Origin of the sequence: Hyphomicrobium sp. LHD-15 (genome assembly GCF_031157355.1) — a bacterium.
Classification (GTDB): domain Bacteria; phylum Pseudomonadota; class Alphaproteobacteria; order Rhizobiales; family Hyphomicrobiaceae; genus Hyphomicrobium_C.
Window position 1 is genome coordinate 915,985 of sequence record NZ_JAVIFT010000001.1, and the last position, 461,373, is coordinate 1,377,357.

Below are 461,373 nucleotides of genomic sequence, written 5' to 3' on the forward strand. Positions count from 1 at the left end.
ACGACCAGCACATCGCCCCGGCGCATCAGCCGACGCGCGACCAGCGGACTGCCCGGATAGCGGACGACTTCGTCGCGGCCGGCGTTTTCCGCCCGCACGACTTCCAGATACGGCGCGAGGATCGCGGCAATCTCGGCTGGCGGGGTATCGGCGAGCACGCGACGGATGCCGTCGCGCCATTCGCCGGTCTTCTGCGCCTCTTCGCTCGCGAGATCATAAACGCCGATACCGGCGTGGGTATCGATGACGCGGAACGGCTGGTCCTTGAGCTTCAGGTGTTCGACGACGAGCGCGAGCACCGCGTGCTTCAGCACATCGGCGAAGTTTCCGGCGTGATAGATGTGGCGATAGTTCATGAGGAGCCCAAAGCGATCCGGGAGACGCGCGGCCGCGTCTCCCGGTGCTTGGTAGCATAGTCCGAGGGCCGGTGTGGACCTTCCGGCTCAGCCGTTCGAATGAATGTGAGATGGGACGGCCGGCGGGGTTCCGGCGGCGCGGGGCTGCTCGCTGTAGGATGCATACGACGCCGCAGTCGCCGGCTTTTCGAGTTGCGGGGCGATCTCGGCCGGATCCTTGACCCGACGCGAGCGGCCGTCAAAGGCTGCGCCCTGCTCGATCGACAGGAGGTGGCTGTGAATGTCGCCCTCGACCTCGGCACCGGCATGCAGCACCACGTGGGTGCCCATGATCGCGCCGTTGACGCGGCCGAACACGTCGACCGTCTCGGCGGCGATCGCACCCTGGATGATCGCTTCCTTGCCGACCTCAAGCTGGCGGCTGTGCAGATCGGCCTGAATGTTGCCGAGCACCTTCAGCGAACCTTTGCAACGAATGGTGATGGTTTGTCCTTCGATCGACAGATCGTTGCCGATAACGGACTGGGTGGCCGCTCCTGCGGCCTCGACGGCGTACAAATGCTGCTTCTCGACGCCGTTGCCGCGATCCATCCGGCGCAGCTGCGGTGCGGGGGGCTCGGCCGGAACGGACTCGGGCTTGCGACTGAATACCATGCTCACTCTCCCTGACGCTAAACGTAATCCGCACATGGCCTTCATGCGGCCCGAGTTCGTCGAATTCATGTCAGAGGCGCGCGGGACATGAGATAATTGCGCGCGGCGCATCGACAGGCTGGCGACATGCCGGCACCGACATGCGCCCGTTCGAATTTGCGACTATGAATTGGGCGAAGCGCGAACATTTCGTGCAACGACAATCGCGACCAGGTCCTGGAGGCAGCAGCCCTCATGACGGCGATGGACGAGAACATGACGGCCGCGCGCGAAGCCATGGTGCGCGAGGTCGAGCAGCGCATGGTCGACATGGTGCCGTGGGTCGGGCGCAGTGTCCTGTCGCCGCGGGTCATCGCCGCGCTGAGAGACGTGCCGCGACACCTGTTCGTGCCGCCCGAGCATCTATCGGAAGCCTATCTCAACCGGCCCGCCGCGATCGGCTACCAGCAAACGATCTCCCAGCCGTTCATCGTTGCGCTGATGACCGATCTGCTCGATCTCGATCCCGACGACAAGGTGCTCGAGGTCGGAACGGGATCGGGCTACCAAACCGCCATCCTTTCCCGTCTCGTCGCACAGGTGTTCACCATCGAGTTGTGTGCGCCTCTCGCCGCGAGATCGGGACGGCTGCTGCAGCAGCTCGGATTCTCGAATATCGTTGCCCGGACCGGCGACGGCTATCTCGGCTGGCCGGAGGACGCCCCGTTCGATGCCATTATCGTGACAGCTGCGCCGCCCGAGATCCCGGAGCCGCTGATCGCGCAGCTCGCGCCCGGGGGGCGGCTGATCGTTCCCGTCGGCGGCATCTCGCAGCAACTCATTCTTGTCGAAAAGAAGCGCGATCAATCGATCGTCTTGAGAGAAATCATTCCCGTGTGCTTTGTTCCGCTGACGCGACAAGACACGGCTTAGGATTAACGACTTAAGCCTTATTGCGGGTTCGATGGCGAGATTGCAGGTTCGGGGCCGGCGGAGCGAACATGGGCAGCTCTGCCTCGGCCGGCGCGGGCGGGTGACTAGGGAGACGACGGAATGGACGATCTCGACAGGTTCGAGCCGGGAATACACACCTTCAAAGGCACGGTGCGTGCCTGGGCGACCAGCACGGCCGAACTGGTGACCGACAGCGGGCTTGTCGTGTTTCTCGATACGCGCGGGCAACCGCCGCTGCCGGCCGGCACGCGCATTCTCGTCGAAACGCGCAAGTACCGGCCTTGCCATTACGTGACGAAAGTGACGGCAGGCTGAGGTTCCTGCTTGCTCGCGCACCTCGTTTTGCGCCTGCCCCCTATCAGATGCGGGCGACGAAGCTATCCACAACGCGCTTCTTGCCCGCGTGATCGAACTCGATCGTCAGCTTATTGCCGTCCACCTCGGTCACGGTACCGGGACCGAATTTCTGGTGGCGCACGCGATTGCCGACACTGTAGCCGGCACCTTCCGCGGACGACGACGCGATCAGCTGGCCTTCGATGGTGATCGCCGGGCGCAGTGGGCGCATATTGGCCTGGCGCTGCCGGTCTGCGTCACGCGACCAGTTGCTGTTTTGCGACTGCTCGTACGTCTTCGTTTTTTCGTAAGACTTGGTTTTTTCATAGGACTGGGCCCGCTGCCAGCCGGGCGTGTCGTAGCTCGCGCCAAAGCGAGGGCTTGCGTCATCGAAGCGGCTCTTGCCGTAAGGGTTGCGGCCGCTCTCGAACGGATTGCCGAAGTTCTGGTAAGCCCCGCCGAACGGGCTCTTGGTTTCCTGGACCTCGGTATCGCCCTCGGGCAGATCGTCGACGAAGCGCGACGGGATCGCCGACTGATAGAGACCGCGCGTGCGGCGGTTCTGCGCAAACGAAACCTTGGCGAGACGGCGGGCGCGGGTGATGCCCACATAGGCCAGCCGGCGCTCTTCCTCGAGGCCCTTCTCGCCGCTTTCATCGAGCGAGCGCTGGTGCGGAAACAGCCCCTCCTCCCAGCCGGGCAGGAACACGGTGTCGAACTCAAGCCCCTTGGCGGCGTGCAGCGTCATCAGGCTGACGCGATCGCCGTCGTCACCCTGCTCGGCGTCCATCACCAGCGTGACGTGCTCGAGGAAAGATTCCAGCGTTTCGAACTCGTGCATGAAGCGCACAAGTTCCTTCAGGTTTTCGAGGCGCGACTGCGCCTGGGGGCTCTTGTCGGCCTGCCAGTGCGCGGTGTAGCCGCTTTCGTCGAGCACCAACTCCGCAAGCTCGGTGTGCTTCATGGTATCGACGAGGCCGCGCCAGCGCTCGAACAGGCGCACGAGGTCCGACAGGGACTTGCGGGCCTTTCCGGGCAGCTCTTCGGTTTCGATGATCTCGCGGGCGGCGCGATAAAGCGGAACAGCGCGGGCGCGGGCCAGCGCATGAATGCGCTCCACGCTGCTGTCACCCAATCCGCGCTTCGGCACGTTGACGATGCGCTCGAACTTCAAATCATTGGCGGGGTTATGCACCACCTCCAGATAGGCGAGCGCGTCCTTCACCTCGGCGCGCTCATAGAAGCGCGGGCCGCCGATCACGCGATACGGTACGCCAGTGGTGACGAAGCGGTCTTCGAATGCGCGCATCTGAAACGAGGCGCGTACGAGGATCGCGATCTGGTTCAGCTTGTGGCCGTCCTTGCGCAGCTCCTCGATGTCGCGCGTGATGGCGCGGGCCTCCTCCTCGTCGTCCCAGACGCCCATGACGGCGACCTTGTCGCCCTTCTCGCCGTCGGTGAAGAGCGTCTTGCCGAGACGGCCCTTGTTGCGCGCGATGAGGCCGGAAGCGGCCGAGAGAATGTGGCCGGTCGAGCGGTAATTACGCTCCAACCGGACGATTTGGGCGCCGGGGAAGTCCTTCTCGAAACGGAGGATGTTGTCGACCTCGGCGCCGCGCCAGCCGTAGATGGATTGATCGTCGTCGCCGACGCAGCAGACGTTGTCGGAGCCCTTAGCGAGCAGACGCAGCCACATATACTGGGCGACGTTGGTGTCCTGGTACTCGTCGACCAGGATGTAGCGGAACCGGCGGTGGTAGTCGGCGAGCACATCCGGATTTTCGAGGAACAGGCGCAGCGTTTCGAGCAGCAGATCGCCGAAGTCGGCCGCGTTCAACTCCTTCAGGCGCTTCTGGTAAGCCGCATAAAGATGCGCACCCTTGCCGCCGGCAAATCCAAACGCTTCACCGGCTGGCACCTTCGAGGGGGTCAAACCGCGGTTCTTCCAACTGTCGATGAGGCCGGCAAGCTGCCGGGCCGGCCAGCGGTCCTTGTCCAGCCCCTCGGCCTCGATGACCTGCTTCAGAAGCCGGAGCTGATCATCCGTATCGAGGATCGTGAAGCCGGATTTGAGATCGACCAACTCGGCGTGGCGGCGCAGGATCTTGACGCCGATCGAATGGAACGTGCCGAGCCATGGCATCGCCTCGACCGCGCCGCCGACCAAGCCGCCGATGCGGTGTTTCATCTCGCGGGCGGCCTTGTTGGTGAAGGTGACGGCCAGGATCTGATGTCCCATGGCGCGGCCAGTGGCCAGGATGTGGGCGATACGGGTCGTCAGGACGCGGGTTTTTCCGGTTCCCGCGCCCGCTAGCACCAGGACCGGGCCATCCAGAGCCTCGACCGCGGCCCGCTGCTCGGCGTTGAGCCCGTTGAGGTACGGAGGCATGGCCGCCGCCCGCGCGCGCTCGGAAATGGACCGGCGGTCTCGCGCGGCCTCGGGCGCTACGGGGAGATCGAACGGCGGAAGGTCGCCGTCGTCGTCTTCGCGATGTTTGTCGTCGTGCGGCATATCTCTCGTCGTGGAGCTTCGCGATCTCGTTCGCGGATCTTGTTTGCAGATCTTGGGGGCCGCCAGCAGGCAAGCCGGGTTGGAACCTATAGCACGTGGCCGGGCGCTTCTTTCATGAGGCCCAGATTTCATGAGACCCAGAGCCCGACGCTCCCTTGAACGGAAACGCGGCCCGAATCAAATTCGTAAGCCACGGCTTTCGCCCTGGAGCGTGTCGTGATCATGGCCCGGCGCCGTTGCCCGGCATCGTGACAAGCCGGCCCAGACAAAAAATATAGGACGTTCCGGGCTTTCCACGAGTGAGACACGCTGTCGAATGCGATCGGCCTGCCCGATGCCATCCCCCCTGCGCCTTGTCGGCGGCCCGGGCCGGATGACCTTCTTCCCTGCTGTTTCTACGGCGCGCCGTGCCACGTACGAACGGAAAACGACCTAGAGGCAGGATACTCCCCAGGAAAATGCCCCAATTGGGGGTCACACTTGTCATCAGTGTTAGGCTATGCTGACGCATGCTTCGGCCCTCGCGCGATGCGAAGGCCTTGTTCTGGATCGGCTCCCTTGGCTGCTGCTGCCCGGCAGCGGCTGCTCGAAGGGGGCTGTTCCCATGCGTTCACGCGAAGAACGAAGGGCCTGCGGCCATCCCACAGGCGTGAAACGGTTTTGAGCAGATAAAACGCTGATGAACAACGCCCTCCTCTATCTCGGCGGCATTCTGATCACGGCCCTGGCTGTCCTGTTCGCAGTCCCCCGCTTCGTCGATTGGAACAGCTACCGCGGGATTTTCGAAGAAGAGGCCTCCCGCATCCTCGGGCGCGAGGTTCGGGCCGGCGGCGCCGTCAACGTGCGGCTTCTCCCTGCCCCCTACGTAAGCTTCGAACGGCTCCGGATCGCGGATGTCGGCGACGAGGGCGGCAACTCCATCATCCGTGTCGAAAGCTTCACGATGTGGCTTTCGGTTCCCCCGCTCCTCAGGGGCGTACTCGAAGCGCACAAGGTCGAGCTTCGCCGCCCCATCATCAACCTCGCGACCAACGCGTCCGGCAGCGGAAACTGGAAGAGCCTTGCCATTACTCCGGGCGCCTTCCGCTTCGCGCCGAAAGAGGTCGCGCTGCAGTCGGTGCGGATCAGCGACGGCGCGATCATCGTGAGCGGACCGGCGCGCAGCGAACTCGCCCGGTTCGACGCGATCAACGGCGAATTCACTGCCGAAGCGCTCGAAGGGCCGTTCAAGTTCAACGGCGACGTCGCCTGGGGCGGCGCACCACGCAACCTTCGGCTCTCCACCGCCAAAATCGACAGCAACGGCGACTTGCGGTTCAAGGCCGCCATCAGCGTACCGGGCACCTCGAACACCTACGTGCTGGACGCCCGCCTCAGCGACATAAAAAACACGCCGAAGCTCGACGGCGATCTCACGGCGAAGCTGGTTCTGAACCCGGCGCGGAAAGGCGGGGCGAGCCCTGCGGCCTTGCCGGAGCTTTCGCCAGCGCCGAGTCACGACGCTTCGCCCGCCCTGCCGCCATCGTCCGCTGAAGCTGTCGCGCCACCGGCCGCGCCGGCCCCGCAGCCTGTCGCGTCCGCCCCGCCGGATGGCTTCGAACTCAAGGCCAAGGTTATCGGAACCACGCTCGGCGTGGAGCTGAAAGACATTGCGGTTTCGCTGGAAGCGGGCGCTACGCCCCAACTCATCACCGGGCAAGCCAAGGTCGGCTGGGCCGATAAAATGCAGCTCGACGTGGAACTCGCCTCGCGCTGGCTCGACCTAGACCGGATCGCGCATACGACCGATGCGCGGGTGCCGCTGGAAGCGGGACGCGGCTATTTCGAAGCTCTGGCGTCCGTGCTGCCCGCGGAAGCCGATACCAACGCGCGGCTCGATTTCGATCAGCTGACCCTCGGCGGCGAGCCGATCGGCAACGTGCACCTCGCCGCCTCGCGCTCGGGTGGGCCGCTCGAACTCAAAGGCGTGCGCGCCGATCTCCCGGGCGGTGCGCGCCTCGAACTGGATGGCATCCTGACGCCCACCGGCAAAGTGCCTCGCCTCGACGGATCACTATTCATTTCGGGCCGGAGCCTCTCCCGCTTCCTTGCGTGGGGACTTGGCGATGCCGGCTTCGGACGCGGCCGCAGCGACGGGGCGTTCTCGCTCGACGGAAAATTCGCGCTCGGCGACGGCACGCTTGCCCTCACGGACGCCGCTGCCGAATTCGCCGGGACGCCACTGGCCGGAGAGCTCAAGCTCGATCTCGGCGAGCGCAAGAAGCTCGCAATGACAATCGAAGGGCCGCGCGTCGACGTCGCGCAATTCGGGTCGGGCCTCGTCGGCCTCGACGTGCTGCAGAACCTGTTGTTCGGCGGCACGCCTTCCGCCGCTGCGGACGACGCGTCGCAAGCTCCCGCGAAGGCCGCCTTGTTCGATCCTGCGGCCGGAGACCTTTCGCTCGATTTCAAGGTGGCGGAGCTGGTGGACGGAAACCGCACCCTCACCAACGTCGACACCAACATCCGGCTCGACCGCGGGACGCTGACCATCCCGCGCCTCAAGTTCTCGACGCCGGAAGGCCTCTCTGTCGAAGCCGACGGCGAGGCCAAGGATGTACCGGCACGGCCCAAGGGCACGATCCAGGGCTTGATCTCGGCCCCCAATGCCGCCGCCGTACGCGCACTTCTGACCTTGCTCGACGCGGACGGCGCGGCCGCCACGGATCTCGACCGCTTCGCCCGGCTCGCCCCGCTGCGCCTTGCAGGCTCGCTCGAACTCGGCGGCGGCAGCGCCAACGCGAGTGCGCTGGCTTTCGACGGGACGCTGAAGGGCGGGCGCATCTCGGCCTCGATCCGTCTCGATGGCGGCCGCAGCCAGTGGCGCAGCGCGCCTCTCGACGTGCAGGCGACCCTCGACAATCCAGACATCGCGGGACTGGTAGCCGCGCTGTTCGACGCCCGCATCAAGGCCGATGCCGCGGAGGCTCCCAAAGGCGGACGCGCCGTCATCAAGGCGACCGGCGTTCCCGCCAGTGGCCTCCTTTCCTTCGCCGACGTAACGGCCGAAGGCCTCGCCCTCGGCTATCGTGGACGCGTCAGCCTGCCGGAAGCCGGCAACACACAACTCGACGGAGATCTCTCCATCACGGCCAGCGACGCGCGCGTGGCGCTTGCGCTTGCCGGACTTTCGACCGGCGATGGCGCGGCGGGCATTCCGCTGGGCGGCAAGATCCGTGTGCGCCGCGAGGGACCCTCGCTCAACCTCGCAAGCGATGCGGTGACGCTCGGCGACAGCACGATTGCCGGCGAGGTCGGCATTACGAGCCGAGACGACGGCCGCAAAACCATCGATGCGACGCTTAGCGCGAACAAGGCTTCGTTCGCCTCGCTGCTTTCGCCCATTCTGGGCCGGGCCGACGCGCAAGGGCTCGACGGCACGATCACGCCGCCGGTCCCGCAGCAGGCCACGCGCCTTCCCGCCGCTCGCGCGGGCGTGCGGCCGCCCTCCGAAGCGATACAGTCTCCCGAGATCATCTGGCCGGAGCAGGCTTTCGATCTGTCGCTGCTCGATCGCCTCGACGGCAAGATCGACCTCACGGTCCGCGCGCTCGCGCTCGAGCCCGGCCTCACCGTCGGCAATGCGCGTCTCAAAGCGGAGCTTCAGCCGACTGCAATCAAGATCGCGAGCCTCGAGGGTGAGGCGGTCGGTGGGCGCCTCACGTCTCAGCTCGACCTTGCGAAGGCGCCTGCGGGTATCGGGCTCAACGGCACACTCAAGATCGACATCGCGAATGCCCCCGCCGCGACGGACGCCAGCGCCTCGTCGCCTCCCGGCGACGCCGTGGCCTTCAACGTCGCCTTTTCGAGCCGAGCCCTGAGCCCGGCCGCGGTGCTTTCCGCGCTCACTGGCAAGGGCGAGCTGACGATCGGCGACGCCACGCTCAACGGCAATTCTCCGGCCGCAGTTTCCGCTATCGCGCGCGCCGCCCTCACCGGACAGGGGCCGAGCGGCGGCACCGGGCTTGTGGACGCCATCAGAGGCGCGCTCAAGCAAGGCGAAGTGAAGCTCGGCAAGATCACTATTCCGGTCGAGATCAGTGACGGCGCGCTGAAACTCGAAAAAGTGCGGGTGGAAATGGGCGAAGGGCGCTCGACGTTCGTCACCGCCGTCGAACTGGCGACAATGAAGATCGACAGTGAATGGCAGATCGAGCCCAAGCTCGACAAGTCGCTGACCGCAAACTCGTCCCGTGCGCTGCTTCCGCCCGTTACGGTCGTCTACACCGGAAAGCTCAACGACTTTGCCAATCTCGTTCCGCAGGTTTCGGCGAGCGCGCTCGAGCGCGAACTGGTCGTGCGCAAAATGGAGCTCGATGTCGGCGAACTCGAACGCCTCCGCAAGCAGGATGAGGCGCGGGCGCGGCAGGATGCGGAACGGCGCAGGGCGCTCGAAGAAGACGCGCCACCTCCTCCGCCGCCGGTCCCTGCTCCCGGCGCGACCGACAACGGCATTGAGCCGGCGCAGCCAGACAGCTCATCCCAGATGTTGAACGAGGATGCGCCGCCGCCTGGCGCGCTTCCCAAGCAAGAAGCGGCCGTGCCGGAAGCTGCCCCCTCACCCGCCGCGCAACGGCCGCCGCCGCGCCGCAAACGGCCGTCCGACGAAAACTGGCGGCCGTTCCAGCAGCAGTTCTGACGATCAATCGCGATTGCCGCCGTCGTAGCTGGTAACGGCGTCCGCGGAGCGCACATACTCCAGAATCCAAACGCGCACCGCGCTCGAAAGGCCGGCTGATCCGCGCTGCTCGTCGATCCGCGCAATGAGGCCAGCGAGCGGCAGGCGCTCGCGGGCGGCGGCTTCCTTCAAGGCTTCCCAGAACGGCTGTTCGAGCGAGATCGACGTGCGGTGCCCACGGATCGAGAACGAGCGTTTGACAGGGCGGGCCGTGTGCAAGCTCATGATCCGGGCCCGCTGCCGTCGTCCTCGCCGGAGGCGTCGTTGTCCTCGTCGCCGTCGCGCTTATGGGCTTCGATGCGTCGCAGGCTAATGGCCTTGTTGGCAGCCTCCTGCTCACGCTCGGCCTTGGTGCGGCCGAACTTCACGCGGTTTTCCTCGGCACGCTTTTCCTTGGCCACGCGATCGCGCGCCTTGCGGGCCTTACGGAGATTTACGATCTCTGCGGACATTCAGCTTTCAGCTAATATGAGCGGACAGGGCTTTCGATCGTCACCGTCATACGATTCCCCTTTGCACATCATACTGTCGTGAGCGGCCCTCCGCCAATGCCTGTCGCGGGCTTGCCTCAAGAACCCTGGACTTTCCGGCAGCTGCCATTGCGATGCCGGCTCCGAGACACCACCTCGCTCCCGAGCGGTCGCGCCGGGAGCGATCACCCTCTACGGCCGCCGCCGCAACCTCTATGCAGGAGTGCACTATGGAATATCGTCATCTCGGCGCCTCAGGCTTCACGGTTCCGGTGTTGAGCTTCGGTGCCGGCACTTTCGGCGGCAAAGGCCCGCTGTTCAGCGCCTGGGGCAATACCGACGCCAGCGAGGCGAGGCGCCTGGTCGACATCTGTCTCGACGCTGGTCTTACCATGTTCGACACCGCCGACGTCTATTCGGGGGGCGAGTCCGAGAAGATCCTGGGCGAAGCAATCAAAGGGCGCCGCCAGGATGTCATCATCTCGACCAAAGCCACCTTCCGTTTCAGCGACCGGCCGAACGAGGTAGGCTCGTCGCGTTTTCATCTCATCGCGAATTGCGAAGCGGCGCTGAAGCGCCTCGGCACCGACTACATAGATCTATTCCAGCTTCATGGTTTCGACGCCAAGACCCCGGTCGAGGAAACGCTTTCGACACTCGACGACCTCGTGCGTGCCGGAAAAATCCGCTACGTGGGCATTTCCAATTTCTCCGGCTGGCATCTCATGAAGTCGCTGGCGGTCGCGGATCGCTACGGCTATCCGCGCTATGTCGCCAACCAGACCTATTACTCGCTCATCGGCCGCGACTACGAATGGGAGCTGATGCCGCTCGGCCTCGACCAGGGCGTCGGCGCCGTGGTCTGGAGCCCGCTCGGATGGGGGCGCCTTACCGGCAAGATCCGGCGCGGTCAGCCGCTCCCGACGCAGAGCCGCCTGCACGCAACCGCGGATAGCGGCCCGCCGGTTTCCGACGAGCACGTCTACAAGATCGTCGATGCCCTGGACGAGATTGCAGCCGAGACGGGGAAGACGCTGCCGCAGGTCGCGCTCAACTGGCTGCTCCAGCGCCCGACCGTTTCGACCGTCGTCATCGGGGCGCGCAACGAGGAACAGCTCAAGCAGAACCTCGGGGCAGTCGGCTGGAACCTGACGAAAGAGCAGGTCGCCAAGCTCGATGCCGCGAGCACCGTGACGCTGCCATATCCCTACTGGCACCAGCGCGGTGTGTTCACCGAGCGCAATCCGCCGCCGGTCTGATTGCTGCCCGACTTACTCCGGAGCGATCATCTTTTCCGGACGCACGATGGCGTCGAAATCTTCGGCGGGGATGCCGTCCTTGACGGCTTCCTCGCGCAGCGTCGTGCCGTTCTTGTGTGCGGTCTTGGCGATCTTGGCGGCGCGATCGTAGCCGTACTTTTCCTTGAGCGGCGTCACGAGCATCAGCGAGTTCGCGAGCCCCTGGGCGATGTTTTCGAGGCGCGGCTCGATGCCGACGACGCAGTTGTCGGTGAACGACACGGCCGCATCGGCGAGAAGGCGCACCGACTGCAGGAAGTTGTAGGCCATCATCGGGTTGAAGACGTTGAGCTCGAAATGACCCTGGCTGCCCGCAAAGCCAATGGCGGCGTTGTTGCCATGGATGTGGGCCGCTACTTGCGTCAGCGCCTCGCACTGGGTGGGATTCACCTTGCCCGGCATGATCGAAGAGCCCGGCTCGTTCTCGGGAAGCGCCAGCTCGCCAAGACCGGCGCGCGGGCCCGAACCCAAGAAGCGGATGTCGTTTGCGATCTTGAAGCAGCTCATGGCGACCGTCGCGATCGCTCCGTGCGTCATCACCATCGCGTCGTGAGCGGCGAGCGCCTCAAACTTGTTCGGTGCCGAGGTGAACGGCAACTTGGTGATGGCCGCAATGTGCTCCGCCACCTTCTCGGCAAAACCCTTGGGTGAAGCAAGGCCGGTGCCCACGGCGGTTCCGCCCTGCGCCAATTCCATGAGGGCCGGAAGCGTCATCTCAATGCGCTTGATGCCGTTCTCGATCTGCTGCGTGTAGCCGGAAAACTCCTGGCCCAGCGTCAGAGGCGTCGCGTCCTGGGTATGCGTGCGGCCGATCTTGATGATGTGATGCCACGCCTTCGCTTTCTCGCCGAGAGCGCCGTGAAGTTTTTTCAAAGCCGGAATCAGCCGGTGCACGACTTCCTCGGCGCAGGCGATATGCATGGCCGTCGGGAAGGTGTCGTTCGACGACTGGCTCATGTTGACGTGGTCGTTCGGATGCACGGGCTTCTTCGAACCCTGGACGCCGCCCAGAATCTCGATGGCGCGGTTCGAGATCACCTCGTTGGCGTTCATGTTCGATTGCGTGCCGGAGCCCGTCTGCCAGACGACGAGCGGGAAATGCTGGTCGAGTTTGCCTTCGATGACCTCTTGCGCGGCCTTGACGATGGTCTCGCCGATTTTGGGATCGAGCTTGCCCAGCGCCATGTTGGTTTCGGCCGCGGCACGCTTCACGATGCCGAGCGCGCGGATCACCGGCGCCGGCTGCTTCTCCCAGCCGATCTTGAAGTTTCCGAGGCTGCGTTGCGCCTGAGCGCCCCAATACTTGTCCGAGGGAACCTCGATCTCGCCGAAGGTATCAGTTTCGATGCGGACACCGCCGGTGGAGGCGGTTTTCTTGTCGGCGGTCTTTTTCTCGGTCATGGCGCAAGTCCGGGCTCAGGCGTTAAAGTTGGGGTCGCCAATAGCATGGGAGCGTGTGGGAGACCAATACGGCATCGCGAACCGGGCCTTGGACCTTCGGAGGCTCCGGACTTTCGTAGGTGTGCGTTTGGGCAGACGCCAAGGCGGACCGCAATCCAGCGACGCGTGCTGGCGGCGGCGGGGACGACCGCGGCGGAATGCGCGTTCAGCGCGCGCATCCCGGAGCCGATGCAGCTTCGTTGCGGCGTCCCAGTTGTGCATGCCGCGCCCCGTGCGGGGCGTGCCCGGAAGCTGGTGATCTGCGACAGTTTTGTTCGAATATTTACCCAGACATGGGACGATCCCCTCGAGTGGGCCTCAACGGGCCGCTCGCGTGCGGTTGTGAGTCACGATGTCAGTATTTGTTAACGCGATCGTTTCCGGTCGCCATCAGCGTGCGATTGGATTGCTGCTTTGGCTGGCCGTGACTGCGTGCCTGCTCGTCGGCGCGTTCCTTTTCGGCCGCCACCTGCTGCAAGACGCGCTGAGGCATGAGGTTGCTGCCGACCTTGTCCAGATGGACAAACTGCACAACGACCTGACCTCCGCGTTCGACGCCCTCCAAGCCGAGGCCACCGCAGCCCCCTGCAGCGACCAGTTCCTGCGCCAGCTTCGCGGCGTCGCCTTCAGACCCGATGGCCTCAACGAATTCATCTACGCGCCGGACGGAATGGTCACGTGCTCGACCAGCATCACGCAAGCGCAGCACGCGCTTCCGCTGGGCGAGCCTGATATCGGGACAAAGAAAAGCGACGGCATCTCCTATTGGATCGACAAAAGGCTCAACTATATCGGGCTTCCCGGCATGTCGGGCATCGTCGCGCATCGCGAGCCGTTCGCCATCGTCATCCCGATGCAGACATTCCGCGCCAACCTCTCGAACGCGGTGAAGAAGGAATTCGTCATCTCAAGTCGGGGCGGACGCCTCTGGCACATGAGCGGACAGCGCGGCGTTTACCGGCAGGCGACGAGCGAGAGCAGCGCGATCGAGAACCTTCTGATCGCACGCGAGATCGGATGCGGAAAATTACATAATTACTGCGTCGCGACGGAGATGAACATCGCATCGTTCGTGCACACCTGGCGCGTGGACATGCTGGTTGCGGTTTTGCTCATCGCCTTCTACGCGATCTGGCCAGCAACCACGTTGCAGCGCTGGCTTTCGCAGTACTGGTCGCTCGAATCTCGCTTTCGCCGCCATCTCAACGCGGATTCGATCGTCTGCGCCTACCAGCCCATCCTCAACCTCAAGACCGGGGAGATCTCTGGCTGCGAGGTTCTGGCACGCTGGCGCGACGTGGACGGCACGATCATAGCGCCGGACCAATTCATCGATATCGTCACGCGATCCGGGCAGACGCTCGAATTCACCCAGATGGTTGCCGATCGCGCTTTCCTGGAGCTTTCGACTACTCTGCCGCCGACGACGCATCTGCAGGTCAATTTCAATATCTTTCCGCGCGACCTCGACTGCCAAGCGTTGCAGTCCGTATTCGGCTCTTTCATGCGCGACCCCACCCGGTTCCGGCTCGCGCTCGAGATCGTCGAAAGCGATGCCCTGTGCGTCGATCGGGCAGAACGTGAGATCGAAGCGCTCGCGCAATCGGGCATCCGCACCTACATCGACGACTTCGGAAGCGGCTACTCGAGCATCCATAGACTCGCCTCGCTCGCGATCCACGGTGTGAAGCTCGATCGCTCGTTCGCGATGGCGCCGGGCGAAAGCCTTATGGCGCGCATGCTGGTGCATGCCCTCGACATGGTGGGAAGCTGCGACAGGGAAATCGTAGTCGAAGGTATCGAGACGCAGGAGCGGCTCGATCTTATGAAGCAGATGCAGCGCGTGACATATGCCCAGGGCTACTTCATCTCACGGCCGCTTTCGATCGAGAGGCTGGCGGCATTTCTAGCGAAGCCCGCACGGCCTGTTGCGGCTCCGGAGGAGCGCGTTGCAGCGTAGACGCTCGGCAGATTTTGCCGAATGGCAAAGATCAAGGGCTGCCGGATGGCAGCCCTTTTTCGTTGCGGTCGAAGCCTTGCGGGATCTTACGCGCGACGTGCGCGGGCGATCGTCGCGGCAAGCTGGCGTTCCGCATTCTTGATCTGAACACGCTCGAGGAAGGTCAGGCGGCCGTCGCGCCAGGCGCGTGCCTTGACGGTGGCAACCTTGGCCCGAGCCTGGGCGATGGCGGCCCGCTCGTACGGGTTCACGCCGCCGCCGTGGCGATGGTCGTAGCGGGGGGCGGCCATGGAAGCGCCGGCGGTCATCAGAAGAGCGGCGGCAGCGAGGACGACGGTTTTGGTCTTGGTGCTCATGATCTTCTCCACTTTGTTTCTGGCCTGTCCGCTGCAGGTGAGCGGCTTCTCTCAGGCTTACAGGAAGAAGAACGCGGGGCGGGGAGCGCTTCCGTCGTCGAATTTTTCAGAAAATGCAAAAATTTTCAGTCACTTAGCTGCCATGTTGCTGAACGTCCGTTCATCCAATTCCTGGGTTTGAAAGTTGGCGTTCAGGAACTTTGAGCGCGCTCGGGCTTTGTATTTCCAAACAACAGCGAAGACGCCGAAGCGTCCTTCGGCAGGCTTCGCAAGGAGCATCGTCATGAGCATTCGCTTCACGCACACCAAAGCCGCTCTTGCAGCTGCCGCGCTTTTGGCGGCCAGCACGTTCGGTGCAACAGCACAGGCGGGCGGGTTGTCTGCTGGTGCAGCCGCGCTCGACCGGGCAACGGCTGATCAAAGCGCAGCCGTCGAACCCGTGGGCTATCGTGGCGGCAGAGGCTTTAGCCTCTATATCGGGCCTTCTTACGGATATGGGTACGGGTATGGGTATTATCCCCGCCGCTATTACTATCCGCGCTACAGCTATTACGATGACGGCTATTATTACCGTCCTTACCGTCGCGACAGGCGATGGGCGCGCGAACGCTTCGAGCATCCGCTCGGGCGGCGCTAAAACACTCTTCGGATCCTATAAACTTTGGAGCGGGATTGCGATCAGCAGTCCCGCTTCGCGCATATATGGCCGTGCCAGATCGCGGCGCTATTTCTTGCGGAATTTATCGAGACTGACGATCTCGGCGCCGCCGGATTTTGCCGGTGCCTCTTCATCGCCCGACGCGGGCTCCGCATCTTCAGCCGTCTCTTGACGCTTCGTCGTAGATTTGGCGGCTGATAGGGGCGTCGGTGCCGGAGGCGACGCATTGGCAGCAGTCGAGGTCTCGACCGGAGGCTGCGTAACAGCTTCTTCGCCGGCGTTTGCGGATTTTTCGGCGCTATCGTCCGCCGATTGCGACTTTCTCGGGCTGCGGGTGGCTTTGCGGGTATGAGACGAGCGCGTCGCGCGCTGCGCCAGCGGATCGAACGAGGCAGCGCCGGATTGCGAGCGGGCCTCGGGGCTCGCGTTCGGATCTTCGAACTGCAGGCCAAAACGGACCGACGGATCGAAGAAGACCTTGATGGCCGCGAACGGGACAACGAGACGTTCCGGAATGCCGTCGAACGTCAGCTTGACCTCGAAACGATCCTCGGTGACCGAAAGATCCCAGAAGCGGTGCTGCAGCACGATCGTCATCTCGCGCGGATACTTTTCCTTGAGCCGCTTGGAGAGCGAGACGCCGGGCGCTTCGGTGTCGAAGGAAATGTAGAAATGATGATCGCCGGCCAATCCGGACTTGGCGGTATTGGCAATAACTTTGCGTACGACTCCGCGCATCGCTTCCTGCGCGAGTCCCTCATAGTCGATCGTCGACTCAACCGTCATGCGTGCCGCTTCGTGCCCGATCGCGCTTCAATTCCCCCAGGAGCGCAGATGAGTGGGAGGCTTCTGTTGCCCGGTGCCTCCCCGACCGCGCCTTGCTCGGCTAGGAGCGAGGACTTTAGTAGTTAGGCATTTCGCGCCGCATTACGCAGCGAGAGCAGCCTCAGCATAGTTGTCATTGGCAACTATTCTGAATGACCCGATGACGGCGGTATCATGCCGAGCAAAAGCTAAATCCTTTACACCCTCGTCGATCCTAGTTCGCCCCCATCATCAGCTCACTCGCTGCCTTTACCGACGTGCGCCGGAAATGAGCTGGTGGTGGAGGCGCCGGGTACTGCCCCCGGGTCCGAACGGCTTATTACGATCGCGTTTATCGCCATAGCCGGACGAATCCGGCCCGCTAAATATATGCTGAGAGGATTAGAAATAAAAGTGCCTGTGCTCAGGCCTTCGGACTGTCACGTTGTCGCTTGATGTGAAGGCCTTACAAGTGCCATTTCAGCGATCAGATGCTGCGACTCTCGCTCCATTTTCCAAAGGTTCCCAATGTCCGATACGACGCTCGACGATGCCGGACGGCCAGCCTACCGGCCGGACACGCCCTGGGGGCCATATGCTGCGCTGACGGTGACGGTGCTGGTCAGCCTCGCGCCGGTCCTTGTCGGCATTGCCTGGGTGGTTGCCGAAAACTCCGGCCTCATCGCTGTCGACGGAGCGGGATGGCGCTCCCGCGGCCCTTCGCTCGCCTCGCCGTCTCTTCTCGCGCAAATGATCATCGGGCAATTGTTCTCGCTCGCCATTCTCTGGCTTGCGGCCGGCTGGAAGACTGGGCGCGCGGGGACCTTGCGCCTTCTGCCGCCGCAGACCGACGTGCTCACGGCGGTCGGCCTCGGTTTGCTTCTGATCGTGCTGATCGGGCCGATCGAAATTCTGCTCTATCGCCTCGCGGGCTTGGATCTTTTCACCGACGGGCGCTGGCTGCTCGAGGGTTTGAGGTCGCCCAACTGGTGGGGAGTGGTACTCGCGGCCGTCGTTCTGGCGCCGCTGTGGGAGGAGCTGACCTTCCGCGGGTTTCTGCTCTCTGCGCTTGCAAAAACCCGCCTCGGCTACTGGCCGGCGGCGGTGATCTCATCTCTGCTGTGGACGTTTCTGCATTGGGGCTATTCCTGGCCTGGCCTGGCGAGCGTTTTTCTTGCAGGGATCGGGCTTTCGTGGATCATGAAGCGCACGGGCGCGATGTCGGCCGTGGTGATCGCGCACGGGGCGATCAACGCCTTCTCGCTCGCGATCGTCTACCATTTCGCGCCTTGAGTCCTCGAGTTGATGGGATCGGAAGCGATCATGGTCTAGGAATCACTCATGCAGCCCTATCTTGATCTTCTCCGCCGCGTCCGCACCGAAGGTGCCGCCAAGTCCGATCGCACCGGCACGGGCACGCTGTCGGTGTTCGGTCATCAGATGCGGTTCGATCTCGCAGACGGCTTCCCGCTCGTCACCACCAAGAAGCTGCACGTCAAATCGATCATCCACGAGCTGATCTGGTTTCTCGCCGGCGATACCAATGTCGGCTACCTCAAAGCCAACGGCGTGCGCATCTGGGACGAATGGGCGCGCGAGGACGGCAGCCTCGGCCCGGTGTACGGCAAGCAGTGGCGGAGCTGGGCGGCGCCTGATGGGCATACCATCGACCAGATCAGCGAGGTCGTTCATACGCTCAAAACCAATCCCGACAGCCGGCGCATCATCGTCTCGGCGTGGAACCCGGCCGACATCCCAGACATGGCGCTGGCGCCGTGCCATTGCCTATTCCAGTTCTACGTGGCGGAGGGGCGGCTCTCGTGCCAGCTCTACCAGCGCTCGGCGGACGTGTTCCTCGGCGTGCCGTTCAACATCGCGAGCTATGCGCTGTTAACGATGATGATGGCGCAGGTGACAGGCCTCAAGCCGGGCGAGTTCGTCCATACGTTCGGGGACGCGCACCTCTACACCAATCACCTGGAGCAGGCGGACCTGCAGCTTACGCGCACGCCGCGCCCGCTGCCACGCATGACGATCAACCCGGATGTGCGCTCGATCTTCGCGTTCCGCTACGAGGATTTCATGCTCGAAGGCTATGATCCGCATCCGCACATCGCGGCCCCGGTGGCGGTTTAGACCTCGGTTGACAATTCGTTTGTCTGGACACCGGCCTAAGCCAGTGTGACGGATTAAATGCGGTGAGCGCCCCGCGAATTCTGTTCTGTTTCCGTCGCTAGCAAAAGGTTTTTACGAGCTTGAAAATCTCACTCATTGTTGCTGTTGCCGAGAATGGCGTGATCGGCGCCAACGGCGGATTGCCGTGGCGGCTTTCGGCCGACCTCAAAACCTTTCGCCGCCTCACACTCGGCAAGCCGATCATCATGGGACGCAAGACGTTCCAGTCGCTCAAGAAGCCGCTCGACTTGCGCGACAACATCGTGCTGACGACCGACCCGTTCTTCGAGGCCGAGGGCGTCAGCGTCGTCGACAACTTCGCGGATGCGATCACCCTTGCGCGGACCCTCGCGCTCACGCGCGGGGCCGAAGAGATCATGGTTATCGGAGGAGCCGACGTGTTCCGGGCCGCCCTGCCACGGGCAAACCGGATCTACTGGACCACGATCCATGCCAAGCCGGAGGGAGACGTCCGCTTTCCCGATTTCGACCCCTCCGAGTGGACCGAAACGGACCGCCAGGAGCTTCCGGCAGGGGAAAAGGACGACGCAACGGCGACCCTAAGGATACTCGAACGCAACTAGAGACTTAGTTGCAGGGCGAATTGCAGCATGGCGGCCTTGACGGCGAGCGCCCGCGAACCAATTTCTACGCGGCGGATTTGCTTCGAAGGGGGTCCTACCCTATAAGCGAAGCGCAATTCCCATCCGGGGCTTAAAGCGATCCAGGACGCCTGAGACTGGCCTCCTCACTCCGCTGTTCCGGCCATCATCCACAATCAAAGGGCCACAATATATGCCTTGGAGCAATCAGAGCGGCGGCGGCGGAAACGGCGGCGGCTGGAAGGGCGGCGGCGGAGGCGGCGGTCCCTGGGGCCAGGGTCCCGGCAACCAGCCCCCCGATCTCGAAGAGATGCTCAAGCGCAGCCAGGATCGCATGAAGCAGGTCATGCATGGCGGCGGCGTTCCCGGACCGCTGGCGTTCCTTGCGGCGGTTGTCGCTGCTGCTGTCGTGGGCTGGTACGCGTTCTTCTTCCGCGTCGATCCCGATGAGCTCGGCGTCGTGATGCGCTTCGGCGAGTTCGTGCGGCAGGAACCGCCGGGTCTGCATTTCCGCCTTCCCTATCCGATCGAAGAGGTCGTGCGCCCCAAGGTCACGCGCCAGAACATCACCGAGATCGGCATGCGTTCGGCGAGCTTCGAGCGCGGGTTCGGCGGCGCCGGCATTCAGGACGTCAAGGAAGAGAGCCTGATGCTGACCGGCGACGAGAACACGGTCGACATCGACTTCGTCGTCTACTGGCGCATCAAGGATGCCGCGCAGTACTTGTTCAACATCCAGAACCCGGACAACACCGTGAAGGAAGTGTCCGAGAGCGCCATGCGCGAGGTCGTCGGGCAATCCAACATCCAGCCGATCCTGACGGAAGCACGCCAGAAGACCGAAGCGGCGGTGCTGCAGCTCATTCAGCAGACGCTCGACACGTATCAGGCCGGTATCCAGATCGACCAAGTGACGCTGCAGAAAGTTGACCCGCCGGGCGACGTCATCGACGCGTTCCGCGACGTCCAGGCGGCGCGCGCCGACAAGGAGCGCCTCCAGAACGAAGCGTTCTCCTATGCCAACAAGGTGGTTCCGGAAGCGCGCGGCGAAGCCGAACGCATTCTCCAGGCCGCCGAAGGCTTCAAGCAGCAGACGGTCGCGGAAGCACAGGGCCAGACGGCCCGCTTCCTCAAGGTCTATGAAGAATACAAGAAGGCTCCCGACGTGACGCGCAAGCGCATCTTCCTCGAAACCATGGAACGCGTGTTCGGCGGAACCGACAAGATCATCATCGACGGCAAGAGTGGACAGGGCGTCGTGCCTTACCTGCCGCTGGACCAGCTCCAGCAGCGCCGCCAGCCGAACGAGGGAGGAAACTGATATGCGCGCTTTTCTCCTTTTTCTCGTCGTTCTGCTCGGCGCCGCCGGTGCCGCCGTCTACGCCTCGGCCTTCATCGTTCACCAGAACGAGCAGGCACTGGTACTCGAATTCGGTAAGCCCAAGCGCGTCGTGACGCACCCCGGCCTCAACTGGAAGCTGCCGCTCGTCGAGACCGTCGACATCTTCGACAAGCGCATTCTCGACATCGACACGCAGACGCAGGAGGTCACCGCCTCCGACCAGAAGCGTCTGATCGTCGATGCGTTTGCGCGCTACAAGATCGTCGATCCGCTCAAGTTCTATCAGACACTGCGCTATGAAGGCGCGGTGCGCTCGCGGCTCGGACCGATCGTCGAATCCGCGCTTCGCCGCGCGCTCGGTGCCTCGACGTTCCAGGACGTTGTGCGCGACAAGCGCGAGGCGCTCATGAAGCAGATCGCCGCGAACGTGAACGAAGAAGGCCGCGATTTCGGTCTCGAGGTGGTGGACGTTCGCATCAAGCGCGCGGACCTGCCGGAGCAGAACCAGAAGAGCGTGTTCGACCGGATGCGCGCCGAACGCCAGCGGGAAGCCGCCGAGTTCCGCGCTCAGGGTACCGGCGAAGGCAACCGCATCAAGGCAACCGCCGATCGCGAAGTAACGGTCATCAAGGCCGAAGCGACGCGCAAGGGCGAGGAGCTGCGCGGTCAGGGCGAAGCCGATCGCAACCGCATCTTCGCGGAAGCCTTCAACCAGGACCCTGACTTCTTCGCCTTCTACCGGTCGATGCAAGCCTATGAGCAGGGCCTCAAGCCCGGCGACACGCGGCTTGTGATCTCGCCCGACAGCGACTTCTTCAAGTACTTCTCCAACCCGCAGGGAGCAGCCCCCGCGAAGCAATGAGCGATCTGATCGTTGCGCTCGGTCTGGTCCTCGTCATCGAGGGCCTGATCTGGGCTCTGTCCCCTGATCTCGGGCGCCGCCTTCTGGCAACAGCCGTGGCGACGCCCGAGGATACCCTGCGCAAGGCGGGCTGGGTGGCGGTCGCCGTCGGCGCCTTGGTGGTTTGGATGATCAGGGGGTAACTTTTCCGGGCCCTCCCTTCTTTTCTGGCGCGTTGACAGCCTCCTGGCGATCTCACACTTTGGGGTGGGCCGGGCGCCGGGCTCGCCGCGCGTCGCATTTTCCTGACGATGACAGCGCTTCCCGGTATTCGTCCGGCGGGATGGGTCGCGGGTTAACCCGCGGTTCATACGTCAGATTGACAAAATCCAACGCGACCATGGTCTTGAGAAGGAGTTCCTGATGACGACGACCTCTAGGCCATGCCCGCGCGGCGCGATGCGCCGATTTTCACTCTTCCCCGTTCTGGGCCTTGCCTTGGCCGGGCTCGCGATCAGCGCGCCGCCAGCGGCTGCGCAGCGGGGACCGGAATCGGTCGCGCCCATCGCCGAAAAGCTGATTGACGCGGTCGTCAACATCTCGACCAGCCAGATCGCCAAGGGACCGGAAGGCGTTCCGCTGCCGAAGGTGCCGAAGGGCTCTCCGTTTGAGGACTTCTTCGAGGACTTCTTCAACAAAAAGGGCGGCGGACGCGTGCCGCCGTCGGAGCGGAAAGTCTCCTCGCTCGGCTCTGGGTTCGTGATCGACGGCGTCGAGGGGCTCGTCGTCACCAACAACCACGTCATCGAAGGCGCCGACGAGATCATCGTCAATTTCCACGATGGATCGAAGCTCAAGGTCGACAAGGTGATCGGCCGCGATACCAAAACCGATATCGCGCTGCTCAAGGTCACGCCCAAGAAGCCGCTGGTCGACGTCAAGTTCGGCTCGTCCGCCAATATCAAGGTCGGCGACTGGGTGATGGCGATCGGCAATCCGTTCGGCCTCGGCGGATCGCTGACGGTCGGCATCATCTCGGCCAAGCAGCGCGACATCAACGCCGGCCCCTACGACGACTTCCTGCAGACGGACGCCGCCATCAACAAAGGCAACTCGGGCGGCCCGCTGTTCAACATGGCCGGCGAAGTGATCGGCGTGAACACGGCGATCATCTCGCCAACCGGCGGCTCCATCGGCATCGGCTTCGCCGTTCCCGCCGACACCGTGACCACGGTCGTCTCGCAGCTCAAGGAATTCGGCCAGGTCAAGCGCGGCTGGCTCGGCGTCAAAATCCAGTCGATCAGCGAAGACATCGGCGAAAGCCTGGGCGTACCGGAGAATACCGGCGCGCTGGTGGCCGGCGTCACGCCGGACAGCCCGGCGGCCAAGGCCGGCATCGAGGCCGGCGACGTCATCCTGAAGTTCGACGGCAAGGACGTGACCACGATGCGCGGACTTCCCAAGCTCGTCGCCCAGTCGCCGATCGGCAAGGCGGTCGATGTCGAGGTGCTGCGGCAGGGCCAAAAGAAAACGCTTTCGGTTTCCGTCGGCATGCTCGACGAGGAGGAAGGCAACCCGCAGCCTGCGGCTGAAGAAAAGAAAGAAGAGCCGCAGCAGCCGTCCACCGCCATCCTGGGCCTCACGCTCGCCCCGCTCTCCGACGAGATGAAAAGCCGGCTCGGGTTCGACCCCAAGGTCAACGGCGTAATCGTGACCGAGATCGATCCTTCGAGCCCGGCCGCGACCAAGAACATCCGATCTGGCGACGTCATCACGGAAGCCCAGCAGGAGGCCGTCAAGTCGCCGTCCGACATCGAGAAGGCCATCGATAAGGTGAAGAAGGCAGGCGGCAAGAGCGTGCTGCTGCTGGTCGAGGACGTGAAGGGCGATACGCGGTTCGTCGCCATTCCGTTCTAAGGATCGACATTTCCGCTATGATGCGGCGGTCGGGCGTACCCCGATCGGCTATACTGGTTATTTTTCCGGCCCGAAACGCGGGCCGAATGACATGAAAGCGGATCAGGAGACCACATTGTCCGATCGCCATTCCTTGCTCGACACCATCACCGACAGCCTGGCGCCGGTGCATCGCGACGGCCACAAGTTCGTCGGCATCGCACTGGTGGTGACGTTGATCCTGCTCTGGCTGTGGCCGCCGCTCGGCTGGATCGCGGCGCTCATCACTGGCTGGGTCATCTACTTCTTCCGTGACCCCGACCGCGTGACGCCGCTGCGTGACGGCCTGATCGTCGCGCCGGCAGACGGCAAGGTCTCGCTGATCGAAAAGCTGCGCCCGCCGGCAGAGCTGGGCCTCGGCGACGAGGAACGCGTTCGCATCTCGATCTTCCTCTCGGTGTTCGACGTCCACATCCAGCGCGCGCCGCTCGCCGGACGCATCATCCGCTCGCTCTATATTCCGGGCGCGTTTCTCAATGCCGCACTCGACAAGGCTTCCGAGGAGAACGAGCGCCGCACGATCGTCATCGAGACCGCTACGGGTACGAAAGTCGCCGTTGTGCAGATCGCGGGGCTCGTGGCACGTCGCATCGTGACGCTCGCCGCGGAGGGCGACAACATCGGCGTCGGCGAGCGGTTCGGGCTCATCCGCTTCGGATCGCGCGTCGATACCTACCTTCCGGTCGGCGCCTTCCCGGCAGTCGCGGTCGGGCAGCGCGCGATCGGCGGCGAGACCGTGCTTTCGGACTTGAGATCGACGGAACCTGAACGCGAGGCGCGCCGGCATTAGTGTCGTCGCCGGCAGCACTCGAAGCGCACGAGACGCTGGCCGAGGAGAGCACCATCATGGACCCCATCGTACCGCAACTCGAGAAGGAAACGCGGCGCAGGCGTCGCCGGCGGATGTTCAGCCACGCCCGCATCCCCGTGCGCATGATGGTGCCGAACTTCTTCACGCTGTTCGGGCTTTGCGCGGGCCTGACGTCGATCCGCATGTCGATCGAAGGGCGCTACGATTTCGCGCTTGCGGCGATCGTGTTCGCGGCCCTGCTCGACGGCCTCGACGGGCGTATCGCGCGGCTGCTCAAGGCCTCGTCTCGGTTCGGTGCCGAGCTCGACAGCCTCGCGGACTTCGTGAACTTCGGCGTCGCACCCGCGATCATGATCTTCACGTGGGGCCTCGGTGAGCACCGGAGCCTGGGGTGGATCGCGGTCATGCTGTTCGCGCTCGCTTCCGCCCTGCGCCTTGCCCGTTTCAACGCCACCATCGACGACGACCGGCCGAAATGGCAGTCGGACTTCTTCATGGGCGTGCCGACGCCGGCAGCGGCCATTGTCGTGCTGCTGCCGATCTATCTCGCCCACCTCGGCCTCGACCTCAGAGACTCGCCGCTGCTGCTCAACCTCGTGCTCGCCTACACGATGATTATCGGCGTGATGATGGTGTCGATCCTCCCGACCTACTCCGGCAAGCTTCTCGGCGAGCGGCTGTCGCGCGACTGGGTGCTTCCGATCTTCATCCTGGTCATGCTGGTCGTCGCGTGCCTCGTGACTTATCCGTACGCGACGCTCTCGATCGCGACGATCCTCTATCTCGCCGCCATTCCGGTGACCTGGAAACGTTTCCGCAAGCTGGAGCAGCTTCATGGCGGGATAGCCCCTGCCGGCGGGGTGTCGGCTCCAGCGCGACCCACGGACGATATCCAGAACGAGCCGGCCTCCAGCCGCGCGGCAGAGCCTCCGCGCGCGCCACAGCCCTCCGCGGATAGCCAGAACGCACCGGCCGCCGAGGCGGGCCGTGTCATCGAGATCCGCCCCGGCGAGCAGAAGCGCTGACGTAAATCCTTCCCAGGCGTTGCGCCGATGCTACGCCTAGCCCGGCGTGCGCGGCGCGATTGAGGTTGCGCCGGGACAGTCCTGTTGTTTTCCCCTAGTCTGCGGCCGTCTGGGAGCTGTTAGTCCGCCGGGGGTCTTGCGTCATGGCCGAAGCTGCATCGAAGCCGTCTACGTCTTGGCGGAAGCGCCTGGACTATGTTCTCGGCCGCAACATGATGATCGGCGTCGCCTCGCTGATGCTGCTGTTCCTATCCGGCTATGCCACCTGGCACGGCATGCGGGACTTCATCATCGGCGTCTCGGACACCCCGACCGACGCCGGCTCGATGTCGATCCCCAATGATGTGCTGGTGATCGGCGTCGTCGTGGCACTCACCTTCCTGATGTGGCTTGCGCTGCGCGAGACATTCGGCGCCGGACGCGACTTCAGTGACCGCATCATCATGTTCGTGCTCTACATCTTCCTCGCCATCTGGTCGATCGGCTTCGGCTACGGCTTCTGGTGGAGCCTGATTTCGGGGCAGGAAGCGACCCGCACCGGGCTCTCCGGATTGCAAGAAGACGCGCGCGACGCGAGCGCCGTGGTGGCGGCGCGGCTCGATGCCGTGCGCTCCCAGCTCGACAACGTCGTCTCGTGGTCGGAAAGCCAGATGGCGCGCGAGGAGAGCAGCGGCGGAAGTTGCGGCACCTCGTCGGGCGCCGGACGCGGACCGCTCTACAATGCGCGGCGGGGCGTGCGGGACTCAGTCGCCACGCTGCGCGACGGAATGGTGCGCTCCTGGCTCGAACCGGTGCAGGCAGAGGTCGAGCAGCTTCGCCAGAGCGCGCAATCGCTCGCTGGCCAGAGTGTCGAGGAACGTCAGCGCAATTTCGAGGCGATGGCGTCGCAGATCCGCGGCTCGGCCCGCAACATCGCAGCGCGCTCGAACGAGCTCGGAAAGTCGACGGCGGCGGAAATGCGTGCGCTCGCGGAATCTGTTTCCGTAGCGCCGGGTCAGCCAGGCTTCTCCTGCTATGATCCGACGCTCGCCCAGCGGCTGACGCAAGCCGCCGATCAGGCAAACCAGCCGGCGGACGTGAAGCTGCGCGACGCAGCCTTCAGCGAAGGTCCCGCCGGTGTCGCCAATGCGGTCAAGAACCTGTGGCGCAACATCGGCGCCTACGGCTATAGCCTCGGCCATTTCGTCTTTACGCTCGGATCCGACCCCGCGACGACGACCGACGCGGGTGATCCGATCACCGGCCGCGATCTGATCGCGCTCTTGGCCTCGATCGGCATCGACTTCGGCCTTCTGGTGCTCGCGATCCTCAACCCGCCGGCGCGGCGGCCAGAAATGGCCGGCGACAAGCGGCGCGCGATCCAGGCTGCCATCGCAACAGCCATCGCGCGCGCTCCTGATGCAGATATCGAGTGGGTGCGCCGCCACTTCATCTACCACAAGACGCACTCCTATCTCGTAATCCCCAATCTCTACAGCGCGGATTCCGAGGCGGAGGGTGCGAAGGCGCTGGCCATGAATCAGCTCGCAGGCGTGCTCGACGATCTCAACCTCGTCGAGTGGCCGAAGCCGGGCTGGTTCAAGCTGACCAAGAGCGAGTTGCAGAAGCTCAAAGACGAAGAATCGCTCGAGAGCGACACCGACCTCACAAACATCCGCAAGAGCTGGCTCGACAAGCATGGCAAGACGAGCGGACCGGATTCGGAAGCACGCGACGCGGCGGTTCGTGATGCTGCGCCGCTGCGCAATCACGGGCTGTTCTCAAAGGCGGAGAAGGCCCTCACCATCGCCGGGTGGACCGAGGCCGCACGGCGTGACATCGAGGTCTACCGGCTGGTCGATGTCGAAGGGCTGACGCCGATCCTCGACGTGCTCAATAACGACGAAGCTTGGCGCGAAAGGGACAGCAAGCCAGCAACGAGCGAGGAGACTGCCTGAGGGCAGCCTCTCAACGTGGCAAGTGGGGCTTCAGCAGACGCTCGCGCAAGGCAAGGCGTGCGTTGGTGCCGGGTTGGCCCAGCGGCGCATCGGGCGCGCGGGGTGGAGGCGCCGGCTGCTCGGCAGGCGGCGTGTAAGAGGAGCCGAGGCGATCGGCCAGCACCCGGCGTAGCGGGGTTTCTTCGCGCTCTGCCGGCGCGGCCTCGGCCGGCGCAGGCACCGGCTCCGCCACAGCGGCGGGGCTTTCAAATTCGAAACCGCGGCGCTCGGGCGGAGCGCGCTCCGACGTCGACCGCTCGAACCCGGTCCGATCCGGCGCGAACGCGTCCGGCCGTCGCAACGTCGACCCGGACATCGGAATATTGACCGTGTCCGCCAGCAGCTGGGCTTGCTGGGTGGCGTCGAGCTGGCCGCAAACACCGGCTGCACGCCAGCGCTCGACCACGGCTTCGAGGAAGCTTTCGTCGCCAAGGGATTCCTGCCACCTCTCGGTGAAGCGGGCCGTCGTCGAGCGCGGCAGCGCGTTGGCCGGCAACTCGTCGAATTTGATGCGGACTGGGATCGGCACGCCGTCGCCGAACGCAATCGCCTCGCGGGCGCCGAGCGCGGGCAAGAACTCGATCAGGCCGGTGCCGGTATCGGCGACCGCAGACGACACGATAGCCTGGTCGCGCTCGTTCGACATGCGTAGCGCGAACACGGTGTTGCACTGGGACAGGATGGTCGGGTCGATCTCAGCCGGCCGCTGCGTCACGATGCAGAGCGACGCGCCGTACTTGCGGCCTTCCTTGGCGATCTTGGCGATGGCGCGCTTGCACGGCTCGAAGCCAGTCTGCGAATTGAGCGGCACATAGCGGTGCGCCTCCTCGCAGACGACCGTGACCGGGACCTTGCCTTCGCCCCAGAGCGCGAAATCGAACGCCATGCGGCACAACACCGAAACGACGACGTTGACGACTTCCGGCGGCAGGCCGGTGAGTTCCAGGATGGTGATCGGCTTGCCGTTTACCGGCACGCGGAAGATGCGCGAGAGAAACTGCGTCATGCCGTCGAACACGGTGACGGAGCCGAACATGAAGGCGTAGCGGCTGTCCTGGACGAAGGTCTCGATGCGGGTCTTGAGCTGGCGGTAGGGCGCGAGATCCTTGCGGTTCTCGAGCTTGCCCATGCGCTCGTCGATCAGGGCAGTGAGATCGGAAATGCGGTAGGGGACCGGCGTATCGACGGTGAACTTCGAGCCGTCGAGCCCGGGCTTGCGCAGCTTCTGGGGATCGTTGCTGGCGGCGCGGCCGGCATTGTAGCGGGCCTTGGCCAGCGGAATCAGATCCTGCAGGATCTCGATCTCGCCCTTGCGCTCGGCATCGCCGACCAGCACCTCGACCGCTTCCTCGAAGTTCAGAAGCCAGAGCGGCAATTGCAGCGTGCGCGGCGAGATGACCTCGGCACGCTCTCCGAAGGCTGTCGCATATTCGTTGTGCGGATCGAGCAGCACGATGTGCGCGTTGGGCGTACGCTCCAGGATCGCGCGAAGGATGAGCGCGGTCGAGCACGATTTGCCGGTGCCGGTGGTGCCCAGGATCGCGAAATGCTTGCCGAGCAGGTCGTCGACGCGGATCATCGCGGGGATCGAGCTGTCCTGACGGATCGAGCCGATGCGAACGGCATTCTTGTCCGCGCCAGTATAGGTCAGCTGCAGCTCGTACTTGGTGGCAAAGCGCACGCGATCTCCGAGCGTCGGGTAAGACGTCGTACCGCGCTGAAAATTCACGGGCCGGCCATCGGCGCTTTTGTACAGCTCGCCAACGAGGCACAGCTCGGCAATGCGGATCTCCTGCTCGTTGCCGTGGGCCGGGACCGGCACGCTCAAGGCCGAGACGGTTGCAAGGACGGTCGTCACGCCGGTGTCGATTGCGAGCAACGTGCCCATCTCCGGGCGATCGGCGCGGCTCTTGGGATCGTTCTCGTGCGAAACGTCGAGCAGCAAGACGGCCTTGCCGCCGGTGACCGAAGCAATACGCCCGATCGATCGCGGCAGCACGTGGTACTGGGGCTCTTTGGGCGGCGCGGCCGGCTGCATTGGACTGCTCTTCTTGCTCTCTAGATGCTGGGGCCGGTGCCGAATACGGCATCGCGCGCGCCAATACGGGAAACTTGATGAGCCGGCGGCAACGAGATGGTCACGTCGGTGCCGCGGTCCTTGACGCTGGTGATCAGAAGCTCGCCACCATGAAGCTCGACCAGCGACTTGGCGATGGTGAGGCCCAGCCCCGCGCCTTCGCGCAAGCGCGAGCGGGCTCGGTCGACCTGGCCGAACGGCTCGAGCGCGATGTGGACTTCTTCAGGCGTCATGCCGATGCCGGTGTCGCGCACGGAGATCGATACGCCGCCGTTGCTCTGCTCGCGCAGCTCGACGGTGACGCTGCCGCCGCGCGGCGTGAACTTCAGCGCGTTCGAGATCACGTTGCGGAAGATCTGGGCGAGCTTGGTATCGTCGCCGCGGATCGGCGGGATGGAATAAGCAAGGCGCGGCGAGATCGCGATGCCGGCCTCTTCGGCGGCGGGAGTCGCCTCCTCGATGCAGTCGCGCAGCACCTGCCCGATATCGACCTCGAAGGCGTCGAGCGCGTAAGTGCCGCTCTGCAGCTTCGAGATGTCGAGGATGTCATTGATGACGGTCAGCAGCCGATCGGCGGCGTGCTGGATAAGGCCTGCATACTCGACGATGTCGCTCTCGGAGAGCTTGCGATCGCCGTGCTCCTTCAAGAGCTTCGAGAACCCGAGCACGGTGTTGAGCGGCGTGCGCAGCTCATGGCTCATGTTCGAGATGAATTCGGATTTGACGCGGTTGGCGAGCTCGGCCTCGAGGCGTGCTTCGCGCTCGGCAATACGCGTCCGCTGACGCAGGACGGCGTCTCCGATGAGCGCCGAATACTCCTGTATCAGGCTAGCCGTGTTGCCTTTACTCCGACCACTCGTAAACATACGGACTAAACGCCAAACCTTCTGAGGACGTTCACCACGGTAGTGCCCATAGGATAAGACGTCGTTAATCCGACTTCTCTGCTTGTAATAAGCTGAACAACCCGTTGGCGTGGCCGCCAGGCCGTTGTTTTCGGCCCGTGGTTGGGCTTTGATGCTGCCGGATCGCTGCCGGGGTGACGAGGGGGAGTACTGAACGATGGATCGTCGCGAGTTCCTGATCACGAGTGGTGGAGCTGCCGTTGCAGCCGCATCTCCCGTCGCATCTTATGCTTCTGAAAATGCAGCTGAATTTTCCAATTCCTATGCTGACAACGCGACCGTTCTCCGGCTGTCCATGCCCTGGGCCGACGCCCCGCAAGGCCCCGCCGACGGCGTCCGGCGGCTTGTTCGCCGCTTCGAAACGATGACCGGCGGGCGTTACCGGATCGAAATTTCGGCCGGGACCGACCTCGGCGCAGACGCCGACCTCGTGCACGGATCGGCTCACGATTTCGCGAAAATTCACCCGGCGTTTGCCTATTTTGCAGGTCTTCCGGGCTCGGCCGGGCTCAACGCCCAGGATTTCGCCCATTGGCTCGCCGTCGGCGGCGGCCAGATGCTCTGGGACGACCTGGCCGGCGCGGAAGGCTGGAAGCCGCTGCTCACGGGCCATTCGGGCGAGGCCCCGCCGCTGTGGTCACGTGCGCCGATCACTGGCCTGGGCGACTTTTCCGGCCAGCGTGTGACTGCCTCGGGGCTCGGTGCGGATGTCGCCCGCGGTCTCGGCGCCGACGGCTTATCGCTCGCGTTAGATGAGGTCGCTCAATCGCTGGCCGATGGCAGCCTGTTCGCGGCCGAGACCGGCGGCGTTCTCGCAAGCCTCGCCAACGGAACCGGACGGGCTTTCAGCCATGCCACCGGAAACGGCCTCAATGGCCATGGCACGGCCCTTTCGCTCAGCGTGCGCCTTGCGGCCTGGGACCGCATGCCCGATGCTGACAAGGCCATCCTCGAAGCGGTGTCGGCGGAAGCCTACCAGGCTTCTCTTGCCGAAATGCGCGCACACGATCGGCTCGCGCGACAGGTGCTCGAACGCTCGTTCGGCGTGACGTTCGCTCCCTGGCCGGCGGAGCTGGCGGAGGCGCTCGACCGGGTTGCCGAGGCGACCATCGCCCATGTCGCAGGGTACGACGCCATCTCGGCCCGCATCGACCAAAGCTACATGGCGTTTCGCAGCGCGATTTCAGGCTCGAACGGCCCGCGCCGGCCCGCGGCAGCGATGCCACTCGCCTGAAGGCACGATCAGATACTCGTCTGGCGCGCGTAGACGGTCCTGGCCCGCACGGCCAGAACCGTCTTGTCGCGACGTCCGGGTGAGCCCTATTTCTTGACGAGAGCGTCGCGGATCTCACGCAGGTAGACTTCGGAGGGCGAAGGCGCTGCGGCCTCGGCGACCTTCGGCTTCTGGAACTTGTTGATGGCGCGGATCAGCAGGAAGATCGCGGCCGCCGTGATCACGAACTTCAAAACCGCATTGAGAAACAGGCCGTACTTGATCAGCACCCCATCGCCGGTGGGCGTCGGCAACGTGATGGCGAGGGCGCTGAAGTCTATGCCCGCCAGCAAATAGCCGATCGGCGGCATGATGATATTCTCGACCAGGGTCGCCACGATGGGCGAGAAGGCGGCGCCAATGATCACGCCGACGGCGAGGTCAATGACATTGCCCCGCATTGCAAATTCTTTGAATTCGGACAGTATCGACATAGTAAGCATCCTTCAGCAATCCTCGATCCCGACTCGCATGCGAGGCGGCAGGACATGCTAGAGCGTGTTTGAATTACAATCACGCGCTAGATCTTTGATGAGACCTATGATTCACGCTCTGGATCGATAGGATCCGAAGCCATCAGGGTGTCTAGGCGACCCGCCGGTCGGGATCAAACCGGACGTTGTGCGTTGGCGCGCGTATCTCAGTGGCGCGAGCCGCCTCAATGGAACCACAACTGCAACGCACCTGATGGCCAGTCTCAAACTCGGACCAAAGCGGAGAAACCTCTGTCATGATCGAACGGCGCGAGCGAAAGCCCTATTGGCGTCATACGAAGTGGCAGATGCTCGCCAGCCTGATACCGTTCCTGGCCGTGATCATCGTGCTGCCGCTCTACGCCGACCGCTTGAACTCCAGCAGGTTCATGGGCTTTCCGCTCGGCTATTTCCTCAGCCTGCACGGGCTGGTGCTGATCGCCGTCATCACGGTGGCGAGCTTCGTGAACCGGCAGGACGCCATCGATCACTGGCATGGTGCCCATGAGGACGTCTAAGGGACGCGGAGATCGTCCCATGCGCGACATCCGCAGACATCGCCACGTCAAGACGGAGGGCTGAGCGATGCCGTTCACGCACCGCACCGGCTACGTCAATCCGCGTCTCGGGACGTACTTCGGAATTTTCATGAGCGCGTTCATCGCGCTCACTCTGCTCACGCTCATTCTCGAAGGGCTCGGCTTCAGCGACGGCACGCTCAAGCTCGCGATGTTCGCCGGGCCAATCGCGCTCTATGCCGTCATCGGCATGGCCGCCTACACGAAAGAGCCGATCGATTACTTCGCGGCCGGGCGGCGCGTGCCGGCGTTCTACACGGGCCTCGTGCTCGCACAGACTGCGCTCGGCGCGACCGGCCTCGTCGCGATCACCGGCGCGTTCTTCCTGATCGGCTTTGATGCGCTCTGCCTCGTCATCGGCGGCCTTGCGGGTTTCGTCGTCATGGCCGTTCTGCTGGCGCCGTTCTTTCGCAAATTCGGTGCGTTCACGGTTCCGAGCTATCTCGGCAAGCGGTTCGAAAGCCGCACGCTGCGCCTGGTCTCCGCCAGTATTCTCGCCGTGCCGATGCTGCTGGTGATGGCGGCGGAGCTCCGGATCGGCGCCCATGCGGCCACCTGGTTCTATCCGATGCCGACGGGCATCGCGGTGATGACGCTCGTGATGATCGTGGTGCTGACGCTCGCAGCCGGCGGCATGCGCTCGTTCGCGTGGTCGTCTGCCGCGCAAAGCATTGCGGCGCTGATCGCGCTGCTGGTGCCCGTGGCTATCGTCGCGGTGATCGTCACCAATCTGCCTTTCCCGCAACTCTCTGCTGGCCCCGTGCTGCGCGTGATCGGACGCGCGGAGGCCGCCCAGGGGCTTCCGATCATTCTGCCGCCGGCGCTCGCCTTCGACTTTCCGGGCGAAGGCCTCGAACCGCTGGCCAAGCGCTATTCCGACGCTTTCGGCAGCGTCGGGCCGGTTGCCTTCATCATCATGACGCTCTCGCTTCTGGCAGGGCTCGCCAGCGCGCCGTGGCTGTTGCCGCGCGTCGCCGGCACACCCGGCGTCTACGAAGCGCGCAAGTCGCTCGGATGGGCAACGCTGCTGTTCGGGATCGCGATGATGACTATCGCGGCGGTCGCGATCCTGATGCGCGACTATCTCACCGATATCGTGATCGCGGCCGGCCCCGTGCGCTTTCCGGAGTGGTTCGAAACACTCCGAACGTACGGCATCATCTCCGTTACCGGCGAGGGACGTCCCACGCTCTCGAGTTTCAACATGAGCCGCGACGACGTTCTCATCAGCCTGCCGATTGCAGCGCAGATGCCGGCGGCGGTCGTTTATCTCGCGGCGGGCGGCATCGTCGCGGCCGCGTTGGCGACGGCGGGTGCGGTTGCGCTCGCGCTCGGCAACATCCTCGCGGAAGATATCGTCTATGGGCTCAGCTGGAACCCACCTGGCGCAGGCGCGCGTCTCGTGGTTTCACGGTTCGCGCTCGGCATGGCGGCCGCGGTTGCGGGTCTGCTCGCGCTCGCAGCGCCGACCGACCCGCTCAAGCTGATCCTGTGGGCTGTGGCCTTGACCGGTGCATCGACGTTCCCGGTGCTCGTGCTTTCGATCTGGTGGAAACGCCTCAACGAGTTCGGGGCGGTGGCCGGGATGGTGACCGGATTCAGCGTCACGGTTCTCGCTATCATTGCCGGAGAAGCCGGCCTCACCGGCACCGACAGCGCGCTTGCCGCCGCGATCGGGCTGCCGGCCGGCGCGGTCGCGACGATCGCGGTCGCGCTCGCGACACCCGGTCCCCAGCGCAGCCTGCTCGAACTCGTACGCGATATCCGCGTACCGGGCGGAGAAATCCTATACGATCGCGAAATGCGCTATCAGCGCCGCAAGAAGACCCCGCGCGCCTAAAGCACCGCATGCCGCCGAAGACCTGAACGAATTGGAAGCCCGATGTCGTCCCGAGAGCGTCTCACTCTTTTTCCGCCGCGCGAACTGTTCAACGAGGGGTTTTTTGAAACCGGCGACGGGCACAGGCTCTATTACGCGGAATGCGGCAATCCGAACGGCGAGCCGGTGCTGATCGTTCACGGCGGGCCGGGCGGCGGCTGCAATCCCGCCATGCGCCGCTTCCACGATCCGAGGCACTATCGCGTCGTCCTGCTCGACCAGCGCGGGTGCGGACGCTCGCAACCGAATGCCACCATCGAGAACAATACGACTTGGCATCTCGTCGAGGACATGGAGCGCCTCAGGCGCCATCTCGGGATCGAGCGCTGGCAACTGTTCGGCGGATCGTGGGGCTCGACACTCTCGCTCGCTTACGCCGAAACGCATCCCGAGCGCGTGACGTCGCTGGTGCTACGCGGCATCTTCCTGCTCCGGAAAAGCGAACTCCACTGGTTCTACCAGGACGGCTGCAGCGCTCTTTTCCCGGAAGCCTGGGAGGCCTTCGAACGGGTCATTCCGGAAAGCGAGCGCGGCGACATGATCGGCGCCTACTACAAGCGCCTCACCGATCCCGATCCGCGCGTGCATATCCTGGCCGCCGAAGCCTGGAGCGTGTGGGAGGGCACCACGCTTTCCTTGATCGAGGATCCGATCCGCGTGCGCTCGTTCGCCAATCCGGACTACGCGCTCGCGTTCGCGCGCATCGAATGCCACTACTTCGTGAATAACGGGTTCTTCGCTCAGGATGGCCAGCTTCTCGCCGACGCGCATCGGCTGGCCGGCATACCCGCCGTGCTGATCCATGGCCGCTATGACGTGGTGACGCCGGTGCGTAACGCCTGGGATCTCAAGAAGGCGATGCCTTCGGCCGAGTTGCGTATCGTCCCCGACGCAGGGCACGCAATGACGGAGCCCGGCATTATCCATGAACTGGTGCGCGCAACCGCGCATTTCCGAGATCGCGGACCTGCAATGTCCTGACGTGACTTCTCGGCGGACGCCGTTCGCCATACCAAACGAACACGCTGGCTCAGACGCGGCCGGGGCAGATAAAGTAAATTTTGAACATGGGACAGCGCCTCGAGCGCTGTCACGCTCCAGGTTTTTGATGAGACGTACGATTCACGCTTTACGGCGATAGGCCTCTTGGTCTGGCCGGGTTGCGTATCCATTTCGCGAGTTCGCCTTTTCGATGCCCACCGAGACACGCCGCACGATCGCCATTGCCGACAAGAACCCCGTGGTCCGCACGGGGCTCGTGGACATTATCGCGCGCGATGGCCGTTTCGTGGTTTCGGCGGCTGTCTCCACGGGCGCCGCGTTTCTCAGCCTCGTCGAAAGCCAGCCGATCGATATCGCCATCATCGGCTGGGCCATGCCGGACATGACGGGCGGCGATATCCTGACCGAGATCAAGAAACGGCGCTCTCCGGTCCGCATCATTGTTTACACGGGGGAGCCAGGAACAGAGGTGTTGCGGCGCACCATAAAGGCCGGCGCGTGGGGCTTCATGTCGAAGAGCGACGAACCGGAGGTGCTGCTCGAAACCATCTCGTCGGTCTCGCACGGGCGCGTCTCTTTCCCGTATGTCGACATGGACGCGGCGAGCAAAGACCCGCTCGATGTGCTGACCGTGCGGGAGCGGGAGCTGCTCGCGGCGCTCGCGGACGGCTGGTCCAATCTGCAAATCGCCGCGCGTATCGGTATTTCCCGCAATACGGTGAAATACCACCTCAAGAACCTCTACGATAAGCTCAACGTGAATAATCGCGCGATGGCAGTTGCGCTGTTCATGACGCGGCAGGCCGCGCGCGAAGATCGCTAAGGCCAACGCGGGACTTTGCCGCCGGTCAAATCTCCGCTTGCACTTTTCGCAATGCACTCGCAATCTGCGCGGATCGCAGGCGCGGTCGCACACGCGATTTGCTTTTCAGCTCAAGCGCTTTAAGCCGCAGGGTGGGTAGGCATAAAACTACCCAACTGGGCAATTCCCTCAGCCGCCAAGTCCGCCCATAAGCCTACCCAAGAGATTTTCTGTCGTCGCCCTTCCGGGTGTTGCGCGCGGTTAAGAGATTGCTAAGAGTTCAGCCCACAAGGCGCCGCTCGAGCGCTGTCAACCGGGCGCACCGGGAGATCAATCACGACGCGTAGAAAAACTCAGGCCTCGCGCATTGAAGGGCATCTCCTTTTTGCGCGAGACTGCGCCAGTTTGGGCTGACGCTTCGCAGCCGAGACGCTAAGATTGGTGCAAAAAAGTGAAGCTCGACTCTGGAGGAGACGACTATGACTTCAATGGTGAAGCCGCACCTTTTCATCCCTGGCCCGACCAATATTCCCGAAGCCGTCCGCATTGCCATGAACCTCCCGATGGAGGACATGCGTAGCCCCGAGTTCCCGAAATTCACGCTGCCGATCTTTGAAGACCTCAAGAAGGTCTTCAAGATGAAGGACGGCCGCGTATTCATCTTCCCGTCTTCGGGCACCGGCGCTTGGGAATCCGCCATCCAGAACACGCTCGCCGCCGGCGACAAGGTTCTGATGAGCCGCTTCGGCCAGTTCTCGCTGCTTTGGGTCGACATGGCTGAGCGTCTCGGCCTCAACGTCGTGCTTTGCGACGAGGAATGGGGCACGGGCGTTCCGCTCGAGAAGTACGCCGACATTCTCGCCAAGGACAAGAACCACGAGATCAAGGCCGTCTTCGCCACGCACAACGAGACCGCAACGGGCGTTTCTTCCGACATCGCCGGCGTCCGCAAGGCGCTCGATGCCGCCAAGCATCCCGCGCTGCTGTTCGTCGACGGCGTTTCGTCGGTCGGCTCGCTCGACATGCGCATGGGCGAGTGGGGCGTTGACGCTTGCGTCTCCGGTTCGCAGAAGGGCTTCATGCTGCCGACCGGCCTCGGCATCCTCGCCGTCAGCCAGAAGGCGCTCGACGTCAACAAGTCCCAGAACGGCCGCCTGGCGCGCTGCTTCTTCTCCTGGGAAGACATGATCAAGACCAACGATCTTGGCTACTTCCCCTACACGCCGGCGACGCAGCTGATCCGCGGCCTCCGCGCATCGCTCGACCTCATCTTCGCCGAAGGCATCGACAACGTCGTCGCTCGCCACACGCGTCTCGCCACCGGCGTGCGCGCTGCCGTGGATGCATGGGGCCTCAAGCTCTGCGCCAAGGAACCGAAGTGGCATTCCGACACGGTGTCGGCGATCCTCGTGCCTGAGGGCATCGACGCCAACAACGTGCTGAAGACCGCTTTCTATCGCTACAACACCTCGCTCGGAACCGGCCTCAACAAGGTCGCTGGCAAGGTGTTCCGCATCGGCCATCTCGGCGCGCTCGACGAGGGCATGATCGGCGGCGTGCTGTTCAACGTCGAAATGGCGCTCAAGGATTGCGGCGTGCCGATCAAGTTCGGCTCGGGCACGGGTGCGGCGGCTGAATACTTCAGCAAGACCGCAACCAAGCCGGCTCTGCAGAAAGCTGCCTGATTAAACGAGGCGGCGCCGCCCGGCGCCGCCTTTTTTCATCTTTCTCGATTCTCCACGACGCTTTCGCGGCCCCGCCGGTTCGGAAGGGCGGCGGCGTCTTCATAACAAACTTGAACACAAGGAAACGTTCCGATGAGCTTTACTCTCTATCCGACCCGCAAGCAGCGCCTGCAGCGGTCGTACCTCGCGGTTCCGGGCTCCAACCCGACGATGATCGACCGCGCCATCAAGAGCGCCGCCGACTACGTGTTCCTTGATTGCGAAGACGCCGTTGCTCCGCCGGAGAAAGAGCAGGCCCGCAAGAACATCATCCAGGCGCTGAACGATCTCGACTGGAAGGGCGCAGGCAAGAGCGTCTCGGTCCGCATCAACGGCCTCGACACGCACTACATGTATCGCGACGTCGTCGACATCGTCGAACAGGCAGGCTCAAAGCTCGACACCATCCTGATCCCGAAAGTCGGCGTTCCGGCCGACGTCTATGCGGTCGAGACCATCGTCAGCCAGATCGAAGTCGCCAAGGGCCTGCCGCATCAGATCGGCACCGAAGCCCTCATCGAGACGCCGCTCGGCATGGCCAACGTCGAAGCCATCGCCTCGGCCAACAGCCGCCTCGAATCCATGCACTTCGGCGTCGCCGACTACTCGGCCTTCAACAAGGCCCGCACCGTCGTCATCGGCGGCCTCAACCCCGACTATCCGGGCGACCAGTGGCACTTCCCGCTGTCGCGCATGACGGTTGCCTGCCGCGCGTTCGGCCTGCGTCCGATCGACGGCCCGTTCGGCGGCATCGACGATCCCGAGGGCTACAAGGCCGCTGCCCGCCGCGGCGCCGCGCTCGGCATGGAAGGCAAGTGGGCGATTCATCCTTCGCAGATCGAGCTCGCCAACGAAGTCTACTCGCCGACGGCGAAGGAAGTTGAGCGCGCCGAGCGCATCCTCGTCGCACTGAAGGAAGCCGAGGCACAGGGCAAGGGTGCTGCTTCCCTCGACGGCAAGATGATCGACGCGGCTTCCGAGAAGATGGCAAAGAACCTTCTCGTTACCGCAGCCGCGATCAAGGCCGCTGAAGCTGCCCGGGCAAAACAATAAAAAGCAGCGCTCGAGGAAACCTCACCACCCCCCAAGGAGGTCCAAATGGACATTCACGAGTATCAAGCCAAGGAGCTTCTCGCGAAGTTCAACGTGCCCGTCCCGCGCGGCGGGCTCGCCTACAGCCCCGAGCAAGCCGTTTACCGCTCGACCGAGATCGGTGGATCTCGGTGGGTGGTGAAGGCCCAGATCCACTCGGGCGCTCGCGGCAAGGCCGGCGGCATCAAGGTGTGCAATACGGACAACGAGATCGAGGCCGCCGCTGAAGGCTTGCTCGGCAAAAAGCTGGTCACCATCCAGACCGGCCCTGCCGGCAAGCTCGTTTCTCGTCTCTACATCGAGGAAGCCACCGACATCGACAAGGAGATCTACCTCTCCTTCGTGATGGACCGCGCGGCGGAGAAGATCGTCGTCGTGTCGTCGGCTGCCGGCGGCATGGACATCGAGGAAATCTCGCACAGCCAGCCCGACACCATCATCAAGGTGGCGGTCGACCCGGCGGTCGGCATGCAGGGCTTCCAGGCCCGCGAGGTCGCCTTCGGTCTCGGCGCTGATCCCGAGATCATCAGCAAGCTCGAGCGCGTCATCCTCGGTTGCTACCGAGCATTCCGCGATCTCGACGCTTCGATGCTCGAGATCAACCCCCTGGTGATCACCAAGCAGAAGTCCGTCGTCGCGCTCGACGCGAAGATGAGCTTCGACGAGAACGCGCTGTTCCGCCGTCCGCAGATCGCGGAACTGCGCGACAAGAGCCAGGAAGACCCGCGCGAGACCTACGCTAACGACCGCGGCCTCTCCTACGTCGGCCTCGACGGCGACATCGGCTGCATCGTGAACGGCGCGGGCCTCGCGATGGCCACGCTCGACATGATCAAGCTTGCGGGCGGCGAGCCTGCAAACTTCCTCGACATCGGCGGTGGCGCCTCTCCGGAGCGCGTGACGAAGTCGTTCAAGGCCGTGCTTCGCGACAAGAACGTGAAGGCGATCCTCGTCAACGTGTTCGCCGGCATCAATCGCTGCGACTGGGTGGCGAAGGGTGTCGTCGACGCGATCCGCGAGCTCGAGATCAAGGTGCCGATCGTCGTCCGTCTCGCAGGGACGAACGTCGAGGAAGGCCGCAAGATCATCGATCAGAGCGGTCTCACCATGATCAGCGCGGAGACGCTTGCAGATGCCGCAAACAAGGCTGTCTCGGCAGCCAAGCAAGCCGCGTAGGGAGAAACGAGAATGGCCATCTTCATCAACGAAAATACGCCGATCCTCGTACAGGGCTTTACCGGCCGCATCGGCACGTTCCACGCCCAGGAAATGATCGACTACGGCACCAACGTGGTCGGCGGCGTCACCCCCGGCAAGGGCGGCTCGACGCATCTCGGCCGGCCCGTCTTCAACACCATGAAGGGCGCAGTCGACGAGACCAAGGCGGAAGCCTCGATCGTGTTCGTGCCGCCGCCGTTCGCGGCGGACGCGATCATGGAAGCGGCGGATGCGGGCATCAAATACTGCGTCTGCATCACCGACGGCATCCCGACGCAGGACATGATCCGCGTGAAGCGGTACATGCGCCGCTACAAGAAAGAGAACCGCATGGTTCTCACCGGGCCGAACTGCGCCGGCACGATCTCTCCCGGCAAGGCCATGCTCGGCATCATGCCCGGCCACATCTACATGCCGGGCCGCATCGGCATCGTCGGGCGCTCGGGTACGCTCGGCTACGAGGCCGCCTCGCAGCTCAAGTCGCTCGGTATCGGCGTCTCGACCTCGGTCGGCATCGGCGGCGATCCGATCAACGGCTCGTCGTTCAAGGACGTGCTCGAGCACTTCGCGGAAGATCCGGACACGGATGCCGTGATGATGATCGGCGAAATCGGCGGTCCGCAGGAAGCTGAAGCCGGCGAATACATCCGCGACCACTTCAAGAAGCCGGTCGTTGCCTACATCGCAGGCCTTTCGGCTCCGAAGGGACGGCGCATGGGTCATGCCGGCGCGATCGTCTCGTCGTTCGGTGAATCGGCCTCGGAGAAGGTCGACATCCTGAAGGGCTGCGGTGTCATCATCGCTCCGACCCCATCGGAAATGGGCGCAACCGTTCAGAAGGCTCTCGCCGCCCGCAAGGCAGCGTAAGCTTTCTTCCGGGCTTACTTTCGGACCAGCGCTTTTCCGTTCCCGTCGACAGGGGGAAAAGCGAAAATCCGGAAGCACCCCAGGTCAAGCTGGCTCTGCGCCCGATGGCAGATCTGGCTTCGACGACCCGGCGGTCGAATAGACCGCCGGGCCCCTCTTTGCGCCTTGGGACTCTCAAAATTGTGGGCCCCGTTCGTTCGGGGCGGTTGAGGAGATGACGATGTCCAACAAGCCGGCTTCCGGCAGTGCCAACCTGGATGAAATGGCCCTTCGCGCCGAACTCAGGGCGCTTCGTTCGCAAATTCCCGATCAGCCGACGCTCAACCCGGTCCTCAACGTCGCGTTCAATCTCTCCAGGCGGCTGGAATCGGGCGAGATCAGCTTTGAAGCGGTGAAGGAGCTTTCCACCCGGCTGATGGACAGCGCGTGCATCCATCGCGCACTCGTGCTCAAGGAGCAGATCGGCGTCGAAAGCGAAGCTGCGACGCGCGCCGAATTTTCCGCTTTCGTTCAGCAGTACGTGTCCGGCCGCGACGACAAGGCATTCCAGTCCTTCAAGGAGCGCTTCTCGCGCGCGCGGAACGGCATCGTGTTCACCGCGCATCCGACCTTCGGGCTTTCGGAAGCGCTTTCGGACCGCATGGCCGAAATCGCGGTGTCCGGCACGGCTGAGGGCCAGAAGATCGGCCTGCCGCATCGCCCGGATCCCGATCTCAGCCTCGAGTACGAGCACGGCCGCGTCCAGAGCGCGATCAAGAACCTGCGCGACGCCTATTCGGATCTCATGACCGATTTCTTCGAGGCCGCCCACAAGGCCTTTGGCGACCGCGCGTTCAAGCTCGATCCGCAGCTCGCCACGTTCGCGTCGTGGGTCGGCTACGACCTCGACGGGCGTACTGACATCAAGTGGACGTTCTCGTTCGTCGTGCGCCTCAAGGAGAAAATGGCGGCGCTGGCCGACATCCGCGAGCGTTACCTGGCGCTGCGGCCGCAGCTCGGCGAGGGCGCCGAGATAACGCGCCTTTCGCGTCAGGTCACCGGCAAGCTCGACCTCGCGATCTCGGCCGTGGCGGCCCAGATCAAGGCACTGCTATCGGTCGGCAAGGATGGCGTCACGCTCGCCCAGGCGGCGAACCTCATCACGCAGGGCGACGGCTACAATCTGACCAGCACCAGCTCGATTCTGACGCTGATCGATCAGATCGTGGAAGCCGCCGAAGGGACCAAGAGCAAGGCCTCTATTGCCGCACTCGCTGCCCTGCTCAGGGCTACGGGCCTCGGCATGTCGCACATCCACGTGCGCGTTAACGCCGTCCAGATCAACAACGCGTTCCGCGCGTTCGTCCATGAAAGCTGGACACGCGACCTCACCGAGCGGCAGGCGCAGGCGCGCATTGTCGAAATGATCAACACGGTGAAGCCGGAAGAGGTGAACTTCGAGACGCTGGATCTCGAGAACGCCACCGCGATCCGCCAGTTCGCGATGGTCGCGCAGATCGCCAAGCACATCGATGCCGACACGCCGATCCGCTACCTGATCGCGGAGTGCGAAAGCCCGGCGACGATCCTCATTGCCGTCTACTTCGCCAAGCTGTTCGGTGTTTCCGAGATCGTCGACATCTCGCCGCTGTTCGAGACGCCGGCTGCCCTCGAAACGGGCCCGCGTCTCGTCGAGCGTCTGCTCAGCACGGATGCCTACAGAGACTACGTCTCGAAGCGCGGCCGGCTCGCGGTTCAGACCGGCTACTCGGATGCGGGACGCTTCATCGGCCAGATCGCAGCAGGCCTCGCACACGAGCGCCTGCATCACGGGCTTGCCGAAGTGGTGCGGAAGTCGAAGGTTTCGGGCGTTGAGACCCTCATCTTCTCGACGCACGGCGAGAGCATGGGGCGTGGCGCTCATCCCGGATCGCTCCGGCGCAGGCTGCGCTACGTGTTTCCGGGTGAATCCCGCTGGCGCTTCTTCCAGTCCGGGCTTCCGGTGAAGCACGAGACCAGCTTCCAGGGCGGCGACGGCTACCTTTACTTCGCAAACCGGGAATTCGCCCAGCGCGCGCTCGCGACCATCATCATGAGCGGAAAAGATCCGGGCGAAGGCGAAGATCCCTTCTATACCGACAAGACGCTGGCGCTCGATTTCCAGATCCGCCTTCGCGACTATCAGCAGGAGCTGTTTGCCCATCCGGGATATCGCGCGCTGCTTGGCTCGTTCGGTGCGAACCTGCTGTTCAAGACCGGCTCGCGTCCGGTCAAGCGCCAGGGCGACCACCATTCGGACCGCGGCGACCCGGCACGCATGCGCGCCATTCCGAACAATGCGATCCTGCAGCAGTTCGGTTACGTCGCAAACGTCGTTTCGGGTCTCGGCTCGGCGGTCAGCAACGATCGCGAGCGCTTCGTCGAACTCGCGAAGAAGTCGAAGCGGCTCGGCCCGCTCGTCGAAATGATCGCGCGTGCCAAGCAGCTTTCGAGCCTCAACGCCGTCGGCGCGAACGCGATGATCTTCGATCCGGGCTTCTGGGCGCAGCGAGCGTCGTGGGCGCGCGAGCCGCATCTCGAAGGTGCCTTCAAGTTCCTGGCCGAGCGTCTGCTCGACGACGACCGGGCGCAAAAGATCATCGGGCTTGCCCACTATCTGCGTCTCGATGCCATCGAGCTGCACGGCATTCTCGAGGAGCTGGGGCTGGAAGGCGGCAAGATCCCCGACGATCACCGTCTCGAACTTGATCTCCTGCAGGCGATCCGTGGCGCGCTGATCATGCGCATCTTCATCCTGACGGCGCAGCTTCCGCGCTTCACGCCGACGAACGAAGTGACCCATGATCAGATCGTCGGGCAGGCGCTTTCGCTCGACATCCCGGAAGTGATCAAGGTCGTGCGACTGGCATTCCCGCGTCGCACCGGACATGCTCACGACGATGCCGCCTTCACCGAGAAGGCAACCTACCTTCCGAAGGGCATCGACGACTACGGCCGTATCGAGACCGAGATTCTCGAACCGATGGAGAAGGCCTACGAACTCGTTCGCGAGATCGGAACCGGCATCTCTCATCACTGGGGCGCGTTCGGTTGATCTCGTTGTCTCATCCTCCCCATCGCTTCGGCGATGGGGAGAGGTTTTCTCGCTCCGCTATCCCTCGTTAGGTCCCGCCACCCTGGTCATTGCCGTTCGGCTCTCCTACGTTGAAGCAAACGTAGAAAAGAGAAAGGGAACGCCATGGCTTACGTCGACGGATTTCTGCTCGTCGTGCCGACCGACAAAATCGAGGACTATCGCAAGATCTCGAAGAAGGCCGGCAAAGTCTGGCGCGATCACGGCGCGCTCGAATATCGCGAATGCGTCGGCGAACATCTCGACATGCCGTTCGGCCGGCCTTTTCCGAAGCTCCTCAAACTCAAGCCCAACGAGACCGCCGTCTTCTCGTGGATCGTCTACAAATCGCGAGCGCAGCGCGACAAAATCAATGCGGCGGTGATGAAGGATCCTCGATTGGCGAACATGGATCCGAAGACCATGCCGTTCGACATGAAGAAGATGTCGATGGGCGGCTTTACGGTACTCGTGGACGTCTGACGCCGATCAGCGGAGATCCCGGTCCGCGTCGGCCAGCTCGCGCGCACGTTCCTTGTCCCAGGCGCGGATAACCTTGCGAGTCAGGCGGAAGACGCGCCGGGCGCGGCGGCGATCCTCACGCGAGAGACAGACACAGCAGCAACAGAAAAAGGGCTTGCGCGCGATTTTCAGCATCATCTCGCGGTGTTTCCAGGCTTCGTCCTGCGGGATGATGTCGTCGCTCATGTTCAGCCTTTCTCAGTCATCGGCTCGCACACCGAGAGCCTCGGCGCCGAGGGCGAATACCTCGCCCTCGCTTTGCTCCGTATCGAGCCAAAGCAACGGCAGATCGGGGTATTCGGTTTCAAGGGTCTCGCGTCCCATGCCGATTTCAACAACGAGAACGCCCCCCGGCGTCAGATAATCGGCGGCATCCCTCAGTATTCGGCGCACCAGATCCATGCCGTCCTCGCCGCCCAGATGAGCCAGCTCCGGCTCGGCCTGGTATTCGGGCGGAAAGGCCGCCACGGCTTCGCTCGTCACGTACGGCGGGTTCGAAATAATGAGGTCGTATTTGCGGGTTCCGAGCCCGGCCAGAAGATCGGATTTGTGCAGCGTGACGCGGTCGGCGAGCGCATAATCACCGACGTTGCGCGCCGCCACATCCAGGGCGTCCGGCGAGATATCGACGGCATCGACCGACGCATTCGGAAAAGCGAGCGCCGCCAGGATCGCGAGGCAGCCGGAGCCGGTGCAGAGGTCCAAGACTTGCTCCACCACTTCCGCGTCAGGGATAACAGCCGAAAGGCCATCGTCCAGCAGCTCGCCGATATAGGAGCGCGGCACGATCACACGCTCGTCGACGTAGAATTTGCGGCCGCGAATCCAGGCTGCGTTAACCAGATAAGGCGCGGGCTTGCGCGTGGTAACGCGGGCTTCGATGAGCCCTGCGATCTCGCTGCGTTCGTCGCGGGTCAGGCGTGCCTCGAGCCACGGCTCGAGCTGGTCGACTGGAAGATGCAGCGCAGACAGGATCAGGAAGGCGGCCTCGTCGAGCGGTGCATCCGTTCCGTGGCCGAACACCAGATCAGCGGCTGTGAACCTGGTCGTCGCGTAACGGAGCCAATCCCGTACGGTTAAGAGATCGTCGATTGCGGAGATATGGGGCAGATGGCTCATGGCTAGACGGTCGCTCTCGCAGGCTCTTTCTCGTGGGCTCGCTGTCCGTAGCCGATGGGCCGGGCCGTGCCAACAGGCTCGATCGGCAGTTGCGGACGCAATCTCATCTCAGAGGGGGCGCTTGGACGAGCCCACTCGTCTCGCTACCCGCTTCCGGTGACGTCCTCGCGAAGGCGCGAAACGGGCTCGTTTCCGCGAAACGCTTTCACTTCACTCCCGTTCAAATTCCGCACCTGCGAGATGATCGTCGCATCGCGTCATCGTGTCCATATCCTTGCGAGCCGCTTGGCGAACTGCGCGCAAAAAGCCAATATCGGAGCTTGCTTCGGCCCGCATAAAAAGCGGGCCGCATTTACACAGAAACGTCCAATTCGGAGGGACCCCCGTGACGGTGAAATCAGATATCGAGATCGCGCGCGAAGCCAAGATGAAGCCGATCACCGAGGTGGCGGCGAAGCTTGGTATCCCCGCCGACGCGATCATCCCCTACGGCTCGACGAAGGCGAAGCTGTCTTTCGATTTCATCAATGCCCTCAACACGCGTCCGGACGGCAAGCTGATCCTCGTCACGGCGATCAGCCCGACGCCCGCCGGTGAAGGCAAGACCACCACCACGGTCGGCCTCTCGGACGGTCTCAACCGCATCGGCAAGAAGGCGATGTGCGCGCTGCGCGAACCGTCGCTCGGTCCGTGCTTCGGCGTGAAGGGCGGCGCAGCCGGCGGCGGCTATGCGCAGGTCGTGCCGATGGAGGACATCAACCTCCACTTCACCGGCGACTTCCACGCCATCACCAGCGCGCACAACCTGCTCTCGGCGCTGATCGACAATCACATCTATTGGGGCAACGCCGTCGGTCTCGACAGCCGCCGCGTCGAATGGCGCCGCGTGCTCGATATGAACGACCGCGCGCTGCGCTCGATCGTCAATTCGCTGGGCGGCGTCTCGAACGGCTTCCCGCGCGAGGACGGCTTCGACATCACCGTCGCCTCGGAAGTCATGGCGATCCTGTGCCTCGCGAGCGACCTCAAGGATCTCGAAACGCGCCTCGGCAACATCATCATCGGCTACACGCGCGACAAGAAGCCGGTGCGTGCGCGCGACGTGAAGGGCGATGGCGCGATGACCGTTCTGCTCAAGGACGCGTTGATGCCGAACATGGTGCAAACGCTCGAGAACAACCCCGTGTTTATCCATGGCGGTCCGTTCGCGAACATCGCCCATGGCTGCAACTCGGTGCTGGCAACCAAGAGCGCGCTCAAGATTGCCGACTATGTGGTGACGGAAGCGGGCTTCGGCGCGGATCTCGGCGCCGAGAAGTTCTTCGACATCAAGTGCCGCAAGGCGGGCCTCAATCCCTCGGCGGCCGTGATCGTCGCGACAGTGCGCGCGCTCAAGATGCATGGCGGCGTGGCGAAGGACGACCTCAAGAACGAGAACGTTGCGGCTGTGGCGAAGGGTTGCGAAAACCTCAAGCGCCACATCGAGAACGTCGGCAAGTTCGGCGTTCCGGCCGTGGTCGCCGTCAACCGCTTCATCACCGACACGGACGCCGAGATCCAGGAGGTCATGAAGGCGGCGGAGAGCATGGGCACGCGCGCGTTCATGTGCACGCATTGGGCCGATGGCGGCAAGGGCACCGAAGCGCTCGCGCGTCATGTCGTGGAAATCGCTGACTCGGGCAAGGCGCAGTTCAAGCCGCTCTACCCGGACGACATGCCGCTGCGCGAAAAGGTCAAGACGATCGCGACCGAGATCTATCGCGCCGCCGACATCTCGTGCGACTCCTCCGTCGAGACGCGCTTCAAGGAGCTCGAGGCGATGGGCTTCGGGCACCTGCCGGTCTGCATGGCCAAGACGCAGTACTCGTTCTCGACCGATCCGACGAAGCGCGGTGCGCCGTCCGGCCACATCGTGCCGGTGCGCGAGCTTCGCCTTTCCGCTGGCGCCGAGTTCGTTGTCGTCATCACCGGCGAGATCATGACGATGCCGGGCCTGCCGAAGGTGCCGTCGGCGGATTCAATCCGTCTCAACGCACAGGGCCAGATCGAGGGTCTGTTCTAAATCGCCCCCAAGCCTGAACGATCGAGGGCGCCGAACCGTACAGACCGGTTCGGCGCCCTCTCTATTTTTAACGGCCAGATTTTTGTGACGGCCAAACGTGCGCGCCGATCAGCCTGCGCCGTTCGCCGGACGCTGCGTCGTCTCGTCGGGCGCTCTCTCGGCCGCGCGGCGCTCGGCACGCGCAATCCGCTTGGCGCGCAGAGCATGCTCCTCGCGCGGCTTCTTGATGAACACCATGAAGGCGTGCGCCGCGATACCCGTGCCCCAGCCCAGCACGACCCACTGGATCCAGAGGCTGTCACCGCTCACGAGATTGACGATCGCCAAACCCGCAATGACGGCCAGAAAAATCACGAAGTGCGTGTAGAAGCCGTTGATCGACTTGTCACGCTCACTCTCCATGAGGTGCTCAAAGAGGTCATCCATGCGAGCCTCCTTTGTTTTGGCTCTTTAGCTTTTGTCGTTCAAATTCGCGACCGCGCACTCGTCGGGCGAATGACGCCGTCGCAATCTATGCGGGCACTTTACACGCATCGCGCCCGGCTGACATGCTTCCTACGGAACACATTGCAGTTATTCAGCGTGTTAAACTGCAAGGTCGAGCGGCGCTGTCGCAGGGCGCATGCTCTCGTAGCCTTGCGCAACCATACGACCCTCAGCGGCGTCCGCAACCATCACAACGCGGGTCGTCGGATTAAGGATCGGCGGCTGAAGCCAGGAAAAATCGGGAACAACGTCCGGGATGATGCGGTGCATCATCGATGCGCGCTCCGCGCTTTGGGCGCCGCGCGAACGGCCACGCCAGCCGGGGGCTTCCCAATGATTCGCCGCAACATTTGGTCCCACGTGAACACGCGCATCGGTCTCGGTGCGCTCGATGACGACTGTTTCGCTCGCCCTGATGCCCGCGAGAGAAAAAATGGCGGGCGTCGAAATCGGCTCGCGCGTTAACCGTTCGCGGGCCTCCGTGAAATCGGCCGCGCTTTCGAAGACGGAGCGCAGAAGATGCGCAGGCGTCGGGTGCGGCATGGTCCAGACGCGCCGTCTGCTGACGGCCCAATCGAGAACGTAGAAGCCCACCGCCTTACGCATCGGCGCCTGGTTGAGGGCGGCCGAGAAGCGGCCGGGCGCCATGCCGGTCAAAACACCGGTGTAGCCGGGCCAAGTGAGCGTCACGAAGCGGCCCTTGGGGCCGGTGACGCGCGCGGCAATCACGTGGCGGCCGAGCCCCGGCGTGCGCCAATCGAGCACGCGCACGAGGCGTGCGCTCTTGCGACTCGGCCCCGGCGCGACACGGCAGGTGCAGGCCCATTCGTAGTTGACCGACAGAAAGTACGCACCCGGACGGGCGAGCCGAGCCGCGATCGCATCGATCTCGGCCAGATGCGCATTTTCCCACTTGGCGAGCCAGCGCCGTGAAACCTTATCGAGCTGACGCAGCGCAGCCGATGGCAATGGTCCGGTCGCGAGATCCAGCAGCGCATGCGCGCGCGCTTCATGCGCGACGAGCGTCTCCATCGCGAACGTCGGACCGGTATCGAGCACGGGGATGGGTGCAAGCGTGTCGTGAGAAAGCGCGGAGCCAAGCATGGCGCAGCGGCCTCCGGCCGCGAGGTGCTAGGTTGCAGGCAAGCGCTAGACGTAGGGCGGAAACGTGCGGCGTCAAGCGGATAGACATGAAGGCCGCGAACATCGCCGTAAAGAATGCGTGCTCAATCCCGCGGCATTAGAAGCCAGAGAATGAGATACGTCAGTATTCCGGGAAAGCCGATCGAAGCGACCGTCGCCACGATGTAGAGCAGGCGGACAATCGTTACGTCCCAGCCGAGCCAACGCGCCAAGCCCCCGCAAACGCCCGCGATCATGGCGCCTTCGCGTACGCGCCGTAGCGGCGGGGAGCTTTTGTATAAAGTGGGATCTGCCATTGCGCCAATCCGTGGTTTCCAACGAACGGTGTCGAAATGCTCACGGCACACAATATGTTCCATCGCTCGAGCATGATTGCTTTTCTTTGAACCGCAATCACGCTCTAGGTTTTTGATGAGACCGATGATTCACGCTTCAGGCTGGTAGGGCCTGAAGCGATCATGGTCACCTTAGTGAGACCGATGATTCACGCTTCAGGCTGGTAGGGCCTGAAGCGATCATGGTCTGCTCAGGAAGAAGTCCCACGCGAGCGAACAAATATCGTTCTCTATGCCGATTTTTTGATCGCTCATTCCGGCTTTGCCGCACGCATCCCATGCAGTAAACCTTCGCGTCGCATTGACGTCGTGACGCGACGTTGGTGATCTGAAATCGACTTGCCTGACGCTTCGATCACGCATCGGATGGTACCGAAATGAGCATTTCTCCGAATGGCGAAGAGGCCCCATTTTTCGACAGCGTGCTCTCGCGCATGAACGGCTTTCTCTATCGCTGCCGTGCCGACAAGGAGTTCACGATGCTCGAGCTGACATCCGGCTTCGAGCGTTGCTTCGGAATTCCTTCGGCGCAGATCCTGGGGAACAGTCAGCGCTCGTTCGCCTCCCTCATTCATCCCGACGACTCGGCTGCGGTGGACGAGGCCGTCGTTCGTGGGCTCCAGCAACGAAAGAACTGGAACATCAACTATCGGCTCCTGCACGCAGCCGGCCACTTCGTTTGGGTGCACGAGGACGGCGGCGGCGTGTGGAACGAAAGCGACGCCGTCATCTACCTCGAAGGCGCGGTGTTCGACATGAACCAGCTCTATTCGAGCCTTCAGAACCAATTCGCCGGCTGAGGCAGAGCGAACGGGGCGCCGTCTTCCGACGCTTCGGCCTCGCGGCCGTTCCTGCTTGTGTTGCATGAGCGCTCCGACCCGTTGCGTCGCACGCCGAGCCGGCTGGCATCCTCCCCAACAGATTGACTTTGAAGGGGATCTCGATCATAAGAGCGCCAGCGCGGCAGGCTTTTTAGCTTGCGGCGTAAAGAGCGCTGCCCGAGGCTCAGGTTGCAGTTTTGGCAACCCATTGAAAGTCCGCGATAATTTCGCGGCGCCACAGGGCGCGGACGAGACCCAGAGCGCTAAAGCGCGGAAAGAGGCCAAAACATGTACGCTGTCATCAAGACGGGCGGCAAGCAGTATCGCGTCGCCAAAGACGACGTCCTGACTGTCGAAAAGCTTGTCGTCGAATCCGGCAAGAGCATTGAATTCACCGAAGTGCTGCTGGTCGGCAGCGGCGCGGACGTCAAGGTCGGCAAGGCGTTGCCGTCGGGCGCAAAGGTCACCGCGGAGCTCGTCGAACAGACGCGCGGCCCGAAGCTGATCGCCTTCAAGAAGCGCCGCCGCAAGAACTCGCGCCGCAAGCGCGGACACCGCCAGGATCTGACCAAGATCCGCATCACGGGCATCACCGGCTAAAGCATTCGAGACCTAGAGAGCGCGTCAATCGCCGCTCCGATCAGAAGGACACTCCCCCATGGCACAAAAGAAAGCTGGCGGTTCAACCAAGAACGGCCGCGACTCGCATTCGAAGCGTCTTGGCATCAAGCGCTTCGGCGGTGAGCATGTCATTCCCGGCAACATCCTTTGCCGTCAGCGCGGAACCCAGTGGCATCCCGGCACTGGCGTTGGCATCGGCACCGACCACACCATCTTCGCCGTCGAGGAGGGCAAGGTCGAGTTCAAGACCAAGAGCAACGGACGTATCTTTATTTCCGTGCGCCCCGAGAAGCTGACCGCTGCCGAGTAACGGCGCGGCGCTCAATCGATCAGCAAAGGGGGGATGGGCGCCATCCCCCCTTTTTCATTCAAACTGTCTCGTCATGCTTAAAGCCGCAAATCTTCAGATCCCCATGTCGAAGCCGATCAAGACCCGGCGGCTCGTGCTGCGAGAGATCCAGTATGATGACGCGCCGGAATTTGCGCGTCTCGCCGGAGACTGGGATGTGGCGCGCATGACGGCGCGGATTCCCTATCCCTATTCGGAAGCGCTCGCGCGCGAATGGATGGATACGCTCGGCCCCGACGAATTCGTGCGGACGGTCTTGCATCAGGATACGCTGATCGGCGCGGTCGGATACGTTGCGAACGACGACGGCTCGGCGGAGATCGGATACTGGATCGGCAAACCCTGGTGGGGCGCCGGCTTCGCAACGGAAGCAGCATCCGCGCTCGTGCGCTATTGTTTCACCACCGGCGGCTTTAAGCGGCTGACGTGCTGCCACTTCGAGGACAACGACGCTTCGAAGCGCGTCATTCAGAAGCTCGGCTTTCGGCAAAGCGAAGCCTGCTCGGCTTGGTGCGATGCCCGGCAGGGAGAGTTTCCGACGCTGTCCTACGAACTTAATCGGCCTCTTTCGGCCGTGTTCTGGAGACGCACGGCATGAAGTTCCTCGACCTCGCGAAGATCTACATCAAGGCCGGAGACGGAGGCACCGGGTGCGTCGGCTTCCGGCGTGAGAAGTTCATCGAGTTCGGCGGGCCGGATGGCGGTGATGGCGGCAATGGCGGCGACGTGGTCATCGTCTGCGTCGAAAACCTCAACACCCTCATCGACTACCGCTATCAGCAGCACTTCAAGGCCGAGCGCGGCATCAACGGCGCCGGAAAGAACCGCGCTGGCGCCAACGGGCGCGACGCGATCGTAAAGGTGCCGCCCGGCACCGTCGTGCTGGCCGAGGACCAGGAAACCGTGCTCGTGGAAATGACCGAGATCGGTCAGCGCTTCGTCGTGGCGCACGGCGGCAACGGCGGGTTCGGCAACGCGCATTTCAAGAGCGCGACCAACCAGGCCCCGCGCCACGCCAACCCGGGCTTACCGGGAGACGAACTCACGATCTGGCTGCGCCTCAAGCTCATCGCCGACGCCGGTCTCGTCGGACTGCCCAATGCCGGTAAATCGACGTTTCTCGCAGCCGTCTCGGCCGCGAAGCCAAAGATCGCCGACTACCCGTTTACGACGTTGCATCCCAACCTCGGTGTCGTGCGAGCGGGCGAGCGAGACTTCGTGCTTGCCGACATTCCGGGGCTCATCGAGGGCGCGCATGAAGGCGCCGGGCTCGGAACGCGCTTTCTCGGGCATGTGGAGCGCACGCAGGTTCTGCTGCATCTCGTGGATGCGACGCAGGAAGACGTGGCCGAGGCCTATCGCACGGTGCGGCGCGAGCTGAAGGCCTATGGCGGCGAGCTCGCCAAGAAGAAAGAGATCGTCGCGCTTTCGAAATGCGATGCGCTCGACGACGAGACGATTGCGCTGCGCACGGCTGAGTTGCAGAAGGCAGCCCGCAAGAAGCCGCTCGTCCTCTCCGCCGTTTCCGGCAGCGGGCTCAAGGACGTGTTGTACGCGCTCGCGCGGGAGATCAACCGCGCCCAGGCCGCCGACCCCGAGACCGCAACGGCCGAAGCGAAACCCTGGCGCCCCTAAGTATTCGGGCTTCAGGTTTCGGGATCCGAATTTTTCCATCGAAAGCATAACGATGCCGAATTTCATCGGTATCAGGAGGCGTTTCAGGCCTCTCCGCGGCCTATTTTTCGAAGGCTCAAACGCCCACATGTCGGCGGCACGGGACATCGCCCTGCATTTTTCGGAACAAGTGGAGAGAATTCGATAACCGATGCCAGGTAACCTATTGAAGTCGAACTCATCATGATCCACAGATTAACCGTTGTAGCGGGCACCTGAGCTGCCCCGAACACGGTTTTCAAAAGCCTTTAGGGGGTAGCGGTGCTTTATTCGTCGTCCAATCGCACAGGGGCGAAAGTTATGTTTTCGCGTTTCGCGTGTGCCATGCTTGCAGTGGCCCTTTTCACTGATTTAGCTGTGGTTTCGGCCCAGGCGCAGGCTCCCAGCCGCAGTACCTACGAAAAGAACTCCTACCGATCGTCCGAGAAATCGCGGCAGAAGCCGCGCCCGGTCGAGCAGGCCAAGCCGCTGCAGGCCGATGGCCCGCTGCTGATGCTGGTCTCGCTCAATCAGCAGCGCATGTATGTCTATGATTCCAATGGTTTCGTGGTGCAGACGCGGGTTTCGTCGGGCCGGACCGGCCACGAAACGCCGGTCGGCATCTACAGCATCATCGAGAAGAAGGTCGACCACACGTCGAACATCTACCTCGACGCGAAGATGCCCCATATGCAGCGCCTGACGATGACCGGCATCGCGCTGCACGGCGGCGTCATTCCCGGCTATCCGGCTTCCGGCGGCTGCGTGCGGCTCCCGTTCGAGTTCGCCCGCCGCTTCTTCGGCATGACCGACATCAGCCAGCGCGTCGTCATTGCGCCGGACGTGCAGTCTCCGATCGAGTTCACGCACCCGTTGCTGTTCTCGGCGCTGCCGTCAGTTGCCGAGGACATGCTGCCCGGCAAGCGTGCAGAAACGACCGGCGACAAAGCCATCAAGATCGGCGTCGATGTTGCCGAGTCGCTGCTCGGCGTCAGCTCGGCGCATGCGGCCACCGAGCCGCAAGGCCGGACGCTCGAAGGCGCGGCCGAAGCGCGCCGTGCCGAGCGCCAGCGTCTCGTGGATGCCATCGGAGCGGCCAGCGACCGTCGGACGGCTGCGTCCGAAAGCGACAAGGCCGCCATCAAGGGTCTGGCGGACGCACGTAACGCTGCCAAGGCAGCACGCGGCGAGGCCGGCAAGCTTTCGCGCGCGGCAGAAAAAGCAGCCTACGCTCAGAAGTCGCAGGAGCGCGCGCTGAAATCGATCCAGACACGGATTGAGAAATCGTCGTCGAAGATGCGCGCCGACAAGCTCGCGGAGCTTCAGGCTCAGGAAGCCGCAACCAAAGAGAAGATCGCGCCGTTGACGGCAGATGCCGCCAGCGCCGCAGACGCCGCCAAAGCTGCGGGCGAAGCGGCCAAGGCCGCCGAAGCCGCACTCGACGAGGCGCAAGCCAAGGTGAAGGCCGCAAAAGCTGAGATCAAGGACGCGGCTTCGGCCGAGGCCGCCGCAAAGACTGCCGTCGCCAAGTTCGACCGCGTGGAAAGCAACCGCGAACTGCCGGTGTCGATGTTCATCAGCTCGAAGACCGGCATGATCCATATCCGCCAGGGCTTCGAGAAGGTGCTCGATCTCCAGGCCGAGATCGTGAACCCGGACGTTCCGCTCGATACGTTCGTGTTCACGGCTGTCGCCTGGAAGGACGACACCAAGACCGATCTCAAGTGGACCGCGACCGAGGTGAGCGAGCATTCGTCCGGCATTCTCGGCTACGGCAATGGCAGCGAGCGCAAGAAGGGCGCACCCGAGGAAGTCAAGCTTCCGTCACAGACGGACGCCCAGCGTGCGGCGCAGACGCTCGACCGCATCAAGATCCCGAAGGAAGCTTCCGACTGGATCTCCGAGGTCATGAAGCCGGGATCGACGCTGATCGTTTCTAGCTATGACATGGCGCGCAGCGAAACCCGCTATGCCGGTACCGACTTCGTCGTGCAGATGCCGGAAGTCGTTGCGAAGATCTCCAAGCCCACGCCGCGCCCGAAGACGGAGCTGGTGGAAGACGAGGGCGGCGGCGGATGCTTCTTCTTCTGCTCGTCGTACTCCTCCAACTCTCCGGCTAAGAAGCGCCGGGTCGGCGGCGGCAAGTCCAACGTCTGGTAAGACGCTTCCGCCCCTTGATGCAGGAAACAAAAAAGACCCCGGCCACAACTGGCCGGGGTCTTTTCATTTGAGCCTGAGCCGCACGCGCCGAAGGCGGGTCTCAGATGTCCTGGTCTTTGGCGGTGACCTGCAGCGATCCGAGCACCGTTCCGCTCCAGCGCTCCACCTGCTCAGGCAGGAACTTGAAGCTCTGCAGCTTGTAGACCAGCCCATCCTTCATCACGGTGTGCTCTTCCCCGGGGATCGCCATAGCGGGAAGATACGGGGCGCAGGACATCTTGGCGGCCTGCTTGTTGACGGCGTTCGCCGCCATGATCTCGTTCTCGCCACGCGCCTTGAAATTCAGAAATGCGATCTGGTCGGCCTTGCCATCACAGAAATAACCGCGAACCTTTTCGGCCTGCTGGGAGGCGGCAAACGCGCCGTGAGTCAGGACTGCCGCGCCGAGCGCAGCAAGAAGTGCCGTCTTTTTCAGGGAAAAAGCACCGGAGACGTAGCCTTCAGGCATTTGGACCTCCAAGGGTTCGAGACGGATCACGGCGCGCTGGCCGTGTGCCCTTCCTCGACGTGTCCGTCCCTTTTCAAGGCCGTTTGTTCTTATTTTTCCCGATAGGCTAAGTGAAACTTTGCAACGTCACAAGGGAGTTTTTGCATACACATCGGAACGACGTGTGAGCAATGATTGCAACCATATTGCATTGCAACATACTATGCGGCAGCGCAGCACGCGATGTGACACGACGCTCCGGTCAGGCGATCCGGTCGGGACGGCGTAACCCACCGAACAGCACGCCAAGCACCAAGCCAGCGACGAAGCCGCCGACATGGGCCATGTAGGCCACGCCACCCTGGTCGTTGTGTGCGGTATCTGTGATCGAGCCGACACCGCTCACGAGCTGGAGGACAATCCAAAAGCCCAGCACGATGAAAGCCGGCATCGCCACGACCTGACGACCGAGCAGCACGTTGACGCGCGCTTTCGGAAACATCAGGAGGTAGGCCCCGAGTACGCCTGCGATGGCGCCGGACGCGCCGACGTTCGGAATGGCGGATGCTGGGTTGACCGCATACTGCGCGAAAGTGGCCGCGAGACCGGCCGCAAGATAGAACAGCAGATAGCGAACCGAGCCGAAGCGGTCCTCGACGTTGTCGCCGAAAATCCAGAGATAAAGCATGTTGCCGCCGAGGTGCAGCCAGCCGCCGTGCATGAACATGGCGGAGAACAGCGTTGGCGCATCGCCAGCCGGATGCTCCGAGAAGCGCGCCGGAATGAATGCCCAATTCTGGATGAACTCGTTACCGGCTTGCAGCTCGAGGAAGAATACCGCCACATTGATGGCGATCAGCACATAGGTGACCACGGGCGTCGAACGCCGCGCAGTGTTGTCGTCACCGATCGGGAACATTCGTGCCCCTCGATAAAGATCCGCGTCTCACAAGCGATACGCGGCACGTCTCAGCCTTGTGGCTAATACGATACTCATCTCGATGTTCAGTCGATCACGATTCACCAGACGAAATAAGGGATGGTTGCTTTTTCGGCGCGAACCTGAGGCGGATAGAGCACATCGTCTCCCACGGCACGGCCGCCAGCAGACAGAAGGCGAAAATCGAGCTAGGCGTCCGCGCGCGATCTCTCTGCCGCATCGGCCACGCCTTGGCGCATGGCTTCCATCATCGTTCCGATGTGTCCGGCATCCACGTATGTCACCTCGGCGGCGGGAAGAATGCGATGCACGGCCGCGACCAGTCCTTCCCGTCGCGGCTTCGGCAGAAACTCGTCCTTGAGGCCGACGACGAAGCGGCTTCCCGACCCGAGATTGGCGAGATTGTCGATGGTGTGCCAGCCGTCGAGCGCTTGGGTGAAATCCTGCAAGCGATAGCCCTTCTTCTCGGCTCGCTCCCGGATCGACCGCGCAGCCGGGCTTTCCCAAAGCGTGAGATCGCCGCGATCGGCCGAGGCGATCGAGCACAGGCGTGCGCCGAGCCGGTTCGCCAACATCGTCGCGGCCGCGTTTCCGATGCTTAGGCCGACAACAAGGATTTGATTTCCCTTGAGATGCAGGCGCGCAATCAGATCCGTCGCATCGTTCACTACGGCTTCTAGCGCACGGATGCAGAGTTCGGGCTCGGAACTCACGATCGCGCGCGGCATCTCATAGCAAGCGAGGAACTTTCGCGGAACGAGGCGCGTCGCCTGTGCGAGCCGATAGGGCATCTGCCAGGGAAGACAAACTATTGTGGTTGCGTGCTGATCGCCGTCGATACGCGCGAACTCTGTGCTCGTGTCGTCGCCGACCGATCTCTCCCGCAACAGACCTTGACCCAAACTGTAGAGCATGGGCTCAAAACGCAGCGCAAAGCGCATGGTTCCGGGAGTGCCCTGCGACCGGCTAACTCAGGTCTCTACGACCTCCAAAACACCGGGTACCGTCGTGATGCGACCGATGGTTTTAGCGGAAAGCTCATACTTACCCTTGGTGGCGATCGGCACCGGGCGCTCGTATCCGCTCAAGCTCAACTCGATGGAAAGCTCGGCTCTTCCCGGCTTGAGCAACGCTTTCAACTGCTCAATCGTGGCGGGATTTCGCGCCAGCGCGTCGCCGTCCAACAGCACTTTCACCGACGACACGAGCTGCTTCATCGCGTCTTCGAGCGATTTCACATCCTGAACACGCATCTTGAGCGCATCACCGTCGCGCTCACCTTCGACGCTCAGCAACACAGGCGTACCGGCTTCGAGCAGCCCGCGCGAATTGGCGAGCGTTTCGGAAAAGATCACGGCTTCGAACTGGCCGCTGCTGTCCGAGAACATCGCGAAGGCAAATTTGTTGCCCTTCTGCGACCGGCGTTCACGCGCGGAAATCACGATGCCGGCAAGTTTGCCCCCGGTAACACCCAGCGCGCTCGCGGTCTCGAAATCCACGTAGCGGCGCACGCCCAACTTGGCGAGCGCCTTTTCGTATTGATCGAGCGGATGGCCGGACAGGAAGAAGCCGACTGCAGAAAATTCCTCCTGCAGCTTTTCCATCGGCGTCCAAGCTTCGGCGGGCTTCAACTTCAATACGACAGCCGTAGCGTTCAATTCCATGCCGCCGAGCAGGCTCCCCTGCCCGGTTTGGTCGTCGTCGGCCTTCTTGCCGGCCTCCGTCATCATCTGCTCGACGTTGGCATAGACGAGCGCGCGGTTCTTCTCGAACATGTCGAAGGCACCAGCTGCGGCGAGCGTTTCGAGCGCGCGCTTGTTCACGGCCTTGGTGTTGATGCGGGATGCGAAATCCGCGAGCGACGTGTAGTTACCCTTGGCGTTGCGGCTTTCGACGATCGTCTCGACCGCGCTTGCACCGATGTTCTTGAGCGCGGCGAGCGCGTAGCGGATAGCGCCGTGGTCCTCGCCCTTCTTCGGCGCCTCGGCGAGAAATTCGACTGCAGAGGCATTGACGCAGGGAGGCAGCACGCGGATGCCGCTCTTCTTGGCTTCGGCGGCGAACATCGCGAGCTTGTCGGTGTTGCCGGCGTCGAGCGTCATGGACGCAGCCAGGAACTCCTCGCGGAAGTTCGCCTTCATGTAGGCGGTGTGGTAGCTGACGAGCGCATAAGCGGCTGCGTGCGATTTGTTGAAGCCATAGCCCGCGAACTTGTCGACCAGCTCGAAGATGTAGACGGCATCATCCTTCTTGACGCCGTTCTTCATCGCACCTTCGACGAAGCGCGCCTGCTGCCGCGCCATCTCGTCCTTGTCCTTCTTACCCATCGCGCGGCGCAGCAAGTCAGCGTCGCCGAGCGAGTAGCCGGCCATCACCTGGGCGATCTGCATCACCTGTTCCTGGTAGATGATGACGCCGTGCGTCTCCTTCAGGATGCCTTCGAGCATGGGATGGAGATAGTCGACCGGCTCTTCCTTGTGCTTGCGGTTGATGTAGGTCGGGATGTTGTCCATGGGGCCAGGACGATAGAGCGCCACCATGGCGATGATGTCCTCGAAGCGGTCGGGCTTCAGCCGCTTCAAGCTTTCGCGCATGCCCGTGCTTTCGAGCTGGAACACGCCCGCCGTATCGGCTTTGGCGAGAAGCTCATAGGAGGGCTTGTCGTCGAGTGCCAGCGAGAGAAGATCGATGTCGATGCCGCGTCCGCGCTTCACGAGCTCGACGGCCTTGGTGAGCACGGTCAGCGTCTTCAAGCCGAGGAAGTCGAACTTCACGAGGCCCGCCGCCTCGACCATCTTCCAGTTGAACTGGGTGACGGGCATGTTCGATTTGGGATCGCGGTAGAGCGGCACCAGCTCATCGAGCGGGCGGTCACCGATCACCATACCTGCGGCGTGCGTTGAGGCGTGGCGGTAGAGGCCTTCCAGCTTCTGGGCGATCTCGAGCAGGCGCGCGACGAGCGGATCGTTGTCGCGTTCTTCCTGCAGCTTCGGCTCGCCCTCGATGGCTTCGGGCAGCGTGACGGGATTGGCCGGGTTGTTGGGCACGAGCTTGCAAAGCCGGTCGACCTGACCATACGGCATCTGCAGCACGCGGCCGACGTCGCGCAGAACCGCGCGCGCCTGCAGCTTGCCGTGGGTGATAATCTGGGCGACGCGATCCGTGCCGTACTTTTCCTGCACGTAACGGATCGTGCGGTCGCGCCGCTCCTGGCAGAAGTCGATGTCGAAGTCCGGCATCGAAACGCGTTCAGGGTTCAGGAAGCGCTCGAAGAGCAGGCCGAAGCGCAACGGATCGAGGTCGGTGATCGTCAGAGACCAGGCGACGAGCGAGCCCGCGCCCGAGCCACGGCCCGGCCCAACCGGCACGCCGTTGGACTTCGACCACTTGATGAAGTCGGCAACGATCAGGAAGTAGCCCGGGAATTTCATGCGGGCGATGACGTCCAGCTCGAAGGCGAGGCGCTTGTCGTAATCCTCGCGGGTAAAGCCCGGCGCCAGCTCGTTGACCGCAAGGCGCGCGCGCAGGCCTTCCTCGGCTTGGCGGTTGAGCTCGCTGGCCTCGGCCGCGAGCATCTCCTCGTCGCTCATGCCGTCGGTGGCAGGCACGAAGCGCGGCAGGATCGGCTTGCGCTTCTCCGGTCGGTAGGCACAGCGCTGCGCGATCTCGACGGTGCTTTCGAGTGCTTCGGGCAGATCGGCAAACAGCGCCGCCATCTCGTCGGCAGATTTGAAATAGTGATCGCGGGTGACGCGGCGGCGGTTGTCCTCCGTCACCATGCGGCCTTCGGCGATGCAGATCAGCGCGTCGTGGGCCTCGTAGTCGTCCGGTGTCGCGAAGTAGACCTCGTTGGTGGCGACCAGGGGGATGCCGAGGTCGTAGGCGAGCGAGATCAATTGCGGCTCGATCTCTTCCTCGGACTTGAGCCCATGGCGCTGTAGCTCGACGTAGAGGCTGCCGTTGAAGATGCGCTGCAGGCGGGTCAGCCGCTCGCGGGCGAGATCGGCCTGGCCTTCCGACAACGCGCGGCCGATGGGACCGAGCGGGCCTCCCGTCAGCGCGATCAGGCCTTTGCTGTGCTCAGCCAACGCATCGATCTTGATGTGGGTCGGATCGGTGGGGTCCGGCAGCAGGAAGGCCTGGCTTCCGAGCTTGATGAGATTGGCGTAGCCGTCCGCGTTCGATGCAAACAGCGCAAGCGCGCCAGCAGGGCGCACGGGCGGTTCGTTCTGGCCGGCGCGCATCAGGGCGGCGGGGCCGCTCCCCGCCGTGCCGTCGCCGAAGTCGGTGTCGTAGGCCCCGCCGACGATGGGCTGGATGCCCGAGCCCGACAGCTTGTCCGAGAACTCGAGCGCGCCGAACAGATTGTTGGTGTCGGTGAGGCCGATGGCCGGCATGCCGTGGGCCTCGGCCAGCTTGGCGAGCTTGCCGATCGGCAGCGCGCCCTCGAGCAGCGAATAGGCCGAGTGGGTCTTGAGGTGGACGAATTTGGGAAGGGATGGGGCTGTCATGCTGACATTGCTAAGATGATTCTGGCGGCGCCCAAGGTCCGATTTCGGCTCTGGACTGACGATAGTTGTAGTTGCTCCCGCTATCCACATAGGCGCTCACGCCGGATAAACGAAGAGCAGAAACGCGGCTTGCCAGGGCGCGCCAGGGCCAGTACCGCTTTGGGCGACCATGGCAAACGCTTTCACCAATCTCTGGCGGCTTTCGCGGGCGGGCATCGTGTTGGCCCAACACGGGGTACGCTTCGTGCCGAAGGGCCAGCCGGTTCCGCTCCCGCTTCGGTTTGCGCGGCTGCTGACGCTGCCGATCCAGATCGTGTCGGCCCCCTTCAACGTGGGCAAGCCGAAGCAGCGGCGCATCTCGTCTGCACTGGCCGCGCTCGGGCCGAGCTACATCAAGCTCGGGCAGTTTCTCGCGACGCGCGGCGACGTGATCGGGCCGGAGCTCGCGGGCGATCTCGGACACCTGCAAGACAAGATGCCGCCGTTCAGCATGGCGGAAGCGCGCCGGGCTGTCGAAGACGCGCTCGGCGGCAAACTGGAAGATCATTTCATCGAATTTGGACCTCCCGTCGCAGCGGCCTCGATCGCGCAAGTTCACAAGGCTGTCACGCTCGAAAAGGGCCAGCGGCGCGAGGTGGCGGTCAAGATCCTCCGGCCGGGCGTCGAGAAGCGTTTTCAGCGCGACCTCGACAGCTATTTCTTTGCGGCGAACCTGATCGAGCGCGTGCACGCGCCGTCGCGCCGTCTCAAGCCCGTCGCCGTCGTCGAAAACCTCGCGCGCACGACCGAGCTCGAGATGGATCTCCGGCTCGAAGGCGCGGCGATGTCGGAGATGGCCGAGAACATCGGCAAGGAAGAGAAGTTCCGCGTGCCGTCGGTCGACTGGAAGCGCACCGCCAAGCGCGTGCTGACCACCGACTGGATCGACGGCATTCCGATCTCCGACCGCACACGGCTCAAAGCCGAAGGTCATGACCTGAAGCAGCTTGGTCTCACCGTGCTGCGGAGTTTCCTGACGCACGCGATGCGCGACGGCTTCTTTCATGCCGACATGCACCAAGGCAACCTGTTCGTCGACAAGGCGGGCAATGTGGTCGCTGTCGATTTCGGCATCATGGGACGGCTCGGCACTAAGGAGCGGCGCTTCCTTGCCGAGATCCTCTACGGGCTCATCACGCGCGACTACCGGCGCGCGGCGGAAGTGCATTTCTGGGCGGGCTATGTGCCGCCGCATCATCCTGTCGAAGTGTTCGCGCAGGCGCTGCGAGCGATCGGCGAGCCGATCCACGGGCGCACGGCGGATGAAATCTCGATGGCGGATCTGCTGGGGCAGCTCTTCGCCTACACCGACGTGTTCGACATGGAGACGCGACCTGAGCTGATCCTGCTGCAGAAGAGCATGGTGATCGTGGAGGGCGTGGCGCGCGGGCTCGATCCCTCGCTCAATCTCTGGACGGCGTCAGAGCCGGTCGCGGCCGAGTGGGTAGAGGCAAACTACGGCGCGCGCGGGCAGCTCAAGAAGGCGGGCGAAGGCGCGACGACGCTTGCGCGCGTGCTCGCCGAAGTGCCGACGATGCTTGCGGAGGCGGAGCGTGCTTCGTCGGGCCTCGCCGAGATGGCACGCCAGGGCCTGCGGCTCGATCCGGCGACGATCGAACAGATCGCACAGGCGACGAGCCGGCGCGACCGGTTTCGGCGGATTGCAACGTGGATCGGCGCGTTGAGCCTCGCGGCGCTGGCGGCGAAGTATGTCGGGGTGATCTAGACATCCTGCGGGCGTGACTGGACACCGGCGGTGTGACGGTGAGCGAGACACGCGGAAAAAAAAGGCGGCGAGCCGGATGGCTGCGCCGCCTTTTCATTGAATGCGTCCTTTAAGCGTCGTGTCTGCGGGAAGTCCGCAGTTACTTCTTCTCGCCGTCGCCCTTGCATTCGAAATCGACTTTCACCCACGGCAGGTCGACCTTGCAGTTACCCTTGCCGTCGCGCTTAAAGACGTCGCCGAACTGCTCCTTGAGGCCGTTGAGATCAACGCTCTCCTTATCGTTCTTGGCAACGTTGGTTTCGTCATTCTTCGGCGCGGCTTTGTCGTCGGGGGCGGCTTCATTCGTCGCTGCGCCCTTGGGGTCGGCACTACCGGGCGCGGGAACGGCCGCTTCCTGCGTGCTGCAGCGAACGAGATCGGCCGGGGCTTTCGTCCAGACCATCGTCTTGGACAGGAACTTCACGCCGGCATAGCCCATAACCTTGAGCGTGCCGTCTTTCTGAGGCGTGACCTCGACGTCGTACTTCTTCTTTTTCTCGGGGCTGTAGATCCAGGCGTTGTCGCCGCCCCAGGCGCCGCCGCCGGAGCTCGTGAGGTCGCCGATGATCTGACGGCCGCAGCCTTCAACGTCGGCGGTGTCTTTCACCCACACGACATGACCGCAAAGCTTGTCGCCGCATGGCTTGATCTCGATGGCTCCGCGGCCGGTGTCGTTGACCCATACGCCCAGAGGCTCGTCTGCGGCCATTGCGGGGGATGCCGCGAGCAGCAAGGCCGCGAGAGCGGGGATGCGAAGAACGTGTCTTTCGATCGGCATGGCTGCCTCCTTGTCTTGTCTCGATTTTCAACGGCCAAGCGGGAACGTGCGTTCCAGGCCGCCGGCAAGTCCGCACGAACCGGACCCTAAGCCATAATGCTTGGCGCCCCAAATCGGCGCTGTTCCGCCAGAAACACGGGCGAAGTCCGCGATTTTTACAAGGCGTTGGGCGGAATTTCGACCAAAAGGCCGTTTTCGAGGACCACGACCCGGTCCATTCGTCGCGCCAAATCCAGATTGTGGGTGGCAATCAGCGCCGCGACACCCTCGCTGCGGAAGAGCCCGATCAACTCGTGGAACACCAGGTCCGAGGTTTGCGGATCGAGGTTTCCGGTCGGCTCGTCGGCCAGGATCAGGCGCGGACGGTTGGCGAGCGCACGACAGATGGCGGTGCGCTGTTGCTCGCCGCCGGACAGCTGGGCCGGGCGGTGATCGAGACGTTCGGCAAGGCCGAGCGAGGACAAAAGCTTGCGGGCGCGGTCCTCGCCTTCGGAGCGGGAGCGCCCCAGGATCATCTGCGGGATCGCTACGTTTTCCAGCGCTGAGAACTCGGGCAGGAGCTGGTGGAACTGGTAGATGAAGCCCATCTCGGCGCGGCGAACGCGTGTCCGGTCGTCGTCGCCCATCGCGGCGCAGTCGCGCCCGGCGATCACGACGTGACCGGAATCGGGGGTTTCGAGCAGGCCCGCAATGTGCAGCAGTGTCGACTTGCCGGTGCCCGATGGTCCGACGAGAGCCACGCACTGCCCCGGCCACACGTCGATGGCAGCGCCGGCCAGCACGTGAATCTGACGCGTTCCCTGATGGAATGTCCGCCGGAGATCGATCAGGCTCAGGACCGGCACGTGCTGCTGATGGTTCGGATCAAACACGCTTTGGCCCCTTACTCGTAACGCAGCGCTTCGACGGGATCGAGACGCGAAGCGCGCCACGAGGGATAGAGCGTCGCCAGAACAGAAAGCGTCATGGCCATGGCGACGATGGAGCCGGTCTCGACAGGATTGATGTCCGCGGGCAGCCGCGTCAGGTAGTAGACGTTCGGGTCGAACACCTTGGTGCCCGCTACCCAGGCCACGAACTGGCGGATCTCCTCAATGTAGCGGCAGAACACGACGCCGATGAGCAGGCCTGCGAGGGTGCCGACGATACCGATCGAGGCGCCGGTGATCAGGAAGATACGCATCACCGAGCCCTTACTCGCGCCCATGGTGCGCAGGATCGCGATGTCTCGTCCCTTGTCCTTCACCAGCATCATGAGACCCGAGATGATATTCAGCGCGGCGACGAGGACGATCAGCGAGAGGATGATAAACATCACGTTTCGCTCGACCTCGAGGACGGTGAAGAAGGTCTCGTTTCGTTGTCGCCAGTCCGTCACGTTGATGGTCGGACCCGCCTCGGTGCGGATGCTGATGGCCGCATCGTCGACATTCTCGGGGTCGGAGATGACGACCTCGAGAATATCGACTTCCCCCAACTTCGAGAAATAGCGCTGCGCTTCCGACAGCGGCATGAAGATCATGGTCTTGTCGTACTCGGACATGCCGAGTTCGAAGATCGCCGTCACCGGATAGGTTTTCGAGCGTGGCGCGGTGCCGAATGGAGTCGCGGCTCCGCGCGGGGAAATGATGGTGAGCGTGTCGCCGACATTGATGCGCATGGAGTTGGCGAGGCGCATACCGATCGCGAGGCCGCCGGACTGGTCGAAGCCGTCGAGTGAACCATAGCGGATGTTGTCGGAGACGAGCTTCAGGGCCTTGAGATCGGCCTCCTGGATGCCGCGCACGGCCGCACCGGACGCCTGCACGGCGGACGACACCATCACCTGTCCCTCGATCAGGGGGATGGCATGTTCCACGCCGCGAGCGCGGGCCACGGCCTTGGCGATATCGGGATAATCGGTGAAGGGCTCGCCAATCTTGTAGACGACGACATGGCCGTTGAGACCAAGGATCTTGGCGAACAGATCCTTGCGGAAGCCGTTCATCACGGCCATCACGATGATCAGCGTCGCCACGCCCAGCATGATGCCGAGAAACGAAACGGCGGCGATAACCGAAACGAACCCTTCCTTGCGGCGCGCGCGCAGATAGCGCGACGCGAGCAGCCATTCGAACGGCGAGAAAGGCTTCGTGTCAATCGATGCTGCCGCCATGCGCGCTACCCTTTTTTGTTATCAGGCCAGAACGCGCTGATCGACGACGCTGCTGATCGTGCGCGCGATGCCCGCCTCGATCGGCAGGGTTTCGCGCGCGCCCGTCTTGCGGTCCTTGATCTCGATTTCGCCGGCCTTGACGCCCTTCGGGCCGACGATGATCTGGTAGGGAATGCCGATCAGATCCATCGTCGCGAACTTAGCGCCGGCGCGATCGTCGGTGTCATCATAAAGAACATCGATGCCGGCGCTCTCGAGCCGCGCCTTGACGTCGAGAGCTGCCTTGTCGGTCGCCTCGTCGCCAACCTTGAGATTGATCACGGCAACCTCGAACGGCGCGACAGGCACGGGCCACACGATGCCCGCGTCGTCGTGGCTCGCCTCGATGATCGCGCCAACGAGGCGCGATACGCCGATCCCGTACGATCCCATTTCGAGTGTCACCTGCTGACCATCCGGCCCCTGAACCCGGCACCCCATGGGTTCCGAATATTTGGTGCCGAAGTAGAAAATGTGACCGACCTCGATGCCGCGTGCGGAAATCCGCTTGTCCTCGGGCACCTCGCTCTCGAAACGGGCGGGATCGTGCTTTTCTTCGGTGGCGGCGTAAAGCGACGTCCACTTGTCGAAGATCGGCGTGAGATCGCCCTGGAAATCGGTATGCGGGGGCGGAATTTCGCCCTCGATCAGATCCTTGTGACAAAAGACCTGGCTTTCACCGGTCTCGGCCAGAATGATGAATTCGTGCGAAAGGTCGCCGCCGATGGGGCCGGTGTCAGCCTGCATCGGTACCGAGCGCAGGCCGAGGCGCGCAAAGGTGCGCAGGTAGGCGACGAACATGCGCCGGTAAGCGGCACGTGCGTTTTCCTTGGTGAGATCGAAGGAGTAGGCGTCCTTCATCAGGAATTCGCGTCCGCGCATGACGCCGAAGCGCGGGCGGATCTCATCGCGGAACTTCCATTGAATATTGTAGAGGTTCCGCGGCAGGTCCTTGTAGCTCCTGATGCTGTCGCGGAAGATCGTCGTGATCACCTCTTCGGCAGTCGGGCCGAACAGCATGTCGCGCTCATGACGATCGGTGATGCGCAGCATCTCCTTGCCGTAGGCTTCGTAGCGCCCGCTCTCGCGCCAGAGATCAGCCGATTGGATCGTCGGCATCAGCAGCTCAACGGCGCCGGCGCGGTTCTGCTCCTCGCGGACGATGTTTTCGATCTTCTTCAGCACCCGCAGGCCGAGCGGCAGCCAGGAATAGATGCCGGCCGCCGACTGGCGCACCATAGCGGCCCGCAGCATCAATTTATGAGACAGGATTTCGGCTTCCTTGGGGGTCTCGCGCAGAACCGGCAGGAAGTAGCGGGAAAGATGCATGGGCCATGTCTTATGTTGCGGCGCAAAGGCGACCGGGTGCGGAACAGGCGCCCCCAAAGGCCGCCCGCAGGGCCCGAGATGGCCCCGGGCCGTCAATACCCAGGATTGCGGTTAAGGGCAATGAATCCTCGCGCGGAGGCCCGAGAAATGGGCAATCCGTCACCAATTCGTCATCGGAGCCAATTCGCGAGCGGGGGCCTGCATGAGCTTTGGGCACTTGCGTTTTTTTTCCACCTGGACCCGTGACATAGCGCCGCCGTTCAGTTATGGTGCGCTCGTTCACGTGACAGGGGCGAGGCCTATGACCAATTGGCTCGGGGCCCAAGTCTAGGGAGAAAAAGGCCGCAGAGCTGGAGACATCTCCAGGTTCCTAGAGCCGATAAAAGCAAACGGCGTAAAAACGCCGTCAAGCGAGTGCCAAGAGTTGGCAAGAGCAAGGCGATCGCCTTGCTCTTTGCATTTGGGGGAACCCCAATCGACTTTGGTCTGGACGCGCGCGCTCGTTGTTCAGGAAACGCGGCTCAGGGCGTTGTGCCGCCCGGCACTCCCAGCTGAACGCCGCTGTAGAGCCCAAGCCAGTCATTCTCCAGCGCCGTCCAAACGAAGACGAACGTCACGGCTGCAACCAGCGTGTTGATGATCAGGGTCCGCAGAATCCGCGGCGTGGCGGGTGCACTGGCCGGCGTGCCCTCCACGACGTCGCCTGCCTCACCCTGGGTTCGCACGCCGAACGGCAGCACGACGAAGAGCGTCAGCCACCAGATCACGATGTAAAGGGCAACGGCGAGGCTCGTGGACATGTTCTCGTCTCCCTTTTTGTTCTTTTCGTTGTTTTGACGGATCAGGCCGAGGCGGCCGTATCAGACCTGCTCCAGCTCCGTGAGCGTTCCGAGGAAGTCCTTTGGATGCAGGAACAGAACCGGCTTGCCGTGGGCGCCGATCTTGGGATTGCCGTCGCCGAGCACGCGAGCGCCCTGCTCCTTGAGCTTATCGCGGGCGGCGATGATGTCGTCCACCTCGTAGCAGACGTGATGGATACCGCCGTCCGGGTTCTTTTCCAGGAACTTGGCGATCGGCGAGTTGGCGCCGAGCGGCTCCAGGAACTCGATCTTGGTGTTCGGCAGCTCGACGAAAACGACGGTTACGCCGTGATCGGGCTGCGGTGTCGGATCCGTCACCACGGCACCGAGCGCGTTCTTGTAAACGGCCGTCGCCGCAGCCAGATCCTTGACTGCAATGGCCACGTGGTTCAGGCGTCCGATCATCGTCCTAAGTCCTCAACTCTCAAAAAATATCGATCTCTATCAACGGGGCAGGCCTCAGCCTTTCCCATCGATCACGCTCACCAGCACCTTGACAATAGGCTTCTTGCCCCAGGCCGCGGCGACCCCTCCGCGCACCGCCCTGCGGACCGCCTCACTCACCATTTCCAGGTCGCGGCGACGATCGCGGGGAATGCTTTTCAGGGTTCCCTCCACAGTCGTCAGGACGAGTTCGTCCATCGGCTCGCCGTCCTCGTCCTCGGCCGGCACGCCGTCGATGACGATCTGCGGTTCGGCCATCAGCTCGCCGCGGCGCGTGAGCGCGAGCGCCACAACGACGATGCCCACGACCGCGAGCTTGCGCCGCTCGCGCACCGGCCCATCGGTCGAAGGAACGATCAGGCGACCGTCGCGGAACAGGCGCCCGACCGGCGCGTCGTCGACAATGCGGACCGGACCCGGCGCCAAGCGCACCATTTCGCCATTGTAGGCCACTTGCACTTCGGAGACGCCGGCGTCGCGGGCGAGCGCGGCATGCGCCTTGAGATGGCGCGCCTCGCCGTGCATCGGAATGACGATCTTCGGGCGCGTCCAGGCATAGAGCTGGCGCAGCTCGTCACGGCGCGGATGCCCGGTGACGTGGACCAGCGCTTCGTTGTCAGTCACCACCTCGATGCCCATGCGCACGAGGTTGTTCTGGATCCAGCCGACGGCCTTTTCGTTGCCGGGAATGGTGCGTGAGGAAAAGATCGCGAGATCGCCCTTGTCGAGCGAGATATCGGGGTGTTCGTTCTCGGCGACGCGGGCCATGGCGGCGCGCGGCTCGCCCTGGCTGCCGGTGCAGAGACATACCACTTGAGACCGCTTCAGCTCCGAGAACCGTTGCTGGTCGACGTAGCGGAAACCCTGGGGCAAATAGCCGGTATCGATCGCGACCTCTATGACGCGATGGAGCGCACGCCCGGCCACGACCAGCTCGCGGCCTGCGGCCCGCGCTGCATCCGCCACCGCTTTCACGCGCGCCACGTTGGACGCGAAAGTCGTCACCGCGACGCGCGCGGGGGCATCCTTCACGATGTCGGCCAGCGTTTTCGCAACGTCGCGCTCGGACGGCGATTTTCCCTCGCGCATGGCGTTGGTGGAATCCCCCACCACCGCGAGTACACCTTCGTCGCCCAAGGCCATCAGGCGGCGTTGGTCGGGCGCGCCACCGATGGTGGGCGTGAGATCGATTTTCCAGTCGCCGGTGTGGACCACCAAGCCCGCGGGCGTGCGGATCGCCAACGCGCTGCTCTCGGGGATCGAGTGAGACATCTCGAACAGCTCGACATCGAACGGTCCAGCCTGAAATCGCCCGTTAAGCGGTATTTCGCGGATCGGAATGTTGAGCTTGCCGCCGTATTCGGCGAGCTTCGCCTTCAGCATCCCGGCGGTGAACGGAGTTGCATAGACCGGCACGCCGAGACGCGGCCAGAGATCGATGACGGCGCCGATGTGATCTTCATGGGCATGCGTAATCACGATCCCGGCGAGCGTGCTCTTTTCCTCTTCGATGAAGCGAAGATCGGGGAAGATCACGTCGATGCCCGGATCATCCTCGCCTTCGGGAAAGGTGATGCCGAGATCGACCATCAGCCATTTGCGGGCGTCGGGGGGGCCGTATCCATAGAGATACGCGTTCATCCCGATCTCGCCCAAGCCGCCAAGGGCTAAAAAGACAAGCTCGTTCTCGCCTTGAGCCTGGCTCCGTTTCGTCCGCTCTTCAGGCATTCGCCGTTTGCGCCCTTTTCTTTTCTGAACCGCGATCCTGATCAGCGCGAAAGTGAAACGTCGCCAAATGTAAACCGGCGAGCGCCGCTTGGTGTGTCGAGAAGCAGCGCGCCTTCGGTGTCCAGCCCCAGGAAGGCCCCATCGATCCGCTCGGAGCCGGTGTTGATGCTCATCCGTTCCCCTATAGGATGGGCACGGTTTAGCCAAGCCTCCCTGATCACCTCGAAACCTGCGCCGTTTTCCCAGATCGCGATCCAGATGCGAGTCGCATCCGCAATCTCGGCGAGGAGCGCCCCAGAATCGCCCGCGAATCCATGGTCTGCGAGACGGGTGGCGGGCCGATCCGGCAGATCGGGCGCTGACGCAATGTTGATCCCGATCCCGATCACCGCAGCGAGCCCGGCCGGCGTGGTGCTGCTTTCGATAAGAATTCCGCCGGCCTTTTGTCCGTCGATCAGGATGTCGTTCGGCCATTTGAGCCGAAGCCCGGGCGGCGACGCCCCCAGCCCTGCCGATATCGCATCGAAAACCGCGATCCCAGCCACCAGCGACAGCTGATAAGCCCTTGAAACGGCGGTATCGAGAGTGAGCAGAAGGCTTGCCTGCAGGTTGCCGGGCTCGGAGGTCCAACTCCGTCCCGCGCGCCCGCGACCGGCCGTCTGTACGTCCGCCATGATCCACAATGGACCCCGTTCGCCGGCCACGGCGCGGCGCATGGCCTCGACGTTAGTCGAGTCGACGGTATCGAGCCGCTCGGTGCGCGTTGGATTCATGGGCGGCACTGACCTGGATCAGAGGCGTGTAAATTGATCCGCGCGCGGTTGCGACATTTCATCATGCAGGCTGGTAAGGCGTCATTAAGCTTCTGATATTTATCATATATATCATTCGTCAAAAGACGCGGGCCCGGCCATTCGGCGTGGCAGAGCCCGCAGGAGCAGGGATGTCCGGCGACGCTCGACCGCGAGCACGGCGCCGTGTGCGTCCTCGCAAAGGAACTGGCATGACACTGACATCCCGCACCGCCTCTCGTAAACCCACCAACAAGGCCGGCGTCATCAAGATCGCAGATCGTGAAGTGACCGTCGTGCTGCGCGATCTTTCAAACAGCGGCGCCCGCTTGCGCCCAATCGGCAATACCGCCGACGTGCCGGACCGCTTCCAGCTCATCGCACCGATGGAGAAGCTCGATACGACCTGCGTCGTGGTCTGGCGACGCGGTCACGATATCGGCGTTCAGTTCGAGGCCTGATTAGAGGCTTAGAGATTTGGCTGCGGCGGTAGCGGCTTCGACGAGCGGCGCGGGATAAACCGCATACAGCAGCACGAACAGGCCGGCTGCGATCATCACGAAGCGCACATAGGGTGCCGTCGCGCTGAAGCCCGGCTTGGCATCATCGAAGAACATCACCTTCACGATGCGCAAGTAGTAGAAGAGGCTGACGACGCTCGTCAGCATGCCGATGATGGCGAGGCCGTAAAGCTCGGCCTTCATGGCGGCCGCAAACACGTAGAACTTGGCGAAGAAGCCGGCGAGCGGTGGGACGCCCGCGAGCGAGAGCAGCAGCATGGCGAGGATGAACGCCATCGGCAGGTTGGTTTCGGCAAGCCCGGCCAGCTCGTCGATCTCCTCTACGGGTCCGTTCTCGCGGCGCATGGCCAGGATGCAGGCGAACGCGCCCAGCGTCATCACGAGATAGATGGCGAGATAGATCAGCAGCCCCTCGATGCCCGCTGCGCTGCCGGCCGCGACGCCGACGAGCGCGAAGCCGACGTGGCCGATCGAGGAATAAGCCATCAGGCGTTTGATGTTGGTCTGGCCGATGGCGGCAAACGCGCCGAGCAGCATCGAGGCGATGGCGATGAAAATGACGATCTTCTGCCATTGAACGAAGAGACCGCCGAAGCCGTCGAACAGCACGCGCGCGAGAAGCGCCATGGCGGCGAGCTTTGGCGCCGCTGCAAAGAAGGCGGTGACCGGCGTCGGCGCGCCTTCGTAAACGTCCGGCGTCCACATATGGAAAGGCACGGCCGAGATCTTGAACGCGAGACCGACGAGCAGGAACACGAGGCCTGCAATGAGGCCGAGATTGGTCGCGGCGCCCGGCGCGGAGGCAGCCTGCGCCAGCCCTGCAAACGACGTAGTGCCGGAGAAACCGTAGAGAAGCGAAGCGCCGTACAGCAGCATGCCGGACGACAGTGCGCCGAGCACGAAATACTTCATGCCGGCTTCGCTCGAACGCACGTCGTCACGCCGGAAGGCGGCAAGCACGTAGAGCGCAAGGCTCTGCAGCTCGAGGCCGAGATAGAGCGCGAGCAGATCGCCCGCCGAGACCATCATCAACATGCCGACGGTCGCGAGCAGAATCAGCACCGGCAGCTCGTAGCGATCGGCCTTGGCGCGCCGAAGGTCGTCGAACGACAGCAGGATGGCCGTGGCCGAACCGGCCAGCACAAGGAGCTTCACGAAGCGCGCAAAGGGATCCGAGATGAACGCGTCATTGAAAACGCGCTCGGTGCCGGTTTGCCCCAGGAGCGCCACGCCGGCCGCAAACAGAATCAGGATCGCGGTCCAGCCCGCGCGGTCGGACTTTTCGCCGTCGGAGAAACCGAAGGCACCCAGCATCAAGAGGCCCATGGCTCCCGCAGCGAGAATGATCTCGGGCAGGGCAGCGGCGAAGCTCGTCGTCTCGGGCATGGGGCCGAAGCCTCCTTCAATTCATTATCTTGCGAGCGCAGCGGCCTGGTTTGCACTCTCGATCGAGGTCACGAGCGCTTTCACCGATACGGCCGTCACGTCGAGAATGGGTGCGGGGTAGAAGCCAAGCAGTATGGACAGCACAACGAGCGGCGTAAGAATCGCGAGCTCGCGCGGGGATACGTCGGCGAGCGCCTTCAACGACGGCTTCTCGAGCGGGCCGAAGATCACGCGCCGGTAGAGATAGAGCGCGTAGGCTGCCGAGAGAATGACGCCGGTCGTGGCGAAGAACGCGACGTAAGTGTTCACCTTGAAGGCCGAGAGCAAGGTCAGGAATTCGCCGACGAACCCGGACGTGCCTGGCAGGCCGACGTTGCCCATCGTGAAAATCAGGAAGATCACCGCGTAGATCGGCATCCGCTCGACGATGCCGCCGTAGGCCTTGATCTCACGCGTATGGAGACGGTCGTAGACGACGCCCACGCAAAGGAACAAGGCGGACGCGATGAGGCCGTGCGACAGCATCTGGAAGATGGCGCCGTCGATGCCCTGTTGCGAGAAGGTGAAGATGCCCATGGTCACGAAGCCCATGTGGGCGACCGACGAATAGGCAATCAGCTTCTTGATGTCCTCCTGCACCAGCGCGATCAGCGAGGTCGCGACGATGGCGACGACCGACAGCGCGAAGACGAGCGGTGCGAGCGTGGCGCTGGCGTCGGGGAACATCGGCAGCGAGAAGCGCAGGAAGCCGTAGCCGCCCATCTTCAGGAGCACGCCCGCCAGAATGACCGAGCCCGCCGTCGGCGCCTCGACGTGCGCATCCGGCAGCCAGGTATGTACCGGCCACATTGGCATCTTGACCGCGAACGACGCGAAGAACGCGAGCCACAGCCAGAGCTGCATGTTCTCGGGGAACTTGGTCTGCAGAAGCACGGTGATGTCCGTCGTACCGGCCTGCCAGTACATGGCCATCATCGCGAGCAGCATCAGAACGGAGCCCAGGAACGTGTAGAGGAAGAACTTGAAGCTCGCATAGACGCGGCGCGCGCCCCCCCAGATGCCGATGATCAGGAACATCGGGATCAGGCCGCCTTCGAAGAACAGGTAGAAGAGGACGAGATCGAGCGCACAGAATACGCCGATCATCAGCGCCTCGAGCACGAGGAACGCGATCATGTATTCCTTGACGCGATCCTCGACCGACTCCCAGCTCGCCAGAATGCAGAGCGGCATCAGGAAGGTCGTCAGGATGACGAACAGCATCGAAATGCCGTCCACGCCCATCTTGTACTTGATGGGGCCGAGCCAGGCGCGCTCCTCGACGAACTGGAAGCCCGGCGTCGTCGGATCGAAGTTGACCCAGATGAGAAGCGAGATCGCAAACGTGATGAGCGTGGTCCATAGCGTCGCGTAGCGGATGTTCTGGACCGCTTCGCGCGAAAGCAGCGCAACGAACAGCGCACCTGCCAGCGGCAGGAACGTCACGATCGAGAGAATGGGAGCGCCTGCGATGTTCATTGGGCTCCCCCGCCGCCTGCCAGGATAAAGTAAGTGAGAATGGCAGCGACGCCGATCAGCATCGCGAATGCGTAGTGATAGACGTAGCCGGTCTGCAGTTTGATGATGCGGCCGGTGCCCCACAGCACGCTCTTGGCGGTGCCGTCGATCGTGCCGTCGATGACCGCGCCATCGACGCCCTTCCACAACAGACGGCCGATCGCGAACGCCGGGCGTACGAAGATCAGATTGTAGAGCTCGTCGAAGTACCACTTGTTCAACAGGAACAGGTAGACGGGCCGGAAGGCGCTGGCTGTCGCAGCCGGCAGCCACGGCGCGAGGATGTAATAGACGACCGCGAGGGCGAGGCCCGTCAGCATGGCCACCGTCGGCGCGAGCGGCACCCAGCCCGGTACCTCGTGCATGTGGTGGCGGATGTCCTTGCCGGGGGCCTCGAACAGGGCCGCCTTCCAGAACTCGCTGTACCCTTCGCCGATGAAATAGTGATGGAAGGCGATACCGGCGAACACGGCACCCGTCGCCAGCACGAACAGCGGGATCAACATCACCCACGGGCTTTCGTGCGCGTGATCGTAGGTGTGGTGGTCGGCGCGGGTTTCCCCGTGGAACGTCAGGAAGATCAGCCGCCAGGAGTAGAACGAGGTCATGAAGGCGGCAATCACCAGAACCCAGAACGCGAAGTTACCCGGGGTGTGGCCGGCATAGGCCGCCTCGATGATTGCGTCCTTGGAGTGGAAGCCCGCAAAGCCACCGACGTGAGGAATGCCGACGCCGGTCAGCGCAAGGGTTCCAATCAGCATCATGATCCAGGTGATCGGCAGCTTCTTTGCAAGGCCGCCCATACGGCGCATGTCCTGCTCATGGTGCATGCCGTGGATCACGGAACCTGCGCCGAGGAACAGGAGCGCCTTGAAGAAGGCATGCGTAAAGAGGTGAAAGATACCGGCCGAGTAAGCGCCGACGCCGCAGGCGACGAACATGTAGCCGAGCTGCGAGCATGTCGAATAGGCGATGACGCGCTTGATATCGTTCTGGACGAGACCGACGGTTGCAGCAAAGAACGCGGTGATGGTGCCGATAAGCACGACAACCTCGAGCGCGGTCGGAGCCAGTTCGAAGATCGGCGACAGGCGCGCGACCATGAACACGCCGGCGGTCACCATCGTTGCGGCGTGAATGAGAGCGGAGACCGGCGTCGGGCCTTCCATGGCGTCCGGCAGCCAGGTGTGCAGCAGGAATTGCGCCGACTTGCCCATGGCGCCCATGAAGAGCAGCAGCGCGAGTAGCGTCAGCACGTCGACCTCGTAGCCGAGGAACGACATGGATTTGCCAACGAGGCTAGGCGCTGCCGCGAACACGGCATCGAGGTTGATCGAGTTGGTCATCGCGAACAGGCCGAAGATGCCGAGCGAGAACCCGAAATCGCCGACGCGGTTGACGACGAAGGCCTTGATGGCGGCGGCATTGGCCTCGGGCTTCTTGTACCAGAAGCCGATCAGCAGATAGGACGCGAGGCCGACGCCTTCCCAGCCGAAGAACATCTGAAGCAGGTTGTCGCTCGTCACCAGCGCAAGCATGGCGAAGGTGAACAGCGACAGATAGGCGAAGAAGCGGGGGCGGCTGTCGTCCTCGTGCATGTAGCCGATCGAATAGAGGTGCACGAGGGCGGACACCGTCGTCACGACGACGAGCATGACGGCGGTCAACGTGTCGATGCGGAGCGCCCAGGCGGTATCGAGTTCGCCCGACGTGATCCAGCGGAACAGCGGCACACGCGCGGTCTCGCCGTCGAAGCCAACGCGGACGAAGACGATCCACGACAGGACGGCGGCGACCACCAAAAGGCTGGTCGTGATGAGCTCTGACGGGCGCGGCCCCAGCAGACGGCCGAACAGCCCCGCAATCAGCGCACCCAGGAGCGGAAGGAGAACAATGGCAGCGTAAATCATGCGGTCCCCCGATCAGCCCTTCATCATGTTGATGTCCTCAACCGCGATCGAGCCGCGGTTGCGGAAATAGACGACGATGATGGCGAGCCCGATCGCGGACTCGGCCGCGGCGACCGTTAGGATGAACAGCGCAAACACCTGCCCGACGAGATCGGCGTGGAAGTGCGAGAAGGCGACGAAGTTGATGTTGACCGCGAGCAGCATCAGCTCGACCGACATCAGAATGACGATCACGTTCTTCCGGTTGAGGAAGATGCCGAACATGCCGAGCGTGAACAGGCACGCCGCAACCGTCAGATAATGACCGAGCCCGATTTCCACGGCGCCCCCCCTCTCAATTCCGGAAATGCGGCGCAGAGCCTGCGCCGAAGATTACGTCCGCCGTCATAGCCCCTGCCCCGGTTTGACCTTGACGAGCTCGACGGCCGTCTTCGGCCCGCGGGCCACCTGGGCGGCGATGGACTGGCGCTTGACGCCTTCCTTGTGACGCAGCGTCAGCACGATGGCGCCGACCATGGCCACGAGGAGCACGAGGCCGGCCCCCTGAAAGAAGTAGATGTATTTGGTGTAGAGGATCTGCCCGAGCGCTTCGGTGTTGGTCACGCCTTGCGGGATGGGAGAGGCTACGGAGCTTGCGGGCGTAGGCGCAATGACGCGAGCCCCCAGCAGCGCGATAAGCTCGGCCAGCACCACGCCTCCGACCAGCAGGCCGACAGGGGCATTCTTAATAAAGCCCGCGCGCAGCTCCGCGAAATCGACGTCGAGCATCATGACGACGAACAGGAACAGCACGGCGACGGCGCCGACGTAGACAATGATCAGCAGCATCGCCAGGAATTCGGCGTTGAGCAGGATGAAGAGCCCGGCCGCGTTGAAGAAGGCCAGGATCAGGAACAACACGGCATGCACCGGGTTTTTCGCGACGATCACGGCGGCTCCGGAGGCAAGCGCCAGCGTCGAGAAAAGATAGAAGAAGATCGCCGTCAGTGCCATTTCCCCTCCGTCCCCTCTTCCCTTCGAACACGCAGGAAAAGAGGAAGTTTTTTTACTTCAGCCGATCACCGGTACGGCGCGTCGAGCGCGATGTTCTTCGCGATCTCGCGCTCCCAGCGATCTCCGTTCGCGAGCAGACGCTCCTTCGAGTAGTAGAGCTCCTCGCGCGTTTCCGTCGCAAACTCGAAATTCGGGCCCTCGACAATGGCGTCGACCGGGCAGGCCTCCTGGCAGAGGCCGCAATAGATGCATTTCACCATGTCGATGTCGTAGCGGGTCGTGCGCCGCGTGCCGTCGTTGCGGCGAGGACCAGCCTCGATGGTGATGGCCTGGGCGGGACAGATCGCCTCGCAGAGCTTGCAGGCGATGCAGCGCTCTTCGCCGTTCGGATAGCGGCGCAGCGCGTGCTCGCCGCGGAAACGAGGCGAGAGGGGGCCCTTCTCGAACGGATAGTTCAGCGTCTTCTTGGGCGCAAAGAAATAGCGCATCGCCAGGAAGAACGCCGAGACGAACTCCAGCAGAAACAGCGATTTCAATCCTTGGACCGCACGCATGGGGCAGGATCTCCTATGCCGATCTCAGGATTTGCAGAACGCCGGCGACGACAACGACCATCACGAGCGACAGCGGCAGGAACACCTTCCAGCCGAGGCGCATCAGTTGATCGTAGCGATAACGCGGCACCATGGCTTTGGCCATCGCGAACATGAAGAACATGAACACGACCTTTGCTGCGAACCAGAAGATGCCCGGAACGGCGTTCAGCGGCCAAATATCCACCGGCGGCAGCCAGCCGCCGAGGAACAGGATGGTCGCGAGCGCGCACATCGTGGTGATCGCGACGTACTCGCCGAGCATGAACAATAGATAGGGTGTCGACGAATATTCGACCATGAAGCCGGCCACCAGCTCGCTTTCGGCTTCGACGAGGTCGAACGGCGGGCGGTTGGTTTCAGCCAGCGACGAGATGAAGAACACAACGAACATCGGCAGCAGCGGCAGCCAGTGCCAATCCAGCGCCGAGGACGGGAGCCCGAGCCAGGTTCCGATCCCGGCCGTCTGGGCCGTCACGACCGTCGCCAAGTTGAGCGAACCGACGATGAGCAACACCGTAATGACGACGAAGCCGAGCGAGACTTCATAGGAGATCATCTGCGCGGCCGAGCGCAGCGCGCCCATGAACGGGTATTTCGAGTTGGAGGCCCAGCCTCCCATGATGACGCCGTAGACGCCGAGCGACGAGATCGCCAGCAGATAGAGCACGCCGACGTTCAGATCGGAAATAACCCAGGTGCCCCAACCGTCCTTGTTCATTGGGATGACGGCCCAGGCCGCGAGCGCGCAGGTGGCGGTGACAAGCGGAGCCAGAAGAAACACGCCCTTGTCAGCGCCGGCCGGGATCACGGCTTCCTTGAAGACGAACTTCAGAAGATCGGCAAAGGACTGAAAGAGGCCGAACGGACCAACCACGTTGGGGCCGCGCCGCATCTGCACGGCGGCCCAGACCTTGCGGTCCATCAGCAGAAGGAAGGCCACGCAGAGGAGCAGGCCCACAAGCACCAGCAGGGACAGCCCCACGGTGATGGCCAGCCAAAGGCCGTACTCCCAGAGCAGTGTAATCGTCTCGCTCGACATGCGGTCGCTTGCTCCCTATTCCGCCGCAGCCAAGCCGGCAGCCTTGCCGGCCGCCTTCTTGAGCGCGCTCATCTCGGCCATGACGGCCGAGGCGCGCGCGATCGGATTGGTCAGGTAGAAGTCCTTGACGGCCGCGCGGAACGGCTCGTCCTTGACGGTGCCCTTGACGGAGGCCAGAGCGGCGACGGCCTTGATCTCAGCCGGTGCGACGCGATCGATGGCCGCGAGGGCAGGTGCTGCCTTGTACATGCCGGCGCGCAGAACGTTGATCGAATCGTACGGCAACGTGTGCCCAACGAGGGGCGAGAGCGCGCGGATGATCGTCCAGTCCTCGCGTGCGTCACCCGGGGGAAATGCGGCCTTGGCGGTCATCTGGGCGCGGCCTTCGGTGTTGACGTAAGTCGCGCTCTTCTCGGCGTAGGCCGCGGCCGGGAAGATGACGTCGGCCCGATGGGCGCCAGCGTCGCCGTGGCTGCCCTGATAGACAACGAAGGTCTTGCTCAGACGGCTCATGTCGATGTCGTCGGCGCCAAGCAGGAACAGGACGTCGAGCGCTCCGGTTTCGGCGGCGGCAACGAAGCTGTCGACGCCGGTGGACGCGGGCTTTGCGGGCACGAAGCCGAGATCGAGAGCAGCGACGCGGGATGCCGCGGCATGGAGCACGTTGAACGCATTCCACGCCGGATCCTTGCCCTGGGTGGCGGCAACGGCGATGCGAGCGGCGGCTGCGAGCACGGCCTGTCCGTCGGTGCGGGCGATGGCGGCCGAGCCGACGATGATCAACGGCGCTTTCGCAGCCTGGAGCTTCGCGGCGAATGCGTGCTTGCCGTCGGCGAGGTCGCGCAGCGTCTGCCCACCGGAGCCCAGATAGTCGTACGGATAGGTGAGATCCACCTGTTCGCCGATTAGGCCGATGGCGAGGCCGCCCTGACGCCAGCGCTTCCTGATGCGCGTGTTCAGAACCGCGGCTTCGAGGCGCGGATTGGTGCCGATCAGGAGAATGGCGTCGGCGTGCTCGATGCCTTCGATGGTGGAATTGAAGATGTAGCTCGCGCGCCCGGCTGCGGGATCGAGCTTGGCGCCGTCCTCGCGGCAGTCGACATTGGTCGAGCCGAGGCGGTGGAACAGATCCTTCAGCGCGAACATTTCCTCGGCGCCCGCGAGGGGACCGGCGATGGCGGCGATACGGTCTCCCGAGGCCGCCTTCAGCTTCGCGGCCACGAGCGCGAGGGCCTCCTGCCAGGAGGCGGAAACGAGGCGGCCATCCTTGCGGACGTAAGGCTGGTCCAAGCGCTGCGTGCGCAGACCGTCGGCGACGTGGCGCGTCTTGTCGGAGATCCACTCCTCGTTCACGGCATCGTTGTTGCGCGGCAGAATGCGCATCACTTCGCGGCCGCGCACGTCGATGCGGATCGCGGAGCCAACCGCGTCCATCACGTCGACGCTCTCTGTCTTGCGCAGCTCCCAGGGACGCGCGTTGTGCGCCCAGGGCCGGTGCGTCAGGGCGCCGACCGGGCAGAGATCGTTCACGTTGGCGCTCATTTCGGAGAGAATGCCGCGCTCGAGGTAGGTGGTGATCTCCATGTCCTCGCCGCGCCCGATCGCGCCCAACTCCTCGACGCCCGCGATCTCGGTCATGAAGCGGACGCAGCGCGTGCAATGAATGCAGCGGTTCATCGAGGTCTTGATAAGGGGACCGAGGTACTTGTCCTCGACGGCGCGCTTATTCTCTTCGAAGCGCGAGCCGCCGGCGCCGAACGCCATGGCCTGGTCCTGCAGATCGCATTCGCCGCCCTGGTCGCAGATGGGGCAATCGAGCGGGTGGTTGATGAGCAGGAACTCCATCACCCCTTCGCGCGCCTTCTTCACCGTCGCGCTCTTGGTCGAGATCACTTTCGGAGTGTTGTCGCGGTTCGGCGGCAGGTCGTTGACGCCCATGGCACATGACGCGACCGGCTTCGGGCTGCCCTGCACCTCGACCAGGCACATGCGGCAGTTGCCGGCGATCGACAAACGCTCGTGGTAGCAGAAGCGCGGAATCTCGGCGCCCGCCTGCTCGCAAGCCTGGAGCAGCGTGATGCCGTCCTCGACCGTGATCTCCTTGCCGTCGATGATCAGTTGCTTCGGCATATCTCAGATCCCTCGCGCCAAAAGCGCCCCTTCACCCCGACCCTCTCCCCAGGGAGAGAGTGGGAAGTGCGGCACGCTCGTTTCGAAGCGCAACGATTTCGACACAATCATCGCCCTACTCCGCCGCCTCTTTGTGCGCGGCCTGATAGGCGTCGATGCGCGCTTCGATGACGGGGCGGAAATGACGGATCAAGCCCTGCACGGGCCAGGCCGCCGCATCGCCCAGCGCGCAAATAGTGTGGCCTTCGATCTGCTTCGAGACATCGAACAGGCGATCGATCTCGCTCTTCTCGGCTTCGCCACGCGCCATGCGTTCCAAGACGCGCCACATCCAGCCGGTGCCTTCGCGGCACGGCGTGCACTGGCCGCAGCTCTCGTGTTTATAGAAGTAAGCGATGCGGGCGATGGCCTTGATGACGTCGGCGGACTTGTCGAGCACAATGATAGCAGCCGTGCCGAGCCCCGACTTGAGCTTGGTCAGGCTGTCGAAATCCATCGTCAGCGTGTCGCAGAGATCGGCCGGGATCAGCGGCATGGACGAGCCGCCCGGGATCACGGCCAGGAGATTGCCCCAGCCGCCGCGCACACCGCCGCAATGCTCGTCGATGAGCTGGCGCAACGGAATGCCCATCTCCTCCTCGACGACGCACGGGCGGTTCACATGGCCCGAGATCTGGAACAGCTTGGTTCCGGTGTTGTTCGGCAGGCCGAGCGCGGCAAACCAATGGCCGCCGCGGCGCAGGATGTCCGGAACGACGGCGATGCTCTCGACGTTGTTGATCGTGGTCGGCGCACCGTAGAGGCCGACGTTGGCCGGGAACGGCGGCTTCAGGCGCGGCTGGCCTTTGCGGCCCTCCAGGCTTTCGAGCAGCGCGGTTTCCTCGCCGCAGATGTAGGCGCCGGCACCGTGCGCGATGTAGAAGTCGAAATCCCAGCCGTGGACGTTGTTCTTGCCGATGAGCTTGGCGGCGTAAGCTTCATCTACTGCGCGCTGCAGGCGCTCGCGCTCACGGATGAACTCGCCGCGGATATAGATGTAGCAAGTGTGCGCCCGCATCGCGAAACCCGCGAGCAGTGCGCCTTCGATCAGAAGGTGGGGATCATTGCGCATGATCTCCCGGTCCTTGCAGGAGCCAGGCTCGCTCTCGTCGGCGTTGATGACGAGATAGGACGGACGCGAATCCGCCTTCGGCATGAAGCTCCACTTGAGGCCGGTCGGAAAGCCCGCGCCGCCGCGACCGCGGAGACCCGAGGTCTTGACCTCGGAGATGATCCAGTCGTGGCCCTTGTCGATGAAGAACTTGGTGCCGTCCCACGAGCCACGCGACTGCGCACCCTTGAGCCCCGAGTCGTGGAACCCGTAGATGTTCTGGAAGATGCGATCCTTGTCTTCGAGCAGCATCGCGACCTACCCTTTGGGTTCTTCGACAGGCTTGGTGCCAGCTGCGGCACCGCCTTCCTGCAGCTCCGGGAAGCGTGCACGCCAAGCGCCGCGCTTGGAGCCGTCATAGAGCGTGGGATCGGACAGTGTGGTCTGCGCGCCTTCAGGCGAAGAGTTCTTGCGGCCGATCTGCGAGCCGACCTTCGGCGTCGCGCCGCGCGCGAAGGCGCCGAGAATTTTTTCAAGTGCTTCCGGCGTCAGATCCTCGTAGGTGTCCTTCCAGATCTGAACCATCGGCGCATTGGCGCAAGCGCCCAGGCATTCCACTTCTTCCCACGAGAACTGTCCGTCTTCCGACAGCTCATGCGGGTGCTCCGCAATGCGTCTTTTACAGACCTCGATCAGCCCTTCGGCTCCGCGCAGCATGCATGGCGTGGTTCCGCATACCTGCACGTGCGCCTTGGTGCCAACCGGCGAAAGCTGGAACATCGTGTAGAAGGTCGCGACCTCGTAGGCCCGGATATAAGCAACGCCGAGCATGTCTGCCACGTGGCGCAAGGCGGGCTCCGAAAGCCAACCGCCCAATTGCTCCTGCGCGCGCCAGAGCAATGGAATGATCGCAGACGCTTCCTTGCCTGCCGGATATTTCGCAATGGTCTCTTTCGCCCAAGCGAGATTCTCGGGCGTAAAAGAAAAACCATGCGGCTGGTCGGGATGAAGACGGCGGACGCCCATGCTGGCTCCCTCTGCGGATCATCCGCGGGGCTCTGGAAGTCTCAGATCAATCCAGGCTGCCAAGCCTCGATCATCCACGACCTCTCCACGCAACTTCCCCCGCAGCAGTCTTCATTTCCACTACGTCTATCGCAGCGCGAAAGCAAGCGCGCAGGGCGCAGTGCCCCCGCGCTATTTCATCATTTTGGATTGTTGCGTTCGCGCGTACGCAAACGAGATGAAAAGCCGATTGCTGGCGTCAGAGTTTTTGTCGACGAGGATTGCAAATCGCTTCGGACGAAAGTCTATGACGCGAAGCTGCGATCTCTGATCTTACGCAGACGGCAATGTGGCCCAGCCCGCGATGAGAAGCACGGCCGCGATCGGCGCGAGAAAGAGAGAGATCTGCGAGCCAACGCGCAGGAAGCCGGTCCAGAAGATCGCGAGCAGGACACCGAACAGAACGATGACCCATCCACCGTATTCGGTGCCACGTGCAGCCGCGAACCAAAGCGCGTTCGAGATCGCGAATACGCCGAGCAGTACGGGCACGACCGGGAAATCGACCTGAAGGGCGCCCATCGGCCATTGCTGGCGGCGAGCGAAGAAGTTGTAGGTCACGAGCGACAGTCCCCACCCCAACGCGGCAACCGCCAACAGAAACAGATTGTCGATCATTTGACGCAACTCCCCTAGATTTGCCCACGGATTGTGCCAGCAATTCCGCAATTTCACCAGCTTCCGTTGAGACGCCGGCTGAGCCGCAGCCCAATTTTCTCCGCGACGCATCGGAGCATCCTGCACGGCAAGGCTTGCCACCCCCTCGGCAAGGCGCCATATTCCGCCCGGAGGCTGGCGGCGGACGAGACCATCGCCAACCGGGTCAGGTCCGGAAGGAAGCAGCCCTAACGACAGGTGCACGGGTCGTTCGTCAGCCTCTCCTTACTCGCTCACGCCTGCAAGCTCCGCGGGGGCGACACTGGCGTCTGAGCGAAGCTCGGCTCCGCCGAGACGGGTCGCATCCAAGCGAAGCTTGGCTTCGCCAAGACGCTCCCGAGCCTTTCAGGCCGAAATAGCGAGCTTCTTCAGACAGGCATTGCGCCAGACAGGGCATCGTGTCGAAGATCATTCGCCATCTCCTGGTCATCCTGACAGCGCTGCCGATATTTCTTGGACTGGCGACGGCCGGCTTTGCGGCGCCGTGCACGCATGAAATCAGCCAGCCTGGGACCGGATCCCATGAGCTGGGCGCGCCGGATCAATCAACCTGTCCTTGCTGCGAAAAAATGCTGCCAGCCGCCTCCGCAACCTGCGGGCTCGCCTGTCATACCGGCATCGTGGCGTCCGCCAACAAAGTGCGGCGCGAGCTCACTCCGTACCGGATCAAGTTTGCCCTGCTCGCACAGAGCGGGCACGGCATCGACCTCCAGCCGCCTCTCCCTCCCCCGCGTTGACGGGCATTCGACGTATCGAATTCCCATCAATCAAAGGAGAACTCTCAATGGCAAAAGTCATTGCGTCGGCTGTGTTTGGCCTATTGGCCCTCACCGCCACGGCACAAGCGGCACAGGTTTGCTGCGATCTTCTGGTCTGCTGTGACGGCGGACCTTGCTGTGACGACTAACCAGATGCCCAAATCGGGCACCTGATTGGAAGGCGGCGCTCGCTCCCTAAAAAGGAGCGAGCGCTATTTCCATGGGACGGCCTGCGGGTACCCGCGCCTTGCTGATCGCCCGCTTTAAATCCTAAGATTGGCCTTGCTGTTCAGCCGTTCATGGCCGAAGTCATGGCGGACGTTGGAAATGATTGCGGGTTCAATGGCCAAGAAGAAATCTGACAGTGACGTGACAGCGGGCGGGGCCGAGGGATCGGCACCGGCGAAACCCTATGTCGTGCTGGCACGGAAATACCGGCCGCAGACGTTCGACGACCTGATCGGCCAGGAAACCATGGTGCAGACGCTGCGCAACGCGTTCGCGTCTGGGCGCATCGCGCACGGCTTCATGCTGACCGGCGTGCGCGGCGTCGGCAAGACCACCACGGCGCGCATCCTCGCGCGCGCCCTCAACTACGAAACCGATACGATCTCGGTGCCGACCATCGACATGCCAGGGCTCGGGCGGCACTGCCTCGAAATCATGGAAAGCCGCCATCCCGACGTGATCGAGATGGACGCCGCCTCCAACACCGGCGTCGACAACATCCGCGAGATCATCGAAAGCGCCCGCTACCGGCCGCTCTCCGCGCGCACCAAGGTGTTCATCATCGACGAGGTTCACATGCTCTCCAAGGGCGCGTTCAACGCGCTTTTGAAGACCCTCGAAGAGCCGCCGGGGCATGTGAAGTTCATTTTCGCGACGACGGAGATCCGCAAGGTGCCCGTCACCGTGCTGTCGCGCTGCCAGCGCTTCGACCTGAGGCGCGTCGACGTTCCGCGCCTCGCTCAGCACCTCAAGAACATCGTCGCCAACGAAGGCGCGGCGGCCGACGACGACGCGCTGACGCTAATCTCGCGCGCGGCCGAAGGCTCGGTGCGCGATGCGCTTTCGATCCTCGATCAGGCGATCTCGACGTCGTTCGCCCCCGAGACCGGCGGGGACAGCACCGTTACCGCGACTGCCGTCCGCGCGCTTCTGGGCCTTGCCGATCGCGGACGTATTTTCGATCTGCTCGAAACGCTCGCGGCCGGAGAGATCGCGTCCGCGCTCGGCGCGCTCGATGGGTTGCACAAGGACGGCGCGGAAGCGGCGCAAGTGCTTGCCGATCTCGCGGAAGCCGTTCACATCACCGCGCGCGTCAAGGCTGTTGGCCCCGATGCGGCCGGTGAAGCGCTCGCGCTCGAAGAAAAGCGTCGAGCGGCCACGCTCGGCGACAAGCTCTCGATGCCGCTGCTCGCGCGCCTCTGGCAGATGCTGCTCAAAGGGCTCGATGAAGCCGGAAAAGCGCCGAACCCGTTGGCGGCAGCCGAAATGGTGCTGATCCGGATCGCGCATACCTCCGACCTGCCCCCGCCCGACGAGATCATTCGTGCGCTCGGCGGCGCGCCCGAGCGCCGGCGTAACGGCGCGGCCCCCGCCGAGGGAACAAGAGCGGGTGCAGGCGCCACAGCCGAAGCGACCGGCGACGCAGCCACCGCGCGCGCATCCCGCGCGCAACCCGCTTCCCCGGATTTCGACCTGGATCTGCTGCCGGAGGACGACCGGGACTTCGAGTTCCCGAGCGACGGCTCGATGATGGACGAGGACGGCGCCAGCGACGACGGCGACGGGGTTGCCGCGACGCTGGCCGGACAAGGCCCTTCGCTGCGGCCGCTCAACACGTTTGCCGATGTCGTCGGGCTGGCCGGCGACCGGCGCGACGCCAAGCTCAAGGTGATGCTGGAAGAGCAGACGAGCCTCGTCAAATTCGACGGCGTGGCCGGCACCATCGACCTCTATCTGTTGCCGGCGGCTTCGCCGGACGTCGCCAACGACCTGCGCGAAAAGCTCAACAAATGGACCGGCCGCAGGTGGATTGTTGCCCTATCGAAAACACCCGGCGAAACGCCGATCGGCCAGGTGCGGCGCGAGCGTGAGGCACAGGAGATCGCGGCCTTGAAGCGTCACCCCGCAGTCGCCGCCGTGCTCAATGCCTTTCCGGATGCGGAGGTCTCGCCCGTACGCCGCATCGCGCGCGATCGCGACGACGACAGCAAGGCGGGATGACGACCGCACCATAGGAAGGGCAGCGCCGAGGCGTCACGCCCTCAACAAACGGCCGCCGGAAACTTTCGGGCGGCCGTTCGTCATTTCAGGCCTGTTTCTTCAAAGGACATTGAAGCGATTTTCGAGCGGCTTTCCATCCGGCCAGAATGCCGTGTCCTTACCCTTGTCCAGTTTCTTGTCGCCATCCACGTCCCGGTAAAGAGATCCCCAGAGTGTCATTCCGCTTTTGAGTTCTTTTCCGATATCGACACTGACATTGCGATGATCGCCGGCCGCAAGCGGAACGTATCCCAGTACGTCGCCGGTCACCTTGCCGTCGGCATCACTGCCATACACGGCGACATAGCCATCGAACGGTAGATATACGTAGCTAAAGCTCACCGCCTTGCCCGCATTTCGCTGATCAAAAACGATCAGCGATGGATCGGTGTGCGCCGGTCCCGCGTCACGGGCTTGAGGCGCTTCGGGTGCAGCAAATGCTTTCATGGCGAACAGAGGGGCCACCAGGAGCGCCACTGCGCCGAGGCGAAAGCGATAACTTGTCATGAGCGTTTCCTCTCCGGTTTGACGCCGATGCCATTTCGGCGTTCCTGCGAGATCAACGCGCGCGCGAGCCTATCGCTCCTTCACGTCGGATAACTTCAATTTCAGGCGAATTGAATTTTCAGCGAAAGCAAATTGCGCCATTCGCGCCGTCTAAGGAAATGATCCTACGAAGTTTCGCGTAGCTCAATGACGGCTCGCGCCGGCGCTTTCGATAGACGCATCATGCGTTCTTGAAAACCAGACAAGACAAGGTAGGCGTCCCGCGCGCCAGCCTCGCATCCGGGAATTCCTCCCGATTTTAGGATACGGGAAGCGCTCCTCTCCCCGGGCATATAAAGCAATGTTATAGCGTCTCTACTCGCCCGCGCTTCGACCGGGCGAACTGTTCAGGGAGAACGCAATGCGCCTACACGCACTTACGGCCGCCACGCTTCTGCTGGCCGCCAGCCCGGCTCTCGCCGCCTCGGAGGGCAAATTCTCGAAAGCTACCGTCGACGGGATCACCAAGTCGCTCGAGGCTGACGGCTGCAAGCTCGGCGAAATCCATTCGGGAGACGGCCGCTACGACGTTTCGGGCGCTCAATGCGCGGACGGGATCTACACGGTCTCGGTCGATACCAACTTCAAGATCATCGAAAAGAAGAAAAAGCCGGAGCCGCCGAAATAGCGCCCACGGCGACAAGCAACTTCGGGCCGGGCGAAAGCTCGGCCTTCTTTTTTTGTCGGCACGCCCCATCTCCGGCGAAGAATAAGGAGTGGCGTGTGACCGATCCCTTAAATCTCCATCGCTTCGTTGAAGCTCAATCGCTCGTCTATGAAACCGTGCTCGACCAGCTTCGCGCCGGGCGCAAGACGACGCACTGGATCTGGTTCATCTTCCCTCAGGAAAAGGGCCTCGGCAGCAGCGCGATGTCCGAGCGCTACGCCATCTCCTCGCTCGACGAGGCGCGGGCCTATATGGCTCACCCCATTCTCGGCCCGCGGCTCAAGGAATGCGTGGACCTCGTCATGTCTCACCAGGACATCCCGCTGGAGCAGATGCTCGGCGGTCTCGACGCCATGAAGTTCCTGTCGTGCATCGAGCTCTTCTGCAACGCGTGCGGCGACGACTGGCTGCGGCGATGAAGCGAAAACCGGCATTCGGCACCCGGCATGCGGCAATCGAGGGGTGGCGTTGGGTCGCCGTCTCTGCCACTCCTAATGCCGCGTGCTAACTGCCTATTGCCTAACGAAAAGGAGATCCGATGAAAGACCTGATGGGTATGATGAAACAGGTCAAGGACATGCAGGACCGCATGCAGCGCCTGCAGGAGGAGCTTGCCGCCATAGAAGTGGAAGGCGCGGCGGGCGGTGGCCTCGTCTCGGTCACGCTCAGCGGAAAAGGCGACCTCAAGCGCGTCCGGATCGACCCCTCGCTTCTGAAGCCGGAAGAGGCCGAGATCGTCGAGGACCTGATCGTCGCGGCGTCTTCGGACGCCAAATCAAAGGTCGAAGCGCGCCTCCAGGAAAAGATGAGCGAAGTGACCGGCGGGCTTCCGCTGCCGCCCGGCATGAAGCTTTTTTGACGTTTTCTCCTTCCAAGGCGCCCCGCGGGAGAAAAAAACTTCGCCCCAAAGGTCACGAAAGGCCTTTGAGCTGTTGAATTCCGCGGGGTTCTGCCCTATCTGCGCACGCTTGCTCAAAGTGCGGGTGCACGCGAGCTGTCTTTGTTTGGTCTCTCATGCAGGAAGGGAGCTTCGCCTTGGACAGCGTTCTCATCATCGGTGCCGGTGCGGCAGGTTCGGTCACGGCGCAGAAGGCCGCGATGAACCGCGACGTCTTCAAGAAGGTGCACCTCGCCTCGCGGCGCCTCGAAAGCTGCGAGAAAGTCGCCAAGCTCTGCGTCACGCCGATCGAGATTTCTCAGGTCGATGCCGACAACGTCGACGAGGTCGTCGCGCTGATCGAGCGCGTGAAGCCGGATCTCCTGATCAACATGGCACTTCCCTACCAGGATCTGCCGATCATGGACGCGTGCCTCAAGACCGGCGTCCACTACATGGACACCGCGAACTACGAACCGCGCGACGTCGCTAAGTTCGAGTACTCCTGGCAATGGAAGTACCAGGACAAGTATGCCGACAAGGGCATCATGGCTGTGCTCGGCTGCGGGTTCGACCCCGGCGTTTCGAACATCTTCTGCGCCTATGCGCAGGAGCACCTGTTCGACACGATCGATACCATCGACATTATTGATTGCAACGACGGCAGCCACGGCAAGTCGTTCGCCACCAACTTCAATCCGGAGATCAATCTCCGCGAGGTGACGCAGCGCGGTAAATACTGGAAGGACGGCAAGTGGATCGACATCGATCCGCTGACGATCTCCTGCATGATCGACTATCCGGAAGTCGGCCCGCGCAAGAGCTACCTCATCTATCACGAGGAGGAGGAAAGCCTCGTCCAGAACATCAAGGGTCTGAAGCAGATCCGCTTCTGGATGACGTTCTCCGACAACTACATCAAGCACCTCGACGTGCTGCAGAGCGTGGGCATGACGCGCATCGACCCGGTGATGTACAAGGGCACGCCGGTGATCCCGATGGAATTCCTGAAGGAGCTGCTGCCGCCGCCGTCGTCGCTTGGCGAGAACTACACCGGGCGCACGTCGATCGGCTGCATCATTGACGGCACCAAGGACGGCAAGCGCAAGACGGTGCTGATCTATAACGTCTGCGACCATGCCCAGTGCTACAAGGAAACCAAGGCGCAGGCCGTCTCCTACACGACGGGCGTGCCACCGGTCGTCGGTGCGATCCAGATGTTCCAGGGCGCGTGGGCTGGCCGCGGCGTGTTCAACGTGGAACAGCTTCCCTCGAAGCCGTTCCTCGACGAGCTCGGCAAGCAGGGCCTGCCGTGGCACATCCTCGACATCACGCCGGCCGACCAGGCCGAGCTGTTCGCGGTCAAGACCTGATCCGCGCGCTTCGCTTCTGCAATATGTGATGGGCGGCTTCGGCCGCCCATTTTTTTGTTTCCTTCCAGCCGCTTTCCCCTTCAGATAACGGAGAATTTGGCGCGCGAGAAAGCGCGACCGAACGGCGGGGGACACTTCTGATGCAAGAGACCGTGCAGGCCTACTTGGCGGCGGGGACGGACGCGAACGCGGCACCTGTCATCGTGACCGTGCACGGCACCAACGACGCCCATGCCGACGACGAGGGCACGCGCTGGTGGCAACGCGGCTCGAAGTTCACCCAGCACCTGGTCGACAGCCTTGCGGCGCGCGGGCTGCCGCGGGCGGAAATCCTGCCGCTGCACTGGTCCGGCCAGAACTCCGACTTCGACCGCCTCAAAGGTGCCGCCGATCTCGCGCGGACATTGCGCCGCCTCGATCGCGACGGGCGTCCGCACGCCGTGATCGCGCATAGTCATGGCGGCAACGTCACCGTCGAAGGGCTGACGCTGGCGGGGCGCTCGCCGCATCGCGGCGGGATCATTTCGTTCGGCACGCCCTTCTTCACGCGGCGTCTCAAGACGGTACCGATGCTGATTGCGCTGTTTCAGCTCGTGCTCGGCCTCGTCATTCCGCCGATCATGCTGTGGTATCTGGCCGAGATCCTCCCGTCCGATAGCAACAAGAAGGTGGAAGGCGTGCTGCTGTTCGGAGGGCTCGCCGCACTCGGGCTCTGGAGCCTCGTCCGCGGGGCGCGCCGGCTTTTGCAGCGGCAATTTGCGACCCGCTTGTTCGCCCGCTCGCTCGCGCCTTCGCAATGGCTGGTCGTTCACAGCCCGCGCGACGAGGCGATGCAGCTTCTGGAGACAGCCGCGCAGATCTCGCCGCAATACGTCAAGACCAGCTCGGCGATGCGGTCGCTCACGGCGTTCGCGTCGCTTGCCGGCGTCGTGGCCACGACCGGTCTGTTCATCTGGTTCGGCGGCCACTTCCTCAATCCCATCGTCGAGAAGATTTCGGCCGGCGAGTTCGGGCTCGGCACGGCTGCCGATTTGACCTTCCTGTTGCTCGTTCCGATCGTTTACGGCGCGGTGTTCTTCGCGATCTGGCTGATCGCGCGGGCGGGCGGCGCTTGGCTCTATGCCAAGATGCTGACGAACGCCATTCACGGCGGCGTGCTGGGCGCGGCCTTCGGCGGAGACGGACCGTTCAAACTTGTCGGCATTACGCGGCTCCCGCCCTACCTCGTTAAGGCAAAAGAGGAGCGCCTCGAAGCGCTCGACCTCGGCGGCATCGACGATGCGGCGTTGTTCGTCGCGGCGCAGAACCTTTACAACAGCGTCGTTGCCAACGACGGACCGGAAGGCGGCATTGCCAATCCCGACGTCATGTGGAAACGCCTGTCCGATGCGCTCTACCACAACGCGTATATGCGCGACGACGGGGTGATCGCGACGGTTGCGGATCACCTCGCGGGGAGCTGGCGCAAGCCGGGGAAGTAACCAGCGCTCAGCGTTTGCTACGTGCGATTGACGCGCGACCGATTCAGAATTTTTCGCTCGCATCTGGAATAAAATTCGCAACTAAAAAATCAGCCATTCAGAGCGAATGTGGCGCGGTGCGTCCCATTTGAATCACAGAATCACAACATGGTTTGCCTCGTGATTTGAACCGCACCGCCTCGAACGGTCATGGAACCAGATCGGGCGGCCCAAATTTATACTCGCACGCATTTTCAAAGGTGAACCTGATTCACCGGCCGTTCGTGCCCGCAAGGGGGCAGAGAAGCGGCCGCGCCAGCTTCGCCGGAAAATGCCCAGCAACGGGGGACCAACCATGGCTCAACTTTCTCAGAAACTCGCGGAAATGCACCGCAGGCTGGCGGAGAACGCCCAGGAGGAGCAGGCGCTCGTCCGCGCGCTCAACTCCGCGCTCAATCACGTCGACGAGAAGCTGTTGACGGAGATCCGGCACGTCACGCAGCAGCATGAGGCCCGCCGCTCGGTGATCATGAACGAACTGCAGCTGCTCGCGACGCGCCTGTGCGCCTTCCCCGCCTTGCAGCATCAGGGCGAAGCTGTGGCGGCGATCGAGGACGAGAATTACACGCCGCCGCAGAACGGAAGCCGCAACGGGGCGACGCACGCACCCGGCAACTGGCGGATCGCTGCCCAGAACATCCAGGACGACCTGGACTTCTTCAGCGACCACCCTCAGCCCAACTGAGGCTCGAGCCCCTGGTCGCCGGCTCGCATACCCGGTGCGACCGGAGCCAGGCCCGGGGATTTCATTTGTTCGACGCGTTGCCTATGCTGCCCCCCGGCTAACTCACACGGCGCGGGGGGCGCATGACCGAGGGCGAAATTCTATCCATCCGCAATGAGCTCATTGCGCTCGTCGTGTCCGTCGTCTCGGTGAGCTTCGGGATGATCTCGGCCTACATCGTGGGCTTGTGGCTGTTTCTCAAAAAAGCGCCGGTCGTGCTCCGCTTGCTGGCGTTCCTCCTGCTTTCGTGCGGGCTCGCTTTCATGGGCGTGCTGACGGGCGGCCTCAATGCGCTGCTGCTCGGCACCGAACGGGCCTGGAGCAAGCTCGACAAGACATCCGTCGAGATCCCGAGCTTCGGCAGCGAGCGGCCGGATTTCCTCTACGGGCTGTCGCTCTACGAGGCTTCGGCGGCGCTCGGCTGTGTCGCCTTCCTTGCGATCTACGCGGCGCTGTTCTTCATCACGTTCTTTTATCGCTGGGCGGACGAGACCGAGCCAGATTAGCCGTTTTGCCGCTGCTAACCATTCGATGAGACCGATGATTCACGCTTCGGACTTTGTCTGCGCTACCGATTCACGCCTCGGCCGATAGGGGCCGCGGCGATCGGAGCGCGAGGATCCGAAGCGATCATGGTCTAGAACTCGTCATCCAGCGATGCCATATAGCGCGCTCGGTTCCTTCCTCGCGCGATGGTCAGCCATGCTCCCCAACATTCCCAGCGATATCCGCACCCCCGCCTATGTGCTCGACGCGGCGGCCCTCAAGCGGAACCTCGAGACGGCTGCCCGCGTCAAGCGCGAGGCCGGCGTCAAAGTCCTGCTCGCCACCAAGGCGTGGGCGATGCCGGCTGCCTTCCCGCTGATGCGCGACGTGCTGGACGGCACCACCGCGTCCGGCGAGTACGAAGCCCGCATGGGCCGCGAGGAGTTCGGCCGTGAGGTGCACGTCTATGCGCCGGCCTACGGACCGGGCGAGGTCGAGCGGCTGACGGCGATCGCCGATCACATCTACTTCAATTCGCCCGAGCAGATTGCGCGCGGCCTTCCGCTCGTGAAGGCGGCCGGGCGTGAGGTCGGCATTCGCATCAATCCCGGCTATTCCAATGCGACCGTCGGCGGGGCGCTCTACGACCCTTGCGCGCCGTGCTCGCGCTTCGGCACCACCGTGGACGAGATCGACCAGCTGCCGTGGGATGACATCGACATCTTCCACGTCCATGCGCTTTGCGAATCTCTCGACAACGGATCGGTCGGGTTGATCGAGCATGTGGCACGTGGCTTCGCGCCCTATCTCCGCCGCGTCAAAGCCGTGAACTTCGGCGGCGGGCATTTCATGAACAAGCCGGGCTACGATGTGTCGAAGCTGATCGCGGCGCTGCGTGCCTTCCGCGCCGAGTTCGGTATCGAAGTTTACCTCGAGCCTGGCGCCGGCCTTGTCGTCGATACCGGCTATCTGGTGTCGACGGTGATTGGGCTGCATCACAACGTGAAGGACATCGCGATCCTCGATGCCTCCGCCTCGACGCACATGCCGGACGTGCTGGAGGTGCCATACACGCCGACGGTGATCGGCGCGAAGGAGCCCGGCGCGCTCCCGCATTCCTACCTGCTCGGCGGCAAGACCTGCATGACCGGCGACGTGATCGGCGAATACTCTTTCGCCGAGCCGCTCGTGCCCGGCTCGCGCGTCGTGTTCACCGACATGATGCAGTATTCGTTCGTTAAGAACACGACCTTCAACGGTACGCCGCTGCCGGATCTCGCCATCCTGCACGAGGACGGGCGCTACGAGGTGGTCCGGACGTTCGGCTACGAGGAATTCAGGCGGCGGCTCGGCTAGAGCGCGTTCCAAAAACGGGTGTATTTTCTGGACGCAGGCGCTCCGCCTCGTCGGGAACGCGGGGCTGTGCCATGGCCCCGCGCTTCATTCCGGGAACGAAAACGCGGAGCCATAGTTACACACCATCGGACACGATACCGAGGGATATCCTCACTCACGCGATAACCTCTCCTCGCTACGGGCGAGATTGGCCGGGCACAAGGAATGTCTCTGTGACCTCACGCCTCATGTTCCAGCCGCCACTCGTTCTCGATTCCAACGCGGGAAATGCCGCCAAGAATTTTCCGATATCGCTTCGAGTCTACGGTTCGACGTCCGACATGACCGAGCTCTATCGGCTTCGCTATCGCGCCTTCCGGAGTGCGGGCTGGATCGGCGAAACCCCGGACCACGAATTTCTTGATCGCTACGATGCAATGGAAACGACGGTTGCGATCGGTGCCTTTCACAACGGTGACTGCATCGGCTCCTTGCGGCTGGCCTTTGGCGGGAGCGCGACCAGGGCGGGTTCGATGCCGTGCGAGGAGCAGTTTCCGGTCGAAGTCGGCGCGCTGCGCGAGGCCAACCATCATCGCCTCGTCGAATTCTCGCGCATGGCGGTCGAGCCTTCGCTCACCAACAGGTCGTTCAGGACGACGCTTTACGCATCGCTGGTGCGTGCCGGGCTGATCCTCACGACGGCGTCCGGTGTCGATGCCGCGGTCATCGCCGTGCACCGCAACGTCTCGCCCTTCTATCAGGCGATGTGCGGGTTCACGGTCCTGGGCACTTCGGCTTTTTACGCAGGTATTGCGGAGCCTACACACTTCCTGGCTCTGCCGTTTCAAACGCTGGACGAGCGCCGCAAACGGCAAAACGCATTCTTTGCGGTGTCTGCAGAAGAAATCGAACGGGCGCGGATCACGCTTGCCGCCATGCGGCGGCAAGTGGCGGCATGAAGTAGGTTCTTCGCGCGGCGCTTGTGCCCCTCCGGGAAGCGCCAGGGTTGCGCGCGCGGGGTAATGGGTCTTAGTCTGTGGGTGTGGGGGGCGTAAGCGATATGCCGCGAGGGGTGGCGCGCCAGTAAAAGGAGCCCACATGGCCACATCTGCCAAGCTGGAGCGAAGCGTCCTCAGCCATGAGGAGTTCGCCCTCGTCAAAGACACCCACCACCCTGAAATCTATGGTGTCGGCGATCTCAAGGCCTTGCAGGAGCTGCAAAGCAGATTGCGCACGCTGCGCGGCAAGGAACGCACGCTCACGCGTCAGAAGCGGCGGGAGACCCGAGGAAAATCCGAGGCGCGCGGCAAGAGCTTTCCGGGCACCTCCGAGCAACCTCTCAAGCGGAAACAGGTGTTCGCGGCAGCGCTGAAGCGCGTCAACAACGAGGTCCGGCGCGTGCGTGCGATCGAAGCCACCGCCCGAAACGTGGAAGCTGCTCACAAGGCGTTCCAGCTCAAGCGCGAAGCCAATTTTCTCCATCATCCGGTCGAACGCACAGCCAGCGACGGGATGAAGTCTCTTTCGAACACTCGCCGACGTTCGCATATTCCGGGAAGCCAGATCGGTAGCGTCTCGCAGGCGACAAAGGTCGCGCAGGCGATCAAGGATTCGCGCCCGTCGTAACGGCTTCTCGCGCTAAAAAACCAACGGGCCGCCGGCCTCTTGCGAGGCGGGCGGCCCTAACCGTTCGAGCGAAGCGATGCGACCCAGCCCTGGTGCCCGCCCCGCGACATCCGACGGCTATTTCTTGTCGTCAGCTTTCTTGTCGACCTTCTTGGCAGTTTTCTCTGCTGCCTTCTTGTCAGACTTCTTTTCGACCTTCTTCACCTTCTTGGCCTTGTGCGCCTTCTTCTTGTGCTTGTGCTTATGCTCGGCCTTCGCCTCCTGCTTCTTGCCACGCTCGTGAGAGGCAAACGTCACCTCGGACGCGGCAGAACCGGTGTGTGCGCTCGGCCCCTTGGGCAGCGCAACGGCCATCGAGCTGGCTGCAAGCAATCCGATCAAAGCGGCGCTCAAAGCCGCAGACTTCTTGAACGTCTTCATCAATCCCTCCGTAGGACGATCCCCGGTCGGACGCATAGGCCGGCCCAATGCCGCCTCGCGCTGATCGACCATGCTCAAACGCGTACAAACGCCTCGGAGAAATTATTGAGGGGCTCGAACGGAGGGAAAGATTTAGTGCTTATAAGAAGCCCAGCGCGCCGGTGCATTCGTAATCACGGACGCGCTGCTTCCGTTGCCCGGTGCAGAATGGCTCAGCGCTTCGCGCGGCAGGATTGCAGGCAGCGCGTCAACTCGGAGCCGCAGCTCGGGCTGTCCTTGGTGGCGCGGCGGCAGGAGTTCTCCTGCGCATAGCAACGCTGTGCACAATCGTTGGCAAAGGTTGCGGCCGGAATCAGGGCCGAGAACCCGAAGCACAAGGCTGCGGTCGCGTAACGAATTGTCCGGTTCATTTTCGACCCTCCCTCTGCTGGATTGGCTTTCGACACAACGCCCTGCTCTGCTCAATAGGAGCGGCCTGCCCGATAGTGGCCCTTGTTCGCCCCGTTGCGCGGATGATGCGTAAACGTGGTTTACACGCTCAACGATGAACGTCACCTGAACCGGGCCGTCAAGCCTTCCGCGCCATTTAAGGTTGCTGCAACATGGCGTTCGGAAAGCACTAGGAGTAGCGCAGGCACGCACGCTCCAGGTCTTGGCAAGACCGAGGATTCACGCTTCAGGCATTTCCTGCGCTGCCGATTCACGCCGCGGCCAATAGGGGCCGCGACGATCGGAGCGCGTGGGCCCAAAGCGATCATGGTGGTTTTTAGTGAGACCGACGATTCACGCTTCAGGTTTCTCCTGCGCTGCCGATTCACGCCGCGGCCGATAGGGGCCGCGACGATCGGAGCGCGTGGGTCCGAAGCGATCGTGGTGGTTTTTAGTGAGACCGACGATTCACGCTTCGGACTGATAGCGTCCGAAGCGATCGTGGTCTAGAACGCGAATTCCTCGAAGATGTGGTCGATGTTGCCCTGCCAGGGGCCCTCGAAGCGGTCGATCAGCTCGTCGGCCACGGTGCGGCCCGCGGCCGCCAGCCGCTGAAGCGGGGCCAGATAAATCGTCTCGTCCTGGCTTTTGACGTTGATCTGGCGGCGATTTTTGAGGCCGAGGTGGGAAATGCGCAGCGCCGTGCGCGCCAGCTCCTGGACGGTGGTGTCCTTGAACTTGGCGTCCAGGGCCAAGCGCGGCACGATCGCGCGCAACTCATCCCGGTCGGCGGCGGTCCAGGTCTTGACCATATCCCAGGCAGCATCGAGCGCGACCTCGTCGTAAAGAATGCCAACCCAGAACGCGGACAGCGCACAAATACGAGGCCAACGTCCACCGTCGGCGCCGCGCATCTCGAGGAAGCGCTTCAGGCGCACTTCAGGGAAGAGCGTGGTGAGGTGATCCGACCAATCATCCAGCGTCGGGCGTTCACCAGGAAGGGCCGCGAGCCTCCCCTCCATGAAATCCCGGAAGGATGCTCCCGCGACGTCGATGTAGCGGCCCGAGCGATAGACGAAGTACATCGGCACATCGAGCGCGTAATCCACATAACGCTCGTAGCCCATTCCGTCCTCGAATACGAAGGGCAGCATGCCGGTGCGGCGCGGATCGGTCTCGCGCCAGACTTCGCTGCGCAACGACTTCATGCCGTTGATGCGGCCTTCGGTGAAAGGCGAGGAGGCGAACAGCGCAGTGGCGATCGGCTGCAGCGCGAGGCTCACACGCAGCTTCTTCACCATGTCGGCTTCGCTGCCGAAGTCGAGATTCACCTGGATGGTCGCAGTGCGATACATCATGTCGAGACCGCGCTTGCCGACCGTCGGCATGTAGCGCGTCATCACCGCATAGCGCTGCTTCGGCATGTGCGGGGTTTCTTCGAGCGTCCATTTCGGCGAAAAGCCGACGCCGAGAAATCCGATGCCGAGATCCTCACCGACGTCGAGCACCTCGTTCAGATGCTGCTGCGTCTCGTCGGCGGTTTCATGAAGGGTCTCGAGCGGCGCGCCGGACAGCTCGAACTGGCCGCCTGGCTCGAGGCTGATGGTACCGCCGGGCTGCCCGTCCGGCCGCTTGAGCGCGATGATGTTCTCGCCCTCGGTGATCGGCTCCCAATCATAGCGCGCGATCATGTGTTCCATCAGTGCGCGGATACCGCGCGGGCCCGCGTATGGAACAGGCGTCAGCGTCTCGGTCTGGAAGACGAACTTTTCGTGCTCGGTGCCGATGCGCCAAGCATCCTTGGGCTTCTCGCCAGCCGCGATCCAGGCGACAAGATCGTCGCGGGAACGCACGGGCGGACTTTTGGCCCCATCCTGGCGGGTCGACATGCGTGGGGCCTCTGGGGGTCCGGAAAAGGCGTAGGCGTTGCTGGGCAGGAGTTATGGCGACCCCGGGGCGCCTAAACAAGGGGTTGCTGTCGTTGGTCGCGCGTCCGGTCGCCGCGCGCGCTCGACTAACGGGGACGCGCGGGTGGTAAACAGGGCAGCACGCGGCGCGGGTCGTCCGGAATGGTTTCCGATTGCAGGCAGGCCTCGAGGCGGCGGATCATCACCGAGCTATGGTTTGCCCGGAGACAATCGATAAACAGCCGGACTCCCTGGGCAACGCAGCCGTCTAGCTCGGCCATGATGAACTGGGGCGCGTCGACATCGGGGCGATCTTTGCGAGAAAGGTCGATGTTCGGCTCGATGAAAATCGAGGGCCCGTCGTTTCGGCCGGGCCTTCCAGGCCGATCGTCGGGGCGTCCGGGACGCGACCGGTCCCCGCCTCTCTCCTGCGGACGCACCATCTCCGCTGGCCCCGGGCCCTCCTGGGCCGCGAGTTGCATGGGCGAAATGGCGGTCAACACCGCCGCGCAGACCAGGGCCGCCTTGGCTTGCATATCCATCTGCTTCTGCATTCAAGGAGCGCATCAGCCGGCAGGCTTCGCGCCAGCCCTCCACGATAGATAGGGAACGTAAACGAATCGCTCCTTAAAATTCGACCAGCAATTCAGGAATGGAGGTCGCGATGAAATACGAGGCACTCCTCGCCGGCGGGATAATCGTGGCGGGCATTGCAGCCGCGGCCCTGACGCTCGATGGCGAAACGGTTCCCAACAAGAAGATGGCCGGCGGGTCGGAGGCGTGCACCTATCACGCGGGTCCGATGGACGGCGATCTCATCAGCGAAGGCTCGGATGCCGGACGGCGCATCCTTCAGTCCATTCTCGCGCTCGAACGTAAATGCGAGTACGTCACGCTTGCGTTGCCGGACGGCACGCGTCAGGTCATGAAGCTCGGCAAGGCCGGCCGCAAACCGGGCGAGCGCGGCCCACCCAGCATCACAACGTTCTAGAGCATCTTCCGACTATCTCGGCTCGGCCGCGAGGATCTCGCGGGCCTTGGCGCAATCGGCTTCCATCTGGCGCACAAGCTCCTCGGCAGATGCAAACTTGCGATCGCCGCGCACCTTGTCGACGAAGCTGACCTCGATGGTGCGTCCGTAGATCTTCTCGTCGAAGTCGAACAGGAACACCTCGAGCACGGGCATTCCGTCGTCGAAAGTGGGGCGGGTGCCGAGGTAGGCGGCGCCCTCGAGCGATTTGCCGTCGAGCTTCACGCGCACCGCGAAGATGCCGTGGCCCAGCGCGGTTCCCTTCGGCATCGCCACATTCGCGGTCGGGAAGCCGAGGTCGGTTCCGCGCTGCGCGCCGCCGATGACCGGTCCCCGCACGCGCCATTGGCGCCCCAGCGCCTTGGCCGCGCCGCGCACATCGCCTTCCGCAAGCAGCAAGCGGATCGCCGTCGAAGAAAACGGCTCGCCGCGATCGGCTACCGGCTCGACCACGGTCACGCCAAATCCATGCGCCGCGCCGGCCGCGCGCAACGTCTCGGCCGAGCCGGTGCGGTTCTTGCCGAAGAAAAAATGATAGCCGACCACGACATGCGCAACAGCGAGCGCGCCGACTAGAATTTCCTCGATAAAGCGGCCTGCATCGAGCCCCGCAAGGGCCGCATCGAAAGGCAGCACGACGGCGAGATCGAGCCCTATCTCGTCCAGCACAGCGAGCTTCTCGTCGCGCGGCGTGAGATGGAAATGCAGCTCGTCAGGGCTGAAGAACTCGCGCGGATGAGGCTCGAAAAGCAACACGCCGGCCGGGCGCCCGATGCGTTTTGCTTCTTTCTGCGCGGCGCCGATCAAAAACTGGTGGCCGCGGTGCACGCCGTCGAAATTGCCGAGCGCCAGCACGGCGCCCTTCGCCTCGGGCGGTACCGCTTCAAAACCATTGACGATCAGCATCGGGGTTTTTCTCGTGCGTGCAGCCGAAGCCGAGCTTCACGCGGCCGGGCGGCTTGGGACCATCATGACGGCTTCGCCGGTGAGAACCGGCTTGCCGTTCACCGCGCAGACCGTCTCGAAGCGGGCACGCTTCTTTTCGGGCAGCAGCTCGACGAGCTTCACAGTGGTCACGACCGTGTCGCCGATCTTGACGGGCGCCTTGAAGGCCAGCGTCTGCGACAGGTAGATCGCGCCGGGGCCTGGAAGCTTCATGCCGAACACCGCGGAAATATAAGCCGCCGACAGCATGCCGTGGGCGATGCGCCCTTTGAACATCGTTGAAGCCGCATAGGCCTCGTCGAGATGAACGGGGTTGCGGTCTCCGGAGACATCCGCGAAGGCGGTGATGACCGCTTCCGTCACGGTGTTAGAGAGCGAGGCCTCCTGGCCCACGGCAAGGTCCTCGAAGTAGGTGATGCTATCGGTTGCCATGGTTATCGCTCCTCAAGACGGCGCCGGCCTCTTATGGTGAAGAGACCGATGATTCACGCTTCAGGCTGGTAGGGCCTGAAGCGATCATGGTCTAGCGGGCGGCCCGCCTATGTGCAACTTGCCGTATAACAAGCCGTGCACCCACAAAAACCGGAACGCAGGTGTTGCGGCCGGAGGCGGGAAAGCGTTATAAGGCGCAATCCCCAAATTCCTACCCCCTATAATGGCCTTCGCAGCCCGTCGCCGCGAAAGCCCGGAGAAGAGCCGCTATGAGCGACCGTAAACCCCTGATGCCGAAGGCCACCGCCGTGTGGCTGGTCGAGAATACCTCGCTTTCGTTCGAGCAGATTGCCACGTTCTGCGGGTTGCATGTGCTCGAAGTCAAAGGCATCGCCGACGGGGACGTGGCCCAGGGTATCAAAGGCCTTGATCCGGTCACCTCGAACCAGCTCACGCGCGACGAAATCGAAGCCGCCGAGAAGGATTCCGGCCGGCAGCTGCACATCGCCGAGCCCAAGGTCGTGATGCCGGAAACAGCCGCCTCGAAGCGCGGCCCCCGCTACACGCCGGTTTCGCGCCGCCACGACCGGCCCAACGCCGTGCTCTGGCTCCTGCGCAATCACCCCGAACTCAAGACGAGCCAGATCATGCGCCTCGTCGGCACCACGAAGCCGACCATCGCGCAGATCAAGGATCGCACGCACTGGAACTCGCAGAATCTCGTCCCTCAGGATCCGGTCACGCTCGGGCTTTGCTCGCAGACCGATCTCGACAACGAGGTGAAGAAGGCCGCGCGGCGCATGGAGCGCGAGCGGCGCGAGGCACAGAAGGAAGCGATCAAGGCCGGCACGCTGCTGCCGACTGAAGAAACCACGGCACCTGCCGGCAGCGAGGATGATGACGATGAGGGCTTCCGCCCGACTGCCGAGATCGTGCAGCCGAAGGAAGCCGACGCCGCGCGCGAGGAAACTCCCGCCGAGGAAGAGGCTCGCGTGTTCGCCAAGCTCAAGGAGCTGAAGTCGGGCACGGACGAGGCCGCCGAAGAAGAAGACAAGGACTGATCTTCTCGTCATCTCCCCGTTCGCGGGGAGATGGGGGATGTCAGCTCAGGCCGGCCCACCACGACAGCAGCGTGTCGGTCAAGAGCGCCAGGAAGATCGCCGCGCCGACGTCCCGGTTGGCGCGGAACCTGCGCAGGCAGTTCTTCGGATCGGACGTATCCAACGTCGAGACCTGCCAGGCCATTTGCAGCCCCACCAGCGCGACCCCAAAAAAGAACACGAGATGCGTGCCGGCAAGGAAGCCGGCCGTGATCCAGAGCAGCAGCGCGCCGACATAGAAGCTGCCGATCCAGAACGGCGTATCCTCGCCAAAGGTCAAAGCCGTCGACTTGAGGCCGAGCGTCGCGTCGTCATCGGTGTCCTGGTGGGCATAGATCGTGTCGTAGCCGATGGTCCACAGCACCGCGCCGGCATAGAGCAGCAATGCGGGCAACGCCAGCGACCCCTTTACCGCCGCCCAGCCCATCAGCGCGCCCCAGTTGAACGCGAGGCCAAGCACGGCCTGCGGCCAGTAAGTGATGCGCTTCATGAACGGATAAATGGCGACCAGCGCCAGCGATGCGATGCCGAGGACGATCGTGAAGAAGTTGAACTGAATGAGAACCAGGAAGCCGATCAGCGACAGGGCACCCGCAAAAATCAGCGCCGCCTCCGGCGACACCTGTCCCGACGGGATCGGGCGGCTCGCGGTCCGCTCGACGCGCGCGTCGTACTCGCGGTCGACGTAGTCATTGTAGGCGCAGCCGGCGCCACGCATGACGATGGCGCCGATGGCGAACAGGGTCAGCATCCAGGGGTTCGGATAGGGGTGGCCGATCGAAACCTCGGCCAGCGTCAGCGACCACCAGCACGGAAACAGCAGCAGCCAGGTGCCAATCGGACGGTCCACGCGCGCCAAACGCAGGTAAGGCCGCCAGGCCGCCGGAGCGAAGCGATCGACCCAGTTGCCGTCCTCGGCGTCGGACACGGTCGCCGACACTCCTTCGAGCTCGTTTTCGTCGCCGGAATTCGCCGCGTGCGCCGCCATCGCCGATTTTTCCTTGTCGTCCATTGTGCGGCCGAACCTACTCGCCGCGGCCCTCTCGGGCAACTCGGACAGCGAGCGACGACGGACGCGACCAAAGGATGGCGGCGCACTGCGACAGTTTTCCGCTTCGCTTCTTGAATGTGACCGATGTTTCACGCTTCAGGCTGGTAGGGCCTGAAGCGATCATGGTCACTTGGATGTGACCGAGTGGGCCGCCGGAGCCGCCGCCAGGAGCACATCCGCGACGTCGTCGGAGAAGCGGCGGCGGACACCGTCCACGATTACGCCGTCCGAGCCTTCCGGGTCGGGGCGCGCCGGGGGCAGGCCATGTGCGACGAGGGCTTCGGCGCAGCCGGGCCAGTCTCCACCTTCGACCGGCGTGTTGCAGGAGGCCCAGGAGAGCGAGCCGCAGACGTTGTCGCCGAAGCCGTGCGTCTCCTTCCAGCTCGCGCCGTGTTCGAGGAGGAAGCGGACGAGCCCAGCGTCGCCGCGGAACACGGCGTGGTTCAGCGCCGACGCCATCCAATCGCCGCCGCGGGTGGCAATCGGCCAACCCAAGATCACCATCAGCCGCACGGCTTCGCCACAGCCCTCGGCTGCCAGCTCCGGCAAAAGGGCGAGCTGGAATTCCGAGAGCGCACCGATGAGATCCGGGCGATCCGCCAGCATCCGCCGCGCCGCCGCCTCGTCACCGGCTGCGCACGCCGCGATGAATTGCTCCTCACGCGAAAGCGTCGTGCCTGCGCCGCCGGCCTTGCGCAGCAGATTCGCGACCTCGGGAAGCCCATATTGCAAAGCCAGCACGTAGGCGTTTACGCCTTTGGGGGTGCTTGCCGCAGGGTCGGCGCCTGCGGCGAGCAAGGCATTAACATGAGCTGGCGACCGGCGCCGCCTGATCGCCCACAGCAACGGTGTGCCGTAGTCGTTGGTTGGCGCGCTACTGGCCGGCTCGTTAGGATCTCCGCCGTGCGCCAGCAAAAGCCGCAACGGCTCAGCGTCAGCGAGATCGAGCGACCGATAAAGGGCGTTGCTGCCGGTGACGCGGGCGCCGGCTTCTAACAGCAGCCGCGTGCAGATCGGGTTCTCCAGCGCGTGGTAAAGGGACTCGCCGTCGTTCGGATCAGCACCGGCCTTGAGCAGAAGCTTCGTCAGCTCGGGATCGTGGTTCTGTCCGGCTGCCCCATAAAGCGCAGAGAGACGGTAGGACTCTGACGGTGCGTCCGGCGAAGCCGCCCATCGGCTTTGAACGCTTTGATTGGGATCGGCGCCCGCTTCGATCAAAAGCCTTGCGCAGGCGTGCAGGCGATCGCGATAGGCCGGAAGCCTCACCAGGCTCGACTGCGTCACCGCGACGAGCGGCGGAAGACTGAGCGGTCCACCCGGGCGGTCAACCCATGCGGGATCGCGATCCGTCTCCCGGCGCAATACGGCTTCATCGCCGACCCCGCAGGCGAGATAGGGGTCGTTGCCCAATAGATCCGGGCGCTCTTCCAAAATGCGCGCGGCCACGGAAGGCTGGGCGCGGTTCATGCCGCCCGCGATGTCGCCCGCGTAGATAAGGCGCAGAAGATTATGGTTCGCAGTGGCGGGATCGTCGGCCTGCGCATTGCGCGCGGCGACGAAACCCGCGAGGTCCGCCCACGACGCGAAGCCGTACTCGCGCGCAACACACGACTGGGCGTCGTGCAGGCGCAAACCGAGTGCCGCGATGGCATGATCGTCCTTGGCGGCGGCAGCGGGAAGAGCGTTGCGAAAACGGGCGATGGCCGCAGGATCACCACTCCGATAGAGGGCGAGCAGTTCCTTGGCCTGCTTTTTCAAATGGCCAAGATTCGGCCGGTCCGGGAGTCGCTTCATAGAAACCTCCGTGCATGAAGCGCCGAGTGACCCGCAAATTCGGCTGCACAAAGGTTCGAGTGTCAGCGTGCGACTGCAAGTGGGCTCAGCCCTTTCCGCGGGTCCGGACGCGGCTTGCACCGCAGCCTCATGCTAGGACAGGCGGTCGCCGCCGGTCAACGCGGGTGCGCTACTGGGCAGGTATGGGACCGCCCCGTGTCTCGGTTGGAGGGTGCCTCGGTTGGAAAGAAGCCGGGCATCGGCTATGGGATTGCCCATGGCAGTCCACGATTTCACCTCTCAGCGCCTTTTCGTCGATCACCCGCTCAATGCAGGCGCGCAGATCATCTGCACGCCGGAGCAGGCGAGCTACCTGCGGTCGGTTCTCCGGCTTTCGGGCGGCGACGAGATCCTGATCTTCAACGGCCGGGACGGCGAATGGCGTGCCCGCCTTGCGGAGGCGGGGAAGCGCGGCGCGACGCTCGAAGCGCAAAGCCTGGTGCGCCCGCAGACCGGCGGCCCGGACATCCACTACCTTTTTGCGCCGCTGAAGCGGTCGCGGCTCGACTACATGGTGCAGAAGGCGACGGAAATGGGCGTCGCGCGGCTCACCCCCGTGCTCACGCGCCACACCGTCGCCGAGCGCGTGAACCTGGACCGCATGCGGGCCAACGCCATCGAAGCGGCCGAGCAATGCGGAATCCTGCGCGTGCCCGAGGTCGCGGAGCCGGTGAAGCTTCCGTCGCTGATCGACGGCTGGGAGGCGTCGCGCCGCCTGATTTTCTGCGACGAGGGGGCGGAGCAGGCGAGCCCGCTCGCCGCGCTTGGCACGCTCTCGCCGGGGCCGGTCGCCGTGCTGATCGGACCCGAGGGCGGATTTTCGCCCGACGAGCGAGCTATGATCCGCGCGCGGCCGGAAGCGCTCGCGCTTTCGCTCGGGCCACGTATCATGCGGGCCGATACGGCTGCTGTCGCCGCGCTTGCCCTCGTCAACGCCGCGCTCGGCGATTGGCGCTGAACAAATAAGGAGCAGGTCATGCTGACGCTCTACCACAACCCGCATTCGCGCTCGCAGATCGTGCACTACATGCTCCACGAGCTCGGAGAGCCGTTCGAGATCGTGCCGATCGATCTCCAGAAGAAAGAGAACAAGGCGCCCGAGTTCCTGAAGATCAATCCGATGGGCAAGATCCCGGTGCTGCGCGACGACGAAGCCGTGGTGACGGAGGCGCCGGCGATCCTCACCTTTCTCGCCGACAAGTATCCGAAGGCGAGGCTCGCGCCGGCCATCGATGCGCCCGAGCGAGCCCGCTACCTCAAATGGATGTTCTTCTACGGAAGCTGCTTCGAGCCGGCCTGCATCGACCTGTCGATGAAGCGGGAGACCCCGCCCTCGATGGCCGGATGGGGGCAGCCCGCCGACGTGCTCGATACCCTGTCAGCCGCCCTCATCCCGGGGCCGTGGCTGCTCGGCGAGCGGTTTTCGGCCGCGGACGTGCTGATCGGCTCCGGCGTGCGCTATATGCTCGGGTTCAAGGTGCTGCCTGAGCGGCCGGAATACCTCGACTACGTCAAGCGGCTCGAGGCCCGTCCGGCCCACCAGGCGGCCCGGGCGGCCGACGAAAAGCGGCTTTCCGGCTGACGCGCCGCAATCCCTGGGGCGCAGGCTTTGCGTCCTGCGTCTCGGGTTGCTAGAACGCCAGCAAATCGCGGGCGGCCCAAAATCCGGGGCGTGCCCCCTCCTGACATGAAAGACGGCGGAAATGGCAAAGGGCAACGGCGTGGCGGAAACCGACGTCAAGGGCAGCGACGGCGCTGGTGGGCGCGACTGGAGCCAGACGCTCAATCTGCCGCAGACCGATTTTCCGATGCGGGCGGGGCTGCCCGACCTCGAGCCGAAGATCCTCAAACGCTGGCAGGAGCGCAATCTTTACAAGGAGTTGCGGGACGCCTCTCAGGGACGCCCGAAGTTCGTGCTGCATGACGGGCCGCCCTACGCCAACGGCCACATCCACATCGGGCACGCGCTGAACAAGATCCTCAAGGACCTGGTGGTCAAAAGCCAGCAGATGCTCGGCTTCGATTCCAACTACGTGCCGGGCTGGGACTGCCACGGGTTGCCGATCGAATGGAAGATCGAGGAGCAATATCGTGCCAAGGGCCAGGAGAAGCCAAACTTCTCGGACCCGGCCGCGATCAACGCGTTCCGCGACGAATGCCGGCGCTTCGCGGAGAAATGGGTCGACGTGCAGCGCGAGGAGTTCAAGCGGCTCGGCGTGATCGGCGACTGGGCGAACCCGTACCTCACGATGAGCTACGCGGCGGAAGCGACGATCGCCAGCGAGCTGATGAAGTTTGCCGCCAACGGGCTTCTCTATCGCGGCTCGAAGCCGGTGATGTGGAGCGTGGTCGAGAAGACGGCGCTGGCGGAAGCCGAGGTCGAGTACCAGGACTATCAGAGCGACGCGGTGTGGGTGAAGTTTCCTGTTCGTGACGCGCTTACCGCTACCAAACCTGAATGGCTTGACTCATCGAAGCCATTTCCAATGGTGAATGCGGCAAACTTGCTGTTCGACGCTTCAATCGTCATCTGGACCACCACGCCGTGGACACTCCCCGGCAACCGCGCCATCAGCTTCTCGTCGAAGATCGCATACGGCCTCTACGAAGTGACCGCTGCGCCCGAAAACAATTGGGCTAAGGTCGGCGACAAATACATTCTTGCGGACAAGCTCGCGGCCGACGTGATGAAGTCTGCGAAGGTGGAAGCCTTCGAGCGACGGAGCGACGTGGCGTCTGAAGACCTCAAGAGCCTCGTCAGTGCGCATCCGCTCGCTGCGCTCGGCTATGATTTCGACGTCCCCCTCCTCGACGGCGATCACGTCACCGACGACACCGGCACGGGCTTCGTGCACACGGCGCCCGGCCACGGCGCGGACGACTACATCATCTGGATCGCGAACCAGAAGGCGCTGCGTGACCGCGGCGTCGACACCACAATCCCGTTCACCGTGGATGCCGACGGCGTGCTGACCAAGGAGGCGCCCGGCTTCACCGGCAAGCGCGTGCTGAAGGAGAACGGCGACAAGGGCGACGCCAACGACGCCGTCATCAAGGCGCTCAGCGAAGCCGGCAACATCATCGCGCGCGGGCGGCTCAAGCATCAGTATCCGCACTCGTGGCGCTCGAAGAAGCCGATCATCTTCCGCAACACGCCGCAGTGGTTCATTGCGATGGATAAGTCGCTTTCGCCGCTCAAGACCTTGGAAGGCGACGTCGTGCCTGCTCCGCTACGCACGCTGCGCCAGATCGCACTCGACGAAATCAAAGCCACCGAGTGGGTGCCGGAAGCGGGAGAGAACCGCATCAACGGCATGATCGCCAATCGGCCGGATTGGGTCGTCTCGCGCCAGCGCGCATGGGGCGTGCCGATCACCGTGTTCGTCGCCAAGGCCGATCATGACGGCTTCAAGGAAGGCGATATCCTGCGCGACGAGAGCGTCAACACCGCGATCGCCGACGCGTTCGCCAAGGACGGCGCGGACGCGTGGTTTGCGGCCGGCTCGGCTGAGCGCTTCCTCAAGCCGAAATACGATCCCGCCAAGTGGGAGCAAGTGCGCGACGTGCTCGACGTATGGTTCGACTCGGGCTCCACGCACGCCTTCGTGCTCGATGATCCAAAGCAGTTCCCCGGCCTCTCAGGCATCAAGCGCGTTCGTGATGGTGGCCGCGATCGCGTGATGTATCTCGAAGGCTCGGACCAGCATCGCGGCTGGTTCCATTCCTCGCTGCTCGAAAGCAGCGGCACGCGCGGGCGCGCACCCTACGACGTGGTGCTGACGCACGGCTTCATCCTCGACGAAAAGGGGGATGAGAAGATGTCGAAGTCGAAGGGCAACGTGCTGTCGCCGCAGGACGTGATGAAAACGTCAGGCGCCGACATCCTGCGCCTCTGGGTGGCGTCGGCCGATACCACGAACGATATCCGCTTCGGACCTGCCATCGTGCAATCGGGCGCAGAAGCTTACCGCAAGCTTCGCAACACGCTACGCTGGATGCTCGGCGCGCTGCACTATTTCTCGCCGGAGCTGCAGGTCGCACGCGCCGACCTGCCCGAGCTCGAACGGCTGATGCTGCATCGTCTTTGGGAGCTCGACCGCGACGTGCGTGCCGCTTACGCGGCTTATGACTATCGCGGCGTCGTCGCGGCGCTGTCGCCGTTCATGAACACGGATCTCTCCGCCTTCTATTTCGACATCCGCAAGGACACGCTCTACTGCGAAGCCTATTCGAGCGTGAAGCGGCGGGCGGCGTTGACCGTGATCGACCAGATCTTCGGCTGCGTGACTTCGTGGCTGGCTCCCATCCTCAGCTTCACGGCGGAGGAAGCCTGGATCCACCGCTATGGACCCGAGCGCAGCGTGCATCTCGAAACCTTCCCCGACGTTCCCGAAGCCTGGCGTGACGACGCGCTGGCCGAGAAGTGGGAGCGCGTACGCGATGTGCGGCGCGTGGTGACCGGTGCGCTCGAACTAGAACGGGCCGCAAAGCGGATCGGCTCCAGCCTCGAGGCGGCGCCCGAGATCTACGTGACGGATGCCGCAACACTCGAAGCCATCCAGGGTATCGATCTCGCCGAAATCTCGATCACGAGCGCGGCGACCCTGGTGCGCAAGCTGGCGCCGGATAACGCCTTCACGCTCCCCGACGTGGCGGGCGTCGGCGTGGTGCCGCAGCGTGCGGAAGGACGTAAATGCGCTCGCTCGTGGCGGATCACCACCGATGTGGGGTCAGATCCGGATTTTCCGGACTTGTCGGCCCGTGATGCCACTGCCGTCCGCGAGCGCGACTCACGGGGTCACGCATGACCGCTGCGGCAGGATCTTTCTCGCGGTGGTTGTGGGGACCTTATTCTGCCCTCGCGCTCAAGATCGCGGTTGTGACGTTCGTCGTCGACCAGGCGCACAAGTGGTGGATGCTGCTGATCTACCGGATCGAGGAGAAGGGGCGGGTGACGATCACCTCCTTTTTCGATCTCGTTTTTGTTAAGAATACCGGCATCAGCTACTCGATGCTGGACGGCTCAAGTTCCTCCTGGCAGCTTGTTCTGGCTTTGTTTTCCGTTATCGCCTCTGCCGCCCTTTGGGCCTGGCTCGCGGGCGCCGGAACCGGCCGGCTGATGGCCTGGGCGCTTGGTCTGATCATCGGCGGAGCCCTTGGAAACGGGCTCGACAGGGTGCTGATCGGTGGGGTGGCGGACTTCTTCTCGCTGCACGCCTATGGGTTCTACTGGTATGTCTTCAACATCGCAGATGTGGCGATTGTTGCCGGTGTGGTGTTGCTCTTGTATGACTCCTTCGTGGGGAGTCGCAATGACGCCGCAAACTCGGGTTAGCCCGTCGGATGTAACGCACGGGTTTGCAGGGCAAAAAACGGGGCGGGCGATCAAACATGATCACAGGCTTGAAATTCGCTAAGCGCTTGGTGGCCGTCGCGGTCATCCCGTTTGCGCTGGCCATTGCCGGATGCTCGGCCGACGACGTCCAGCTCAACGGCAAGATCTTCGATGCGGTCGGGCTCAACAGCATCGGCCAGAAGTCCGCCGAGCCCAAGATGGTCGAGCGCGCGCCGCTCGTCATGCCGCCGAGCCTCGATCGCGTTCCCGAGCCCGGCCAGCCGGCCGACGCGGCCGCGAACGACGTGACGGCGATGGTCGACGACCCCGACAAGAAGGCTAAGACCAACCGCGCCGAACTCGAGAAGCAGCAGGCCGAATACTGCAAGACGAACTACGAGATGGCGAAGGCGCGCGGTGACGACAACGCCGACCTTGCCACCGGCCCGCTCGGACCGTGCCGCGCGTCCGTGCTGTCGGCCATCCAGATATGGAACAAGGGCGACGACGCCGACGAGGAATGAGCGGCGGAAGCGCCGCCCGCTCGTCCATGGCGTTCAGGGAAATCCCTGACCGATCAATCCTCTGATCTGCATATACCGTTCTCCTAACGTGATTTTTCCCACTTCGACATGAACGGGTTGTCATTTGACAATGGCGCCCGGAATGCCGAGATCTCGTGCACGTATTTGCCTGCCCTTCCGGTCGGCGCCGGACGGCAGTTTTCCCCCCGCGATCACTCGCCGCCGAGGATCCGATCTCGCCACCGAGGATCATATGATGCATTCAACGGGCGTACTGCGCCTTCTTACCTGGATTGCCTCGATCATGCTCGCCATTGCGCCTTCACAGCTTCATGCCCAGCCCCGTACCAGCGAATTCAAGCTCGCCAACGGGCTTCAGGTCGTCGTGATCCCCGATCATCGCGCCCCCGTCGTCACGCACATGGTCTGGTACAAGGTCGGTGCGGCCGATGAGCCGAAGGGCGTCTCGGGCATCGCGCACTTTCTCGAACATCTGATGTTCAAGTCGACGGACAAGATTCCGCTCGGCGAATTCTCGAAGATCGTCGCCCGCCTCGGCGGCAACGACAACGCCTTCACCGGCCACGACGTGACAAGCTACTTCCAGCGCATCTCCAAGGACCGCCTCGGCACCGTCATGGAGATGGAAGCCGACCGCATGGTCAATCTGCGCCTCACCGAGAAAGAGGTTCTGACCGAGCGCGACGTGATCCTCGAGGAGCGGCGCAGCCGCATCGAGAACAACCCGGCTGCGATCATGGACGAGCAGATGAACGCGGCGCTCTACTACTCGCATCCCTACGGCATCCCGGTGATCGGCTGGGAGCACGAGATGGCGAAGCTTTCGCCGCAGGATGCGATGACCTTCTACAAACACTTCTACGCGCCCAACAACGCGATCCTCGTCGTTGCCGGCGACGTCACCGCCGATGAAGTGCGCGCACTCGCCGAAAAGACCTACGGCCAGATCCCTGCCAACCCCACGGTCGGGGCGACGCGCGAGCGTCCGCAGGATCCGCCGCAGCGCGCAGCGCGGCGCGTCGAATACAGCGATCCGCGGGCCGGCAAGGCTTCGTTCCATCGCGACTACGTCGTGCCGAGCTACATCACCGCGAAGCCCGGCGAGGCCGAAGCGCTCGACCTTCTGATGAAGATCGCCGCAGACGGCGCGACGAGCCGGATCTACAAGCGCCTCGTCGTCGAGGAGAAGATCGCCTCGTCCGCAGGCGGCAGCTACTCGGGCTCGGGCCTCGATTATGGAACGATCAGCCTCTACGCCGTCGAAGCAGGAACAGCCGGTCTTCCGCAGATCGAAGCGTCAATCGACAAGGTGCTGGCGGAGATCCGCGACAATGGCGTCACGGAAGCCGAGCTCAAGCGCGCGCAGTCGAGCTATATCGCCGACTACATCTACGAGAACGACGACCAGGCCTCGCTCGCCCGGCGTTACGGCTGGGGCCTCGCGCTCGGCCGCTCCGTCGCGCAGATCGAAGGCTGGCCGGATGCCATCTCCAAGGTGACGGTCGACGACATCAAGCGCGCCGCAGGAACCTATCTCGATGTTCGCCGCTCGGTGACGGGCTATCTGCGCCCGTCGACGGAAGGCAATGTCCGTGCGGAGCAGCCGGGCGCAAAGAGCCGCTCATAGGGCTCTTCACCAATCGTGCTCGCCCGGAAACTTTCGTTCGCACGGCTCCGCCATGACTTGTTCGCACGGCTCCGTCGAGATCTGCTTCAGAAGTTTCCGGGAGCACACTCTAAGTTGGCAGTGCTCCTTATTGGAAAACCGCTTCACACTTTTCCGGGAGCACTTTAAGGACATCCCAATGCCCATGCTCAACCGCTCGCTCGTGCGTCTACCCCGCATCGACATCGCGCTCTCGTTGACCGTCCTCGCATTCGCCCTCCTCTTCTCTTTTTCCAGGCCCGCTCACGCCATGAAAATCCAAGTCGTCAAAAGTCCGGGCGGTATCGAGGCCTGGTTGGTCGAAGCCCGCGAGAACCCGCTGCTGGCGCTCAAGTTCTCGTTCGAAGGCGGCAACTCGCAGGATCCGAAAGGCAAGGACGGCGTCGCCAACTTCGTCTCGGCGATGCTCGACGAGGGCGCGGGAGACATCCCGGCAAGCGACTTCCAGGAGAAGATGGAAGAGCTCGCGATGCGCATGCGCTACGAGGACAGCCGCGATGCGTTTTACGGCAACTTCGAGACGCTGACGCAGAACCGCGACGAATCCGTCAAGCTCCTGAAGCTCGCACTGACGAAGCCGCGCTTCGACCAGGATGCGGTCGAGCGCATCCGCGCGCAGCTGCTGGCCAACCTCGTTTATTCCGATCGCGATCCCGAGAAGGTCGCGGCAAAGGAATGGTACGCGACCGCGTTCTCCGGGCACTCCTACGGCCGCCCGTCGCAGGGAACCGAAGAAACCGTCACCGCCATCACGCGCGACGATCTCGAAGCCTATCGCAAGCGGATCTTCGCGCGCAGCAATCTCAAGGTCGTGGCGGTCGGCGACATCACGCCGGAACAGCTCGGCAAGCTGCTCGACGACGTGTTCGGCGATCTCCCGGAAAAGGCAGAGCTTGCGGACGTGCCGCTGACCAAGCCGGTCTCGGGCGCCCAGGAAAAGTGGATCAATATGGACGTTCCGCAGTCCGTCGCGGTATTCGGCCTGCCCGCCATGCCCCGCAAGGACCCGGACTTCATGGCCGCATTCGTTCTCAACCAGCTCATCGGCGGCGGCGGCTTCGCTTCGCGTCTGATGGAGGAAGTCCGCGAGAAGCGCGGCCTCGCCTATTCGGTCTATAGCTACATTCAGCCGTTCCGGCATACGTCGATCTTCTCCGGCGGCGTGGCAACCCGCGCGGATGCCATCCAGCAGTCGCTCGACGTAATCCGCAAGGAGCTTAAGCAGGTGGCCGACGAAGGCCCGACGCCGGACGAGTTCGAGAACGCCAAGAAATACCTGACCGGCTCCTATGCGCTCCGCTTCGATACCAACTCGAAGATCGCAAGCCAGCTGCTCGGCCTTCTGGAAGACGATTTCGGACCCGACTACATCGACAACCGCAACAAGATGATCGAGGCTGTCACGCTCGACGACGCCAAGCGCGTCGCCAAGCGCCTGCTCGATACCAACAACCTGATCGTGACGATCGTCGGCCAGCCGGCAACGGCTCCAGCGGCCGACAAGAAGGGCTGAGCCAGCCCTTCTGCCCTCAGTCAGGGGCAGAACTCTCCTTCGCGCAAGCGTATGCCCTCACCCAACCCTCTCCCCAGCCGCGGGGAGAGGGAGATCGCTTGGCGAACGGAGCAAAAAAGGCTACCTCCACGCGGCAACCAAGGCGGTTCCTCGCAGGTTATGGGGACGCCATGCCCATCAGGACGCCATGACCTCATCCAGCTCTCTCGCCTCCCCCTCCTATCGCCAGTCGATTGCAGGCTGCCTTTCGGGCGCCATCGGCGAGCACGGCCTTTCGGAGAGTGAACTCGGCCGATGGCTCGAGAAGCTCAAGCCCGCGCTGCACGACCTCAAGGCCGACCACGCGAGCGGACGCCTGCCGCTGCTCAGAATTGCCGAAGAGACGGCCGACCTCGACGCAGCGGAGGCCGCGCTCGACAAGCTCTGCCAGGACGCGGAGACCGTCGTGTTTTTCGGCACCGGAGGATCGGGGCTCGGCGGACAGACGCTGGCGCAGCTTGGGGGCTGGAACCTGCCGGGCGTTTCCTGCTGCTCGGCCGGGCGCCAGAACCGGCCTCGTCCCCGCACGCGTTTCTACGACAATCTCGATCCGCTCACGCTTTCGGCCGGGCTTGCTCGCCTCGATCTCGAGAAGACGCGCTTCGTCGTCACGTCGAAATCCGGCGGCACGACCGAAACGCTGGCGCAACTGATCACAACGCTGTCGGCAATCAAGGCGGCGGGCCTCGAAAGCAAGATCCCGCAGCTTTTCCTCGGCATCACCGAGCCTGACAAACCTGGCAAGACGAACGGCCTCAGGGCGCTGCTCGGCAGCCTCGGCGTTCCGATGCTTGAGCATCACACGGGGATCGGCGGGCGCTTCTCGTGCCTCACCAACGTCGGCCTGATGCCGGCAATCGCGCGCGGCCTCGATGCGCGCAAGATCCGCGAAGGCGCGCGCGAGGTGATCGACAGCCTCGTCAACGCATCGTTCCCGATCGCGTTCGCACCTGCCATCGGCGCGGCGACGGCCGTCGGGCTATCGAAAGAGCGCGGCATCCGCACGCTCGTCATGATGCCCTATAACGACCGCCTCGGCCGTTTCTCGGAATGGTACGTGCAGCTGTGGGCGGAAAGCCTCGGCAAGGGCGGCGAAGGCACCACGCCGGTTCCGGCGCTCGGGCCGCTCGACCAGCACAGCCAGCTTCAGCTGTTCATGGACGGCCCGCGCGAGATCGCGGTGACCGTCGTGCGCGTCGCAAGTGCCGGTGCGGGTCCGGTTCTCGACGCCGAATTCGCGAAACTCGCCGGGCAGGATTTCCTCGGCGGGAAGACGCTCGGCGACGTGGTCGATGCGCAGGCCCATGCGATCGCAGAAGCGCTGACGCAGGCGGGCCGGCCAGTCAGAACCTTCGATATCGATACGCTCGACGAGCGCTCGGTCGGCGCGCTGCTCATGCATTTCATGATCGAGACGATTTTGGCGGGGCGGCTTCTGGAGCTGGATCCGTTCGACCAGCCCGCCGTCGAGCTTGCGAAGACGCTAACCAAAGAACGGCTGTCGCGCTAATCCGCGTTCTGGAGCGTGACTGCCCTTCTTCGAATTGCAATCACGCTCAAGATTCTTGATGAGACCGATGATTCACGCTTCGGACTGATAAGGTCCGAAGCGATCATGGTCTGGTCGTGATCCTCGAGCGAGCCCGAAGATCACAGCGCGTGGAGGATTCGCGGGCGCTTCCTACTTGATGCGGCGCTCGACGGAGAGGCGGATCAGATCGGCCGTGCGCTCGACGCCGAGCTTCTCCTTCAAGCGGCTGCAGGAGTTCGCGACCGTCTTGTAGGCGATCCCGAACGTAGCTGCGATCTCGGCCAGGCTCTTGCCCTCGCCGAGCAGACGCAGAATCTCCACCTCGCGGTTCGACAGCTTGTGCAACGGATCTTCGGTGAAGGCCGAGCTGAACACCAGCTCGCTTGCCATAGAGCGATCGAGATAGCGATCTCCCGACGCGATCTTCTTCACTGCCGTGACGAGCTCTCCTGCTTCCGCGCTCTTGCTGACATAGCCCGCCGCGCCGGCCTTGAGGGCGCGCATGGCATAGCTCGGCTCCGAATGCATGGTGAACATCACGATGCGGGACGCGACGTTCTCGGCCTTGAGACGGCGCAACAGCTCAAGCCCGCTCGACCCATCAAGATTGATATCGAGCACGACCACATCGGGATTGATCGCGCGCGAGAGGTTCATCGCATCCTGGGCGGTTGCGGCCTCGTGGATCTCGGCGCCGGAAATGGTCGCGAGCAGGCGGCGAATGCCCTCCCGCACCACGGCGTGATCATCGACCACTAGAATTTTCATTGTATAGCAACCTCCTCGCAGCCCCATGAGGGTATCACCCTCGGTGCGCTTCAAACAGGCGGGAGAAATTCCCGTTCTCGACCTCTACCGCTCGCTGCGGTCAAGGCTTTATGGCAATGCCCCAGGGCAGGCGCCCGACCGGAACCGACCGGAGCGGCTTCAGGGTGGCGATATCGACCACCGTCATGTCGTTGGTCAGTCCGTTGGCGACGAACAGCTGCGATCCGTCCGGGTGCACGGCCATATGCCAGGGGCGCTGGCCAACCAGGATGTAATTCTTGATCTCGAAGGTGTTCGTATCGACGACGGCGACGCGGTTGGCGTGGCTTAGCGCGACGAACGCGAGCTTGCCGTCCTTCGACATCTCGATGCCGACCGGCTGGATCAGCTCCGGGTTGACGCCGGGAATCGTGAAGCCGAACTTCTTGATCACCTTATAGGTCGCAGCATCGATGACCGACACCGTGCCGCCGATCTCGGCCGAGACCCACACGTGGCGACCATCTCTCGTGAATTGCGCCTCGCGCGGACGGGTATCGACGAGGATGTTTTCCAAAACCTCGAGCTTTTCGTTGTCGATGATGTGCGCCATGCTCGTCTGCTCGGATGTGGCCACCGTGATTTTGTTGTCGGGCGCCACCGCCATGCCCTCAGGCTCGACCCCGATCATGATCTCGGCCAGGACTTTGCCGTCGGCAGCCTCCATAACCGTGACGTAGCCCTCGTCCTCGTTGGCGATGTAGATCCGCTTGCCGTCCGGCGACACGTCGAGCAGCTCGGGATCAGGCCCCGAGTTCAACGTTCGGGAAATCTCGAGCGTCGCGGTGTCGATCACGTCGAGCCGGTTGTCGTCGCCGATGCAGACGAGCACTTCCTTGAAGTCCGGCGTGATGCGGATACCGCGCGGACGCATCCCTGTCTGGATCGTTTTTATGATCTTCAGGGACTCGTCCAGCACCGTGACGGTGTTGTCCTTCTCATTGGTGACGAAGATCGTGAAGGCGCCGGCCGGTGCGGCCGCGGCCGACCCCAACAGAAGGGCGAACGTGGCGGAGGCGATGGTCCTGATATGCATCGATGGCCTTCTGTTTCGTCTCATGAATTTGCTCAGTTAGGCAGGCCCGGATCGACCGGTGTCTTGGCGGCGCGCCCGGGCGACTTCTGCATCAGCTTCAAGGCGCCAACGGCGGCGTCGAAGCCTGCACCGGTCGCGATTTCGAGCGCCGTCTGGCCGTTCGAGGACTTCGTTTCGAGGTCGGCGCCCGCTCCCGCCAAAAGGCCGATGATCGGCGCGTTGTTGTGACCGGCCGCGATCATGACGGCGTTGACGTTGTCCTTTGAAAGGGCGTTGACGTTCGCGCCCTTGTCGACCAGCAGGCGCGCGAGATCGAGCGGCTGCGGGCCTTGCGCGAGATTGCCGGAGCGGGTCTTGGCTGCGAGCTGCGTCGCCAGCACCATCAGTGGCGTCACGTTCTCGATGCCGGACGGCGCATTCACGTCGGCGCCAAGATCGATCAGCGCCTTAGCTGCGAAGTATTTGCCGTCGCCGATGGCCCACGAGAGCGGCGTGATACCCTGCTTGGTCTTGAGCTCCAGGTTCGCGCCCTTTTTCGCAAGCATCTCGACCGTGGGCACGTGATTGCGGTTGATGGCATGCAGCAGCGGGAAAAATCCGTCCGCGTCTGGCGTGTTGGGATCCGCACCTGCGTCGACCAGGATCTCGATCAGACTCGGAGCGCGGTTGCGGGCAGCCGTATCGAGCGGCGTGAAGCCACCCGAATCGCGAGCATTTACGTCGGCGCCCTTCTTGATCAGGAAGCGGATACGGTCGAGATCCTTGCCGATGATCGCGTTGACGAGTTCCTGGTTGACATCGGCGCCTTCCGCCAACCAAGCCTCGAGGCGCTCTTCCGTCACGATCTGGTCGGGCGAAGCCTTGTCGCTCGGCGGGACGCGCGGTGCCTCTTTCAGGAAGCGATCCTGCGAAACCTTGCGGATACGATCGTAGTAAGAGCCGTGCGAAGGCAGGTCTCCATCCACCGCGCATTTGGAACACTTGACGAGCGGTACGCCGTACTCCTTCAACACAGCGGCAATCTCTTCCTTCTTTCGGCTCAGCGCCCAATCGATCATGTACTTCAGCATGACCTGGTTGCGTTGCATGCCGATCGCCAGCTCGAACTCCATCGGAACCTCGTTCTCCCAGAGGTTCACCGGTTGAATGACGATCGGCTCTTTTCTTTGTGTCTTCAGCCAGCCGGCAAACGGTCCCCAGACACCGGCCACATCCAGCTCACCGTCGATGACTTTCTGCACCTGCTGCCAGGGCTGATGTTTCGGTTGCAGATCCGTGTCGTAAGCGATGATGTGGAGGTCCAGGTTCTTGTGGCCGCGACGCTCGAGCGCCTCGCGCAGCCCGGAATGCTGGAACACGCCAATGCGCAGTGTCTTGAGCAGCGGGTCGTCTAGGCTCTTGATGTCGAGCTTTTTGTCCTCGCGAGACGCGAACACATAGGTCGTGCTGTAGATCGGTTCCGTCGTGAGCAGGTCCTGAAGCGCGATCGGCATATCCATCAGGATATCGCATTCGTCGTTCTGGAATGTCTCGCGGGTCAGCCCGCGCTCGTGATAGGGGCGCCAAAAGAAGCTCGCGCTGCCGCCGAGATCCTCGGCCAGAATCTGCGCGATCTTGTTCTGATAGCCTTCCGCCTTCGCGTTCGAGAGCGGCATATTGCCGGGGTCAGCACAGACGCGGAGAATGCTGAGCTTCCGATTGCGCGCGTCCTGGCGCACCTTCGTGTGCTCCGCGGAGGTCAGTTCATCGAACGACTTGTTCTTGGTATAGGAGCGCAAGTTCTCCGGCCTCTGCTGTGCGAAGGCTGGCACAGCGACAACAAGAGAAAGAGTTGCGAGCAGCAGGGCCTGAGGCAGCTTTCTCACGCTTCACCTATAATGTTATAATGTTGCTAATATAGGCGACGCGCCGCTCCTGCAAGTCCGGATCCCCCCTCGGGACAGTCACAGTGCGATCACTCTTTCGCGTGCGGCGCCGATCATCGGACTTCGAAATACGCTTCCGAATGGTCCGTCATGCAGAAAGACGCCCGGTGTCGCAAGACACCGGGCGTCCCGTTTTCTAGCCTTCGATCACTCGCCGAGGGCGAACGTGTAGAGTTCGCCGCCCTGCGGGATCTTGTCGAGGCCGGTGGCTTTCGCCATCGCCGTCGCACCGATCGCGCCGAACTTGTCGTTCATGTCGAGACCAGCCGTGACAGGGATGCCGATCCAGCCGCCCAAGCCTGCGAAGATCGAGACATATTGCTTGCCCTTGATCTTGTAGGTGATCGGGTTGCCGATGATGCCGGAGCCGAGCTTCTTCTGCCAAAGCACCTTGCCGGAGGCACGGTCGACTGCGCGGAAGTGGCCGCTCTTCGAGCCGTAGAACATCAGGCCGCCGTCGGTGACCATGGTGCCCGACCAGTTCGGATAGGGATCGGGGATTTCCCAATCGGTCTTGCCGGTCACGACGTCGAACTTCTTGATCTTACCCGAGATGCCAGGCTTCTCAGGATACATGTACACGTTGGCGAACACGTAGACCGTGCCCTGCTGCGTGTGCGTGCGCTCCTGAGGCTCGTCCTCCATGCACCAGTTGTTGGTGGGGCAGTAGAACTTGTTCGGCTCCTTCGGATCGACGGAGCAGGGCTGCTGATCCTTGCCGCCCATCGCCGACGGGCAAGCCGCAACGTTACGGCCAACTTCGAACGGCGAGTGCTCGTAGACCTTGATCGGACGGCCGGTCTTGAGATCGACCTTCTCGGCCCAGTCCACGGTCACGAACTTGTTGGCGCGCAGCAGCGTGCCATTCGTGCGATCGAGGACGTAAGCAAAGCCGTTGCGGTCGAAGTGAACCAGCGCCTTCACCTTCTTGCCATCGACGTCGAGGTCGTTGACCAGAATGTTCTCGTTGACGCCGTCATAGTCCCACTGATCGAACGGCGTCATCTGGTAGGCCCAGACCGTCTCGCCGGTGTCCACCTTGCGAGCGAAAATGGTCATCGACCACTTGTTGTCCCACTTGCCGGTGTTGCACTCTTCGTGAGTCTTGTCGCCGCAGCGATAGCTCGGGCTCCAGTGGCCGGGGTTGCCGGTCGACCAGTAGACGAGCTTGAGCTCGGGGTCATAGCTGCCCCAGGCCCAGTAAGCGCCGCCGCCGATCTTCCACTCACCGTCGTTGGTCGTCGGATACGAAGTGATGCCGATGTCGGTGCCAGCGGTGCCGAAATGCGGATTGGCCTTGTTGGTGTCGGGCGTCAGGCAGACGTCCTTATCCGAACCCGTCGAGTGGCACTTCCAGACTTCCTTGCCGGTCTCGATGTCGTAGGCGGTCAGGCGTCCGCGAGCCGCGAACTCGTCGCCGCCGAAGCCGGCAATGACAAGGTTCTCAGCCACAAGCGTCGGGCCGGTGATCGTCTCACCCTTCTCGGGATAAGCGTGCTTGACGACCCACTTCTCGGCGCCGGTGGTGGCATCGAGTGCGATCACGAAGCCGTCGAGGGTGTGATAGATGACCTTGCCGGCCGCGTAGTTGACGCCGCGGTGAACGGTGTCACAGCAGGCGCGTGGAACGGCCGATTCATCGCGATCGGTGGTCTTGACGTAGTTCCAGATCTGAACCGGGTTGTCAGGGTCAGAGAGATCAAGAGCCTGCAGGATGTTGCACTGGGCCATGTTGGGGCAGCCCGACGAGAAATACATCATCGGCTTGCCGTTGTGCTCGACGACGACCGGCTGGCCCTCGTGACCACGCAGAGCACCCGTCGATTGCGACCAGACATACTCCAGCTTCTTTACGTTCGACGTATTGATGTCTTTCAGCGTCGAGTGACGCGTGAGCTTGTTGTCGCGGCCCGGGGCGGGCCAGAGATTTTCATTCTTCGCGTTCTTCTCGATCTCGGCGTTTGCGAGCACAGGCCCGCTCATACCGAGCAGAGCAGCAATTACGCTGCCCGCTACAAAGGCTAACCTCTGTTTCATTGTGCTTCCTCTCCTAGTTTTCGATGACTTTCAGACGGCACCTCTAAACCCAGCCGTTTTCTGAAATTCACCCCATCTCGCTTCCCGGCCATTTTGGCTTGGCCAAAAAACGCGATCCCGCATTACGCAAAACCGCATCAACGGCGCTTTCGGCCGCGATCGTCTTGCGCATCCAAACTTTTTCAATCGTGCGTGCTGACCTCTTTTTGAGGCAGGAATAACTGTGCTTGGGAAAGAGCTGGGCGCCGAAAGAACCCAAAGGAGGAGAGCGGTCGTTTCGACGCCCCAGCCATACTGCAAGCCGGCAAACCATAGGCACGACCAATGTCTTGCACTATGGGATTAGCTCCCGATGTCGATTGCCAAGTTTCCCGATCACACAGACGTGATTGAGGGGCCCGTTTCGCCAATTACGTAAGTGTTTTAGGGGGTTCTTATGGGATTACTTCCCGGGCAATTCAGGCGGCAAAAACGACGCCTTGCAGAAAACCGATCAATTTCGGCGGTTCTCAATGGAAAAGCGGATCAAATCGGATGTCCGCGGCAAATCTAGTTTTTCCTTTATGCGACCGCAGGAATTGGCGACGGTTTTGTAGGCGATGCCAATTGCATCGGCGATACCCTGCAGGCTTTTTCCTTCGCCAAGCATGCGCAGAATTTCGATCTCGCGATTGGTCAGCTTGCGCAACGGATCCTCGGCGCGAACGCTGCTCATCACCAATTCGCCGGCCATGGTGCTGTCGAGGTAGCGCTCGCCGTCGGCAACCCGCAGAACAGCTGTCGTCAGCTCCTCGGCGCCCGCGCTCTTGCAGACGTAGCCGTATGCGCCGGCCTTGAGGGCACGGTTTGCATAGATCGGCTCGGAATGCATCGAGAACATCAACACGCGGGTCGCCGGATTCTCGATCCGCAACCGGCGCAGCAGCTCGAGGCCGCTCGCGCCTTCGAGGTTGATATCGAGCACGACCACGTCGGGGCTCTCCTTGCGGGCGAGCGCCAGCGCTTCGTGCGCGGTCGCGGCTTCGAACACCACCGCATTCGGGATCGCCGACAGGAGGCGCTGGACCCCCTGGCGAACAACCGCGTGATCATCGACGACGAGAACCTTCATGTGTTGCCCCCCGGAACGGCAGATCCGTCGAATGCGGCATAGCTTTCCCGTATCGGCAGCCGGACATCGACCCTAACACCCGCCAAATCGTCCCTGTTCTTAATTTCTACCGTTCCGCCCAGCGCCGTCACGCGCTCCCGCATGGCAATGAGACCGAAGCCGCTCGACAGGCTCGCGGCTTTCAAACCGCCACCGTCGTCCTGGACGACAACGCGCACATCGTCGTCCTCGTTGCGCGTCACCTCAATGTCGAGTTCGGTGGGCTCTGCGTGCTTGAAGGCGTTGCTGATGGCTTCTCGCACGATGCCGTGGATGACGGTGTCGAGCTTCTGGCCGCAGCCCCGGTCCGTGACCTCGACGTTGAAGGTTACATCGGGATTGCGCAGTTGCCAGGAGGCGACCAGCGTCTCGATGGCGTTGGCGAGCCCCAGCTCCAGATGTGCCGTGGGGCGCAGCCGGCTCAGAATCGACTTCACGTGCTTCTTCATGTGGGCGACGGCGTCGCGGATGGCATCCGCGCGGGCCGCGAGGACGGGCTTTTCTATTTCGGCCTGCGGGTTTTCGACCATTTGCCGGATGCTCGAGGCATCGACGTCGACGGAGAACAAGAACGGGCTCACCTCGTCGTGCAGGTCTCGCGCAAGATCCGCGCGCTCTTCGTCCTGCACGGTCGCGAGCTGCTCGTTGAGCTCGCGGTTTCGTTTCTCCATCTGGCCGAGGCGGCCGGCCATCTCGTTGAAGCCCGAGCAGAGCTTGGCGAGCTCGGTAGGGCCGCTTTCCGCGACCCGTACCCCATAGTCGCCGCCGCCGAGGCGTTCGAAGGCGTTCGACAGCTTGGGGAGCGGCTCCAGCGCACGGCCGACGGTGATGTAGACCAGCGTCGAGACGAGCGCACAGAAGAAGCTCAGGATCGCGAGCTTCAGGAGCAGATCGTCCCAGACTTCGCCCACCTCGCCGCGCTGCTCGGATTGCAATTCGAATGCGCCGTACGGCTTCAGATCGTCCGGCAACGGGATGTGGATGACTTCAGGCGGGAGGGCGATCAGCGAATAGAACCAGTCGGGGAGCTCTTCCGCCGGCGCCACGAAGCTCGAGATACGCGCACCGATCGGCTCCGGCTCGATGAAAGTAGCCTTCACGTGGCGGTTGCCGTCGAACACCCGCACGAGGCGCACGAGCTGAAGGCGCGGCTCGTCGTCGTGGGCGATTTCCTGCACCACTTTGCGCACGGTTTTCTCAGCGATCGACAGAGCGGCGCTGACTTCGGTCTCGACCTTCGTTGCGGCCTGCCAGTAGGTCACGAGACCGCTCATGACGAGCGTCACGACCAGCACGATCGAGATGTTGCGGATGATGGTCGCGCTCAGCGACTCGGACTTGCTTGGTCCGAGCGAGCGGTTGAGGCCGACCCTCTCACGCAATGACGCAATCTCACGCAAGGACATGGCTCATTCCATTGGTTTCGTCATGGCATCGGATCGCGGGGCACCAGATCGCGGGCAACGCGGAAACCGACGCTGAAGTTGCGAAAATCCGGAACGTTGCGGACCCGCATGGCGGATCGCATGGCTTTGGCGGGATAGAATGCCGATCCGCCGCGCAGGCTGTAAACGCCTCGCGCGGGCGGACGATCCCCTTGCGGCGGACAGTCATCGACGACCCGTGGCGTACCGTCCTTCGGACCTGCGCTATAGTCCTCGCAGTAGAGGTCCGCGGTCCATTCCCAGACGTTGCCGTGCACGTTGTGCAAGCCCCAGGAATTGGCCGGAAAGGCGTCGGCCGGCGCGGGAGACTTGCTGTCCCACTCGCTCCCGCACCCCACGCAGGCGGCTCGCGCGACGCCATCGGCGGGCAGCGTATCCCCCCACCAAAAGGCGGTGCGGGTGCCGGCGCGTGCGGCCAGCTCCCATTCGGCTTCCGACGGCAGGCGATAGGCATGGCCGGTTTTGGTCGCGAGCCACTTGGCGTAGGCAACCGCATCCTGGTGGCTCACCCCCACGATGGGCTGGCCCGGCGCCGTCAGCGCTTCGCCGAGATTGAGGTAGTAGCGGCTCGATCCGGTTTCGATGTTGTGCTGGCCGCCGGGCTCGAGCCATTCCGGAGGCTTGCAGCCTGAGGCGGCAACGCAGGCCTTGTATTCCGCGACCGTGACCGGACGCGTGCCGATGGCAAACGAGCGGATGCTGACAGCGGTCAGCTTTTCGTCGTCCGAGCGATCCTTCTCCTCGGGCGGCGAGCCGATGGCGAACCCCGGCGGCGAGGCGGGGATCACCACCATCGGCGGGCAGGCCGCTTCGGCCTCGCAATCGGAGAACGGTTTGGCGCCGCCAGAAACCCGGGCCTCGACACGTGCTTTTCCGGGCAGGCCTGCCGGAACCTGCACCACATCGAGACCGAGCGCCTTGGCGCGGGCCGCAACCTTGTCCGCTGCGCCGGGATCGCGGTCGAGCAGACCCTGAAGCGCCCGCCCATCGGCGGCGGCCAGGACGGCATCGGCCGTGCTTTCGCCGGCATGGCTGGGCGGCATCCCCCCCGCCAGTGCCAGGAGGACGGCAGCAACTACCCGGACGATCGGGGAATTTTCGGGCGCGTTTTGCATGAAAACTTTCAGTGTAACAAGGTAACATCTCCTATGTTATAAATTGTCGCATCGCGCAAGGGTCGGCCAGCACATTCGCCGCGCTCGGTAAGCGAGCCGTCATTCAAGGCCTCATCGAGAAAGGACCTCTGACCATGACCGGATGCTTCATTTTCCCCTCCCGCCGCTCATTTGTTCTCGGTGCGCTTGCCGCACCTTCCCTTGCGGGCGCCTGGGTTGTTGCAACATCGCGTCCAGCAATTTCGGCGGAAGAGGATCTGTGGCCCGGCTTGCGGGAAGAGGTGTTCGGGGCGCGCGAGATCGCCGAAAACGATGGCGCGATCACCTTGTTCGGCCCGGAGCGCGCTGAGGACGCGGCCCTGGTGCCGATCAACGTCCGCATTCCAAGTACCGTGGCGCCGAATGCGGTGGCGCTGACCCTCCTCATCGACCGCAACCCGGCTCCAGTCGCAGCGACGTTCAAGTTCGGCGACGCATTCCGGCGCGGACCCGATATCGGCGAGCGCCAGCTCGCGACGCGCATCCGGCTCGACTCGTTCTCCAAGGTCCGAGCCGTGCTCGAAACGGCGGATGGGCGGCTGCACATGTCCTCGCGCTTCATTTCGGGTGCGGGCGGATGCTCGGCGACGCCGTCCAAGGATCTCGAAGCCGCGCTTGCGGGGCTCGGAAAAATCGACATCAAAGCGAAGAACGAACCGGCGCGCGGCGAAGCTTTTCGCGAGGCGCAAGTGATGATCCGCCATCCCAACTTCACCGGATTGCAGCTCGATCCGGATTCGCGCGGTTACGTGCCTGCGCGTTTCGTAAACGATCTCGAAGTGAGGAGCGCGGGGGCGCTGCTGTTCCGCATGGAAGGCGGAATTTCGATCTCGGAGAACCCGCATTTCCGTATCAGCTACGGCGGCGCTCCCGGCGACGTGATCGAGGTCAACGCCCGCGACACGGAAGGGGCTGCGTTCTCGCAGCGCTCGGGGGCGGGCGGATCATAGACCGTAGGGCGCGTCTTCACTCGGACGCGAGACGGAGCAGATCCTCGGCGAGGGTATCGAGCCCGTCGATCACGTCGGTGTTGATCAACAGCGTTACGGATGTCCACGTGCCGGCGAGCGTGCCGCCGTGGTGCGTTTCGGCGGCGATCAGGTTGTAGGACGTGAAGCCCGGCACCAGGCCGGAGTGCGTGAACACATCGCGGCCAGCGCGGTGCTCCACGAACCAGCCCATGCCGTAATAGAGTTCCGGCGTGACGCGGGCGCCATCGGACACCATCAGCGCGAGCAACTCGGGCGGCAGAACGTGCCCTGACATGAGCGCGGCATTCCAGGCATAGAGATCGGCGGCCGAGCTCGCGACGTCTGCGCTGCCTTTCAGCCAGTCGGGCTGATCGAACACCGGCCGGCGGCGATAAATCGGACGCGCAACCACGGCGCCTGCCGCGTAGTCTCCGACGAACCCGGTCTCGGTCAGATGTGCGCGTGGGAAGATCTCGCGGCGCAGGACATCGCGGTGCGCGTGGGGTGCCGTTTCGCCCGGGACGATGGCCTCCTCCATCGCCTCGGCGAGCAGGAAGTAGCTGGTGTTCGAATATTCGAACGTATTGGGCCAGCCGGATGGCTTCAGCTTCTTGAGCTCGGACAGCAGCTCCGGCGCGCCGATCCGTCCCCACGGGTTCGTCGTGGAGGGCGGCAGCCGCGTGAAGTTCGGGAGGTTGGACGTCATGGTCAGCAAGCTTCGGAGCGTGACCGGCTGAGCATCGCTCGCGGCATCCAGCCCCGGCCAATGCGCGACGCCTTCGAAAATCTGAGCGAGCGCGAGGTCGAGCGTGACGGGCGTTCCGTCGCGCAGCGTCGCGTTGCGGCCGATCAGGTCGAGCACGGCGGCGGCCGTGAACTGCTTGGCGAGGGAGCCGACATGAAAAACCGTGTGCTCGGTGGCCGGCACGCCGGGCGACGTCTCGCCATAACCCTTCGCAAGCACAGCCTCGCTTTCCGTCCCGATCGCGAGTGCCAGAGCCGGCTTCGGAAACGCTTCGCCGGACGCATTCACGCGGGCCAGAAATTGCTCGATCAGAGCGTCGGCCCGAGCCGACTTTTCCGGAGACCATCCGGCCGCCTCAACGGGCAGGATGGAGAGCATCAGGCAAAGCGTTGCGTGGGCGAGAGCGGACAACACCCAGCGGGGCCTCAACCGGCTACATTGCTTCGACGCGCAGATGAAATTCCCGAACAGCCGCATGCGCCCTAAGATCAACCGCTAGAGCCTGATCTTCAGGAATTCTGTGAGGCGCGAGAGTGCAAGTCAAGGCGGAGCGGCGCGCTCTGCCACTCCACCTCTCCACGAAAAAGGCTCCTGAGGCGTGGCGATCTCAGGAGCCCTTGGATTGCCTGCATGTGGTTTGCCTGCAGGCGTTCGATGCCGGTTATCGGATCGGCGCCGTCGGCACGCGCGCGGCCGGCTTCGAGCCTGCGGCCGGATCGGACGGTGTGCCCGTGCTCGGACCCGGCTGCACGTTCTCGGTGGTGTTCGGATCGGCCGGGATGCCGGCGGGCGACTCGAAGCCCTCACCTGTGCTCATGCCCTCGCTCGCGGAGCTTCCAGTTCCGGGAGGCGAGGTCGGAACGCGGGCCGAAGGAGAGCTTCCGGCCGCCGGATCAGACGGCGTCGTCGCACTCGGGCCAGGTTGCTTGTTCTGATTGGTGTTCGGGTCGGCGGGAATTCCAGCCGGCGATTGCGCCATCGAGGCCGATGCGCCGAGCGCGACGGCGAGCGCCGTCAAAGCGGATAAGGTTTTGGTCATCGTCGTTCCTTTTTTCTTGTGGTCGATGTCTCCCAAGAAAAGAAACTCATCCTCTCGCCGAGGGTTCCAATGTTCGCGCGTCGGGCAGCGACGATCAGGCGCTCGCAAAATCCGCCAACTCGGGGCCGTCTCGCCGCTCAGCTAGCAGGCTTCATCCTCCGCGCCGGACAAGCCGGACAACACTAAGCCTACGTTTCGGAAAACGCGCGATTGGGCGGGAAGGATTGCTGGAATTGCTCGGAGGAGCGTTACGCCGCAGGCAATTTGGAGCGGGCGATCGGGATCGAACCGACGACATTCAGCTTGGGAAGCTGACGTTCTACCACTGAACTACGCCCGCAAGGCCTTATTCTCTGGGGTTTTTAGCCTAAACGACGGCCCCGTCAAACGGACAATACGGGAACACGCATCCAGAGTCCCGAAGATCTCGAACTGGGCCGTTCGGCGTCGAGGCCATCGCGGCGGCACTGTGCTGATCTTTCAGGTCTGGCGCCCGACAGCGCTCAGCAAATCGGTCTGCGAGATAAGCCCGAGCACATGCCTGCTGCTGTCGACGATGATGACCGCGTGCGTTCTGCCATCGGTCAGCACCGGCAAAAGGCTGACCGCAGGCGCCAACGGAGACGCCGTCGCTGGCGTCGAAACGACCTCGGATATGTGATCGCCCTCGCCGACAAGCTCGCGAAGACCCACCGTGCCCAGCAGGTGCCCGTCGTCGTCCGTAACGGGCAGCACCCGTATGTTGTGCCGAAGGAGCAATGACAGCGCCTCCTGCTGCGTGGACTGCGGCCGGATCGCAATGACATCGCGGGACATGATGTCGGCGCAGGAGATCTCGCCATGCGAGCGGATTGCTGCCTGTAGCTCGACCTCTTTCAGCAGCCGTTCGAGATCGTCGCGATCGATGTCGAATGATTCATCGACCTTGGCGAGCGCGGCATCGATGTCTTCCTTGTGAAAACCGACCCGCAGAGGCGACGGAAGATCCGAAGTGCCATGGGTGTTGACCGGCTGCGCCGGCGCGACATGCGGATAGGCTCGCCGCGACAGCCGATGAAACAGCACGCCCAGCCCCACGAGAATGCAGGAGTTCAGAGCCACCGGTACCAGCGGAAACAACAATCCCCATTTGACGATCACCGGTCCACCGAGCACCGCCGTCAAAGCCGCTGCCCCACCGGGTGGGTGCAAGCAGCGCGCAAACGTCATCACGGCAATGGCCATGGCAACAGCGACACCCGCTGCAATGATTGGCTCGGGGACAGCGTATCCGACCAGAACGCCGGCCAGCGCCGACAGCGTGTTCCCGCCCACAATCGCCCAGGGTTGCGCGAGCGGGCTCGACGGCACCGCGAAAAGCAATACCGCCGACGCGCCCATCGGCGCGACCAACAGCGGGAAATGGGAATCGCGACCGAGGACAAGCGCACAGACGAGGCCGGTCAGGCCAATGCCGATCAGCGCACCCAGACAAGCGACCATGCGCTCGCGGAGGGTCGCACCTGCGAGTATCGGGACGAACAGGCGAAACCGGGTTCGTGACGGTGTCGAAGCGTTTGGATCGGATTTTTCGGACATGGAAAGCCTTCCCTGCGGCCTTTCAGCAGACGGCAGGTGGAGAATGGAGGTTGAGAGCTGCGCCGCGACGCAGGGCGATGTTCAGGCTGGGATACGGTTGGTGCCGGCGGCGGCCGTCAGGACATCCCAAAAGGCGTCGAATGCCGGTGGACGACGGTCACGGCGGCGAATGAGCAGCGTGTCGACGTCGCCGAGAACGTGGAGTTTGAACGACGAAGTCGAGGGCATGATCTCAAGAACCGAGCGCGGAATAACTCCAACGGCTCCTCCGGCCGAAACGCTGGCCAGAATGGCGTGATAGGAGCCGACCTCGATGGTTTGTACCTCGGCCGATTTGCCGACCCACGCTTCTGCGACACGCCGGTACGTGCAGCCCGGCTCCAGCGCGACCAGTGTGTCGACCTGCAAGCCTGCGGCATCGTCGATTTCCGGATGATCGCGCGGCATGACGATGAGCAACTGTTCGGTGAATACCCGCTCCGCCTTGATCTTGCCGGCGCCCGCAATCGATCCGGGTGGCCGGGCGACAAATGCGCAGTCCAGCCGTTCCTCGACGACGTCGTCGATGAGTTCGCGCGTGGCTCCCATCGTGAGCTTGATCGAGACCGTGGGCCAACGTGTGTGAAACCACGAAAGGACTTTGGGCAAACGGCTGGCGGCGGTGCTTTCCATGGTCCCGACACGCAGACAGCCTCCCGGCTCAACGGGCTTCACGGCCTCGCGCGCTTCCTGTGCCAGCGCCAGCAGACGGTTTGCGTAGGCGAGAAAGGTTTCGCCCTCCTGGGTGAGCGTCATTTTCTTGCCGTCCCGGCTGAAAAGCGCCACCCCGAGATGCTGTTCGAGCTGCTGCACGCGAATGGTGACGTTCGACGGCGCACGCCCAAGCGCCTTTGCTGCACGGGTGACGCTTCTCTCGGCGGCAACGACGCGCAGGATTTCCAGGGAAGTCAGGTCCACAATATTGTTCTCATTTTGAGAATGATTTGTGATTATGATTTCGCACTGGACAATATTGTGCAAGGGCCTTGCTGGTCGCAGCCTGCGGATCGGCATGCGCTTAGCATTTTGCAGCCAGATGCTCGCGCTGGTCCCACATCAGGTCCAGCGCCCGCATATGTTTGACCAGGATGTGCTGGTGCTGAGTCCACCAATCGATGATCGATCCATATTCCTGGATGCGTGCCCGCCCATTTTCGATGGTCACGACGGGCCAGTCGCCGACGAGGGCGTTATCGATCCCGAACAGATCCTTGCCCCACCATATCGCCTCGCCAAACGCATGCTTTCCCACCCCGCCCACCTTCATCATGGCGAGAACGGACGCGGGGTCGAAGGAGCGCGCCTGCTGCACGGCTGATTTCCATAGCTCGAGCGTCGAGGCGTACTCCCACGACACGGCGCCCCATGTGCCGGGAAAGCGCTTGCAGAAGTCGGCGTAGAATTCGTTCGCGTTCTCGAAATTGACCTGCGGCTCGGCAAGCCGGGGATCGTCGAAATCCGGGAACTGGAAGACGAATCCCTCCATGAACTCCGCGCTCGTTCGGCGGATCAGCTCCGGATAGTTGTCGCAGGTGCAGGACAGGATCTGCCCGTCATAGCCTCTCTTGAAGGCTTCAATGGTGAGCGCATGCACAAAGGGCTCGTAGGCCGTATCCCAGCACAGGATGTCAGGATCGTCGGCCATTAGATCTTCGACGATCGACGCGAAATCACTGGTCGTGGGCTCGAACAATCGTTCCGCCACGATCTCGATGCCCGCCGCCTCGAATGCCGCGCGATATGTTGCGAGCGACGGTAGCCCCAAGAGATCGCGCTGAGCGCACAAGGCCGCGGTCTTGAGGTGCGGTTTGGTGCGTTTCAGCCAATCGACACCGGTGACATTGTAGATCGGATGCACCTCAGTCGGTGCGAGCAGGGTTGGCGCATCGGGCGAAAGATCGCTCGGCAGAAGCGTCGTGACGAGCATGCGGTGGCGGCTCACGAACTCGCGCACCTCGGGCGAGAAGTCGTTACCTCCCATCATGAGAATGAGCTTTACGCCATCTTCCATGATGAGCTTCTTTGCGCCCTGGAGGGCTACCTCGGGCTTATAGAGAGTGTCGTGCTCGACGAGCTCGACGAGGAACCTGCGGTTTCCGACCTTGAGGCCGCCCTGCGCATTCACGCGATCGAGCCAAATCTTGCAGCCATCGCGGCCCGGCGAAGCCCAAGACTTGAGTGCGCCACTCAACGGCGCGAGGAATCCAATCTTCAGCGTCCGGTCCGGCTTGGCTCCCAAATCTCGCATCGCAACTTGCAATGCGGTCGCCAGCGGACTTCGTGATTTTGCAATCATGACTTGGCTTTTTCAGCTTGCAGAAAGCGTATCAGGCATTGCGGAAGAGCCGTTCGCATCAGGTTGTCTCAGCTCGGCCGAAATCCGCGAAGCGCGGCGTGAACGGGACCGGCTCGCGCTGGTCCCACATCAGGTTCATGCTTCGCATATGCCGGACCAGCAACGCCTTGTTCTTGCTCCACCAGTCGGGGATCGACGAGAATTCCTGGATGCGCGCCCGCCCGTTCTGGATCATGACCACAGGCCAATATCCGACCAGAGCATTGTCGATGCCGAACAGCTCATCTCCCCACCAGTGCGCTTCTCCAAAGGCGTGATGTCCGACACCACCGAATTTCATCATGGAGAGCACTGAGAACGGCTCGAACGTGCGGGCGCGTTGAACCGCCAATCTCCACAGCTCGAGCGTCGAGGCATATTCCCAGGACACGGCACTCCACGTTCCCGGAAAACGCTCGCAGAAATCCGCATAGAAGTCGTTCGCGTTCTCGAAGTTGACCTGCGAGTCGTTGAGGCGGGGATCGTCGAAGTCCGGAAACTGGAAAACGAAACCCTCCATGAATTCCGCGCTCGTGTGCGCAATGAGGCTTTGATAGTTGTCGCAGGTGCACGAGAGCAGACGCCCCTTGAAGCCGCGCTTGAACGCTTCCCTGGTGAGCGCATGCAAGAACGGCTCATAAGCCGTGTCCCAGCATAGAATGTCGGGATTGCTCGCCATGAGTTTGTCGACGATGGGGCCGAAATCCGTAGTTTCGACGGGAAAAAGATGCTCGGCCACGAGCTCGATACCTGCCGCCTCGAACGCAGCCCGATAGGTGGCGATGGATGGCAGGCCGTGCAAATCATCCTGCGCGCACATCGCGGCCGTCTTCAATGTCGGATCCTGCCGCGCGAGCCAGTCCACGCCCGTCACATTGTAGATGGGGTGCACTTCGCTCGGCGCGACGAGGGTGGGTGCATCGGGAGTGAGATCGGTCGGCAACAAGGTCGCCACCAGCATGCGATGCTGATTGATGACCCTGCGCACCTGCTCGGTAAAATCGTTGCCGCCCACCATGAGGATGAACTTCACATTATCCTCGTTGATGAGCTTCTTGACGCCGGCGAGCGCAAGGTCGGGCTGGAACTTGGTATCAAACGGAACCAGATCGACCATGTAGCGGCGCATGCCGACCTTGATGCCACCCGCGGCATTCACTCGGTCACGCCAAATCAAGCTGCCATTGAGACCAGGCTCCGCCCAGGACTTGAGCTTGCCGGTCAGCGGGGCGAGAAAGCCCACGCGTAGGACAGTCGGCGATTCAAGATCGTGATCGGCGAGAGCCAGCGAAAGAGCAGAGGCGAGCGGGCTCTTTGGGCGCGCAATCATAGGGCCGCAACCTTTCCGGCGTGCGCCGAAAGGGCCGCTCGCATAACGCTTTCGCCCCATTTCAATTTAGCCGGTTGCATCTTGCCTCCTTCAGGATTGCCGACCGGCAATCTCTCTTTTCTTCTTATAGCCAGCCACGATCTCCGATATGGCACCCTTCGTATGCAGCTCGCCGAACGCTCGGCTGGCTGCTGCCGCTCATCACGATGCGGCGTAGATCATGCCCTCTTGTCCCGAAGCCAGATACAGCCTCATGCACTCCACCGCCGTGTCGACATCACGACGCTCGAGCGCCGTAAAGAGAGACCGCAGCGCACGCCGCGCTTGACGGATATTGTCGGGTGTAAGCGTGCGCTTTTTGTCGGCGCACCATTGCGGCTGTTTGCGAACCTCATGCAGCACGCGATACATCGTGATGATCGCAGTGTTGTGTGTCCCCTTGCATAGGGTCATCATGAATTGCTTCTCGAGATGCGCGAAGCGTTCGGCGTCGGCAACGATCTCGTCAAGTTCCTCCAGCACGGTCCGCAAGGCGGTCAGGTCGCGAATGGACATGTAGATCGTTGCCAGTCGCGCGATCTCCGGCTCGATAATCGATTCCGCGACGTTCATCTCGAATGGAGAGACGGTCTCGGCGATGGCGGTAATATTGATGACGCCGCCCCCCTCCTCGCTCACGACAGACTGGGTGGTCGTCCTCCGATAGGTCACGAAGGCCCCAAACCCGGCGCGCCGCGCGACGACGCCGTAAGTCTCCAGAAAATCCAGAGCCTGGCGCACGGTGTTGCGGGATTCTGAGAAATCCTGCGCAAGCTCGCGTTCGGCTGGGATCCGCGTGCCGTAGGAATATTCACCGGAGACAACACGCGCGAAAATTTGCGCGGCCACGGTTTTGACGGGCTGCTTCACCAACGGATGGTCCGAAGCATCCACTTCCCAGGGCGGCGGCTCCGCCGTCCGTTGCATCATCTGGTCGTTGTCCGTCACCGCTCGATTGCCTCGCTTGTGGTTGCTTTACCGGCGCGACCGGCATGATGCCTCTCGGCGGGGAAGCCGGGAATGACGAGGCCGGTGAGATGAGCTGCACGCTCGACGTCGGCGCATATATCAGCCTCTTCCCCAGAGAGAGCTCGCCGAGGAAGCCCAACGATACGTTCGGACTTGAGGCGGTAGGGGGACGGATCAACGGCACCCTCCTGCCCGCCGCGGGCAAGCTGATCGCGCGCGATCACAGCCTCCGCACAATTTGGGCCGAACGCTTCGCATACCTTCGAGAGAAACTCGGAAGCCTGCGCCCCGCGCTCGCGCCACAAGGGGCTCCGGTTGAGTTCAGTCATTTGCGTCGCGGTTCCCAGCAATTCAATCACACGCCGCCGCCGCAACTCGGCAAAGGCCGAATGATGGCGTGCTGCCAGCATCAAGTGGAACGACGAGCTGCGACCTGAAATCGGGATCTCCGTTTCGCGAACGCTCAGCAGGGTTTGCTTCCACAGCGAAGCAGCTGTCTCGAAAGCGGATCCGGCGTCCTGAGACCGGTCGCGGAGGAGATGAGCGAGACCCGCGTTGTTGTGAATAGCGGCGCGCAACGGAGGCGACGCTTCGGTGGCGAGTTCGGCTTCCATACGCAGCAGCAAATCAGCGGCATCTTCGTGCCGACCGGTTGCGAGACGAGAAAACGCCCTCGCCGTGACGACCTCCCAATCTTCTGATGAAGACGAAACCATACCAAAGCCACCGTAATGCGCCGACGCCTTGAGAGAAGCGATTGCAGCGCCATCAAACCAAAACAGACCATATTGAACCATGGCGGTAATTTCCAGCGAAAATTCAATGTATCGCTCGGCTATCGGCTCTGACCGCCATTATCCTTCACCTTTCCAAGGCAGAAAGTTTCCCCAGAGTGAACTTTTTCGATTGATCACGATCAACTTTAAATTAGACTGCATGCGACCGTACCAATAATGGCTCGGTTTGGACAAATTTGGTTTGATCTGGATGGGAGTTTCCCACCTGAGATCAGCACGGGTTTGACCAGGCGTCGCCGGCGCAAAGCCGGGGCACGGCGCGAAAAACAAAAATCGACTGGGGAAGAAACATGAATGTCGTAACAGGCACGTTGGCGGCCGAGCAGCCGCCCTCACTACAGCGCGCAATAGATTGGCGCGGGGCCTTCTGGGTTGCCAGCGGTGTCCCTGCGCTCGTGTTGTTTTCCATTGGCGGTATTGCCGGCACGACCGGCAACGTGGCCTTTCTGGTCTGGTTCGCCAGCATGTGCATGGGCTTCATCCAGTCCTTCACGTACGCTGAAATCGCCGGACTGTTTCCCAACAAGTCGGGTGGCGCTTCCGTTTACGGCGCATCCGCCTGGGTTCGCTATTCGAAGCTGATCGCTCCGCTCTCGGTGTGGTGCAACTGGCTCGCCTGGACGCCGGTGCTCTCGCTCGGCTGCTCGATCGCAGCGGCTTACATTCTCAATGCCCTTGGCCCCATTCCCGGCGCAGAGTCGCCTGAAGTGCTGGCCTGGGTGAAGGCCAACGCCAGCTCGATTGCCGCCGATAGCCCGCGGGTCGTCGAGTGGCTCGCCGCCAATGCCGGCAAGACGGCCAACGAAGCTGTCGCAGCGCTTCTCGCGCAGGATGGCGTGGCCGCTCTGACGCCGGCTTTCCGCAACTGGACGCTTACGAGCGGGACCATCGGTCCGGTGTCGTTCTCGCTCAACTGGACGTTCTTTATCGGCGTCGCGCTCATGCTTGTGACGTTTGCGATCCAGCATCGCGGCATCCTCGGCACCGCGAACGTGCAGAAGTACATCGGACTTCTGGTCATCGTGCCGATGCTCATCGTCGGCATCGCGCCGATCGTGACCGGCCAGATCAACTGGGACAACTATTCGCCGCTCGTCCCGCTCAAGGAAGCCTACGTGCCTAGCCACGGCGAATGGAACATCGGCGGCTGGACGCTCGTCCTCGGCGGCATGTTCATCGCGGCTTGGTCGACCTACGCGTTCGAAACGGCCATCTGCTACACGAGCGAGTTCAAGAACCCGAAGACCGACACGTTCCGCGCCATCTTCTATTCCGGTCTTCTCTGCCTCGTCCTCTACTCGCTGGTGCCGTTTACGTTCCAGGGCGTGCTCGGACTTAATGGCATGCTCGATGCTTCCATCGTGGACGGCTCGGGTGTCGCGCACGCAATGGGGCAGATGGTCGGCGGCGGCGGCTTCATCACATCCATCATGGTGATGCTGATGATCTTCGCCCTGATGCTCGCGATCATGACGGCGATGGCCGGCTCGTCGCGGACCCTCTACCAGGGCTCGGTCGACGGCTGGCTTCCTCGCTACCTGTCGCGCGTGAACAGCCATGGTGCGCCTACGGCCGCGATGTGGTCGGACCTCATCTTCAACCTCGGCCTGCTGGCGATCGCTGCGGCGGACGCGACGAGCTACTTCTTCATCCTCGCCGTTTCCAACTGCTGCTACGTCATCTTCAACTTCCTGAACCTCAACTCGGGCTGGATCCACCGCATCGACAACGGCCACATCCAGCGTCCGTGGAAGGCACCGACAATCCTGCTCGGACTCGGCACACTGTTCGCCTTCGCCAACGCCGTGTTCCTCGGCGCCGGCGCGAAGGTCTGGAACCCCGTGGCACTTTGGGCCGGCATGATCGCGGCAAGCCTGATCATCCCCGTGTTCCTTTTCCGCCACTACGTTCAGGACAAGGGTCGCTTCCCTCCGAACATGCTCGAGGACCTCAACCTCACCGAGGCTGACCTCAAGGTGCGCAAGGCAGGCATCCTGCCCTACCTGACGCTGATTGCAGGCGTTGCGGTTGTTCTCACGGCCAACTGGTTCTTCCAGCTGCCAGGTTGATTGCGAAGGGCGACGGGCCTCACGGTCCGTCGCCACCCACGGCCTTATGAAGCACCCGTAGCGAGGGCAATGGCAACTCGGCACGTCCGAGCCGCCGTGCAACCCTCAGCAAAGCGAAAAAGCAGAACCATCGGAGGAATGCCCATGCTTATCGAGGGCATCAAGAGCAGACCGCAATATCCGGGCCTGGTTGCCGACCCCCATGCGAACCATCACGTGTTCGCAGCGGATGGAGACGGCGCGCAAGCAATCATCGATCTGTTCAATCGGCATGGTGCGCAGATCAAAGGGCGCGTCACGATCGTCTATGCCGAAACCGACGCCAACAGCGCCGACTACACGACGCGGCTGAAACAACTTCCCGTCGAGTTCGTCCACGCCCTGCCGACGATCGTCACCGCGATCCGCCGCCTGCAAGGCGTGCTGAACGTCGCGCGGATGGGGACGCGCATCTACGCAGCGGGAACCGAAACACTCATCGGGCTCGCCGTCCAGCTCTCACAGGAGCTCGGAATGGACCCGCAAGCCGTTCTGACCGAACACCGCGGCACGCTCGCCCGCCGTGTCCAGTGCGTTCATTGCAAGGGATTTACCGAGAACGTGAAGACGAACATCGTCAAGTGCGCGCACTGCGGCACCAATCTTCTCGTCCGCGACCACTACTCGAAGCGGCTCGCGGCTTTCCAGGGTGTCTGCGTCGACGCGGAGATTCCCGGCGAGCTTCCTGAAATCGTCGAGGTGTTCAAATGAGCGGAGCAGAAATTCCCGTCCGCGTGGCCCGGGTCGAGACCGTCGCCGAGCGCATCAAACACGTCCGTTTCGTTCCGGTCGACGGCAGGCCGCTCCCGAAGTTTTCCGCCGGCGCGCATACCGTCGTTACGATGCGCGACGGCGCCAAGACCATCAAGAATCCCTATTCGCTTATGGGCCCGCTGAACGACACCACCGGCTACGAAATCAGCGTTCTCAAGACCAACAACTCGCACGGCGGCTCTCTTTTCGTGCACGAAAAGCTCTACGAAGGGGCTTTCGTCACCCTCAGCCATCCGTCCAATCTCTTCTCCATCGATCTCAGGGCCCGCAAGCACCTGCTCATCGCGGGTGGCATCGGCATCACTCCCATCATGTCGATGGCCGAACAGCTCTCGCAGATCGGCGCGCCGTTCGAGCTCCACTATTCCACGCGCACGCCGAGCTCGGGCGCCTACGTCGAAACTCTGAAGCAGAAGTACGGGCGCAAGCTGCACCACTACCAGACCGTCTCGGCCCAGCGCATCGATCTCACCAATCTGCTCGGCCAGCAGCCGCTCGGAACCCATCTCTACGTCTGCGGTCCGGATGTGATGATCGAAGACGTCCTGCGGCTTGCGCAAGAAGCGGGCTGGCCGAGCCAGCATGTCCACGCCGAGCACTTTACCGCTCCGCGCGGCGGCCTTCCGTTCGACGTGGACCTCACGAAATCGGCGCGGACCGTTCGGGTGAAGGAAGACGAAAGCATTCTGCAGGCGCTCGAATCCGCCGGGCTCGAACCGCCCTACCTCTGCCGCGGCGGGGCATGCGGGCAATGCGAGACCGCCGTCGCAAACTGCGACGGAGGCATTCTCCACTACGACCACTATCTGACCGACGAAGAAAAGCAGGCAGGAAACAAGATCATGATCTGCGTCTCTCGCATCAAAGGATCTCGGATCGCCCTCGATCTCTGACCCCGATTTCAGCGACGCGCTCAAGGAGCAGGCTATGAACCAGGAATTCAAGAAAGAGACATTTCGGGACGACTACACCTTCTTCAACAGTCCCGAATCTATTCGGCGCTTTCCGTTCCCGTTCTGGGAAGACAAGTACATGTACTCGGTGAACATCGAGCCGCACACCAAGGGCCCCGCCGGCTCGGTGTTCGAGTTTCCGATCGACATCAACGAGCACTATGTTTCCGAGATGCAGGATCGCGCGATCGTGCTCAAGGAGGATCCGCTTCGCTGCCAAGCGCTGCCCCACATGATGCTTGCGCAGTGGGACTTCCTCGAACTCATCATGACGTCGATGGCGCGGGACTACCCGCAGTGGTTCTCGCTCAAGACCGAGGGCGACCATTGGCACTGGATCAACAAGCCGCTCAACATCGACCAGAAGTTCGTCTTCGGTGATGTCTCGACGCTTCCCTACGAGCCGATGGAATACATCGGCCGCCAATGCCAGGGCGACTTCTCGATCCAGGATCAGCGTGACGGCCAGCTCTGGATAGATGCCGGCATCATCACCACGCAGGCCGACTGGTCGCTCGATTTCGACGTCGGCATGAACTTCATGGAATGGCACGGCCCCGTGCCGCTGGCCCATGACATGAAGGTGTTCGACCGCGCGTTGAAGTTCCTTCTCAACCTCCAGCTCGACCAGCCCGTTCGCCGCCTCAACTGGACCATGACGATCAATCCGCGCCTCGATACGAGCCCGGAGAACTACAACAAGTGGGGCAAGGATCGCACCACGGTCACGCCCGAGAACGTCGGGGACAAGGTGCACCTGCGCGTCGAGCTGCAGGCCTTGTGGCGTCTGCCCAGGTCCAACGCCATCCTGTTCTCGATCCGCGGCTATCTGATCAAGATGCGCGAACTCGTCACCGTCCCGAAGTGGGGACGGCGCATGCATCGCGTGCTGAAGACGCTTCCGCAAGAGCTGATCGACTACAAGGGCATCACCCGCTACCGCGACACCACGCTGGATTGGCTCTCCAAGTACGACGACGGAGCCCCCACCTCGCAAGGCGGTGGCGCGGATTGAGGCGCGGACGGCTCCGAAAATTTCATCACGATTTCCGCACGCGCTTTCCGGCGTGCGTCCACGACCAGACAGAATAAACTTGGAGGAATTTCTAATGTCGGACATCACGCGCAAGACCGCACTCGAGAGCCGCCACCGAGCGCTCGGATCGGATCTGACCCAATCGTGGAACGGCTTGCCGATCCCGCAGAACTACTCGACCAATGCCTACGACGAGGTTGCAGCCACGCGTTATCGCGCAGGGCTCATCGAGGTCACGGGCCTCAACATCTGGAACGTATCCGGTCCCGATGCGACGACCTTCCTCAACTACCTGCTCACCACCGATATCTCCAAGGCCGCGGCAGGCGACTCGCACATCTCGAACACGGTGAACGAAGCAGGCGCCCTCATCGACGACGTGCTCGTTTACGTCGACGGCCCGAATACGTTCCGCATCTCTCACGGCGGCGGTGCATTCGGCGAGGCGCTCAAGGAATTCTCCCCCAAGTACAACGTCAAGGTCGAGCGCGACGACGATGTGCACATTCTTTCGCTGCAGGGCCCCGTGGCACTCGAGGTGCTCACCCCTCATACGCCTGCCGATCTCGCCAAGCTCGGCTACTTCAAGCATCTGAAGACAACGATCTTCGGCCGCCCCGTCTCGATCGCGCGCGGCGGATACTCGGGTGAGCGCGGCTACGAGGTCTTCACCAGCCGGGCAGATGCCGGCTTCATTTGGGATTCGATCCTGGAAGCGGGCAAGGCGAAGGGTGTCGTTCCGGCCTCCTGGACCTGCCTCGACATCGTTCGCGTCGAATCCGGCCTTCTGTTCTTCCCGTTCGACATGCCGCACGGCGATACGACCCCCTGGGAAGTCCGCGCCGACTGGACGGTCGATCTCAGCAAGCCGGATTTCCGCGGCAAGGCGGCCGTTGCCGCAAGCAAGGGCAAGGAGCGCTCGTTCATCACCGGGCTCGAAGTCGAATCCAGCGAAGCTGCAAACCCGGGTGCCAAGATTTTCGCGGGCGGCAAGGAGGTCGGTGTCGTGACCAGCACGACATTCAGCCAACACCTCATGAAATCGCTCGCCATGGCGCAGATCTCGCCATCGCACACTGCGCTCGGAACCGCCCTCGAGATCAACGACGGCGGAAAGACCCTCAAAGCAACCGTGGTGCAGATGCCCTTCTACGATCCGTTGCGCCTCAGAACCCATCCCCCCGTGCGCGGCTAAGTGCAAGCTGCGTATCCTCCCGACTGGCCGGGAACCTCGTGTTTCCGGCCATTTTTTCTTCCTGCCCCTGCCGTCCCACTGAGTGACGGCGGCAATTCCATCTAACCAAGGAGTGGTCGAATGACGGTCGTAGGCTATGGCAAGCTCTTTGCTCCGAAAGCGACGCCCATTGTTACCGATCTTGACGGGTGGGTGCCCGTGGATGGGTCGCCGTCCATGAAAACCTGGATCGAGCACAAGGCCGACGACGGCAAACTGCTCACGGGCTTCTGGGAGGCGATGCCAGGCACCTACCGTGTGACTTACAAAGCCGACGAGTTCATCCACCTGTTCGAAGGCAAGGTCACGCTTTCGGAGGATGGCGGAGAGACCAAGCAGTATGTGGCTGGCGACAGCTTCCAGATCCCGAACGGTTTCGTCGGGCTTTGGAAAACCGACGAGCGGATCCGCAAAGTTTTTGTCATCCGAATTCCCTAGGCGGGCGGCGTTGGCCATCTGCCTCGCGAACCGGCGCCGGTCCCTATTGCGATCGGCGCCGCATGCGCCTCTAAAATATTTTCCAGGATAATTATTTTATATCAATTAGTTGCCTCTAAATGTCGCGCGCCTATTTCGACGTGAACGAAGGCTTCGAGGTGCGCCATCTATGCGCCTGAGCCATGTCGCGCGCCGGCAATCACCCAACTGTATTGCATTGCTGCCATCTTGAAGGCATGACCGGCGCTCCGATCTATAGGCGCCGGGCGGACCTACGGCCCGCGTAACGCAAGGACCTTGGCTTGATGGCAGAGACGACGATTGTACCCGCTGAGTGGGCACCCCAGGTGGCGATCTGGACGGCGTGGCCTGCGGATGCCAGCGAATGGAACGACGATCTCGCAGCGCCCCGCCGCGACGTGGCCGCGCTCGTCAAAGCGCTCGCCGAAAGCAACAAGGTCTACGTGCTCGTCAACGGCGACGAGGCGGCGGAGACCGCGCAGGTCGCGCTCGGCGCTTCGGCGGAACTGGTTTCGGCCAAGTACGGCGATATCTGGCTGCGCGACACCGGCCCGATCTTCGCCCATCGCGGCAACGACCGCGCGGCGCTGCGCTTCCAGACCAACAGCTGGGGCGGCAAGTACGATCTGCCTGACGACTCGACGATCGGCGACCGCGTGGCGGATCTCGCCGGCGTGCCGATCGACCGCTTCGATTTCGTGCTCGAAGGTGGCGCGGTGGATCATGACGGCCAGGGTACCATCCTGGCCACTAAGCAGACGCTGCTCAACCCCAACCGCAACGGCTGGACCAAGGAGGCTGCGGAAGCCGAGCTTCGTCGCGCGTTCGGCACCAAGAAAGTGATCTGGGTGGACGAAGGCCTGATCGGCGATCACACCGACGGGCACATCGACAACATCGCGCGCTTCGTAGCCCCGGGGCGCGTCGTCTGCCAGGCGCCGGCCGGGCCGGACGACCCGAACGCCGACATCCTCAATGCCATCGCGAACCGGCTCGAAAACGAAACGGATGCGACCGGGCGCAAACTCGAAGTGATCCGCATTCCGGGCGTCGGGCTTTATCGCAACGCGTTGGGTGAGGTCTCTCCGGCCTCGCACATGAATTTCATCATCGCCAACGGCGTGGTCGTGGTGCCGGTTTACGGAACGCCGACGCAGGAAGCCGCGCTCACCGCCTTGCAGGCCGTGTTCCCGGATCGCAAGGTTGTCGGCGTCTCCTCGCGCGGACTGCTTGGCTGCGGCGAAGCCGGCGGCGGCTCCTTCCATTGCATCACTCAGCAGGAACCCCTCTGATGAAAAAGCGGACCATCACCGTCGCGAGCCTCCAGACCTCCTACGGGCAGGACCTCGGCGAGAACATCGAGAAGACGGAAGCGTTGGTGCGGGAAGCCGCCGAGCGCGGTGCCGACGTGGTGCTGCCCTCGGAGCTGTTCCAGGGCATCTACTTCTGCACCAAGCAGGATCCGAAGTGGTTCGAGACCGCGTTTCCGGCCGAGGATCACCCCTGCGTGAAGAAGCTCGCCAAGCTCGCCAAGAAGCTCGAAGTGGTGATCCCGATCTCGTTCTTCGAAAAGGATGGGCCGCGCTATTACAACAGCGTCGCGATCGCGGATGCGGATGGCGAGATCCTCGGCGTCTACCGCAAGAGCCACATTCCGGACGGACCCGGCTATCAGGAGAAGTACTACTTCCGCCCCGGCGATACCGGCTTCAAGACCTGGAAAACCAAGCGCGGGCACATCGGCGTCGGCATCTGCTGGGACCAGTGGTATCCGGAAACCGCACGCGCCATGGCGCTTCAGGGTGCGGAGGTGCTGTTCTATCCGACCGCGATCGGCTCGGAGCCTTACGACAACGCGCTCGACACCCATCTCCAGTGGCAGCGGGCGATGCAGGGGCATGCCGTCTCGAATGCCATACCGATCGTGGCCGCAAACCGGATCGGGCTCGAGGACAACGAGGGCGTCAAGCAGCAGTTCTACGGGCACTCGTTCATCGCCGATCATCGCGGCGAGCTGGTCGAAAGCTTCGGCCGGGACGACGAAGGCGTGCTGGTGCACAAGTTCGATCTCGCGCTGATCGAAAGCTATCGCGCGGATTGGGGCTTCTTCCGCGACAGGCGGACAGAGCTCTACGCAAAGAGCATCATTTGAGTGATGCGGGTTTGAGGCGTGCACTTCGGTGCGATGCGGCTTAAGTGACGAGCTGACCGATGGCCACTAAGTCAGCTCGCCCTCCTTGTTTGGGCCGTGCTTCTTATCGGAAAACCGCTGCACATCCCGGATCAAGTCCGGGACAGGCTTTTTCGGAAGCACGTGTCTGGGTCGTTTCCCCTCGATCTCCCTGCGCATGGATCACGAGGCATGCGTTTTTTATCTTAGTTTAAGGTGCGGCCGGAACTGATGCTGGTTCGGCTGCACCATTCAAAGCCGCGATCGCTTCAGGGGCAACCTCGACTTCAACTTCGGCCTCGGGCTCGGCTGCTGCTTCCGCAGCGGGCTCGGCTGGTTCTTCTTCCGCTGCGGCAGCGACTTCTGCAGCAGGCGCTTCTTCCGCAACGGCTGCGACTTCCGCTTCCGGTGCAGCCTCAGCAGCGGCAGGCGCTTCCTCGGCCGGAGCCGTTTCGGCAGCTACCTCTTCAGCAGCAGCTTCCGCGGCAGGTGCCTCCTCAGCGGCAGGGACCGCCTCGGCAGGAGCTTCCGCCGCCGCCTCGACGGGGGCAGCTTCAGCGACGGCTTCCGCTGGCGCTTCGGCAGCAGGAGCCTCCTCCGTCGCCGCGGCGACCTCGGCGGGTGCTGCTTCGGCAGGAGCCTCTTCGGCAACCGACTCAGCAGCGACTTCCGGCGCAGCTTCGGCTTCCGCGACAGGAGCGTCGGCAGCAGGTGCCGCCTCAGACGTGGTCTCAGCCGCAGCTTCTGCGGCAGGGGCCTCCTCGGAGGCTTCCGGAGCTGCATCGACAGCAGCAACGGGTGCTTCCGCTCCTTCGCTTGCCTCGGCCGGCGCAGCCGCCGCTTCCTCAGCTGGAGCTGCTTCCGCCGCGGGAGCTTCCTCCACGACTTCGGCTGCCACTTCTTCGACCGCAGCTTCTTCGGCGACGGCTTCAACAACCGTCTCTTCGGAGGCCACAGCTTCCGCCACGACTTCTTCGGCTGCCGCTTCCGCAGTTGCCTCGGCCGGTGCGGCCTCAGCTTCGGCGGTAGCCTCCGGCGCAAGAACAGGCTCGGCGAGAGCCGTTCCGCACGCGGCGATGGCGTCGAGAGGCGCTTCCGCTTGCGGAGCGATCTCGGGTGCGGCTTCCACGACGGCCGCTACCGCGGCCGGCGCAGCGGGTGCGCCTTCGATGAACTCACTCATTTCTCTTGCGAGACGCACGATCGAGTCGGCCTTGCAGCCGAGCTCCATCGCCATCCGCAAGCAGGCAAATCTCTGCTCTTGGAGGTTCATGAGAACTCCATTTTTTGGGGGTTTGCGATGTCAGTGGCGTTGCTTGGTGCGATGCAAACAACTCAAGCATCATACTGCTTCGTTTAACTTGAGGCTACACTTGATAGACTTCATAACTACAATATTTCCAAGTATTTTCATTCACATACCGCAATACATAATTCGAGTGCGGGATTCTCGGCTTAAGCCGTTTGCGTGAATCAAAGTATGAGCGCGGACCTCGTTTTCGCCCTCATTCGGGCCGTCAGCGCAGCGCACACGCGGTTCTGATTTCCCTCTCCATGCCGGGCTATGCGGCATCGCGTTTGGGATGATTTCCATTTCACATGCATGATCATCCCGCGCCTCACGCCCCCTCACAAAAACGTCAGAAAAAGCGGGGTCATGCGGTCTTCTCGGGTTGCTCCCGCCCGTGCAAGACAGGACGAATGCCGATGCGCCCCCATTCCGGAGACCGACCGATGACCCGCCGTATTCTGATGCTCGCCGCCTCTCTCGTCGCGGCCGCCTCGCCTGCCGCAGCCAAGACGGTCGCCTACGAGGACAACAAGCTCAACTTCAGGTCCTGCGACGGCGAGAAAGTCTCGGCCCGCTGGTTCGGCGCCGACCTCGCGCTGAGCCAGGCCGGCAAGTCGCCGACAGACCCGGCTCCCACCGTCAAGTTCCTGACCTGGGACGGCCAGTGCGGCTCGTTCAAATGGAACGCCGACATCGGCGCGCTCGAAGTGACGCTCGGAGACAAGAAGCAGCCGGGTAAAATCCTGAACTTCGTCGCCTGGGACGGGTCGCGCTGGTCGGCCGCGCGCACGGGTGGCGGCTTCTTCGTCGCCAAGATCGCCGAAGAGGGCGACGCCGACCCCAAGAGCCGGATGAAGGCAGCCGGGGAGTGGGTGGCGAAGAACAACAAGCTCGGGGTCGTGGCAGCCGACATCCTGGCCGAGGAGCTGGCGGCCTCAGGGCAGTAAACGCCCCTGCCGAAAACGCAGGCCTAACCTTTCCAAAGGGCATCTCGCCGGAAAGGCATGGGGTATGCTAGGAGAGCGCCACGATTAACCCTTGTGGCGCCCGATTTCCTTTAAGCACACCCGATGACCCAATCCGCCGTTGCCCCTGCCGAAGCGTCTCACGCCCGTCCCGAATGGACGCGGGCGCGCCGGATCGTGGTCAAGATCGGCTCGGCGCTGCTGACCGACCGCGAGACCGGGACGCTCAAATCCCAATGGCTGGCCTCCCTCGTCGAGGACGTCGCGGAACTCGTGCGGCAGGGCCGCGACGTGGTGCTCGTCTCGTCCGGCTCGATCGCGCTCGGCCGCCACAAGCTCGGGCTTCCGAAGGGGCCGCTCGAACTCGAACAGTCGCAGGCCGCTGCCGCCGTCGGCCAGATCAGTCTTGCCCATGCCTATCAGGAGCTGGCTGCGAAATCCGGTCTGACGGTCGCGCAGATCCTGCTGACCCTGGGAGATACAGAGCAACGCCAGCGTTACCTCAACGCACGCCATACCATCGAGACCCTGCTCGAGCTCAAAGCCATTCCGGTCGTCAACGAGAACGACACAGTCGCGACCGCCGAGATCAAATACGGTGACAACGACCGGCTGTCGGCGCGCGTCGCCAGCATGGTCTCGGCCGACTGCCTGGTGCTGCTCTCCGATATCGACGGCCTCTATACCGCGCCGCCCGCCTCCGATCCCACCGCCAAGCACATCCCGATCGTCACCGAGATCACGGCCGAGATCGAGGCGATGGCGGGTGATGCCGGAACCGAGCTTTCGAAAGGCGGCATGAAGACCAAGATCGAAGCCGGCAAGATCGCGCTCGGCGCCGGCACCAACATGGTCATCACGACCGGCAAGGTGCTCAATCCGCTGCGCGCCATTTCGGAAGGCTCCAAGGTCACCTGGTTCCTGGCGAAGCAGGATCCGGTCACGGCCAAGAAGCGCTGGATCGCCGGGCAGCTCGAGCCGCGCGGCGCGGTCTATGTCGATGCGGGCGCCGAAAAGGCACTCACCGCCGGCAAGAGCCTGCTGGTGGCGGGCGTCAAGCGCGTCGAAGGCGAGTTCGAGCGCGGCGACGCCGTGATTATCCGGGGACCGGACGGGCGGGAACTCGGGCGTGGACTTTCTGAGTACACCCGCAGCGACGCCGAGCGCATTCTGGGCCGCAAGTCGTCCGAGATCGCCGAGATCCTCGGGTTCGAAGGCGGGCCAGAGCTGGTTCATCGCAACGACATGGCGCTCACCCGCAAATAGCCGCGACCCTTTTGGCCAGGGATTGACCTTGGCACCCGAAAGCCCAAAGTTACCGACCATGCAGAAAGCTACTCAGCAAGACACGTCCATCGGCGCCTTGATGCGCGACATCGGCCTTGCTGCGCGCGAAGCTTCGCGGCAGCTTGCGCTCGCGCCGCGCGAAGCCAAGGACAAGGCTTTGCTCATCGCGGCCAACGTGCTGCGCCGCGACGCCAAGGACATCCTGATCCAGAATGCCAAGGATGTCGCCGCCGCTCGCGCAGCCGGGCGCGCTGAATCTCTCGTCGACCGCCTTGTCCTCACCGAAGCGCGCATCGAGGGGATCGCCAAAGGCCTGGAAGAGGTCGCGGCGCTCGCAGATCCGGTCGGCTCGGTGCTTTCGGACTGGACCCGACCCAACGGGCTCAAAATCCAGCGCGTGCGCGTGCCGATCGGCGTGATCGGCATCATCTACGAGAGCCGGCCGAACGTCACCGCCGACGCGGGGGCGCTCTGCCTCAAGTCGGGCAACGCGGCCATCCTGCGCGGCGGGAGCGACAGCTACAATTCGAGCAGCGCGATCTATGCCGCGCTCGCGGAAGGCCTCGCGGAAGCCGGCTTGCCGCAAGGTGCCATCCAATACGTCGCGACGCCCGACCGCGAGGCCGTGGGCCTTATGCTGACGGGCCTCGACGGCGCGATCGACGTGATCGTTCCGCGCGGCGGCAAGAGCCTCGTCGAGCGCGTGCAAAAGGAAGCGCGCGTGCCGGTGTTCGCGCACCTGGAAGGCATCAATCACACCTACGTGGATGCCAAGGCCGATCTCGATATGGCGCGCACGGTGCTGGTCAATGCCAAGATGCGCCGCACCGGCGTTTGCGGAGCGACCGAATGCCTGCTGGTGGACCGTAACGCGCCCGCCGACTACCTGCCGACGCTCGTCAAGGCCTTGCTCGAAGCGGGTGCCGAAGTGCGTGGCGATAGCGCCGCCCAGGCTGCCGATCCGCGCGTGAAGGCGGCCCAGCCCGGCGACTATGGGCATGAATTCCTCGACGCGATTATCGCGGTGAAGACGGTGGACGGCGTCGGCGAAGCGATCGCACACATCAGCCGTTACGGCTCGCAGCATACGGATGCGATCATCACCGCCGACGAAGCGACCGCCGAGCGGTTCCTCGGCGAGGTGGATAGCGCAATCGTGCTGTGGAACGCCTCCACGCAATTTGCGGACGGCGGCGAGTTCGGGTTCGGCGCGGAAATCGGCATCGCAACCGGCAAGCTGCATGCGCGCGGGCCGGTTGGCGTCGAGCAGCTCACGAGCTTCAAGTACGTGCTGCGCGGCAACGGTCAGGTTCGTCCGGGCTAAAAAGAAATACGGGCAGGATCAGGCGACGGCGAGAGTGTCGGCGCCATGCGTCGCGGCCAGGACGCTGTCGAGCGTCTTTTCCAGCATATCGAGCTTGAACGGCTTCAGCAGATAGCCGTTGGCGCCTGCCGCTTTGGCGGCCAAAATGTTTTCCGGCTTGGCTTCGGCAGTGACCAGGATGAACGGCGTCGCGTGCGTTGCGGGAGCGGCGCGCACGATCTTCAGGAGATCGAATCCGCTCATGCCGTCCATGTTCCAGTCCGAGAGGATCAGGTCGTAAGTGTTCTCGCGGATGCGGTCGAGCGCCTGCAGGCCGTTCACGGCTTCGTCGACATGGGCGTAGCCAAGTTGCAAGAGCAGGCGCCGGATGATCTTCAACATCACCTGACGATCTTCCACGATCAACAGCTTCAGGTCTTCCCGCTTCGTCATCTCACCGCCCCGACGGTCGCAACGGTTGCCGCGTTCAAGCGGGGCCGTGCGCGTTTGAATGCTCTCCGACCTCAACCATTCCCGAGCGCGCGATCAGCTTCGATTGTATCGCAGCCGCGCTCTAGGTCCATGACGAGACCCATGTTTGCGCTCCAGGCGGATGAGGCCTCGAGCGATCATGGTCTGGAGCCATTACCAAATCGTTTGTAGCCGGCCGAAATCGGTCGGTTTCCAACGTCGCGGTGAAATTTGCCGACAAGCCGTGCCTTGATGAGGCCGATGATTCACGCTTCGGACTCTTCCTACGCTGCCGATTCACGCCGCGCCCGATAGGGGTCGCGACGATCGGAGCGCATGGGCCCGAAGCGATCATGGTGGTTTTTAGTGAGACCGATGATTCACGCTTCAGGCTGATAGGGCCTGAAGCGATCATGGTCTAGGATGCCTGCTCCGAGCGGGCCGCCTCGCGTGCGATGCCGTTTGCATCCCGCAGCTCCGCGTATTCGAGGGCGGCGTTGTCGACATAGGCGCGCTCACGGCTAGCGGGCGCATGGGCCGGACCCAGCGCTTCCAGCGCGGACGGGCCTTCGGAAGATGCAAAGAAGCCGTGCAGCACGACGCCCTTCTCGCGGTAGGTCGGGTCCGCGAGCAGAAGCTCGTGCAGGCGCTTTAAGTTGTAGTGCGGCACGGAGGCCATCAGGTGGTGGGGCAGGTGATAATCCATGCCCCAGGGAAACACCGCGTAGCGGACCAAGGGGCCGGTGAGGAATACGCGCGTGTTGGTATAACGGCCACGATCGGCGTTCCCGTGCTGCACCCACTGCCTCAACATCATGAACAGCGGGAACGAGGTGAACAGCGGGATGACCCAATAAAGGTTGAAATACTTCCAGGCCGGGGCGATGCCCGAGACCGTCAGATAGGTCAGGGTGCCGTAGAGGATCGCGAAATAGACGACACGGCTCAGCATCGTTGCGCGATGGGAGATGACCGGCGCCAAGCGCGTCTGCGTGAAAGCGCTTTCAGGAGCCAGCAGCAGATAGGCGATGGCGACGATCGTCGAAGCGATCAGCACGGCGCACCCGAGCCTCGCATCGACGAAGCGGATGAGCTCTACGGTCGCGATCGGCGCCGCAACGGCATAGAGAATGCCAACGCGCAGCGGCCATTTCGAGCCTTGCGCGGCGGGATCGATGTAGGCGTGCTCGTCGAAGCCGACTGCCGAATACTTGGCGCGGAAGACGGTGAACAGAAACAGCTTCACCGGCGACAGGCGTTTCAGGAACCCCCACAGCAGCTCGATCGACGGCACCGGGAAATCCAGCCAATGGCCGCTTTCCTTGAGCTGGGCGATGTCCGGATCACGCTCGGGATCGTTGACGAACTGGTGGTGCGCCAGATGATGAAGACGGAACTGGTAGGTGGAGGTGTAGATCGGGAAGGCCGCGAGCCAATCGGACGCCACTTCGTTCAGCTTGCGGTTCTTGAAAAGAAGAAAGTGCGTGCCTTCGTGGATGGCGCCGCCGAACTGATGCTGGGCCGCCCCCAGCACCAACGCGGCCATCGTGTTGACCGCGACGATCCAGCCCCAGCCGTATCCCATCTCGTCGATCCACTCATTGGCCTCGATCGCGAGGGCGATGGTGATCGCGATGACGGCATAGATCTGCAGGAGATGAAGCCAGTTGGTGGTGTTGTCCCGCGCCTTGAGATCTCTGACGGCTTCCGAATCGGCGCCGGACCGGGCCGGAGACGATGCGTCGCGGATCGCGCTGGAAGGCCCACCATCCCTGGCGGAAATCGCGACATCGGAACCGGATTTCACGCCTTGCCCCCGGATCAGCCACAAAAAAAGCCCCTGGAATCAGAGACTCTCATTAAAATACTGACGGGTTATAACCTAGGTAGCAAGGAGTTATCGTGGAGGAGCGGCGTTTTGGCTCTTCCAAGTACTTCGCGGCAACATCCCGATTTCAGCTTATGACCTTGGTGCGGACGACCGCGCGTCGCCCGCAAGGCGAAGGAGCTTGATGTGACGACACTGGAAGACAACGATCCCCCGCTCGACCTCGCCGGCGAGACCCTGGCGCCGCCGCGCAGCGCGAGCGACCGGGCCTATCGCATCCGCCGCCTGCTGCGTTACACCGGCGTCAACCTCGCGAGCGTAACGATCGACTACGGGATCTTCCTGTTCCTCACCCACACCTACGACATCCCCGTGACCGCGAGCATCATCGCCTACGCGATCGCGCTCGTGTTCAACTACGATCTCTCGAAGCGCTTCGTGTTCGGCTCGGATGGCAGCCACAAGAGCCAGAGGCGGCTGTTTATCGAATTTCTGGCGACCGGCCTGCTCGGACTCGTGCTCACCGCGGTCGCAACGGCCATCGGGATCCATGCTTTCGGCTTCTCTCCGATACTGGCGAAGACGATAGCCGTGCTCATCTGTTTCGTGACACTCTATATCATTCGCAGCAGGCTGGTTTTCACTCGGATCGAGTGAAAACCAGTTCCGCCGCTCCGCTCGCCACCTCACCTCGAATTGGGTCCGATGTCCGCCCGCGTCTCCTCGAAAAGCTTCGGCTCGATGTCGGTCCGCGTTCCGCCGGCGGTCGCCGGACAGCGGATCGGGCTCATGGGCGGATCATTCAACCCGCCGCACCGGGCTCACGTGGCGATTTCGGAAGCGGCTCTGAAGCGGCTCGAACTCGACGAGATCTGGTGGCTGGTCTCGCCCGGGAATCCGCTGAAGAGCCATTCGGACCTCGCGCCTCTCGACGAGCGACTGGCGGAATGCCGGGCGCTTGCGGTCCATCCGCGCATCAAGGTGACCGGTTTCGAGGCCGAGCTTCGCAACGTATCGACCGTCGTCACGCTGGCGTTTCTGCGGCGGCGCTATCCGGACGTGCATTTCGTCTGGATCATGGGCGGCGACAATCTCGCGGGATTCCATCGCTGGGCGGATTGGCGGCGGATCGCGTCCTTGATGCCGTTTTTAGTTGCAGATCGTCCGCAATGGCGGCTCAAGGCGCTTGCGGCACCGGCTGCCCGAGCGCTGGCCAAGTACCGCGTTCCGGACAGCCAGGTTCCTGCTTTGGCGCTGCAGACGCCGCCAGCGTGGGCTTACCTCACGCTCCGGCTTTCCCCTGAATCCTCCAGTGAAATCCGCGCGGCAGGACGTCTCGGCTCACCCAAGAGCTCGCTTGGGAAGAAGGCTTAACGCAGGACTTGCGACGTATTTTCTACAGAATGACGCAAGCACCGCGGCTCTCCGAGCTGCGACGGGTGCGACAATCCGGGCAAGATCCTATTGCTGGCGGGGCGACCGGAAGCTATCCTGCACGGGCTGGTGGCGCAATGAGGCGCTTCCGGTGGTGGATCAACCGGCCAAGATGTGACGCGGGTCGGCCGGTGCGTTTTTGATTAGTCCGCCTTGTGCCTGGTGGCCGTAACGAAGGATGGCCTCACTTGGTGCTCCAAAGGAAAGGATATTCACCAAAAGATGCGAACCGCCATTGAGGGCGCCCGTAAGGGTGCGCCTCCCGCCGAGATCGTGCCGCAGCGCGCCAGCTCGGAAGCTCTGCTCAAAGAGGTTCAGCATTGGCTCGATGAAGCCAAGGCCGAAGAGATCGTAACGATCGACCTCAAAGGTAAGTCGTCGCTTGGCGACTTCATGGTGATTGCAACGGGGCGCTCTGATCGCCACGTGGGCGCGATCGCCGAACAGCTTCGCAAGCACCTCAAGGAAAAAGGCATCGGTACCGTCCGGGTCGAGGGTCTCGAGACCTGCGACTGGGTCCTGATCGACGCCGTGGACATTCTCGTGCACGTTTTCCGTGCCGAGGTTCGGGATTTCTACAATCTCGAAAAGATGTGGTCCGCCACGAGGCCGGGCGAGCAGACCTCGCACTAAAGGGCGTCGCGGACCGCGAAGCTCTCGTCTGCCGGTGACGGCGGCGCTATGGGCGCCGTCACGGCGAGTCTATCCGGGCACTCCCGTGCTAGAGCAAATCGGGCTGGCGGGAGCAGGGTTGAATGCGTCTTTCCATCATCGCCGTGGGACGTCTCAAGGATGGTCCCGAGCGTGAGCTATATCTCAAATACGCAAAGCGCATCGACGACACGGGCCGCGCCGTCGCGCTCGGGCCGCTGACGCTTGCCGAATTGCCCGAGGCGCGCCAATCGGGCGTCACCCAACGGCGCACTGACGAAGCCTCACGTCTGCTCGATTCCACCTCGGGCGCCGACCTTCTGGTCGCGCTGGACGGCGGCGGAAAGGCGTTCGGCAGCGACGCCTTCGCCCGCTGGCTTGCGGCGCGACGCGACGAGGGCACTCGCACACTCGCATTTCTGATCGGTGGCCCGGACGGGCATGGCGAGGCTGTGCTCTCACGTGCCCAGCTCAAACTATCGCTCGGGCCTTTGACGTTACCGCACGGCATCGCCCGCATCATCCTGGCCGAGCAACTCTATCGCGCCGCGACCATTCTCTCCGGGCATCCCTATCATCGCGCCTGACCGCGAGAGGCTGTTACCTAAGGCGGGCCTTCCGCTCTCTTCCGTCAAATTGTTGAACGAGAGCTGTTCTAGGCTGTGAATTCGCAATTGGACGGGTGCGGGTAAATTTCCTTTGTCCCGGTTTCGGTTAATCACCAGCCGAGGTCTGGACCTCGAGCCGGCGAGGCCGTATCAATCCGGCACAGATTTCGAGATGCTAGGCCACGCGCCGGTGTTTGAATTTGAAGGCGGGCGCGCATGCGCGCCTCCAAGCGGCGTTTGAGTATCGTAGGACGTCGGCGTAGGGGAGAATGGGGATGACGGCTCAGGACGTTGCGATGGCGACACCCGGCGTGTCCGCAGCTCCCGCGGAGCCCAAAGCCGTTCTCGCCATACAAGCCCGCGACCTCGTTCCGCCGGATGCCGAGCGCCCGCGCGAGCGCTTCATCCCCGTCACCACCTACGCCCTGATCGACCGCCTCACGGCCCCGCAAGTTTGGCCGAACAGGAAGGCGGCGGCCGCACGCCGCTTCTTCCGCTATCTGGAATACTGGCGCCGCCAGCAGCACAGCGTCGCGCTCAGCACCGTACTTCAGGCCTACGAGACGTTCAGCCCCGACAGCGATCTTCTGATCACACGCTCGTTCACGGACGACGAACGGCACGCGATGCAGAAGCGTGTGGTGGTGGATATCGAAAAGATCCTGAAGCAGGCCAACTACGTTCGCATCGATCCGTCGGACGTGCAGATGATCCTGACGGAGGACTCCCACTACGGCCTCGACCTGCACGTGGACTTCACGGCGTTCGAGGAAATCCTGATCTACTATCGCGGTGCTTCCAACCGGCGCGATCAACGGCGCAGGCTAAGCCGCTTCATGCGCAAAGAAGAGTTCGACGTTCCGATCTTCCAGCGCCTGTTCCTGCTGTTCAAGCTCAAGCCGTTCGAGACGCGCGTGCTCGAAGTCATGAAAGAGCAGCGTCTGCCCCGCAAGGAAGCCGAAAAGGCGGTTCGAAACCTGCGGGCGATGATCCCGTCAGGCGTCGACGACAAGAACATCTACCTGAAGCTCTTCAAGAACATTCCGCGTAGCGACGTGGAGATGGTGTTTCCCAACACGCGCGTGAAGTTCCGCCTGCTCGACAAGCTGCGGCTCGGCATCACCGCGGGTGGCGGCCTCGGCATGGGCGCAGTGAGCGCGGCCGGCAAGATCGCGGTCGCGGCGACCAACCCGCTGATGGCGGCAGGCGCCGCGCTCGGCCTCGGCGGCATCGTGTTCCGGCAAGCCGTGAATTTCCTGAACCAGAAGCAGCGCTACATGGTGGTGATGGCGCAGAACCTCTACTTCCACGCCATGGCCGACAACCGCGGCGTGCTGATCAAGCTCGCGGATCGCGCGGCGGAAGAAGACGTCAAAGAGGAAATGCTGCTCTACAGCGTGCTCGCCAAGGAAAGCGCGAAGCACTCGGACCTTCCGGCCATCGATGCCGCCATCGAGCAGTATCTGACGGCGAGCTTCGGCGTCTCGGTCGATTTCGATCTAGAGGACGCGTTGCAGAGGCTCATCGCCGATGGGCTCGTGACGGAGGAGCCGGACGGCACATTGCGGACGCTCGGGCCAGAAGCTGCTTCAGCTCATCTCGACGCCAAATGGGACGTGTTCCTGGACAACCTGCCGGATTGCTCCCTCGACGACAACGAAGGCCGCGAGGTGGAGCGCACCCTTCCCATCCCCGAAGAGACGGCCGTCGCGGCTCCGCCCCCTGCTCCCGATCAGCAGACCTGACGCGCGCCGGCATCACGGGCTAAAGCGTATGTGCTTTAGCTGTTTAACGAGACCTATGATTCACGCTTCGGACCCCGCGCTCCGATCGTCGCGCCTCCTATCGGGCGCGGCGTGAATCGGCAGCGCAGAAAAAGTCCGAAGCGATCATGGTCACCTCAGTGAGACCTATGATTCACGCTTCGGACTGGTAGGGTCCGAAGCGATCATGGTCTATGTTCCCCACCGCCAGCCTCTCCAGGGGCTGGCTAATCTGTGTGCTGTTCCAATAAGAAAAAACGGACTTCATGACCCCTCATAAGCTGATCGCCGAGATCGAGGATCGCGGGCGCGCCATGCAAATCGCCAGCGCGCTGCAGGACCTGCTCGAGCCGCCGCCGGATGCGCTCACCATCTTCGAAAACAAGGTGAGCGACGACGCTCCGCCCATCTGGCGGATCGAAGCCTATTTCTCGGACGCGCGCACCGCGAGTGACATCGAAGCCGAACTTGAAGCGCTGCTTGGCGAGGCGCCGCCGGCCTTCCGATCGGACGAGATTCCCGATCTCAACTGGGTTGCGCTTTCGCAGGCCGCGCTGCCGCCGGTGCGCGCCCACAAATTCACCGTCCATGGCTGCCACGATCGCGACCGCGTTCCGCAGGGGCCCAACGCGATCCTGATCGAAGCCGGCGAAGCCTTCGGTACGGCGCATCATGCAACGACGTACGGCTGCCTACTCGCCATCGACCGGCTGAGCCACACGCGCACATTCCGCAACATTCTCGATCTCGGATGCGGGTCGGGCATCCTCGCCATCGCGGCGGCGCGGTCGTGGCCGAACGCGGCGATCCATGGCGTCGACATCGATGAGCAGTCGGTGATCGTCGCACGCGAGAACGCGGCGGTGAACAAGGTTGGCCCTCGCCTCCGGTATACCTGCGGGCCCGGCGTTTCGTCGCCAGGGGTGCGTAAGGACATTCCGTTCGATCTCATCGTCGCGAACATTCTCGCGGGACCGCTCATCACGCTTTCGCCCGACATCCGCCGCTCGGCCGCGAAGGGCGCAACGATCATTCTCTCCGGAATTCTCAACCGGGAAGCTCCTCGCGTGATCGCTGCCTACCGGGCGCAAGGCTTCTCGCTTTCGAGCCATCAGCGCTACGATGGGTGGTCGACGTTGACGCTGGTGAAGCGAAGCTAGAGCGTGGTCCGATCCTACGGAATCGGAGCCGCGCTCTAGATTCTTGTTTTGTCGCATTTTCTTTCGACGAACCGGTGTCCATCCCGGATCGTGTCCGGGACAGGCTTCGTCGGAAAATGCTCTAGCTACAAGGACTGGACTTCCATGTTTCAGACGTTCGCCGCGCCTTCCGATGCCGCTGCGGTTCCCGACCGGGTGAAGCGCCTGCGCGCCCTTTTGGCCGACGAAGGTTTGCAGGCCGTGTTGCAGCCGCGCGGAGACGAGCATCAGGGCGAATACGTGGCCCCCAGCTCGGAGCGGCTGCGCTGGCTCACGGGCTTCACCGGAAGCGCGGGCCTGACAGCCATTACGCGGCGCCATGCCGGCCTTTTTGTCGACGGGCGCTACACGGTGCAAGCGCGCAGCGAGTGCGGCGGCGGGCTGTTCGATTTTCCCGGCTTCGCCCGCCAGGCTCTCGGTCCGTGGCTTGCCGACAAGCTCAAGAGCGGCGACGTCGTCGGGTTCGATCCGTGGCTGCATACGGCTGCGGAGATCGCGTGGCTCACCGACATTCTGAAGCCCGCCGGAATTCTCCTCAAGCCGACGCGGCGCAATCTCGTCGACCGCATCTGGGGCAAGGATCGTCCATCGCCGCCCGATGGCCCGGTGGTTCCGCACGCGCTCAAATATTCAGGGCGGGCGGCGGACACCAAGATAGCGGCGGTCCAGAAAGCGCTCAAAGACGCGGGACAGGATGCCGTCGTGCTGACGGCGCCGGATTCCGTCTGCTGGCTGTTCAACATTCGCGGGCACGACGTTGCGCACAATCCGGTTGCGCTGGCCTTTGCCATCGTTCCGGCCAACGGAAAGCCCGAGCTTTTCATCGCGCAAGAAAAACTCACCCGGGACTGCCGCACGCATCTCGATGGCGTCGTCAAGGTTTCCGCGCCCGCGCTGCTCAAGGATCGCGTTGCGGCGCTCAAGAAGGCCGGGCGGCGCGTGCGCATCGATCATGACCGGTCGGCTTGGTGGTTCGTGCGGGCGCTCGGAAAAAGCGCGGTGCGGGGCGGCGATCCGTGCGTGGCGCTCAAGGCGATCAAGAACACGACGGAGATCAAAGGCGCACGCATTGCCCACGTGCGCGACGGCGCGGCCGTCGTCCGCTTTCTCGCGTGGCTCGATAGCGCAATTGCCGACGGCCGCACCATCGACGAGATCACCGCCGTCCGGACGCTCGAAGAAAAGCGCGCCGGCAGCCAGGCGCTCAAGGAAATCTCGTTCGACACGATCTCGGGCAGCGGCCCGAACGGCGCCATCGTGCACTACCGCGTCACGGAAGCGAGCAATCGCACGCTGAAGCGGGGCGAGCTGTTCCTGCTCGATTCCGGCGCGCAATATCTCGAAGGGACCACCGACATTACGCGCACGGTCGCGATCGGGGAGCCGCCAGCCGAAGCGCGCGAACGTTTCACGCTGGTTCTGAAGGGGCATATCGCTATTGCCACGGCCCGCTTTCCCAAAGGCACACGCGGCCTGGACCTCGACGCCTTCGCACGCCGCGCGTTGTGGATGCACGGTCTCGATTACGACCACGGCACGGGTCATGGCGTCGGCAGCTATCTTTCGGTGCACGAGGGGCCGCAGTCGATTTCGCGTGCAGGCGCCGTCGCCATCGAGCCCGGAATGATCATCTCGAACGAACCAGGCTACTACAAGGAAGGCGCTTACGGCATCCGCATCGAGAATCTCATTCTCGTCACCGAGCCTGAGCGGCCCAAGGGCGGCGACCGGGAGATGATGGGGTTCGAGACCCTCACGCTGGTGCCGATCGACCGCCGGCTCATCGTTCCCGAGTTGCTGACACCAGAGGAAGCGCGCTGGATCGACGCCTATCACGCCCGGGTTGCCGAGGTGATCGGCCCCGAGGTCGACGCGGCCACTTTGCGCTGGCTCGAAGCGGCGACAAAACCGCTTTGAAAGCGCAACGAACGCAAGCTCGAAACTTATTTCGTTTCCGCGCAAAACCCCTTCGATTTCTCCCTATTTTTCTGGGTTTTATACGCTCGGGTTGATGCAGCAATTATCACAACGTCTATTTCTGTAATTTTTTCAACGCATCACGGCGTTTTTCTATTATGATTTATGAGTTGTGATTCGGAGGTGTCGCGGCCCAGCGCTCACTCTCCGCTCACAACCGACCGATCGTGCGCAGTGCGTCCGGTCGCGAATGAGTTCGACAACCGACATAATTTGGAGCGTCCCATGACCGCGAGCAGCCATCTGCCCGCTCCAAACCTCATGCCCTTGATGCGCTACCGCGAACTCGCGGAAGCGATGAGCTGGCTTGAGCAGGCGTTCGGCTTCGAGAAGCAGATCGCCGTCTCCGACAACGACGGCGAGGTCATCTATGGGCAGATGACCTATCGCGGCAGCCTCATCATGATGGGCGCAGTCCGCGATACGGATCTCGACAAGCTGATGCGCCAGCCCGACGAGGTGGGCGGCGTCGAGACCCAGAGCTGCTATATCGTCGTCGACGACGCGGATGCCCACTACGTGCGCTCTCTCGATGCTGGCGCGGATATCGTGCTCGACATCAAGAGCGACGGCCTCGGCCGGCGCGGCTACTCCTGCCGCGATCCGCAGGGCCATATCTGGAATTTCGGCACTTATAATCCGGGGCGCGGACTTGCATCGACGGCGATGACCGTCGTCGCGAGCCAGCCGGCGTCCGCTCCCAAGCGGCACAACCGCAATGTTCTGATGAGCATCGGCGGCCTCCTGCTCGCGCTCGGCGCCACCTTCTTCTGGTTCTCCGACGAGATCAAATCCGATTTCATGATGCGGGTGGCCGACGCCGCCGGGAAACATGCAATCGAGGAATCGGAACGCGCGTATGCCGAGCTCGTGAAAGTTCGCGCCGAGAAGCGCCAATCGGACGAGCGCGCAAAAGCGCTCAACGCCGATCTCGAGGCTGAGCGCGCACGCCGCAACGCCATAGAGGCGAATTCCGGGAAGGCGACCGAGCAGATCACCGAGGAGCAGACGGCGCGTCGTTCGGCGGAAGCCACGATCGCGTCTCTCCGCGACGAACTCAAGCGCGAGCGCGAGGCCTCCACCGAAGCGAAGCGCGTGAGCGAAGAAAAGCTCGCGGTCAACTCGGCGACACAGATGCCTTCGCCGCCGAAAGCCGAAACGCGGGAAATCCCCGCTGCCCCTGAACAGCCTGCGACGGGCGCGTCGCAAAACACTTCCGCCGCTTCCCACGACATTTCGCAGGCCGCGCCTCCGAGCGGCGCGAGCGACATCGAGACCTCGGCCACGACGGCTACAAAAATTCCGGCGGCCGACATCCCGCAGTCCACAGCATCGGTCACCAAGTCCGACAGTGACCAAGAAGAGAGCGCATCCCGCCTCAGCGACGCTCAATCCAAGGCAAACGAGCGGCGCCCGATCAAGCTCGCCCAGAAGCTTCCGAAGCAATCTGTCGCGAAGGGCAATCGCATTCGGCCGACCTACGTGGTCGACCTGCACGAGGTGCCTTGGCCCTATAACACTTGGTACAAGTAGCGCGCTCGTCCGGCGCGGGGGCGGCCATGCCCCCGCATTGTCGGCTGGAGCATGATTGCTTTTTTCGGTTCGCGCACGCGCGGCCATGCGGCTCCCTGTTCCCGCCGTAACAGCGCGACGGGCTCCCCCCTTCTAGTTTGCTCTCCGATCGGTCGCGACAGGCTGCGTTTCGGCGCTGTTCCCCGCTGCCCGATCGCCAACGCTCGCGTGCCGGGCATTCGTCAGAGCAAACCCAACGAGACAGAAAAGGGCGCGGTCATGCTATCGAGAGCTTCCATCGCCATTCTCATTCTGCTGGCCGGTGCGGTCGGCACATCTCCGAGCTTCGCGGCCTCCAATCCGAACGAGGCTGCTGCTGCCAAGGCGCAGCAGGCCAAGGCCAAACAGATGAGACTTGCCCGCGCCAAAGCGAAGGCGCAGGCCGAAGCGAAAGCCAAGGCAAAGGCCGAAGCCCAGGCCAAGGCACAGCAGAACCAGAAAGAAGAGTGGTACGCGAAGGACCGCGACCGCGGCCTCGACGTCGCCTCCGAATATGCGCCGAATGCAATCGCCAAGGTGCGCAAGCGGAATTACGTCGCCAAGGGCGATACCGTCAGCACCGGAAACGGCAACAGGGGCTGGCGCGCGTACATGGACAAGTACTATTCGCGCTGACTTATCACTTGAGCAGACGCAGGTCTGAGCAGGTGTGCGGGCGGAGGAGTGATCGGGCTCTTCCGCCCGCTCTCCTTTTTCAGCCCTTGATGAGGTCCAGCCACTCGTCTTCGGTCAGGACCGTCACACCCGCCTCGCGCGCCTTGGCAAGCTTGGAGCCGGCATCGGCGCCCGCGACGAGATAGTCAGTCTTGCCCGACACCGAGCCCGCGACCTTTGCACCGAGGCGCTCGGCGGTTGCCTTGGCTTCGTTGCGCGAAAATCGCTCAAGCGTGCCTGTGAAGACGACGGTCTTGCCGGTGATCGGCGAGTCCGTGGCCTGCACGCGCACGTAGGGTGTCACGGTGACGTGCGAGAGGAGGTCGTCGAGCGCCTCGACATTGTGGGGCTCGGAGAAGAAATCAACGAGCGCATCCACCACCGTTTCGCCGATGCCTTCGATGGCATCGATGTCGGCGTAGGCTTCGCTCTCCTTGCCCCCCTGAACCGCCGCTTCCACAGCCGCGCGCAAGGCTTCGAACGTCTGATAGGCCTTGGCGAGGTCCTTGGCGGTGGTCTCGCCCACATGGCGAATACCGAGCGCGAAGATAAAGCGTTCGAGCCCGATGGTGCGGCGCGCATCGATGGCGCGGAACAGCTTCTCGACCGACTTTGCGCCCATGCCTTTGCGGTTCTTGAGCTGCGTCAGACTTTTCTTGTCGTTGGCTTCGAGGGTGAAGATGTCGGCAGGGCGGCGAATGAGGCCGTCCTCGAAGAAGAGCTCGATCTTTTCCTCACCAAGCCCTTCGATATCGAAGGCAAGGCGCGAGACGAAATGCTTCAGGCGTTCCTTGGCCTGAGCCGGGCAGATGAGCCCGCCGGTGCAGCGGCGCACGACACCGCCAGAGTCCGGGCTCTCGTCGGCCTCGCGAACAGCGTGGCTGCCGCAGGCTGGGCAGATCTTGGGGAAAATAAATGGTTCGGCCCCGGAGGGCCGCTTTTCCTTGATGACGCTCACGATCTGAGGGATCACGTCGCCCGCGCGCTGCACGACGACCGTATCACCGATGTGGATGTCCTTGCGCGCAATCTCGTCCTCGTTATGAAGCGTCGCGTTCGAGACCACGACGCCACCGACCGTCACCGGCTCGAGCTTGGCGACGGGCGTCAGAGAGCCGGTGCGGCCGACCTGGATCTCGATGTCACGCAGTAGGGTCACGGCCTGCTCGGCCGGGAACTTGTGGGCGATGGCCCAGCGGGGCGAGCGCGAGACGAAACCGAGACGCTCCTGGTAGTCGAGACGGTTCACCTTGTAGACGACACCGTCGATGTCGTAGCCGAGGCTTGCGCGCCTTTCACCGATGCGGTGGTAATAGTCAAGCAGCTCTTCAGTCGTTCTGCAGAGTTCAACGTCTGGATTGACCGGAAGCCCCCAACCCCTCATCGCCTCAACTACGCCTTGCTGAGTATCGGCCGGTAGACTGGTGACCTCGCCCCAAGTGTAGGCAAAAAAACGAAGCGGACGCGCGGCAGTGATCGCGGCATCGAGCTGGCGCAACGATCCCGCCGCCGCGTTGCGCGGATTGGCAAAAGTTTTGGCTCCGATGGCCGCTTGCTTCTGATTAAGAGCCTGAAAATCATCTGGGCGCATATAAATCTCACCGCGCGCCTCAAAAACGGAAGGGATATTGCGCCCCGATAGACGCTCAGGGATTTCAGCAATTGTGCGAATATTCTCGGTGACGTTTTCGCCCTCGGCCCCATCTCCACGCGTGGCAGCCAGAGCCAGATGCCCTTTCTCGTATCTCATCGAGATCGAAAGACCATCAATTTTTGGCTCAGCGCTCAATTCAAGACCTTGTGGATCATTGATACGCAAGAATCGCAATACGCGGGTGACGAAATCCTGAACATCTTCATCGGAAAATGCATTATCCAGCGACAGCATAGGCACGCTGTGTTGGACCTTTTTGAATCCTTCAGCAGGGCCTGCGCCGACCAAAAGGTCTAAAAGACCTAGCTCCAAATTTGGAAAACGTTTTTCGATTTCCGCAACGCGCCGTCTAAGAGCGTCGTAATCGGCGTCAGAAATTTCCGGGGAATCGGACTGATAATAAACTTTATCGTGATGAGCGATTTCAGCGGCAAGCCGCTCTCGCTCGACTGTCGCTTCGCCTATAGTCAGCTTGTCAACGGGCACCCGACTTGGGTCCCTTTTAGTTACTTTCTTAGCCAAGCCGCTCAACTCCGCTCTAAGCGAGGCCGCGCGTCCTTACGGCCTCAACGATACGAGGACGCTACTCTAGAGCGTTCAACATGGCCAAGGTGGCTGCGAAGCGTCCTAAATTTAAAGAAACACTAGCTAGCGTTTCGCGGAAGCGGGAGCAGTTGGGCGCGACGGGCCTCAGCCCGGGCCGCCGAGCGATAGCTTGGGCACGGCCTTCCAGGCCTTGGTGATCCAGGAGTCGCCGCTCATCGCCGGCGCGTGGCCTTCCGACTTCAGGAGCGCGTAGGCGCTCTTGTACCACTTGGATTCGGGGAAGTTGTGCCCGAGCACGGCGACCGCCGTCTGCGCCTCGTTGATGACGCCGAGCGCCATGTAGCACTCGGTGAGACGCATCAGCGCCTCCTCGACGTGCGCGGTCGTCTGGTAATCGGACACGACCGTCTTGAAGCGGTTGATGGCCGCGACGAAGTTCTTGTCCTTCATGTAATAGCGGCCGACCTCCATCTCGGAGGCGGCAAGCGTATCCTCCGCGATGCGAATGCGATTTTCGGCATCGCGCGCGTAGGTGCTGTCCGGATAGCGAGACTTCAGGATCTTGAGCTGCTCAAGCGCCTTGCGAGTCGCGCCCTGGTCGCGGTTGGCAGTCTTGATGTCGTCGAAATAGGCCGAGGCGATGATGTGGTGCGCGAGCGGCGCATCCTTGGTGCCCGGATGCATGACGGTGTAGCGCTCGGCCGAGGCAATCGCCTCCGGTGTCTTGCCGGCCTTGTAGTAGGCGTAAGCGGCGAGAACGATGGCGCGGCGCGCTTCCGACGAATAGGGGTGCGAGCGATCGAGATCTTCGTACTTGCGGGCCGCCTCTTCGAACTTGCCCTTGCTCATGAGCTTGTCGGCGTCGGCGTACATCTTTTCGGGTGGGTCGGTGTTGAGAATCTGGGACGTATCGCCGGACGACGCGCAGCCGGCCATCGCGAGCGCAACACCACCCATGGCGCACCACAGAACGGCCGCTGCCCATTTTGGCGTCGTGCGCATGAAAGCCGTACTCCCCACCGTCGTTCAGACGTCCCGCCATCCACCTGGCGGTTATCTCGTTTGACTAGCACACTTCAGATCAGGTCTGAAGCCGGCAACGCCCCTATCGCCACCGTAATCTAACGTAGTTCCACAATGTGGTTGATCTGAGGCCCGCAGACAGCAAGTTCAACACAAAAATTGAAATGGTTACAGAGTGTTGCAGGCGCCGGATAAACGAACCACCGGAGACGGAATCCCCGGTGGCTGAAAACTTCGACAGCGCTCTCGAATCACTCGCCGGCAGCAGCGACCGCGGCGCGCTCGAAGGCGACCGGGCGAGCTTCGCGGACGCGGGGAGCCTGCACGATGGCCCAGGCCGAGCTATCCTCGAGCAGCTTCTGAAGAACCAACGAGTTCAGGCGGTGGCCGCCCTTGACCGAGCGATAAGCGCCGAGAATCGGGTGACCCGAGAGGCTGAGATCGCCGACGGCATCGAGCATCTTGTGGCGGACGAACTCAAGCGGGTCGCGGAGACCTTCGCGGTTCATGACGCGGTCGTCGCCGATGGCGACAGTGTTGGTGAGGTTGGCACCGAGAGCGAGGCCGGCCTTCCAAAGGCGCTCGACGTCGCTCATGAAACCGAACGTGCGGGCATTGGCCAGCTCGTTGCGGAACACGCCCGGGCTCATCTCGAAGGCAAGGCGCTGCTTGCCGATCACCGCGGACGGGAATTCGATTTCGACATCGAGGTGGAAACCGGAATGCGGGGTCAGCTCGCCCCAGCAATCGCCTTCTTCGACACGGACAGGCTTCAGAACCTTGAGGAAACGGCGGGGAGCGGGAAGCTCACGGATACCGACTTGATCGATCGCCTCGACGAACGGCGCCGAGCTGCCGTCCATGATCGGCACTTCCTTGCTGTCGATCTCGATGATGCAGTTGTCGATCTGGAGGCCGCGGAGGGCGGCGAGGAGGTGCTCAACGGTGGAAACGGTAACGCCTTCTTCGTTTCCAATGACCGTGCAGAGCGTGAGGTTTTTGACGTTGCAGGTTTTAGCGGGGATCTCGGCGGTGATACGGCCGCGTTTCGTAACCACGAAACGGAGCCCAGTGTCAGCTACTGCCGGATGCAGGATGACCGAAACTGGCGCTCCGCTGTGCACCCCCGTGCCGTGGACCTGGATTTCTTGAGCAATCGTCGTCTGTCGCGCGCCGATGAAGCGATTTGACATGCTGCGCCGTCCCTCGATTTTAGCATTCCGTCCGAAAACGGTCTGCCACCCCCGTCCGGTGCTCGCTTCCGCTCACTCCTTCCCCGATTTGTCTGCCCGGCTTATCTCTCGGTAAGCTTTTTTCGGTTGTCCGAAGGGCAGTCGAGTGAAGCGGATGTAGTGCGAACCGGTCGTTATTAAGAAACGATAGCCCCCGTCCCGCTGTGGCACAAATCACGCTTTCTTACGTTGTGTTACGTTCGCAACCGCCTCCCGGGGAGGTGCCGCGAACGGGCCAGCGAGACCCTAGCCCTATCGGCGTCTTTCCCTGAAAAATACGGGCAATTCAGCGTCTTGGCTACTACGCTCGTAATCGTCCTCGGCTTGGGGATAACGCTCGTAGATGTCGTTTTCCGCAGCGTGGACCTGCTCGGGATGCGCCTCGTGCTGATAGGGCTCTGACGGAATCGGATGGCGTGTATCCGAATCACCTGTTCCGCGCACCCTGCCGGCGATTCGCTCGAACAAGCTCAGACGGCGCCGCGGCTCAGGAGCCTGGGAAACGGGCCGCTGCTCAGGTACCGGCGCGGCCTCCGCATAGGGGCTTTCGCGATAGGGCCGCTGACCGGCCGCCGCGGCATAATCGGTCGCATCCGGGGCCCGGCGCGGCTGGCGACGAATCTCGGACGGTGGCTGGGGCGCGAAGGCACCGGTCTGGGCCTGATGCGGCGCGGCATAGCCCTGAGGCAGCGGCGGCGGGGTCGAAGCTTGCTGGAACTGCGGCGGACCTTCCTCGATCGTCACATTGCCCGGACCGCGCCACGAATCGCGGCTGCGGGGGGCGTCATAGGGCGCGCTAGCGGGCTGCTGGACCCTCTGCGAGCCGAACGGCTGGGTTGTAGGCGACGAATACTGCAGCGCCTCGGTCAGCCGCTGCTGGAGATCCTGGGCGCCGCCGCGAAGCTCACGCGGGTCGGGCGCATAAGTGTTGGCGGGCGGGGGAGCGGCGCGGGACGCCTCCTGGCGTGCCGCAGGGCGGCCGGGGGCGGGCGCTGCTTTCGACGCGCGAATCCAATCCTCCGCGGGGGCCGGCGGGCGGCGTTCCGCCTCTCCTGCCCGGCTCATGCCGGAGGCGACGATCGAAACCCGAATGCGATCGCCGAGCTGCGGGTCGTAGGTGGCGCCAACGATGATGTTTGCCTCGGGATCAACTTCCTGGCGTACGCGGCTTGCGGCTTCGTCAACCTCGTAGAGCGTGAGACCGGGGCCGCCGGTGATCGACAGCAGGAGGCCCTTGGCACCGCGAAGAGAAACGTCGTCCAGCAACGGGTTCGAGATCGCCTCCTCGGCCGCGACCGTCGCGCGGCGCTCGCCGCTCGCTTCGCCGGTGCCCATCATGGCCGTGCCCATGCCGGTCATGACCGTGCGCACGTCGGCAAAATCGAGGTTGATGAGGCCTTCCTTGATGATCAGATCGACGATGCAGGCAACGCCCGAATAGAGCACCTGATCGGCCATCACGAAGGCTTCGGAGAAGGTGGTCTTCTCGCTCGCGATGCGGAACAGATTCTGGTTCGGAATGACGATCAGCGTATCGACGTAGTTGCGCAGCTCCGCGACGCCGGCTTCCGCGATGCGCGCGCGGCGTGCGCCTTCGAACAGGAACGGCTTGGTGACGACGCCCACGGTCAGGATGCCGAGTTCGCGAGCGACGCGCGCGATGACAGACGCCGCACCGGTTCCCGTTCCGCCGCCCATGCCGGCGGCGATGAACACCATGTGCGAGCCTTTGATCTGCTTGCGAATGTCCTCGATAGCCTCTTCGGCCGCGGCCTCGCCGATCTCGGGGCGCGAGCCGGCTCCGAGGCCTTCGGTCAATTCGGCGCCAAGCTGAATGCGTGAATCGGTGCTGGAAGCGGCGAGGGCCTGCGCATCGGTGTTGGCAACGATGAAGTCGACGCCGACAAGCCCGGTCGCGATCATGTTGTTGATGGCATTACATCCGGCACCGCCGACGCCGATTACCGTGAGCTTCGGTCTCACATCCGAAAAATTCGGCAGCTGACCTTTAATGCTCATTTCGCCCCCGTTGTCACACGCGGGAGACCCAACCGCAGCGCGGCTCCCGGTATTCAGAACCGACCCGGTCTCGATCCGCCTTCAAAAGCGAGACCTGCCGAGTTCGACATTGGCGTGCATCCGGGACACGCCTGTCCGGAAGCACTTAGAAACCTTCTCGAAGCCAAGAGCCGACGCGCTTGAAGTAACTGCCCGCCTCAGGCTCGCGACCCTTGTAGATCCGCCGGTCGGCCGCTCCGTGCGTTTCCGCGAGAAGCAATCCAACGGCGGTCGAAAACGCGGAACTAGAAAGTGCAGGCGGCAATCCCGAAATGGCTTGCGGACCTGCAACGCGCACCGGACGACCTAATTCTGCCGCCACGAAATCCGCCAAGCCGGTCAACTGGCTGGTGCCCCCTGTGAGCACAAGACAGCGGCCGGCATAAGCCGTCATCTCGCTTTCCTCCAAGCGCTGCCGAATGTGATCGACGATGGCCAGCACACGCGGCCTTACGATCTCGGCAAGCTCGGCTTTCGTCATGTGATGCATGACACCTTCTTCATCGCCGGCAGCCGGATACGAGAAGACATCGTGCTCATCTGACGGAGCAGAGATCACTGTGCCATAAAGCGCTTTGATTCGCTCGGCCTCCGCAAGAGGCGCATGCAACGCGCGCGCGATATCGAAGGTGATTTGCGTGCCACCGAGGAGTGCCGAGCACGCGTGGACGAAGCGGTCCTCCGCGAACATGGCGATGCTGGTGGTTCCGGCGCCGATATCGACCGCGGTCACGCCGAGACGCCGCTCATCCTCGCTTGTAACTGCAAGGGCGCTCGCGAACGGCGCGGGAACGTGGCTCGCCACCTCCAGGTAGCAGCGTCCGACCGCCATCAGGAGATTGCGCAGCGGCGCCTCATCGGCGGTCACGGCGTGGAGATCGAGCTCGAGCCTATGGGCGGCCATGCCGCGCGGATCGCGCGAGCCGGGGGCGCCATCAATCCTCAGCGCAACCTCGTTCATGTGCACCAGCGAGCGGCCGCCGCGCTCGACGAAGGCCTGGCCGGCCTTCAAGAGGCGATCGAGATCGGCTTCCGCGACGAGCCCATTCTCGATGTCGGCCTTGGCCGAGAAATTGTGCGACTTCAGGCGGCCGCACGAAATCGCGACATGGACCTCCGACAGCTCGACGCCAGCCATGCGCTCAGCCTGCGCAATTGCGGCGCGCGCCGACTGCTCGGCCTTGTCGAGATCGATGATCACGCCGCCCTTGACGCCCTCGGCGCGCTGGTGGCCGGTGCCGAGAACGCGCACGCCGTTGGGCTCGACCTGAGCAATCAGGCAGGCGATCTTGCTGGTGCCGATGTCGAGCACGCCCGTGACGCGCTTCGAACTACCGCTCCGCCGCTTTGCCTTGTCTCGTGTCATTGGGTCTCCTCGCCCTCACGAACCGGTGTTCGGCGCTGCCGGGCCTGCTGCCGCAGCCGGCGCCTCGGGACGAATTGCGACGCGGCCGGGACCGCGGAAATCGAGTGTGGTGGAGCCTGCCGTGACAAGACGGACCAGCGCGGCATCGCGCGACAGCTCCTCCAGCGCTCCGACCTCACCGTCGGGCGGCAGCTCGATGGTGGTGGCGTTCGCGAGCTTGAGCTTCCAGCGGCGCTCCGAGACCCGCTCGGCCTCGGACAGGCGACCTGCGATCTCGGGGTATCGGGCGAGATTCTCGATGAGGGTCGCGGCCTCTGCGGCCGCCCCCTCGCCTGCGAAGCGCGGCAGATTGGGAAGCGCATCTCCGCCGATGGCGGCGAGCACCCGGCCGGTCTTGTCGATCAGGTAATGGCGATCGGTACGCTGCCAGATCGCGTAGGGCTTGCGCTCGGTCACGCGGATCTGCAGCTCGCCCGGATAGACGCGCGTCAGCTCGGCATTATCGACCCACGGCAGGCGCTCGATGCGGCTTTTGACGGCCGCCGTATCGAGGGCGGCGAAGGTGCGGACGTTGGTGAGATCGAGCGCATCGAACACATCGCGATCGAAGCTGAAGTGATGCCCGGTGAGCGTCACCTGATCGATGCCGAACCCCATGACGCGCGCCAAGCGTTCGAGCTTGGCGCCGTGGCCGCCCAAACGCACCGCCTCCTCGACGGCGCCCAGCCCAAGGCCAATCCCCAACGCCGCGATCAAGAGGCGGCCGCGCTTGGGCCTCCACGACAGCAGCGAAACCCGGCGCGGCTCGCGGGCTACGCCGAGATCGGGCTCGATCTGATAGGGGCCTCTGGGGACGTGAAGATCGGCTTCTTCGGGGGAGGAGGATTGGTCATGAGCGGGAGTTTGCAGGATCGCGTCGTGCGCCTGCAGCTTGGTCACCCGGGTCTGGCCTACCTCGAACAACTCGCGTCCTCGACGATCCATCGCGCGAGCTTGCCGAACGACCAGCCCGCGTAGCCCGCAAGCTCCGGAACCAGCGAGGTTCCAGTCATGCCGGGCTGTGTATTCACTTCAAGGCAGATCAGCTCGCCGGTTCCGCCGTCGGTATCGTCGAAGCGGAAGTCCGCGCGCGACACACCACGACAGCCGAGCGACGCATGGGCCGCCAAAGTGTATTTCCGGATCAACTGGTAAACATTCGGTAAAATATCGGCCGGAAGCTCGTGCTTGGAGCCGCCGGGGGCGTATTTGGCCTCGAAATCGTAGAACGCGAGCCCCTTCTGGGGGACGATCTCGATCACGTCGGTCGCAAAGTTGCCTATCACAGCACAAGTCAGCTCGCGACCCGCGATGAAGCGCTCCACCATGACGATCTGCTCGGCCGGGCCTCCCTCCAGGATGGCGCCGGCCCAATTGTTCGTTTCGGGGCGTACGATGAGCACGCCGACGCTCGAGCCCTCGTCGACCGGCTTCACGACATAAGGCGGCGGCAAGACGTGCGACAGGGACGCCTCGCGGCGGGTGACGAGCTTGGCTTCCGCCACCGGCACGCCGGCCGCTTTCATCACGGTCTTGGCGTTCTCCTTGTGCATGGCGAGCGCGGAGGCGAGCACGCCGGAATGCGTGTACGGGATCTGCATCGTCTCCAGGATGCCCTGGATGCAGCCATCCTCTCCGAATTTGCCGTGGAGCGCGTTGAAGCACACGTCGGGGCGCTCGGCCGCCAAGCGGCTTGCGATGTCGCGGTCGACGTCGATGCGGGTGACGCGGTAGCCCTCGCCTTCGAGCGCTTCGGCGACTGCGGCGCCTGATCGCAAGCTCACGCTGCGCTCGGCAGAGAGGCCGCCGAGTAGCACGGCGACATGCCCGAAAGTTCGCTCGGGCGGCTCGCCCAGGGTGTTGGTCATGATTTCACTGTCTCAGCCAATGCTTCGCCGACCGGGCGGCCGTCCTGCGGCAGGCCCAGGCGAATGATCTCCCATTCCAGCGTGACGCCGGATTTTTCCTTCACGCGCGCACGCACGGTCTCGCCGAGGCGCTCGATGTCCTCGCCGGTGGCGTTGCTGTCGTTGATGAGGAAGTTGCAGTGCTTCTCGGATACGGATGCCCCACCGACGCGGAAACCGCGGCAACCGGCTTCGTCGACCAGCTTCCAGGCGCTGTGGCCGGGCGGGTTCTTGAAGGTCGAGCCGCCGGTGCGTTCCTTGATCGGCTGGTTCTTCTCGCGATACTCGGCCACCTCGTCCATCTGACGCAGGATCTCGGCCGGATCGCCGGGCGTGCCTTCGAACAGGGCTTCGGTGAAAATCCAATCGGACGGCACCGCGCTGTGGCGATAGGTGAAGCCCATGTCGGCGAGAGACAGAACGTGGATGTTGCCGTCAGGATCGACGGCGCGGGCTTCGCGCAGAACGTCCTTGGTCTCGCTGCCGTGAGCGCCCGCGTTCATGCGTAGCGCGCCGCCGATGGAGCCCGGGATACCGCGATAGAACGCAAGACCGGAAATGCCTGCTTCGGCGGCCGCGCGCGCGACCTTCACGTCGGGGACCACGGTGCCGGCACGTACGCGGTTGCCCGGCTCGATCTTCACTTCACCGAAACCGCGGCCCAACCGAATGACGACCCCCGGCACGCCGCCGTCGCGCACCAGCAGGTTCGAGCCGAGGCCGATTACGAAGGTCGGCAGATCCTTCGGCCTGTTCCTCAGGAAGTAGGCCAGGTCGGCTTCATCGGCCGGCATGTACAGCACTTGCGCCGGGCCGCCGGCGCGGAACCAAGTGACGGCGGCGAGCGATGCGTTGGCGCTGAGGCGCCCCCGCAGCTCAGGCAGGCGCGCCGTCAGGTCGGGCGTGAGATCTGGGAATGTCACAGCGGTCTCTTCGCGATGGTCACAGGGCGCTCCCGGCGCGGCGCGGCTCGGAGGCTTCGAGCCACTCGGGCAGCGCGTGCGCCCATTCGGTCGAATTGCCGGCGCCAAGGCAGACAACCATATCGCCCGGGCGACCGTGGCGGCGAATGAGGCCGACCAGCTCGCGTGGATCGTCGATAGTGGCGACGGCTTCCGGCCCATGGGCACGAATGCCTTCGGCCAGCGCAACGGTATCGATGCCATCGATAGGCGCTTCGCCGGCGCTGTAAAGCGGCGCCACGATTACGCTGTCGGCGGCGCGGAAACAGCTCGAAAACTCGTGGAAGAGGTCGCGCACGCGCGTGTAGCGATGCGGCTCGACCACGGCGATGACGCGCCCGCGTGCTCCCGCACGTGCCGCATCGAGCACGGCCGCGATCTCGGCCGGGTGGTGGCCGTAGTCGTCGAAGATCTCGACACCGTTCCAGGTGCCAGTGAGCTGAAAGCGGCGCTTGACGCCCGCAAACGCCTCGAGGCCCGAGCGGATCACCTCGTCAGCAATGCCCGCTTGTGCCGACACACCGATCGCCGCCAGTGCGTTCAAGGCGTTGTGGTGGCCCGGCATCGGAATCCGCCAGCCGCGAAGGGAGCGCGCACCGCCTCTGACGCGCGGGCCGAGATCCGCGTCGATCAAGATCGAACGGCCATCGGTGATGACGTTGCGAAGGCGCACATCGGCATCCTCGCGCGTGCCGTAGGTCAGCAGCGGGCGTCCGTCGCGCTTCAACTCCAAGCGATCGACCATGTCGTTGACCACCGGATGATCGGTGCACGTCACCGCCATGCCGTAAAACGGAATGTTGCGGAAGAAAGCTTCGTACTCGCGATGCATGGCTTCGACCGAGCCGAAATAATCGAGGTGCTCGGGGTCGATGTTGGTGACGACGCCGATTTCGGTCGGAAGTCGCGTGAAGGTGCCGTCGCTTTCATCCGCCTCGACGATCATCCAGCGGCCCTGGCCGAGGCGCGCGTTCGAGCCCCACGAATTGATGATGCCGCCGGTGATGACGGTCGGATCGAGCCGGGCGTGCTCGAAGATGGTGCTGATCAGCGACGTGGTCGTGGTTTTGCCGTGCGTGCCGGTGACCGAGACCGTCGCGTAGAGGCGCATCAGCTCGGCCAGGATCTCGGCGCGGCGCACGATGGGCAGGCCCTTGGCGCGGGCGGCCTCGAATTCGGGGTTGTTGCGCTTGACCGCCGTCGAGATGACGACCTGGCGTGCGCCGACCAGATTGATGGCGTCGTGCCCCACGAACACGCGCACGCCCTTGGCGCGCAGGCGGCGTACGTTGGCCGAATCCTTCTGGTCACTTCCCTGGACGCTGTAGCCCTTCGCGAGCAGGATCTCGGCGATGGCGCTCATTCCGATGCCGCCAATACCGATGATGTGGAAGGGCCCGATGTCGCGGGGCATCTGCATACGTGGTGTTCCTATCTGTGCCTTATCGGGGGGCGGAGAGTACGTCCCGCCCGCGCCGGCCGTCCGTGTGACCTATCGTCAGGCTCGTCAGAACGCGTGTCATGCAAGACGTTTGCCGATCACGTCCTGGACGAGATCGGCGAGCAGCCCGACCGACGACGCCTGCCCCTGAGCCTTCGCATTGGCCGCGGCGGCCGCGAGAATTTCGGGCGCCTCGAACAGCTTTCCAAGCTCGGTCGCCAGGCGGAGCGGTGTCAAATCCCTCTGCTCGATACACCAACTGCCCCCCGATTCGGCAAGGTTTGACGCGTTTTCGAGCTGATCACTGTCGAGAGAATGCGGCAAAGGTACGAGGATCGACGGGCGCCCGATGACCGCCAGTTCGGCCACCGAAGAGGCGCCGGCGCGGGCGATGACGAGATGGCTATCAGCCATGATTTGCGGCAAGCCTTTGAAAAACGTGGCGATCTCTGCGTTGATGCCGGCGGCAGCGGTTTCCGCAGTGACTGTGGACACATCCTCGGCGCGGGCCTGCAGCACGACTTTCAGCCGCTGGCGGACGGGGGCCGGGAGGGTCGCGAGCGCCGGGGGGACGAGTTCCGAGAAGAAGCGGGCGCCCTGGCTGCCGCCGAACACAAGAAGCTTGAGCGGCCCGCCGGGTACCAGCGCCGGATAGGGGGTCTTTGCTGCCTCTATCACCACGTCGCGGACCGGATTGCCGGTGAAGCGGGCCTTCTCGGCGAGCTTGCCTTCGAGAAAGCGTGTCTTGCGGAACGAGGTGGCGATGGCAGACGCCTTGCCGGCGAGTGCGCGGTTGGCGCGCCCCAAGACGGCGTTCTGCTCGTGGATGATGGTCGGAATGCCGAGCAGGCGGGCGGCAACCAGCGGCGGAAAGGTCGGGTAACCGCCGAAGCCCACGACGGCAGCCGGCTTCAGGGTGCGCAGCAGGCCGCGCGCCTTTCGAATTCCCCGCAGCAGCGTGAAGCCCGCGCGCGCCAACGCGATCGGGTTCTTCTTGCTGCCGGGCGTCGCCGACGGGATCTGGTAGACGGAGCGCGCCGGAAATCCGGTTCCGTAGCGGTCTCCGCGCATGTCGGTCACGAGGTCGACGGCGAGCCCGCGGCGCGCCAGCTCTTCGGCGAGCGCATAAGCCGGAAACAAATGGCCGCCGGTTCCGCCGGCCGCAAGAAGAATGGAAGGCGTCTCACGCGTCACTGCTTGATCTCGTCGTTGCTGGTTTTCTTGGAAGCCACGCTTGGTCGTAGGCTCGGAAGGCTCGGCATCAATGGGGGCTTTTTGAGGCGATCGGCATCGGGGCGATGGCGGGTCAACGCGAGCAGCATGCCGAGCGTCAGCGAAATGGCAAGCATCGACGATCCGCCCGCGGATAGAAACGGCAGCGTCATGCCCTTGGCGGGCAACAGCCCGACGTTCACACCCATGTTGATCAGAGCCTGGAACCCGAACATCAACGCGAGGCCGACGATGCCGAGGCGCGTTGCGGCATCCGGCTCGGTTTCGGCGTGGCGCAGCGCGCGCAGCACGACGAATGCGAACAGCGCCAACAGGCCGAGGCAGGCTACCGCACCGAACTCTTCGGCGACGACTGCGAAGATGTAGTCGGTGTGGGCATCGGGCAGCGAGGTCTTGATGGTGCCCTCACCGGGGCCGCGTCCCAAAAGGCCACCTTCGAGAAAGGCGCGGAGCGCGCGCTCACCCTGACTGAAATCTCCGGTCGCGGGACTGAAGAAGCGATCGATGCGGGAGGTTACGTGCGGGTAGTAGAGGTAGGCCGCATAAAGGCCGACCGCACCCGCGGCGGCCACGACCGCTGCGCCCTTGAGTGCCAAACCCGACACGAACAGCATGGTCATCCAGACCAGCGTCATCAGCATGGTCTGCCCGACATCGGGCTGTATCACGAGGAGCCCGGCGAAGATCGCGAACAGCAGCATCGCGAGCGGAAGCGCCGGCATGTCGGGGCGACGACGGGCTTCGGCCAGAAGCCAACCGGATACGACGACGAAAGCGGGCTTGGCAAATTCCGATGGCTGGATGGAATGGCCTTCAATCGAGAGCCAGCGCCGCGCGCCATTTATTTCCTCGCCCAGGAAGTAGACCGCGATCAGCCCGACCAGGGAGGCGCCGAGCACGACCACCGCGAGGCGACGCACGGAAGCGGGTTCCAGCAGCGAGACCACGAGCATGATGGCGAGGCCGGCCAGCGAAAAGAACACATGCCTCTCGACGAAGTAATAGGCGTGAAAGCCTTTCTTCAGCGCGACTGCGGGACTGGCGGCAAGCGAAAGCACAGTTCCGGCGGCGACGACGATCAGGATCGCGTAGAGGAGCACATGGTCGACGGTGAACCACCATTCGGCGAGCCGGCTTCTGTCGGCGCGCGAGAATTTCATCGGCCGCCTCGCTCGGCGACCTGCTCGGCGACGAGGCGTTTGAAGGCATCGCCGCGCACCTCGAAGTTCTTGAACTGATCGTAGGAGGCGCAGGCCGGCGAAAGCAGCACGACGCTGCCGGGTTTGTTCGCAGCAAGCGCATCGGCGGTGGCGTTGCGGACGGCGACATCGAGCGTTCCGGAGCGCTCGAACGGGACTTCAATGCCCAGCGTGTCGGCGAACTCCTCGGTCGCCTCACCGATCAGGTAGGCCTTGGCGATGCGCGGGAAGTAGCTTGAAAGCGTGGTGATGCCGCCGGCCTTGGGCTTGCCGCCGAGGATCCAGTAGATGTTGCTCTCGAAGGAGGCGAGTGCCTTCTCGGTGCTGTCGGCGTTGGTGGCCTTGCTGTCGTTGATGAACTCGACCGGGCCGATGCCCGGCAACACCTCAAGACGATGAGCGAGACCGGGAAAGCTCCTCAGAGCCGCGGCGAGATCGCCATTGGCGCGATACCGCTCCGGCAAGGCTTCGATCGCCGCGATTGCCGCCGCCGCGTTCTGCCAATTGTGGCTGCCGCGCAGTGTCGGGATACCGGCGAGATCGGCTTTGAGGTGCTCGCCATCGTAGACGCGCGCTTCGAGTGCATGGAGGTTGCCTTCTTCGAGCCGCGTGCGAACCGAGATGCGGCGTACGGCCGGTGCGCCACGCTTTTGCAGCGCGCTCGCGATGCCGGCGCAGAAATCGTCGTCGACTCCGATCACCGCCGCCGTCTCGGCGCCTTCGACGAGGCGTTGTTTCACCTCGGCGTAGTGCTCGACGGTGCCGTGGCGATCGATGTGATCGGGCGTGATGTTGAGCAGCACGGCAACGGTCGGGGTCGCGCTCGGTGCAAGGTCGATCTGAAAGCTCGACAGCTCAAGAACGTGTATGCGGTTCTCGGACGGCGGCTCAAGCGTCAGCACCGCGCGGCCGATGTTGCCACCAAGTTGTACGTCGTTGCCAAATTCGTGAAGGAGGTGCGCGATGAGCGCGGTCGTCGTCGATTTGCCGTTGGTGCCGGTGATGGCGATCACGGGCGCGTTCGGGGCGATGGCTTTGCGCTCGCGGAAGAACAGCTCGACGTCGCCGATGGTCTCGATGCCGGCGGCCTTTGCCTTCTTCACCGTCCAATGCGGCTCGGGATGGGTCAGCGGTACACCGGGCGCAAGAATGAGCGCTGCAAACTTCGACCAGTCGGCCGCATTGAGATCAGCGAGCGGCGCACCAGCATCGGCTGCGGCCTTGCGGCCTGCCTCGTTGTCGTCCCAGGCCGCGACTTCGGCGCCGCCTTCGACGAGTGCGCGCACGGTCGCGAGCCCCGAGGCGCCGAGCCCGAAGACTGCAACCGTCTTACCCTTGAAAGCCGTCGCGCGAATCATGGGGCTAATTTAGCGCAGCTTGAGCGTGGCGAGGCCGATCAGCGCCAGAATGACGGCGATGATCCAGAAACGCACGACCACCGTGCTCTCGTGCCAGCCCTTCTGCTCGTAGTGGTGATGCAGCGGCGCCATGCGGAACACGCGTTTCCCGGTGAGCTTGAACGATGTCACCTGAATGATAACCGACAGCGTCTCCAGCACGAACAGGCCACCGACAATGGCAAGTACGACCTCGTGTTTGGTGGCAACCGCGATGGTGCCGAGCGCGCCGCCCAGCGCCAACGAGCCGGTGTCGCCCATGAAGATCATGGCGGGCGGAGCATTGAACCACAGGAAGCCGAGACCCGCGCCGATCAGTGCGCCACAGATGACGGCCAGTTCACCGGTCCCGGCGACGTGGTGGATCTGCAGGTAGGACGCGAATTTCACGTTGCCGATCAGATAGGCGATCAGGCCGAACGTGGCGGCCGCAATCATCACCGGCACGATGGCCAATCCATCGAGGCCGTCGGTCAGGTTCACGGCGTTGCCGGCGCCGACGATGACAATCAGGCCGACGAGGATGAACCATGGTCCGAAATCGATCAGCGCCGTCTTGAAGAACGGCAGCGCGAGCTTGCCGGACAGCTCCTCGATCGAGAGGTCCATGATGATGTAGACCGCGATGCCGGCGACGAGAACCTCGAGCCCGAGGCGCGCCCAGCCGCCGAAGCCGCTCGACTGCTGCTTCGTCACCTTCAGATAGTCGTCATAGAAACCGATACCGCCGTAGGCGAGCGTGACCAGCAGCACCGCCCAGACGTAAATGTTCGAGAGATCCGACCACAAGAGCGTCGCGACGGTGACGCTCGCCAGGATCATGAGCCCGCCCATGGTCGGCGTGCCCTTCTTGGAGAAATGCGACTTCGGGCCGTCCTCGCGGATCGGCTGGCCCTTGCCCTGCTTCAAGCGCAGGAGATCGATGATGCCGGGGCCGAAGAGAAGTACGAAAAGAAGCGCCGTGAAAATGGCCCCGCCGGTGCGGAACGTGATGTATCGGAAGACGTTCAGAATGCCGATCTGATCGCTGAAGCTCACGAGTTCGTACAGCATAGACTTCCCTTCCCCTCGCGCCCCTATCCTGTCCGAGACTTACTTGGTGGCAAACTTTTTTGCCAATGCCTCGGCGACAGGCCCCATGCGGCTGCCGTTCGATCCCTTGATCATGATGACATCCCCCGCAGCAATCCGGGTAACCAGCTGTTCCGTTAATTCGGCGGACCCGGCGGTCCACGCCCCCTGCTTTTCCGGGGCGAGGGCGGCGAAAAGATGCGCCATATTCGGTCCACACGCAAAAACCAGATCGGTGCCAGCGGCGTCAACTGCTTCCTTGAGGGCCACGTGATGGCCGATTTCCTCAGGGCCCATCTCCAGCATGTCGCCTAAAACGGCGATGCGACGGGCGTAGGCGGCGCGCGGAACGGTGCCAAGGACCGCGAGTGCGGCCCGCATCGACGCAGGATTTGCGTTGTAGCTCTCATCTATCAGAAGGATGCGGCCGTCGCCGACCGGCAGCTCCTGGCGCGAGCCGCGTCCCGGCGGCGGCGGCAGCGCGGAAAGCGCTTGCAGTGCGGTCTCGGTGTCGGCGCCGGCTTCGTGAATGGCAGCCGCCACCGCAAGCGCATTGCGCGCGATATGAATGCCCGGCACGGCGACCCGGAAGCGAAATTCGCGACCGCCGATCTCAAGCTCGATCGACGTGCCGTCGGATGCGATTTCGAGCGAACGCGGCTTCACGTCGGCGCGGGCATCCTGGCCGAACGAGACGATGCGAGCGCCCGCGGCCTCTGCGCGGCGGCGCAGCAATTCGAAATGCGTATTGTCGCGATTGAGGATAGCGACGCCACCCGGCTCCAGTCCCAGAAAGATCTCCGCCTTCGCCTCGGCAATGGCTTCCACACTCGGAAACTGCGCGAGATGCACCGGCTCGACAGTTGTGACAATGGCGATGTGCGGGCGCGCGAGGCGCGTGAGCGGCGTGATCTCGCCGGCGTGGTTCATGCCGATTTCGATAACGGCGAACCGGGTGGTGGCCGGCATCCGCGCCAGCGTCAGCGGAACGCCCCAGTGATTGTTGAAGGATTTGTCGGCGGCATGCGTCGGCCCGATGCGGGAGAAGCACGCGCGCAGCATGTCCTTGGTGCCGGTCTTGCCGGCGCTGCCGGTGACGGCGACGACGCGAGCTTCAGGCGCGAGACGCGCGCGGGCAGCGCGGCCGATGGCTTCGAGCCCCGACACGGTATCGGGAACGCGGATCAGCGGCCCATCGCCGGGGCGCGGCTCATAGCCTTCCGCCACCAGGGCCGCTGCGGCTCCAGCTTCGAACGCCTTGGTCACGAACTCATGCCCATCGCGTACGTCCTTCAGGGCGACGAAGAGATCGCCGGGCTGAAGTGTCCGCGTATCGATCGAGAGGCCAACGATGGGAGCGCCCGTCACGCGCTCTGCCCGCCCGGCAGCCGCTCGCACAAGCTCGTCGAAGGTCCAAAGGGGTGATGACATCAGCAAGTTCCGTGCGCCCGGATGGACGACGCCTTTGTTGAGCAAGGACAGGGCTATAGGTCTAGAAGCGCCGCCCGCAGGCAGTCGTGATCCGAGAAGGGAATGACGGTCTGGCCTACGATCTGGCCGGTTTCGTGACCTTTGCCGGCGACCAGAACGACATCGCCCGGCTGCATCAATCCGACGGCGGTGCGGATGGCTTCCTGGCGATCACCGATTTCCGTGGCGCCCGGTGCGGCAGCCAGGATTTCGGCGCGGATCGCGGCAGGATCTTCCGTCCGCGGATTGTCGTCGGTGATGATTGTGAGGTCAGCGCGGGCCGCCGAAATGGCCCCCATGATCGGGCGCTTGCCGCGGTCACGATCGCCGCCGCAGCCGAACACCGAAATCAGTTTTCCGGTCACGAACGGGCGAACGCCATCGAGGGCTGCTTCCAGCGCCTCAGGCTTGTGCGCATAGTCGACCACAGCGAGCGCGCCATTCCGCTCGCCCACGATCTCGAGGCGCCCTTTGACGCCAGCAAGATTTTCCAGCGCCGGGATCACGACCTCCGGCTTCTCGCCGACAGCGAGCGCAAGGCCGACGGCGACCATGGCGTTGGCCGCCTGATAGGTGCCGATCAGCGGCAGGCGAACCTCATACGTGCGGCCGGCGTGGACAATGGAAAGCGTTTGGGTGAAGCCGTCGCGGCCGAGGCGCGCAAGACGCACCGTTTCTCCCGCCGCGCCGACGCTCACAATTTCAAGCCCGCGCCGTTTCGCAGCGGCAACGACATCCGAAGCGCGCGGTCCGTCCATGTTGATCACCGCCGGGGCACCCGGCGGCAGCAGATCCTCGAACAGCCTCAGCTTGGCGGCGAGATAGGCTTCCGTCGTCGGGTGGTAATCGAGGTGATCGCGTCCGAGGTTGGTGAAGGCGCCGGCTCTGACCTTTACGCCATCGAGACGGTATTGATCGAGGCCGTGCGAGGAAGCCTCGAACGCGAGATGCGTGATGCCTTCGCGCGCAAGATCAGCCAACGTTGCATGCAGGGAGACCGGATCGGGCGTCGTCAGCGATCCATAGACGGCGCCGTTCGGCTTCACGAGGCCGATGGTACCGAGAGAGGCAGACGGGTGCCCGGCTGCGGCGAAAAGCTGGCGCGTGAACTCGGCGACGGACGTCTTGCCGCTGGTGCCGGTTACGGCGACCGTCGTCGCGGGCTGTGCGCCATAAAAGCGAGCCGCGATCAGAGCGAGCGCACGCCGCGGCTCCTTGGTGCGCAGCACGGGGACGGACAGTCCACCCGGGACCTCGGCCGCCTCGCCTACGACAACAACGGCTGCGCCCTTCGCGACGGCATCGGCGATGAATTTCGCGCCATCCGCCTTGGTGCCCGAGAGGGCCGCGAACAGAAAGCCCGGCGCAGCCTTGCGGCTGTCGGCGGTGATGCCGGTTATGTCGACGGCTTCGCTCAGCGCGGCAGGCGCGGCGATGTCGAGATCTGTAATGAGAGAGGATAGAAGCATGTCGTCTCGGCCGCAGCGGAAGACCTCGACGCTTCTAAGCGGACGCGCGTGCGGCGTCAAACGCGGCGGATGTGATTGTCGAACTCGGCGCCCGTAAAGTTCAAAATTTTCCGAGAGTTAGGATTGTCGCTCTCGAAGCGCACGACGCCTGCCCCGGAACTCATGACAAACTCGGATCCGCCGCTGCCGAAGGTCAGACCGGAGCTGTCCTTGATCCTGATTTCGTGGATGAGCTTTCCGGTTTCGACATCGGCGTAGATGACGCGACCGGCGAGGGGCGCAGAGGCTGCAAGCAGCCGGCCGTCGCCGCTGACGGCCACGGCACCGATGTAGCCCTTGAGCGCTATGCCGAACGGGTCGGCCTCTTCCAGGAGCGCGATGGGGCGATCGAGACCAACGCGGCCGAGCAACGCGGGCGTGTCCTCCAGGCCTCCCTGCCACTGACTGCCGAACCAGATGTCGCCTTGCGGCGTCTCGACGAGATGGCGGACGGACAGAAGATTGATCCCGGCAGGCACCTCGTGGCGCACCTTGAGCGCACCGCTCGCGACATCGACGAAGGCGACGTTGGGCGCCATCTCGGCGACACCAATGCTTTCACGCCCCGTCGCCGGATCGTTACCGAAGCCGCCGTTGGCGATCGCGAGCGTCTTGCCGTCAGACAGCAGGATCGCCTCGTGCGGGCCAACACCATAGGACGGGAATTCGCCGACGCGCCGAAAGCCGCCGGTCACGTCGTAGAGACCGATCACGCCGTCGCCGGTGTCGACATCGTGCTCGGTCGCGTAAATCAGGCGCCCATCTTTTGAAAACGTACCGTGCCCGTAGAAGTGACGGCCTTCCGGCGGTGCGAAAACCTCGGGCTCGCGGCGATCGTCCGCGTCGAAGGCGAGCGCGAAGAAGCCTGGCCTGCGAGCGAAGACGACGCCGCGTCGGGCAACGTGATCAATTGCGATATCGTGACAGCGTGCGGAGAGCGGAATTTCACGAAGGATGCGCCCATCCTCGCCAATGAGAAGAACTGCGTAGCTCCCGTCGGCGCGGCGGGCACCGGAGGCGTAGACTGCGGTTGCCGTATTGCCCAGTCCCTCGACCGCGAGGGCGTGACGGGCGGCGCCGAGAGCCACCAAAGAACCGATCAGAAACTGGCGCCGGTCAATCGCCATCTAGCTCGTTGATCCCCATATCGATATCGGCATTGGGGGCCAGCTCCTTGAAGATGATCTGGCGAATGCCACTCAAATCGAACCTCATCTTGCGCATGGCGTGCAGGTGCGCGTCCGAGCCGCGCTCCTTGCTGCGCAGATCGTCGAGCTTGGCCGCATCCGCGATCAGGCTGCTCCAGGCATTGGGTACAAACTTGACCATCCATGGCTTGTCGACCGGAACATAGCCATCGAGACCGATGGTCTCGTACAGCTCCTTCAAGGCGATGATCGACGATTGAAGATATTCGCCGGTGAGCCCCGCCTGCTCGAAAGCGAGCCGAACGCGCCGGGGCGGATCGGACGTCACGGCCGTCAGCTCCGGCAAAACGACCCTGTCGCGGCAGAGTTCGAGGCCCATGGCCATGGATTTTGCGACGTCACGGACGGTCTCGGACGCATCTTTGTAGAGAGCGTTGTCGGAGCCCGGCGTCAGCATCTTCATGCGATAGCCGTCGTCGCCCTTCCATCCGGTGCTGATCTCCTCGGCGATGGCATGCAGGTTGGCGGCGATGGCGCCGGCTAGTGCGCAACGATATTGCGCCGCCTCGTCAGTGCCGGTGCCGAGCGGCTTCTTTTCATCGTAGAGCAGAATTTCGAGCGCGGTCAGGCCTTGTACGGCGACGCTCTGGCGCGCCAAGGCGCCCGGTTCGAGCAACTCGGGCTTCTTGGCCGCAATCAGGCCGTTCAACTGGCGAGAGGCGAAACCGCGCGGGTCCGGCCAAAAGAAGATGCGCTCGAGGCGATGCTCACGCGAAACGGGGCCGAAACGGATGAAATCCAGCCCTGCCCAGGCGCGGACGATCTCTGCGTAAGCTGCAGTCGCCTTCTTGCGGGATGCCTCGCTGCCCCCGTCCTTGCAGACAGCGCCGATGGCGGACGTTAAATCCGTCGTCTTCGCCGACAGGGCATCGACACGCGGCACGATGAACTTGTCGATGGTGTCGATCACCATCGTCGCGTGGCTTTTGCGGACGGGAAGCGCGTCGGCTGGTCCAGCGACGAGACTTATCGCGACCAGACCCATGACGATGGCCAGGGCCGATTTCGATAGCCGCTCAGCGATCACAGGAGTGCTCCTCGGGGAGGGAAGAATGCCCCGATCAATAGGCCGCTCTCGGCTCGGGCGAAAGGGGGTGTTTCGCGCCGGACGCCAGCGGCGTCATTCGCAGATTTCGAAATCCTCGACCGTAGCGGCGGGCGTCTTCTGGCTCGCACGCTGCTGGCGCATCCGCATCAGGCGCTCGCGCGTCGAGAAGCTGCGGAACGGGCAGACAAGCCCTCTCTTCTCCAGGTCCTCGACCTTGGCATAGATGACATCGACCGCGAGCGGCGCACAGCCGCAGCACTGCATCCGCTTCTGCATGTAGCGGTAGACAACGCCCGGGGTCGGGATGGGTGCTTCCGGCTCGTTCAGAATGTCGAGCAACGCGAGCTCGATGTCGTAGTCGGAAACCTGCTGGCAAGAACAGACGATCATGGGATTGCTTCCTGCCGCGCTACTGCCTTGGAGCGGCGTGGGAGGCCTGCGCATAGGCGGCCGCGTTTACGATCAACCCCGGCGATAGAACCTTGTCGAGGCCACGCATGGTGACCGCGAAACTTTCAGCGTGATGGACGACCTCGTCGATCAGCGAGCTTTCGATCAGCGCGAACGCGCAGGCGCGCATGGCCGGACAGGTGTTGTGCTGGCAGGCCGCGATCATCGAAAGGGCCAAGCTCTCGTCGCGGCAGAAGCCGGCGCAATCACCGGCGCAGACCTCGATCTCGCGGCGGGCAGCGGCGCTGACCGCGCGCACCCAGGCCGACAACTCCGAAACGGCGGTGCGGGCGGCGTTCGGGCCCAGCGCCTTCGAATAGATACGCCAAGCATCTTCCCAGCGGTCGATATCGCCGGACTTGTAGCCCGCGACCCAATAGCGGAAACCGAGGCCAATCAGGCGTTCAGCGTCGCCCGCTCCTGAGAGCGAGTAGGCCGAGGCCGGGGAGATGGAAAGCGCGTTGAGGTTAGACCGCCGCATGGCGAACCTCCTCGAGGAAGGCCGACGTCTCGATACCGGGGGATGACAACGAAATCTGCGATCCGGAAACCGGGCTCGCCACTGTCGCGCGACACGCGCGCGACACCCTTACGGGGTGTGGTTCGAATAGCATCGACTTGGCCTTCCTATTGTCGGGGTTCAAGGCCCCGAAAAGGACTTCGTACAACGGCGCCGTCACGGCAGCCTTGTTCTTAAGCAACCTCTTTCAGATCGATGAGTCAAGTGTGCCGATGACACAATAGCCCCTTGGAATCATTCAAAACTTTGTTTTGAAGAGTTCCAAAGTAGAGAATACCTAAATTCTCTTGGTTAAGTCAGGCGGAATGCCTGCGGGCGGCGGCGCCAGCAACAGCCGCAGACTTGGTGCGACGCGGAGCCTTTTGCGCCTTGGCGCGGCTTCCAGAAACGTCCTTGCGCTGGACCTTGATCATCTGCTCGAGCGTATGCTCGTCGAGCACGCTGATAAAGGCGCCCAGCGCGTTGTCGAAGAGTTGATCGAGGGCTGCGAGCTGGCCCTGAGCCGTCGTCTGCTCGCCCTCGTCGGTCTCGATCTCGAGGTTCAGGATTTCCATGGCGCGGACGACTTCGCCGATGCGGATCTCCGCGGCGGGGCGTGCAAGACGCACGCCGCCGTGACGTCCACGGACCGCCTGAATGAAACCGGCCCGCGACAGCAAATGCACGATTTTGAAGGTGTTTTGCAGCGTGATGTCGCGCCGCTCCGAGATCTCAGCGACCTTCACGAGATTCGGATTGGCAACGGCGCAATCGAGGAGAATGCGGATCGCATAGTTCGTCGTTTTGCTTAGGCGCATCGTCTGTCCAATTCCCTGGCCGCACCTTGTGGGGCTCTCGTTCGCACTACATGCCGCAACTCAAACTAGACTAATTCCAAACTAGAGGCCATATCAAACACAAAACTGAGGGAAATCAGGACAAAGCCGCTCTGACGGCATATTCTTCCTGAATATAGGGCTTCCCCTCGGTATTCTTGACTGCCGTTGTCAATAAGTCTAGACGGTTTCGGCCCATTTGCCAATCTCAGGAGCCTGCCTTGTCGAAGGGATATCCAGCCCGTTGTTTTTCGCTGGTTTTTGCCGCAGCGACGGTCTCTCTGGCCCTGATTGCGAGCCCGCTTCGCGCCGAAAACGCTCCCCCGATAAAGGACGTTCTGGACACCTACGCCAACATCGCCGAGGCGACCTACGGGGACAGCTTCAAGGCCGCGCAGGCGCTCAAAACGTCAGTCGACGCGCTGATTAAAGCCCCGAGCGACGAGACGCTCGCGGCCGCGCGGGCCGCCTGGATCGCCGCACGTGTGCCCTACATGCAGACGGAAGCGTTCCGATTCGGCAATCCAATCGTGGACGATTGGGAGGGCCGGGTGAACTCCTGGCCGCTCGACGAGGGCCTGATCGACTACGTCGCGGAAGCCTACGGCAGCGACAATCCGGAGAACGAGTTTTACGCCGCCAACGTGATCGCGAACAAATCGCTCAAGATTGCGGGAAAGACCGTCGACACCTCGAAGATCACGCCTGAGCTGATCCGCGACACGCTGAATGAAGCCGGCGGGGTCGAAGCGAACGTCGCCAGCGGCTATCACGCCATCGAATTCCTGCTCTGGGGCCAGGATCTCAACGGGACCGAAGCCGGCGCCGGCAATCGTCCGGCGACCGACTACGACCTCAAGGCCTGCACCGGGGGCAACTGCGACCGCCGCGCAGCCTACCTCTCGACCGTCACGCAGATGCTGGTGGACGACCTCGATTGGATGACCAAGCAGTGGGGCGCCAAGGGCGAAGCCCGCGCGTTCGCGACCCACGACGAAAAAGTGGGCCTGACCGCGATCTTCACCGGCCTCGGGAGCCTCTCCTACGGCGAGCTCGCCGGCGAACGCATGAAGCTCGGCCTCATGATCCACGATCCCGAGGAGGAGCACGATTGCTTCTCGGACAACACGCACGCTTCCCACTACGGCGACGTGGTCGGAATCCAGAATGTCTATCTGGCGCACTACAAGCGCCTCGACGGCAGCGTCGTCTCGGGGCCGAGCGTTTCGGATCTGGTCAAGGCCAAATCCGCCGAAACGGACGCCCGGGTGAAGGCTGCGATCGATAAGACGCTCGGTAAAATGACCGCGCTCGTCGAACGCGCGAAGACGGTGGAAGCCTACGACCAGATGATCGGCCTCGAAAACACCGAGGGCAATGCCGTGGTGCAGACGGCGATCGATGCGCTTATCGCCCAAGCTAAGGAATTCGAACGGGCGATTGCCACTCTCGACCTCAAGGACATCAAGTTCGAAGGTTCCGACAGTCTGGACCATCCCGACAAAGTCGACGGCCCTAAATAGAGCGTGACTGCTTTTCGTTGAGCGCGACCACGCTCTAGCTTTTTATCACCAAATGATTCACGCTTCGGCTCGATAGCGCCCAAAGCTATCGTGGTCTGGAGAAGCACTTTTCTCCCAGGACTTTACCGTTTGCGTGCGGGAAATATCCGTGACGCGGCGCCGGTACTTATCCACGCAGAGACGTCGCGATAGTCTCGAATGATCGACGGCTGACCGCAAATCACTCATTCTAGACGCGGAGCGCAAGATGCTTCCGCGGGGTGGAAATGAGAGGCGCAGCGGGTGCGAGCATCGTGGCGGGTGGCCTTGTGGCATCCTCATGCCTCGGGCAGGTGGCCTTTGCCGCCGATCAGGATTTCGGCACGTCGTCGTGCTGCGCCAATCTCGAACAGCGTATCGCCGAGCTTGAAGCCACGGCCGCCCGCAAGGGCAATCGCAAGGTCTCGCTTGCCGTTTCAGGGCAGGTCAACAAAGCGATCCTGTTCTGGGATGACGGGGGCGAACGTAACGCCTATGTCGTCGGCAACAAGAACGATCAGACCAGCTTCAGCTTCACCGGCGAGGCCGCGATCTCTGCGAACGTGACGGCCGGCTATCATCTGGATGTGCGCCTTCGCGATACGCTGTCGGATGCGGTCGATCAGCAGAATGCAAACGGCGATCCGGGATTTTTCGTCTGGCATTCCGAATGGTGGGTCGAAAGCAAAGAGCTGGGTACGGTCTCGGTCGGCCTCGTCTCACGCGTGAGCGATACCGCGCCTGAAGCCGATCTTTCGATGGCGACCGTTGCCGGCTATGCCGGTGTCCAGGACATCGGCGGCGCGTTCCAGTTGCGGCTCGACACAGGCTCGCTTGCGCCCGTCGTCTGGGGCGATCTCTACAATCACTTCAACGGCGATACCGCAAATCTCATGCGGTACGATTCACCCGAAACCGCGGGCTTCGTGGCGGCGGCGAGCTTCGGCGAGGATGATGTCTGGGACATTGGCCTTCGCTACGGCCACGACACCTCAGCGTTCCATTTCGATGCTGCCATCGCCTACACGGAAGTCTCGGATGGCGACAACAGTGTCATCGGGAACGCGCTCGGGCTCGATCAGGCGACATTGGTCGGGTCCCTCTCGCTGCTGCATCACGCGACAGGGCTGAACTTCACGTTCGCGGCCGGAAGGCGCTCCTGGGAGGAGGCTATCCTGGATCTCGACGGGGTGAGGCGCACACCCGAGGATCCGTGTTTTGTCTATACCAAGCTCGGCTGGATTTCCCGCCACAGCCACCTTGGCCCGACCGCCTTCTACGGAGAGTACGGCTGGTTCAGCGATTTTGTGAGTGCGACCGACAGACCGGATTTTCTCGCCTCGCTGGATGCAAGCGGGTCCGCGGTGCGCATCTCCGGCAACGAGGCCGAGGTGTTGGGTGCCGGGGTCGTGCAACACATCGAGACCGCGGAGATGCAGATCTATATCGGATATCGGCATCACACGGCCCATTTCGACCTCGTCGATGCGACCGGCCGCGACACACCTGCGCGCGATGTAGACGACTTCGACACCGTCATCGCGGGAACCAAGGTCGCCTTCTGACCCTTGAGCCAAGTCTTTTCCTGACTTAACTAATCTTGAAAATGCCGGGTGCTTCATGCTGCCCGGCTTGTCGCCGCCAAGCCTTTGACATCGCGTAAGGCAATGGCGAAACGGGTGCGGCAAAACCGGTGGCGGACGCAGATACACATCGTCCGTCAAATGCTCTAGAGATTTGCCGATGCTCCACCCTACCCGCATGTCGTTGATGACGATCGTCTTTGCCGCCCTCGTGCCGTTGGCCGCGGGTGGGCTGGTGCTCGTCTCCGAAGGCCGCGCCACCAACTCTCCGGTTCCAGCGACGGCTTCGCTCGAGCCTGGAGAAGATCAGCCGGGGGGAAGCGCCACCTCGCGCGAGAGCGTGACCAACCGTGACGCGTTCTCTCACTTCTCACATGGCATCGGCTTCGAGGGCGAGGGCAGCTTCAAGGTCGGCAACGCGATCTTCCGCAAGCTGTGGGTTGCGGCCCCCTCGTCCACCAAGGCGTCGGACGGGCTTGGGCCTCTCTATAATGCGCGCGGTTGCCAGAACTGCCATCTAAAGGACGGGCGCGGCCGTCCGCCGTTGGCGAACTTCCCGGACGAGACGGCGGTCTCGATGTTCCTGCGCCTCTCCATTCCACCGGAAAACGACGAGCAAAAACGCCTCATCGCCGAGCGGCGCGCCACGACCATCCCCGATCCCGTCTACGGCGGGCAGTTGCAGAACATCGCCATCCAGGGGCACGACGGCGAAGGGCAGATGAGGATCGATTATACGGATGTCCCGGTGACGCTCGCGGGCGGCAAAGCCGTGACACTTCGCAAGCCCTCCTATTCCATCACCAACCTCGCCTACGGCCCCTTGCACCCCAAGGTGATGCTGTCTCCGCGCGTCGCGCCGCCGATGATCGGGCTCGGCCTTGTCGAGGCGATCCCGGAAGCGGACATCCGCGCCAATGCCGATCCGGACGATGTGGACAAGGACGGCATTTCGGGGCGTACAAACGAAGTGTGGTCGCTCTCGGAAAAGAAGGTGATGCTTGGCCGCTTCGGCTGGAAGGCCGGCGAGCCGACGATCGTAGATCAGAGCGCGGCGGCGGCTGCCGGCGACATCGGGCTTTCAAACCCGTTGATGCCGTTTCCCTCGGGCGACTGCACGCAGGCACAGACAATCTGCCTCAATGCTCCGAACGGAAATTCTGAGCGCGGCGGAGGCTTCGAGCTCAGTGGCGAGTTGCTGGACCTCGTCACGTTCTATGCGCAGAACCTCGCGGTGCCGGCGCGGCGCGAACCGGGCGACGCTACCGTGCTCAAGGGCAAATCCTTATTCTATTCGGTCGGCTGCGCGGCCTGCCACAAGCCCTCTTTCACGACCGGCGAAGCCAAGGCCCAGCCTCATCTCAGCCATCAACTCATCTGGCCCTACAGTGACTTCCTGCTGCATGACATGGGCGATGGGCTTGCCGACGGGCGCCCCGAGGGTGATGCGGACGGGCGTGAATGGCGCACCGCGCCGCTCTGGGGCGTAGGTTTGACCGAGGTCGTCAACGGCCACACGTTCCTGCTTCACGACGGACGGGCGCGCAACGTCGAGGAAGCGATCCTGTGGCACGGCGGCGAAGCCCAGCGCGCACGCGACGGCTATGCGGCCCTCAGCGCCGAAGACCGCGAAGCCTTGCTCCGCTTCGTCAACTCGCTTTGAAAGCACGGCATTCGGTGTGTCCTACTCAGGCAAAGTCCAGCCGTAGAGCCAATCGTAGCCGCGCATGAAGGTTTCGGCCGGCACGAACCGCAGCGCGAGATTCCGTGCGAAGGCGGGAGGCCCGGCCAAATGATAGATGCGTCCGTTCTTGCGTGAAGCAGCGCCGACGCGGCCGACACGGGCAGCGCGCGCCTCCGCATAGGCTTGGAGCGCACGTTCGGGATGCGCCGGCTCATTCGAGAACGCGCGCGCCAGAACCACCGCATCCTCGAGCGCCATGACGCCGCCTTGCGCGAGAAACGGCAGGATCGGATGCGCGGCATCCCCAAGCAAAGCGATCCGGCCGTGCGCGAGACGCGGGGCGTGTTTCAAGCCCATCAACGACCAGTGGCGCCATTGGGCCGGTTTCGCAAGCAGCTCCCGCAGCAGAGGCGCGAACGCCGCGGTGCGTGCGTCGACCCAGGCGGGGTCGCACGGCGCGCTCCAATCGCTCGTGACGTGCTCGTCGTCGAAGATCGCGACCAGTGCGACCTCGCGCCCCGCGCTGACAGGATAGTGCACGACGTGCACCTTGCGGCCGAGCCAGAGCTGCACCTTGTTTGCCTGCAGGGCCGGCGGCACGTCGTAAGCGGCGATTACGGCCCGTACCGCACTCTTGCCGGTATAGTCGGGCGTGTCGCCGTCGAACGCGCGCCCGCGCAAGCGCGACCACACGCCATCGGCCGCAACCAGAGCATCGCCTTCAAGGCTTTCCCCGGTGGCCGTGCCCGCCACCACATGGCGCCCTTGCTCGTGCACCGCGCCAACCTCGACGCCGGTGCGAATACGGATCAGCGGCTCACGCTCTGCGGCGGCCAGCAGGGCACTGTGCAAATCGCGGCGGTGGGCTGCCCAATAGGGCGCGCCGTGGCGTTCGGCAAGCCAGCTTCCGAGCGGAAAAGTTGCAAGCACACGCGCGCTCGACGCGTCGCGGATGCGGAGCCCGTCCGGCGTTGTTGCGTGCGGCCTCAGAAACTCCGCCGCGCCGAGCGCTTCAAGAATGCGCGTTCCGTTCGGCCCGATCTGAATACCGGCACCGTCCTCGCCAAAGGCCGGACGGCGTTCCAGCACTTCCGACGCAAAGCCGCGCTTAGCGAGCGCGAGCGCGGTCGCAAGGCCGCCGATGCCGCCGCCCGCGATCAGCACGTTGGCGCTTCCGACTGAAACAAGCGGCGAAGTGGGGGTGGTCATCGTCCGGCGCCGATCATCGGCTCAGGCCATACTGGGCTCACGGCCGTCCCGCCATCAGGCCGCGATATCGGCGAACGAGACCAGGCAATCCTTGGGGTCGCTCTCGTCCGCGGCAAGACGCGGATCGTGGACATAGAGCGTGGAGCAATAGGGGCAGAGAATCTGGCTGTCGGCGCCCATGTCGAGGAACACGTGCGGGTGATCGAACGGCGGGCGGGCGCCCATGCACTGCAGCTCCCGGACGCCGACGAAGATCTTCTCGGCGCCGAGATCGTTGGCGAAGTGGGGCGTTGCGATCTTGGCCATGGGATTGCGATCATCTCTCAAGGTGGTCGTGTCCGGAAACCATAGCGGGAGGCAGCCGAAAAGGATAGGGGACGCATCGGCCGGACCGGGGCTACGTGCTGACGCATATCGCCCCGCTACCTTCGTCCAAATATTCGGCAAGGCATTGCAAACGAAGCCCGTTTGCTGCCACCCTGCGGGCCTATCGGCACTGGCGGGTTCTTCGCGCCGGACCTCTTCTTCCACCTCTATTGCAGGCGATCAGAATGCGTCCACGCCCGACCAAGACGACCTTCGATTCCGACGGGGTGAAGCTCGCCTATTTCGACGAACGGCCGGAAAATTCCGACGCTGAGCCGGTGCTGCTGATTCACGGGTTTGCCTCCAACGCCAATACCAATTGGGTGGATACCGGATGGGTGAAGGACCTGTTGGCCGCAGGCTACCGCGTCATCGGGTTCGACAACCGCGGCCACGGAGAGAGCGAGAAGCTCTACAGGATCGAGGACTACGGCGCGCCGCTGATGGCCGAGGATGCGCGACGCCTGCTCGATCATCTCACCATCCCGCGTGCGCACGTGATCGGCTATTCGATGGGCGCCCGCATCTCAGCGTTCCTCGCGCTCGCGCATCCGGAGCGGGTGCAAAGCCTCGTGTTCGGCGGGCTCGGCATCAACATGGTGCGCGGCATGGCGGGAACCGGTCCGATCGCGCATGCGCTCGAGGCGCCCAGCGTCGATGACGTCAAGAGCCAGGCGGCGCGTACGTTCCGGGTGTTCGCGGAGCAAACAAAAAGCGACCTCAAGGCGCTGGCGGCCTGCATCCGGTCCGCCCGCGCGCCGATCACGGCGGAGGCCGTCGCGACGATTGCAGCCCCGGTGCTGGTTGCTGTCGGCGACGGCGACGTGGTCGGAGGGCCGGCGCCGGATCTCGCCGCGCTCATTCCCGGCGCGGAAGCCTTCGTCATCGAAGGGCGAGAGCATATGAAGGCGGTCGGCGACCGAACCTTCAAGGCCGCCACGCTCGACTTCCTCGCCCGTCATCAGCTCTGATGGTCGGGGGCTCTAGTTGTCACTGGCTCCAATCGTCGGAGTGCAGACGTCACAAGGCCCCGGAGGCAGAGAGATGTTGCTCGTCGAGGGAACATCGTGGGGGATGCCGAGCGAGCAGCTCTATCTACGGGCCGGGGCCTCGACGCACGAGTAGGATAGATGGCGCTTTACGCATACAGTGCCCAGCATACGGAGCCTGACCATCCTTCTGAGAGGGACGGATGTGCGCCAAGTCCGGTGAGCGCCTCACGATCTGGACAGCTCAGATTGTAGCAGTCACTCGATTAGGATGTGTACGGATTCGCAATAAGCCCTCCCACTTCTTTGTGGATAAGTGAGGGAATGCTGTCGGAAAACTGTCGCGAGCCAGCCAAACAGCCGCCGCAAAACGGACCGCAAACAGCCCGCAATGTCTGCGATGACAGACGCGGGAGGATGGGACATTCACCCTTTATTAGCCCTAACGGGTTTAGTGTCCCGACGTCATGCGTCTCAGTCGCGTTCTCGTGCTGCCGATCCTTGCATCGGCGCTGCTTTCCGGATGCAGCTCCGGACCAGACTTCGTCGCCAAGTACGAGCCTTGGCGGGGGAAGGAAGAGAACGCCTGCCTCGCATCCGGCATCCTCTCGCATACGACCTTCATCGCAAGCCGATCCGCGCTCGGAGGTCCAAGCGTCTGCGGCACAGAAAAGCCGTTCGAACTCAGCGCCGTCTATGACGGCCGCGTGAGCCTCAAGCCGGCTGCGCTCTTGCGCTGCCCGATGATCCCCCAGATCGAACGCTGGACGCGCGAAAGCGTGGTGCCGGCGGCACGCTATTATTTCGGCGCGGAGCTGGCCGAACTCACGATCGCCGGCTCCTATTCCTGCCGTCCGATGAATCATGTGTCGGGCGCCAAGCTCTCCGAGCACGGCTACGCCAACGCCGTCGATGTCTCCGGCTTCAAGCTATCGGACGGGCGCAAGATCACTGTCCTCGGCGGATGGAACGGCAATGAGACCGAGCAGGCGTTCCTGCGCCAGGTCCGGCGCGGGGCATGCCAGCAGTTCACCACCGTGCTCAGCCCCAACTACGACCGCGCGCACGCCGACCACTTCCACCTCGACCTGGCCCGGCGCGGTCCAAATGGGCTCGGCAACATCTGCAAGTAAAACGACGACCAACCGCGGGCGGCCTCAGGCGGCACCGCGATCCTTGTCCTTTGCGGCGTCTTCCTTTGCGGCGTCTTTCGCGCCTTGACGCTTCGCGGCACGACCCGCGGTTTCGGGCCCTTCGTACGTGCAGCGGGCCGGCGCCCGCACCTTCCAGGAGAGGCCCGTCGGGGCGTAGTCGACCTTCACCTCGGCATCGAGCGACTTTTCGACCATGGCCACCATGATGGTGTAGCCGAAGCCGCGCCGCTCCGACGGGGTGACGGCCGGACCGTCGTTCTCGACCCAATCGAGCAAGAACTCGCGCTCCTCACCCGACCCCGCGAGGCGCCACGACACCTCGACACGGCCCTCGGCGTCGGACAGGGCGCCGTACTTGCTGGCATTGGTCGCAAGCTCGTGCAGCGCCATACCGATGGCCTGTGCCGCGGGCGGCTGCAAGCGCACGGGCGGACCGGAGATCTCGATGCGGGTGCCGATCAGCTCCCGGAACAGCGAGAGCTGGGAGCGCACCAGGTCGGAGACGCGGACACCCTGCCAATTGCTCTCGATCAAGAGATCCTGGCTGGCGGCGAGGCCCACGATCCGATCCGAGAACTGACGCACGAATTGCTTCGGGTCAGTCGACGGCATCTGGCGCGCGATGGCCTGCACAACCGCCAGCATGTTCTTCGAGCGATGATTGACCTCGCGCATCAGGAGCAGGATCTGCTGCTCGGCCTGCTCGCGCAATTTGGCGGTTTCGACCAACGCCTCGCCGATCGCATTGGCTTCGGTGATCAGCGTCGGCGCGAACTCGACCGTGCGGCCTTCGCCGAGCGCCTTGGCCGCGCTTTCCGCCTGATTGAGCGGCTTCGTGATCACCCGCGCCACGCCAACCGCGCCGGCAATGCCGACGCAGGTGAACGCAGCCACAATGAGCACGTAACTCAACAGGGCTTCGCGCGCGGCGGCATCGACGAGCGCAGTCGGCACCGACACGTAGACGATCCATTCGCCGACACCGGAGGTTGCGGTTCCCCAGTTCACGGGGCGGCCCTCGACGTCGGTTCCCTGAGGCACGCTACCGGCTTCCTCGGCTTTGGGAACGTCGGTTAGAGGCCTGCCGACAAAACGATCGTGGAGGCGCGTGCGGGCAATGATCGTTCCCTCGCGATCGGTAATCGTCGCGCGCCAGTCCGGCGGCAACTTCTGGCGATCGAGCAGCTCCTTCATCAAAACCGGTTCGAGCGACAGCGACAGGACATAGCGCAACTTTCCTTCGCGCATGACCGGAACGCTGACCGCCATCACGGCCTTCTTGGCGACGTCGCCGATCACCACGTCGGAGACGTAGGGCCGCTTGTGCTGGAGGAACCGATCGTCGAAGCCCTGGCTAATCGGCAAGGGCGCGCCGTAGGGAACCCGCGTGTTGAAAAGCTGCTGGCCGTTCATGTCGCGCAGGAAAGCGTAGAGGCCGCGAGATTTCAGCGCCGCCTCGGCTTGCCGATACACGGTCGCGAAATCATCCTCAGCGAGAGCCGGGGTGGTCGCCAGCGACTCGAGCACGGCGATGTAGCCGTTCAGGGTCTGATCGAGATCAGCCGAGATGCGTTCCGCCGTGCGCTTGGTTTCACCAAAGAGGCGCGCGCGCTCGCTGGACGTCAGCCGCGCTGCTTCCATCCCGAGCAACGCGAGCAGCGGCACCGCCAGAGCGATGATCGAAAGAGCCAAAAAGTAGGAGACCGGCCAAGGGGGGCGTAGGGACAATTTTCGTTCCATTCCGGGCGATGCCATCCAAGCCGTCGATACCGCTCAGTAATACATCAACCCGCACACACCTCATTTGGTTTCCAAACACGGTAAGTGTGGCCATTCTTGGAGATCGTGGCTCCAAGATGCAAAAAATACGAAAAATCGAAGACTTCGCGTTTAGACGCGGCCCGATTCGGCCGTGTTCTCGACGCCGGCTTTCACCACCTGCTCGGTCAGCGCGGGCGAGCAATACTCAATGAAGCGGTAAGCGTAGCCTCTGAGGTAGGTACCGCGGCGCACCGCGATCCGGGAGACGTTCTCCTCGAAGAGGTGGTGCGCGTCGATCAGCCGAAGCCCAGGATCACGAACGGCATCGAATGCCATCGACGCGACGATCCCGACGCCCAGGCCCAGCTCGACATAGGCCTTGATCACGTCAGCGTCCAAGGCGGAGAGCACGATGTCGGGCACGATGCCGGCGTCGGCAAACGACTTGTCGACCTTCGGGCGGCCGGTGAAGCCTTCGCTATAGGTGATCAGCGGCCACTCGGCGAGCGCCTCGAGGGTCAGCTTCTCCTCCTGCTCGAGCGCGTGCCCAGCCTTCACGATGACGCCGTGGTGCCACGTATAATAGGGGAACGAGACGAGCTCATTTGCGTCCTGCAGCGATTCCGTCGCGATGCCGATATCGGCCGTGCCGTCGGCCAGCATGCGGGCGATTTCGGTCGGGCTGCCCTGGTGCAGCACGAGGTGCACGTTGGGGAAGACATTGCGGAACTTGGCGACGACGTGCGGCAGCGCGTAGCGTGCCTGGGTGTGCGTGGTCGCGACGTCGAGCTGGCCGCGATCCTTGTTTGCGAATTGCTCGCCGAGCTTCTTGATGTTCTGCGTATCGAGAAGAATGCGCTCGACGATGCCCACGAGCTCACGTCCCGGCTCAGTCAGGCCGAGGAGGCGCTTGCCGCGACGGACGAAAAGCTCGACGCCCAGTTCGTCCTCGAGATCCTTGATGTGCTTCGAGACACCGGATTGCGAGGTGTAAAGCGCGTTGGCGACATCGGTGAGATTGAAGTTGCGTTTGACCGTCTCACGGATGATGCGAAGCTGCTGAAAGTTCATTTTGAAACCTGTGATGCTATGTGGCAGCGCCAGCGACCGCCGCAAACCGGGTGGTCTGCTAAGCGCGCGAAGCGGCACGGAGAAAGCTGGTTGGTAGGATGGCACCGAACGAGGCGCCAGAAAAGAGAAGACGAAAAGCGGGCTTCTTAGGAAGCGTCAACACCGCTCAAGCGCCCAGCCGATGCTGCGGCATCGGCCTGCGCGTATGGGGCGGCACTCCCTCATCCTCGTCATGACGCGTATCGCTCTCTACCAGGAGGTCTTAACGGCCGTCACTTGTCGCCAAACAGGCTCAAGCGGCGGCTCTTGATGCGCACGGCCTCTCCGGTCGCCAGGCTCAGTGCGGCGAGATCGGCGGGCGTTACCTCGACCTCGAAGTAGTCCTTTTTGCCCTGGCGCGCATCTCCATTGGCGATCAGCTCGACGCGGGTGATGGCGCCGCTGGAGAGGATCCTGTTGACCTTGGCCGCAACGCCCTCGCCTTCGGCACCCTTGATGATCTCGGTATCGTGCGGGCGCGCGAATGCGATCACCGACGCGCCGTCGTTGAGATCCGTGCGGTTGTGAGGCAGGAGATCGTTGCCGACGCGGACATAGCCGCCTTCGACGTGGCCGCGGAACTCGTTCACGGTGCCGATGAAGCTGTAGGCAAAGGAGGTTGCCGGCTCGTTGTAGATCTCGCGCGGCGAGCCGATCTGCTCGATGCGGCCCTTGTTCATCAGCACGATGCGATCGGAAACCTCGAGGGCCTCTTCCTGGTCATGCGTCACGAACACAGACGAAATGTGTAGCTCGTCGTGCAGGCGGCGCAGCCAACGACGCAGTTCCTTGCGGACCTTGGCGTCGAGCGCACCGAACGGCTCGTCGAGCAGGAGAACCTGCGGCTCGACGGCGAGCGCGCGAGCGAGCGCGATGCGCTGGCGCTGGCCGCCCGAGAGCTGGGCGGGGAAGCGGTCGGCGAGCCAATCGAGCTGGACGAGATCGAGCAGGCGATGAACCTTCGCGCGGATCTCCTTCTCGGGCGGGCGATGGGCCTTGGGCTTCACCCGAAGGCCGAAGGCGACGTTCTCGAACACCGTCATGTGGCGGAACAGGGCGTAGTGCTGGAACACGAAGCCGACCTGACGCTCGCGGACATGCTTGTTGGACGCGTCCTCGCCCGAAAGAATGATCGAGCCTTCATCCGCCGTTTCTAGGCCCGCGATGATGCGGAGCAACGTCGTCTTTCCGCAGCCCGAGGGTCCGAGCAAGGCAATCAGCTCGCCCGGCGGCAGATCGAGGTTAATGTTGTTCAACGCCTTGAAGGAGCCGAACGACTTGGAGATGTTCTTGACCTCGATGCTCATGAAGACGTCTCCTCGGCGGTTGAAAGACCCGCCCGCCACTCGATGTAAGTCTTGACGGTCAGGGTTACGAGTGCCAGCAGCGCGAGCAACGATGCGACGGCAAAAGCGGCCGCAAACTGGTACTCATTGTATAGAATTTCGACGTGCAGCGGCATGGTGTTGGTCTCGCCGCGAATATGGCCGGACACGACCGACACGGCTCCGAACTCGCCCATGGCGCGTGCGTTGCAAAGAATGACGCCGTAAAGCAGCGCCCACTTCACGTTGGGCAGCGTCACGCGCCAGAACGTCTGCAATCCCGAAGCGCCGAGCGTCACGGCCGCCTCCTCTTCGTCGCGACCCTGCGATTGCATCAGCGGAATTAGCTCGCGGGCGACGAACGGGAAGGTGACGAAGACCGTGGCCAGCACGATACCGGGAATGGCGAAGATGACGCGAATGTCGTTGTCGATGAGCCAGGGTCCGAACCAGCCGTGCGCGCCGAAGATCAATACGTAGATCAGGCCTGCGACAACCGGCGAAACCGAGAACGGCAAGTCGATGAAGGTGATGAGAAGGTGCTTGCCGGGAAACTCGAACTTGGCGATGGCCCATGCGGCTGCGATGCCGAAGACAAGGTTCAGCGGCACCGAGATGGCGGCGGCGATCAGGGTCAGCTTGATGGCGGAAAGCGCATCAGGTTCCACCAGGGCCGCGAAGTAGGTTTCCCAGCCCTTGCGCAGGGCTTCGATGAACACGGCAACAAGCGGGAGCAGAAGAAACAGTGCGAAGTAGGAGAGCCCGACGGCGAGCAGCGTGTACTTGACCCACCGCCTGTCGCGCGTTGCGAGGTTGGCTTCGAAGCGTGTCGCGGAACCCGAATGGGGCGAGAGATGTGCAGCAGCTCCGGCCATTAGGCGTTCCTCCCCGTGCGCTTGGTCGTCCAGGCCTGCAGGCCGTTAATGATCAGAAGCAATATGAACGAGAAGATGAGCATCACGGATGCGACGGCGGTTGCGCCCTCATAGTCGTATTGCTCGAGCTTGGTGATGATCATCAGCGGCGTGATTTCCGAGACGAGCGGAATGTTGCCGGCGATGAAGATGACCGAGCCGTATTCGCCAACGGCGCGGGCGAATGCGAGCGCGAACCCGGTGAGGAGCGCAGGTATGAGGCTTGGGAGAACGACGCGGCGGAAAGTCTGCCAGCGAGTGGCGCCTAGGCTGGCGGCGGCTTCCTCGAACTCGGCGTCGAGATCCTCGATGATCGGCTGGACGGTGCGAACGATGAATGGGAGACCGATGAACACCAGCGCGATCAAAATGCCGAGCGGCGTGAACGCCACCTTGATGCCGAACGGCTCCAGCAAGCTGCCGACCCAACCGTTCTTGGCATAAAGAGCGGTGAGCGAGATGCCGGCGACCGCGGTCGGAAGCGCAAACGGCAGGTCGATCAGCGCGTCGACGAGCTTCTTGCCGGGGAAGGTATAGCGCACCAAACTCCAGGCCAGGATCAGGCCGAACACGACATTGATCGCGGCAGCCAGGAGAGAGGCGCCGAAACTCAATTTGAAGGAGGCGATGACGCGCGGCGCGGTGACGGCGTTGACGAAGTTTTCCCACCCCATGCCGGCCGATTTGATGAAGACGGCAGAAAGAGGAATGAGGACGATGAGGGACAAATAGGCCAGCGTGAATCCAAGCGACAGCCCGAATCCCGGCAGAACCCTTTTAGCGCGCGCGTAAGCCATTTTGATCTACTGCCTGTGTGTCAGTGCGCAATCGTCAAGGCGACTATCACAGAGACAGAACACAGCAGTGCCGTCCAGGAGATCAGTTTCTCGACTTGTATGTATTTAGAAAGCAAGAGAACTCCCCCAGACTTGGCGTCCGCGCACCCTATGATCGGCCTCTTAGAACCAGAACTAACAAGAACTGCGATCGTTATTCGAAATCCTGGATTAGCCGATCATGGTGTCGGCCCGACCACCACGAGATAGGCGGTCGCTTGTGATGATGATGCGTTTTCAATGACATAGGCGTTTGACGCCTCAAAAGCGATTGCATCGCCCTGTTCGAGCGTTGTCGGCGCATCCCCGGAGACGGCGACCGTGAGACGCCCCTGGGCGACCACCAGATTGTGACGCGTGCCGATCTGAGCCGGCTGGAACTCCTCGCGATGGCCACCTGCGATGGTCAGCTCGAAAAAGCCGGTCGAACGCTGGCGATTTGCCGGCGACAGACTGCGCGCGGCGTAACGGCCTTCGCTGGTGACCAGAACGCTTGCGCGGTCGCGGCTCACGACGACGACCGTCGGCTCCCGCTCGGTGGCGACCAACGTTGCGACTGGAACGCCGAGCGCATCCGCCACCCGCCATAGCAGGCTCACGGTCGGTACGCTTTTGGCAGTTTCAATCTGGCCGAGCATGGCGCGGCTTACGCCTGACAGTTCCGCCAAACGCTCGAGCGAAAGCCCCTGGGCCTTTCGAAGACGACGCAAATTGGATCCGACAATGACGGGAACGTCACGTGCTGTCGCTTCGGGAATGGAGGCGTCGACGCCGACATCCCGCTCTTCGGGTTCTGCTGTGGACATAGATATCAAAGGTGCCGCAATCGTTTTCATATCCGACAACGTAGCGGCATCCCAGGTGCGGACGAACCAAGAAGAAAATATGTGCTTATGCGTTTGAGAGAATAGGCGAGGGTCCCGAAAGCTAAGGGAAAAATGCGGAAAGGGCCGCCCTTTGGAGGCGGCCCTTTCTAAAGTGTGCTCGTTTGTCGGGTGTCGACTAGAACTTGATGATCGCGCCAGCCTGCACGAGATCGAGATCGTCGAACGACGCCTTGGCGAGGTCCGAGGTGCCGTTTTCAACCAGCGTCAAACCACCTTCGACGTGACGATAGTTGAGATAAAGCACCATCGCCGCAGCATCGATCCCCTGAGCGATGCCAAATCCGTAGACCTGGAGATCGCTGCTCCAGATCTGCGCCGGCGCAGCTAGAACGGTGTTCAGCGGATCCGTTCCGCTGACCTGGCGAGCGATGGCGCCACCGGTGTAGTCATAATATTCGCCGTAGATCGTGGTCTTGCCGAGCGAATTGAACTTCTTCTCGATACCGGCCTGGACCGACCAGAAGCTCGACTTGTTGTCGGGGTTCGAGCCCGAGAAGGCCGGCACCGACGCGATGACGTCGTCCTTCACCTGGCCAGCACCTGCGTTCACGAACAGGCCTGTGGCCTCGTGCACGACACTGACCGAGCCGCCGAAGTGCTGGCATTCCTCGTCACTCTTCGAGGTGCCTTGACCGCGTGCGGGGCACTCGTGCTTGGTTTCGGGGCCGTCGGTGATCTGCAGGAAGCCAATGCCAGCAGCGACTTTCAGGCCCGCGAACTCGCCCGCATAGCGCAGCGCGATATCCCAATAGTCATCGCCGCCCCACGATGCCGATGCGGTGAAGCCAGCGAATGCCGGGGTTTCGTACTTGATTGCGTTCTGACGGCGGTCGCCGTCGCCGGGCTGGTCGCCCGAATCGATGAGAAGGCGACGCCAGGACAGAGCCGAAAGGTCACCGCTCGTGCTCGAACGCAGGAACAGGCCGAGGCCCGTATCCTCCACGTCGGAGTACTTGGAGAAGTCCTTGGTCTGCGTGAGGTTCGATTCCGTGATGCCGTCCGTTGCTGCGGCCTGCGTGCCAAGCGAAACGGTGCCGAGCTTCTTGTTCTTCAGGTACCAATAGCTGTCGCGCAGATCGAGGCCGACATCAGCTTTGGTGTCATCGCCGAGCGGGTTGCTCTGCGTGAACCGCTTCGAATTCGCGGTACGAACGCCGATCTCCAGGCGGTAGCCGGCTTCCCACTCGGAATCGATCTTGGCCTTGCCGCGGAAACCGATGCGGGTGCGGGAATTGTCATTGGTGACAACGTAGGCGTTGTCCTCTCTTCCATCGTCCCAAAAGATGATGGACTGGTTGACCTGACCGTAAAGCTCCAAGGAGACCTTGCGGTTGCCCTTGCGCGCGGTCGTCGCCTCCAACTCGGCGATCCGCTCTTCAAGATCGGCGCAGCAGTTGCCGCCCAGATCCGCCGCGGCAGCCGGCATTACGCCAACTGCGCCGAACAATCCGGCGGCGACAAACGCCGTACGCCAGACACTTCCAATAAGTCCCCCAACCATCCCAACCTTCTCCGTTATATTAGCGGTCAACTCCGTAATAACGTATTGACTCTGCTTGTAGTTTCCTTATTCCCCAACCGGAACTCAAGCGCGTCCGCTTCAATGTTTTATATTTCCGACACAATGTGGCCGCGGAGACGCGAATTTGGCGCCTAACGTTGTACGGCGACAAACAAAGCGTACGGATTTCCGTTAATTTGGTTGCAGCACCCAACCTAAGGCGCTCGCTAAACGAGCGATGCGCGCCTGTCCGATTCGCCACGCGCGTGCTCTGCGTCCGCAAACTTGCGAATCGAACGGCGATGCTCAGGATGCGCCTTGGCGGTTAACGAGAGTTGCTCATTGAACTCCCGCAACAGGGCGAGGCCATAGGGCCAGGGACCATAGCCGGCATCCGTGTTGATGTGGCCGGCGGCGCCGAGGCTGATGAGGTTCGCGTCCCACCGCGTGGCGAGATCGACCGAGCGCGCGAAGCTCAGCCACGGATCGTTGGTCGAGGCGACAATCGTGCTTCGAAATCCGAGCGGCCCTTGCGGCAAGAGATCGCTGACGCCGAACTTGTCGGGGTCGGCGGGCGCCACCAGCAAAGCCCCGACGATACGTTCGCGGTGATCCTCAGCGGCCTGCACGGCGGCAAGCACACCAAAGCTATGGGCCGCAATCACGATCGGGCCGGGGTGACGCGTGATCTCGCGGCGGACTCGGCTCGCCCATTCGGCGAGATCGGCGCGCTTCCAATCGCGCTGGATGACGCGCACGGCGTTGGGAACCTGTGTTTCGAACCAGGTCTGCCAATGAGCGGAGCCGCTCGAATTGAGGCCCGGAATGATGAGCGTGGTCGTCATGAGATGATCTTTCAAAGGTTCGACGTGTCTGGATCTTTGTTTCTGCTTCTGCGCGGCTCAGCGGCGACAGAAGCGCGCCGCGGACTTGGCCGAGCAGCGGATCATCAGAACGTTCGAAGCTTTGGCGACCGAAAGCGCTGCAATCGCAGCCAACACCACTACGGCCGTGTTCATCACTGGCATCGCGTAGACGGTGGTCATGAAACTAGTCCTCCGAGAGGGAGATCAGCTCCCTCGCATTGAGAGAGAAAGGCGGCTCTGCCGCTCCTGCCCTCGCTTTCGGAAGAGAAGCGAGGCGGGGCGGCAGAACCCTTCATGCAGAGTGTTAGCTCTTGCTGCCCGGCACGTAGATCTGATCGAACACGCCGCCGTCCTTGAAGTGGATTTCCGTCGCCTTGGTCCAGCCACCGAACACATCGTCGATGGTGAACAGCTTCACCGGCGAGAACTGAGCCTTGTACTTTTCGGCCGCCTTCGCATCGCGCGGACGATAGTAGTGCTTACCGGCGATCTCCTGGCCTTCCGGCGTATAGAGATACTTGAGATAGGCCTCAGCGAGCTTGCGGGTGCCCTTCTTGTCGACGACCTTGTCGACGACAGATACGGACGGTTCAGCAAGGATCGAAACGGTCGGCGTCACGATCTCGAACTTGTCGGGGCCGAGTTCCTTGGTGGCGAGGTAAGCCTCGTTTTCCCAAGAGATCAGCACGTCGCCGATGGCGCGCTCGGTGAAGGTGGTGAGCGAGCCGCGAGCGCCAGAATCAAGAACCTTGGTGTTCTTGTAGATCTTGGTCACGAGGTCCTTCGCCTTTTCCTCGCTGCCGCCGTCCTGCTTCAGGGCGTAGCCCCAAGCCGCGAGATAGTTCCAGCGGGCGCCGCCCGAGGTCTTCGGGTTCGGCGTCACGACCTCGACGCCTTCCTTGCCGAGATCAGCCCAGTCCTTGATGCCCTTCGGATTGCCCTTGCGAACCAGGAACACGATGGTCGAGGTGTAAGGAGCGGAGTTGTCCGGGAGGCGCTTCAGCCAATCGGCCGGAATGAGGTTGCCCTTGGTCGCGAGCTGATCAACGTCGCCGGCGAGTGCGAGCGTCACGACGTCGGCCTCGAGGCCGTCGATAACCGCGCGAGCCTGCTTGCCCGAGCCGCCGTGCGACTGCTTGATGGTGACGTCTTCGCCGCTCTCGGCTTTCCAGTGCTTGGCGAAGGCCGCGTTGAATTCCTGATAAAGCTCGCGCGTGGGGTCATACGAAACGTTCAGAAGCTCGGCGGCCTGCGAGGCGGCCGCAAGGCCTGCGAGGCCAACCGATGCGCCCAGCGCCAGGGCGGTACGGCGGGAAATACGAGACAATGACATTTGGTGAGTTCCTCTAATTTGGCTTAACTCGCGTCGAACGTAGGCGGCCCCCTACTGCAAGCGAACCAAGAAGAAGTGCTGAGCTTATGAACAATACCGCAGAGATTCATCCACTCAGCGCGGAAGTCTTTGTCATGGTGTCATCATGATCGCGGCAAGCGAAGCGCCGCGAAATCAGCTTTCCGCACTCAGCGGCCAAGCTCCGCGCGGCGCACGCGCTGCTCGGTTATCTCGGGCGCCAAAAGCTCGATGAACCGATACACATAGGAGCGCAAAAACCTTCCGCGCCGAACCGCCAAGCTCGACACGTTCTCCTCGAACAAATGCGAGCTGTTCAACAGAACGAGCCCGTGATCGCGATTCGCGTTGAACGCCATCGAAGCGATAATGCCGACACCCAATCCGAGTTCCACGTAGGCCTTTATGACGTCGGCATCGAGCGCCGACATCGCGATATCGGGCTCGATTCCAGCCCGTTCGAAGGCTTTGTCGATCCGCGTGCGGCCAGTCAGCCCCTCGTCGTAGGTGATGATCGGATAATCCGCGATCGCTTCGAGCGTGAGAGTATTGGACGTCAGCAAAGGATGATCCTTAGGGACAACCACGCCGTGCGACCAGCGGTGATAGGGGAATGTGATGATCCCAGCGTTGTCTTCCAAGGCATCGGTCGCGATACCGAGATCGGTGCTGCCCTCGAGCAGAATCGCGGCGATCTCCTTCGGGCTTGCCTGATGCAGCACAAGGCGCACATCCGGGAAGTCCGCTTTGAACTTCGCGATCACCTCGGGCAGCATGTAGCGCGCCTGAGTGTGCGTCGTCGCGATGCTCAGCGTTCCGGTATCGCGCTTCGAGAATTGCTGCGAAAGCAGCATCATGTTTTCGGATTCGAGAAGAATTCTCTCAGCGACCGCCACCACCTCTTGGCCGGGCTCAGTGAGCCCGAGCAGGCGCTTGCCGCGACGCACAAAGATCTCGAGCCCGAGTTCCTCCTCGAGATCGCGGATATGCTTGCTCACGCCCGACTGCGACGTCAGCAGCGCCTGAGCCGCTTCGGTCAGGTTGAAGTTACGCCGAACCGTCTCGCGAATGATGCGAAGCTGCTGAAAATTCATGGCCGCCCGTGGGGTCCTTCGTCGTCGGCCCGCAAAGCGGGAGCGCGTGTCGAGTCAGATGTAGCCTCCCTTGCCAGAATAGCGAATATCCAAATTCTTCTTTGCTTATTCCAATTTCAGCAATAGCGGCCCGACAGCGAATTTCCAGGATAGTCAGGTGCAATGCCGCTTCGATTGAATGCTTCGCACTTCTTGTTATTTGACCCTTGAGCCTGTTGCGGGCTTGATCGTCTTGCAACGCGATTTGCGTTCGCCGCGGTGATTTCGAGGTTCACTTGCGCCGCGTCATCAAACGCTAAGGAGCAGCCATGACGTTCTCTACCACAGTCCTCCACCCGAAGGCTTCGGGCCTGCCGTCCGCCGGAACCGCGTTCGCGCTCGCTTGTCGGTGTTGTTGATTTCAAGCGCGGACTTGGCCACGCCCAGCCGCCGCACCCAACGCAACCCTTCACATTCTTTGCGAGTTAGCCCGCCGACGTACGGGAAAGGACATCTCATGTCAGACGCATTTGTCATCGAAGTTGCCGACGAGACTGCCGGCATCGTTGTTCGCCAGGACAGCGAAAAGAGCTACCGGTTCCATGCTTCTCTGCCGCGCTACTATCCGCTCGACGGAAAGATCTTTTCGGCTCCCAGAGACGCCGAACGCGCTGCCCTTGCTCAATTCGGCCGCGGGCCGAAGCAGAAAGCGAGGGCTGCATGACTTCCGCCGGACCTCGCGGGGAGCCACGCCCCTAGCGGTCCTTCTCACTCAAACTCGCGTTTCCTCTCCTCATCCTTTCGTTTCGTCATTCACCGCGTTGCCGATCATCGTCACGATCGAGACGCAGCCCGGTGCCTGACACTCACTCTCCCTGGACCACGGTGGTCACCGACCGCGGTTCTCCTCCGGGCCGGTTCGTTTCCTCGAACCGGCCCCTTTTTCCATTCAACCACCTCGCGTATCTTCCTCGCGAAATCGAAGAAAGGCCAACGATGACGACTTTGCGCAAAACCCTTCTCGGACTCGGGCTCGCGGCCCTTGCTCCGTTCGCCGCTCTTGCCGATGAGAACACCCTCCTCAACGCGTCCTACGACGTCTCGCGCGAGCTCTACAAAGAGATTAACCCCGCTTTCTCTGCCTATTGGAAGAAAGAGAAGGGCAAGGACATCACCGTCAACCAGTCGCACGGCGGCTCGACCAAGCAGGCACTCGCCGTCGCCAACGGACTCGAAGCCGACGTGGTGACGTTCAACCAGCCGACCGATCTCGACTTCCTGGCCGAGAAGAAGGTGATCGCCGCAGATTGGAAGAAGAAGTTCCCGCACGACGCAGCGCCCTATACCACGACAACCGTGTTCATCGTGCGCAAGGGCAATCCCAAGGGCATCAAGGATTGGAATGATCTCGCCAAGCCCGGCATCTCGGTCGTGATCCCGAATCCCAAGACCTCCGGCAACGGGCGCTATACCTATCTCGCAGCGTGGGGCTATGCGCTAGAGAACAACAACAAGAGCGCGGACAAGGCCCGCGAGTTCGTCGGACAGCTGTTCGCCAATGTACCGGTGTTCGATGGCGGCGGACGCGGCGCTACCACCACCTTCACGCAGCGCGACGTGGGCGATGCGCTCATCACCTTCGAGAACGAGGTTGCGCTCGTGCTCGCCGAGTTCGGTGACAAGTTCGACGTCGTCTATCCGTCGCTCAGCATCGAGGCCGCACCGCCGGTTGCCGTAAACGACATCATCACGGCAAAGCGCAATTCCGCGGAAGCCGCGAAGGGCTACCTCGACTACCTGTTCAGCACGGAAGGCCAGACCATCATCGCCAAGCACAACTTCCGTCCGCGTGACGAAGCCGTGCTCGCGAAGAACGCCGAGAAGTTCCCGCCGATCAAGACCTTCAAGCTCGAGCAGTATTTCCCGAGCTGGGCCGAGGCGCAGAAGGAGCACTTCGCTGACGGCGGTGTCTACGACAAGGTCACGACGAAGAGCAACTGACGCTCGCTTTTTCTGGGGGAGCGAAGAAACGCCCGGCCTCTTAGAGGCCGGGCGTTTCCATTTTGGGAATTTGCTTAGCACTTCTTCTTGGTTCGACTCCGCCGCGGCGATTTCTAACATCTTCGTGCAAGCCCTAACTGCTTGGCGCGAGAGAGGCAGATCAATCCCGTGACCTTTAAAATTGACGGCATCGTCGGCGCACTCCGGAGTGCGCGGGGCGCATCCGCGCGAACGGTGGATCGCGACGGAAACGTGCTGGAGCTTCCCTCTCCACGTGACCTCTCCGAAATCGTCTCGGGAATCATTTCCTCGCTGTTTCCGCGCCGCTACGGTGGCGCGAGAGCGGCAATGAACGGCGCGCTCGACTATTTCGTCGGTTACACGCTCGACAAAGCGCTCGAAGGCCTCAGCAAGCAAGTTGTCCGCGAACTCGTGTTCACCGCCGCACTCGCCGGCCGAGACGTCAACGACGCCGAGAGCGCTTCACGGGACATCGTTCAGAATTTCGCCGATCGCCTGCCTGCGATCTTGGAAATCCTCTACAGCGACGTGCGCGCCGCCTATGACGGCGACCCCTCGGCGAAAAGCCAAGAGGAAGTGCTGCTCAGCTACCCCGGCATCAAGGCCGTCGTGCATCACCGGATCGCGCACGTGCTCTACAAGCTCGATCTGCCGATCATCGCGCGTATCGTCGCGGAAAGCTCCCATTCGGCGACGGGGATCGACATTCATCCGGGCGCCGAAATCGGCCCCAGCTTCTTCATCGACCACGGCACCGGCGTGGTGATCGGCGAGACCGCCGTGATCGGAGAGCGCGTGCGCCTCTATCAGGCGGTGACACTCGGCGCGAAACGCTTCTCCGTTGACGAGAGCGGTGCACTGGTCAAAGGATTGCCGCGACACCCGATCGTTGAAGACGACGTCGTCGTCTATGCAGGCGCCACCATTCTGGGGCGGGTCACGATCGGGCGCGGATCCACGATCGGCGGCAATGTCTGGCTCACGCGCAGCGTGCCGCCGAACAGCAACATCGTCCAGGCACAGGCGCGCAGCGACACCTTCGATGGTGGAGCAGGAATATAAATCTCCTATTGACGCATGAGGCGCAATGCGCGATCTAATTTCGCGCGTGATTGAAGCAATTTATTCTCCAATATAACAGATGCGGAGGCCAACATGGCAGACGAAGAACAAACAGCATTGGGCGATGTCGCAGCGAGGCAATTAGCCAACGCGACCAAAACCGTACCGCAAATGTCGAGCATCACCCCGCGATGGCTCGTGCATTTCCTGAACTGGGTTCCGGTCGAAGCCGGCATCTATCGCGTGAACCGCGTGAAGGACGAGGACAGCGTCGAAGTTGCCTGCTCGCTGCGCGACGAGCGCGCACTGCCCAACACCTACGTCGACTATGTCGACACCCCGCGCGAATACATGCTGTCGGCCGTCAATACCGTGCTCGACATCCATACCCGCGTTTCGGACCTTTATTCGGTCCCGCACAACCAGATCAAAGAGCAGCTCCGCCTCACCATCGAGATCATCAAGGAGCGGCAGGAAAGCGAGCTGATCAACAACAAGGAGTACGGCCTGCTCGCCAGCGCCGCGCCCGCCCAGAAGATCAAGACCCGCACCGGCGCGCCGACCCCTGACGACCTTGACGAGCTGATCTCGCGGGTGTGGAAAGAGCCCGCCTTCTTCCTCGCCCATCCGCTCGCCATCGCTGCCTTCGGCCGCGAGTGCACCCGTCGTGGCGTTCCGCCGCCGACGATCAACCTGTTCGGCTCGCCGTTCCTGACCTGGCGCGGCATTCCGCTGATCCCGTCGGACAAGCTCGAGGTCAAGGGCGGCAAGACCAACATCCTGCTGATCCGGACCGGTGAATCCAAGCAGGGCGTTGTCGGCCTCTATCAGCCCGGCCTTCCCGGCGAACAAAGCAAGGGCCTCTCGGTCCGCTTCATGGGCATCAACCACAAGGCGATCGCCTCCTATCTCGTCTCGCTCTATTGTTCGCTCGCGGTCCTGACGGAAGATTCGCTTGGCGTGCTCGAAGGCGTCGAGGTGGGCAAGTATCATGAGTATAAGTGACTACCCCAATCCGGGCCCAAACCCGCTGCCGGATCCGACGCGGGTGAACCCGTCGCTCGGCGGCGTCGGGCTAAGTCCGCAGGGGCTTAGTCCAGGTTCGGGGCTGCCGGATGAAGCCTCGCTCGCAAGGCTCGCGAACGAGCTTTTCGCTTCGACACCGAGCTCTCCTCTAGCTGGCATTCCCGGAGCGGGTCTGCCTGGGATTTCGCCGGTCGCGACGCCGCAAGGCCTCGTGCCGGACGTTCCGGGTGGCGCGGATCCGGCCAGGTACGCACCGTCGCTCGGCGGTGTGGGGGCGAGCCCGCAAGGCATCCATCCCACCTCCGGCGTACCCAGCGAAGCATCGCTGGTGCGGCTTGCAGGCGAAGCGCTGACGGCATCACCCGACCTCACGGCGGGCGTGCTGCCGGGCGTGCCCAACCTGCCGGTGGCGCCACCGCCGCCGGTGCTGGTACCGGATGTGCCGCTCTCGGCACCGCAGTCGCGCGGAAGCGCGACTGAAGCGTGGACAATTCCGCTTCCCTACGAGGCGGAACTCAGGGCGCTGTTCGGCGGTCCGTCCGAACCCGCCCACCACGATATGGAGCTGAAGCCCGACATCCCGCTCTCGACCCCGCATTCGAAGGGCACGGTGGATCCGTCACCCGTCCCGCTGCCGTACGACGCGGAGCTCAAGTCTTTGCTTGGTACAATCGGCGGCGAGACACGGGTTGCCGATCCGACGAATGGGGCCGGTTCATCGCTTTACTTCCTCAAGGACATCGGGCCTGCCTCTCCGCAAGGATTTGGCGGCATCGGCGTCCCGGGAGCGACGGGACCGGGGATCCATTCGGAGTTCGCATCCGCGCATCCACCTTTCGACGTGAATGCGATCCGGCGCGACTTCCCGATCCTTTCGGAGCATGTCAACGGGCGGCCACTGGTCTGGCTCGACAACGCCGCAACCACGCAAAAGCCGAAGGCGGTCATCGATCGCCTGGTGCATTTCTACGAGCACGAGAACTCGAACATTCACCGCGCAGCCCATGAGCTGGCCGCGCGGTCGACGGATGCCTACGAAGGAGCGCGCCAGAAAGTCCAGCGCTTCATCAATGCGCCGTCGATCGAGGAGATCGTGTTCACGCGCGGCACCACCGAGTCCATCAACCTGGTGGCGGCCACGTACGGCCTGCAGCATGTCGGCCCGGGAGACGAGATCGTCATCACGCATCTCGAGCACCATGCCAACATCGTGCCGTGGCAGCAGCTCGCGCTCGCCAAGGGTGCCAAGCTGCGTGTCGCACCGGTCGACGATCGCGGCGCGGTTCTGCTCGAGGAGTATGGCAAGCTTCTCAACGGTCGTACCAAGCTCGTCTCGTTCACCCAGGTCTCGAACGCTCTCGGCACCGTCACCCCCGCCCAGCAAATGGTGGAGATGGCGAAACGGGTCGGCGCGCGGGTTCTGGTGGACGGCGCGCAGTCGGTCTCACACATGAAGGTGGACGTGCAGGAACTCGGCGCGGACTTCTTCGTGTTCTCGGGGCACAAGCTGTTCGGTCCGACCGGCATCGGCGTGCTCTGGGGCAAGAAGGATCTGCTCAACAGCCTTCCGCCCTACCAGACCGGCGGCAACATGATCCAGGACGTGACGCTCGAGCGGAGCATCTTCCACAATGCTCCGAACCGTTTCGAGGCAGGCACCGGCAACATCGCAGACGCGGTGGGGTTGGGGGCTGCGATCGACTACGTCGAGCGGATCGGACTCGAGAACATCTCGCGCTATGAGCATGGGTTGATCGTGTATGCGACCAACAAGCTCTTGAGCGAGGTTCCCGGCCTCACGATCATCGGAACGGCTCCGGAGAAGGCGGGCGTCATCTCGCTCATCCTGAAGGGTGTTCCGAGCGAGGAAGTCGGTGCTCGCCTCAACAAGTACGGGATCGCGGTGCGCTCGGGCCATCACTGCGCGCAGCCGATCTTGCGGAGGTTCGGACAAGAGACGACGGTGCGTCCGTCGTTCGCGTTCTACAACACCTGTGGCGAGATCGATCTCTTGGTCTCGGCGCTGCGCGATATCCAGCGTCAGGCCGGACATTCGCATCTGTAGTCGGGCGCAGCTCTGATCGAAACCAAACGACAATGACGCGGCGGCTTCACGAACGTGAGGCCGCCGCTTCCTTTTCATATTGCTTTATCTTTGCAAGAGCGGCGGCGGTGGCTCCGGACATCCGCGCGTCGCGCGCGCCGATTTCCTCATTGGCGAGCGCCAGCAGAAGATCGGCGTGGCTCGGCTCGTCCAGCTTCTCCCACGACGCGAGGCTCTTGCCCTTGAGCTCGTGCAGATGCTCGCGCAGCAGGGTCATGCCTTGCAGCGTCGTCGTCAGCCACTGGGCGTAAGCCTCGACGGCCCAAGCCTTTCCGAGATAGCGCTGATGTTCGAAGGGAAACGGGTTCCCCCATTTGGTTCCTCGCCCGACGTAGACGGTGTCCGGCGGCAAGCGCCAACCCTTCTCGGCGCGGCGTTGAATGCGTCGCGGATTGCCCATCCCCATCTCCGATCCGCTCGGATGCGATCTTCATAAGCTTAGGCGCGCATCCGCAAAGCAGAAGCTAGGTGGCTTCGCGCGGATGCAAAAGAGGGGTCTCGCCCCTAGGTCCCGACATCTACAGATATTTTCGGCGTTACTTTCGTTTTTGCAACAGCGCGCCGACGGATATTGCGGCGACCATCGCGGAAACGAACGCGACGGCTCCCTGCGTGCCGAGCGGGAGCGACACCAGCGCCGGGCCCGGGCAAAATCCAGCGAGGCCCCAGCCGATGCCAAACACGGCGGCACCTATGACGAGGCTTCTGTCGATCGGCGCATCGGCCGGCGGAACCAGGAAGCTTTGCGCGGCAAGCGGGGCCTTGCGCCGGCGCACGAGCCAAAAGCCGGGCGCGGCAACGCCGATGGCGCCTGCCATGACGAACGCGAGGCTCGGATCCCAGGTGCCGGCGACATCGAGAAAGTTCAAAACCTTTGCCGGATCGGCCATGCCGGAGACGATCAACCCAACTCCGAACAGCAGCCCGGCTGCCAATGCGCCAATCACGCCCATGGCCAGCCTCCCAGGATATGCCGCACGCCATAGACGGTGGCCGCCGCAGTCGCCATGAAGATCGCGGTCGCGGCGATCGAACGGCGCGACAGGCGTGCGAGGCCGCAGACACCATGCCCGCTGGTGCAGCCGCGCGCCGCGAACACCCCGGCACCGACAAGCAGGCCGGCGACGATGGCGAGGCTGAGGCTATCGGTAACCGTCTGCCGGACCGGCTCGCCGGTCGCAAGCGTCCAGAGGAACGGGCTCGCGAACAGACCGCCGATGAACACCGCCGCCTCGACCGGTGCGCTCGTGCCGTAGGGCGGGAGCAGGCGTCGGACGATGCCGCTGATACCGGCGATGCGCCCCGTTATCAGAAGCAGCAGCACGGCGGAGGCGCCAATCAAAGCGCCGCCAGCGAGCGACTCCCAGGGCGTGAAGAGTGTTGGTGTCATCTACAGTGTCCTCGTGGTCGTGTTTGGGATTTAATCAAACACGACCGGACTGTCGAGGCCAGGACGGCGAACGCGGCTTACTTGAGCGGCGCTTCGTCGGCGCCGAACTTGTACTTCACGCCGAGTGTCGCCTCGAACTGGTACATGCTGATGTCGATCGCATGGCCGGGATTTCCGGGCGGAATCTCGTACCCGCTGACAGTCTCCTCCGGAGCATACAGCCCCGCGAACTCGACCGACCAAGCCTTGTTGACCTTGTATTCGAAGCCCGCAGTGATGTGGTGCTGGACGACTGCCGGAGCCAGGATGTTGAACTGCACGTCGCGCGACGAGATCGGGTTGGTTGCGTAGGAGTATCCGGCGCGCAGGGTGAGCGTGGGCGACGAGCGCCATTCGACACCGAGCTTGATGACGTCGACATCATCCCAGCCGAAGCCAGGGCCGTTGTCCGATCCGAGCAGTGCGGCATTGGTCGACGGGTTCGCGATCGAGGCAATCGAGCCGAACCAGATGTGGCGGTAGTCGGCGAGGACCGTCAGGTTCGGCGTGACATCGACGGCGATACCGGCCTGAATGCTGGCCGGAATGTCGAAGCTGCCCTGCTCGGCGAACAGACCGCGATACTTATCGAACTCCTCGGACCAGATCGGCGAGTTGCCGGCGACGCCCAAGCGAATGTTTGGAGCCACTGCCCATTCCACGCCGCCGCGCACACCCACGCCCCACGACACATCGGTGCCGTTGTTGGTGACGTAGCCGGGATCACTCGATCCGGGCGCAAAAGCGCCGAGGCCGCGCAGCTTGATCTGCTGGCGGGCCAGGATCGGGGCGACGCCGACTGAAACGCCGGGGGCAATGGTTTTCGCGAATGCGACCGAGATCAGCGCCTGTTGCAGATCGACGCCCAGGGGGCCGCCCAGGAAGATGCCGGTCGGACCGCCACGATCGACGCCGGGGTAGTCCGTGTTCATGCCGCCGCTGCCATAGACCGAGAAGCCGATCACATCGACAAACGGATTGGGCGCCAGGCGATAGCTCGCGGACAGATTGGGAACGGCAAACCAGTTGGTATCGCTTTCGACCGTTCCTTCGGGGGTGAAGCCCACTCCAACGCCACCTTCGAACTCGCGGCGCGGACTGAACGCGGAGACTGCCGCAGTCCACTCGTTCTCGACGTGAACCAAGCCTGCAGGGTTCAGCGAAACGCCGGTCGAGTCGCGCGTGTCGGCAGCACCGGTACCGCCGAGCGCTTTGGAGCGTGCTCCGTAGCCGTGCTGGAAATATCCTTCTGTCGCGTGCACCTCAAACGGCACAACGACACCAACGGCTGCCATGACCGCAAGGGCCGGCATGGTCCGTGCTGAACGGGTCAGCAACGACGAGCGACGCGACATTCAATCCCCCAAGAAAAACACCCCTAAGGGACGGATGCTAGTGTTGTGGTGCCAAGCACCGAACGAAGAAAAAACGAGAAGCTTTTCTGCTTTTTCGGCACATGCATTCCAGAAGCTTGCCGATTTGTATATTCGGGGCGCGGCGTGCCGGACCTATATTCAGGAGACGGGGATAAACTCAGCGAGGAGTTCGGCGATGACCGACCGCTCAAACCCCGTGATGCCCACACATCCGGCACATCCCAAACCTGACGAGCTGCCCGGCGGCGAGCTGCCACGCGCGGTTTACCGCTCGGTGGTTGCGGCGTTCGTCTGGATGATCGTCGCAGCGTGGATCACCTTCGGCACCGGCCGCGAAGCCGACTTCGCACTCGCGGCGGCTTCCGTCCTGATCCTTATCTTTCTCATGCTGCCGTTCATCATCTTCGTGACGGCAACCCATCACATGAAGGCCAAGCAGGAAGGGCTCGATCACTTTCTTCATTCGGAGGTCGAGACCGCGACCGGGTCGCTCTCAGGCCGTCAGGCGTGGGTCGAGATCGACATCATTCCGGGCGCGCTCGCGCTGGCGGCAACGCTGATCGGCCTCGTGTACGCGTTCACGCGTTGACCGGCCGTCGGCGCAGCGCTCAGCCGTGACGCGCCGTGCGGATCAGCGCTTCCTTCTCGGCGCGCGTCAGCCGTTTGATGCGGATTTCTTCCTTCAGCGCGGCAGACCGCGTTTCGAAGGCCGCTTCATAAACGAGCGTCACCGGCCGGCGCGCCGCCGTGTAGCGCGCACCGCGCGCTTTTTCGCCGTTGTGCTGCTCGAGGCGGCGCTGAACGTCGGTCGCGATGCCGGTGTAGTAGGTGCCATCGGCGCATTCGACGATGTAGAGCACATACGCCATCGCGCGGGATCCGCCGGGTCGTTACTTCTTACCGCCAGGTGGGCCGGCCCGATGCTTCTTCTTGTGCGCGTACTTCGATGTCGGGCGCTTCGGACCCGGCTTGCCCGCGTTCTCCGCACCCGATCTGTCGCTACCGGGCCGGGCTGAGCCGCGCGCATGCGGTCCCTTCGAGAACGAGCCTTTGGAAAAGCCGTTGCGATAAGGCTTGGCGTCGCCGTCGGCGGCAGGCCGATCGCGCCAGGGCGCTTTCGGCCGTTCATGGCGCGCGCCGTCAGCGGACTGCGCGCGTTCCTCGCTTCCCGAGCGATCGCGCCAAGGCTTCTTCGGGCGCTCGTGGCGCGAGCCTTCGGTAGACTGCGTGCGGTCCTCGGTTCCCGTGCGATCGCGCCAGGGCTTCTTCGGGCGCTCGGCGCGCGAGCCTTCAGCGGACGGCGCACGCTCTCCGGTTCCCGGACGGTCGCGCCAGGGCGCTTTCGGCCGCTCAGAGCGCGAGCCTTCAGCGGACGGCGCGCGCTCCTCGGTTCCCGAGCGATCGCGCCAGGGCTTCTTCGGGCGCTCGGGGCGCGGGCCATCCGTAAACGGGCGGCGGCGTTCCTGATCTCCCGCCGGAGAAGGCGCGGCTTCGCCCGGGTTCGCCAGTGCATCGATCCGATCAGTTACGGCCGCAAAGTCGGCAGCACCGTGCGCACCGACGCGGGAGATGCGACCTTCGTTCGACGGCATCGAACGCGCAGCATCCGCAAACTTATCCGCGAACTCGGCAACGATCTCGAAACGCGTATCGCGGTCGAAGATCTTGATGGCACCGATTTCCGATTTGGTGACGCCGCCTGCCTTGCAGATCAGCGGCAGCAGCCAACGCGGGTCCGCGTTGCGCTCGCGCCCGATGTTGAGGCGGAACCACACTTTCTCGCGATCGTCGTGGCGGCGTTCGCGCGGCGGACGGCGCTCGGCGCCGCTTTCGCCCTCGGCTCCGGCCGCGCGCTCCGCGTAAGGGGCGCGATCGGGGCGGCGCTCGAAGCGATCCCGGCCGCGATCATTCGGCTTCCAGGGCTCGCCACGCTTGCGGTCGGCGCGCGGCGGGGGGCCGGTATCTTCGGCCAGATCCTCGGGCGCGGGAAGTTGAGCGCGATGCATGCGGACCAGCGCGAGCGCGATCTCGTCGGCCGAGCGCGCGCCCTGAAGCGCGCGGGCCAGCGCAAGCTCGTCCTCAGGTGCGGCTTCGGTGAAGATGGCATCTTCGAGAAAGCGTTCCTGATCGCGCGCGCGGATCTCCTCTGCCGTCGGCGCCGGACCCCAGGTGACCTTGAGACGCGCCGCGCTCAGCAGCGTTTCAGCTTTGCGGCGCCGGTTGAAGGCGACGATCATCACGCAGAGGCCCTTCCTGCCCGCGCGGCCGGTGCGGCCCGAGCGATGAAGAAGCGTCTCGTGGTCGTTGGGAAGATCGGCATGGATGACGAGCGCGAGATCCGGCAGATCGAGGCCGCGTGCCGCCACGTCGGTTGCGACGAGAACGCGCGCGCGCCCATCGCGGAGCGCATGAAGCGCCTGCGTACGCTCGTTCTGCGACAGCTCGCCCGAGAGCGCCACCGCCGAGAAGCCGCGCTCAACAAGGCGCGCGTGCAGGCGCTTTACCGCTTCGCGGGTGGCACAGAAGACGATCGCGGCGCGCGCTTCATGCAGACGCAGAACGTTCACGACCGCATTCTCGACGTCGAACGGAGCGACGCGGATGGCGCGATATTCGATGTCGGCGTGCTGCTCGTTGCGCCGGAGGGTCTCGATGCGCACGGCGTCGCGCTGGTAGCGGCGAGCGAGCGTCTCGATCTCGCGCGGCATGGTGGCCGAGAACAGCAATGTCTGGCGCTCTGGCGGGGTGGCATCGAGGATGAACTCGAGGTCTTCGCGGAAGCCGAGATCGAGCATCTCGTCGGCTTCGTCGAGCACGATGGTCTTGAGCTTCGAGAGATCCAAGCGATGGCGCTCGAGATGGTCGCGAAGGCGGCCCGGCGTGCCGACAACGATGTGGGCGCCGAAGCTGAGCTGGCGGGCTTCCGCGCGCGCATCCATGCCGCCGACGCACGTGATGACGCGGGCGCCCGCCTCGGCATAGAGCCAGGCCAGCTCCCGCTGAACCTGGAGCGCAAGCTCGCGCGTCGGTGCAATGATCAGCGCCTGCGGCTCGGCGGCCTGTCCGAAACGCTCGGCCTCGCCAAGCAGCGTGGCGGCCATCGCCAAACCGAAGGCGACAGTCTTGCCCGATCCCGTCTGCGCCGAGACCAGCAAGTCGCGGCCGGTGGCGTTCGCATCGAGCACGGCGACCTGTACGGCGGTCGGGACCGAATAGTCGCGGGCGGCGAGCGCGCGAGCGAGCGCCGGGTGCGTGGTCGGGAATGTCATGGTCGGGATGGCTTCTCGGGCACTGGCAGCCCGTCCGGCCTCCAAAGGGAGACGCGGTTGCAGGGGCCAAAGGTCTAGCGTGGGGGTTCTTTACCCGGTTTTGCCCGCCGCCGCCAGCCGGTGCGGCAGAAGGGGTAAAAGGCCGGTGTCCGGGTGTCTCCCGGAAGCCCCGCGACCAGGGCGTGTACCGCCTAACCCCTGCTCCGGCCTGCTATTTTTTTCCGTCTCCGGCCTTGGCCGTCGGCGTCAGGATCTCGACCTGATCGCCGGCGCGCAGGAGCGCGTTGGGGCTGACGATGACTCTATCGTTAACGGTCAGGCCAGTGGGGATCACGACGCGCTCACCGAGATCGCGGGCGACGGTGACGGGCTTCAGGCGAACCCGATCCTGCTCATCGACCGTGGCGACCATCTGGCGGCCCTCGCGGGTGATCAGCGTGTTGGTCGGGATGGTCACGGTGCCGTCGGCGGTGCCGACCTCCAGAGTGACCTGTCCGCTAAGGCCCGCGGGAATGCGATTGCCGGGGTTCGGCATCAGCAGCTCGGCGCGCATGGTGCTCGAGGTCTGATCGACCAATCCGGAGGAACGGGCGACGCGGGCCTTCAAAGCCTGATCGGGAATCTCGGCGAACGAAACCTTCGCCTCGACACCGGGCACGACCTGAAGCGAGTAAGACTGCGGAACGTCGATCTCGATGCGCAGGTCGGCGAGATCGGCGATGCGCAGCAGGTAGCCGCCTTGCTGGCTGGAATCGGCCGAGACCTTGTCGCCGCGCTCGACCTGACGTGCCACCACGATTCCCTCGAAGGGTGCGCGGATGGTCTGGAAGCTCTTGACCTCCTCCAGCCGTTTCACCTCGGCGAGGGCGGCCGCGAGATCCGCGTCGGCCCCCATCTTGGTGGCGCGGCGCTCGTCGACGGTCTGTTCGGAGACATGGCCCTTGCCGACGAGGCTTTCGGCGCGATCCAGCGTGGCGCGGGCAAGCTCGAGCCGCGCCTTCATCTGATCGACCGAGGCACGGGCACGCAGCAGTTCCTGCTCGATCTCCGGCGCCTCGATGACGACAAGGACATCGCCTTCCTTGACGTGATCGCCGATATCGACCTTGCGCTCCGCGACAACGCCGCTCGCGCGGGAGGAGACCAGCGCCTGTTCCTTCGGCGCGGTACGTCCGGCGAGCGTCAGCGTCGAAGTGCCGGCGGCGGCTTCAGGGCGAACGACGCGTACCGAGCGCAAAGGCGGCTTCTTGTCCTTGGCGGCGGGCACCGCCTCGGCAATGGCGGCCTCCGGTCCGAGCCCGAGCGTCTTCAATCCGCCGCTCAAGGTGGCGGCGCCATCGGGCTGAGTTGCAAGCCACCCGCCGAGGCCGGCAAAAGCCGCGAGTGCAAGGCCGGAAACCACAAGTGCTTTGGACGTCATTTGGCTCGTGCTCCGTCGTCTCATTCAGCCAAAGCGTGGGGGCGCGCGACTTCGGCCTCCGGCGGGGTTTCGGTGGTTATGCGACGCCGACCAAGGCCGGCAAGCGTCGAGAACAAGAATGGCACGAAGGTGAGCGTCGCGCAGGTGCCGAATATCAGACCACCAACCACGGCGCGGCCAAGGGGCGCGTTCTGCTCGCCGCCTTCGCCGTGGCCGAGGGCCATCGGCAGGATGCCGACGATCATCGCGGTCGCGGTCATCAGGACGGGGCGCAGGCGCGTCTCGGCAGCTTCGACCGCAGCCACCGCCGGGGGGGCGCCTTCCAGCAAGCGATCGCGCGCGAAGCTCGTGACCAGAACGCTGTTGGCGGTCGACACGCCGATCACCATGATCAGACCGGTGAGTGCCGGAACGGACACCGGTGTGCCGGTGATGAAGAGCGCGAACAACGCACCCGATATCGCCACCGGCAAGCCACCCATCGCGATCAGCGGCATCATCCAGGATTGGAAATTCACCACCATGACGAGATACACGAAAACCGCCGCCATCAAGAGGCCGCCCAGCATCTCGGCGTAAGCCTGCTCCATCGATTGCGCCTGGCCTGCAACCTCGATGCGGTTGGCGGGCTTCAGGCGCGGACGAAGCTGATCGATCACCGCGGACACATCGGCGTAGACGCTGCCGAGATCGCGGCCTTGCGTGTTGGCGAGGATCGTCGTCGTCGGCTGCAGCGTCGTGCGATCGATGTTGGCCGGGATGTTGCGCAGCTGCAGAGACGCAAACGAACGCAGCGTTACAGGCTGGCCGCCGGCAGAAGGACGCACCGGCGTGTTGAGCAGCTGCTCGAGGGACGTGAGGTTCGAGGGCGGCGCAACCACTTGCACAGTGTAGGACGCGCCTTGCGCGGGATCGACCCAGAAACTCGGCGAGACCGTACCCGACGCGCCGAGTGCGGCGAGCAGCGCGGTTGCCGCATCCTGCGGGGTCACGCCGATCTGCAAAGCGCGTACGCGATCGATCTCGAGATAGTAGGATGGCAGATCTCGCACCTGGCGCATGGCGATGTCGACCGCGCCTGGAATCTCGCGCATGCGCGCCATCAGATCACGCGCGATCTCGCCATTGCCGAGAACATCGCGACCGATCAAGCGAACTTCGATTGCCGTCTGCGCGGCGCCGGCCAAGGTTTGCGACGTCGCATCAGCCGGGCGGAAATAGGTCACGAGGGTGGGAAACTTCTCCTTCAGCATGTCGCGGATCTTAGCGACGTACATGGCGGTCGAAGCGTGCTCGGCCGCGAGCTGCACGAGGATCTCGCCGTCGAACGAGCCGATGACACCGCTTTCGACCCAGGCCAGATTGATCGGTTCGGGGCTGCCGATGTTCTCGGCGATGAACTCCACCTCCTCTGCCGGGATGATGTTACGGATCTCCCGCTGCACGTCCGCGAAAACGCCCGCCGTCTCTTCAAGCCTGAGACCGGTTTGGGCGCGCACATAGATGCGCATCATGCCGGCATCGGTTTCCGGGAAGAATTCGCGCCCGAGCTTAGCCGCCGAGATCGCACCGAGCGACAGCGCGAAGATAAGGCCTGCAATAGGAATGAACTTCCAGCGCAACAGCAGCTTTGCGATGCCGGCAACGATCCGCTCCAAAGCCGACAGCAGACGGTCGACGGCGTAGGACAAACGTCCGAGCAGTCCTTTTCCGTGGGTGTGGTGCGCCGTCGTCGTCGATAGCATCAACGTCGCCAGCGTCGGCACCAACGTGCGCGACAACACGTAGGATGCGATCATCGCGAACACGACCGAAAGCGCCAGCGGGATGAAGACGAACGCTGCGGTTCCCGTCAGCAGGAACAGCGGCGTAAACACGATACAGATCGAGAGCGTGGAGACGAATTCTGGGAACGCCACCTCGCTCGCGCTTTTCAGCACGGCATGATCCAGCGAATAGCCGAGTTCCAGGTTGCGGTTGATGTTCTCGATCTCGACGAGCGCGTTGTCGACGAGAATGCCGATTGCGAGCATCAGGCCGCCGAGCGTCATCAGGTTGAAGGTGTTGCCGGTCGCGGCGAGGCCTGCCACCGAGGCCAGAAGCGCCAACGGGATCGAGGTCAGGACGATCAGCGAGGATCGCCAGCTCGCGAGGAATACCAGCACGACGAAAGCGACGAGCAATCCGACGATCACCGCCTCGACCATCACGTTGTTGATGGCGCTTGTGACGAACACCGACTGGTCGAACACCGGCGCGATGGTAATACCTTCAGGGGCTGCCGCCTGCAGCTCCGGCATGCGGGCCTTGATCTGGTTGATGATGTCGAGCGTCGAGGCGTCGCCGAGTTTCAGGATCGAGACGATCACCGCGTTCTGGCCGTTCAAGCGGGCGATGTTGCTTTGAACCGCCTGCCCATCGCGTACGCTCGCGACCTCCGACACGCGGATCACGCGGCCATCGACCGAGCGCAACGGCAGATCCGCGAAAGCGGCGACCGTTTCGGGGCTCGCGTTGGTGGTGATGGTGATCTCACGCGTTCCGACGCGGAGCGCGCCGGACGGCAGCGTCAGGTTCTGGGTCGCGGTGGCGCGCGCGATGTCGCTTGCGGAAATACCGTAGGCCTGAAGCGCCTCGGGCTTCAGATCGATCATGACCTGACGCGAGGCGCCGCCATAGGGGAGCGAAAGGCGGATGCCGCGGATGGATTGGATCTGTGCGCGCAGCTGCAGGCGCGCATAGTCATAAAGTGCCCCGTCAGTCAGCGTATCGGAGGCCAGAACGAGCTGGATGATCGGCACGCTCGACGGCACATAGGGCACGATGAGCGGCGGATTGGTGCCTGCCGGCATGCGCCGCAAGATCGTCTGACTGACCGACGTGACCTGCGAGAACGCCGACGTCACGTTCGTTCCCGGCTGGAAGGTGACGCGCACAATGCCGACGCCGCTGATGGTCTCGGCCCGCACCTCACGCAGGTTGTCGACGTTGTTCATGATGGCGAGCTCGCTGAACGAGGTCAGCTTGCTGGCCATCTCTTGGGGGTTGAGGCCCTGATAGGTCCAGATGACGTTGATCGCGGGGATGTTGACGGCCGGGAGGATGTCCGTCGACATACCGCGGCCCGACAAGACGCCGACCAGGAGCAGCAGGATTGCCAGCACGCCGATACTGTGGCGATGCCCGATGGCGTACTTAACGATCCACATGATCGGCCCCCGTCCTCGTCACCATATTCCCGCTCGCCAGCGCGCGAGGTCTAACTTCTTAGATTAAGGGAAACTTAAGGCGGACGACGGCCAAGGCTGACGAGACGATTTGTCAACCCGCCGCAGAGCGTCATTCTCCCGCCGCCACGACCGTCGCGTTGGCCTGCGGATAGGAGCGCCGCTCGTCCCGAGGCAGGCTAACACGTTGTGCATCAATCACGATTTGCGCGCGAAGCCCGGGGTCGGGAAGTCGATTTTCGAGCTTGAGCCATAGTCCGTCGTTTTCAAGCGCGGTTTCCGCGATCGAAAGCCCGAGACCGCTGCCTAGCACGCTTTTGTGACGCCCCCGGAAGAACCGCTTCGTTACCACCCCGATCTCGTCGTCCGGAATGCCGGGGCCATTGTCATCGAGGGTGAGAAGTGCCGCCGTCTCAGACCGCATGAGGAACCAGCGCACGGGCCCGGAATCGCCGCCGTGCTGAATCGCATTTTCGGTAAGATTGCGAACGGCGGCATGGAAGGCATCCGGGTTCACCCGCATCATGCAACCGAACAATCCCTCGTCGATCGCAGCGGGTGCCGGGTTCTCCTTGGTTCTCAGGTCGTCACAAATGGTGCGGAGGCGCGCACCCGCATCGATCCACTCCTGCGGAGCCTGCTTGTCGGCGGCGTCGACCTGCGCGAGAGCCAGCAACTGGCGCGCGAGCCGCGTCGTCTTGTCGACCGAGATCAACGCGTTCCGGAGAGCATTGTCGCGGGTCGGTGCATCGGCAGCCGCGAGTGCGACCTGAACCTGGGTGCGCAATCCTGCAAGCGGCGTTCTGAGTTCGTGGGCGGCAAAGGCCGTCACGCTGCGTTCGTGCTCGCGCGCCACGACGACCCGCTTGAATAGTCCGTTGAGGGCGTCCACGACCGGGCGAATCTCGCTCGGGGTGCGGCCGATATCGATCGGCTCGAGCTCATTGGCGTCGCGCCGCTTGAGCACACGGGCCAGGCGACGGAGCGGGGAAAGCCCTTCCCGGATCGCAATCCAGATCAACGCGCTCAAGACGCCGAGAACCACGATGCCCGGGCCGGCGAGGCCCCATATCAGCTCACGCACCAAGCGCTCGCGGTGCTCGATGTTGTCTCCGACCAGGACGCGGATGCCGCGTTCGCGATCCTCGCGCGCGTAAACCCGCCACTTGGTGCCGTTGATCTCCTGGTTCGAATAGCCGCTGCTGACGTGCGTGAGCTGTGTCGAGGGCGCGTCACTGGATTTGCCGACCAGGCGGCCGTCGATCGACCAGACCTGGCAGGCCAGCCGGAAATCGGTCGAGCCGGACAGGGGAGCCGTCGAGCGGTTGGGGACGCGCACCCCGGATACGCCGTTCGTGACGTTCAAGTCCGCACTGTCCACCAGCGAATTGACCATGCGGGTCGCCTCTTCGAGGCGGGAATCGAGCACGCGTTCGAGCTCCTGCCGGCTGCCCGAATAGATCCACGCCATGCCGAGGAACCAGACGAGGCTGGTTGCAACGAGCAAAAGGGCGAACAATCGGGCGTTGATCGACTTCATGAGGCGGCTCTTTTCCGCTGCGGGCAGAGATCCAGTGCAATCGGACCGGGCCTAGCTTAAGGCAAGCTTAAGCGCGAAGGAGCCTGGATTTTCCTGGAAAATTGGCCTTAATCGGCGAAATCCTTGCGCGAGGGGTCATCATGCGGGTTCTTGTCGTCGAAGACGATGCCGTTCTGCAGAACGGGCTCACGGTCGGTCTCGGCATCCACGGCATCACGGCGGAAGCGGTCGGCACGTGCGCGGACGCGCTCGCGGCGCTCGCGACGACGAGCTTCGACGGGGTCGTGCTCGACATCATGCTGCCGGACGGGTCCGGCTTCGACGTTCTGCAGGAGCTTCGCCAGCGCAACGACACCGTGCCGGTTCTACTGCTGACCGCCCGCGACACGGTGGCGGACCGTATTCGCGGCCTCGACAACGGGGCGGACGACTATCTCGGAAAGCCGTTCGACCTCGATGAGGTGGCCGCCCGTCTACGCGCGCTTCGGCGCCGCGCGCTCGGCCGCGCAACCGCGACCATCACCTGGCTGGACATGATCCTCGATACCGAACGGCGCACCGCTTCCGTCAACGGCGACGTGCTGCCGCTCTCGCGCCGGGAATTCGCGGTGCTGCTCGCGCTCGCCGAACGGCCGGGCGTCATCCAATCGAAGGCCGATCTCGAAGCCACGCTCTACGGTTGGCAGGAGGAGATCGAAAGCAACGCCGTCGAGGTTCATATTCACCATCTGCGCGCCAAGATCGGCCGCGACCGCATCGAGACGGTACGCGGGCTCGGCTATCGCGCGAAGGAGAAGTAGGCGGGTTAGGCTTGGGACGTCGTGGGCTTGCGTGCGCGGCCCAACAGCTGCCGCGCGCTGTCGGTCAGCGCGAGTTCGGTGCGCTGCGTGCGATCGTTGCGGCTCATTGTCTTCAGGACTGCGCCGTCGCCGGTGGATAGCTCGGTAATCTCACGCAGCACCAACGCATGCGCTACGCCAAAAATCCGCGAGAACGTTCGGCTGTCGTGCGCGATGCCGAGATCGATCGCCACCAGAATTGCGGCGCCGATCTGAGAGACCAAAGGTTCGACCGCGCAGACTTCGGCGACGCTCGCCAAAAACTGCTCTTCGGAGACATCGCTGGCAGCTGCTGCACTCATGCCGCCTGCGCTTGCTGCGCAAGCTCGAACGACACCAGCACAGACTTCGAGGTCGGCGTATCGCTTTCCTCGCCCGCGGTGGAGAGCGGCACGAGAACGTTCAGCTCCGGGTAGTAACCGGCGACCGACCCGCGCGGGAGATCGTAGGCCACGACGCGGAAATTTTCGGCCACGCGCGCGATGCCGTCATCATGGCGGCCGACGATGTTGACGCGATCACCGGATACGGCGCCGATTTCGGCGAGATCGGAGGGGTTGACGAACACGACCTGACGCTCGCCGTAAATGCCGCGATAGCGATCGTCGAGGCCGTAGACGGTCGTGTTGTACTGATCGTGAGAACGGAAGGTCTGCAGCACGAACAGGCCGTCTTCGCCGAGCGCCTTCTGGTGCTCGGTTTCGGTCGGAAGGCGATCGGTCGAGAACGTGGCCTTGTGGCTGCGCGTGTTCCAGACGCGGTGCTCGACGGCGTTGTACAGGCGGAAGCCGCGCGGCCTGCGGACCTTCTCGTTGTAGCCGTGGAAGCCCGGAATGGTGCGGGCGATCAGATCGCGAACGAGATCATAGTTCTGCGAGAGCGCCGCCCAATCCACGACCTCGGAGCCAACGGTCGCGGCAGCGATACCGCAGATGATGGCGACTTCGGAGCGCAGCTCAGGCGAAGCGGGTTTGTTGATGCCGCCGGAGCCGTGCACCATGCTCATCGAATCCTCGACGGTCACGATCTGCGCCACGCCCTTGGCGTTGCGATCGATCTCGGTGCGGCCGAGGCAAGGCAGCACGTAGCTCACCTCACCCGGCAGCAGGTGCGAGTGATTGAGCTTGGTCGCGATGTTGACGGTCAGCTTCTGGTTCTTCAGCGCCTTGGCGATCAGCGGACTGTCGGGCGTGGCGCGCGCGAAGTTGCCGCCGAGCCCGATGAAAGCCTGCGACGAGCCGTCGATCATGGCGCCGATGGCGGCCAACACGTTGTGGCCGTGGCGGCGCGGCATGCGGACGCCGAATTCCTTTTCGAGGGAGTCAAGGAACGCGTTGGACGGCTTCTCGTTGATGCCGACAGTGCGATCGCCCTGGACGTTGGAGTGGCCGCGAACCGGGCAAAGACCGGTGCCGGGACGGCCCACGTTACCGCGCAGGAACATGAAGTTCGAGATTTCGCGGATGGTCGCCACCGAGTGGCGGTGTTGGGTCACGCCCATGGCCCAGGTGCAAATCGAGCGCTCGGACTTGATGTAGATCTCGGCGAGGCCTTCAAGCTCGGCGCGGCTCAAACCGGACTGGTCGACGATATCGTCCCAGCTCGTGGCGTTGACGCTGGCGCGATAGAGCTCGAAACCGGAGGTGTGCTGCTCCAGGAAGTTGCGATCGAGAACGGAGGGCTCACCGGCGGCGATGGCTGCGTCGTCGGCTGCGAAGACGGCTTTCGCCATGCCGCGCACGGCCGCCATGTCGCCGCCAAGGCGCACCTGATAGTATTCGCTGGCAATCGCCGTGCTGCCGCCGGTCAGCATCTCGAGCTTGTCTTGCGGGTCGGCGAACCGTTCGAGGCCCTTCTCGCGCACGGGATTGAACACGGCCACGCGCGCACCGCGCATGGCGGCCCGGCGGAGGTCTCCCAGCATGCGTGGATGGTTGGTGCCGGGGTTCTGGCCGATCACGAAAATCGCGTCGGCTTTCTCGAAGTCCTCGAGCACGACCGTGCCCTTACCGATGCCGATGGCCTGATCGAGCGCGACGCCGCTCGCCTCGTGGCACATGTTGGAGCAATCGGGGAAATTGTTGGTGCCGTAGAGGCGCACGAACAGCTGATAGACGTAGGCGGCTTCGTTCGACGCGCGGCCGGAGGTGTAGAACTCGGCGCGGTTGGGGCTGTCGAGGCTGTTTAGGACCGCGCCGATCTCGGCAAAGGCCTCGTCCCAGGTGGTCGCGCGATAGGTGTCGCTCTCGGCGTCATAGCGCATCGGGTGGGTCAGACGGCCCTCGCGCTCGAGGTCGTAATCGGACCAGTTGCGCAGCTCGCTGACCGTATGGCGGGAGAAGAAATCGGGGCGGGCGCGCTTGTCGGTGGCTTCCCAGGCGACGGCCTTCACGCCGTTTTCGCAGAATTCGAACGACGAGCCATGCTCCGGATCGCCCCAGGCGCAGCCCGGGCAATCGAACCCGTCAGGCTGGTTGGCCTTGAGCATCGCGGCCGCGCCGGTCAACGGCGACCCGCTGGCCAGAAGCTTCTTGCCGCAACTCTTGAGCGCGCCCCAGCCGCCCGCAGCCTTCGACTTCTTGCCCAGAAACTCAGGTTTGTTCATCGCGTCCGCATCCAACGATCAGCCGGGTTAATCCGGATTTTCATTGTGCATGTGCGAGATCGGAATTTTCCGCAATGTACGCGTAGGTTATGGCAGTCATGCTGAAAAAGCAGACCGGACGCGACGCGCGTATTTCTGCGCTGACGGCATGCCTCCGGCGCTTAGCTTTACGCAAAATGCATGGCTGATCCGCGTCAGGAGCGGAGGGTCGCAGCGCCAGCCGCGGCCCTTTTGGCGACCCTTCAGGCCCTGGCGGGCACCACCGTCTCGGGCGCGTCGGTCTTGTAGACCACGGCCAGAGCCAGCAGCGTGCAGACCGCACCCGAGAGCAAGTAATAGCCCGCGAACGAGAGATCGAAGCGGGTCGATAACCCCAGCGCCACGATCGGAGCAAAGCCAGCGCCGATGAGCCAGGCGATGTCGGATGTCATCGCCGCACCCGTGTAACGGTAGGTCGGGCTGAAGCGCGAGGCGAGCGCGCCACGGGCCTGGCCGAGCGACAGGCCAAGCAGCGCAAAGCCGAGCAGCACGAAGGTGTAGTGACCGGCGGTGCCGGCGGTCAGCAGCGGTTCGGTGAAGAAGCTGAAGATGGCGATCGCAATCGCGCCTATGACCAGCAGCTTGCGGCGGCCAATGCGATCCGCAAGGATACCCGACAGCATGATCGAGAGCCCGCCGATGATGGCACCGATGAACTCAACCGTCAGAAATTCCGAGATATTCTCTGTCGTATTGAGCGTCACCCAGCTCAGCGGGAAGATCGTCACGATGTGGAACATCGCGTAGCTCGCGAGCGGGATGAAGGCGCCGATCAGCACCTCCCGGCCGTGGGCGCGTAGCGTCGCGAGCGCGGGCTGGGGCTGCAGCTCCTTCTGCTGGAACAGGGCCGCGAACTCCGGCGTGACGATCAGCCGGAGGCGGGCGAACAGCGCCACGACATTGAGTGCGAGCGCGACGAAGAACGGGAAACGCCAGCCCCAGGCCAGGAAGTCCTCGGGGCTCAGCCAGCCGGTGAACACGATGAAAAGCGCGCTCGCGAGCATGAAGCCGACGGTGGCGCCGAGTTGCGGGATCATCGAATACCAGCCGCGGCGATGGGGCGGCGCGTTGAGCGCAAGCAGAGACGGCAGCCCATCCCACGCGCCGCCGAGGCCAAGGCCCTGGCCGATGCGAAACAGCGCGAGCAGCACCGGCGCCAGAATGCCGATATCGGCGTAGCCCGGCAGGAAGCTGATCGCCATCGTCGAGCCGCACAGCAAGAAGAGCGCTGCCGTAAGCTTGACGGTCGGGCCGTAATGGCGATCGATCGCCATGAAGATGAACGTGCCGATCGGCCGCGCCACGAAGGCCAGCGAGAAGATGGCAAACGAATAGAGCATCGCGGTCAGATGGTCGGGCGCCGCAAAGAAAATCTTGGGAAACACCAGGACCGACGCGATGCCGTAGACGAAGAAGTCGAAGAACTCGGTCGTCCGGCCAATCACGACCGCGCCCGCAATCCTGCTTGCCGCGGTTTCCGGATCGTGCGGACCGAGATCGGTCGCCGCGTCGTCCAGTCGTCTTGCGCTGCCGGTCATTCTGCCGTGTCTCCCTCTTGGCGCCTCGAGCTGATATCAGCCACCTTGACGCACGTTGTCGACAATTAAAGGATGTCGACTGCATCTATTCCTACACCATCAGTGACCAAAATCGAATGTGTGACTGCGGTGATCCCCTCCGCCTTCGTCGCGTGACGAAAAATCACATTATGTCCGGGACGCACCTGATGTTCTTAGCGTCTCATCAAATCCATTCAGCGGGCAGCATGCGGGCGAGAGACGTGACCGGAAAAAGAAGCCTATTCGTTGTATGCCTGACCCTCCTGCTCGCCCCCCTGCTGGGCGGCTGCGATTGGGTTGTCATGCAACCGTCCGGCGACATCGCGGTTCAGCAGCGCGACCTGATCGTCATCTCCACGATTTTGATGCTGCTCATCATCGTTCCGGTCATGGCGCTGACCCTGTTCTTCGCCTGGAAGTACCGGTCGTCGAACAAGGATGCCGACTACGCGCCCGACTGGGACCACTCGGCCCGGCTCGAGATCATCATCTGGTCGGCCCCACTCGCCATCATCATCGCGCTCGGCACCATCACCTGGATCTCGACGCACAAGCTCGATCCCTACCGGCCGCTTGATCGCCTCGACGCAAGCCGGCCGATCCCGGCCGGCACCAAGCCGCTCACGGTGGAAGTGGTGGCACTCGACTGGAAGTGGCTCTTCATCTACCCGGACTACGGGATCGCGACCATCAACGAGCTTGCGGCTCCCATCGACGTTCCGATCAACTTCAAGATCACGTCGTCCTCGATGATGAACTCGTTCTACATCCCGGCTCTCGCGGGCCAGATGTACGCAATGACAGGCATGGAGACGAAGCTTCACGCCGTGATCAACAAGGAAGGCGTCTACAAAGGCTTCTCCGCCAACTACAGCGGCGCCGGCTTCTCGCACATGTATTTCAACTTCCTCGGGCAGAGCCAGGATGGCTTCAATGCCTGGGTCGAGAAGGCTCGTGCGACTGGGGCGAACCTCGGGCGACCGGAATATCTCGAAATCGAGAAGCCTTCGGTGAAAGAGGACGCGCGCTACTTCGGCAAGGTCGATCCGGCGCTCTATACCGCCATCCTCAACATGTGCGCCGACCCCGCGAAGATGTGCATGAGCGAGATGATGCACATCGACATGAAGGGCGGCGCGGGCGTCGAGAGCCATCACAATCGCGAGCGCCTCGAATATGACAGCCGGCGCGCCGGTGAACCGCCTGCCGCGGGCCACAAGGAAGGCGAGACCCATTCCGACAAGACCGATACCCCGGACGGCAACGTCGAGATCGAAAAACCGGCGGGACATCATCACCACTAATCGGCACCACTAACTGCCACCACCGAACGGAGCGGAAATTCGCTCCCGCCTTGAACCGAACCGTACAGGGATGTCCGACGACATGGACCTCACGACCCTCATCTTTGGCCGATTGACGCTCGAATCTTTTCCTTTCCACGAGCCCATTCTGGTCGCGACCTTCCTCGTCGTGCTGCTCGGCGGTGGCGCCCTCGTCGGCGCGATCACCTACTACAAGCTCTGGGGCTACCTGTGGCGCGAGTGGTTCACCAGCATCGATCACAAGAAGATCGGCATCATGTACATCGTGCTCGCGATCGTGATGCTGCTGCGCGGCTTCGCGGACGCGCTGATGATGCGCCTGCAGCAGGCGATGGCATCGGGCGGCGGCGAGGGCTACCTCAACTCCCACCACTACGATCAGATCTTCACGGCGCACGGCGTCATCATGATCTTCTTCGTCGCGATGCCGCTGGTGACGGGACTGATCAACCTCATCGTGCCGTTGCAGATCGGCGCGCGCGACGTCGCGTTCCCGTTCCTCAACAATTTCAGCTTCTGGATGACGACGGCCGGCGCCATCCTGGTCATGATCTCGCTGTTCGTCGGTGAGTTCGCGCAGACCGGCTGGCTCGCCTATCCGCCACTGTCGGGGGTCGACTACAGTCCTGGGGTGGGTGTCGACTACTATATATGGGCGCTACAGGTGGCCGGCGTCGGAACGCTGCTCTCCGGCATCAACCTCGTCGTGACCATCGTCAAGATGCGCGCGCCGGGCATGACGCTGATGAAGATGCCGGTGTTCGTCTGGACTGCGCTCTGCACCAACATCCTGATCGTGGCGATCTTCCCGGTGCTGACCGCGACGCTCGCCCTGCTTTCGCTCGATCGCTATGTCGGCACCAACTTCTTCACGAACGATCTCGGCGGCAACCCGATGATGTACGTGAACCTGATCTGGATCTGGGGACACCCTGAGGTCTACGTGCTGGTGCTGCCGGCTTTCGGCATTTTCTCGGAAGTCGTCTCGACGTTCAGCGGAAAGCGGCTCTTCGGCTACACGTCGATGGTCTACGCGACGCTGGTCATCACCATTCTCTCCTACATCGTCTGGCTGCACCACTTCTTCACGATGGGCGCAGGCGCGAGCGTCAACTCGTTCTTCGGCATCACGACGATGATCATCTCGATCCCGACAGGTGCCAAGCTCTTCAACTGGCTGTTCACGATGTATCGCGGACGCATCCGGTTCGAAGTGCCGATGCTGTGGACCATCGGCTTCATGATCACGTTCGTGATCGGCGGCATGACGGGCGTGCTGCTGGCGGTGCCGCCGGCCGACTTCGTGCTGCACAACAGCCTGTTCCTGATCGCGCACTTCCACAACGTCATCATCGGTGGCGTGGTGTTCGGCATGTTCGCCGGCATCGTCTACTGGTTCCCCAAGGCGTTCGGCTTCAAGCTCGATCCGTTCTGGGGCAAGGTGTCGTTCTGGGGCTGGTTCATCGGCTTCTATCTGGCTTTCATGCCGCTTTACGCGCTCGGCCTGATGGGCGTGACGCGGCGCTTGAGCCAGTTCGAGGATACTTCGCTGCACTGGTACTTCATCGTGGCCGCCATCGGATCGCTGTTCATCCTCGGCGGTATCCTGGCGTTCGTCATGCAGCTTTACGTGAGCTTCCGGGACCGCGAGAAGCTTCGCGACACGACGGGCGACCCCTGGAACGGGCGTACGCTCGAATGGTCGACCTCGTCGCCGCCGCCCGACTACAATTTCGCGTTCACGCCCGTCGTGCATGAGCTCGATGCGTGGTGGGATATGAAATCGCGCGGCTACAAGCGTCCGCTTTCCGGGTTCAAGCCGATCCACATGCCGAAGAACACGGGGACGGGCGTTATCCTCGCCGGGCTCAGCATCGTGCTGGCGTTCGCACTGATCTGGCACATCTGGTGGCTGGCTGTCGTCTCGTTCGTGGCGACGCTGGGCGTCAGCATCTGGCACACGTTCGACTACAACCGCGACTACTACATCCCGGCCGATACCGTGACGGAGGCGGAGAGCGCGCGAACCAAGTTGCTCGCGGGGCAGGTGGTCTGACATGGCACACAACACTTTGAAAGCCGCGGCCGACGCCGGCGAAATCTCGTTCCACGTGATCGAGGACGATCACCACGGAGATCATGGACACGCCTCCGACGGCGGTACCATGCTCGGGTTCTGGATCTACCTGATGAGCGACTGCCTCATCTTCGCGTGCCTGTTCGCGACGCACGCGGTGCTGGGGCGGAACTACGCGGCAGGCCCCTCGCCGGCCGACCTGTTCGATCTCAGGCTCATTCTCGTCTCGACCTTCATGCTGCTGTTCTCGTCGATCACGTACGGCTTCGCGATGTTGGAAATGGCGAAGAACAGGCTGCCGCAGACGCTCGCCTGGCTTGGCGTGACGTTCCTGTTCGGCGCCGCGTTCCTCGGCCTCGAGCTTTACGAATTTTCGCATATGTTCCACGAGGGTGCGACGCCCCAGCGGAGCGCCTTCCTCTCGTCGTTCTTCACGCTCGTCGGCACGCACGGCCTGCACGTCACGATCGGCCTTCTCTGGATGATCGTTCTCGCGGTGCAAGTCTGGCAGCGCGGCCTGATCCCCGAAAACCGGCGTCGCCTGATGTGCCTCAGCATGTTCTGGCACTTCCTCGACGTGATCTGGATCGGTGTGTTTTCCTTCGTCTATCTGATGGGTGTTCTGCCATGAGCTCTGCTCCAAACGCGTCTCACGCTTCCGAGCACGGGGCAGACGGCCATGACGGCGCCGCGCATGGATCGCTGCGCAGCTACGTGATCGGATTTCTGCTTTCCGTCGTTCTGACCGTCATCCCGTTCTGGCTGGTGATGGCGAACGTGTTCGACAACTCGCTGGTTACGGCCATCCTCATTCTCGAACTCGGCGTGGTGCAGATCTTCGTCCACATGTACTATTTCCTGCACATGAACAGCTCGTCGGAAGGCGGCTGGAACATGATGGCGCTGATCTTCACCGTCGTCATCGTGCTCATTGCCCTGATCGGCTCGATGTGGGTCATGCACCACCTCAACACCCACATGATGCCGATGTCTCCGGAACACATGCGCCACGCGCCGTAGTCTTCCTGCGGACCGCGTTGCATCGCGGAGTTATCCGCCTATGTCAGACGCCGATCACGAGAGAGGAAGCGAGGCGCCGCGGCGCTCGCTTCCGGCGCGCCTTGCGATCCTGGGGCTGCTGGCCGCGGTCGCAGCGGTTTTTACCGCCCTCGGCGTCTGGCAGGTGCAGCGGCTTTTCTGGAAGGCTGACCTAATCGCGCGGGTCGACGCCCGCGTCTCGGCGACGCCCGTGCCTCTCCCCGGCCCGGAACACTGGCCGCACATCGATGCCGCCGACGATGAATACACGCGCGTCGCCCTTTTCGGCCGGTTCCTCAACGACAAGGAAGCTCACGTCGTCGCCTCGACGGAAATCGGGCCTGGCTATTGGGTTTTAACGCCGCTTGCGCTCACGGATGGCACAGCCGTGCTCGTCAATCGCGGCTTCGTGACCAGCGAGAAGCGCGATCCGGCAAGCCGTGTGGCCGGGCAAATTGCGGGCGACACGACCGTAACCGGGCTTTTGCGGATGTCGGAAGATAGCAGCTGGATCCTGCGCAAAAACGATCCCGCGGCCGATCGCTGGTATCGCCGCGCCCCGACCGAGATCGCCCAGGCTCGCGGGCTTCCGACGACCGCGCCGTTCTTCATCGATGCCGACGCCACGCCCAACACCGGCGGCTGGCCGCAAGGCGGGCTTACCCGCGTGCAGTTCTCCAACAATCACCTTGTCTATGTGGTGACGTGGTTCGCGCTGGCGCTTCTGGCTGTGGGCGCCTGTGTTTACATCGTCCGCTCGGAATTCGGCAGCGGACCGCCCAAGCGCCGCGAAGGGGCGTAGAAGGTTCATCTCGGTCGCTTCGTGTTGGAGCGCACAGCCGCTTCGGCGCCTTTCCCTCAGCCGCGTCAAATCCGCCTCATTTCACATCTTGCTTTAATCTATACGTTTTGTGTATAGAATTTAGAGTTGGTCCCCCGTGTCATTCATCGGTGCTTTCTCCGAGAGGGGATTTTCGCTCGCCCGCGTGACTTTCGGGTTCAGCGCTTTGTGCGCAGGGCCGGACCTCATGCTCCAAGCGCGGCAACACTTTTGAACAGGCTGCACGCTGTTGACCGATACCGCCGAAATTCCGACCCTCCACGATCCCGCAAGCGACAAGAGCAGCTGCGGCGTCGGCTTCATCACACGCAAGGACGGCGTACAGACGCATGACGTGCTGAAGCGCGGCCACGAGGCGCTCTGCGCGGTTCCTCATCGCGGCGGCATGTCGTCCGAGGGTGTCGGTGACGGCGCCGGCGTCTCGGTCGATCTCTCGCTCAAGTTTTTCCGGAAGCTGACAGGCCGGGGCGATCTCGAAGCAGGCCGTTTCGGAGTCGGCAATTTCTTCATGCCCAACGATGCCGCTCAGCACGCGCGGGCCGAGGCCATCGTCGAGCAGGCGCTTCTCAACGAAGGCTTCGCCATCCTCCTGAAGCGCGACGTGCCGATCGACAACGGCGCACTGCGCCCGGCCGCCGTGCGCTATCAGCTTCCAATCCGGCAATGGGTGTTCGCGGCCCCCGAGACTTCCGCGACGCGCGAGGCATTCGATCGGGCGATCAACCGCGCGCTGATCGCGGTCGAGGCGGTCGCCTATACCGACGGGGCGCTGGACGGGTTCTATCCGCTGTCGCTCTCGGCGCGCACGCAGGTGCTGAAGGGCCGCCTGAACTCGAACGAGGTGATCCCCTATTTCAAGGATCTCGTGGCAGAGGACCATGAGGTCCACACGATGTTTTTCCATACGCGGTTCTCGACCAATACAGATCCGCATCCGACGATGGCTCAGCCGTTCCGGCTGATGGCGCACAACGGCGAGCTCAACACCGACAAGAAGAACCGGCTTTCGGAAGCGGCCATCGCGCGCGCCAAGAACAGTTGCATCGTCAGCCCGAAGGGCCAGTCGGACAGCTGCCGTCTCGACCAGACGCTGCAGAGCCGCCTGATGGACGATGGGCTCGATCTCGTGACGGCCGTCGTCTCGATGATGCCGCCCGCGTGGGAGAACGACGACACGCTGTCCGAGAACGTGCGGGCCATGCTCGAATATTTCTCGCTCTACGAAGAGAAAAACGACGGACCGGCAGCCCTCATTTTCGGCAACGGCGAGATCATCGGCGCACGTCTCGACCGCCTCGGGCTGAGGCCGCTGCGCGTCGACGAGACCGACGCGTATCTTTGCGTCATGTCGGAAAGCGGCCAGATCGGATTTCCGCCCGAAAGCGTCGTGCGGCGCGGGCGTATCGAAGCCGGCGGCATGCTCTATTGGGACCACACGCAGAAGCGCGCGTTCGGCACCATCGAAGCGCTCGAAATGCTGGCGGCACGCCGGAACTATCCGAAGTTACTCGCGGATGCTCGCGTTCTGCTCCGTGAGCTGCCGGACATCCCCGCCGAGCAACAGGGATCTCCGTTGCGCTACAACGGCGACCTTAAAACGCATCAGCGCTATGTCGCCTATTCGCAGAACCAGGAAAGCTTCAAGTTCCTGATGGATCCGATGCTACAGACCGGAGCCGAGAAGATCTCGGCGATGGGCTACGGCAATGCCATCAACGCGCTTTCGGATCAGGAAGGCGGCGTCGCCAAGTATTTCTCGCAGCGCTTCGCGCAGGTGACGAACCCGCCGCTCGATTCCCTGCGTGAAGCCGACAGCATGACGCTGCGCGTCGCGCTCGGCGCGAAACCCAACATCGGGGCACCGTCCGCGCCGCAGATCGTGGTGCCGTCGCCGATCCTCACCCACCTCGAAATGCTCAAGATCCGCGAGCAGAAGAAGACGCCGTTCCGACGCTTCGAGATGCTGTACACGCCGGATGCAACGAGCCCAGAGGCCTCGGTAAAGGCGCTTCAATCGGCAATCGGCGAACTGTGCAACGCCGTCGAAGCGTTTGCCCGCTCGCACGGCGGCATCGCGGTGCTGACCGACCGGCATATCGCCACTGACCGCGCCGCGTTGCCGCTCGCCATCGCCGTCTCGGCCGTCAACCAGCGGCTGATCGAGGAAGGTCTGCGGCTCCGGATCTCGCTGATCGCAGAAAGCGGACAGATCTCGTCGTCGCATCACATCGCAGTTGCGCTCGGATTCGGCGCTTCAGCCGTCTATCCGCTCGCGGTCCAACTTCGGGCCGAAGAGAAGTTCGGCGCGGAGGCCGACAAGGCGTTCAAGCGCTTCGCCAAGGCCGCCGAGAAGTCGCTCATGAAGACGATGGGCAAGGTGGGGCTTTGCACCGCAGAAAGCTACATCGGCGGCGAGTTCTTCGAACCCAACTTTCTCGATACCAACGATCCGGATCTGAAACGCTATTTCCCGAACATGAAGACGCCCGTGGGCGGCGTCACCTTCAGCGTGATCGCGCAGGCGACACACGACTGGCATGCGAAAGCAAGCCTCGTCAAAGGCGAAGACGACATCCCCCTGCTCGGCCTTTTCAAGGAGCGCGCGGAAGGCGCTGGACATTCGTTCGGAACGGCGGCGGTTCGCGGCTTCGTCGACATGACCGAGGAGACGATTGCATTCGAAGGCGAGACCCCGCGGTCGACCGTTTTCGATCCCGACTCCCTGCGCCTCTTGCCGTTGACGCGCCTCGAAGACGCATTCGGTCTCGACGAGGCTGCCTATCGTCACACCAGCTTCGACGCGCTTGCTCCCGAGGCGATCGATAGCTTCCAAATCACGACCGGCTACCGCGCCTTCAGCCGCATGATCACCGAGGAGCGGACGCGCCGCCCGGCCGCGCTGCGCGATGTGCTCGCACTGCCCGCCGACGTGACGTTCCTGACGACGGCCGCCGAATTCCGCCGCGAGCTGGGACGCTTCTCGCGCAGGGGCAACAACAGCTTCGTGGTGCGCGGCCTTACCTGTGAGCGCGTCGGCGACGACCTATTCCAACTCGGTCTCACGGGACCTCTCTCGAACGATCTGGGGCGGCTCTCGGCGCTCAGCCAATCGCTAATCGACCGATTCAAGAACGACATCGCCGGTCACTGGCTCTCGGGCCGCGTTCTCGTCGTGCGCACGAGCGGTGAAGCCAAAGACTATCTGGCCCTGGTTCGGTCGGCACCGGACAGCATCGATCTTTCCGAGGTGCAAAGGGCAAGCGAGATCACCCGTGTGCTTGCCTCCGGCGCGATGAGCCACGGAGCGCTCAACGCACCTGCCCACGAAGCCGTTGCGCACGGCACGAACATGGTCGGCGGCCTTTCCAATTCCGGCGAGGGCGGCGAGCACCTTTCGCGCTATGGCACGATCCGCGCCTCGCGCATCAAGCAACTCGCCTCTGGCCGCTTCGGCGTCTGGGCGGGTTATCTTGCTGACCCGATGTTGGAAGAACTCGAGATCAAGATCGGCCAGGGCGCCAAGCCCGGCGAAGGCGGCCAGCTACCGGCACAAAAGGTGACGGTGGAGATCGCAGCAGCGCGTGGCGGCACGCCGGGCGTGGAACTCGTCTCGCCGCCGCCGCATCACGACACCTATTCGATCGAGGATCTCGCGCAGCTCATCCATGACTGCAAGGCGGCTCGCGTTCGCGTGATCGTCAAGCTGGTGTCGTCCGAAGGGATCGGAACCATCGCCGTGGGCGTGGCCAAGGCGGGCGCCGACGTCATCAACGTGGCCGGCAACACCGGCGGCACGGGCGCGGCTGCGGTGACGAGCCTCAAGTACACGGGCCGCTCGGCCGAGATCGGCATTGCGGAAGTGCATCAGGCGCTCTCTCTCAATGGCCTGCGCCAGAAGGTGACGTTGCGCTGCTCGGGCGCGCATCAAACGGCGAGCGACGTCATCAAGTCGGCCATGCTCGGCGGCGACAGCTTCGAGTTCGGCACCACCGCGCTGATGATGCTCAAGTGCGTGATGGCGAAGAACTGCAACGTGAAATGCCCGGCCGGCCTCACCACAAACTCGGAACTGTTCGACGGCGACCCACGCGCGCTTGCGCAGTATCTGATGAACATCGCGCACGAGACGCGCGAGATCCTCGCGTCGGTGGGGCTCAAATCGCTGCGGGAAGCGCGTGGGAGATCCGATCTCCTGCATCTGCTTGATCACCCGTCGAGTGTCGGCCAGCTCGATCTCCGCGCCATGCTGGCCGTGGTTCCGGAGGTCGAGATCGAAAACCCGGTCTATATGGAAGCCGACTACGCGGTCGACGACAGCTTCATCGATCTCGTCCGCGAGGCTCTCGTTACACGCCGCGAGATGTCGGTCTCGCTCGGCGACAGGCGCACGCTCAACAACTGCAACAAGAGCGTGGGTGGGCAACTTGCCGTCGATATCGAGCGGATGCTCAATCACGAGCTTCGGGCCGATGTTCTCGCCGCCCTGCCGAGCGTCAACACCGACGACCGGGGCCGTCGCTTCCTGCAGGAGGGCAGCGTCGTCGTGACGACGACGGGCCGCGCGGGACAATCTTACGCCGCGTTCTGCAACGACGGCATGGTGATGCGCCACATCGGAACCTCCAACGACGGCGTCGGCAAGGGTGCCTGTGGCGGCACCATCGCAGTCTGCTCGCCGGGCGGCGGCAGCGAAGCTGCCGGCGGTAACGTGCTGATCGGAAACTTCGCGCTGTTCGGGGCGACCGGCGGGCGCTGTTTCATCGAAGGACAGGCCGGCGACCGCTTCGCGGTTCGCAACTCGGGTGCGACGGCCGTCGTCGAGGGCGTCGGCGACTTCTGCTGCGAATACATGACCAACGGCGCGGTGCTCAACCTCGGCGCCTTCGGCAAGGGCTTCGGCAACGGCATGAGCGGCGGGTTCGTCTACCAGTACGACCCGTACGGCGACCTGCCCAAGAAAGCGAGCCTCGACTCGATCCTGCTGTTCTCGATCGCGGCAGAGGGCGAAGACGCGGCCATTCATTCCGTCGCGGTGCGCCGCCTGCTCGAGTGGCATGTCGAAGAGACCGGCTCGAAGAAAGCACGTTGGATCCTCGATAATTGGGAGAGCGAGCGGCGCAATTTCTCTTACGGCCTGCCGACCGCACTGCTGCAATACCAGGACAGCGACGCGATCCTCAAAGCCAAGTCCCGCAAGGATCTTATCGAGGAGCTGGCGACGGCGATCGCCGGACATCAAATCCGCAAGTTCAAGCTTGCCTATCGTGACGGCAAGCCGGTGCTCGGTGGCGAGACGCCATCCCACGGCGAGGTGGACAGCGAACGCACGTTCACGCTGCTCAACCACTACACCGTGCTCGCCATGGCGCAGCAGGTTGCACTGACGCGCGTTCCGGGTGCGATGGACGCGCGCGCGCCTGTGGTGCAATCAGCGGTGCGGAAACTGCTGCTGACCGAAGACTTCACGCTGATGCAGAAGATCCTGCGCTATGCGCGACAGGCGCTATCGCACTATTCGGATGCGGATCTCGCCGTACTGGTCGCGGACAAGCGGCTCACCGACTACAAATCGGCGCTGAGCCTCCGCAACATCCGGTCCATGGATAGTCCCGGCACTTATGGCTGGATCATCCGCCAGAGCGCCAAGAACCGCGCCAGCATCGGCCGCATGCCGAGCTACGAGGAACTGTTTGCCCGCTCGGCCGTCACCGACGTCGTCGCGGCCGTCACTTGAGCACATCGCGCATGAACCTCCCTTTCATTCCTGACGACGCGCCCTTCACAGGCGATCAGAAAACCTGGCTTGCGGGCTATCTCGCGGGGCTCAAGTCGCGCCTTCTCGACGCCGCGAGCAACGGGACAGCGTCGGTCGGAGTTGCCGGTCAAAGCGCGGCGACCGCGCCACTCCACATTCTCTACGGAACGCAGACCGGAAACGCGGAGGCTGTCGCCAACGATATGGCGCAGGCGGCGCGCGAAGCCGGCTTCGATCCGATCGTTTCCGGCCTCGACCAGATCGAGATCGCGCGCCTGACCGAGATCGAGCGCGTCGTCATCGTAACTTCGACCTATGGCGAAGGCGAGATGCCGGACAACGCGCAACTGTTCTGGGATGCGCTCGCAGCCGACACGGCGCCTCGCCTCGAAAATCTCACGTTTTCGGTGCTCGCGCTCGGCGACACCGCCTACGACGGGTTCTGCCAGGCCGGAAAACTGTTCGATATGCGGCTCGAGCAGCTCGGCGCCCGCCGCGTGGCACCTCGTGCCGATTGCGACGTCGATTTCGAGAAGACGGCCTCCGCTTGGATCGGGGCGGCGCTTCCACAGTTTCCGAAGCCCGAGGGCACCACGGCCGCGCCTTCCGCTGCGACCAATGCGGCGCCCAAGCCTGCGAAATCCGAATGGACGCGGAAAAATCCGTATCCCGCCGTGCTGGCTGTCAATCGGCGCCTTTCGGGTCCGAAGTCCGGCAAGGACATTCGCCACTACGAGTTCGAACTCGGCGACAGCGGGCTCAGCTACGAAGCGGGCGATGCGCTCGGCGTGATGCCCGTCAATAATCCGGCCTTGGTCTCGGCCCTGCTCGATAGGCTTGGGCTTTCGGCGGAGATGGCGGTTGGCAGTCATCCGCAGTCTCTCGGCGAGATGCTGGCCTCGAGCCTCGAAATTTCGACACCTTCGCGCGAGCTGGTATCCGCCATCGAAGTGCGCGGGGGCGACGACGCGCTGACGCATGTGGTCCGCCACGGCGACAAGGAAGCGATGGACGCGTGGCTCTGGAGCAAGGACATCCTGGATGTCCTGAACGTCAATCCCGCCGTGCGGCTTTCAGCCGACGAGTTCGTCTCTCTGTTGAAGCCGCTGCAGCATCGCGCCTATTCGATTTCTTCGAGCCCGCTCGCACATCCCGGCCGCGTGCATCTCACGATCGCAAGCGTTCGCTGGCGATCGCAGGATCGCGAGCACGGCGGCGTCTGCTCGACCTTCCTCGCCGATCGTGTCGGCGAAGGCGACAAAGCCGGCATCTTCGTCTCGCCGAACAAGGCATTCCGGCCGCCCGCGGATAACGACGCGCCGATGATCATGGTTGGCCCTGGAACCGGGGTCGCGCCGTTCCGAGCATTCCTGGAACAGCGCGGCGCAACCGGCGCGAAGGGGCGCAACTGGCTGTTCTTCGGCGACCAGCACCGCGCAGACGATTTCGTCTACGAGGACGAACTGACCGCCATGGGTAGCAATGGGCTGCTCACGCGTCTCGACCTCGCGTTCTCACGCGACCAGGACGAAAAAATCTACGTACAAACGCGCATGAAGGAGAACGGCCGCGACCTGTTCGCGTGGCTCGAAGAGGGCGCGTACTTCTACGTCTGCGGAGACGCGAGCCGGATGGCGAAGGACGTCGAGGATGCGCTACGCGACGTGATCGCCACGCACGGCGGCTTCACACCAGAAGCAGCCAACGACTACGTCTCGAACCTTCGCAAGACCAAACGCTATCTGCGTGACGTGTACTAATCTCCGCCGGCTGAAACGTCGCGCAAGCTTAAGGATTGGAGTTCATGGCACCGAGCTGCCGACGCGCCAACTGCCCCCAGGCGAAAGCGAGCGAGCTGCACGCGTTTCTGACCGATCCCTATTTCTCAGGCGGAATGCTTGCGGTTTCCGCTCCTGGCGCGATCGCCGAGTTGCCTGGCTTCGATCATGTGGTTTCGGTCACGAGAAACAGCGGCGCGGCGATGACGAGCGTGGGGCGCTATGCTCCCCCTTCGCGCGCCGGCGATCCGCTTACCGCTTGCTCGACGCGCACATCGCTCAGGATGCATGCTCCTTCGTTCGGGACGGTGCTCGCGGTCGAGCGCATTCCTGCAAGCCGCAAGCCCCATTCTCTTCACTTCTTCGACCAAGACGGCGTGATGCTACACGAGGCGTTTTTGACCAGCATCACCGACGATCTGGCGCTCGAAGAGCTGACTTCCGGCTGGAACGGCGCAGGCGATCTTGCGCAGGACGAGTCAGAATATCCCCTGCCGGCCAGCAAGGACTGGCTGCCGAAGCCGATCGCGCAATCGGCCGGCGCACATCGCGACGCGGGGTTTCATCTCGACAGCATCCTGCGCGACAACGGCCTCGCCCGGCGCGCCTCGCTGCCGGCCTGGGGGGCCGGACACGCCTGGCAGGTCGAGGTGGACGTGCTATTCAACCTGTTCACGCTGCTGACCGACGTGCGCATGCCGCTGGTGTTCGGCGTCGGCAATGTCGGGCTGGTGCAAGTTCACCGGGGCGAGGTCGACGGCGTCAAACGCTTCGGCACGCTGATGCGGATCTCGTCCAAGTGCTGCAACGTCACGCTGTCGCTCGACGACATCGAAGAGATCTGGGTGTCGCGCATCGAAAGCCAGGGCCGGATCGGGCACATGCTCGAAATCTACGACTGGCGCTATCATTGCGTTGCGCAGTTCAAGGATTGCGAAGAAAGCGACGAGACGCTGTCCAACTTCTGGCGCCAGCTTCTCATGACGCTGCCGCGGCGCCAAACGCACCAGAGCGATCACATCCGCTGAGCGGACGGCGCGCCCCAAGGCGAGAACGAGAAAACGGCGGCCCCACGCTTCCGAAGAAGATGGAGCCGCCACTAGAGCGTGATTGCTTTTCTTTGAATCGCAATCACGCTCTAGGTTCTTGATGAGACCGATGATTCACGCTTCGGACATTTCCTGCGCTGCCGATTCACGCCGCGCCCGATAGGGGCCGCGACGATCGGAGCGCATTTCCTGCGCTGCCGATTCACGCCGCGCCCGATAGGGAGCGCGACGATCGGTGCGCGCAGGCCCGAAGCGATCATGGTCTAGGTTATTCGGCGAGTGCGCCGAATTTTCCGGATTGAAAATCGAGCATCGCCTGCTTGATCTCGCCCACGGTGTTCATGACGAACGGACCATGCGCGACAACCGGCTCGCGGATCGGCTCGCCCGAGAGGATCAACAGCTTGGCATCGCCGTTGGCCTCAACGGTGATCGGGCCGCCTTCGCGGGCGAGCAGCACCAGCTCGGCTTCCCGTGCGATCTGAGCGCCGTTGATCTCGACCGTGCCGGCCAGCACGACGACGGCCAGCGTGTGGCCCTCCGGAACGCTCAGCTCGGCAGTGCCGCGTGCGTTGAGCCGCAGATCCCAGATGTCGATCGGCGTGAAGGTCCTGGCCGGACCTTTGCGCCCCTCGAACTCACCCGCGATTACGCGCACCTTGCCCGCGCCGTCCGCCAGCTCGACGACGGGGATATCCGCATCGAGGAGCGTCTGGTAGCCCGGGGGCTCCTTCTTGTCCTTGCCCGGCAGATTGACCCAGAGCTGCACCATCTCCAGCGTCCCGCCTTTGGCGGTGAACGCCTTCGAGTGAAACTCCTCGTGCAGAATGCCGGACGCGGCCGTCATCCATTGCACGTCACCGGGGCCGATCAGCCCGCCCGCGCCGGTCGAATCCCGGTGCTCGACTTCGCCTTCGTAGACGATGGTCACGGTCTCGAAGCCGCGATGGGGATGCTGCCCCACGCCACGCGGCGTTGCCGCCGGCTCGAAACGCGCCGGACCGGCGTAGTCGAGCATCAGGAACGGACTGACGTGCTCGCCGTGGCTCGCATGGGAAAACAGCGAGCGGACCGGAAAGCCGTCGCCGACCCAGTGGCCGCGGGGCGCTCCGTAGGTTCCGAGGATCTTGCGCATGGAGGTCTCCTTCCAGGTCTTAATTCAGGGGTGGGCCACTTCAGGCCCGTGCTGGACATCGAGATGCTCTCAGGACGATCCTTTGGGTAGTTGGCAAATATTGACCTCATCGTCCTGTTTATAGGACGATAGAGTCATGCAGGATCTCAACGACCTCTATTTCTTCGTCCAGGTGGTGGACCATGGCGGCTTCGCTGCCGCTGCCCGCGAGCTCGGCGTGCCGAAGTCGCGCTTGAGCCGCCGCATCATTCTGCTCGAGGAGCGCCTCAGCGTACGGCTCATCCAACGATCTACCCGCCGCTTCGCGGTGACCGAGATCGGCCAAGAGTACTATCGGCACTGCGTGGCGATGCTGGTGGAGGCTAAGGCGGCCGAAGAGGTCATCGAGCGCTCCCGAGCCGAGCCGCAGGGCATCGTACGCCTTAGCTGTCCGCCGGCGCTGCTCTGCTTTCAGGTGGGCGACATGCTGGCCCGCTTCATGGCCGATCATCCGCGCGTGACGGTCCATCTCGAAAGCACGAGCCGCAAGGTGGACGTGATCGCCGAGGGCTTCGATCTCGCGATCCGTGTGCGGTTTCCGCCGCTGGAAGAAAGCGACCTCATCATGCGGGTACTGGCGCCAAGCACGCAGCGCCTTGTCGCGAGCCCGGCCTTGCTGTCGGGATTGTCGAGCCCGATCGTTCCGGCCGATCTTGCAGCGCTGCCGAGCATCGACTTCGCGCCTCCCCATCGCGACAACCAGTGGTGCCTTGAAGGCCCCGATGGCGCGACCGCGCTCGTTGCCCATCATCCGCGGCTCGTCACCGACGACATGATCCAAATGCGTCTAGCGGCCTTGCGCGGAGTTGGTGTCGTGCAGCTTCCGGCGATGATGGTGCAGCAGGACCTCGAAACCGGTGCGCTGGTGGACGTGCTTCCGGACTGGGCGCCTCGAAGCGGCATCGTGCATGCCGTGTTCGCCTCACGCCGAGGGCTGATGCCGGCGGTGCGCGCGTTGATCGATTTTCTGGCTGGCGAGTTCGCCGCGATCGCCAGGCCCTAAATCAACGGACTCTTGGGGTTTTTCGCCGGATGGATGACCCTCGGGTTATTCTGGCGAAGTGATCCAGGATAAACTATCTTTCCTCTCAGTTCACTCCAAGCGGGACTGGACGATCGAAAACTACGACAGGGAAGCAAAAATGTCAGAGATATGGTTTCGGGCCGGCGAAGCGACCGTGCTGGCGTCTGAAGGACAAGTCACGGATGCGATGCCCGAGATTCTGATCGGTTCCGTGCGCGGCCCGGTCGGCCACGCGTTTGCATCCATGATGGGCCAATCGGCCGGCCATACGCGCATGTTCGTCATTCGCGACCTGAACCAGATGGTGCGTCCGCCCGCCATCATGACGAGCAAGGTCACGATCCCGAACGCTGCCTATGTCGATCTGCTCGGCGGCGTCGTCCAGGCTGCATTCGGCGACGCCATCGTCGATTCAATCTCCGAAGGAATCCTGCCGAAGGATGGCCTAGACGACCTCTGCATGATCATCACCGTGTGGCTCGACCCCCGGTGCCCGGAGGATCCGAACCTCGACAAGAAGGATCTCTATCGCACCAACTACGAGGCGCTGAAGATCGCAATCGGGCGCGCCATGAAGGGCGAGCCGACGACGAAAGAGCTCATCGCCAATCGCAAGACCATCAAGCACTACGCGCTCGACGGTGTCATCGACTACTGAGGCGTTCAGGCTTCGAGTGAAGCGGCGTTCCGGGAGAAGGCTCTGGGGACGCCGTAATTTTTTGGTGACGCCGACGGAAAACGGTACGACGCCGGGGAGCACGATGAGCGTCGGGGCTGTTGGCAAGCCAACGAAGCGCCCGAAGCCATAAACGCTGAACGTGGCTACATCTGTCGGAAGGTCCTCATGGCGGGACTTATTTTTTGAGCGCGAATGATCGAGGTCAGGCTCCCAGAAGAGCGGACGGAAGGCGGCCGCCTCACAGGGAGCAGGTTGCGCGACGTTATTCTGGCCGAAACTTACGCTCGGTTGCGGGCGTGCCGCGCTAGCTGAGCCCGCGCTTTCTGGAAAGCCGGACGGCGGTCATTACGGCAAGAACGGCGCCGAGGACAACCCCGACGACCGGGCCAATCACGAGGCCGTAGGCCATCGCCCCGCCACCATCATGGTCGGCCACACCCAACCATTCCGTCTGGATCAGATAGACGCCGAGTGCCAGAAGCCACCCCGCGGCGGCTCCGCCGAAGAACGCCAATGCCGACAGGCCAAGGGTGCGCATGCTTCACTCATCGTAGGTTTCTATCGGGTTGTGCTGACCGGCCCCACAGCCGAGAACTTCCGTGCGGCTGAGCCGAAACACTCCAGAGGAAAATTGAGCTGGTGCGGACGGTGGGACTCGAACCCACACGACGTTGCCGTCTCAGGATTTTAAGGCGATCCAGGCCAGTTCGCAGGATTACGCAGCATTACGTAACTTATTGATTTTACTGAGTCCGATTACTCAGTATTCGTCTTTATTTCGCCCTGGTTCGCTCCAAAGTGGTTGCTAGTTGGTTGCTAGTTTTCAGCCTCTGGAGTGTCCTGTGACGAAGTCGGTACGCCTCTCGAAACGCCTCGTCGATGCTCTCAAGCCTGGCGAGATTCTCTTCGACACGACCGTAAAAGGCTTTCTCGTTCGACGCCAGCAGAGGTACGCGGTGTACGGCTTGAAAGTGCGTATCGACGGCCGGCAGCGCTGGCTTTCAATTGGTCAGCACGGCGCGCCTTGGACAGTCGAAACAGCGCGCGAGGAAGCCCAACGCCTGTGGGGTCAAATCCGCGCCAGCGTGAACATCGTCGCCGTGCGCGAGTCCAAACGCAATCAACCGATGATCGAAGAACTCTGCGAGCGCTTCCTCGAGGAGCACTCGCGTCAACACAACAAACCCGCCACGGTGCTTGGCTATGAGCGGAATAATCGCAACCACATAATTCCGCTCCTCGGCGGTCGCACAGTTGCAGAGATCACGCGCACCGACATCGAAGAGTTCAAACGCAAAATTCGCGACGGCATTACGTCGAAGAGAACCAAGCGCAAGCGTGAGGGCGGTTCGGGCGGCCTCGACGTGAGAGGAGGTCCGGGGGCCGCCAATCGGACGCTTGGTCAGCTCTCGAAGATGTTCAATCTCGCAGAGGTCTGGGGTTGGCGACCTGAAAACAGCAACCCGGTCCGCAAGGTCATTCGCTACAAGGAGAGAAAGCTCGAGCGCTTCCTATCCACCGAAGAACTCTTGCGCGTCGGACAGGTCTTGGTCAACTTCGAAGCCACGGGTGCGATCATGCCCTCGGCACTGGCGTGTATCCGCTTGCTCATCTTTACTGGCGCACGGCTAGGAGAAATCCTGACCCTGCAGTGGGCCCACGTTGATTTTGAGCGACGCCTGCTTCTCTTGCCCGATAGCAAAACCGGCCAGAAGCCGATCGTACTCAATCAGCAGTCTATCGAAGTTCTGAAGTCCATTACCCGGATCGCCAATTGTCCGTGGGTTATCACTGGGCATCTAGAGGGAGAGCACCTCAAATCGTTACAGCCTGCTTGGGACAAGGTGCGGCGCGCCGCTGGCATCCCGGATGTTCGTATCCACGACCTCCGCCATTCGTTTGCGAGCTTCGCCGTCATGAGCGGTGGCACGCTTCCTGTCATCGGCAAGCTGCTCGGCCACAACACCCCGATCACGACGGCGCGGTACGCTCACCTCTCAAATGATCCGGTTAGCCATCTCGCCGAAATCACCGGAACGGCTCTGGCGAAAGCAATGGCTTCCGGCAAGTTGCCGGGAGAGACGGACGTGGAACAGCAGAGAGCTGCGGACACTTTCGAGACGCTGAAAGGGAAGCTGGCAGAGCTGTTGGCTGACATGGATAAGCTCTCAAGGCCCTCGTAAGGGCGCCAACAATCAGCAAACCAAGGGGATGTTCTCCAAAGTCCGCTAGGCCGAGAAAGCGGACGTAGGAGATCCCGGCTTACCCCAGCATTAGAACTCGAGGGCGCGGAGCTGCTAAGCATCCGAGAGCGGACATCGGATTACTTTAGCAGGGCGGCGTGACATCACGACGCGAGGCCAGTCTGTGAAATTACTCACATGTCTAAATTCTGCCGAAAAACACCGCATCGGGTACGTCCTGTCCGAAGAGCTTATTCTTGCGCTTGCTCTGCCAGCTCTTGATCCGCGACTGGATGCCTTCCTCGACCGTCGGAAAAAACAGCTGGAATCCAGGGCCTGCTGTCGTGACGTCCCCCGCCCAAAGCGCGTATCGACCGTCGACGATCTTCTCCAGCAGGATCGAGCAACACCAGAACTCCTCGTTCGACTTGGCCATGCGCATCCGCTCGTACCAGTCGCGCGCCCAAACGTTCCTCTCGTACGCGAACCGTGCGGCTTTGCACGCAGCTCCAACAAAGCCCTTATCGTTTGCAAATCGCTGCAAGATCTCGAAAGCATGGCTATTGCTAGCCGAGAACCCCGCAACCATCAGCGCCCTTGCTATTCCGGACGGCACTCCGGAAGCGATCCCGAGATCCATGTACTCGCCAACCTGACTCGATCGTCCGGACGCAAACGCGGCATGCACCTCGATCGCAAGCTCTGCATCGTCGGCCGCACGATCAAGCCTCTCGAAGCATAGCGTCCTCATCTCGTTCAAATCCGCGGTGGCCCATGCCGCGACCGCCTCCGCCGGCACGCGTGCGATCCCCTCGACCCTTCTGATGAACGGCTTCACATTCGCAAGGCGGCGCAGCAGGGCGGCCGCGCCCGCCGGGTTGGACTTCGCGGACGCTCTTGCCAAACCCAACGCGAAGTAATGCATCGACTGCAACTGCGCCTCTGGTAGCCCGGTCAGTAGGGCCAGCCATCCGCTGGCGAGGGTTGGCTCTGCTGCTACGATCGCCTCGAATTCCGCCCAGGAGAAATCATCGAGAATGATTCCCGCTTCTGCCCTCGTGACCTCTTTGGCAAACTGGTCGATGGCATCCCAGGCGCGCTTCTGCCGGGCCGCAAACGTCTCCCTCGTCTCGTTCACGCGATCAAAGAAGTCGTGGATGTCAGTCGACTGGGGCTCGTCAACAATGGAGCGCAGCGGTGGCTCCCAGATTCCCATCCGAGGGATCGGTTGTTCAACCAGAGGAATGCCGGACATCTTGTCGAGTGCCACCGCCTTGGTGAACGCGGCATCTATCCTCAACGAAGCCAGGCTACCCGCCGGCTTAGGCAATCTGAGCGCGTCAGCATAAAAACCCGAAGCAATCCGACCTACGACGTCAGAAGGATCTGCAATCCCGATTTCGGCTGCAGCGATCAGTGCAGCTGAACCGTACCAAAGCTCGAAATAGTCCTCTTTGCGGTCCAGCTTTGCAGCGTCCCAACCGCTTGAGACGATACTCGTCAGCAGATCCGTATCCCGAGTCCTCGCCGCAACGGCCATGGCAAGACTTCGCACGAGCTTGTCCGGTGATCCTAGCAGCGTTCCGATCAGCTTCCTGGCCCGCGCCGACAGATCGGAATTGCTGTAGCGGACAAAGCTCATGACGCGCGCCTGGGCGTCGACGTCCCGTCCCTGGACGACGCGCTCTAGCTGGGCTTCGACGCTCGCCGAGTCCGCAGGCTTGAATCGCTGCACCATACGCAAGAGCAGCGAGCGGCCTGTAAGGCCTGTAATGATTGCAAGCTGCTCCGTTCCGGACTTATGCGGAAGTGCGGCAAGCAACGCGTACTGGGCGATGATCCATGTATCCTGGTCTTCTTTGTTTCCGTCTGGCGCCCCTGCCCCGCTTGCCGCGATAGCGAGAAGTCTCGCGACAATTTCCTCCGTCAGTAGCGCGCTGTGCGGCACGAGCGCCAGAACAGCCTGGCGTCTTGCGAGGCCATCCCGGCCGACCGCGTTCCGCGCGAATTTCCTCGTGACATCTATCGCCGCATCAGGCTCAAACCGCGCCAGCCCGGGCCGCGCTTCGTCAAAAAAATGATCCTGTATTGTGTGCCCCATCCCGATGCGCAGCTGGGACACATCGAGCGCAGCATACTTGGCTGCCGTATCACCAATGTTCGAGGGCTTGCTGGAGCCGGGATCGCAAGGGTCGGTCGCGCAATAGTCCTCGATCCTCCGCCACCCGGAAAAACTAGGCCGATCCTTGATGAGGTCGGCCACCAGATCTGCCGCCCGAACAGCGTCGTCCGGATGCCCGGTCGCGCGCAATACTTCGACGAGGGCCCATTGCCCTGTACTCGATGTCCCTACTGTCATGAGCGGTGCTGCTGCCTTCAAGAGGGCGTCGCGCGCTTTTTTCCAATCCGCGGTATTGAGACGGATGAGATTGGCGAATTGCTTGTCCGGCGCATCAAACCCGGAATTCAATGCATTCGAGAACGCACAATTGACGAGTGCATCGGCCAGACCCGCCAGCTTCGTCGTGGACAGAAGCTGTAAGCCCAGAAGCTGAAGGCCCGAGAGGTTTCCATCGTCCTTGCGCGCAAGGCGTGTCTCGACAAAGGCGCGCTCGTGCTCTGACAATCCGGCGATCCGCGTATCCAGCTCGGCCTTCCGCTTTGCCGTCTCTGCCTCAATCTCGGCCTGGGCGTCATGGCGCCGGCTTGAAATGACGCGTCTTTCAGGGGCGAGTGAATAATAGCTGAGCCATGTCGCCCCTTCCTTCTGGATCGCGGCCCCAATCGTTGGGTTCGCCCGCGCCGCCAGCAGAGCGGCCGTAAGCCACCGAGCGTGCGGCTGGTGATCCTCCGAGAGCGCAATATGGCGTGCGGCCGACAAGAATGCTTCCGGAGCGGCTTTGACCAGTCCTGCAAAGGCATGCCAACGCTCGTCGGGCAGATTCTGGAGCGTAAGGAGATGCCGGATCAACGTGGCCGTGACCGAAGTCGGGCATTGATCGCCACAACACGCAACCTCGAGAGCCGAGAACACCACATCGGCTGTCTCGCCGAGCGCCATAATTGGCTCGAGTATGACTGAAAGCCTGGCGTCCGGATCGCGCCTGTTCCGCACTTCCTTCCGAAGCCCGCTTAACAACGAGAGCCCAAGCGCTAGCGGTAGCCCCTCTTCCTTGATCGCATAGAGCTGCGCCTCGCCAGGCACGTCCTCAAAGAAGCGGCTCTCAGAGACGGCTCGCAGCCGCCCATCCAACGGCACCTGAAATATCTTGAGATCATCCCGCTGCTGGCCGCTGTACCGGGCAATGATCTGATCTGCATGATCACGCAACGAGCTGGCGAACTCACCCGCAGGGACGTCGACCATGCCGTCACGGGCTCCGCGCCGGATATGCTCGAACAACAGTCTCCCGACAGTCAACTCGTCGAAGCGCTCGATATCTCGCGCGTTCAACAGCTCGACTGCGATCCCCAGGATACGAGGGTTACGAAGAAAGCGCGTGACCTCGGCACTCAGGCCATCAGCCGAGATGCCTTTTGCAACAAGTATTTTCCGCAGCTCTTTCTCGGACCACTCGGCGACGATGATACGGTGAACCGACGCGGTCACATTATTGCGCAGGCGCTGCGCGAAGTGGCGCAATGTCGTCGTGACAATCAGATGCCCACCAAGGCGTCCCAGAAATTTTCCTGTCGCATCAATCCATCGCGGCCATTCAAAATCGGTCGCCTGATTGAGGCCATCGACGAACACGACAAGCCGCGGGCTGGATGGTTGGGGGTTCGCTCCCCAAGATTTGAAGCGCCGCCTCCATCTCGCCTTTCCAGCCGGTGTATCGCCCTCGGCCTGGGACGCCAGCTTCGTTATGATTGTCCCTTCAAGATCGTGCAGCGCCATGGGGGCGCGCAACTCACCGGCTGTGAACACGACGAGAAGCGGGGATGGATTGCTTCGCACCCAGGAACTTGCGACGAGCCACGATTTGCCCGTGCCTTCCTCCCCCAGAATGACAAAGACCTGATCTCCTGGAGCCCCTGCAAACGAGGGAGAAAGCTCCTTCCCAAGGTCCGACCGATCAACCGACTGCAAGCCTGCAGGATCGAGCGGAGCCAATGGTTGACCGAAGGCACGACGGGCTTCCTGCCGGTCAGAGAAGATCCCGAACATCCTCTCTTTGTTCGCTGCTTTCGCCAGCCCAAGCCCCAAGGTCGGTTCGGTCAGCATGTCGCGGATGCTGGTAGCGACCGCACTGAAACTACTATCGGCGGCAATCGCATCGAGGTGGGTGCGCAGCCCCGCAACCTTCGATTTGTCCGTGCTGTGCGTGCTGATGAACACCTCGGTTGTCGCAGGACAGAGGGCCAGCGCGACCGCAAGCGGAGGCCAAGCATGATCGGGCCAGTCGAGAATCAGGCACCCGATGCCGTTCTTCGCGAGAGACTTGTGGCATTGCTCTTCAAGCTGCGTGCTGATCGCTGAGGTGGCGCAGAGAGCCCAGGTGTCAACCTGCCCCTCATCGTCGAGGTCCAGCTCTAACAGCTTCTTGGCGACCGCCGTGGACTCCACCTTGCCCTGATAGAGCTTTGCCTCGAAGTATGTCGCGCCCTCGTCAAATGCAGAGTTGCCGTCCCGCCCCCTCTGCGATCCGCTCGATGCGAGCCTGAACGGTTGCCCGCAAATATCGGAAAGAACGACAGCGAGCAGGCCCTCGAAGCCTTTTGCTCCGGTAGCTTCGAGGGAAAGCAGCGCTTCTTTCAGCGCCGCGAGGTGGACATCAGTGCCAGCGTCCATTACTGCCTGTTAGCTGAATAGGAAGCGTAAGGATTTCAGTTTGCTATTCCTCTGTCCCGGAGCGCGTTTCCGATGGCTCGCTCTTGGTGAAACACATCATTGGCCAGAGCTTTCAATGCACGAATCGTGGGCAAAACCGATGTGGGTATACAGCCAATGACGACAACTAATGTCATGATGGGTTCTACCCCGGCATTGGTGAAAGCTCTATGGCTATTGCCAGAAGTGTTGGAGCCGATGGATGTGATTCCTGATGGCCAAGAATAGAGACGAGTTCTCAGCTCCGACCAAACGATTGCTCGCCGAAAGAGTTGGGTACCGATGCTCCAGGCCTGGATGCCCCCGCTCGACCATCGGCCCCGCAAAGGGAAAATTCAAGCCCGTTATTCTGGGAAAAGCTGCGCACATCACGGCGGCTGCGTCAGGCGGCCCCAGATTTAATGCTGCGCTGACGCCAGCGCAACGAAGCCATTACGATAACGGGATTTGGCTGTGCAGTCCGCACGCCGACTTGGTCGACAAGGACGACCAGCACTTCAAAGAAGAAGACATTCGCCGCTGGAAGGAACAGGCGGAAGACAGGCAGTTCAAGGAAATCGATGAAGGGTACCAAGGTGCCGATATCGAGCTTGAAGAAGTCGATATCGAAGCGCGTCAGCTGCTCGGCCTCCCAGATACCGACAACATAACGGCCTTGTTGCCTCGGCTTGATAAAGCGGCGGAAAGAGGCATCGAGGTTTATAAGCGCCATCCGAATTGGCCGTCGGCACCCATCAAGCTGGACCTCACCGACTCGAAATCTCAACAACCTGCAACAGAACTGATGTTGGCTGCCGCCATGGAGCGCGGCGGCATCCTGGCAATCATCGCTCCGCCTGGCACGGGAAAGTCCACAACGATGGGCCAGCTTGCCGAGGCTGTGCTTGAGCGAAATAAAGTCGCCCCGGTCATCCTAAAGCTCACCGAGTGGTCGCTGCAGCAAGGCAACCTGCTTAGGTTCATTTGCAGCAAGCCGTCATGGGCCGCCTTCAATGATCGCCACCTGATGTTGGCAGCCACACATGGCAAGCTGGCACTCATTCTAGATGGGTGGAATGAGATCGATCCCGACGACAGGCTGCGGCTGATTGTCGAACTGCAGGAGCTCAACACAGAGTTTCCGCTGCTGTCGATAGCAGTCTCAACGCGCAGACAGGCAACCGATCTTCCATTGAACCCGCGCATAATAGAAGTCGACCCGCTGACGGAAGAACAGCAGGTCGAGATCGCGAAGGCGTTGCGAGGAGCAGACGGAGAAACCCTTCTCGACCGAGCATGGCGAACCCCTGGTATCCATGATCTGATCCGCATTCCGCTCTATCTGACGGCGCTTCTTACGAGCACTCCTGGAAAGGAGCTTCCAAAAACCAAAGAAGCGATCCTCCGCTTGTTCGTGAAAAAGCATGAGCAAGATGCCGAGAAGATCGAAATCTATAATTCGGAGTTGCTGGGCAACCAAACGATCTATCTGTCTGCTATCGCCGCAAGCACGACAGCAACGGCCAATGTGAGCCTGCTGGAAGTCTCCACTCGCGAGGTCATAAAATCCACAGCCGACGAGCTCATCAAGAATGGGCAGCTATCGATCTGTCCGGAACCTGCTACCGTCATTGATACACTTGTAAACAGGCACACTCTCGTCCGAACCGGCGAAGCAGAAGCCACCATCAAGTTCCAGCATCAGCAAATTCAAGAATGGTATGCATCATTCGACGTTGAGCGCCTAATATCACAGGCCGCGAACGGAGACGCCGCCGCAAAGCAGATGCTGAGACAGGACATTCTAAACCTGCCAGCCTGGGAGGAAGCCGTCTTATTTGCGTGTGAGCGCCTGAGCGAAGACCACGCTCACCAAGAAGCGCTCGCTGAAGCTACGGTTATGGCTCTGGGCATCGATCCGATGCTAGCCGCCGAAATGATCTACCGCTCCGGAAATGATGTCTGGAAACTCACCAGCCCGCATGTGCTGGCGTTCGTCAATAGGTGGCACTTACCCAAGACCGCCGATCGTGCAATCCGCTTCATGCTTCTAAGCGGGCGCGAGGAGTTCCAGGAATTAATCTGGACAGTTCTCACCGACCCCGACAAGAACAAGGTTTTCGGGGCAATCCGTAGCGCGACGCGCGTGCGACCGGACGCGCTCGGCAATATCAAAGCACACCTAGCAGGCTTGCCCGAGGAACGTCGCGAACTCATTGCGGGTGAACTCATCCACAATGGCAATGGCGCCACCATTGAAGCAATCGCCACCTATGCCAGAGATGAGAAGGCCCCCGAAGTTCTCAAAGACATCATCAAGTCTTTACTGTTCCGACGCGCCAACAAATTGGCGGAAGGCATCTTAACAAACGCACCCGTTGAAGTTTGGAAGGATTTGGCGAGAAACGGATACGCAGAGGAGTTCAAGGGAACACCGGCAGAAGCCGGGCTCCGGAAAGAGCTTGAGACGCTGAGCCAAGAGACCGACAGCCCCTACCGGCGATTAGTAAACCTGGTACACACCGGTCAGGAATTGTCACCTGAGGAAATCCAGCAAGCGATCGCTGAGGCCGACTTCAAAGCCAATCGCGACAACGCCAGCACACTCTTGAGTCAGGTACACGCCAAAGCTCCCGTTGCAACTGCTCAGGGTCTGGCCAAGCGCCTCGAGGAAGGTCGGGACATCCCATTCGGATGCGAAGAGTTGCTCGCGGAAGCGCCCTTGAAAGATGACGAGGTGTTCATCCAGCAGCTTCTGGGAGGTGCGAAGTTCGATAAGGCCATCAGCAAGATTTGTGGACCGAATGCGGTCGAAGCGATGTTGCATGAGGCCTATGAGCGATATCAAAAGCTCAAGGACACGCGCTCGGATGCCGCCAGCAACAGCTATCACCAAATCAAGGATTTTTTGGAGGCAACCCGTCCAGACGTTTTCGTGCAAGCACTGCTCCGCGCCCAGGGTACCGACAATCTAGCCAAGATCGCGCTATTTGCGGATATCTTGTCCCAGCATTCGGTAACGCACACGTCGGAGCCGCTACCTCAAATCCGCACGCCCGAACTAGTTGCTCTGCTTCAGGCTTGGACCGTCAAGTTCCTCGCAGAGGACGCTACACGCTATCAGATGTCCGAACTCGCGAGCGCTATTGGGCGCGTCGGAGATCCCGATCTTCTACCGAGCCTTCTTTCGTTGCTTGATCGTGAACTTACGATGCTCGCAGCAGACAAGGAGGCTATTAGGCAAGCAATCAGTCAGGGAGGGGGCCGGCATGGCCTGACACTTCACGAGAACGCTTACATGACCGCGCTCGAACGCACAGGGGGTGCCGGCCTTGTTGAGGCAATGTCTTGCAAGCTCACGCATCCAGACTTTGCCAGACCTGCTGCCGTCGTTGTCAAGCGCCTGTGGCTACGAGAACAGCCCCGAGACGACAACCCGCCCTTCCGAAGCAATTGGCCGGACTACTCTAAGGTCGAGGCCAAACGCAGCGCGAAAGCGTCTGGAAAAGTACCCGCGCATCCCTTTAGCAAGCTGATACTGAATGCTGCGAACGAGCTCGCTGATCGAGAAAGCATCGAAGACAGGAAACGAGCGATTTCGATTGCCCAGATAGGCTTCACGATTCCCTATGAGAACCAAGACCCGCTCATCGCGAAGCTGATCGAACTACCGGTTCCTATCACAAACAAGTTGTCCCTCCTTCAGTCCCTGACAGACGCCGGTGAGATCTTGAGCGCTGACCTCATCCAGGAAGGGATATCAGGGCTGTACGAGCTAGCGAAAAAAGAGACCTGGAGGCTTGACCACGATCATTCCGAGTTAGCTGAATGGTTCGAGCTTCTCGCTTTCTCCACAGATCCAACCAAGCTCCTTGAAGCCTTCAAACAGGCCCCGGCGCGCAGCCTCTCCAATTGGCGAGGAGACAACCTTATTCGCTCACTGGCGTTTGTGCCGGAGCATGGAGAGACCATCCTCTTTGCACTTGCGCGGCAGCATCCCGAGATTTCTGCATCAAGTGAGTGGCACGGTGCGGCGCTCACCCTCGCCCTGAAGTCAGATGTTTTAGACGTGCTGGAGAAGGTTGTTGCTGTCCTGGATACGCGGCATCAAAGGCACTTCGAAACACGCCAATGGGCACTGAATATAGCAGAGCAAGCTCGCGTAGACCCAGAAATCAAGGCGTATCTAGTTCAGCGGTTCAACGGCGCAACCGGTCTTACCCATAGTGTGTTGTATCAGGCGCTTTCAGAGCTGGCAGATGAAGATGCTGTCATCGCGCTTATCAACCGTCACGTTGAAGCGCAGCGCCCCTTTGACGGCAATCTTCAGCGGGCCATCCGAACAGCCGTGACGCAACAGCGACCAAGCGCCGAATGGAAAGGTGCTTTCGAAGTGCTACCGCATCCCGCGCCCAAGCTCAGAAAACATCTCTTCGGCCTGATGGCGAGAGAAGAGCCGATTTGCCAGTTCGCAAAGCGCTGCCTTACTTACATTGATGAAATACGGGATGACCAGGGGCGGCCTGACAGCGAACCACGACATCCAGAAATAGAATTGGGAGCGCCATGGCCACAGGAAGCCGGCTAAATATAACAGGTTGGGTTCCGCTCTTCTCCGACCAGCAGACCCGGCTTTATGAGGTTTGTAGAGTTGGACAACATTCGGCTTGATGTCCGCTTCTGGGACGAACCAGCTTAGGCGGCCCCCACGCCCGACCGCGATTGAATCCCACAGCCCCACTAGGGTGCCGCCGCCTTGGACAGCCGCGCGTTTAGCAGATCGTGGATGCTCTTGGCGGCAGCCGAGCCATCGGGCACGCCGGAGATCACCAGAGTGATCAGATCCTCGCCTCTCCGGATCAGGATCATCGCGCCCACCGACGTTGCTTGGTCTCCGAGGCCCGCAAATTTACCCATGGCAGATCCGAGCTGCGATTCCATCACTCCGGCGCCGTTCATACCGGCGACGCCGTCGCCCTAGTTTAGTTGCATCTCAGCGTAGGGTGCGCCGAAGTTCGCCCCCTGCGGCTTGATACGTGCACTTGGTCTGCCCACCCCGGTCATCGGCCGATGCGCCCACCGCGCTGCCGAGAACTTTGCTCATGTCAGCGGCAGAGACGAACTCGCATGCCGTCGGTGCGGCCGATACGCTGGTGCAGAGGAAGCTGGCGGGGATCAGGACAACGGAAACGAACGCATGAAGCGAACCTCGTCGATCACTTTGTGGACCAACACCGTCACGCGTCCGGTGCGGGTGATCGGCCCAGCCGAAAGAAGGCATAAAAATACGCGAGCCAGAGGACGATCGAGAGGCTGTAGAAGCCAATAGTGCGCGGCGACCAGAACGGCCAGTATCCGGCATTGCCGATGGCGATCACATTCGGATACCAGCTGAAGAGCGTCGCACGCCACCCGTTCCACATGACCGTCATCTCGGTCTGGCGCGTGTCGGCGGTCTTGGCGTCGTTGAAAACGCGCTCGCTGTTTCGCTTCAGCCACCACCACGAGTCGTCGTTTGTTAACTCGAGCCCCCGATCGGAGCGGTTGCGCATGTAGATGTATTGGATGTCGGTCGTATTGCCGCGAACATCGGGATCGCTGCGGCGAACTTCGGTTCCGGTTATGACGCCCGTCGTCCACGTCGGACGCGCGTACTCCCATGCAAACCACAGCGGGACGCCCACCACGAGCGCGGCGACGGCAAGGACGTGATTATCCCGGCGCCACAGGACGTAAGCGAGAACGAAAATGGCGAGAAGGACGATGAAACCTATCGATAGCCAAGCTTCAAGCATAGATCAAACCTCTCCGCGAGGTCGCGGTCCAATAGTGTTGGCATAGCCAGTCAGCTAAGGCGAAGAGAAATGTCCGCCGAGGCACAAAAGAAGACGTCGCGAGCGGGTATTGACAGCTTGCTGTCTGGAAGCAGACTTCAACTGAGTGAGCGATAGAGCGCCGAACCGGCCATACGTCAATGGCCGCTGAATAGGATGTTTGTTTTAAATAGCTATGTTAGCGATGAAAAAAACAGACGTTCCCGAAGCGATGGGATGGAGACCTCAACTCGCCGTGTTGCCATGGGACCGGACTGCAACAGTTTTCCCTTCGCGCACCTGCTGGAATGTGATCGGACTTGCCCAGGGGTGGCGAGGTGCCCTATCAGGACTGAAGGGATCAACCGGTTGCGGAACGCCAATGGAATTGCGCGCAACGTGTCTTGCTTTGGCAGCCTGCGTCGCTCTGATCGCGGGGCCGGCGAAGGCGCAGTTCGTCAACGACTCTGTCGCTGAACATGATGCGCAAATGAAGGAAGCGGAGCGCGTTGAGCGCCAAGCGCGCCGTGCAACCTCTGAGCCCGTTGTTTATCCCAAGCATATGGACGGCGGCGAACGACCGGACATTGCGCCTGCCGCGCCGCCGGTCGTCTATTTCGATCGCGGCGAGGAAGTCGGCTCCATCATAATCGATACGCAATCGCGTAAGCTGTATTTCGTGCTTCCGAACAAGCAAGCCTACGAGTATCCCATCTCGGTCGGTCGCGAGGGCTTTACCTGGACCGGTACGCAGCGCATCAGCCGGATCGCATCCTGGCCGTCGTGGACGCCGCCACCTGAAATGCACGAGCGTGTACCGGGCCTACCGCTTACGGTCTCGGGCGGGCTCAAGAACCCGCAAGGCGCGCGCGCGCTCTATCTCGGCAGCACCGTGTATCGAATCCATGGCACCAACAATGATCGCACGGTCGGGCGCGCGAATTCGTCGGGCTGCTTCCGCCTGACGAACGAGCATGTCGTGCACCTGGCCTCGATTGCGAAGGTCGGCGCGAAGGTGAGCGTGCTGCAGGCTTACACCGGCGGCGTGAGCGAGACCGCGCCGTTGTCATCGCTGTTCGACTTCGGCTTTTTCAGCCCCCCTCCCGCAAAGCCCAAGGCGAAAAAGCCGGCGGCGGCCAAGAAGAAGCCACCGGTTACGACGACCGCGGCGACGCCTAAGGCAATGCAGCCCGCCGCAGCGGACGCAGCCGCCGCTCCCGCGCCGAAGAATTGACCAGCGGCAGCCGCTAAGTCACATGATTGCAGACGTGGGTCGCACATCGATGCGAGTCTCACACGTCCTTCGCGGCAGAGTCTGCTAATGGGACTTTGCGGACAAGGCCGCGATGGCCGCTTCGTCCCAAAAGCGGACGTCGAACCGTCACCGATTGGATACGCAGACGCTCACGTAGCTGTCGTCCGCATCCGAATGTAGAGCGGTTGTTACAAACGCACAGGCGAAGCCTCCCTCCTTGCCCCGAACCGGAAGCAGTGTCGGAGGCCGGACACCATGCGCTGCATGAGTAGTTTCCGAGGGTGCTTAGGCGCGCCAGAGCACGCTATCGTCCGCGATCCACTCATCGCAGAAGCCAGCCTCAGCCGCCCGATTCTCCAACAACGGAGAACGGACGGATCTCGACTTTTAAACGAAGCCGAGCGCACCCAGCCTCGGAGGAGCACGGAATGACCATACGGACGCCAGAGCAGATCGCGCAAAGGATTATGGAGCTGCTTGAGCAAAGGCACACCAAGCCCGGCGAGTACGACATGTTCGGTGCTATAGCGGCGCGGCTCGCCAACGAAGAGATCTTGGGGATCGAGTTAAATGACGGTGTGGAATTCGGAGTGGCGAACGGATGGCTCAGCTTGAGAGGTCCGCGAATTTTGCGAGCGTCTGAATGCGTAGCTTCGGAAGGCCCAACCACCACGACCACGACCCGCCGCTGAGCCGTCGTTGCCCACGCTTCTGTCAGACGTTCTGAGTAGATTCCGACTCTACGGCAAATGCCCCTCCGTCCTTACTATCTAACCCGACACGTGCGTCCGGATTTGAGCATGCATGCGCGCCTGTCGCCTTTCACCGCCTGAGACTTTGCGCCAGGAACAAGGATTTTTCTCATATGAATGACCCGGCTCCTCGCTTCGTTGCTGAGAAGATTAGCTGGCGCACGCTTGCCCCTTGGATCCCGTCGTTGCTTGTTCCGATTGTCCTCGCCCTGGCGCTCGTTGGCTACGTGGTGTTCCAAGCCGCTAGCTAGAGCGTCCCCGCGGTGTCTGATTGCTCTTGGATCATAGAAGCATTGGAGTGCGAATGTCGCGATATCAGCAGCTCATATCGGCAGGAATTATCCTGACCGTTGTCACAGGAGGCGTAGCAGGAGCAGCGAGCGGATTGGCTCTCGACGGCTTCGTCGCCAACCAGCCGGTGCTGGCCATCGTGGCTGCGTTTCTCGCCATTGTCGCAGGCACGCTTGTTCGTCATTTCACTGTCTTCGCGTCCATCCGGGGAGCGGGACCTGGTCCCGGCCGACTGATCATTCCCGGCGTCGTCCTGTTCAATGCGGTGATTGCGGCCATCGGCGGTGGCTTAGCCGGATATTTGATCAGCCTGAGCGTCCTCAATCCTCCGCCAGCAGCGTGGATCGGCTGCCTGTCTGGCGTCATGGCCAGCGTCACGATGGAACTTCTGATGATCGGTTATCGCGCCCGGATGCAATAGATCCCGCGCATGCCTCAGAGCCATTGATCGCGGGAAGGAGAAATCACACGATGACACTGAGTTTTCCCAATCGGAGCCGAAGCTACGACGCACGCGGGCGCCGCGTGCGCTTTTGGGGCCATGACGGCGCACTCGAGATCAGCTTCTTCATTGATCAGTGCGCTTTCTCCCGCATGGGCCCAGATCCGAAGTTTGACGAAGCCGGAATCCTGGTTGCGTTCGACCGCTATCGGGATCGAATCCTCGACGTAGCGGCAAAAGTCTACTCTGGCCGCCGTAGAGATGCCTACACGTTGCTGCCATCCGATTTCTGAGGCGCAGACATCAAGCGGCTGCAATTGCAGTTCGGATCAACGCAGGAAGCGATTTCGAGCCGGTCTTCCTCATAATGGCCGCCCGATGATTGTCCACGGTGCGCTGGCTGATGCCAAGGTCGGCGGCAATGTTCTTGCTCGGATGTCCAGCCATGACGAGATTCATGATCTGGCGTTGGCGCGCGGTTAAGCCCGCCACAAGTGAGACGGCCTGCTCCCGCGTCGCCGTAACTTCAGTCCTACCGCTGTCGAGATCGAGAGCGCGCGCGATGCTGGCAAGCAGCTCCACGTGCCCGATCGGCTTCTGAATGAAATCTGCGGCACCGGCCTTCATCGCTTCAACCGCCAAAGCGATGTCTCCGTCGCCGGTGATCATGACCGTGGGCAGCGCACGGCCTTCCGCCCTGAGGCGCTCGATCAGCGCGAGACCGGTCATCCCAGGCAATCGGGCATCGAGCAGCAGGCAGCCCTCGGACCGCGTGGCCCGTAAGAAGTCCTCGCCGTCCGCAAAGATTTCCACTGCGTAGCCATGCTCTTGGAGGAGATCCCGCATTGTTTCAAGGAGGACAACGTCATCGTCAACGACGAATACCGTCGGCATCGCGGACCGATCTACCGGCGACGGCACGTCGACCGCCGCGGCGGCCCCTTTTGCGCGCGACTTGATCAGAAGCTGTTGGATCATGCCAATCAGCTGCTGAGATTTCACCGGCTTGTTGAGCTGAATGTATCCCTGGTCCGCGACTGCGCGCAGTGTGGTGGTCGCGATGTCGCCCGTCAGAACGATGGCGGGGATGTTTCGGCGGAGCTGCTGTCGCAGGCTTGCAATCGCATCCAGGCCGCTGACACCACGGGCCAGGTTGTAGTCGGCGATAACAAGGTCCAGTCGCGCCGGGTCTTTCCCGGCCAACTCGAGCGCTGTTGCGATGTCTCCGGCCGCCGACGTCCGATGTCCCTCCTCATCGAGAAGCATCTTGATCATATCCCGGACATTCTGGTCATCGTCGATGACCAGAATGGCACCGGTCGCGGGCGCCGCCTTCTCCTGAACCGCGCGTACCGGCCTCGTCTCGCCGATGTCGCCTGCGCCTCCGATCGGCACCTCTACCGCAAATGCCGACCCGTAGCCGGGGATCGAGCGGACATCGATCGAATGCCCGAGAAGGTCTCCCATCCGTTTGACAATTGAAAGCCCAAGCCCAAGACCCAGGCTGCTGTCGCGTGCTGGATTGGCGAGTTGGTGGAACTCCTCGAAGATTTTCCGCGCCTGATCCATGGGAAGGCCGATGCCGGTGTCCAGCACCTCGATGCGAATGATCCCGGCCCGTCGTCGGCATCCCAGAAGCACCTTCCCTTTGCTCGTATACTTGACGGCATTCGAGATCAGATTGTGAAGCATCTGCCCGAGCAGCTTTGGATCGCTCCGAGCGATGAGGTCGCAAGGCACCACATGCCATTGCAGGCCCTTTTCCTCGGCGAGGTAGGTGAATTCGGTTTTCAGTCGGGCGAGCAGGCTGTTGATTGGGAAATTGACCAGCTCAGGCCGCACGACGCCAGCTTCGAGCTGGTTGATGTCGAGGAGCTTGTCGAGCATGTTCGACATGGCACCGACCGTGTCGTCGAGGCGCTCGAGCAGCTTCAGCGTGCCTTCGTCGCGTGTGCGTTTGGTCAATATGCCCTGCAGCAGATTGATTGTCTGCAGCGGTTGACGCAGATCGTGACTGGCGGCTGCAAGGAACCGCGATTTACCAATGTTGGCGCGCTCGGCCAGCGCCTTCGCGGTTGCCAGTGCCTCGCTTTCGCGCTTCACCTCCGTGACATCGATGATCGACAAAAGAATTTTCCGGCTCGTCACGGGCTCGTCGCCGATTGGGCGGGCGCTCACCGCAAAGGACCGGACGCCGCGTGTCGGCAGCTCAAGGGTAATTTCCGCGTCGGCCTCTCCCTTGCCTTCCGTGCGGAGTGCAGCAAGAAACTGGTGCAGCGCCGGCATGTCGAGATGGGAGCCGAAGTCGGGAAGGTGATGGCCGACCATTGTCGCCGGTTCGACTTCGAACATCCGATAGAACGGTGTCGAGGCCGACATGACACGAAGATCCGCATCCAGGACGACGAGGGGCTGTCCGATCGTGGCGATGATGCTGTCAGAGTAGGCGCGCGCGGCCTGACTCTCTGCCTGCGCCGCCTTGATTTCGGAAATGCCCGCCAACGTGATGACCACGCCGTCGACGTGCGCCGCATCATTCCGAGATGGCAAAATACTGCGGATATACCAGGCGCCGTCATCGGCCTCGACCTCACGGCGCACCGGAGTAGACGTTTCGAGAACGGCTTGCGCGTCGGTCAGCATATTGTCGTCCCTGAAGCGATGCGTGAGATCGCCGAGCGGACGTCCGATGTCGGTCGCAATGACGTTGAAAAGCGATTTAGTCGCCGGCGTGAAGAAGCGGATCCTCAGTGTTTGATCGAGGAACAAGGTCGCCACGTCGGAGCTGTTGAGGATGTTGTTCAGGTCGTCCGACGTTGCCCGATGACGCTCCACCGTCTCCTGAAGCTGGCTGTTCAGCGCGTTCAGCTCCTCGTTGAGCGATTGCAGCTCCTCTTTCGAGGTCTCCAGCTCCTCGTTGATGGACTGGACTTCCTCGTTAACGGACATAGCCTCCTCGTTGATCGCCTTGTGCTCCTCGTTGGCGGTCTCGAGTGCAAGAACAGCGTTGTCCAGCTCGGCGCGGAGCGAAGCCAGTTCCTGCTCCTGTTCGGCATTGCGCAACGGCTCCGGGGGCGTATTTCCCTCCGCGACGGGAGCCGGGCCGGGCTTTTCGTCGTCGCTGAAGCTGACGAGCAGAAAGGACTCGCCGTTACTGGAAATCGGCACGACGTCGATCTTTACGGCAACACGCCCGTCGCCGCGATCCATCTCTCCGCCTCGCATGACGGCACCGGCTTTTTGATCATTGGCACGTTGGATCGCCATCCTGAGCTTGCTGCGCAACCCCTCGCGCGCCATGACCAGAATGTCTTGGCTTGCCTCGCCCGATGCGATTTTGAGGTAGCGGTCGATGGCCCCGAAATAATGCACGCCTTCGCGCTTATCGTTGATGAGAACCGAAGCCGGGACGTAGCCGTCCATCAGCGCCCGCCTCGCAATTTCGGCAAGGGGCGGGAGGCGGGATTTGTGATCGGCCGCCTTGGGAAGCGCAACGTGCCCAAGAGTGCCGGCTTTGATCGGAAGCATGACCGCACCGGGCCGCGGACGTCCGACATGGCGATAAATGCGGTGTTTCTTGTTGATCTGCTCAAAGCAATCGGCGTGCTCGCCGACCGTCTCGGACGTGCCGAGGAACAGCACGCCCCGCTCACGAAGCGCGAAGTGAAAGAGCATGAGCGTTCTTTCCTGCGCTTCCGGGCCGAGATAGATGAGCACGTTCCGGCACGAGACGAGGTCAAGGCGCGAGAACGGGGCGTCGGCCAGCAGGTTCTGCGTCGTGAAGACCACCGTCTCCCGCAGCTCGCGGGTGACCCGATAGCCGCCGTCTTCCTTGACGAAATAGCGCGCAAGTCGCTCGGTCGTCACATCAGCTCGGATCTGCTCAGGGTACGCGCCGTTGCGGGCGAACGCCACGCACTCGGCGTCGATATCGGACGCAAACACCTGCAACTTGATGCGGGACCTTGCTGTCGCGATCTCATCGAGAAACAGGATGGCGATCGAGTAGGCTTCCTCGCCCGTGCTGCAGGCCGGTACCCAAATGCGGAGCGGCTGACCCACCGGTTGATCGCGCACAAGATCCGCCACGACCGATGATGCCAGCGCATCGAAGGCCGGGCGATCGCGAAAGAACTGGGTGACATTGATGAGAAGATCCTTGGCCAGGAGGTCGCGCTCGTTCTCATCGTTGCGCAGAAGGTCCAGGTAGCGCGCCCGGCTTTCGATGGTCGCCAACGCCATGCGCCGCTCGATGCGGCGCTGCAGGGTTCCGCGCTTATAGTGTGAGAAATCGTGGGCGGTCGTCGCGGTCAGGAAGCTGATGATTTCCGCCAGCTCGCGTTCGACGGCGCCCTGCGAATGGCCGGCGTTTACGCCACCGCCATGCGCCTGACGAGAAAACCTCAAGAGCGCTTCGTGCATTTTTGCCACCGGAAGCACGAGATCGACCCTGCCCGTATCGATGGCACTTTGCGGCATGCCGGCGTGCGCAGCCTCGTCTGGGTCCTGGACAACGACGAGCCCGCCCTGCTCGTGCACCGCCTTCAGTCCGAGGCTGCCGTCGGCGCCCGTTCCGGACAGGATGGCGCAAAGGGCGCGCTCACCGCATTCATCGGCAAGCGAACGCAGGAAGAAGTCAAACGCCATGCGTGCGCCGTGACGATCGCGCGGCTTGGAGAGGTGGAGCGATCCCGCCTTGAGCGAGAGGTAAAATCCGGGTGGAATGAGATAGACGTGATCGGGCTCCAGCGGCATGCCATCGGCGGCTTCCACCACGGGCATGCGTGTGTGGCCCGCCAGCAATTCGCTCATCATGCTCTCGTGCGTCGGATCCAAGTGCTGGATGAGCACGTACGCCATGCCGCTCGTTCCGGGCACGGCGTCAAAGAAGCGCTGGAACGCATCGAGACCTCCGGCGGAGGCGCCAAGTCCGACGATGGGAAACGTCGGCGTCCGGTCCGCTCCGCCTAGCTTGGGCGCACGCTCGCCGCTCGGCGGCTCTCGTGCCGCTTCCGCCGCGCCTGGACGAAGTCCAGTCATGATCCCGCTTTCTGTGCCTGCTCGCGTTCCGCAATGGGACGACACGAGAAGATGCACTCTAGCACGTTTTTGCTGCATTGCGGGGGCATGACTCCGAATGCGGAAAAACCACGTCGATAGAGCTGAGTACAATCCGAGTCTAACCGCATATTGCGGCTGCCCGCTACGGTCATGCCATGACGGGACATACGACATCCGAAGCCTCGTTTCTGCTCGGAAATCGCGTGCTAGGTCCCCCCAAGCCCTCACCGAGATCAGGAGAGCAGCCATGCTGAAATTTCAATCGACCGGAAAGGCCGGCAGAATGTCAAAGACGTTCTCTCGCACCGATACGATAACCCGCCTTTTGATGAGAGAGAAAGGTCAGCAGCTTGTCATCAACGAGCTGCGCCACCGCACGAAAAATCTTCTTTCTGTCGTGTTGGCGATCGCACGCCAAACCGGATACGTGAGCCACGATGTCGAGTCGTTTCAATGCGAGTTTAGTCAACGTCTGAACGGGCTTTCGCGTTCCATGGATCTGCTTGTCGAGGACGGCGGGGGCGGCGCGGCCGTGTCGGGCTTGGTGCACAGCCAGCTCCAGCCCTTTGGCAATATCGATGGCGTGCGCATTTCCGCGACTGGTCCGGATCTTTTTCTGAACCTAAGCGCCACTCAGAACCTCGGCCTCGCGCTGCATGAGCTGGCGACCAACGCCCTGAAATACGGAGCGCTCTCCGTGCCGGAGGGGACTGTCACCGTCGCCTGGCAAGTCGGACCTGGCCCGTTGGGGTCCACGTGCTTTCGGCTGACCTGGCGCGAGCAGAACGGCCCCGAAGTCAAGCCGCCGGAACATGCGGGCTTCGGCCAAGTCGTCCTGCAGCGCATGACGGGCGCAACGCTAGGAGGAAGCGTGAGCCACGAGTTCCACCCCAGCGGGGTAGTCTGGACGCTCGAGGTGTTTTCGGATGCGGTCCTGATACCGAGCACGGACGCGAGTGTTGTGGGGACCACATAGGTACTTTCCGACTCTAACCCTCGGCGGTCGTTAAGGCGCATTTTCCTCGGTGCGAGAGTCAGAGGATATGTCGCCCATCAAAAATGTTCGTCCCTCCGACACGAAACGCCAACAATCAAACCGGTGAGGATATCCATGAACGACACCGCCAAGACGGCAACTGACACGCTGGAAACTTCGGCTGAGGGCACACCAACCTCTCCGCCCACGCTGCCGATTGACCGTCCGCTCCCCGTCGGCGACCCCGAGATCGTCGCAAACCCGATCATTGCCGTGCAAAGGTATCCAATCGCACCGGCGCCATTGAAAATCTGAGCCTATCGACTGGCTGTCCTTCTCCTCTATGGACCCGTTGCGGTAACGAGCCGGTGCATACGTTGCATCGGTTCGTTCTCGTTTGGAAAGGAGCTTTCGATGAAACCGCTCACATTGGCTTTAACGTTCTTGACGGTGCTGCTTGCCTCGCCGGCTTCTGCCAACGGCCCACCGACAAGCCGGAGATTCCGCTGCGGGACGACGCCACCTTCGCCAATGACGTGACACGCGTGTCAACGTCCGCCGATACTCGGCTCTCTCACACCTCCATCCTCAGCCGTTCTTTGGAAAAGCGGAGACAATGACGACGCAAACCACCAGGTCGATTGCGCTGTTTCAAGCCGCTTTCACTCTCTGTGGGATCGATGGCGAGTTGCCCGCCGGTAGCTACCGGATCGAAACCGAGGAGGAGGTGATCGAAAGTTTGTCGTTCGTGGCCTTTCGTCGACTGGAAACCACCATCGAACTTCCCGCAATCGGCTCTGCCAGTCTTAAAAGACAGATTATCACCATCGATCCTCTCGACCTTGCGGCAGCCCAGCTGCGTGACGCCGCTCGTTCTTAAGCAGCGCCGCCCTACGTGCGGAGCGCTCCACCCTCATTCTCCCAACGATCGATGCCAGCGCTATGGGGCTCCCGATCAGGCCGCCCGGCCTCGCTGTACGCGTTCACCATCTGATCGCGCTGTCGTCGCAGTCGCGCAGCCAGTCCATCGCGTCCGGACAGGCACGCGATCTCGATCGCACGCGCCATGTAAAAGTTTGCATCCTCGTAACAAAAAAGCGCGATCTGCCCTTTCGTCTCTCTCATCGACGCGTGGGATCTTTCGGCCCGTCTCTTGAAAGAGATGATTTCGCGACCGCTGTCCCTCATCGCACGTTTCTCCGATCGATCTTCCAACGTCTCGACATGCGATCGGCGCCCGCTTTGCACAGGCGCCGAAAGCACTGACACCGACGCAGTACGATGCATAGCGGTAGCACCAGTGATGGCCGCTCTCCGATTACATGTCATCGTTAGACGAGGTCAATCTCAGCCGGCAGATAGCTCGTAACCTCGAGACCAACGGCCTGCTCGCGCACCTGCGGTGCGTTCCACATCCTCATGGTTGTCTCCATTGGTTTGGACGGATGCCCATTGCATCGGTCACTATGAGGAAATGGGGATCCCATTCGCAAAGCGCCAATCACGTTCGCGTTTTTCTTCCAATGGCACAACGCGCCATGCGTTCGAGGATCTGAGCAGTATCCGACTCTGATGCCGCATTCCTGCTTGCGTTAAGGATGTGTCATTGGCCATCGCTTTGGTGGGCACGTAGCGAAAGGAACTTTGCTCTGTTGACCTTCCGACATCACAATGTCTTTGCCGCGCTCTCTATCGCCGCTTGCGCAACAATCATAGCTTCGGCGCCGGCAAGCGGGCAGGAAACGACTACTGCGCCGGCCATCCCGCATACCCAAGATCCCTCCATCGGACTGGGAAATTATCCTCTCGTGACAAAGGAGGAGAAATTAGTCTCCTGCATGGCACTGTGGGAGCCAGCGACGCACATGACCAAGGAGCGGTGGAGGACGGTGTGCGAGCGCGTTCAAACGGACAACTGAGCTGCGCGTATCGGTCAGGCTTACTCGGGCCGGGTTCATCCAGGTAGCGACTGCTCGCGGGAGCCAACTACATCAAGGAGGTTACGAGGACCTGAACCGACATGCCCTGAAATACGTCCGTCATAGGATAGTTCCTCGATGACCCCCGAGTGGGGCGGTTCGCCACTCCGCCCCAAGTTCGAAGTCGAGCGGTCGTTAGTGGTTTGTCGGCGTTCGATCAGACGTGCCGTTCTGCGTCTGACCTGCGTCCGTGCCGGCCGCACCGGTGCTGCTCGCGCCCGGGGTACGGCTCGGCGATTGATCGCCTGGCGTCCGGTCCGATGTTTTGTCAGTGCCACTCATTCCGTCACCAGCTCCATCCGAAGAACTTTGGATCCCGCCGTGCCTGCAGGCGGCGGTCCATTCGACCTCCGAGAGGCTATTGTCGCCGTTCTTGTCCACCTTCTTGAAATCATTCACGTAGGGCTTGGCCTTCTCCTTGGAGAGGTTACCGGAAGAACCAGTAAGCGCCTGCGTCCACAGCGTGCTGCACTGCCCCTCAGTCATCTTCAAATCTGATGGCGTCTGCGCCAAAGCCGACGAGAGCCCAAATGTAACGAGGACAATCGTGGCCGCGCATACGGGCGACGCTTTCATTGCGATTCCAATCATCATTATTTTCCTTGTTCATGGATGGTGTGCGTCCGCGCGTCGATCGACCGAAATCAACGTTCGATCTGCGCAACACCCATTTTTACGGGCTGCCACACGGTCCGCTCGATACTGAAAAATATCAAGCATCGATCAGCGCCGATAGCATCGGACAATACTCAATCGTAGCTCTGCGTGCCGCGCCGAGGTCGATAGGTGGAAACGTGTGTTCACCAGTGCAGATAACGGGCGAGGAACCCCCAACCTGACGCTCATCCGAAGATATCGACCTTGTGTTTGGCGGACTGGCTGTGTGAGTAGTTCCCGCATCTAACCCCTCGTTTCCCAATGCGATAGGATTCGAGACCGCAGAGGCAAGCACCGACAATACGCTTGCAGCGTCGAAGTCTTACGCCAATCATCGAAGGGTCGCATCAGATGCGAATTGCGCAAGTTGCGCCTCTTGCCGAATCCGTGCCGCCAAAACTCTACGGGGGCACGGAGCGAGTCGTATCATGGCTGACCGAGGAGCTCGTTCGTCAGGGCCACGAGGTGACACTTTTCGCCTCTGGCGACTCCGAAACATCTGCTACGCTCGTTCCTTGTTGTTCCCGCGGATTGCGCCTAGGGGGCGTCCGCGATCACTTGGCAACTCATCTCGTGATGCTTTCCCAGGTGATGAGAGCGGCCGAGGATTTCGACATCATCCATTTTCATGTCGACCTCCTTCAACACCTTCTTTTTAATCCCATCCGTCACAAGACCATCACGACGATGCACGGTCGGCTCGACCTTCCCGACAACATGCCGATCTACAAGGCGTTCCCCTGCATGCCGATGGTTTCCATCTCAAATCATCAGCGGCTTCCGATGCCGGCGTTCGTCGATTGGGTGGACACCATTCCGCATGGGCTCCCGTCATCCCTATGCACGTTCAACCAGCAAGGCGGCGACTATCTCGCATTCCTGGGCCGCATCTGCCGGGACAAGCGGCCGGATCGCGCCATCGAGATCGCCAAGCGCACAGGAATTCCATTAAAGATAGCCGCCAAAGTCGATCCGGCCGACACAGACTATTTCGAGCAGGTCATCAGACAGATGCTCGATCACCCCTTGATCGAGTTCATCGGCGAGATCGACGATCAGCAGAAAGGTGCGTTTCTCGGAAACGCCCTCGCGCTACTGTTCCCCATCGATTGGCCTGAGCCGTTCGGACTGGTGATGATCGAGGCGATGTCCGTTGGAACACCGGTCATCGCGTGGCGGGCCGGGTCTGTTCCCGAGATCATCACGGAAGGCGTTTCCGGCTACATCGTCGACTCGATCGAGGAAGGTGTCGCGGCTGTCGGGAAAAGCCTGACCCTCAACCGCGCCGTCGTGAGGCAAGCGTTCGAGAAAAGATTCACGGTCGAGAAAATGACGGGGGCCTACGTCGAGGCCTATAGGCGCCAGCTGGCTCTCACAAGCGACATTGGCTTGCAGCGCTCCGTGGCGCTTGCCGCAGAATAGCCATTTGCCGGGCGCGACCTTCTCCTCTAGCGACAAACGCGCAGATCCCAATCCGCTATAGTAATCTCGTACGCAGCCCGTTGATTAGCAGGAAGCCACATGATCACCGCCAAGCTGACCGGTGCCGTGGATCGGGAACACGATGATTCCGACTATCACATCGACGCGCGAACCTCGCTAACGGAGCGTACGTTGCGGACGCTCAAGCACGGAGACGCGTTCGCCGTTCTCGATGCATATGGGGATCTGGGAGTCGAGTTGGGCACGCCAGAAGGCATCTACTTCCGCGACATGCGATTTCTGTCGCGCATGAAGTTGATCTGTTCCGGACAACGGCCTTTGCTGCTCTCATCCGTCATTCACGACGATAACTCCGCATTGTCTATCGACCTGACCAATGCCGACATCGAGCCCCCCGGCCGGCCCCCCTTCGCCCGCAACACCATCGCGATCTCGCGCACCAAGTTTCTCTGGAACGCGGCGTCCTACGAACGCATCGCGCTGCGGAACTACGATGCGCTGGAGCGATTGGTCTCGATCGAACTTCTGTTCGATGCCGATTTCGTTGACCTGTTCGAAGTGCGTGGGATGCCTCGCGCAAAGCGAGGTCGGATCACCATAAAGCGAACGGCAGCCGACGCTATCCAGTATGTTTATGATGGGCTCGACGGCGTCCAGCGGCGCACTACATTGACCTTTGCGCCAATGCCAAAGCGGCTGGATCTGCATCGGGCGGTTTTTGAACGTGTTCTTGAGGCGGGCGAGCGCTCGACGATCCTGGTCACGGCCTCCTTCGACGAGAGTGACGAGCCGGACCCACCTGTCTCTTTCCACTCGGCCTACCGCGCCAAGCGCAAGGCATCGCGCTCTGATACAGAGAACATTGCTACCATCGAGAGCTCTAACCCGCTCTTCGACGAGCTCATGTGCCGTTCGACCGCCGATATCTATACGTTGTCGACGCGCGCCGGCGAAGAGCTGTATCCCTACGCCGGCATCCCCTGGTACAACACGGTATTTGGGCGCGACGGCATCATCACAGCGATGATGATGCTCTGGATCGATCCTGCGATCGCCCGCGGCGTGCTTCTACACCTTGCCGAAACACAGGCTACACACCACGATCCGGGGTCGGACGCACAGCCGGGAAAGATTCTGCACGAGCGGCGCAGTTGCGAGATGGCGCAGCTTGGTGAAATCCCGTTTCGTCGCTACTACGGCACCGTCGACGCCACGCCGCTGTTCGTCATGCTCGCGGGACTCTATTTCGAGCGCACCGGCGATGTGGGGACGTTGCAGAAGATTTGGCTCAACGTCAAAGCGGCCCTCGAGTGGTGCGACGTGTTTGGCGACCGGGATGGCGACGGCTTCGTGGAGTATCTGCGGGAGACGCCGAACGGCCTTGCCAACCAGGGCTGGAAAGACAGCCACGACTCGGTTTTTCACGCCGATGGCTCGCAGGCCACGGGACCGATCGCTTTGGTCGAGGTGCAGGCGTATGTTTTCGGCGCAAAGCGCCAGGCTGCCAAGCTCGCCCAGCATTTCGGCGAGACCGCCATGGCGGAACGCCTGAGCCAAGCCGCTGACGATCTTCAGGCGCGCTTCCAAAGCGCCTTCTGGTGCGAAGATATCGGGACGTATGCCTTGGCGTTGGACGGCGACAAGAGACCCTGCAAGGTGGTTACCTCCAACGCGGGACACTCGCTTTTCACCGGTATCGCGACGCTCGCTTCGGCGCGGAAAGTCGTTGCGTCCCTGATGCGCCGAACGTCATTCAGTGGCTGGGGCATCCGCACGGTTGCGCATAACGAGGCGCGGCACAATCCAATGTCCTACCACAATGGGTCCGTATGGCCGCACGACAATGCGCTGATCGCTCTGGGATTCGATCGGTACGGCTTCAAAGCCGAGTCCGCCGCCCTCTTCGAGGCCATCTTCGAAGCTGTCGGTTATCAGCAGGACCGGCGTCTGCCGGAGCTGTTCTGCGGGTTCACGCGCAGATCCGGACGCGGGCCCATCGCCTATCCTGTCGCGTGCTCACCGCAAGCGTGGGCGGCCGTATCGCCGTTCGCATTTCTCGGCGCCTGTCTCGGCGTTTCGATCGAGCATGCAGCAGAGCGCGTTCGCTTCATAAAGCCGACCCTGCCGAGCTTCTTGAACGAGGTCGTCGTGCGCAGGATCGTGGTAGGCAATTCAAGACTTGATGTGCGCGTTGCTCGCCACGGCACCGATGTATCGGTGAACATCACGGGGCGCGTAGGAAATGCGCAAGCCATTATCGTGACCTGACCCCAAACTGCCTCGGCAAAGCAGAGACCGCGTGCTGCCGTGCGTTACGGAGAGGATACAGGTAGCGTCATTCCCATATACGTACCGACTATTAGCAACGCGACAACAACTCCGGCGAGGCCGAAGCCCAAAACGTACCGTACATTGTGGCCTGTTACACCTTGCCGGACGGCGGTGGTGCTTTTCGACGGCGCTACGGCGTCGCGATTATCCAATTGCATCGGTTGCATCCTCTGGGTTTGATTGAACTGGACCTTGACCGTTGATCAGGTGCTCGACAGCAGCGACAAGCGCTTCTGCCGTTGCGGGTTTTCTCAAATGCGGCGCACCACTGCAGGGTCCATCGATGTACAGGTGACCGCTATAGATCAGGTAAGGAATGCCGCGCGCTGTGAGGCGGATACACAGAGCGGAACTGTCACCCCCTCCCAATGAGTGATCGAGGATGGCTGCGGCAAGGCCGTCATGTTCCGTGAGGAGCAGGGCGTGCTTCAGAGTGTTGGTGCTTGTGATTGCGGCGCCAGTTGTTTCGAGGCACTTCGTCATATCCATGACGATTAAAGGCTCATCCTCTACAATGAGGATGGATCGCCCTTGCAGAGTAGGGCTTGCCATTTGGGTTCCAGTTACGCGGCTAAGCGCAAACTGCCGGGAGGCGGCGCGACCCAGTAAGATTGGTCACGGATGACCCGAGCGTCGATCAATCCAGAGATACGCAACAAGCGTTATGATCGACTAAAAAGGCCCTGGCGGCGTAGCGACGACAGCCAGAGTGCTGCGAGTTGACGGCCATTGAAGCGGCGCTGCTGGCAAAAGAACAGACTCGGAAAATACCTACTTGAGGTGGAAGCACGCTAGTTACGTAAATAAAGAGGAACCCTCCTGGGTGTGGGCCGTTTCTTTCACAACCTAGGAGGCTACAATGGCATATACCGATCCGAATACAGGTGCTACCCGCGATAAGTACGGCAACGAGGTCGCTCGCGACCCGACAGGCACTGCAAGGCCGGGCACCAACTACATGGCGTGGGCGATTGGCGTTGCAGTAGCTGCTGCGATTGTGTTCGCCGTCATGATCAACTCGACGGACCAATCGTCGGTGCGCACCAACTCGCCGGATGGTCCGATCGTCACCCAGCCAGTCGCACCAAAGACCACCCCGTAAACGCCATTACCGACACGACGACAGAGCCCGCGAGCCAGTTTTAGGTTCGCGGGCTTTTCTATGAGCGTGTCACAAGCCCGACCAAACTTCGCCAAAACATTTTCCGAGCCTGTTTGAACGCACATCTGCACATCATCTCTGCGAAATCCGACAAGTCTTGAAAACAACACACCAAACTACCAGTTACCATCCAGCTGGATGGTACTCGGATGGTGAAGATGCCCAAGAGCAATGTGAATGAGTTGCCTTCTAAAGGGCCTGACTTCGAGAAGATCACCATCAACCTCGGATATGTCGATCTTGGCCAGATCGATCTGATGGTGAGTGAAGGGTTCTATTCCAACAGGACGGACTTCATCCGCACCGCTATCCGCAATCATCTCGACCGTCACGCTGATGTCGTCAAGCGGACGGTGACGCGCAACACTCTCGACTTGGGCCTCCGTCACTATTCGCGCGAGGACCTCGAAAAGGCTTTGGCTTCGGGCGAACAGCTTAACATCCGCGTGCTCGGTCTTCTAACCATAGCGCCCGACGTAACAGCAAAGCTGGCGCGAGCAACAATTGCGTCTCTGACGGTGCTCGGTGCGCTGCACGCCAGCGTAGAGGTCAAGAAAGCGCTCTCCGAGCGCATGAAATAGCGGTCCACACGCTACTCTAATTATTTCGCAGCAGATTTGTCGGCAACTCCCGGCGCAACAGGATCCCCAAGCATGAAACATCTTGATCGCGCGCAAATGTTGGAGGCGACACGCCTTACTCAGGCCGGGCGGCTCACAGAAGCGACCGTGCTCCTGCAGCGGGCACTTGGAGGCGACACCGGCGCCGCTTCCCCAGCACCCAATACCTATTCGATGCGGTCCGTCCCGCTGATCGCCGGAGCAGCGATCGTTTCCGAGCCGGCATCCGCTCTTGCTCCGATCCCATTGGCACGAGCAAGTGTGTCGACGCCGCTCGACTGGAAGGCGAATCTTCCGGGACGCCTAGGCCAGCGTGTGCAGCCCAGCGATATTGCGCCGAGCGCCGGGCGCTATCTTAGCGGATCATACTCGAATGCTGCCGGCAGCCGTTCGTACAAACTATACATCCCGAGCCGGCAAGACGACCTGCCCCGCCCGCTGATTGTGATGCTACATGGCTGCACGCAATCCGCGGATGACTTCGCAGCAGGCACGCGGATGAACTTTGCTGCGGAGCAGTTCGGGTGTTTCGTCGTCTACCCCGAGCAGCCTCAAGCCGCCAACGCCTCGAAGTGTTGGAACTGGTTTCGCGCTGGTGACCAGACGCGTGACCAGGGCGAGCCAGCGTTAATTGCCGGCATAACCCAGCAGATCACGAAGGACCACAACCTCGATCCAAGCCGCGTGTACGTGGCTGGACTGTCCGCTGGCGGCGCCGCCGCAGCTATTATGGGGGAGGCCTATCCCGAGCTCTATGCGGCGGTCGGCGTGCATTCCGGCCTCGCCTGCGGTTCGGCTCAAGATCTGCCATCGGCTTTCAAGGCCATGCGCGGCCCGGCAATGCCGCAGAGCGTTGATGGCGTCCGCGCAATGGTGCCAAAGCCAACGATCGTTTTTCACGGCGATCAAGATTCAACCGTGCATCCGTCCAATGGCTCGCAAGTGATCATGCGCGCGAACGGTGATGCAAAATTGAGAGCCGCTACTGCGCGTAAGACAGCAAAATCCGGACATCGTTACTCGCACACCGTACAGCACGACGCCGAGGGCCGCAGCATCCTCGAGCTTTGGGAGCTTCACGGAGCAGACCATGCCTGGTCTGGTGGGAGCCCTGCCGGCTCGTTCACGAACCCGAACGGTCCCGATGCAACGCAAGAGATGTTGCGTTTCTTTCTGAAGCACCAACATAAGTGAAACGGACGGACCACCGGCTCAGCTTGCATCGCTTCATCGGAGAGACTGTCCTCGTTTGGCACGCCGAGGTCGTTTTGAAAGGCGATGCCTAAGCGTCACCTCCTCTCCCACGATCGACGTCCCCAATCAGCGCTTAACGCTGCTGGCCGCCCTGCTGACCACCACCCTGCTCATTGCCCCTGTCGCGATTGTGGTCGTTATTCGACTTCATTCTTCAGCATTCAACTCTCCCCAGTTGCGTCGGGTCACGCCGCCGCGTGATTTGCGTTCAAATAATCCGCCGCATCTGATCACTGTCCCGCGACCGACTAGACTTCAACTGGCTCCGTTATTTCGTAAGACACGGAACTTGCCGGGGCTCCGGCATCTTTCTACTGATCAACGCTGGAGGACGCCATGGCTAAGGCTAAAGAACCGAAGATGCTGGACGACCTGTTCCACGACACGCTCAAGGACATCTACTACGCAGAGAAAAAGATACTGAGCACGCTGCCAAAAATGGCAAAGGCGGCGCAGGATAAGCAGCTGCGCGCTGCTTTCGAGAAACACCACCGGGAGACCGAAGGTCAGATCGAGCGCCTTGAGCAGGTGTTCGAGGATATCGGCAAGAAGCCCCAGGGCAAAACCTGCGCCGCAATCGTCGGTATTACAGAAGAGGGCGCAGAAATCATGTCAGAGTACAAAGGCTCGCCCGCCCTAGACGCGGGCCTGCTCGCCGCTGCGCAGGCTGTCGAGCACTACGAAATTGCCCGGTACGGCACGCTGATCGCATGGGCGGAAGAGCTTGGGCACTCGGGAGCAGTCCGGCTGTTGAAGCAAACGCTCGCCGAAGAGGAAAAAACCGACGAAGCTTTGACGCAGCTTGCGAAGACCGCGGTCAACCAGGAAGCGCAGGCTGCCTGAACGCCCTTGAACGTAGAAGGCCCGCGGCACACTCCGCGGGCCTTCCATTCTACCTACCGTTCAGAGACATTGCGACGTGTTGCCCTTTTTTGAGGTCAAAACAACTGGTCGACGCTTCCGAAGCGTAGCAGCAGCGTCGCGCGTTCGTTGTCGTTGTCCGTCACCGCGTAAATGTTGCCATCGACGGCCAATGCCAAGCCTTCGACCTCTTTCTCGACCTTTCTGCCCGAAGAGATGAAAAGTTGGACAAGATCAAGCGCGCGGCGTTTGACCAGGAGGGGCGGAGTCTCGTCGGGTGCGGCCCCGGCCTCAGGTGCGAGTTCGAACGTCGTGATCCATTTGATGGAACGCTTTCCGCCTTTGCCGTCCCTCTCGATCGCCGCGAAAGTCCGGTCGCGGAGGTGGAGGACCTCACTCAAGCCCGTAAGCTCACCCGAGCCTGTTCGGTCGAGTGGGTAGAAGGAAAACCGCCAAGTTTCATTTGCGGCGTCGACCACCCCGATGCGTGTGTATTCGGGAGGATCGCCAACGAGCGGGGCCTGAAACACCACCACGAGGTGCCCATTATCTGCCGTCCGTTCGAGGGTAACGCCTTCAATCCCCTTTCTGCCCATCCTCGGCGCAAGAGACGCCGGCAAACTAATGCTTCGCAAGATTTGGCCTGCAGAGTCGACCTCGATCAACCTGTTGGGGGGCGCGTTCCCCGCGCTGCCTTCCGACGCTAGCCAAAAGCCACCGTCTTGCTTGGCCACGATTCCTTCCGGATCGATCGCGTCGTCACCGCGACCGTTTACGTTGATCTGGCGGACAACTTTCACAGAATCCGGCGAGAGCTGAATCTCGACGATGCGAATGGGTCGCGAATCTTGATCGGTCACCGCGTACAAGCGCTGCGGATCCGTCGGATGAGCCGTCAGACCTGAGAGCGTACCCCAAGCTGGCCCATCACCGGGTTCGATTTCCAAAATGGCGCCCTGCGCCGAAGGAATGTCCCACCTACTGTCTGCCGCAGTGGTGCTGACCAAGACAGCCAATGCGCTTCTGCACAGCGACGCAAGAGCCGCTGCAATGTTCTCGAACATCGATTAACCTCTAACCGATCGGCGTGCTCATCAGCTGCCATCTTCGTTCATTGTTAGATCAATTCACGCTAAGGGAGCCAGCCCGGTGCGCAGGGTGACTTACTGAGGCTCCTATACACTTGCGGCCCGTGAACAATTGACTAGCTGCCCGATGGCCGGCGCTTGCGTGGCCACAACCACATCAGCTTCCGGTTTCTCGGTTCGTGGAGTACGCGAGCAGTTTCTGTTGTAGCGAGATTGGCGTCCACTGAACGGGTGCGTCCTTGCCAATCGCGCCTTGCCCCACGGCCGGCGCTTGCGGGGCCGCATCAACATCAGCTTTCAATTGCTCCAGGTTCTTCGAGTACGCGCGTAGTTTCTGTTGCAGTGAGATTGGCGCCCACTGAAAGACTGCGCCCATCCCAAACGAGTCGCTTCCCATCATGGCCTCCCTAAAGGTTGTGGTCTTCTAATTGGAGCCTTGGTCGACGAAAAACAGCCCCGACCGCGAAGGCCAGGGCTGTATTCAGCGCTAGTTGCAGTACGTACGTCCGCGACGCCGGTAGCAATCACGGTCGTCATTTAGTGCATCCGCTGCCACTGCGCCCAGAATTCCGAGCGCGATCCATTTGCCATTCACGTAATGGCCACGGCCGCGGTGTCCCCTATGGTGGTGCTGAGAGTAATGGTTGCCACCTTTGAAGTGATCTCCGCGGTGCCGTCTATCCGCCTGAGCGGCGGGAATGGATGTTGCGAATGCTAGGGCGCCGACAAGCGCCATCGTTGCAATATTCTTGCTCATGATCTGCTCCGATTTTTGGGGGGATTGCCTAGGTCTCTGATCGAGACCGATCGTGCGGCCTTACCAAACAAACGAGCCTGGGCACACAAAGTTCCGGTAAAACGTCGGGCAATGACCCTAAGCATAAAAAGCAAAAGGTGAGGCCGGGTCCTTCGCTTTATCGCGCGAGGGCGCCGAATTCGAGGCGCAGCTTCGTGAGCCATGCAGTCGCCGAGTGAAAGGCGCACAGTCGTACACTAATCGCGGTTTTGCAACGGAACGTTGCAGCTCCATCGCCGTTCGATTCACACGGGGCATTCGGGACGCGGCACAGAATGTGCCTCGGTAAGGAATACGGATCGGTCACGGAAGGGCTAGTCCTAGTCGCGACCATTGTCGTCTGGGAATACCTTATCGACTTGCTTCAGTACCGGTTTCCCCGCCTGCGGCCGATTTTGAGCGCGCCACCCTTGTCGGTAATTGAAAACGGTAAGGCTGTTCGAGCCAATCTCGCGCGCGAGATGCTCACAGAAGACGAGTTGCGCTCGCAGCTGCGGCGAAAAGGAGGTGCTCTCCTTCGAGGAGGTGAGGTTGGCACCGCTCGAAGGCGACGGACGCCTCAGCGTCATCAAGATCCGTTCGTCGTGAAGGGAAAAGCGCGACGGCTTGCGCTTCGGGCCGCTCTGCGCCTCACAGGGTAAAGTCTCTGGAAATCCCGAACTGGCAACCCCTATCACCAAAACCTACTAAGGGGCCGCCATAGCCGCGGTTGCCGCCGCAACGGAGACCGTCAGTTTCACCTAATCGCTCGGCATCCACACCGTTGAGTCAGATCGCCGTGAATGTCTGCATTTGGCCTTAGCAGAATCCCACGTGATGGCCGCTTAGTGAGGCACTACGGTCGCGGAACTGTGCTGGAAAATGGCTGAGGCTTCTCAGAGTATCGACGTCCGCTAACTCGGCAAAGCAGACTTTCCACCGCCCCAACCTCTAGCTGCCTACCTTTCGACGATATGAAATCGCTCGGCGTAGAGTTGATGGAGACACGTCGAGGTCCTTTGCGATCGTCGATAGCGGTCGACGCTTAGCATGCAACATCGCGGCATCTATCTTCGCAGTATCGAGCTTTGGCGGACGACCGAGGGGTGATCCTCTGGCGCGCGCTGCAGCCATTCCAGCTTTGGTTCGCTCTCCGATTAGCGAACGCTCAAACTCGGCCAGAGCACCCAGCATGTGAAACTGAAGCCTACCTCCGGCCGTGCGCGTGTCGATCGCGTCGGACAGCGACTTGAAGCTCACCTGCTTGTTTTCAAGCTCCGCAATGAGCGAGATGAGATGCGATAGGCTGCGACCCAGTCTATCAAGCTTCCAGGTCACCAGTGTGTCACCAGACTTCAAAAGCGCGATTGCTTGGTCGAGAGCTGGCCTGCTCGTCAGCGCACCTGAGAAGCCCGTGTCACTAAATATCTGCTCGCATCCCGCTTGCTCTAGCGCATCTATCTGCAGGTCTAAACTCTGCTCACCTGTCGACACACGAGCGTAGCCAACTAGCATTTTTCTATCCCTGCCGGCGTTTGGCCTTCGCTCTGGACGACGATGAGCACTCGAACGACAAGGCAGTGGCAAAGTATCAAAAGGGGTCCTTTTTGCTCGTTACTCTGGAGCGACCCATCTGGAGATGGGATCCGCGCAACGACGAGCCTACGTCACGCTAACCATCACGCAAGGCCGCTGCGCAATAAAGCACCCTTTATGAGTTCGTCAGTTTCCGCGTCAAAAATCAAACTACCGGCATTCCTATCGGCCATCGAAACGGCCGTTCATTTGGGACTTACGGCCGCCGATATGGAAAAGATGCGGAGGGAGTCAAAAGGACCAAAATACTATCGGTTGGACGTCAACGGGCGCGGCAAAGGCAAAATCCTTTACCGACTAGATGAGGTGGAAACCTGGCATCGCCAGCAGCGCGCCGTGATTGACAATTCACAAAGTTCGCAAATCACGTCACCGACGGTCGATGAAGCTTGGCTAACCATTCTTCGACATCAGCCAGCCTGTAAATAACTTTCGCACGTCCCGCATTTCCCAAACGGAAATACTCTGGACCTCTTTTCTCCAAACGCATTTTTTCGAGCGTTTTTGGAGACAGTCGCAACATGTGCGCTACCTCTATGGAGGTTAGAAAAACAGGGACGTTTGCAGGACTACCCCGGTCGCTTGGCTTGTCCTGCGAACCTCCTCCACCACCACTTGGGGCAGATGGACCTGCGGCCATGGCCTCGAAGCAGCCGTCGGCATCTTCGTAGGAACCAGGAAAGAACCTACCGCCAAGCGGGTATTTCGCAGCCGTGTGCCGAACGCAATTTTCGAAGTCCATAATTACGAGCGACCGCAGATAAAGAGGATCCTACGTGGCACAGGCGAGTAACCTTGGTCAGATACCCGCGAACCTTACTATTGGCTACCCTCTCGCCTACTGCAAGGGCGTGTCTCAAACAATTTCGACTATCTAGTGAGGAAGGGGCTGGTGGAGAGGGCTGGATTCGAACCTGCGCATTCGTACTGCCAGCTACGTTAGCCTGCTCGCTTCTACGCGGGCGCCCCGTAGGGGACTCGAACCCCTAAATGCTACGCTGCTTTACGAGCGACTGCGCCGCGCTACGATGGTGGAGCCAAGCGGGATCGAACCCCAGAAAGTCCACGAAGCTCAACGTAGCGCTACTAGGCAAGACTGGCCGCATCTCTTACGTGTTCCCCCGCATTGGTACGGACTTCTACGGTTCGACTCCTACCCACGGAGCCAGCGAACCTCTGCGCACGCTGACGCGTTGAGCTCGGCCTCCGCCGTGACAGGGCGGCGCTTTGGCGCGTAGAGGTTGCCAGCTAAACCCTCCACTTTCCCATGCTGCGGCCCACCTGCGCTCTGGCACACAGAGCGGGGACCCGAGATTGCAACTCTCAGTCTCCGCTCCGGGACTTATTCGGTGCCTCAGTTAGCTCTCGCATTATGAGTTAAAAGGGCGTCGATCCAGCTATCTTCCTCCTCGCTCCCAGGCCGCTCCCGATCGTGTTGGGCAGTCTGCGACGTTCCGCATTTCGATGTAGGGACGACCTTAACATGTGTTTTGTCCGCCAACCATTCGAGGATACCGGAGAGCCGATATACGACCTTAGCATTTTGGTCGTTCCCCATTCTCGTGAATGGAGGTCCCTTTCCATTGCGACGCTTCGCTTCCAATGTTCTTGCTGACAATCTAAGGAACTCTGCGGCCTCTTTCGTGGTCAAAAACACAAACTCGAACTCTTTATTGCGCGTCATGAAGCCTCGCGGTTTTTGCCGATCACCCTTCTTTATTTGATCAGCTTTTGTCATTGCTCAACTCAAAATTTTGAGCTGGCGGGGCTAGGAGTAGATGGGAGTGGCTAAGCAGGTATCACTATTTTGTGAGCTTCGAATTGCTTCGTGCGAATTGGCAGGAATGATGTTTCGCAGTGCGTGTTGCAGATCTCACATTTCGTCGACCGCGATCCAGAGCATGTTTTTGCATGACAGCAAGAACGGGCTGTCAATTTCACTGCTGGTGAGGTGCTAGCGGGTAGCTACGGGGTCTTAAAGAGGGTCTAGGAAATAGATGTTTGGCGCTGCGCGCGTCCCTGCCACAATGGATGCATGACACACCGAACCAAGGCTTTGCCGACCACGCGGCGCTCTATGAAGTCGCTTGCTACACTAAGGCCGCCGAGCAGAAGCAGCTCGCACGAGCCGCCATCGATAGACTGTCGGGCCAACCCTATGGCATCAAACTCTACTCATCTCCCCGCTTCGACAGCACCTCGGACTTGGAGACCAGACACTATGGCTGCAAGCGACGCCTATCCTCACAATGAGCAACTTCTCACCACAAAGGAGGCTGCGCGCTACCTGAGGCTGTCGTCCCGAACGCTCGAGGGGTTCCGTGTGCGCGGGATAGGACCCCGCTTCATCAAAGCGGGATCAGGTCTCCGCTCGCGCGTTCTCTATCACCCTGCAGACATCCGCGCATGGTTGGAGCGGCGGTTTTCGTCGACGTCGGAATATGGGGTGTGAAACGGAGTACACCTTCGACGCCAGATAACCTGATCTGCCCCCCGGAGGAATGCTGAAAAGACTGGCGTCGAGAGCTCACGACCGAGCAACGACCAGTTGAGCGGCGGATACGTCCGCCTCGACGAATTCGAACAGGCGCCTGAAACATTGGAAATGAGCAGTTGCCTTGCCCCCGAAGATGCTCGCTCGTAACTGGCGTCCGTTCTGGTGATGGTCCGTCTCAGGCCTCCTTGCAAACTCGTTCGGCGTGAGCCCGTCGAGGCTTGTGTGTGGTCGCTCTCCGTTGTAGTCCGACTGCGAGTCGGACCGCCCCGCGGGCGTGAGCCAAGCGGTGTAGCTTGGTGTCGTTCGGGAGCGGCGGTTGTTGGCAAGTGGGGCGGCGCACTTAAGAAACTCGCTCTTCAGCGAGCTTGGCTAAAACATCAAGCCGTCCTATTGGATGCTCATCGAGCAATCGCGCGATGCCGTCTTGCTCGATGAGCTGAACATTACTCGCACGCGCCCTATCGTGGGCCCGCAGATTGAAGCGCTGGTTTGTCATACCAATGCGCCGAAAGCGTACCGCTGGATACTTTTCTTCATAAATTGCGGTGCCACCAACCACATCTCTAACGGCCTCCCAACCAAGCTGCTTGTCCGTTGACGACGACGTCTTGCACTGGATGAGGATGCCCTCTTGGCCCCGAATGCCCACAACATCAACGCCTGCATCTGACTGCTGGGTCAGTTGGCACCGATAGCCTTGTTTTTGCCAAAGGGCGGCCGCGAGCGCCTCAAAGAAGCCGGGCGCACTGCGCTCAACAAGATCAAGTGTAACGGGATCATTGCGGAGCGTCCTCTCTGCATCGGGGGCAATATCACGCAAATCAAAATCCGCGAGAGAGACTGCACCGGCTCCTTCGAGCATGTCCCCGGCCAGTTCCCTCTTGAGTTCGAGGAGCTCATCCAATTTAACGTCGAAAGTTTTGAAATCGGACGCCCGCGTGAGCGGGCAATAGACGGTGACATCCTTCTTTTGTCCGATGCGATAGGCGCGGTCCGTTGCCTGATCCTCTTTGGCCGGATTCCAATGGCGTAGATAGTGGATCACATGGTTGGCTTCTTGAATATTGACACCATAGCCGACTGCTAAAGGCGATAGGATCAGCACACCAAACCCAGGAACGCTCTGGAATTTCGTGATAATTTTCTCGCGGCTTCTTTGGGATTTGGCCGAGACGGCGGTATCGCCATTGACAATGGCCGGCACAATCTTGAACTCGGCCCGAACGTAATGTTGCAGCAAACGCTGCACGTCCCGGTGCTCGGCAAAAACAAGTGCCTTTTCACCCTTGGCCTTGATGTCATGCAATGTTCGCAAGAGCCAGTCCATCTTGGGCGCCTTGCGGCGGTAGATTGCAAGGTCTTCGGGAACGAATGTCTCGATCCCATAATGGCGTGGATCAGCGCAGATGAGGCGGAGATGTTGAAGCAGCCCGAGATGGTGCAAAGCCGCCTGGCCCTCAGCATCAGACTGCCCGTTGAAAAGTTCCAAGGCGCCAGCATAAAGCATGCGCTGTTCGTTCGACATCTCAACGTTGCAAACAGCCTTGATCTTTTTCTTCAAGTTCGTCGCCACGTCTTTTTTGAGGCGGCGGATGACTTGCGGTTCAATAATACGACGTAACGCCTCAAGCTTTTGAGCTGCGGTATCCGTGCGCGTCTCGATGACACGACCGTACTCGCGACCGAAGGTATTGAGGGCGCCCAGCAAGCCGGGCTGCACCATGTCAAACAGGCACCAGATGTCAGTCAGGCTGTTTTCTACTGGCGTTCCGGTGCAGGCAACGCGGAAACGGACATTGAGCTTTTTTGCTGCCCGGGTCACCATCGTGTTCGGGTTTTTGATCTTCTGGGCTTCGTCGCAGACAAGGATTGACCACTGATCCTGCGCGAATGTGAACTCGAGGTCCCGCAGGGTCTCGTAGGTCGTCAGCACGATCTTGGCATTGCCGCGCCAGCCGGGTTTGAGGAAGCGGACGAGGCCTTCTTTTTGTAGATCGACATCGATGCTGGCGCGTGGGACGCGGAGATCGGCAAGCGCGTCGCCATAGGCAGTCAGGACAAGTGTTGTGCCTGGCTCAAAATAGCGGACGATCTCTTTCTGCCAATTTTCGAGAAGCGAGACCGGGGCCACGATCATAGCGGCCGGCAGATCAGGATTCTGTTCGAACGCCCAAGTAATGAAGGTCAAGAGCTGCAGCGTTTTGCCGAGGCCCATATCGTCAGCTAACAGGACGCCACGACAATGATCTGGCGAGGCCTTGAAGAGGTGCTGAAGACGGGCAACACCAGAGACTTGGTGCGGATAGAGGCTAACCTCGGCCCGAAGGGCACGGGGGCGTTCCATTTCAGCACCAGTGCCTGCAAGGCGCTGCTCGCGGGTTTCCTGATGATCCAGTTCATCAATATTCGACTTGATGAGCAACGTGAGACGCGATCGGCTTTGAGGTTCCTGCTCCGGCGCGACGGCTTCCGGCGGCGGAGGCTGCTGGATGGCAGCCTCAAACGCCGTGACAGCAGCATCAACCTCATCGAGCGGGAGCTCTGTCGGACATCCCGGCAGCTTCACAGTTGCGCTGCCGTCTTGCTTGGCCTCCGCTATGGCGGTGGCGATATCTGGCAGGCCTTCCGCGCTCAGAGGAAACGTCACGTCTTCTGCTGCGTTGTGCGGACGGAACTTTAGGATGGCGAGGAGATTCTTCTGGAACCATCCTTCCTCATCACTCTTCTTGACGATATAGGCTGAAATAAAAGGCTGCGCATCGCCGATCCCCATGATGCGATCGTAATAAGACGAGAGATCGTAGACGCGATCGTGACGGATAAGAGTGGGGTTGGCACGCGCCGCAAGCGCTGCTTTCAGATCTGCAAGATGGAGAGGCGCATCTCCGTCCAGTTCAAACTCAAACTCCTGCCAGGAAAGAAGCTGTAAGCCATTTTGCAGGCGGTGCTCGAGTGCGGATACGAATGCCTCAATATCCGTTGTGTCGTAAAACATCTTGCGGACGGTGTTGCCGTTGGGGAGGTCAATCTCAATACCGACTTCGCCGGGATAACCCGCGGCGTCGCGCAGGATGATGGGGCGGAATTTCTCAAATTGAATTTCTGCGCGATCTCGCGCGGCCGTGAACTGGTCGATATCTATAACTTTTGCCGCGTCATCGCCGAGCGCGGCAATGGGGTTAAGGAGGAACGCCTCGGCCCTCGCGCCTGCCGCGCGCCGTCCCGGCAAACGTTTGATCTCACGCAAGACCGATCGCACAGGCTCGGTGAACGCGACGTGTACCGCGCCTTGGGCCGTCGGAATGTTTATATGCGGGGGAACGGACTCCCATTGGTCGAAAGCTTCGAGCCAACGCTCGGGGGCTCCCTCAAAACCTGGCTGAATTTCCACCACCGAGGTCTCGCCAAGATGAATCCGGCGAAACTCGATATCGAGCGTTTCAGGCGTGACGACGATGCTGCGCGCGAGGAAGTGATCAAGGACGGCGTCCGCTTCCACGGCCAAACGCCGGATACTGCCCCAGTGCCTGCGTGTCGTGACAGCGTTCCGATCTTGCGGGGGTCGCGCGTCAAATGCCGCAATGTCAGCGAGTAAACGCCAAACCGGCGCAGGCAAAAGGCAAAGAGCACCATCGACGCGTATCATCCCGCCTGTCAGAGCCTGAATGCGGACGGGCCTACCGGTCGCGTCGACCCATCCGCTGATGGCAATGGAGAAATCTGGATCGGTCAAGGAGCCTTGAGATTGAAGGCGTGGAACCAACGGAAGGAATGGCGGCAAAAGAAGGAGCGGGAGGCTGGACGCATAGGCCCGCGACCGGCTCAGCTCATAAACTTGTTCCCATGACATCGCATAGGCAAGATCTTGCTGCGTTGCGAGATCTTCGGTCACAAGCTGGTCGAGAAGGGAGGCGACCTCGGGTGACGACAAGGCGGCGCCTATAACCTCCGGATCGTCACGCATAGACGTTTGGGGCTCCACCTGCAGACCCTCAGATGTCGCCAGCCAGTGAAATTGTGTTTCGCCTTCAGGGGGCGTGCGATCGCGAAAAAGGCTCTGAAGCCTCATGTATCACCTCCACCAGCCGCGGCCGGCGCGGTAGTTGAAACCCCATTGGCTAAGCTGTCGGACGATATCCGGATCCGCATCATCGATGCGGAGCCAAAGGTTGCCACCTTTGGAACGGTGATCTTCGAGGGCGATGGCGTTAGCAAAGGCGAAGTCGGTGATATCGGGAAGTGCAACACCGGTCTGTGGCTTTGCCGAAAACGCCGCGCGCTGATCACCAAGAACGCGCGCAAAAAGCTCCTGCCAACTGTAGCCATTGTTGCCCGCATGACGCATTTGCTTGCCTGGAGGCTCGCGCTTCAGTCGCGAAACCGAAATAGCTTGCTTGGCGTCCTGGAGAGGCAGATCTGAACGCCTATAGCGATAGGCAGCGTTACCCTTCTTGCTGAACTCGACGACGACAATGTCGCCCATGCACATGATGAAAGCATTGTTGCTAGATTCGCTTCCTGTAAAATTGAGCAGGCGGCCGTCCATCGAGCGGCGAAGCTTTTCAATGTCGGGGTTTGTCGACCAGTAAGTGCGGCTGCCGAGCGCAAAGTATACGTCATCCATCCGATCATGATATTTGCGCCAGAATTCGAAGCGGCTTTTGTCCTGCCGCCCATCCTCGGACAGCACCTCAAAAAACTGATGGATGAGATCTAGCTTCAGCCAACCAGCGACCATCGAGCGAGCGGCCCCCGCTCGGCTCCATGCTGGATCATTGCGGTCGAGCCATGGGTTTTTCCAAGCCGAAACCAGTGCATCGCGTAGCGGCGCGTGAACGGGCGGGGACGGAATTGCGGCATACCGCTTGATGAGATCGACATAGATGTCGTCGCGCAGATGTTGGAAGCGGGGCTCCACCGCCGCCTCAAGAAACGCGGGAATGTGGGTCGCAAACGCCTGGTGGTCGAGGCTAAGCGCGATCTCAAGTGCAGATCGTATCGTTTCCCCGGCAAGCCATGACGTCCCCGGAAGCCTCAGACGCTGCATTGCATCCTGGAACGGGGCTTTGTCGCCTGCAATCCACGCAGCACCGAAGCGGTCTCCGGGGTCGGCTCCCAGAACGCCGGCGTAGTCGGCAAGCGCCCCCACCCATTCCGGGGAGGGTTCGATAGACTGGATTAGATCAACATTTTCTTGGAGAAATTTGCGCAACTGATCGTTGCCTGCACGAACCAGCTGAGTCCCGAACCATCGGCCCGTGCGCTCAGCGGTGAGATAAGAGGTGAGAAGGCCCTCGTAGAGACGGCGAAATCGGCGAGGCTGCTGACAGTGCGATGAGACCGCGGCAAGGAGCATATTGAGGCAGGCGTGGTCACCCAGGATGAGGTAGTCGTCAGATGCCAAGTGTAGGGTGACTCCATAACAGGCACGGCGGAGCGTTCTGAAGTCGACGTCGCCGTTCTGGTCGCGAACCCGCCGTATGGCCTCAATCATGCGGTCACCCGAAAGACTAGACGAACGGCGTGACGAGGAGCCGAAACGCCGTGCGATTGCCTCGGTTGCCTTTGCCATGCCCTCTGCAGTAGGCGATGCCCATGCGGCGAGAAGCTCATGATTGATCTTGGCCAGAGACGATGTGAGCGCAGAGATTGGACTCATCATCGCCCTCCAATGCCGCAACGCCCGGACAGGTTGGGCACTGGGGCCGTGACAGTTTTGTCTTCATCAACCTGGTAGAATTCGATGCGAAGTTCGATGCGGCGGCTTTCTTCGTCCGTGGCTTTGAGAGAGTTCGACGAGTAGCCGCCGACCAGAAAGAGCTGTTCGACGCGTGTCTGCTCGTCAGGTGGCAACGGGTCTAAAGACGGGGAGGTTTCGCGCCGGATTGAGCCTGTGGTGCTTGGCGCAAAGGGATCCTGCGCCGTTTGCGCGGTGGGCATGACGCGCGAAGGAGCCGCATATTCTCCAGCCAGCAAAACGCACATCACGCGCTGGCTGCGGTTCAAACTAAGATTCAGATTGTGAAGATACGTACCCTTTTTGTCAGTGAAACCTTCGACCACGACCCGTTTGAGCCAAGACTGGCAGATGTCGCGATCCCTCCTAAGCACGGATAGGAATTGCAGAGTGAAGTTGCGTAGTGTCTGCGCCTGCTCGTAGCTCAACTCATTGCTGTTGAAGCCAAACTGCGCCCGAGACCCGAAATCGATGACATTGCGCGCTCGATCCAGGCGCACGCCGCCAGTAGCATTGTCATTGAAGTCGGCAATCAGGCGCTCGAGCTCGCCATGACAAGCAGAAATCTCAGCATTCCGCTGCTCACGACGTGTGTCGCGTTCCTCTTCTCGCCGCTTGAGTTCCGCCAGCGCTTCTGCCAACTTCTGCTTTTCGGCCTCAAGCGCCTTGTGAGCATTTTTGGCCGACGCTTCAGCTTCCTTGGCTTGCTTTTCCGCCTGGGTCGCCCGCTCGGTGTCTTTCTGAGCCTGCACGAGTGCGCTCGTGAGCGACACCAAAAATAGTACCATCAGTGCGGTCATCAGATCAGCGAACGAGATCCAGAATGGCTTCTCTGCTTCGTCGCGGTTGCCACGTTTCAAGCTGTGTCTGCGCCCTTGCATGTCGGACTACGCGACCCTCTTCGGAGGCTCAGGCAAATCGCTCAGGGTGTCTTGCAGGTGGTCGATCGCGCTGGCGAGGAGTTGTGTCGACTTGGAGAGATGAGTGTGGAATTCTGCGTTCGCATTGCTCAGAGCGCTTAACATCTGCTGATTGAAGGACCCGTGCGCGCCGGCAAGGACGTCATTTACCTTATCAAGGTAGACGTCCGCTTGGTTTTGCGCGGAGATGAGCTTCTGGGCTGCGGCCTCCATTCGCGCGACGATATCGTTTGTCATCGCGACTTCGCGCTTTGCAGTTTCCACAGTTCCCCTTAGTCCGTCCACCACGCCAGCGAAAGTTTCGCGCGCGGCCCGATAGTCACTGACCACCGTCTGCACGTCTTGCGATGAATGGGAGAGCGTCGAGGCAGCCAGAGATAGCTCGGATGACAGCACGCGCGATCGGTCCAACACCTCGGCCATAGCCGAACCGGAGGAAATAAAGCGGTCTGCGGCGTTGCGTATCTCGCCTGCACCCTCGCCCATCAACGCAATGTTCCGATGGGTCGCGCTTCCGAGATCCGTGACGGCGGCGCGCATCGCGAGAGTAGTGTGTTCGATAGCCTCCGTTTGCGCACGAACACTGGTCGTCAGCTCGGCTATTGACTCCCTGGTATGGGACGCCATGGCCGAGACGCTATCCTGATGTGCAAGGCTCGAGGCCTTAGTTTCGGTCTGAAGCGTCTGCACGACCTGGCCGACCTGGGCTCCGATCTCCTGCAACATCGTCTGCACGTTCGATGTCGTATCTGCCTGTGTCTTGGTGACGACGCTGCGCAACTCGTCAACGACGGTACGCATGGTGTCATTCATCTGGCCTTGCTGTGCAGACAAGTCTTCGAGGGTACGGCTGAGTTGGGTTGAAATGGAAGCCGTCGCGCTTTCACCGGCGCTCCCCACTTGCTGGGCCATGGATTGAAAGGATGTGACGGCCGACTCGAGGACTTGCAGCGTCTGTGCCTGCAACGCTCTGGCCTGGCCAACCTGGCCGCCCAGCATCTGATCCAGTTTGTCTGCAAAAGCGGCCATCGAGTCCTGAAGACCCTGGCTTAGCTGTTCACCTTGCCGGCTGCGAAATTGACCGAGACTTTCGGCAATTTCGCCGAAGGGCTCGCGCAATCCATGATCTATCGCACTGACGAACTGGTCCCGAAGCTGGGCGTGCTGCTCGGCCGCCGTCTCAATCTGTCGTTCTGTAAGGCGTTCAAGAATGGCGCTCAAATCCCCGACAAGCGCGTCCTTAAGAATTTTTGCTTGGGCGGTGGATTCCTCTGACGCGTGCACGAGGCGCGAGAGATAGTCTTCGCTGGCGCCTGCGGCGTAGAGGGCGTCGATGTCCTGACACAAGTGTTCAACACTGCGATGTAAGCTCGCGACGATGAGCTTTTCAAAGAATGTGACGACCATCGCGAGGGTGATCGCCGCGGCGGAGACGTGAAAAGCCTCCTTCACCGAATCAATAAGCAAGTTCGTTTTTAGTGGCCCTCCGTCTCCCGGCGTGGCATTGCCGAGACCGTTGATGAGCCCCAAAAAGGTGGCGATGATGCCGAGGCCGGTCAAAAGCCCGGGCAAGTGTTTGAAAAACTCCGTATGGATGCGCCCTTCATAGACCGATTGAGCGTTGAAAAATGCTTCTGCTGGCACGGTGGCGCGCAATGGCGCGTCCCGGTGGATGCCACTCCGAGGATCTAACGCGCCCCTCGGCAAATGTAGGGTTTCGCAATACTCGCTCCAGAGATGCTCCAGTCGCTCATCGCCGACTTTAAGGCGCTTAGGATCGCCGCGTGTTTGGCGGAGTTGGCGAATTTCGCGTGCTAACGCCGAAAGTTTCCGACGCAGGTTCACCCATGGCGCAATGAAGCCGAACAGAAACATGAGGACCGCAAGCATCAGCAGTCCCGCAAGCACGGGATTTTCCACCGCAGCGGTTGCGGCGTGGCGCAGTAGTTCTGGCATGAAGATATCCAAGCCTTGTGCCGCAGTTCCGATTGTGGCACGGCGACTAACACCTAAATTCAGAAGGCTGAATACTAACCGGCTAAATGATTCGTAACGGCCTGAACGAGGGGTTATCCACGGGCTGTGTTCGCGTGCGGAATGTTACGATCAGCTGAAACCACAAAAAGCGCTGAGTTTGCGGCCCTATAATCCGCCGGAGCCACATCCTGCTGAAAACCGACCTGCATGTCTGCATTGCCCTCGCCAGCGGAGATCGACCTGCCTGCTCACGACGGACTGCACATTCGAAAGCGAGCTTCTCTCCGTACCGCTCGCTCGTACGCCGTGTCCCGCATAATCTCGCGACATGAGCGGGGGGGGCACAATCGATTCGAAAAGAAGTCGCTTAGCAAGGTCACTGGCGCAACTAAGGCATCGAACGACCTGTCCGAAAGCTGCGTCGCGTTCGCAACGGCGGTCGACGGTACGACAGTGATCGGCATCGAGAACGATGACAATGTCTCGCCGCCGCAGAAGCACCATGACAGACCGCGTTCCTCCTCATCTGATTGCAAATCCCGACACAGGACTCATGCTGCCTACCGTGGATACGATACCGCCAAATTTTGATTGGACGACGGGAGAACTGATCCTCATCGTCACCGACTATTTTTCGATGCTTGATGCGGAGTTGGCGGGTCGCGCCTACTCGAAGGCCGAGCACCGAAGAGCGTTGCTTGAACTAGTCAAAAGGAGCGAGGGATCGATAGAGTTTAAGCACCAGAACATCAGTGCAGTTCTGCAGGATCTCGGCCTCCCCTGGATTCCCGGCTATAAGCCCAGGTCCAACTATCAAAACGCCTTGCTGGAAGCCGTCGAGGTTCATCTCGATCGACATCTGCCGATACAGAACACTCCCTTCGACAACTTCCGTTATCCCTTTGATGCCGCGGACGTCCTGGTGCCGCCGCCTGATCGCCGGATAGGCTCAACTAGTCCAGTTTTCGAACGGGTTATTCGAAAGTTCGATCCGGCTGCACGTGATGCGCACAATCGAAAGCTCGGCAGGGCGGGGGAGGAGTTTGTCCTCAACTTCGAGCGACAACGTCTTAACGCCCTTGGCTGCGGCAGGCTCGCGGACAAAGTCCGGTGGGTCGCAGATGTCGACGGTGACGGCGCCGGGTTCGATATCCTGTCGTTCGAACCCGACGGCGATGAAAGATTGCTGGAGGTCAAAACGACCTGCGGTGCCGCCCGTACGCCATTCTACATCAGTCGAAACGAGCTTAGTCTTGCCGAACAACGGCCGACGGAGTTCCGGTTGGTCCGGGTCCATCAATTCGCGAACGACCCCAAGATATTCATTCTTGAACCTCCCCTGCCGGACCAGATAAGCATAGAACCGGTTGCGTATCGGGCAGCCTGGAACTAACACGTCACTACGACTCCTGACATAATACAGATTATTGGCCGAACGGCCGACTTCGCTGCCCATGTCCACGATGGGATTCTGCCACACCGCGGTTGCATGCATCCATGACTCAACGCCGACGTCCCTCAACGTCTAAAGCCCGGAAAGCAGGCTCGTTTGCAAAGCTGAAATCGGCGGCGCGACCGTCAGCGATTGACCTATTCTGCGGTTGTGGCGGTCTTTCTCTGGGCTTGAAGAACGCGGGGTTTTCGGTCGTCGCTGCCGTCGACACCGATGCCCTCGCTTGTGCCACCTACCGGGCGAATCATCGCGCCACGCTGCTGCTGGAAAAGGATATCCAGGACATCGATCCTGCCGAACTAATGGTCGAACTCGGTCTCAAAGAGGGTGAGTTAGGCCTACTCGCAGGCTGCCCGCCTTGCCAGGGCTTCTCAACGCTCAGAACGCTTAACGGCGGCAAGAAGATTTCCGAGCCGATGAACGACCTTGTGTTTCAGTTTTCACGCTTCATCAAGGTCTTCAAGCCGAAATCTGTGATGGTGGAAAATGTGCCTGGTCTGGCGGGCGACGAACGTCTGGCGAAGTTCCGAGGCTTTTTGTCGGCCATGGGATACAAGTCCTGCATCGACGTCTTCGATGCCGCCGACTTCGGCGTTCCACAGCGCCGCCGTAGGATGATCCTTCTGGCCGCACGTGGGACCAGGCCTGAGTTCGCAGCGCCCGCTAAGCGCAAGCGTTCAGTGCGCTCTGCGATAGCGAATCTCCCGGCGCCACAGGTAACGACCGATCCCGCACACAATCATCCTGCCGACCGTGCACCTCACGTCATGGATATCATTCGCAGGATTCCCAAAGACGGAGGCAGTCGCAGGGAGCTGGGCGAAGATGCGCAGCTGCCGTGCCACCGCAAATGCAACGGGTTCAAAGACATTTATGGACGGATGAGTTGGGACAAACCTTCGCCGACCATTACGGGTGGCTGCATCAATCCGTCGAAAGGCCGTTTCCTCCATCCTGAGCAGGACCGGGCGATAACGCTGCGCGAAGCTGCCATGCTTCAAGGGTTCCCGGTCAATTATCGTTTTGATCTCTCAAAGGGGCGTTATCCCGCCGCTCAGATGATCGGTAACGCTTTCCCGCCGGCGTTTGCAGCTCATCACGCCAAGTCTCTTCGCGGTCTTATTAGCTGCTATTTGCGCAATCTAGAGACATGACGAAAGAGCGGGGGAAGTTATGGTGGGCTGGCGATCGAGATTTGGCTTCCAGCACCTCACCGGTGCTGGGTCCTCTTCCCGGCCCAGCCATGATGACGAAGCCGTTGAAGCGTTAGCCCAACCGACCGCCACCGCAGATCAAGGGGCCATTTGGTCCGTCGACATTCCGATAGCGGGAAAGAGGACACTTCCTCCGGACCCTCGGATGATGAAGGCTATCGGCTTAAACCATTCGTTTGAGTCGGCCGTCGCGGACATCGTAGACAACTCGTTGGATGCCGGTGCGAGGAAGGTGCTGATCCGGTTTATCCGTGACTCAGCGAGCCTACGCAGCATCTGCATCGTCGACGACGGCCACGGGATGGATGACAAGACCATCGACCGCGCCATGACTGTGGGCGGCGATCGGAATTACGACGAAGACGATCTTGGACACTTCGGTATCGGCTTAAAGGCCGCGTCTCTCGGTCAGGCTCGGAAGCTTACTGTCGTATCGAGAGCTGCCAACCAACCCGCCGTCGGAAGGCGCTGGTTGATCGACGCTGCATCCAAGGGCTTCGAATGCGACGTAGTAGGAAGCGGCTTCGCAACTTCGCTGCTCGATCGTGATTGGAGACATCTAACGCCGTCCAGTGGTACCATCGTGCTGTGGACCGAGGTAAAGAGCTTTGCCGCTATCGCCGACGCCAAAGCCTTAGACCGATTTATCGACAGTTACTTGACTAAGCTTCGGCACCATCTGGGGCTCGTCTATCATCGTCTGCTCGCGGCCAAGAAAGTGGAGATCGCTGTTGATGTCGAGGACGTCGCCGCTGGCGAGGTCGGATTGCCCTTCTCAGTCGATCCTATCGATCCGTTTGGATACATTCGCTCGTGTCGAGGAGACTATCCGAAGGTCTTGAGATCGACTTGGCGGGATCGACCTATCGAGCTGAACTGCTGTATCTGGCCTGGTCGTTCGAACCACGCGAACTTTAAATTGTCGGGCGAGAAGGCTGAACCGTTCCAAGGCTTCTTCATCTATCGGAACGGCCGGCTACTTCAGCGCGGCTCCTGGAACGGCGCTGTCCTTCCGGAAAGAGAGCTTCAGCTCGCAAGGGTCGCCATCGATATCGACGACACGCAATCAGCCCTTTTTACGATGAACGCCGAGAAGACGCGCGTCGAAGCTTCTTCCGAATTCGGTGCCGTGGTCCAGTCCGCAACCGACGGGAAAACCACCTTCTTGCAATACCTTGATCACGCGCGATCGGCCTACCGAGACAGTCAAAAACGCAAGCGGGAACGACCGAAGGTTCGGCGACCGGGCAAGGGATTTGCCGAGGCGGTCAGATCGGCCATCGACGACGAGTACGAATTTCTACCGGGGGAGGCCTTGGACGTTCGTTGGGTCGACCTGGGCGACGATACGTTTTTTGAGCTCGATCGCGAGGATTCGTTGATCAGACTGAATCGCCGGTACCGCTCGGCGATCATCGGGGGACGCGATTCCAGCCTCAACGATGCCCCGTTGGTCAAAGCGCTCATCTATCTTCTGGCCGAAGAGAGCTTCCATGGTGCGTTTCTAGGCGCCAAGCGAAAAGACAATTTGGCCATGTGGCAGTCTATCCTGACGGCTGCAGCACGCGCGGAGTCGAAATGAGCCGTCAAGATGAGCCACAACGACACCTGAGCATCGACGGCTTCTCCGAGTATTTGGCTGCTGGCGCACCTTCTGCGCTAAAGATCGACGGTGAGCCGGTCGTCTACATCTCGTTCGATCCCAACCTTCCCAGGCTCACCTTGAGAACACCGCTTGGGAAGCAATCGATACCCGACCTCTCCGGTTACGATCGCATATCGGCTTCGTCGGTTTATTGGAACGACGGTCAATGGTGTGAGCTTCGCCTGGATGGAGAGATTATCAAGGACGCGTATCCGATATTTTGTTCGATTGCCGACCGTATTCAACTCCGAGCTATGAATTTCGGAGGCGCAGTGGTCGACGCTCTTGGCTCATTACGCGAATTGCTGTCCGGAAAAGGCAGACTTAGCCACGAGCAGGAGATTGGACTTTACGGCGAAGTATTACTGGTCTGCTCTTTGCTGAGCACAATGCCGGCTTCGGAAGTCCTTGCGTCTTGGCGTGGACCTGAAGCCGAAGAACACGACTTCACGCTTCATTTCGACGATGTCGAAGTGAAGTGCACGACCGCCGAGGAACGTGCTCACTGGGTCAACGGTTTCCGCCAGTTGGAACCGACCGTAGGGAGAAAACTCTGGCTTCTATCCGTTCAGTTGACGGCAGCCGGATCGTCCGGAACTTCTCTGGCGGAACTCGTAGCCCAAACACGGTCCCTTTTGGCAGATCCCGCGCTGCTGCGGGAACTCGACCAAAAGCTTGCACTTCTGAATTGGCGAGACGACTCCGCTGCGCTGTACGGCCGACGGTATCGTCTCAGGTCATTGCCTCGTTTATTCCAGATCGACGATGGGTTCCCTGCGTTGACCCCGAGTCGGTTTGAGAGCGCAGGGCTGGCGCACGAACGTGTTAGCCAAATCCGATATCAAATCGACTTGGAGGGGCTTCCCGGAGCATCGGAGTTCCCCCGCGAGCTAACGAATTTCTGTGCGGGGGGTGAATTTGTCTGATGTCCTCATTGCGGCCTATTCGGCCGCCCTAGGTGCAATGGAAGCCGGCGGGCCGAAGCCACTGCTGCCGCGTGCAATGCTTGAAGGGTCGGAGCGCGATGCAAAGACCGACGTTGGGCTTACTGCACTTAGCGCATACCTGAACACGGCGTCTCTCAACGACGATCTGCGTAAGCGACTGCACATGGCAGTCTCACGTTGGGATATCAGTCCCGAAGGTGCTGAATGGGCTTCGGACACGCCGGCTAGGTCGAGTGCTCGCAGGCAAGCCATCTACGATCGACTAGGTCTTCTCACACACCAAACAATCGTTGACCAGTTCAACGACCTGTTTCCGCTTGAGACCGATACTCCGGTTGTCATTAGCGATAAGTTCGAACCCTGGTATACGGCGGAGCGAAGTGAAAAGAATGCCTTCTATTGGCCCGGCTACATTAAGCTACTTGCTGGAAAAGGATGGTCGGCGGACGCATTAGCCGGTCTTGACGAAGCCACGACCAAGGTCGTCGAGCGTTTGACCGATCCATACAGGTTAGAGGCGCGTCAAGCGAAGGGCCTCGTGGTCGGATACGTTCAAAGCGGAAAAACGGCCAACTTTACGGGGGTGGTCGCAAAGGCCGTAGATGCCGGCTACAGGCTGATCGTCATTCTCACTGGCACGATCGATGTACTTCGGAAACAAACGCAACGCCGCTTGGACATGGAGTTACTTGGCAAGGAGAACATTCTGCGCGGCGTCGATCCGAACGATCCCGAGACCGTTGCCCACGCAGACTACCAGGACGACCCCGATTGGTCTCGATTCGTCGAGTTTGGCTTCCTGCCGTCAACCCGCAACTTTCCCGACATCATCCGCCTTACAAGTCGCAACTTCGATTACAAGAGCCTGCGAGCGGGCATTGTGGCACTTGAATTCGAGAAGTCAGATAAGTCTAAGGCATTAGTCGATCCGGCCAATCTTCCTTCAAGCTCAGCACGCATCGTGGTGGTCAAGAAAAACAAGGCGGTCCTCAAGAAGTTCGTAAAGGACTTGAAGAGCATCAAGACTCCAAGGCACGAAATCCCCGCGCTCATCATCGACGATGAATCCGACCAAGCATCGGTCAATACGTCCAACCCGAGCAAGTGGAAGGGACAACTTCCGGGCAGCGAAGAGCGAACCGCCATCAATAAGAGTATCTCGGACCTGCTTACCCTGCTCCCGCGCGCGCAATATGTAGGCTACACCGCGACCCCCTTCGCTAATGTGTTCATCGATCCGGGCGACGCATTCGACATATTCCCCAGAGACTTTCTCATCAGCTTAAGTCGGCCTGTTGGCTACATGGGGGTGAAGAACTTTCACGATATCGGCAACGAAGTCGATCCCGACGATAGGACCGTTTCCAACTCGAACGAGGCTGCCTTTGTCCGCGATCTGCGCGATGGGGAGGACTGGGACAAGAAGCTTCAGGAAAGCCTGGATGCCTACGTGCTGGCCGGTGCCCTCAAGCTTTATCGCGAGAAGACCGATGGCGAAACTTATCGTCACCATACGATGCTCGTTCATGCCTCGGTTCAGCAGCAGGAGCATGCCGAACTAGCGAAACAGATTCGCGATCTTTGGAAATCTGCCGGGTACAGCAGCACAAGCGGATTGGCCCGACTAAGAAAGCTGTACGATGGCGATTTCCTACCGGTGTGCAGAGCGCGGGCAGGCAATTACACTTTCCCTTCGCACTTCGACGATCTGAAACCACACATCGCAGGTGCAATCAGCAGGATTACTAGTCACACGGATCCAGTGCTCGTCGTCAACGGGGACAAGGAGATGGCGTCGGAAGACGTCGACTTCGATAAGCGCCAAGTATGGAGGATTCTTGTAGGCGGCACCAAGCTCAGTAGGGGGTTCACAGTCGAAGGGCTAACCGTTTCCTACTATCGTCGAAAGACCAAACAGGCCGACACCCTTATGCAAATGGGTCGCTGGTTTGGTTTCCGTAATGGGTACGAAGACCTGGTAAGACTGTACATCGGCAGGGCAGAGCCCGACGGTATTAAAACGGTCGATCTTTATGAGGCGTTTGACGCGATCGTGCGGGACGAAGAGGCGTTCCGAGACCAACTCCGGCAGTATGCCGAGATGGTTGACGGCCGCCCTCAAATTACGCCCAAGGACATACCTCCGTTGGTGTCCCAGCATCTGCCATGGCTGAAGCCAGCAGCGAAGAACAAGATGTTCAACGCGGAGCTGGTCGTAAGGCGCTCGGCAGGATCACTAGTTATCCCGACCGGGTACCCGGTGGCCGACGATCTGAAGGAACATAACTACCGAGCGGTACTTCCGCTTCTAGCGGCAGCCTCTGAGAAGGTGCAACTGCTAGTCCCTACCTTGCCCAATGTGACGGCAACCCAGTTTGATGCCTGGATCGGCGAAGTCGACACGGACAAGTTTCTGAGAGCTATCGACGGAATAAAGTGGATCACCACCGACTACTACGCTCCGGACAAGGCTTTCCTGCACGAGATATCGGGAGTGGTCCGCAACTGGACCGTAATCGTTCCGCAAACGGGCGTAGCGAAGAACCGGCGCGACCTGCCCGATGTTGGCGAGCGTGTTATCGTCGAGCGTGGACCGAAACCGCCGTCGAACAAGCTATGGGGCGAGCCTACCGATCGAAAGCATCGTCCCGCCGCGCAGTTTTTGGCAGGCAGCCTCGCCGATTATGGCGATACGGTTCTTAGTTCACGTAAATCTCCGGATAAAGGTGCGGTACTCGTGTACCCCATGGCTCCGAATCCCGCGGAATTGCCCGCCAAACCGGAACCCAAGGACATTGTTCTCGGCGTAGCGTGGATTGCTCCATCGCATCTCAGGTCATCAGCAAACGAGGTCGTTCAGTTCAGAGCCAAGAACAGCGATCTGGCCAATGAGCCGATCGTGCCGGCGAATTAGTCAGGCGTGCGTTTGCCTAGGCTTAATCTAAGAATGTTCGAAGCCGCCGCCTAAGTTTTGCGGGATCGGCCATATCGCATTCCCATAAGACCAGCACACGCCAACCGTCCTGTCGCAAGGAACGAATGTTGCGCAGATCGCGTGCTTGGTTTCTTTTCAGTTTTGCGGTCCAGAAGCCCCTATTCGTCGCGGGAGGCGCGCCCCGTTTGCACGTATGCCCGTGCCAAAAGCAGCCGTGCACCAAAATTATCTTACGCCGCGACGCGAAAACCAGGTCCGGCCGACCGGGTAGCTTCGACCCGTGCAACCGATACCGATAACCGAGCGAATGAGCCAGCCTTCGAACAAGCAATTCGGGCCTAGTATCTTTGCCGCGAATGCGCGACATAAGTTCCGATCTCTGCCCTTTGGTGAGCCGATCCACGTCTTGGACTGAGCCTCCCTGTGGACTAACGGGTCTAACCGATATCGCCTTGACCTTGTCGATATCCAAGTACGCGGACGTGGCCGACAGTGACTCGTGCCCCAGCAGTCTGCGCACGACTTCCGGATTATCGGTTATCTCGTAGACGCGCACGGCCTTCGTGGGGCCGGAGCTATTGTCCGGCCCAAAACGGAAGTTTTCAAGTTACGTGCTGCGCGAACAATCAACGGCATGTTGCCGATGTTCGGCCGTGGGCAAAAAGAATGGGGAACCTCGCAGTCGCGGCATCTCAATTTCGATTTTGAGCAAAGCGCCTCGCTGACGGACGATGAACTTTGCTTCTCTAGACCATGCCGGGTCGATGCAGCCTGGAAACTGTTGGATGGATCCCTTAGTGGCGCTCTTTCCGCCCAATAAGCGTCGTGTGAACAGGAAGGAGCGGTCATGCCGACCCGAAGAAGCCAGGATGAGAGCGTGATATATAGCACCGAATGGAAACCTAACTCCGTTATCTGATAATGTGTCACTACGTACGGTTTTCGCACTTATTTTTCAAAATCGACACGTGGTGATCCTGTGAACTTCCGCACACTTTGCCATCAATCAAGTTGCAGGACACCGGCATGTCGCATGGCTGTTCAGCCATGCATACGCGGGGCTGATTTGTGAAGGTCATCTTCGACACGAATATCTGGCGCTATCTAGTGGATGATGAAGCCATCACGGTTGTGCAGCAGTTATGCAGACGTCGAAAGCTGACTGTTGTGGTGCCCCCAGCGACAGCGTTTGAGTTCGCAGCGACAGGAGATCGGGAAGTTCGTCTGGCACTCATCCGAGCAATATGTTCGCCAGAGTGGAAGCGGCTGATGCCCGAGGCATACACGTCGAGCCTTGAGATTGTGGATGAACTCGCGCGGTGCCGCCCGCAATGGATGCTGCCGAAGACCGATAAACATAGGCTCCAGCCGCTGTTTCGCGACTGGAAGGCAAAAAATGGGTTCTGGAGGCGGCTGACAGAGCAACCGGACGAATTCGCAGACGTCCTCAAGCATGCAGATTTACCAACGCTCAACGGTGCTCGCGCGCAAGCTTACGGTCGCCGAAAGGATTTTCTCGCACAAGGGCTGACGAAAACAGCACATCTCGATAAATGGGAGGGAGCTTTCCCTGCACCGCGTGAAGGCTGGGATGGTGATAAGATTGAAGCCTGGCGGCCTGAATCAATGGCAGCAATCACCTATGCGCTGTCCCTAGCGCACGGCCCTTATTGGGATTGGATTCGCTGTTTCGTCGACCTCGATAGAGTTGACGTCCACGGCCCTGATTGGCTCAGATTTTGGCTATACGATTGCGAACGCGATCGCCTGCCGCTGCAGTGGTTGTGGTGGGCAGTAAGTTTTCTTCAGGCCTTTCGCAAGACAACGGACGGTAATCCAGCGGATACCCAGTTGGCACAATACCTGCCCGAGTGCGATGTCTTCGTAACGGCCGATAAGGGCTTCGGCTGGGTCGTCGATGAGTGCCGCAAGTACGACGTGTGCGCCTTGCCTGATGTTTGGATCATTCCGGGCGGTGGAAATGGCGTGACACAAATGCTTGCCCGGTTTGCATAAGGCGACGTGCCGACAGGGCTCATGCATTGGCTTGTCCAAGTGTGAGTTGGCAACGATCAAATGCACAAGTGGCCACTTCACCGCTTAGCATCCCATCTGCTCTTCACTTGCCGAAGACTACTGCCACGCGACCTATGCCCATTGCTGCCAGACCCGCAGAAATCGTTCCAGAAGTGGTTGCTAGTTGGTTGCTAGGACTCAAAACACCGTTCAATACTGAACGCCGTCGACCTAGTAACTTATTGATTTTATTGGTGCGGACGGTGGGACTCGAACCCACACGACGTTGCCGTCTCAGGATTTTAAGTCCTGTGTGTCTACCGATTCCACCACGTCCGCATGCCCTGCCCGTTCCGCCCGGGGTTCGGGCGCGCCTTTATGCGCTGGCAGGCCCGGAAGCTCAAGGCCGTCCCGGCCCCATCAACGGCCGCGCGCGCACCCCTCGGCCGGCTGACCGGGCGGCAGCGCATGCCCTCGGCTCTCCAGGCCGCTCATCCTGCCGCACGGGCCGCATCGCCAACCCGTTGTTGCGGTGCGCCATAGAGGATCGCGGCGCGCAGCAGCACATAGAGCGTCACGGCATTGAGGACATGCCACGCGGTGTGGGTTCCACGCAGGTGACCGCCGAGGGTCGTCAGCTCGCACAGCTCCAGATCCAGGGTGCGGAAGGTCATGGAGACCAGAAATACCACCGAAGCGAGCGCGAGCAGGCGCCAAGCCGGATGGCGGAGCGCGGCCAAAAGCATGGCCGAGAAGGCCAGCGCGAACCAGGCCGGCGAGTAGGCCGCGGTGCCGTTCAGGCAACGGGCGCCCGCCCGCGCCGTGATCGGCAACAGTGCACCCTGTTCGCAACTGATCGTGGCGGCGTAGCGCAGGCACGCAAAGAACACCGCCAGCCCGATCAGCACCACGAGCCAATTTTGGCCGAGATAGCGGCGGAGGACGAACGCAAGGTAGGCGAGCATGAACACGGCGATCGGGATCTGATCGGCCAGCGACGCCCATCGCGTTGCATAGGTGTGGAAAAGAAAGCTTCCGATGCCGATCACGAACGTCAACGCAACCAGTGCGGCGGTCGCGATACTCCGGCGCTCGGGTGGTGCCGCGAAGTAGTCACGCGACGCCACAAGCGCGGCGATAATGAAGGCGGCATTGCTCACCGCATTGAACGGCTCGGCCCAAAACGACGGGTCTTGCCCGCGCTCGCAGTAGATGAAGATCTTCTCGGTGAGGGACATGCCACCCGTGCCCAGATTGCGGTTCGAGCAACGCGATCAGTTTTCGGCGCGATCGTCGGGCCGCTCAGATCTTTTGCTTCCGGCTTTTTGCATCAGCGTGCGCAGCTCGGTCGGATCGTCGAGATCGATGGTGTGCGGGTACGCGGGGTCTTTGCCGTGCATCTCCGCCATCACGTCGCCTTCGGCATTGTAGAAGATCGTGCGCGGGACATAGGTGCCATCGGGCGAGAACGCGCCGTTGGCGTCGGGATCCTTGTCGACGTCCACCAGGATCATCACGAAATCCTTGGAGGCCGCAACGACGCCAGGGTCTTTCCAAACCTGGCGGTAGCGCTTGCACGAGGTGCACCAGGAGGCGTGGAACAGCATGATGACCGGCTTGCCGGTGCGGGTCGATTCACGAATGCCGGGACCGACCTCCTGCCAAGCGATCTCGGCGCCGTTCCAGAGCTCGGCCATGTTCGGCTGACCGGCAACCACACGGCCGGGGAGAAGCAGAAAGGCCGAAAGCAACGCGAGGCCGACCGTTGCGGACGTTCGCGCCCAGGCAGCCGACCAACAGGCGGAGCGGGATCTCATCGGCATGGTTTCGGCTGGCGTGATTTCGGCTGACATGGGTTCGGCTCCTGATCTTGCGGGATCTTTTCCCGCTTCCCGGCGGCTAAAGCAAGGCCGGATCCTCGAAGCAGAGCCAGCTCTTCACCGTTGCTTAACCAGGAAAATCCCGAAAATCTTAAAGTTCGGCGTCTAATCTCGCGAGATTAATTTCATAGATTTGCAGGAGTGTCCCTCTGTGGGCCCCTCGTTTCTCATCGGTGCCCTACGGCGGTCAAACGCTACCGGCGAGCTGCGGAACGCGCATCCTTTGCGCGCGCTCGCGCTTGGCAGCGTGCTAACACTTATCCTGACCGCCATCCTCGTCACCGGCGTCGTGCTGTGGTCGGCTTCGCGCAGCGATGAAGTGACGAAGGAATGGCGTCTGCAGCTCGTCTCCGACGCACTTACGAGCCGCCTGCAGAAAATTTCAACCGATCAGGAAAGCGTGGCGGACTGGGACGAGGCGGTCGTGAACACGCGCGATGTGTTCAACCGCGAATGGGTCGACGTCAATCTCGGCGTCTGGATGTACGACTATTTCAAGCACGACCGCGTTTATATTCTCAACGCGCAGAACCGTGTGCTCTATGCCATGGCCGATGGAAAGGAGACCTTCGTCGGTGAAGGCGGCAAACCCGACGGTTTGGTTGGCGCTCTCGCGACATCGCTCAGGCAACAGATCGCGACAACGCAGCCCTTGGTGGGTGCAAAAAAACATATCCCCCGCACGCACGATCTCGGGTTCGTCGAAGGACGGCCTGCGCTGGTCAGCGTCATGGCGCTGGTTCCGCATAGCGGGGCGGTTTCCCAGGAGCGCGGAACCGAAAGCCTGATCGCGAGCGTGCGCTTTCTCGATGCAAGCTTTCTGACCGAAATGTCGGATGCCTACGTTCTCAACGGCGTGCGCTTTACGCGCACAAACGACATCGCCCCCGATGAGCAGTCCTATACGTTCAAGAACGATGCCGGAGAAACCATCGGCCGGTTCGTCTGGAAGCCGAGACTGCCGGGCGCCAAAATCCTTTCCGACGTTCTGCCGGTGCTCGCGATCGGCCTGTTCTTCATCGGATTGGCGATCACGTTCCTCATCCAGGGCTTGCGCAGGACCTACACCGAACTCGTCACCAGCGAAGCCCAGGCCCGTCACCTCGCGTTGCACGATGCACTGACCGGGCTCCCAAATCGCGCATTTCTCAACGACCGCCTGGACGAGGCGCTCACCGATGTGAAGAAGGGGCATGGGCAGATTGCGCTCATGTTCCTGGACCTGGATCGCTTCAAGCAGGTCAACGACACGCTCGGCCATGCGGCGGGCGACGCCCTGATCCGCGAGCTTGCCGCCAATCTCAACATTACCCTCCGCCCAGGCGACGCGCTCGCGCGCATGGGAGGCGACGAGTTCGCGATCATCATGCACGACGTTGCGGATCGTACCGAGGTGGAAGAGCTCTGCCTCGATATCGTCTCTGCCGTTTCGCGGCCGTTCGATATTCTCGGAAATTCGGCAATGGTCGGCATCAGCATCGGTGTCGCGATGGCGCCGGAGGCCGGCGTGGATCGCAGCGAGCTGGCGCGGAAGGCCGACATCGCGCTTTATCAGGCGAAAAAGAACGGCACCCAGCGCTTCCAATTCTTCACCGAGGAGATGAGCGCGGACGTGCAGCAGCGCCGAACGCTGGAATGCGAGCTTCGCGACGCGCTCGATGCACCCGGCCAGCTCGAGATCGTCTATCAGCCGATCTATTCGGCCGACCTTGCGGGGATTTCCAGCGTCGAAGCGCTGGCCCGATGGCATCATCCACGGCTCGGCGCCATTTCGCCGATCGTCTTCATCGCGCTCGCCGAGGAGTGCGGCCTCATCGACAGGCTCGGTGATTGGGTTCTGCGCCAAGCCTGCACGACCGCGCGAACGTGGGATGTGGGAACAGTGGCCGTCAACGTGTCACCGACCCAGTTCCGGCAAAAGGATTTCGCGGAGCGCGTATTCGCGATCCTGAACGAATCCGGCTTATCGCCCAACCGCCTCGAAATCGAGATCACAGAAAGCACGCTGCTCGATGGCTCGGACTCCTCGACGAGGGGTCTCAAGGTGCTGCGGGAAGCCGGCATCAAGATCGCGCTCGACGATTTCGGAACGGGCTACTCCTCGCTCAGCTATCTGATGCGGCTCGAGGTGGACCGGATCAAGATCGACAAGTCGTTCGTACGCCATCTCGGGGATTCCGCGCAGTCGTGCTCGATCGTGCAGGCCATCGTGACGATGGCGCATGCGGTTGGCGTCGCGGTCACGGCGGAGGGTGTGGAAACCGGAGACCAGCAGGAATTTCTTTCGCGCGTCGGCTGCAACAATCTGCAGGGCTATCTGCTCTCGCCCCCGGTCTCCGCGCTCGGCCTGGTCGAGCTGTTCGGCAGCAAGAAGATCCCGCCCAGAGAGCGCGACATCGGCTCGGCCGTCGCTTAGCACCGTTCCAGCTCTAACGGATCCGCGAGGCGGGCACGCTTATTTCGGACATTCAACGGCAACGGTCGTTTGCGCCGATGGAATGAACCGTCTGCATTCCGAGACACGCGCGACCGAAGCCGCCGGCTCGGATCGAGATTGCGACTGCGGCGCCGGGTTTGACACCGGCGCGACAACGGCCAGCGGCTCGAGCGTGGTCAAGCGGGCGCGAGCATCGTCCTGGGCGGCGCGGGCATCCAACGACTTCGGCGCGCCCTCGAGCACCTTCTTGAAACTCGCCGCGGCTTTGTCTTTTTCGCCTTGCTGCTCCTCGATGCGTCCGCGCAACATCAATGCTGCGGGGAAGGCCGCCTTCAGCGAAAGCGCCTTCTCGATATCCGTGAGCGCAGCGGCGTAGCTCGCTTCGCGGAACGCAACTGTCGCGCGGGCGTAGTAGGCGTCTGCATTGTCGGCACCGGCGGTGACGGCTTTTTCCGCTTCGAGACGCGCAGGCCCCTGCTCACCCAGATCGGACAGAACAAGAGCGCGTAGGATCTGAGCCTTGATTTCTCCCGGATCGAGCGCAGACGCCTTCTGCAGCTCGGAGAATGCCTGGTTCAGCTCGCCCCGGCGACGGAACAAGCGCGCGCGGTTGATATGCGCTTCCGCGATCTCGCCCCTTTTCTCCAGATAGCGGTCGAGATCGGCAAGCGAGCGTTCGCGATCGCCGCGCTCGTGCTGAACAAGCGCACGTTTGTAGTAGGTGTCGGCGTAGCCCGGATTGTAATCGATGGACTTGTCGAAATCGGAGAGGGCTTTGTCGTAGCTACCAGCGTGGAAGTGGGCCGAGCCGCGATTAAAGTGACCGATGTAGAGCTGGTTCTTCGGCAGGCGCCCGCTGTTCATCACGCGGGTGCAGGCGTCCGCACTGGCCTTGCGGTCGGCCGCCGTGCAATCCGCGAGGTCTTGCGTCATGCCAGCGAGGCCCGGCGTCGCGAAGGTGCCCGCGCATATAAACGCAACCGCTAACCGGCTGATCGTCGAAATAGCTATGAAACGCGGCATGAGGCGACACCCCCGTCTGGCAATTTCGCTCGCGGCACATTTTCCGTTCGTGTCCGAGTATGGACGGGATGCCGGCGTCCGGTCAGTTACGGGGGTAACAAGCCTGCGCGCGGGCTCGCCAGGGACAAGGCACACACCACCGCCGCATCCGAGTTTCGGCCAGCATCCTGACGGGCACCCGCTTTGCGAAGCCGCCCTCGCTTCCCACATGTGACCCGGCTGAACTCTTCCAAATCGGCGCAACAGCCCTTGACGGCGCGCTACCGATGCCCCAATTATGTTAATGTGATAAACATTCACATGAGGATGCGATGCACGACATGGTTATGAGGCTCGACGACATGGGGCGGCCGGCGTGGCTCGCACTCATGGTTGTCAGTTTTGTTCTGTTCTGGCCGCTGGGACTGGCCGTCCTGGCTTTTCTTCTCTGGAGTGGACGCATGGGACACGGATGGGGTTGCGGAAAACACGGTGAGCGCAGCCGCTGGCAGGCCCGTTTCGCCGAAAAATGGGGCCGCCACGGGAGCGGCGCTTGGGGCGAGCATCGGGGCGGCGACGCCTTCCGGGGCGGCTTTGGCTCGTCGGGGAACCGCGCCTTCGACGAATACCGCGAGGCGACCCTGAAGCGCCTCGAAGACGAACAGCGTGAATTCCGCGATTTCCTCGAGCGCTTGCGCTTGGCGAAAGACCGCTCGGAGTTCGATCAGTTCATGGCGGACCGGAAATCGCGCCCATCTTCGGGCGAAGAGAACTCCGGGCCGGAAGGTCCGGCACCTTCTCCGCAGACCTGATTGCCAACTACCCTCCCCCACAACTCGATCGGGCCGGCCTGACCAGGGCCGGCCTTTTGATTGTGGCCTCCGACCAAATGCAGGACAGACCTTAACGCGCAATAAACGATATCCCACTGTAATATAAGGGAATATCATTGGGTATGTAACTCTTTATCATCATACCCGAGCTAAGCATTGAGCTTCGACCGGCATGATGTCGGTTGGGAGATGGGTTCGATGCTCGAGCGCCGCGGGGTCGCCGGCTGCATTTTTGCGTTGTTTGCGACGTCACTTGTCGCGCTGGTTGCGATTGAGCGGAACGACGTTGCTATTTTCGACCTCGCCCTCTCCACACCCATGCTCGTCCTCTCCGTCGCCGCGATTGTCGCCGCCGCTTGCGTCCTCTATCGCCGATACACACGACGGCATGCCCCGCGCGCGCGCTTTCCGACGTTGATCGTCGTCAACGGAGGCTTGTCCCTCGCAGAAGATCCCGTGCCCGAGGTCGACGAGCTGATCCATATGCTCGACGATGCCGTCGTTCTCTCGCGCGAGGTTCCGGTCGTTTCGAGGCTCCAGGCCGTGGAACTCACAGGCTTGCTGAAGGAGCAGATCGCCGCACACGGCACAGAGGCCAACCCCCGGCAGCTGACGCTTACCGGCACGCCGCCCCCTCTCATGACGCTCGCCGATCCCGCTTCCCTCTCGCGCGTTTTCCAAATCTTGATCAGAAACGCACTCTCGGCAGGTTCACGCGCGATGCTTCGGATCGACCACGGCACGAGCGCGCTCGTCGTGCATGTCGACGACAATGGCTTCGGGCTACCCAAGAGTGAGCGCGAAGCCGTTTTCGAGCGCGCCTATCATATGGAAATTCTACCGTCGCAGCGCTCGAACCACTGCGCGGAGCTGGTGATCGCGCGGCAGATCGCGCGCGCCCACGACGGCGACATCACCGTCTCGGCCTCTCCCGAAGGTGGAGCACGCTTTACGCTTCGTCTCCCGTTGCTGCTCGAACAGGAGCGCACTCTTCAGGCCGCTTGCTAGCTATCGCGCGTCAGCGGATGGTCTTGTCGAGATTGAGCGCCTGATCGAGCCCTTTCACGGTCGCGAGACCTTTGACGCCCGCGAGATTTGCTCCGTCAAAATCAGCTCCAGTGACGTTCGCCCCCTCCAGGGTCGCGCCCGAAAGATCGACTTTCGAAAGATCCGCTTCGACCAGGATTGCGCCGGTCAGATCCGCGCCGACCATGTTCGAGAACATCAGGATCGAGCGCGTCAGATCTGCATGCCGCAGGGTCGCGCCGGAGAAGTCGCAGGATTTCAGGACATTGCGCGCGAGCGTGACGAGCGTGCCCTGGCCGGGGCGGCCTTCAAGCGGGCTGAAATTCGCATACGTGAGATCGGCACCGCGAAAATCGGCACCCGACAGATCGGCTTGTACGCGGATGCCGGTCAGGTTCGCGCCGGCAAAGCGCGGCGCATCGGCATGGCTGTTCTGTAGGTCGGTGTAGACGGTCGGGCGGAAAATGGTGCTGCCCCGCAGATTGGCCCCGGACATGTCGGCACGGATCAGCACCGCGCGGTCGAGGCGGGCAAAGGAGATGTCCGCTCCCTTGAGATTCGATCCCGTAAAATCAACGCCGTAGAGGTCGGTCCGAGCAAGCTTCGCCTGTTTGAAATCGAGGCCGGAGAGATCGAGATAGGTGAGATCGCGCCCGGCGTAGTCCACACGCTCGCCAGGCTGGGCCTTGAACAATTGCTGCGTGATTTCGCGCGCCGTGAAGTCGGCTTTCGGAGAGACGTTCTCGTCGGCCGCAAAAACGGCTCCCGCGCCGACGGCAACCGCCAGGGCGCCGACTACCCCCTGCTGCCAACGAACAGCCGCCATGACCTGTCCATCTCCATCGCGGCCCGCCAGCCGCCGTCCCCCATATCCTCAATGATTGCACGTGGCGCCGAGACTTCAAGGCCTCGTTCGGAGAGAGAGGCTTCCCGGCTACGTTTTCCTTGCCGTTTCTCGCTGATCTCACCAAGGAGCTAAAATCGCCGATCGATAAAATTCGAGTGAATCTCTAAGGCTCACGTTCACGTCTGGTCGGCACGATCTGTCGCGCGGCAACTTGGTCCGTCAGCAGAACGGATTCGGCCGAGCCACCGCGAACGCGCGCGCAGGGAACAACAATGATAAACCTACCAATCGGAACGCCGGCAGCGTCCTCCTCGTTGCGCAATGGCATTCCGTCCCAGGATTCGACATCGTCGCCCCAATCGAATCTCGATCTCAAGTCGCGTAATGCGGAGATCGAGGAGCGTCCGTCGCGGCAGACGGGCGGGATCGCGAGCTTGGTTCAGCTCAACCTCTCGGTAGAAGAGGCCTTCGCGCAGGCTCAGCAGATCAAGACCCAGCTCCTGGCGGAGCTTTTCAGCATTGCGAACGAAGACCCGCAGGACATTGCCGCGCTGTTGAGATAGCGGATCAGGTCTCGCCGACACCGCCGCCCGTTGGCGTTTGAAGACTGATTGCGTCTCCGGCTTCGAGAGCGACGGCAGCCGCGCCCGGCAGCTCCTCCACCGAACCGTCCTTGCGGCGGATCGCGTTGCGTCCGGCTTCTCCCGGCTCGCCGCCCAGGAGCCCGAACGGCCGCACCTTTCGGTAGCCCGACAAAATCGCCGCGCGCATCGGTTCGAGAAAACGAATGATGCGGAGCGTGCCGTCGCCGCTCGCCCAGCGCCCCTTGCCGCCCGAGCCGCGCCGGATCGAAAAGCGCTCGAGCAACACCGGATAGCGGCTTTCCAGGATTTCGGGATCGGTGAGGCGCGTGTTGGTCATGTGCACCTGGACAGCCGCCGCGCCGTCGAAGCCATCGCCATTCCGGTCGAAGCCCGCCGGCGCGCCCGAGCAGATTGTCTCGTAGTACTGCACCTTGTCATTTCCGAACGTGAGATTGTTCATCGTGCCTTGCGAGGAACCGAGCACGCGAAGGGCCGCAAACAGCGCGTTCGTGATCACCTGACTGGTCTCGACGTTGCCAGCGACAACGGCGGCTGGAAAGACCGGCTTCAACATCGAACCGTCCGGCACGACGATCTCAATGGGCCGCAAGCAGCCGGCATTGAGCGGGATCGGTTCGTCAAGCAGCACACGAACGACGTAGAGCACGGCGGCGCGGGCGACCGGCTCTGGTGCATTGACGTTCGTCGGCTGCTGCGGAGACGTTCCGGTGAAATCGATCCTTGCGGAGCGGCGTGCGCGATCGATGGTCACCGCGACCTCGATCGCCCAACCGCCATCGGTCTCGACCCTGAAGCGGCCATCGCTCAACCGCCCAATGAGGCGGCGCACGGCTTCCTCGGCGTTAGCCTCAACGTGCGCCATGTAGCTCGCGATCGTCTCGGCGCCGAATTCCGAGACGAGACGCAGGAGCTCGGCTCGTCCGCGCGCGTTGGCGGCAACCTGGGCTTTGAGATCGGCGATGTTCTGGGCGGGATTGCGAGCTGGATAGCGCGCACCTGTGAGCAGCGCCAACGTCTCGACTTCGAGAAAGCGACCCTCTTTCACCAGTGGCACGCAATCGATGTAAACGCCTTCTTCCTCGATGTTCGTGGCGTTCGGGCTCATGGAGCCGGGGGCGATGCCGCCGATGTCCGCGTGGTGACCACGGCTCGCGACATAGAACGCCGGGCGCTCGGCCCCCTCGACGAAGACCGGCGTCACGACCGTGATATCGGGAAGATGCGTTCCGCCGGAATAGGGCGCGTTCAGCATGTAGACGTCGCCCGGCGCCATCTCGGCGCCGCGCACTCGGATCACCGTTTCGACGGCGCTCTCCATGCTGCCGAGGTGCACAGGCACGTGGGGCGCATTGGCGACGAGCTGGCCATCGCCATCGAACACGGCGCAGGAAAAATCGAGCCGCTCCTTGATGTTCACCGACTGCGCGGTGGCTCGCAGCGCTTCGCCCATCTCCTCGGCAATTCCCATGAAGAGATTGCCGAACACTTCGAGCAGCACGGGATCGACTTCGAGGCCCACTTGCTCACGCGTGCGGGTGGCGGTTCGTGTGAGCACGAGGTCGCCGCCCGGCGTCATCTTCGCGGCCCAGCCTGCTTCGAGCACGACGGTCTGGTTGGCTTCGACAATGACAGCCGGACCCGATACCGCCTGGCCTGCCGCTAAGCTCTCGCGCCGCCACACGTCGCCCTCGTGCCAGGCGCCCCGCGCGTAGAACCGCGTGCGTGAAACCGGCGCTCCCGGCGTGGCGGCAGGCGGCGCGATCCGAGCGACCTCATCGCCGCCGCCTTCGGCCTCGACCTCGACCATGGCGATGACGACGCGCTTTTCGGGCGAGACGAAGCCGAAGCGCTGTGCGTGAGCGGCTTCAAAGGCCCTCTGCATGCTAGCCACTTCGGCGAGAGCGATCGGGATCGCGACCTCGGTTGCCTCGTAGCGGAGATGAACCAACGTTTTCGTGCGCAGCGCTTCGGGCGCGACACCTTGGGAAGCAAGCTCGTCCTGCACCTCGGCCAACATCGTGGCTGCCTGTGACTCAGCGGCGGCAATCCCGACCGCATCGAGCGGCACTTCGAGCGAACGTTCGCGGCTGGCGCGCACAGAAGAAAGGCCGATCCCGAAAGCCGACAGAAGCCCTGAAAGCGGATGCAGCAAAACCTGGCGTATGCCGAGCGTATCGGCCATCAAGCACACATGCTGGCCCGCGGCGGAGCCGAAGCCATTCAGCACGTAGGTGCTCACGTCGTAGCCGCGCTCGATGGAGATTTTCTTGACGGCCTTGGCCATGTTCTCGACGGCGATGCGAATGAAACCGTCGGCGACCTGCTCGGACGTGCGGCCGTCGCCGATTTGAGCGGCGAGATCCGCGAACGCGGCGCGGGGGGCCTCCGCGTCGATCGGCTCTTGGCCACTCGCGCCAAATACACGCGGCAGAAACGCGGGATCGAGCTTGCCCATCACCACGTTGGCGTCCGTAACCGTCAACGGACCGCCGCGGCCGTAGCACATCGGGCCGGGATCGGAGCCTGCGCTTTCGGGGCCGACTTGAAGACGCGCGCCGTCGAACGAAAGGATCGAGCCGCCGCCCGCCGCCACGGTGTGAATGCGCAGCATCGGCACGCGCAAGCGCACGCCCGCGACCTCGGTTTCGAAGGTCCGCTCATAGGCGCCGGCATAGTGCGAGACGTCGGTCGAGGTTCCGCCCATGTCGAAACCGATGACACGATCGAAGCCGGCGCGACGGGCTGTTTCCGCCATGCCGACGACACCTCCCGCCGGACCCGAGAGCACCGCATCGCGGCCGTGGAAGTGGGTACCCGCCTTGAGCCCTCCGGATGACGCCATGAACAGGAGGCGGGATTCGAGACCGCCTGCAAACGCGCCGGCGACGCCTTCGGTGTAGGTCCTCAGCACAGGTGAGAGATAGGCATCGGCGACAGTGGTATCGCCGCGCGGCACGATCTTGATCAGCGGCGCGACTTCATGGCTGACCGAGACCTGCGTGAAACCGGCTTCGCGGGCGAGCTCTGCGGCCTGCCGCTCGTGATCGGGAAACGCGTAGGCGTGCATGAACACGATCGCGATGCTTGCGTATCCCTCGCGCCGAGCTGCCGACAAATCCGCCGCGAGACGTTCCGTATCGAGCGGCTGCTCGATGGTGCCGTCCGCGCGCACGCGCTCGCGGGCGCCGATCACACGGTCGTAGAGCATGTCGGGCTTTACGATCCGGCGCGCGAAGATATCCGGGCGGGCCTGGGTGCCGATCTCGAGCTGATCCTCTAGCCCCCCGGTGATGACCAGAACCGTCGGTTCGCCCTTGCGCTCGAGCAACGCATTGGTGGCTACGGTCGTGCCGACCTTCACTGCCTCGAGGTGATGCGCAGGGATCGGCGCATCCGGAGCGAGGCCCAGAATCCTGCGAATGCCCGCGATGGCGGCATCGTTGTAGAGGCCGGGGGCCTCCGACAGCAGCTTCAAGGCCGAAATCCGGCCGTCCGGCGCGACCGCAACAATATCCGTGAAGGTGCCGCCGCGGTCGACCCAGAACTGCCACGCCGCGCGCTCGTGTCCCATGGATCCAACCGCCCTCAAGATCAACGATCCTGCTGGCTATCGGCGCGCCCTCGCCACGTCAACCGCAGAACATGAAATTTAGTCCATGCCCTTCATCATCGGGCCGGAAGCGGGTAAGGAGTGCTCATGCCCCTCGACAGCATGTCCCATTTCATCGAGCAGGAGCGAGGCCCGGGGGTTCGCGCCCGCCTCTCCGCTCTGCTTGGCCGCTGGTGGCCCGCTCTCGGCCGCTTCATCCGCCCGAGGCCTGTCCATCAGACGGCCGCGTTTTCCGCTGCCATCATCGCGCTCGCCGCAAAAATGGCGAAGGCAGACGGCGTGGCGGTCAAGGTCGAATGCCAGACCTTCGAACGTTTTTTCGAACCCTCGCCCGAGGACGTGCCGCGGATCCGCCGCCTCTACCAGCTCGCCAGCCAGGACACGGCCGGGTTCGAGATCTATGCCGAGAGCGTGGCGCACATGCTCAAAGGCGATCACGATCTCAAGGTCAACGTGCTCGAGTGCCTGTTGATGATCGCGTGCGCCGATGGGATCCTCCACCCGGCCGAGGAAGCGTTTCTCAAGACCGTCGGGCAGGCTTTCGGAATATCCTGCGAGGAGTTCCGCCGGATCAGGGCGCATTTCGTGCGCGATGCGGACGACCCCTACCATGTACTCGGGCTGGAGCCGACCGTCTCCGAGCAGGACCTCCGGAAACGCTACGTGGAGCTTGTGCAGCGGTTTCATCCCGATCGCCTGACCGCGAGGGGCGCGCAGGCGGCGCTGATCAAAGCCGCAACCCAAAAGCTCGCTGCGATCAACGCGGCTTATGAGGCCATCGTCGACGGGCGGCGCGTGGAGGGAGAACGGGTATGAGCGCAAGCCTCATAACGCGACCGGATACGCCGCTGGTCGTCGAACTCTTTCCGTCGCCTAACATCGAGCCGCGCAAGCCCGGTTTCACGCCCTCGATCCTGATCCTTCATTACACGGGGCTGCCGACGGTCGAGCGCGCCCTCGACGTGCTGTCGCGGCCCGACTGCAAGGTTTCGTGCCACTACGTGATCGACGAGGGCGGGCGCATCATCCAGATGGTGTCGGAAACCGATCGCGCCTGGCACGCGGGTGTTTCTTACTGGGCGGGCGAAACAGACATTAACTCGGCCTCGATCGGAATCGAGATCCAGAATCCCGGCCACATGCTCGGCTATCCGGAGTTTCCGGCCGTGCAGATGCGGGCGGTCGCCGCGCTCTCGAAGGACATCGCCATCCGGCACGCCATCCAGCCCCATCGCATTCTGGCGCACTCGGATATCGCGCCGGGGCGCAAGATCGACCCCGGCGAGAAGTTCGACTGGGCCTGGCTCGCGCGGCAGGGGGTCGGGAACTGGGTGGAGCCTGCGCCCATCGATCCGGACGATGCCGGGCTTAGCCTCGGGGCCAGGGGGGCAGACGTTGATCTGGCCCGGCAACTGCTGGCCGACTACGGGTATAAAATTGATCTCAAAGGCGCTTTCGACGCCGACCTGCAGACGGTGCTGCGCGCGTTCCAGTTGCATTTCCGACAAGAGCGCCCGGATGGGCGACTCGACCGGTCGACCTTGGAAACGCTATCGCGCCTCAAGGCCCCCGCGAGCCTCAATGATGGCCGGATCGTTTGATTAATCCTGACAATTGATTTTGACTCGTAAACGGCCTGGTCGCTGGGGCGCTGTTAAGCTTTCAACGCTCATCTGTCGCGGCGTTTGGGCCTGGAAGCGCGGCGGCAATTTAGGGCATTGTGCGGGCAAGCCGACCAGAAACGCGCACTCCCAGGGAATTAAAGGAAACGCCTCATGAAGATCGTCATCGCCCCGGATTCCTTCAAAGAGAGCCTCACCTCTCTCGAAGTGGCGAACGAGCTCGAGGCAGGCCTGCGCCGGGTGTGGCCCGATGCGGAATACGTCAAGGTGCCGATGGCGGACGGCGGCGAAGGCACCGTGCAGTCGCTGGTGGACGCCACCGGCGGGCGTATCGTGAAGTGCGCCGTGTCTGGCCCCCTCGGCCAGAAGGTGCTCGCCTCATACGGCTTGCTCGGCGACGGACGGACAGCCGTGATCGAGATGGCGGAAGCCTCCGGCTTACCGCTGGTGCCGCGCTCCGAGCGCGATCCGCTCACAGCCAGCACGTTCGGCACCGGCGAACTCGTATCCGATGCCATTCATCGCGGTGTCGAAGAAATCATCGTCGGCCTTGGCGGCTCGGCCACCAACGACGGCGGCGCGGGCTTTGCGCAAGCACTCGGCGTCCGCTTCCTCGACAAGGACGGCGCTGAGATCGTCGGCGCGCTCGGCGGCGGACGCCTCGACGAGGTTCACGCCATCGATATGACGAACGCCAATCCGGGCCTTGCCCGCGTGAAGGTCAGCGTTGCGTGCGACGTCACTAATCCGCTTTGCGGCGAGAAGGGCGCTTCGGCCGTTTACGGGCCGCAGAAGGGCGCCACGCCCGAGATGGTTCAGCGGCTCGATCGCAACCTCGCGCACCTCGCCTCTCTCATCAAACGCGATATCGGGCGCGACATCGCCGAATTCCCGGGCGCAGGCGCAGGCGGCGGCCTCGGCGCAGGATTGCTCGCCTTCACCGACGCCACCATGAAACGCGGCGTGGAGCTTGTCGTTGCCGCGACCAAGCTCGACGATCACATGAAAGGCGCGTTCCTGGCGGTCACCGGCGAAGGACGCGTCGATTTCCAGACCGCATTCGGCAAGACGCCGGCCGGCGTCGCTGCCTCGGCGCGCCGTCATGGCGTGCCTGTCGTCGCCATCGGCGGCGGCCTGTCGGACGATGCAAACGGCGTGTTCGAGCACGGCATCGACGGCCTCGAAGCCGCGACTTCCAATCCGATGCCGCTCGAAGTGGCGATGAAGAAATCGCGCGAATACCTGCAGAATGCCGCAGAACGCGTCGCGCGCCTCATCATGATCGGACAGCGCTCGGCGGCAGCCGCCACGCTTTCGTCTCCGGACACAACCGGCACCACATCCGCCGATGCGCCCGCCAAGCTCAACGGCTCTCATCCCGCGCTGCTGCAGCCAACGGGGAAGCGTAACAAGCCGGTCAAACGGATGCTGCGCGCCAAGCGCATCCAGGGCCTCACGCGCGCTGCCGTCGAACTCGGCCAGAGGCGCCGTTCGCGCCAGGTAAGCCCGACCGCTTAGCCGCGGCGTTTCGGGGCATTTTCCAGCGGAAGAGCCGACCGCGCCGACCGGCCGGCGCGATGATTAACCCCCGGCGTTAACCGGGGCAGCGCATCCCGTTTGCCGGGCGCAATCAAGCTTGCCATAACCGGCCAATTGGCATGGCTAAGGCCCGCATAAAAAAATGGGAACCTCTCCCAAAAGAGATCTGAGAATCGATCTGTTCCGCGGCCTCGCCCTCGTCATCATCTACATTGACCATATTCCGTCGGACCGCCTCTCTCACCTCACGCTCAGAAATTTCGGGTTCACGAGCGCGGCCGACATTTTCGTTCTGCTCGCCGGGATCTCGTTTGCACTCGCCTACGCGCCGCGCCTCGATACGCGCGGCCTTGGGGCCGTGGTCAGTCAGGTTGGACGGCGCATCGGCACGATCTATCTCGCGCATATCGCGGTGCTTCTCGGTGCATTGGCGATGCTGATCGCCATCGGTCGCGACTCCCCGCTCGATCTCTTCGCCGTCGCGCCACCGTCGTGGGCGGGCTCGACTTATTCCCATGCGGCGACAATGGCGCTCACGCTTCAGTATCAGCCGCCTTACTTCGATATTTTGCCGCTCTACATCGTGCTGCTTTTCTTCGCGGTTCCGCTGCTGCTCTTGGCGCGCGTTCATTGGGCGCTCGCGCTTATGGCATCCGCGCTCGTCTGGGTGCTTGGGGAAGTCTACACGCTCAATTTTCCCAGCACACGTTCGGCAGCCGGCTGGTATTTCGATCCGATGTCGTGGCAGATCGTTTTTGCGCTCGGCCTCGTGATCGGCCTCTTCAGTCTCGATCGGACCCCTATGAAGCGGTCGACCTGGCTCTCGGTCCTGAGCGTCCTCGTCATCGCCGCTTGTTTCCTGCTGGTTTTTCCGTGCCGCCATTATGGCCCGCTCTCGGCCCACTGCTATTTCGAACCGCTCTCGCACATCACCGGACTTCTGGACCGGCAAACGCCGTGGCGCTTTCTCAACACGCTGGCCTGGATGTACCTGATCTTGCGTTTCATCCCGCGGGATGCGCGCTGGCTCGCCAATCCGCTCGCGAGAATCCTGACCCGCATGGGAAAGCACTCGCTCGCCGTGTTTTCGCTTGGAACCTTGCTGTCGCTTGTTGCGCGCATCTTCCTGTCTGGCCCGCAAGCCGGGTGGGTCGCGCAGATCGGCGTGTTCGTGTTGGGAACAGCGGTGCTGGCGCTCGCGGCCTATCTGCTCGATGCCCGACCGCGCAACACGACGGGCTGGTTCGAGCCGGGCGCCAAATCGGTATAGGGCGTACCCCTCGCCACCCTTTCCCTTGACGCCGAGCGCGATCCCACCCTTATGTGCCCTGGTCAGCCGGCTGGACGGCCGCTGCCGTCTCACGACGGTGGAGGAAAGTCCGGGCTCCATGGAGACAGGGTGGCGGCTAACGGCCGCCGGGGGCGACCCCAGGGACAGTGCCACAGAAAACAAACCGCCCGGCGGGCTTCGGCCCGGCGTGGTAAGGGTGAAACGGTGCGGTAAGAGCGCACCGCGCGACTGGTAACAGGAGCGGCACGGCAAACCCCACCCGGAGCAAGACCAAATAGGGGTGGCCGCGTGCGGGGAAACCCGGCACGGAGGCGCGTCTTCAGGCCCGTCACCCGGGTTGGTTGCTCGAGGCGCCCAGCAATGGGCGTCCCAGATGAATGGCCGTTCTCGACAGAACCCGGCTTACAGGCCGGCTGGCATTTCTCTCGCGATAACGGGGCGCGAAGCGCAAGGCTTCGTCATGACGCAGGCTGCGCCCATTTTCTGTCGCAGAAGCTGTGATAGTAAATCGCCACGATATTGTTTTATCTCGCCATTTTCAAATCGCCTCGAGCGGGTCAACCATTGGCCGCGCCCAGGCGTTAACCCCCAGTCGGATCAACCAAAAGAAGGAAGTTTGCGATGAAAGTGATCCTGCCTCTGGCCGCCGCTCTGCTGCTCGGTGCAGCCCCTGCACTCGCCGTCGACGACAGCTTCTCCTCCGAGCCCGCGCCGGCTCCGTCGCGGAAAGCTGCCGACATTTACAGCCGTATCTCCGCGCACTACGGCCCGATGGGCCGCGACGTGAAGGAGAAGTTCCGCGATGGTCCGTGCCGGATCGAGCGGCGCTGGTGGACCGATGGCGACTACGAAGAGACGATCAAGTGCCGCGGCCCGCGTGATCGCGACTAAGGTCTGACCTCTATCAGCCCGATCGCTTCGGGTTGTCGGAACCTACACCGAGCCCGCTCGTTCTCCCGGCATGACCTTGAGAACGGGCGGGCTTTCGTTTGCCGTCCACCATAGTTACCAGGTCGAATTGACAGGCTGAAGCTTCGGGTTCTCTCATGGAACGGGAGGCGGCAACCTGGAGGAGCATGGACACATGAAGCGCATCGTGATTGTCCTGGCCTTGCTGGCGGCATCGGCCCCCGCCGCGTTCGCTGGTGGGGATTGGGACGACGACTATTACGAATATGAAGCGCGGCCATGGCGTGGCGAGTACCGCTCTTACAGCTACGGCGTGCCGACTTATCGCATCCCTTCGCACGGATACTACGTGCCCTACGGCGCCTACTACGCAGACGAGGACTACGATTACGGTCCGAACTGCAAGATCGAGCGCAAGTGGCGGCGCGGCTATTACAAAGAACGCATCGAGTGCGATGACGACGACGATTGAGGCCGGGGAAATGGGCTCAAGCGTTGGCGGGTGTCGGTTTTTGACCCGGAGCGGACGTCGAGCGGCGCCCTGAGCGGCTAGCGTGCATCCGACGCGATCGCACCGAAGCGACTGTGGGCTTCAAGTGCGAGCCCCGTGGCTACGGAGCCGAACGCATCGCCTTCGACGACGCGGGCATTGCCGAACGCCTTTCGCAAGGTCGCAAGCAGCAGCGGTATCCGCGACGAGCCGCCGGTCAGAAACAGCGAGCCGATGGCGTCGGCGGCCACGTTGCTTTGGCTTAGGGTGCTTCTGATTGTCTTATGGATCTGGCCGATCTGGTCGGCAATCGCGCCCTCGAACTGCTTCCTCGTGATGTCGATCGACTCGATACCGGCGAGCTTCTGCAAATCCATCGCAACGAGCTTTGCGGAGGAGAGCTGGATCTTGACGTCCTCGACGGCGGTCAGCAGCGCGTGACCCTTCCTGTTCTCCAGAACCTCGAGCAGCCGGTCGAGCTTTTCGGGCTCGAACACATCTCGGCGTACTCGGCGAATGTCGGCAAAGATCTTGTGGTCATAGAGGAAGTTGATGCGCTGCCAGGTTGCAAGGTCCTGGTACCACCACGAGGGTGTTTCCATGTCCTTGTGACGAAGCTTGGCACCAAGCCCGAGATCGGGAAGCACGGCATCGACTTCAAGACGACGGTCGAAATCGGTGCCGCCGATGTGCACGCCCGAATAGGCGAGAATATCGGACTTCCGATCCGGTTTGCCGCGCCGATGCGGAGAGACGCGGACAATGGAGAAGTCCGAAGTGCCGCCGCCGATGTCGACGACGAACGCGAGCTCTTCGGTGCCGACTTGGCGCTCATAGTCGAGGGCAGCGGCGATGGGCTCGAACTGGAATTCGATATACTTGAAGCCTGCGTGTTGCGCCGCCTGCCGGAGTTGATCCTCTGCACTCTTGTCGGCCTCCGAGTCGTCGTCCACGAAAAACACCGGGCGGCCCATGACGACGGACGACGGTTCGTCGGCGGCCTTGCGCACGTAGCTGAGGAAAAGCGAGATGATCTCATCGAACCGGAGTCGCTTTGTTCCAACTTGCGTTTGCTCGTGGATGAGGGAGGATCCGAGAACCGATTTCAGCGAGCGCATCAGGCGTCCATTCTCGCGCTGCAAGTAGCGGGAGACTGCATCGCGGCCAAAGGTGACGCTTGCGTCCTCGAAGCTGAAGAATACTGCGGTGGGGATTGAAACGCGGCCCTCCTGCAGGGGGATCAGAGAGGGATGAGTTTCCGCAGCATGGCCGATAGCGCTGTTGGATGTGCCGAAGTCAAGGCCGCACGCGCCGGAGGCAAGTGTCACAATCATTTCCTATGAGGATTTGGAGGTGCCGCATGCGGTCCGCGAGGACGCTTCAAGGGCGACAACACGCGCGCGATGGCGCAGGGATGCATGAGTTAGCAAGTTGCGAGGATGCCTACAAGTTGTTGCTTTGGGTGAGCGTGTTCGGTCGTACGAGCCTCCGAACAAATGTCAGCATCAGCGCCGATTAAGCGGACGTCTCCCACAAAAAAATCGAACGAGAGCAGACTTTGTTAGAACCAAAGTTCGCTCCTAGGATGGAGCTACGAAGCTCGCGAATGCACGCAGGTCGGTTCACGTCCGCTTATGGCCCCGAGCGGACGTCGGTAAGGGAAGAAGGTTCGCGAACTGTAAGCCGGATCTCCGGCGCCGCTCAGAGCGGGCGGCCCTTGCCGGTCAGCAGCCACTTCGGATCGAACCAGCGGTCGGCGGGGCCATCATAGGGGAGCCGCGTGATATCCCAGTGCATGATGAACGGCGCGTAGACATCCCACAGGGCCGGTCCTCCACCGATGAAGACGACCCGATCTGCAAATTCCGCGAGCACGTCTTCCGGCCGCTCGCTGGAGCGGGCGACACGAAGTGTCATCTGAGCACGTCCGAAATCCGGGACAGCGCCGATGGTCTTGGGGCCGGCGATCAGAACATGCCCACGCGTGATCTCGAAAAAGCGCTCGACGTCCGCCCTGAATTCGGGCCGCGGATCGCCTTCCCAAGGCAGCTCGCCCTTGAGGCCCAGCTGGCCGCTCAACCCAATGGCGCAGATGCAGCGCACGTCGCTCATTCACGTTTCGCGGTCGCCCGCGCCTCTCAATTTGCAAAATTCATAAACGTTTCGGACTGGTAGTAGATCCCCGTGATTTCCTCAAGCGACTTGGGACGACCTACTTTTCAAGGAACGGCGCCAGTACCTTCAAAAGCTGCTGCGGGCGTTCGTGCTGAGGCAGATGGTGGCATCCCTCCAGCACCGTAAACTCCGCACGCGGGATCGCGGCTTTGAGACGGCGACCAGCCTTCAGCGGCACGATCGGATCCTTCCGGCACCAGACGATCAGGGTCGGCCGGCCGATTGTGGCGTAGCGCTTCGCGACCGCGTCGGCGCCCTCCTCCGTCACGATGGCGCGTGCGGTTGCCAGGAACGCCGTCATCGCAGCGGGATCGCGGTAGGGCGCGGCGTAACCTTCTACGAGGTCGTCGGTGATCGCGGTGTTCTTTTTTCCGCCAACATGGCCGCCCATGGCCTCGCGCAGCAGCAAACGCGCCATGGCTTCCGGCGACAGCGCCGAGACGAGCGTATCGGGGACCAGCGGCGCCTTGACAAGATCGAAATAGCGCGGCGTCGAGCGCGGCAAGGCGGGCGAACCGATGACGACGATCCGGCGAATGCGCGATGTGCCGGCAATCCCCTCGGCCAAAGCGGTTCGCAACGCGACCGTGCCGCCAAAGGAATGACCGATCAACGTCACCCCTTCGAGGCCGCGTTCCACGATGAAGCGAGCGACGAGCGCCGCCTGATCCTCGGCCGAATAGGCGCCATCATCGGGCTTTTCCGATCGGCCGAAGCCCTTGAGGTCGAGCGCGATGACGCGATGGCGCGCCGCCAACGCCGGGGCGATCTCGCGCCAGGTGAAGGTCGACTCGCCAAGTCCATGCAGCAGGAGCAACGGCGCACCCTGGCCGTGCTCCTCGACGTAGAGGGTGACGGACGGCCGACCCGGCTGTGCAACGGCGATGCGCTGACCAAGGGGCTCCGCGGCCGGGGCAGAGAGGGCATTGGAAGCCATGCCGGCCGCAAACGCCGTCAAGACGGCGCCAAGCATCGCCGTGGTTCGCGCACGCCGCCCATTCATTCAACCCGTTCCTTTCCGCCCTTGCTCACCTTTGCATAACGCTGCCGCGCGGAGCTGACGATGGGTCGGGTTATGAACGTCGTGCAGATAACGCCGACATCTTTGCCCGGAAATACAGGCTTAAACCCCGTCCAAATCCTTAACGATCCATTGACGCCCATACCGAACCATGGCATCCCATATATGCCCGACCGCACCGGGCAAGGGCCCGTGGTCGTGGCGCTGGCTTCGAGAGAGGGCCGAAGCACAAGCGACCGCCACGGCCCAGCCCGGAGCGGTGGGTGTTGTCCCCGCTCAGGGGCCATCGGTGGGATTTCGGAAAAGCGTTTCTGTAGTGGCGTTGGAGAACGAGGCTCGAAAAGGGGATGGACCGCTTTGTCTCGACGTTCACCAACAAGATCGACGCCAAAGGGCGCGTCTCAATCCCTGCTCCCTTCCGCGCCGTCCTCGAGCGCGACGGCTATAGCCAGGGAAGCACCGGCGGAATCTATTGCTACCCCTCGATCGATGCTCCGGCTCTCGATGCAGGCGGCGAAAGACTTGCGAAAAAGATCGACGGGCTTCTCGCAGGCCTGCCGGACTATTCGGACGAGCGAGACGAGCTCTCTGTCGCACTCTATGGCGACGTCCAGGTTCTCAGCATCGACGGCGACGGGCGTATCGTCCTTCCTGAAAGCCTTCGTCGCCACGCCGGTCTTCAGGATCTCGTCACATTTGTCGGCCTTGGCGACAAGTTTCAAATCTGGGCTCCTCAAGCCTTCGAAGAGCGGCGCGCACGCGCCCGCGAAAAGGCTCAGGAGCATCGAAAGCTGTTCGGCGCGGGGAGCGCCCATCGCACCGGCGATGGCGACGAGGGGGCACGGGAATGACGCCCCGGAGCACCGGCTCGAGACCGGTGCGCCAGGACGTGCGGGCTCAAATTCCCGTGCCTCTCTCGGAACTCGGCTGAATTAGCCGTTCAAACTTAGCGGCTCGTGCGCGCGATAAGCGTGGCCCGGGCCGCAGAATGCCCTATAAAGCGGCCGATCATGACTGCGGCCTCCCCAGATACTCCCCGTCACATCTCCGTCCTCCTCGCGGAGGTCGTCGAGCAATTGCAACCGGCGGCGGGTGAAACCTACATTGACGGAACCTTCGGAGCGGGCGGCTATTCCCGCGCCATTCTCGAGGCGGCCGACTGCCGGCTGATCGCGATCGAGCGCGATCCCACGGCCCTCGCAGGCGGACAAGATCTCGTTCGTGAATTCGGCGGGCGGCTGACGCTGGTTCCCGACACCTTCAGCAACATGGAACAGGCGGCAGCTTCGGCCGGGTTCGCTCAGGTCGACGGCGTCGTGCTCGATATCGGCGTCTCGTCGATGCAGCTCGACCAGCCTGCCCGTGGCTTCTCGTTCCTGCGCGACGGCCCGCTCGACATGCGCATGTCGCTGGATGGCCCTTCGGCTGCCGATGTCGTCAACACTGCCGACGAGGAAGACCTCGCCAATATTCTCTACGAATTCGGCGAAGAACGCCGCTCGCGGGCGATCGCGCGCACGCTGGTGAAAGCGCGGGCGGATGCACCGATCACCACCACCAAGGCGCTCGCCGATATCGTCGAACGCGTACTCGGACGGGCGCGCGGAGACGAGAAGCATCCGGCGACGCGGACGTTCCAGGCGCTCCGGATTTACGTCAATGACGAGCTGGGCGAACTCGAACGCGCGCTGGCGGCGGCCGAATGCCTGCTCAAGCCCGGCGGGCGGCTGCTCGTCGTCACTTTCCATTCGCTGGAAGACCGCATCGTCAAACGCTTCCTGCAGGAGCGCTCCGGCAAGGTGGAGGGCGGATCACGCTACCTTCCGGCGCCAAAAGGCCCCGTCCACGCGCCAAGTTTCCGAATTGTTAACACTCGCGGATTTACACCTAACAAAAAGGAAACGGACGCAAATCCGCGGGCGCGCTCGGCGCGGCTACGGGTGGGTTTCAGGACAGATGCCCCTGCGTGGCACGCGCGTTAATCGGGTGCTTTCCTTTCCAAGGTCTTGACTTTGTTTCTCGTTGGTTGAGGTCGATCCGATGCATCCGCTCACAGTTTCGGCAGCGTTTCTCGCCATTTCGAGTGCCTTTCTGCTCTACGGGCTCTCATACGATACCCGGCAGCTCGAGGCCCGCGTGGCGGCCGAGGAGCGGCGCGCGGAACTCGCGCGATCGGATATCGCCGTGCTCAAGGCGGAGCGCGCGCATCTCGCACGACCGAGCCGGATCGAGCCGCTGGCTCGTGCGCAGGGGCTGGCGCCCCTCACCGATAAGCAGGTGACGGACAGCGTACCGGCGTCCGACATTCGCACGGGGGCGGTCAACCGCTAAAGGGGTCCGGGGGAAATCATGAAGGGGGCGGCCAGGGGCGGACGGCAAACACGCTCTCCAGAGCTTGCCCGTTCGCGCGCCGACATCCTGCGGGGCACGGGCGGCCTCAGAACGCGCCTCGTCATGCTCGGCATCGCGTTTCTATTCGGCTCCATCGCCCTGCAGCTCGCACGCCTCGCCACGACCGGCGGCCTCGATATGGTCGCCACCCTCACCGAGCCGGTTGCGCGCAGCTATGTGCGTCCCGACATTCTCGATCGCGGTGGCCGGCTACTCGCAACCGATATCGAGATGCCGTCGCTCTACGCCGATCCGTTCCTCGTCCAGAGCATCGACGAGGTCACGGAGCGGCTTGGTGGCGTGCTGCCAGACCTCAACGAGGGCGAACTGCGCCGCACGCTGTCGGATCGCAACCGGCGTTTCATCTGGTTGAAGCGCGGTATGCCACCTAAGGTCGCTCAGCGAGTTCATGACCTTGGACTTCCCGGTCTCGATTTCCGCACCGAGCTGAGGCGCGCCTATCCGCTGGAACGACTGGCAGGCCATGTGCTCGGCTCGGTCAACGTCGACAACCGCGGCATCAGCGGTATCGAGCGCGCGATCGACGATACGATCGGCGTCGAGCCTTCGCACGGAGCAGCCTCGAATGCCGGAACGCCGGTGCGGCTGACGCTCGATCTCGGCGTGCAGCATGCCGTCGAAGACGAACTGCTGGGTGCCATGACCCGCTTCGAGGCCAAGGGCGCGGCCGGGCTCGTCATGGATATCCGGACCGGCGAGATGCTCGCCGCGTCGTCGCTGCCGGGCCTCGATCCGTCGCAACCGGGCGAAGCCCTCGCCCCCGAGCGCCTCGACAAAATCCAGGGCGGAACCTACGAGCTCGGCTCGATCTTTAAAATCCTGACCGTCGCCATGGCGCTCGAAGGCGGGAACACTAAGCTCGACACGGTGCTCGACGTGACGAAGCCGCTGACCGCGGGACGGTTCACGATCAAGGATCTACATTCGTCCGGGCGCCCGCTCACCGTGTCAGAGGTATTCATTCACTCCTCGAACGTCGGCTCGGGTCTGCTCGCGCTCGCCGAGGGGCCCGACAAGCAGAAGGCGTTTCTCGAAAAGCTCGGCCTCATGACACCGATGCGGACCGACGCGGGGCCAGTCGCGCCGCCGCAGCTTCCGCCGCGTTTCGGGCGCGTCGAGCAGATCACGGTGGCTTACGGGCACGGCATGGCGGTTGCGCCGATCCAGTTCGCGGCGGCGACGGCAGCCGTGCTCAACGGCGGTACGGCGGTGACGCCCACCTACTTTCGCGGACGCAACGATGCCGCCACACCCGGCGCGCGTCTCGTCAGCGCGGAAACCAGCAACAGCCTCCGCGTCCTGCTTCGCCGCAACGTGAGCGAGCGCGAGGGAACTGGGCGGCGGGCGGATGTTCCCGGATATCGCGTCGGCGGCAAAACGGGCACGGCGGAGATGCCGGGCCGTGGCGGTTATCAGGAAAAGTCCGTCGTAGCCTCGTTTCTCGCCGCCTTCCCGATGGACGCTCCGCAGTATCTGGTGCTGGTGCTGCTGTTCGAGCCGAAGGGAACGGCCGAGGCCGATGGCGAGGTTTTGGCCGGGCGCAACGCGGCGCCGACGGCTGGGCGCGTGATCGCGCGCATCGCGCCGCTCCTCGGGGTAAAACCGGACGGAGACGTCGCGCAGCTTCCTGCCGGTACTCCTTAACGCAATCCCAACGCCTCGGGGACGATAGTCAGAAGGCGAACGAGCGCCGGATGTCCGCATCAGGCGATTTCTTGGGGCGGCACTCTGCAATGGACGAGATCCAGATCGTATCCGGCCCCGAGGCCATCGGGCAGCTTGGTCCGCTTTGGCACGCGGTCGGTGCCGGGCATGGCGCGGGCGGTCCGTTCGATGCATTCGAGATTGTCCGTGCTGCTGCCGAAACTGCCACCCGAAACGGCTTCGATCCTCTGGTCGCGGTGTTCAGGCGGGATGGACACGCCACAACGCTCCTGGCGCTGCGCAGCGAACGGCTCGTCGGCGCGCGCGTTGCGGTGCCGTTGCTCTATCCGCTCGCGCAGTATGCCACTCTGGTCGGTGCACCTCTTTCGCCGGATGCGCTGAGACAGCTCCGCGAAGCGCTTTGCAAGCAGGGCTTCGACGTTCTCCTGTTGCGCCGTGTGCGCGCCGACGGCGGGCTTCACGATGCGCTCAGCGAAGCGGGCCGGTCGCAAGGGGCGTCCGAAACGGCGCTCTTCATCGATCTCCATGCATTCGAGAGCTTCGCCGCCTACGACGCGTCGTTCTCGAGCGGTACACGGCGTAACCGCCGCCAGCGCCGGCAGAAACTCGAAGCGCTCGCCGGGCCGATCAGCTTCGAAATGCGGCGTGGTGCGGATGCGCTCGCCGCCTTCGACACCGCGATGAGCTGGAAGCGAATGTGGCTCGCCGAGCGCGGCGTTTCGAGTGCCGTGTTCGATGCCGGGCCGTGGGAGGCCTTGCTGCGCGAGACCGTCGCCTCCGGCACGGCGCTGGTTTCGACCCTCCAGGCGGGTTCATCACTTGCAGCGGTCGAAGTCGGCTATGCCGATGGGACGAGCTACATGGCTTATCTCGGCGCGTTCGACCCCAAGCTCAGCGCCGCGAGCCCCGGCCAGGAGCAGATGCTGCGCACCATCGCATGGTGTTTCGAAGCGGGCTTCTCGCGCTACGATCTGCTGGCGCCGGCGGACGACTACAAACGGCAATGGGCGCGCTCCGGAAGCGGCGTCGCCATCGACGACTATGCGGTGGCGCTAACGCCCGTCGGGCGGGGCGTGGCCGAGTTGCGCCGGCACGTGCGCCCGCTCGCGCGCGAGATTTATCATCGTCTGTCGCCGGAAGTGCGGGTGGCCGGCGAACGCTACGGTATGCCAGCAGTGGCGGCTGCGGCCGCAATGTGCGCAGGCGCGGTGATCGCGGCTATCGAGTGAAGCTCCGCTCTTGGTAATTAGAGCCATCGACAGCAAAAGCTGCCGATGGCTCATCCCCGCTCGCGCCACGGCGCCCATCGGGCGGCACCCCAGCGTTTACGGTCTCGTAGGGGCATCAAACCGTGATCGCCCGGGACCGCGAAACCTGGCCCTCATGGGCCGATGCCCGATTGAAGCCGTCATCGATCTCTAAAAAAACGACTCGAGGGCTTCAACGTCTAACGGGGTCTAGAGCCCTTTCGCGGTGGATGCATTGCACTGCAGCGCCGTTCGAGAACGGATCTGAGCATGGACGAAGACTGGAAAAAGCTCGTAAGGCGATATCGCATCCGGCACGGCCTCAGCCAGGCCCGGATGGCGGATCTGTTCGGCGTCGCGCAACGTACGGTCTCGCGATGGGAACGCGGCGAGGACAGCCCCGGCATAACCCAGCAGAAGCGCTTGCGCGATCTCGGCTGGGAGCCTTCGAGTTCGCTGATGCGCTCGCTCTCCGCTTCGATCTCCCACTGTCCGGCCCCGCGTGCGCTGACGCGCTCGGAAGCGCTCACGTTGCAGCGGCTTTCCGGGCCGGCGCTCGCGAAACGGCCTTCGATGGCCGACTGGGTCGGTCGCGATCTGGCCCCGATCGCGTGCGGCGTGCTCGAAGAAATTCTCGACGACCGCATTCTGCAGCGGGCCATCGCCAACGGTGAGATCCAGAGCCTGGTCACGACGACGCGCAGCGTTCTGAAATCGGCCGAGCACGAGCACATCGGGCTCTACCGCACGACGATCACCTACTTCTTCCACGAAGGAACGCTTTACAACGACGCGATCGGAGTTCCCGCGCCGGACGATGCTGCATGCGGATATCGCGCGCTGCCGATGGACGACGCGATCTTTCCCGCGTGACGTTACTCTCGGGAGCCGGCCGCTTGTGCGGCTTCGCGCGTGTGCGAGGCGGCGTCATCGAACCAGCGGGGGCTCCCGCTCATGGCCGGCGGAGGTAGACGGGAACCTCGAACGTGAACGCGAAAGGTGGCTTGGCGTCCGGCGCCTCGACGTGCAACGTCCAGCGGATGCCGTTGCCTTCACTGTCGATATCAAATTCGAGGCTGTCAGCCGGCACATCGATCTCGACCGGAATGCGCGCTTTTTCGCGAGATACGAACACAAGAGAGACCAGGATTTCGCGCTCGACGCGCGCCCGCTGCGTCACGTCGAGCCGCGACGTCGTCTTGCCGTTACGCCGATAACTAATCCACTCCAGCTCCTCACATACCAAAGCCGCCTTGAGCGGCGCGTCCGGCCTGCTCTGAAGGCGGGCTTCGATGGTCCCGCGGAGCTTGTCTCCGGCGTAGGCGGGGAGCGTATCGAGGCGCAGCGTTGTTTTGCCGAAGCGGAAATGCGCCCACGTTGCGGCAACCGCCAATCGCAGCGCGACGAGCCCGCACAGGACAAAGAGAGCGCCCGGCACATAGCCCCACCACGAGCTGTCGAGCGCGGCGAGGATCTTGTCGCGATTGACGGTGCCGATGAAGGCGAGCGCGCCCCACCATCCGAGGTTCCAGACCCACAGCAAAGCCATCACGCCGATATTGGAGTGAACGATACGGCGGGCCGCCCAGTCCTTGCGCATCATCCACGGCTGGCCGGGATAGCGCGCTTCGAGCCGAGCCCTTTGGGCATCCCAAAGCGGCTTCTTGACGTAGCGGAAGTAGAAGTAGCCGATGCCGATCGCCGAAAGGAGCAGGCCAACGGCGATCAACAGCAACGCCACGGGGACGGGGAGCAACTGCTCGTCGGACAGAAGATGACGAACGCCGGCGACGACTGTCAGGCTGCCCATGAGGCCCGTCATCGCGAACAGCGCCAGCACGACGATGACACCGATCCACTGGCCGATTGTTTGCGGGCTTTCCGATACCCCAGGCGTGGATACGCTCATCGCGTATTGGCCGTTGGGTCCCTTGCCGGATCGGCGCAGCTTCATGCGTCAATGCCTATCCGACCGAGCAGGCGGCCTTGCCTTCCGCCTCGAACTTCTGGCCTTCGCCGTCCTTGGTGTTGGTGGTGTCGTAAACTTGAAGCTTGTAGGTGCCCTGGAAGACGGTCTCGTCGTCCGGCGACTGCTTGGTCTCGAGGATCAGCTCGATGTAGCCGTGCGCTGCGTCGCCTTCACGCTCGCGGTAGAGATGCAGCTTCAGATCGCCGCCGGCGAACCAGTGATGGACTAGCGCGCCATCGTCGAACTTCAGTTCCGCCAGATCTTTCGGAGCGTCCTTCAGCAGCACCGTGCCGGACGCCGCAAAGTCCATGAAGCGTTCGCCCAGGCCATGACTGAACGCGCTCTCGGCGGAGAACTTGAGCGAGTCGTCTTTAATTCCGCACAGGAACGCTCCGGTCGCCTGGGCCGGGCGCGCAACCGCCAGCAGGCACAGCGCGGCCATCACGGACAGTCGCGTCGCATATTTCATCTCTGCTTCCCTCTGGGTGGTTCGGCTCAGGCGCGGCTGGCAAGTGCGTCGCGACCCAGCGCAGCAAGCGCCGTCCGCACGATGTCCGGCGCAGCCAGGCCGGCTTTTTCATACATACGGCCCGGCGCGTCGTGCTCGATAAAGACATCGGGCAGCACCATCGGACGGACCTTGAGGCCGCCATCCAGAAGGCCGGTCTCGGCCAGATGCTGCAGCACGTGGCTGCCGAACCCGCCAACGGAGCCCTCCTCGATCGTCACCAGCACCTCATGCTCCTTGGCGAGGCGCGCGATCAGATCCTTATCGAGCGGCTTCATGAAGCGCGCATCGGCAACGGTGGTGGACAGTCCCATTGCCGCGAGCTGGTCGGCGGCCTTCAGCGCTTCGCCGAGGCGGGCGCCGAGCGAAAGAATGGCCACGGCAGTTCCCTCGCGCAGGATGCGGCCCTTGCCGATCTCGAGCGGCACGCCTTCGGCCGGGCGCTCGACGCCAAGCCCTTCGCCACGCGGGAAGCGGAAGGCGGACGGGCGATCGTCGATGGCGGCGGCGGTCGCAACCATGTGGGTCAGCTCGGCTTCGTCGGCGGCAGCCATGATCACGAAATCAGGCAAGCAGCCGAGATAGGCGAGGTCGAACGAGCCGGCGTGCGTCGGTCCATCCGCACCAACGAGGCCTGCGCGATCGATCGCGAACCGCACCGGCAGACGCTGGATCGCGACGTCGTGTACGACCTGATCGTAAGCGCGCTGCAGGAACGTGGAATAGAGCGCGCAGAACGGCTTCAAGCCCTCGGCAGCAAGGCCGGCCGCGAACGTCACGGCGTGCTGCTCGGCGATGCCGACGTCGAACGTGCGGTCCGGGAAATCCTTGCCGAAGAGATCGAGGCCGGTGCCGTCCGGCATCGCGGCGGTGATGGCGACGACGCGCTTATCCTTCTTGGCTTCGGCGATGAGGCTGTCGGCGAACACGCGCGTAAAAGTCGGCGCGTTCTGCTTCGGCTTCACCTGGGCGCCAGTGACCACATTGAACTTGGCGACGCCGTGATATTTGTCGTCGGAGGCTTCGGCGGGCCCGTAGCCCTTGCCCTTCTTGGTGACGACGTGGACGAGGATCGGTCCCTGCTTGGTCTCCCGCACGTTCTTGAGCACGGGCAGTAGATGATTGAGATCGTGCCCGTCGATGGGGCCGACGTAATAGAAGCCGAGCTCCTCGAACCACATGCCGCCCTGCCAGAGGTGGCGCGTGTATTCCTCCATGCGGGCGGCACGGCGCTCCCAGCTCTTGGGCAGGCGCTTGGCGAGCTGCTTGGCGAAATCGCGGAGCTGCAGGTAAGTGCCGCTCGACGTGACACGGGCGAGATACGATGAGAATGCGCCGGTCGGCGGAGCAATCGACATGTCGTTGTCGTTCAGGACGACGATCAGGCGCTCGTCGCGGGCGCCGGCATTGTTGATGGCTTCGTAGGCCATACCGGCGCTCATGGCGCCATCGCCGATCACGCAGATAACGTTGTTGGTCTCGCCCTTGAGATCGCGCGCAACCGCCATGCCGAGGCCGGCGGAAATGGACGTCGACGAGTGGGCAGCGCCGAACGGGTCGTACTCGCTCTCGTCGCGCTTGGTGAATCCGGAAAGACCGCCGCCCTGACGCAGCGTGCGAATGCGATCGCGCCGGCCGGTCAGGATTTTGTGCGGATAGGACTGATGGCCGACGTCCCAGATCAGGCGATCCTTCGGCGTGTCGAACACCCAATGCAGCGCGACCGTCAGCTCGACGACGCCAAGGCCTGCGCCCAAATGACCACCCGTCACCGAGACGGCCTCGATGGTCTCGCGGCGCAATTCGTCGGCAATCTGGCGGAGATCGGACTCGGGACGTTTGCGGAGATCCTCCGGAGTCGCGATGGTGTCGAGGAGCGGTGTCGTGCTCACGGTCAGGCAAATTCCTTCAGCGATCAGGGCGTTACGCCATGCAGGCAGGAGCCTTGACGCTCCAGCCTCGCGTTTTCCGGCACCATAGCGCCGAACGGGCGGCAGATGAAGGGCCGATCCGGACCCCGGCCGACCGGAACTGCGGCAGAAAGGAGCGGGGCGGCGTGCCCTGACAGAGGCGGAGCCCTTCCGACGGCCTCAATCGCCCGTCAGTTCGCTAGAACCGCCCATCAATTCACTTGGCAGTTTTCCTCATACTTCACGCAGGCGCCGCCATTGCCCTGGCTGCACTGGGCCTGCCAGGTTTTGCAGCCGCCTTTTTTCCAAGGCGCAATTTCGAAGCCTTTTTTGTCATGCGGCCAGACGCATTTGCCGTTCTGCATCTGGTAGCCCTTGTTGCAATAACAATCGCCTTCCGGGCTCCGATAGGCGTTCTTTCCGCAGTTCTGCAGCAAGACGCACTTGCCGTTCTGCAGCTTGTAGTTCTTGGCGCAGACGAGCGTCTTCTTCTTCGTTTCAGCCTTTTTCTCGGGCTCGCTCCGTTTCGTGATGTTCTGAGGCGATGGCTTTGCGTCGTCGGCATCCAGGCGCAGGAGCTCGACGGTCGACGGCTCTGCGGCCGGCATGAAGATCTGCAAGCAGTCGCCGGGCCCGGTCGCGATCACCCAAGGATGGGTGCGGAACGTATCGAATGTCATCTGGTCGCCGGAGTTCACACCGCCGTAGCTCTGCTGCTTCCCGTCGAAATCGATCCACATGAAGGACCGGTACATTCCAGATTTGTTGACGAAGGTTATTTTCGTCGGCTCCCTGGAATGCTCCGAGCGCAATTGCGGGAGTTCCGAGCACGGCCGTTCGCCGGCCCTTGCCGACGAGGGAACCAGAACGGGCGCTTCCGCGGCCGGCTGATCGCCCAGCTTTTTCAGGTAAGCGCGCGCCAGATCGGCATGAAAGCCTGTCGGATAGGATGACAGGAAGGCATTCCAGGCGTCGGCGGTACCCAGCTCCTTCGCGCTTTCGAATGCGGATTTCTCTCGGTCGAGCTGGGCGTTACCCGCCTCCGGCGCGGCGCCGCCAGCCTGAACGTTGTGGGGAGGAATCGCCACCAGAATGGCCAGTGCACACGCGGCAAGACCTATTGCCGTCTTCCGCAGCGTCATCGCCCATCCCCCGCCTGTCAGAATATCTGCGGTCGGAGAATATGTTGACACAAAAGAACAAGCAAACGGAAAGCCGTGAGCTGACGAAATAAGCGGGAGAGTTATTCCGGATCCAGGGGTTCAGTGCCGCGCGGGACGCCGTCCGAGCCGACCGTCAGTTTCTCGACGCGCGCTTCCGCCTGCTTCAAGAGGCGATCGCAATGCTCCCGCAAGGCTTCGCCGCGCTCGTAGATGGTGATGCTTTCCTCGAGCTCGACATCGCCCCGCTCGAGGCGGCTGACGATGGTTTCGAGTTCCTTCAGAGCGCGCTCGAAGCTCAGCTCCTTGATGTCGGCGTGGTTCTTGTTCGGCAACTTGCTCATTCCGGGTCGGCCCATTGATTCTTCGGCGCCGAATTTAGAGCCTCGGCCGCCCCGGTGCACGCAAAGATTTTCAGCTCTGCTTCAAGTGCTTAGCTTCCTATGTCCATAAGCGTGCGGACGTGCACGGCGACCGACTTGGCGAGCGCCTCAAGATCGTAACCGCCTTCCAGCATCGAAACGATGCGGCCATGGGCGTGCCGCTCCGCCGCTTTGCCCAGCGCTTCCGTCGCCCACATGAAGTCCGTCTCCACCAGGCGCAGGCCGCCCAAGGGATCACGCTTGTGAGCGTCGAAGCCGGCCGAGATGACGATCAAATCCGGCCCGAAATTGTGGAGCGGCCCAAGAATGCGGGAGGTAAACGCCTCGCGGAACGTCTCCCCGGCATCCCCCTCGCGCAGCGGCGCGTTCCAGATGTTTCCGACACCCGTTTCTGACAGCTCCCCGGTGCCGGGGAACAGCGGCATCTGATGCGTCGAGCCGTAGAACAGGTCCTTGTCGGACCAAAAGATATCCTGGGTGCCGTTGCCGTGGTGGACGTCGAAATCGACGACCGCGACCCGCTCGGCACCGTGGCGAGCGCGGGCGTAGGTGGCGGCGATGGCCGCGTTCGAGAACAGGCAGAAGCCCATGGCGCGATCGCTCTCGGCATGATGGCCCGGCGGGCGCACCTGACAGAACGCATTGGCGACGCGGCCTGTCATCACCTCGTCTACGGCCTCAAGGCCAGCGCCCACCGCACGCAACGCAGCCTCGAGGGTACCGCGCGACATCACTGTATCGCCGTCGAGGTGCAAGGATGCCTCGCGCTTCTTGACGATCTCCGACGTGCCCTTGATGCGGACCAGATGATCGGACGGATGGACGCGCAGGATCGCTTCCTCGACATCGAGGCGGAGCGGCGCTTCGGTGCGCATCAACGCGTTGTAGCTCTCGTGCGCCAGCACCTTGTCGATGGCGCGCATGCGATCCGGCTGCTCCGGATGGCCCGGCCCCGTGTCATGCTCGACGAAGGCCGGATGGGTCAGCAGCAGTGTAGCCATATCGAATTAAGCCTAGCCTTTTCTTGGGCGTTTCCCTGGAGCTTAGATCCCGCTTGCTTCGAAGGGCCAGCTTGGCCTCCGGCACGCGGTGGAGTCTTTGATTGATGTCATGATAGCCGAGCCACGCTAGCGCGCGATTGCTTTTCTTTGAACCGCAATCACGCCCTAGTCTCTTGATGAGACCGATGATTCACGCTTCGGACATTTTCAGCGCTACCGATTCACGCCGCGTCCGATGGGGGCCGCGACGATCGGAGCGCGTGGGTCCGAAGCGATCATGGTGGTCTTTAGTGAGACCGATGATTCACGCTTCGGACTGATAAGGTCCGAAACGATCATGGTCCAGCTGGCCAGCAGTATCAAGGTAACCGAACCGTCCGGCCACAAACGCCGGGGCTAGCTGAAGCGCTCGCGCAGCCAGCGGAGGCCACGGAACGGCGCGGTCAGCAGGTTCCAGAACTGCAGCAAGGCGAGCCACATCAAGGCGGGAATGCCGACAAGCGGCAGGAACAATAGGAGAGCAGCCAAAAAGCGCGCTAACCGCGCCGCGATATAGCCGACCCGGCTCGCATATTCCTGGCGCTGCTCGGGCGGCCAGATGCGGGACCACCATCCGAACGAGACCTGCCAGGCCAGCAGCCCAGCCACAAGCGATCCCAGATAGGCATACTGGAGGCCGGAGGGGATGCCAGGGACGATGCGGGCTTCCAGCTCGCGTTCACGCGCCGCGTCGCGGGCGTAAACCTCGGCCGCCTTGACCGCCACATTCCCCGTAACTTCGCCGATCCATTCGCCCAACGTATCGGTGAAAGGAACTGTCGGGCCTGAAACCGGCACCGCCGAGAACACCACGCGCCCCTCGGAACTCAGTGCCGTCTTGATGGCAAGCTCGTTACCTGCGCCCAGCGCGCTCAGGAAATCGGCGAACGTGGCGCGCTTCAAGGCGTCGTCGAGGCCGGCGACCGAAACCTCCTGCCAGAACCAGTTGCGCGCGCCGGGCTGATGGGAAGCCGCCGACTTCAGCAGCACCAGATTGACATCCGACGCCTCGGCCGCGCGCACGAGTGTTGCGATATCGAGCGCCTGCTCCGGCCCACTAGACGGGCGGAAATAGAGCACGTTGCCCTCGATGCGCCCGGACACGAGTGCGGTCTGTCCCTTGAGGCTTTGCAGCGCGGTGGGCAGCGACGCCGGGTCGATACTGTCCGCGAGCGCGGCCTTGCTCGTGGGATCGTAGCGCGGCGCTGAAGACAGATGGCGGGGGCCGCCGGTTTCGAAAGCAAGCACGCGAATATTGGAGCGATTGAGGGGACGGCTCAGGCGATAGATGGATTCTTCGAACAGGGCCTGATCGGACAAGTTCACGACGATGTTCGGGCGAAATTCGGCGACCAGTTCGTCCGCGCCGCCTGTGCGCCGCAGACGGTATGCATCCTTCCCGACGACGACATGGAGATCCGTGTCGGTCGGAAGATCTTTGAGCAGGGGGCGGCGCGCGAAGATCGTCTCTTCGCTCAAGTAGAGCGCGAGTTTGTCGCCTGCCGCCGCTTCGGGTGCGAGCGTGGTTCCGACGCGCGCCAGCTCGTCCGGCGTTGCGGCGGTAAAAACTGCGCCTTCGCGATTGACGAACTTCCAGTGGCCCTCGGGAGTGACGTGCGCCGCGAGAGCCGCGCCGGTCGACATCTTCGGCAGGGTTGCGACATGGGCGGCAGCGTTGTCCAAGGCGCCGAGGCCGAGCTTGCCGGATTTAACGGCGGCTCCTCCCCCGGACTCGGCCGCCTCGCGCGTGATGCGCGACAGCCAGCCGGCTCCGGAAGGCTCAGACAATCCAACGGCCAGAGCGGCGGCGATCGCCATACCAGCCGCGACGCGCATCAGCCGCATCCCCTCCTCCGCTTTGCCGTTCGGCCGGCCAGCGCCGTTCCGGTTTTCGTTGAACCGCGAAACGGCTCTGGATCTTTGCTTTGTCGTGCTTCTTATCGGAAAACCGCTTTGCACTTTTCCGGAAGCACTCATACCATTTCAGATGCCGCTTCGAGCACCGACGGGCCACCAGACGTCACCACTGCGGCAAGGCCAGGGCCGGCGACCGAAATGTTTTCGGCGAAGAAGCGGGCGAGCGCAACGGACTCCATCGCGTGCGGGCCGCCGATGTCGAGGCCTGCCAAGGCGCCCTTGGCCAGGTAGTGCCCGCCGGCTGCGATACCGAACAGCCGGAGATACGGGGTTGCGCCCGCGAGTGCGAGATTGGGGCTGTGCTCGATGGCATCTGCCATCCAGGCCGTCGCCTCCGCGAAGGCCACCACGGTGGACGCGATGCGCTGGCCCATGCGGCCGATTTCGAGCCGGTTGACGGCCTTCAGTGCGCGCGCGGTGGCTTCGTATTCGGCGATCGTATCCTTGATCAATTGCCCGCCGGCGAGCGGCAGTTTGCGCGTCACGAGATCGATGGCCTGAATACCGTTGGTGCCTTCGTAGATCGGAAGAATGCGGGCATCGCGATAAAACTGGGCGGCGCCCGTCTCCTCGATGAATCCCATGCCGCCGTGGATCTGGACGCCGAGTGAAGCAACCTCGCAGCCGATGTCGGTCGAGAAGGCTTTGGCGACGGGCGTCAGCAGAGCGGCGCGATCGGAGGCCGCCTTGCGTTCGGCGCCGGTGTCGGCGTGGTGCGACCTGTCGATTTCGGCGGCCGTTGCATAGCAGATGGCACGGGCGGCGCGGGTCAGCGCCTTCATCGTCAACAGCGAACGGCGGATGTCGGGATGCTCGATGATGGGCACCATGTCGGACGACTTCGACGACGCAGAACGGCCCTGGCGGCGTTCCTTGGCGTAGCTCGCGGCGTGCTGGGTCGCGCGTTCGGCGATCGCCACGCCCTGGATACCGACCGCGAGACGCGCCGCGTTCATCATGATGAACATCGTGTTGAGGCCGCGGTTCTCTTCGCCCACGAGATAGCCGATGGCGCCGCCGTTCTCGCCGAACTTCATGACCGCGGTCGGGCTGCCGTGGATGCCGAGCTTGTGCTCCAATCCGGCGCACACCGCATCGTTCTCGGCTCCGAGCGTGCCGTCCTCGTTGACCAGACGCTTCGGCACCAGAAACAGCGAGATGCCGCGCGTGCCGGCCGGTGCATCGGGCAGGCGGGCGAGCACGAGATGCACGATGTTTTCGGTCAGGTCGTGATCGCCGTAGGTGATGAAGATCTTGGTCCCAAAGATGCGATAGGTGCCGTCCGGATTGCGCTCGGCGCGGGAGGTGATGACGGAGAGATCCGACCCGGCGTGCGGCTCGGTCAGGTTCATCGTGCCGGTCCACTCCCCACTCACCATCTTCGGCAGATATTTTTGCTTGAGTTCGCTCGAACCGCCAGCCTCGAGCGCGTGGATCGCGCCCTGGGTCAGCATGGGACAGAGGCCGAACGAGAGGTTGGCGGCGTTCCACATCTCGGCCACGGCCATGGCAACGGTCTCGGGCAGCGCCTGGCCGCCGAACTCCTCCGGGCAGGGAAGCGCGTTCCAGCCCGCGTCGCGGAAGGCGGTATAGGCCCCTTTCCAGCCAGGCGGCGTCACGACGCGGCCTTCGACCCAGCGCGAGGGGGTGCGATCTCCGGCGGGGTTCAGGGGCGCCAGCTCTTCGCCCGCGAATTTTCCGGCTTCCTCCAGGATCGCGCGCAGCGTTTCCTCGTCGAGCCCACCGACTGCGCCCTTATCCATCTCTCCCGAAAGATCGGCCGCCGTCTTGAGCGCGAACAGGATGTCGTCTACTGGAGCCTCGTAGCTCATGGATTTTCCTTTCCCGGCGCCCGGCGAATCGGCTTCCGCCATCCGCGGCAATCATCGGGCGGAAGCATTCCGTGTGCAACGGACGACAAACAGGTTCCCCTAGAATGGCAGTGCGGACGGCAGACCAAACGGCAATCGACGAGGCAGGGCGCCTGCTCCGCTCGGGGGCCCTCGTCGCGTTTCCGACCGAAACCGTCTACGGGCTCGGCGCGGACGCCACAAACGGACAGGCGGTCGCAGGAATTTTCGAGACCAAGGGACGGCCGCGCTTCAATCCGCTGATCGTACACGTGCCGGATCTCGCCAGCGCGGAACGGCTCGCAGTGCTGTCGGCGCGGGCCCGTAAGCTGGCCCATGCGTTCTGGCCGGGACCGCTGACGCTCGTTCTCACGCGCAGGCCGGACAGCGGACTTTCGGATCTGGTTTCGGCGGGCCTCGACAGCGTCGCGATCCGCATTCCTGCGCACCCGATCGCGCGCGCGCTGCTGGCCGCCGCCGAGCGCCCGCTCGCCGCGCCTTCGGCCAACCGCAGCGGACGCGTCAGCCCAACGCTCGCCCGCCACGTGCACGAAGATCTCGGCGAGCGGCCGGCGATGATCCTCGACGGCGGCGCGACCGCGCATGGCCTCGAAAGCACCGTGGTGGACGCGACCGGCGACGCAACCGTGACGCTCCTGCGCCCCGGCGCGGTTCCGCGCGAGGCCATCGAGGCCGTACTAGGGACGGCGCTCTCGTCCGGCCCCGAAAGCGACGACGTGCATCCCTCCTCGCCTGGGCAGCTCGCGAGCCACTACGCGCCGAATGCCGCGATGCGGCTCGACGCGCGCGACATTAGGCCTGGCGAAGCGCTGTTGGCATTCGGAAGCCCGGTTCCGGCGACAGAGGGGTCGTCAATCAATCTCAGCCCAGCCGGCGATCTCGTCGAGGCGGCTGCCGGCCTGTTCGCAGCACTACGCGCACTCGACGCGACGGGAGCCCGGACGATCGCCGTCATGCCGATCCCGGAGCACGGGCTCGGCGAAGCAATCAACGACCGGCTGCGCCGCGCGGCTGCGCCGAGGCCTTAGCCCTGACGGTACGTCTTCCGTCAGCAGCGGGAACTGCAGGACATGCGGCAGCGCTGACGCTCGGAAAGACACTGCGAGACATTGAGGTCGGCGCAGGAGATCATCTGGCATCGCGATCCACAGTTGGAGCGGCAGTTGGGGCCGTAAATATTCGGACGCATAACGCCCGGCCCCGGTCCAAAGCGCGCATTCGGAACCGTCGGCTCGACTTTTCGGGGAAGCACGCGCGGGGTGGGCGGCAGGCGCGGAGGGGGTATCGTACGCGGTGTCGGAACCGCATTGATGATCGGCTTCCTATCCGTGCCGGCCGCGCTCGCGGCCTCCGGCATCGCCAGAAGAAGCGCGAGGGCCACGAGGCAGAACGCGGCAGCAGCGGTCGCGCTTGCCAGGCTCAGTACGGTTAAAAACCCGGATCTTTGCGTCATGGTGCGAAACCCTGGTAAGGACTTGCGGATCGCCTGGCTCCTCGACCCACTTGCAAAAGCTCGCCCATGACGTCCTCCGGTTCCACCTTCAAGGCGCCCGCGCCAGACCTGATCGCCCGTTTCGCGGCGATCGTCGGCGCCGACAATGCGATCGTGGAGGCTCACGAGCAAGCTCCGTATCTCGTCGAATGGCGCGACTTGTATATGGGGCGTACGCCGCTGATCTTGAAGCCGGCAACGACCGAAGAAGTCTCACGCATTCTTGCGTTGGCTAACGCGGAAGGCATCGCGGTCGTTGCACAGGGGGGCAATACCGGTCTCGTCGGCGGACAGATCCCGGACGAGAGCGGTACGGAAATTCTGCTTTCGCTCAAACGGCTGAACCGGGTCCGCGCGATTGACCCGGCCGGAACCACGATCACGGTGGAAGCGGGCGTTACGCTGCACGCGGTCCAAGAGGCGACGCGTACAGCCGGTCGGCTGTTCCCGCTCAGTCTCGCATCCGAAGGCAGCGCCACCATCGGCGGCAATCTGGCGACGAACGCAGGCGGCGTGGCCGTGCTCTCCTACGGCACGGCGCGGGCGTTGACGCTCGGCCTCGAAGTGGTGCTGGCGGACGGCACAGTGTGGGATGGGCTTCGCGCACTCAAAAAAGACAACACCGGCTACGATCTGCGCGACCTGTTCGTTGGATCGGAAGGCACGCTCGGCATCATCACGGCGGCGACGTTGAAGCTTTTTCCCGAACCCGGCGAGCGCGCGACGGCGTTCGTTGCGCTGCCGAACCTCGAAGCGCTACTGCCCTTCTTTCAGAGCGCCGAAGCGCAGGCTGGTGCCGCGCTGACTGCGTTCGAGTTCATGAGCGGACCGTTGCTCGAATTCGTGCTGCGGCACATTCCCGGAACGCGGCGCCCGCTCGAAGCGCAGGCACCTTGGTACGTGCTTGTGGAGATCTCGGGCGCGAGCGCGGGCCGCGCCACTCAGATCCTCGATGGCTTCCTCGCCGATGCGCTGGCGTCCGGCCTCGTCAGCGATGCGGTCGTGGCGTCCTCGCTGCAGCAGGCGGCCGATCTGTGGCGGCTACGCGAAAGCGCATCCGAGGCCCAGAAGGGCGAGGGCGGCTCGATCAAGCACGATATCTCGGTGCCGGTTGCGCGCATCCCCGAGTTTCTGGTGGCGGCGGCGAACGTGGTGGAACGTGTGTGCGCGGGTGCCCACCCGGTGCCGTTCGGGCATTTCGGCGATGGCAACGTGCACTACAACATCTCGCAGCCCGAAGGCTTCGACAAAGCCGCGTTCCTGGCCAAATGGGACGAGATGGCGCGCGCGGTGCACGATGTCGTGGTTTCGCTCGGTGGATCGATCTCGGCCGAACACGGAATCGGGCGGCTCAAGGTCGACGAACTCGCACGCGTGAAGAGCCCGGTCGAGATCGAGCTGATGCGGCGCATCAAGAGCGCGCTCGACCCCAAGGGCATTTTGAATCCTGGGCGGGTGGTGAGGTAGCGGACGGCTCCTCACCACGTTCGTTCGGAACTCCTAGCGTTCGCGGAAGGCGCGGGCGAACTGGTCGGTCAGAGGCTTCGAGAAATAAGTGAGCGCGGTACGGTCGCCGGTGGCGATATGAACCTCGGCCGGCATGCCGGGGATCAGCTTGAGATCGCCGAGCTTCTCTTGTGCATCCGCAGTCAGTGTGAGGCGCACGCTATAATACGGCACGCCCTCGGACGGAGCTCCGTTTGCCGCGCGAGCATGATCCATCATCAGGTCCGCAGAGACACGGCTGACGGTCGCCGTCATGTCCGGCGTCGTGCGCTGATTGAAGGCGGAGAAGCGCACATGTGCGATTTGTCCGACCCTCACCTGGTCGATGTCCTGCGGCGCAACCTTCGCATCGATCACGAGGCGATCGGCATTCGGCACGATGAGCATCACCGGCTCGGAGGGCGAGATCACGCCGCCCACGGTGTGGACCGCAAGCTGATGGACGGTGCCGCTTTGCGGCGCGCGCAGCTCTATGCGCTTCAACTGATCCTCGGCGGCGACGCGTCGCTCCGAAAGCTCGGCCTGGCGGCCCTGCTGATCGCGCAGCTCCTTGCCGACTTCGGTCTTGAGGTCCTGGTCGAGTTGCAGGATCTGCAGCTCGATTTCGGCGATCTTGCCTTTGGCCTGTGCTGTCGTCGCCATCACTTGCGCGATGTCTCCATCAAGCTGGGCCACGCTGCGGCGTGCGGCCGTAATGCGTGGCGTGCTGACGAGGTTCTTGCCTTCTAGCTGCTCCAACCCTTCAAGCTCGGCGTTGGCGAAGTCATGCTCTTGGCGGCGCGAATTCTGCTGGGCGGTGAGACCTTCGATCTCTTCGCGAAGCTGGGCGATGCGCTCGCGCAGCTGCGATCTCAGGCCTTCGCGGGCTTCGCGGCGGCTTTTGAACAGCGCGGTTTCGCTCGCCATGATCTCGGCAAGCACCGTCTCGCTTTGGCGCGCGAGAATGTCCTTCGGATAGGTGATCTCGGCGCGGTCGTCCTGCTCCGCCTTGAGGCGGGCCTGGCGCACGGAAATCTCGTCCAGAAGTTTCACTACCATCTGCAGGTTGGCGCGCGTAACGGTTTCGTCGAGGCGGATCAACAGATCGCCCGCTTCCACGTGCTGGCCTTCGGTGACGTTGATCGCGCCGATGACGCCACCCGTCGGATGCTGGACCTTCTTGACGCTGCTGTCGACGACGACACTGCCGCTCGCGAGAATGGCGCCCGCGAGATCAGCCGTGGCAGCCCAGACGCCGAGTCCGCCGAGCAGGGTGGCGATGACCGCAATCCCGAAAACGATATAGGTGCGCACCTCGTGGAACGGGGACGGCGTCTCGGCCGATTTCGCCGACTTCGGTGCATCAAGGTTCTTTTGCATCGTTTTTCTCCTCAGCCGGCTGCTGCTGCAGGTTCGGCTGCGATCTTGAGACCCGGCGGAAGGGCGCGGGCGAGAGCGGCTGCGATATTGATTCCAACAGGTGCGGGCGCTGCGGCGGGCGGGGAAGACGGCACGGCCTGCAGCACGGATTTCAAAACCTCGTCGCGCGGGCCGAAGGCCTGGACCTGTCCCTTGGCAAGCGCCAGCACCTTGTCCAGGCCGGCAAGCGCCGACGGACGATGGGCGACGACGATGACGATGCCACCCCGATCCCGCACGGAGCGAATGGCCGACGTCAGCGCGAGATCGCCCTGGGAATCCAGGTTCGAGTTCGGCTCGTCGAGCACGACCAAGAACGGCTCACCGTAGAGCGCGCGCGCCAATCCGACACGCTGGCGCTGACCTGCCGAAAGCTTGGTGCCCCCGTCGCCGATGCGGGTCTGATAGCCGTCCGGCAGACCGACGATCATTTCGTGAATGCCGGCGTACTTCGCGGCCGCGATGATGGCGTCGCTCGGCGCGTTCGGATCGAGGCGCGCAATGTTCTCGGCAATGGTTCCGTCGAAGAGTTCGATGTCCTGTGGCAGGTAGCCGATATCGCGGCCGAGCGCTTCGGGCGTCCATTGGTCAAGCGTTGCGCCATCGAGGCGCACGCTGCCGCCGCGCGGCAGTGGTTGCCAGGCGCCGACGAGGGCGCGGATCAGCGTCGACTTTCCGGCCGCACTGGGGCCGATGATGCCGAGGCCGTCGCCCGCCTCCAGCTTGAACGAAACGCTGGCGATCGTCGGCTGCGTCTCACCCGGAGGCGAGACCGAGAGATCCTTCACCTCGAGCACGCGATTGGGACGCGGCAGTGCGATCTCGATCTCCTTGGTAGGCAGGCTATTCAGCATCGCATCGAGGCGCTGGACGCCCTGGCGCATGCCGACGAAGCCCTTCCAGTTGGCGATGGCGACCTCGATGGGTGCGAGCGCACGCGAGAGGATGATCGAGCCGGCAATAAGCGATCCCGCCGACAGCTCGCCCTTGATAGCGAGATACGCGCCAAGGCCGAGAATTCCGGATTGCAGCAACATACGCAGCACCTTCGACATGGCGCCGATGCCGCTCGCGGCGTCGCTCATTGCGAGCTGATCGCCGAGATAGCGCTCGTTGAGCTTTTCCCAACGTCCGACGACGCGGTTGCCGAGGCCCATCGCCTGGATGACCTCCGCGTTGCGGCGGGCGGCTTCACTGAAGGCATAGCGCTCGGAGCTGCTCTTGGTCGCCTGCTTCGAGGGCTTGCGGGTCTTGAGCTCGGTCAAAAGCGTCAGGGACACGAGCAAAATCGCCGATGCAATGGCGAAGAGGCCGAGCACGGGATGAAGAAAATAGATCAGGCCGATGTAGACCGGCATCCACGGCATGTCGAAGAATGCCGTCGGCCCGAGGCCGGACAGGAACGACCGAATTTGATCGAGATCGCGGACCGGCTGGAGCGCGTCGATGCCCTGCCTGGCCCGAATTGGCACAGTCAGGACCGCTTCCATGACACGGGCGCGAAGCTGGCGGTCGATACCGAGACCGATGCGGCTCAGCGTGCGGATGCGCGCGAAATCGAGTGCACCGAAGGCAGCGTAAAGCACCACGAGGAGGATCGTGATGCCGATCAGCGTTGGCACGCTTCGGGACGGCAACACCCGATCGTAGACCTGCAGCATGTAAATGGAGCCGGTCAAAACGAGAATGTTAATGACGCCGGAGAAGAGGCCTACACCCAGAAAGGCATAACGCGACTTTCCGATTGCCGATTTTACGCTGGTATTCGACACGAGACGTTCCTCGAGACCACTGCGGACGTATCGCGCTAGCCCCATTTTGGTGCGCGATACGGGTGCATTTGCAGGTCTCACGCCACGACATGCCATGGCGCGGAACGCAGGGCTGAGGCACAGGCTTAATATTAAGGATGTGTTAAAAAGCTTCGGCCGCCCGTCGTCGACAGGCTGGCGCGGGCGTCGGGTCGCGCCCAGCCTCGAACGACGCCAAAGGCGTTAGAGCATGATTGCTTTTCTTTGAATCGCAATCACGCTCAAGGTGTTTGAGGAGACCGATGATTCACGCTTCGGACTGGTAGGGTCCGAAGCGATCGTCATAGTCTAGCGGCAGGGCAGTGCTTCCACCTGGCAGCTATAGCCAGAGCCAGACTGGCTGCAGCTCATTTTCTTTCGAACAGCTTTGCTGTAACGAGCCCAGTCGCTGCCGTACTCGAAATCCGTGAAGCTCGCCCACGAGCCGATCGCGTCTTTTTCGGCAGCCGCCTTGGTGCTGCCGCTGCCACTGCCGTAGTGGTAATGATCGGTGAAGCACATCTTGTTACCGACGCGGGCCTGATTGTGCATGGATGCGAAGCCAGTCTGATCGGCTGTAGCGGGTGCGAGTCCTGCTGCGAATATCATCGCTGCCAAAGTCAGACGGAAAGACGCGCCAGTCGACATCGAAAGCCTCCTTGTGAGCAATCCCTGCATTTTGACAGATTCAATCTGTGTGCTCGATGGCAGAAAACTGAAAAACCCACAGCCGAAGCAAACACAACACAGTGCAACACGACGCGCTACGTCAGTAGTATCGGCTTCGGGGAATCCCCGAAGCCGAGCGTGTGACGCCGAAAAATGGGTTTGAACAGCTTATTGCAGGCAGGTCATTCAACCCCGAGAGCCATCCCCATGCGCACGAGATCGGCAATCGATCGGGCGGACATCTTGGTCATCACCCATGTGCGATGAATTTCGACCGTGCGCGGGCTGATCCCCAACTGCTGGCCGATTTCCTTGTTCGAAAGGCCGCGGATCAAGAGCTGCATCGTGTCACGCTGGCGCTCCGACAACGATTGATGGCGGCTCTTCAGATCCTCGAGCTCAAGGCGTACCTTGAGCGAGCTCTCGGAGGCGACGAGCGCCTGCTCGACGCTCGATATGAGCCGCTCATTGCTGAACGGCTTTTCCACGAAATCGAACGCGCCGAGCTTGATGGCTTGCACAGCCAGCTCGACATCGCCGTGGCCCGTCATCAGCAGCAGCGGGCGCGGATCACCAGCGTTCTGCAGCGTACGCAAAAGATCGAGACCCGAGATGCCGGGCATCCGGACGTCTGAAACAATGCAGCCCTCCGCAAACGGGGCCTCCAGGAACGCACTCGCCCCCTCGAAGCAATTCACGGTCATCCCGTGCGACTCGAGCAGCATGGCGACGGCGTCCCGGACCGAGGCCTCGTCGTCAATGATGGTTACGGTTTTGCTCATCGGCCTCCCTTTCGATCGGCAATCTCATGACGACACGCGCACCGCGCGACGAAGATGAGATGGCGAGGCTTCCCCCGTGCGCCTCGGCAATGGATCGAGCAACGGCGAGGCCGAGACCCGAGCCTTCTGGCTTGGTTGTCGTAAAAGGTGCAGGCTCGTTGACATCGTAACCTGTCGGAAAGCCAGGTCCGTTGTCGCGCACCTCGATCAAAACATCATGATCGGACAACGTGACGGCCGTTAAAATCACACCGCCGCGTCCGAGTCCCAGAATGGCCTCGGCGCCGTTGACGATCAAGTTGTGTATCGCTTGCTGCAACTGAACGCCATCCGCCTTGATGATCGGAAAATCCGGCTCGACGTAGATCGCGAAACGGATCCCCTTCTTCGCAAGATCCTCGCCGAGCAGTTGCTCGAGCTCCTCGAGCTTGGCCCTAAGATCCACACTGCGTTTGGTGATCGTGCCTTGGCGCAGAAGCTCACGAATTCCCTTCAACACCTCGTTGGCACGTTCGGTTTCCGACTTCACCTTCTCGACTGCACGCGAGGCGAGGTCGATATTTCCTTCCTCCATCGCCTTCTTGGCGATCCCAGCATAGGTGTTGAGCGCGGTCAGCGGCTGATTGATCTCGTGGGCGATGGTCGCTGCGACCTCTCCGGCGGAGCGGATGCGCAGCGCCCTACTGATGGCAGCTTGCTGATCGCGCAGACGTGCGGCCGAATCCTCTCGTTCCGCGACGATGGTTCCCACGATGAGCCCGGTGATGGCAAGCGCGATCATCAGGACTTGCAGCGCGCCCAGCCCCGGATCCGGGCCGAAGCGAATTTCCGCGCCGATGATCAACCCGATCTGAATAAGAAGCAGCGCCACCGCAGATCCAGGCGGGCCATAGCTCAATGCAATCCAAAGCAGCGGAAGAAACAGCAGATAGAATAATTGGAATGCCGTTGCTTCCTGATATCCGAACACGATCGCGATCGCAGCAATAAGCGCGAAGAGCTGCAAAAAGGCCAACGGCCCGATTACAGGCCAGGGGCGATAGCTGGTGGACAGAAACACCAGCGGCGCAATCACGAGGATGCCGATCACATCGCCCACTGCGGCGCGCCAGGCCACGGCGACGACTTCATTCTGGAAAATCGTTCCGGATCCGCGCAGGATGACGACGTAGACCGCTGCCGCCGCCAATGCGGAGGACGCCGCGACCGCGATCAAAGTCAGTGCGTCGCGGACGAAGCGAAAACGCGGATCGAAACTCCCGATGCGTTGCAGCGCCAGCCCGCCGGCGAGATAGGTGCTTCCCACGCCGAACGACAATATCAACTCGAGCCAGAGACCGAGCGCGGCGCCTCTCACCACGAGGTCTGCGAGCGCGGGCGCGAGCAGTACGAACGGCGCGTAGAACCAACCGCCGAGGAAAATAATGGCGATGCTGAGCCCCGGGGGCGGGTTCCAGGGCGTGATGCCAAGACCGCGATAGGGCTTCACATAGCTCACATAATCGAGCGCAACGTAGGCGAGCAGAAAGGCACACCCGATCAGCAACCGGCGATATTGGCGGGCGTCGGTCATGGTGATGTTGGCCAATTCCTGCTTTGCGAGGGCCCCGAGCGCGGGAAAAGCGCACCTTCACCCGGTTCGGCGATAGGGAGCGATACGTAATATCACTTAGGGCGCGCTTCTACGTACTGATGCCAATTGTCCGAACGGAACAAACGCCGCAGTTTCACGTTGTCCGAACGATAATTTTCCTTAACCCTGACTGCGACGGAGGATCCGATGACTGACGCCACCACGAAGGCCGTCTCTGAATATCGGCTACCAATCGCTTACTCGCAGGGATTTGCACAGATCCGCGTGTTCGCGCTTGCGGATCCCGACGATGTGGGCCCTCTCGCAGTGCCCGCTTTGCGTAACAAGGCCGACCCGGATCTGATCTTCGCGGAAAGTGCTGCTAACGCGAACGAGGGCACAGAGCTGTATCGCGCCGATTGATCATGGAGACCAAGGTGAGTATTCCGACCGGACTCAAGTTGTTCGATCTCTTTCTCGTCACTTCGGCCATCGTCATCGTGGCCCTATGGTTCACCACTTAAACGATCACGAATTTAAGAGATGAGAGGCCCACAAAGGGCCTCTTTCAGTTTTGGGGAGGGATGGCGATTTCCGGTGCCGTTCCCTGTGCACCAGACAACGACAAGCACGGTGTGCGGGCCGATTTAGCAGGCCCGGGGCTCGCTAGAGCATGATTGCTCTTCTTTGAATCGCAATCACGCTCTCGCCTTTTGATGAGACCGATGATTTACGCTTCGGACTGATAAGGTCCGAAGCGATCATGGTCAGTGCATCGCGCCGTTTTCGATATCGGCTTGAAGGACGCCGGCGACAATTGCTCTCGTCGCGTATTCGGCCATGCAACGATATCCGAGATCGTTCAAATGAAACCGGTCGTTAGACAGGTACGATGAGCCCGGGTGCTGACGCGCGAGATCGGCCATCGCATCGTAGCGATTGACCAGCAGCACGCGCATTTCGCTCGCCACCGTCGCAATCTCGTTGACGATGCTGGTGTAGCGCTCGTCTTTCGACAGCCGCTCGACGTACTGGGGGTCGATCAGCACGACATCGATCTTGTGAGACGCGAGCCAGGAGAGCGTATCGCGCAACTGATCGCCGAAATCATCCGCGTCGATGCGCGCCACGGCGTCGTTGGTGCCGACCTGCCAGACAATGAGATCCGGCTTGATCTCGGCGACCTCCGCCTTCAGGCGTTCGGCCGCGCCCTCCGCCACCTCTCCTGACTGACCGCGCGGGAACATCTCGACCTGCAGACCTTCGATAACGCCTTCGAGATCATTTTCGAGGCGCACGGGATAGCTTGCGAGCGGCGACGATGCGCCGATACCGACAGTCGAGGACGAACCCAGCGCGATGACCCGGACGGGGCGCTTTTCGAGAACGGCACGGCGCACGGAGCGAAGCGCGGCGCGACCCTCGTAGGCGGGGCTCTTCACTTTGCACTCGGTGGAATAGGTGGTGTTTCCTGCGCGCACGAAAGGACGGCGCGCGGGCGCTTTTGGCGCGGCCAACGGCGCTGGCGTTGCGAGTGGAACCGCACCCGCAGACGGCGCGTTCAAATCGTCGGTTGCGCCGGCTTGCGGGCCGACGGCAAGCAGCCCGGCAACTACGGCGCTGAAGATTGAGATTCGGCTAGCCACGCTGTGATCCTCAACAAAACCAGCCCCAACGCTACAATGAGTGTATCAAGAAGGAATGTCGGCTCGCCGACGTACCGCGCCATCTGGCCTGCCAGTGCGAGCAGCGAGGCCACACAAAACACCGCGAGCGAGTTGCGGCCAAGGCTGCTGCAGTAGCGAACGACGGGTCCCGCATACCGTAGAAGTACAGGAAATGCCGGATAAAATGCAATCGCGATCGCAATCATGCTCAATATGCGGGCAGGCGACAGATACTTCTTGTCAAAGAGAAAGAAGTATCGCGGCTCGGGCACGAGCATGGGATCGGGACGATAGTCGACCCAAACGATGACGAGGCCTACCAGCACAAGCGCCACCGCAAGCGGCCACAGGCGCTCCACCGTTTCCCGCCACGCCGGATATTTACCTTTCGAGGCTGTCGTTACGAACCCGAGAACGATCAGCAGCTGCCAAGATAACGGATTAAAGAACCACGCGCCCTCGGACGGCCAGCTCGGCAGCTCGATCTCGAACGCGAGCGTTACGACGTAAAGCGCGGTGGAGGCCGCCAGCGCCGCGATCAACGACCACCTCGCCATTAGAATAAAAACGATCGCGAGCAGAAGCAGCACCACATACAACGGCAAAATGTTGAAGTAGCCGATCTGATAGGTGAGCAGGACCATGCCCACCGAGGACCGGACCGTGTCGAAAAATGCGGGACCCGCGTTGTGCCACTCGAGAAGCAGCGGATCGTCGAGGGCGATGGCGCCGGCGGCGAGGATCGCGACGGCGACCGAGATTGTCACGATCTGCGCCTGCCAGATTTCAAAGGCACGCATAACGAGCCGCATGACAAGCTGGCCGACCGGCCGCGATGCCGCCTTTCCGTTCGCGACCAAAGCGAGCGAGCAGCCGGCGAGGAACACGAACAGCTCAGCCGCATCCGAGATGGCGTAGTTGCGCAGGGTCAGGATCGAATAATCCATACCCGGGATGTGATTGATGAAGATCATCACCAGCGCGATGCCACGCCAAAAATCGATCGCATTGGGGGGTCGCATCGCGCGTTCTCGTATACGTCGGTATTTTTTAACGTCGGGCGGGCATGAGCCTTAAAGCGCACCTGGAAGCCCGATACAAGCGGCACGAACAGCGGTTTTTGCCAGTTCGGACCGCGTCAAATTCGGCCGCCGACATGGCGCGCTTTTTTGCACTGCAACCTTGAGGTCGCCGCAATCGTCCCCATCTACGGCTCGTTCAGGAAAATAATCATTGGGGACTGGAAATGATCGACGCTTCGAAGCTTCTCGACCTGGTGTTGAACGGTACCGGCGGGCCGCAAGGCTCTACGGGGTCCGTACCCGCCACGCGCCCTCAGTACGACGCCGGCGCCGAGAGCCCATCGCAGCCCAACGACCTCATCGAGCGTGCCAAGGGCTTTCTTGGCAGCCAGGGTGGTGGAATCGTCGGAGGCGCCGCCGCCGGCGCGCTGACGACACTTCTTCTCGGCACAAAAACCGGCCGTGACATCGCGGGTGATGCTCTGAAGCTCGGCACCGCGGCCGCCCTTGGTGGCCTCGCTTACAAGGCCTACACGAACTATCGCGACGGCAAGCCACTGGTCGGCACGCGTGCCGCCGAATACATCAAAGCAGCCCGGGGCGGTGCAACGCTGCCCGGCGCGCCGCCCGCGAACGAACACGCACTGCTGTTGCTACGGGCCATGATCGCCGCTGCGCTGTCGGACGGGCTGATCGATGCGGCCGAGCGCCAGAAGATCGTCGGCCGTCTCGTCGATGTCGGGATAAACGCCGAGGAGCAGGCCTTCCTCGACCGGGAGATCGCTGCTCCCTGGTCGCCCCAGCAGTTCGCGGCAGCCGCGGCGACCCCGGAGATCAGAAGCGAAATCTATCTGGCTTCGTCGATCGCGATCGAAGCCGATACGCCGGCCGAACAGGCCTACCTGCGCTATCTCGCGGCCACACTCGGCCTCGAGGATGGGCTCGTCGCGCATCTTGACGCCGCCGTGCAATCGGCCAAGAGCGCGACCTCGGTCCCGCAGGTTCGTGCGGCCGGGATCTAACCCGGTGCGATCATTGCGGCGGCTCGGATATTTCCGGGCCGCCGCCGCAAGGCCGCTTGCCTTTCAGAGTCCTGCGCCACCTGCACGCGGCTCGTCATCGGCGCGGACCTCGACGACGCCAATCTCCCCTTCCAACACGTAGATCATCAGATCAGGCCGCTCGCGCGCCAAGCGCGTGGCCAGGGGACGTGCCTCTGCGGCATGCGCCGCGAATTGTGCTTCGCTCCACAGGCTTTGCGACGGATCTTCGCGATTGAGCGACGATGAATAGGCCTCGGCCCAGGCGTTGAGATCATTCGTCAATTCCGGAGATAGGCCGAGCGTCTCGGGCGCGAGATCGCCGTAGACGTCCTCATCGAGGGCCCACAGCGGATGGCAATCATAGTCGGCCATGACCTTGATGCGCTTGCATTCGGACCGATCTCGTCCCTCGCCCTCCGGCGTCGCGCCTACAAACAACGGAGAGGATTTTGCCGCGGGTGATCCTGCGAGCGTCCAGAGCACATAGATGACATGCGCGACGACGGCGGCGGCCGGAACTGCGGCCAACCAGCCGAGTTCGGACACGCTTACGAGCTTGCCCGCCGCGCCGGCCCAAACCACGAAAGCCGTAGCCGCGAGATAGATAACAAACGCGTTGGTGGTTTGCCGGCGACCACGCGGATCGGGGGGCTCCGCGCGGTCAAAATAGAACGGTCCAAGGACGGCTAGGTACAGCGCTTGACCGGCGGTCGAGGCCACGAAGAGCCAAACCGCGATATCGAGCAGGAAGAGAAGCGCCGCGCCGCCCGCAAGCACGAGCGTGGCCGCCGACAGCAGCCAATGGGTCTGCCGGGTTTCGACAACGCTTGGCTTCGTGGCCCCGATCGCAGCGATCGCGCGATCGACAAAATGGGAGGTGAGGCCTGCACGCGTCGCCACGTAGCCCGCGAACGCGTAAAATGCGCCAACGATGCAGAGCAAAACTTCGACCACAGCCATTTCCCCTTCGTCACGATGGGCCGTCCGCCCCGCGGGCGTTCCTCCGTTGGCTTCATAGCTGAAAATCGGCGAAAACCGTGACACTGTTTTTTAGGGTCGCCCGCTGGCATCTGTTCCCGCCACAGCGACCGAGGAGCCCGCCATGAACGAACAGTTCCGCCGCTTTTCAGAAGCCGCCGCGCAGGCCGTGGGATCGTCCTGGGCCTTTCTGGCGGCCTGCCTCACAGTCGCGATCTGGTGCGCGACCGGACCCTATTTCGCCTATTCCGACACCTGGCAACTGGTCATCAACACCGGCACGACGATCGTGACTTTCCTGATGGTGTTCCTCATTCAGAACACCCAAAATCGGGACGCACGGATCGTATCGCTCAAACTCGACGAATTGCTGCGGGGCGTCGAGGGGGCACGCACTGAACTCGTCGAGCTGGACCATATGTCGGACGACGAACTCGCCGCCGTTCAACGCGAGTTCGAACGTTTGCGGGAGCGGGTTTCGCCGTTGCTCGACGACGATCTTTTTCATGTCGAGCGGGCCCTTCTAAAGCGCAAACGCGCCGCCAAAAGTTGACCCGCCAAAATCAAGCGCCCGGCACGATGTACGGGCGCGGCTTTAGCAAAACGAAGCGGCTGATGCGCGCTATGCCGGCGATTGAATATAGAAAAACGCATAGACGATCGCGGCAGCGACAATGGCCATCAGAAGCGACCGAGTAAGCACCCGATAGTTCACTCGCTGCGGCGTGGCCTGGCGCGCCTCGGTGGGATCCAGAACCTTCCGATCAGGCATTTTTCGTCCTCCTCGTCGTTTGCTGAAGAACGCGGCGCCGACGGGAATGTTCCGTTTCGGAGCAGGTCGAGTTGCGCGTCGCAAGCCGCCGCGACGCATCTCCGGCGCCGCCTCACACGCGTACCGCTGCCGCCGAATTCGGCCTTGCACCGACCGTCATTAGGGAAATCTTCATCATGATTTCCGATGCTGCCTCGGCAAATGCGTGTGCAGGCGGACCCCGATCATGACCTTGTGGAAATCCCTGGTTTCTTCACTCTCCGGCGAAGAGACCTTGCGGTCAAAAACAACTTCCGACCGCTCGCTCAAGCCCGAGGACTTCCGGCGGCCCCAGCGCTTGAAGGAGGGCTTTATCTGGTCTGAAGGCATGATCATGCCGCGCCCCTGCACCATTCGCGACATGTCTCCAATCACGGCCCAGATCGTTCTCTGGCACGACGATATCAAGCCACATCTGCTGACGCGTCCGCTCAAACTCTACTCCAGCGCCGACAAGAAAGAAGCGGACTGTGTTGTGGCAAGCCGCGATGCGAACGTGCTCTCGCTCAGGTTCATGAGCGCGTTTCGCGCGCCGACGCGCAAGTATCCCTGAGGCATACGCCTCTCGTCCGGGACGAACCTGGAACGGAAGCGCGCCGCCCTTGGCGAACAGGCCCAGCCGCTTTCGGATAGCGTGACCTCATTTACTGCCGCGTCGGGTGATGCTCTATAGCGGGTTTATCCGCTCGTCTTTTCCGCAGACGTGACATGACGCAGCCGAACGCTTTCAAACGTCTCGAGCCCCTGCTGCTGCTGTTCGCTGCCGGGCTCTCGATCGGACTCATCTTCCCGCTCGGCAAGCTCTCTGCGGATCTCGGGTTGCCGCCACTCGTCTTTGCGGGTGCAACGGCCGCGGGCGCGAGTGTCGTTCTGGCGTTCATCTGCCGGATTGCGGGCGAGCGCGTCATCATCAACGCCGAAACGCTTCGTTATGCGGCCATTGCGGGGCAGCTCACGTTCGCGATCCCGTTCGTGACGCTTCTGATCGTGATCCCGAACCTCGGCTCTGGAATTCCCGCGATCCTGCAGTCGCTCGCACCCCTTCTCACGCTTGGGATCGTCAGCGCGTTCGGTGTCGAAAGACCTGGCGCACTTCGCATCGCGGGGCTTTTGATTGGGCTCATCGGGACGTCGATCATCCTTCTGGAACGAAACAGCGGTAGCCTCGGGGCGGAAGCACACATCGGGTGGTCTCTGCTCGCGCTCGTCACGCCGGCTTCGCTGGCAGCCGGAAATGTGTACCGCACCACCCATTGGCCGGATGGGCACGGACCGCTGCCGTTGGCAATGCTCACTCTGGCGAGTGCCGCGGGCGTCATCACAGCGCTGGCGGCGGCGCTGTATTTCGCCGGTCTCGTATCAATTTCACTCGGAGATGCGGCCGACGGCGTTGGCCTGGTTGCGGCGCAGAGCCTCGCCATCGGCATCGGCTATGCCTTCTTCTTCCGCCTGCAGCAGGTAGGGGGGCCGGTGTACCTGAGCCAGATCAGCTACTTGAACACGGCCGTCGGCGTCGCGTTCGCCGTGCTGCTTTTTGGTGAACGCTTGTCCCTCACCGTCTGGCTCGCCGTCGCGCTCATTCTCGCCGGCGTGGCGATGGTCAATCGCGGCACGTCCGCCACGAAGTAAGAGCCCACTATCGGGTTTTCCCATCGTCAAGACTGTTCATCAGTAGGCAATCGATCTCTTGACGCCATAACGCGGACTGATATAGTCCGCGTTATGGCCCACCTGACGACCAGCGTTGAATACGGCATCCATTGCCTGCTTTGGCTCACGAGCTCGGGCGACAAGGCGCTGTCGAGCCGCGATCTCGCGGAGCTGCAAGGCATCTCACCGAGCTTCCTCGCCAAGATCTTTCCCAAGCTGGAAAAGGCCGGGATCGTTTCGGCTACCGAAGGCGTTCGTGGCGGATACCGCCTCGCGCGGCCGCCGGAGAAAATCTCGTTTCTCGACATCGTCGATGCCATCGAAGGCGATAAGCCGCTGTTCGATTGCCAGGATATCCGGGGCCGGTGCGCACTCTTCGATGGATCGGCACCAACATGGGCCACGCGGGGCGTCTGCGCCATCCATGCCGTGATGCTCAAGGTCGAAAAGACGATGCGGGATGAGCTTGCGGCTCATTCCCTGGCGGACGTTTCCGCGACACTCGGCAAGAAGGCGCCCGAAAGCTTCTACAGCGAGGTCAATGATTGGATCGCGAACCGCGTTGGAGCGCGAAGCACCGGCGGACAAGCCGCCTCGCGGGCGGCCTGTCGCGCGCGGGAGTAGACGATTTGTGAGGCGTACCATGGGACAAGGCGAGTCGATCGATCGACGTCCGGCCGGTGAGGAGATGGCACGCGTCCTCAAGACCGCGCCCCTGCAGATCGCCGCCGGACCCGACCCGTCGTTTGGATCTATCGCACGCTGGAACCACGGCGCTCTACATGACGTTGTCGAGCCGATGGCAGACCACGTCATCATGACCTACATCGGCACCCTGCAACGCCTCGAGCGAAGAACGGGGCGGGTGTTTGCATCCGGAACGGCGAGACCCGGTGTTGTCACGATCATTCCTGCTGGCTCCACTGCCCGATGGGACATCGCGGGATCCGTCGACGTCGTTCAGCTTTATTTGCCGCAAAGCACGTTGCAACGCGTGGCGGCAGAAGCCGGCAGAAGCGCACCAGAAGATCTGCTCGAGCGCACGGGGCATGTCGATGCCACCACGGCGCGGCTGCTTACCACCGCAACAGACGCTCTCGATGGCGACGACAGCCTAAACTCCCTTTTTCGCCAACAGCTCACTAGCCTCCTGGCCACTCGTCTATTGGCTGCTCACACGGGCATGCCGCTTTCGTACCAGCCGACCTCGGGCGGACTGTCACCCATCGCTCTCAGTCGCTCCATCGAACGCCTCCGATCCGACGCCGAAGAAGATGTTTCGCTTTCGGCGCTTGCCTCGGAAGCCGGTCTTTCGCGTTTCCATTTTTGCCGAGCTTTCAAGGAAAGTACCGGGCTTTCGCCGCATGCATGGTTACGGCACCATCGTCTCGAGCGGGCGATGGAGATGCTGCGCGATCCGTCCGTATCTGTTGTTTCGGTTGCAGCCGCACTTGGCTATGGCTCGCAGACCGCGTTTGCTGCGGCATTCAAAAAGATGACCGGCGAAACGCCGAGCGATTGGCGACGTCGTCTTCGTTAGCAGCAATCTCTCGACACTCACAGCAATCGCTCTGGGGCAGGTATCGAGCCGCTCGACTAAATCATCTCTGTACCGATGCACATGGGCAAAGGAGACAGACGATGACCGGGCACAGTGTAACGCACAACGACACATGCCGACGTCATCAACGCGGATCTGCTGGCGTTCATCAAAGGCTGATGTCGCTACCTCACTGCAGGCTCGAATTGCCGTTGCTCAGGAGCGCAATGGCAGCAGGCCTGCCGCAAGCACAGTCGCTCACATTCACCTGGAGATAACACAATGAAAATCGTCATCATTGGCGGCTCGGGCCTTATCGGCCGCAAAACTTCCACGATCCTGAAATCCGAAGGTCACGACATCGTAAGCGCATCGCCGTCAACAGGCGTCGATAGCGTTTCTGGCAGCGGCGTCGCGGAGGCGCTGACCGGTGCCAATGTCGTCATTGACGTCACCAACTCGCCTTCCTTCGAAGATCGGGCTGTTCTCGACTTCTTCCGCCGCTCGACGGGAAATCTTCTGACCGCAGCGAAGGCCGCCGGCGTCGCGCATTATATCGCGCTGTCTGTCGTCGGCGCCGATCGCATCCGTGACAGCGGCTACCTACGCGCCAAGCGCGTGCAGGAGGAACTCATCGAGGCCGGTGGCGTCCCGTTCACGATCCTGCGTGCAACGCAGTTCTTCGAGTTCCTCGACGGGATCGCAGGATCTGGCACGGAAGGTGACGTCGTTTATATGTCACCCTCGAAATTCCAACCTGTTGCGGCAGATGACGTCGCCGCTACCCTTGCGGACATTGCCACCTCTGCACCGAAGAATGGCGCCGTTGAACTTGCCGGACCCGAAGCTTCCAGCCTCGCGAAGTTCATCCAGTCATACCTCTCGTCCAAGGGCGACACGCGAAAGGTGATCCCGGATCCCGACGCCACTTACTTCGGTGCCGTGCTCGACAAGGACGGGCTCGCCCCGGTCGCGCAGTTCATTCCTGGCCGCACGCGCTTTGAAGATTGGGCACGTTCGTCTTGAGACCATCGCAACCTCGGAGAAGGAGAAGAGCCATGAAGAAGATCGCGCTGATGCTTGCGGCCGCTGCCGCTCTGTTCGCGACACGTGTCGCCGCTCACGAGACACTCGCTCCGGGAGCGAAGGTATCGGTGGTTTTTGATCAGGCGTTGCCGAACGTCCCCGGCAAGAGCATGCGCGCCGTGCTCGTCGAGTACGAGCCCGGTTCCGGATCGCCGTCACATCGGCACCCTTCCTCGGCATTCATCTATGCGCGCGTGCTCGAGGGTGCGATCCGCAGCAAAGTGAATGACGAGCCCGAGCGCACTTATCAGGCGGGCGAGAGCTGGTCGGAGAAGCCGGGCGACCATCACCAGGTGAGCCACAATGCCAGCGACACGGAACCGGCCAAGCTTCTGGCCATCTTCGTGGTCGACACGAGCGATCAGAAGATCGTCATTCCGGACAAGTGAGAAAGCCCGGAGGCAGTGGCGGCTCCCGCCGCTGCCTCTCTGCTTCGTTATCAAGCGTTCGCAGGTCTGACAGACTGCGCCTCAACCAAATTCGTCCTGACGTCCATCCTTTTCGCCGAGCAATAGCTCTCGCTGTACGCGGCTTTACGCAAAAGTAAGGGACGGAACCCGCCAACCCATGGCGTTATCCTGACATATGGCTGTTCGGCCCCGCTGGAAGCCGCGAGGGGCATGCGGCCAATGTGTTGAGGCGACATGCAGGAACGAAGCCCAGAGTCCGGAATTTTGTCGGTCGAGACATGTGGGAAGCAACCCGCCTCACTCGACAAAGGACACCAACCTATGGCGCGAGAAAGCACGGAGCCGGCAAGGCCGCGGCGGCGCGCATGGAGGCTTTCCACAACGCTGATGGTGCTCGTCGCCATCGCTGCCGGATACTGGGCCTGGCACCATACCGATGGACTAAAGACAGCGGTTGCATTGCTTTCGCCTTGGAGCCAGCGCGATAAGGCACGTCCTCGCAGCGCAGACCTCCAGCCCGCAATTCCGATCCACGCCGCGACCGTGACACGCGGCCAGTTTCCGGTTCTCCTGAACGGGCTTGGCACCGTGCAGGCCTGGAACTCCGTAACCGTACGCAGCCGAGTCGATGGGCAGGTCGAGAAGATCGCGTTCGACGAAGGGCAGCCGGTCCAGGAAGGCGACGTCCTGGTCGAACTCGATGCGCGCCCGTTTCAGGCAGCACTCAATCAAGCCTCAGCTAAGATTCTTCAAGATCAGGCCAATCTCGCAAGTGCCAACGCCGACCTCGAGCGAACGAAGACGCTCGTCGGCCCCGGCTATGCGACTAAGCAGCTGCTCGATCAACAGACGGCGACCGTCAACCAGCTCAAGGCCTTGATCACGGCCGACGAAGCCGCGCAAGAGAATGCCAAGGTCAACCTCAGCTATACGACCATTCGCGCCCCGATCAGCGGCCGTCTGGGTTTACGCACCATAGACATCGGCAACATCGTGCATGCCACGGACCAGAACGGCATCGTGACGATTGCCGAGATCCAGCCGATCTCGGTCGTGTTCACAGCGCCGGAGGACGAGCTGCCTGCCATCACGCGCGGCCTCAAGGATGGTCCGCTCGATGTCGTCGCCTTCTCCAGCAACGGCAAGACCGAACTCGGCCGCGGCAAGCTCGCCATCATCAACAACGACATCGACGTCGCGAGCGGCACCATACGCCTCAAGGGACGTTTCGAGAATGCGGACAATCTGCTGTGGCCTGGGCTTTCGGTCACGACGCAACTGCTGGTGGCGACCCTACGCAATCAAATCGTGGCGCCAGACATCGCCGTTCAGCGCGGCCCCACGGGGCTTTTCGCCTACGTCGTGCGCTCCGATCAGACGATCGAGAAACGCGACCTCGAGGTCGGCCAGATCGGCGGTGGTCTCGCCGTCATCGCAGGTGGTGTGGCGCCGGGTGAAGAGGTCGTAACGGCAGGGCACGCGCGCCTCCAGCCCGGGGTGCGTGTTGCTGCCACGCGCGACGACAAGGAGAGCGCGGCCGATAACTGAATGAGGGGGCGGAGGGGCGGTCCAGAAATCGAGCGAACAGATCGAGCCAACCATGCACACGATGAACCAGACCGGCATGCCCGGAGGTGGCCTCTCCGAGCCGTTCATTCGCCGACCGATCGCGACGACGCTGATCATGATGGGCCTGTTGTTCGTCGGCCTCGTCGCGTATCCGAACCTGCCTGTCGCCCCGCTGCCGCAAGTTGACTTCCCCACCATCCAGGTCTCGGCCTCGCTGCCGGGGGCGAGCCCGGAGACAATGGCGTCCTCTGTCGCCCAGCCGCTCGAACGCCAGTTCGCACGTATCCCCGGCGTCACTCAGACCACTTCGTCGTCGGGCCTCGGCTCGACCACGGTCGTCGTTCAGTTCGATCTCGACCGGGATATCGATGCCGCCTCCAACGACATCCAGGCTGCGATCAACGCCGCCGCCGGTCAGCTTCCTAGCGACCTTCCCTCTCCGCCAACGTACCGCAAAGTGAACCCTGCGGACGCGCCGATCATGCTGCTGTCCGCTACCTCGGACGTGCTGCCGCTGACGGAGGTGGATGACAACGCCGATACCAAGCTCGCCCAGCAGATCAGCCAGATCAGCGGCGTCGGCCTCGTCACCATCGGCGGCGAGCAGAAGCCCGCCGTCCGGGTTCAGATCGACCCCGCAAAACTGGTTGCCAAAGGCCTTTCGCTCGAGGACATCCGCGCGCGTCTCGCGCTTACCACCGTCAACCAGGCCAAGGGCAACATCGACGGCACGCTCAGAAGCCTAACCATCTACGCCAACGACCAGCTGACCGAGGCCGACGCCTGGAACGATGTCATCGTCGCCTACCGCGCTGGCGCGCCGATCCGCGTGAAGGACATCGGTCGCGCGGTCGACGGTCCCGAGGACATGAAGAAAGCAGCCTGGGCCGGCGGCAAGCGCGGCGTGTTCCTCGTCATCTCGAAGCAACCGGGCGCAAACGTCATCGAAACCGTGGACCGCATCAAGGCGGAGCTGCCGCGCCTGCGCGCCTCCATGCCGCCGTCGATCAAGATCGACGTGCTGAGCGACCGCACCCAGACCATTCGCGCCTCCGTCGAGGACGTGGAGTTCACTTTGCTGATCTCGATTGCGCTCGTCGTCGGCGTCATTTTCGTTTTCCTGCGCAGCCTGTGGGCGACCATCATTCCAAGCGTCACCGTTCCGCTTTCGCTGCTCGGAGCGCTGGCGTTGATGTGGCTTGCGGGCTACAGCCTCGACAACCTGTCGCTCATGGCGCTGACCATCGCCGTCGGCTTCGTCGTCGATGACGCAATCGTCATGCTCGAAAATATCGTCCGACATGTCGAGGACGGCATGAATCCGTTCGAAGCGTCGATCAAAGGCGCCCGGGAAATCGGCTTCACCATCGTGTCGATCAGCTTGTCTCTGGTGGCTGCATTCATTCCGTTGCTGCTGATGGGCGGTATCATAGGCCGCCTGTTCCGGGAGTTCGCGGTGACCGTCACCATGACCATCGCGGTCTCGGCCTTCGTCGCGCTGACGCTCACACCGATGATGTGCTCTCGCTTTCTGCGCGTCGAGCGCGAGGTCAGGCACGGCCGTCTCTACGCCTGGAGCGAGCGGGGCTTTGAAGCCATGTTGCGCGGCTATGAGCGGATGCTGGATGTCTGCCTGCGCCATCGCTTCCTGACGCTGATGGTGTTCTTCGCGACCATTGCCGTTACGGCCATGCTGTTCATCACCATTCCCAAGGGTTTCTTCCCGCAGCAGGATACCGGCTTGCTACAAGGTACATCCGAAGCCGGTCAGGACGTGTCCTTCGCCGAGATGATGCGCCTTCAGCAGCAGCTCGGCGTGATCATCGGCAAAGACCCGGACGTCGAGACTTACGCAATGGCCATCGGCGCCGGCGGCGCGTCTGCCTCCCTCAACACCGGACGCTTCTTCATCACGCTGAAGCCGCGTAGCGAACGCAATGCCTCGGCCTACGAGATCATCGCGCGCCTGCGCAAGGCAAACCAGAGCGTCGAAGGCGTGAAGCTTTACCTACAGGCGGCGCAGGACATCACAGTGGGCGGGCGCGCGGGGCGCGCGCAGTTCCAGTACACGCTGCAGGATCCGGACATCGCCGAGCTCAACGAATGGGCGCCGAAAGTTCTCGAGAAACTGAAGACGCTGCCCGAGTTGCGCGATGTCGCCACCGATCAACAGGGCGCCGGCATGACGCTGACGCTGGATATCAACCGGGATCAAGCCTCGCGCTACGGCCTCGACCTCGGCGCCATCGACAATACGATCTACGACGCCTTCGGTCAGCGCCAGGTCGCGCAGTTCTTCACCCAGCAGAACAGCTATCATGTCGTTATGGAGATCTTGCCGGAGTTGCAGGGAACACCGGAAAGCCTCGAGAAAATCTACGTCAAGTCGCCCACAACCGGCGAACAGGTACCGCTGGCCGCGTTCGCCAGCTGGACCACGCGCAAGACACAGCCCCTGTCGATTTCGCACCAGGGCCAGTTCCCGGCCGTGACCATGACTTTCAACCTCGCCGAGGCAGGATCTCTCGGCACGGCGACCGAGGCCATCAAAGCCGCGGAACAAGAGCTTGGCTTACCCCCTGCACTGCGCACGAGCTTCCAGGGCAACGCGCAGGCCTTCCAGGATTCGCTCTCGACCGTACCGATGCTGATCGTTGCTGCGCTCGTCGTTATCTATTTGATCCTCGGCGTTCTCTACGAAAGCTTCATTCATCCGCTGACGATCCTGTCCACGCTGCCGTCTGCGGGCGCCGGCGCCATCGCCACGCTTATGCTGTTTGGCTTCGATTTCTCACTCGTCGCGATGATCGGCATCATCCTGTTGATCGGCATCGTCAAGAAGAACGGCATCATGCTGGTTGACTTTGCCATCACCGCCGAACGGGACGAGCGTCTTTCGCCCGAGGAAGCCGTTCGCAAAGCGGCCATCCTGCGCTTCCGTCCGATCATGATGACAACGGCGGCGGCTCTGCTCGGGGGCATCCCGCTGATGCTCGGCGCGGGTACGGGCTCGGAGATCCGTCAGCCGCTCGGCTATGCCATGGTTGGCGGGTTGATCGTCAGCCAGGCTCTGACGCTCTTTACGACGCCGGTCGTCTATATCTATCTCGATAAGCTTGCGACGTTCCTGGAGCGCATGTTCAGGAGCGAACGGGGGGAAGCGGATCACGAAGCCGCGAAAGCGGACTAAAGAGGCAAGACGCTACGTTTCAGGAATATAGATATTACGCGAAGCGCGTAGCCACACAGCCCAACGATGCGGCTACGCGTTCCTTACTCGTGGCACTCACTTCGTCTTGCCGCTGGTACGCCACAGGTCGGAAGGGAGCGTGCTGGCTGTCTCGGTAGAAACGACATGCTCTTTTCCACCAGGCGGATTTTCGGCAAGCGTGTTGTCTGTGTAGCGTGTGCCCATCGCGAGACCCTTTCTCAAAGAGAAGATCCGCTTCTACTGCAATGCCCGGGCGGCTTGATGACAATACCGGGCCGTTGTGCGGCCTGCAATGTGTCGCAGGCGAGATGACAGATCCTCCGTTATCGCAGCGCTTGCTGATAGCGGCCATATAAGCGGAACGCGAGAGCCCATAGCGGAGCGAGATCAACCGAACCGCGCGGAGAGGTCGGCGGCGAAGAGCGCTATGAAGAGCAACGCGGTGGCGACGAGCATAGTGGTCGACAGCCAGCCTGGACGAGCGGACGGCGGCGTAAAGCGCGAGTTCAAAAGCACGAGCAGAGTTACGGCAAGGAACGGCATGAATGCGGCGCCCAGCACGCCGTAGATAAGCGTGACCTGGAACGGCCTGTCGAAGAAGAGGATCGTCATCGGCGGCAGCGTGAGCCATATGAGGTAGAAGTGAAAGGCCGTGCTGGTTTCTGCTTTGCCAGCGTCATAGGTCTCGTCGTCGCCATCGGCATGCGCGCCGTGAGGCAACTTGATTATCCTGACCCAGTCCGCGAACAACAGGCTGACCCCGTTCCAGACACCGAGCAACGAGGTCCACGTCACGGCAAAGAATCCAACAAGGAAGAGCGTGCGCGCCCAAGTGCCGTAGCGCACTCCAAGCTCGTTGCCGAGCGTTAGGAGTCCTCGGTCATTCTCTGTGAGGTCCTGGCCTTGCAGGATCTCCGCACCGACAACCAGCATCGCGACGACGAAGATCGCGGTCATGGTGTAGCCAACGGCGTTGTCGAGCCTCATGACGGACAGCCAGCCCGTGTTGCGCCAGCCTTTGGCCATCATCCAGTAGCCGTAAGCCGCCATGGTAATGGTGCCGCCGACGCCGCCGATGAGGCCGAGGACGTAGATTGTGGAGCCAGAGGGGAGCCGCGGTACGAGTCCGCTTGCAAGGTCGCCGAGGTTCGGAGAAACCAGCAACGCGGTTGCTACGACCGCAAAAAATTTGATCGCAACCAACACAGTCATGAAGCGTTCGAACGCCGCATACCGCTGCCCCCAAACCAGCACCAGGCCCGTGATACCCGCGAGCATGGCCCAGTAGCGCACCGAGAGGCCGCCGAAGAGAGCGTTCAGGGGCAGGCCGACCGCCGACATTGCGGTGGCACCGTACACGAAGCCCCAAATCACGATGTAGACGCCGAAGAAACCCGTGGCCCAGTAGCCAAGGCGGCGCCAGCCGTCGAGGAGAGTCATTCCCGATGCGAGGTGCCAGCGCCCTGTGGCTTCAGCCAGTGCCAGCTTCAAAACGGCGCCGAGAATGGCGGCCCACAGCAGCACGGTACCGAAACGCGCACCGGCGATCATGGTCGCGACCAGGTCGCCGGCGCCCACGCCGGTCGCGGCCGCGATGAGGCCTGGGCCGACCTGACGCAACCGTCCGTAGAAGTCGCTAGGGGGGACCTCTACTGGTTCAACTTCTGCGTTCGCCGTTGGCGGGTTCGCGTCATCAGGCAGTGGCTCGGCGTCCCGCGTCATTTTTCACGTTTATCCGTTCGCTGAACAGCTAGAGAGTCGGCTTAGCAAATTGACGGGAGCCTGACCACAACCAAGGCGCAGACTTTGTCTGCGCCTGGCCAACTGGGGACGATGGATGTCGAACGCTAGCCGCGGCGCGCCGCTTCAATCACCGCGACGTCGATCTTTCGCATGTCCATCATCGCGTCAAACGCGCGCTTTGCTTCTTCACCACCTGCTGCCATGGCTTCGGTCAGAACGCGCGGCGTGATTTGCCAGGAGATGCCCCACTTGTCTTTGCACCAGCCGCACGCACTCTCCTGGCCTCCATTTCCGACGATGGCGTTCCAATAGCGGTCCGTCTCCTCCTGATCGTCGGTGGCGATCTGGAATGAAAAGGCTTCGTTGTGCTTGAACACAGGGCCCCCGTTGAGGCCGATGCACGGGACGCCGGCGACTGTGAATTCGACTGTCAGCACGTCGCCCGCCTTGCCGGACGGGTAGTCACTGGGAGCACGGTGGACAGCAGCAACCGCGCTATCCGGGAAGGTCTCGGCGTAGAACCTTGCGGCAGTCTCGGCGTCCTTGTCGTACCACAGGCAAATCGTGTTCTTGGCCATAGCGTGTCCTTTCGGATCATCCACGAGACGGAAACTGGCGTTTGCAAGATAATGTGGCGATACCGCAGAAGCGTCTCGTGCGGTCTCTGGTTCCACCCGACATAGCTTGGCTGAGGAAGTCGGCCGTTTTGCAGCGGTTGCGAACGGCCCAATGCATCAGCTGAGGATCATCCGCCTCAATCGGAGGAGACGGGCTGCGAGCTCCGCGTCGTCGGCAAATTCGCGCGAATACGTTCCGGAAAATCAGCTGCGTCACCAGCTTGTTGAGCTGCCTGATTGATAAGCGATTGTCGGCGCAGCTCAGGAAACGGCAACGTCGTGTCGACTCGGCCCGAGTGATAGAGATAGCTGTCGATCAAGCCATTCAAGAGATGGCGGATGTCGAACCGACCGGCTCGGCCGGCGGCGTTTGCGTAGCGGATGATGTTGATCGTGCAGCTGTTGCTCAGAAGGTGATAGAACTCCGGTCGATCCGCGAGTTCGTTGATCCGGTCCATGTAGATATCAAACAGATTTCGCGCGTCCGCAGCTGAGGTATTGAGGCGGTAGAGGTAGACCGTTTCGTTGCGATGATTGGTTCGCAAGCCGACCAAGTCGCGTTCCTCGCCCACGACATAGATCAGCTCGAATTGCTTGAACAGAGATGCGATCGGGGCAAAGCTTTCGCCGACCTCAGGCCGCGTCTCGATCGAGACGGCCAAAGGTGGAGCGTTGTCGAAGATGAAGCTGAGGAACGTGTGGCCCACCGGGCCTTCGGACCAGTAGGAGACGTAAAAGTCGATCCCGATCAAGTGCGATCGCTCGACCTCCCGCTCCTCGTAGCGCACCGTAAAGTCGTTGCGGCTGCGGAAGTCGAAGTTGCGTACTCCCGTGAGGCGCACGCGATCTCCGTCGATAAAGGCACGCGGCATCACCGCGACCTCCGGCCGCCATTCGCGATCATGCGAGGGCGGGATCAATATCCACCATGTCACGACGGCGAGAAACGCTCCGACGAAGGCGAACAGCCTGCTCCGGTTGGGAGAAATCCAAAGCGCCCAAATCGAGAAAGCCGCGAACGCCACGGCGGATGCGAGCCGCAGGGTGGGCCATGGCAGGTTGGAATAGTAGATGGCAAGCGTCGCCCAGGTGACGAGGAGCGCCAGGAACAGGCCGCGGACACCTGCCGCCAACCACGTGAAAAGCGTCGCAAGAATTCCACGTTTATCAGCAGGCTGCATTTTCTAGCTTTGTCTTTGGTCGCGGCTCTTCGGGCGATGGTCGTTAGCTCTCGGCAATCTAGCGCGGCCGCGCTCGATCGCATACCCCTCGCCAGCTGGAAGCGCCGTCAAAGAGTTAATTCAATGTCGACAGCCCTGGGCCAGTGAACTTTTCCGCTGGTGAGGAACGTCCCGCCCACACTTCGCAGCCAGCCGCCAGCCGCGACCGTCTCCGACAAAGTGCTGCATCGCGATGCCTTGTCACAACGGATGCCTATGATTGAGATCGGGCGTCGGGGCAGTCCGAGCTTCGGCTTTGCGCGACGCGCTCGAGGCTCGTATCAGCGCTTGTGTTCGCGAGCATCAGAGGCCGTACGCTCAATCGAGCCGACGCGAGCCGTACGCTTGTCGACGCGCTTGTTGACCCGCTTGTTGTCGACCCTGGCCCCGGCGCCTTGGCTCGGCGACCGAGCGCGGCGTTTCCGAGGCTTCGTTGGCGTTTGCTTTTGCGCGAGCAGATCAGCCTGCGCCGAGAGGTGTTTCGCGGCACGCGAGCCAGGCACGGGCGGTCCACCTAGCGCGGCGAAATAGGCATCGCTTCCCGTGCGAGGCGTATAGCTCTTCGTACCCTTGACGTAATTTTGCACCGCAACGGGGTCGAGCTTCATCCAACGCCGGTATTCCGCTTTCGACAACATGCCATCGGGCACCGCTCGCTTGCCAAGCTGGGCTTCGATGTACGACTGAAACGCCGTCCCGATCCCTTGGCGCCGAGCGCCTCTGGCTATCTGAAAGTTAGTGATCTGAATTGAGTGGCCGAAGTCCCGGATGACTGCCGATCCGACTTCTTTGCCGTTTCTCAAGAATTTCGCGTGCGTACGGCCCAGCGCATCCGTTTCGTGCCGGAACGTCACGCCTTCGGGCGCCAGAATCTCCGGTTCGGAAGGCTGCCGACGAGAAACCGTTACACTCGGCGACGTCTCATTTGGGAGAATGATGCCGCGCAACGCTTGGGTTGGCTCGCCACTGTCCATCGCCATCAGGGACATCTCCCCTGACGGATCGGCGATACTCCCCCCGACGAGTGCCCCCCGAAGAACCGCATCGATAGCTTCCATTCCCCCCGACAGAATGGAATCATCTTTGGCAGCCCGGCGGCAATTTCGTCAAGTATGCTGCAGTGCCAGTCGGTTATCCATTCAGCGCATGGCTTCGAGCCCAGCGCGCAGCCGTCCGGTTGTTCGCAACAGCGCTCTCTCGATCAGGGCATCCTGCTTTGTTGCCAGCTCAATGGCTCGTATCGGATCTTTCGCCCACGGTCCTCAATTGTCCCGCAACGATTTGCGCCTGCCAATCCGGATCGAGGGCCACTGAAAGGATCGTGCGGCATTGATCACATAGGAACTGAAGGACAGGGACCGTGGTCTTCGACACCTCGTCACGAGCGCGGAGCGGCACAACGACGATGTTGGGAGCCGCCGCGCACTTGGGGCACATGCCGTACTTTGTGGAGACCGGATCGGGCATCAGCGGACCTCTCATCGTTGCCAACAATAGAAACGTAGCAAAAAGGCCGCCCCGCGAGGGACGGCCTTAGCCGGCGCACAACTATGTGTGCAACGGCGCTTAGGCAGCGGCGATCGTGCCGACGGCGATCTTGCCGGTGCGGCGATCTTCCTGCGTGTCGAACGAGACCTTCTGGCCTTCGCGCAGGCCGCTCATTCCCGCGCGCTCGAGGGCAGTCGCATGGACGAAGACGTCCTTGCTGCCGTCGTCAGGCTGAATGAAGCCGAAGCCTTTTTGATCGTTGTAGAATTTAACGGTGCCGATTTGCATTGTCTGTTCCTTAGATATGCCTATGCGCACGCAGAGCGCGTGGCCAAGCGGTCATACGATTTTCGGAGATTGTCTGAGCGTGCGCCCAATAATTTGGGCAAACGGCCTGATTGTCTGGCCAAAACCGATATCTCCACTAACGCCTTCAGACGCGTAATAGCAAGACAATTGTGCTGATCGCTTCGGCCCATCTCACCCAATAAATGCGCGACTTGAATTCTCAGGAACCTAAGGATGCTTGTCTGCGTTGGAAAATGTTGGTTTGCGGAGGCCCACATGGAACCGGAAACAGAAGTCAGGAAGATCGCGACCGAGCCGCGCAGCAGCATGTCCGGCATCGTAGCGACGACCATTGCCGTCACGATCCTGGTATCCTCTATCGTCTTAATTGCGAAATACGCCAATCCTCCGACTGCTCCGGCCCCGCTCGAGACAACGCATCCATCGCAATCTCGATAGCGCGTTGTAGCGACCTGACGTGACCACCTCGACACAGACAGATATTGGAGAGCAACTCGACATGGCAGCCACGATTGAACCGGGGTTCATGGTATTCGTTGCCGAAGGAAGCGAAGGCATCGCGGCCGTGAGGGAAGTTCGCAACGGATCCATTGTTCTCTACATCGAGAACCGTGGTGAGTTCGTCGTTCCAAGGAAGGCCGTCACGTCCGTTCACGATCAGAAAGTCATGCTCGACCCTGCTTTACTCGATCGCAAGCTGCTCGAAGCCATTGGCCATGCACACGACAGCGAGGATCCTAATCTCGTTGGGTGACGAAGTTTCGAACCTGCTTCGGTATGCTCGATAGCCAAATCTCCGGCGAAGTGTCCCGCATGTTAGAGGCGACGGAACTCGTCCATGCCTGGAGCGTGCGCGGCATCCTCTAGCCATCCTCGCCGCGACCGTTGCGGACTACTCATATTGAGGTTGCTCTTTTCAGAGAACGGGCGCACGCCGTCCGCTTGGGTACACAGAGGGCCATGCGGATGCCGACGAACCAAGACGCGGATCGCTGCTGGATTTGCGACGCTGCGCTGTGGGTGCTCCCTCTTTGGACATGGGCGGTTGTATCCGCGACAAGTGTGTTCATACTGGCGCTGCTCCGACCGGACGCAATAGCCGGATGTCTTGCGCTGATGGGCACGCTCCTCATCGTGATCGGGATCTGCGTCCGCATGCTTGTCGAGGAACGCACGCGCGAGCGTAACCTCAACCGGGTCGCAGCCCCAAGCAAGGCGCCAGACGCATCACGGCGTTAGGCGATCGAACAACGCCAGGAACGTCATTCGACCTCGCACGGTGTGCCGATTGATTGGAACAAATATCGCGGGTTTCACGCAAGACGAGACCAGCTAGTGCGGTCTTTCAATGCCGGCCGCGAGTGCCGCAGCCCACTTGCGGTTTAGCTCATCGAGTAAATCTGCGATCTCGGTCGTTGTCATGCCCCGCATGTCGAACCATTGATCCATGTGCTGGACAACGACCCATTCACTCGATGTCGCGGTTGCGTGCGCGATGATGTAACGCGCTTCGGCCTCACTGATGAGCTTGGCCTTCCGATACAGCGTTTTCACTTCTCCGAACCACTGATGCTGGACGCGTCGCATGATCAATCAAGCGCGCTTGGATAGCTGAGCGACGCATGGGAATAACGGGTCTGGAGTCCGCTGATATCGTGCACGATCATATCTGAACGCGAGCCATGGGCGGCCGCGCGCGCGAACGCCACGGCATGGGCGCGTATGCGATAGCTCGGTGCGGAGAGCCGATTTACACCCTGCTTGACCAACCACGAGCCGTTGGGCCCTCGCACAACGTGGATATCGCGACCATCGGGAAGTGTTGTCTGAAAACTCGTCATGATCTTATCCTTTCGCGGAAATGTGCCATGCACAAAGGTGAGACGCACAGACGACAAATCCCGCTTGCCGTGATCCGCTTGAACTCATCCGGCTCGCAAGCATGCCTAATGTCAGATCGCAGGATGCTAAAGCAGCAATCCAATTGCATGCGGCGTAACGCAACCCATCATATCGCGCCGTGACGACCGAACCGCAGACGGGTCGGCTCTTGAATTCGGGTTGCCAATCTCTCCTCGTCGAGGAGCCGGTTCAGAGAACGGATGGTTCAAACCATCGTTAGCACAATCCGGCATTGGATGCTAAGGTAATGCATCGTGTCCATGAGGGGCTCTTCCAACGCTCCCCATCGGCACGTCGCCTCAAAAAAAAAAAGCTCCGCAGATTGTCACCAACTCCGAAGGGACGAGATGGTGATTGTGATGCCGCGCTCGCAATGACGCAGGTCGACCTCAAGGACTACCAAGTCCAACTCTGAAATGGACCACGGAATGCGCGCTACGCGCATCGCGTTCCTGTCCACATTGCGTTCCGGCAATCATGCGCGGCGCGTTTCTCAATAAAGGGCTAGCCATGTTCTCAAACAAAAAATCTACAGGACCGGTCCTGCAGCCCGAACCGGTCATTCCTGTCGACCAGAGAAAAACAATGGAAACGCTCATGGCAGACGATTGCCGTTGGCCGATCGGAGACCCACAAGGCGCCGACTTCCATTTCTGCGGCAAGCGCAAGGTCGACGGACACCCGTACTGCGATTTTCACGTTCGTCGCGCCGGACAAACGTCAAAGCCACGCACCGTCGCCTATCCGCACTTTGCCGGCTGATGCCGGGCGGTTCGTTTGGGACGACTGAAATAGACAGTTCAAAGAGTGAACAGGCGAAATGACAGACTTCGGCGAGCTTTCCCGCGAACTCGATCGCTTGATCACGCTCGGTCATCAGGACGCGAGCTTGTTGACGGCACTCCGAAGGAAGTTTCCCGAGCTGTCGCAAACCGAACTCGAGGCGGGGTTCGACAAGGTTATCGCCGACCGCGGTTTAAAGCCGGTTCGCGAGCAGGAGTCGTAGGGTTCGCGAAAAGGCCGGGAACGGCAGATGAGCTGCCACCAGCATCTCGCCGGTCTCAGCCAGCTCCCACAAAAGACGGATTCGAACACGGCGTCGCCAGCGAACGTCAGCGCGTCAGTCGCGAGCGCCCTCGGAAAGAAGCGATAGGCCGGGGAGATCGCAGATGACAATCTTCTGCCGCCCGCCCTTGACGAGCCCCCGCGCTTCCCAGGCGGTGAGCACGCGCGATACCGTATACAAAGTCGTTCCGGTCATTTCTGCAATGTCTTGGCGAGAGATCGGAAAGTTGATCCGAATTCCGCTTTCCTCTTTCCGCCCAGCCCGCAGTGAGAGACGCAGAATGACATGGGCGATCCGACGCTCCACTTCCTCCGTGGACATCTCCCGGATTCGCGAGTGGGCCTCCTCGAGTTGTTTGCCCATCGTCTCAATCGCGCTGACGGCCAGGCGGCCGTTCTGTTCGACAAATTGCGACCAAAGATTGCTAGGCCAAGAGAGAACCACGCTCTCCATTACCGCTGTCGCCGTGGCGGGGTAATCAGGACGCTGCAGCGCCTTTGCGAATCCGAACAGTTCGCCAGGATGCACGACGCGAACGATGAACTGCTGGCCGTCGCCGGTGACTTGGGTGACTTTCAACCGTCCGCTAAGAAGCAGGTAGAAGCTGGTGGCCAGCTCGCCCTGTTTGAATACCGTTTCGCCTGTGAGCACAGGCCACGACGACGCATGATCCAAAAACGAATCGAGATCGACGTCGCTCATCCTTTCGAACAAAGGGAGCGACCTGACGGCTATCCGGTCAACTTTCACGACCCAGCGGCCTCACCGCAATTGATCTCGGAAATTTATCATACCGGATGGGAACAACAAAGAACGATAGCATACATCGGGCATACGCTTGGCGTCGCAGCCGACCTCCATCTAAGTAAGCAACCCTCTTCCCTGCAGGTATCTGAAAAGCGGCGCATACCATCTTGTGTCCTTGACGAGGCGGAATCCGAGGTTGTCGGGCGGAGTGCCGACCGCACAGCCGCCGCCCTTCGGGTTGCGAACGAAGAAGACCATCGGCGCACGATGCTTTCCAATGGCGTGATAGATGCCGCAATCGGCCGTCTCGTTTCTCTCCGGGTTCGACGATCCAAGATCGATCCGGCGGCTGCAGGTCGTGGTCCATTCCCAGATATTGCCGCCGAAATCGGCGAAGCCAAACTCGTTCTCGCCGAAATGTCCAGCCGGCTTAGGGTCCGGATCGCGAGAGGTCTTAAGCTGAGCCTCACGAGCGTAGTTCGCAAGCCAACGCTCGGCAGGATTGGAGCTGCTTTGATCCGCGCCCAGCGCATCGTCCGGAAAGCGCGATCCCGCCGCAAAAGCAAGCTCCTCATCGGTGGGCAGCGTCCAGACCGCACCGGTCCGTTGGCTGAGCCACGACGCATAGTCTTGAGCATCCCCATAGCTGATGCCTGTTGCCGGAATAGTCTTGCGGTTAGCCGCAGGATACTCGGGCTCGGCCGCCGCGCATGCGCCTGCCTCAACGCAGAGTGCGTAGTCGGCATTGGAAACCTGATATTTCATGATCGTGAGCGGGCGTGTCATCGACACCGTTTGCATCGGCCCATCGACCGCAACACCGTTCTTGTAGTAGTCCCCGGCGGCACGATAGCTAAAATCCCGCGGCGCGATGACGATCGTCAGCGGCTCACTCAGAACAGCGCCAGTCGGCGCGGCCGTCCCAAGTCCCGCTTTGATGGCAGCCCCTCCCCACCCGCCGAGCCCCGCCAGCAGCAGTGGCAACAACAAAACGGACGTCCACGATACGTCTGACTTTGTGGAAGGCATGCTCATGAAAGCCCCCTGGCACATCCTTCAGATGTGGTCTTGCGTCCAGGCTCTCCGCGCGCCGCCCAGCTCCCATCTGGGCGACGCGCCGCCGATCCCGGCATGGTGCCCGCTTCGCGCGGGCGTCAGCTCCCCGTGGGCGCCAGCACCGAGGTCATCAGGTCGGAGTTCCAGTCTCCTGTGACGGTGAAGTGGGCCGCCGCACCGAGTTCGAACGCTTCGATCAGATTGTGGTTCACGTAGGCGTAGATTCCCGGCTGCTCGAAAGTGTAAAAGGCCGCGCCTGCAGTTCCGCCTGGAATGAACCAGGTCTCTTGATCGACATCAGGCGGGTTGAGAAACTTGCCCGTCTGCCAGACATAGTCGCCGTGGCCGCCGATGAGATGCGGACGCGTATCCCGATTGGCCTGAGAATGGATGATCAGCACCTTCTCGCCGACGGCGGCTTTCAGCGCATTGTCACCGGTGAGTGCTCCGACCGCTCCGTTGAAAACGAGATGTGTCGGAGTGAGCGTGCGCATGACCTCCACCGTGTCGGAATAGGCCTCGCCCACGGTTTCGTACTTCTTGAATTTTCCTTTCTCGTCGCGCGGAATATAGAAGTCCTGCTCGCCGACGTAATAGACGCGATCGTAGGTTAGCTCCTTACCCTTGCCATTGGTCAGGCCCTCGCGCGGCAGCACCATGATGGCGCCGTTCATGCCCGACGTGACGTGCCACGGCACCATGCCGGGAGGCGCGCAATGGTAGACAAAGACACCAGCCTTGGTCGCCTTGAAGCGCAGCACGGCCTTCTCGCCCGGGTTGACAAGTGTCAGTCCCGCGCCGCCCAGCGCGCCGGTTGCCGAGTGGAAATCAATATTGTGCGGCATGCTGCTCGTGGCGGGATTGATCAGCGTCAGCTCGACATAGTCGTTCTGATGCACAACCATCAGCGGGCCGGGTACGGACCCGTTGAAGGTCATCGCATGGACCTCCGTGCCCTTATCGTCGATGATGATCTTCTTCTCCTCGATCGTCATCGTAAACTCTACGATCTTGGGCCCGCCTTCCGCCTTCTGCGTATGCGCATGGACAAAAGGAGGCTTTACCAGCTCGACTTTCACGCGCGGCAACGACGCAATGTCCGCGGACGCGGGCTTCGCGGCTGCCTTCTCCGCATGTGAGGAGGTGGCGCCACCAAGAGGTAGCAGAGCACCGGCAAAAGCCGCACTCGCCACCACGGCGCGGCGTGTCATCTCAAACTGCTCACCCATTGGCTTTCTCCTTTTCGATGACTTAGAGCTAGTGTCACCCGACTTGCTCTTTTCTAGGAGTATTGGCGGCTCACTCTTTGTGATGGAGCAAAGAGAGCGGCGACACCGTATGCGGCAATTTAGCGGGGATGGGCTCCACGTCTGCAGACGTCAGGAGCGGATGACCTTCGTGCGCCCGGCGCGCGTGATCAGAAGCGGCGCACAAACGAAGACGAAATTTGCGGGAACGGGATCGCATCGCGCCAATGCGACAGCAGCCTTGCGGACAACAGCAATGACGAGCGCCTAACTTCGATCAAGAGCCGGGCGCCGTGGCCATGCGAGGGATTGATCTGCGTCCTACAACTTGATTAAATTAGTATTGTTTACCGGTCAATGGTCAGAGATCTAGGGAGCGCCATGGCAATCGATCGTCGCGACCTAGAAATGCTGAGAAGTGCGCTGTTTCTGAGCGGCCTTCCAGAGAGCGATTTCCAGCGATTTGCGTCCGAGACGCCAACCATGACGCTAACCACCGGCAGTATCCTCTTCAACCAGGGTGATCCAGCCGTTGCATTCTATTTCATCCTCGACGGATGGGTTGCAGTGTTCCGCGAAGGGTCCGACGGCGAACGCACGGCCATCCATCTCGTCGGACCCGGTGACTCATTTGCCGAGGCCATGCTGGCCCGCGATGCGCGTTACCCTGCGAGCGCCGAGGCCGCAACTGATCTTCGAGTGGCCCGCATCGATACCGCCCGATTTCGCAACCTCATTCTGCAATCCCCGGAGCTGTCGCTCTCGATCATTGCGGCCGTCTTTAGAAAGTTGCGGCACCTCGTGTCCCGTATCGAGCAGGATCAGGAATGGTCGCCGCAGCGCCGGGTCGCAGCATTCCTGTATAGAATCTGTGGTGACAATGGTGGCAGTTGTCATTTCGAGCTGCCTGTCGGGCAACGCTATATCGCCGCCCGACTGTCCATGTCTCCAGAAACGCTGTCGCGCGCACTTAGCGAGCTCTCCTCTATAGGCGTCGAAGCCAGACGGCGGAGAATTGTCGTCAAAGATATTGGCAAGCTCGCTCGTTTCGCGGACCTCGACCCCTAGATGAGATTCACGCGATCGGACTGAGAAGGTCCGAAGCAATCATGGTCCGGAGGCCTAGGAAATGCGCTTGTGCGTGTCCTGCTGGACACAGATCGCCCTCTCGTCATCTGCACTTGACCGCGGACAAGTCGACCCGATCATAAGTTGATTACGTTGGTCAAGAAATTGACCACACGGAGTGACGAGGAATGCTGGATCCACGGGACGAAAGAGGGAGCGGGCGCCATGCTGGCGCCGCAGCGGACAACACTGGACTTGGCCGATCTGTCGGCAAGTTGGACAGCGCCTTGATCACACTCGCTGCCCTCCTGCTATGGCCTGCCCAGGCGTCGAGCCAGTCGGCGGCTCCCGGTGCGACAGTCGACCTGCCGCCGGTGGTGGTTGAAGGTGCCACGCCTCAGTCTGCTCCGAAGGCGAAGAAGAAGAAGGCGGCCAGCACCACCTCGTCGGCCGCTTCGCAATCGCCGGCAGCGGTAGACGCATCTGCCGACGGTTCAGGCGCAGACCGATCGGCCGCCTCAGAGGCCGCGCAAAAGCTCGATGCCATTGCAGGTGGCGCCAGCGTGGTCACCAATCAGGACATGGGCCCGAAAGCCTCAGCATCGCTGTCGGAAATGCTGGCATTCGTGCCGGGCGTCGTGGTGCAGAACTTCTTCGGCGGCAACGATCAGCCGCGTCTGCAGATCCGCGGATCGGGCCTGCAGCAGAACCCGTCAGAGCGCGGCACTCTGGTGCTACAGGACGGCCTGCCGATCAACCGGGCGGATGGCTCCTACATCGTAGGCTTCGCCGATCCAAAGAGCGCGGCGTTCGCCGAGATCTACCGCGGCTACACGGCCAATCGGCTCGGTGCTACTGTGCTCGGCGGCGCCATCAATTTCGTCTCTCCCACCGGCATTACGTCGCCTGGGGCAGAGGTCTCGATCGAAGGCGGCAGCTTCGGCCACTTCGCCACCAACGCCCAGGCCGGCGCACGCCAGGGCGCGCTCGATGCGCACGCGAGCCTCAGCTACGCCGAGCGCGACGGGTACCGTGAGCACAACGAATCCGAGCGCACGAATTTCAACCTAAACGCCGGCGCACGCGTCAACGAGAACATCTCGACACGCTTGTTCTTCGGCTACACGGATCTCGCCTTCGACGTTGCAGGCCCGCTGTCGCGTACGCTGCTCGAACAAGATCCGAAGCAGATCTGCTCCGGACCGCCGGGCTGCGTCGGCCCGAACGTAGGTCGCGACGATCCGCGGCGCGAGGCCGAGCAATTCCGCGTCGGATCGCGCACGACCGCGCGCTACGGCGCCAACCTGTTCGATGTCGGCCTCGGCTACACCTACACCGACGACAGCTTCACGTTCCCTATCGGAAGCGGAGTACGCGAGACCGAGGGCGGCGATTTCACCACAGTTCTGCGGTATGCGTACGCACCGGACGCACGTCGCGCGCTTCCGCTGTTCGAGGTGACCGGGCAATATGTCGTCGGCAGCGCCGACCGTCACTATTTCATCAATAACCACGGCAAGAAGGATCTGCTTTTCGGCGACAACGAGTTCGACTCCAGCACGCTGTCGATCAATGCCGGCTTCAACATCCCGTTGACCGATCGGCTGACGCTGTCGCCCGCCATCGCCTATTCCTACGCCACGCGCGAAAACGATGACGTTTACACTGCGGCCACCCGCCCGTTCTACAACGCGGCAAACGGGGCGCGCGGTGCCAGGGCGTTCGCGGACACGAGCTACGACTATTCCTACCAGGAATGGAGTCCGAGCCTGGCGCTGAGCTACGAGATTGCGCGCGATCAAACGATCTTCAGCGCCGTGAGCCGCAGCTTCGAGCCACCGACGCACGATGATCTGATCGCTGCGATCAACGGCAATCCGAATGCCAGCGCCGGCGCGACGGGGGCAGCCGTCTTCTCGACGCCCGATCTCGACGCCCAAACCGCGACCACGCTCGAAGGCGGCTGGAAGGGCCATGCCAACAGCGTCGCCTGGTCGGCGATCGCCTACTACTCGTGGGTCGAGGACGAGCTGCTCAATCTACGCGACGCCTCGGGTAATTCGCTCGGTGCCGTCAATGCCGACAAGACCACCCATTTCGGGATCGAGCTCGGCACTGCATTCGATCTGACCGCCAACCTCAGCGCCCGCGCGGCCTACACCTATCAGGACTTCCGTTTCGACGGCGATGCCAACCATGGCGACAATCGCCTGGCCGGCGCTCCACGCCATATCCTCAATGCGGCGCTGCGCTACACGGTCATTCCGGGTCTTTGGGTGGAAGCAGAGGTCAATTGGGTGCCCGAGGAGACGCCGGTCGACAACGCCAACAATCTTTACAACGAAGCGTTCACGCTGGTCGATCTGCGGTCGAGCTACGCGGTGACCGACAACCTGACGCTCTACGGCGAGGTCTCGAACATTTTCGACGAGACCTATGCCTCTGCCACGCTGGTGGTGGATACGGTGTCGAATCCCAATCAAGCGGTGTTCCTGCCAGGCGATGGCCGCGCCTTCATCGTTGGAGCAAAAGCGAAGTTCTAATGGTAAAAATCAAAAATCTTGGGAGCCGCCGCGTCGGCTCCCAAGGGCTCACACGTCGGAACATTCTGGAAGGCGGGGCGTCGCTGGTCGGCGCTTTTGCCGCTTCTGGCTTCGTGCCGTCCGATGCCGCGCACGCAGCGGCCGCGCTCGATCTCCTCGAAATCTGGGGGCCGCCCGCCGGCCCTTCGATTACCGTTCTGCATGCGATCGCGACCGGGCGACTGGATACGGCCGTGCGGAAGCCGACGCTCAGAGTTTGGCGTCAGGTCGATGAGGTGCGTGCCGGGCTGACCTCGAAGAGCTTCGACGTCGGCATCATGCCGGTTCCGGTTGCCGCCAATCTCTACAATCGCGGACTGGGCGTGCGGCTCGTCAACGTCATGACAAACGGCATTCTCTACGTCATGTCCACGGACGCGTCATTGACCAGCCTCGAAGCCCTGCGCGGACGCAAGCTCGCGACGCTGTTCCCCAACGAGCTGCCGAGCCTGTTGCTCGAGCGCCTCTTCCGGCATGCCGGAATCGATGCCGCGAAAGAGCTCGAGCTGGTCCCGACCGCAACACCGCTAGAAGCCATGCAGATGCTGGTGCTCGGCCGTGTCGATGCTGCGCTCATTCCGGAGCCCGCCGCGTCTGCTGCCATCGTGAAGGGCAGCCTCGCCGGCAAGGCCGTACACCGGGTGATCGACCTTCAAGTCGAGTGGGGAAAGATGACCGGTGAACACAAGATCGTCCCGCAGGCCGGCCTCGTGGTCACCGATCGTTTCCGGGAGGCGAACGCTTCCGTGATCGAGGCGATTCAGGAGGGGTTGGTCCAGGCCGCGGCTGATGTCGTGGCGCATCCGGCGCGCGCCGCCAACAACGCCGCCGGCCCGCTGCAGATGCCCTGGCCGGTAATCGAACAGTCGATCCCTTATTGCAATCTGGTGGCGACGCGAGCCCGAGATGTGCGTCCCGCGATCGAGGCTGTTCTGCAAGCAATGGCAGACGTCAATCCAGGCTACATCGGGGGGCATCTGCCCGACGACGCGTTCTACCTGTGAGGTCGCGATGACGCATCTTCTGCTCGATCGGCTTGCGCGTCTCGGCCGTTTTCTGTGGTCGGGATGGGTCGGTGTCGCCGGGTTGGCACTGTTTGCCGCTCTCTGGCAGCAGGGTCACGAGGCTTATGGCGATTTCATTCTTCCCTCGCCGCTCGCGACGATCCGTGCGACCGGCGAGTTGCTCAGCTCCGCCGAAACCTGGCGTCTTGCCGAGAGAACGACGTTGCGCGCCATCCAAGGCTTCCTGTTGACAGCCGCTCTCGGCGGTGCGCTCGGGCTTGTCGTCGGGTATTCGGCGGCGGCCATGCGGCTCGCCCGGCCTTTGCTCACGATCGTCATGGGCGTGCCACCGATCGCGTGGATCGTGCTCGCCATGATCTGGTTCGGGTCGGGTACGGGAACCGTACTGACGACGACCGTGGTCGCATCCCTCCCGCTTGTCTTTGCTAACGTCGCCGAATCCGTTGCTGCGCGCGACCGCTCGCTCGAGGATATGGCGAAAGTGTTCGGCGCCGGCCCGCTTCAGCGGCTTCGGACGATCGTGATTCGCCACGTGACGGGGCAATACTTTTCGGCGCTCGCGGTCGCGCTCGGCTCGACGTTCAAGGTTGCTGTCATGGCCGAGCTGCTGGCGAACATCGACGGTATCGGCGTAGCGCTTGCCATGTCGCGCTCTAATCTGGATGTGGCTCAGTCCATCGCATGGGTGGTGATCATCGTCACCGTGATCTTCATAATCGAGTACGGCGCGGTGCAGCCTATTCGCGCCGAGCTCGAGCGCTGGCGAGAGGCGGCGCGTCCGTGGGGGGTCAAGCGATGACGGCGCTCGTCCTCGACGGCATATCGCATGCCTATTTCGGTCGCACCGTGCTCGACAGGATCACTCTCCGTATCCTGCCCGGCGAGCTTGTCGCACTCGTTGGTCCATCGGGTTGCGGCAAGAGCACGCTCGTACATATCGCAGGCGGTCTCATTGAGCCGCAACGCGGACGGCTTACCCAGGGCTACCGGCGCCACGGCATGATCTTTCAAGAGCCTCGCCTGCTGCCGTGGGCGACGGCACGGGGCAATATCAGCTATCCGCTGAGGGTCGCGGGCGTCGATCGCACAACGCGCCATGACCTCACCCGCCGGGCGGCCGACCTCGTGTCTCTCGATCGCAAGGATCTCGACAAGTATCCTGTCGAGCTGTCGGGCGGCATGCGCCAGCGCGTGGCGATCGCACGCGCGCTTGTCGTCGAACCCGACTTCGTATTCTTCGACGAGCCGTTCACGTCGCTCGACGTCGCCCTGAAACGGCAGATGCAAGATCTCGTCATCGAAGCCGCCACCCAATCGCGCTTTGCCGGCCTGTTCGTCACTCACGATCTGGCCGAAGCCGTCCGCATATCCGACCGCATCGTGGTTATGGACGAGCGGGTGCGCGGCATTTCCGGCGAGCGCATCGTCTCCCTCGAACGGGGAGCGCGCGACGATGCGGCAGTGTTCGCTGCCGTGCAGACCTATCTCAAGGAGGACCCGTTATTCAGCCATATCCACGACACGGATGAGCGGCGGATCGCATGAACTTCTCTCAAGCGACACCCGCGACGTCATTTCGGCATACGCTCGACATCCTCAGCGACGAAGGGTTCCGTCTCTTCTTCCCCCTGGCGGCTATTCACGCGGCCTTGTGGCCGTTTCTCTGGGTGGCAGCCTTCGGACTGGGTCTACCGTTTGCAACGGCCATTCCGCCCGATCTCTGGCACGCTCATGAGATGTTGATCGGATCGTTCGGAGCCGCCCTTATCGGATTTCTCACCACCGCTGTCCCGGAGTGGACAGATACCGAGCGCCTGCACGGCCGCAGTCTCATTGTTCTTGCAGCGCTGTGGGGAACGGCGCGCGTCGTCGGCCTTGTCGGGGCCGAGGCCCTCGGACTCGTCGGGGCGCTCTGCGATGTCCTGTGGCTCGCCCTCCTGGTCGCTTACCTGATACGGGTCTCGCATTCGAAGCGCACGACGCGTTTCATCGGATTGACGCTGTGGATCTCCTGTCTGCTCGTCACCGAGACCGTGACGCGCTACGCTTTCCTTAACATCGCCACCGAGGCGGATCTCGCCGAGCGCACGGTGCATCTGACAGGCTTCGTATTCCTCGCCGTTCTGGCCCTCGCGCTGGCCCGCATCACCGTGCCGGTGACGAACTTGGTGCTCGATCCCAGCCAGCAGACGTCGCCCTTCCGCCCGCATCCGGGCCGCATGAACCTGGCGCCCGGCCTCGTCGGGCTGCTCGTCGCCGCGGAAGCCGCGGGCTTCTCCGAGCCGACCATCGGCTATCTTTGCATCGCCGCCGGCGCCGCTTTCATGGACCGCGTTGCGGAAAGCTTCATCGGGCGTGAGATCATCCGCGCCGAGATCCTGGCACTCGCGGGTTCGGCCGCGTTAGCGGGTCTCGGCCTCATACTGCTCGGTCTGTCGCACCTCGGCTTCCAGCTCTCGGAATATGCGGGCCTCCACGTCGCGTTGATGGGTGGGCTGGGACTTGGCGTGCTCACCGTATTCTCGATCGCGGGCCTTCGGCATACGGGTCAGGCGCTCGGCTTCCTGCGCCAGACGCGATTGGCCCTGCTCCTGCTCGTGGCCGCCATGATGTTGCGGGTCGTTCCTGAGATCTGGCCTACCGAAATCCTGCCGACCGCACCTTATACGCTGGTTGCCCTGCTCTGGGCCGCAGCGTTCTTGCTCTGGCTCAAGGTCTATTGGCCGTTCATCCGCGATCCTGCCACGTTCCAACACGACGGCTGCTGAAAGACCCCTAGTCATGACATCGCAGATTCATAACGTTCCGCCGCCGACTTTCCTCAGTCTCGGCTTTCGCCCCTTTTTCCTGCTTGGTGCGCTCTTTGCCGCGATATTGATCGCGTTGTGGGTGCCATGGTTCCTTGGTCTGATCGCCGTTCCAAGCGCGTTTCCGCCCACCGCCTGGCATGCGCACGAGTTGCTGTTCGGATTCATGCCCGCGATCATCGCCGGATTTCTACTGACCGCGGTGCCGAACTGGACGGGACGGCCGCCGGTCGCTGGTTGGCAACTCGGCGCACTGGTGGCCCTGTGGCTCGCCGGCCGGCTCGCAGTCGCCGTCTCAAGCCACCTCGACCCAGCATTGACGGCCGCGCTCTCGATCTGCTTTCCGATCGTGCTGGCCGCCGTCATCGGACGCGAGATCCTGGCGGCGAAGAATTTTCGCAACCTCAAGATCGTCGCGGTGCTTATCGGTCTCGCGACCGCCGACGCGTTCTTCCACTACGAAATCTGGCAGTTCGGCCGACCGAAGTTTTCCCACACTCTCGCAGTGGCCCTGGTGCTGATCCTGCTCATGATCATCGCGGGCCGCATATTGCCGTTCTTCACCACAAATTGGCTGAAGCAAAATCGTCCCGGACCCCTTCCTCAAGCCTTTGCCCGATTTGATATCGTTGCCATGCTCACAAGCGGCACGGCGTTGCTGGCCTGGGTCTTTTTGCCCTGGATGGAGCAGGCGTCGCCGTGGGTACGTCCGCTGGCAGGCTCGGCGATGCTCGCCGCTGCGGCATTGAACTTCCTGCGCCAGGCACGGTGGACGCCGCATCGCACCTTCGCGGAGCCGCTTCTTGCGATCCTGCACATCGCCTACCTATTCGTCGGACTGGGCTTTCTGCTGATCGGCCTCAGCATACTGGGAGACAACTACGAGTTCGCGACGGCCGGTCTCCACGCTTGGACCTCGGGTGCGATCGGCACGATGACGCTCGCGATTATGACGCGCGTCTCACGCGGACATACTGGGCGCGCCTTGACGGCTCCGGCCGGAACGGTCGTTCTTTACGCGGCTATCCTCATCGCTGCGGCGGCGCGGATCGGCGCGGGCTTGTTTCCCGAGCGCACTTCCATCCTGCTGCCGATCTCCGGGCTTACGTGGGTTGTGGCCTTTGGTGGGTTCGCTGCTCTCTATGGGAGCATTCTGATGTCGCCGAGAGTTCGCTAAACGCCATCTAGACGCGGTTGCGTTTTTCGTCATCGCGACATGATCAAGAGGAAACCGACACTCATGCTCGCCAAGATTGGAGTCGTGACCGTTTCCGACCGCGCCAGTGCCGGGCTTTACGAAGACAAGGGCGGCCCCGCGATCGTGGATGTGCTTAGCGAGATCCTCGTCTCGCCCTGGCAGCCGGTGGCGCGGCTGGTCCCAGATGATATTGCGCACATCGAGAACACGCTTATCGAATTGGCGGACGTCGAAGGCTGCAGTCTCATTTTCACGACTGGCGGCACTGGGCCTGCTTTGCGGGATGTGACACCGGAGGCAACGCAATCCGTATGCCACAGACTCCTGCCCGGATTTGGAGAGTTGATGCGCGAGCGGAGCCTCGCCCAGGTGGCCACGGCCATTCTGTCGCGGCAAACGGCGGGGGTCCGAGGGAAAACGCTCATCGTCAATCTTCCAGGCCGGCCGTCATCGATACGCCTCTGTATGCTCGCGGTGTTTCCCGCGATCCCGTACGGCATCGACCTAATCGGCGGAGCGCGTCTCGAGACCGACCCGGCAAAATGCCACGCGTTCCGCCCGCCCGCCTAACGCGAGCCAACTAGCGCACACCGTTTCTGCGCTACGCCGCAGGTCTGCTGCAAACGATGTCCGATCGAAAATGCCGACGCAAACGCTCGGCTTAGGTGCGACGCACGCCCATTGTCGGCGACTTTCTTCGCGCGACCGGCTTACCAATTGTAACGGCGTAATTTTCCAGGAATTTCCCGCTCATAGTCTCGCTCCTGATTTGAGACAGCTTAACTCAGATCAATATCGCCTCGCTTCGATCGTGTGATCGTTCTCGTCGATCAGCTTCCACCGATACTGGAGCGGAGCACTAGTGTTATGACGAATGGAACGAGCATTCGCACGGGCGAGCAACACAAAGCTCTCGGGCTTTCGACGTTCGCGTTCACGATCTGCTTTGCAGTCTGGACTATATTCTCGATTATTGGAGTCCAGATAAAAGAAGATCTGGGCCTGACCGAAACGCAGTTCGGCCTGCTGGTCGGCACGCCGATCCTGACCGGCTCGCTCATCCGCATCATTCTCGGCATCTGGACCGACCAGTATGGCGGCCGCCGCATCTTCGCGCTGGTGATGCTCGCTGCGGCCGCGGCGGCATGGCTGCTCACCTACGCCAAAACCTATCCCCAGATGCTCGTGGCCGCGCTTGGCGTCGGCATTGCGGGCGGCGCCTTTTCCGTCGGCGTCGCTTACGTCTCCCGCTGGTATCCGGCCGGAAAGCAGGGAACTGCACTCGGTATCTTTGGCGCCGGCAACGTCGGCTCCGCCGTCACCAAGTTTTTGGCCCCGTTCGTGCTCGTGGCCTATGGATGGCACACGGTGGCTCAGGTGTGGGCGGCAGCGCTTGCGGTGATGGCAATCGTGTTCTGGTTCGGAACCGACGATGATCCCGTCCTGCGCGAACGCAGGCTCAAGGGCGAGCAGCCCAAGAGCGTGTGGCTCGAGCTTGCGCCGTTGAAGAATGTCCAGGTCTGGCGCTTCGGACTGTACTACTTCTTCGTCTTCGGCGCTTTCGTCGCGCTCGCGTTGTGGCTGCCCCGCTATCTGATCGGAGTGTACGGCCTCGACATCACCACCGCCGGCATGATTGCGGCAGCCTATTCCGTTCCCGCAAGCATCTTCCGCGCTTACGGCGGCCACCTGTCGGACAAATACGGCGCGCGGCGCATTTTATATTGGACGTTTCTCGTCTCGATCGCCTGCACGTTCGTCTTGTCCTACCCACCCACTGAATATGTGGTTCACGGCATACGCGGCCCGATCTCCTTTGAGCTGAAGACCGGTCTCGTGCCCTTCACGATCATCATCTTCGTCCTCGGCTTCTTCATGAGCCTCGGGAAGGCGGCGGTCTACAGACACGTTCCTGTCTACTATCCCGAAAACGTCGGCGCGGTCGGCGGACTTGTCGGGATGATCGGCGGTCTCGGCGGTTTCATCCTGCCGATCGTGTTCGGTGCACTCAACGATCTCACGGGAATCTGGACAAGCTGCTTTGCGCTGCTTTTCCTGATCGTCTCCGCGTCGCTCATCTGGATGCACGTCTCGGTCCGGCGCATGGAACGCCAGGCGGCCGCGCCCGATCTCTCGCGCCTGCCCCAGCTCCCGGAAATGTTGCCGATCCACGAGCCGCATCACGTCGGCGCGATGGGGCCTGCCGTCCTCGAAGATTGGCGGCCCGAGGATCCCACGTTCTGGGAAACGACCGGACGCGACATCGCGCGCCGCAACCTCTGGCTCTCGATTCCATCGCTCTTGCTCTCGTTCGCGATCTGGATGGTGTGGTCCGTCGTCGTCGCCAAGCTGCCGTCTGTCGGGTTCCAATACACGACCGACCAGCTGTTCTGGCTCGCCGCCGTTCCCGGACTCTCCGGCGCCACGCTTCGAATTTTCTACTCCTTCATGGTGCCGATCTTCGGCGGCCGGTTGTGGACCACTCTTGCGACCTGGTCGCTAATCTTCCCGGCCCTCGGAATTGGCATGGCGGTGCAGAACCCAGACACGCCGTACTGGATCTTCCTGGTGCTGGCCCTGCTTTGCGGCTTCGGCGGAGGCAACTTCGCGTCCTCCATGTCGAACATCTCGTTCTTCTTCCCGAAAAGCGAGAAAGGCAACGCGCTGGCCCTCAACGCGGGTCTCGGAAATCTGGGCGTCAGTGTCGCCCAGTTTCTGGTCCCGGTCGTAATTACGGTTGGCGTGTTCGGCTGGTTCGGCGGCGAACCTGTGACAGTGACGGAAGGCGATCGCTCATTCCCAATGTGGCTTCAGAACGCCGGTTACGTATGGGTGCCGTTCATCGTCGCGTCCGCCTTTGCCGCCTGGTTCGGCATGAACGACATCGCATCAGCGCGCGCCTCTTTCTCCGAGCAGTCCGTCATTTTCCAGCGCAAGCACAATTGGATCATGTGCTGGCTCTATACTGGAACATTCGGATCGTTCATCGGCTATTCGGCCGGCTTTCCGTTGCTCGCGAAAATCCAGTTTCCCGAGGTCGACGCTCTTACCTACGCCTTCCTCGGCCCTCTCGTCGGCGCGCTGTCGCGGTCGGCCACCGGCTGGATTGCGGACAAATGGGGCGGGGCGCGTGTGACCTTCTGGGTCTTCATCGGCATGACCGCCGGTGTCGCAGGCGTCCTCTACTTCCTCAGCGTCGGCAGCTTTGCCGGTTTCTTCGCGATGTTCATCTTCCTGTTCCTCGTCAGCGGCATCGGCAACGCCTCCACCTTCCAGATGATCCCCGCGATCATGCGCATGGAGATGGATCGCCTGATGCCAAGCGCGGATGACCCCACGCGCCGTCGCAATGCCGAAAAGGAAAGCGCCGCAATCATCGGCTTCAGCTCGGCGATTGCAGCCTACGGCGCATTCTTCATTCCCAAGGGATACGGAACCTCGATCTCGCTCACAGGTGGCCCCGAGGCAGCACTGTGGGGATTCATGGCCTTCTACGTAACGTGCATCGCCACAACGTGGTGGGTGTACGCGCGGCGTGGCGGCCTGCTCTACGAGATCGAGCGCGGTCAAAAAGGGCCGCTTCCGACCTCAGTACAACCAGCAGAATAAGCGGGAGACAATAGATGAGCCACTTTCTCGATCGCCTGACGTTCTTCAACCGCGTCGTTGACGAGTTTTCCAACGGCCACGGCGTGGTCACGCAAGAGGACCGCCGCTGGGAGGATGGCTATCGCAAGCGCTGGCAGCACGACAAGATCGTCCGCTCGACGCACGGCGCAAACTGTACCGGCTCGTGCTCGTGGAAGATCTATGTCAAAGGCGGGATCGTCACCTGGGAAACGCAGCAGACCGATTACCCGCGCACGCGTCCGGAACTGCCAAATCACGAGCCGCGCGGCTGCGCGAGAGGGGCCAGCTATTCCTGGTATCTCTATTCCGGTAATCGCGTGAAATATCCGCTGGTCCGCTCGCGGCTCCTAAAGCTGTGGCGCGACGCGCGAGCATCGCGGACACCCGTGGCTGCCTGGACCTCGATCGTGTCAGACCCGGAGAAGCGCGCGTCCTATACGAAGAAGCGCGGCCATGGTGGCTTCGTGCGCGCCACCTGGGACGAGGTGAACGAGATCATCGCCGCGGCCAACGCCTATACGGTGAAGACTCACGGCCCCGATCGAATCGCTGGCTTCTCGCCGATCCCCGCCATGTCGATGGTCTCCTATGCGGCCGGAGCCCGTTATCTGTCGCTGCTTGGGGGTGTGTGCCTCTCCTTCTACGACTGGTACTGCGATCTGCCGCCAGCTTCTCCGCAAACATGGGGCGAGCAGACCGACGTTCCGGAATCAGCCGATTGGTACAATTCCGGCTTCCTCATCCTCTGGGGCTCGAATGTGCCGCAGACGCGCACACCGGACGCTCACTTCTACACCGAGGCCCGCTACCGCGGCGCCAAGAGCGTCGTAATTTGCCCGGACTATTCGGAAGCGTCCAAGTTCGGAGACATGTGGATCTCGGTAAAGCAGGGAACCGACGCTGCTCTCGCCATGGCCATGGGACACGTCATCCTGCGCGAGTTCCACATCGACCGGCAGGCGACTTATTTCCGCGACTACGTGCGCCAATACACCGACATGCCGATGTTGGTCCGGCTGGTGAAAGACAACAAGGGCAAGCTTGTGCCGGAACGGCTCGTACGCGCTTCCGACTTCGCGGGTGGCCTCGGCGAGACGAACAACCCGGAATGGAAGACGGTCGGCTACGACGAAACCTCTGGCGAGATCGTGGTGCCGTCGGGCTCGGTCGGCTTCCGCTGGGGCGAGAAAGGCAAATGGAACCTCGAAGAAAAGGATGCGAACGGTCGTGATACGAAGCTACTGCTGACGCTGGCAGAGGCAAGGGACGATCTTGTCGACGTGGCCTTCCCCTACTTCGGCAACATCGAGCACGATCATTTCACCGGCACGGATCATCCGAGCGTTCTCGAACGCCGCGTTCCGGTCAAGAAGGTGCAGCTTGCCGATGGTGAAGCGCTCGTCGCCACCGTGTACGACCTGTTCGTTGCGAACTACGGAATCGATCGCGGTTTCGGCGGCGCTCACGTGACCGCCGACTACAACGAGAACGTCCCTTACACACCTGCCTGGGCCGAGACCATCACGGGGGTTCCGCGCGACCAGATCATCACCGTTGCGCGCGAATTTGCACGCAATGCCGAAAAGACTCGTGGCCGTTCCATGGTGATCATCGGAGCCGCGATGAACCACTGGTACCACATGGACATGAATTACCGCGGCGTCATCAACATGCTGGTGATGTGCGGATGCATCGGGCAATCCGGAGGTGGCTGGTCGCACTATGTCGGACAGGAGAAGCTTCGTCCGCAATCGGGATGGACGCCGCTCGCTTTCGGGCTCGATTGGGGCCGGCCGCCACGCCAGCAGAACGCCACCTCGTTCTTCTACGCCCACACTGACCAGTGGCGCTACGAGACTCTAGATGTGAAGGAGATACTGTCTCCGACGGCGCCTCCAGGGCCATGGGACGGCGCGATCATCGACTACAACGTGCGCGCCGAGCGGATGGGCTGGTTGCCCTCGGCTCCCCAACTCGAGCAGAATCCACTCTCGATCGCGGCCAAGGCTGCGTCCAATGGACAGGACGTCAAGGACTATGTTCCTCAGGCGCTTCTCTCTGGAGAGCTCAAGCTGTCTTGCGAGGATCCCGACAATCCGAAAAACTGGCCGCGCAACATGTTCGTCTGGCGCTCCAACCTGCTCGGCTCATCGGGCAAGGGTCACGAGTATTTTCTGAAGCACCTGCTCGGCACGTCTCACGGCGTATTGGGTAAGGATCTTGGCCAGGACGGGCGCCACAAGCCGCTCGAGGTCGCCTGGCACGATGACGCGCCGGAAGGGAAGCTCGATCTTCTCGTCACTCTCGACTTCCGCATGTCGACGACTTGCGTCTACTCCGACATCGTGTTGCCCACGGCGACCTGGTACGAGAAGAACGATCTCAACACCTCCGACATGCACCCCTTCATCCATCCGCTGACTGCTGCGGTAGATCCGGTTTGGGGGGCAAAGAGCGACTGGGAAATTTACAAGGGCATAGCCAAAGCGTTCTCCGAGGTCGCGCCCGAAGTGCTGGGGGTGGAGAAGGACGTCGTGCTCACACCCATCATGCACGACACGGCCGGCGAGATTGCGCAGGCACTCGACGTCAAGGACTGGAAACGCGGCGAGGTGGCGCTGATCCCCGGCAAGACCATGCCGCAGATCACAGTCATCGAGCGCGACTATCCGAACATCTACAAGCGCTTCACGTCGCTTGGGCCGCTCATGGACAAGCTGGGCAACGGCGGCAAGGGGATGGCTTGGAACACGCAGCACGAGGTCGAGTTCCTGCGACACCTCAACGGCGTCGTCACCGAACCCGGTCCAACCAAGGGACTGGCCCGCATCGACACCGATATCGACGCGGCGGAGGTTCTTCTGACCCTTGCGCCGGAAACCAACGGTGAGGTCGCGGTCAAGGCCTGGGCGTCGCTCGGCGACTTCACGGGGCTCGACCACACGCATCTCGCGATCCCGAAAGAGGACGAGAAGATCCGCTTCCGCGACGTCGTCGCCCAGCCGCGCAAGATCATCTCCTCGCCGATCTGGTCGGGCCTCGAGTCGGAGAAGGTCTGCTACAATGCCTGCTACACCAACGTCCACGAGCTGATCCCCTGGCGCACCCTTACCGGCCGCCAGCAGCTCTACCAGGATCACCTCTGGATGCGGGCATTTGGCGAGGGCTTCTGCGTCTACCGTCCGCCGATCGATACCAAGACCGTGCAGCCCGTGCTTGACCGCAAGCCAAACGGTCATACGCCCGTCGTGCTCAACTTCATCACGCCACATCAGAAGTGGGGCATCCACTCGACCTACACCGACAATCTCCTGATGCTGACGTTGTCGCGCGGCGGACCCATCGTCTGGATCAGCGAAGTCGATGCGAAGAAAGGCGGCATCGTCGATAACGATTGGATCGAGGCCTTCAACAGCAACGGCGCACTCGTCGCTCGCGCTGTCGTCTCCCAGCGGGTCAAGGAAGGCATGTGCATGATGTACCATGCACAGGAGAAGATCGTGAACGTGCCCGGCTCCGAGCAGACCAAGCAGCGCGGCGGCATCCACAATTCCGTGACACGCGCCGTGCTGAAGCCGACGCACATGATCGGGGGCTACGCCCAGCAATCCTACGGCTTCAACTACTACGGAACCGTGGGCTCGAACCGCGACGAGTTCGTCGCCGTGCGCAAGATGGCCGAGATCGACTGGCTCGACACACCGACTGCCGATCAGCCGAGCGCCCTTCCCAAAATCCCCACTGCGGAGGCAGCAGAATGAAAGTCCGCGCTCAAATCGCCATGGTGCTGAACCTCGACAAATGCATCGGGTGTCACACCTGCTCCGTCACCTGCAAGAACGTATGGACCAGCCGCGAAGGCATGGAATATGCGTGGTTCAATAATGTCGAGACCAAACCCGGCATCGGATACCCCAAGGACTGGGAAAACCAGGGTCGCTGGAACGGCGGGTGGGTCCGAAAGAAGAACGGCAAGATCGAGCCGCGCATCGGCTCGAAATGGCGGGTTCTCGCCAACATCTTCGCCAACCCGGATCTGCCCGAGATCGACGACTATTACGAGCCCTTCACCTTCGACTACGAGCACCTGCAGAAGGCGCCGGAGCTGCCGGCGTTCCCGACGGCGCGTCCTCGCTCGCTCATCACCGGCGAGCGCATGGAGAAGATCCAATGGGGCCCGAACTGGGAGGAAATCCTCGGCGGCGAGTTCGCGAAGCGCTCGGAAGACTACAATTTCGAAGGAGTCCAGAAGGACATCTATGGACAGTTCGAAAACACGTTCATGATGTATCTGCCGAGGCTGTGCGAGCACTGCCTCAATCCGACCTGCGTCGCGTCGTGCCCATCGGGCGCGATCTACAAGCGCGAGGAGGACGGCATCGTTCTTATCGACCAGGACAAGTGCCGCGGCTGGCGCATGTGCGTCTCAGGATGCCCGTATAAAAAGATCTACTACAACTGGTCGAGCGGAAAGTCGGAGAAGTGCATCTTCTGCTATCCGCGCATCGAGGCCGGGCAGCCGACAGTCTGTTCCGAAACCTGCGTAGGACGCATCCGCTACCTCGGCGTCGTCCTCTATGACGCCGACCGCATCGAGGAAGCGGCGAGCACACCCGACGAAAAGGATCTCTACGAGGCACAGCTTGGGGTCTTTCTCGATCCCAACGATCCTGAGGTCATCCGGCAGGCGCGCGCCGACGGCGTCCCCGACAATTGGCTCGAAGGCGCAAAGCGTTCGCCCATCTGGAAGATGGCGATGGAATGGAAGGTCGCTTTCCCGCTCCATCCTGAATACCGGACCCTTCCGATGGTCTGGTACGTGCCGCCGCTGTCGCCCATTCAGTCGGCTGCGGAGGCCGGCAAGATCGGCCACGACGGAGAGATGCCCGACGTTCGCAGCCTTCGCATTCCGCTCAAGTACCTCGCCAATCTGCTGACCGCCGGCAAGGAGGAGCCGGTGGCCCTGGGTCTCGAGCGCATGCTGGCCATGCGCGCCTACATGCGCGCCAAAACCATCGACGGCGTGATCGACGAGAGCATCGCGAGAAAGGTGGGGCTTACCGCTGCGCAGATCGACGAGATGTACCACGTGATGGCCATAGCCAATTACGAGGATCGCTTCGTCATTCCTACTGCGCACCGTGAACTCGGCGAGGATGCCTACGACATTCGAGGCTCATGCGGCTTCTCGTTCGGCAACGGCTGCTCGGACGGGCGAACGGAGCAGAGCCTCTTTGGCGTTCCTAAACGCGCCAAGACTCCGATGGAGGTTTCGTGATGAGATATACACTCAAGACGATTTCGGCCCTGCTGTCCTATCCCGACGCAGCGTTGCAGTCCGCACTTCCAGAATTGCAGGCCGCCGTCGAGACCGAGGGTCTGCTCCCAGAGGATGCCCGGCGTGCCCTCCGCGATTTCATGCAGGAGGTCGCGGAAGGCGATCTCTATGATCTGCAGGAGCGCTATGTGCTGCTGTTCGATCGTACGCGATCGCTCTCGCTCCATCTCTTCGAGCATGTTCACGGCGAGAGCCGCGACCGAGGCCAGGCCATGGTGGATCTCGCGGCGCTCTACGACAGGCACGATCTTGCCATCGGCACCTCGGAGCTTCCGGATTTCATTCCGCTGTTCCTGGAGTTTCTGTCCGCAATCCCGCAAACGGAAGCGCGCCAGCACCTGAGCGAAACCGTTCATATTCTGGAAGCGATCCGCCAGCGTCTCGAGAAACGCCAATCCAGCTACGCGTCCGTCTTCTCGGCCCTTCAGAGCCTGGCACAGGAACAGCCCGATGCGGAAGTCCTGAAGGCGATCCTGTCTGCACCCGATGACGATCCGAACGATCTTGTCGCGCTCGACGCAGCCTGGCTCGACGAGGAGGTCAAGTTCGGTCCGAGCTCCGATGCAGCCTGCGACACGGACGGACTGGCTGCAAAGATCCGCGCTGGACGCCGGCCCGCGCCGGACATGCCGGTGCAGCCAACGCTGCGGCCCGTCGTGACCCACACCCCATCAAACCGCGCTTGAGGAGGCGACAATGCGCGAGGCAATCAATTACGTCGTATTCGGTTGGTACCCCTACCTGTGTCTCACCGTGTTCCTGCTCGGGTCCTTGGCGCGTTTCGACCGCGAGCAATACACGTGGCGGTCGGGGTCAAGTCAGATGCTGCGCAAGCGTCAGCTTTCGTGGGGATCGAACCTGTTCCATGTCGGCATCCTGATCATCTTTGCCGGTCATTTCGTCGGCCTGCTGACGCCGATCTGGATATTCGATGGCCTCGGCATCTCGCACGAATTCAAGCAGATGATGGCTATCGTCGTCGGTGGTATCGCCGGTGTCGCGTGCTTCGTCGGCATGACATTGCTCGTACACCGGCGCCTGTTCGACTCGCGCATCAGGAAGACGTCATCCTTCGGCGATATCGCCGTGCTGCTCATGCTCTATGTCCAGCTCACGCTCGGCCTCGCCACCATTGTCGTCTCCCTCGATCATCTCGACGGCCACGAGATGGTGCGGTTCATGACGTGGGCGCAGGGCATTCTCACCTTACAGCCCGGCGTCTCAAGTCTGATCGCCGACGCGCATCCGATCTTCAAGGCGCACCTGTTCCTCGGCATGACCGTGTTTCTGGTTTTCCCATTCACGCGACTTGTCCACGTGTGGAGCGCGCCCGTCTGGTACCTCGGACGGCGCGGATATCAGGTCGTTCGCTCGCGCTCCGGCGCGAACGGACATCGGCCGGCTATGCCCCGGCCACGGCAACAACCTGCGGAGTGAACCATCATGGGATGCTCAGTCCAAACTGATCTCGTAACCGCACCTCGCAAGCGCGTCGCGGTCAACGGCCTCGCCATTGCTCACGACGTCATCTCGCGCGAGGCGCAGAACCACAAGGCGCCGACACCACTCGCAGCGTGGACAGCTGCGGCCCGGGCCCTCGTGGTCCGCGCGCTCTTGCTCAACGAGGCGCGGCGGCTCGGCATCGCGGCCGGGGCTTTGTCCGACGCACAGGGCCGCCGTGAGACCGAAGAAGAGGCTATGATCCGCACCCTCGTTGAACGGGAAGTGGCGACACCATTGGCGGATGCGGAGGCTTGCCTCCGCTACTACGAAAGCAATCGGCGCCGGTTCCGCTCAGCTGACATCTACGAAGCCGCGCATATCCTGTTCGCCGCCCGCAAGGACGAGCGCCTCTCCTTCGACAGGGCGCGTGCTGCGGCCGACGCAGCGCTCGAAATCCTGAAAAGCGAGCCGGGGCGCTTCGCCGAGCTGGCGCGGGTACATTCCGCCTGCCCATCGGGCTCCCAAGGCGGAAACCTTGGCCAGCTCACCGCGGGTCAGACTACACCCGAGTTTGAAGCCGCTCTCTCGGCTCTGGAGCCGGGCGCAATGACGGAGCGTCCGATCGAAACCCGCTACGGCTTTCACATCATCAAGCTGGAGCGCAAAATCGCTGGCAAGGAGCTTCCGTTCGAATTCGTGCAAGAGCGCATTGCGGACTACCTTGCCGATCGGGTTCACAGGATTGCGGTCGCGCAGTACGTCTCCCGCCTCGCCGCTCAGTCCGAAATCGAAGGCGTCGCACTGCCCACGCCAGCCGATCTGCGTGTGGCATAAGGAGGGATCATGCAGCTCGGCACACTCCTATCCCGCTTCGACGACCAGTCAGTTGTTCTCGAGATCTTGCTCGAGATGAATGATCTGGCCCTGATGTCCCGCGTACAGACCGCTGCGAAAGGCGCCGATACCGATGTCGGCGCCTGGGCGTATGACGCGGTCGGCCGTTTCATTGCCTCCGCGGGCGACGAGCAATGGCTCGGCCTGGTTTCGGTCGCAAGCAAAGCCTCCGATCCCGGAATGGCTGCGCTTCGGCGCATGCTCGAAGTCGTCCTGCAAGACAACAAGCACACGTGCCGAGACTGCAAACCCGCCATGGCCACGGGGTGACGCGAGTCATCATTGCACACGGAGCGGACACGCCCTAACCGCGCCAGGGCACGGCCAAGGCCGGTCCGTCAAGAGACAGGAGATCAATTGTGCGACGCGCGATCTGCTCAACGATGTCGGATATCGTAGCTGGAGCGAGATAGAAGGATGCTACGGGTGGCGCAACGATGGCGCCGTACTCCGTCACTGCCTGCATCGCACGCAAATGGCCGAGATGAAGGGGGCTCTCCCTCACGACGAGTACCAGGCGACGTCTCTCCTTGAGATGAACATCCGCCGCCCGTGTCAGAAGGTTGTCGGCTACCCCGGATGCGATGGCGGAGGTCGTCCGCATAGAGCAAGGGGCAATGATCATGCCCGCCGTCCGGAAAGAACCGCTGGCGATCGACGCCCCGATGTCGACGATTGAATGTCGATATGCGCACACCTGCTCGAGCGAACGCAACGCGTCCGGTCCGACCTCGTGAGCAAGTGTCCGCTCGGCCGCCTGTGAGACGACCAGATGGACCTCCAGTCCCCGAAGCTCAGCCAGAATTGCCCCGATCCGAACAGCAATGGCGGCGCCGGATGCTCCACTCACCCCCAGAACAACACGTTTTGCATCCATCAGCGATCTCCGGCGACACCTCGCTTCACGTCATCGCACAGTCCGAGACGCTCCCACATCTCGTTCACGCGCTCGACAACCTGAGCATCCATCGCGAGCACACGTCCCCATTCGCGATCCGTCTCCGTACCGATTTTTGTAGTGGCATCGATCCCGAGTTTGCCGCCAAGCCCCGACACCGGGGATGCGAAATCAAGATAGTCGATCGGCGTGCGATCGATCACCGTCAGGTCTCGGGATGGGTCCATGCGTGTTGCAAGCGCCCATGAGATGTCCCGCCAGTTGCGCACGTCGATGTCTTCGTCGACGACAACAATCACCTTTGTGTAGGAAAACTGCATGAGGAGGCTCCACAACGCCATCATCACGCGGCGTGCCTGACCAGCGTAGCGTTTGCGGATCGAGACGATCGCCATCCGATAGGAGCACGCATCGGGAGGAAGCCAGCAATCGACAATCTCGGGAAGATGCCGCCGCAGGATAGGTATGAAAAGCTCGTTCAGTGCCTGTCCAATGACCGATGGCTCATCGGGAGGACGCCCCGTGTAGGTCGAGAGATAGATTGGATCGTGACGACTGGTGATGGCGGTGACGCGCATCAGAGGGAACGACTCCACGGAATTGTAATAGCCGGTATGATCGCCAAACGGTCCCTCGGGTCTTGTTTCATGCGACGAGACGAACCCTTCTATGACGAACTCGGCATCGGCCGGCACCACCAGCGGCACGCTCACACAGCGCGCAAGCCTCGGACGTTCCCCCCGTAGAATGCCGGAGAAACGCAATTCGGAAATGACCTCGGGGAGCGGAAGTACCGCGGAGAGAATGGTTGCAGGATCGGCGCCGATCACCACAGCGACCGGCATATCGCGACCTTCGCTCGCCCACAGGCGATGATGAGCAGCGCCTCCGCGATGTGCCAACCACCGCAGAATGGCCTGGTCGGATCCAACCACCTGCATGCGATAGACGCCCGCATTGTAGTGTGAAATGGACTCCTCGTTCGGCGGACGCGTCAGCACCAGCGGCCACGTGACAAGCGGCCCCGGCTCGTCCGGCCAGCACACCTGGATAGGAAGCTTATCAAGCGCAATGTCCCGCCCGGTGTGCACCCTCTTTTGCACCACGGGATGGTTCACGAACGCTGGCCTCATGTTCAATGCCGCCTTGACCATGGGCCAGCGGGAAAGTGCGTCACGAAACCCATCGACCGGATCTGGTTCTCGTAGCGCGCCGAGAAGCTCGCCGAGACGGCGGATGTCGCCCTTCGCGATACCCAGTCCCCATGACACCCGCTCTACCGTGCCGAACAGATTGACGAGGATCGGAACGTCCGACTGCATGCCGTCCGCGCGAATGGGGCGTTCGAACAGAATGGCCGGTCCGCCCGCCTCGAGCACTCGTCTGTGTATTTCCGTTATCTCGTGCACAACCGAGACTGGCTCGCTGACACGTGCGAGCGCATTCTTCGCGTCGAGAAAGCTCAGAAAGGCGCGCAAATCGCGAAATTTCGGCAGTTCCCGCACCGAGGCCCCTCTCCACGTGCCGCTTGCGGATCACTAAGCACCGGCCTGTCCTGCGCGTATTTAACCTCGGTTAAGCGCACATCTCGCGGTTCCGTCTAAAACGGAAATCACGGGAGGCACCATGCTCCAGCGTACATCGCAACACGTTCTACGCTTGCCAGGTATCGTGGCATGGGTCGTACGCCCACTGCCCCTGCTGCCGTTGCAGGTTGCACTCGAGCGTCTTCTGGCCGGCATTCTTGAACGTCATCCCGATCTTGTCGACCGGCTCTCCGGATTTGAGCGCCGTCGCGTCGCGATCTGTCCCAGCGACGTCCCGGTCATCATCGTCTTAGAGCCTCGTGACGGCACCATGATTTTGCGGGTCGAGCGAATCCTCGACGGCGAAACCGTCGCGGCACGCATCTGCGGTCCGCTCTTCGCGCTGATAGGCCTCGTCGACGGCGACTACGACGGTGACGCCCTGTTCTTCTCGCGCGATCTCATCGTCGAAGGCGACATCGAGGCGGTGCTAGCGCTTCGCAATGCGGTCGACAATGCGGGTGTCGACCTCTTCGGAGAAGCCCTCGCGACATTAGGCCCTTATGCCATGCCCTTCAGCAGGGCCGCGCAAAGCATCGCGCACCTGTGGACCGCCCTTCACACCAACGCGAGACACAACCGAGAGGCTGCACAGTGACGGCCATTGACGCCCAATCGCTCGAGCTTGTCTGTCCAGCGGGGACACCGGCGGCTCTCCGGACGGCCATCGATGCGGGCGCGGACGCGGTCTATTGCGGTTTCCGCGACGAAACCAATGCCCGCAACTTTCCCGGTCTCAACTTCAGCCGTGACGAGATGCGGGCCTCGATCGACTACGCGCACGCGCGCGGCGCCAAAGTGCTGATCGCCATCAATACGTTCGCGCGGGCCGGCGATCCCGGGCCGTGGCGCCACGCCATAGACGACGCTTCAGCACTTGCGGCAGATGCCGTCATTCTCGCCGATATCGGGCTTCTCAGCTATGCGGCCCGGACTCATCCCGGCCTCCGGCTGCATTTGTCCGTACAGGCTGCGGCAGCCAGTTCCGCCGCCATCACCTACTATGAAAAGGCCTTCGGCGTGAAACGTGTCGTCCTCCCGCGCGTGCTAAGCTTGGCTGAGATCGCCCTGGTTACGCGCTCGATCTCTTGCGAAACCGAGACGTTTGCGTTTGGCGGCCTTTGCGTGATGACGGAAGGGCGGTGTTCGCTGTCTTCGTACGCAACCGGAAAATCGCCGAACATAAACGGCGTTTGCTCTCCAGCGAGCCATGTCAGCTATCGCGCGGATAGCGGCAGTCTCGTTTCTCGTCTCGGAGACTTCACGATCAACCGCTTCACCCCCGATCAACCTGTCGGCTATCCGACGCTCTGCAAGGGGCGCTTCAAGACGACCGTCGGAGAGGGCTACCTGTTCGAGGAGCCAGTCAGCCTCGACGCGCGCCCACTTCTGCCCGGATTGAAGAAGGCCGGCGTTCGAGCGATCAAGATCGAGGGACGGCAGCGCAGCCGCGCCTATATCAAGGCCGTTGTCAGCGCATTTCGAGAATCATTGGACGCCCTTAACGGTGGTCGGCCGGATCCCATCGACTCTCTTGCATTGATGACGGAAGGGCAAACCGTCACGGCAGGCGCCTACAAGAAAGCTTGGCGATGAGCCACGATTTAGGACTTCGGACATGTCTCGGATATCGCTGACCCTCGGGCCGGTGCTTTTCAACTGGTCGATCGACAGATGGAGCGATTTCTACGCGCGCATCGCCGATGAGGCTCCCATCGATATCGTCTACATCGGCGAGGTCGTTTGTTCGAAGCGCCAGCCGTTCTTCTCCGGGATGCTCCCGGACGTGATCGAGCGCCTCGAGCGGGGCGGCAAGAGCGTGATCTTGAGCTCGCTGGCGCTGCCCACTCTCGAGCGCGAGTTGAGATACTGCGCCGCGCTGGCCGATGCGTCGCAGATGGTGGAAGTCAATGACGTTTCCATGATCCCTTATCTCGACGGCCGGCCGCACGCCATCGGCCCCTTCATCAATGTCTATAACGAAGCCACCGCCTTGTTTCTGGCGGACGGTGGCGCGCGACGAATCGTACTTCCTCCCGAACTGCCGATGCCCTCGATTGCCGCCATCGCCGCCGCCGCGCCCGAAACCGATATCGAGGTGTGGGCATTCGGCCGTATTCCACTTGCGGTCTCGGCCCGCTGCTACCATGCGCGCCTGCACGGCCGGACCAAGGATTCTTGCCAATTCGTTTGCGAGAACGATCCGGATGGACTTCGCGTGGACACACTCGACGACGAGAAGTTCCTTGCCATCAACGGCGTGCAGACGCTCTCGCATTCCTACTGCAATCTGATCTGCGAAACGAGACAGCTCCGAGATATCGGCGTATCCGCTCTGCGGCTCTCACCGCAGACTTGCGACATGGTCGCGGTATCTCGCGTCTTCCGCGACGTTCTCGATGACCACTGCGATCCGGAACACGCCCTGCGCCTCCTGCGCACAATCGCTCCAGATACGGCATTTTCGAACGGCTTCGTGCACAACACCGACGGAGCGCTCTATGTCATGGAATGAGGCCATGCAGTGAGATGAAAATGCCCTCGATCACGGTAGTCGGCGCCGGCATTTCCGGCTTGTGGCAGGCCTATACTCTAGCTTACCGCGGCTACACCGTTCATCTCGTCGATCGCGCCAAAAATCCATTCAGCAAGGCGGCCAGCGCCTACGCTGGAGCCATGCTGGCGCCCTATTGCGAGCGAGAGACCGCTCCGCCCATCGTCCAGGATCTTGGCTTGCGATCGCTCGATATCTGGCGCGCGACGTTTTCTGGCGTCGTCAGCAATGGCACGCTGGTTGTGGCGCATCCCAGCGACCAAAGCGAGCTCATCCGATTTTCGCGTTTGACCGAGGGACATCAAACGATCAATTCCGAGGAGTTGGCGAATCTGGAGCCCGACCTCGCCAAGCGCTTCAGGACCGGGCTCTTCTATGCGGAGGAGGCACATGTAGAGCCGGCGGCGGCAGCTGGATTTCTTTTACGAACGATACGCCGTCTCGGAGCACGGATCACCTTCGACTACGACTGGTCCGATAGCGATGCGGATTACGTCATCGACTGCCGGGGGATGGGAGCGAGCCAAGATATCACGTCGCTTCGGGGCGTCCGGGGCGAACGGTTCATCATTCAAAACTCGGACATATCTCTCAAACGCCCCATTCGCTTTCTGCACCCGCGCACGCCGCTCTACGTTGTTCCCTGGGAGATGGGCACCTGCATGGTCGGCGCGACCGTTATCGAGAGCGACGAGAAAGGCCCCGTGACGTTGCGTTCGGCGCTCGATCTTCTCGCCACGGCCTATGCCATCCATCCCGCTTTCGGCGGCGCGCGCATCGTGGCAATCGATGCCGGTGTAAGGCCCGCTTTTCCCGATAACGTCCCAAGGGTTATCGTGCGCGGTCGGCAGATCATCGTGAATGGCCTTTACCGGCATGGATTTCTGCTTGCTCCGGCCCTGGCAGAGCTGGTCGCTGACTATCTCGCGGGCAGTGTCGTCCTCAGTCCCCTCATTGCCGAGGAGTGATATGCATTCAAGGGTAACGCGTCGTCGGCGTGAGCTCTTTCAGTATGCGCCGGATCCGCGCTGAGCCCCCGTTCGCATACGCGCTGTGAACCTGGACAAGCGCCGCTCCGGCGTTTATCCGCGCGCGTACGTCATCGGCCGATCTGACATCACCAACGGAAATGACCACAAGCCCGTCGAGGTAGGTCGAGATCGCACCGATGCGGCTCAAACAGTTGGAGACCAGAACGATCCCATCGAGGCCGCTCACGCGCGCGGCCATAATCGCGGCTGGGAAGTTCGTTCCATGCGATCCCGCCGCGAGTTTGAGAAGCAGCGGCACACGACGTCCAACGACCGCGGATAGCACATCTCGCACCGCGCTGAGGCGCTTCACGAGCTTCTCAATACCCGGCATATCGCCGTCCCGATGTAGCGCCGGGGCACTGAGGTTCGCGACGACGTAGTCGGAGAGACCGACCACCTGCCTTAACGTCGTCGTGTAATCTTCGATCACCTGTTCGCTGAGCCCAGGCAGCGCGCTGCCGATATTGGCTCCGACAATCGTTCCGGACATGGATCGCCCGAGTGAACCCGCGAGCCGCGTTTCCTGCGTGATGGTGCCAACCTCCACATGCCCGAACCCGTGCGAGCAAAGCGACGGTACCAGCTCTCCCGTCCGGTCGACTCCGGCCGCCAGGCCCAGTGGATTCGCAAATGCGAGACCCATCACGCTCACCGATCGGTTTGCCACCGAACCAGCCGCCGTCGACCAGGAGATCTGGCCACCAGGATGATTGCGCCTCTTACCTCGTGCGCGCATCGCTAACCTCTCCGGCGCTTGAAATCGGACATAAAGCTGACGAGCGCGTCTACGGCGTCCTCGGCAACTGCGTTGTATAGCGACGCACGGAGCCCCCCCACCTCGGGATGGCCACGCAGGTGGCAAAGTCCTGTCGCCTGCGCTTCCTCGGCGAATGTCAGATCGAGTGCAGGATCAGGAAGTCGAAAGCAGATGCTGATCGACGAGCGGTGCCGTGGCGATGCTCGGCAACTGTAGAACCCGCCGCTCTCGTCAATTGCTGCATAGAGCTTGGCACTCTTCACCTTGTTCCTTGCCGCAGCAGCCGCAAGCCCACCGTGTTCGCGAAGCCACGCCAGCATTCTTCCGGCCACGAGGACGGCGAACGTCGGCGGCGTATTGACTCGGGAATTGGACTTGTCCTGGCGCGCATAGTCGAAAGGCGCCGGTGTCCCGCTGCGAGCGCGGTCAAGGAGCTCCTGCCGCACGATTACGATCGTGAGTCCCGCCGCACCGAGGTTCTTCTGAGCGCTCGCATAGATCAATCCGAAGCGTTCCACGGGGATCGGACGCGTCAGGAAATCGGCCGTCATGTCGGCGACCAGTGGAGCGGCAACGTCCTCGGGATAGGATTGGAATTGCAAGCCGTCGACGGTCTCGTTCGTGGTGTAGTGACAGTAGGCGGCGTTTGGAGACCGGTCCCATGTCGAGGGCTCCGGAAGCGCGCTCTCGCTGCCAAGGGCGATCACACGCGGGTTGCAGTATGGTGACGCCGCTTCGAACGCACGTCGCGACCAATACCCACTCTGCACATAGTCGCAATTGTTCTTGTCTCCCAGAAGGTTCATGGGAAGTAACGAAAATTGCGCCGACGCTCCGCCCTGGAGAAAGAGCACACGGTACGACTCCGGAAGATCGAGTAGAGCCCTGAGATCGTGCTCGGCAGACGCCGCGATGTCGGCGAACTCCTTCCCGGTAAACGGCAGCTCCAGCGCCGAAACTCCTGAGCTGCGCCACTCGCCAATATCGTCACGGAGAGCCGCCAGAACATCATCAGGCAGCTTGGAGGCGGCCGAAGAGAAACTGACAACCTTCACGGGCCAACCTCTGTCTTCAGCCGAATAGGAGAATGCCGTGCGCACCGCCAATCATGAGCAGAAGCGTGATCGCGGAGAGCACGGTATTGATGCGCGAGGACACGAACGTGATGCGAGAACACCGCAGACGCTCCTCGGTCGAGGCCGGAATGAAGCCCAGGACCTTCTTTTGGTGCGGCCACAGCACGAACCACAGGTTCGCCACCATGAGCGTTCCGAACCACGCACCCAGACCGATGGTGCCGGAAGCTCCGGATAGCGTGAGCGCATCGATCACGTCGCCGCGACGCCACAGCATGTAGAGGCCAGTCATCAGAACGACCAGAGACGCATGACGAAAGATGCCATGCTCGCGTTTGGACGCCCCGATGAAGACCGCGCGTGCCGCCTCCGGTGGATCGGCCGGCAGTACGCGCCGAAACACCGGCGTCTGGACCACGTTCACCCAGTTGTGTCCGACCCAGATGATCACGCCTGCGACGTGAAGAAGCCGTGCCGCAATATCGATCCCGCCGAGTTCCATTTGTTCCCCGGTTGAGCGTCAAATGACGTCCGTTCGTCTCGGATAACCGCCTTCGCGCATGATCAATGGCTTGGAGCCGCAGCTCTCGCGCTTCTCCGCGCCGCTGATCAGATCGTCGATAAGGTGTCGGTTGGGAGACTTGGCGCAGACAGGATCCGTGTTCGAGGCATCCCCCGTCAGCAAGAAGGCCTGACATCGACAACCGCCGAAGTCCTTCTCCCTTTCGCTGCAGCTCCGGCAAGGCTCCTTCATCCAGGTGTCGCCGCGGAACTGGTTGAAGCCGGGTGACGTATTCCAGATCCAATCCAGCCCGTGCTCGCGGACGTTCGGAAAATCGATGCCCTTGATGAGGCGTGCTTCCTGGCAGGGCAACGCCGTGCCGTCGGGCGCAATCGTCAAATGAATCGAACCCCAGCCGTTCATGCAGGCCTTGGGACGTTGGTCGTGATAGTCCGGAACGACAAAGTAGATCGTCAGCTTCTTGCCCAGACGCTCGCGAGCCGCGTTGACCTGCGCCTCCGATCGCGCGAGTTGCTCGCGCGTCGGCAGCAGCTCGGCACGATTCAAAAGCGCCCAATTGTAGTATTGCAGGTTTGCAAACTCGACATATTCGACACCGAGATCCGCCGCGAGTTCGATGAACGCTTCGGTCTGATCGATGTTGTAGCGGCTTACCGGCACATTCAGGACCATAGGGAAGCCCTCGGCCTTGATCGTGCGTGCGATCGAAATCTTGTGGTCGAACACATCGAGCCCAACGAGCTTCTCGTTCAGCTCCTGATCGCAGGCCTGAAGACTGAGCTGAATCTGCTTCAACCCCGCCTTTTTGAGCGCACGAAGCCGCTTCGGGTTCAACCCTACGCCAGATGTGATCAGGTTCGTGTAGTAGCCGAGCCTATCAGCCTCTTCGACAAGCTCCTCCAGATCGCGCCGAAGCATCGGCTCGCCGCCGCTGAACCCGAGCTGCAGCGAACCGAGGCGACGCCCCTCCCGCAATACCGACTTCCACTCCTGCGTCGTCAGCTCGTTGCGATAACGGTCGAAGTCGACCGGATTGCTGCACCACGGGCATTTGAGCGGGCACTTGTACGTCAGCTCAATTACGAGCCAGAGCGGCATGCCCAAGCCGTCAAGACTTAACCCGGATCCAGCCTTTGGCATGGGCGACCTCCAGAAACTTGAGAACCTCTGCGCTGAGATCGCGCCGTCGATATCGGCGTGAGAGCTCTTCGGTTCCGGCCGCGATGGACGACGAACCCGTGCACGCCTCCAGGATCGCGGCGGCCGTCTGATTCAGCTTCACGATGCCTTCGGGGTAGAGGAGCACATGCGCCTGTTGCGGCTCTTCCCATCGGAAGTGGTAGTTTGGATTGAGCTCGACCACATCATCGGGGCTGATCCGCCTCTCAATTTCCATGCGCTCCTCCCGAATACGGCACCGTTTTCGGCCTATCCCCCGTCAGCGAACGTACACGTAGGCGGTCACTTCAAAGCCAAGACGCACGTCGCAGTAGGCGGGCGCGACCCAAGTGAGCGTGACGTTTTCTTCAAGACAGGCGGGAGTGAGGGATGTCATCGGGCTTTCCTCCTTTTATCGTATGAAAGGTCGTTGCGACCCCATGCGCACTATCCCCGCAGGCCCGCTGCGGCCTTTTGACTTTTGTTAAATCGACGGGTGCGCTTAGCGCGGAAACTGGACGCGCTCACGGTCAAGTGATGACCTGCGCTACTCGCGCGGGACAATAGCCAGCCTTTGTCTAGGTCTAGGCCTCGTCTTCGGGTGCATATTCGACGAAGCTAAGGAGACGTCCAATATCGGCGATGTTGACGGTTCCGCGCTCGACCGTCACGCCGTGCGCACGCAGATGGGCAAGTGCGCGCGAGAAGCTCTCAGGCTTCATTCCGAGCCGGTTGGCGAGAAGTCCCTTCTCGAACGGAAGCTCTATGACGGCCGTGCCTTTTCGGACTTGCGTCAGGCGGACCATGAAATCCGCAATCCTTTGCGGGGCCGAGCGCACTTTAATCTGCTCAATCTGCTCAACCAGGAACTTGAGCTGATAGGACGCCGAGGCCAGCATCGACATGGCCAACGCCGGACGCTCCTCAATACGGCTGCGAAAGGCCGTGCCCTCCACCCTGAGCAGGCGCGATGCAGCTACAGTCTCGCCGCTAGCTGGATAGCGCCCCCCGAGGAATATGGCGGCTTCCGCAAACGTCTCGCCGCGCGTGAAGACGTGCAGCACCACCTCAAGACCGTCCGGCGTCGTTCGATAGATCTTCACCCATCCATCGAGAACGATAAAAAACGCGGCCGCGGGTTCACCCTGCAGAAAAAGGGTAGCCCCCTTTTCGTATTGGCGCGGCATCGTATTTCCGACGAGCACCTGCGCCGTTTGTAGTGGCATCGCACCAAAAAGCGGGGTGGACTTGACGATATCCCAATCAGCAGGGTCCATGACTGAGCCTAGATGTCGGCTTCATCCGAGTTCCTTCTTGCGCCGCCCCGCGCCGATCCAACTTGACGCAAGACAAGTCGCAGCCACGCCTTTTTGCCACAGCTCAATGTCGCCCGTTGGCGTTCAAGCGAAATTCCGCCCAACGCAGATCACCTCGATCAAATTCGTTTGATCGATCGACGCCTGCGATCACCACAGCCTCGGGTGCCATGCGGCGTCTCTCATAAGCCGTGGCGCTGAAGCACGGTCTCGATGTCAGCCACGCTGCGAATTTCCATCATCTCATCCATGGAAAGACGAATGGAGAACGCCATTTCCAGCTCGCGTACCAGAGCGATGTGCTGAAGCGAGTCCCATCTCGAGATATCTTCCGGAGAGGTCGTCCGCGTAAGGGGACCGGTGTACTGAAACACGTCAGCGAATATCGATATGATCTCCGGATAGGACACAGTCGTCTCAGATGCACTTGCGTCCATTTATATCTCCCAGCTTGCCGTCACAAAGGTCGAAGCCGGCTCATCGCTGGCGTCGCGAACAAACAGCCACGTGGTTCTGCCTGCGTCCGTGCTTGTCTGCGTGAAGCCACAGGACGCGTAGAAATCCCGCACCATGGCGTTCTTCGGAGTTGGAACAAATTCTCCGCGAACGCGGCGTATGCCGCGCCGCGCGAGCGCACGCAGCAGCTCGCCCACAAATGCCCGCTCGATCTCGCGGCCGATCACGCGGCAGCTCATGACAAGCGTGCGAATAATCGCCTCTCCAGCATCGATATCAACCGTGGCGGCAACAACGAGACCATGATCTCCGAACTTGTCGATCACACGGCCCTGCACCGCGATGCCGCTAGCCTCGTCGTTCATGTACCGCGCAATGTCGGATTCCGTCAGACGCAGCGTCGTCAAATTGAACTGATTAGTCCGCTGATGCATCTGCGCTGCACGCGCCGCGGTCTTGCTGCTCACGAAGCTCAAGACCAGATTCTGCTCGAGGCCCGCGAGAAACTGATCGATGCTCGCGGCACCTACCTTGGCCTTCCGTGCCTCTCGCTCGACGGCATAGAGCGTCGCACGTGTTTCATCCTCGGCCGTAATACGGACGGGCCAGGTCGCTGCGAGCCGCCGAAGCCAAATCGGCCGTTCGGCAGGATCCGAAGGCATCTCCGGAACCATCACCTCCGGACATAGCCGCCGCATCGCTTCGCGCTCGTGCGGGCTGTCGTCGATGAACAGGAAGGTGTCCAGTCCGAGATTGAGATCGGCTGCGAGCTTGCGGATATTTTCGGGCTTCGGCTGCCAGTTGATAGCCGTGGCTGAGAAATCGTCCGCTCGAAGCACCATGCCCGGATGCTGCTCGAACACGGAAATGGCATCGGCGTTGTTCTTGCTCAACGCAACCAGCAGCAGCCCCTGCCCTTTCAGCCTCAAGCATTCCTTTTGGAGGGCTTGATACGCGTTGCCCGGAAAATCATGGCTGCAGGCAAGCCGCTCCGGACCGTCGTCGCTGTATACGCCGCCCCACAGCGTGTTGTCGAAATCGACGGCCAATACCTTCGCCCGGCCCCGCCCCTGCAGCTGCCAAGCTTCCGCGAACGCCCGAGCCATGAGCCGCGTGGCATCGGCAGAGTACGCGATCCTGCCGTAATACCAGAGCTTGGGATCGGCCTGCTCTTGCACGGAGATCGAGGAGAGCGCTTGGTCGGCGTCGATGACGACGATGCGGCTCGATCGCTCCGCTGCGTCGAAGATGCGCGCGTTCAATATGTCGACTGCACGCCGAAGTCCTGTGGCATGGCTGCGATCCAAAAAGCCCGCCGTTGGCGCGGACGGCACCGGGAGGGTGTTGATCAGCAACGGCACATGAGTCCGGGTGGAAAATGCTTCTAACGCATTCGCCAAGACTTCCGCTTCCGCAACGAGCCGATTTTCCAAGTCATGCGATCCAAGTCGCCAATCCCGCGGTAAAAGGCTTTCGAAGTCGAGCAACACGACAAGTGCATCGACGTCCGTTGGCGGGGTTATGAGATCCGACAGTGCGCTCCCGTAAAGGCCTTCCGCGATCTCAGCCCTCACGCCCTCCACTGCAAACGCCGGGCGAATTGCCTCGATCAATGTCCAAGTCGTGGAAGATCCAGAGACGTGAAGCCTCGCGGCTGGCAGTTGCGCAACATGAGTCTCGAGAAGATCGCCAATTTGATTGAGAATGTGCGGCATGCGATGATAGTGCGCCAACGCCAGACGAAGCGCTTCCTCGTCCCAACTCAGGGCCATGAGCCTCCGCAGCAACGCGCCTACAACCGCGGGATCAATATCGGGGTCGTAGGCTAAAGTGGCGATGGCGCCGGAAACCGCCTCGCGTTCGTTCCACTCACCGGACGCGGCATTGAGGCGGTTCAGCACCGCCAGACTTGCAGTTAGCGTCTGAGCCGAGCCGGCATCCAATTTGTGGCCCGCCAGAAGCAGGGCCTTCGAAAGCCATCGCGGAACCGATAGACCTGCCTCGGCGAGCGACAACAACAACAAACTAACCTTCGGCGGCGGGACCTTGGACCAGTCGATGGCCGGCAGAATGACGCGCTGGCGCAGGCATTCCGGCGCCGCCGCAATGACCGCATCGACGATTTCGCCAATTTTGTCCTCCGTCGCCAGCGCAAGCCCCGGCCGACCTGCACCTGCTCCGCTTTGCCAATAGGATGATGCTGATGACATCCACTTCTCCTCAGTGCATGTGCTCGCCGCCCGTGACGAGCAGGTTCTCGCCGGTGATAAAGCCGGCATAGGGAGAGGCGAGCATCAACGCTGCGCCAGCCACATCCTCCGGCGTCGCCAGACGGCGCAAGGGCGTCCGCGAAATCGTCATCTCCCGCATGCGATCCGGAACGTTGGCCACCAGATCGGTCTCGACCAGGGACGGCGAGATCATGTTCACCGTAATTCCGTCCGGCCCGAGTTCCTGCGCCAGGTTTTTGCTCATCGCCAGCAGAGCGCTCTTGGCTGCGACGTATGGCAGCCAGTTGTGGGCGGTCCGACCGAGGGCGGCGGAGGACAGCACCATAATGACCTTGCCTCGATTAGCCTTCAAAGCAGGCAGCGCCGCCTGCGTGACGCGGAAGGCGCTCCCGACGATATGGTCGTAGGCAGTGGCAAGGTCGCTCCAACTAAGCCGCGTGAAGGGAGCGGACAGGATTTTGGGACCCGCGCTGTTGACGAGAATATCGAGGCCACCATCGGCCGTGACCTGCTCGATCATTTGCCTGACATCCACCTCTCGCGTGACGTCGGCTTGGACTGTCCGGCAATGCCCCCCGGCTTCGACAATCTCCCGCGCAATGGCATCTGCTGCGGTCTGGCTCTTGTGATAATTGACCCAGACCTTTGCGCCATGCTGTCCGAAAAGGCGCGCCACCGCCCTGCCAATGCCGCGCGACGCCCCGCTGACGAGCGCGACGCGTCCTTCGAGAAGACGCGATGACACTACTGGAATTGCTGGCCGCTCCTGCTCGGCGAAGCGAAGAACCTTCACTGTCGCCACTCCGCGCATGACGCAACTACCGTCGGATCGCAGGATTTCCGTCCGAAGCGTGACGAGGCGCGTATCCCGATCGATCTTCTCGACCGTCGCGCGCGCCTCGACGGTGTCTCCGATGAAAACCGGCTTCGTAAACTCGATACCCTGGGAGACATAAAGCGCTCCGCGTCCGGGCAGCTTCATTCCCACCAAGGTCGAGAGAAGGCTCGCGTGAAGGAAGCCGTGCACGACACGCTGACCGAACTCGGTGCGTGCGGCAAATTCATCATCGACGTGGAGTGCATTGTGGTCACCGGACAAGCGCGCGAACGCGGCCACGTCCTCGGCCGTGATCGTGCGGAACAAGCTCTCAGCCTGTCCAATCCTCAGCTCCAGAATTCGGTCTGATCCGCTGGAAGTCATTGTTGGTGCCCAATCCGGCTGCTCTGCCCTGCAAAGGCGATAGCCAACACCATCCGATGCAGATTTGACTTCTGTTAAGTGGCCAAGCGGGCAGCACTGCTAGAGCCGAAGTGTCACGCCAAACCAGGCTCGCACTCCGGATCGAGGCTGGCGGTGTGTGAGCCGTGGCGTCCCCTCACGTTTGCCAATCTCGGAGCATGCAAATGGCCTCAACCTACGAAACCGTTGCCGGCATCATCTCATCCACCAGCGACGTTCCCGTGGAACGCATCACGCTGCAGAGTCACGTCAAAGAGGATCTGGGCGTCGACAGCCTCGCATTCCTCGACATCACTTTCGAGATCGATCAGACGTTCGGGATCAAGCTTCCCGTCGAAGACTGGATTGCGCGCGTCAATGAGGGAAAGGACAAGGGCGACGACTATTTCATCATAGGGAACCTCTGCGCCCAAATCGATTCCTTGCGCGTCTCAGCTGCCGGATAGGGCATCGGCAACAATGCGGCTTGAATACTTCCAGATGCTCGATGGGATCGAGACGCTTGACACCGAAAAGGCGTCCCTCGTTGCGGTGGCGCATGTGCCGCTCAAGAGCCCCGTCTTCGAGGGACACTTCCCCGGACATCCCATCATGCCGGGCGTTCTTCTTCTCGAAACGATGGCGCAAGCCGCCGGATACTTGCTCATGAGTCTCGAAGGCTTTGCGCGCATGCCGTTCTTGGCGAGCGCCAAGACAGCCAACTTTCGCTCGTTCGTAATGCCGGGATCCACGTTGCAGGTAACGGCTTCACGCCTTCATTCCGGGTCGGGCTATGCGGTGATGGCGACTAGTCTCGAATGCGGCGGCCAGCGCGTAGGCGATGCGCAGCTTATGATGCGCATCCTGGCCTTTCCCTCAGACGCGCTCGCGCAGCACGTCAAACAGGAAGGCCAGAGGCTGGGGTTCCTCAGAACGGTGGAGGCCGGCTAATGGCGAAAGCGTGCGACCAAGTTTGGATCACCGGCATCGGGCTTATCAGCTCTCTCGGTGAGGGTGCGGCTCTGCACTGGAACAAGCTCTGCGGCGCGGGAACGCTTCGACCGGTTATCGATCCCCAGCGTTTTGCGCCCTACACGGTTCATCCCCTCGCCGACATCGACTTCTCGAAGCAGATCCCCCGGACCAGCGATCAACGCCAGATGGAACGCTGGCAACGGATCGGCGTCTATGCTGCAGGACTGGCCCTGGCGGATGCCGATATTGCCGGCGATCAGGAGCTTCTCGAAAAGACGCATCTGTGCATCGCAGCCGGCAACGGTGAACGCGATATCGCGCTGGATTCCCGCATTCTCGCCGGCAACCACGCGGACGGCGCGCAAGGCGCCTACCTCAACCAAAATCTTGCGACGGGGCTGAGGCCCACGCTTTACCTCGGCCAACTTTCCAACCTGCTGGCGGGCAACATCTCGATCGTACACAAGGCGACGGGGTCATCGCGCACCTTCAAAGGTGAAGAGATGGCCGGCGCATCGGCGGTCGCTGACGCAGTCAATAGGATCGAGGCCGGCCAAGGAGAGGTGTTTCTCGTCGGCGGGGCACTCAATGCCGAGCGAGAGGATGTCCTGCTCGGCTGCGAGCTTGCCGGTTCATTGTATAGCGGACCTCACCACTCCGTCTGGCAACGCCGGCCGCAGGGCGGCGGCCTCGTGCCTGGCAGCGTCGGCGCATTTCTGGTGCTCGAGGCCGCCGAGCACGCCCGCCGGCGAGGCGTCGTTCCCTACGCGCGTATATCCGGTATTGTTTCGGACCGCTCACGGCGACGTGTCGGAGAAGCCTCTTCCGTTGCAGCCAGCCTCTTCAAAGACCTTCGGCTCAATCCGGCAAACGAAGATATCGGAGTTCTTTCCGGCGCGAGCGGTGTCGAGCCAGCGACGTCGGAAGAATTGCAGTTCCTCGCCGAACTGGAACGGCAGAAATTCAAGCCTGTCGTGAGGGCTTGGGGAAGTGCGCTTGGGCATTCGCTCGAAGCTCACTTCTTTGCAGGTCTTGCACTCGCTTCCTTGGCCGTATCCAACGATGCCTTCTATCCGCCGTTCGACGCATTTGAGGACAAGGGTGACGCCAAGTCGCATCCCGATCGCGTTCTCGTAACCACGTTCGGTCATTGGCGCGGCGAGGCGTTGGCGCTGGTCCAGTCTGCATGGTGAGAGCGACCGGTATGGGCAGCCGAATGCTGGATCAGAAAGGCCGACCGGTGGTCGTCGTTACCGGAATTGGCCTCGTGACTTCGCTCGGCGTCGGCGCAGACTTGTGCTGGAGCAGGCTCACAGCCGGGCACTCGGGCGTGAAGCCCATCACGCGCTTTCCGACGGACGGGCTCCGATCTACGATCGCCGGAACCGTCGACGATTTCGATATTACCCCTACGTCGGCTTACGATTTGTCGATGGCGATGGCCGAAGCCGCAGCCAGCGAGGCGATCGTTCAGGCACGCATCGGAAGCGTGTCGCGCTTTCCCGGCCCTCTTATTGTCGCAACGCCCCCGTCGGAGCTCGAGTGGCCTCACCTCGATCGGCTCCATGATCACGATCCCGGTGGCGATCTCACCGGCTACCAGCGAATTCTTGCAAATGCCCGTACCGGGTTGTTCGCAGACTTGGCGAAGCACGTCCGCTTTGCTGCGATCGCGGATCGCCTGCAAGAGCGTTTCGGCACGCAGGGCGAGCCGCTATCGATCTGCACCGCCTGCGCATCGGGGGCGACGGCGATCCAGATCGGCCTGGAGTCCATCCGGCGCGGTGATGCCGACGCGGCCCTCTGCGTCGGTACCGACGCGACCGTCCACCCCGAAGGGCTGATCCGGTTTTCCCTCCTTTCGGCGCTGTCGACAGCGAACGAGGATCCCAAAAAGGCTTCGAGGCCATTCTCGAAACGCCGCGACGGCTTTGTCATGGCGGAGGGCGCTGGCGCACTGGTCCTCGAATCCTACGATGCAGCGAAGGCGCGCGGAGCAAAGATTCTGGCCGTCGTACGCGGATGTGGCGAGAAGGCAGACGATTATCATCGCACACGCTCGAGCCCCGACGGCGCAGCGATGATTGCATCGATCCGCAGGGCCCTCGCCGACGCCGGCGTCTCGCCCGAAGAGATCGACTATGTCAACGCGCACGGCACCAGCACCCCAGAGAACGACAAGATGGAATACCTCTCTCTTCATGCGGTGCTTGGCGAGCATCTTGCTCGCACGCCAATCAGCTCCTGCAAGTCCATGATCGGGCATACGCTTATTGCAGCAGGCTCTGTGGAAGCGGTTCTCTCGGTGCTCACCCTCAACACCGGCGTTCTGCCACCCACCATCAATTACGACGAGCCGGATCCCGATCTTCCGCTCGACGTGGTTCCCAACACCAGCCGGACCGCCCGCGTCTCTACCGTGCTCTCCAATTCGTTCGGATTTGGCGGTCAGAACGTCTGCGCCGTTTTTTCGGGAGAGCCTGCATGACGAAGCACACGGTGGACTTCACGGAATTCGAAAAGGTCTCTCATGTACGGTAGCGAAGGTGTTCGAATGCGCAGTACGACAACGCGTGCGGCCGAGCTTCGTGGAAAGCGCTATGTGCTGATCAACTCCGTCGATGATCCGCCCGCTCCCGAGCCGGACGAGGTGAAGGTACGCATCCGCGCCGTCGCCCTAAATCATATCGACGTATGGAGCTGGCGCGGTATGGCCTTTGCCGAGCGCAAGCTGCCGATCATTCTCGGCGCGGAGGCGGCAGGTGACGTGATCGCCGTCGGAGATGCCGTCGAGAACCTGTTTCCGGGCGACACAGTCGCCCTCTACGGCGCCAAAACCTGCGGCACCTGTCCGGCGTGCCGGGAGGGTCGCGACAATTTTTGCGAAGGTCCGGCCGCAATGTACGGCTTTCATATCGACGGCTTTCTGCGCGAGCGCATCAACGTGCCTGCGCGCATCGCCGTCAAGGCGCCCAAGGGCCTCAACGTTGTCGCCGCCGCCTGTTCACCGATTACCTTCGGAACCGTCGAGCACATGCTGTTCGACAATGCCAATCTCAAAGCCGGCGAGACAGTACTCGTCCAAGCCGGCGGCAGCGGAATTGGAACAGCTGCCATCCAGCTTGCCAAGGCCGCTGGCGCAACAGTGATCGCGACGGTCGGCAGCGCAGAAAAGGCGAAAAAGGTTATCGCTCTCGGCGCCGACCACGTCATCAACTACCGCGAGGAGCGTGTCTCTGGCCGTGTGCGAAAGATCACCGATCGCCAGGGAGTCGACGTGGTGTTCGAGCACGTGGGACCGGATACGTGGGAAGGAAGCATCATGTCGCTCAAGCGCGGAGGACGGCTCGTGACCTGCGGATCCACCACCGGCGTCGCCGCAAGCACGAACCTCTATTTGCTGTTCCAACGGCAGTTACGTCTAATCGGCAGCTTCGGTTGTCGGATGAAAAATATGGAAAGTTCCATGGAGAAGATGGCCAAAGGCCTCGTTGCTCCGATGATCGATACCGTCATCGGCCTCGACGAGATCGAGAATGGCCTGGAGCGTCTGGAAGCTCGCGACGTTTTCGGCAAGATCGTGATCGCCCTCTAGTCGATCAGGAGAGCAAGTGAGCAACGCGACGCGCAGAAACGACGTTTGGATCACAGGTATCGGGCTCGTCAGCTCGCTCGGCGCCAATGCCGACGAACACGTCGCGCGACTTTTCTCTGGCGGCCCTGCCGTGCGCCCCGCGCTGGACGAGTCTCGCTATGCTCCCTATCCCATTCATCCTCTGGCCCCGCTCGACTTCTCGAGCCAAATCCCGAAAAAGAGCGATCAGCGGCAGATGGAGCTCTGGCAGCGGATCGGCGTGCACGCGGCAGGTCTGGCATTGTCCGATGCCGGAATCGCCGGAAATGCCGACCTTCTCGACCGCACTCATCTCGTCGTTGCCGCAGGCAGCGGCGAGCGCGATACCAAGGTTGACTGCGAGGTGCTCGACAAGCTTGGCCCGCGCGATGATGCCGCTCTGCTCGCCAAGGAAGTGCTGCCGAGTGCCCTGCGTCCGACCTTGTTTCTTGCCCAGCTCTCCAACATGCTCGCGGGGAACATCTCAATTGTCCACAATGTGACGGGCTCATCCCGCACGTTCATGGGTGAGGAGATGGCGGGCCTTGCTGCGATGGAGAACGCGTTTCGCCGTATCCAGGCCGCGCAAGCCGACGTCATCCTCGTCGGCGGTGCGCTCAACGCCGAGCGCGAGGACTTGCTGCTCGGCTACGAGATCGGCCACAATCTGTGGCGTGGCCCCTTCCGACAGGTGTGGGAGAGGCGGGGTGACGGTGGCGGCTTCATTCCCGGCAGCGTCGGCGCCTTCATCGTGCTTGAATCAAGCGCGCATGCGCGCGCTCGATGCGCAAAAGCCTATGCGAAAATTTCGGCCATCGAAACGGATCGGACAAGTCGAGAGCCCGGAGAAACGGTGCTGCATGCGCTAACGCAACTCCTAAGTCGTATTTGGAGCGATATCCCGGACGGACCGCTCCTGACCTTCAGCGGTGCAAGCGGCACCGAGCCGGCAACCAGCGAGGAGCTGCTCTTTCTCTCCCGGCTCGCATCGCTCGATCATGAAACAGCGATACGTGCTTTCGGCAGCGCTGTTGGGCATGGCGTCGAAGCTCACTTTCCGATGGGCATTGCTCTGGCTGCGCTTGCCCTGAAGCATGGAACCGCTCTCGCACCTACGGAACCGTCGGAGATAGAACGTCCGTTTTCCGCAGCGATCGAGCGCGTGCTTGTCACGGGTGTTGGTCACTGGCGCGGCGAAGGACTTGCCCTCATCGAAGCAATCCAGTGAGGCCACGATGACCAACGCCTATCGTGACAGCAAAGGTCGGCCGCTCGTCGCAGTGACGGGACTGGGCGTCGTGACATCGCTCGGGCAGGGAAAGGAAGACAACTGGGCAGCTCTAAAGACGGGCCGCTCCGGCATTCGTCCAATCACGCGATTTCCAACCGATGGCCTGCGCACAACCATTGCCGGCACCGTCGAATTTCTGGGTATCGAACCCTACTCCGCGTCTGCGCTCTCGGCGGCAATGGCGATCGCGGCGGCAACAGAGGCAATCGAGCAGGCCCGCATCGCGTCCTCGACGTTTCCGGGGCCGCTCTACCTCGCCACACCGCCCGCCGAAATCGAGTGGCCGCAACGCCGGGCCCTCTACGATGCGTCATCGACATCCACCGAAACGGGATACAAGCGCCTGCTTGCCGCCGCGCGCGGTTCGGAGTGGCGCGAGCTGCACGCCATTTCCCAGTTTGCGAGCGTCGCCGAATGTGTGGCTCGTCGGCTTGGGACGCGGGGCCTGCCTGTCTCTGTGTCGACCGCTTGCGCGTCCGGCGCAACGGCAATCCAACTTGGCGTCGAAGCCATCCGGCGCGGAGATACGACGGCCGCACTCTGCATCGGCACCGACAGCTCGGTGCAGATCGAGGCTTTGATCCGCTTCTCGCTGCTGTCCGCGCTCTCAACGCGAAACGACGCCCCGGCCGAGGCGTCGCGACCGTTCTCCAAAGAACGCGATGGGTTTGTAATGGCGGAAGGCGCTGGCGCCCTGGTTCTCGAATCTTATCAGGCCGCGATTGCACGAGGCGCCAATGTCCTCGGCATTGTTCTGGGATGCGGCGAGAAGGCCGACGACTACCACCGTACACGTTCCAAGCCTGACGGCACGGCGATCATTGGGGCAATCCGAAATGCCGTCGCCGATGCAGGCGTCGACCCTGGGGATATCGACTACGTCAATGCCCACGGCACCAGCACGCCCGAGAACGATAAAATGGAATACATGTCGCTTCGCGCGGTGCTGGGCGATCACCTCACGACGACACCGGCCAGCTCGAACAAGTCGATGATCGGCCATACGCTCTCAGCCTCCGGAGCCATAGAAGCGGTGTTTTCGCTGCTAACGATCCAAAACGGCGTATTGCCGCCAACAATCAACTACGTCACCCCAGATCCCGAGATCCCGATCGACGCCGTTGCTAACTCGGCGCGTCCCGCCGAGGTGAGGACAGTCCTTTCGAACTCGTTCGGTTTCGGCGGGCAGAATGTGTGTCTCGTCCTCGGCGCTCCTCTATGACGCCGCCACGTCCTGATCCAAATCAGACAGAGCGAGATTTTTCATCTCGAGGCCCTTTCATCGATGGGATCACATCTGGAATGAATTGCAGTTCGCGCTCACAATCCGAGTCGTCGCGCGTTGGAATTCGCACGAGGAGATGGAAGATGGGACAACGCGCATCGACGGCATTCCAGCCGCTCAAGCTTGTGGCTTTGGCGGCAGCTGGGGTGGTCATGAGCTTCCTGCCAGCGTCAGCCGCTGATTTCGGAGGCGCCTGTTGCGCCGACATCGAAGAGCGGATTGCAGAGCTCGAAGCCACGACGGCGCGCAAGGGAAATCCCAAGGTCTCACTCACGATCTCGGGCTATATCGTCCAGGAGATCACGGCCTGGGACGACGGCGCTGAAAGCAACGCCTACATCCACGGCCTCGGCCCAACACAGGCATCGCATTTCAAGTTCAACGGCAAAGCAGCCATCGCGCCGGGATGGTCGGCGGGCTACATGCTGCGCATCCAGGACCTCACCGGAAACGCCTTCGCGGGCGGAGCCAACGCAATAAACCAACTCAACGGCACCAAGAACGACGCCCCCAATGCGCAAATGGCGTTCTGGTACTTGCAAAGCGACAGTCTCGGTAAGTTTTCGGTCGGCAAGCTTGCGAATGCGGCCAAGAGCGCGGCCATGTTCACAGATCTCTCCGGCACGCAGATCCTCGACAACTACACGATGCTTGCCGGCTTTCCACAGTTCACAATCCGCTCCGGCGGCGACCTCAATCCTGCAGGCCTTACCTGGGGACAGCTCGCATACTGCTATTCTCAGTCTCTTCCCCTCGGCGGCGACTGCAACGGACTTGTGATGAACGGAGTGCGCTACGACAGCCCTACGATCGGTGGCTTCACCGTTTCTGCCTCGTGGGGAGCGGACGACTTCTGGGAGGTGGCCGGCCGTTATGCAGGAGAGATTTCAGGCTTCAAGATCTCGCTCGGCGTCGGCTACTCCGACATGCATGATGAGACGGTGACCGGCGCAGCGGTGTCCGCACGGAAGGATTCGCAATTCTTCCAAGTCGGCGGCTACGCACAGCACATCGCAACGGGACTTTTCGTACATGCCGCCTACGGGCACGAGGACAACAACGATACGTTGCTTCTGAATGGGACGCACGCGAAGGACGGCGAGCACTGGTACGTCAAAGCTGGCTTGCGCAGAGCGTGGAACCCGCTCGGGGCGACGATTGTCTATGGAGACTACGCTCGCTACAATGATCAACTTGGTCCCGCCGTCCTGGCGCTTGGGGCGACTTCAAGTACGTTCGACCGCTTCGGCGGTGGCATCGCCCAGGAAATCGACGCCGCATCGACGACGATCTACCTCAAGTATCAACGTTATGAAGCCAACATCAGCGGGCCATCTCTGTCGCCCGCGGCTAAAGATCTCGATGATGCAACTTTCGTTAGTTTCGGCGCCCTCGTCTCCTTCTGAGGGCAATTGCAGCGTCAGCGGCTCGAGGATACATAGCCTCGTCGCGCGCTGCTAAACTTCTAGTGTCCTCAACAAAAGCGGTGCTCTTAACTGAGATCAACGCCAGACACCTTGGTTTCTGTTTTGCTTTTCGGAACCCAAGGAGGGGCAAACCCTCCTAACCGCGCGCCCGAGCTTCGAGACAATCGATGAACATCGCAGCACTTTTATATGAAGGCGATCAGGGATCCGTAGTCGATACGTTGCTGGCCGATGTCGCGCTCCATCTGCGCGCGGCAGGTTGGAAGCTGGCCGGCGCCGTGCAATCGCCCGGCGCTGTGCGCAACAGCCGATGCGAGATGACGCTCGAGGATCTTGCGACAGGAACATGCATCGAAGCCGCTGATCCCCTTGGTCCGTCCGCGTCAGGGTGCCGGCTCGACACAGGGGCGCTCGAAGACTCCGTCGGTTTGGCGTCGTCGTCTCTCGATCCAGACACAAGACTTGTTGTCATCAACCGCTTCGGCAAGCGCGAGACCGATGGCCATGGCTTCCGATCCATGATCGAGAACGCCGTCGTGCTGGATGTGCCGATCCTGGTCGGGGTGAAACGGATGCATCTCGATGCGTGGAGATCTTTCGTGGGCGGAGAGCCGTTCTTTCTCCCACCTGTTCGTGACGAGATCCTGCGCTGGTGCGAAACCGTCGCATCGAGCGCGTCATCATCAGCGTAGGGCTGGTTCTCCTCGCCGAGCTACGGAGCCGCGGGCTGCCGGCTCAACCAATAACCGGCACCTACGACGGCCTGATGGGCTGCAAGAGTGGTTGTGATACGTCCGAGCTTTGGATCCTCGCCGCCCCACCACCGGCCGACTTGCCTCAAGAGGTCTCCCGGCATATCGAAATTGCGCCACGATCGATCGCCGGTCAACGCTGCGGAGATCCAGGCATAGGTGAACTTGTACTCGAAAAAGTAAGACACATTTCCAGTTCTGACTTCCAATCCGGCGAGCACCTGTACGGCAGGCCCGGCATACTGGTATTCGCTGGTGCGCAGCACCTTTGCTTCTCCAGGAAACCACACTTCGACGTGCGGCAAGGCAAAGCCCGCGCCGAGACCGATATACGGTCGGATACGCGGAGCGATGTTTGCGAGCCGCACGATTGGCGTGAACAAAAGCACGTTGTGCCCGTGAGTGAATTCGAGGCGCTCGAAGACGTCCGTGAGTTTTACCCGCGCTGGCGCAGGTTCGCCCTTGAGCGTGCCAACCGTGTCCGCATCCTCGATAACCGGGTTGGCAAGCTTCCGGCCATGGGCGCCTTTGCCGAGACGAGACACCGCCTTGTTGTGCAGAAAATCGACCATGAAGCCGAACGAACCCGAACCCGTGACGGCGCGCACACCGCCATCGATCGGAAACCGCAGCGCGTCGCCGTCCCACCCGAGCGCCTTGAGCGTCAGGTCGGTATTGTCGCCCCGCCTCAGGTGAACATCGCTGCGGTTATAAAGTGGCTGTGCCAGATAGCCGGCAACGAGCGTCTCGGTACCGTTTAAGCTGGCATGCGGCTGAGACGACGACGCCTCATTGCCCGCATCCGAAGCGTCGCCAGGCGCACTCGTCTGATTGATGCACGCTGAAATCGCCATCACCGACAAAATACCGGCTGCGGCAACCGCGAAAAGCTTGTCGGCCCCCGCGACCATCAAGGCGCTGCCGGACAAACCGAGAAGGGGTGCTGACCGGAATGTCGAAACCATGTGCAGGATGTCCCTTGAACCCACGATAGCGCGCAACGCCGTGACGCCGGAGCAGATCCCAACGGGGGCACGCCATGATGATTTAGCAAGCCGTCGCGTGACGGAGCTTGACCACGATCAGCCTTGCCTAGCGGCCGCGCGTTATGGGCTCACAAAGGCGATCCGAGTGGAGTGTCTGAACGCGCATTGGTTCAGGCGCGTTGCCGGCGCACAGGCGAAATGCACAGCGCGATCGGCGACAATGGGCCGGTCACGCTTTCGAACGGTCAACGGCTAGAACGAAGAAGCCTCGGCATCTGTCTCCGTCAGCAATGTGACGCTGCGGTCGCGTCGTCTCGCTCTGTTCCCCAACCGCTTCAAGGAAGAAGCGCCGGAGAAAGAACGGCCAGGAGGATCCGCGAAGGCGACCCACAGCTTCCCTCAACTTTTATCGGGGGCCTGTAAGATTGCGGTAGCTCGGTGATAGCTAGAGGATTTTGGGGGGGATGGCGGACTAAAGCTAAGTCCTTGAAAGATTGGTCGGAGCGAGAGGATTTGAACCTCCGACCCCCAGTCCCCCAGACTGGTGCGCTAACCAGGCTGCGCTACGCTCCGACTTCGGCCCCCCTTATGTCTGGCAATGAGGCCAAGGTCAACGCCTCGTTCGGTTTCTTCCTTACAACAGAGCCTCGATCGCGGCCGCGGTCTCGGGGAGCATCCTCAGCGATGGCGGCAGGGCCCCAGTTGGCAGCGCAATGGCGGCGAAAATTCCGTCGCCGGCCGGGACGTCGTGAGCAACCACGGACGGAAGTTCAGCGGGCGCACCCTCTCCTCGGTCTGCAACCCCTCCGTCGACAGCACTCCGCCCCTCCTTACCCGGGCGCAATCGCTCGAGCATAGGGCCGACGCCGGTGCCGTGTGCTTTCGCCACCGCTTCGATACGCACCCAGGCGCGCAGGAACCGCTCGTCGGCGTCGGCGCCCTGCAAGGGTGCGCCGGCTGCCAACGCAACAGCTTCGGCTTCAATCGGGGCCCGGCGCGCATCCGGCATCCAAACCGACCGCGTCCGTTCGATATCGACCCCGAGCGGACCGCCAGCCGTGATGCCGATCAACGCCAGATGCTTGGTGTGGGCGAGGCTAAAGCTCGTATCGGCGCCGGCCAGCGACGGCTTTCCCGTGGCGCTCAAGACAAACGGGGCGTTGCGCATTCCGGTGCCCAGCTTCCGCTCAAGCAGAATGCGAAGCGCGATGTGCGCGAGGCGGCGCTCGCGGCGTACTCCGTCGTTGCGGACGGCTGCGAGGCGCGTACGCACATCGTCCGACAGCCGAGGTGTCGCCGCTTCAAGCCCTTCGAGGGCCGCCTCCGATCGATCGAGATTTACGAGCCAAAGCTCCGGCTCCAAGCCTGCGGTCATGCTTAATCCCCGCTCGCGCCGGTCAAGGCAAACGCGATGCGCTCTCACTATACAAGAGGTTCCAAGCGTGGAGGGGGAAACGGAGGCTCGACAGAGCAGCTCGGTAAACAAACCAAGCAGAGGCGATCTCCGGCCGGCTCGATGACACCATCAAACCGGCCGGCACGTTTATGCGTGCGCGAGCCTCAGGCGCCGACGGCGCGCGCCCGGCGGGGCGCGCGAATCGGCTCGTTCTTGGCGATCGTGTCCTTGCCAAGCGACTCGAGCAGAATGGACCGGCACTGTTCGAGCTCCTTGATAGCCGCCTCGATCGCGGCCAGTTGCTCGAGAGCGTTGCCCTTGTTGCGCGCATTGCCGCGCCGCGCCGCAACCGACACCGGCGTACGCGCTCCAGACGTAGACGGAACGTTGGCCGGGAGCGCCCGTGCATCCGGCTGAATGCCGCGGGTCGCAACGGGTGCGCTACGAGCGGCTTCGCCCGGCACCTTGCCGTGGTGCTTGACGTGATCGATGCCCTGCTCGCGGAGGATCTTCTGCACACCCTTGATGGTGTAGCCCTCGGCGTGCAGGAGATGGCGGATACCGCGCAACAGCTCCATATCTTCCGGGCGATAGTAACGGCGCCCGCCGCCCCGCTTCATTGGGCGAACTTGCGGGAAGCGTGCTTCCCAGAACCTCAACACATGCTTCTGGACATCGAGCTCATCAGCTACCTCGCTGATGGTTCGAAAAGCCTCTGCTGCCTTGCTCATCGTTACCCCTCGATGCCTTGGCTCAATCGCGCACCAAACCGACTCTCGCCGGTCTCCTTGCCGACGCGCCCGAACACCTCTCGCGCGTCACTCGCTATCAGAATCGAGCCCTCTGAGCGCGTCCCTCGTTCGAATCAAAAGACGTACATCCACTCGATACATCTGCTTGCTTGCTGCGATGATATCGCCAACAGCGCGCTGCGTCTCGATCAATCAGATCGAATGATCACAGGTTTTTTTTCAGCAGACGGCGCAAGTGCTCCACATGCTTTCGTCGCCGATACGCTGGAGCGCGTTTGCTCTTCTTCGAATCGCAATCCCGCTCCAGGTTCTTGATGAGACCGATGATTCACGCGTCAGGCTGAATAAGGTCCGAAGCGATCATGGTCTAGGCGTTTTGCTGCTCGCGCGGCGAGAAGCGCAACGGATTTAAAGGCATTCTCTTGCGCAGCGCGGGCACTTGCAGGCTCGTTCGCGTTTTATAACGCGCGTGCAGCGAACAGCAGACGCGGTGCTCGGCGCAACAGACGGTTCGGCAAGCGCGCGTGAGCATAAGCATGCCCACGGAGCAGAGGGACGTGTTGGGATGCTTCGGGCGAGACGTGCGCGCAAAACCGGGCGCGCACCGATTCTCCCAGACTTGCACGGGGGCAAAGGGAGCGACGCGACGTTACGACGTTGCTAATTGGGAATCTATTCGGCGGCCTTGACCCGGCGCGAGCGACCGGAGTTGATCCGATCCTTCATAATGTTGCTCGGGCGGAAGACCAGGACACGGCGCGGCGTGATCGGCACTTCTTTGCCGGTCTTCGGATTGCGGCCAATGCGCTCGCCCTTCTGACGAATTCCGAACGAGCCGAACGATGACAACTTCACCTGCTCTCCGCGCGCCAAACTATCCGAGATCTCGTTCAAGACGAGCTCGACCAGCTCCTGCGATTCATTGCGAGGCAAGCCGACCTTACGGACCACTGCTTCAGCCAGATCGGCACGTGTGAGTGTCTTACCGCTCATGCGCCTAAACCTCCCCGTCGATAGGTATTTTTCCTTATGCTACCGACGTGAGCGCGCGCGGTCAATCACAGATGTCAATCAAGCAACTGAAATCGCAGGTAGAATTAGATAACGCTGAACGAACCGTGTTTAGGACCGTCCGCCAACGGAGTTGTGCACCGCAGCGTGTCTCTTTTCGCTTTTGCGAGATCACCAGCGGGCGAGCACCGCACCCCAAGTAAATCCGCCGCCCATGGCCTCCATGAGCACCAGATTTCCTTCACGGAGACGGTGTTCTTCAAAAGCCAGGTTCAGAGCCAGCGGGATCGAAGCGGCCGACGTGTTGCCGTGCCTATCGATGGACATCACGATCTTTTTGGGGTCGACCCCCAGCTTTTTGGCAATCCCTTCCAGGATGCGAATGTTGGCCTGGTGGGGGACGAAGAGATCGATTTCGTCCGCCGCGAAGCCGGTTGCGACCAGCGTTTCCTCGATCACGCCCGAGATTTTCTGCACGGCGTGGCGGAACACCTCGCGGCCGTTCATGCGCAAATGTCCGACGGTTTTCGTCGAACCCGGACCGCCATCGACATAGAGCAAATCCTCGAAGCGGCCGTCCGATCGGATCAGCGTCGAGAGGATACCGCGATCTTCGCGCGTGCCGTGCTGGGGCTGAGCTTCGAGCACCACAGCGCCCGCCCCGTCGCCAAACAACACGCAGGTCGAGCGATCGGTCCAATCGAGGATGCGGGAGAACGTTTCGGCGCCGATGACGAGCGCGCGGACGGACTGCCCGGTCTTGATGAAGTTGTCGGCGATGGACATCGCGTAGACGAAGCCCGAGCACACGGCCTGGACGTCGAACGCGGCGCCTTTGGTCACGCCGAGGCCCGATTGAATGCGCGTAGCCGTCGACGGAAAGGTTCGATCCGGCGTCGCGGTCGCGCAGATCACCAAGTCGATGTCGACCGGATCGATGCCGGCCCGAACCAGGGCTTGGCGCGCAGCCGCGATCCCGAGGGTCGAGGTCAGCTCGTCTTCGGCGGCGATGTGGCGCTGGCGGATGCCGCTTCTCTCGACAATCCAATCGTCGGTGGTGTCGACGACCTTTTCCAGATCCGCATTGGTCATGACGCGCTTGGGAAGATGTGCGCCGACACCGCGAATGACCGATCGAATGATTGCCAAGGTGTCCTCTTATTCTGCGTTCTTGGGGCTGGACGGCCCTTTCGGTCTAGGGAGCCGGCGATACGGCGCCGAGCCGATGATGGAAGGTCTCGAGATCCGCTGCCAAGCGCTCCAGAAGCCCGCTCTCAGACATCTCGTAGCCGAGATCGACGGCACTCGCAAAGCCCAGCGCATCGGTGCCGCCGTGGCTCTTGACCGCGATGCCGTTAAGACCGAGGAACGTACCGCCGTTAACCCGTCTCGGGTCCATTTTTTCCTTGAGAACGCGGAAGCCGCCGCGGGCCAGCAAAGCGCCCAACCGCGACAGCCAGGTGCGCATCATCGCATCCTTCAAGTACTGTCCGATCTGCCTCGCGGTGCCCTCGGCGGTTTTGAGCGCGATATTGCCCGCGAAGCCCTCGACCACCACGACATCGACCTTGCCGTGGCCGATCTCGTCGCCCTCGATGAAACCACGATAATCAAGCGGCAGCTCGACGGCCTTCAGGAGCGCGTGCGCTTCCTTGACCTCCTCGGCGCCCTTGATGTCCTCGACGCCGACGTTCAGAAGGCCCGCCGTCGGCCGCTCGACATGGAACAGCGCGCGGGCCATGGCCGCGCCCATCAGGGTAAAATCCGTCAACTGGCGGGCCGTCGCGCCGATGTTGGCGCCGACGTCCAGCACGATGCACTCGGCGGTGATGGTCGGCCACAGGGCGGCGATAGCAGGACGCTCGATCCCTTTCATCGGACGCAGGATCAGCTTCGCCATGGCCATCAGCGCGCCGGTGTTGCCGGCCGAGACGGCGGCGTGGGCTTCGCCCTTCTGCACCGCATCGAGGGCCATCCACATGCTGGACCCCTTGCCGCGGCGCAGAGCCTGGCTCGGTTTCTCGTTCATCGCGACGACGTGGGTCGTGTGAACAACGCGGGCCTTGGCGGCAAGCGCGGGATGCGCGGCCAGCACGGGCGCAATCCGCGCTTCGTCGCCGAAAAGAATGAAGCTCAACGCGGGATGGCGCTCGAGCGAGATCGCGGCGCCCGGGATCACGACCTCAGGTCCATGATCGCCCCCCATCGCGTCGAGCGCTATTGTCCGCGGCTGAGCCATTTGGCGAATCTTGAACCTGTCGAACGAGCCCGGTGCATGTTCCTTTGAGCTTGCTTCACATGCCCCCGGAAGCAAGCCGACGGGAAAATACCTGTTTGCATCTGCGAAACAACCAATTTCCGCCAGCTGACAGGGGACAAAGCGCGCCACCCTGAAAATCAGTGGTTGCCGACCGGCTTGCCGACCCTTGTCTAGGCCGCTGTTTTCTCGTGCTTCTTGTCGGAAAGCCGTTTCGCAATTTTCCGGAAGCACTTAACGCCGCAGGAGGGCTGCAGCTTAAGGTTTCGGTTTGAGCTTGGCCAATGCGGCAAACGGACTGGCCCCATCGGGATCAGCTGCCAGCTTCGGATCAACCCATTCGAATTCGGCACCGGGCTTACGCGGATAGGGGTCGAGCCCTGCCGACAGCACGCCGAAAATCATGCTTCCGACTTCAATGCGACCATCCTCGATCGGCTCGACATCAGGGACGCTCGACACCACTCGGTCTCCGTCCACGGGCGTTTCATCCTGCAACGCCTCGATCGGACCAAGCTCGATCGAATAGCTTTCCGAAAGCCGCCCCGGAACAGGCTCCAGACTCACGACACAGGCTTGCGTGACTTCGGCTTCGAGCGTGCCTGAGAAGTTGTAGCGCCCCGAGCCAAGCGCCTTGATCACGTAAGTCGCCTTGAGAGCCTCGCAGGAGAGAATATCCAGCTCCCGCGCCAATTCGATACGCTCTTCCTCTGTCGCTTCCCGCGTTTCGGAAAGCGGGCGCTCACCGATGTCGGTCACGAGTTTGAACCAGTCGCGCAGTGCCGTCATTGCTGTGTCTCTACTCTTGTGCGGCCAAAACGAGCCCGGCCGCGGGATCCGGCAAAACGATGCGTCCCGCGAGCAGGCTCTCGGCCGGTGCCGTGAGAATGCCGGTGCGCGTTTCCAACGTATAGCGGGCGAGCGCGCGTGCGGCTTGCGGGTTTTCCGCGAGGCCTGGGACGGTCTCAGCAAGCTCGGCTGCCAAAGCCGCCACGGGCTCCGGCGCGTTCGCTGCGCTGCGGTAGCCCCCACAGCGCTCTCCCAGTGCTTGGGCCGCTCTCTTTACCTTTTTCGGGACCGACATGTCACCCACGCCCATCTCGCGTAGGCAATCGTCGATGTCAGTTACAAAAATTTCGCTCAGAAGGCGCGCGATCCGACGCCCGCGACGCTCCGACGGAAGGCGCTCCAACACCGGAAACATCAGCAGAATAATCATCGCGGTGCGACCTTCTGGCGTATCCAGGACACCATCGCGATCGAAAAATTCCGGCCGGCGGGCCTGGGTCACGATCGCGCCATAAAGGTCGACTGCTGTGCGGCGATCTTGAGCCCTGCTTCTAAACCAGGAGAGCACGCAGGTTTTCCAATCTCTTGTGTAAGGGGATTGAGAGGATCATGCCGTTGCTTCGAAGCCTCGTTTTAGCTAAGGCCGGAGCTGCAGCACAGGGGTTTCATGAGTCTTCCAGGGGGTCTATCGAATATGCGCCGTCGGGACGCGTCCTACCAGAGCTTGGAACGCCGGACCTTAAATCCCTCGGGGGGCTTGCGCCTTGCGGGCCGCGTGCTCGTACCCGTCGCATTGCTGATGACCGTTTCCTTGGCGGCGTGCAGCGAACAGATCACCAAGCACGGACACCTGTTCCGCGAGTCCGATATTGCGCAGGTGCAGCCGGGCATGGGGCAGGAGCAGGTGCGCCTCGTTCTCGGCACGCCCACCACCACCTCCACAGCCGGTAACGGCTCGGTCTATTACTACATCTCGAGCACCGAGAAGAAGACGGCGTTCCTAAAAGGTAACGAGGTCGACCGGCAGGTGCTGGCCGTCTATTTCACGCCGACCGCAACCGTCGATCGTGTCGCCAACTACGGGCTCAAGGACGGCAAGGTGTTCGATTTCGTTTCGAAGACCACACCGGCGCCCGGCGGCAAGGAAGACGGAATCCTGAAGCAGCTGTTCCGCAACCTCGGCACCAAGCAGATCTTCGGCGAATAACACGATGGCAGTCGTGGACCCGGCCATTACGATCCCGGTACTCGCGTCCCTCAATCTCGAGGAGACTGAGCGGTTCTATCGTGATGCGCTTGGATTTTCCGTAGAGAGGATCGGCGACTACGCGATCGCGAAGCGCGACCGGATGGAGATCCATTTCTGGCTCGCAGCCGACCGCATCCATCCCGAGCACACGTCCTGCTACATCCGTGGCGGACAGATCGCCGACCTCTACGACGAGTATCGCGAAAGAGGCATCGAGACGCTTTCGGACTTCAAGGTGCGCCCGTGGAACATGAAAGAGTTCTATATCCATGATCCGCACGGCAATCTTTTGCGCTTCGGCGGCGCGCCCGAAGAACTCGACGCACATTGATCCCGCTGTTCTCGCCGAAAACCACTTTCGATGATGGACGACGAATAAAAAGGCCCCGCTCGCGCGGGGCCTTTCCGTTTCGTCTCTTCTGTCTGGCGAAGTAGGCTCTTAGCTGTGCGACAGCACGGCCAGCAGCAACAGCGCGACGATGTTGGTGATCTTGATGGCCGGGTTCACGGCCGGACCGGCGGTGTCCTTGTAGGGATCGCCGACCGTATCGCCGGTGACGGAGGCCTTGTGAGCGTCCGAGCCCTTGACGTGCTTGACGCCGTCCTTATCGACGAAACCGTCCTCGAACGCCTTCTTGGCGTTGTCCCAAGCGCCGCCGCCAGAGGTCATCGAGATGGCAACGAAGATGCCCGTCACGATGACGCCGAGCAGCATGGCGCCGACAGCCGAGAAGGCCGCGCCGCGCCCACCGATGGCCTCGATGACGAAGAAGAGGACGATCGGAGAGAGAACCGGCAACAGCGACGGGATCACCATCTCCTTGATCGCCGATTTGGTCAGAAGGTCGACGGCGCGTGCGTAGTCGGGACGCTCCGTGCCCTTCATGATCCCGGGCTTTGCCTTGAACTGTCGGCGAACCTCCTCGACGATCGAGCCCGCCGCCCGGCCCACGGCCGTCATGGCCAAACCGCCGAACAGATAGGGGATCAAACCGCCGAGCAGGAGTCCAACGACGACATAGGGGTTCGACAGGGCGAAGTCGTACTGGACGCCCTTGAAGAACTGGAACTCGGTCGAGCCAGCGGCATTGGCCTTGTCGATGAAGTACTGGAGATCCGAGCTATAGGCGGCGAAGAGAACGAGGGCACCGAGGCCGGCCGAGCCGATCGCGTAGCCCTTGGTCACGGCCTTGGTGGTGTTGCCGACTGCGTCGAGCGCGTCCGTCGAACGGCGGACTTCCTTGGGCAGACCGGCCATTTCGGCGATGCCGCCGGCGTTGTCGGTCACAGGGCCGAACGCATCGAGCGCGACGATCACACCGGCCAAACCGAGCATCGTCGTGGTCGCGATCGCGGTGCCGTAGAGGCCTGCCAGATTGTAGGTGCCAAGGATGCCGGCGACGATCGCCACCGTCGGCAGGGCCGTTGCTTCAAGCGAAACAGCGAGGCCCTGAATGACGTTGGTGCCGTGTCCGGTGACGGAAGCCTGGCTGATCGAGCGCACAGGGCGGTAACCGATGCCGGTGTAGTACTCGGTGATCCAGACGATGAGGCCGGTCAGCGCGAGGCCAATAAGGCCGCACAGGAACAGGTTCCAGCCGGTGATCGACAGGCCGTTGACCGTGCCGACTTCGCCGAAACCGCCGAGGACATACTCGGTGGCGCCGTAAAGCCCTGCGATCGACAGCACACCCGATGCGATGACGCCCTTGTAGAGCGCGCCCATGATCGAGTTGTTGGCGCCGAGCTTCACGAAGTAGGTGCCGATGATGGAGGTGACGATGCAGGCGGCGCAGATGGCAAGCGGATAGACCACGAGCGCGGCGAGGTTGGCCTGGTTGGCGAAGAAGATGGCTGCAAGAACCATGGTCGCGACCACGGTAACCGCGTAGGTCTCGAACAGATCGGCCGCCATGCCGGCGCAATCGCCGACGTTGTCACCAACGTTATCGGCAATCGTAGCTGGGTTGCGCGGGTCGTCCTCGGGGATACCGGCTTCAACCTTGCCGACGAGATCGCCGCCGACGTCCGCACCCTTGGTGAAGATGCCGCCGCCAAGACGGGCGAAGATCGAGATCAGCGAGGCGCCGAAGCCCAGCGCGACGAGCGCATCAATGACCGTACGGTCGCCCGGCGCGTAGCCGAGAACCTGGGTCAGAACATAGTAGTAGATCGAGACGCCGAGGAGCGCGAGGCCGGCGACGAGCATGCCGGTGACCGCGCCCGCCTTGAAGGCGATGTCGAGGCCCTTGGCCAACGACACGGTGGCGGCTTGCGCGGTGCGCACGTTGGCGCGCACGGATACGTTCATGCCGATGTAGCCAGCGAGCGCCGAGAGCACCGCGCCGATCAGAAATCCGAGGGCGACGAGACCGCCGAGAAGGATCCAGGCCAGGGCGAAAATGACAACGCCGACAACGGCGATCGTCTGGTACTGGCGATTGAGGTAGGCCTGCGCGCCTTCACGGATCGCACCGGCGATTTCCTGCATGCGTGCGTTGCCGGCATCGGCCTTCATGACCGATTGAATGGTGACGACCGCGTAAAGGATCGATAGTGCGCCGCAGGCGACGATCCCCCATAGAATTTCTGTCATTGAATTCCCCTATTTGGTCAGCTCTTTGGCTGAGACCTCGCACGGGGCCATGCTCGCGACAACGCATCGCAAGTCTGGATCCCGATGCGCGCTCCAGACCGATTGGTCTGAGACGACCTAGATCACTTTGCGTTTCCCCGTCTCTCCTTAGCGAGAGACGCGCGCGGACCATGCCAAAAGACCACCTGCGTGGCAATACAGGCACAAGGGAAGGTTCGGGAGGAGACGCGTGCTCCTCCCCAGTCTGGATTCAATTTTTTGGTTTTTATTTCAGTGCGATACCTTGGCTCTCTCGGAGAGGCGGATCGCAATATTGCTTGCTTTAGTCTTTAGGTGGACGTGCCGGTTCACCCGGCCGCGTACACAGCGTCTGTGTCAATATGATCGTCAAATAGGCACCCGGGCGCCGCGAATCAACAACGACGGCGCCCTCGACCCATACCGCGACCCGCTTACTTGCAGGGACGCGCTTCGATCTGGCAGCTAAAGCTTCCGCCTGAACCGGAGCATGTCACGCCCTTGCTCGCCGCCTTCGAATACCGCGCCCAGTCGCTGCCGTACTCGAAATCCGTGAAGCTCGCCCAGGAGACGATCGCATCCTTTTGAGCGGCGGCCTTGGACCCGCCGCTGCCGCTGCCGTAGTGATAGTGATCGGTGAAGCAGGTGCGGCCGCCTTCTTTGCGCAGGTCGTGCATGTAGGCGAAACCCGTATCATCCGCCGCAGCCGGTGCCGCTATCGCGCTCATCGCAACCGCAGCAGCGGCTGCCCTGAAAATCCATGTTGCCGACATTGGAGCCTCGTTTCGTATTCAGACACGCGCCGGCACTCTGCCCGATTCACTTAGGGGGCTCGATAGGTGTCAGACGCAGTTTTGAACGAATCGAGTTTCCCCGAGGCAAACACGTCACAGATCGAGAAACTTTATTGCCGCTGTCGGAATAAAAAAGCGCGCCACAATGGGCGCGCTTTGCTTCTCTGTGATTTATCCAGCGCGCGATTTCGAACGCTGTTTGCGAAATGTCAAACTCGCAACTTCGCAGCGGATTCGTTTGCGCTACTTCGCAGCGACCTAACTTGCGCTACTTCGCAGCGACGACGCTGATCTCGACCAGCATGCGGGGATCGACGAGCTTGGCTTCGACGCAGGCGCGCACAGGCGTGTCCTTGCCGCCGGTCCAAGCCTTGTAAGCTTCGTTCATCTGCTCGCGATGGCGGATGTCGTTGAGCCAGATCGTCGCCTGCACCACCTTCGACTTCGACGTACCGGCGAGACCGAGCAGACGGTCGATCTCCTTCAGAACCTCTTCCGTCTGACCTTTGACATCGCGCGAGAGATCGGACGGCACGATGCCGGCGGTGAAAACAAAGCCGTTGGCCTCGGCGGCCTTGGAATAGACCTCGTTGGACTCGTGGCGCGTGATGGTCATGGGTGGGCAAGGCTCCAATAAGAAAGAAACATGAGGGCGACCGCTTAGCAAAGTACGGCGGCTAGCGCCATACCATCGGTCATCCTCGGCAGAAGCAGGTGAGAACGTCACCACAACGGCAACGGCCTCCCCGGTGGAGGGATGGATCCTCGGGACAAGCCCGAGGAAGACAGTTGCGCGCGAATTGGCTCGGTATACCCAGTGGCGGACTAGAGAAGCGGCTGCTCAGCGAGACGTTTCCCATCAATCACAAGGGCCTTGATGGCCACCTCGCCCGATTTGCCCACGGCGAGCACGGCCGAGATCTTCTTGTCGCGCACCTGCTGCTCGAGTTCGCGTCCGGTGCCTTCCGGAACGAAATAGCTCTCGATGCCGTAGCGGACCGAGACCTTGCGCGGCTCGTTGCCGACGGGGTTCGACACGTAGGAGACAATCCCCTTCAGCACGACCTGGGCCGGATCGGCCGGCTGGGTGTGGGTCAACGAAAGCCCTGCGACTTCCCACTGCCCCTCGGCGGTGCCGGGCTTCAGAGTGACGTAGATGGTGTCGCCCTGATTGGTTGCTTCGGGGGCCGGGATCTCGCCGCGCGTGAACCCGTAGCCGAGGATCACGTAGTCGCCACGGAAAATGTCACGTGGATCGACCGGGATAACCTCGGCCACGATCTCGCGGCCATCCTTCAAAAGAGAGACGCGGCCGTAGACGATGGACGCGAGCGCGACGGTCTGCACGAGCGCGACGATCGCTATGGCAAGCCAGGACGTCGGAGACAGCTTGATCATGACAGGGCTCCTTTGGCCTGCGCCTCACCGCGCGTGTGAAGTCGATAAGCGAGGGCAGCGAGACCGGCGACGATGAGGCCTGCAACAAGGAAGAACAGAGACTTGTCGAGCAACGTACCGATGGTCTCGCCGTAGACCGCGAGGATCTCGACCGAGAAGCCGATGTAGCCCAACCAAAGCGCGCCGCGGTTGCCGGTCTTGAGGCCCCAGAAAATGGCTCCGATCAGGATCGCAAGCGCCAGCACGGCGAGCAGAGTGAAGACATCGAGCGGGGGGCTCTCGAAGAATTGCAGCGCCCAGAGCCCGGCCAGAACGATGACGAGCCCGTAGTTCAGTACGCCCGCCCAGAGCGCCGGGAGATCAGCCCGCAAGCGTTCGCCGGCAATCGAAGCCGCCATGACGCCGAGACCGATCGCGACGACGAGCCCGTGCGCGTGGCCGTCATTGAGGCGATAGCCGAGGCTGACGACAAAACCGGTCAGCGCCAGACCCGCTAGATGAATGCCGGGCCGCCAGCGCTGCCAATAGAATGCAGCCGCTACGATGGCCCAGGGTATCAAGAACAGCCAGAACACCTTGTCCAAGCGCAGGGCTTCCATCGTGCCCCAGACGGTGACGAGCACCATCGCGAATGCGAGTGCGGGGTTCGATCTCAGCACGACACCGGCGAGCAGCGCACCCGCGGCCCAGAGCAGGATCGCGTCGGCAACGTTGCCGTCCATGTGATACATCTGCGAGATCAGCATGATCGAACCGCCGAAGATCGCGACGCCGAGCAGGATGGCGGCGTGAGCAAAGCCCGACATACCTCGACGTGCGAGGGCACCCGCCAAACCGTAAGACGCCCAAAGCGAAGCCAGCAGCATGCCGAGACGCAGCACGCGCGGCATCTCCTGCCAGTTCGACGCCACGAAACTCATGACCGCAAAGCCAATCAGGACCGCGCTCAGGATCGCGAGCGAGTTGGCGAGCCCCAAGGTGCGCACGCCCTTTTCCACGTCCTGGCGTATCGCGACTTCTCCTTCGGGAGTCACCCAGCCTGCCTCGCGCCACCGCGCGAGATCGCGTTCGATACGTTTACGGTAACTCCACATGGAGGATCCTGATGCTCTCGTTGTTGGTGATCACGGCAAGACACAAAGACGCCCGCCATCGCTCAGGGCTGACAATCAGCCGTCATCTGAGCAATACCGAGCGTAATTACTCAACGCAGGAGCATTATGTCACGAGGGAGGCCGCTGCTGTTACGCCGGGAACATTCACTCCGGCACGCTCGGTCATTAACGTTTAGATCCGTCGAACGGGGCGGCGCAATCCGACCCCGCTCCGGGAAATGCCCCAGAGACTTCAGTTTTCCTCAGTCTCGGGGAATTCCCCGTCGCGACGCTATTGTTGCGGTGCGGGAGCCGGAGCCGGTGCGGGCTCAGGCGCAGGTGTCGGCGCTGGTTCCGGTGTGGTGGTGGCTGCCGGTGGCGCCGGCGCATCGCTCACAGGCGGTGGTGTGAAGGCCGTATAAGCGATCACCGCCAATGCAATGGCGGCTGCAATTGCAACAACGACTTTTGTGTCCATGGTGTTTCCTCCGTGCCTGAAAAACACGAACTCATTTTTTAGCACGCTTTACCCCTCCAAGCCAGAAAACGGGGACTTTCGGTTTATTCCGACACGCGCGCTGCTCATTAAACGTGAGGGCTCGACGGCGGAAGCGACGCACGTCAAGATGCGCCCGCATTCGTTCGCACCGGCGCTGGTGCCTTTGCGCTTAACCCTAACCGCGATGGCGATCCCATGGATTTCGACGCAACTTTTCTCGCGCGTATTCAGTTCGCTTTTACGGTGTCGTTCCACATCATCTTTCCGAGCTTTACCATCGGGCTCGCTGCATTCATCGCGACACTGCTCGTCCGTTGGCGTCTGACGGGTCAGGAGCATCTGCACAGGCTCGCCCGTTTCTGGACCAAGATCTTCGCGGTCAGCTTTGCGATGGGCGTCGTTTCGGGGATCGTGCTCTCCTACGAGTTCGGCACCAACTGGAGCGGCTTCTCGCGCATCGTCGGCAACGTGCTCGGCCCGCTGCTCGGCTACGAAGTGCTGACGGCTTTCTTTCTCGAAGCCTCGTTCCTCGGCATCATGCTGTTCGGCTGGAACCGCGTCTCGCCCAACCTGCATGTGACGTCGGCCGTGTTAGTCGCGATCGGAACGTCGCTCTCGGCGTTCTGGATTCTCGCCGCCAACAGTTGGATGCAGACGCCGGCCGGCCATGAAGTGCGCGACGGCATCGCCTATCCCGTGAGCTGGCTCGAAATCATCTTCAATCCGAGCTTCCCTTACCGCTTCTCGCACATGTTCACGGCAGCCTATCTCACGACGTCGCTGGTGGTCGCGGCGGTGGGCGCGCGCTATCTGCTGTCGGGGCGCTTCGTCGAGGAATCGAAGACCATGCTGCGGATGGGCATCGGCATGGTGGCGATCCTTGCCCCGCTGCAGCTTTTCATCGGCGACCAGCACGGCCTCAACACACTCGAGCATCAACCCGCCAAGGTGGCGGCGATGGAAGCGCATTGGGACGGCAACGAACCGGCGGATCTCGTGCTGTTCGCTTGGCCATCCGAGAGCCAGGAGAAAAACCTCTTTGAGATCTCCATTCCCAACTTCGCGAGCGTGATCCTCACGCATACGTGGGATGGCCGGATCAAGGGCCTCAAGGACTTCGCACCGCAAGACCGCCCGCCGGTGAAGCCGGTGTTCTTCGCCTTCCGGGTGATGGTCGGTCTTGGCCTCCTGATGATTGCGGCCGGGCTCATCGGCGCCTTCCTGTGGTGGCGCGGGACGTTGTTCAACACAAAATGGTTCCTGCGCCCGCTTTCGATGTCGTGGCCCGCTGGCTTCATCGCCATCCTGGCCGGCTGGTGGGTGACGGAAACCGGCCGGCAGCCGTGGCTCGCAACAGGGATCGTGCGCACGGCCGACGCGGCCTCGCCGGTATCGGCGGGCGCCGTCCTGACCACGCTCGTTCTGTTCGTGATCGTTTACGGAATCGTGTTCTCGATGGGCATCTACTACATCAACCGCCTGATCGAGAAGGGACCGGCCGGCGCCTCGATCAAGCCGGCAGACGGTGTGCCCTCGCGCCCGCTTTCCGCAGCCGAGGAAGCCGCCCACGACGCCATCGAAGGGACGAGGTGAGATCATGGACGGCTTGGCTTACTGGCTTCCCTTGATCTGGGTGAGCGTACTTGGCATCGCGGTGGCGCTCTATGTCGTGCTCGACGGGTTCGATCTCGGCATCGGCATCCTGTTTCCCGCCAATCCGCGCGAAGCCGATCGCGATCAGATGATGAACTCGGTCGCGCCGTTCTGGGACGGCAACGAGACGTGGCTCGTTCTCGGTGGCGGCGGGCTGTTCGTCGCGTTTCCGCTCGCCTATTCGATCATCATGCCGGCGGTCTATCTGCCGGTCCTGATCATGCTGCTCGCGCTCGTGTTCCGCGGCGTCGCGTTCGAATTCCGCTGGGTTGCGAAACCCCATCACCAGATGTGGGACATCGCGTTCGCGGGCGGATCCATCGTTGCCTCGTTCATGCAGGGCCTCATTCTCGGCGCGCTGCTGGAAGGGATCACGGTTTCAAATGGTGCCTTTTCCGGTGGCACGTTCGATTGGCTCTCGCCGTTCTCACTGCTGACCGGCCTCGCGGTGGTAGCCGGCTACGGCCTGATCGGTGCAACGTGGCTGGTCATGAAAACGGATGGCGACGTCCAGGCCCGAGCGCGCGATCACGCCAAACTGCTGCTGCCGATCGTGCTCACGGCGCTGTTGATCGTGAGCCTCTGGACCCCTATTGCCGTGCCGCGCATTTTCGAGCGCTGGTTCACGCTACCGAATTTCCTACTGCTCGCGCCCGTGCCGCTGCTGACCGCCTACGCGGCGTGGTCATGCTGGTCCGGGCTCGCGACACGGCACGACACGAAACCGTTCGTTGCGACGATCGCGCTGTTTCTGCTCGGATTCGTCGGTCTTGCCGTGTCCAATCTGCCTTATCTCGTCCCGCCTTCTCTCGATGTCTGGCAGGCGGCCGCCCATCCTTCGTCTCAGCTGTTCATGCTGATCGGCGTTCTTATTTTCGTCCCGGTGATCCTCGCCTATACCGTATTCGTCTATTGGACGTTCCGCGGCAAAGTGAAAGCCGGAGAAGGCTATCATTGAGCGGCCTGGCCGAGCCGACCGTCTCGATTTCAAGGCGCGTGTGATGTGCATTTGGTTCTCGTCCCCCTCCCGTCCGGCGGCTTCGGCCGCCGGGTCCGTCGGAGAATTCGGCACGATCGACGCCTTTAAGGCGGATCTCGATCCAAGTGGCCAGTGCGCCTCATGACCCGCATTCCTCCGTTCCCGCACGATGAGCAAGTTCCAGGACCGACGGGCTCCCAGCCCGTCAAAAAAAGGTCCAAGGCCGCAGTCACTCTGAAGCGCCTCGGCATGGGGCTGGTTTCTACGGTGCTGTCGGCTGCCGCCTATTATTTCGCTGCACGCTACGGGCTGGCGCTGCTGACCCAGCCGGATGGCGTCGCGGTTTTCTGGCCGGCCTCGGGGATCGCGGTTGGCGCGCTTCTGGTCTTCGGAACGGCGAGCTTTGCCCCAATCGGGAGCGGTGTCGCGATTGGAACCATCGCGGCCAATATCGTTGCCGGCCGGCCACCGGAACTCGCCATTCCGTTCGCGTTCGCCAACATGCTCGAATGCCTCATCGTTGCCGGACTGTCCGAATGGCTGCTCGGTCCGAATTTGCGTTTCGACACGCTGCGAAAGTTCATCGGCATCTTCTTCGCGGCGGCCGTGGGCGCGGCCGCCGGAGCGGTGGTCGGCGCAGCGACAATCGCGATGCTCGGCAAAGCGGAGGGCTCGTTCCTCGCTCATTGGCACCAATGGCTGCGTTCGGATCTCATCGGCATCATCGCCATCACGCCGCTGGTGCTCGGCATTCGCGCGTTGGCCTCGAAGCAGATCTCCGTGCGCGCGCACGTCGAAGGGTTGCTGCTGATCACGCTCGTCTCGGCCGCGGCAGCCGCGACCTATCCGGACACGCTCATACGGCAGGGGATCGAGGTTACGCTGCCGATCTCAGTCCTGTTTCCGCTTCTTTTGCTGCTCGCCATCCGCCACCCGCTCACCTACTCGCAAATCGGCGCGTCGATGGTGGCGATCATCCTGGTCGCCTGCATCGTGTCGGAACGCAAGATCGCGACGGACTTCGATATCATGTGGGCGCAGCTTTCCATCGTCTCGATGGTTGCGTGCTCGCTGTCTCTCGCAGCGCTGATCGCGGAACGCAACGCGGGCGAGGTTAGGCGGCAGCTGCTGGTGCGGGAGCTCGATCACCGAGTCAAGAACGGGCTGACGCTGGTTCAGGCCGTGGTGGATCGCTCACGCGAGCACGCGTCGTCGATCGACGATTTTTGCGAGAAGCTCGCCGGGCGCATTCATTCGATGGCGCGAACGCACACCATGCTGAGCCGCGAGAAGTGGCAAGGTATCGAACTCGGCCAGTTGATCGCGACCGAGCTTGCTTCGTATCAGGAGATCAATTCAAAGGCCTTCGTGGGCCCACGCGTTTTGCTGACCCCGGCGCTTGCGCAATCGCTGAGCCTCGTCGTGCACGAGCTTTCGACGAACGCGATCAAGCATGGATCTCTTGCGCGGCCTGAAGGGCGCGTTCACGTGGCCTGGCACATCGAGCCCGTGCATGAAAATCCGGAGGGCGTCGAAACACTCGTGATCGAGTGGCAGGAGTTCGGCTTGCCGTTCGTGGGCAAGATCGGACCGGCCGGGTTCGGCACCAGCACAATCCGCGACCTGCTGAAGTATGAAGCGGAAGCGAGCGTCGATCTCAGCTTCCCGCCGGATGGCGCACGATGCACCGTCCGTCTGCCGATGGCGCCGTTGCGCCTAACGACCACCTGAGGAAAGATGTTCCTCAGACGATCGAACATCTCAGGTTGCGACTTCTTGCGCGCGGCGGCCGGTAAATCGCCTGATGTATGTCTCGATCAGATCGTGATCGAGCGGCTTGTTCAGCCGGGCCAGCGCCTCGCGATCGGCGTTCGTCGGAAGAGCTTCATAAGCCGTGATGATGATATAAGGAATGGATCGCGGGATCAGTGCGTCCACAAGAGGATCGGCAAAGCCGTCTCGGAGGTTCATGTCGACGAGAACGAGTGAAACCGGGCGCGCTTCGATGATCTTGAGCGCCTCTCTGACCGTAGGTACGGGGCCGAGAGGCAAAGCGCCTGCTTTCTCGACGATGCTTCGCAAGGACTGAGCAACGTTCCAGGAGTCCTCGACGATCAGCACCGCCACGTCATTCCTGTCGCACTTTATGCTTTCAGGTCTTGGGATGATCGACATGACGTGTCTTAAACTTTCAAGTGGTAGCGTAACCGAATTATATGCTCCCAATTTCCACATATGTCCATTGCAGTCTGAATAGGCCCATGAAGTGGCTTGACGGATGGTGCTTTGGGCTGTGATAGGCTCGAATCATGACTAATATCAGTGCAATTCACGTTATCGGCGGCGGCTTGGCCGGCTCAGAAGCAGCCTGGCAAATCGCGAGCCAGGGCGTTCCCGTGATCCTTCACGAGATGCGCCCTCACCGCATGACCGACGCCCACAAGACCCATGGGCTCGCGGAGCTCGTATGCTCGAACTCGTTCCGGTCGGACGAGTGGGAAACCAACGCCGTCGGGCTTCTGCATGCCGAGATGCGGCGGTCGAATTCGCTCATTCTTGCGGCGGGTGACCAACACAAGCTTCCCGCCGGCGGCGCGCTCGCGGTCGATCGCGACGGATTTTCCGCCGAGGTCACCGCGCGACTGTCGAACCATCCGCTGGTCACGATCGAGAGGGGCGAGATCGCCGGGCTGCCACCGGCCGACTGGGACAATGTGGTGGTCGCGACGGGACCGCTGACCTCTCCATCACTCAGCGAGGCGGTCAAGGCTTTGACAGGCGAGACTGAGCTTGCCTTCTTCGACGCGATCGCGCCGGTCGTGCATCTCGAGAGCATCGATCAGACGATCGCGTGGCGGCAATCGCGCTATGACAAACTAGGCCCCGCGGGAACCGGCGCAGACTATCTCAATTGTCCGATGTCGAAGGAAGAGTACGAGGCGTTCGTAGACGCGCTGCTCGCCGGCGACAAGACGACCTTCAAGGACTGGGAAGCGTCGACACCTTATTTCAACGGCTGCCTGCCGGTCGAAGTGATGGCGGAACGCGGCCGCGAAACCTTGCGGTTCGGGCCGATGAAGCCGGTTGGCCTCACCGATCCGCGCTCGACGCGGCGTCCTTATGCCGTCGTGCAGCTGCGCCAGGATAACGCGCTCGGCACGCTGTGGAATATGGTGGGCTTCCAAACGAAGCTGAAACATGCCGAGCAGGCACGCGTTTTCCGGATGATCCCCGGGCTCGGAGAAGCCGAGTTCGCGCGGCTCGGCGGGCTCCATCGCAACACCTTCCTCAATTCGCCGAAGCTGCTCGACGGCGCGCTTCGTCTCAAGGCGCAGCCGAGGCTGCGGTTTGCCGGGCAGATAACGGGCGTCGAGGGCTATGTCGAAAGCGCGGCCATCGGCCTCCTGGCGGGGCGCTTTGCCGCCGCCGAGCGGCTCGGCCAATCCTCAGTGCCGCCGCCCGCAACGACTGCACTCGGCGCTCTGCTCGCGCATATTACCGGCGGACATCTGCTCGACGAGGGCAGCTCGGCCTCATCTTCGTTCCAACCGATGAATATCAACTACGGCCTGCTGCCGCCGCTCGACGACGCGCCGTCCTCGGGCACGGACGGGCGCAAGCTCAAGGGCAAGGAGCGGGGCATGGAAAAGAAGCGCGTCATGTCGCGGCGAGCCTTGCGCGATCTCGACGGATGGCTTGCCCAAACCACGCAGGCAGCTGCGGAATGAGATAACTCGCTCTCGGGAGATTGCACTGGGCGACGCCGAGCAGATGGTGGTGAAGGTCGTGCCGAGCCTTCGGGTGGTGGCTGCCGACGCGTGGGATGCCTGTGCGAACCCAGACGCGGCCACGCACAATCCGTTCGTCTCGCACGCCTTCCTCTCTGCTCTGGAAACTGCGGGTGCAGTCGGCCCCGGCACCGGATGGACGCCGCAGCATCTCGTGCTCGAAGGCGCCGACGGAGACTTGCTCGGCGTGATGCCGCTCTATGCCAAAACGCACAGCCAGGGCGAATACGTATTCGATCACGCGTGGGCGGATGCGCTGCATCGCGTCGGCGGGGCGTACTATCCGAAGCTGCAAGGCGCGGTGCCGTTCACGCCGGTCCCGGGCCGCCGGTTCCTGGCCCGGCCGGGGCCGATGGAGGCCGAGCGGGAACGCCTGCTCGCGCACGCAGCCATCGCGCTGGCCGACCGGCTCGGCGTCTCGTCGGTACATGTGACCTTTCTAACCGAGGGCGAATGGACCCGGCTTGCCGGAGACGGCTATCTGCAGCGTACGGGACAGCAGTTCCATTGGCGCAACGAGGGCTACCGGACATTCGACGATTTCCTCGCCACGCTCTCCTCGCGCAAACGCAAGGCGATCCGAAAGGAGCGGGCGGACGCTCAGGCGGCCGTCGAAATCTTCAGTGTGACCGGTTCCGAAATTATGGAATCGCATTGGGATGCGTTTTTCTCGTTCTACATGGACACCGGCTCGCGAAAGTGGGGACGGCCATATCTCAACCGCGCCTTCTTTTCGATGCTTGGGCAAGCGCTCCCGGAGCGGTGCCTGTTGATCTTCGCGCGGCGCGCGGGGCGGATCGTGGCGGGCGCCTTGAACCTCGTCGGCGGCGATTGCCTCTACGGGCGCTACTGGGGCGCGATCGAGCATCATCCGTTCCTGCATTTCGAGCTCTGCTACTATCAGGCCATCGACTATGCGATCGCGCATGGGCTCGCACGGGCGGAAGCCGGCGCGCAGGGGGAACACAAGCTCGCGCGCGGGTATCTGCCGGAGACGACGTACTCCTTGCATTGGCTTGCCGATCCACGCCTCGAAGCCGCCGTTGCGCGCTATCTCGCGGAGGAGCGCAGCGAAGTTTCCGAGATCAACGACCTGCTACGCGCGCATGGGCCGTTCAAGAAGGACGGCGGTGGGTCTTAAGAGCGTCCGGGGAAGCGCGGAAGCGGGCCGCAAAGGCCTTGCAGTACGAGGGGCGCGGCTCTTAGAAAGACGACATCAACCCGCGACGAGGGACATCTCACCATGGCCGACTACGACACCAACAACGTGTTCGCGAAGATCCTGCGCGGCGAGATTCCGTCCCACAAGGTTTACGAAGACGACAGCGTGATCGCCTTCATGGATGTGATGCCGCAGGGCCCGGGCCATACGCTGGTGGTGCCGAAAGCGCCCTCGCGCAATCTGCTCGATGCCGATCCGGCCGTGCTTGCCCAGCTGCTGCCAGTTGCGCAGAAGATCGCCCACGCGGTGAAATCCGCATTCTCTGCCGACGGCGTGAGCCTCTTTCAGTACAACGAACCTGCGGGCGGGCAGAGCGTGTTTCACCTGCATGTGCACGTGGTACCGCGCTTCGAGGGCGTGGCGCTCAAACCCCATTCCGGAAAGATGGAAGATGGCGCAGTTCTCGCCGCCCATGCCGAAAAGGTGCGCCAGGCCCTCGCCGGCTGATTGATTTCCCTTGGGGGCCTCAAACGTTCAGCGGATGGGTGAAAGCTTATCGCGGGGCGGCGGCGGCGCTTGAACGGTCGTCGCCATCCATTCTCCGGCCGCGCTCGTTTCCGGCTCGATCATGCCCGAAATGCCGGAATAGCAGCCGCCCAGGCAGGCGGCGGATTTCGGTGCTGCCTCTTTTGACGAAGCCGTGGTCGAGACCGCGTGCTGGCGCAAGAAGACGATTTCAGGATTGCCGGTCGCTGGGCATCCGGCTTCACACACCACGACGTCCATTCCCGGATAGGCTGCGGCCAACGGATGCGGTGTCGACTCCCCAGCCTTCTCGGCGTCGAGAATGGCCTTGGCGCGGCGGGTGTAATAGTCGCTTTCGGGGGCGCTGCCGCTTGCCTCGGAGAGCGCCGCCTGTTCCGACGCATCGGCGTCAGGCGCCACGAGCGCCAACATGATCGCCAGGGCGGCCAGCCCCATGAGATGACCCAAAAGGGCCGTGCTGGGCACGCCCCGTACGCCAACGCTACGCATCGTTCTCTTCCACGCTCGACACACCGTAAGCTCGGACTGTCGCAAAGCGGGGTTAACGAAGTGCTGCGTCGGAAGATGCTTTACGGCCGCGCGGCGGGATAGCGCCAGTAGGCGCCGCGATCGGTCGTGACCTCCTCGAGCGAAGGCGTGCGCAGTTTCGGAGGCCGCGTGCCTGTCGCGATCAGAGCGGCGATGTCATCCAGCAAGGCGTTGTTTTCCGCGTAGCCCGAATGGTTCAGGCCGAGGCTGTCGGTGCTGGCCGCCGAAACATCGATGGTATCGATGCCGGGCAGAACGAGCGGCCCCGTCGGCGGGACGTCGCCCGCACGCGGGATACCGCCGTAGAAATTGCGCGAGACGCGGAGCGCCCGGTCGTTACCGGCCGCATAGAGCGTCACGCCGCTGGCAAGACCACGGATCTCGGCCGCGATGTTCTCGAAGTTGTCCCGGTCCACGTCCGGCGCGGCGAGAATGATCTGGCTGATCTGAACGCCGTCGGGCTTCGAGCGACGCAAATCCTTCAACACCTGAAGGGTCGGCTGGTTGCCCATGCTGTGGGCGATCACGCTTACCGACTTTGCGCCCGACTTGTTGATCACGAGTTCCATGAATTGCTTCAGATACGGCTCGGCCTGACCGGAGCTTTCCCGATCGTAGGTGTAGCTGGCGAGGCCGCCACCCGACGGCCAGCTATAGGCGAAGGCCGCGCCGTCGAACTTCAGGTCATAGGAAATCTGCGCCGCCCGGTAGATCGCGTAGTCGAAGCTCGTGTTGTAGCCGTGCACGAAAATGAACGCGTGGTCCTTGTAGCGGGCGGACGCTGCCAGCCGTTCCTTTACGAGGGTCAGAAACTCTTCCTCAGAGAGTGCCTTGATCTCGTCCATCGTGAAATGGCGGTTGGGATCCTCGGCTTCCTCGTAGAGCGTCACGTTGAACACCCGGATGGCCCAGGGGCGCTCGATGGACGGCACCTTGTGCGCCTTGGGAACGGTGACGAGGGCACGGCCGAGTTCAAGCCGACGACCGCGTTCGCTGCCGTAATCCAGGCGCTTCTCGTTCGGGCTCTGCGTGCGGTCGGTGCCGTAATAAATCGGCACGACATCCCAATCGCCGGCAGTGGATTTGGCCTCCTCTGCGGGCGCGGGCGGCGGGGGTGCGCCGACAGGAGGTGGGGCTCCACTTCCGACCGGATCAGGCGCGGCGGCGGGCGGGCGGGCCGCCGCTCGGGGGCGGGCCTGGCCTTCCTCCAGCCTTCCCTGGCCGCGATCGGCCTCGTCCGGGGCGGCTTCGGGTGGGGGGGCGCCTGCTGAAGGTTCGATGTCGTCGGTTGCGGGTGGAGGCGGCGCCTCCGCGCCCGGACCGGGCGCCGGAGCCGTTGCGGGCGGAGGACTGCCGCTCTTCGGCGCTTCACCGCACGATGCAATTGAGATTGCTGCAAGACAGACCGCCAACAGACCCAATCTACGCAACGCAACCTCCCCCAAAACCCACGTAAACCATTACTATCTGGCCCGCATATGGGGCCCTATTTTGGCCCTGCGAGTGGCCTGCGCCATTGAAGGATCGCTTGCGCATTCCCACGTCTCGCAATGGCGCTCGAAAGCGGCCCGGAGCCTAGTTCCGATCTTACCTCAGATCAAACGGGATTGCGCAGGGTTCGCCCTTTAAACCTGCTATTCGTGGGTCTATCCCTTCAGGTAAATGCGGCAGCGAGACACCATTCTTCTGACGGGCTTCGGCCCCTTCCCCGGCGTTCCCGAGAACGCGAGCCAGAAGTTTGTGCCGAAGCTTGCCCATCTGGCCGCTCGCCGTTTCAGCGCGCATCGCGTCGTCGCCAGAATATTGCCGACGGAATGGGAGCGCGCACCGATACGCCTCAAGTCGCTTTACGACCGCGAGCATCCGAAGCTCGTGCTTCATTTCGGGGTATCGGCGCAAGCGACCTCCTATGTCATCGAGACGCTTTCGCGAAACGCTTGCCGGATCGCGGAAGATTCGGTCGGCGCGTTGCCCCGCGACGGCATCGTGATGAAGGATGGTCCCGACACGATCCGCTCGCGCTTACCTGCAGAAGATATCAAGACGCGGCTCGCGGCGCTCAAGGTGCCGGCGGTGCTTTCCGAGGATGCCGGCGGGTACATCTGCAATGCTCTCCTCTACCGATCGCTGATTTTCGCGGAGCAGGGCGAGCAGCCGGCGGCTATGGTCGGCTTCTTTCATATTCCGCGGGAGATCCCGCCCGCGCTTCTGAAATCGCGCGCCAATCCGCGCGAGATGCGTTTCGATTGGGGCACAGCACTGATCGGCGGCCTCGAGATCATCCGCACCTGCCTCGGCCGGCCGCCCCCGTCGCGGCGGCATGTTAAGGTCCTTTAACCCGCCTCGGGCATGATCCGCGTTTGCGCTCGCGTCTCGAACGATCGGGCTCTGGAGCCGCCCTTCATGCCTCTCGACCGCCGCACACTTCTCTCGACCGGACTGGTCTCGACCGGCCTTGCCGCTGCAGGCCTCAGCGCGACGGCCGTTGCGGGGCCGCGTCCACAGGCCAGCGAAGCGCCCGGCTCCTTGCCCATGATCGCCCCTGTCGACGGGTCCGATCAAACGACCGAGTTGCAGATCGCCGTGGACACGGCGGCCGAGCGTGGCATCCCGCTGGTGCTTCCGCCCGGGCGCTTCCGGGTTGGGCATCTCGAGCTTCGGCCAAATACCCGTCTCATCGGCGCCTCGCGCCAGACGGTGCTCGAGTTCACCGGCGGCGAGGCCTTCCTGACCGCGCGGGGCGCGGCCGGAGTGCGGCTCGAAGCGCTCGTCATCGATGGCAACCTGCTCGGCATGGACGCCAACCGCGCGCGCGGCCTCATTGCCTTTGAAGATTGCGTGGATCTTTCCCTTCGGGATCTCGACGTCCGGCGCGGGCTCCTGAACGGGATCGCGCTCACGCGTTCGTCCGGGTCCGTGACGGACTGCTCGATACGGGAGATGTCGCAGGCTGGCCTCATGAGCCTGGACGCCCTCGGGCTCGACGTCTCGCACAACTCCGTTCTCGACTGCGCCAACAATGGCATCCAGATCTGGCGCAGCAGCGCGGGCGATGACGGCAGCCTGATCAGCGCCAACCGCATCGAGCGGATCGCCGCGAAGGGTGGCGGCAGCGGCGAGAACGGCAACGGCATCAACGTCTATCGCGCGGGCGGTGTGCTCGTCTCAGCAAACCAGATCAGGGACTGCGCGTATTCCGCGATCCGGGGCAATGCGGCGAACGACATCCAGATGGTCGGCAACGCATGCCGCGGCATCGGCGAAGTGGCGCTCTATGCGGAATTCGGCTTCGAGGGCGCGCTGATCGCGAACAATCTCGTCGCAGATGCGGCAAGCGGAATCGCGGTCACGAATTTCAACGAAGGCGGCAGGCTCGCCGTGGTGCAGGGAAACCTCATTCGCAACCTCAAACGGCGCGAGCACGAGCCCGTCGACAAGCGCGGCGTCGGGATCGGCATCGAGGCGGATGCAGCGGTTTCCGGAAACGTCATCGAAGGCGCACCGACCGCGGGGATCATCGCCGGGTGGGGACCGTATCTGCGCGACGTGGCAATCACGGGAAACCTGATCCGGAACGCAGCCGTCGGCATTCTCGTGACATCTGACGCGGCGGCGGGTGCGTCTCTCGTCAGCCAGAACACGATTTCGGGGGCGCGGGACGGCGCCATCCGCGCGATGGATCACGGCACGCCGCACGGGCCAGATCTCGCCTTGTCCGATGGCATTGCTGGACGCGTGACCTTGCGCGGAAACCTCGCGGTGTAAGGCGCCGCTTACGCGTTCATTCAGAGAACTCGCATTCACGCAACCGGCGTGTCTGGCCCCCGGCCTTCGCCGGGGTGACGGTGGTGATTGGGCTATCGGCGTCCACTAAATCAATGTCACCCCGATGAAGATCGGGGTCCAGGCGGGCATCAGCCGGCACACATCGGGCGCAACTTGTTCGAGGACGTTACCGGATGAGCGCTACGGCGTGGGCGGGGTTGCGCGGATGAGCTTCAGAAGCTCGCTGTCTTTCGCGATCTGGGTGGTGTCGCGGCACTGGTCCTTGGCTTCGTCGGTGCATTCCACCGTCACCGTGTAAGGCACGCCGAACTTGGTGATGGTGTACTCGGCCAGCAGGCCTTCTTCGCCACCTTCGTTGCGATCGTCGAAGACCGAGACGGCGGGGCCTGCCTGCGGCGCGGCCCCACGGCTTTCGTTCTGATATATTGGATAGTTCGACGGAAACGCGTGCTGCACCCTGAGATCGGCCGAGACCGAAACCGTCACGTCGCCGTAGCGTTCGACGATCTGGTACCAGACGGGATCCGCCTCATTCATCACGACATCGCGCTCGGTCGCCGGGCGCGGGCCGATACGGAAGGTGTTTTCCGCAACCCCCGGCGTTGCATCGAATGCCAGCACCGGCAGCTTCAGCTTCGCAAGCTGATCATCGGCGGTCGGCCCGAGAGAGCGGGGCGGATTGGCCGCGTTTGCGCTGACAAAGCTTTTGATCTCGGGATCTGTCCACTGCACGGCGATGAGGTTGTCGGCCGCCGCCACGGCGCCAGCGCCCAGGCAGGCCACTGCCATCATGGCCACGCAGGCGAAGGATCTCGATTGCGGAACAGCGGCGCGGCGCACATGCGAAGACTTGTCCTCAATCGTCATGTGGCACTTCCTTGTTTACGCAGCTGGATATTCGTCTGCTCCGCGAACTGCCGGTCTCGAGCTCGCGGCTCAAGGTGTCGGTCTGGCGGCGGGCCGTTCGGGGCCGACATTACCCGGCCGCCGCGTTCACGATCAAGTCCGTCGGCGCCAAGCGTCTCCCGCGGGCAACGCCGCGACACCCGTATGCGCGAGGAGGCGGGTGCAGGTTGAACGGCCGCGCGCAAGATAGTATGCCCCTCTTAGCCTTGCTCCCGTGGGGGGAGGGCCACGATGCATCAGGCTTGCCCGCCGCGCTGTAGTCTCGCCCGGCGCACTCTGATCTGATGCCCTCATGGGTTCAGCCCATTGCGGCATGATCGTGGTCGAAACGTTTTGCGTGGAGACCCGCATGGCCACCGATCCCGGAGCGCCCGCCGCCGCGTCCTCAGCCGACGCGCCAAAGAAATCCGGCAGAGGCTGGCGGATTTTTCGCACCATCCTGATCGGCGCCGTCGTTTCGATCGCGCTTCTCCTCATCTTCCCGCCACTCGGCATCATCAAGGATCAGCTCGCCAAGAGCGTCGGCGAGTCCATCGGCCGCAAGGTCACGATCGGCGGCATGCGCCTCAAGCTTGGACCGAAGCTCGATGTCGCCTTCGACCAGGTCGCGGTTTCGAACCCCGAGGGGATGCCCGCGCGCGACGTGTTCCAGGCCGAAACCGTCCAAGCCACCGTGGACCTGCTGCCGCTGCTGAAAGGCCGGGTGCGGACGGATAGCGTCGCACTCATCAAGCCGGTGTTCGCTCTCGAGGAAGATGCAAACGGCACGCGGAACTGGGTGTTCACGACAACGGGCACCGTCAGCGGCGGGCCGCAGCTGAGCCTTCCGCCGGTTTCGACGATCGAGAATGGGACGCTCACCTTCCAAAGCGCTAAGACCGGCGCGCAGCGCGCCGCAAGCGCCATCAACTCCGTGCAGACGCTCGATCAGGTGGCTGGCTCCCTCGCCGGCAAGGGTTCGTTCATCGCAAATGCCGAAACCGTCGTTTTCGACGTCGCGCTCGCGGACTTCAATGCGGTGATCGGCGGCAAAACCTCGCCCCTCAAGGCCTCGATCGACGGGCGCCCGCTCAAGGCTTCTGTCGATGGCGATGCGCAGTTCTCGGCCGCTGCCGAGTTCAAAGGCGATGTCAGCGCCTCCACGTCATCGTTGTTCGAACTCGCGCGCTGGCTCGGCGCCGATACGACCGTCTCCGGCGAGCCGCTCAAGACTTCGCTCGAAGGCAGGATCCTGGCCACGACACGCGACGTGACGTTCGCGGAAACCGACGTGATGATCAACACCACGAGCAGCCGGTTCGACGGCGTACTCGATCTCGGGGGGCAGCGGCCCAAGCTTTCGGGCACGCTCGCGAGCGAGCATGTCGATCTCGGACGGATCGTGAAAACGCAGGGCCGAACCTCGCTTGCGCCCGAAACCGTGCCGACCGCGTTCGAACCGCAGGTCACGGCCGGGTGGCAGCAGCTTCTCGACGACCTCAATACGCTCGAACGCGGGCCACAAGCCGCCGCACAGGCCGAGGCGCTCGCGAGTGCCGCGCCGGCGACACTCGGATGGAGCGAGCAGCCTTTCAACCTCAAATCCCTCAGTAGCCTCGATCTCGATCTCGCGATCAGCGCCGCTGCGGTCACTTACGGCGCGCTCGATCTCAAACAGGCCCGGGTCAAAGCCGCCATCACCGACGGCGTGCTCGACGCCAATCTCGACGAACTGGCCGTGGGTGACGGCAAGGCGACGGGCAAGCTCAATCTCGACAGCCGGGCTTCCCCGCCGCGCGCAGCCCTCAACTTGAACCTGACGGACGTCGCCGCCGAGCCAATCGTCACCGAAATCACCGGCAAGCCGTTGCTGGCCGGAACGTCGAACGTCGAGATCTCGGCGACGGCCGCCGGACAGAACCAGAGCCAACTCACGTCGACGCTGGAAGGAAAAGCGCATTTTCGAATGGGCGAGGGCGCGCTGCGCGGCTTCGACGTGCGGCGCATGATCTTCGAGTGGTGGAAGAGCTGGAAGTTCGATCTCGCCATGCGCACCGGCTTCCAAAAGCTCGAAGCGCAGTACGACATCAAGAAGGGAATTTTGCGCAGCCAGCCCGGGCTTTCGGTGGGTGGCTCGGAGGTCGAGATCAATTCGGCCGGTACGGTCAACGTTCCGAACAAGAAGCTCAATCAGGAAATCCGGGTGAAGGCCATTCCTCCGCCAACAGCGTTCCCGATCCCGGTGCGCATTTCGGGGGACTGGGCGAAGCCATCGATCGGCATCGACTGGGGCGGGCTGTTCTCGGCGGCACCCGGGGTCGGTGGACCGCAGCAGCTGTCGGCCGCCCCGGAAGCGCCACCCGTCAACGTTCAGGCTGCGATTCGGCGCGTGCTTGCCGCCGATTTGCCGCAAGACAGACTTACGCCAGAGGCACGGCGCATGTTGGAATCTTTGCTTCCGGCCGAGGCTTCTCCTTAAGGGATACTTCGCAAGGCTTTGATCGAACGCATTCTTTTTTGGAGATCCGGCTCCTGAATATCCGGAAGCAGTTTGGGGGCGTCCGTTGCCAGCTCTGGCCACATTGGGCATTATCCGGCGCGGGATCCAAATGCACTCGAATGCTGCAGTGGATACGGGGGACGTTGCGTGAGGACTACTCGTGGAGTTGCGTTGTGGGTCATTCCCGCGATCGGGGGCGCAGCGTTAGCGGCCTTCGCTCACCTGCCCGCTCAGGACCGTGCCATCGCAGCGAGCCCTTCGCCGGTGTTCGGGCGTGATATCGCGACGTACGCTCTGATCCAGAGCATCGCGGGGCCGAGCCTCGGACCTCAGTTCAACGGACAACAGCGACGGACTCCGCCGGCTGCTCCGTGCCTCAGCGAAGATACCGGCAACGACGCGGTTCAGCTCGCGCGTTGCAGCCTGCTGCCGCCCGTCGACGGACAGGCGCCGACACCGCCGGTCACCGACGGCGGCACGACGACGCCTCCCGGCACGGATACCGGTACAGGAACAGGCGGTGGGACGACGACCGATCAAGCTGGTTTTGCCTATTACCCGCCGGGAAGCCTGTTCGACCGTGACCAGGGCCGCGGGCGCGCGGACCGGTTCGTCTACATGCCGAACATCATCTTTCCGCTGAAGCTCGGTGCCGGTCAGTTTCCGCACATGAACTCCCAGATCTGGGGATACGGCGGCGGCGGCTGGAACGGCAAAGGCGCAGCCGGCGGCAGCGACAGCGATCCGCGCAACTACGATCCCATGAAGCAGCGCGACAACTACTGCGAAGTGCGCGGCTGGGACATGCCGTTGTGCCCGGGCGGCGCGGGCCATCAGGGCCAGGACATCCGCCCGCCGAGCTATAAGGACAACTACTGGGAGGCCGTAGCGGTCGCTGACGGCACGATCGTCAACGTCACGAGCAACACGACCGTGCAGCTCAAGACCGACGACGGCACGGACTTCTACTACCTCCACATGCATCCGAAATCGATCACCGTGAAAACGGGCTCGAAGGTCAAGCAAGGCCAGGTGCTCGGCAAAGTCTCGCGCTACATGGGCGGTAAAATCGCGACCAGCCTGCATCTGCATTTGCAGGTGCGCCAGCGCATCAAGGTCGGCGACAAGACGATACAGGTCTACGTGCCGACGTTCCCGTCGCTGATCGCCGCGTTGAGGCGCGCGAAGGGGCTTGATCCCGGCATCGACGCCAACGGCAATCTGATCGTGGACGCGGGACTTGAAATCGGCGCGCCCCCGCAGCCGACGCCTGCTCCCGCCCCGACGCCGAAACCCGAGCCGACTCCCGCTCCGGCGCCAACGCCACAACCAACACCTACTCCGACGCCGGTGCCCGAACCGACACCCGTGCCGGAACCCACGCCGACACCGGAGCCCGCCCCGCAGCCCGAGCCGACACCGGCACCCGAGCCGCAGCCGGAACCGACGCCCGCTCCACAGCCGGAGCCTGCGCCGCAACCCGAACCCGCGCCGACGCCAGCACCGGAACCGGCTCCTGCGCCGACACCAACACCCGCGCCTCAGCCGGAACCAAAACCGGCTCCGACGCCCGCGCCTACACCTGCTCCTCAGCCCGACACCGCGCAAAAGGGTTGGTGGGACACGGCCAAGGGCAACTGGAACAACTGGTGGAACTGGGCTACCGGCCCTTAGGTCATGACCGAGGGCCGTGCTTCTTATCGGGAGACCGCTTCACACTTTTCCGGAAGCACTCCGACCATCACGATGACGCTTTTTGTACGAGTTAGGAGCAGCAAAAATGCCGAGACATACGCCAGCTTTCATCGCGGCGGTGCTCATGGCGCTCACCGTGCCGGCCTTGTCGACAGCGCAGGCGCAACTGCCGCCGTCTCAGTATGACCGGCTGCAGCGCTCGCTCGAGGAGAAGTTCGCGCCGAAGCAGAAGCAGGCTCCCAAGCCGTCCCCGTCCGGCGGCAGCAGCGGCAAGGACGACTTCATCTACGTCGAGCCCGACAGCAAAGCCAAGAAACCGGCCGACACCAATGCCAAGCGCTCGGATGCCAGCTCGTGGGGCAGCTCGATCTTTGCATTCGTCGCCTCGAAGCTCGGAACGGATGCGGAAGCGCCTGCGGCGGACGCAACGTCCGAAGGCGCCAATACCGCCGATCGCGTGGCCTGGGCCGACAGCTCGCGGTGGCAACCGCCATGGCGGCGCACGCGCTCGCCAACCGGCGCACCGGTGGAACACGTCGGCCGCAAGGTTCCGATCGCGAAGCCCAACAGCTATGTCATTCAGTTGAAGCCGACGGCAACCGATGCCGACATCGAAGCGCTGCTCAAGAAATACAATCTCAAGATCACGAAGATGATCGCGCCGCTCGGCGTGATCACCGTGGAGGTTGACGGGAAAGTGCCGCCCGGCGCCGTACCCGCCCCGACGACTACGGCACCGGGGGCCGCACCCAATGACAGCAAGGCGCAGCTGCAGAACATCCTCGAACCGCCTCTGATCCGTCAGATCCGGCGTGAAAAGGCCGTCGACGGTGCCTTCGTCAACACGACGATGGAGGCCAAGAACCTGCCGAAGGGCCAAGGCGCGCGCATCACCGTCGGCGACGAGGTGTTCAGCTGGCGCTGGAATGCCGGAGACGATCAGGACGGAAACTGGGGACTCAAGGCCATCCGCCTGCCGCCCGTATGGAGCGTGCTGGCGCAATACCGCAAGGCGCACCCGGATGCGAAGCGGCCCAAGATCGGCATCGTCGATGGCGGCTTTGCCGCCGATCCGCTGGTACCGTTCGCTTCCATGCAGAACGTGAAGCCGCTCGTCTATCATACGGCGGGATGTGGCACGCACCACGGCATGCATGTCGCCGGCATCATTGGCGCGCAGCGCAGCGAACAGCCGGGTATCGACGGCATCATTCCGGGCGCGCGCATGGATGCCGTTGCCGTGGACGACAAGATCGTCGGTGATTCCGGCGTGGTCGGCGTCGACGAAGGCTGGCAGGTGCACGCGCTGCTGTTCGACGACGTGCTCGCGAAGACGCTCGACTACGTCTATGCCAACCTCATCCAGCCGGACAATCTCAAGGTCATCAACATCAGCCTCGGCTACAATTTCGTCGCGAGCAACCTGCTCGGCGACGAAGATCCGGAAGAGGTTCCCGGCCTCGCGCTGCACGTGATGCATCAAGCCAACCTGATCCGGCTGATGGCGAGCCGCGTGCAGGATCAAGTCCTGTTCGTCGTCGCGGCCGGCAACGACTCCGAAGGCCGCACCACGCCGATCGCTGCAAAATGGGCCTCGCCGTTCGCGTGGGCGGGCACACAAGATTCGGCGACCGGCGAGAGCCCGCCGAACATCGTCGTCGTCGAGGCGGTGGACCGCGACGGCAAGCGCGCCGACTTCTCCAACGTCGGCGGCGATGTGGCGGCTCCTGGCGTCGACATCATGAGCACGCTTTCGGCAGACAAGCTTCCGCTCGGCGTGTGCAGCGGCACTTCGCAGGCGGCGCCGCACGTCGCTGCGCTGGCGGCCATTTTGTTCGAGCTCGCGCCGGGCAAATCCCCCGCCGAAATCGCCGAGATCCTGCGAACCAGCGCGACAGCACCCAAGAACGGCGAAACCCGAGCCCCCGCTATCGATGCCCTGGAGGCGGTTGCCGCCGTCGCGCCGGAGGAAGTGCGCAAGCTTGCGGATCTCGATGGCGACGGCGTCGTCGGATCCAGCGATCTCGCCATCTTCTCGCGCCAGCTCGCGACGCTTTCCAGCGCCGCGACCGCCAACACCGCGTTCACCGAGGATCTCAATGGCGACGGCGTGATCGACGACAACGAATGCTTCTGGCCGCGCATCGATCTCAACGGCAGCGGCCACGGCGCGCTTACGCCGAAGGACGCTCGCAAGCTCGCTGGATCGGACCGGACGGATCTCGCGGCGTTCGAATTCCTGTGGTCGGACACGGCAACACCGTTCGCGACGGCGGTTGCATCGGTCGGGCTTTCGACACCGCCCGCGATCTATGCGGTGGCGGAATCATCGCCCGAACCGATCACGCAATGTCGCCGGCTCATCAATACGGGCGTCACGGTTGCAGACGGCACCACGGTACAGCCGGCCGCGAACGGCGAAAGCTCGACCCCGCTCGTGACCGCGGCCCCGGGTGCGAGCCCAGCCGCCGCGGCGGAAGCCAACAGCGATACCAAGGCTGTCCGCGCCGAAGTGGAGCGTGCCGTCGAGGAGCTGCGCAAGACGCATCCGAACCTGCGGGTGACGATCAATCCCGCGACGGGCCTTCCGACGACGGTCACCGGGCTCTCGCCGCAACCGGGCTCCGGCTCGCCCTCGATCGGCGCAGCCGAAGGCGGGCGCGAGCAGACGGAAGAAGAGACCAAGCGCGCCGTCGAAGCCTACTTCGGCACCGGCGGCCTGAGCTCGCTCTATCCCTCAAAAAACAAGAGCGCGAAGCCCGAATATATCGGACGGCGCAAGGACCCCGATTTCCCCGACCGTTACGTCGCGCAGGTGGAGCAGCGAGTCGATGGCGTACCGGTGTTCGGATCGACGGCGAAGCTCAACGTCGATCGCTCGCTCGGCGTCACGAAGTTCAGCGGCACGATCTCGACGGTCGCGCTCGACGACACCAAGCCGAAGATCGCGGAGGGCGAAGCGATCGCAGCGGCGCGCGCCAAGCTCACCGACGTGCTGCGCAGCGCGCCGGATGCTTCCCGCGCCTTCCCGCTGGCGCCCGACCCGAGCAAGGCCGAGGTCAAGAAGCCTGACCTCATCGTGTTCGACCCTGCCATCGTCGGCAAGGCGAAGGGCGGACCGACGCGTCTTTCCTGGCTGGTCTCCATCGACTCGTTCCGCATCTTCGTCGATGCGAATACGGGCGAGGCTTTCTATTACTATCGCGATCAACCCTCGGGCATGTTGCGCAGGGTCTACGATCTGGCGCAGACGACGACGTTTCCGGGGTCGATCGGGATCGACGAGGAAACGCGCAAGCGCTCTGACACGCTCGCGCCGGAAGCGCTGGTCGCCTTTCGCAACGCAGGCATCGTGCGCGACTACTTCTTCCTGACGTTCGGGCGCGACGGCTTCGACGACAACGCCGGGCAAGGCGGATCGCCGCTCGAAGCCTACGTGCGGCACGGGCGGACGCAGAACGCCTATTGGTGCACGACCAAATCCTACGACTGCCCCAAGGGCAACGTGATGGTGTATGGCCCCGGCTATGCAGGCGCGCTCGACATCGTCGCCCACGAGATGACCCACGGGATCATCGCACACGAGAAGAACCTGCTCTATCTCAACGAACCGGGCGCGGTGAACGAAGCGCTCGCCGACATCTTCGGCGCGCTGATCGAGTTCGACGCGAAGGGAGACGGCGGTAACTGGCTGATCGGCGAATCCTCACCGGGGTTCTCCGTCACCGCCCCCTTGCGTAGCCTTGCGGATCCCAATCTCCGCGATATCAACAACAAATCGATGTTCGACCGGACGGCGCGCTTCTCGCTCGCCAACCGCGGACAGCCGGACCACTATTCCGAGGTGCTGACGCCCGACGACCAGCAGTGCGGCTCGACCGCCTACCAGGATAACGGGTGCGTGCATTTCAACAGCGGCATCCTGAACAAGTTCGCCTACCTGATCGCGGAAGGCGGAACCCATCGCGGCGTGACGGTGACCGGCATCGGGCGCTACAAGCTCGCGCGCGTCACCTATCGCGCCATGACGGTGGGCCTCAATCAGAGCTCGAACCTGGCGCAGGCAGCGAATGCGTTCGTCGAGGGCTGCTTCGAACTCGCAAGCGGTGGAATCGGCGGGCTTATCCAATCGGATTGTGAGCAGGTCGTCGCATCGCAGCGTGCGGTCGGGCTCGAAGTGCCATCGAGCTGAGCCGAACAGATAGACAGGGCCGTTGGCCGCGTACGAATGACGAAGGGAACACGCATGACACGGGGCACTTTCGACCGCCGCCAGGTGAGCGCAGGTCTCGCGGCCGCGATGGCGGCGCCGTTTGCCGGCGGCCTCATCGGCGTGACGCCCGCGCGGGCGCAACGCTACGGCGGGACCTGGTCGTCGCTCGCGAACCTCTCTGAAGAAGCGACGCGGCTCGGCCTCTCGGTGCCGCGCATGGGGCTCGCTCCCTCTTCCGCATCCGAGGACTTCAACGAGGTCCAGCCCGCCATCGTCGACTTCATGGATAGTGTCAGCGCCTCGGCTCCCGACGCGCGCGGCGTGACCTCGACCGACGTCGACAGCCTGCTCGACCGGGCCTCCGAACTTCTGCGGACAGCGCGCAATGCCGAGCGCGCGCCGCGCGACATCCCGGAGGGGCCGCAGGCGACCGCGATCACGGCTCCCCAGTTCGACGCCATCAAGGACGACTACAACAAGCTGTTTGCGTCCTGCGAGATCAAGGCCGACAAGCGCTCGGAAGTGATGTGGTACGTATCCAAGATTACCGATCCGACGCGTCGCAAGGCTTACGAGCAGGTGTTCGACGAGACCTGTGTGCCTTGGTACTTCGTCGCGATCATTCACGGCATGGAATGCGGCTTCGACATGCAGTCGCATCTGCATAACGGTGACCCGCTCAAGAAGAAAACCGTACAGGTGCCGAAGGGCCGGCCGGCGCAATGGCTGCCGCCGTCCGACTGGGTATCGAGCGCGGTCGATGCGCTTCGCTACGACAAGCTCGACGAGAAGCCGGAGTGGACGCTTGCGCACATGCTCTATCGCTGGGAAGCCTACAACGGCTGGCGCAGCCGCCTGCTCTACAAGATCAACACGCCGTATCTCTGGAGCTTCTCGAACCAGTACACGAAGGGCAAGTTTGTGGCCGACAACGTGTGGGATGCCAACGCCGTCTCGAAGCAATGTGGTGCGGCGGTGATGCTGAAGGGGCTGGTCGAGAGCGGCGCCGTGGCACCACCGGCTTAGCGCACTTGGAACTCCCACCGGACTCCGGAAGCAGATCGCTCAGAGACGGGTGAGCGCTGTTCCCCACGTAACAGCCCCGCGCCGAGATGCGTGGACACCTCTGGATTAGAATGACGTTTTGCGATTCCGCGGAGCGTCGGCATTTTCTGGCGAGGTTTGCTCATGCGTGCATCACGGATTGGCCTAACTCTCCCCGCTCTCCCAGGCCTCACACGGACCCTTATTCTCGTCGCCGGATCGGCCGGCGCGCTCAGCGCGCCTGTGCAGAGCGCATCGGCACAGGACGTTCAGGCTGCGCTCGAGAAGGCGAACGCGTACATCGAGGTCGCCAAAAATACCGAGCGCGCCGTCGAGTCCTGGGACCGCTATGCGAGCTGGGTCAATATGAAGATCGGGCCGACCGGCAAGGAGCGCTACATCTCCTACGGCATGTACGATCTTTCCGATTTGGACGGCGCTTTGAAAGAGGCTCGCGCGGCAGCCGGTAAAGAACCCAGCACTCCGAAGCTCGACGCAGCCATGACGCGCTATATCGATGCCTATGAAGCATTGGCCCCGCTCATGAATAGGGCGAGCGCTTACTACGACCGCGAAGACTACAAGGACGACAAGGTCGTCGAGGGGCAGGCGCTGCACAAGCAGTTGGTTCCACTCGCCACGACCTTTCTCGCCGAACGCGACGCGATGATGCCTGAACTGCGCGCCTTCGCCCGTGATGTCGAGCAGCAAGAGGTCGCGGCGCGGGAGAAGCAACAGGGTCGCACGGCGGCCTGGCACGCCGGCAACGTCTTGCATCACGCCAATCGCGTGATCGATCTTTTTCCGCGACAGCGGCCACAGCCGATCGACAGCGACACTCTCGATGAGATGATCACGAATTTAGGGCCCAATTCGTCGGGCGAGGCGTTCGACCAGATCATTTCCGGAGTAGTCCCGCCAAAGGATGCCGTCATCGACGTGACGCGGTATGGCGAGGCGCTGGAGCACTATGCCAAGGCGGTCGAGGCGTTCGACGGCTTCTCAGGAGAGAGTCCCGAAGAGTTCGATGAACTGAAGCCCTTGCCGCGCAAGCTTCTGGTACTATTGCAAGACTTTTACGGGCCCCTCAAGCAGAGCGGTGGCCACGAGTTTGAGGGCGGTGGGCACAAGGTCGTCCAGATCACCGAGGTCTACTTCGAGTTGTTCAATGAGGGTAACGGGATCTGGGGCAGCCAGCTGAGGTTTCTGCCGTAGCCTGCACACTCATTCGGTGGAAGTTATCGACCCCTCATTGGCGGCTACCAAACGACACTTGCGAAACCATCCGAGGGTGATCGGCTTTTCGGTTCAGCGCTTTCCAGTTCCTTTGCGGATTCCCGGCAGGCGCGCCGCTTCAACGGCAAGATAATCGATCAGCAACCGCACGCGCGCCACGCTGGCGCGTTCCGGCACGATGAGCATGTTGAGGGGAGTGGTTGGAAGTGCGTACTTGGGCAACAGAACTTTTAGCTCGCCACTTGCAACCAGGTCATCGACAAGCCACCGATGCGCCGGGCCGATGCCCCGCCCGGCTTTGAAAGCTTCTCTTGCGGCTAGTCCGTGATCAATCCTCAGCTTGCCATTCACCTGAATGGAATGTCGGCGACCATCCGGCCCCTTAAGATCAAGCACGTCGCTTCCCGCAACATTCGACATGCGGATAACATCATGCGCCAAGACATCCTGCGGGCTGGACGGCCTGCCGTGAACGGTGAGATAGCTTGGCGCAGCGACGAGAAGGCGAGTGCTTTCGCCAAGATGATGCAGCTTATTGGAGCTGTCGACGAGCGGGCCGAGGCGGAGAGCAATATCGACGCCTTCCTTCACAAGATCGATCCGTTCATCCGTGAGGCTGAGGTCGATGCGGATGTCGGGATATTGCTCCTGAAACGCGAAGATCAGCCGCGCGATGTGCAGGACGCCTAGCGCTGCCGTGCAGGAGATACGGATCGTGCCAGCTGGCGCGCCGCGCGTTTCCCTCACCTCCTCGGTGGCCTTTTCGACAAGGCGCAGAATTTGGACACAGTGGGCGTAGTATCCGCGACCTTCGTCGGTCAGCGCAACGCGGCGAGTGGTTCTGCTAAGCAAAGGCGCGCCCACGGCTGCTTCTAGTTCGCGCAGATGACGGGTGACGGTCGATTGGCCCGTTCCCAGTTCACGCGCCACGGCCGACAGATTCCCCCGCTCCGCTACGCGGACGAAGGTTCGCATGCGTTCGAGTGAGATATCCGATCTATCCATTTTTCGGCAAAATCATATCCATTGCCCACGTGTATCGGAATATTTGGAGCCGAACTAGCTTGGAAATCGATGTCAGTTTCTACCGGACGATTTGCATGAAAGTTCTTCTCGTCTTCGCTCACCCCGAAAAGCAGTCTCTCGCAACATCGCTATGCACGGTCGCCGTCCGACAACTCGAAGCAGCGGGTCACGAGGTGCAGGTGTCCGATCTTTACGCCATGCATTGGAAATCCGAGGTCGATCGGTCCGACTTTCCGTCGCTGGCCCCGGACGCACGCCTGAAGGTCGCCAGCGCTTCCGGTGAAGCCTTTGCGGCCCATGCGCTTACCGAAGACGTGAAGGCCGAGCAGCAGAAGCTCCTATGGGCAGATGCGCTCATACTCCAGTTTCCGTTGTGGTGGTATTCGATGCCCGCCATCCTCAAAGGTTGGGTTGATCGCGTCTATGCTTATGGCTTTGCCTATGGCGTCGGTGAACACAGCGACAGGCATTGGGGAGACCGCTTCGGCGAAGGGAAATTTGCTGGCAAACGCGCCATGGTGATTGTCACCACGGGCGGCTGGGAGGAGCACTACTCTGCCTGCGGAATCAACGGGCCGATCGATGACCTGCTATTCCCGATCAACCACGGGATTCTCTATTATCCCGGCTTCGACGTCTTGCCGTCCTTTGTCGCTTATCGGGTGGATAGCCTCGATGCACAGAGCTTCGAAGTCGTGAGTTCGGCGCTGCGCGACAGGATGCGGACGTTGGAGACGACCGTTCCGATTGCCTATCGACGCCAAAATGGCGGGGACTACCTGATCCCAAGCCTGCAACTCCGTCCCGAGCTCCGGGACCCGAACGTATCCGGCTTCGCACAGCATTTGCGTGCTCTGACGGATGCGTCCAGCACCGAAAGATAATGCGCGACGTCCTGCAACGCGGCACCTGCCGCTTGAGGGCAATGGCTACCCGAGGGCGACGCCGCAGGCGGCAGGCCAGCCCAGGCCGGCGAGCGTTTCTCCACGCGGCTTGTATTCACAGCCGATCCAGCCTTCGTAGCCAGAGGCGTCGATGAGGCGGAAGATTTTCGTGTAGTCGATCTCGCGCGTGCTGGGCTCACCACGGTCGGGCGGATCGGCGCACTGGAAATGCCGCGCAAGGGGGCCGAACTCTGCGAGGGCAGCTTCCAAGCCGCCTTCCGAAACATGGCGGTGATAGAGATCGAATTGCAGGCCCAGGTTCGGCTCGGCCACCTCAGCGATCACGTCACGCGCATCGGCCGTACGGGTCAGGAAATAGTCCGGCATGTCGCGCGTGTTGATCGGCTCGATCAGGATGTCGATGCCGAGCGGGGCCGCCCAATCGGCGGCGAGCTTGAGGTTCGCAACATAGGCCTCGCGCGTCGCGCCATGTGTCACCAGCCCCGCCATGGCATGCAGGCGCGGGCAATCGAGCGCCTCGGCGTAAGTCAGCGCAAGATCGACTGCGGAGGCGAATTCATCCTCTCTGCCGGGGAGTGCCGCGAAACCGCGCTCGCCCTTGTCCCAATGGCCGGGCGGCAGATTGAACAGCACAAGCGAGAGCCCGTTGGCGTCAAGGCGCTCGCGGATGTCGCTCGCCGTGTCGGCGTAGGGGAACATGAACTCGACGCCCTTGAAACCGGCCTTGGCGGCGGCTTCGAACCGGTCGAGAAAGGGAAGGTCGGTGAACAGGAAGCTCAGGTTCGCTGCGAAGCGGGGCATGGTCGCACTACTCAATCGGGTCTCAACGGGGATCGGTCAATCGAAAGACGGGCGTGACTGACGCAGCTTCTTG

General features: G+C 62.3%; 399 protein-coding genes, 3 tRNA genes, 3 other RNA genes and 1 pseudogene (2 of these 406 cut by a window edge). 203 read left to right on the top strand and 203 right to left on the bottom strand.

Annotated features, from left to right (window positions below):
- Together RCO24_RS04175 and RCO24_RS04180 are read right to left on the bottom strand one after the other, a co-directional pair.
- Nucleotides 1-356, bottom strand: partial view of a 23S rRNA (adenine(2030)-N(6))-methyltransferase RlmJ gene (locus RCO24_RS04175; protein ID WP_308960140.1) — the beginning only. 511 nt of this gene lie to the left of the window's left edge; 356 of the gene's 867 nt are visible here — the first part of the coding sequence; its start codon is at nucleotides 354-356; its stop codon lies beyond the left edge, outside the window.
- A gap of 87 nt (nucleotides 357-443) precedes the next feature.
- Complete coding sequence (locus RCO24_RS04180) at nucleotides 444-1,010, bottom strand: polymer-forming cytoskeletal protein (RefSeq protein WP_308960141.1); 567 nt, start codon at nucleotides 1,008-1,010, stop codon at nucleotides 444-446.
- Between the two features lie 234 nt (nucleotides 1,011-1,244).
- Here RCO24_RS04180 and RCO24_RS04185 point away from each other — a divergent pair, with 234 nt between their 5' ends.
- A complete protein-coding gene (locus tag RCO24_RS04185; RefSeq protein WP_308960142.1) occupies nucleotides 1,245-1,922 on the top strand; it encodes a protein-L-isoaspartate(D-aspartate) O-methyltransferase in 678 nt (225 codons plus the stop codon).
- 120 nt (nucleotides 1,923-2,042) lie between these two features.
- Nucleotides 2,043-2,258 (top strand): hypothetical protein, encoded by a 216-nt coding sequence (locus tag RCO24_RS04190; protein ID WP_308960143.1) that lies wholly within the window; start codon nucleotides 2,043-2,045, stop codon nucleotides 2,256-2,258.
- A gap of 43 nt (nucleotides 2,259-2,301) precedes the next feature.
- On the opposite strand, the gene RCO24_RS04195 is transcribed toward RCO24_RS04190, so the two are convergent.
- Nucleotides 2,302-4,791: a UvrD-helicase domain-containing protein gene (locus RCO24_RS04195; protein ID WP_308960144.1), complete on the bottom strand. Its 2,490-nt coding sequence runs from the start codon at nucleotides 4,789-4,791 to the stop codon at nucleotides 2,302-2,304.
- A 679-nt stretch (nucleotides 4,792-5,470) separates the two neighbouring features.
- On the opposite strand from RCO24_RS04195, the gene RCO24_RS04200 reads away from it, so the two are divergent.
- On the top strand, nucleotides 5,471-9,469 hold the full coding sequence (locus RCO24_RS04200) for an AsmA family protein (protein ID WP_308960145.1): 3,999 nt from the start codon (nucleotides 5,471-5,473) through the stop codon (nucleotides 9,467-9,469).
- A 3-nt stretch (nucleotides 9,470-9,472) separates the two neighbouring features.
- Here the strand turns inward: RCO24_RS04200 and RCO24_RS04205 are convergent, their stop codons facing one another.
- Nucleotides 9,473-9,733: a ribbon-helix-helix domain-containing protein gene (locus RCO24_RS04205; protein ID WP_308960146.1), complete on the bottom strand. Its 261-nt coding sequence runs from the start codon at nucleotides 9,731-9,733 to the stop codon at nucleotides 9,473-9,475.
- The gene (locus RCO24_RS04210; protein WP_308960147.1) at nucleotides 9,730-9,960 is read right to left on the bottom strand and encodes a DUF4169 family protein; all 231 of its coding nucleotides are present in this window, start codon (nucleotides 9,958-9,960) and stop codon (nucleotides 9,730-9,732) included. The genes RCO24_RS04205 and RCO24_RS04210 overlap by 4 nt, the downstream gene beginning before the upstream one ends.
- Nucleotides 9,961-10,208: 248 nt before the next feature.
- On the opposite strand from RCO24_RS04210, the gene RCO24_RS04215 reads away from it, so the two are divergent.
- The gene (locus RCO24_RS04215) at nucleotides 10,209-11,237 is read left to right on the top strand and encodes an aldo/keto reductase (RefSeq protein ID WP_308960148.1); all 1,029 of its coding nucleotides are present in this window, start codon (nucleotides 10,209-10,211) and stop codon (nucleotides 11,235-11,237) included.
- Nucleotides 11,238-11,249: 12 nt separating this feature from the next.
- On the opposite strand, the gene fumC is transcribed toward RCO24_RS04215, so the two are convergent.
- A complete protein-coding gene (gene fumC / locus RCO24_RS04220; RefSeq protein WP_308960149.1) occupies nucleotides 11,250-12,677 on the bottom strand; it encodes a class II fumarate hydratase in 1,428 nt (475 codons plus the stop codon).
- 391 nt (nucleotides 12,678-13,068) lie between these two features.
- Here fumC and RCO24_RS04225 point away from each other — a divergent pair, with 391 nt between their 5' ends.
- Complete coding sequence (locus RCO24_RS04225) at nucleotides 13,069-14,676, top strand: EAL domain-containing protein (RefSeq protein ID WP_308960150.1); 1,608 nt, start codon at nucleotides 13,069-13,071, stop codon at nucleotides 14,674-14,676.
- 86 nt (nucleotides 14,677-14,762) lie between these two features.
- On the opposite strand, the gene RCO24_RS04230 is transcribed toward RCO24_RS04225, so the two are convergent.
- Nucleotides 14,763-15,032, bottom strand: coding sequence for a hypothetical protein (locus RCO24_RS04230; RefSeq protein WP_308960151.1), 270 nt, complete (start codon nucleotides 15,030-15,032; stop codon nucleotides 14,763-14,765).
- Nucleotides 15,033-15,161: 129 nt separating this feature from the next.
- Nucleotides 15,162-15,317 carry a hypothetical protein gene (locus tag RCO24_RS04235; protein WP_308960152.1) on the bottom strand — a complete coding sequence of 52 codons (156 nt, stop codon included), beginning with the start codon at nucleotides 15,315-15,317 and terminating at the stop codon, nucleotides 15,162-15,164.
- Here RCO24_RS04235 and RCO24_RS04240 point away from each other — a divergent pair.
- Nucleotides 15,316-15,669, top strand: coding sequence for a hypothetical protein (locus tag RCO24_RS04240; protein ID WP_308960153.1), 354 nt, complete (start codon nucleotides 15,316-15,318; stop codon nucleotides 15,667-15,669). The genes RCO24_RS04235 and RCO24_RS04240 overlap by 2 nt on opposite strands.
- 87 nt (nucleotides 15,670-15,756) lie before the next feature.
- On the opposite strand, the gene RCO24_RS04245 is transcribed toward RCO24_RS04240, so the two are convergent.
- Nucleotides 15,757-16,476 carry a ClpXP protease specificity-enhancing factor SspB gene (locus RCO24_RS04245; protein ID WP_308960154.1) on the bottom strand — a complete coding sequence of 240 codons (720 nt, stop codon included), beginning with the start codon at nucleotides 16,474-16,476 and terminating at the stop codon, nucleotides 15,757-15,759.
- A gap of 51 nt (nucleotides 16,477-16,527) precedes the next feature.
- Nucleotides 16,528-16,912: a transfer-messenger RNA gene (ssrA, locus tag RCO24_RS04250) on the bottom strand.
- Nucleotides 16,913-17,022: 110 nt separating this feature from the next.
- Here ssrA and RCO24_RS04255 point away from each other — a divergent pair.
- From RCO24_RS04255 to RCO24_RS04300, 10 genes are all read left to right on the top strand, one after another.
- Nucleotides 17,023-17,787, top strand: coding sequence for a CPBP family intramembrane glutamic endopeptidase (locus RCO24_RS04255; RefSeq protein ID WP_308960155.1), 765 nt, complete (start codon nucleotides 17,023-17,025; stop codon nucleotides 17,785-17,787).
- A 48-nt stretch (nucleotides 17,788-17,835) separates the two neighbouring features.
- Complete coding sequence (locus RCO24_RS04260; protein ID WP_308960156.1) at nucleotides 17,836-18,630, top strand: thymidylate synthase; 795 nt, start codon at nucleotides 17,836-17,838, stop codon at nucleotides 18,628-18,630.
- Between the two features lie 119 nt (nucleotides 18,631-18,749).
- Nucleotides 18,750-19,253, top strand: a complete 504-nt coding sequence (locus RCO24_RS04265; protein ID WP_308960157.1) for a dihydrofolate reductase — start codon at nucleotides 18,750-18,752, stop codon at nucleotides 19,251-19,253.
- 211 nt (nucleotides 19,254-19,464) lie between these two features.
- Nucleotides 19,465-20,592, top strand: a complete 1,128-nt coding sequence (gene hflK, locus RCO24_RS04270) for an FtsH protease activity modulator HflK (RefSeq protein WP_308960158.1) — start codon at nucleotides 19,465-19,467, stop codon at nucleotides 20,590-20,592.
- 1 nt (nucleotide 20,593) lies between these two features.
- Nucleotides 20,594-21,475 carry a protease modulator HflC gene (gene hflC / locus RCO24_RS04275; protein ID WP_308960159.1) on the top strand — a complete coding sequence of 294 codons (882 nt, stop codon included), beginning with the start codon at nucleotides 20,594-20,596 and terminating at the stop codon, nucleotides 21,473-21,475.
- Nucleotides 21,472-21,657 (top strand): DUF2065 domain-containing protein, encoded by a 186-nt coding sequence (locus tag RCO24_RS04280; protein WP_308960160.1) that lies wholly within the window; start codon nucleotides 21,472-21,474, stop codon nucleotides 21,655-21,657. Before hflC ends, RCO24_RS04280 begins: the two co-directional genes overlap by 4 nt.
- 220 nt (nucleotides 21,658-21,877) lie before the next feature.
- A complete protein-coding gene (locus RCO24_RS04285; protein ID WP_308960161.1) occupies nucleotides 21,878-23,371 on the top strand; it encodes a Do family serine endopeptidase in 1,494 nt (497 codons plus the stop codon).
- 91 nt (nucleotides 23,372-23,462) lie between these two features.
- Nucleotides 23,463-24,200 carry a phosphatidylserine decarboxylase gene (locus RCO24_RS04290; RefSeq protein ID WP_308960162.1) on the top strand — a complete coding sequence of 246 codons (738 nt, stop codon included), beginning with the start codon at nucleotides 23,463-23,465 and terminating at the stop codon, nucleotides 24,198-24,200.
- Between the two features lie 56 nt (nucleotides 24,201-24,256).
- On the top strand, nucleotides 24,257-25,246 hold the full coding sequence (locus RCO24_RS04295; RefSeq protein ID WP_374990925.1) for a CDP-alcohol phosphatidyltransferase family protein: 990 nt from the start codon (nucleotides 24,257-24,259) through the stop codon (nucleotides 25,244-25,246).
- 143 nt (nucleotides 25,247-25,389) lie between these two features.
- Entirely contained in the window at nucleotides 25,390-27,183 is a 1,794-nt protein-coding gene (locus RCO24_RS04300) for a hypothetical protein (RefSeq protein ID WP_308960164.1), read from the top strand.
- Between the two features lie 10 nt (nucleotides 27,184-27,193).
- Here the strand turns inward: RCO24_RS04300 and RCO24_RS04305 are convergent, their stop codons facing one another.
- A complete protein-coding gene (locus RCO24_RS04305) occupies nucleotides 27,194-29,260 on the bottom strand; it encodes a helicase HerA domain-containing protein (protein ID WP_308960165.1) in 2,067 nt (688 codons plus the stop codon).
- Nucleotides 29,261-29,280: 20 nt separating this feature from the next.
- Nucleotides 29,281-30,165 carry a HAMP domain-containing sensor histidine kinase gene (locus RCO24_RS04310; RefSeq protein ID WP_308960166.1) on the bottom strand — a complete coding sequence of 295 codons (885 nt, stop codon included), beginning with the start codon at nucleotides 30,163-30,165 and terminating at the stop codon, nucleotides 29,281-29,283.
- 196 nt (nucleotides 30,166-30,361) lie between these two features.
- Between RCO24_RS04310 and RCO24_RS04315 the strand changes: the two genes are divergently transcribed.
- Nucleotides 30,362-31,438 carry a hypothetical protein gene (locus RCO24_RS04315; RefSeq protein ID WP_308960167.1) on the top strand — a complete coding sequence of 359 codons (1,077 nt, stop codon included), beginning with the start codon at nucleotides 30,362-30,364 and terminating at the stop codon, nucleotides 31,436-31,438.
- Nucleotides 31,439-31,524: 86 nt separating this feature from the next.
- Here the strand turns inward: RCO24_RS04315 and mscL are convergent, their stop codons facing one another.
- Nucleotides 31,525-31,905, bottom strand: a complete 381-nt coding sequence (gene mscL, locus RCO24_RS04320) for a large-conductance mechanosensitive channel protein MscL (RefSeq protein WP_374990926.1) — start codon at nucleotides 31,903-31,905, stop codon at nucleotides 31,525-31,527.
- A 302-nt stretch (nucleotides 31,906-32,207) separates the two neighbouring features.
- Here mscL and RCO24_RS04325 point away from each other — a divergent pair, with 302 nt between their 5' ends.
- The 10 genes from RCO24_RS04325 (at nucleotide 32,208) to RCO24_RS04370 (ending at nucleotide 44,686) form a co-directional block, all read left to right on the top strand.
- Nucleotides 32,208-32,468, top strand: coding sequence for a DUF4212 domain-containing protein (locus RCO24_RS04325; protein ID WP_308960169.1), 261 nt, complete (start codon nucleotides 32,208-32,210; stop codon nucleotides 32,466-32,468).
- Nucleotides 32,469-32,535: 67 nt separating this feature from the next.
- Nucleotides 32,536-34,368 (top strand): sodium:solute symporter, encoded by a 1,833-nt coding sequence (locus RCO24_RS04330; RefSeq protein WP_308960170.1) that lies wholly within the window; start codon nucleotides 32,536-32,538, stop codon nucleotides 34,366-34,368.
- Nucleotides 34,369-34,410: 42 nt separating this feature from the next.
- Nucleotides 34,411-35,388, top strand: a complete 978-nt coding sequence (pip, locus tag RCO24_RS04335; RefSeq protein ID WP_308960171.1) for a prolyl aminopeptidase — start codon at nucleotides 34,411-34,413, stop codon at nucleotides 35,386-35,388.
- Nucleotides 35,389-35,599: 211 nt separating this feature from the next.
- Nucleotides 35,600-36,232, top strand: a complete 633-nt coding sequence (locus RCO24_RS04340) for a response regulator transcription factor (protein ID WP_308960172.1) — start codon at nucleotides 35,600-35,602, stop codon at nucleotides 36,230-36,232.
- Nucleotides 36,233-36,690: 458 nt separating this feature from the next.
- Nucleotides 36,691-37,896 carry an aminotransferase class V-fold PLP-dependent enzyme gene (locus tag RCO24_RS04345; protein WP_308960173.1) on the top strand — a complete coding sequence of 402 codons (1,206 nt, stop codon included), beginning with the start codon at nucleotides 36,691-36,693 and terminating at the stop codon, nucleotides 37,894-37,896.
- A gap of 132 nt (nucleotides 37,897-38,028) precedes the next feature.
- Nucleotides 38,029-38,988 (top strand): CoA ester lyase, encoded by a 960-nt coding sequence (locus RCO24_RS04350; RefSeq protein ID WP_308960174.1) that lies wholly within the window; start codon nucleotides 38,029-38,031, stop codon nucleotides 38,986-38,988.
- A gap of 45 nt (nucleotides 38,989-39,033) precedes the next feature.
- A complete protein-coding gene (locus RCO24_RS04355; RefSeq protein ID WP_308960175.1) occupies nucleotides 39,034-40,203 on the top strand; it encodes a malate--CoA ligase subunit beta in 1,170 nt (389 codons plus the stop codon).
- Nucleotides 40,204-40,215: 12 nt separating this feature from the next.
- The gene (gene sucD, locus RCO24_RS04360) at nucleotides 40,216-41,112 is read left to right on the top strand and encodes a succinate--CoA ligase subunit alpha (protein ID WP_308960176.1); all 897 of its coding nucleotides are present in this window, start codon (nucleotides 40,216-40,218) and stop codon (nucleotides 41,110-41,112) included.
- A gap of 220 nt (nucleotides 41,113-41,332) precedes the next feature.
- Nucleotides 41,333-44,185: a phosphoenolpyruvate carboxylase gene (locus RCO24_RS04365; protein WP_308960177.1), complete on the top strand. Its 2,853-nt coding sequence runs from the start codon at nucleotides 41,333-41,335 to the stop codon at nucleotides 44,183-44,185.
- Between the two features lie 144 nt (nucleotides 44,186-44,329).
- The gene (locus RCO24_RS04370) at nucleotides 44,330-44,686 is read left to right on the top strand and encodes a DUF1428 domain-containing protein (RefSeq protein WP_308960178.1); all 357 of its coding nucleotides are present in this window, start codon (nucleotides 44,330-44,332) and stop codon (nucleotides 44,684-44,686) included.
- A gap of 6 nt (nucleotides 44,687-44,692) precedes the next feature.
- Here the strand turns inward: RCO24_RS04370 and RCO24_RS04375 are convergent, their stop codons facing one another.
- A complete protein-coding gene (locus RCO24_RS04375) occupies nucleotides 44,693-44,911 on the bottom strand; it encodes a hypothetical protein (RefSeq protein ID WP_308960179.1) in 219 nt (72 codons plus the stop codon).
- Between the two features lie 12 nt (nucleotides 44,912-44,923).
- Complete coding sequence (gene prmB / locus RCO24_RS04380; RefSeq protein ID WP_308960180.1) at nucleotides 44,924-45,844, bottom strand: 50S ribosomal protein L3 N(5)-glutamine methyltransferase; 921 nt, start codon at nucleotides 45,842-45,844, stop codon at nucleotides 44,924-44,926.
- A 427-nt stretch (nucleotides 45,845-46,271) separates the two neighbouring features.
- Between prmB and RCO24_RS04385 the strand changes: the two genes are divergently transcribed.
- Entirely contained in the window at nucleotides 46,272-47,906 is a 1,635-nt protein-coding gene (locus RCO24_RS04385) for a formate--tetrahydrofolate ligase (RefSeq protein WP_374990927.1), read from the top strand.
- A 108-nt stretch (nucleotides 47,907-48,014) separates the two neighbouring features.
- On the opposite strand, the gene RCO24_RS04390 is transcribed toward RCO24_RS04385, so the two are convergent.
- The 3 genes from RCO24_RS04390 to RCO24_RS04400 form a co-directional block, all read right to left on the bottom strand.
- Entirely contained in the window at nucleotides 48,015-48,332 is a 318-nt protein-coding gene (locus tag RCO24_RS04390) for a 2TM domain-containing protein (protein ID WP_308960182.1), read from the bottom strand.
- 159 nt (nucleotides 48,333-48,491) lie between these two features.
- Nucleotides 48,492-49,496: a hypothetical protein gene (locus tag RCO24_RS04395; RefSeq protein ID WP_308960183.1), complete on the bottom strand. Its 1,005-nt coding sequence runs from the start codon at nucleotides 49,494-49,496 to the stop codon at nucleotides 48,492-48,494.
- Nucleotides 49,497-49,618: 122 nt separating this feature from the next.
- Nucleotides 49,619-49,831, bottom strand: coding sequence for a PspC domain-containing protein (locus RCO24_RS04400; protein ID WP_308960184.1), 213 nt, complete (start codon nucleotides 49,829-49,831; stop codon nucleotides 49,619-49,621).
- 416 nt (nucleotides 49,832-50,247) lie between these two features.
- On the opposite strand from RCO24_RS04400, the gene RCO24_RS04405 reads away from it, so the two are divergent.
- The 6 genes from RCO24_RS04405 (at nucleotide 50,248) to RCO24_RS04430 (ending at nucleotide 55,474) form a co-directional block, all read left to right on the top strand.
- On the top strand, nucleotides 50,248-50,670 hold the full coding sequence (locus RCO24_RS04405; protein WP_308960185.1) for a PAS domain-containing protein: 423 nt from the start codon (nucleotides 50,248-50,250) through the stop codon (nucleotides 50,668-50,670).
- Between the two features lie 309 nt (nucleotides 50,671-50,979).
- A complete protein-coding gene (gene rplU, locus RCO24_RS04410) occupies nucleotides 50,980-51,291 on the top strand; it encodes a 50S ribosomal protein L21 (RefSeq protein WP_308960186.1) in 312 nt (103 codons plus the stop codon).
- A gap of 58 nt (nucleotides 51,292-51,349) precedes the next feature.
- Nucleotides 51,350-51,622: a 50S ribosomal protein L27 gene (gene rpmA / locus RCO24_RS04415; protein WP_308960187.1), complete on the top strand. Its 273-nt coding sequence runs from the start codon at nucleotides 51,350-51,352 to the stop codon at nucleotides 51,620-51,622.
- A 103-nt stretch (nucleotides 51,623-51,725) separates the two neighbouring features.
- A complete protein-coding gene (locus RCO24_RS04420; RefSeq protein ID WP_308960188.1) occupies nucleotides 51,726-52,259 on the top strand; it encodes a GNAT family N-acetyltransferase in 534 nt (177 codons plus the stop codon).
- The gene (gene obgE, locus RCO24_RS04425; protein ID WP_308960189.1) at nucleotides 52,256-53,296 is read left to right on the top strand and encodes a GTPase ObgE; all 1,041 of its coding nucleotides are present in this window, start codon (nucleotides 52,256-52,258) and stop codon (nucleotides 53,294-53,296) included. The genes RCO24_RS04420 and obgE overlap by 4 nt, the downstream gene beginning before the upstream one ends.
- Nucleotides 53,297-53,659: 363 nt before the next feature.
- A complete protein-coding gene (locus RCO24_RS04430; protein ID WP_308960896.1) occupies nucleotides 53,660-55,474 on the top strand; it encodes a L,D-transpeptidase family protein in 1,815 nt (604 codons plus the stop codon).
- A 100-nt stretch (nucleotides 55,475-55,574) separates the two neighbouring features.
- Here the strand turns inward: RCO24_RS04430 and RCO24_RS04435 are convergent, their stop codons facing one another.
- The 4 genes from RCO24_RS04435 to dnaE form a co-directional block, all read right to left on the bottom strand.
- Nucleotides 55,575-55,982 carry a hypothetical protein gene (locus RCO24_RS04435; RefSeq protein WP_308960190.1) on the bottom strand — a complete coding sequence of 136 codons (408 nt, stop codon included), beginning with the start codon at nucleotides 55,980-55,982 and terminating at the stop codon, nucleotides 55,575-55,577.
- 241 nt (nucleotides 55,983-56,223) lie between these two features.
- A complete protein-coding gene (locus RCO24_RS04440) occupies nucleotides 56,224-56,880 on the bottom strand; it encodes a rhomboid family intramembrane serine protease (RefSeq protein WP_308960191.1) in 657 nt (218 codons plus the stop codon).
- 209 nt (nucleotides 56,881-57,089) lie between these two features.
- On the bottom strand, nucleotides 57,090-57,788 hold the full coding sequence (locus tag RCO24_RS04445; RefSeq protein ID WP_308960192.1) for a hypothetical protein: 699 nt from the start codon (nucleotides 57,786-57,788) through the stop codon (nucleotides 57,090-57,092).
- An 84-nt stretch (nucleotides 57,789-57,872) separates the two neighbouring features.
- Nucleotides 57,873-61,412 (bottom strand): DNA polymerase III subunit alpha, encoded by a 3,540-nt coding sequence (gene dnaE / locus RCO24_RS04450; protein ID WP_308960193.1) that lies wholly within the window; start codon nucleotides 61,410-61,412, stop codon nucleotides 57,873-57,875.
- Nucleotides 61,413-61,581: 169 nt separating this feature from the next.
- Between dnaE and ubiB the strand changes: the two genes are divergently transcribed.
- Nucleotides 61,582-63,177 carry a 2-polyprenylphenol 6-hydroxylase gene (gene ubiB / locus RCO24_RS04455; RefSeq protein WP_308960194.1) on the top strand — a complete coding sequence of 532 codons (1,596 nt, stop codon included), beginning with the start codon at nucleotides 61,582-61,584 and terminating at the stop codon, nucleotides 63,175-63,177.
- 139 nt (nucleotides 63,178-63,316) lie between these two features.
- Here the strand turns inward: ubiB and RCO24_RS04460 are convergent, their stop codons facing one another.
- The 8 genes from RCO24_RS04460 to RCO24_RS04495 all read right to left on the bottom strand — a co-directional run bounded on the left by RCO24_RS04460 (nucleotide 63,317) and on the right by RCO24_RS04495 (nucleotide 71,322).
- A complete protein-coding gene (locus tag RCO24_RS04460) occupies nucleotides 63,317-63,994 on the bottom strand; it encodes a DUF2147 domain-containing protein (protein ID WP_308960195.1) in 678 nt (225 codons plus the stop codon).
- A gap of 155 nt (nucleotides 63,995-64,149) precedes the next feature.
- Nucleotides 64,150-64,866 (bottom strand): ABC transporter ATP-binding protein, encoded by a 717-nt coding sequence (locus RCO24_RS04465; RefSeq protein ID WP_308960196.1) that lies wholly within the window; start codon nucleotides 64,864-64,866, stop codon nucleotides 64,150-64,152.
- 11 nt (nucleotides 64,867-64,877) lie between these two features.
- A complete protein-coding gene (locus RCO24_RS04470; RefSeq protein WP_308960197.1) occupies nucleotides 64,878-66,149 on the bottom strand; it encodes a lipoprotein-releasing ABC transporter permease subunit in 1,272 nt (423 codons plus the stop codon).
- A gap of 21 nt (nucleotides 66,150-66,170) precedes the next feature.
- A complete protein-coding gene (gene proS, locus RCO24_RS04475; RefSeq protein ID WP_308960198.1) occupies nucleotides 66,171-67,517 on the bottom strand; it encodes a proline--tRNA ligase in 1,347 nt (448 codons plus the stop codon).
- Between the two features lie 521 nt (nucleotides 67,518-68,038).
- The gene (locus tag RCO24_RS04480; RefSeq protein ID WP_308960199.1) at nucleotides 68,039-68,317 is read right to left on the bottom strand and encodes a DUF1467 family protein; all 279 of its coding nucleotides are present in this window, start codon (nucleotides 68,315-68,317) and stop codon (nucleotides 68,039-68,041) included.
- 60 nt (nucleotides 68,318-68,377) lie between these two features.
- A complete protein-coding gene (mce, locus tag RCO24_RS04485) occupies nucleotides 68,378-68,782 on the bottom strand; it encodes a methylmalonyl-CoA epimerase (RefSeq protein ID WP_308960200.1) in 405 nt (134 codons plus the stop codon).
- A gap of 54 nt (nucleotides 68,783-68,836) precedes the next feature.
- Nucleotides 68,837-70,549, bottom strand: a complete 1,713-nt coding sequence (locus RCO24_RS04490; protein WP_308960201.1) for a ribonuclease J — start codon at nucleotides 70,547-70,549, stop codon at nucleotides 68,837-68,839.
- A gap of 41 nt (nucleotides 70,550-70,590) precedes the next feature.
- Nucleotides 70,591-71,322 (bottom strand): biotin--[acetyl-CoA-carboxylase] ligase, encoded by a 732-nt coding sequence (locus RCO24_RS04495; RefSeq protein WP_308960202.1) that lies wholly within the window; start codon nucleotides 71,320-71,322, stop codon nucleotides 70,591-70,593.
- 230 nt (nucleotides 71,323-71,552) lie between these two features.
- Between RCO24_RS04495 and RCO24_RS04500 the strand changes: the two genes are divergently transcribed.
- Nucleotides 71,553-71,801 carry a PilZ domain-containing protein gene (locus tag RCO24_RS04500; RefSeq protein ID WP_308960203.1) on the top strand — a complete coding sequence of 83 codons (249 nt, stop codon included), beginning with the start codon at nucleotides 71,553-71,555 and terminating at the stop codon, nucleotides 71,799-71,801.
- Here the strand turns inward: RCO24_RS04500 and nuoN are convergent, their stop codons facing one another.
- From nuoN to RCO24_RS04555, 11 genes are all read right to left on the bottom strand, one after another.
- Nucleotides 71,802-73,247 carry an NADH-quinone oxidoreductase subunit NuoN gene (gene nuoN, locus RCO24_RS04505; RefSeq protein WP_308960204.1) on the bottom strand — a complete coding sequence of 482 codons (1,446 nt, stop codon included), beginning with the start codon at nucleotides 73,245-73,247 and terminating at the stop codon, nucleotides 71,802-71,804.
- A 24-nt stretch (nucleotides 73,248-73,271) separates the two neighbouring features.
- The gene (locus tag RCO24_RS04510) at nucleotides 73,272-74,759 is read right to left on the bottom strand and encodes an NADH-quinone oxidoreductase subunit M (RefSeq protein WP_308960898.1); all 1,488 of its coding nucleotides are present in this window, start codon (nucleotides 74,757-74,759) and stop codon (nucleotides 73,272-73,274) included.
- A 2-nt stretch (nucleotides 74,760-74,761) separates the two neighbouring features.
- Nucleotides 74,762-76,711: an NADH-quinone oxidoreductase subunit L gene (nuoL, locus tag RCO24_RS04515; protein WP_308960900.1), complete on the bottom strand. Its 1,950-nt coding sequence runs from the start codon at nucleotides 76,709-76,711 to the stop codon at nucleotides 74,762-74,764.
- A gap of 15 nt (nucleotides 76,712-76,726) precedes the next feature.
- The gene (gene nuoK / locus RCO24_RS04520) at nucleotides 76,727-77,035 is read right to left on the bottom strand and encodes an NADH-quinone oxidoreductase subunit NuoK (protein ID WP_308960205.1); all 309 of its coding nucleotides are present in this window, start codon (nucleotides 77,033-77,035) and stop codon (nucleotides 76,727-76,729) included.
- A gap of 63 nt (nucleotides 77,036-77,098) precedes the next feature.
- On the bottom strand, nucleotides 77,099-77,707 hold the full coding sequence (locus RCO24_RS04525; protein WP_308960206.1) for an NADH-quinone oxidoreductase subunit J: 609 nt from the start codon (nucleotides 77,705-77,707) through the stop codon (nucleotides 77,099-77,101).
- A 65-nt stretch (nucleotides 77,708-77,772) separates the two neighbouring features.
- Nucleotides 77,773-78,261, bottom strand: coding sequence for an NADH-quinone oxidoreductase subunit NuoI (gene nuoI, locus RCO24_RS04530; protein WP_308960207.1), 489 nt, complete (start codon nucleotides 78,259-78,261; stop codon nucleotides 77,773-77,775).
- 13 nt (nucleotides 78,262-78,274) lie between these two features.
- Nucleotides 78,275-79,342 carry an NADH-quinone oxidoreductase subunit NuoH gene (gene nuoH / locus RCO24_RS04535; RefSeq protein ID WP_308960208.1) on the bottom strand — a complete coding sequence of 356 codons (1,068 nt, stop codon included), beginning with the start codon at nucleotides 79,340-79,342 and terminating at the stop codon, nucleotides 78,275-78,277.
- A 15-nt stretch (nucleotides 79,343-79,357) separates the two neighbouring features.
- Complete coding sequence (nuoG, locus tag RCO24_RS04540; RefSeq protein ID WP_308960209.1) at nucleotides 79,358-81,472, bottom strand: NADH-quinone oxidoreductase subunit NuoG; 2,115 nt, start codon at nucleotides 81,470-81,472, stop codon at nucleotides 79,358-79,360.
- A gap of 115 nt (nucleotides 81,473-81,587) precedes the next feature.
- Nucleotides 81,588-82,871 (bottom strand): NADH-quinone oxidoreductase subunit NuoF, encoded by a 1,284-nt coding sequence (nuoF, locus tag RCO24_RS04545; protein WP_308960902.1) that lies wholly within the window; start codon nucleotides 82,869-82,871, stop codon nucleotides 81,588-81,590.
- 9 nt (nucleotides 82,872-82,880) lie between these two features.
- Complete coding sequence (gene nuoE, locus RCO24_RS04550; protein ID WP_308960210.1) at nucleotides 82,881-83,588, bottom strand: NADH-quinone oxidoreductase subunit NuoE; 708 nt, start codon at nucleotides 83,586-83,588, stop codon at nucleotides 82,881-82,883.
- A gap of 312 nt (nucleotides 83,589-83,900) precedes the next feature.
- Nucleotides 83,901-84,245 (bottom strand): hypothetical protein, encoded by a 345-nt coding sequence (locus RCO24_RS04555; protein WP_308960211.1) that lies wholly within the window; start codon nucleotides 84,243-84,245, stop codon nucleotides 83,901-83,903.
- A gap of 169 nt (nucleotides 84,246-84,414) precedes the next feature.
- Between RCO24_RS04555 and ffs the strand changes: the two genes are divergently transcribed.
- The 3 genes from ffs (at nucleotide 84,415) to RCO24_RS04570 (ending at nucleotide 87,271) form a co-directional block, all read left to right on the top strand.
- Nucleotides 84,415-84,510, top strand: an RNA gene (ffs, locus tag RCO24_RS04560) — signal recognition particle sRNA small type.
- 172 nt (nucleotides 84,511-84,682) lie between these two features.
- On the top strand, nucleotides 84,683-85,021 hold the full coding sequence (locus tag RCO24_RS04565; RefSeq protein WP_308960212.1) for a hypothetical protein: 339 nt from the start codon (nucleotides 84,683-84,685) through the stop codon (nucleotides 85,019-85,021).
- A 363-nt stretch (nucleotides 85,022-85,384) separates the two neighbouring features.
- On the top strand, nucleotides 85,385-87,271 hold the full coding sequence (locus tag RCO24_RS04570; RefSeq protein WP_308960213.1) for a DNA polymerase III subunit gamma/tau: 1,887 nt from the start codon (nucleotides 85,385-85,387) through the stop codon (nucleotides 87,269-87,271).
- A gap of 99 nt (nucleotides 87,272-87,370) precedes the next feature.
- On the opposite strand, the gene RCO24_RS04575 is transcribed toward RCO24_RS04570, so the two are convergent.
- Nucleotides 87,371-87,775: a hypothetical protein gene (locus RCO24_RS04575; protein ID WP_308960214.1), complete on the bottom strand. Its 405-nt coding sequence runs from the start codon at nucleotides 87,773-87,775 to the stop codon at nucleotides 87,371-87,373.
- A 442-nt stretch (nucleotides 87,776-88,217) separates the two neighbouring features.
- Between RCO24_RS04575 and RCO24_RS04580 the strand changes: the two genes are divergently transcribed.
- The 10 genes from RCO24_RS04580 (at nucleotide 88,218) to RCO24_RS04625 (ending at nucleotide 96,464) form a co-directional block, all read left to right on the top strand.
- A complete protein-coding gene (locus RCO24_RS04580; RefSeq protein ID WP_308960215.1) occupies nucleotides 88,218-88,484 on the top strand; it encodes a PepSY domain-containing protein in 267 nt (88 codons plus the stop codon).
- Between the two features lie 95 nt (nucleotides 88,485-88,579).
- A complete protein-coding gene (locus RCO24_RS04585; protein WP_308960216.1) occupies nucleotides 88,580-88,942 on the top strand; it encodes a DUF1810 domain-containing protein in 363 nt (120 codons plus the stop codon).
- 119 nt (nucleotides 88,943-89,061) lie between these two features.
- Nucleotides 89,062-89,382 carry a YbaB/EbfC family nucleoid-associated protein gene (locus RCO24_RS04590; protein WP_308960217.1) on the top strand — a complete coding sequence of 107 codons (321 nt, stop codon included), beginning with the start codon at nucleotides 89,062-89,064 and terminating at the stop codon, nucleotides 89,380-89,382.
- 176 nt (nucleotides 89,383-89,558) lie between these two features.
- Nucleotides 89,559-90,773 carry a saccharopine dehydrogenase family protein gene (locus tag RCO24_RS04595; protein ID WP_308960218.1) on the top strand — a complete coding sequence of 405 codons (1,215 nt, stop codon included), beginning with the start codon at nucleotides 89,559-89,561 and terminating at the stop codon, nucleotides 90,771-90,773.
- Nucleotides 90,774-90,913: 140 nt separating this feature from the next.
- A complete protein-coding gene (locus RCO24_RS04600; RefSeq protein ID WP_308960219.1) occupies nucleotides 90,914-92,254 on the top strand; it encodes a hypothetical protein in 1,341 nt (446 codons plus the stop codon).
- Nucleotides 92,255-92,588: 334 nt separating this feature from the next.
- Nucleotides 92,589-92,978: a hypothetical protein gene (locus RCO24_RS04605; RefSeq protein ID WP_308960220.1), complete on the top strand. Its 390-nt coding sequence runs from the start codon at nucleotides 92,589-92,591 to the stop codon at nucleotides 92,976-92,978.
- Nucleotides 92,979-93,100: 122 nt separating this feature from the next.
- Nucleotides 93,101-93,523, top strand: a complete 423-nt coding sequence (locus RCO24_RS04610) for a hypothetical protein (protein WP_308960221.1) — start codon at nucleotides 93,101-93,103, stop codon at nucleotides 93,521-93,523.
- Between the two features lie 196 nt (nucleotides 93,524-93,719).
- Complete coding sequence (gene nspC / locus RCO24_RS04615) at nucleotides 93,720-94,859, top strand: carboxynorspermidine decarboxylase (RefSeq protein ID WP_308960222.1); 1,140 nt, start codon at nucleotides 93,720-93,722, stop codon at nucleotides 94,857-94,859.
- Nucleotides 94,860-95,071: 212 nt separating this feature from the next.
- A complete protein-coding gene (locus tag RCO24_RS04620) occupies nucleotides 95,072-95,797 on the top strand; it encodes a GNAT family N-acyltransferase (RefSeq protein WP_308960223.1) in 726 nt (241 codons plus the stop codon).
- A 139-nt stretch (nucleotides 95,798-95,936) separates the two neighbouring features.
- Nucleotides 95,937-96,464, top strand: a complete 528-nt coding sequence (locus RCO24_RS04625; RefSeq protein WP_308960224.1) for a hypothetical protein — start codon at nucleotides 95,937-95,939, stop codon at nucleotides 96,462-96,464.
- 117 nt (nucleotides 96,465-96,581) lie between these two features.
- On the opposite strand, the gene RCO24_RS04630 is transcribed toward RCO24_RS04625, so the two are convergent.
- The 4 genes from RCO24_RS04630 to RCO24_RS04645 form a co-directional block, all read right to left on the bottom strand.
- Complete coding sequence (locus RCO24_RS04630; protein WP_308960225.1) at nucleotides 96,582-96,884, bottom strand: hypothetical protein; 303 nt, start codon at nucleotides 96,882-96,884, stop codon at nucleotides 96,582-96,584.
- 212 nt (nucleotides 96,885-97,096) lie between these two features.
- Nucleotides 97,097-97,294 carry a hypothetical protein gene (locus RCO24_RS04635; protein ID WP_308960226.1) on the bottom strand — a complete coding sequence of 66 codons (198 nt, stop codon included), beginning with the start codon at nucleotides 97,292-97,294 and terminating at the stop codon, nucleotides 97,097-97,099.
- Nucleotides 97,295-97,819: 525 nt separating this feature from the next.
- Nucleotides 97,820-99,202: a glutamate--cysteine ligase gene (locus RCO24_RS04640; RefSeq protein WP_308960227.1), complete on the bottom strand. Its 1,383-nt coding sequence runs from the start codon at nucleotides 99,200-99,202 to the stop codon at nucleotides 97,820-97,822.
- A 125-nt stretch (nucleotides 99,203-99,327) separates the two neighbouring features.
- Nucleotides 99,328-99,774 (bottom strand): hypothetical protein, encoded by a 447-nt coding sequence (locus RCO24_RS04645; protein WP_308960228.1) that lies wholly within the window; start codon nucleotides 99,772-99,774, stop codon nucleotides 99,328-99,330.
- Between the two features lie 110 nt (nucleotides 99,775-99,884).
- On the opposite strand from RCO24_RS04645, the gene RCO24_RS04650 reads away from it, so the two are divergent.
- Complete coding sequence (locus tag RCO24_RS04650) at nucleotides 99,885-100,211, top strand: hypothetical protein (RefSeq protein WP_308960229.1); 327 nt, start codon at nucleotides 99,885-99,887, stop codon at nucleotides 100,209-100,211.
- Nucleotides 100,212-100,223: 12 nt separating this feature from the next.
- On the opposite strand, the gene RCO24_RS04655 is transcribed toward RCO24_RS04650, so the two are convergent.
- The gene (locus RCO24_RS04655; RefSeq protein ID WP_308960230.1) at nucleotides 100,224-101,156 is read right to left on the bottom strand and encodes a bifunctional riboflavin kinase/FAD synthetase; all 933 of its coding nucleotides are present in this window, start codon (nucleotides 101,154-101,156) and stop codon (nucleotides 100,224-100,226) included.
- Nucleotides 101,157-101,192: 36 nt separating this feature from the next.
- Nucleotides 101,193-101,627, bottom strand: a complete 435-nt coding sequence (locus RCO24_RS04660) for a MaoC family dehydratase (protein ID WP_308960231.1) — start codon at nucleotides 101,625-101,627, stop codon at nucleotides 101,193-101,195.
- A 269-nt stretch (nucleotides 101,628-101,896) separates the two neighbouring features.
- Between RCO24_RS04660 and RCO24_RS04665 the strand changes: the two genes are divergently transcribed.
- Nucleotides 101,897-102,688, top strand: coding sequence for a cell cycle transcriptional regulator TrcR (locus RCO24_RS04665; RefSeq protein ID WP_308960232.1), 792 nt, complete (start codon nucleotides 101,897-101,899; stop codon nucleotides 102,686-102,688).
- 40 nt (nucleotides 102,689-102,728) lie between these two features.
- Here the strand turns inward: RCO24_RS04665 and ubiA are convergent, their stop codons facing one another.
- Both ubiA and RCO24_RS04675 read right to left on the bottom strand, forming a co-directional pair.
- Nucleotides 102,729-103,715 (bottom strand): 4-hydroxybenzoate octaprenyltransferase, encoded by a 987-nt coding sequence (gene ubiA, locus RCO24_RS04670; RefSeq protein ID WP_374990928.1) that lies wholly within the window; start codon nucleotides 103,713-103,715, stop codon nucleotides 102,729-102,731.
- 189 nt (nucleotides 103,716-103,904) lie between these two features.
- A complete protein-coding gene (locus RCO24_RS04675) occupies nucleotides 103,905-105,572 on the bottom strand; it encodes a hypothetical protein (protein ID WP_308960234.1) in 1,668 nt (555 codons plus the stop codon).
- 256 nt (nucleotides 105,573-105,828) lie between these two features.
- On the opposite strand from RCO24_RS04675, the gene RCO24_RS04680 reads away from it, so the two are divergent.
- The 8 genes from RCO24_RS04680 to RCO24_RS04715 all read left to right on the top strand — a co-directional run bounded on the left by RCO24_RS04680 (nucleotide 105,829) and on the right by RCO24_RS04715 (nucleotide 116,219).
- Nucleotides 105,829-106,569, top strand: coding sequence for a 16S rRNA (uracil(1498)-N(3))-methyltransferase (locus RCO24_RS04680; protein ID WP_308960235.1), 741 nt, complete (start codon nucleotides 105,829-105,831; stop codon nucleotides 106,567-106,569).
- 18 nt (nucleotides 106,570-106,587) lie between these two features.
- Nucleotides 106,588-107,193 (top strand): glutathione S-transferase family protein, encoded by a 606-nt coding sequence (locus RCO24_RS04685; RefSeq protein WP_308960236.1) that lies wholly within the window; start codon nucleotides 106,588-106,590, stop codon nucleotides 107,191-107,193.
- 121 nt (nucleotides 107,194-107,314) lie between these two features.
- Nucleotides 107,315-110,419: an isoleucine--tRNA ligase gene (gene ileS / locus RCO24_RS04690; protein ID WP_308960237.1), complete on the top strand. Its 3,105-nt coding sequence runs from the start codon at nucleotides 107,315-107,317 to the stop codon at nucleotides 110,417-110,419.
- Entirely contained in the window at nucleotides 110,416-110,946 is a 531-nt protein-coding gene (lspA, locus tag RCO24_RS04695; RefSeq protein WP_308960238.1) for a signal peptidase II, read from the top strand. Before ileS ends, lspA begins: the two co-directional genes overlap by 4 nt.
- A 56-nt stretch (nucleotides 110,947-111,002) precedes the next feature.
- Nucleotides 111,003-111,470 (top strand): hypothetical protein, encoded by a 468-nt coding sequence (locus tag RCO24_RS04700; RefSeq protein WP_308960239.1) that lies wholly within the window; start codon nucleotides 111,003-111,005, stop codon nucleotides 111,468-111,470.
- A 253-nt stretch (nucleotides 111,471-111,723) separates the two neighbouring features.
- Nucleotides 111,724-113,118, top strand: a complete 1,395-nt coding sequence (locus tag RCO24_RS04705) for a pitrilysin family protein (RefSeq protein WP_308960240.1) — start codon at nucleotides 111,724-111,726, stop codon at nucleotides 113,116-113,118.
- Between the two features lie 178 nt (nucleotides 113,119-113,296).
- Nucleotides 113,297-114,670 carry a pitrilysin family protein gene (locus RCO24_RS04710; protein ID WP_308960241.1) on the top strand — a complete coding sequence of 458 codons (1,374 nt, stop codon included), beginning with the start codon at nucleotides 113,297-113,299 and terminating at the stop codon, nucleotides 114,668-114,670.
- 187 nt (nucleotides 114,671-114,857) lie between these two features.
- Nucleotides 114,858-116,219: a glucose-6-phosphate isomerase gene (locus RCO24_RS04715; protein WP_308960242.1), complete on the top strand. Its 1,362-nt coding sequence runs from the start codon at nucleotides 114,858-114,860 to the stop codon at nucleotides 116,217-116,219.
- Between the two features lie 171 nt (nucleotides 116,220-116,390).
- On the opposite strand, the gene RCO24_RS04720 is transcribed toward RCO24_RS04715, so the two are convergent.
- The 7 genes from RCO24_RS04720 to RCO24_RS04750 all read right to left on the bottom strand — a co-directional run bounded on the left by RCO24_RS04720 (nucleotide 116,391) and on the right by RCO24_RS04750 (nucleotide 125,683).
- On the bottom strand, nucleotides 116,391-117,008 hold the full coding sequence (locus RCO24_RS04720; RefSeq protein WP_308960243.1) for a response regulator transcription factor: 618 nt from the start codon (nucleotides 117,006-117,008) through the stop codon (nucleotides 116,391-116,393).
- 100 nt (nucleotides 117,009-117,108) lie between these two features.
- Nucleotides 117,109-118,083, bottom strand: a complete 975-nt coding sequence (locus RCO24_RS04725; protein WP_308960244.1) for a PQQ-dependent catabolism-associated beta-propeller protein — start codon at nucleotides 118,081-118,083, stop codon at nucleotides 117,109-117,111.
- Nucleotides 118,084-118,115: 32 nt separating this feature from the next.
- The gene (locus tag RCO24_RS04730; protein WP_308960245.1) at nucleotides 118,116-119,948 is read right to left on the bottom strand and encodes a quinoprotein dehydrogenase-associated putative ABC transporter substrate-binding protein; all 1,833 of its coding nucleotides are present in this window, start codon (nucleotides 119,946-119,948) and stop codon (nucleotides 118,116-118,118) included.
- A 207-nt stretch (nucleotides 119,949-120,155) separates the two neighbouring features.
- A complete protein-coding gene (locus RCO24_RS04735; RefSeq protein WP_308960246.1) occupies nucleotides 120,156-122,045 on the bottom strand; it encodes a PQQ-dependent dehydrogenase, methanol/ethanol family in 1,890 nt (629 codons plus the stop codon).
- Nucleotides 122,046-122,538: 493 nt separating this feature from the next.
- The gene (locus RCO24_RS04740) at nucleotides 122,539-123,156 is read right to left on the bottom strand and encodes a response regulator transcription factor (protein ID WP_308960247.1); all 618 of its coding nucleotides are present in this window, start codon (nucleotides 123,154-123,156) and stop codon (nucleotides 122,539-122,541) included.
- Entirely contained in the window at nucleotides 123,153-124,601 is a 1,449-nt protein-coding gene (locus tag RCO24_RS04745; RefSeq protein ID WP_308960248.1) for an ATP-binding protein, read from the bottom strand. Before RCO24_RS04745 ends, RCO24_RS04740 begins: the two co-directional genes overlap by 4 nt.
- Nucleotides 124,602-124,621: 20 nt before the next feature.
- Entirely contained in the window at nucleotides 124,622-125,683 is a 1,062-nt protein-coding gene (locus tag RCO24_RS04750; RefSeq protein WP_308960249.1) for a formylglycine-generating enzyme family protein, read from the bottom strand.
- A 206-nt stretch (nucleotides 125,684-125,889) separates the two neighbouring features.
- Between RCO24_RS04750 and RCO24_RS04755 the strand changes: the two genes are divergently transcribed.
- Nucleotides 125,890-126,744 carry a quinoprotein dehydrogenase-associated SoxYZ-like carrier gene (locus RCO24_RS04755; RefSeq protein ID WP_308960250.1) on the top strand — a complete coding sequence of 285 codons (855 nt, stop codon included), beginning with the start codon at nucleotides 125,890-125,892 and terminating at the stop codon, nucleotides 126,742-126,744.
- 16 nt (nucleotides 126,745-126,760) lie between these two features.
- Here the strand turns inward: RCO24_RS04755 and RCO24_RS04760 are convergent, their stop codons facing one another.
- From RCO24_RS04760 to RCO24_RS04785, 6 genes are all read right to left on the bottom strand, one after another.
- Entirely contained in the window at nucleotides 126,761-127,888 is a 1,128-nt protein-coding gene (locus RCO24_RS04760; protein WP_308960251.1) for a serine hydrolase domain-containing protein, read from the bottom strand.
- A gap of 283 nt (nucleotides 127,889-128,171) precedes the next feature.
- Nucleotides 128,172-128,549 carry a hypothetical protein gene (locus RCO24_RS04765; protein WP_308960252.1) on the bottom strand — a complete coding sequence of 126 codons (378 nt, stop codon included), beginning with the start codon at nucleotides 128,547-128,549 and terminating at the stop codon, nucleotides 128,172-128,174.
- Nucleotides 128,550-128,814: 265 nt separating this feature from the next.
- Nucleotides 128,815-128,889: transfer RNA gene (locus RCO24_RS04770), tRNA-Gly, on the bottom strand.
- A 140-nt stretch (nucleotides 128,890-129,029) separates the two neighbouring features.
- Nucleotides 129,030-130,127: an HPP family protein gene (locus tag RCO24_RS04775; protein ID WP_308960253.1), complete on the bottom strand. Its 1,098-nt coding sequence runs from the start codon at nucleotides 130,125-130,127 to the stop codon at nucleotides 129,030-129,032.
- A gap of 81 nt (nucleotides 130,128-130,208) precedes the next feature.
- Complete coding sequence (locus RCO24_RS04780; protein ID WP_308960254.1) at nucleotides 130,209-131,084, bottom strand: LysR family transcriptional regulator; 876 nt, start codon at nucleotides 131,082-131,084, stop codon at nucleotides 130,209-130,211.
- Nucleotides 131,085-131,184: 100 nt separating this feature from the next.
- The gene (locus RCO24_RS04785; RefSeq protein ID WP_308960255.1) at nucleotides 131,185-132,414 is read right to left on the bottom strand and encodes an ABC transporter substrate-binding protein; all 1,230 of its coding nucleotides are present in this window, start codon (nucleotides 132,412-132,414) and stop codon (nucleotides 131,185-131,187) included.
- 46 nt (nucleotides 132,415-132,460) lie between these two features.
- Between RCO24_RS04785 and RCO24_RS19240 the strand changes: the two are divergent.
- Nucleotides 132,461-132,574, top strand: a pseudogene (locus RCO24_RS19240) (hypothetical protein); the annotation flags it as partial.
- On the opposite strand, the gene RCO24_RS04790 reads toward RCO24_RS19240, so the two are convergent.
- From RCO24_RS04790 to RCO24_RS04800, 3 genes are all read right to left on the bottom strand, one after another.
- Complete coding sequence (locus RCO24_RS04790) at nucleotides 132,521-133,831, bottom strand: ABC transporter substrate-binding protein (RefSeq protein ID WP_308960257.1); 1,311 nt, start codon at nucleotides 133,829-133,831, stop codon at nucleotides 132,521-132,523. The pseudogene RCO24_RS19240 and the gene RCO24_RS04790 sit on opposite strands and share 54 nt — an antisense overlap.
- 201 nt (nucleotides 133,832-134,032) lie before the next feature.
- On the bottom strand, nucleotides 134,033-134,818 hold the full coding sequence (locus RCO24_RS04795; RefSeq protein WP_308960258.1) for an FCD domain-containing protein: 786 nt from the start codon (nucleotides 134,816-134,818) through the stop codon (nucleotides 134,033-134,035).
- A complete protein-coding gene (locus RCO24_RS04800; RefSeq protein ID WP_308960260.1) occupies nucleotides 134,815-135,636 on the bottom strand; it encodes a hypothetical protein in 822 nt (273 codons plus the stop codon). Before RCO24_RS04800 ends, RCO24_RS04795 begins: the two co-directional genes overlap by 4 nt.
- Before the next feature lie 290 nt (nucleotides 135,637-135,926).
- Here RCO24_RS04800 and RCO24_RS04805 point away from each other — a divergent pair, with 290 nt between their 5' ends.
- The 8 genes from RCO24_RS04805 to aguB all read left to right on the top strand — a co-directional run bounded on the left by RCO24_RS04805 (nucleotide 135,927) and on the right by aguB (nucleotide 144,352).
- Nucleotides 135,927-137,705 (top strand): APC family permease, encoded by a 1,779-nt coding sequence (locus RCO24_RS04805; protein WP_308960262.1) that lies wholly within the window; start codon nucleotides 135,927-135,929, stop codon nucleotides 137,703-137,705.
- Nucleotides 137,706-137,849: 144 nt separating this feature from the next.
- Nucleotides 137,850-138,455, top strand: a complete 606-nt coding sequence (locus RCO24_RS04810; RefSeq protein ID WP_308960263.1) for a dimethylamine monooxygenase subunit DmmA family protein — start codon at nucleotides 137,850-137,852, stop codon at nucleotides 138,453-138,455.
- A complete protein-coding gene (locus tag RCO24_RS04815) occupies nucleotides 138,452-139,411 on the top strand; it encodes a PDR/VanB family oxidoreductase (RefSeq protein ID WP_308960264.1) in 960 nt (319 codons plus the stop codon). Before RCO24_RS04810 ends, RCO24_RS04815 begins: the two co-directional genes overlap by 4 nt.
- 34 nt (nucleotides 139,412-139,445) lie before the next feature.
- Nucleotides 139,446-140,486 carry a DUF3445 domain-containing protein gene (locus RCO24_RS04820; protein ID WP_308960265.1) on the top strand — a complete coding sequence of 347 codons (1,041 nt, stop codon included), beginning with the start codon at nucleotides 139,446-139,448 and terminating at the stop codon, nucleotides 140,484-140,486.
- 94 nt (nucleotides 140,487-140,580) lie between these two features.
- The gene (locus tag RCO24_RS04825; protein WP_308960267.1) at nucleotides 140,581-141,702 is read left to right on the top strand and encodes an aminomethyltransferase family protein; all 1,122 of its coding nucleotides are present in this window, start codon (nucleotides 140,581-140,583) and stop codon (nucleotides 141,700-141,702) included.
- A 120-nt stretch (nucleotides 141,703-141,822) separates the two neighbouring features.
- A complete protein-coding gene (locus tag RCO24_RS04830) occupies nucleotides 141,823-142,179 on the top strand; it encodes a cupin domain-containing protein (RefSeq protein WP_308960268.1) in 357 nt (118 codons plus the stop codon).
- A gap of 305 nt (nucleotides 142,180-142,484) precedes the next feature.
- On the top strand, nucleotides 142,485-143,492 hold the full coding sequence (locus RCO24_RS04835; protein ID WP_308960269.1) for an agmatine deiminase family protein: 1,008 nt from the start codon (nucleotides 142,485-142,487) through the stop codon (nucleotides 143,490-143,492).
- Nucleotides 143,492-144,352 carry an N-carbamoylputrescine amidase gene (gene aguB / locus RCO24_RS04840; RefSeq protein WP_308960271.1) on the top strand — a complete coding sequence of 287 codons (861 nt, stop codon included), beginning with the start codon at nucleotides 143,492-143,494 and terminating at the stop codon, nucleotides 144,350-144,352. Before RCO24_RS04835 ends, aguB begins: the two co-directional genes overlap by 1 nt.
- 229 nt (nucleotides 144,353-144,581) lie before the next feature.
- Here aguB and RCO24_RS04845 read toward each other — a convergent pair whose 3' ends face one another.
- Nucleotides 144,582-145,643, bottom strand: coding sequence for a hypothetical protein (locus tag RCO24_RS04845; RefSeq protein WP_308960272.1), 1,062 nt, complete (start codon nucleotides 145,641-145,643; stop codon nucleotides 144,582-144,584).
- Nucleotides 145,644-146,104: 461 nt separating this feature from the next.
- Between RCO24_RS04845 and RCO24_RS04850 the strand changes: the two genes are divergently transcribed.
- From RCO24_RS04850 to RCO24_RS04860, 3 genes are all read left to right on the top strand, one after another.
- On the top strand, nucleotides 146,105-146,608 hold the full coding sequence (locus RCO24_RS04850; RefSeq protein ID WP_308960273.1) for a hypothetical protein: 504 nt from the start codon (nucleotides 146,105-146,107) through the stop codon (nucleotides 146,606-146,608).
- Nucleotides 146,609-146,731: 123 nt separating this feature from the next.
- Nucleotides 146,732-147,892, top strand: coding sequence for a glutamate 5-kinase (gene proB, locus RCO24_RS04855; protein WP_308960274.1), 1,161 nt, complete (start codon nucleotides 146,732-146,734; stop codon nucleotides 147,890-147,892).
- 58 nt (nucleotides 147,893-147,950) lie between these two features.
- Nucleotides 147,951-149,237: a glutamate-5-semialdehyde dehydrogenase gene (locus RCO24_RS04860; protein ID WP_308960275.1), complete on the top strand. Its 1,287-nt coding sequence runs from the start codon at nucleotides 147,951-147,953 to the stop codon at nucleotides 149,235-149,237.
- An 18-nt stretch (nucleotides 149,238-149,255) separates the two neighbouring features.
- Here RCO24_RS04860 and RCO24_RS04865 read toward each other — a convergent pair whose 3' ends face one another.
- On the bottom strand, nucleotides 149,256-149,669 hold the full coding sequence (locus tag RCO24_RS04865) for a response regulator (protein WP_308960277.1): 414 nt from the start codon (nucleotides 149,667-149,669) through the stop codon (nucleotides 149,256-149,258).
- A gap of 436 nt (nucleotides 149,670-150,105) precedes the next feature.
- Nucleotides 150,106-151,494 (bottom strand): fatty acid desaturase, encoded by a 1,389-nt coding sequence (locus RCO24_RS04870; protein WP_308960279.1) that lies wholly within the window; start codon nucleotides 151,492-151,494, stop codon nucleotides 150,106-150,108.
- A 207-nt stretch (nucleotides 151,495-151,701) separates the two neighbouring features.
- On the opposite strand from RCO24_RS04870, the gene RCO24_RS04875 reads away from it, so the two are divergent.
- The 9 genes from RCO24_RS04875 (at nucleotide 151,702) to RCO24_RS04915 (ending at nucleotide 161,334) form a co-directional block, all read left to right on the top strand.
- Nucleotides 151,702-152,172, top strand: coding sequence for a GtrA family protein (locus RCO24_RS04875; RefSeq protein ID WP_308960281.1), 471 nt, complete (start codon nucleotides 151,702-151,704; stop codon nucleotides 152,170-152,172).
- Nucleotides 152,173-152,220: 48 nt separating this feature from the next.
- A complete protein-coding gene (locus tag RCO24_RS04880; RefSeq protein ID WP_308960283.1) occupies nucleotides 152,221-152,889 on the top strand; it encodes a nicotinate-nucleotide adenylyltransferase in 669 nt (222 codons plus the stop codon).
- 282 nt (nucleotides 152,890-153,171) lie between these two features.
- Nucleotides 153,172-153,582 carry a ribosome silencing factor gene (rsfS, locus tag RCO24_RS04885; RefSeq protein WP_308960284.1) on the top strand — a complete coding sequence of 137 codons (411 nt, stop codon included), beginning with the start codon at nucleotides 153,172-153,174 and terminating at the stop codon, nucleotides 153,580-153,582.
- A gap of 122 nt (nucleotides 153,583-153,704) precedes the next feature.
- The gene (gene rlmH / locus RCO24_RS04890; RefSeq protein ID WP_308960285.1) at nucleotides 153,705-154,187 is read left to right on the top strand and encodes a 23S rRNA (pseudouridine(1915)-N(3))-methyltransferase RlmH; all 483 of its coding nucleotides are present in this window, start codon (nucleotides 153,705-153,707) and stop codon (nucleotides 154,185-154,187) included.
- A gap of 296 nt (nucleotides 154,188-154,483) precedes the next feature.
- Nucleotides 154,484-155,953, top strand: coding sequence for a TMEM143 family protein (locus RCO24_RS04895; RefSeq protein ID WP_308960286.1), 1,470 nt, complete (start codon nucleotides 154,484-154,486; stop codon nucleotides 155,951-155,953).
- Nucleotides 155,954-156,237: 284 nt separating this feature from the next.
- Nucleotides 156,238-157,131 (top strand): 50S ribosomal protein L11 methyltransferase, encoded by an 894-nt coding sequence (locus RCO24_RS04900; RefSeq protein WP_308960287.1) that lies wholly within the window; start codon nucleotides 156,238-156,240, stop codon nucleotides 157,129-157,131.
- 144 nt (nucleotides 157,132-157,275) lie between these two features.
- Nucleotides 157,276-159,087 (top strand): aminopeptidase P family protein, encoded by a 1,812-nt coding sequence (locus RCO24_RS04905; RefSeq protein ID WP_308960288.1) that lies wholly within the window; start codon nucleotides 157,276-157,278, stop codon nucleotides 159,085-159,087.
- A 285-nt stretch (nucleotides 159,088-159,372) separates the two neighbouring features.
- Nucleotides 159,373-160,680, top strand: a complete 1,308-nt coding sequence (locus RCO24_RS04910; RefSeq protein WP_308960290.1) for a VOC family protein — start codon at nucleotides 159,373-159,375, stop codon at nucleotides 160,678-160,680.
- Between the two features lie 258 nt (nucleotides 160,681-160,938).
- The gene (locus RCO24_RS04915; RefSeq protein ID WP_308960291.1) at nucleotides 160,939-161,334 is read left to right on the top strand and encodes a hypothetical protein; all 396 of its coding nucleotides are present in this window, start codon (nucleotides 160,939-160,941) and stop codon (nucleotides 161,332-161,334) included.
- A 79-nt stretch (nucleotides 161,335-161,413) separates the two neighbouring features.
- Here the strand turns inward: RCO24_RS04915 and ligA are convergent, their stop codons facing one another.
- The 20 genes from ligA to RCO24_RS05015 form a co-directional block, all read right to left on the bottom strand.
- Nucleotides 161,414-163,549 carry an NAD-dependent DNA ligase LigA gene (ligA, locus tag RCO24_RS04920; RefSeq protein ID WP_374990910.1) on the bottom strand — a complete coding sequence of 712 codons (2,136 nt, stop codon included), beginning with the start codon at nucleotides 163,547-163,549 and terminating at the stop codon, nucleotides 161,414-161,416.
- Nucleotides 163,550-163,717: 168 nt separating this feature from the next.
- Nucleotides 163,718-164,575 carry an outer membrane protein assembly factor BamD gene (locus tag RCO24_RS04925; RefSeq protein ID WP_308960294.1) on the bottom strand — a complete coding sequence of 286 codons (858 nt, stop codon included), beginning with the start codon at nucleotides 164,573-164,575 and terminating at the stop codon, nucleotides 163,718-163,720.
- Nucleotides 164,576-164,847: 272 nt separating this feature from the next.
- Nucleotides 164,848-165,789: a UDP-3-O-acyl-N-acetylglucosamine deacetylase gene (lpxC, locus tag RCO24_RS04930; protein WP_308960295.1), complete on the bottom strand. Its 942-nt coding sequence runs from the start codon at nucleotides 165,787-165,789 to the stop codon at nucleotides 164,848-164,850.
- A 291-nt stretch (nucleotides 165,790-166,080) separates the two neighbouring features.
- Nucleotides 166,081-167,847, bottom strand: a complete 1,767-nt coding sequence (gene ftsZ, locus RCO24_RS04935; RefSeq protein WP_308960296.1) for a cell division protein FtsZ — start codon at nucleotides 167,845-167,847, stop codon at nucleotides 166,081-166,083.
- A 145-nt stretch (nucleotides 167,848-167,992) separates the two neighbouring features.
- Nucleotides 167,993-169,252 carry a cell division protein FtsA gene (ftsA, locus tag RCO24_RS04940; protein ID WP_308960297.1) on the bottom strand — a complete coding sequence of 420 codons (1,260 nt, stop codon included), beginning with the start codon at nucleotides 169,250-169,252 and terminating at the stop codon, nucleotides 167,993-167,995.
- Between the two features lie 15 nt (nucleotides 169,253-169,267).
- Complete coding sequence (locus RCO24_RS04945; RefSeq protein ID WP_308960298.1) at nucleotides 169,268-170,236, bottom strand: cell division protein FtsQ/DivIB; 969 nt, start codon at nucleotides 170,234-170,236, stop codon at nucleotides 169,268-169,270.
- Entirely contained in the window at nucleotides 170,203-171,159 is a 957-nt protein-coding gene (locus RCO24_RS04950) for a D-alanine--D-alanine ligase (RefSeq protein WP_308960300.1), read from the bottom strand. Before RCO24_RS04950 ends, RCO24_RS04945 begins: the two co-directional genes overlap by 34 nt.
- On the bottom strand, nucleotides 171,156-172,121 hold the full coding sequence (gene murB / locus RCO24_RS04955) for a UDP-N-acetylmuramate dehydrogenase (protein WP_308960301.1): 966 nt from the start codon (nucleotides 172,119-172,121) through the stop codon (nucleotides 171,156-171,158). The genes RCO24_RS04950 and murB overlap by 4 nt, the downstream gene beginning before the upstream one ends.
- 19 nt (nucleotides 172,122-172,140) lie before the next feature.
- Nucleotides 172,141-173,580, bottom strand: a complete 1,440-nt coding sequence (murC, locus tag RCO24_RS04960) for a UDP-N-acetylmuramate--L-alanine ligase (RefSeq protein ID WP_308960303.1) — start codon at nucleotides 173,578-173,580, stop codon at nucleotides 172,141-172,143.
- Nucleotides 173,581-173,679: 99 nt separating this feature from the next.
- Nucleotides 173,680-174,795 (bottom strand): undecaprenyldiphospho-muramoylpentapeptide beta-N-acetylglucosaminyltransferase, encoded by a 1,116-nt coding sequence (murG, locus tag RCO24_RS04965; protein ID WP_308960305.1) that lies wholly within the window; start codon nucleotides 174,793-174,795, stop codon nucleotides 173,680-173,682.
- Nucleotides 174,792-175,994, bottom strand: a complete 1,203-nt coding sequence (locus RCO24_RS04970) for a putative peptidoglycan glycosyltransferase FtsW (protein WP_308960307.1) — start codon at nucleotides 175,992-175,994, stop codon at nucleotides 174,792-174,794. Before RCO24_RS04970 ends, murG begins: the two co-directional genes overlap by 4 nt.
- Nucleotides 175,991-177,391, bottom strand: a complete 1,401-nt coding sequence (murD, locus tag RCO24_RS04975; protein WP_308960308.1) for a UDP-N-acetylmuramoyl-L-alanine--D-glutamate ligase — start codon at nucleotides 177,389-177,391, stop codon at nucleotides 175,991-175,993. Before murD ends, RCO24_RS04970 begins: the two co-directional genes overlap by 4 nt.
- Before the next feature lie 9 nt (nucleotides 177,392-177,400).
- On the bottom strand, nucleotides 177,401-178,483 hold the full coding sequence (gene mraY / locus RCO24_RS04980; RefSeq protein ID WP_308960309.1) for a phospho-N-acetylmuramoyl-pentapeptide-transferase: 1,083 nt from the start codon (nucleotides 178,481-178,483) through the stop codon (nucleotides 177,401-177,403).
- A gap of 39 nt (nucleotides 178,484-178,522) precedes the next feature.
- Nucleotides 178,523-179,932, bottom strand: a complete 1,410-nt coding sequence (locus RCO24_RS04985) for a UDP-N-acetylmuramoylalanyl-D-glutamyl-2,6-diaminopimelate--D-alanyl-D-alanine ligase (RefSeq protein ID WP_308960311.1) — start codon at nucleotides 179,930-179,932, stop codon at nucleotides 178,523-178,525.
- A gap of 53 nt (nucleotides 179,933-179,985) precedes the next feature.
- Nucleotides 179,986-181,440 carry a UDP-N-acetylmuramoyl-L-alanyl-D-glutamate--2,6-diaminopimelate ligase gene (locus tag RCO24_RS04990; protein WP_308960313.1) on the bottom strand — a complete coding sequence of 485 codons (1,455 nt, stop codon included), beginning with the start codon at nucleotides 181,438-181,440 and terminating at the stop codon, nucleotides 179,986-179,988.
- A 56-nt stretch (nucleotides 181,441-181,496) separates the two neighbouring features.
- On the bottom strand, nucleotides 181,497-182,606 hold the full coding sequence (locus RCO24_RS04995; protein ID WP_308960315.1) for a DUF1513 domain-containing protein: 1,110 nt from the start codon (nucleotides 182,604-182,606) through the stop codon (nucleotides 181,497-181,499).
- Nucleotides 182,596-183,714 (bottom strand): imelysin family protein, encoded by a 1,119-nt coding sequence (locus RCO24_RS05000; RefSeq protein WP_308960317.1) that lies wholly within the window; start codon nucleotides 183,712-183,714, stop codon nucleotides 182,596-182,598. The genes RCO24_RS04995 and RCO24_RS05000 overlap by 11 nt, the downstream gene beginning before the upstream one ends.
- A 93-nt stretch (nucleotides 183,715-183,807) precedes the next feature.
- Nucleotides 183,808-184,125 (bottom strand): hypothetical protein, encoded by a 318-nt coding sequence (locus tag RCO24_RS05005; RefSeq protein ID WP_308960319.1) that lies wholly within the window; start codon nucleotides 184,123-184,125, stop codon nucleotides 183,808-183,810.
- A 19-nt stretch (nucleotides 184,126-184,144) separates the two neighbouring features.
- Nucleotides 184,145-184,666, bottom strand: a complete 522-nt coding sequence (locus tag RCO24_RS05010; protein ID WP_308960320.1) for a hypothetical protein — start codon at nucleotides 184,664-184,666, stop codon at nucleotides 184,145-184,147.
- Between the two features lie 335 nt (nucleotides 184,667-185,001).
- Nucleotides 185,002-185,502, bottom strand: coding sequence for an Rrf2 family transcriptional regulator (locus tag RCO24_RS05015; protein WP_308960322.1), 501 nt, complete (start codon nucleotides 185,500-185,502; stop codon nucleotides 185,002-185,004).
- Between the two features lie 239 nt (nucleotides 185,503-185,741).
- Between RCO24_RS05015 and RCO24_RS05020 the strand changes: the two genes are divergently transcribed.
- The 3 genes from RCO24_RS05020 (at nucleotide 185,742) to RCO24_RS05030 (ending at nucleotide 190,307) form a co-directional block, all read left to right on the top strand.
- Nucleotides 185,742-187,043 carry an imelysin family protein gene (locus tag RCO24_RS05020; protein WP_308960324.1) on the top strand — a complete coding sequence of 434 codons (1,302 nt, stop codon included), beginning with the start codon at nucleotides 185,742-185,744 and terminating at the stop codon, nucleotides 187,041-187,043.
- 266 nt (nucleotides 187,044-187,309) lie between these two features.
- Nucleotides 187,310-188,626, top strand: coding sequence for a hypothetical protein (locus tag RCO24_RS05025; RefSeq protein ID WP_308960325.1), 1,317 nt, complete (start codon nucleotides 187,310-187,312; stop codon nucleotides 188,624-188,626).
- 178 nt (nucleotides 188,627-188,804) lie between these two features.
- Nucleotides 188,805-190,307 carry a di-heme oxidoredictase family protein gene (locus RCO24_RS05030; protein WP_308960327.1) on the top strand — a complete coding sequence of 501 codons (1,503 nt, stop codon included), beginning with the start codon at nucleotides 188,805-188,807 and terminating at the stop codon, nucleotides 190,305-190,307.
- 21 nt (nucleotides 190,308-190,328) lie between these two features.
- Here the strand turns inward: RCO24_RS05030 and RCO24_RS05035 are convergent, their stop codons facing one another.
- Nucleotides 190,329-191,537: an FAD-dependent monooxygenase gene (locus tag RCO24_RS05035; protein WP_308960329.1), complete on the bottom strand. Its 1,209-nt coding sequence runs from the start codon at nucleotides 191,535-191,537 to the stop codon at nucleotides 190,329-190,331.
- Between the two features lie 54 nt (nucleotides 191,538-191,591).
- Nucleotides 191,592-191,843: a zinc-finger domain-containing protein gene (locus RCO24_RS05040; RefSeq protein ID WP_308960331.1), complete on the bottom strand. Its 252-nt coding sequence runs from the start codon at nucleotides 191,841-191,843 to the stop codon at nucleotides 191,592-191,594.
- A gap of 245 nt (nucleotides 191,844-192,088) precedes the next feature.
- On the opposite strand from RCO24_RS05040, the gene RCO24_RS05045 reads away from it, so the two are divergent.
- Nucleotides 192,089-192,874, top strand: a complete 786-nt coding sequence (locus tag RCO24_RS05045) for an alpha/beta fold hydrolase (RefSeq protein ID WP_308960333.1) — start codon at nucleotides 192,089-192,091, stop codon at nucleotides 192,872-192,874.
- A 485-nt stretch (nucleotides 192,875-193,359) separates the two neighbouring features.
- On the top strand, nucleotides 193,360-194,025 hold the full coding sequence (locus RCO24_RS05050) for an extensin family protein (RefSeq protein ID WP_308960334.1): 666 nt from the start codon (nucleotides 193,360-193,362) through the stop codon (nucleotides 194,023-194,025).
- Nucleotides 194,026-194,049: 24 nt separating this feature from the next.
- Here the strand turns inward: RCO24_RS05050 and RCO24_RS05055 are convergent, their stop codons facing one another.
- From RCO24_RS05055 to RCO24_RS05105, 11 genes are all read right to left on the bottom strand, one after another.
- Complete coding sequence (locus RCO24_RS05055; protein ID WP_308960336.1) at nucleotides 194,050-195,774, bottom strand: sensor histidine kinase; 1,725 nt, start codon at nucleotides 195,772-195,774, stop codon at nucleotides 194,050-194,052.
- Nucleotides 195,775-195,936: 162 nt separating this feature from the next.
- Complete coding sequence (locus RCO24_RS05060; RefSeq protein WP_308960337.1) at nucleotides 195,937-196,878, bottom strand: CysB family HTH-type transcriptional regulator; 942 nt, start codon at nucleotides 196,876-196,878, stop codon at nucleotides 195,937-195,939.
- Nucleotides 196,879-197,150: 272 nt separating this feature from the next.
- Nucleotides 197,151-198,224: a sulfate ABC transporter ATP-binding protein gene (locus tag RCO24_RS05065; protein WP_308960339.1), complete on the bottom strand. Its 1,074-nt coding sequence runs from the start codon at nucleotides 198,222-198,224 to the stop codon at nucleotides 197,151-197,153.
- The gene (gene cysW, locus RCO24_RS05070) at nucleotides 198,221-199,117 is read right to left on the bottom strand and encodes a sulfate ABC transporter permease subunit CysW (RefSeq protein ID WP_308960340.1); all 897 of its coding nucleotides are present in this window, start codon (nucleotides 199,115-199,117) and stop codon (nucleotides 198,221-198,223) included. The genes RCO24_RS05065 and cysW overlap by 4 nt, the downstream gene beginning before the upstream one ends.
- Entirely contained in the window at nucleotides 199,117-199,953 is an 837-nt protein-coding gene (cysT, locus tag RCO24_RS05075) for a sulfate ABC transporter permease subunit CysT (protein WP_308960341.1), read from the bottom strand. The genes cysW and cysT overlap by 1 nt, the downstream gene beginning before the upstream one ends.
- Nucleotides 199,954-200,171: 218 nt before the next feature.
- Nucleotides 200,172-200,798, bottom strand: coding sequence for a helix-turn-helix domain-containing protein (locus RCO24_RS05080; RefSeq protein WP_308960343.1), 627 nt, complete (start codon nucleotides 200,796-200,798; stop codon nucleotides 200,172-200,174).
- A gap of 196 nt (nucleotides 200,799-200,994) precedes the next feature.
- The gene (locus tag RCO24_RS05085) at nucleotides 200,995-202,380 is read right to left on the bottom strand and encodes a porin (protein ID WP_308960345.1); all 1,386 of its coding nucleotides are present in this window, start codon (nucleotides 202,378-202,380) and stop codon (nucleotides 200,995-200,997) included.
- A 227-nt stretch (nucleotides 202,381-202,607) separates the two neighbouring features.
- Complete coding sequence (locus RCO24_RS05090) at nucleotides 202,608-203,225, bottom strand: alpha/beta hydrolase (RefSeq protein ID WP_308960346.1); 618 nt, start codon at nucleotides 203,223-203,225, stop codon at nucleotides 202,608-202,610.
- 57 nt (nucleotides 203,226-203,282) lie between these two features.
- Entirely contained in the window at nucleotides 203,283-203,426 is a 144-nt protein-coding gene (locus tag RCO24_RS05095) for a hypothetical protein (RefSeq protein WP_308960348.1), read from the bottom strand.
- Between the two features lie 124 nt (nucleotides 203,427-203,550).
- Entirely contained in the window at nucleotides 203,551-204,579 is a 1,029-nt protein-coding gene (locus tag RCO24_RS05100) for a sulfate ABC transporter substrate-binding protein (RefSeq protein WP_308960349.1), read from the bottom strand.
- 188 nt (nucleotides 204,580-204,767) lie between these two features.
- On the bottom strand, nucleotides 204,768-205,691 hold the full coding sequence (locus RCO24_RS05105; protein WP_308960350.1) for a CysB family HTH-type transcriptional regulator: 924 nt from the start codon (nucleotides 205,689-205,691) through the stop codon (nucleotides 204,768-204,770).
- 496 nt (nucleotides 205,692-206,187) lie between these two features.
- Between RCO24_RS05105 and RCO24_RS05110 the strand changes: the two genes are divergently transcribed.
- The 5 genes from RCO24_RS05110 to RCO24_RS05130 all read left to right on the top strand — a co-directional run bounded on the left by RCO24_RS05110 (nucleotide 206,188) and on the right by RCO24_RS05130 (nucleotide 211,845).
- On the top strand, nucleotides 206,188-206,394 hold the full coding sequence (locus RCO24_RS05110; RefSeq protein WP_273218942.1) for a hypothetical protein: 207 nt from the start codon (nucleotides 206,188-206,190) through the stop codon (nucleotides 206,392-206,394).
- 272 nt (nucleotides 206,395-206,666) lie between these two features.
- Nucleotides 206,667-207,671, top strand: coding sequence for a sulfate ABC transporter substrate-binding protein (locus tag RCO24_RS05115; protein WP_308960352.1), 1,005 nt, complete (start codon nucleotides 206,667-206,669; stop codon nucleotides 207,669-207,671).
- Nucleotides 207,672-207,839: 168 nt separating this feature from the next.
- A complete protein-coding gene (epsC, locus tag RCO24_RS05120) occupies nucleotides 207,840-208,754 on the top strand; it encodes a serine O-acetyltransferase EpsC (RefSeq protein WP_308960353.1) in 915 nt (304 codons plus the stop codon).
- A gap of 93 nt (nucleotides 208,755-208,847) precedes the next feature.
- On the top strand, nucleotides 208,848-209,759 hold the full coding sequence (locus tag RCO24_RS05125) for a family 2A encapsulin nanocompartment shell protein (protein WP_308960354.1): 912 nt from the start codon (nucleotides 208,848-208,850) through the stop codon (nucleotides 209,757-209,759).
- Entirely contained in the window at nucleotides 209,746-211,845 is a 2,100-nt protein-coding gene (locus tag RCO24_RS05130) for a family 2A encapsulin nanocompartment cargo protein cysteine desulfurase (protein ID WP_308960356.1), read from the top strand. The genes RCO24_RS05125 and RCO24_RS05130 overlap by 14 nt, the downstream gene beginning before the upstream one ends.
- 46 nt (nucleotides 211,846-211,891) lie before the next feature.
- On the opposite strand, the gene RCO24_RS05135 is transcribed toward RCO24_RS05130, so the two are convergent.
- The 4 genes from RCO24_RS05135 to RCO24_RS05150 form a co-directional block, all read right to left on the bottom strand.
- Complete coding sequence (locus RCO24_RS05135; RefSeq protein WP_308960357.1) at nucleotides 211,892-212,284, bottom strand: DUF4326 domain-containing protein; 393 nt, start codon at nucleotides 212,282-212,284, stop codon at nucleotides 211,892-211,894.
- 136 nt (nucleotides 212,285-212,420) lie between these two features.
- A complete protein-coding gene (locus tag RCO24_RS05140; protein ID WP_308960359.1) occupies nucleotides 212,421-212,837 on the bottom strand; it encodes a YeeE/YedE family protein in 417 nt (138 codons plus the stop codon).
- Nucleotides 212,828-213,274, bottom strand: coding sequence for a YeeE/YedE thiosulfate transporter family protein (locus RCO24_RS05145; protein WP_308960360.1), 447 nt, complete (start codon nucleotides 213,272-213,274; stop codon nucleotides 212,828-212,830). Before RCO24_RS05145 ends, RCO24_RS05140 begins: the two co-directional genes overlap by 10 nt.
- 77 nt (nucleotides 213,275-213,351) lie before the next feature.
- Nucleotides 213,352-214,668, bottom strand: coding sequence for an outer membrane protein transport protein (locus tag RCO24_RS05150; RefSeq protein ID WP_308960361.1), 1,317 nt, complete (start codon nucleotides 214,666-214,668; stop codon nucleotides 213,352-213,354).
- 196 nt (nucleotides 214,669-214,864) lie between these two features.
- Between RCO24_RS05150 and RCO24_RS05155 the strand changes: the two genes are divergently transcribed.
- A complete protein-coding gene (locus RCO24_RS05155) occupies nucleotides 214,865-215,278 on the top strand; it encodes a hypothetical protein (protein ID WP_308960362.1) in 414 nt (137 codons plus the stop codon).
- A 19-nt stretch (nucleotides 215,279-215,297) separates the two neighbouring features.
- Here RCO24_RS05155 and RCO24_RS05160 read toward each other — a convergent pair whose 3' ends face one another.
- The 5 genes from RCO24_RS05160 to RCO24_RS05180 form a co-directional block, all read right to left on the bottom strand.
- Nucleotides 215,298-215,558 (bottom strand): GIY-YIG nuclease family protein, encoded by a 261-nt coding sequence (locus tag RCO24_RS05160; protein WP_308960364.1) that lies wholly within the window; start codon nucleotides 215,556-215,558, stop codon nucleotides 215,298-215,300.
- Nucleotides 215,559-215,579: 21 nt separating this feature from the next.
- Nucleotides 215,580-217,958, bottom strand: a complete 2,379-nt coding sequence (locus tag RCO24_RS05165; RefSeq protein ID WP_308960366.1) for a DEAD/DEAH box helicase — start codon at nucleotides 217,956-217,958, stop codon at nucleotides 215,580-215,582.
- Nucleotides 217,959-218,169: 211 nt separating this feature from the next.
- Nucleotides 218,170-219,378: an efflux RND transporter periplasmic adaptor subunit gene (locus RCO24_RS05170; protein WP_308960367.1), complete on the bottom strand. Its 1,209-nt coding sequence runs from the start codon at nucleotides 219,376-219,378 to the stop codon at nucleotides 218,170-218,172.
- Between the two features lie 20 nt (nucleotides 219,379-219,398).
- Nucleotides 219,399-222,587 carry an efflux RND transporter permease subunit gene (locus RCO24_RS05175; protein ID WP_308960368.1) on the bottom strand — a complete coding sequence of 1,063 codons (3,189 nt, stop codon included), beginning with the start codon at nucleotides 222,585-222,587 and terminating at the stop codon, nucleotides 219,399-219,401.
- Nucleotides 222,588-222,717: 130 nt separating this feature from the next.
- A complete protein-coding gene (locus RCO24_RS05180; protein ID WP_308960370.1) occupies nucleotides 222,718-224,145 on the bottom strand; it encodes a sensor histidine kinase N-terminal domain-containing protein in 1,428 nt (475 codons plus the stop codon).
- 140 nt (nucleotides 224,146-224,285) lie between these two features.
- Between RCO24_RS05180 and RCO24_RS05185 the strand changes: the two genes are divergently transcribed.
- The gene (locus tag RCO24_RS05185) at nucleotides 224,286-224,945 is read left to right on the top strand and encodes a response regulator transcription factor (RefSeq protein WP_308960372.1); all 660 of its coding nucleotides are present in this window, start codon (nucleotides 224,286-224,288) and stop codon (nucleotides 224,943-224,945) included.
- A gap of 5 nt (nucleotides 224,946-224,950) precedes the next feature.
- Here RCO24_RS05185 and RCO24_RS05190 read toward each other — a convergent pair whose 3' ends face one another.
- The 3 genes from RCO24_RS05190 to RCO24_RS05200 form a co-directional block, all read right to left on the bottom strand.
- Complete coding sequence (locus RCO24_RS05190; protein ID WP_308960374.1) at nucleotides 224,951-225,286, bottom strand: hypothetical protein; 336 nt, start codon at nucleotides 225,284-225,286, stop codon at nucleotides 224,951-224,953.
- A complete protein-coding gene (locus tag RCO24_RS05195) occupies nucleotides 225,283-227,589 on the bottom strand; it encodes an FdhF/YdeP family oxidoreductase (RefSeq protein WP_308960376.1) in 2,307 nt (768 codons plus the stop codon). Before RCO24_RS05195 ends, RCO24_RS05190 begins: the two co-directional genes overlap by 4 nt.
- 242 nt (nucleotides 227,590-227,831) lie before the next feature.
- A complete protein-coding gene (locus RCO24_RS05200; RefSeq protein ID WP_308960377.1) occupies nucleotides 227,832-229,166 on the bottom strand; it encodes an MFS transporter in 1,335 nt (444 codons plus the stop codon).
- A gap of 227 nt (nucleotides 229,167-229,393) precedes the next feature.
- On the opposite strand from RCO24_RS05200, the gene cyoA reads away from it, so the two are divergent.
- The 8 genes from cyoA to RCO24_RS05240 all read left to right on the top strand — a co-directional run bounded on the left by cyoA (nucleotide 229,394) and on the right by RCO24_RS05240 (nucleotide 243,029).
- Entirely contained in the window at nucleotides 229,394-230,491 is a 1,098-nt protein-coding gene (gene cyoA / locus RCO24_RS05205; RefSeq protein ID WP_308960379.1) for a ubiquinol oxidase subunit II, read from the top strand.
- 70 nt (nucleotides 230,492-230,561) lie between these two features.
- Nucleotides 230,562-232,568, top strand: a complete 2,007-nt coding sequence (gene cyoB / locus RCO24_RS05210) for a cytochrome o ubiquinol oxidase subunit I (RefSeq protein WP_308960381.1) — start codon at nucleotides 230,562-230,564, stop codon at nucleotides 232,566-232,568.
- A 1-nt stretch (nucleotide 232,569) separates the two neighbouring features.
- The gene (gene cyoC / locus RCO24_RS05215; protein WP_308960382.1) at nucleotides 232,570-233,220 is read left to right on the top strand and encodes a cytochrome o ubiquinol oxidase subunit III; all 651 of its coding nucleotides are present in this window, start codon (nucleotides 232,570-232,572) and stop codon (nucleotides 233,218-233,220) included.
- On the top strand, nucleotides 233,217-233,609 hold the full coding sequence (cyoD, locus tag RCO24_RS05220; RefSeq protein ID WP_308960383.1) for a cytochrome o ubiquinol oxidase subunit IV: 393 nt from the start codon (nucleotides 233,217-233,219) through the stop codon (nucleotides 233,607-233,609). Before cyoC ends, cyoD begins: the two co-directional genes overlap by 4 nt.
- A 40-nt stretch (nucleotides 233,610-233,649) precedes the next feature.
- Entirely contained in the window at nucleotides 233,650-234,429 is a 780-nt protein-coding gene (locus RCO24_RS05225; RefSeq protein WP_308960384.1) for an SURF1 family protein, read from the top strand.
- Between the two features lie 268 nt (nucleotides 234,430-234,697).
- Nucleotides 234,698-240,202, top strand: coding sequence for a glutamate synthase-related protein (locus tag RCO24_RS05230; RefSeq protein WP_308960385.1), 5,505 nt, complete (start codon nucleotides 234,698-234,700; stop codon nucleotides 240,200-240,202).
- Between the two features lie 11 nt (nucleotides 240,203-240,213).
- The gene (locus RCO24_RS05235) at nucleotides 240,214-241,983 is read left to right on the top strand and encodes a sulfite reductase subunit alpha (protein WP_308960387.1); all 1,770 of its coding nucleotides are present in this window, start codon (nucleotides 240,214-240,216) and stop codon (nucleotides 241,981-241,983) included.
- A 44-nt stretch (nucleotides 241,984-242,027) separates the two neighbouring features.
- Nucleotides 242,028-243,029, top strand: coding sequence for a ChuX/HutX family heme-like substrate-binding protein (locus tag RCO24_RS05240; RefSeq protein ID WP_308960388.1), 1,002 nt, complete (start codon nucleotides 242,028-242,030; stop codon nucleotides 243,027-243,029).
- Nucleotides 243,030-243,318: 289 nt separating this feature from the next.
- Here RCO24_RS05240 and RCO24_RS05245 read toward each other — a convergent pair whose 3' ends face one another.
- Nucleotides 243,319-244,185 (bottom strand): pirin family protein, encoded by an 867-nt coding sequence (locus RCO24_RS05245; protein WP_308960390.1) that lies wholly within the window; start codon nucleotides 244,183-244,185, stop codon nucleotides 243,319-243,321.
- Between the two features lie 136 nt (nucleotides 244,186-244,321).
- Here RCO24_RS05245 and RCO24_RS05250 point away from each other — a divergent pair, with 136 nt between their 5' ends.
- Both RCO24_RS05250 and RCO24_RS05255 read left to right on the top strand, forming a co-directional pair.
- Nucleotides 244,322-245,227 (top strand): LysR family transcriptional regulator, encoded by a 906-nt coding sequence (locus RCO24_RS05250; RefSeq protein WP_308960392.1) that lies wholly within the window; start codon nucleotides 244,322-244,324, stop codon nucleotides 245,225-245,227.
- 139 nt (nucleotides 245,228-245,366) lie between these two features.
- The gene (locus RCO24_RS05255; protein ID WP_308960394.1) at nucleotides 245,367-245,906 is read left to right on the top strand and encodes a formaldehyde-activating enzyme; all 540 of its coding nucleotides are present in this window, start codon (nucleotides 245,367-245,369) and stop codon (nucleotides 245,904-245,906) included.
- A 325-nt stretch (nucleotides 245,907-246,231) separates the two neighbouring features.
- On the opposite strand, the gene RCO24_RS05260 is transcribed toward RCO24_RS05255, so the two are convergent.
- Nucleotides 246,232-246,465, bottom strand: coding sequence for a hypothetical protein (locus RCO24_RS05260; protein WP_308960395.1), 234 nt, complete (start codon nucleotides 246,463-246,465; stop codon nucleotides 246,232-246,234).
- A 547-nt stretch (nucleotides 246,466-247,012) separates the two neighbouring features.
- On the opposite strand from RCO24_RS05260, the gene RCO24_RS05265 reads away from it, so the two are divergent.
- Nucleotides 247,013-248,110: a site-specific integrase gene (locus RCO24_RS05265; protein ID WP_308960396.1), complete on the top strand. Its 1,098-nt coding sequence runs from the start codon at nucleotides 247,013-247,015 to the stop codon at nucleotides 248,108-248,110.
- Nucleotides 248,111-248,312: 202 nt separating this feature from the next.
- Here RCO24_RS05265 and RCO24_RS05270 read toward each other — a convergent pair whose 3' ends face one another.
- Entirely contained in the window at nucleotides 248,313-252,902 is a 4,590-nt protein-coding gene (locus tag RCO24_RS05270) for a hypothetical protein (protein WP_308960397.1), read from the bottom strand.
- Between the two features lie 511 nt (nucleotides 252,903-253,413).
- On the opposite strand from RCO24_RS05270, the gene RCO24_RS05275 reads away from it, so the two are divergent.
- The gene (locus tag RCO24_RS05275) at nucleotides 253,414-257,508 is read left to right on the top strand and encodes an ATP-binding protein (protein ID WP_308960398.1); all 4,095 of its coding nucleotides are present in this window, start codon (nucleotides 253,414-253,416) and stop codon (nucleotides 257,506-257,508) included.
- A 152-nt stretch (nucleotides 257,509-257,660) separates the two neighbouring features.
- On the opposite strand, the gene RCO24_RS05280 is transcribed toward RCO24_RS05275, so the two are convergent.
- Together RCO24_RS05280 and RCO24_RS05285 are read right to left on the bottom strand one after the other, a co-directional pair.
- Entirely contained in the window at nucleotides 257,661-257,837 is a 177-nt protein-coding gene (locus RCO24_RS05280; protein ID WP_308960400.1) for a hypothetical protein, read from the bottom strand.
- A gap of 320 nt (nucleotides 257,838-258,157) precedes the next feature.
- Nucleotides 258,158-258,715, bottom strand: a complete 558-nt coding sequence (locus RCO24_RS05285; protein ID WP_308960401.1) for a DUF1523 family protein — start codon at nucleotides 258,713-258,715, stop codon at nucleotides 258,158-258,160.
- A gap of 400 nt (nucleotides 258,716-259,115) precedes the next feature.
- Between RCO24_RS05285 and RCO24_RS05290 the strand changes: the two genes are divergently transcribed.
- The 4 genes from RCO24_RS05290 (at nucleotide 259,116) to RCO24_RS05305 (ending at nucleotide 261,766) form a co-directional block, all read left to right on the top strand.
- A complete protein-coding gene (locus RCO24_RS05290) occupies nucleotides 259,116-259,967 on the top strand; it encodes a L,D-transpeptidase (RefSeq protein WP_308960403.1) in 852 nt (283 codons plus the stop codon).
- 449 nt (nucleotides 259,968-260,416) lie between these two features.
- Nucleotides 260,417-260,680, top strand: a complete 264-nt coding sequence (locus tag RCO24_RS05295) for a hypothetical protein (protein WP_308960405.1) — start codon at nucleotides 260,417-260,419, stop codon at nucleotides 260,678-260,680.
- 364 nt (nucleotides 260,681-261,044) lie between these two features.
- Nucleotides 261,045-261,452 (top strand): hypothetical protein, encoded by a 408-nt coding sequence (locus tag RCO24_RS05300; RefSeq protein WP_308960406.1) that lies wholly within the window; start codon nucleotides 261,045-261,047, stop codon nucleotides 261,450-261,452.
- Between the two features lie 50 nt (nucleotides 261,453-261,502).
- Nucleotides 261,503-261,766 (top strand): DUF1488 domain-containing protein, encoded by a 264-nt coding sequence (locus RCO24_RS05305; RefSeq protein WP_308960408.1) that lies wholly within the window; start codon nucleotides 261,503-261,505, stop codon nucleotides 261,764-261,766.
- Nucleotides 261,767-261,776: 10 nt separating this feature from the next.
- Here RCO24_RS05305 and RCO24_RS05310 read toward each other — a convergent pair whose 3' ends face one another.
- Entirely contained in the window at nucleotides 261,777-266,513 is a 4,737-nt protein-coding gene (locus tag RCO24_RS05310) for a chemotaxis protein CheB (RefSeq protein WP_308960410.1), read from the bottom strand.
- Nucleotides 266,514-266,817: 304 nt separating this feature from the next.
- Between RCO24_RS05310 and RCO24_RS05315 the strand changes: the two genes are divergently transcribed.
- The 3 genes from RCO24_RS05315 (at nucleotide 266,818) to RCO24_RS05325 (ending at nucleotide 268,390) form a co-directional block, all read left to right on the top strand.
- The gene (locus RCO24_RS05315) at nucleotides 266,818-267,510 is read left to right on the top strand and encodes a sensor histidine kinase (protein ID WP_308960411.1); all 693 of its coding nucleotides are present in this window, start codon (nucleotides 266,818-266,820) and stop codon (nucleotides 267,508-267,510) included.
- A gap of 135 nt (nucleotides 267,511-267,645) precedes the next feature.
- Nucleotides 267,646-267,825 carry a hypothetical protein gene (locus RCO24_RS05320; protein WP_308960413.1) on the top strand — a complete coding sequence of 60 codons (180 nt, stop codon included), beginning with the start codon at nucleotides 267,646-267,648 and terminating at the stop codon, nucleotides 267,823-267,825.
- Nucleotides 267,826-268,126: 301 nt separating this feature from the next.
- Nucleotides 268,127-268,390 (top strand): hypothetical protein, encoded by a 264-nt coding sequence (locus tag RCO24_RS05325; protein WP_308960415.1) that lies wholly within the window; start codon nucleotides 268,127-268,129, stop codon nucleotides 268,388-268,390.
- A gap of 451 nt (nucleotides 268,391-268,841) precedes the next feature.
- Here RCO24_RS05325 and pqqA (RCO24_RS05330) read toward each other — a convergent pair whose 3' ends face one another.
- Both pqqA (RCO24_RS05330) and RCO24_RS05335 read right to left on the bottom strand, forming a co-directional pair.
- Complete coding sequence (gene pqqA / locus RCO24_RS05330) at nucleotides 268,842-268,931, bottom strand: pyrroloquinoline quinone precursor peptide PqqA (protein WP_308960417.1); 90 nt, start codon at nucleotides 268,929-268,931, stop codon at nucleotides 268,842-268,844.
- A 693-nt stretch (nucleotides 268,932-269,624) separates the two neighbouring features.
- Entirely contained in the window at nucleotides 269,625-269,975 is a 351-nt protein-coding gene (locus RCO24_RS05335; RefSeq protein WP_308960418.1) for a hypothetical protein, read from the bottom strand.
- Nucleotides 269,976-270,497: 522 nt separating this feature from the next.
- Here RCO24_RS05335 and RCO24_RS05340 point away from each other — a divergent pair.
- Together RCO24_RS05340 and RCO24_RS05345 are read left to right on the top strand one after the other, a co-directional pair.
- Entirely contained in the window at nucleotides 270,498-271,568 is a 1,071-nt protein-coding gene (locus RCO24_RS05340) for a glycosyltransferase family 4 protein (RefSeq protein ID WP_308960419.1), read from the top strand.
- A gap of 99 nt (nucleotides 271,569-271,667) precedes the next feature.
- Complete coding sequence (locus RCO24_RS05345) at nucleotides 271,668-273,857, top strand: amylo-alpha-1,6-glucosidase (protein WP_308960421.1); 2,190 nt, start codon at nucleotides 271,668-271,670, stop codon at nucleotides 273,855-273,857.
- Between the two features lie 207 nt (nucleotides 273,858-274,064).
- Here RCO24_RS05345 and RCO24_RS05350 read toward each other — a convergent pair whose 3' ends face one another.
- Nucleotides 274,065-274,472, bottom strand: coding sequence for a hypothetical protein (locus RCO24_RS05350; RefSeq protein ID WP_308960423.1), 408 nt, complete (start codon nucleotides 274,470-274,472; stop codon nucleotides 274,065-274,067).
- Between the two features lie 307 nt (nucleotides 274,473-274,779).
- On the opposite strand from RCO24_RS05350, the gene RCO24_RS05355 reads away from it, so the two are divergent.
- The 4 genes from RCO24_RS05355 (at nucleotide 274,780) to RCO24_RS05370 (ending at nucleotide 277,799) form a co-directional block, all read left to right on the top strand.
- Nucleotides 274,780-275,022 (top strand): hypothetical protein, encoded by a 243-nt coding sequence (locus RCO24_RS05355; RefSeq protein ID WP_308960425.1) that lies wholly within the window; start codon nucleotides 274,780-274,782, stop codon nucleotides 275,020-275,022.
- Nucleotides 275,023-275,240: 218 nt separating this feature from the next.
- Entirely contained in the window at nucleotides 275,241-275,663 is a 423-nt protein-coding gene (locus RCO24_RS05360; RefSeq protein ID WP_308960427.1) for a CopG family transcriptional regulator, read from the top strand.
- Nucleotides 275,664-275,735: 72 nt separating this feature from the next.
- Nucleotides 275,736-276,896 carry a PHB depolymerase family esterase gene (locus RCO24_RS05365; protein WP_308960428.1) on the top strand — a complete coding sequence of 387 codons (1,161 nt, stop codon included), beginning with the start codon at nucleotides 275,736-275,738 and terminating at the stop codon, nucleotides 276,894-276,896.
- 396 nt (nucleotides 276,897-277,292) lie between these two features.
- The gene (locus RCO24_RS05370) at nucleotides 277,293-277,799 is read left to right on the top strand and encodes a ferritin-like domain-containing protein (protein WP_308960430.1); all 507 of its coding nucleotides are present in this window, start codon (nucleotides 277,293-277,295) and stop codon (nucleotides 277,797-277,799) included.
- A 95-nt stretch (nucleotides 277,800-277,894) separates the two neighbouring features.
- Here the strand turns inward: RCO24_RS05370 and RCO24_RS05375 are convergent, their stop codons facing one another.
- The 4 genes from RCO24_RS05375 to RCO24_RS19245 all read right to left on the bottom strand — a co-directional run bounded on the left by RCO24_RS05375 (nucleotide 277,895) and on the right by RCO24_RS19245 (nucleotide 283,014).
- Nucleotides 277,895-278,881, bottom strand: coding sequence for an esterase-like activity of phytase family protein (locus RCO24_RS05375; RefSeq protein ID WP_308960432.1), 987 nt, complete (start codon nucleotides 278,879-278,881; stop codon nucleotides 277,895-277,897).
- Between the two features lie 1,750 nt (nucleotides 278,882-280,631).
- The gene (locus RCO24_RS05380) at nucleotides 280,632-281,195 is read right to left on the bottom strand and encodes a recombinase family protein (RefSeq protein ID WP_308960434.1); all 564 of its coding nucleotides are present in this window, start codon (nucleotides 281,193-281,195) and stop codon (nucleotides 280,632-280,634) included.
- A gap of 445 nt (nucleotides 281,196-281,640) precedes the next feature.
- Nucleotides 281,641-282,018: a helix-turn-helix domain-containing protein gene (locus RCO24_RS05385; protein WP_308960436.1), complete on the bottom strand. Its 378-nt coding sequence runs from the start codon at nucleotides 282,016-282,018 to the stop codon at nucleotides 281,641-281,643.
- A 612-nt stretch (nucleotides 282,019-282,630) separates the two neighbouring features.
- On the bottom strand, nucleotides 282,631-283,014 hold the full coding sequence (locus RCO24_RS19245; RefSeq protein ID WP_374990911.1) for a helix-turn-helix transcriptional regulator: 384 nt from the start codon (nucleotides 283,012-283,014) through the stop codon (nucleotides 282,631-282,633).
- A 483-nt stretch (nucleotides 283,015-283,497) separates the two neighbouring features.
- Here RCO24_RS19245 and RCO24_RS05390 point away from each other — a divergent pair, with 483 nt between their 5' ends.
- Nucleotides 283,498-283,728 carry a helix-turn-helix domain-containing protein gene (locus RCO24_RS05390; RefSeq protein ID WP_308960437.1) on the top strand — a complete coding sequence of 77 codons (231 nt, stop codon included), beginning with the start codon at nucleotides 283,498-283,500 and terminating at the stop codon, nucleotides 283,726-283,728.
- Nucleotides 283,729-284,113: 385 nt separating this feature from the next.
- Here the strand turns inward: RCO24_RS05390 and RCO24_RS05395 are convergent, their stop codons facing one another.
- Genes RCO24_RS05395 through RCO24_RS05410 form a run of 4 tightly spaced genes read right to left on the bottom strand, consistent with a single transcriptional unit; the run spans nucleotide 284,114 to nucleotide 292,386 of the window.
- Nucleotides 284,114-287,842: an SNF2-related protein gene (locus RCO24_RS05395; protein WP_308960438.1), complete on the bottom strand. Its 3,729-nt coding sequence runs from the start codon at nucleotides 287,840-287,842 to the stop codon at nucleotides 284,114-284,116.
- Between the two features lie 3 nt (nucleotides 287,843-287,845).
- A complete protein-coding gene (locus RCO24_RS05400; RefSeq protein WP_308960439.1) occupies nucleotides 287,846-289,435 on the bottom strand; it encodes an EH signature domain-containing protein in 1,590 nt (529 codons plus the stop codon).
- A complete protein-coding gene (locus RCO24_RS05405; protein WP_308960441.1) occupies nucleotides 289,432-290,370 on the bottom strand; it encodes an OmpA family protein in 939 nt (312 codons plus the stop codon). Before RCO24_RS05405 ends, RCO24_RS05400 begins: the two co-directional genes overlap by 4 nt.
- A 27-nt stretch (nucleotides 290,371-290,397) precedes the next feature.
- On the bottom strand, nucleotides 290,398-292,386 hold the full coding sequence (locus tag RCO24_RS05410; protein ID WP_308960443.1) for a hypothetical protein: 1,989 nt from the start codon (nucleotides 292,384-292,386) through the stop codon (nucleotides 290,398-290,400).
- 523 nt (nucleotides 292,387-292,909) lie between these two features.
- Here RCO24_RS05410 and RCO24_RS05415 point away from each other — a divergent pair.
- The 5 genes from RCO24_RS05415 (at nucleotide 292,910) to RCO24_RS05435 (ending at nucleotide 300,580) form a co-directional block, all read left to right on the top strand.
- The gene (locus RCO24_RS05415) at nucleotides 292,910-293,800 is read left to right on the top strand and encodes a DUF3883 domain-containing protein (protein WP_308960445.1); all 891 of its coding nucleotides are present in this window, start codon (nucleotides 292,910-292,912) and stop codon (nucleotides 293,798-293,800) included.
- Between the two features lie 104 nt (nucleotides 293,801-293,904).
- Nucleotides 293,905-295,014, top strand: coding sequence for a DNA cytosine methyltransferase (locus tag RCO24_RS05420; RefSeq protein WP_308960446.1), 1,110 nt, complete (start codon nucleotides 293,905-293,907; stop codon nucleotides 295,012-295,014).
- Between the two features lie 205 nt (nucleotides 295,015-295,219).
- Entirely contained in the window at nucleotides 295,220-296,656 is a 1,437-nt protein-coding gene (locus tag RCO24_RS05425) for an ATP-binding protein (RefSeq protein WP_308960448.1), read from the top strand.
- Complete coding sequence (locus RCO24_RS05430) at nucleotides 296,653-297,645, top strand: PD-(D/E)XK motif protein (protein ID WP_308960450.1); 993 nt, start codon at nucleotides 296,653-296,655, stop codon at nucleotides 297,643-297,645. Before RCO24_RS05425 ends, RCO24_RS05430 begins: the two co-directional genes overlap by 4 nt.
- Nucleotides 297,638-300,580 carry a Z1 domain-containing protein gene (locus RCO24_RS05435; protein ID WP_308960451.1) on the top strand — a complete coding sequence of 981 codons (2,943 nt, stop codon included), beginning with the start codon at nucleotides 297,638-297,640 and terminating at the stop codon, nucleotides 300,578-300,580. The genes RCO24_RS05430 and RCO24_RS05435 overlap by 8 nt, the downstream gene beginning before the upstream one ends.
- A gap of 22 nt (nucleotides 300,581-300,602) precedes the next feature.
- Here the strand turns inward: RCO24_RS05435 and RCO24_RS05440 are convergent, their stop codons facing one another.
- A complete protein-coding gene (locus tag RCO24_RS05440) occupies nucleotides 300,603-301,157 on the bottom strand; it encodes a very short patch repair endonuclease (protein ID WP_308960452.1) in 555 nt (184 codons plus the stop codon).
- Nucleotides 301,158-301,669: 512 nt separating this feature from the next.
- Between RCO24_RS05440 and RCO24_RS05445 the strand changes: the two genes are divergently transcribed.
- A complete protein-coding gene (locus RCO24_RS05445) occupies nucleotides 301,670-302,617 on the top strand; it encodes a hypothetical protein (protein ID WP_308960454.1) in 948 nt (315 codons plus the stop codon).
- 252 nt (nucleotides 302,618-302,869) lie between these two features.
- Here RCO24_RS05445 and RCO24_RS05450 read toward each other — a convergent pair.
- The 3 genes from RCO24_RS05450 to RCO24_RS05460 form a co-directional block, all read right to left on the bottom strand.
- Nucleotides 302,870-302,956, bottom strand: a tRNA-Leu gene (locus RCO24_RS05450).
- 152 nt (nucleotides 302,957-303,108) lie between these two features.
- A complete protein-coding gene (locus RCO24_RS05455; protein ID WP_308960456.1) occupies nucleotides 303,109-303,855 on the bottom strand; it encodes a ceramidase domain-containing protein in 747 nt (248 codons plus the stop codon).
- 36 nt (nucleotides 303,856-303,891) lie between these two features.
- Entirely contained in the window at nucleotides 303,892-304,470 is a 579-nt protein-coding gene (locus tag RCO24_RS05460) for a thioredoxin family protein (protein WP_308960458.1), read from the bottom strand.
- Between the two features lie 274 nt (nucleotides 304,471-304,744).
- On the opposite strand from RCO24_RS05460, the gene RCO24_RS05465 reads away from it, so the two are divergent.
- A complete protein-coding gene (locus RCO24_RS05465; protein ID WP_308960460.1) occupies nucleotides 304,745-306,913 on the top strand; it encodes an EAL domain-containing protein in 2,169 nt (722 codons plus the stop codon).
- Nucleotides 306,914-306,952: 39 nt separating this feature from the next.
- Here RCO24_RS05465 and RCO24_RS05470 read toward each other — a convergent pair whose 3' ends face one another.
- Nucleotides 306,953-307,957 (bottom strand): tetratricopeptide repeat protein, encoded by a 1,005-nt coding sequence (locus RCO24_RS05470; RefSeq protein WP_308960462.1) that lies wholly within the window; start codon nucleotides 307,955-307,957, stop codon nucleotides 306,953-306,955.
- Nucleotides 307,958-308,268: 311 nt separating this feature from the next.
- Between RCO24_RS05470 and RCO24_RS05475 the strand changes: the two genes are divergently transcribed.
- Nucleotides 308,269-308,748 carry a DUF2852 domain-containing protein gene (locus tag RCO24_RS05475; protein ID WP_308960464.1) on the top strand — a complete coding sequence of 160 codons (480 nt, stop codon included), beginning with the start codon at nucleotides 308,269-308,271 and terminating at the stop codon, nucleotides 308,746-308,748.
- Between the two features lie 219 nt (nucleotides 308,749-308,967).
- On the top strand, nucleotides 308,968-309,777 hold the full coding sequence (locus tag RCO24_RS05480; protein ID WP_308960466.1) for a HAMP domain-containing sensor histidine kinase: 810 nt from the start codon (nucleotides 308,968-308,970) through the stop codon (nucleotides 309,775-309,777).
- Nucleotides 309,778-309,787: 10 nt separating this feature from the next.
- Here RCO24_RS05480 and RCO24_RS05485 read toward each other — a convergent pair whose 3' ends face one another.
- The gene (locus tag RCO24_RS05485; protein WP_308960469.1) at nucleotides 309,788-310,621 is read right to left on the bottom strand and encodes a pentapeptide repeat-containing protein; all 834 of its coding nucleotides are present in this window, start codon (nucleotides 310,619-310,621) and stop codon (nucleotides 309,788-309,790) included.
- A 293-nt stretch (nucleotides 310,622-310,914) separates the two neighbouring features.
- Between RCO24_RS05485 and RCO24_RS05490 the strand changes: the two genes are divergently transcribed.
- Nucleotides 310,915-311,205 (top strand): hypothetical protein, encoded by a 291-nt coding sequence (locus tag RCO24_RS05490; protein ID WP_308960470.1) that lies wholly within the window; start codon nucleotides 310,915-310,917, stop codon nucleotides 311,203-311,205.
- Between the two features lie 4 nt (nucleotides 311,206-311,209).
- Here RCO24_RS05490 and RCO24_RS05495 read toward each other — a convergent pair whose 3' ends face one another.
- Nucleotides 311,210-314,818, bottom strand: coding sequence for a hydantoinase B/oxoprolinase family protein (locus RCO24_RS05495; RefSeq protein WP_308960472.1), 3,609 nt, complete (start codon nucleotides 314,816-314,818; stop codon nucleotides 311,210-311,212).
- Between the two features lie 126 nt (nucleotides 314,819-314,944).
- Between RCO24_RS05495 and RCO24_RS05500 the strand changes: the two genes are divergently transcribed.
- The 7 genes from RCO24_RS05500 to RCO24_RS05530 all read left to right on the top strand — a co-directional run bounded on the left by RCO24_RS05500 (nucleotide 314,945) and on the right by RCO24_RS05530 (nucleotide 320,690).
- Nucleotides 314,945-315,673 carry a DnaJ family molecular chaperone gene (locus RCO24_RS05500; RefSeq protein WP_308960473.1) on the top strand — a complete coding sequence of 243 codons (729 nt, stop codon included), beginning with the start codon at nucleotides 314,945-314,947 and terminating at the stop codon, nucleotides 315,671-315,673.
- Nucleotides 315,670-316,458 carry an N-acetylmuramoyl-L-alanine amidase gene (locus RCO24_RS05505; protein ID WP_308960475.1) on the top strand — a complete coding sequence of 263 codons (789 nt, stop codon included), beginning with the start codon at nucleotides 315,670-315,672 and terminating at the stop codon, nucleotides 316,456-316,458. The genes RCO24_RS05500 and RCO24_RS05505 overlap by 4 nt, the downstream gene beginning before the upstream one ends.
- A 174-nt stretch (nucleotides 316,459-316,632) precedes the next feature.
- Nucleotides 316,633-317,997 carry a glycerate kinase gene (locus RCO24_RS05510; RefSeq protein WP_308960477.1) on the top strand — a complete coding sequence of 455 codons (1,365 nt, stop codon included), beginning with the start codon at nucleotides 316,633-316,635 and terminating at the stop codon, nucleotides 317,995-317,997.
- A gap of 163 nt (nucleotides 317,998-318,160) precedes the next feature.
- Nucleotides 318,161-319,288: an OpgC domain-containing protein gene (locus RCO24_RS05515; RefSeq protein WP_308960478.1), complete on the top strand. Its 1,128-nt coding sequence runs from the start codon at nucleotides 318,161-318,163 to the stop codon at nucleotides 319,286-319,288.
- 62 nt (nucleotides 319,289-319,350) lie between these two features.
- Nucleotides 319,351-319,730, top strand: an RNA gene (gene rnpB / locus RCO24_RS05520) — RNase P RNA component class A.
- A gap of 200 nt (nucleotides 319,731-319,930) precedes the next feature.
- Nucleotides 319,931-320,200, top strand: a complete 270-nt coding sequence (locus RCO24_RS05525) for a hypothetical protein (RefSeq protein WP_308960480.1) — start codon at nucleotides 319,931-319,933, stop codon at nucleotides 320,198-320,200.
- A gap of 193 nt (nucleotides 320,201-320,393) precedes the next feature.
- Complete coding sequence (locus RCO24_RS05530) at nucleotides 320,394-320,690, top strand: hypothetical protein (RefSeq protein WP_308960481.1); 297 nt, start codon at nucleotides 320,394-320,396, stop codon at nucleotides 320,688-320,690.
- Nucleotides 320,691-320,767: 77 nt separating this feature from the next.
- On the opposite strand, the gene RCO24_RS05535 is transcribed toward RCO24_RS05530, so the two are convergent.
- The 3 genes from RCO24_RS05535 to RCO24_RS05545 all read right to left on the bottom strand — a co-directional run bounded on the left by RCO24_RS05535 (nucleotide 320,768) and on the right by RCO24_RS05545 (nucleotide 323,886).
- The gene (locus RCO24_RS05535) at nucleotides 320,768-322,036 is read right to left on the bottom strand and encodes an Hsp70 family protein (protein ID WP_308960483.1); all 1,269 of its coding nucleotides are present in this window, start codon (nucleotides 322,034-322,036) and stop codon (nucleotides 320,768-320,770) included.
- A 373-nt stretch (nucleotides 322,037-322,409) separates the two neighbouring features.
- Nucleotides 322,410-322,820: a diacylglycerol kinase gene (locus RCO24_RS05540; RefSeq protein WP_308960485.1), complete on the bottom strand. Its 411-nt coding sequence runs from the start codon at nucleotides 322,818-322,820 to the stop codon at nucleotides 322,410-322,412.
- 100 nt (nucleotides 322,821-322,920) lie between these two features.
- Nucleotides 322,921-323,886: an alpha/beta hydrolase gene (locus RCO24_RS05545; protein WP_308960486.1), complete on the bottom strand. Its 966-nt coding sequence runs from the start codon at nucleotides 323,884-323,886 to the stop codon at nucleotides 322,921-322,923.
- Between the two features lie 365 nt (nucleotides 323,887-324,251).
- Here RCO24_RS05545 and mraZ point away from each other — a divergent pair, with 365 nt between their 5' ends.
- From mraZ to RCO24_RS05575, 6 genes are all read left to right on the top strand, one after another.
- Complete coding sequence (mraZ, locus tag RCO24_RS05550; RefSeq protein WP_308960487.1) at nucleotides 324,252-324,755, top strand: division/cell wall cluster transcriptional repressor MraZ; 504 nt, start codon at nucleotides 324,252-324,254, stop codon at nucleotides 324,753-324,755.
- A gap of 159 nt (nucleotides 324,756-324,914) precedes the next feature.
- Nucleotides 324,915-325,886: a 16S rRNA (cytosine(1402)-N(4))-methyltransferase RsmH gene (rsmH, locus tag RCO24_RS05555; protein WP_308960488.1), complete on the top strand. Its 972-nt coding sequence runs from the start codon at nucleotides 324,915-324,917 to the stop codon at nucleotides 325,884-325,886.
- A gap of 58 nt (nucleotides 325,887-325,944) precedes the next feature.
- Nucleotides 325,945-326,235, top strand: a complete 291-nt coding sequence (locus RCO24_RS05560; protein WP_308960490.1) for a cell division protein FtsL — start codon at nucleotides 325,945-325,947, stop codon at nucleotides 326,233-326,235.
- Nucleotides 326,236-326,253: 18 nt separating this feature from the next.
- Nucleotides 326,254-327,960: a penicillin-binding protein 2 gene (locus RCO24_RS05565; RefSeq protein WP_308960492.1), complete on the top strand. Its 1,707-nt coding sequence runs from the start codon at nucleotides 326,254-326,256 to the stop codon at nucleotides 327,958-327,960.
- 50 nt (nucleotides 327,961-328,010) lie between these two features.
- A complete protein-coding gene (locus RCO24_RS05570) occupies nucleotides 328,011-329,210 on the top strand; it encodes a GNAT family N-acetyltransferase (protein WP_308960494.1) in 1,200 nt (399 codons plus the stop codon).
- A 288-nt stretch (nucleotides 329,211-329,498) separates the two neighbouring features.
- Nucleotides 329,499-330,101 (top strand): helix-turn-helix domain-containing protein, encoded by a 603-nt coding sequence (locus tag RCO24_RS05575; RefSeq protein WP_308960496.1) that lies wholly within the window; start codon nucleotides 329,499-329,501, stop codon nucleotides 330,099-330,101.
- Nucleotides 330,102-330,180: 79 nt separating this feature from the next.
- On the opposite strand, the gene RCO24_RS05580 is transcribed toward RCO24_RS05575, so the two are convergent.
- From RCO24_RS05580 to RCO24_RS05615, 8 genes are all read right to left on the bottom strand, one after another.
- Entirely contained in the window at nucleotides 330,181-331,182 is a 1,002-nt protein-coding gene (locus RCO24_RS05580) for a hypothetical protein (RefSeq protein WP_308960498.1), read from the bottom strand.
- A gap of 10 nt (nucleotides 331,183-331,192) precedes the next feature.
- A complete protein-coding gene (locus RCO24_RS05585) occupies nucleotides 331,193-331,666 on the bottom strand; it encodes a hypothetical protein (RefSeq protein ID WP_308960500.1) in 474 nt (157 codons plus the stop codon).
- Nucleotides 331,667-331,692: 26 nt separating this feature from the next.
- Nucleotides 331,693-333,597 (bottom strand): 1-deoxy-D-xylulose-5-phosphate synthase, encoded by a 1,905-nt coding sequence (gene dxs, locus RCO24_RS05590; RefSeq protein WP_308960501.1) that lies wholly within the window; start codon nucleotides 333,595-333,597, stop codon nucleotides 331,693-331,695.
- Nucleotides 333,598-333,827: 230 nt separating this feature from the next.
- The gene (locus RCO24_RS05595) at nucleotides 333,828-334,757 is read right to left on the bottom strand and encodes a hypothetical protein (protein ID WP_308960502.1); all 930 of its coding nucleotides are present in this window, start codon (nucleotides 334,755-334,757) and stop codon (nucleotides 333,828-333,830) included.
- Nucleotides 334,758-334,858: 101 nt separating this feature from the next.
- Nucleotides 334,859-335,119, bottom strand: coding sequence for an exodeoxyribonuclease VII small subunit (locus RCO24_RS05600; protein ID WP_308960504.1), 261 nt, complete (start codon nucleotides 335,117-335,119; stop codon nucleotides 334,859-334,861).
- A gap of 89 nt (nucleotides 335,120-335,208) precedes the next feature.
- Nucleotides 335,209-336,159, bottom strand: a complete 951-nt coding sequence (locus RCO24_RS05605) for a histone deacetylase family protein (RefSeq protein ID WP_308960506.1) — start codon at nucleotides 336,157-336,159, stop codon at nucleotides 335,209-335,211.
- Nucleotides 336,160-336,555: 396 nt separating this feature from the next.
- Nucleotides 336,556-338,043, bottom strand: a complete 1,488-nt coding sequence (locus RCO24_RS05610; protein WP_308960508.1) for a hypothetical protein — start codon at nucleotides 338,041-338,043, stop codon at nucleotides 336,556-336,558.
- A gap of 128 nt (nucleotides 338,044-338,171) precedes the next feature.
- Nucleotides 338,172-339,947 carry an acyl-CoA dehydrogenase gene (locus RCO24_RS05615; protein WP_308960509.1) on the bottom strand — a complete coding sequence of 592 codons (1,776 nt, stop codon included), beginning with the start codon at nucleotides 339,945-339,947 and terminating at the stop codon, nucleotides 338,172-338,174.
- 104 nt (nucleotides 339,948-340,051) lie between these two features.
- Here RCO24_RS05615 and RCO24_RS05620 point away from each other — a divergent pair, with 104 nt between their 5' ends.
- On the top strand, nucleotides 340,052-341,014 hold the full coding sequence (locus tag RCO24_RS05620; protein ID WP_308960511.1) for an L-threonylcarbamoyladenylate synthase: 963 nt from the start codon (nucleotides 340,052-340,054) through the stop codon (nucleotides 341,012-341,014).
- Between the two features lie 20 nt (nucleotides 341,015-341,034).
- Here RCO24_RS05620 and RCO24_RS05625 read toward each other — a convergent pair whose 3' ends face one another.
- Nucleotides 341,035-341,439, bottom strand: coding sequence for a hypothetical protein (locus RCO24_RS05625; protein WP_308960512.1), 405 nt, complete (start codon nucleotides 341,437-341,439; stop codon nucleotides 341,035-341,037).
- A 66-nt stretch (nucleotides 341,440-341,505) separates the two neighbouring features.
- Here RCO24_RS05625 and RCO24_RS05630 point away from each other — a divergent pair, with 66 nt between their 5' ends.
- Nucleotides 341,506-342,945, top strand: a complete 1,440-nt coding sequence (locus RCO24_RS05630) for an FAD-binding oxidoreductase (RefSeq protein WP_308960514.1) — start codon at nucleotides 341,506-341,508, stop codon at nucleotides 342,943-342,945.
- A 33-nt stretch (nucleotides 342,946-342,978) separates the two neighbouring features.
- Here the strand turns inward: RCO24_RS05630 and RCO24_RS05635 are convergent, their stop codons facing one another.
- The 5 genes from RCO24_RS05635 to RCO24_RS05655 form a co-directional block, all read right to left on the bottom strand.
- Entirely contained in the window at nucleotides 342,979-344,343 is a 1,365-nt protein-coding gene (locus tag RCO24_RS05635) for an HlyD family type I secretion periplasmic adaptor subunit (protein ID WP_308960516.1), read from the bottom strand.
- Between the two features lie 11 nt (nucleotides 344,344-344,354).
- Nucleotides 344,355-346,199 carry a type I secretion system permease/ATPase gene (locus tag RCO24_RS05640; protein WP_374990912.1) on the bottom strand — a complete coding sequence of 615 codons (1,845 nt, stop codon included), beginning with the start codon at nucleotides 346,197-346,199 and terminating at the stop codon, nucleotides 344,355-344,357.
- A 282-nt stretch (nucleotides 346,200-346,481) separates the two neighbouring features.
- Complete coding sequence (locus RCO24_RS05645) at nucleotides 346,482-346,820, bottom strand: hypothetical protein (protein WP_308960519.1); 339 nt, start codon at nucleotides 346,818-346,820, stop codon at nucleotides 346,482-346,484.
- A gap of 203 nt (nucleotides 346,821-347,023) precedes the next feature.
- Nucleotides 347,024-347,623, bottom strand: a complete 600-nt coding sequence (locus RCO24_RS05650; RefSeq protein ID WP_308960520.1) for a response regulator — start codon at nucleotides 347,621-347,623, stop codon at nucleotides 347,024-347,026.
- Nucleotides 347,598-349,196 (bottom strand): ATP-binding protein, encoded by a 1,599-nt coding sequence (locus tag RCO24_RS05655; RefSeq protein WP_308960522.1) that lies wholly within the window; start codon nucleotides 349,194-349,196, stop codon nucleotides 347,598-347,600. Before RCO24_RS05655 ends, RCO24_RS05650 begins: the two co-directional genes overlap by 26 nt.
- 207 nt (nucleotides 349,197-349,403) lie before the next feature.
- On the opposite strand from RCO24_RS05655, the gene RCO24_RS05660 reads away from it, so the two are divergent.
- Nucleotides 349,404-349,619: a hypothetical protein gene (locus tag RCO24_RS05660; RefSeq protein WP_308960523.1), complete on the top strand. Its 216-nt coding sequence runs from the start codon at nucleotides 349,404-349,406 to the stop codon at nucleotides 349,617-349,619.
- 344 nt (nucleotides 349,620-349,963) lie between these two features.
- Here RCO24_RS05660 and RCO24_RS05665 read toward each other — a convergent pair whose 3' ends face one another.
- Nucleotides 349,964-350,842, bottom strand: a complete 879-nt coding sequence (locus RCO24_RS05665) for an SGNH/GDSL hydrolase family protein (protein WP_308960525.1) — start codon at nucleotides 350,840-350,842, stop codon at nucleotides 349,964-349,966.
- Nucleotides 350,809-351,885: an OpgC domain-containing protein gene (locus RCO24_RS05670; RefSeq protein WP_308960527.1), complete on the bottom strand. Its 1,077-nt coding sequence runs from the start codon at nucleotides 351,883-351,885 to the stop codon at nucleotides 350,809-350,811. The genes RCO24_RS05665 and RCO24_RS05670 overlap by 34 nt, the downstream gene beginning before the upstream one ends.
- A gap of 224 nt (nucleotides 351,886-352,109) precedes the next feature.
- Here RCO24_RS05670 and RCO24_RS05675 point away from each other — a divergent pair, with 224 nt between their 5' ends.
- The gene (locus RCO24_RS05675) at nucleotides 352,110-352,907 is read left to right on the top strand and encodes a tellurite resistance TerB family protein (RefSeq protein ID WP_308960528.1); all 798 of its coding nucleotides are present in this window, start codon (nucleotides 352,110-352,112) and stop codon (nucleotides 352,905-352,907) included.
- A 63-nt stretch (nucleotides 352,908-352,970) separates the two neighbouring features.
- Here RCO24_RS05675 and RCO24_RS05680 read toward each other — a convergent pair whose 3' ends face one another.
- Nucleotides 352,971-353,888, bottom strand: a complete 918-nt coding sequence (locus RCO24_RS05680) for a hypothetical protein (protein WP_308960529.1) — start codon at nucleotides 353,886-353,888, stop codon at nucleotides 352,971-352,973.
- Nucleotides 353,889-354,030: 142 nt separating this feature from the next.
- Here RCO24_RS05680 and RCO24_RS05685 point away from each other — a divergent pair, with 142 nt between their 5' ends.
- Nucleotides 354,031-354,459 carry a low affinity iron permease family protein gene (locus tag RCO24_RS05685; RefSeq protein ID WP_308960530.1) on the top strand — a complete coding sequence of 143 codons (429 nt, stop codon included), beginning with the start codon at nucleotides 354,031-354,033 and terminating at the stop codon, nucleotides 354,457-354,459.
- Between the two features lie 69 nt (nucleotides 354,460-354,528).
- Here the strand turns inward: RCO24_RS05685 and RCO24_RS05690 are convergent, their stop codons facing one another.
- Nucleotides 354,529-354,678 carry a hypothetical protein gene (locus RCO24_RS05690; RefSeq protein ID WP_308960531.1) on the bottom strand — a complete coding sequence of 50 codons (150 nt, stop codon included), beginning with the start codon at nucleotides 354,676-354,678 and terminating at the stop codon, nucleotides 354,529-354,531.
- Between the two features lie 226 nt (nucleotides 354,679-354,904).
- Here RCO24_RS05690 and RCO24_RS05695 point away from each other — a divergent pair, with 226 nt between their 5' ends.
- From RCO24_RS05695 to RCO24_RS05730, 8 genes are all read left to right on the top strand, one after another.
- Nucleotides 354,905-355,270, top strand: coding sequence for a hypothetical protein (locus tag RCO24_RS05695; RefSeq protein WP_308960533.1), 366 nt, complete (start codon nucleotides 354,905-354,907; stop codon nucleotides 355,268-355,270).
- A 155-nt stretch (nucleotides 355,271-355,425) separates the two neighbouring features.
- Nucleotides 355,426-356,346, top strand: a complete 921-nt coding sequence (locus RCO24_RS05700) for a DMT family transporter (RefSeq protein ID WP_308960535.1) — start codon at nucleotides 355,426-355,428, stop codon at nucleotides 356,344-356,346.
- Nucleotides 356,347-356,439: 93 nt separating this feature from the next.
- Nucleotides 356,440-356,991: an Rrf2 family transcriptional regulator gene (locus tag RCO24_RS05705; RefSeq protein ID WP_308960537.1), complete on the top strand. Its 552-nt coding sequence runs from the start codon at nucleotides 356,440-356,442 to the stop codon at nucleotides 356,989-356,991.
- Nucleotides 356,992-357,010: 19 nt separating this feature from the next.
- Nucleotides 357,011-357,907 carry an AraC family transcriptional regulator gene (locus tag RCO24_RS05710; protein WP_308960539.1) on the top strand — a complete coding sequence of 299 codons (897 nt, stop codon included), beginning with the start codon at nucleotides 357,011-357,013 and terminating at the stop codon, nucleotides 357,905-357,907.
- A gap of 282 nt (nucleotides 357,908-358,189) precedes the next feature.
- Nucleotides 358,190-358,933 carry an SDR family oxidoreductase gene (locus RCO24_RS05715; protein WP_308960541.1) on the top strand — a complete coding sequence of 248 codons (744 nt, stop codon included), beginning with the start codon at nucleotides 358,190-358,192 and terminating at the stop codon, nucleotides 358,931-358,933.
- Nucleotides 358,934-358,965: 32 nt separating this feature from the next.
- The gene (locus tag RCO24_RS05720) at nucleotides 358,966-359,382 is read left to right on the top strand and encodes a cupin domain-containing protein (protein ID WP_308960543.1); all 417 of its coding nucleotides are present in this window, start codon (nucleotides 358,966-358,968) and stop codon (nucleotides 359,380-359,382) included.
- A gap of 342 nt (nucleotides 359,383-359,724) precedes the next feature.
- The gene (locus RCO24_RS05725; protein WP_308960545.1) at nucleotides 359,725-360,951 is read left to right on the top strand and encodes an efflux RND transporter periplasmic adaptor subunit; all 1,227 of its coding nucleotides are present in this window, start codon (nucleotides 359,725-359,727) and stop codon (nucleotides 360,949-360,951) included.
- 76 nt (nucleotides 360,952-361,027) lie between these two features.
- Entirely contained in the window at nucleotides 361,028-364,162 is a 3,135-nt protein-coding gene (locus RCO24_RS05730) for a multidrug efflux RND transporter permease subunit (protein WP_308960904.1), read from the top strand.
- A gap of 408 nt (nucleotides 364,163-364,570) precedes the next feature.
- Here RCO24_RS05730 and RCO24_RS05735 read toward each other — a convergent pair whose 3' ends face one another.
- The 5 genes from RCO24_RS05735 to RCO24_RS05755 form a co-directional block, all read right to left on the bottom strand.
- Nucleotides 364,571-365,905: an Nramp family divalent metal transporter gene (locus tag RCO24_RS05735; protein WP_308960547.1), complete on the bottom strand. Its 1,335-nt coding sequence runs from the start codon at nucleotides 365,903-365,905 to the stop codon at nucleotides 364,571-364,573.
- Nucleotides 365,906-366,030: 125 nt separating this feature from the next.
- Nucleotides 366,031-366,504: a VOC family protein gene (locus RCO24_RS05740; protein ID WP_308960549.1), complete on the bottom strand. Its 474-nt coding sequence runs from the start codon at nucleotides 366,502-366,504 to the stop codon at nucleotides 366,031-366,033.
- Nucleotides 366,505-366,680: 176 nt separating this feature from the next.
- The gene (locus RCO24_RS05745; protein WP_308960551.1) at nucleotides 366,681-367,724 is read right to left on the bottom strand and encodes a DUF4105 domain-containing protein; all 1,044 of its coding nucleotides are present in this window, start codon (nucleotides 367,722-367,724) and stop codon (nucleotides 366,681-366,683) included.
- A 320-nt stretch (nucleotides 367,725-368,044) separates the two neighbouring features.
- A complete protein-coding gene (locus RCO24_RS05750) occupies nucleotides 368,045-368,743 on the bottom strand; it encodes a hypothetical protein (RefSeq protein ID WP_308960552.1) in 699 nt (232 codons plus the stop codon).
- A gap of 586 nt (nucleotides 368,744-369,329) precedes the next feature.
- A complete protein-coding gene (locus tag RCO24_RS05755; RefSeq protein ID WP_308960554.1) occupies nucleotides 369,330-369,539 on the bottom strand; it encodes a cold-shock protein in 210 nt (69 codons plus the stop codon).
- 276 nt (nucleotides 369,540-369,815) lie between these two features.
- Between RCO24_RS05755 and RCO24_RS05760 the strand changes: the two genes are divergently transcribed.
- Together RCO24_RS05760 and RCO24_RS05765 are read left to right on the top strand one after the other, a co-directional pair.
- Nucleotides 369,816-369,998 (top strand): hypothetical protein, encoded by a 183-nt coding sequence (locus RCO24_RS05760; RefSeq protein WP_308960556.1) that lies wholly within the window; start codon nucleotides 369,816-369,818, stop codon nucleotides 369,996-369,998.
- Between the two features lie 61 nt (nucleotides 369,999-370,059).
- Nucleotides 370,060-370,314 carry a hypothetical protein gene (locus tag RCO24_RS05765; RefSeq protein ID WP_308960558.1) on the top strand — a complete coding sequence of 85 codons (255 nt, stop codon included), beginning with the start codon at nucleotides 370,060-370,062 and terminating at the stop codon, nucleotides 370,312-370,314.
- Between the two features lie 578 nt (nucleotides 370,315-370,892).
- Here the strand turns inward: RCO24_RS05765 and RCO24_RS05770 are convergent.
- Complete coding sequence (locus tag RCO24_RS05770) at nucleotides 370,893-371,147, bottom strand: hypothetical protein (protein ID WP_308960560.1); 255 nt, start codon at nucleotides 371,145-371,147, stop codon at nucleotides 370,893-370,895.
- Between the two features lie 2 nt (nucleotides 371,148-371,149).
- A complete protein-coding gene (locus RCO24_RS05775; protein ID WP_308960561.1) occupies nucleotides 371,150-371,401 on the bottom strand; it encodes a DUF2188 domain-containing protein in 252 nt (83 codons plus the stop codon).
- A 571-nt stretch (nucleotides 371,402-371,972) separates the two neighbouring features.
- Here RCO24_RS05775 and RCO24_RS05780 point away from each other — a divergent pair.
- The gene (locus tag RCO24_RS05780) at nucleotides 371,973-372,224 is read left to right on the top strand and encodes a GcrA family cell cycle regulator (RefSeq protein WP_308960563.1); all 252 of its coding nucleotides are present in this window, start codon (nucleotides 371,973-371,975) and stop codon (nucleotides 372,222-372,224) included.
- 58 nt (nucleotides 372,225-372,282) lie between these two features.
- Nucleotides 372,283-372,468: a hypothetical protein gene (locus RCO24_RS05785; protein WP_308960564.1), complete on the top strand. Its 186-nt coding sequence runs from the start codon at nucleotides 372,283-372,285 to the stop codon at nucleotides 372,466-372,468.
- A gap of 114 nt (nucleotides 372,469-372,582) precedes the next feature.
- On the opposite strand, the gene RCO24_RS05790 is transcribed toward RCO24_RS05785, so the two are convergent.
- The 3 genes from RCO24_RS05790 to nirK all read right to left on the bottom strand — a co-directional run bounded on the left by RCO24_RS05790 (nucleotide 372,583) and on the right by nirK (nucleotide 375,560).
- Nucleotides 372,583-373,278 (bottom strand): Crp/Fnr family transcriptional regulator, encoded by a 696-nt coding sequence (locus tag RCO24_RS05790; protein WP_308960567.1) that lies wholly within the window; start codon nucleotides 373,276-373,278, stop codon nucleotides 372,583-372,585.
- Between the two features lie 111 nt (nucleotides 373,279-373,389).
- Nucleotides 373,390-374,310 carry a formylglycine-generating enzyme family protein gene (locus RCO24_RS05795; protein WP_308960568.1) on the bottom strand — a complete coding sequence of 307 codons (921 nt, stop codon included), beginning with the start codon at nucleotides 374,308-374,310 and terminating at the stop codon, nucleotides 373,390-373,392.
- Between the two features lie 119 nt (nucleotides 374,311-374,429).
- Complete coding sequence (nirK, locus tag RCO24_RS05800) at nucleotides 374,430-375,560, bottom strand: copper-containing nitrite reductase (RefSeq protein ID WP_308960569.1); 1,131 nt, start codon at nucleotides 375,558-375,560, stop codon at nucleotides 374,430-374,432.
- A gap of 399 nt (nucleotides 375,561-375,959) precedes the next feature.
- On the opposite strand from nirK, the gene RCO24_RS05805 reads away from it, so the two are divergent.
- From RCO24_RS05805 to RCO24_RS05875, 15 genes are all read left to right on the top strand, one after another.
- Nucleotides 375,960-376,646 carry a Crp/Fnr family transcriptional regulator gene (locus tag RCO24_RS05805; RefSeq protein ID WP_308960571.1) on the top strand — a complete coding sequence of 229 codons (687 nt, stop codon included), beginning with the start codon at nucleotides 375,960-375,962 and terminating at the stop codon, nucleotides 376,644-376,646.
- 287 nt (nucleotides 376,647-376,933) lie between these two features.
- Nucleotides 376,934-379,189, top strand: coding sequence for a TonB-dependent receptor (locus tag RCO24_RS05810; RefSeq protein WP_308960573.1), 2,256 nt, complete (start codon nucleotides 376,934-376,936; stop codon nucleotides 379,187-379,189).
- Nucleotides 379,189-380,232 (top strand): PhnD/SsuA/transferrin family substrate-binding protein, encoded by a 1,044-nt coding sequence (locus RCO24_RS05815; RefSeq protein ID WP_308960575.1) that lies wholly within the window; start codon nucleotides 379,189-379,191, stop codon nucleotides 380,230-380,232. Before RCO24_RS05810 ends, RCO24_RS05815 begins: the two co-directional genes overlap by 1 nt.
- Before the next feature lie 7 nt (nucleotides 380,233-380,239).
- On the top strand, nucleotides 380,240-381,052 hold the full coding sequence (locus tag RCO24_RS05820; protein WP_308960576.1) for an ABC transporter permease subunit: 813 nt from the start codon (nucleotides 380,240-380,242) through the stop codon (nucleotides 381,050-381,052).
- Nucleotides 381,049-381,798, top strand: a complete 750-nt coding sequence (locus RCO24_RS05825; protein ID WP_308960578.1) for an ATP-binding cassette domain-containing protein — start codon at nucleotides 381,049-381,051, stop codon at nucleotides 381,796-381,798. The genes RCO24_RS05820 and RCO24_RS05825 overlap by 4 nt, the downstream gene beginning before the upstream one ends.
- Nucleotides 381,795-383,021, top strand: a complete 1,227-nt coding sequence (locus RCO24_RS05830; protein WP_308960580.1) for an NnrS family protein — start codon at nucleotides 381,795-381,797, stop codon at nucleotides 383,019-383,021. The genes RCO24_RS05825 and RCO24_RS05830 overlap by 4 nt, the downstream gene beginning before the upstream one ends.
- A 13-nt stretch (nucleotides 383,022-383,034) precedes the next feature.
- Entirely contained in the window at nucleotides 383,035-384,237 is a 1,203-nt protein-coding gene (locus tag RCO24_RS05835; RefSeq protein ID WP_308960581.1) for an NnrS family protein, read from the top strand.
- 63 nt (nucleotides 384,238-384,300) lie between these two features.
- Entirely contained in the window at nucleotides 384,301-384,828 is a 528-nt protein-coding gene (gene mog / locus RCO24_RS05840; RefSeq protein ID WP_308960583.1) for a molybdopterin adenylyltransferase, read from the top strand.
- 297 nt (nucleotides 384,829-385,125) lie between these two features.
- The gene (locus RCO24_RS05845; protein ID WP_308960585.1) at nucleotides 385,126-387,867 is read left to right on the top strand and encodes an MFS transporter; all 2,742 of its coding nucleotides are present in this window, start codon (nucleotides 385,126-385,128) and stop codon (nucleotides 387,865-387,867) included.
- Between the two features lie 14 nt (nucleotides 387,868-387,881).
- Nucleotides 387,882-391,649, top strand: coding sequence for a nitrate reductase subunit alpha (locus RCO24_RS05850; protein WP_308960587.1), 3,768 nt, complete (start codon nucleotides 387,882-387,884; stop codon nucleotides 391,647-391,649).
- Nucleotides 391,646-393,166 carry a nitrate reductase subunit beta gene (gene narH / locus RCO24_RS05855; RefSeq protein ID WP_308960589.1) on the top strand — a complete coding sequence of 507 codons (1,521 nt, stop codon included), beginning with the start codon at nucleotides 391,646-391,648 and terminating at the stop codon, nucleotides 393,164-393,166. The genes RCO24_RS05850 and narH overlap by 4 nt, the downstream gene beginning before the upstream one ends.
- Complete coding sequence (gene narJ / locus RCO24_RS05860; protein ID WP_308960590.1) at nucleotides 393,166-393,912, top strand: nitrate reductase molybdenum cofactor assembly chaperone; 747 nt, start codon at nucleotides 393,166-393,168, stop codon at nucleotides 393,910-393,912. The genes narH and narJ overlap by 1 nt, the downstream gene beginning before the upstream one ends.
- A gap of 10 nt (nucleotides 393,913-393,922) precedes the next feature.
- Nucleotides 393,923-394,663 carry a respiratory nitrate reductase subunit gamma gene (narI, locus tag RCO24_RS05865; protein WP_308960592.1) on the top strand — a complete coding sequence of 247 codons (741 nt, stop codon included), beginning with the start codon at nucleotides 393,923-393,925 and terminating at the stop codon, nucleotides 394,661-394,663.
- 6 nt (nucleotides 394,664-394,669) lie between these two features.
- A complete protein-coding gene (locus RCO24_RS05870; RefSeq protein ID WP_308960593.1) occupies nucleotides 394,670-395,503 on the top strand; it encodes a peptidylprolyl isomerase in 834 nt (277 codons plus the stop codon).
- Nucleotides 395,504-395,512: 9 nt separating this feature from the next.
- Nucleotides 395,513-395,833 carry a hypothetical protein gene (locus tag RCO24_RS05875; RefSeq protein WP_308960595.1) on the top strand — a complete coding sequence of 107 codons (321 nt, stop codon included), beginning with the start codon at nucleotides 395,513-395,515 and terminating at the stop codon, nucleotides 395,831-395,833.
- 34 nt (nucleotides 395,834-395,867) lie between these two features.
- On the opposite strand, the gene RCO24_RS05880 is transcribed toward RCO24_RS05875, so the two are convergent.
- Both RCO24_RS05880 and RCO24_RS05885 read right to left on the bottom strand, forming a co-directional pair.
- Complete coding sequence (locus tag RCO24_RS05880; protein ID WP_308960596.1) at nucleotides 395,868-396,440, bottom strand: UbiX family flavin prenyltransferase; 573 nt, start codon at nucleotides 396,438-396,440, stop codon at nucleotides 395,868-395,870.
- Nucleotides 396,440-397,966 (bottom strand): UbiD family decarboxylase, encoded by a 1,527-nt coding sequence (locus RCO24_RS05885; protein ID WP_308960598.1) that lies wholly within the window; start codon nucleotides 397,964-397,966, stop codon nucleotides 396,440-396,442. Before RCO24_RS05885 ends, RCO24_RS05880 begins: the two co-directional genes overlap by 1 nt.
- A gap of 121 nt (nucleotides 397,967-398,087) precedes the next feature.
- Between RCO24_RS05885 and RCO24_RS05890 the strand changes: the two genes are divergently transcribed.
- Genes RCO24_RS05890 through RCO24_RS05905 form a run of 4 tightly spaced genes read left to right on the top strand, consistent with a single transcriptional unit; the run spans nucleotide 398,088 to nucleotide 401,569 of the window.
- On the top strand, nucleotides 398,088-398,645 hold the full coding sequence (locus tag RCO24_RS05890; RefSeq protein WP_308960599.1) for an SCP2 sterol-binding domain-containing protein: 558 nt from the start codon (nucleotides 398,088-398,090) through the stop codon (nucleotides 398,643-398,645).
- Entirely contained in the window at nucleotides 398,642-399,643 is a 1,002-nt protein-coding gene (locus RCO24_RS05895) for a peptidase U32 family protein (RefSeq protein WP_308960601.1), read from the top strand. Before RCO24_RS05890 ends, RCO24_RS05895 begins: the two co-directional genes overlap by 4 nt.
- 22 nt (nucleotides 399,644-399,665) lie before the next feature.
- Nucleotides 399,666-400,562, top strand: coding sequence for a U32 family peptidase (locus tag RCO24_RS05900; RefSeq protein ID WP_308960603.1), 897 nt, complete (start codon nucleotides 399,666-399,668; stop codon nucleotides 400,560-400,562).
- A 20-nt stretch (nucleotides 400,563-400,582) separates the two neighbouring features.
- The gene (locus RCO24_RS05905; RefSeq protein ID WP_308960605.1) at nucleotides 400,583-401,569 is read left to right on the top strand and encodes an FAD-dependent oxidoreductase; all 987 of its coding nucleotides are present in this window, start codon (nucleotides 400,583-400,585) and stop codon (nucleotides 401,567-401,569) included.
- A gap of 7 nt (nucleotides 401,570-401,576) precedes the next feature.
- Here RCO24_RS05905 and RCO24_RS05910 read toward each other — a convergent pair whose 3' ends face one another.
- The 10 genes from RCO24_RS05910 to RCO24_RS05955 form a co-directional block, all read right to left on the bottom strand.
- The gene (locus tag RCO24_RS05910; protein ID WP_308960606.1) at nucleotides 401,577-402,371 is read right to left on the bottom strand and encodes a dihydroorotate oxidase; all 795 of its coding nucleotides are present in this window, start codon (nucleotides 402,369-402,371) and stop codon (nucleotides 401,577-401,579) included.
- A gap of 2 nt (nucleotides 402,372-402,373) precedes the next feature.
- Nucleotides 402,374-403,447, bottom strand: a complete 1,074-nt coding sequence (gene serC, locus RCO24_RS05915) for a 3-phosphoserine/phosphohydroxythreonine transaminase (RefSeq protein ID WP_308960607.1) — start codon at nucleotides 403,445-403,447, stop codon at nucleotides 402,374-402,376.
- Between the two features lie 16 nt (nucleotides 403,448-403,463).
- Nucleotides 403,464-403,970 carry a hypothetical protein gene (locus tag RCO24_RS05920; protein ID WP_308960609.1) on the bottom strand — a complete coding sequence of 169 codons (507 nt, stop codon included), beginning with the start codon at nucleotides 403,968-403,970 and terminating at the stop codon, nucleotides 403,464-403,466.
- 18 nt (nucleotides 403,971-403,988) lie between these two features.
- On the bottom strand, nucleotides 403,989-405,131 hold the full coding sequence (pqqE, locus tag RCO24_RS05925) for a pyrroloquinoline quinone biosynthesis protein PqqE (protein ID WP_308960611.1): 1,143 nt from the start codon (nucleotides 405,129-405,131) through the stop codon (nucleotides 403,989-403,991).
- Entirely contained in the window at nucleotides 405,100-405,387 is a 288-nt protein-coding gene (pqqD, locus tag RCO24_RS05930) for a pyrroloquinoline quinone biosynthesis peptide chaperone PqqD (RefSeq protein ID WP_308960613.1), read from the bottom strand. The genes pqqE and pqqD overlap by 32 nt, the downstream gene beginning before the upstream one ends.
- 42 nt (nucleotides 405,388-405,429) lie before the next feature.
- A complete protein-coding gene (gene pqqA / locus RCO24_RS05935) occupies nucleotides 405,430-405,546 on the bottom strand; it encodes a pyrroloquinoline quinone precursor peptide PqqA (protein WP_308960615.1) in 117 nt (38 codons plus the stop codon).
- A gap of 187 nt (nucleotides 405,547-405,733) precedes the next feature.
- The gene (locus RCO24_RS05940; RefSeq protein ID WP_308960617.1) at nucleotides 405,734-406,426 is read right to left on the bottom strand and encodes a Crp/Fnr family transcriptional regulator; all 693 of its coding nucleotides are present in this window, start codon (nucleotides 406,424-406,426) and stop codon (nucleotides 405,734-405,736) included.
- A 221-nt stretch (nucleotides 406,427-406,647) separates the two neighbouring features.
- Entirely contained in the window at nucleotides 406,648-406,902 is a 255-nt protein-coding gene (locus tag RCO24_RS05945; RefSeq protein ID WP_308960618.1) for an acyl carrier protein, read from the bottom strand.
- Nucleotides 406,903-409,131, bottom strand: a complete 2,229-nt coding sequence (locus tag RCO24_RS05950) for an HAD-IIIC family phosphatase (RefSeq protein ID WP_308960620.1) — start codon at nucleotides 409,129-409,131, stop codon at nucleotides 406,903-406,905. It lies immediately after the preceding gene.
- A 10-nt stretch (nucleotides 409,132-409,141) separates the two neighbouring features.
- On the bottom strand, nucleotides 409,142-410,353 hold the full coding sequence (locus tag RCO24_RS05955; protein WP_308960622.1) for an SDR family oxidoreductase: 1,212 nt from the start codon (nucleotides 410,351-410,353) through the stop codon (nucleotides 409,142-409,144).
- 197 nt (nucleotides 410,354-410,550) lie between these two features.
- Here RCO24_RS05955 and RCO24_RS05960 point away from each other — a divergent pair, with 197 nt between their 5' ends.
- The 9 genes from RCO24_RS05960 to RCO24_RS06000 all read left to right on the top strand — a co-directional run bounded on the left by RCO24_RS05960 (nucleotide 410,551) and on the right by RCO24_RS06000 (nucleotide 419,654).
- Complete coding sequence (locus tag RCO24_RS05960) at nucleotides 410,551-410,838, top strand: acyl carrier protein (protein ID WP_308960624.1); 288 nt, start codon at nucleotides 410,551-410,553, stop codon at nucleotides 410,836-410,838.
- 13 nt (nucleotides 410,839-410,851) lie between these two features.
- Complete coding sequence (locus RCO24_RS05965) at nucleotides 410,852-411,322, top strand: 3-hydroxyacyl-ACP dehydratase FabZ family protein (RefSeq protein ID WP_308960626.1); 471 nt, start codon at nucleotides 410,852-410,854, stop codon at nucleotides 411,320-411,322.
- Complete coding sequence (locus RCO24_RS05970; protein WP_308960628.1) at nucleotides 411,322-412,539, top strand: beta-ketoacyl-ACP synthase; 1,218 nt, start codon at nucleotides 411,322-411,324, stop codon at nucleotides 412,537-412,539. The genes RCO24_RS05965 and RCO24_RS05970 overlap by 1 nt, the downstream gene beginning before the upstream one ends.
- 23 nt (nucleotides 412,540-412,562) lie before the next feature.
- Entirely contained in the window at nucleotides 412,563-413,834 is a 1,272-nt protein-coding gene (locus RCO24_RS05975) for a beta-ketoacyl-ACP synthase (protein WP_374990913.1), read from the top strand.
- A gap of 66 nt (nucleotides 413,835-413,900) precedes the next feature.
- On the top strand, nucleotides 413,901-414,941 hold the full coding sequence (locus tag RCO24_RS05980; protein WP_308960631.1) for a zinc-binding dehydrogenase: 1,041 nt from the start codon (nucleotides 413,901-413,903) through the stop codon (nucleotides 414,939-414,941).
- Between the two features lie 16 nt (nucleotides 414,942-414,957).
- Nucleotides 414,958-416,187, top strand: coding sequence for a beta-ketoacyl-ACP synthase (locus RCO24_RS05985; protein ID WP_308960633.1), 1,230 nt, complete (start codon nucleotides 414,958-414,960; stop codon nucleotides 416,185-416,187).
- 7 nt (nucleotides 416,188-416,194) lie between these two features.
- On the top strand, nucleotides 416,195-417,472 hold the full coding sequence (locus RCO24_RS05990) for a beta-ketoacyl-ACP synthase (protein WP_308960635.1): 1,278 nt from the start codon (nucleotides 416,195-416,197) through the stop codon (nucleotides 417,470-417,472).
- A 146-nt stretch (nucleotides 417,473-417,618) separates the two neighbouring features.
- Nucleotides 417,619-418,941 carry a porin gene (locus RCO24_RS05995; RefSeq protein ID WP_308960637.1) on the top strand — a complete coding sequence of 441 codons (1,323 nt, stop codon included), beginning with the start codon at nucleotides 417,619-417,621 and terminating at the stop codon, nucleotides 418,939-418,941.
- Nucleotides 418,942-419,129: 188 nt separating this feature from the next.
- Complete coding sequence (locus tag RCO24_RS06000; RefSeq protein WP_308960638.1) at nucleotides 419,130-419,654, top strand: DUF2478 domain-containing protein; 525 nt, start codon at nucleotides 419,130-419,132, stop codon at nucleotides 419,652-419,654.
- Between the two features lie 20 nt (nucleotides 419,655-419,674).
- Here RCO24_RS06000 and RCO24_RS06005 read toward each other — a convergent pair whose 3' ends face one another.
- From RCO24_RS06005 to RCO24_RS06045, 9 genes are all read right to left on the bottom strand, one after another.
- Complete coding sequence (locus RCO24_RS06005; protein ID WP_308960639.1) at nucleotides 419,675-420,679, bottom strand: lipid A oxidase; 1,005 nt, start codon at nucleotides 420,677-420,679, stop codon at nucleotides 419,675-419,677.
- A 516-nt stretch (nucleotides 420,680-421,195) separates the two neighbouring features.
- A tRNA-Pro gene (locus RCO24_RS06010) sits at nucleotides 421,196-421,273 on the bottom strand.
- A gap of 61 nt (nucleotides 421,274-421,334) precedes the next feature.
- Nucleotides 421,335-422,075, bottom strand: coding sequence for a hypothetical protein (locus RCO24_RS06015; RefSeq protein WP_308960641.1), 741 nt, complete (start codon nucleotides 422,073-422,075; stop codon nucleotides 421,335-421,337).
- Nucleotides 422,076-422,260: 185 nt separating this feature from the next.
- Nucleotides 422,261-422,827 carry a MerR family transcriptional regulator gene (locus RCO24_RS06020; RefSeq protein ID WP_308960643.1) on the bottom strand — a complete coding sequence of 189 codons (567 nt, stop codon included), beginning with the start codon at nucleotides 422,825-422,827 and terminating at the stop codon, nucleotides 422,261-422,263.
- Nucleotides 422,828-423,520: 693 nt separating this feature from the next.
- Nucleotides 423,521-423,841 carry an integration host factor subunit alpha gene (locus tag RCO24_RS06025; protein WP_308960644.1) on the bottom strand — a complete coding sequence of 107 codons (321 nt, stop codon included), beginning with the start codon at nucleotides 423,839-423,841 and terminating at the stop codon, nucleotides 423,521-423,523.
- Nucleotides 423,842-424,030: 189 nt separating this feature from the next.
- On the bottom strand, nucleotides 424,031-425,002 hold the full coding sequence (locus RCO24_RS06030) for a beta-ketoacyl-ACP synthase III (protein ID WP_308960905.1): 972 nt from the start codon (nucleotides 425,000-425,002) through the stop codon (nucleotides 424,031-424,033).
- A 52-nt stretch (nucleotides 425,003-425,054) separates the two neighbouring features.
- Nucleotides 425,055-426,098 (bottom strand): phosphate acyltransferase PlsX, encoded by a 1,044-nt coding sequence (plsX, locus tag RCO24_RS06035; RefSeq protein ID WP_308960645.1) that lies wholly within the window; start codon nucleotides 426,096-426,098, stop codon nucleotides 425,055-425,057.
- Between the two features lie 276 nt (nucleotides 426,099-426,374).
- Entirely contained in the window at nucleotides 426,375-426,905 is a 531-nt protein-coding gene (locus RCO24_RS06040) for a DUF177 domain-containing protein (protein WP_308960647.1), read from the bottom strand.
- 10 nt (nucleotides 426,906-426,915) lie between these two features.
- Nucleotides 426,916-427,407, bottom strand: coding sequence for a ubiquinol-cytochrome C chaperone family protein (locus RCO24_RS06045; protein WP_308960650.1), 492 nt, complete (start codon nucleotides 427,405-427,407; stop codon nucleotides 426,916-426,918).
- A 192-nt stretch (nucleotides 427,408-427,599) separates the two neighbouring features.
- On the opposite strand from RCO24_RS06045, the gene RCO24_RS06050 reads away from it, so the two are divergent.
- Both RCO24_RS06050 and RCO24_RS06055 read left to right on the top strand, forming a co-directional pair.
- Nucleotides 427,600-428,112 carry an outer membrane protein assembly factor BamE gene (locus RCO24_RS06050; protein ID WP_308960652.1) on the top strand — a complete coding sequence of 171 codons (513 nt, stop codon included), beginning with the start codon at nucleotides 427,600-427,602 and terminating at the stop codon, nucleotides 428,110-428,112.
- Between the two features lie 4 nt (nucleotides 428,113-428,116).
- Complete coding sequence (locus tag RCO24_RS06055) at nucleotides 428,117-428,485, top strand: VOC family protein (protein WP_308960653.1); 369 nt, start codon at nucleotides 428,117-428,119, stop codon at nucleotides 428,483-428,485.
- A 108-nt stretch (nucleotides 428,486-428,593) separates the two neighbouring features.
- Here RCO24_RS06055 and RCO24_RS06060 read toward each other — a convergent pair whose 3' ends face one another.
- The 6 genes from RCO24_RS06060 to RCO24_RS06085 all read right to left on the bottom strand — a co-directional run bounded on the left by RCO24_RS06060 (nucleotide 428,594) and on the right by RCO24_RS06085 (nucleotide 434,532).
- Entirely contained in the window at nucleotides 428,594-430,750 is a 2,157-nt protein-coding gene (locus RCO24_RS06060) for a sodium-translocating pyrophosphatase (RefSeq protein ID WP_308960655.1), read from the bottom strand.
- Nucleotides 430,751-431,202: 452 nt separating this feature from the next.
- On the bottom strand, nucleotides 431,203-431,541 hold the full coding sequence (locus RCO24_RS06065) for a hypothetical protein (RefSeq protein WP_308960656.1): 339 nt from the start codon (nucleotides 431,539-431,541) through the stop codon (nucleotides 431,203-431,205).
- Nucleotides 431,542-431,830: 289 nt separating this feature from the next.
- Entirely contained in the window at nucleotides 431,831-432,178 is a 348-nt protein-coding gene (locus tag RCO24_RS06070; protein WP_308960658.1) for a RidA family protein, read from the bottom strand.
- A gap of 209 nt (nucleotides 432,179-432,387) precedes the next feature.
- Nucleotides 432,388-432,960, bottom strand: coding sequence for a GDYXXLXY domain-containing protein (locus RCO24_RS06075; protein WP_308960659.1), 573 nt, complete (start codon nucleotides 432,958-432,960; stop codon nucleotides 432,388-432,390).
- On the bottom strand, nucleotides 432,957-434,054 hold the full coding sequence (locus tag RCO24_RS06080) for a DUF2157 domain-containing protein (RefSeq protein WP_308960661.1): 1,098 nt from the start codon (nucleotides 434,052-434,054) through the stop codon (nucleotides 432,957-432,959). Before RCO24_RS06080 ends, RCO24_RS06075 begins: the two co-directional genes overlap by 4 nt.
- Before the next feature lie 292 nt (nucleotides 434,055-434,346).
- Nucleotides 434,347-434,532, bottom strand: coding sequence for a hypothetical protein (locus RCO24_RS06085; RefSeq protein WP_308960662.1), 186 nt, complete (start codon nucleotides 434,530-434,532; stop codon nucleotides 434,347-434,349).
- A 216-nt stretch (nucleotides 434,533-434,748) separates the two neighbouring features.
- Here RCO24_RS06085 and RCO24_RS06090 point away from each other — a divergent pair, with 216 nt between their 5' ends.
- From RCO24_RS06090 to RCO24_RS06100, 3 genes are all read left to right on the top strand, one after another.
- Nucleotides 434,749-436,146: a cytochrome ubiquinol oxidase subunit I gene (locus RCO24_RS06090; protein WP_308960663.1), complete on the top strand. Its 1,398-nt coding sequence runs from the start codon at nucleotides 434,749-434,751 to the stop codon at nucleotides 436,144-436,146.
- 4 nt (nucleotides 436,147-436,150) lie between these two features.
- Nucleotides 436,151-437,164 (top strand): cytochrome d ubiquinol oxidase subunit II, encoded by a 1,014-nt coding sequence (gene cydB / locus RCO24_RS06095; protein WP_308960664.1) that lies wholly within the window; start codon nucleotides 436,151-436,153, stop codon nucleotides 437,162-437,164.
- A gap of 162 nt (nucleotides 437,165-437,326) precedes the next feature.
- Nucleotides 437,327-438,916 carry an MASE1 domain-containing protein gene (locus RCO24_RS06100; protein WP_308960666.1) on the top strand — a complete coding sequence of 530 codons (1,590 nt, stop codon included), beginning with the start codon at nucleotides 437,327-437,329 and terminating at the stop codon, nucleotides 438,914-438,916.
- Between the two features lie 30 nt (nucleotides 438,917-438,946).
- Here the strand turns inward: RCO24_RS06100 and RCO24_RS06105 are convergent, their stop codons facing one another.
- Nucleotides 438,947-439,360, bottom strand: coding sequence for a response regulator (locus RCO24_RS06105; protein WP_308960668.1), 414 nt, complete (start codon nucleotides 439,358-439,360; stop codon nucleotides 438,947-438,949).
- Between the two features lie 134 nt (nucleotides 439,361-439,494).
- Here RCO24_RS06105 and trmFO point away from each other — a divergent pair, with 134 nt between their 5' ends.
- From trmFO to RCO24_RS06120, 3 genes are all read left to right on the top strand, one after another.
- The gene (gene trmFO, locus RCO24_RS06110) at nucleotides 439,495-440,913 is read left to right on the top strand and encodes a methylenetetrahydrofolate--tRNA-(uracil(54)-C(5))-methyltransferase (FADH(2)-oxidizing) TrmFO (protein WP_308960669.1); all 1,419 of its coding nucleotides are present in this window, start codon (nucleotides 439,495-439,497) and stop codon (nucleotides 440,911-440,913) included.
- A gap of 43 nt (nucleotides 440,914-440,956) precedes the next feature.
- A complete protein-coding gene (locus RCO24_RS06115) occupies nucleotides 440,957-442,114 on the top strand; it encodes a GNAT family N-acetyltransferase (protein ID WP_308960671.1) in 1,158 nt (385 codons plus the stop codon).
- A 102-nt stretch (nucleotides 442,115-442,216) separates the two neighbouring features.
- Nucleotides 442,217-442,642: an HIT family protein gene (locus tag RCO24_RS06120; RefSeq protein ID WP_308960673.1), complete on the top strand. Its 426-nt coding sequence runs from the start codon at nucleotides 442,217-442,219 to the stop codon at nucleotides 442,640-442,642.
- 27 nt (nucleotides 442,643-442,669) lie between these two features.
- Here RCO24_RS06120 and RCO24_RS06125 read toward each other — a convergent pair whose 3' ends face one another.
- Nucleotides 442,670-443,170: a hypothetical protein gene (locus RCO24_RS06125; RefSeq protein ID WP_308960674.1), complete on the bottom strand. Its 501-nt coding sequence runs from the start codon at nucleotides 443,168-443,170 to the stop codon at nucleotides 442,670-442,672.
- 80 nt (nucleotides 443,171-443,250) lie between these two features.
- A complete protein-coding gene (locus RCO24_RS06130) occupies nucleotides 443,251-444,639 on the bottom strand; it encodes an alpha/beta hydrolase (protein WP_308960675.1) in 1,389 nt (462 codons plus the stop codon).
- Between the two features lie 232 nt (nucleotides 444,640-444,871).
- Between RCO24_RS06130 and RCO24_RS06135 the strand changes: the two genes are divergently transcribed.
- Nucleotides 444,872-445,546 (top strand): pyroglutamyl-peptidase I, encoded by a 675-nt coding sequence (locus RCO24_RS06135; protein ID WP_308960676.1) that lies wholly within the window; start codon nucleotides 444,872-444,874, stop codon nucleotides 445,544-445,546.
- A 66-nt stretch (nucleotides 445,547-445,612) separates the two neighbouring features.
- Nucleotides 445,613-446,974 carry a TIGR03808 family TAT-translocated repetitive protein gene (locus tag RCO24_RS06140; RefSeq protein WP_308960678.1) on the top strand — a complete coding sequence of 454 codons (1,362 nt, stop codon included), beginning with the start codon at nucleotides 445,613-445,615 and terminating at the stop codon, nucleotides 446,972-446,974.
- 201 nt (nucleotides 446,975-447,175) lie between these two features.
- Here RCO24_RS06140 and RCO24_RS06145 read toward each other — a convergent pair whose 3' ends face one another.
- On the bottom strand, nucleotides 447,176-447,862 hold the full coding sequence (locus RCO24_RS06145) for a hypothetical protein (RefSeq protein ID WP_308960680.1): 687 nt from the start codon (nucleotides 447,860-447,862) through the stop codon (nucleotides 447,176-447,178).
- Between the two features lie 388 nt (nucleotides 447,863-448,250).
- On the opposite strand from RCO24_RS06145, the gene RCO24_RS06150 reads away from it, so the two are divergent.
- The 5 genes from RCO24_RS06150 (at nucleotide 448,251) to RCO24_RS06170 (ending at nucleotide 458,547) form a co-directional block, all read left to right on the top strand.
- Nucleotides 448,251-450,359, top strand: a complete 2,109-nt coding sequence (locus RCO24_RS06150) for an AsmA family protein (RefSeq protein ID WP_308960682.1) — start codon at nucleotides 448,251-448,253, stop codon at nucleotides 450,357-450,359.
- A gap of 192 nt (nucleotides 450,360-450,551) precedes the next feature.
- Nucleotides 450,552-452,054 carry a M23 family metallopeptidase gene (locus tag RCO24_RS06155; RefSeq protein ID WP_308960683.1) on the top strand — a complete coding sequence of 501 codons (1,503 nt, stop codon included), beginning with the start codon at nucleotides 450,552-450,554 and terminating at the stop codon, nucleotides 452,052-452,054.
- A 106-nt stretch (nucleotides 452,055-452,160) separates the two neighbouring features.
- Nucleotides 452,161-456,267: a M4 family metallopeptidase gene (locus RCO24_RS06160; RefSeq protein ID WP_308960685.1), complete on the top strand. Its 4,107-nt coding sequence runs from the start codon at nucleotides 452,161-452,163 to the stop codon at nucleotides 456,265-456,267.
- Between the two features lie 54 nt (nucleotides 456,268-456,321).
- A complete protein-coding gene (locus RCO24_RS06165) occupies nucleotides 456,322-457,314 on the top strand; it encodes a hypothetical protein (protein WP_308960687.1) in 993 nt (330 codons plus the stop codon).
- 162 nt (nucleotides 457,315-457,476) lie between these two features.
- Nucleotides 457,477-458,547: a DUF3829 domain-containing protein gene (locus tag RCO24_RS06170; protein ID WP_308960688.1), complete on the top strand. Its 1,071-nt coding sequence runs from the start codon at nucleotides 457,477-457,479 to the stop codon at nucleotides 458,545-458,547.
- Between the two features lie 93 nt (nucleotides 458,548-458,640).
- Here RCO24_RS06170 and RCO24_RS06175 read toward each other — a convergent pair whose 3' ends face one another.
- Nucleotides 458,641-459,573 carry a LysR family transcriptional regulator gene (locus RCO24_RS06175; RefSeq protein WP_308960690.1) on the bottom strand — a complete coding sequence of 311 codons (933 nt, stop codon included), beginning with the start codon at nucleotides 459,571-459,573 and terminating at the stop codon, nucleotides 458,641-458,643.
- A gap of 95 nt (nucleotides 459,574-459,668) precedes the next feature.
- Here RCO24_RS06175 and RCO24_RS06180 point away from each other — a divergent pair, with 95 nt between their 5' ends.
- Nucleotides 459,669-460,478, top strand: a complete 810-nt coding sequence (locus RCO24_RS06180) for an NAD(P)H-dependent oxidoreductase (protein ID WP_308960907.1) — start codon at nucleotides 459,669-459,671, stop codon at nucleotides 460,476-460,478.
- Between the two features lie 45 nt (nucleotides 460,479-460,523).
- Here the strand turns inward: RCO24_RS06180 and otnI are convergent, their stop codons facing one another.
- Together otnI and arfB are read right to left on the bottom strand one after the other, a co-directional pair.
- Nucleotides 460,524-461,300 carry a 2-oxo-tetronate isomerase gene (gene otnI, locus RCO24_RS06185; RefSeq protein WP_308960692.1) on the bottom strand — a complete coding sequence of 259 codons (777 nt, stop codon included), beginning with the start codon at nucleotides 461,298-461,300 and terminating at the stop codon, nucleotides 460,524-460,526.
- Nucleotides 461,301-461,336: 36 nt separating this feature from the next.
- Nucleotides 461,337-461,373: the 3' end of an alternative ribosome rescue aminoacyl-tRNA hydrolase ArfB gene (arfB, locus tag RCO24_RS06190; RefSeq protein ID WP_308960694.1), read on the bottom strand. 386 nt of this gene lie beyond the right edge of the window; only the last 37 of its 423 coding nucleotides appear in the window; its start codon lies beyond the right edge, outside the window — the gene reads right to left on this strand; it ends in the stop codon at nucleotides 461,337-461,339.

Coding starts and splice junctions, on each gene's coding strand:
- RCO24_RS04350 (WP_308960174.1), top strand. CDS start 38,029: ATGAGCTTTACTCTCTATCCGACCCGCAAGCAGCGCCTGCAGCGGTCG.
- RCO24_RS05730 (WP_308960904.1), top strand. CDS start 361,028: ATGCCCGGAGGTGGCCTCTCCGAGCCGTTCATTCGCCGACCGATCGCG.
- ftsA (WP_308960297.1), bottom strand. CDS start 169,252: ATGACACGAGACAAGGCAAAGCGGCGGAGCGGTAGTTCGAAGCGCGTC.
- cyoA (WP_308960379.1), top strand. CDS start 229,394: ATGCGGGCGAGAGACGTGACCGGAAAAAGAAGCCTATTCGTTGTATGC.
- RCO24_RS05140 (WP_308960359.1), bottom strand. CDS start 212,837: ATGGGCGTGATTGGCGCATTGGCAGCCGGGCTGCTGTTCGGAGTTGGG.
- RCO24_RS04785 (WP_308960255.1), bottom strand. CDS start 132,414: ATGCGAGATTTGGGAGCCAAGCCGGACCGGACGCTGAAGATTGGATTC.
- RCO24_RS05315 (WP_308960411.1), top strand. CDS start 266,818: ATGTCAAAGACGTTCTCTCGCACCGATACGATAACCCGCCTTTTGATG.
- RCO24_RS05305 (WP_308960408.1), top strand. CDS start 261,503: ATGACACTGAGTTTTCCCAATCGGAGCCGAAGCTACGACGCACGCGGG.
- RCO24_RS05270 (WP_308960397.1), bottom strand. CDS start 252,902: ATGGACGCTGGCACTGATGTCCACCTCGCGGCGCTGAAAGAAGCGCTG.
- RCO24_RS04745 (WP_308960248.1), bottom strand. CDS start 124,601: ATGTCCTTGCGTGAGATTGCGTCATTGCGTGAGAGGGTCGGCCTCAAC.
- RCO24_RS06105 (WP_308960668.1), bottom strand. CDS start 439,360: ATGTCGATCATCCCAAGACCTGAAAGCATAAAGTGCGACAGGAATGAC.
- RCO24_RS05495 (WP_308960472.1), bottom strand. CDS start 314,818: ATGGGACACGAGCGCGCGGCGTGGCAGTTCTGGGTCGACCGCGGCGGC.
- RCO24_RS05050 (WP_308960334.1), top strand. CDS start 193,360: ATGCGTCTCAGTCGCGTTCTCGTGCTGCCGATCCTTGCATCGGCGCTG.
- RCO24_RS04440 (WP_308960191.1), bottom strand. CDS start 56,880: ATGTTCCCGATCGGTGACGACAACACTGCGCGGCGTTCGACGCCCGTG.
- rsfS (WP_308960284.1), top strand. CDS start 153,172: ATGCGAACCGCCATTGAGGGCGCCCGTAAGGGTGCGCCTCCCGCCGAG.
- RCO24_RS04925 (WP_308960294.1), bottom strand. CDS start 164,575: ATGCGCACGACGCCAAAATGGGCAGCGGCCGTTCTGTGGTGCGCCATG.
- pqqE (WP_308960611.1), bottom strand. CDS start 405,131: ATGCCAAAGGCTGGATCCGGGTTAAGTCTTGACGGCTTGGGCATGCCG.
- RCO24_RS05355 (WP_308960425.1), top strand. CDS start 274,780: ATGGCATATACCGATCCGAATACAGGTGCTACCCGCGATAAGTACGGC.
- RCO24_RS05340 (WP_308960419.1), top strand. CDS start 270,498: ATGCGAATTGCGCAAGTTGCGCCTCTTGCCGAATCCGTGCCGCCAAAA.
- RCO24_RS05765 (WP_308960558.1), top strand. CDS start 370,060: ATGGCAGCCACGATTGAACCGGGGTTCATGGTATTCGTTGCCGAAGGA.
- RCO24_RS05365 (WP_308960428.1), top strand. CDS start 275,736: ATGAAACATCTTGATCGCGCGCAAATGTTGGAGGCGACACGCCTTACT.
- RCO24_RS06180 (WP_308960907.1), top strand. CDS start 459,669: ATGAAAGTTCTTCTCGTCTTCGCTCACCCCGAAAAGCAGTCTCTCGCA.
- RCO24_RS05615 (WP_308960509.1), bottom strand. CDS start 339,947: ATGAGCTACGAGGCTCCAGTAGACGACATCCTGTTCGCGCTCAAGACG.
- RCO24_RS05690 (WP_308960531.1), bottom strand. CDS start 354,678: ATGCCTGATCGGAAGGTTCTGGATCCCACCGAGGCGCGCCAGGCCACG.
- RCO24_RS05395 (WP_308960438.1), bottom strand. CDS start 287,842: ATGAGGCTTCAGAGCCTTTTTCGCGATCGCACGCCCCCTGAAGGCGAA.
- ftsZ (WP_308960296.1), bottom strand. CDS start 167,847: ATGAGCATTAAAGGTCAGCTGCCGAATTTTTCGGATGTGAGACCGAAG.
- RCO24_RS04315 (WP_308960167.1), top strand. CDS start 30,362: ATGGATCGTCGCGAGTTCCTGATCACGAGTGGTGGAGCTGCCGTTGCA.
- hflC (WP_308960159.1), top strand. CDS start 20,594: ATGCGCGCTTTTCTCCTTTTTCTCGTCGTTCTGCTCGGCGCCGCCGGT.
- lspA (WP_308960238.1), top strand. CDS start 110,416: ATGACCGCTGCGGCAGGATCTTTCTCGCGGTGGTTGTGGGGACCTTAT.
- RCO24_RS04685 (WP_308960236.1), top strand. CDS start 106,588: ATGCTGACGCTCTACCACAACCCGCATTCGCGCTCGCAGATCGTGCAC.
- RCO24_RS04675 (WP_308960234.1), bottom strand. CDS start 105,572: ATGAAGCGACTCCCGGACCGGCCGAATCTTGGCCATTTGAAAAAGCAG.
- RCO24_RS04225 (WP_308960150.1), top strand. CDS start 13,069: ATGTCAGTATTTGTTAACGCGATCGTTTCCGGTCGCCATCAGCGTGCG.
- RCO24_RS04290 (WP_308960162.1), top strand. CDS start 23,463: ATGAAAGCGGATCAGGAGACCACATTGTCCGATCGCCATTCCTTGCTC.
- RCO24_RS04790 (WP_308960257.1), bottom strand. CDS start 133,831: ATGATTGCGCGCCCAAAGAGCCCGCTCGCCTCTGCTCTTTCGCTGGCT.
- RCO24_RS06160 (WP_308960685.1), top strand. CDS start 452,161: ATGCCGAGACATACGCCAGCTTTCATCGCGGCGGTGCTCATGGCGCTC.
- nuoG (WP_308960209.1), bottom strand. CDS start 81,472: ATGCCGAAGCAACTGATCATCGACGGCAAGGAGATCACGGTCGAGGAC.
- RCO24_RS04915 (WP_308960291.1), top strand. CDS start 160,939: ATGCTATCGAGAGCTTCCATCGCCATTCTCATTCTGCTGGCCGGTGCG.
- RCO24_RS05385 (WP_308960436.1), bottom strand. CDS start 282,018: ATGGACTTCGAAAATTGCGTTCGGCACACGGCTGCGAAATACCCGCTT.
- RCO24_RS04235 (WP_308960152.1), bottom strand. CDS start 15,317: ATGACGATGCTCCTTGCGAAGCCTGCCGAAGGACGCTTCGGCGTCTTC.
- RCO24_RS05910 (WP_308960606.1), bottom strand. CDS start 402,371: ATGCGCGCACGAGGTAAGAGGCGCAATCATCCTGGTGGCCAGATCTCC.
- proS (WP_308960198.1), bottom strand. CDS start 67,517: ATGCATCTTTCCCGCTACTTCCTGCCGGTTCTGCGCGAGACCCCCAAG.
- RCO24_RS04845 (WP_308960272.1), bottom strand. CDS start 145,643: ATGAACCTCCAAGAGCAGAGATTTGCCTGCTTGCGGATGGCGATGGAG.
- RCO24_RS04300 (WP_308960164.1), top strand. CDS start 25,390: ATGGCCGAAGCTGCATCGAAGCCGTCTACGTCTTGGCGGAAGCGCCTG.
- RCO24_RS05025 (WP_308960325.1), top strand. CDS start 187,310: ATGAGAGGCGCAGCGGGTGCGAGCATCGTGGCGGGTGGCCTTGTGGCA.
- rplU (WP_308960186.1), top strand. CDS start 50,980: ATGTACGCTGTCATCAAGACGGGCGGCAAGCAGTATCGCGTCGCCAAA.
- RCO24_RS04900 (WP_308960287.1), top strand. CDS start 156,238: ATGACCCCTCATAAGCTGATCGCCGAGATCGAGGATCGCGGGCGCGCC.
- RCO24_RS04835 (WP_308960269.1), top strand. CDS start 142,485: ATGGCAGAGACGACGATTGTACCCGCTGAGTGGGCACCCCAGGTGGCG.
- RCO24_RS04210 (WP_308960147.1), bottom strand. CDS start 9,960: ATGTCCGCAGAGATCGTAAATCTCCGTAAGGCCCGCAAGGCGCGCGAT.
- RCO24_RS05100 (WP_308960349.1), bottom strand. CDS start 204,579: ATGTCATTGTCTCGTATTTCCCGCCGTACCGCCCTGGCGCTGGGCGCA.
- RCO24_RS05400 (WP_308960439.1), bottom strand. CDS start 289,435: ATGATGAGTCCAATCTCTGCGCTCACATCGTCTCTGGCCAAGATCAAT.
- RCO24_RS04810 (WP_308960263.1), top strand. CDS start 137,850: ATGCTTATCGAGGGCATCAAGAGCAGACCGCAATATCCGGGCCTGGTT.
- RCO24_RS05180 (WP_308960370.1), bottom strand. CDS start 224,145: ATGAAGTCGATCAACGCCCGATTGTTCGCCCTTTTGCTCGTTGCAACC.
- RCO24_RS05060 (WP_308960337.1), bottom strand. CDS start 196,878: ATGAACTTTCAGCAGCTTCGCATCATCCGTGAGACGGTCAAACGCAAC.
- prmB (WP_308960180.1), bottom strand. CDS start 45,844: ATGAGCCATCTGCCCCATATCTCCGCAATCGACGATCTCTTAACCGTA.
- RCO24_RS04990 (WP_308960313.1), bottom strand. CDS start 181,440: ATGCTTCTATCCTCTCTCATTACAGATCTCGACATCGCCGCGCCTGCC.
- RCO24_RS04755 (WP_308960250.1), top strand. CDS start 125,890: ATGACCGGATGCTTCATTTTCCCCTCCCGCCGCTCATTTGTTCTCGGT.
- RCO24_RS04405 (WP_308960185.1), top strand. CDS start 50,248: ATGAGCATTTCTCCGAATGGCGAAGAGGCCCCATTTTTCGACAGCGTG.
- RCO24_RS04700 (WP_308960239.1), top strand. CDS start 111,003: ATGATCACAGGCTTGAAATTCGCTAAGCGCTTGGTGGCCGTCGCGGTC.
- RCO24_RS05870 (WP_308960593.1), top strand. CDS start 394,670: ATGGGATGCTCAGTCCAAACTGATCTCGTAACCGCACCTCGCAAGCGC.
- RCO24_RS05625 (WP_308960512.1), bottom strand. CDS start 341,439: ATGACGCAAAGATCCGGGTTTTTAACCGTACTGAGCCTGGCAAGCGCG.
- RCO24_RS05785 (WP_308960564.1), top strand. CDS start 372,283: ATGACAGACTTCGGCGAGCTTTCCCGCGAACTCGATCGCTTGATCACG.
- RCO24_RS05085 (WP_308960345.1), bottom strand. CDS start 202,380: ATGGTTGGGGGACTTATTGGAAGTGTCTGGCGTACGGCGTTTGTCGCC.
- RCO24_RS04820 (WP_308960265.1), top strand. CDS start 139,446: ATGAACCAGGAATTCAAGAAAGAGACATTTCGGGACGACTACACCTTC.
- RCO24_RS05350 (WP_308960423.1), bottom strand. CDS start 274,472: ATGGCAAGCCCTACTCTGCAAGGGCGATCCATCCTCATTGTAGAGGAT.
- RCO24_RS05170 (WP_308960367.1), bottom strand. CDS start 219,378: ATGACGTCCAAAGCACTTGTGGTTTCCGGCCTTGCACTCGCGGCTTTT.
- RCO24_RS04285 (WP_308960161.1), top strand. CDS start 21,878: ATGACGACGACCTCTAGGCCATGCCCGCGCGGCGCGATGCGCCGATTT.
- RCO24_RS05940 (WP_308960617.1), bottom strand. CDS start 406,426: ATGGACCCTGCTGATTGGGATATCGTCAAGTCCACCCCGCTTTTTGGT.
- narH (WP_308960589.1), top strand. CDS start 391,646: ATGAAAGTCCGCGCTCAAATCGCCATGGTGCTGAACCTCGACAAATGC.
- RCO24_RS06145 (WP_308960680.1), bottom strand. CDS start 447,862: ATGACGATTGAGGACAAGTCTTCGCATGTGCGCCGCGCCGCTGTTCCG.
- RCO24_RS05480 (WP_308960466.1), top strand. CDS start 308,968: ATGCTCGAGCGCCGCGGGGTCGCCGGCTGCATTTTTGCGTTGTTTGCG.
- RCO24_RS06005 (WP_308960639.1), bottom strand. CDS start 420,679: ATGGTTTCGACATTCCGGTCAGCACCCCTTCTCGGTTTGTCCGGCAGC.
- murD (WP_308960308.1), bottom strand. CDS start 177,391: ATGATTCGCGCGACGGCTTTCAAGGGTAAGACGGTTGCAGTCTTCGGG.
- RCO24_RS04630 (WP_308960225.1), bottom strand. CDS start 96,884: ATGAAGACGTTCAAGAAGTCTGCGGCTTTGAGCGCCGCTTTGATCGGA.
- RCO24_RS05285 (WP_308960401.1), bottom strand. CDS start 258,715: ATGCTTGAAGCTTGGCTATCGATAGGTTTCATCGTCCTTCTCGCCATT.
- RCO24_RS05710 (WP_308960539.1), top strand. CDS start 357,011: ATGGGACAAGGCGAGTCGATCGATCGACGTCCGGCCGGTGAGGAGATG.
- RCO24_RS05235 (WP_308960387.1), top strand. CDS start 240,214: ATGAACCTCCCTTTCATTCCTGACGACGCGCCCTTCACAGGCGATCAG.
- RCO24_RS05950 (WP_308960620.1), bottom strand. CDS start 409,131: ATGTCATCAGCATCATCCTATTGGCAAAGCGGAGCAGGTGCAGGTCGG.
- RCO24_RS05575 (WP_308960496.1), top strand. CDS start 329,499: ATGGACGAAGACTGGAAAAAGCTCGTAAGGCGATATCGCATCCGGCAC.
- RCO24_RS05700 (WP_308960535.1), top strand. CDS start 355,426: ATGACGCAGCCGAACGCTTTCAAACGTCTCGAGCCCCTGCTGCTGCTG.
- RCO24_RS05420 (WP_308960446.1), top strand. CDS start 293,905: ATGACTCAACGCCGACGTCCCTCAACGTCTAAAGCCCGGAAAGCAGGC.
- RCO24_RS05560 (WP_308960490.1), top strand. CDS start 325,945: ATGCATCCGCTCACAGTTTCGGCAGCGTTTCTCGCCATTTCGAGTGCC.
- RCO24_RS04830 (WP_308960268.1), top strand. CDS start 141,823: ATGACGGTCGTAGGCTATGGCAAGCTCTTTGCTCCGAAAGCGACGCCC.
- RCO24_RS04205 (WP_308960146.1), bottom strand. CDS start 9,733: ATGAGCTTGCACACGGCCCGCCCTGTCAAACGCTCGTTCTCGATCCGT.
- RCO24_RS04230 (WP_308960151.1), bottom strand. CDS start 15,032: ATGAGCACCAAGACCAAAACCGTCGTCCTCGCTGCCGCCGCTCTTCTG.
- murC (WP_308960303.1), bottom strand. CDS start 173,580: ATGCAGATGCCCCGCGACATCGGGCCCTTCCACATCATCGGTATTGGC.
- RCO24_RS05515 (WP_308960478.1), top strand. CDS start 318,161: ATGGGAACCTCTCCCAAAAGAGATCTGAGAATCGATCTGTTCCGCGGC.
- RCO24_RS05680 (WP_308960529.1), bottom strand. CDS start 353,888: ATGGCTGTGGTCGAAGTTTTGCTCTGCATCGTTGGCGCATTTTACGCG.
- dnaE (WP_308960193.1), bottom strand. CDS start 61,412: ATGACAGCCCCATCCCTTCCCAAATTCGTCCACCTCAAGACCCACTCG.
- RCO24_RS05015 (WP_308960322.1), bottom strand. CDS start 185,502: ATGCGCCTAAGCAAAACGACGAACTATGCGATCCGCATTCTCCTCGAT.
- RCO24_RS05030 (WP_308960327.1), top strand. CDS start 188,805: ATGCTCCACCCTACCCGCATGTCGTTGATGACGATCGTCTTTGCCGCC.
- RCO24_RS05570 (WP_308960494.1), top strand. CDS start 328,011: ATGTCCGCATCAGGCGATTTCTTGGGGCGGCACTCTGCAATGGACGAG.
- RCO24_RS04400 (WP_308960184.1), bottom strand. CDS start 49,831: ATGGCAGATCCCACTTTATACAAAAGCTCCCCGCCGCTACGGCGCGTA.
- RCO24_RS04715 (WP_308960242.1), top strand. CDS start 114,858: ATGACCTCATCCAGCTCTCTCGCCTCCCCCTCCTATCGCCAGTCGATT.
- RCO24_RS05630 (WP_308960514.1), top strand. CDS start 341,506: ATGACGTCCTCCGGTTCCACCTTCAAGGCGCCCGCGCCAGACCTGATC.
- RCO24_RS05240 (WP_308960388.1), top strand. CDS start 242,028: ATGGCACCGAGCTGCCGACGCGCCAACTGCCCCCAGGCGAAAGCGAGC.
- RCO24_RS05375 (WP_308960432.1), bottom strand. CDS start 278,881: ATGTTCGAGAACATTGCAGCGGCTCTTGCGTCGCTGTGCAGAAGCGCA.
- RCO24_RS04905 (WP_308960288.1), top strand. CDS start 157,276: ATGTTTCAGACGTTCGCCGCGCCTTCCGATGCCGCTGCGGTTCCCGAC.
- RCO24_RS04895 (WP_308960286.1), top strand. CDS start 154,484: ATGACGGCTCAGGACGTTGCGATGGCGACACCCGGCGTGTCCGCAGCT.
- RCO24_RS05130 (WP_308960356.1), top strand. CDS start 209,746: ATGAGTATAAGTGACTACCCCAATCCGGGCCCAAACCCGCTGCCGGAT.
- hflK (WP_308960158.1), top strand. CDS start 19,465: ATGCCTTGGAGCAATCAGAGCGGCGGCGGCGGAAACGGCGGCGGCTGG.
- RCO24_RS05150 (WP_308960361.1), bottom strand. CDS start 214,668: ATGTCGCGTCGCTCGTCGTTGCTGACCCGTTCAGCACGGACCATGCCG.
- pqqA (WP_308960615.1), bottom strand. CDS start 405,546: ATGACATCCCTCACTCCCGCCTGTCTTGAAGAAAACGTCACGCTCACT.
- RCO24_RS05125 (WP_308960354.1), top strand. CDS start 208,848: ATGGCAGACGAAGAACAAACAGCATTGGGCGATGTCGCAGCGAGGCAA.
- RCO24_RS04375 (WP_308960179.1), bottom strand. CDS start 44,911: ATGAGCGACGACATCATCCCGCAGGACGAAGCCTGGAAACACCGCGAG.
- RCO24_RS05770 (WP_308960560.1), bottom strand. CDS start 371,147: ATGCGACGCGTCCAGCATCAGTGGTTCGGAGAAGTGAAAACGCTGTAT.
- mraY (WP_308960309.1), bottom strand. CDS start 178,483: ATGCTGTACGAACTCGTGAGCTTCAGCGATCAGATCGGCATTCTGAAC.
- RCO24_RS05850 (WP_308960587.1), top strand. CDS start 387,882: ATGAGCCACTTTCTCGATCGCCTGACGTTCTTCAACCGCGTCGTTGAC.
- aguB (WP_308960271.1), top strand. CDS start 143,492: ATGAAAAAGCGGACCATCACCGTCGCGAGCCTCCAGACCTCCTACGGG.
- RCO24_RS04605 (WP_308960220.1), top strand. CDS start 92,589: ATGGCTCAACTTTCTCAGAAACTCGCGGAAATGCACCGCAGGCTGGCG.
- nuoI (WP_308960207.1), bottom strand. CDS start 78,261: ATGCGTGCGGTCCAAGGATTGAAATCGCTGTTTCTGCTGGAGTTCGTC.
- RCO24_RS05335 (WP_308960418.1), bottom strand. CDS start 269,975: ATGACTGAGGGGCAGTGCAGCACGCTGTGGACGCAGGCGCTTACTGGT.
- RCO24_RS05175 (WP_308960368.1), bottom strand. CDS start 222,587: ATGTGGATCGTTAAGTACGCCATCGGGCATCGCCACAGTATCGGCGTG.
- RCO24_RS05010 (WP_308960320.1), bottom strand. CDS start 184,666: ATGCGGCGGTCTAACCTCAACGCGCTTTCCATCTCCCCGGCCTCGGCC.
- RCO24_RS04200 (WP_308960145.1), top strand. CDS start 5,471: ATGAACAACGCCCTCCTCTATCTCGGCGGCATTCTGATCACGGCCCTG.
- cysT (WP_308960341.1), bottom strand. CDS start 199,953: ATGGCTTACGCGCGCGCTAAAAGGGTTCTGCCGGGATTCGGGCTGTCG.
- RCO24_RS05370 (WP_308960430.1), top strand. CDS start 277,293: ATGGCTAAGGCTAAAGAACCGAAGATGCTGGACGACCTGTTCCACGAC.
- RCO24_RS05875 (WP_308960595.1), top strand. CDS start 395,513: ATGCAGCTCGGCACACTCCTATCCCGCTTCGACGACCAGTCAGTTGTT.
- RCO24_RS04985 (WP_308960311.1), bottom strand. CDS start 179,932: ATGTCATCACCCCTTTGGACCTTCGACGAGCTTGTGCGAGCGGCTGCC.
- RCO24_RS04385 (WP_374990927.1), top strand. CDS start 46,272: ATGAAGCCGATCACCGAGGTGGCGGCGAAGCTTGGTATCCCCGCCGAC.
- RCO24_RS05245 (WP_308960390.1), bottom strand. CDS start 244,185: ATGCGCAAGATCCTCGGAACCTACGGAGCGCCCCGCGGCCACTGGGTC.
- rlmH (WP_308960285.1), top strand. CDS start 153,705: ATGCGTCTTTCCATCATCGCCGTGGGACGTCTCAAGGATGGTCCCGAG.
- mce (WP_308960200.1), bottom strand. CDS start 68,782: ATGATCGGACGCCTGAACCACGTGGCCATTGCAGTCAAGGATCTGGCT.
- RCO24_RS06135 (WP_308960676.1), top strand. CDS start 444,872: ATGCGGCAGCGAGACACCATTCTTCTGACGGGCTTCGGCCCCTTCCCC.
- RCO24_RS04600 (WP_308960219.1), top strand. CDS start 90,914: ATGCAAGAGACCGTGCAGGCCTACTTGGCGGCGGGGACGGACGCGAAC.
- RCO24_RS04245 (WP_308960154.1), bottom strand. CDS start 16,476: ATGACGGTTGAGTCGACGATCGACTATGAGGGACTCGCGCAGGAAGCG.
- RCO24_RS05475 (WP_308960464.1), top strand. CDS start 308,269: ATGCACGACATGGTTATGAGGCTCGACGACATGGGGCGGCCGGCGTGG.
- RCO24_RS04740 (WP_308960247.1), bottom strand. CDS start 123,156: ATGAAGGTTCTCGTCGTCGATGATCACGCGGTTGTTCGCCAGGGGGTC.
- RCO24_RS04680 (WP_308960235.1), top strand. CDS start 105,829: ATGGCAGTCCACGATTTCACCTCTCAGCGCCTTTTCGTCGATCACCCG.
- fumC (WP_308960149.1), bottom strand. CDS start 12,677: ATGACCGAGAAAAAGACCGCCGACAAGAAAACCGCCTCCACCGGCGGT.
- RCO24_RS05835 (WP_308960581.1), top strand. CDS start 383,035: ATGACATCGCAGATTCATAACGTTCCGCCGCCGACTTTCCTCAGTCTC.
- RCO24_RS05905 (WP_308960605.1), top strand. CDS start 400,583: ATGCCCTCGATCACGGTAGTCGGCGCCGGCATTTCCGGCTTGTGGCAG.
- RCO24_RS04260 (WP_308960156.1), top strand. CDS start 17,836: ATGCAGCCCTATCTTGATCTTCTCCGCCGCGTCCGCACCGAAGGTGCC.
- RCO24_RS05960 (WP_308960624.1), top strand. CDS start 410,551: ATGCAAATGGCCTCAACCTACGAAACCGTTGCCGGCATCATCTCATCC.
- mraZ (WP_308960487.1), top strand. CDS start 324,252: ATGGACCGCTTTGTCTCGACGTTCACCAACAAGATCGACGCCAAAGGG.
- RCO24_RS05165 (WP_308960366.1), bottom strand. CDS start 217,958: ATGACATTCCCGACCACGCACCCGGCGCTCGCTCGCGCGCTCGCCGCC.
- RCO24_RS05415 (WP_308960445.1), top strand. CDS start 292,910: ATGACAGACCGCGTTCCTCCTCATCTGATTGCAAATCCCGACACAGGA.
- RCO24_RS04420 (WP_308960188.1), top strand. CDS start 51,726: ATGTCGAAGCCGATCAAGACCCGGCGGCTCGTGCTGCGAGAGATCCAG.
- RCO24_RS04825 (WP_308960267.1), top strand. CDS start 140,581: ATGTCGGACATCACGCGCAAGACCGCACTCGAGAGCCGCCACCGAGCG.
- RCO24_RS04725 (WP_308960244.1), bottom strand. CDS start 118,083: ATGCATATCAGGACCATCGCCTCCGCCACGTTCGCCCTTCTGTTGGGG.
- RCO24_RS05485 (WP_308960469.1), bottom strand. CDS start 310,621: ATGGCGGCTGTTCGTTGGCAGCAGGGGGTAGTCGGCGCCCTGGCGGTT.
- RCO24_RS05830 (WP_308960580.1), top strand. CDS start 381,795: ATGAACTTCTCTCAAGCGACACCCGCGACGTCATTTCGGCATACGCTC.
- lpxC (WP_308960295.1), bottom strand. CDS start 165,789: ATGTCAAATCGCTTCATCGGCGCGCGACAGACGACGATTGCTCAAGAA.
- ileS (WP_308960237.1), top strand. CDS start 107,315: ATGGCAAAGGGCAACGGCGTGGCGGAAACCGACGTCAAGGGCAGCGAC.
- RCO24_RS05975 (WP_374990913.1), top strand. CDS start 412,563: ATGCTGGATCAGAAAGGCCGACCGGTGGTCGTCGTTACCGGAATTGGC.
- RCO24_RS05980 (WP_308960631.1), top strand. CDS start 413,901: ATGCGCAGTACGACAACGCGTGCGGCCGAGCTTCGTGGAAAGCGCTAT.
- nuoH (WP_308960208.1), bottom strand. CDS start 79,342: ATGTCGAGCGAGACGATTACACTGCTCTGGGAGTACGGCCTTTGGCTG.
- RCO24_RS04720 (WP_308960243.1), bottom strand. CDS start 117,008: ATGAAAATTCTAGTGGTCGATGATCACGCCGTGGTGCGGGAGGGCATT.
- RCO24_RS05745 (WP_308960551.1), bottom strand. CDS start 367,724: ATGCAGCCTGCTGATAAACGTGGAATTCTTGCGACGCTTTTCACGTGG.
- RCO24_RS04365 (WP_308960177.1), top strand. CDS start 41,333: ATGTCCAACAAGCCGGCTTCCGGCAGTGCCAACCTGGATGAAATGGCC.
- obgE (WP_308960189.1), top strand. CDS start 52,256: ATGAAGTTCCTCGACCTCGCGAAGATCTACATCAAGGCCGGAGACGGA.
- RCO24_RS05900 (WP_308960603.1), top strand. CDS start 399,666: ATGTCTCGGATATCGCTGACCCTCGGGCCGGTGCTTTTCAACTGGTCG.
- RCO24_RS06065 (WP_308960656.1), bottom strand. CDS start 431,541: ATGTCGGCAACATGGATTTTCAGGGCAGCCGCTGCTGCGGTTGCGATG.
- RCO24_RS04655 (WP_308960230.1), bottom strand. CDS start 101,156: ATGCTGATCGTCAATGGTTTTGAAGCGGTACCGCCCGAGGCGAAGGGC.
- RCO24_RS05490 (WP_308960470.1), top strand. CDS start 310,915: ATGATAAACCTACCAATCGGAACGCCGGCAGCGTCCTCCTCGTTGCGC.
- RCO24_RS04735 (WP_308960246.1), bottom strand. CDS start 122,045: ATGAAACAGAGGTTAGCCTTTGTAGCGGGCAGCGTAATTGCTGCTCTG.
- RCO24_RS05115 (WP_308960352.1), top strand. CDS start 206,667: ATGACGACTTTGCGCAAAACCCTTCTCGGACTCGGGCTCGCGGCCCTT.
- RCO24_RS06020 (WP_308960643.1), bottom strand. CDS start 422,827: ATGAGCAAGGCAGCAGAGGCTTTTCGAACCATCAGCGAGGTAGCTGAT.
- RCO24_RS06085 (WP_308960662.1), bottom strand. CDS start 434,532: ATGGACACAAAAGTCGTTGTTGCAATTGCAGCCGCCATTGCATTGGCG.
- RCO24_RS05360 (WP_308960427.1), top strand. CDS start 275,241: ATGCCCAAGAGCAATGTGAATGAGTTGCCTTCTAAAGGGCCTGACTTC.
- RCO24_RS04195 (WP_308960144.1), bottom strand. CDS start 4,791: ATGCCGCACGACGACAAACATCGCGAAGACGACGACGGCGACCTTCCG.
- RCO24_RS05095 (WP_308960348.1), bottom strand. CDS start 203,426: ATGACCACCGTCTACGCGATGCCAGTGATGAACACGGCCGTAGTGGTG.
- RCO24_RS06140 (WP_308960678.1), top strand. CDS start 445,613: ATGCCTCTCGACCGCCGCACACTTCTCTCGACCGGACTGGTCTCGACC.
- RCO24_RS05300 (WP_308960406.1), top strand. CDS start 261,045: ATGTCGCGATATCAGCAGCTCATATCGGCAGGAATTATCCTGACCGTT.
- RCO24_RS04555 (WP_308960211.1), bottom strand. CDS start 84,245: ATGATCGACAATCTGTTTCTGTTGGCGGTTGCCGCGTTGGGGTGGGGA.
- RCO24_RS05110 (WP_273218942.1), top strand. CDS start 206,188: ATGTCAGACGCATTTGTCATCGAAGTTGCCGACGAGACTGCCGGCATC.
- RCO24_RS04950 (WP_308960300.1), bottom strand. CDS start 171,159: ATGACCAACACCCTGGGCGAGCCGCCCGAGCGAACTTTCGGGCATGTC.
- RCO24_RS04705 (WP_308960240.1), top strand. CDS start 111,724: ATGATGCATTCAACGGGCGTACTGCGCCTTCTTACCTGGATTGCCTCG.
- RCO24_RS04345 (WP_308960173.1), top strand. CDS start 36,691: ATGACTTCAATGGTGAAGCCGCACCTTTTCATCCCTGGCCCGACCAAT.
- RCO24_RS05380 (WP_308960434.1), bottom strand. CDS start 281,195: ATGCTAGTTGGCTACGCTCGTGTGTCGACAGGTGAGCAGAGTTTAGAC.
- RCO24_RS05670 (WP_308960527.1), bottom strand. CDS start 351,885: ATGCGACCCCCCAATGCGATCGATTTTTGGCGTGGCATCGCGCTGGTG.
- RCO24_RS04580 (WP_308960215.1), top strand. CDS start 88,218: ATGCGCCTACACGCACTTACGGCCGCCACGCTTCTGCTGGCCGCCAGC.
- RCO24_RS05610 (WP_308960508.1), bottom strand. CDS start 338,043: ATGCGGCTGATGCGCGTCGCGGCTGGTATGGCGATCGCCGCCGCTCTG.
- RCO24_RS05650 (WP_308960520.1), bottom strand. CDS start 347,623: ATGAGCAAAACCGTAACCATCATTGACGACGAGGCCTCGGTCCGGGAC.
- RCO24_RS04880 (WP_308960283.1), top strand. CDS start 152,221: ATGTCCGCCCGCGTCTCCTCGAAAAGCTTCGGCTCGATGTCGGTCCGC.
- RCO24_RS04665 (WP_308960232.1), top strand. CDS start 101,897: ATGAGCGACCGTAAACCCCTGATGCCGAAGGCCACCGCCGTGTGGCTG.
- RCO24_RS05500 (WP_308960473.1), top strand. CDS start 314,945: ATGCCCCTCGACAGCATGTCCCATTTCATCGAGCAGGAGCGAGGCCCG.
- RCO24_RS05725 (WP_308960545.1), top strand. CDS start 359,725: ATGGCGCGAGAAAGCACGGAGCCGGCAAGGCCGCGGCGGCGCGCATGG.
- RCO24_RS04645 (WP_308960228.1), bottom strand. CDS start 99,774: ATGCAGAAGCAGATGGATATGCAAGCCAAGGCGGCCCTGGTCTGCGCG.
- RCO24_RS04460 (WP_308960195.1), bottom strand. CDS start 63,994: ATGCCGATCGAAAGACACGTTCTTCGCATCCCCGCTCTCGCGGCCTTG.
- RCO24_RS04610 (WP_308960221.1), top strand. CDS start 93,101: ATGACCGAGGGCGAAATTCTATCCATCCGCAATGAGCTCATTGCGCTC.
- RCO24_RS05815 (WP_308960575.1), top strand. CDS start 379,189: ATGGTAAAAATCAAAAATCTTGGGAGCCGCCGCGTCGGCTCCCAAGGG.
- RCO24_RS04970 (WP_308960307.1), bottom strand. CDS start 175,994: ATGAAATTCTCGCGCGCCGACAGAAGCCGGCTCGCCGAATGGTGGTTC.
- RCO24_RS05795 (WP_308960568.1), bottom strand. CDS start 374,310: ATGAGCATGCCTTCCACAAAGTCAGACGTATCGTGGACGTCCGTTTTG.
- RCO24_RS05280 (WP_308960400.1), bottom strand. CDS start 257,837: ATGGGTAAATTTGCGGGCCTCGGAGACCAAGCAACGTCGGTGGGCGCG.
- RCO24_RS04625 (WP_308960224.1), top strand. CDS start 95,937: ATGGCCACATCTGCCAAGCTGGAGCGAAGCGTCCTCAGCCATGAGGAG.
- RCO24_RS04805 (WP_308960262.1), top strand. CDS start 135,927: ATGAATGTCGTAACAGGCACGTTGGCGGCCGAGCAGCCGCCCTCACTA.
- plsX (WP_308960645.1), bottom strand. CDS start 426,098: ATGGCTCAGCCGCGGACAATAGCGCTCGACGCGATGGGGGGCGATCAT.
- RCO24_RS05660 (WP_308960523.1), top strand. CDS start 349,404: ATGACTGACGCCACCACGAAGGCCGTCTCTGAATATCGGCTACCAATC.
- RCO24_RS05920 (WP_308960609.1), bottom strand. CDS start 403,970: ATGGAACTCGGCGGGATCGATATTGCGGCACGGCTTCTTCACGTCGCA.
- RCO24_RS05460 (WP_308960458.1), bottom strand. CDS start 304,470: ATGTCAGCCGAAATCACGCCAGCCGAAACCATGCCGATGAGATCCCGC.
- RCO24_RS04995 (WP_308960315.1), bottom strand. CDS start 182,606: ATGGCGATTGACCGGCGCCAGTTTCTGATCGGTTCTTTGGTGGCTCTC.
- RCO24_RS04435 (WP_308960190.1), bottom strand. CDS start 55,982: ATGCCTGAAGGCTACGTCTCCGGTGCTTTTTCCCTGAAAAAGACGGCA.
- RCO24_RS06100 (WP_308960666.1), top strand. CDS start 437,327: ATGACCCGCATTCCTCCGTTCCCGCACGATGAGCAAGTTCCAGGACCG.
- RCO24_RS05035 (WP_308960329.1), bottom strand. CDS start 191,537: ATGACCACCCCCACTTCGCCGCTTGTTTCAGTCGGAAGCGCCAACGTG.
- RCO24_RS05260 (WP_308960395.1), bottom strand. CDS start 246,465: ATGCGCACCCTTGGCCTGTCGGCATTGGCGTTCTTCGGCGGAGCCGCC.
- RCO24_RS05080 (WP_308960343.1), bottom strand. CDS start 200,798: ATGTCCACAGCAGAACCCGAAGAGCGGGATGTCGGCGTCGACGCCTCC.
- RCO24_RS06060 (WP_308960655.1), bottom strand. CDS start 430,750: ATGACAGAAATTCTATGGGGGATCGTCGCCTGCGGCGCACTATCGATC.
- RCO24_RS06050 (WP_308960652.1), top strand. CDS start 427,600: ATGCGCCGTCGGGACGCGTCCTACCAGAGCTTGGAACGCCGGACCTTA.
- RCO24_RS04190 (WP_308960143.1), top strand. CDS start 2,043: ATGGACGATCTCGACAGGTTCGAGCCGGGAATACACACCTTCAAAGGC.
- RCO24_RS05755 (WP_308960554.1), bottom strand. CDS start 369,539: ATGCAAATCGGCACCGTTAAATTCTACAACGATCAAAAAGGCTTCGGC.
- RCO24_RS05045 (WP_308960333.1), top strand. CDS start 192,089: ATGCGTCCACGCCCGACCAAGACGACCTTCGATTCCGACGGGGTGAAG.
- RCO24_RS04710 (WP_308960241.1), top strand. CDS start 113,297: ATGCCCATGCTCAACCGCTCGCTCGTGCGTCTACCCCGCATCGACATC.
- RCO24_RS04180 (WP_308960141.1), bottom strand. CDS start 1,010: ATGGTATTCAGTCGCAAGCCCGAGTCCGTTCCGGCCGAGCCCCCCGCA.
- RCO24_RS05105 (WP_308960350.1), bottom strand. CDS start 205,691: ATGAATTTTCAGCAGCTTCGCATCATTCGCGAGACGGTTCGGCGTAAC.
- RCO24_RS04305 (WP_308960165.1), bottom strand. CDS start 29,260: ATGCAGCCGGCCGCGCCGCCCAAAGAGCCCCAGTACCACGTGCTGCCG.
- RCO24_RS04355 (WP_308960175.1), top strand. CDS start 39,034: ATGGACATTCACGAGTATCAAGCCAAGGAGCTTCTCGCGAAGTTCAAC.
- RCO24_RS05605 (WP_308960506.1), bottom strand. CDS start 336,159: ATGGCTACACTGCTGCTGACCCATCCGGCCTTCGTCGAGCATGACACG.
- RCO24_RS05250 (WP_308960392.1), top strand. CDS start 244,322: ATGCAGGATCTCAACGACCTCTATTTCTTCGTCCAGGTGGTGGACCAT.
- RCO24_RS04185 (WP_308960142.1), top strand. CDS start 1,245: ATGACGGCGATGGACGAGAACATGACGGCCGCGCGCGAAGCCATGGTG.
- RCO24_RS05685 (WP_308960530.1), top strand. CDS start 354,031: ATGAACGAACAGTTCCGCCGCTTTTCAGAAGCCGCCGCGCAGGCCGTG.
- RCO24_RS06025 (WP_308960644.1), bottom strand. CDS start 423,841: ATGAGCGGTAAGACACTCACACGTGCCGATCTGGCTGAAGCAGTGGTC.
- RCO24_RS05195 (WP_308960376.1), bottom strand. CDS start 227,589: ATGAACAAACCTGAGTTTCTGGGCAAGAAGTCGAAGGCTGCGGGCGGC.
- RCO24_RS04330 (WP_308960170.1), top strand. CDS start 32,536: ATGCCGTTCACGCACCGCACCGGCTACGTCAATCCGCGTCTCGGGACG.
- RCO24_RS05805 (WP_308960571.1), top strand. CDS start 375,960: ATGGCAATCGATCGTCGCGACCTAGAAATGCTGAGAAGTGCGCTGTTT.
- RCO24_RS05945 (WP_308960618.1), bottom strand. CDS start 406,902: ATGGACGCAAGTGCATCTGAGACGACTGTGTCCTATCCGGAGATCATA.
- RCO24_RS06115 (WP_308960671.1), top strand. CDS start 440,957: ATGGTGGTGAAGGTCGTGCCGAGCCTTCGGGTGGTGGCTGCCGACGCG.
- RCO24_RS05160 (WP_308960364.1), bottom strand. CDS start 215,558: ATGGCGTATGTGCTCTACATCGTCGAATGCGCCGATGGCACCTACTAC.
- RCO24_RS04500 (WP_308960203.1), top strand. CDS start 71,553: ATGACACTGACATCCCGCACCGCCTCTCGTAAACCCACCAACAAGGCC.
- RCO24_RS05185 (WP_308960372.1), top strand. CDS start 224,286: ATGCGGGTTCTTGTCGTCGAAGACGATGCCGTTCTGCAGAACGGGCTC.
- RCO24_RS04325 (WP_308960169.1), top strand. CDS start 32,208: ATGATCGAACGGCGCGAGCGAAAGCCCTATTGGCGTCATACGAAGTGG.
- RCO24_RS06125 (WP_308960674.1), bottom strand. CDS start 443,170: ATGCGTAGCGTTGGCGTACGGGGCGTGCCCAGCACGGCCCTTTTGGGT.
- RCO24_RS05530 (WP_308960481.1), top strand. CDS start 320,394: ATGAAGCGCATCGTGATTGTCCTGGCCTTGCTGGCGGCATCGGCCCCC.
- mog (WP_308960583.1), top strand. CDS start 384,301: ATGCTCGCCAAGATTGGAGTCGTGACCGTTTCCGACCGCGCCAGTGCC.
- cyoB (WP_308960381.1), top strand. CDS start 230,562: ATGTCCGACGACATGGACCTCACGACCCTCATCTTTGGCCGATTGACG.
- RCO24_RS04395 (WP_308960183.1), bottom strand. CDS start 49,496: ATGCTTGGCTCCGCGCTTTCTCACGACACGCTTGCACCCATCCCCGTG.
- RCO24_RS05540 (WP_308960485.1), bottom strand. CDS start 322,820: ATGAGCGACGTGCGCTGCATCTGCGCCATTGGGTTGAGCGGCCAGCTG.
- RCO24_RS05425 (WP_308960448.1), top strand. CDS start 295,220: ATGATGAAGGCTATCGGCTTAAACCATTCGTTTGAGTCGGCCGTCGCG.
- RCO24_RS05390 (WP_308960437.1), top strand. CDS start 283,498: ATGGCTGCAAGCGACGCCTATCCTCACAATGAGCAACTTCTCACCACA.
- RCO24_RS05705 (WP_308960537.1), top strand. CDS start 356,440: ATGGCCCACCTGACGACCAGCGTTGAATACGGCATCCATTGCCTGCTT.
- RCO24_RS05320 (WP_308960413.1), top strand. CDS start 267,646: ATGAACGACACCGCCAAGACGGCAACTGACACGCTGGAAACTTCGGCT.
- ubiB (WP_308960194.1), top strand. CDS start 61,582: ATGGCAAACGCTTTCACCAATCTCTGGCGGCTTTCGCGGGCGGGCATC.
- RCO24_RS04815 (WP_308960264.1), top strand. CDS start 138,452: ATGAGCGGAGCAGAAATTCCCGTCCGCGTGGCCCGGGTCGAGACCGTC.
- RCO24_RS05225 (WP_308960384.1), top strand. CDS start 233,650: ATGTCAGACGCCGATCACGAGAGAGGAAGCGAGGCGCCGCGGCGCTCG.
- RCO24_RS04635 (WP_308960226.1), bottom strand. CDS start 97,294: ATGAACCGGACAATTCGTTACGCGACCGCAGCCTTGTGCTTCGGGTTC.
- RCO24_RS04660 (WP_308960231.1), bottom strand. CDS start 101,627: ATGGCAACCGATAGCATCACCTACTTCGAGGACCTTGCCGTGGGCCAG.
- RCO24_RS06150 (WP_308960682.1), top strand. CDS start 448,251: ATGGCCACCGATCCCGGAGCGCCCGCCGCCGCGTCCTCAGCCGACGCG.
- RCO24_RS05090 (WP_308960346.1), bottom strand. CDS start 203,225: ATGACGACCACGCTCATCATTCCGGGCCTCAATTCGAGCGGCTCCGCT.
- RCO24_RS04800 (WP_308960260.1), bottom strand. CDS start 135,636: ATGGTTCAATATGGTCTGTTTTGGTTTGATGGCGCTGCAATCGCTTCT.
- RCO24_RS06170 (WP_308960688.1), top strand. CDS start 457,477: ATGCGTGCATCACGGATTGGCCTAACTCTCCCCGCTCTCCCAGGCCTC.
- RCO24_RS05585 (WP_308960500.1), bottom strand. CDS start 331,666: ATGAAATATGCGACGCGACTGTCCGTGATGGCCGCGCTGTGCCTGCTG.
- RCO24_RS04310 (WP_308960166.1), bottom strand. CDS start 30,165: ATGTTTACGAGTGGTCGGAGTAAAGGCAACACGGCTAGCCTGATACAG.
- RCO24_RS04295 (WP_374990925.1), top strand. CDS start 24,257: ATGGACCCCATCGTACCGCAACTCGAGAAGGAAACGCGGCGCAGGCGT.
- RCO24_RS05760 (WP_308960556.1), top strand. CDS start 369,816: ATGGAACCGGAAACAGAAGTCAGGAAGATCGCGACCGAGCCGCGCAGC.
- RCO24_RS05505 (WP_308960475.1), top strand. CDS start 315,670: ATGAGCGCAAGCCTCATAACGCGACCGGATACGCCGCTGGTCGTCGAA.
- pqqA (WP_308960417.1), bottom strand. CDS start 268,931: ATGAGGATGTGGAACGCACCGCAGGTGCGCGAGCAGGCCGTTGGTCTC.
- RCO24_RS05695 (WP_308960533.1), top strand. CDS start 354,905: ATGACCTTGTGGAAATCCCTGGTTTCTTCACTCTCCGGCGAAGAGACC.
- RCO24_RS05675 (WP_308960528.1), top strand. CDS start 352,110: ATGATCGACGCTTCGAAGCTTCTCGACCTGGTGTTGAACGGTACCGGC.
- rpmA (WP_308960187.1), top strand. CDS start 51,350: ATGGCACAAAAGAAAGCTGGCGGTTCAACCAAGAACGGCCGCGACTCG.
- otnI (WP_308960692.1), bottom strand. CDS start 461,300: ATGCCCCGCTTCGCAGCGAACCTGAGCTTCCTGTTCACCGACCTTCCC.
- RCO24_RS05145 (WP_308960360.1), bottom strand. CDS start 213,274: ATGACACCAACACTCTTCACGCCCTGGGAGTCGCTCGCTGGCGGCGCT.
- RCO24_RS04215 (WP_308960148.1), top strand. CDS start 10,209: ATGGAATATCGTCATCTCGGCGCCTCAGGCTTCACGGTTCCGGTGTTG.
- RCO24_RS05740 (WP_308960549.1), bottom strand. CDS start 366,504: ATGGCCAAGAACACGATTTGCCTGTGGTACGACAAGGACGCCGAGACT.
- RCO24_RS06120 (WP_308960673.1), top strand. CDS start 442,217: ATGGCCGACTACGACACCAACAACGTGTTCGCGAAGATCCTGCGCGGC.
- RCO24_RS04945 (WP_308960298.1), bottom strand. CDS start 170,236: ATGGATCGTCGAGGACGCGAGTTGTTCGAGGTAGGCCAGACCCGGGTG.
- RCO24_RS05310 (WP_308960410.1), bottom strand. CDS start 266,513: ATGACTGGACTTCGTCCAGGCGCGGCGGAAGCGGCACGAGAGCCGCCG.
- RCO24_RS05295 (WP_308960405.1), top strand. CDS start 260,417: ATGACCATACGGACGCCAGAGCAGATCGCGCAAAGGATTATGGAGCTG.
- RCO24_RS05820 (WP_308960576.1), top strand. CDS start 380,240: ATGACGCATCTTCTGCTCGATCGGCTTGCGCGTCTCGGCCGTTTTCTG.
- RCO24_RS05155 (WP_308960362.1), top strand. CDS start 214,865: ATGACCGACCGCTCAAACCCCGTGATGCCCACACATCCGGCACATCCC.
- pqqD (WP_308960613.1), bottom strand. CDS start 405,387: ATGGAAATTGAGAGGCGGATCAGCCCCGATGATGTGGTCGAGCTCAAT.
- RCO24_RS04525 (WP_308960206.1), bottom strand. CDS start 77,707: ATGGCACTGACGGCGATCTTCTTCTATCTTTTCTCGACGCTGGCGCTT.
- RCO24_RS05995 (WP_308960637.1), top strand. CDS start 417,619: ATGGGACAACGCGCATCGACGGCATTCCAGCCGCTCAAGCTTGTGGCT.
- RCO24_RS04495 (WP_308960202.1), bottom strand. CDS start 71,322: ATGAATCCAACGCGCACCGAGCGGCTCGATACCGTCGACTCGACTAAC.
- RCO24_RS04640 (WP_308960227.1), bottom strand. CDS start 99,202: ATGTCGACCCGCCAGGATGGGGCCAAAAGTCCGCCCGTGCGTTCCCGC.
- RCO24_RS05065 (WP_308960339.1), bottom strand. CDS start 198,224: ATGAGCATCGAGGTCAAGAACATCTCCAAGTCGTTCGGCTCCTTCAAG.
- RCO24_RS05510 (WP_308960477.1), top strand. CDS start 316,633: ATGAAGATCGTCATCGCCCCGGATTCCTTCAAAGAGAGCCTCACCTCT.
- RCO24_RS05135 (WP_308960357.1), bottom strand. CDS start 212,284: ATGGGCAATCCGCGACGCATTCAACGCCGCGCCGAGAAGGGTTGGCGC.
- RCO24_RS05645 (WP_308960519.1), bottom strand. CDS start 346,820: ATGTCGACTGGCGCGTCTTTCCGTCTGACTTTGGCAGCGATGATATTC.
- RCO24_RS05455 (WP_308960456.1), bottom strand. CDS start 303,855: ATGTCCCTCACCGAGAAGATCTTCATCTACTGCGAGCGCGGGCAAGAC.
- RCO24_RS06165 (WP_308960687.1), top strand. CDS start 456,322: ATGACACGGGGCACTTTCGACCGCCGCCAGGTGAGCGCAGGTCTCGCG.
- RCO24_RS04240 (WP_308960153.1), top strand. CDS start 15,316: ATGAGCATTCGCTTCACGCACACCAAAGCCGCTCTTGCAGCTGCCGCG.
- proB (WP_308960274.1), top strand. CDS start 146,732: ATGACCCAATCCGCCGTTGCCCCTGCCGAAGCGTCTCACGCCCGTCCC.
- trmFO (WP_308960669.1), top strand. CDS start 439,495: ATGACTAATATCAGTGCAATTCACGTTATCGGCGGCGGCTTGGCCGGC.
- RCO24_RS05190 (WP_308960374.1), bottom strand. CDS start 225,286: ATGAGTGCAGCAGCTGCCAGCGATGTCTCCGAAGAGCAGTTTTTGGCG.
- RCO24_RS05825 (WP_308960578.1), top strand. CDS start 381,049: ATGACGGCGCTCGTCCTCGACGGCATATCGCATGCCTATTTCGGTCGC.
- RCO24_RS06075 (WP_308960659.1), bottom strand. CDS start 432,960: ATGATCAAGCTGTCTCCGACGTCCTGGCTTGCCATAGCGATCGTCGCG.
- RCO24_RS19245 (WP_374990911.1), bottom strand. CDS start 283,014: ATGACAAAAGCTGATCAAATAAAGAAGGGTGATCGGCAAAAACCGCGA.
- rsmH (WP_308960488.1), top strand. CDS start 324,915: ATGACTGCGGCCTCCCCAGATACTCCCCGTCACATCTCCGTCCTCCTC.
- RCO24_RS05525 (WP_308960480.1), top strand. CDS start 319,931: ATGAAAGTGATCCTGCCTCTGGCCGCCGCTCTGCTGCTCGGTGCAGCC.
- RCO24_RS06175 (WP_308960690.1), bottom strand. CDS start 459,573: ATGGATAGATCGGATATCTCACTCGAACGCATGCGAACCTTCGTCCGC.
- RCO24_RS05735 (WP_308960547.1), bottom strand. CDS start 365,905: ATGACGCGGGACGCCGAGCCACTGCCTGATGACGCGAACCCGCCAACG.
- RCO24_RS05600 (WP_308960504.1), bottom strand. CDS start 335,119: ATGAGCAAGTTGCCGAACAAGAACCACGCCGACATCAAGGAGCTGAGC.
- RCO24_RS05750 (WP_308960552.1), bottom strand. CDS start 368,743: ATGGCGATGGACAGTGGCGAGCCAACCCAAGCGTTGCGCGGCATCATT.
- RCO24_RS04850 (WP_308960273.1), top strand. CDS start 146,105: ATGACCCGCCGTATTCTGATGCTCGCCGCCTCTCTCGTCGCGGCCGCC.
- RCO24_RS04470 (WP_308960197.1), bottom strand. CDS start 66,149: ATGGCGGCAGCATCGATTGACACGAAGCCTTTCTCGCCGTTCGAATGG.
- sucD (WP_308960176.1), top strand. CDS start 40,216: ATGGCCATCTTCATCAACGAAAATACGCCGATCCTCGTACAGGGCTTT.
- cyoD (WP_308960383.1), top strand. CDS start 233,217: ATGAGCTCTGCTCCAAACGCGTCTCACGCTTCCGAGCACGGGGCAGAC.
- RCO24_RS05775 (WP_308960561.1), bottom strand. CDS start 371,401: ATGACGAGTTTTCAGACAACACTTCCCGATGGTCGCGATATCCACGTT.
- RCO24_RS05955 (WP_308960622.1), bottom strand. CDS start 410,353: ATGACTTCCAGCGGATCAGACCGAATTCTGGAGCTGAGGATTGGACAG.
- RCO24_RS05640 (WP_374990912.1), bottom strand. CDS start 346,199: ATGGGGCTAGCGCGATACGTCCGCAGTGGTCTCGAGGAACGTCTCGTG.
- RCO24_RS06055 (WP_308960653.1), top strand. CDS start 428,117: ATGGCAGTCGTGGACCCGGCCATTACGATCCCGGTACTCGCGTCCCTC.
- RCO24_RS04570 (WP_308960213.1), top strand. CDS start 85,385: ATGGCCAAGAAGAAATCTGACAGTGACGTGACAGCGGGCGGGGCCGAG.
- cyoC (WP_308960382.1), top strand. CDS start 232,570: ATGGCACACAACACTTTGAAAGCCGCGGCCGACGCCGGCGAAATCTCG.
- nspC (WP_308960222.1), top strand. CDS start 93,720: ATGCTCCCCAACATTCCCAGCGATATCCGCACCCCCGCCTATGTGCTC.
- RCO24_RS04865 (WP_308960277.1), bottom strand. CDS start 149,669: ATGACGAAGCGGGAAGACCTGAAGCTGTTGATCGTGGAAGATCGTCAG.
- cysW (WP_308960340.1), bottom strand. CDS start 199,117: ATGGCCGGAGCTGCTGCACATCTCTCGCCCCATTCGGGTTCCGCGACA.
- RCO24_RS05620 (WP_308960511.1), top strand. CDS start 340,052: ATGGCAGTGCGGACGGCAGACCAAACGGCAATCGACGAGGCAGGGCGC.
- RCO24_RS05595 (WP_308960502.1), bottom strand. CDS start 334,757: ATGACGCTGCGGAAGACGGCAATAGGTCTTGCCGCGTGTGCACTGGCC.
- RCO24_RS06090 (WP_308960663.1), top strand. CDS start 434,749: ATGGATTTCGACGCAACTTTTCTCGCGCGTATTCAGTTCGCTTTTACG.
- RCO24_RS04490 (WP_308960201.1), bottom strand. CDS start 70,549: ATGCCTGAAGAGCGGACGAAACGGAGCCAGGCTCAAGGCGAGAACGAG.
- RCO24_RS05005 (WP_308960319.1), bottom strand. CDS start 184,125: ATGATCGTCTGTTCTTGCCAGCAGGTTTCCGACTACGACATCGAGCTC.
- RCO24_RS05720 (WP_308960543.1), top strand. CDS start 358,966: ATGAAGAAGATCGCGCTGATGCTTGCGGCCGCTGCCGCTCTGTTCGCG.
- RCO24_RS05255 (WP_308960394.1), top strand. CDS start 245,367: ATGTCAGAGATATGGTTTCGGGCCGGCGAAGCGACCGTGCTGGCGTCT.
- nuoN (WP_308960204.1), bottom strand. CDS start 73,247: ATGCCCGAGACGACGAGCTTCGCCGCTGCCCTGCCCGAGATCATTCTC.
- RCO24_RS04255 (WP_308960155.1), top strand. CDS start 17,023: ATGTCCGATACGACGCTCGACGATGCCGGACGGCCAGCCTACCGGCCG.
- RCO24_RS05040 (WP_308960331.1), bottom strand. CDS start 191,843: ATGGCCAAGATCGCAACGCCCCACTTCGCCAACGATCTCGGCGCCGAG.
- RCO24_RS05845 (WP_308960585.1), top strand. CDS start 385,126: ATGACGAATGGAACGAGCATTCGCACGGGCGAGCAACACAAAGCTCTC.
- narI (WP_308960592.1), top strand. CDS start 393,923: ATGCGCGAGGCAATCAATTACGTCGTATTCGGTTGGTACCCCTACCTG.
- narJ (WP_308960590.1), top strand. CDS start 393,166: ATGAGATATACACTCAAGACGATTTCGGCCCTGCTGTCCTATCCCGAC.
- RCO24_RS04765 (WP_308960252.1), bottom strand. CDS start 128,549: ATGACCAAAACCTTATCCGCTTTGACGGCGCTCGCCGTCGCGCTCGGC.
- RCO24_RS06080 (WP_308960661.1), bottom strand. CDS start 434,054: ATGTGGAGTTACCGTAAACGTATCGAACGCGATCTCGCGCGGTGGCGC.
- RCO24_RS05290 (WP_308960403.1), top strand. CDS start 259,116: ATGGAATTGCGCGCAACGTGTCTTGCTTTGGCAGCCTGCGTCGCTCTG.
- RCO24_RS04370 (WP_308960178.1), top strand. CDS start 44,330: ATGGCTTACGTCGACGGATTTCTGCTCGTCGTGCCGACCGACAAAATC.
- RCO24_RS06000 (WP_308960638.1), top strand. CDS start 419,130: ATGAACATCGCAGCACTTTTATATGAAGGCGATCAGGGATCCGTAGTC.
- RCO24_RS05410 (WP_308960443.1), bottom strand. CDS start 292,386: ATGCCAGAACTACTGCGCCACGCCGCAACCGCTGCGGTGGAAAATCCC.
- nuoE (WP_308960210.1), bottom strand. CDS start 83,588: ATGGGCGTCCGCCGTCTTCATCCCGACCAGCCGCATGGTTTTTCTTTT.
- cydB (WP_308960664.1), top strand. CDS start 436,151: ATGGACGGCTTGGCTTACTGGCTTCCCTTGATCTGGGTGAGCGTACTT.
- RCO24_RS06070 (WP_308960658.1), bottom strand. CDS start 432,178: ATGACCATCACGCGCCACGAGTCCAACGAGGTCTATTCCAAGGCCGCC.
- RCO24_RS05430 (WP_308960450.1), top strand. CDS start 296,653: ATGAGCCGTCAAGATGAGCCACAACGACACCTGAGCATCGACGGCTTC.
- RCO24_RS04340 (WP_308960172.1), top strand. CDS start 35,600: ATGCCCACCGAGACACGCCGCACGATCGCCATTGCCGACAAGAACCCC.
- nirK (WP_308960569.1), bottom strand. CDS start 375,560: ATGGGTGAGCAGTTTGAGATGACACGCCGCGCCGTGGTGGCGAGTGCG.
- RCO24_RS04280 (WP_308960160.1), top strand. CDS start 21,472: ATGAGCGATCTGATCGTTGCGCTCGGTCTGGTCCTCGTCATCGAGGGC.
- RCO24_RS05635 (WP_308960516.1), bottom strand. CDS start 344,343: ATGCAAAAGAACCTTGATGCACCGAAGTCGGCGAAATCGGCCGAGACG.
- RCO24_RS05470 (WP_308960462.1), bottom strand. CDS start 307,957: ATGCCGCGTTTCATAGCTATTTCGACGATCAGCCGGTTAGCGGTTGCG.
- RCO24_RS05970 (WP_308960628.1), top strand. CDS start 411,322: ATGGCGAAAGCGTGCGACCAAGTTTGGATCACCGGCATCGGGCTTATC.
- RCO24_RS04750 (WP_308960249.1), bottom strand. CDS start 125,683: ATGCCGCCCAGCCATGCCGGCGAAAGCACGGCCGATGCCGTCCTGGCC.
- RCO24_RS04430 (WP_308960896.1), top strand. CDS start 53,660: ATGCTTGCAGTGGCCCTTTTCACTGATTTAGCTGTGGTTTCGGCCCAG.
- RCO24_RS05890 (WP_308960599.1), top strand. CDS start 398,088: ATGCTCCAGCGTACATCGCAACACGTTCTACGCTTGCCAGGTATCGTG.
- RCO24_RS05325 (WP_308960415.1), top strand. CDS start 268,127: ATGACGACGCAAACCACCAGGTCGATTGCGCTGTTTCAAGCCGCTTTC.
- RCO24_RS05880 (WP_308960596.1), bottom strand. CDS start 396,440: ATGGATGCAAAACGTGTTGTTCTGGGGGTGAGTGGAGCATCCGGCGCC.
- RCO24_RS05200 (WP_308960377.1), bottom strand. CDS start 229,166: ATGACCGGCAGCGCAAGACGACTGGACGACGCGGCGACCGATCTCGGT.
- RCO24_RS05580 (WP_308960498.1), bottom strand. CDS start 331,182: ATGAAGCTGCGCCGATCCGGCAAGGGACCCAACGGCCAATACGCGATG.
- RCO24_RS05990 (WP_308960635.1), top strand. CDS start 416,195: ATGACCAACGCCTATCGTGACAGCAAAGGTCGGCCGCTCGTCGCAGTG.
- RCO24_RS05715 (WP_308960541.1), top strand. CDS start 358,190: ATGAAAATCGTCATCATTGGCGGCTCGGGCCTTATCGGCCGCAAAACT.
- RCO24_RS04910 (WP_308960290.1), top strand. CDS start 159,373: ATGACCGCGAGCAGCCATCTGCCCGCTCCAAACCTCATGCCCTTGATG.
- RCO24_RS04650 (WP_308960229.1), top strand. CDS start 99,885: ATGAAATACGAGGCACTCCTCGCCGGCGGGATAATCGTGGCGGGCATT.
- RCO24_RS05345 (WP_308960421.1), top strand. CDS start 271,668: ATGATCACCGCCAAGCTGACCGGTGCCGTGGATCGGGAACACGATGAT.
- ubiA (WP_374990928.1), bottom strand. CDS start 103,715: ATGGCGGCGCACGCGGCGAATTCCGGCGACGAAAACGAGCTCGAAGGA.
- RCO24_RS05780 (WP_308960563.1), top strand. CDS start 371,973: ATGTTCTCAAACAAAAAATCTACAGGACCGGTCCTGCAGCCCGAACCG.
- RCO24_RS05545 (WP_308960486.1), bottom strand. CDS start 323,886: ATGAATGGGCGGCGTGCGCGAACCACGGCGATGCTTGGCGCCGTCTTG.
- RCO24_RS04590 (WP_308960217.1), top strand. CDS start 89,062: ATGAAAGACCTGATGGGTATGATGAAACAGGTCAAGGACATGCAGGAC.
- pip (WP_308960171.1), top strand. CDS start 34,411: ATGTCGTCCCGAGAGCGTCTCACTCTTTTTCCGCCGCGCGAACTGTTC.
- RCO24_RS04760 (WP_308960251.1), bottom strand. CDS start 127,888: ATGCTCTCCATCCTGCCCGTTGAGGCGGCCGGATGGTCTCCGGAAAAG.
- RCO24_RS06040 (WP_308960647.1), bottom strand. CDS start 426,905: ATGACGGCACTGCGCGACTGGTTCAAACTCGTGACCGACATCGGTGAG.
- RCO24_RS05965 (WP_308960626.1), top strand. CDS start 410,852: ATGCGGCTTGAATACTTCCAGATGCTCGATGGGATCGAGACGCTTGAC.
- RCO24_RS04860 (WP_308960275.1), top strand. CDS start 147,951: ATGCAGAAAGCTACTCAGCAAGACACGTCCATCGGCGCCTTGATGCGC.
- RCO24_RS04480 (WP_308960199.1), bottom strand. CDS start 68,317: ATGTCCACGAGCCTCGCCGTTGCCCTTTACATCGTGATCTGGTGGCTG.
- RCO24_RS04775 (WP_308960253.1), bottom strand. CDS start 130,127: ATGTCCGAAAAATCCGATCCAAACGCTTCGACACCGTCACGAACCCGG.
- RCO24_RS04390 (WP_308960182.1), bottom strand. CDS start 48,332: ATGGATGACCTCTTTGAGCACCTCATGGAGAGTGAGCGTGACAAGTCG.
- RCO24_RS06015 (WP_308960641.1), bottom strand. CDS start 422,075: ATGACCGCAGGCTTGGAGCCGGAGCTTTGGCTCGTAAATCTCGATCGA.
- RCO24_RS05655 (WP_308960522.1), bottom strand. CDS start 349,196: ATGACCGACGCCCGCCAATATCGCCGGTTGCTGATCGGGTGTGCCTTT.
- RCO24_RS05565 (WP_308960492.1), top strand. CDS start 326,254: ATGAAGGGGGCGGCCAGGGGCGGACGGCAAACACGCTCTCCAGAGCTT.